The sequence below is a fragment of the Butyrivibrio sp. AE3003 genome (genome assembly GCF_000686065.1).
GTDB classification, from domain to species: domain Bacteria; phylum Bacillota; class Clostridia; order Lachnospirales; family Lachnospiraceae; genus Butyrivibrio; species Butyrivibrio hungatei_A.
In genome coordinates this window covers 1,384,118-1,845,490 of the sequence record NZ_JMLX01000001.1, presented here as the reverse complement: position 1 = coordinate 1,845,490, position 461,373 = coordinate 1,384,118, and the positions used below count along the sequence as shown (strand labels likewise).

At 40.8% G+C, this 461,373-nt stretch carries 455 protein-coding genes, 5 tRNA genes, 1 other RNA gene, 6 pseudogenes and 3 riboswitches (2 of these 470 only partly in view); of the genes and pseudogenes, 408 read left to right on the top strand and 59 right to left on the bottom strand.

Features of this window, described 5'->3' with window-relative positions; genetic code table 11:
* From rpoC to tnpA, 29 genes are all read left to right on the top strand, one after another.
* Positions 1-299: the 3' portion of a DNA-directed RNA polymerase subunit beta' gene (gene rpoC, locus CD00_RS0108965; RefSeq protein ID WP_051594286.1), read on the top strand. Its footprint begins 3,421 nt before the window's first position; 299 of the gene's 3,720 nt are visible here — the last part of the coding sequence; its start codon lies off the left edge, out of view; it ends in the stop codon at positions 297-299.
* 125 nt (positions 300-424) lie between these two features.
* A complete protein-coding gene (gene rpsL, locus CD00_RS0108960) occupies positions 425-844 on the top strand; it encodes a 30S ribosomal protein S12 (RefSeq protein WP_026515647.1) in 420 nt (139 codons plus the stop codon).
* 195 nt (positions 845-1,039) lie between these two features.
* Complete coding sequence (gene rpsG, locus CD00_RS0108955) at positions 1,040-1,510, top strand: 30S ribosomal protein S7 (RefSeq protein WP_026515646.1); 471 nt, start codon at positions 1,040-1,042, stop codon at positions 1,508-1,510.
* Positions 1,511-1,547: 37 nt separating this feature from the next.
* The gene (fusA, locus tag CD00_RS0108950; RefSeq protein ID WP_026655663.1) at positions 1,548-3,665 is read left to right on the top strand and encodes an elongation factor G; all 2,118 of its coding nucleotides are present in this window, start codon (positions 1,548-1,550) and stop codon (positions 3,663-3,665) included.
* Between the two features lie 102 nt (positions 3,666-3,767).
* Entirely contained in the window at positions 3,768-4,958 is a 1,191-nt protein-coding gene (gene tuf / locus CD00_RS0108945; RefSeq protein WP_026655662.1) for an elongation factor Tu, read from the top strand.
* A 274-nt stretch (positions 4,959-5,232) separates the two neighbouring features.
* Positions 5,233-5,772 carry an AAA family ATPase gene (locus CD00_RS0108940; protein WP_034462045.1) on the top strand — a complete coding sequence of 180 codons (540 nt, stop codon included), beginning with the start codon at positions 5,233-5,235 and terminating at the stop codon, positions 5,770-5,772.
* Positions 5,759-5,974: a hypothetical protein gene (locus CD00_RS17810; RefSeq protein WP_207640469.1), complete on the top strand. Its 216-nt coding sequence runs from the start codon at positions 5,759-5,761 to the stop codon at positions 5,972-5,974. The genes CD00_RS0108940 and CD00_RS17810 overlap by 14 nt, the downstream gene beginning before the upstream one ends.
* Positions 5,975-5,977: 3 nt before the next feature.
* Entirely contained in the window at positions 5,978-6,751 is a 774-nt protein-coding gene (locus CD00_RS19285) for a class I SAM-dependent methyltransferase (protein ID WP_051594136.1), read from the top strand.
* A gap of 272 nt (positions 6,752-7,023) precedes the next feature.
* Positions 7,024-8,025: an asparaginase gene (locus CD00_RS0108930; RefSeq protein WP_026655659.1), complete on the top strand. Its 1,002-nt coding sequence runs from the start codon at positions 7,024-7,026 to the stop codon at positions 8,023-8,025.
* A 57-nt stretch (positions 8,026-8,082) separates the two neighbouring features.
* On the top strand, positions 8,083-9,735 hold the full coding sequence (locus CD00_RS0108925; RefSeq protein WP_026655658.1) for a ribonuclease J: 1,653 nt from the start codon (positions 8,083-8,085) through the stop codon (positions 9,733-9,735).
* A gap of 275 nt (positions 9,736-10,010) precedes the next feature.
* The gene (locus CD00_RS0108920; protein WP_207640468.1) at positions 10,011-11,405 is read left to right on the top strand and encodes an MBOAT family O-acyltransferase; all 1,395 of its coding nucleotides are present in this window, start codon (positions 10,011-10,013) and stop codon (positions 11,403-11,405) included.
* 36 nt (positions 11,406-11,441) lie between these two features.
* Positions 11,442-12,455 carry a hypothetical protein gene (locus tag CD00_RS0108915; RefSeq protein ID WP_026655656.1) on the top strand — a complete coding sequence of 338 codons (1,014 nt, stop codon included), beginning with the start codon at positions 11,442-11,444 and terminating at the stop codon, positions 12,453-12,455.
* 132 nt (positions 12,456-12,587) lie between these two features.
* Positions 12,588-12,917 carry a PadR family transcriptional regulator gene (locus CD00_RS0108910; protein ID WP_026655655.1) on the top strand — a complete coding sequence of 110 codons (330 nt, stop codon included), beginning with the start codon at positions 12,588-12,590 and terminating at the stop codon, positions 12,915-12,917.
* A gap of 48 nt (positions 12,918-12,965) precedes the next feature.
* Positions 12,966-13,268, top strand: a complete 303-nt coding sequence (locus CD00_RS0108905) for a hypothetical protein (protein ID WP_026655654.1) — start codon at positions 12,966-12,968, stop codon at positions 13,266-13,268.
* 1 nt (position 13,269) lies between these two features.
* Positions 13,270-14,697, top strand: coding sequence for a permease prefix domain 1-containing protein (locus tag CD00_RS0108900; protein ID WP_026655652.1), 1,428 nt, complete (start codon positions 13,270-13,272; stop codon positions 14,695-14,697).
* 64 nt (positions 14,698-14,761) lie between these two features.
* Positions 14,762-15,034 carry a PadR family transcriptional regulator gene (locus tag CD00_RS17805; protein ID WP_051594135.1) on the top strand — a complete coding sequence of 91 codons (273 nt, stop codon included), beginning with the start codon at positions 14,762-14,764 and terminating at the stop codon, positions 15,032-15,034.
* A 61-nt stretch (positions 15,035-15,095) separates the two neighbouring features.
* Entirely contained in the window at positions 15,096-16,484 is a 1,389-nt protein-coding gene (locus CD00_RS0108890; RefSeq protein ID WP_026655651.1) for a permease prefix domain 1-containing protein, read from the top strand.
* A gap of 48 nt (positions 16,485-16,532) precedes the next feature.
* A complete protein-coding gene (locus CD00_RS0108885; RefSeq protein WP_026655646.1) occupies positions 16,533-16,862 on the top strand; it encodes a PadR family transcriptional regulator in 330 nt (109 codons plus the stop codon).
* 47 nt (positions 16,863-16,909) lie between these two features.
* Positions 16,910-17,230 (top strand): permease prefix domain 1-containing protein, encoded by a 321-nt coding sequence (locus tag CD00_RS0108880; RefSeq protein WP_026655650.1) that lies wholly within the window; start codon positions 16,910-16,912, stop codon positions 17,228-17,230.
* Positions 17,190-18,359: an FtsW/RodA/SpoVE family cell cycle protein gene (locus tag CD00_RS0108875; protein ID WP_026655649.1), complete on the top strand. Its 1,170-nt coding sequence runs from the start codon at positions 17,190-17,192 to the stop codon at positions 18,357-18,359. Before CD00_RS0108880 ends, CD00_RS0108875 begins: the two co-directional genes overlap by 41 nt.
* Positions 18,360-18,410: 51 nt before the next feature.
* Positions 18,411-19,751: a permease prefix domain 1-containing protein gene (locus CD00_RS0108870; RefSeq protein ID WP_026655647.1), complete on the top strand. Its 1,341-nt coding sequence runs from the start codon at positions 18,411-18,413 to the stop codon at positions 19,749-19,751.
* A 4-nt stretch (positions 19,752-19,755) separates the two neighbouring features.
* Positions 19,756-20,085, top strand: a complete 330-nt coding sequence (locus CD00_RS0108865) for a PadR family transcriptional regulator (protein ID WP_026655646.1) — start codon at positions 19,756-19,758, stop codon at positions 20,083-20,085.
* A gap of 47 nt (positions 20,086-20,132) precedes the next feature.
* Positions 20,133-20,654 carry a permease prefix domain 1-containing protein gene (locus CD00_RS19280; protein WP_051594134.1) on the top strand — a complete coding sequence of 174 codons (522 nt, stop codon included), beginning with the start codon at positions 20,133-20,135 and terminating at the stop codon, positions 20,652-20,654.
* Positions 20,655-21,140: 486 nt separating this feature from the next.
* Positions 21,141-21,521: an FtsW/RodA/SpoVE family cell cycle protein gene (locus CD00_RS0108845; protein WP_185750420.1), complete on the top strand. Its 381-nt coding sequence runs from the start codon at positions 21,141-21,143 to the stop codon at positions 21,519-21,521.
* A gap of 255 nt (positions 21,522-21,776) precedes the next feature.
* A complete protein-coding gene (locus CD00_RS0108840) occupies positions 21,777-23,180 on the top strand; it encodes a permease prefix domain 1-containing protein (protein WP_026655643.1) in 1,404 nt (467 codons plus the stop codon).
* A gap of 55 nt (positions 23,181-23,235) precedes the next feature.
* On the top strand, positions 23,236-23,565 hold the full coding sequence (locus CD00_RS0108835; RefSeq protein WP_026655641.1) for a PadR family transcriptional regulator: 330 nt from the start codon (positions 23,236-23,238) through the stop codon (positions 23,563-23,565).
* Between the two features lie 2 nt (positions 23,566-23,567).
* Positions 23,568-24,977: a permease prefix domain 1-containing protein gene (locus CD00_RS0108830; protein ID WP_026655640.1), complete on the top strand. Its 1,410-nt coding sequence runs from the start codon at positions 23,568-23,570 to the stop codon at positions 24,975-24,977.
* Positions 24,964-26,094: a DUF3048 domain-containing protein gene (locus CD00_RS0108825; protein WP_185750419.1), complete on the top strand. Its 1,131-nt coding sequence runs from the start codon at positions 24,964-24,966 to the stop codon at positions 26,092-26,094. The genes CD00_RS0108830 and CD00_RS0108825 overlap by 14 nt, the downstream gene beginning before the upstream one ends.
* A gap of 188 nt (positions 26,095-26,282) precedes the next feature.
* Positions 26,283-26,753: an IS200/IS605 family transposase gene (tnpA, locus tag CD00_RS0108820; protein ID WP_026655638.1), complete on the top strand. Its 471-nt coding sequence runs from the start codon at positions 26,283-26,285 to the stop codon at positions 26,751-26,753.
* A gap of 141 nt (positions 26,754-26,894) precedes the next feature.
* On the opposite strand, the gene CD00_RS0108815 is transcribed toward tnpA, so the two are convergent.
* On the bottom strand, positions 26,895-28,346 hold the full coding sequence (locus CD00_RS0108815) for an MFS transporter (protein ID WP_026655637.1): 1,452 nt from the start codon (positions 28,344-28,346) through the stop codon (positions 26,895-26,897).
* A gap of 788 nt (positions 28,347-29,134) precedes the next feature.
* Here CD00_RS0108815 and CD00_RS0108805 point away from each other — a divergent pair.
* The 8 genes from CD00_RS0108805 to CD00_RS0108770 all read left to right on the top strand — a co-directional run bounded on the left by CD00_RS0108805 (position 29,135) and on the right by CD00_RS0108770 (position 35,680).
* Positions 29,135-29,704, top strand: coding sequence for an HAD domain-containing protein (locus CD00_RS0108805; RefSeq protein ID WP_026655635.1), 570 nt, complete (start codon positions 29,135-29,137; stop codon positions 29,702-29,704).
* A gap of 819 nt (positions 29,705-30,523) precedes the next feature.
* Entirely contained in the window at positions 30,524-32,089 is a 1,566-nt protein-coding gene (locus CD00_RS0108800; RefSeq protein WP_026655634.1) for a hypothetical protein, read from the top strand.
* A complete protein-coding gene (locus tag CD00_RS0108795) occupies positions 32,076-32,768 on the top strand; it encodes a hypothetical protein (RefSeq protein ID WP_026655633.1) in 693 nt (230 codons plus the stop codon). The genes CD00_RS0108800 and CD00_RS0108795 overlap by 14 nt, the downstream gene beginning before the upstream one ends.
* A gap of 115 nt (positions 32,769-32,883) precedes the next feature.
* A complete protein-coding gene (locus CD00_RS0108790; protein WP_051199239.1) occupies positions 32,884-33,408 on the top strand; it encodes an RNA polymerase sigma factor in 525 nt (174 codons plus the stop codon).
* On the top strand, positions 33,405-33,869 hold the full coding sequence (locus tag CD00_RS0108785; RefSeq protein WP_026655631.1) for a hypothetical protein: 465 nt from the start codon (positions 33,405-33,407) through the stop codon (positions 33,867-33,869). The genes CD00_RS0108790 and CD00_RS0108785 overlap by 4 nt, the downstream gene beginning before the upstream one ends.
* Positions 33,859-34,422: a hypothetical protein gene (locus CD00_RS0108780; RefSeq protein ID WP_026655630.1), complete on the top strand. Its 564-nt coding sequence runs from the start codon at positions 33,859-33,861 to the stop codon at positions 34,420-34,422. Before CD00_RS0108785 ends, CD00_RS0108780 begins: the two co-directional genes overlap by 11 nt.
* Before the next feature lie 43 nt (positions 34,423-34,465).
* Positions 34,466-34,756, top strand: a complete 291-nt coding sequence (locus CD00_RS17790) for a LiaF transmembrane domain-containing protein (protein WP_051594133.1) — start codon at positions 34,466-34,468, stop codon at positions 34,754-34,756.
* A gap of 195 nt (positions 34,757-34,951) precedes the next feature.
* On the top strand, positions 34,952-35,680 hold the full coding sequence (locus tag CD00_RS0108770; RefSeq protein ID WP_242827242.1) for a GTP pyrophosphokinase: 729 nt from the start codon (positions 34,952-34,954) through the stop codon (positions 35,678-35,680).
* 122 nt (positions 35,681-35,802) lie between these two features.
* Here CD00_RS0108770 and CD00_RS0108765 read toward each other — a convergent pair whose 3' ends face one another.
* Complete coding sequence (locus CD00_RS0108765) at positions 35,803-36,669, bottom strand: class I SAM-dependent methyltransferase (protein WP_026655627.1); 867 nt, start codon at positions 36,667-36,669, stop codon at positions 35,803-35,805.
* A 478-nt stretch (positions 36,670-37,147) separates the two neighbouring features.
* Here CD00_RS0108765 and rpsJ point away from each other — a divergent pair, with 478 nt between their 5' ends.
* From rpsJ to CD00_RS0108605, 32 genes are all read left to right on the top strand, one after another.
* A complete protein-coding gene (rpsJ, locus tag CD00_RS0108760) occupies positions 37,148-37,459 on the top strand; it encodes a 30S ribosomal protein S10 (protein ID WP_013279995.1) in 312 nt (103 codons plus the stop codon).
* Positions 37,460-37,656: 197 nt separating this feature from the next.
* On the top strand, positions 37,657-38,340 hold the full coding sequence (gene rplC / locus CD00_RS0108755; RefSeq protein WP_026515616.1) for a 50S ribosomal protein L3: 684 nt from the start codon (positions 37,657-37,659) through the stop codon (positions 38,338-38,340).
* 26 nt (positions 38,341-38,366) lie between these two features.
* Positions 38,367-38,990, top strand: coding sequence for a 50S ribosomal protein L4 (gene rplD / locus CD00_RS0108750; protein WP_026655626.1), 624 nt, complete (start codon positions 38,367-38,369; stop codon positions 38,988-38,990).
* Positions 38,990-39,289, top strand: a complete 300-nt coding sequence (gene rplW / locus CD00_RS0108745) for a 50S ribosomal protein L23 (protein ID WP_026515614.1) — start codon at positions 38,990-38,992, stop codon at positions 39,287-39,289. Before rplD ends, rplW begins: the two co-directional genes overlap by 1 nt.
* 122 nt (positions 39,290-39,411) lie before the next feature.
* Positions 39,412-40,254 carry a 50S ribosomal protein L2 gene (gene rplB / locus CD00_RS0108740; RefSeq protein WP_026655625.1) on the top strand — a complete coding sequence of 281 codons (843 nt, stop codon included), beginning with the start codon at positions 39,412-39,414 and terminating at the stop codon, positions 40,252-40,254.
* Positions 40,255-40,265: 11 nt separating this feature from the next.
* Positions 40,266-40,556 carry a 30S ribosomal protein S19 gene (rpsS, locus tag CD00_RS0108735; protein WP_026515612.1) on the top strand — a complete coding sequence of 97 codons (291 nt, stop codon included), beginning with the start codon at positions 40,266-40,268 and terminating at the stop codon, positions 40,554-40,556.
* Positions 40,557-40,584: 28 nt separating this feature from the next.
* Positions 40,585-40,980, top strand: coding sequence for a 50S ribosomal protein L22 (gene rplV, locus CD00_RS17785; protein ID WP_420314844.1), 396 nt, complete (start codon positions 40,585-40,587; stop codon positions 40,978-40,980).
* 19 nt (positions 40,981-40,999) lie between these two features.
* On the top strand, positions 41,000-41,671 hold the full coding sequence (rpsC, locus tag CD00_RS0108725; RefSeq protein ID WP_022778093.1) for a 30S ribosomal protein S3: 672 nt from the start codon (positions 41,000-41,002) through the stop codon (positions 41,669-41,671).
* The gene (gene rplP / locus CD00_RS0108720) at positions 41,671-42,108 is read left to right on the top strand and encodes a 50S ribosomal protein L16 (RefSeq protein ID WP_026655623.1); all 438 of its coding nucleotides are present in this window, start codon (positions 41,671-41,673) and stop codon (positions 42,106-42,108) included. The genes rpsC and rplP overlap by 1 nt, the downstream gene beginning before the upstream one ends.
* Positions 42,098-42,307 carry a 50S ribosomal protein L29 gene (gene rpmC / locus CD00_RS0108715; RefSeq protein WP_026515609.1) on the top strand — a complete coding sequence of 70 codons (210 nt, stop codon included), beginning with the start codon at positions 42,098-42,100 and terminating at the stop codon, positions 42,305-42,307. The genes rplP and rpmC overlap by 11 nt, the downstream gene beginning before the upstream one ends.
* Positions 42,308-42,340: 33 nt before the next feature.
* Complete coding sequence (rpsQ, locus tag CD00_RS0108710) at positions 42,341-42,595, top strand: 30S ribosomal protein S17 (RefSeq protein ID WP_013280005.1); 255 nt, start codon at positions 42,341-42,343, stop codon at positions 42,593-42,595.
* Between the two features lie 21 nt (positions 42,596-42,616).
* Positions 42,617-42,985 carry a 50S ribosomal protein L14 gene (gene rplN / locus CD00_RS0108705; RefSeq protein WP_022764361.1) on the top strand — a complete coding sequence of 123 codons (369 nt, stop codon included), beginning with the start codon at positions 42,617-42,619 and terminating at the stop codon, positions 42,983-42,985.
* A gap of 12 nt (positions 42,986-42,997) precedes the next feature.
* A complete protein-coding gene (gene rplX / locus CD00_RS0108700) occupies positions 42,998-43,327 on the top strand; it encodes a 50S ribosomal protein L24 (protein ID WP_026655622.1) in 330 nt (109 codons plus the stop codon).
* A gap of 22 nt (positions 43,328-43,349) precedes the next feature.
* On the top strand, positions 43,350-43,889 hold the full coding sequence (rplE, locus tag CD00_RS0108695) for a 50S ribosomal protein L5 (protein ID WP_026515607.1): 540 nt from the start codon (positions 43,350-43,352) through the stop codon (positions 43,887-43,889).
* 21 nt (positions 43,890-43,910) lie between these two features.
* Entirely contained in the window at positions 43,911-44,096 is a 186-nt protein-coding gene (locus CD00_RS0108690) for a type Z 30S ribosomal protein S14 (protein ID WP_026515606.1), read from the top strand.
* A gap of 191 nt (positions 44,097-44,287) precedes the next feature.
* Entirely contained in the window at positions 44,288-44,689 is a 402-nt protein-coding gene (gene rpsH, locus CD00_RS0108685) for a 30S ribosomal protein S8 (protein ID WP_026655621.1), read from the top strand.
* 15 nt (positions 44,690-44,704) lie between these two features.
* Positions 44,705-45,244, top strand: coding sequence for a 50S ribosomal protein L6 (rplF, locus tag CD00_RS0108680; RefSeq protein WP_026655620.1), 540 nt, complete (start codon positions 44,705-44,707; stop codon positions 45,242-45,244).
* Positions 45,245-45,264: 20 nt separating this feature from the next.
* Positions 45,265-45,633 (top strand): 50S ribosomal protein L18, encoded by a 369-nt coding sequence (gene rplR, locus CD00_RS0108675; RefSeq protein ID WP_026515603.1) that lies wholly within the window; start codon positions 45,265-45,267, stop codon positions 45,631-45,633.
* A 17-nt stretch (positions 45,634-45,650) separates the two neighbouring features.
* Positions 45,651-46,160 carry a 30S ribosomal protein S5 gene (gene rpsE / locus CD00_RS0108670; RefSeq protein ID WP_026655618.1) on the top strand — a complete coding sequence of 170 codons (510 nt, stop codon included), beginning with the start codon at positions 45,651-45,653 and terminating at the stop codon, positions 46,158-46,160.
* A 27-nt stretch (positions 46,161-46,187) separates the two neighbouring features.
* Complete coding sequence (gene rpmD / locus CD00_RS0108665; RefSeq protein WP_026655617.1) at positions 46,188-46,376, top strand: 50S ribosomal protein L30; 189 nt, start codon at positions 46,188-46,190, stop codon at positions 46,374-46,376.
* 117 nt (positions 46,377-46,493) lie between these two features.
* The gene (gene rplO, locus CD00_RS0108660; RefSeq protein ID WP_026655616.1) at positions 46,494-46,934 is read left to right on the top strand and encodes a 50S ribosomal protein L15; all 441 of its coding nucleotides are present in this window, start codon (positions 46,494-46,496) and stop codon (positions 46,932-46,934) included.
* The gene (secY, locus tag CD00_RS0108655; RefSeq protein ID WP_026655615.1) at positions 46,934-48,253 is read left to right on the top strand and encodes a preprotein translocase subunit SecY; all 1,320 of its coding nucleotides are present in this window, start codon (positions 46,934-46,936) and stop codon (positions 48,251-48,253) included. The genes rplO and secY overlap by 1 nt, the downstream gene beginning before the upstream one ends.
* Before the next feature lie 88 nt (positions 48,254-48,341).
* Positions 48,342-48,986, top strand: a complete 645-nt coding sequence (locus CD00_RS0108650) for an adenylate kinase (protein ID WP_026655614.1) — start codon at positions 48,342-48,344, stop codon at positions 48,984-48,986.
* Positions 48,987-49,000: 14 nt separating this feature from the next.
* On the top strand, positions 49,001-49,753 hold the full coding sequence (map, locus tag CD00_RS0108645; protein ID WP_026655612.1) for a type I methionyl aminopeptidase: 753 nt from the start codon (positions 49,001-49,003) through the stop codon (positions 49,751-49,753).
* Between the two features lie 23 nt (positions 49,754-49,776).
* Positions 49,777-49,995 (top strand): translation initiation factor IF-1, encoded by a 219-nt coding sequence (gene infA, locus CD00_RS0108640; protein WP_013280019.1) that lies wholly within the window; start codon positions 49,777-49,779, stop codon positions 49,993-49,995.
* Between the two features lie 371 nt (positions 49,996-50,366).
* The gene (locus CD00_RS19275; RefSeq protein ID WP_185750418.1) at positions 50,367-51,146 is read left to right on the top strand and encodes a GGDEF domain-containing protein; all 780 of its coding nucleotides are present in this window, start codon (positions 50,367-50,369) and stop codon (positions 51,144-51,146) included.
* 152 nt (positions 51,147-51,298) lie between these two features.
* Complete coding sequence (gene rpmJ / locus CD00_RS0108630; RefSeq protein ID WP_013280022.1) at positions 51,299-51,412, top strand: 50S ribosomal protein L36; 114 nt, start codon at positions 51,299-51,301, stop codon at positions 51,410-51,412.
* A 137-nt stretch (positions 51,413-51,549) separates the two neighbouring features.
* Positions 51,550-51,918, top strand: coding sequence for a 30S ribosomal protein S13 (gene rpsM, locus CD00_RS0108625; protein WP_026655610.1), 369 nt, complete (start codon positions 51,550-51,552; stop codon positions 51,916-51,918).
* A gap of 83 nt (positions 51,919-52,001) precedes the next feature.
* On the top strand, positions 52,002-52,409 hold the full coding sequence (rpsK, locus tag CD00_RS0108620) for a 30S ribosomal protein S11 (RefSeq protein WP_026655609.1): 408 nt from the start codon (positions 52,002-52,004) through the stop codon (positions 52,407-52,409).
* 139 nt (positions 52,410-52,548) lie between these two features.
* Complete coding sequence (gene rpsD, locus CD00_RS0108615) at positions 52,549-53,142, top strand: 30S ribosomal protein S4 (protein WP_026655608.1); 594 nt, start codon at positions 52,549-52,551, stop codon at positions 53,140-53,142.
* 48 nt (positions 53,143-53,190) lie between these two features.
* The gene (locus CD00_RS0108610; protein WP_026655607.1) at positions 53,191-54,150 is read left to right on the top strand and encodes a DNA-directed RNA polymerase subunit alpha; all 960 of its coding nucleotides are present in this window, start codon (positions 53,191-53,193) and stop codon (positions 54,148-54,150) included.
* Between the two features lie 167 nt (positions 54,151-54,317).
* Entirely contained in the window at positions 54,318-54,854 is a 537-nt protein-coding gene (locus CD00_RS0108605; protein WP_026655605.1) for a bL17 family ribosomal protein, read from the top strand.
* Between the two features lie 110 nt (positions 54,855-54,964).
* Here CD00_RS0108605 and CD00_RS0108600 read toward each other — a convergent pair whose 3' ends face one another.
* The 3 genes from CD00_RS0108600 to CD00_RS0108590 all read right to left on the bottom strand — a co-directional run bounded on the left by CD00_RS0108600 (position 54,965) and on the right by CD00_RS0108590 (position 58,983).
* Positions 54,965-55,957: a substrate-binding domain-containing protein gene (locus CD00_RS0108600; protein WP_026655604.1), complete on the bottom strand. Its 993-nt coding sequence runs from the start codon at positions 55,955-55,957 to the stop codon at positions 54,965-54,967.
* A 16-nt stretch (positions 55,958-55,973) separates the two neighbouring features.
* The gene (locus tag CD00_RS0108595) at positions 55,974-57,962 is read right to left on the bottom strand and encodes a methyl-accepting chemotaxis protein (RefSeq protein ID WP_026655603.1); all 1,989 of its coding nucleotides are present in this window, start codon (positions 57,960-57,962) and stop codon (positions 55,974-55,976) included.
* A gap of 112 nt (positions 57,963-58,074) precedes the next feature.
* The gene (locus CD00_RS0108590; protein WP_026655602.1) at positions 58,075-58,983 is read right to left on the bottom strand and encodes a M15 family metallopeptidase; all 909 of its coding nucleotides are present in this window, start codon (positions 58,981-58,983) and stop codon (positions 58,075-58,077) included.
* 80 nt (positions 58,984-59,063) lie between these two features.
* Between CD00_RS0108590 and CD00_RS0108585 the strand changes: the two genes are divergently transcribed.
* The 6 genes from CD00_RS0108585 to rpsI all read left to right on the top strand — a co-directional run bounded on the left by CD00_RS0108585 (position 59,064) and on the right by rpsI (position 63,420).
* Complete coding sequence (locus tag CD00_RS0108585; RefSeq protein ID WP_026655601.1) at positions 59,064-59,912, top strand: energy-coupling factor transporter ATPase; 849 nt, start codon at positions 59,064-59,066, stop codon at positions 59,910-59,912.
* Between the two features lie 13 nt (positions 59,913-59,925).
* Positions 59,926-60,774: an energy-coupling factor transporter ATPase gene (locus CD00_RS0108580; protein WP_026655600.1), complete on the top strand. Its 849-nt coding sequence runs from the start codon at positions 59,926-59,928 to the stop codon at positions 60,772-60,774.
* Positions 60,775-60,794: 20 nt separating this feature from the next.
* Complete coding sequence (locus tag CD00_RS0108575) at positions 60,795-61,598, top strand: energy-coupling factor transporter transmembrane component T family protein (protein ID WP_026655598.1); 804 nt, start codon at positions 60,795-60,797, stop codon at positions 61,596-61,598.
* Positions 61,599-61,612: 14 nt separating this feature from the next.
* Positions 61,613-62,416 carry a tRNA pseudouridine(38-40) synthase TruA gene (gene truA, locus CD00_RS0108570; protein ID WP_026655597.1) on the top strand — a complete coding sequence of 268 codons (804 nt, stop codon included), beginning with the start codon at positions 61,613-61,615 and terminating at the stop codon, positions 62,414-62,416.
* Between the two features lie 155 nt (positions 62,417-62,571).
* Positions 62,572-63,000, top strand: coding sequence for a 50S ribosomal protein L13 (gene rplM, locus CD00_RS0108565; protein WP_026655596.1), 429 nt, complete (start codon positions 62,572-62,574; stop codon positions 62,998-63,000).
* Between the two features lie 21 nt (positions 63,001-63,021).
* Entirely contained in the window at positions 63,022-63,420 is a 399-nt protein-coding gene (rpsI, locus tag CD00_RS0108560; RefSeq protein WP_026655595.1) for a 30S ribosomal protein S9, read from the top strand.
* A 156-nt stretch (positions 63,421-63,576) separates the two neighbouring features.
* On the opposite strand, the gene CD00_RS0108555 is transcribed toward rpsI, so the two are convergent.
* Together CD00_RS0108555 and CD00_RS17775 are read right to left on the bottom strand one after the other, a co-directional pair.
* Positions 63,577-64,629: a tyrosine-type recombinase/integrase gene (locus CD00_RS0108555; protein ID WP_026655594.1), complete on the bottom strand. Its 1,053-nt coding sequence runs from the start codon at positions 64,627-64,629 to the stop codon at positions 63,577-63,579.
* Between the two features lie 53 nt (positions 64,630-64,682).
* Positions 64,683-65,207: a helix-turn-helix domain-containing protein gene (locus CD00_RS17775; protein WP_051594132.1), complete on the bottom strand. Its 525-nt coding sequence runs from the start codon at positions 65,205-65,207 to the stop codon at positions 64,683-64,685.
* 164 nt (positions 65,208-65,371) lie between these two features.
* Here CD00_RS17775 and CD00_RS0108545 point away from each other — a divergent pair, with 164 nt between their 5' ends.
* From CD00_RS0108545 to CD00_RS17770, 5 genes are all read left to right on the top strand, one after another.
* Entirely contained in the window at positions 65,372-65,608 is a 237-nt protein-coding gene (locus tag CD00_RS0108545; protein WP_013280038.1) for a hypothetical protein, read from the top strand.
* 129 nt (positions 65,609-65,737) lie between these two features.
* Positions 65,738-66,712: an AAA family ATPase gene (locus CD00_RS0108540; RefSeq protein WP_026655593.1), complete on the top strand. Its 975-nt coding sequence runs from the start codon at positions 65,738-65,740 to the stop codon at positions 66,710-66,712.
* 107 nt (positions 66,713-66,819) lie between these two features.
* Positions 66,820-67,053 carry a hypothetical protein gene (locus tag CD00_RS0108535; RefSeq protein ID WP_026655591.1) on the top strand — a complete coding sequence of 78 codons (234 nt, stop codon included), beginning with the start codon at positions 66,820-66,822 and terminating at the stop codon, positions 67,051-67,053.
* A 327-nt stretch (positions 67,054-67,380) separates the two neighbouring features.
* Complete coding sequence (locus CD00_RS0108530) at positions 67,381-68,340, top strand: plasmid recombination protein (RefSeq protein ID WP_242838945.1); 960 nt, start codon at positions 67,381-67,383, stop codon at positions 68,338-68,340.
* A 91-nt stretch (positions 68,341-68,431) separates the two neighbouring features.
* Positions 68,432-68,707, top strand: coding sequence for an ArsR/SmtB family transcription factor (locus CD00_RS17770; protein WP_242838944.1), 276 nt, complete (start codon positions 68,432-68,434; stop codon positions 68,705-68,707).
* Between the two features lie 27 nt (positions 68,708-68,734).
* On the opposite strand, the gene CD00_RS0108520 is transcribed toward CD00_RS17770, so the two are convergent.
* Positions 68,735-69,772: a YeiH family protein gene (locus CD00_RS0108520; RefSeq protein ID WP_026506815.1), complete on the bottom strand. Its 1,038-nt coding sequence runs from the start codon at positions 69,770-69,772 to the stop codon at positions 68,735-68,737.
* Between the two features lie 127 nt (positions 69,773-69,899).
* On the opposite strand from CD00_RS0108520, the gene CD00_RS0108515 reads away from it, so the two are divergent.
* The 5 genes and pseudogenes from CD00_RS0108515 to CD00_RS17760 all read left to right on the top strand — a co-directional run.
* Entirely contained in the window at positions 69,900-70,784 is an 885-nt protein-coding gene (locus CD00_RS0108515) for a LysR family transcriptional regulator (RefSeq protein WP_026506816.1), read from the top strand.
* Between the two features lie 65 nt (positions 70,785-70,849).
* A complete protein-coding gene (locus CD00_RS20160; RefSeq protein WP_015550812.1) occupies positions 70,850-71,017 on the top strand; it encodes a hypothetical protein in 168 nt (55 codons plus the stop codon).
* Positions 71,018-71,171: 154 nt separating this feature from the next.
* Entirely contained in the window at positions 71,172-71,843 is a 672-nt protein-coding gene (locus tag CD00_RS17765) for a helix-turn-helix domain-containing protein (protein WP_081668237.1), read from the top strand.
* 18 nt (positions 71,844-71,861) lie between these two features.
* A pseudogene (locus CD00_RS19835) lies at positions 71,862-72,080 on the top strand (TIGR04076 family protein); the annotation flags it as partial.
* Positions 72,073-72,315 (top strand): annotated as a pseudogene (locus CD00_RS17760) (TfoX/Sxy family protein); the annotation flags it as partial. The pseudogenes CD00_RS19835 and CD00_RS17760, both read left to right, overlap by 8 nt.
* Before the next feature lie 474 nt (positions 72,316-72,789).
* Here CD00_RS17760 and CD00_RS0108490 read toward each other — a convergent pair.
* Positions 72,790-73,665, bottom strand: a complete 876-nt coding sequence (locus tag CD00_RS0108490; protein ID WP_026655589.1) for a LysR family transcriptional regulator — start codon at positions 73,663-73,665, stop codon at positions 72,790-72,792.
* A 146-nt stretch (positions 73,666-73,811) separates the two neighbouring features.
* Here CD00_RS0108490 and CD00_RS0108485 point away from each other — a divergent pair, with 146 nt between their 5' ends.
* The 6 genes from CD00_RS0108485 (at position 73,812) to ltrA (ending at position 79,878) form a co-directional block, all read left to right on the top strand.
* Positions 73,812-74,036 (top strand): hypothetical protein, encoded by a 225-nt coding sequence (locus CD00_RS0108485; protein ID WP_026655588.1) that lies wholly within the window; start codon positions 73,812-73,814, stop codon positions 74,034-74,036.
* A 15-nt stretch (positions 74,037-74,051) separates the two neighbouring features.
* Positions 74,052-75,053: an alpha/beta hydrolase gene (locus CD00_RS0108480; protein WP_026655586.1), complete on the top strand. Its 1,002-nt coding sequence runs from the start codon at positions 74,052-74,054 to the stop codon at positions 75,051-75,053.
* A 12-nt stretch (positions 75,054-75,065) separates the two neighbouring features.
* Positions 75,066-75,608 carry a flavodoxin family protein gene (locus tag CD00_RS0108475; protein WP_026655585.1) on the top strand — a complete coding sequence of 181 codons (543 nt, stop codon included), beginning with the start codon at positions 75,066-75,068 and terminating at the stop codon, positions 75,606-75,608.
* A complete protein-coding gene (locus CD00_RS19270; protein ID WP_185750417.1) occupies positions 75,583-76,200 on the top strand; it encodes a cyclophilin-like fold protein in 618 nt (205 codons plus the stop codon). Before CD00_RS0108475 ends, CD00_RS19270 begins: the two co-directional genes overlap by 26 nt.
* 308 nt (positions 76,201-76,508) lie before the next feature.
* Positions 76,509-77,921: an IS1182 family transposase gene (locus CD00_RS17750; RefSeq protein WP_155833780.1), complete on the top strand. Its 1,413-nt coding sequence runs from the start codon at positions 76,509-76,511 to the stop codon at positions 77,919-77,921.
* Between the two features lie 562 nt (positions 77,922-78,483).
* Entirely contained in the window at positions 78,484-79,878 is a 1,395-nt protein-coding gene (gene ltrA, locus CD00_RS0108455) for a group II intron reverse transcriptase/maturase (RefSeq protein ID WP_026654303.1), read from the top strand.
* 247 nt (positions 79,879-80,125) lie between these two features.
* Here the strand turns inward: ltrA and CD00_RS0108450 are convergent, their stop codons facing one another.
* Entirely contained in the window at positions 80,126-81,445 is a 1,320-nt protein-coding gene (locus tag CD00_RS0108450; protein ID WP_026655584.1) for an IS4 family transposase, read from the bottom strand.
* A 289-nt stretch (positions 81,446-81,734) separates the two neighbouring features.
* On the opposite strand from CD00_RS0108450, the gene CD00_RS0108445 reads away from it, so the two are divergent.
* The 18 genes from CD00_RS0108445 to CD00_RS0108365 all read left to right on the top strand — a co-directional run bounded on the left by CD00_RS0108445 (position 81,735) and on the right by CD00_RS0108365 (position 95,365).
* Complete coding sequence (locus tag CD00_RS0108445) at positions 81,735-82,646, top strand: helix-turn-helix transcriptional regulator (protein ID WP_026655583.1); 912 nt, start codon at positions 81,735-81,737, stop codon at positions 82,644-82,646.
* Positions 82,646-83,071, top strand: coding sequence for a VOC family protein (locus tag CD00_RS0108440; RefSeq protein ID WP_330370381.1), 426 nt, complete (start codon positions 82,646-82,648; stop codon positions 83,069-83,071). The genes CD00_RS0108445 and CD00_RS0108440 overlap by 1 nt, the downstream gene beginning before the upstream one ends.
* A 4-nt stretch (positions 83,072-83,075) precedes the next feature.
* Complete coding sequence (locus CD00_RS0108435) at positions 83,076-83,711, top strand: GyrI-like domain-containing protein (protein ID WP_026655580.1); 636 nt, start codon at positions 83,076-83,078, stop codon at positions 83,709-83,711.
* 2 nt (positions 83,712-83,713) lie between these two features.
* Positions 83,714-84,466, top strand: coding sequence for a GNAT family N-acetyltransferase (locus tag CD00_RS0108430; protein ID WP_026655579.1), 753 nt, complete (start codon positions 83,714-83,716; stop codon positions 84,464-84,466).
* Positions 84,467-84,612: 146 nt separating this feature from the next.
* Positions 84,613-84,825, top strand: a complete 213-nt coding sequence (locus CD00_RS0108425; RefSeq protein WP_022761299.1) for a helix-turn-helix domain-containing protein — start codon at positions 84,613-84,615, stop codon at positions 84,823-84,825.
* Positions 84,812-85,744: a RhuM family protein gene (rhuM, locus tag CD00_RS0108420; protein WP_026655578.1), complete on the top strand. Its 933-nt coding sequence runs from the start codon at positions 84,812-84,814 to the stop codon at positions 85,742-85,744. The genes CD00_RS0108425 and rhuM overlap by 14 nt, the downstream gene beginning before the upstream one ends.
* 292 nt (positions 85,745-86,036) lie before the next feature.
* Positions 86,037-87,065, top strand: a complete 1,029-nt coding sequence (locus CD00_RS0108415; protein ID WP_026655577.1) for an NAD-dependent epimerase/dehydratase family protein — start codon at positions 86,037-86,039, stop codon at positions 87,063-87,065.
* Positions 87,066-87,244: 179 nt separating this feature from the next.
* Positions 87,245-87,871 carry a methylated-DNA--[protein]-cysteine S-methyltransferase gene (locus CD00_RS0108410; protein ID WP_026655576.1) on the top strand — a complete coding sequence of 209 codons (627 nt, stop codon included), beginning with the start codon at positions 87,245-87,247 and terminating at the stop codon, positions 87,869-87,871.
* 198 nt (positions 87,872-88,069) lie between these two features.
* On the top strand, positions 88,070-88,927 hold the full coding sequence (locus CD00_RS0108405; RefSeq protein ID WP_034462426.1) for an AAA family ATPase: 858 nt from the start codon (positions 88,070-88,072) through the stop codon (positions 88,925-88,927).
* A 129-nt stretch (positions 88,928-89,056) separates the two neighbouring features.
* A complete protein-coding gene (locus CD00_RS0108400) occupies positions 89,057-89,389 on the top strand; it encodes a PadR family transcriptional regulator (protein ID WP_026655574.1) in 333 nt (110 codons plus the stop codon).
* A gap of 57 nt (positions 89,390-89,446) precedes the next feature.
* The gene (locus tag CD00_RS0108395) at positions 89,447-90,838 is read left to right on the top strand and encodes an FtsW/RodA/SpoVE family cell cycle protein (protein WP_026655572.1); all 1,392 of its coding nucleotides are present in this window, start codon (positions 89,447-89,449) and stop codon (positions 90,836-90,838) included.
* Between the two features lie 125 nt (positions 90,839-90,963).
* Positions 90,964-91,710, top strand: a complete 747-nt coding sequence (locus tag CD00_RS17745; RefSeq protein ID WP_081811876.1) for an acyltransferase family protein — start codon at positions 90,964-90,966, stop codon at positions 91,708-91,710.
* Between the two features lie 19 nt (positions 91,711-91,729).
* The gene (locus CD00_RS19825) at positions 91,730-92,032 is read left to right on the top strand and encodes a hypothetical protein (protein ID WP_081811875.1); all 303 of its coding nucleotides are present in this window, start codon (positions 91,730-91,732) and stop codon (positions 92,030-92,032) included.
* 10 nt (positions 92,033-92,042) lie between these two features.
* Entirely contained in the window at positions 92,043-92,477 is a 435-nt protein-coding gene (locus tag CD00_RS0108385; protein ID WP_026655571.1) for a helix-turn-helix domain-containing protein, read from the top strand.
* 655 nt (positions 92,478-93,132) lie between these two features.
* Positions 93,133-93,663 (top strand): GNAT family N-acetyltransferase, encoded by a 531-nt coding sequence (locus tag CD00_RS0108380; protein WP_081811874.1) that lies wholly within the window; start codon positions 93,133-93,135, stop codon positions 93,661-93,663.
* A gap of 127 nt (positions 93,664-93,790) precedes the next feature.
* Positions 93,791-93,949, top strand: a complete 159-nt coding sequence (locus tag CD00_RS20155; RefSeq protein WP_185750416.1) for a hypothetical protein — start codon at positions 93,791-93,793, stop codon at positions 93,947-93,949.
* A gap of 337 nt (positions 93,950-94,286) precedes the next feature.
* Positions 94,287-94,625, top strand: coding sequence for a DUF3784 domain-containing protein (locus tag CD00_RS0108370; protein ID WP_242838943.1), 339 nt, complete (start codon positions 94,287-94,289; stop codon positions 94,623-94,625).
* Positions 94,626-94,774: 149 nt separating this feature from the next.
* Positions 94,775-95,365: an HD domain-containing protein gene (locus tag CD00_RS0108365; protein WP_026655568.1), complete on the top strand. Its 591-nt coding sequence runs from the start codon at positions 94,775-94,777 to the stop codon at positions 95,363-95,365.
* Between the two features lie 57 nt (positions 95,366-95,422).
* Here CD00_RS0108365 and CD00_RS0108360 read toward each other — a convergent pair whose 3' ends face one another.
* Positions 95,423-96,310 (bottom strand): LysR family transcriptional regulator, encoded by an 888-nt coding sequence (locus CD00_RS0108360; protein WP_026655566.1) that lies wholly within the window; start codon positions 96,308-96,310, stop codon positions 95,423-95,425.
* A 373-nt stretch (positions 96,311-96,683) separates the two neighbouring features.
* Between CD00_RS0108360 and CD00_RS0108355 the strand changes: the two genes are divergently transcribed.
* From CD00_RS0108355 to CD00_RS0108230, 25 genes are all read left to right on the top strand, one after another.
* Complete coding sequence (locus CD00_RS0108355) at positions 96,684-97,070, top strand: Rid family hydrolase (RefSeq protein ID WP_330365430.1); 387 nt, start codon at positions 96,684-96,686, stop codon at positions 97,068-97,070.
* Positions 97,071-97,082: 12 nt separating this feature from the next.
* Positions 97,083-97,397 carry a (2Fe-2S)-binding protein gene (locus CD00_RS0108350; protein WP_026655564.1) on the top strand — a complete coding sequence of 105 codons (315 nt, stop codon included), beginning with the start codon at positions 97,083-97,085 and terminating at the stop codon, positions 97,395-97,397.
* Between the two features lie 13 nt (positions 97,398-97,410).
* Positions 97,411-98,988: an FAD-dependent oxidoreductase gene (locus CD00_RS0108345; protein ID WP_026655563.1), complete on the top strand. Its 1,578-nt coding sequence runs from the start codon at positions 97,411-97,413 to the stop codon at positions 98,986-98,988.
* 23 nt (positions 98,989-99,011) lie between these two features.
* The gene (locus CD00_RS0108340; RefSeq protein WP_026515551.1) at positions 99,012-99,332 is read left to right on the top strand and encodes a (2Fe-2S)-binding protein; all 321 of its coding nucleotides are present in this window, start codon (positions 99,012-99,014) and stop codon (positions 99,330-99,332) included.
* Positions 99,333-99,335: 3 nt separating this feature from the next.
* Complete coding sequence (locus CD00_RS0108335) at positions 99,336-100,478, top strand: NAD(P)/FAD-dependent oxidoreductase (RefSeq protein ID WP_330365429.1); 1,143 nt, start codon at positions 99,336-99,338, stop codon at positions 100,476-100,478.
* Positions 100,479-100,501: 23 nt separating this feature from the next.
* Positions 100,502-100,879: a P-II family nitrogen regulator gene (locus CD00_RS0108330; RefSeq protein ID WP_081670574.1), complete on the top strand. Its 378-nt coding sequence runs from the start codon at positions 100,502-100,504 to the stop codon at positions 100,877-100,879.
* 19 nt (positions 100,880-100,898) lie between these two features.
* Positions 100,899-102,338 carry an APC family permease gene (locus CD00_RS17735; protein ID WP_051594130.1) on the top strand — a complete coding sequence of 480 codons (1,440 nt, stop codon included), beginning with the start codon at positions 100,899-100,901 and terminating at the stop codon, positions 102,336-102,338.
* Positions 102,335-103,477, top strand: coding sequence for a tyramine oxidase subunit B (locus CD00_RS0108320; RefSeq protein ID WP_026655562.1), 1,143 nt, complete (start codon positions 102,335-102,337; stop codon positions 103,475-103,477). The genes CD00_RS17735 and CD00_RS0108320 overlap by 4 nt, the downstream gene beginning before the upstream one ends.
* Before the next feature lie 175 nt (positions 103,478-103,652).
* On the top strand, positions 103,653-103,910 hold the full coding sequence (locus tag CD00_RS0108310; RefSeq protein WP_026655561.1) for a hypothetical protein: 258 nt from the start codon (positions 103,653-103,655) through the stop codon (positions 103,908-103,910).
* Positions 103,907-104,581, top strand: a complete 675-nt coding sequence (locus tag CD00_RS0108305; RefSeq protein ID WP_026655559.1) for a response regulator transcription factor — start codon at positions 103,907-103,909, stop codon at positions 104,579-104,581. The genes CD00_RS0108310 and CD00_RS0108305 overlap by 4 nt, the downstream gene beginning before the upstream one ends.
* A complete protein-coding gene (locus tag CD00_RS0108300; RefSeq protein ID WP_242838942.1) occupies positions 104,571-105,491 on the top strand; it encodes a sensor histidine kinase in 921 nt (306 codons plus the stop codon). The genes CD00_RS0108305 and CD00_RS0108300 overlap by 11 nt, the downstream gene beginning before the upstream one ends.
* Positions 105,492-105,788: 297 nt before the next feature.
* Complete coding sequence (locus tag CD00_RS0108295; RefSeq protein ID WP_026655557.1) at positions 105,789-106,556, top strand: ABC transporter ATP-binding protein; 768 nt, start codon at positions 105,789-105,791, stop codon at positions 106,554-106,556.
* Positions 106,549-108,630: an ABC transporter permease gene (locus tag CD00_RS0108290; protein ID WP_026655556.1), complete on the top strand. Its 2,082-nt coding sequence runs from the start codon at positions 106,549-106,551 to the stop codon at positions 108,628-108,630. Before CD00_RS0108295 ends, CD00_RS0108290 begins: the two co-directional genes overlap by 8 nt.
* Positions 108,551-109,846 carry an erythromycin esterase family protein gene (locus tag CD00_RS0108285; RefSeq protein ID WP_026655555.1) on the top strand — a complete coding sequence of 432 codons (1,296 nt, stop codon included), beginning with the start codon at positions 108,551-108,553 and terminating at the stop codon, positions 109,844-109,846. The genes CD00_RS0108290 and CD00_RS0108285 overlap by 80 nt, the downstream gene beginning before the upstream one ends.
* 327 nt (positions 109,847-110,173) lie before the next feature.
* Positions 110,174-110,989 (top strand): DUF3431 domain-containing protein, encoded by an 816-nt coding sequence (locus tag CD00_RS0108280; RefSeq protein WP_207640467.1) that lies wholly within the window; start codon positions 110,174-110,176, stop codon positions 110,987-110,989.
* A gap of 92 nt (positions 110,990-111,081) precedes the next feature.
* On the top strand, positions 111,082-112,218 hold the full coding sequence (locus tag CD00_RS0108275) for a hypothetical protein (protein ID WP_026655553.1): 1,137 nt from the start codon (positions 111,082-111,084) through the stop codon (positions 112,216-112,218).
* A gap of 194 nt (positions 112,219-112,412) precedes the next feature.
* Complete coding sequence (locus CD00_RS0108270; RefSeq protein WP_026655551.1) at positions 112,413-113,570, top strand: MFS transporter; 1,158 nt, start codon at positions 112,413-112,415, stop codon at positions 113,568-113,570.
* A gap of 75 nt (positions 113,571-113,645) precedes the next feature.
* Positions 113,646-114,767 (top strand): hypothetical protein, encoded by a 1,122-nt coding sequence (locus CD00_RS0108265; protein ID WP_026655550.1) that lies wholly within the window; start codon positions 113,646-113,648, stop codon positions 114,765-114,767.
* Between the two features lie 140 nt (positions 114,768-114,907).
* A complete protein-coding gene (locus tag CD00_RS0108260) occupies positions 114,908-115,150 on the top strand; it encodes an AbrB/MazE/SpoVT family DNA-binding domain-containing protein (RefSeq protein WP_026655549.1) in 243 nt (80 codons plus the stop codon).
* Positions 115,150-115,455, top strand: a complete 306-nt coding sequence (locus CD00_RS0108255; protein ID WP_026655548.1) for a type II toxin-antitoxin system PemK/MazF family toxin — start codon at positions 115,150-115,152, stop codon at positions 115,453-115,455. The genes CD00_RS0108260 and CD00_RS0108255 overlap by 1 nt, the downstream gene beginning before the upstream one ends.
* Positions 115,456-115,560: 105 nt before the next feature.
* Positions 115,561-116,322, top strand: a complete 762-nt coding sequence (locus CD00_RS19265) for a MerR family transcriptional regulator (RefSeq protein ID WP_026655547.1) — start codon at positions 115,561-115,563, stop codon at positions 116,320-116,322.
* 761 nt (positions 116,323-117,083) lie between these two features.
* On the top strand, positions 117,084-117,851 hold the full coding sequence (locus CD00_RS0108245) for a response regulator transcription factor (RefSeq protein WP_034462037.1): 768 nt from the start codon (positions 117,084-117,086) through the stop codon (positions 117,849-117,851).
* 35 nt (positions 117,852-117,886) lie between these two features.
* Positions 117,887-118,243, top strand: a complete 357-nt coding sequence (locus CD00_RS0108240) for a hypothetical protein (protein WP_185750415.1) — start codon at positions 117,887-117,889, stop codon at positions 118,241-118,243.
* A gap of 173 nt (positions 118,244-118,416) precedes the next feature.
* Entirely contained in the window at positions 118,417-119,619 is a 1,203-nt protein-coding gene (locus CD00_RS0108235) for a glycosyltransferase (protein ID WP_026655543.1), read from the top strand.
* A 28-nt stretch (positions 119,620-119,647) separates the two neighbouring features.
* Complete coding sequence (locus tag CD00_RS0108230) at positions 119,648-120,244, top strand: hypothetical protein (protein ID WP_026655542.1); 597 nt, start codon at positions 119,648-119,650, stop codon at positions 120,242-120,244.
* A 49-nt stretch (positions 120,245-120,293) separates the two neighbouring features.
* On the opposite strand, the gene CD00_RS0108225 is transcribed toward CD00_RS0108230, so the two are convergent.
* Positions 120,294-122,048 carry a methyl-accepting chemotaxis protein gene (locus tag CD00_RS0108225; RefSeq protein WP_026655541.1) on the bottom strand — a complete coding sequence of 585 codons (1,755 nt, stop codon included), beginning with the start codon at positions 122,046-122,048 and terminating at the stop codon, positions 120,294-120,296.
* A 292-nt stretch (positions 122,049-122,340) separates the two neighbouring features.
* On the opposite strand from CD00_RS0108225, the gene CD00_RS0108220 reads away from it, so the two are divergent.
* Positions 122,341-123,321: a helix-turn-helix domain-containing protein gene (locus CD00_RS0108220; protein WP_026655540.1), complete on the top strand. Its 981-nt coding sequence runs from the start codon at positions 122,341-122,343 to the stop codon at positions 123,319-123,321.
* Positions 123,322-123,844: 523 nt separating this feature from the next.
* The gene (locus tag CD00_RS0108215; protein ID WP_026655539.1) at positions 123,845-124,372 is read left to right on the top strand and encodes a hypothetical protein; all 528 of its coding nucleotides are present in this window, start codon (positions 123,845-123,847) and stop codon (positions 124,370-124,372) included.
* A gap of 1 nt (position 124,373) precedes the next feature.
* Here the strand turns inward: CD00_RS0108215 and coaBC are convergent, their stop codons facing one another.
* Positions 124,374-125,573, bottom strand: coding sequence for a bifunctional phosphopantothenoylcysteine decarboxylase/phosphopantothenate--cysteine ligase CoaBC (coaBC, locus tag CD00_RS0108210; RefSeq protein ID WP_026655538.1), 1,200 nt, complete (start codon positions 125,571-125,573; stop codon positions 124,374-124,376).
* A gap of 166 nt (positions 125,574-125,739) precedes the next feature.
* On the opposite strand from coaBC, the gene CD00_RS0108205 reads away from it, so the two are divergent.
* The 15 genes from CD00_RS0108205 to CD00_RS0108135 all read left to right on the top strand — a co-directional run bounded on the left by CD00_RS0108205 (position 125,740) and on the right by CD00_RS0108135 (position 143,764).
* Positions 125,740-126,282 carry a glutathione peroxidase gene (locus CD00_RS0108205; RefSeq protein ID WP_026655536.1) on the top strand — a complete coding sequence of 181 codons (543 nt, stop codon included), beginning with the start codon at positions 125,740-125,742 and terminating at the stop codon, positions 126,280-126,282.
* A 264-nt stretch (positions 126,283-126,546) separates the two neighbouring features.
* Positions 126,547-127,194 (top strand): ECF transporter S component, encoded by a 648-nt coding sequence (locus CD00_RS0108200; RefSeq protein ID WP_026655535.1) that lies wholly within the window; start codon positions 126,547-126,549, stop codon positions 127,192-127,194.
* A 16-nt stretch (positions 127,195-127,210) separates the two neighbouring features.
* Positions 127,211-127,984 (top strand): type III pantothenate kinase, encoded by a 774-nt coding sequence (locus CD00_RS0108195; RefSeq protein ID WP_026655534.1) that lies wholly within the window; start codon positions 127,211-127,213, stop codon positions 127,982-127,984.
* A gap of 114 nt (positions 127,985-128,098) precedes the next feature.
* Complete coding sequence (locus tag CD00_RS0108190) at positions 128,099-128,884, top strand: formate/nitrite transporter family protein (protein WP_026655533.1); 786 nt, start codon at positions 128,099-128,101, stop codon at positions 128,882-128,884.
* Positions 128,885-128,912: 28 nt separating this feature from the next.
* Positions 128,913-129,419: an O-acetyl-ADP-ribose deacetylase gene (locus tag CD00_RS0108185; RefSeq protein WP_026655532.1), complete on the top strand. Its 507-nt coding sequence runs from the start codon at positions 128,913-128,915 to the stop codon at positions 129,417-129,419.
* A 45-nt stretch (positions 129,420-129,464) separates the two neighbouring features.
* Complete coding sequence (locus CD00_RS0108180) at positions 129,465-131,036, top strand: GH25 family lysozyme (protein WP_081811871.1); 1,572 nt, start codon at positions 129,465-129,467, stop codon at positions 131,034-131,036.
* A 2,221-nt stretch (positions 131,037-133,257) separates the two neighbouring features.
* The gene (locus CD00_RS0108175; RefSeq protein WP_034461900.1) at positions 133,258-134,610 is read left to right on the top strand and encodes an ISL3 family transposase; all 1,353 of its coding nucleotides are present in this window, start codon (positions 133,258-133,260) and stop codon (positions 134,608-134,610) included.
* Entirely contained in the window at positions 134,607-135,872 is a 1,266-nt protein-coding gene (locus CD00_RS0108170; protein WP_026655529.1) for a radical SAM protein, read from the top strand. The genes CD00_RS0108175 and CD00_RS0108170 overlap by 4 nt, the downstream gene beginning before the upstream one ends.
* Positions 135,869-136,279, top strand: a complete 411-nt coding sequence (locus CD00_RS0108165) for a pyridoxamine 5'-phosphate oxidase family protein (protein WP_026655528.1) — start codon at positions 135,869-135,871, stop codon at positions 136,277-136,279. Before CD00_RS0108170 ends, CD00_RS0108165 begins: the two co-directional genes overlap by 4 nt.
* A 150-nt stretch (positions 136,280-136,429) precedes the next feature.
* Positions 136,430-137,140: a class I SAM-dependent methyltransferase gene (locus CD00_RS0108160; protein ID WP_026655527.1), complete on the top strand. Its 711-nt coding sequence runs from the start codon at positions 136,430-136,432 to the stop codon at positions 137,138-137,140.
* A 43-nt stretch (positions 137,141-137,183) separates the two neighbouring features.
* The gene (locus CD00_RS0108155) at positions 137,184-138,431 is read left to right on the top strand and encodes a glutamate-cysteine ligase family protein (protein WP_185750414.1); all 1,248 of its coding nucleotides are present in this window, start codon (positions 137,184-137,186) and stop codon (positions 138,429-138,431) included.
* Positions 138,432-138,437: 6 nt separating this feature from the next.
* On the top strand, positions 138,438-139,658 hold the full coding sequence (locus CD00_RS0108150) for an ATP-grasp domain-containing protein (protein ID WP_026655525.1): 1,221 nt from the start codon (positions 138,438-138,440) through the stop codon (positions 139,656-139,658).
* Positions 139,651-141,222: a hypothetical protein gene (locus CD00_RS0108145; RefSeq protein WP_026655523.1), complete on the top strand. Its 1,572-nt coding sequence runs from the start codon at positions 139,651-139,653 to the stop codon at positions 141,220-141,222. The genes CD00_RS0108150 and CD00_RS0108145 overlap by 8 nt, the downstream gene beginning before the upstream one ends.
* Before the next feature lie 135 nt (positions 141,223-141,357).
* Positions 141,358-142,584 (top strand): ATP-grasp domain-containing protein, encoded by a 1,227-nt coding sequence (locus tag CD00_RS0108140; protein WP_026655522.1) that lies wholly within the window; start codon positions 141,358-141,360, stop codon positions 142,582-142,584.
* A complete protein-coding gene (locus CD00_RS0108135; protein ID WP_026655521.1) occupies positions 142,577-143,764 on the top strand; it encodes an MFS transporter in 1,188 nt (395 codons plus the stop codon). Before CD00_RS0108140 ends, CD00_RS0108135 begins: the two co-directional genes overlap by 8 nt.
* Positions 143,765-144,137: 373 nt before the next feature.
* Here the strand turns inward: CD00_RS0108135 and nudC are convergent, their stop codons facing one another.
* On the bottom strand, positions 144,138-145,046 hold the full coding sequence (nudC, locus tag CD00_RS0108130) for an NAD(+) diphosphatase (protein WP_242838941.1): 909 nt from the start codon (positions 145,044-145,046) through the stop codon (positions 144,138-144,140).
* Between the two features lie 67 nt (positions 145,047-145,113).
* Entirely contained in the window at positions 145,114-146,007 is an 894-nt protein-coding gene (locus CD00_RS0108125) for an AraC family transcriptional regulator (protein WP_026655519.1), read from the bottom strand.
* A 171-nt stretch (positions 146,008-146,178) separates the two neighbouring features.
* Here CD00_RS0108125 and uxuA point away from each other — a divergent pair, with 171 nt between their 5' ends.
* Positions 146,179-147,255: a mannonate dehydratase gene (gene uxuA / locus CD00_RS0108120; protein ID WP_026655518.1), complete on the top strand. Its 1,077-nt coding sequence runs from the start codon at positions 146,179-146,181 to the stop codon at positions 147,253-147,255.
* Positions 147,256-147,304: 49 nt separating this feature from the next.
* Entirely contained in the window at positions 147,305-148,924 is a 1,620-nt protein-coding gene (locus tag CD00_RS0108115) for a mannitol dehydrogenase family protein (protein WP_026655517.1), read from the top strand.
* A 269-nt stretch (positions 148,925-149,193) separates the two neighbouring features.
* On the opposite strand, the gene CD00_RS0108110 is transcribed toward CD00_RS0108115, so the two are convergent.
* Complete coding sequence (locus CD00_RS0108110; RefSeq protein WP_026655516.1) at positions 149,194-150,492, bottom strand: adenylosuccinate synthase; 1,299 nt, start codon at positions 150,490-150,492, stop codon at positions 149,194-149,196.
* A gap of 271 nt (positions 150,493-150,763) precedes the next feature.
* Here CD00_RS0108110 and CD00_RS0108105 point away from each other — a divergent pair, with 271 nt between their 5' ends.
* From CD00_RS0108105 to CD00_RS0108095, 3 genes are all read left to right on the top strand, one after another.
* On the top strand, positions 150,764-152,479 hold the full coding sequence (locus CD00_RS0108105) for a methyl-accepting chemotaxis protein (RefSeq protein WP_026655514.1): 1,716 nt from the start codon (positions 150,764-150,766) through the stop codon (positions 152,477-152,479).
* 179 nt (positions 152,480-152,658) lie between these two features.
* Positions 152,659-153,573, top strand: coding sequence for an ArsR/SmtB family transcription factor (locus CD00_RS0108100; protein WP_026655513.1), 915 nt, complete (start codon positions 152,659-152,661; stop codon positions 153,571-153,573).
* A gap of 15 nt (positions 153,574-153,588) precedes the next feature.
* Positions 153,589-154,476 carry an HAD family hydrolase gene (locus CD00_RS0108095; RefSeq protein ID WP_051594129.1) on the top strand — a complete coding sequence of 296 codons (888 nt, stop codon included), beginning with the start codon at positions 153,589-153,591 and terminating at the stop codon, positions 154,474-154,476.
* A gap of 6 nt (positions 154,477-154,482) precedes the next feature.
* Here the strand turns inward: CD00_RS0108095 and CD00_RS0108090 are convergent, their stop codons facing one another.
* A complete protein-coding gene (locus CD00_RS0108090) occupies positions 154,483-155,385 on the bottom strand; it encodes a LysR family transcriptional regulator (RefSeq protein WP_026655511.1) in 903 nt (300 codons plus the stop codon).
* 156 nt (positions 155,386-155,541) lie between these two features.
* On the opposite strand from CD00_RS0108090, the gene CD00_RS17725 reads away from it, so the two are divergent.
* The 18 genes from CD00_RS17725 (at position 155,542) to gdhA (ending at position 177,501) form a co-directional block, all read left to right on the top strand.
* Positions 155,542-156,036, top strand: a complete 495-nt coding sequence (locus CD00_RS17725; RefSeq protein ID WP_051199039.1) for a hypothetical protein — start codon at positions 155,542-155,544, stop codon at positions 156,034-156,036.
* Between the two features lie 16 nt (positions 156,037-156,052).
* Complete coding sequence (locus tag CD00_RS0108080) at positions 156,053-156,658, top strand: TetR/AcrR family transcriptional regulator (RefSeq protein ID WP_026655510.1); 606 nt, start codon at positions 156,053-156,055, stop codon at positions 156,656-156,658.
* Between the two features lie 74 nt (positions 156,659-156,732).
* Positions 156,733-160,539 carry a phosphoribosylformylglycinamidine synthase gene (locus CD00_RS0108075; protein ID WP_026655509.1) on the top strand — a complete coding sequence of 1,269 codons (3,807 nt, stop codon included), beginning with the start codon at positions 156,733-156,735 and terminating at the stop codon, positions 160,537-160,539.
* 79 nt (positions 160,540-160,618) lie between these two features.
* Positions 160,619-161,839 carry a carbamoyl phosphate synthase small subunit gene (locus CD00_RS0108070; protein ID WP_026655508.1) on the top strand — a complete coding sequence of 407 codons (1,221 nt, stop codon included), beginning with the start codon at positions 160,619-160,621 and terminating at the stop codon, positions 161,837-161,839.
* Positions 161,839-165,105 carry a carbamoyl-phosphate synthase large subunit gene (carB, locus tag CD00_RS0108065; protein ID WP_026655507.1) on the top strand — a complete coding sequence of 1,089 codons (3,267 nt, stop codon included), beginning with the start codon at positions 161,839-161,841 and terminating at the stop codon, positions 165,103-165,105. Before CD00_RS0108070 ends, carB begins: the two co-directional genes overlap by 1 nt.
* A gap of 201 nt (positions 165,106-165,306) precedes the next feature.
* Positions 165,307-165,879 (top strand): DUF1961 family protein, encoded by a 573-nt coding sequence (locus CD00_RS17720; protein ID WP_051199038.1) that lies wholly within the window; start codon positions 165,307-165,309, stop codon positions 165,877-165,879.
* A gap of 48 nt (positions 165,880-165,927) precedes the next feature.
* Entirely contained in the window at positions 165,928-166,368 is a 441-nt protein-coding gene (locus CD00_RS0108055) for a type II 3-dehydroquinate dehydratase (protein ID WP_026655505.1), read from the top strand.
* Between the two features lie 158 nt (positions 166,369-166,526).
* Positions 166,527-167,147, top strand: a complete 621-nt coding sequence (locus tag CD00_RS0108050; protein ID WP_026655504.1) for a L,D-transpeptidase — start codon at positions 166,527-166,529, stop codon at positions 167,145-167,147.
* 97 nt (positions 167,148-167,244) lie between these two features.
* Complete coding sequence (locus tag CD00_RS0108045) at positions 167,245-167,709, top strand: hypothetical protein (protein WP_026655503.1); 465 nt, start codon at positions 167,245-167,247, stop codon at positions 167,707-167,709.
* A 65-nt stretch (positions 167,710-167,774) separates the two neighbouring features.
* Positions 167,775-168,332: an elongation factor P gene (gene efp, locus CD00_RS0108040; RefSeq protein WP_026655502.1), complete on the top strand. Its 558-nt coding sequence runs from the start codon at positions 167,775-167,777 to the stop codon at positions 168,330-168,332.
* Between the two features lie 130 nt (positions 168,333-168,462).
* On the top strand, positions 168,463-169,113 hold the full coding sequence (locus tag CD00_RS0108035; protein ID WP_026655501.1) for a DUF5688 family protein: 651 nt from the start codon (positions 168,463-168,465) through the stop codon (positions 169,111-169,113).
* A gap of 145 nt (positions 169,114-169,258) precedes the next feature.
* Positions 169,259-170,524, top strand: a complete 1,266-nt coding sequence (locus tag CD00_RS0108030; RefSeq protein WP_026655500.1) for an SH3 domain-containing protein — start codon at positions 169,259-169,261, stop codon at positions 170,522-170,524.
* Positions 170,525-170,635: 111 nt separating this feature from the next.
* A tRNA-Arg gene (locus CD00_RS0108025) sits at positions 170,636-170,707 on the top strand.
* A 53-nt stretch (positions 170,708-170,760) separates the two neighbouring features.
* The gene (locus tag CD00_RS0108020) at positions 170,761-172,032 is read left to right on the top strand and encodes an SH3 domain-containing protein (RefSeq protein ID WP_026655499.1); all 1,272 of its coding nucleotides are present in this window, start codon (positions 170,761-170,763) and stop codon (positions 172,030-172,032) included.
* Between the two features lie 121 nt (positions 172,033-172,153).
* Positions 172,154-173,410 (top strand): SH3 domain-containing protein, encoded by a 1,257-nt coding sequence (locus CD00_RS0108015; protein WP_207640465.1) that lies wholly within the window; start codon positions 172,154-172,156, stop codon positions 173,408-173,410.
* A 15-nt stretch (positions 173,411-173,425) separates the two neighbouring features.
* Positions 173,426-174,472 carry a Gfo/Idh/MocA family protein gene (locus CD00_RS17715; RefSeq protein ID WP_051199037.1) on the top strand — a complete coding sequence of 349 codons (1,047 nt, stop codon included), beginning with the start codon at positions 173,426-173,428 and terminating at the stop codon, positions 174,470-174,472.
* A gap of 42 nt (positions 174,473-174,514) precedes the next feature.
* The gene (locus tag CD00_RS0108005) at positions 174,515-175,909 is read left to right on the top strand and encodes a cell wall hydrolase (protein WP_026655496.1); all 1,395 of its coding nucleotides are present in this window, start codon (positions 174,515-174,517) and stop codon (positions 175,907-175,909) included.
* 257 nt (positions 175,910-176,166) lie between these two features.
* Positions 176,167-177,501, top strand: coding sequence for an NADP-specific glutamate dehydrogenase (gdhA, locus tag CD00_RS0108000; protein WP_026655495.1), 1,335 nt, complete (start codon positions 176,167-176,169; stop codon positions 177,499-177,501).
* A 225-nt stretch (positions 177,502-177,726) separates the two neighbouring features.
* On the opposite strand, the gene CD00_RS17710 is transcribed toward gdhA, so the two are convergent.
* Both CD00_RS17710 and CD00_RS17705 read right to left on the bottom strand, forming a co-directional pair.
* Positions 177,727-178,242 (bottom strand): Gx transporter family protein, encoded by a 516-nt coding sequence (locus CD00_RS17710; RefSeq protein ID WP_034462035.1) that lies wholly within the window; start codon positions 178,240-178,242, stop codon positions 177,727-177,729.
* Between the two features lie 8 nt (positions 178,243-178,250).
* A complete protein-coding gene (locus CD00_RS17705; protein ID WP_255346816.1) occupies positions 178,251-178,595 on the bottom strand; it encodes a NusG domain II-containing protein in 345 nt (114 codons plus the stop codon).
* Positions 178,596-178,903: 308 nt separating this feature from the next.
* Between CD00_RS17705 and CD00_RS0107985 the strand changes: the two genes are divergently transcribed.
* From CD00_RS0107985 to CD00_RS0107970, 4 genes are all read left to right on the top strand, one after another.
* Positions 178,904-181,375, top strand: a complete 2,472-nt coding sequence (locus tag CD00_RS0107985; protein WP_207640464.1) for a hypothetical protein — start codon at positions 178,904-178,906, stop codon at positions 181,373-181,375.
* A 115-nt stretch (positions 181,376-181,490) separates the two neighbouring features.
* Entirely contained in the window at positions 181,491-182,759 is a 1,269-nt protein-coding gene (locus CD00_RS0107980; RefSeq protein ID WP_026655493.1) for a CobW family GTP-binding protein, read from the top strand.
* 14 nt (positions 182,760-182,773) lie between these two features.
* Positions 182,774-183,715 (top strand): TIGR03943 family putative permease subunit, encoded by a 942-nt coding sequence (locus CD00_RS0107975; RefSeq protein ID WP_026655492.1) that lies wholly within the window; start codon positions 182,774-182,776, stop codon positions 183,713-183,715.
* 23 nt (positions 183,716-183,738) lie between these two features.
* Positions 183,739-184,650, top strand: a complete 912-nt coding sequence (locus tag CD00_RS0107970) for a putative ABC transporter permease (RefSeq protein ID WP_026655490.1) — start codon at positions 183,739-183,741, stop codon at positions 184,648-184,650.
* An 84-nt stretch (positions 184,651-184,734) separates the two neighbouring features.
* On the opposite strand, the gene rpsT is transcribed toward CD00_RS0107970, so the two are convergent.
* Positions 184,735-184,998: a 30S ribosomal protein S20 gene (gene rpsT, locus CD00_RS0107965; protein ID WP_026655489.1), complete on the bottom strand. Its 264-nt coding sequence runs from the start codon at positions 184,996-184,998 to the stop codon at positions 184,735-184,737.
* Positions 184,999-185,164: 166 nt separating this feature from the next.
* On the opposite strand from rpsT, the gene lepA reads away from it, so the two are divergent.
* The 27 genes from lepA (at position 185,165) to CD00_RS0107830 (ending at position 219,132) form a co-directional block, all read left to right on the top strand.
* The gene (gene lepA, locus CD00_RS0107960; RefSeq protein WP_026655488.1) at positions 185,165-186,997 is read left to right on the top strand and encodes a translation elongation factor 4; all 1,833 of its coding nucleotides are present in this window, start codon (positions 185,165-185,167) and stop codon (positions 186,995-186,997) included.
* A gap of 54 nt (positions 186,998-187,051) precedes the next feature.
* Positions 187,052-188,209: a radical SAM family heme chaperone HemW gene (hemW, locus tag CD00_RS0107955; protein WP_026655487.1), complete on the top strand. Its 1,158-nt coding sequence runs from the start codon at positions 187,052-187,054 to the stop codon at positions 188,207-188,209.
* Between the two features lie 41 nt (positions 188,210-188,250).
* On the top strand, positions 188,251-188,844 hold the full coding sequence (gene yfbR, locus CD00_RS0107950) for a 5'-deoxynucleotidase (protein WP_026655486.1): 594 nt from the start codon (positions 188,251-188,253) through the stop codon (positions 188,842-188,844).
* A gap of 92 nt (positions 188,845-188,936) precedes the next feature.
* Entirely contained in the window at positions 188,937-190,058 is a 1,122-nt protein-coding gene (locus CD00_RS0107945) for an HD-GYP domain-containing protein (RefSeq protein ID WP_026655485.1), read from the top strand.
* A gap of 79 nt (positions 190,059-190,137) precedes the next feature.
* On the top strand, positions 190,138-191,199 hold the full coding sequence (locus tag CD00_RS0107940; RefSeq protein WP_026655483.1) for a type IV pilus twitching motility protein PilT: 1,062 nt from the start codon (positions 190,138-190,140) through the stop codon (positions 191,197-191,199).
* A gap of 164 nt (positions 191,200-191,363) precedes the next feature.
* Entirely contained in the window at positions 191,364-192,932 is a 1,569-nt protein-coding gene (locus CD00_RS0107935) for a YifB family Mg chelatase-like AAA ATPase (protein ID WP_026655482.1), read from the top strand.
* Positions 192,932-194,095, top strand: coding sequence for a DNA-processing protein DprA (gene dprA / locus CD00_RS0107930; RefSeq protein ID WP_051594127.1), 1,164 nt, complete (start codon positions 192,932-192,934; stop codon positions 194,093-194,095). Before CD00_RS0107935 ends, dprA begins: the two co-directional genes overlap by 1 nt.
* A gap of 90 nt (positions 194,096-194,185) precedes the next feature.
* Complete coding sequence (locus CD00_RS0107925) at positions 194,186-196,036, top strand: EAL domain-containing protein (protein WP_026655480.1); 1,851 nt, start codon at positions 194,186-194,188, stop codon at positions 196,034-196,036.
* On the top strand, positions 196,009-196,143 hold the full coding sequence (locus CD00_RS20880; protein ID WP_255346800.1) for a hypothetical protein: 135 nt from the start codon (positions 196,009-196,011) through the stop codon (positions 196,141-196,143). Before CD00_RS0107925 ends, CD00_RS20880 begins: the two co-directional genes overlap by 28 nt.
* Positions 196,143-198,095, top strand: a complete 1,953-nt coding sequence (locus CD00_RS0107915) for an EAL domain-containing protein (protein WP_026655479.1) — start codon at positions 196,143-196,145, stop codon at positions 198,093-198,095. The genes CD00_RS20880 and CD00_RS0107915 overlap by 1 nt, the downstream gene beginning before the upstream one ends.
* 88 nt (positions 198,096-198,183) lie before the next feature.
* Positions 198,184-199,449, top strand: a complete 1,266-nt coding sequence (gene hisS / locus CD00_RS0107910; protein ID WP_026655478.1) for a histidine--tRNA ligase — start codon at positions 198,184-198,186, stop codon at positions 199,447-199,449.
* Positions 199,450-199,489: 40 nt separating this feature from the next.
* Complete coding sequence (locus CD00_RS0107905; protein ID WP_026655476.1) at positions 199,490-200,770, top strand: HlyC/CorC family transporter; 1,281 nt, start codon at positions 199,490-199,492, stop codon at positions 200,768-200,770.
* 86 nt (positions 200,771-200,856) lie between these two features.
* A complete protein-coding gene (scfA, locus tag CD00_RS17700; protein ID WP_034462031.1) occupies positions 200,857-201,003 on the top strand; it encodes a six-cysteine ranthipeptide SCIFF in 147 nt (48 codons plus the stop codon).
* 77 nt (positions 201,004-201,080) lie between these two features.
* Complete coding sequence (scfB, locus tag CD00_RS0107895; RefSeq protein WP_026655475.1) at positions 201,081-202,511, top strand: thioether cross-link-forming SCIFF peptide maturase; 1,431 nt, start codon at positions 201,081-201,083, stop codon at positions 202,509-202,511.
* A 26-nt stretch (positions 202,512-202,537) separates the two neighbouring features.
* Positions 202,538-204,829: a protein translocase subunit SecD gene (secD, locus tag CD00_RS0107890; protein WP_026655474.1), complete on the top strand. Its 2,292-nt coding sequence runs from the start codon at positions 202,538-202,540 to the stop codon at positions 204,827-204,829.
* A 159-nt stretch (positions 204,830-204,988) separates the two neighbouring features.
* Positions 204,989-206,812: a single-stranded-DNA-specific exonuclease RecJ gene (gene recJ / locus CD00_RS0107885; protein ID WP_026655473.1), complete on the top strand. Its 1,824-nt coding sequence runs from the start codon at positions 204,989-204,991 to the stop codon at positions 206,810-206,812.
* A gap of 244 nt (positions 206,813-207,056) precedes the next feature.
* Entirely contained in the window at positions 207,057-208,541 is a 1,485-nt protein-coding gene (locus CD00_RS0107880) for a UDP-N-acetylmuramoyl-L-alanyl-D-glutamate--2,6-diaminopimelate ligase (RefSeq protein ID WP_026655472.1), read from the top strand.
* A 71-nt stretch (positions 208,542-208,612) separates the two neighbouring features.
* A complete protein-coding gene (gene priA, locus CD00_RS0107875; RefSeq protein ID WP_242838938.1) occupies positions 208,613-210,871 on the top strand; it encodes a replication restart helicase PriA in 2,259 nt (752 codons plus the stop codon).
* A 640-nt stretch (positions 210,872-211,511) separates the two neighbouring features.
* Entirely contained in the window at positions 211,512-212,309 is a 798-nt protein-coding gene (locus tag CD00_RS0107870) for a hypothetical protein (protein WP_026655470.1), read from the top strand.
* Positions 212,310-212,430: 121 nt separating this feature from the next.
* Complete coding sequence (def, locus tag CD00_RS0107865) at positions 212,431-212,925, top strand: peptide deformylase (protein WP_026655468.1); 495 nt, start codon at positions 212,431-212,433, stop codon at positions 212,923-212,925.
* Between the two features lie 2 nt (positions 212,926-212,927).
* Positions 212,928-213,899 carry a methionyl-tRNA formyltransferase gene (fmt, locus tag CD00_RS0107860; protein WP_026655467.1) on the top strand — a complete coding sequence of 324 codons (972 nt, stop codon included), beginning with the start codon at positions 212,928-212,930 and terminating at the stop codon, positions 213,897-213,899.
* A gap of 130 nt (positions 213,900-214,029) precedes the next feature.
* A complete protein-coding gene (locus CD00_RS0107855; RefSeq protein WP_026655466.1) occupies positions 214,030-214,743 on the top strand; it encodes a zinc metallopeptidase in 714 nt (237 codons plus the stop codon).
* 3 nt (positions 214,744-214,746) lie between these two features.
* Positions 214,747-215,001: a TIGR04076 family protein gene (locus tag CD00_RS0107850; protein WP_026655465.1), complete on the top strand. Its 255-nt coding sequence runs from the start codon at positions 214,747-214,749 to the stop codon at positions 214,999-215,001.
* Positions 215,002-215,122: 121 nt separating this feature from the next.
* Positions 215,123-215,890, top strand: coding sequence for an EFR1 family ferrodoxin (locus tag CD00_RS0107845; protein WP_026655464.1), 768 nt, complete (start codon positions 215,123-215,125; stop codon positions 215,888-215,890).
* Positions 215,891-215,923: 33 nt separating this feature from the next.
* On the top strand, positions 215,924-216,685 hold the full coding sequence (locus tag CD00_RS0107840) for an ABC transporter ATP-binding protein (RefSeq protein WP_242827173.1): 762 nt from the start codon (positions 215,924-215,926) through the stop codon (positions 216,683-216,685).
* Positions 216,686-216,690: 5 nt separating this feature from the next.
* Positions 216,691-218,442 carry an FtsX-like permease family protein gene (locus tag CD00_RS0107835; protein ID WP_026655461.1) on the top strand — a complete coding sequence of 584 codons (1,752 nt, stop codon included), beginning with the start codon at positions 216,691-216,693 and terminating at the stop codon, positions 218,440-218,442.
* 6 nt (positions 218,443-218,448) lie between these two features.
* A complete protein-coding gene (locus CD00_RS0107830; protein WP_026655460.1) occupies positions 218,449-219,132 on the top strand; it encodes a 4'-phosphopantetheinyl transferase family protein in 684 nt (227 codons plus the stop codon).
* A gap of 39 nt (positions 219,133-219,171) precedes the next feature.
* Here CD00_RS0107830 and CD00_RS0107825 read toward each other — a convergent pair whose 3' ends face one another.
* From CD00_RS0107825 to CD00_RS0107815, 3 genes are read right to left on the bottom strand one after another with little or no spacing between them, the layout of a single operon-like run.
* Positions 219,172-220,767, bottom strand: a complete 1,596-nt coding sequence (locus tag CD00_RS0107825) for a DUF4153 domain-containing protein (RefSeq protein ID WP_026655459.1) — start codon at positions 220,765-220,767, stop codon at positions 219,172-219,174.
* Positions 220,768-220,771: 4 nt separating this feature from the next.
* Positions 220,772-220,984: a helix-turn-helix domain-containing protein gene (locus CD00_RS0107820; RefSeq protein WP_026655458.1), complete on the bottom strand. Its 213-nt coding sequence runs from the start codon at positions 220,982-220,984 to the stop codon at positions 220,772-220,774.
* Positions 220,985-221,000: 16 nt separating this feature from the next.
* Positions 221,001-221,477, bottom strand: coding sequence for a DUF2975 domain-containing protein (locus CD00_RS0107815; protein ID WP_026655457.1), 477 nt, complete (start codon positions 221,475-221,477; stop codon positions 221,001-221,003).
* Between the two features lie 226 nt (positions 221,478-221,703).
* Between CD00_RS0107815 and CD00_RS0107810 the strand changes: the two genes are divergently transcribed.
* From CD00_RS0107810 to rlmN, 5 genes and pseudogenes are all read left to right on the top strand, one after another.
* Entirely contained in the window at positions 221,704-222,486 is a 783-nt protein-coding gene (locus CD00_RS0107810; RefSeq protein ID WP_026655456.1) for a histidine phosphatase family protein, read from the top strand.
* 3 nt (positions 222,487-222,489) lie between these two features.
* Positions 222,490-223,905 carry a 16S rRNA (cytosine(967)-C(5))-methyltransferase RsmB gene (gene rsmB / locus CD00_RS0107805; protein WP_026655455.1) on the top strand — a complete coding sequence of 472 codons (1,416 nt, stop codon included), beginning with the start codon at positions 222,490-222,492 and terminating at the stop codon, positions 223,903-223,905.
* 135 nt (positions 223,906-224,040) lie between these two features.
* Positions 224,041-224,277, top strand: a pseudogene (locus CD00_RS21475) (hypothetical protein); the annotation flags it as partial.
* Between the two features lie 28 nt (positions 224,278-224,305).
* Positions 224,306-225,121: a CPBP family intramembrane glutamic endopeptidase gene (locus CD00_RS0107795; protein ID WP_026655454.1), complete on the top strand. Its 816-nt coding sequence runs from the start codon at positions 224,306-224,308 to the stop codon at positions 225,119-225,121.
* A gap of 372 nt (positions 225,122-225,493) precedes the next feature.
* Positions 225,494-226,567 carry a 23S rRNA (adenine(2503)-C(2))-methyltransferase RlmN gene (gene rlmN / locus CD00_RS0107785; protein ID WP_051594126.1) on the top strand — a complete coding sequence of 358 codons (1,074 nt, stop codon included), beginning with the start codon at positions 225,494-225,496 and terminating at the stop codon, positions 226,565-226,567.
* 47 nt (positions 226,568-226,614) lie between these two features.
* On the opposite strand, the gene CD00_RS0107780 is transcribed toward rlmN, so the two are convergent.
* Positions 226,615-227,487 (bottom strand): DUF6033 family protein, encoded by an 873-nt coding sequence (locus tag CD00_RS0107780; RefSeq protein WP_051594125.1) that lies wholly within the window; start codon positions 227,485-227,487, stop codon positions 226,615-226,617.
* Positions 227,488-227,742: 255 nt separating this feature from the next.
* Between CD00_RS0107780 and CD00_RS0107775 the strand changes: the two genes are divergently transcribed.
* From CD00_RS0107775 to CD00_RS0107745, 7 genes are all read left to right on the top strand, one after another.
* On the top strand, positions 227,743-228,084 hold the full coding sequence (locus CD00_RS0107775) for a hypothetical protein (RefSeq protein WP_026655450.1): 342 nt from the start codon (positions 227,743-227,745) through the stop codon (positions 228,082-228,084).
* Entirely contained in the window at positions 228,081-228,734 is a 654-nt protein-coding gene (locus CD00_RS0107770) for a nitroreductase family protein (RefSeq protein ID WP_026655449.1), read from the top strand. Before CD00_RS0107775 ends, CD00_RS0107770 begins: the two co-directional genes overlap by 4 nt.
* Positions 228,735-228,884: 150 nt before the next feature.
* The gene (locus tag CD00_RS0107765; protein WP_026655448.1) at positions 228,885-229,163 is read left to right on the top strand and encodes a hypothetical protein; all 279 of its coding nucleotides are present in this window, start codon (positions 228,885-228,887) and stop codon (positions 229,161-229,163) included.
* A 256-nt stretch (positions 229,164-229,419) separates the two neighbouring features.
* Positions 229,420-230,178 carry a Stp1/IreP family PP2C-type Ser/Thr phosphatase gene (locus CD00_RS0107760; protein ID WP_026655447.1) on the top strand — a complete coding sequence of 253 codons (759 nt, stop codon included), beginning with the start codon at positions 229,420-229,422 and terminating at the stop codon, positions 230,176-230,178.
* On the top strand, positions 230,171-232,204 hold the full coding sequence (pknB, locus tag CD00_RS17690; protein ID WP_051594124.1) for a Stk1 family PASTA domain-containing Ser/Thr kinase: 2,034 nt from the start codon (positions 230,171-230,173) through the stop codon (positions 232,202-232,204). The genes CD00_RS0107760 and pknB overlap by 8 nt, the downstream gene beginning before the upstream one ends.
* On the top strand, positions 232,204-233,121 hold the full coding sequence (rsgA, locus tag CD00_RS0107750; RefSeq protein WP_026655445.1) for a ribosome small subunit-dependent GTPase A: 918 nt from the start codon (positions 232,204-232,206) through the stop codon (positions 233,119-233,121). Before pknB ends, rsgA begins: the two co-directional genes overlap by 1 nt.
* Positions 233,122-233,200: 79 nt before the next feature.
* Positions 233,201-233,776, top strand: a complete 576-nt coding sequence (locus CD00_RS0107745) for a histidine phosphatase family protein (RefSeq protein WP_026655444.1) — start codon at positions 233,201-233,203, stop codon at positions 233,774-233,776.
* A 232-nt stretch (positions 233,777-234,008) separates the two neighbouring features.
* Here CD00_RS0107745 and CD00_RS0107740 read toward each other — a convergent pair whose 3' ends face one another.
* The gene (locus CD00_RS0107740) at positions 234,009-234,485 is read right to left on the bottom strand and encodes a methylglyoxal synthase (protein ID WP_026655443.1); all 477 of its coding nucleotides are present in this window, start codon (positions 234,483-234,485) and stop codon (positions 234,009-234,011) included.
* Between the two features lie 132 nt (positions 234,486-234,617).
* Between CD00_RS0107740 and CD00_RS0107735 the strand changes: the two genes are divergently transcribed.
* Both CD00_RS0107735 and CD00_RS20660 read left to right on the top strand, forming a co-directional pair.
* Entirely contained in the window at positions 234,618-235,352 is a 735-nt protein-coding gene (locus CD00_RS0107735) for a hypothetical protein (protein ID WP_026655442.1), read from the top strand.
* Positions 235,353-235,357: 5 nt separating this feature from the next.
* Positions 235,358-235,888 (top strand): hypothetical protein, encoded by a 531-nt coding sequence (locus CD00_RS20660; protein ID WP_242838937.1) that lies wholly within the window; start codon positions 235,358-235,360, stop codon positions 235,886-235,888.
* 139 nt (positions 235,889-236,027) lie between these two features.
* On the opposite strand, the gene CD00_RS20655 is transcribed toward CD00_RS20660, so the two are convergent.
* Positions 236,028-236,180, bottom strand: a complete 153-nt coding sequence (locus CD00_RS20655) for a hypothetical protein (protein WP_242838936.1) — start codon at positions 236,178-236,180, stop codon at positions 236,028-236,030.
* Between the two features lie 54 nt (positions 236,181-236,234).
* Here CD00_RS20655 and CD00_RS20650 point away from each other — a divergent pair, with 54 nt between their 5' ends.
* The 29 genes and pseudogenes from CD00_RS20650 to eno all read left to right on the top strand — a co-directional run bounded on the left by CD00_RS20650 (position 236,235) and on the right by eno (position 259,247).
* Positions 236,235-237,806 carry a hypothetical protein gene (locus CD00_RS20650; protein ID WP_242838935.1) on the top strand — a complete coding sequence of 524 codons (1,572 nt, stop codon included), beginning with the start codon at positions 236,235-236,237 and terminating at the stop codon, positions 237,804-237,806.
* A 170-nt stretch (positions 237,807-237,976) separates the two neighbouring features.
* Positions 237,977-238,933, top strand: a complete 957-nt coding sequence (locus tag CD00_RS19260; RefSeq protein WP_051594123.1) for a helix-turn-helix domain-containing protein — start codon at positions 237,977-237,979, stop codon at positions 238,931-238,933.
* A gap of 88 nt (positions 238,934-239,021) precedes the next feature.
* Positions 239,022-239,225, top strand: a complete 204-nt coding sequence (locus tag CD00_RS0107715; RefSeq protein ID WP_026655441.1) for a hypothetical protein — start codon at positions 239,022-239,024, stop codon at positions 239,223-239,225.
* 269 nt (positions 239,226-239,494) lie between these two features.
* Positions 239,495-239,647, top strand: coding sequence for a hypothetical protein (locus CD00_RS20150; RefSeq protein ID WP_155833766.1), 153 nt, complete (start codon positions 239,495-239,497; stop codon positions 239,645-239,647).
* 153 nt (positions 239,648-239,800) lie between these two features.
* A complete protein-coding gene (locus CD00_RS0107705; RefSeq protein WP_026655440.1) occupies positions 239,801-241,132 on the top strand; it encodes an ATP-binding protein in 1,332 nt (443 codons plus the stop codon).
* Between the two features lie 180 nt (positions 241,133-241,312).
* A complete protein-coding gene (locus CD00_RS0107700) occupies positions 241,313-243,553 on the top strand; it encodes an extracellular solute-binding protein (RefSeq protein ID WP_026655438.1) in 2,241 nt (746 codons plus the stop codon).
* Between the two features lie 29 nt (positions 243,554-243,582).
* Positions 243,583-244,542: a helix-turn-helix domain-containing protein gene (locus tag CD00_RS19255; RefSeq protein ID WP_051594122.1), complete on the top strand. Its 960-nt coding sequence runs from the start codon at positions 243,583-243,585 to the stop codon at positions 244,540-244,542.
* 130 nt (positions 244,543-244,672) lie between these two features.
* Positions 244,673-244,948 (top strand): MATE family efflux transporter, encoded by a 276-nt coding sequence (locus tag CD00_RS20645; RefSeq protein ID WP_242838934.1) that lies wholly within the window; start codon positions 244,673-244,675, stop codon positions 244,946-244,948.
* A gap of 37 nt (positions 244,949-244,985) precedes the next feature.
* A complete protein-coding gene (locus CD00_RS17670; RefSeq protein WP_242838933.1) occupies positions 244,986-246,056 on the top strand; it encodes an MATE family efflux transporter in 1,071 nt (356 codons plus the stop codon).
* Positions 246,057-246,083: 27 nt separating this feature from the next.
* Positions 246,084-247,010: a DUF2156 domain-containing protein gene (locus tag CD00_RS0107685; RefSeq protein WP_026655437.1), complete on the top strand. Its 927-nt coding sequence runs from the start codon at positions 246,084-246,086 to the stop codon at positions 247,008-247,010.
* Positions 247,007-247,654 carry a GNAT family N-acetyltransferase gene (locus tag CD00_RS19250; RefSeq protein ID WP_026655436.1) on the top strand — a complete coding sequence of 216 codons (648 nt, stop codon included), beginning with the start codon at positions 247,007-247,009 and terminating at the stop codon, positions 247,652-247,654. The genes CD00_RS0107685 and CD00_RS19250 overlap by 4 nt, the downstream gene beginning before the upstream one ends.
* 73 nt (positions 247,655-247,727) lie before the next feature.
* A complete protein-coding gene (locus tag CD00_RS0107675; protein WP_034462029.1) occupies positions 247,728-248,273 on the top strand; it encodes a helix-turn-helix domain-containing protein in 546 nt (181 codons plus the stop codon).
* Positions 248,274-248,277: 4 nt separating this feature from the next.
* Positions 248,278-249,093 (top strand): hypothetical protein, encoded by an 816-nt coding sequence (locus CD00_RS0107670; RefSeq protein WP_026655434.1) that lies wholly within the window; start codon positions 248,278-248,280, stop codon positions 249,091-249,093.
* A 28-nt stretch (positions 249,094-249,121) separates the two neighbouring features.
* Positions 249,122-249,474, top strand: a pseudogene (locus CD00_RS21375) (arsenate reductase family protein).
* A gap of 548 nt (positions 249,475-250,022) precedes the next feature.
* Positions 250,023-250,193, top strand: a complete 171-nt coding sequence (locus CD00_RS20395) for a hypothetical protein (protein ID WP_155841151.1) — start codon at positions 250,023-250,025, stop codon at positions 250,191-250,193.
* 176 nt (positions 250,194-250,369) lie between these two features.
* Positions 250,370-251,014 (top strand): AAA family ATPase, encoded by a 645-nt coding sequence (locus CD00_RS0107655; RefSeq protein ID WP_026655433.1) that lies wholly within the window; start codon positions 250,370-250,372, stop codon positions 251,012-251,014.
* Positions 251,015-251,557: 543 nt separating this feature from the next.
* A complete protein-coding gene (locus tag CD00_RS0107650) occupies positions 251,558-252,040 on the top strand; it encodes a GNAT family N-acetyltransferase (RefSeq protein ID WP_026655432.1) in 483 nt (160 codons plus the stop codon).
* A gap of 14 nt (positions 252,041-252,054) precedes the next feature.
* Positions 252,055-252,186, top strand: coding sequence for a hypothetical protein (locus CD00_RS20875; RefSeq protein ID WP_034462412.1), 132 nt, complete (start codon positions 252,055-252,057; stop codon positions 252,184-252,186).
* 51 nt (positions 252,187-252,237) lie between these two features.
* Positions 252,238-253,008: a class I SAM-dependent methyltransferase gene (locus CD00_RS0107640; RefSeq protein ID WP_026655430.1), complete on the top strand. Its 771-nt coding sequence runs from the start codon at positions 252,238-252,240 to the stop codon at positions 253,006-253,008.
* 74 nt (positions 253,009-253,082) lie between these two features.
* Entirely contained in the window at positions 253,083-253,268 is a 186-nt protein-coding gene (locus tag CD00_RS17650; RefSeq protein ID WP_034462027.1) for a winged helix-turn-helix transcriptional regulator, read from the top strand.
* A gap of 345 nt (positions 253,269-253,613) precedes the next feature.
* Positions 253,614-253,859: a hypothetical protein gene (locus tag CD00_RS17645; protein ID WP_185750413.1), complete on the top strand. Its 246-nt coding sequence runs from the start codon at positions 253,614-253,616 to the stop codon at positions 253,857-253,859.
* Between the two features lie 6 nt (positions 253,860-253,865).
* A complete protein-coding gene (locus CD00_RS20640; RefSeq protein ID WP_242827171.1) occupies positions 253,866-254,015 on the top strand; it encodes a hypothetical protein in 150 nt (49 codons plus the stop codon).
* The gene (locus CD00_RS20635) at positions 254,016-254,408 is read left to right on the top strand and encodes a GNAT family N-acetyltransferase (protein WP_330365434.1); all 393 of its coding nucleotides are present in this window, start codon (positions 254,016-254,018) and stop codon (positions 254,406-254,408) included. It begins immediately after the preceding gene.
* Between the two features lie 2 nt (positions 254,409-254,410).
* Entirely contained in the window at positions 254,411-254,872 is a 462-nt protein-coding gene (locus CD00_RS0107615; RefSeq protein ID WP_026655429.1) for a GNAT family N-acetyltransferase, read from the top strand.
* 128 nt (positions 254,873-255,000) lie between these two features.
* Positions 255,001-255,765 carry a class I SAM-dependent methyltransferase gene (locus CD00_RS0107610; protein WP_026655428.1) on the top strand — a complete coding sequence of 255 codons (765 nt, stop codon included), beginning with the start codon at positions 255,001-255,003 and terminating at the stop codon, positions 255,763-255,765.
* A gap of 11 nt (positions 255,766-255,776) precedes the next feature.
* Complete coding sequence (locus tag CD00_RS17635) at positions 255,777-256,067, top strand: class I SAM-dependent methyltransferase (RefSeq protein ID WP_185750412.1); 291 nt, start codon at positions 255,777-255,779, stop codon at positions 256,065-256,067.
* The gene (locus CD00_RS0107600; RefSeq protein ID WP_026655427.1) at positions 256,060-256,686 is read left to right on the top strand and encodes a GNAT family N-acetyltransferase; all 627 of its coding nucleotides are present in this window, start codon (positions 256,060-256,062) and stop codon (positions 256,684-256,686) included. The genes CD00_RS17635 and CD00_RS0107600 overlap by 8 nt, the downstream gene beginning before the upstream one ends.
* Positions 256,687-256,711: 25 nt before the next feature.
* On the top strand, positions 256,712-257,659 hold the full coding sequence (locus CD00_RS0107595; protein ID WP_026655426.1) for an L-lactate dehydrogenase: 948 nt from the start codon (positions 256,712-256,714) through the stop codon (positions 257,657-257,659).
* Positions 257,660-257,939: 280 nt separating this feature from the next.
* Positions 257,940-259,247 (top strand): phosphopyruvate hydratase, encoded by a 1,308-nt coding sequence (eno, locus tag CD00_RS0107590; RefSeq protein WP_026655425.1) that lies wholly within the window; start codon positions 257,940-257,942, stop codon positions 259,245-259,247.
* 378 nt (positions 259,248-259,625) lie between these two features.
* On the opposite strand, the gene CD00_RS0107585 is transcribed toward eno, so the two are convergent.
* Positions 259,626-260,057 (bottom strand): flavodoxin, encoded by a 432-nt coding sequence (locus CD00_RS0107585; RefSeq protein WP_026514099.1) that lies wholly within the window; start codon positions 260,055-260,057, stop codon positions 259,626-259,628.
* Positions 260,058-260,288: 231 nt separating this feature from the next.
* Here CD00_RS0107585 and CD00_RS0107580 point away from each other — a divergent pair, with 231 nt between their 5' ends.
* From CD00_RS0107580 to cbiT, 29 genes and pseudogenes are all read left to right on the top strand, one after another.
* The gene (locus tag CD00_RS0107580) at positions 260,289-260,840 is read left to right on the top strand and encodes a DUF3793 family protein (RefSeq protein ID WP_026655424.1); all 552 of its coding nucleotides are present in this window, start codon (positions 260,289-260,291) and stop codon (positions 260,838-260,840) included.
* A 169-nt stretch (positions 260,841-261,009) separates the two neighbouring features.
* A complete protein-coding gene (locus CD00_RS0107575; protein WP_026655423.1) occupies positions 261,010-262,776 on the top strand; it encodes an ABC transporter ATP-binding protein in 1,767 nt (588 codons plus the stop codon).
* The gene (locus tag CD00_RS0107570) at positions 262,773-264,527 is read left to right on the top strand and encodes an ABC transporter ATP-binding protein (RefSeq protein WP_026655422.1); all 1,755 of its coding nucleotides are present in this window, start codon (positions 262,773-262,775) and stop codon (positions 264,525-264,527) included. The genes CD00_RS0107575 and CD00_RS0107570 overlap by 4 nt, the downstream gene beginning before the upstream one ends.
* Positions 264,528-264,529: 2 nt before the next feature.
* Positions 264,530-265,147 carry a TetR/AcrR family transcriptional regulator gene (locus tag CD00_RS0107565; protein WP_026655420.1) on the top strand — a complete coding sequence of 206 codons (618 nt, stop codon included), beginning with the start codon at positions 264,530-264,532 and terminating at the stop codon, positions 265,145-265,147.
* A gap of 78 nt (positions 265,148-265,225) precedes the next feature.
* Positions 265,226-265,994: pseudogene (locus CD00_RS17630) on the top strand (ZIP family metal transporter).
* Between the two features lie 92 nt (positions 265,995-266,086).
* Positions 266,087-266,710, top strand: a complete 624-nt coding sequence (locus CD00_RS0107555; protein WP_026655419.1) for a DUF6796 family protein — start codon at positions 266,087-266,089, stop codon at positions 266,708-266,710.
* A gap of 27 nt (positions 266,711-266,737) precedes the next feature.
* Positions 266,738-266,944 (top strand): hypothetical protein, encoded by a 207-nt coding sequence (locus CD00_RS17625; protein WP_051594121.1) that lies wholly within the window; start codon positions 266,738-266,740, stop codon positions 266,942-266,944.
* A gap of 155 nt (positions 266,945-267,099) precedes the next feature.
* On the top strand, positions 267,100-267,285 hold the full coding sequence (locus tag CD00_RS0107545; protein WP_026655418.1) for an ABC transporter ATP-binding protein/permease: 186 nt from the start codon (positions 267,100-267,102) through the stop codon (positions 267,283-267,285).
* Between the two features lie 483 nt (positions 267,286-267,768).
* Positions 267,769-267,981 (top strand): FeoA family protein, encoded by a 213-nt coding sequence (locus tag CD00_RS0107540; RefSeq protein WP_026512996.1) that lies wholly within the window; start codon positions 267,769-267,771, stop codon positions 267,979-267,981.
* Positions 267,982-268,039: 58 nt separating this feature from the next.
* Positions 268,040-270,031, top strand: coding sequence for a ferrous iron transporter B (gene feoB, locus CD00_RS0107535; protein WP_026655417.1), 1,992 nt, complete (start codon positions 268,040-268,042; stop codon positions 270,029-270,031).
* 116 nt (positions 270,032-270,147) lie between these two features.
* Positions 270,148-270,381 (top strand): transcriptional repressor, encoded by a 234-nt coding sequence (locus tag CD00_RS0107530; RefSeq protein ID WP_026655416.1) that lies wholly within the window; start codon positions 270,148-270,150, stop codon positions 270,379-270,381.
* A gap of 30 nt (positions 270,382-270,411) precedes the next feature.
* Positions 270,412-271,110: an ABC transporter ATP-binding protein gene (locus tag CD00_RS0107525; RefSeq protein WP_026512999.1), complete on the top strand. Its 699-nt coding sequence runs from the start codon at positions 270,412-270,414 to the stop codon at positions 271,108-271,110.
* Between the two features lies 1 nt (position 271,111).
* Positions 271,112-273,142 (top strand): ABC transporter permease, encoded by a 2,031-nt coding sequence (locus CD00_RS17620; RefSeq protein ID WP_330370375.1) that lies wholly within the window; start codon positions 271,112-271,114, stop codon positions 273,140-273,142.
* Positions 273,069-273,434 (top strand): FtsX-like permease family protein, encoded by a 366-nt coding sequence (locus CD00_RS21160; RefSeq protein WP_442856156.1) that lies wholly within the window; start codon positions 273,069-273,071, stop codon positions 273,432-273,434. The genes CD00_RS17620 and CD00_RS21160 overlap by 74 nt, the downstream gene beginning before the upstream one ends.
* Positions 273,435-273,511: 77 nt before the next feature.
* Positions 273,512-274,132: a class I SAM-dependent methyltransferase gene (locus CD00_RS0107515; RefSeq protein WP_026655415.1), complete on the top strand. Its 621-nt coding sequence runs from the start codon at positions 273,512-273,514 to the stop codon at positions 274,130-274,132.
* Positions 274,133-274,331: 199 nt separating this feature from the next.
* On the top strand, positions 274,332-274,688 hold the full coding sequence (locus CD00_RS0107510) for a heavy-metal-associated domain-containing protein (RefSeq protein ID WP_026655413.1): 357 nt from the start codon (positions 274,332-274,334) through the stop codon (positions 274,686-274,688).
* 172 nt (positions 274,689-274,860) lie between these two features.
* Positions 274,861-275,640, top strand: a complete 780-nt coding sequence (locus CD00_RS0107505; protein ID WP_026655412.1) for an SDR family oxidoreductase — start codon at positions 274,861-274,863, stop codon at positions 275,638-275,640.
* A gap of 240 nt (positions 275,641-275,880) precedes the next feature.
* On the top strand, positions 275,881-276,402 hold the full coding sequence (locus CD00_RS0107500; RefSeq protein WP_026655411.1) for a hypothetical protein: 522 nt from the start codon (positions 275,881-275,883) through the stop codon (positions 276,400-276,402).
* 517 nt (positions 276,403-276,919) lie between these two features.
* Positions 276,920-277,059: riboswitch (cobalamin riboswitch) on the top strand.
* A gap of 782 nt (positions 277,060-277,841) precedes the next feature.
* Positions 277,842-278,981: a sirohydrochlorin cobaltochelatase gene (locus tag CD00_RS17615; RefSeq protein WP_442856191.1), complete on the top strand. Its 1,140-nt coding sequence runs from the start codon at positions 277,842-277,844 to the stop codon at positions 278,979-278,981.
* Positions 278,982-279,038: 57 nt separating this feature from the next.
* On the top strand, positions 279,039-280,514 hold the full coding sequence (locus tag CD00_RS17610; RefSeq protein ID WP_207640462.1) for an ABC transporter substrate-binding protein: 1,476 nt from the start codon (positions 279,039-279,041) through the stop codon (positions 280,512-280,514).
* 193 nt (positions 280,515-280,707) lie between these two features.
* Positions 280,708-281,343, top strand: a complete 636-nt coding sequence (locus CD00_RS0107480; RefSeq protein ID WP_026655409.1) for a precorrin-8X methylmutase — start codon at positions 280,708-280,710, stop codon at positions 281,341-281,343.
* Positions 281,344-281,464: 121 nt separating this feature from the next.
* Positions 281,465-282,646: a cobalt-precorrin-5B (C(1))-methyltransferase CbiD gene (gene cbiD, locus CD00_RS0107475; RefSeq protein WP_026655407.1), complete on the top strand. Its 1,182-nt coding sequence runs from the start codon at positions 281,465-281,467 to the stop codon at positions 282,644-282,646.
* Positions 282,646-283,413: a precorrin-4 C(11)-methyltransferase gene (cobM, locus tag CD00_RS0107470; RefSeq protein WP_026655406.1), complete on the top strand. Its 768-nt coding sequence runs from the start codon at positions 282,646-282,648 to the stop codon at positions 283,411-283,413. Before cbiD ends, cobM begins: the two co-directional genes overlap by 1 nt.
* On the top strand, positions 283,406-284,422 hold the full coding sequence (locus CD00_RS0107465) for a FecCD family ABC transporter permease (RefSeq protein WP_026655405.1): 1,017 nt from the start codon (positions 283,406-283,408) through the stop codon (positions 284,420-284,422). The genes cobM and CD00_RS0107465 overlap by 8 nt, the downstream gene beginning before the upstream one ends.
* Entirely contained in the window at positions 284,419-285,168 is a 750-nt protein-coding gene (locus tag CD00_RS17605) for an ABC transporter ATP-binding protein (protein ID WP_051594119.1), read from the top strand. The genes CD00_RS0107465 and CD00_RS17605 overlap by 4 nt, the downstream gene beginning before the upstream one ends.
* Positions 285,128-286,330: pseudogene (locus CD00_RS21370) on the top strand (cobalt-precorrin 5A hydrolase); the annotation flags it as partial. The gene CD00_RS17605 and the pseudogene CD00_RS21370, both read left to right, overlap by 41 nt.
* An 81-nt stretch (positions 286,331-286,411) precedes the next feature.
* Positions 286,412-287,191, top strand: a complete 780-nt coding sequence (gene cobJ / locus CD00_RS21365; protein WP_051594283.1) for a precorrin-3B C(17)-methyltransferase — start codon at positions 286,412-286,414, stop codon at positions 287,189-287,191.
* Positions 287,181-288,443, top strand: a complete 1,263-nt coding sequence (locus CD00_RS0107450) for a precorrin-6A/cobalt-precorrin-6A reductase (RefSeq protein WP_026655403.1) — start codon at positions 287,181-287,183, stop codon at positions 288,441-288,443. Before cobJ ends, CD00_RS0107450 begins: the two co-directional genes overlap by 11 nt.
* The gene (gene cbiT, locus CD00_RS0107445; RefSeq protein WP_185750410.1) at positions 288,400-289,425 is read left to right on the top strand and encodes a precorrin-6Y C5,15-methyltransferase (decarboxylating) subunit CbiT; all 1,026 of its coding nucleotides are present in this window, start codon (positions 288,400-288,402) and stop codon (positions 289,423-289,425) included. Before CD00_RS0107450 ends, cbiT begins: the two co-directional genes overlap by 44 nt.
* Positions 289,426-289,705: 280 nt before the next feature.
* Here cbiT and CD00_RS0107440 read toward each other — a convergent pair whose 3' ends face one another.
* Positions 289,706-290,560: an aldo/keto reductase gene (locus CD00_RS0107440; RefSeq protein WP_026655400.1), complete on the bottom strand. Its 855-nt coding sequence runs from the start codon at positions 290,558-290,560 to the stop codon at positions 289,706-289,708.
* A 339-nt stretch (positions 290,561-290,899) separates the two neighbouring features.
* Between CD00_RS0107440 and CD00_RS17600 the strand changes: the two genes are divergently transcribed.
* From CD00_RS17600 to radA, 20 genes are all read left to right on the top strand, one after another.
* The gene (locus tag CD00_RS17600) at positions 290,900-292,294 is read left to right on the top strand and encodes a cobyrinate a,c-diamide synthase (protein ID WP_051594118.1); all 1,395 of its coding nucleotides are present in this window, start codon (positions 290,900-290,902) and stop codon (positions 292,292-292,294) included.
* A gap of 66 nt (positions 292,295-292,360) precedes the next feature.
* Positions 292,361-292,558, top strand: a complete 198-nt coding sequence (locus CD00_RS0107430; protein ID WP_026655399.1) for a hypothetical protein — start codon at positions 292,361-292,363, stop codon at positions 292,556-292,558.
* Between the two features lie 204 nt (positions 292,559-292,762).
* Positions 292,763-293,092: a hypothetical protein gene (locus CD00_RS0107425; protein ID WP_026655398.1), complete on the top strand. Its 330-nt coding sequence runs from the start codon at positions 292,763-292,765 to the stop codon at positions 293,090-293,092.
* A gap of 16 nt (positions 293,093-293,108) precedes the next feature.
* Entirely contained in the window at positions 293,109-295,616 is a 2,508-nt protein-coding gene (locus CD00_RS17595; protein WP_185750409.1) for a response regulator, read from the top strand.
* Positions 295,617-295,643: 27 nt separating this feature from the next.
* Positions 295,644-296,447: a response regulator gene (locus CD00_RS0107415; RefSeq protein ID WP_026655397.1), complete on the top strand. Its 804-nt coding sequence runs from the start codon at positions 295,644-295,646 to the stop codon at positions 296,445-296,447.
* Positions 296,428-297,351 carry an orotidine-5'-phosphate decarboxylase gene (gene pyrF, locus CD00_RS0107410; RefSeq protein ID WP_026655396.1) on the top strand — a complete coding sequence of 308 codons (924 nt, stop codon included), beginning with the start codon at positions 296,428-296,430 and terminating at the stop codon, positions 297,349-297,351. Before CD00_RS0107415 ends, pyrF begins: the two co-directional genes overlap by 20 nt.
* On the top strand, positions 297,335-298,198 hold the full coding sequence (locus CD00_RS0107405) for a DMT family transporter (protein ID WP_026655394.1): 864 nt from the start codon (positions 297,335-297,337) through the stop codon (positions 298,196-298,198). The genes pyrF and CD00_RS0107405 overlap by 17 nt, the downstream gene beginning before the upstream one ends.
* Positions 298,199-298,302: 104 nt before the next feature.
* A complete protein-coding gene (gene pyrE / locus CD00_RS0107400) occupies positions 298,303-298,989 on the top strand; it encodes an orotate phosphoribosyltransferase (protein WP_026655393.1) in 687 nt (228 codons plus the stop codon).
* A 46-nt stretch (positions 298,990-299,035) separates the two neighbouring features.
* The gene (locus CD00_RS20145) at positions 299,036-299,188 is read left to right on the top strand and encodes a hypothetical protein (protein WP_026655392.1); all 153 of its coding nucleotides are present in this window, start codon (positions 299,036-299,038) and stop codon (positions 299,186-299,188) included.
* 24 nt (positions 299,189-299,212) lie between these two features.
* Entirely contained in the window at positions 299,213-299,575 is a 363-nt protein-coding gene (locus CD00_RS0107390) for a DUF6142 family protein (protein ID WP_051199124.1), read from the top strand.
* Positions 299,576-299,600: 25 nt separating this feature from the next.
* Positions 299,601-301,700, top strand: a complete 2,100-nt coding sequence (locus CD00_RS0107385) for an aminopeptidase (protein ID WP_051594116.1) — start codon at positions 299,601-299,603, stop codon at positions 301,698-301,700.
* A gap of 118 nt (positions 301,701-301,818) precedes the next feature.
* Positions 301,819-302,319 (top strand): 5-(carboxyamino)imidazole ribonucleotide mutase, encoded by a 501-nt coding sequence (gene purE / locus CD00_RS0107380; RefSeq protein ID WP_026655389.1) that lies wholly within the window; start codon positions 301,819-301,821, stop codon positions 302,317-302,319.
* A gap of 46 nt (positions 302,320-302,365) precedes the next feature.
* Positions 302,366-303,391: a phosphoribosylformylglycinamidine cyclo-ligase gene (purM, locus tag CD00_RS0107375; RefSeq protein WP_026655387.1), complete on the top strand. Its 1,026-nt coding sequence runs from the start codon at positions 302,366-302,368 to the stop codon at positions 303,389-303,391.
* The gene (purN, locus tag CD00_RS0107370; protein WP_026655386.1) at positions 303,388-304,035 is read left to right on the top strand and encodes a phosphoribosylglycinamide formyltransferase; all 648 of its coding nucleotides are present in this window, start codon (positions 303,388-303,390) and stop codon (positions 304,033-304,035) included. The genes purM and purN overlap by 4 nt, the downstream gene beginning before the upstream one ends.
* A complete protein-coding gene (gene purD, locus CD00_RS0107365) occupies positions 304,032-305,309 on the top strand; it encodes a phosphoribosylamine--glycine ligase (protein ID WP_026655385.1) in 1,278 nt (425 codons plus the stop codon). Before purN ends, purD begins: the two co-directional genes overlap by 4 nt.
* Positions 305,310-305,370: 61 nt before the next feature.
* Positions 305,371-306,945: an SH3 domain-containing protein gene (locus tag CD00_RS19245; RefSeq protein WP_026655384.1), complete on the top strand. Its 1,575-nt coding sequence runs from the start codon at positions 305,371-305,373 to the stop codon at positions 306,943-306,945.
* A 152-nt stretch (positions 306,946-307,097) separates the two neighbouring features.
* Positions 307,098-307,481: a GntR family transcriptional regulator gene (locus CD00_RS0107355; protein WP_026655383.1), complete on the top strand. Its 384-nt coding sequence runs from the start codon at positions 307,098-307,100 to the stop codon at positions 307,479-307,481.
* Positions 307,478-310,063, top strand: a complete 2,586-nt coding sequence (locus CD00_RS0107350; RefSeq protein WP_026655382.1) for an ATP-dependent Clp protease ATP-binding subunit — start codon at positions 307,478-307,480, stop codon at positions 310,061-310,063. The genes CD00_RS0107355 and CD00_RS0107350 overlap by 4 nt, the downstream gene beginning before the upstream one ends.
* An 82-nt stretch (positions 310,064-310,145) precedes the next feature.
* On the top strand, positions 310,146-310,556 hold the full coding sequence (locus tag CD00_RS0107345; RefSeq protein ID WP_026655380.1) for a hypothetical protein: 411 nt from the start codon (positions 310,146-310,148) through the stop codon (positions 310,554-310,556).
* Between the two features lie 83 nt (positions 310,557-310,639).
* Positions 310,640-312,016 (top strand): DNA repair protein RadA, encoded by a 1,377-nt coding sequence (gene radA, locus CD00_RS0107340; protein WP_026655379.1) that lies wholly within the window; start codon positions 310,640-310,642, stop codon positions 312,014-312,016.
* A 59-nt stretch (positions 312,017-312,075) separates the two neighbouring features.
* Here the strand turns inward: radA and CD00_RS0107335 are convergent, their stop codons facing one another.
* On the bottom strand, positions 312,076-313,830 hold the full coding sequence (locus CD00_RS0107335) for a hypothetical protein (RefSeq protein WP_026655378.1): 1,755 nt from the start codon (positions 313,828-313,830) through the stop codon (positions 312,076-312,078).
* A 145-nt stretch (positions 313,831-313,975) separates the two neighbouring features.
* On the opposite strand from CD00_RS0107335, the gene CD00_RS19240 reads away from it, so the two are divergent.
* The 4 genes from CD00_RS19240 to CD00_RS0107315 all read left to right on the top strand — a co-directional run bounded on the left by CD00_RS19240 (position 313,976) and on the right by CD00_RS0107315 (position 317,519).
* The gene (locus CD00_RS19240) at positions 313,976-314,887 is read left to right on the top strand and encodes a hypothetical protein (protein ID WP_026655377.1); all 912 of its coding nucleotides are present in this window, start codon (positions 313,976-313,978) and stop codon (positions 314,885-314,887) included.
* Complete coding sequence (locus CD00_RS0107325; RefSeq protein ID WP_026655376.1) at positions 314,887-315,864, top strand: transglutaminase domain-containing protein; 978 nt, start codon at positions 314,887-314,889, stop codon at positions 315,862-315,864. The genes CD00_RS19240 and CD00_RS0107325 overlap by 1 nt, the downstream gene beginning before the upstream one ends.
* An 81-nt stretch (positions 315,865-315,945) precedes the next feature.
* The gene (locus tag CD00_RS0107320) at positions 315,946-316,332 is read left to right on the top strand and encodes a hypothetical protein (RefSeq protein ID WP_026655375.1); all 387 of its coding nucleotides are present in this window, start codon (positions 315,946-315,948) and stop codon (positions 316,330-316,332) included.
* A gap of 89 nt (positions 316,333-316,421) precedes the next feature.
* Complete coding sequence (locus CD00_RS0107315) at positions 316,422-317,519, top strand: substrate-binding domain-containing protein (protein WP_026655374.1); 1,098 nt, start codon at positions 316,422-316,424, stop codon at positions 317,517-317,519.
* 12 nt (positions 317,520-317,531) lie between these two features.
* On the opposite strand, the gene CD00_RS0107310 is transcribed toward CD00_RS0107315, so the two are convergent.
* Positions 317,532-318,107 (bottom strand): phosphotransferase, encoded by a 576-nt coding sequence (locus CD00_RS0107310; RefSeq protein WP_185750408.1) that lies wholly within the window; start codon positions 318,105-318,107, stop codon positions 317,532-317,534.
* On the bottom strand, positions 318,046-318,231 hold the full coding sequence (locus CD00_RS0107305) for a hypothetical protein (protein ID WP_026655371.1): 186 nt from the start codon (positions 318,229-318,231) through the stop codon (positions 318,046-318,048). The genes CD00_RS0107310 and CD00_RS0107305 overlap by 62 nt, the downstream gene beginning before the upstream one ends.
* Before the next feature lie 156 nt (positions 318,232-318,387).
* On the opposite strand from CD00_RS0107305, the gene CD00_RS0107300 reads away from it, so the two are divergent.
* Both CD00_RS0107300 and CD00_RS0107295 read left to right on the top strand, forming a co-directional pair.
* On the top strand, positions 318,388-319,056 hold the full coding sequence (locus tag CD00_RS0107300; protein WP_026655370.1) for a hypothetical protein: 669 nt from the start codon (positions 318,388-318,390) through the stop codon (positions 319,054-319,056).
* Between the two features lie 49 nt (positions 319,057-319,105).
* Positions 319,106-319,178, top strand: a tRNA-Pro gene (locus CD00_RS0107295).
* A gap of 74 nt (positions 319,179-319,252) precedes the next feature.
* Here CD00_RS0107295 and CD00_RS0107290 read toward each other — a convergent pair.
* The 3 genes from CD00_RS0107290 to CD00_RS17580 all read right to left on the bottom strand — a co-directional run bounded on the left by CD00_RS0107290 (position 319,253) and on the right by CD00_RS17580 (position 322,736).
* Positions 319,253-320,641 (bottom strand): tyrosine-type recombinase/integrase, encoded by a 1,389-nt coding sequence (locus tag CD00_RS0107290; RefSeq protein ID WP_026655369.1) that lies wholly within the window; start codon positions 320,639-320,641, stop codon positions 319,253-319,255.
* Positions 320,642-320,773: 132 nt separating this feature from the next.
* Positions 320,774-322,156, bottom strand: coding sequence for a DNA primase family protein (locus CD00_RS0107285; protein ID WP_026655368.1), 1,383 nt, complete (start codon positions 322,154-322,156; stop codon positions 320,774-320,776).
* Entirely contained in the window at positions 322,128-322,736 is a 609-nt protein-coding gene (locus tag CD00_RS17580) for a CHC2 zinc finger domain-containing protein (RefSeq protein ID WP_051594115.1), read from the bottom strand. The genes CD00_RS0107285 and CD00_RS17580 overlap by 29 nt, the downstream gene beginning before the upstream one ends.
* Positions 322,737-323,429: 693 nt before the next feature.
* Here CD00_RS17580 and CD00_RS0107275 point away from each other — a divergent pair.
* The 11 genes from CD00_RS0107275 to CD00_RS0107225 all read left to right on the top strand — a co-directional run bounded on the left by CD00_RS0107275 (position 323,430) and on the right by CD00_RS0107225 (position 335,718).
* Positions 323,430-323,684 carry a hypothetical protein gene (locus tag CD00_RS0107275; protein ID WP_026655367.1) on the top strand — a complete coding sequence of 85 codons (255 nt, stop codon included), beginning with the start codon at positions 323,430-323,432 and terminating at the stop codon, positions 323,682-323,684.
* 154 nt (positions 323,685-323,838) lie between these two features.
* Positions 323,839-324,396 (top strand): hypothetical protein, encoded by a 558-nt coding sequence (locus CD00_RS0107270; RefSeq protein ID WP_026655365.1) that lies wholly within the window; start codon positions 323,839-323,841, stop codon positions 324,394-324,396.
* A gap of 12 nt (positions 324,397-324,408) precedes the next feature.
* Positions 324,409-324,705: a hypothetical protein gene (locus tag CD00_RS0107265; protein WP_026655364.1), complete on the top strand. Its 297-nt coding sequence runs from the start codon at positions 324,409-324,411 to the stop codon at positions 324,703-324,705.
* A gap of 61 nt (positions 324,706-324,766) precedes the next feature.
* Entirely contained in the window at positions 324,767-325,168 is a 402-nt protein-coding gene (locus CD00_RS0107260; RefSeq protein WP_026655363.1) for a hypothetical protein, read from the top strand.
* Positions 325,169-325,372: 204 nt separating this feature from the next.
* Positions 325,373-325,446: riboswitch (cyclic di-GMP riboswitch) on the top strand.
* An 81-nt stretch (positions 325,447-325,527) separates the two neighbouring features.
* Positions 325,528-326,187 carry a hypothetical protein gene (locus CD00_RS0107255; protein WP_026655362.1) on the top strand — a complete coding sequence of 220 codons (660 nt, stop codon included), beginning with the start codon at positions 325,528-325,530 and terminating at the stop codon, positions 326,185-326,187.
* A gap of 445 nt (positions 326,188-326,632) precedes the next feature.
* Positions 326,633-327,688 carry a 16S rRNA (cytosine(1402)-N(4))-methyltransferase RsmH gene (gene rsmH / locus CD00_RS0107250; RefSeq protein ID WP_026655361.1) on the top strand — a complete coding sequence of 352 codons (1,056 nt, stop codon included), beginning with the start codon at positions 326,633-326,635 and terminating at the stop codon, positions 327,686-327,688.
* Positions 327,689-327,706: 18 nt separating this feature from the next.
* The gene (surE, locus tag CD00_RS0107245; protein ID WP_026655360.1) at positions 327,707-328,441 is read left to right on the top strand and encodes a 5'/3'-nucleotidase SurE; all 735 of its coding nucleotides are present in this window, start codon (positions 327,707-327,709) and stop codon (positions 328,439-328,441) included.
* A gap of 75 nt (positions 328,442-328,516) precedes the next feature.
* Entirely contained in the window at positions 328,517-330,202 is a 1,686-nt protein-coding gene (locus tag CD00_RS17575) for a putative bifunctional diguanylate cyclase/phosphodiesterase (RefSeq protein ID WP_051594114.1), read from the top strand.
* A gap of 313 nt (positions 330,203-330,515) precedes the next feature.
* Positions 330,516-332,504 carry a M13 family metallopeptidase gene (locus CD00_RS0107235; RefSeq protein ID WP_185750407.1) on the top strand — a complete coding sequence of 663 codons (1,989 nt, stop codon included), beginning with the start codon at positions 330,516-330,518 and terminating at the stop codon, positions 332,502-332,504.
* A complete protein-coding gene (locus CD00_RS0107230) occupies positions 332,470-335,025 on the top strand; it encodes an ABC transporter permease (RefSeq protein ID WP_026655357.1) in 2,556 nt (851 codons plus the stop codon). Before CD00_RS0107235 ends, CD00_RS0107230 begins: the two co-directional genes overlap by 35 nt.
* 18 nt (positions 335,026-335,043) lie before the next feature.
* Complete coding sequence (locus CD00_RS0107225) at positions 335,044-335,718, top strand: ABC transporter ATP-binding protein (protein ID WP_026655356.1); 675 nt, start codon at positions 335,044-335,046, stop codon at positions 335,716-335,718.
* Between the two features lie 9 nt (positions 335,719-335,727).
* Here CD00_RS0107225 and CD00_RS0107220 read toward each other — a convergent pair whose 3' ends face one another.
* Positions 335,728-336,738 (bottom strand): tRNA dihydrouridine synthase, encoded by a 1,011-nt coding sequence (locus tag CD00_RS0107220; RefSeq protein WP_026655355.1) that lies wholly within the window; start codon positions 336,736-336,738, stop codon positions 335,728-335,730.
* A 92-nt stretch (positions 336,739-336,830) separates the two neighbouring features.
* Here CD00_RS0107220 and epsC point away from each other — a divergent pair, with 92 nt between their 5' ends.
* The 12 genes from epsC to CD00_RS0107160 all read left to right on the top strand — a co-directional run bounded on the left by epsC (position 336,831) and on the right by CD00_RS0107160 (position 352,760).
* Positions 336,831-337,730 (top strand): serine O-acetyltransferase EpsC, encoded by a 900-nt coding sequence (gene epsC, locus CD00_RS0107215; protein WP_051198911.1) that lies wholly within the window; start codon positions 336,831-336,833, stop codon positions 337,728-337,730.
* Positions 337,731-338,139: 409 nt separating this feature from the next.
* Positions 338,140-339,450, top strand: a complete 1,311-nt coding sequence (locus tag CD00_RS0107210) for a flagellar hook protein FlgE (protein WP_026655353.1) — start codon at positions 338,140-338,142, stop codon at positions 339,448-339,450.
* Positions 339,451-339,670: 220 nt separating this feature from the next.
* Positions 339,671-339,756: riboswitch (cyclic di-GMP riboswitch) on the top strand.
* A gap of 310 nt (positions 339,757-340,066) precedes the next feature.
* A complete protein-coding gene (locus CD00_RS17570; RefSeq protein WP_034462022.1) occupies positions 340,067-340,780 on the top strand; it encodes a hypothetical protein in 714 nt (237 codons plus the stop codon).
* 8 nt (positions 340,781-340,788) lie between these two features.
* Positions 340,789-341,400, top strand: a complete 612-nt coding sequence (gene lepB / locus CD00_RS0107200; RefSeq protein WP_051198912.1) for a signal peptidase I — start codon at positions 340,789-340,791, stop codon at positions 341,398-341,400.
* Positions 341,401-341,455: 55 nt separating this feature from the next.
* Positions 341,456-346,099: a hypothetical protein gene (locus CD00_RS0107195; protein ID WP_026655351.1), complete on the top strand. Its 4,644-nt coding sequence runs from the start codon at positions 341,456-341,458 to the stop codon at positions 346,097-346,099.
* A 132-nt stretch (positions 346,100-346,231) separates the two neighbouring features.
* Entirely contained in the window at positions 346,232-347,680 is a 1,449-nt protein-coding gene (locus tag CD00_RS0107190; RefSeq protein WP_026655350.1) for a SpaH/EbpB family LPXTG-anchored major pilin, read from the top strand.
* 168 nt (positions 347,681-347,848) lie between these two features.
* The gene (locus CD00_RS0107185; protein ID WP_026655348.1) at positions 347,849-348,700 is read left to right on the top strand and encodes a class C sortase; all 852 of its coding nucleotides are present in this window, start codon (positions 347,849-347,851) and stop codon (positions 348,698-348,700) included.
* Positions 348,701-348,723: 23 nt separating this feature from the next.
* Positions 348,724-349,815: a Cna B-type domain-containing protein gene (locus CD00_RS0107180; protein ID WP_026655347.1), complete on the top strand. Its 1,092-nt coding sequence runs from the start codon at positions 348,724-348,726 to the stop codon at positions 349,813-349,815.
* Positions 349,816-349,884: 69 nt separating this feature from the next.
* Positions 349,885-350,535, top strand: a complete 651-nt coding sequence (locus tag CD00_RS19235; protein ID WP_051198914.1) for a sortase — start codon at positions 349,885-349,887, stop codon at positions 350,533-350,535.
* A 178-nt stretch (positions 350,536-350,713) separates the two neighbouring features.
* Positions 350,714-351,496 carry an adaptor protein MecA gene (locus CD00_RS0107170; RefSeq protein ID WP_026655346.1) on the top strand — a complete coding sequence of 261 codons (783 nt, stop codon included), beginning with the start codon at positions 350,714-350,716 and terminating at the stop codon, positions 351,494-351,496.
* A 17-nt stretch (positions 351,497-351,513) separates the two neighbouring features.
* Positions 351,514-352,299 carry an arginase family protein gene (locus CD00_RS17560; RefSeq protein ID WP_185750406.1) on the top strand — a complete coding sequence of 262 codons (786 nt, stop codon included), beginning with the start codon at positions 351,514-351,516 and terminating at the stop codon, positions 352,297-352,299.
* Positions 352,300-352,442: 143 nt separating this feature from the next.
* Positions 352,443-352,760: a hypothetical protein gene (locus CD00_RS0107160; protein WP_026655344.1), complete on the top strand. Its 318-nt coding sequence runs from the start codon at positions 352,443-352,445 to the stop codon at positions 352,758-352,760.
* Positions 352,761-353,078: 318 nt separating this feature from the next.
* Here the strand turns inward: CD00_RS0107160 and CD00_RS0107155 are convergent.
* The 3 genes from CD00_RS0107155 to CD00_RS0107145 form a co-directional block, all read right to left on the bottom strand.
* Positions 353,079-353,163: transfer RNA gene (locus CD00_RS0107155), tRNA-Leu, on the bottom strand.
* A 57-nt stretch (positions 353,164-353,220) separates the two neighbouring features.
* Positions 353,221-353,303, bottom strand: a tRNA-Leu gene (locus tag CD00_RS0107150).
* 104 nt (positions 353,304-353,407) lie between these two features.
* Positions 353,408-353,743: a hypothetical protein gene (locus tag CD00_RS0107145; RefSeq protein WP_026655343.1), complete on the bottom strand. Its 336-nt coding sequence runs from the start codon at positions 353,741-353,743 to the stop codon at positions 353,408-353,410.
* Between the two features lie 104 nt (positions 353,744-353,847).
* On the opposite strand from CD00_RS0107145, the gene CD00_RS0107140 reads away from it, so the two are divergent.
* The 27 genes from CD00_RS0107140 (at position 353,848) to CD00_RS0107000 (ending at position 385,260) form a co-directional block, all read left to right on the top strand.
* Positions 353,848-355,416: a sensor histidine kinase gene (locus tag CD00_RS0107140; RefSeq protein ID WP_051594113.1), complete on the top strand. Its 1,569-nt coding sequence runs from the start codon at positions 353,848-353,850 to the stop codon at positions 355,414-355,416.
* A gap of 1 nt (position 355,417) precedes the next feature.
* Positions 355,418-356,998: a response regulator transcription factor gene (locus CD00_RS0107135; RefSeq protein WP_026655340.1), complete on the top strand. Its 1,581-nt coding sequence runs from the start codon at positions 355,418-355,420 to the stop codon at positions 356,996-356,998.
* A gap of 89 nt (positions 356,999-357,087) precedes the next feature.
* A complete protein-coding gene (locus CD00_RS0107130) occupies positions 357,088-358,779 on the top strand; it encodes an extracellular solute-binding protein (protein WP_026655339.1) in 1,692 nt (563 codons plus the stop codon).
* A 133-nt stretch (positions 358,780-358,912) separates the two neighbouring features.
* Positions 358,913-359,827, top strand: coding sequence for an ABC transporter permease (locus CD00_RS0107125; protein WP_051594282.1), 915 nt, complete (start codon positions 358,913-358,915; stop codon positions 359,825-359,827).
* A 42-nt stretch (positions 359,828-359,869) separates the two neighbouring features.
* Positions 359,870-360,742, top strand: coding sequence for a carbohydrate ABC transporter permease (locus tag CD00_RS0107120; RefSeq protein WP_051198972.1), 873 nt, complete (start codon positions 359,870-359,872; stop codon positions 360,740-360,742).
* Positions 360,743-360,952: 210 nt separating this feature from the next.
* Entirely contained in the window at positions 360,953-362,833 is a 1,881-nt protein-coding gene (locus CD00_RS0107115) for an LTA synthase family protein (protein ID WP_026655336.1), read from the top strand.
* Positions 362,830-365,148, top strand: a complete 2,319-nt coding sequence (locus CD00_RS0107110) for a glycosyltransferase family 2 protein (RefSeq protein ID WP_026655335.1) — start codon at positions 362,830-362,832, stop codon at positions 365,146-365,148. Before CD00_RS0107115 ends, CD00_RS0107110 begins: the two co-directional genes overlap by 4 nt.
* Entirely contained in the window at positions 365,141-366,166 is a 1,026-nt protein-coding gene (locus CD00_RS0107105; protein ID WP_026655333.1) for an EAL domain-containing protein, read from the top strand. Before CD00_RS0107110 ends, CD00_RS0107105 begins: the two co-directional genes overlap by 8 nt.
* A gap of 42 nt (positions 366,167-366,208) precedes the next feature.
* The gene (locus CD00_RS0107100; protein ID WP_026655332.1) at positions 366,209-368,263 is read left to right on the top strand and encodes a glycerophosphodiester phosphodiesterase family protein; all 2,055 of its coding nucleotides are present in this window, start codon (positions 366,209-366,211) and stop codon (positions 368,261-368,263) included.
* A gap of 141 nt (positions 368,264-368,404) precedes the next feature.
* Positions 368,405-368,489: transfer RNA gene (locus tag CD00_RS0107095), tRNA-Leu, on the top strand.
* Between the two features lie 252 nt (positions 368,490-368,741).
* The gene (locus tag CD00_RS0107085) at positions 368,742-368,948 is read left to right on the top strand and encodes a hypothetical protein (RefSeq protein ID WP_026655330.1); all 207 of its coding nucleotides are present in this window, start codon (positions 368,742-368,744) and stop codon (positions 368,946-368,948) included.
* Positions 368,949-369,003: 55 nt separating this feature from the next.
* A complete protein-coding gene (locus CD00_RS20140) occupies positions 369,004-369,177 on the top strand; it encodes a hypothetical protein (protein ID WP_185750405.1) in 174 nt (57 codons plus the stop codon).
* A gap of 3 nt (positions 369,178-369,180) precedes the next feature.
* On the top strand, positions 369,181-369,480 hold the full coding sequence (locus CD00_RS0107075) for a hypothetical protein (RefSeq protein ID WP_026655329.1): 300 nt from the start codon (positions 369,181-369,183) through the stop codon (positions 369,478-369,480).
* A 370-nt stretch (positions 369,481-369,850) separates the two neighbouring features.
* Positions 369,851-370,486 carry a PBECR4 domain-containing protein gene (locus CD00_RS0107070; RefSeq protein ID WP_026655328.1) on the top strand — a complete coding sequence of 212 codons (636 nt, stop codon included), beginning with the start codon at positions 369,851-369,853 and terminating at the stop codon, positions 370,484-370,486.
* A 918-nt stretch (positions 370,487-371,404) separates the two neighbouring features.
* Positions 371,405-372,202 carry a hypothetical protein gene (locus tag CD00_RS0107065; RefSeq protein WP_185750404.1) on the top strand — a complete coding sequence of 266 codons (798 nt, stop codon included), beginning with the start codon at positions 371,405-371,407 and terminating at the stop codon, positions 372,200-372,202.
* Positions 372,203-372,398: 196 nt separating this feature from the next.
* The gene (locus CD00_RS0107060; protein WP_026655325.1) at positions 372,399-373,316 is read left to right on the top strand and encodes a hypothetical protein; all 918 of its coding nucleotides are present in this window, start codon (positions 372,399-372,401) and stop codon (positions 373,314-373,316) included.
* Between the two features lie 203 nt (positions 373,317-373,519).
* The gene (locus tag CD00_RS20390; protein WP_026655324.1) at positions 373,520-373,915 is read left to right on the top strand and encodes a hypothetical protein; all 396 of its coding nucleotides are present in this window, start codon (positions 373,520-373,522) and stop codon (positions 373,913-373,915) included.
* A gap of 295 nt (positions 373,916-374,210) precedes the next feature.
* A complete protein-coding gene (locus CD00_RS0107050; RefSeq protein ID WP_026655323.1) occupies positions 374,211-375,281 on the top strand; it encodes a helix-turn-helix domain-containing protein in 1,071 nt (356 codons plus the stop codon).
* A 125-nt stretch (positions 375,282-375,406) separates the two neighbouring features.
* A complete protein-coding gene (locus CD00_RS0107045; protein ID WP_026655322.1) occupies positions 375,407-375,982 on the top strand; it encodes a hypothetical protein in 576 nt (191 codons plus the stop codon).
* Positions 375,983-376,039: 57 nt separating this feature from the next.
* Entirely contained in the window at positions 376,040-376,672 is a 633-nt protein-coding gene (locus CD00_RS19230) for a DUF6465 family protein (protein ID WP_051594112.1), read from the top strand.
* A 38-nt stretch (positions 376,673-376,710) separates the two neighbouring features.
* Positions 376,711-376,986, top strand: a complete 276-nt coding sequence (locus CD00_RS17550) for a hypothetical protein (protein ID WP_242838931.1) — start codon at positions 376,711-376,713, stop codon at positions 376,984-376,986.
* Positions 376,987-377,120: 134 nt separating this feature from the next.
* Entirely contained in the window at positions 377,121-378,128 is a 1,008-nt protein-coding gene (locus tag CD00_RS0107025) for a deoxyguanosinetriphosphate triphosphohydrolase (RefSeq protein ID WP_026655321.1), read from the top strand.
* Between the two features lie 29 nt (positions 378,129-378,157).
* A complete protein-coding gene (dnaG, locus tag CD00_RS0107020; RefSeq protein WP_026655320.1) occupies positions 378,158-379,936 on the top strand; it encodes a DNA primase in 1,779 nt (592 codons plus the stop codon).
* Positions 379,937-380,370: 434 nt separating this feature from the next.
* Entirely contained in the window at positions 380,371-381,720 is a 1,350-nt protein-coding gene (rpoD, locus tag CD00_RS0107015) for an RNA polymerase sigma factor RpoD (protein WP_081670527.1), read from the top strand.
* A 5-nt stretch (positions 381,721-381,725) separates the two neighbouring features.
* Positions 381,726-382,559 carry a class I SAM-dependent methyltransferase gene (locus tag CD00_RS0107010; RefSeq protein WP_207640461.1) on the top strand — a complete coding sequence of 278 codons (834 nt, stop codon included), beginning with the start codon at positions 381,726-381,728 and terminating at the stop codon, positions 382,557-382,559.
* A complete protein-coding gene (locus CD00_RS0107005) occupies positions 382,550-384,205 on the top strand; it encodes a nucleoside kinase (RefSeq protein ID WP_026655316.1) in 1,656 nt (551 codons plus the stop codon). Before CD00_RS0107010 ends, CD00_RS0107005 begins: the two co-directional genes overlap by 10 nt.
* A gap of 5 nt (positions 384,206-384,210) precedes the next feature.
* Positions 384,211-385,260 carry an NAD-dependent epimerase/dehydratase family protein gene (locus CD00_RS0107000; RefSeq protein ID WP_034462019.1) on the top strand — a complete coding sequence of 350 codons (1,050 nt, stop codon included), beginning with the start codon at positions 384,211-384,213 and terminating at the stop codon, positions 385,258-385,260.
* Between the two features lie 42 nt (positions 385,261-385,302).
* On the opposite strand, the gene CD00_RS0106995 is transcribed toward CD00_RS0107000, so the two are convergent.
* Complete coding sequence (locus tag CD00_RS0106995) at positions 385,303-385,887, bottom strand: S1 family peptidase (protein WP_207640460.1); 585 nt, start codon at positions 385,885-385,887, stop codon at positions 385,303-385,305.
* Positions 385,888-386,087: 200 nt separating this feature from the next.
* Between CD00_RS0106995 and CD00_RS0106990 the strand changes: the two genes are divergently transcribed.
* From CD00_RS0106990 to CD00_RS0106980, 3 genes are read left to right on the top strand one after another with little or no spacing between them, the layout of a single operon-like run.
* Positions 386,088-387,701, top strand: a complete 1,614-nt coding sequence (locus CD00_RS0106990; protein ID WP_026655313.1) for a vWA domain-containing protein — start codon at positions 386,088-386,090, stop codon at positions 387,699-387,701.
* 36 nt (positions 387,702-387,737) lie between these two features.
* Positions 387,738-388,244, top strand: coding sequence for an RNA polymerase sigma factor (locus CD00_RS0106985; RefSeq protein ID WP_330370364.1), 507 nt, complete (start codon positions 387,738-387,740; stop codon positions 388,242-388,244).
* Positions 388,237-389,181: a hypothetical protein gene (locus tag CD00_RS0106980; protein ID WP_185750403.1), complete on the top strand. Its 945-nt coding sequence runs from the start codon at positions 388,237-388,239 to the stop codon at positions 389,179-389,181. The genes CD00_RS0106985 and CD00_RS0106980 overlap by 8 nt, the downstream gene beginning before the upstream one ends.
* Positions 389,182-389,230: 49 nt before the next feature.
* Here CD00_RS0106980 and rnpB read toward each other — a convergent pair.
* An RNA gene (gene rnpB / locus CD00_RS19655) (RNase P RNA component class A) lies at positions 389,231-389,579 on the bottom strand.
* A 221-nt stretch (positions 389,580-389,800) separates the two neighbouring features.
* Here rnpB and kduI point away from each other — a divergent pair.
* The 11 genes from kduI to rlmD all read left to right on the top strand — a co-directional run bounded on the left by kduI (position 389,801) and on the right by rlmD (position 400,353).
* Positions 389,801-390,664 carry a 5-dehydro-4-deoxy-D-glucuronate isomerase gene (kduI, locus tag CD00_RS0106970; protein WP_026655309.1) on the top strand — a complete coding sequence of 288 codons (864 nt, stop codon included), beginning with the start codon at positions 389,801-389,803 and terminating at the stop codon, positions 390,662-390,664.
* A gap of 14 nt (positions 390,665-390,678) precedes the next feature.
* Positions 390,679-391,518 carry a gluconate 5-dehydrogenase gene (locus CD00_RS17545; protein ID WP_185750402.1) on the top strand — a complete coding sequence of 280 codons (840 nt, stop codon included), beginning with the start codon at positions 390,679-390,681 and terminating at the stop codon, positions 391,516-391,518.
* A gap of 50 nt (positions 391,519-391,568) precedes the next feature.
* Complete coding sequence (locus tag CD00_RS0106960) at positions 391,569-392,531, top strand: bifunctional 4-hydroxy-2-oxoglutarate aldolase/2-dehydro-3-deoxy-phosphogluconate aldolase (protein WP_026655308.1); 963 nt, start codon at positions 391,569-391,571, stop codon at positions 392,529-392,531.
* 122 nt (positions 392,532-392,653) lie between these two features.
* Positions 392,654-393,679 (top strand): sugar kinase, encoded by a 1,026-nt coding sequence (locus CD00_RS0106955; protein ID WP_026655307.1) that lies wholly within the window; start codon positions 392,654-392,656, stop codon positions 393,677-393,679.
* A gap of 118 nt (positions 393,680-393,797) precedes the next feature.
* The gene (locus CD00_RS19220; RefSeq protein WP_051594110.1) at positions 393,798-395,057 is read left to right on the top strand and encodes an HD domain-containing phosphohydrolase; all 1,260 of its coding nucleotides are present in this window, start codon (positions 393,798-393,800) and stop codon (positions 395,055-395,057) included.
* Positions 395,058-395,083: 26 nt separating this feature from the next.
* Positions 395,084-396,133, top strand: coding sequence for an acyltransferase (locus CD00_RS0106945; RefSeq protein ID WP_026655306.1), 1,050 nt, complete (start codon positions 395,084-395,086; stop codon positions 396,131-396,133).
* 115 nt (positions 396,134-396,248) lie between these two features.
* Complete coding sequence (locus CD00_RS0106940) at positions 396,249-396,584, top strand: PadR family transcriptional regulator (protein WP_026655305.1); 336 nt, start codon at positions 396,249-396,251, stop codon at positions 396,582-396,584.
* Positions 396,584-397,549, top strand: a complete 966-nt coding sequence (locus tag CD00_RS0106935; protein ID WP_026655303.1) for a permease prefix domain 1-containing protein — start codon at positions 396,584-396,586, stop codon at positions 397,547-397,549. The genes CD00_RS0106940 and CD00_RS0106935 overlap by 1 nt, the downstream gene beginning before the upstream one ends.
* Positions 397,550-397,566: 17 nt before the next feature.
* Complete coding sequence (locus tag CD00_RS0106930) at positions 397,567-398,322, top strand: DUF4097 family beta strand repeat-containing protein (protein WP_026655302.1); 756 nt, start codon at positions 397,567-397,569, stop codon at positions 398,320-398,322.
* Between the two features lie 129 nt (positions 398,323-398,451).
* Complete coding sequence (locus CD00_RS0106925) at positions 398,452-398,835, top strand: hypothetical protein (RefSeq protein ID WP_026655301.1); 384 nt, start codon at positions 398,452-398,454, stop codon at positions 398,833-398,835.
* A 216-nt stretch (positions 398,836-399,051) separates the two neighbouring features.
* Positions 399,052-400,353: a 23S rRNA (uracil(1939)-C(5))-methyltransferase RlmD gene (rlmD, locus tag CD00_RS0106920; RefSeq protein ID WP_026655300.1), complete on the top strand. Its 1,302-nt coding sequence runs from the start codon at positions 399,052-399,054 to the stop codon at positions 400,351-400,353.
* Positions 400,354-400,512: 159 nt separating this feature from the next.
* Here the strand turns inward: rlmD and CD00_RS20135 are convergent, their stop codons facing one another.
* The 4 genes from CD00_RS20135 to CD00_RS20615 form a co-directional block, all read right to left on the bottom strand.
* Positions 400,513-400,677 (bottom strand): hypothetical protein, encoded by a 165-nt coding sequence (locus CD00_RS20135; RefSeq protein WP_176756632.1) that lies wholly within the window; start codon positions 400,675-400,677, stop codon positions 400,513-400,515.
* 25 nt (positions 400,678-400,702) lie between these two features.
* The gene (locus tag CD00_RS17535; protein WP_051594271.1) at positions 400,703-401,920 is read right to left on the bottom strand and encodes an IS91 family transposase; all 1,218 of its coding nucleotides are present in this window, start codon (positions 401,918-401,920) and stop codon (positions 400,703-400,705) included.
* 602 nt (positions 401,921-402,522) lie between these two features.
* Positions 402,523-403,320, bottom strand: a complete 798-nt coding sequence (locus tag CD00_RS20620; protein ID WP_218141017.1) for an IS4 family transposase — start codon at positions 403,318-403,320, stop codon at positions 402,523-402,525.
* Between the two features lie 3 nt (positions 403,321-403,323).
* Positions 403,324-403,836 carry a hypothetical protein gene (locus CD00_RS20615; RefSeq protein ID WP_051594109.1) on the bottom strand — a complete coding sequence of 171 codons (513 nt, stop codon included), beginning with the start codon at positions 403,834-403,836 and terminating at the stop codon, positions 403,324-403,326.
* Positions 403,837-404,292: 456 nt separating this feature from the next.
* On the opposite strand from CD00_RS20615, the gene CD00_RS0106890 reads away from it, so the two are divergent.
* Positions 404,293-405,261, top strand: a complete 969-nt coding sequence (locus CD00_RS0106890) for an alpha/beta fold hydrolase (protein WP_026512991.1) — start codon at positions 404,293-404,295, stop codon at positions 405,259-405,261.
* Positions 405,262-405,889: 628 nt separating this feature from the next.
* On the opposite strand, the gene CD00_RS0106885 is transcribed toward CD00_RS0106890, so the two are convergent.
* Positions 405,890-407,059: an IS110 family transposase gene (locus CD00_RS0106885; protein ID WP_026655297.1), complete on the bottom strand. Its 1,170-nt coding sequence runs from the start codon at positions 407,057-407,059 to the stop codon at positions 405,890-405,892.
* A gap of 350 nt (positions 407,060-407,409) precedes the next feature.
* Between CD00_RS0106885 and CD00_RS17530 the strand changes: the two genes are divergently transcribed.
* Positions 407,410-408,075, top strand: a complete 666-nt coding sequence (locus CD00_RS17530; protein WP_051594108.1) for a hypothetical protein — start codon at positions 407,410-407,412, stop codon at positions 408,073-408,075.
* A 202-nt stretch (positions 408,076-408,277) separates the two neighbouring features.
* Complete coding sequence (locus CD00_RS0106875) at positions 408,278-408,544, top strand: hypothetical protein (RefSeq protein ID WP_026666542.1); 267 nt, start codon at positions 408,278-408,280, stop codon at positions 408,542-408,544.
* A gap of 144 nt (positions 408,545-408,688) precedes the next feature.
* On the opposite strand, the gene CD00_RS0106870 is transcribed toward CD00_RS0106875, so the two are convergent.
* Positions 408,689-409,021, bottom strand: a complete 333-nt coding sequence (locus CD00_RS0106870) for a helix-turn-helix domain-containing protein (protein ID WP_026655295.1) — start codon at positions 409,019-409,021, stop codon at positions 408,689-408,691.
* Positions 409,022-409,510: 489 nt separating this feature from the next.
* Between CD00_RS0106870 and CD00_RS0106865 the strand changes: the two genes are divergently transcribed.
* From CD00_RS0106865 to CD00_RS20385, 23 genes are all read left to right on the top strand, one after another.
* Complete coding sequence (locus CD00_RS0106865) at positions 409,511-409,699, top strand: holin (RefSeq protein ID WP_330365379.1); 189 nt, start codon at positions 409,511-409,513, stop codon at positions 409,697-409,699.
* A 102-nt stretch (positions 409,700-409,801) separates the two neighbouring features.
* Positions 409,802-410,803 carry an N-acetylmuramoyl-L-alanine amidase gene (locus CD00_RS17525; protein WP_242838930.1) on the top strand — a complete coding sequence of 334 codons (1,002 nt, stop codon included), beginning with the start codon at positions 409,802-409,804 and terminating at the stop codon, positions 410,801-410,803.
* A 265-nt stretch (positions 410,804-411,068) separates the two neighbouring features.
* Positions 411,069-412,391 carry an ABC transporter substrate-binding protein gene (locus CD00_RS0106855; protein ID WP_026655293.1) on the top strand — a complete coding sequence of 441 codons (1,323 nt, stop codon included), beginning with the start codon at positions 411,069-411,071 and terminating at the stop codon, positions 412,389-412,391.
* 128 nt (positions 412,392-412,519) lie between these two features.
* Entirely contained in the window at positions 412,520-413,398 is an 879-nt protein-coding gene (locus CD00_RS0106850) for a carbohydrate ABC transporter permease (protein WP_026655292.1), read from the top strand.
* Positions 413,398-414,252, top strand: a complete 855-nt coding sequence (locus CD00_RS0106845) for a carbohydrate ABC transporter permease (RefSeq protein ID WP_026655291.1) — start codon at positions 413,398-413,400, stop codon at positions 414,250-414,252. Before CD00_RS0106850 ends, CD00_RS0106845 begins: the two co-directional genes overlap by 1 nt.
* 21 nt (positions 414,253-414,273) lie before the next feature.
* Positions 414,274-415,689, top strand: coding sequence for a sucrose phosphorylase (gtfA, locus tag CD00_RS0106840; RefSeq protein WP_026655289.1), 1,416 nt, complete (start codon positions 414,274-414,276; stop codon positions 415,687-415,689).
* A gap of 34 nt (positions 415,690-415,723) precedes the next feature.
* The gene (locus CD00_RS0106835) at positions 415,724-416,704 is read left to right on the top strand and encodes a LacI family DNA-binding transcriptional regulator (protein ID WP_026655288.1); all 981 of its coding nucleotides are present in this window, start codon (positions 415,724-415,726) and stop codon (positions 416,702-416,704) included.
* Between the two features lie 240 nt (positions 416,705-416,944).
* Entirely contained in the window at positions 416,945-417,802 is an 858-nt protein-coding gene (locus CD00_RS0106830) for an ROK family protein (RefSeq protein WP_034462017.1), read from the top strand.
* A gap of 53 nt (positions 417,803-417,855) precedes the next feature.
* The gene (locus tag CD00_RS0106825; RefSeq protein WP_026655286.1) at positions 417,856-420,321 is read left to right on the top strand and encodes a beta-mannosidase; all 2,466 of its coding nucleotides are present in this window, start codon (positions 417,856-417,858) and stop codon (positions 420,319-420,321) included.
* Positions 420,322-420,377: 56 nt separating this feature from the next.
* A complete protein-coding gene (locus CD00_RS0106820) occupies positions 420,378-421,361 on the top strand; it encodes a glycosyl hydrolase (protein WP_026655285.1) in 984 nt (327 codons plus the stop codon).
* Positions 421,358-422,440 (top strand): SGNH/GDSL hydrolase family protein, encoded by a 1,083-nt coding sequence (locus CD00_RS0106815; RefSeq protein WP_026655284.1) that lies wholly within the window; start codon positions 421,358-421,360, stop codon positions 422,438-422,440. Before CD00_RS0106820 ends, CD00_RS0106815 begins: the two co-directional genes overlap by 4 nt.
* Before the next feature lie 43 nt (positions 422,441-422,483).
* Positions 422,484-424,517 (top strand): alpha-galactosidase, encoded by a 2,034-nt coding sequence (locus CD00_RS17520; RefSeq protein ID WP_242838929.1) that lies wholly within the window; start codon positions 422,484-422,486, stop codon positions 424,515-424,517.
* Complete coding sequence (locus tag CD00_RS20610) at positions 424,510-424,656, top strand: GH36 C-terminal domain-containing protein (RefSeq protein ID WP_242838928.1); 147 nt, start codon at positions 424,510-424,512, stop codon at positions 424,654-424,656. The genes CD00_RS17520 and CD00_RS20610 overlap by 8 nt, the downstream gene beginning before the upstream one ends.
* Before the next feature lie 59 nt (positions 424,657-424,715).
* Positions 424,716-425,753: a LacI family DNA-binding transcriptional regulator gene (locus CD00_RS0106805; protein ID WP_026655283.1), complete on the top strand. Its 1,038-nt coding sequence runs from the start codon at positions 424,716-424,718 to the stop codon at positions 425,751-425,753.
* On the top strand, positions 425,743-426,768 hold the full coding sequence (locus CD00_RS0106800) for a LacI family DNA-binding transcriptional regulator (protein ID WP_026655281.1): 1,026 nt from the start codon (positions 425,743-425,745) through the stop codon (positions 426,766-426,768). Before CD00_RS0106805 ends, CD00_RS0106800 begins: the two co-directional genes overlap by 11 nt.
* Before the next feature lie 278 nt (positions 426,769-427,046).
* Complete coding sequence (locus CD00_RS0106795; protein ID WP_026655280.1) at positions 427,047-428,492, top strand: ABC transporter substrate-binding protein; 1,446 nt, start codon at positions 427,047-427,049, stop codon at positions 428,490-428,492.
* A gap of 85 nt (positions 428,493-428,577) precedes the next feature.
* Positions 428,578-429,537: a carbohydrate ABC transporter permease gene (locus CD00_RS17515; protein ID WP_051594107.1), complete on the top strand. Its 960-nt coding sequence runs from the start codon at positions 428,578-428,580 to the stop codon at positions 429,535-429,537.
* 44 nt (positions 429,538-429,581) lie between these two features.
* Positions 429,582-430,418, top strand: a complete 837-nt coding sequence (locus tag CD00_RS0106785; protein WP_034462370.1) for a carbohydrate ABC transporter permease — start codon at positions 429,582-429,584, stop codon at positions 430,416-430,418.
* 6 nt (positions 430,419-430,424) lie between these two features.
* On the top strand, positions 430,425-431,591 hold the full coding sequence (locus tag CD00_RS0106780; protein ID WP_034462016.1) for an AGE family epimerase/isomerase: 1,167 nt from the start codon (positions 430,425-430,427) through the stop codon (positions 431,589-431,591).
* Positions 431,581-432,756 (top strand): glycoside hydrolase family 130 protein, encoded by a 1,176-nt coding sequence (locus tag CD00_RS0106775; RefSeq protein ID WP_026655277.1) that lies wholly within the window; start codon positions 431,581-431,583, stop codon positions 432,754-432,756. The genes CD00_RS0106780 and CD00_RS0106775 overlap by 11 nt, the downstream gene beginning before the upstream one ends.
* Before the next feature lie 9 nt (positions 432,757-432,765).
* Positions 432,766-433,707, top strand: a complete 942-nt coding sequence (locus tag CD00_RS0106770; protein WP_026655276.1) for a type I phosphomannose isomerase catalytic subunit — start codon at positions 432,766-432,768, stop codon at positions 433,705-433,707.
* Positions 433,664-434,869, top strand: coding sequence for an SGNH/GDSL hydrolase family protein (locus CD00_RS0106765; protein WP_051594106.1), 1,206 nt, complete (start codon positions 433,664-433,666; stop codon positions 434,867-434,869). Before CD00_RS0106770 ends, CD00_RS0106765 begins: the two co-directional genes overlap by 44 nt.
* A 374-nt stretch (positions 434,870-435,243) precedes the next feature.
* A complete protein-coding gene (locus tag CD00_RS20385; RefSeq protein WP_207640459.1) occupies positions 435,244-435,570 on the top strand; it encodes a hypothetical protein in 327 nt (108 codons plus the stop codon).
* A gap of 1,046 nt (positions 435,571-436,616) precedes the next feature.
* On the opposite strand, the gene CD00_RS0106750 is transcribed toward CD00_RS20385, so the two are convergent.
* From CD00_RS0106750 to CD00_RS0106730, 5 genes are read right to left on the bottom strand one after another with little or no spacing between them, the layout of a single operon-like run.
* Positions 436,617-437,285, bottom strand: coding sequence for a hypothetical protein (locus CD00_RS0106750; RefSeq protein ID WP_026655271.1), 669 nt, complete (start codon positions 437,283-437,285; stop codon positions 436,617-436,619).
* Positions 437,286-437,330: 45 nt separating this feature from the next.
* A complete protein-coding gene (locus CD00_RS0106745; protein ID WP_026655270.1) occupies positions 437,331-438,017 on the bottom strand; it encodes a hypothetical protein in 687 nt (228 codons plus the stop codon).
* Position 438,018: 1 nt separating this feature from the next.
* Positions 438,019-438,687: a hypothetical protein gene (locus tag CD00_RS0106740; RefSeq protein ID WP_026655269.1), complete on the bottom strand. Its 669-nt coding sequence runs from the start codon at positions 438,685-438,687 to the stop codon at positions 438,019-438,021.
* 16 nt (positions 438,688-438,703) lie between these two features.
* Positions 438,704-439,621, bottom strand: coding sequence for an ATP-binding cassette domain-containing protein (locus tag CD00_RS0106735; RefSeq protein WP_026655268.1), 918 nt, complete (start codon positions 439,619-439,621; stop codon positions 438,704-438,706).
* Between the two features lie 18 nt (positions 439,622-439,639).
* The gene (locus tag CD00_RS0106730) at positions 439,640-440,011 is read right to left on the bottom strand and encodes a GntR family transcriptional regulator (RefSeq protein WP_026655267.1); all 372 of its coding nucleotides are present in this window, start codon (positions 440,009-440,011) and stop codon (positions 439,640-439,642) included.
* A 213-nt stretch (positions 440,012-440,224) separates the two neighbouring features.
* On the opposite strand from CD00_RS0106730, the gene CD00_RS19215 reads away from it, so the two are divergent.
* The 4 genes from CD00_RS19215 (at position 440,225) to CD00_RS0106710 (ending at position 446,276) form a co-directional block, all read left to right on the top strand.
* Positions 440,225-441,028, top strand: a complete 804-nt coding sequence (locus CD00_RS19215; protein WP_051594105.1) for a CPBP family intramembrane glutamic endopeptidase — start codon at positions 440,225-440,227, stop codon at positions 441,026-441,028.
* A 174-nt stretch (positions 441,029-441,202) separates the two neighbouring features.
* The gene (locus CD00_RS0106720; protein WP_026655265.1) at positions 441,203-441,883 is read left to right on the top strand and encodes a DNA alkylation repair protein; all 681 of its coding nucleotides are present in this window, start codon (positions 441,203-441,205) and stop codon (positions 441,881-441,883) included.
* Positions 441,884-442,081: 198 nt separating this feature from the next.
* Positions 442,082-443,842: a nicotinamide-nucleotide amidohydrolase family protein gene (locus CD00_RS19210; RefSeq protein WP_051594104.1), complete on the top strand. Its 1,761-nt coding sequence runs from the start codon at positions 442,082-442,084 to the stop codon at positions 443,840-443,842.
* A gap of 22 nt (positions 443,843-443,864) precedes the next feature.
* A complete protein-coding gene (locus CD00_RS0106710) occupies positions 443,865-446,276 on the top strand; it encodes a glycoside hydrolase family 3 protein (protein WP_026655264.1) in 2,412 nt (803 codons plus the stop codon).
* Positions 446,277-446,359: 83 nt separating this feature from the next.
* Here CD00_RS0106710 and CD00_RS0106705 read toward each other — a convergent pair whose 3' ends face one another.
* The 6 genes from CD00_RS0106705 to CD00_RS0106680 are packed head-to-tail and all read right to left on the bottom strand — an operon-like array spanning position 446,360 to position 450,905.
* Positions 446,360-446,809, bottom strand: a complete 450-nt coding sequence (locus CD00_RS0106705; protein WP_026655263.1) for an SH3 domain-containing protein — start codon at positions 446,807-446,809, stop codon at positions 446,360-446,362.
* A 41-nt stretch (positions 446,810-446,850) separates the two neighbouring features.
* Positions 446,851-448,233, bottom strand: a complete 1,383-nt coding sequence (locus tag CD00_RS0106700) for a hypothetical protein (RefSeq protein WP_026655262.1) — start codon at positions 448,231-448,233, stop codon at positions 446,851-446,853.
* A 42-nt stretch (positions 448,234-448,275) separates the two neighbouring features.
* Positions 448,276-448,968 carry a hypothetical protein gene (locus tag CD00_RS0106695; protein ID WP_026655261.1) on the bottom strand — a complete coding sequence of 231 codons (693 nt, stop codon included), beginning with the start codon at positions 448,966-448,968 and terminating at the stop codon, positions 448,276-448,278.
* 26 nt (positions 448,969-448,994) lie between these two features.
* On the bottom strand, positions 448,995-449,528 hold the full coding sequence (locus tag CD00_RS0106690) for a hypothetical protein (RefSeq protein ID WP_026655260.1): 534 nt from the start codon (positions 449,526-449,528) through the stop codon (positions 448,995-448,997).
* A gap of 42 nt (positions 449,529-449,570) precedes the next feature.
* Complete coding sequence (locus CD00_RS0106685; RefSeq protein WP_185750401.1) at positions 449,571-450,242, bottom strand: hypothetical protein; 672 nt, start codon at positions 450,240-450,242, stop codon at positions 449,571-449,573.
* Between the two features lie 39 nt (positions 450,243-450,281).
* The gene (locus tag CD00_RS0106680) at positions 450,282-450,905 is read right to left on the bottom strand and encodes a hypothetical protein (RefSeq protein WP_026655258.1); all 624 of its coding nucleotides are present in this window, start codon (positions 450,903-450,905) and stop codon (positions 450,282-450,284) included.
* 253 nt (positions 450,906-451,158) lie between these two features.
* On the opposite strand from CD00_RS0106680, the gene CD00_RS0106675 reads away from it, so the two are divergent.
* Together CD00_RS0106675 and CD00_RS0106670 are read left to right on the top strand one after the other, a co-directional pair.
* Positions 451,159-451,446 (top strand): type II toxin-antitoxin system Phd/YefM family antitoxin, encoded by a 288-nt coding sequence (locus CD00_RS0106675; RefSeq protein ID WP_034462014.1) that lies wholly within the window; start codon positions 451,159-451,161, stop codon positions 451,444-451,446.
* On the top strand, positions 451,439-451,762 hold the full coding sequence (locus tag CD00_RS0106670) for a hypothetical protein (RefSeq protein WP_026655255.1): 324 nt from the start codon (positions 451,439-451,441) through the stop codon (positions 451,760-451,762). The genes CD00_RS0106675 and CD00_RS0106670 overlap by 8 nt, the downstream gene beginning before the upstream one ends.
* A 93-nt stretch (positions 451,763-451,855) precedes the next feature.
* Here the strand turns inward: CD00_RS0106670 and CD00_RS0106665 are convergent, their stop codons facing one another.
* Positions 451,856-452,395, bottom strand: a complete 540-nt coding sequence (locus CD00_RS0106665) for a QueT transporter family protein (RefSeq protein WP_026655254.1) — start codon at positions 452,393-452,395, stop codon at positions 451,856-451,858.
* A gap of 100 nt (positions 452,396-452,495) precedes the next feature.
* Here CD00_RS0106665 and truA (CD00_RS0106660) point away from each other — a divergent pair, with 100 nt between their 5' ends.
* The 9 genes from truA (CD00_RS0106660) to CD00_RS0106620 all read left to right on the top strand — a co-directional run bounded on the left by truA (CD00_RS0106660) (position 452,496) and on the right by CD00_RS0106620 (position 460,757).
* Positions 452,496-453,245 (top strand): tRNA pseudouridine(38-40) synthase TruA, encoded by a 750-nt coding sequence (truA, locus tag CD00_RS0106660; RefSeq protein WP_026655253.1) that lies wholly within the window; start codon positions 452,496-452,498, stop codon positions 453,243-453,245.
* Positions 453,246-453,342: 97 nt separating this feature from the next.
* A complete protein-coding gene (locus CD00_RS0106655; RefSeq protein ID WP_026655252.1) occupies positions 453,343-454,962 on the top strand; it encodes a DUF5722 domain-containing protein in 1,620 nt (539 codons plus the stop codon).
* Positions 454,963-454,997: 35 nt separating this feature from the next.
* A complete protein-coding gene (locus CD00_RS0106650; RefSeq protein ID WP_026655251.1) occupies positions 454,998-456,065 on the top strand; it encodes an ArnT family glycosyltransferase in 1,068 nt (355 codons plus the stop codon).
* Positions 456,058-456,768, top strand: coding sequence for a hypothetical protein (locus CD00_RS0106645; RefSeq protein WP_026655250.1), 711 nt, complete (start codon positions 456,058-456,060; stop codon positions 456,766-456,768). The genes CD00_RS0106650 and CD00_RS0106645 overlap by 8 nt, the downstream gene beginning before the upstream one ends.
* A gap of 352 nt (positions 456,769-457,120) precedes the next feature.
* The gene (locus CD00_RS0106640) at positions 457,121-457,834 is read left to right on the top strand and encodes a hypothetical protein (protein ID WP_185750400.1); all 714 of its coding nucleotides are present in this window, start codon (positions 457,121-457,123) and stop codon (positions 457,832-457,834) included.
* Between the two features lies 1 nt (position 457,835).
* Complete coding sequence (locus tag CD00_RS0106635; RefSeq protein WP_026655247.1) at positions 457,836-459,659, top strand: Mbeg1-like protein; 1,824 nt, start codon at positions 457,836-457,838, stop codon at positions 459,657-459,659.
* Positions 459,660-459,694: 35 nt separating this feature from the next.
* A complete protein-coding gene (locus CD00_RS0106630) occupies positions 459,695-460,114 on the top strand; it encodes a hypothetical protein (RefSeq protein WP_026655246.1) in 420 nt (139 codons plus the stop codon).
* Positions 460,111-460,392, top strand: coding sequence for a hypothetical protein (locus CD00_RS0106625; RefSeq protein WP_026655245.1), 282 nt, complete (start codon positions 460,111-460,113; stop codon positions 460,390-460,392). Before CD00_RS0106630 ends, CD00_RS0106625 begins: the two co-directional genes overlap by 4 nt.
* Before the next feature lie 11 nt (positions 460,393-460,403).
* The gene (locus tag CD00_RS0106620; protein WP_026655244.1) at positions 460,404-460,757 is read left to right on the top strand and encodes a hypothetical protein; all 354 of its coding nucleotides are present in this window, start codon (positions 460,404-460,406) and stop codon (positions 460,755-460,757) included.
* Between the two features lie 85 nt (positions 460,758-460,842).
* Here CD00_RS0106620 and CD00_RS0106615 read toward each other — a convergent pair whose 3' ends face one another.
* A protein-coding gene (locus tag CD00_RS0106615; RefSeq protein ID WP_026655243.1) for an ABC-F family ATP-binding cassette domain-containing protein crosses the window boundary here: on the bottom strand, positions 460,843-461,373 show its 3' end. The gene runs 1,431 nt beyond the window's last position; 531 of the gene's 1,962 nt are visible here — the last part of the coding sequence; its start codon lies beyond the right edge, outside the window; the stop codon is at positions 460,843-460,845.

The window sequence follows — 461,373 nt, the reverse complement described above, 5'->3', positions numbered from 1 at the left end:
CAACAAACTCATTCTTGTCAGCTGCTTCCTTCCAGGAAACAACTAAGGTTCTTACGGATGCTGCTATCAAAGGAAAGGTTGATCCACTTATCGGACTTAAAGAGAACGTTATTATCGGTAAGTTGATCCCTGCAGGTACAGGTATGAAGAGATATAGAAATACTCCTCTTAATACCGACGCAAACTTTGCAGATTCTGAGAAGCTCATTCTTAAGAAAAAGAAGAGAGATTTAGATGACGAAGTAATTGTCAATGATGATGATTTCGACGAGGAAGTTTCTGTATCCGAAGACGAATAATAAAAAAGTTGACATTATTTTGATTTATACTTATACTTTATAATTGCGTGTACTTTCAAAGGGGTGATTTTTTACCCCTTTGTTGTATGCATATATGTTTTACATCAAAACAGGAGGTGAAAGGAATGCCAACATTTAACCAGTTAGTTAGAAAGGGTCGTCAGACATCTGTTAAGAAGTCTACAGCACCTGCGTTGCAGAAGGGTTTTAACTCTCTTCATAAGAAAGCAACTGCAACAGCTTCTCCTCAGAAGCGTGGTGTTTGCACAGCAGTTAAGACAGCAACCCCTAAGAAGCCTAACTCTGCTCTGAGAAAAATCGCCAGAGTACGTCTTTCTAACGGTATCGAGGTAACAAGCTACATTCCCGGAGAAGGTCACAACCTTCAGGAGCATAGCGTAGTTCTCATCCGTGGTGGAAGAGTTAAGGATCTGCCTGGTACAAGGTATCACATCATCAGAGGTACTCTTGATACTGCAGGCGTAGCCGACAGAAAACAGGCTCGTTCTAAGTATGGCGCTAAGAGACCTAAGGCTGCCAAGTAATTTATTAATTGATCTAATTTTTTAAGTGTTGGGATTCTATTCTGTATAGATATAGTAGTAACACGCCTGTATTACGGGCAGTATTATTGTTCTAAAGTTAGAAAACCGCACGTACACTAAATTAGTGAGTACCGATGATTTATAGTAAGCAGTGAAGATATTTCTTCACTAGCGATTCTAAAGGAGGGAAGAACCGTGCCGCGTAAAGGACATATTGTAAAACGTGACGTATTAGCAGATCCTTTATACGATAACAAGGTTGTTACTAAGCTTGTTAATCAGGTAATGCTTGATGGTAAAAAGGGTGTTGCTCAGAAGATCGTATATGGTGCATTTGCACAGGTAGAAGAGAAGGGTGGAAAGCCCGCTCTTGAAATTTTCGAGGGAGCAATGAATAACATCATGCCCGCACTCGAGGTTAAGGCTAGACGTATTGGTGGTGCTACTTACCAGGTTCCTATCGAGGTTAGACCCGATAGACGTCAGGCGCTTGCACTTCGTTGGCTTGTCACATTTTCACGTGCAAGAGGCGAGAAGACTATGGTTGACAGACTCGCTTCAGAGATTATGGATGCATACAATAACACTGGTGCAGCTGTAAAGAGAAAAGAAGACATGCACAAGATGGCAGAAGCAAACAAGGCATTCTCACATTACAGATTCTAATCTGGTGAGATTTCAGATTTTTTAGGAGGAAGAACCTTTGGCTGATAGACAATACCCATTGGAGAGAACCAGGAACATCGGTATTATGGCGCATATCGACGCAGGTAAGACTACACTTACAGAGCGTATTCTTTACTATACCGGTGTAAATTATAAGATTGGTGAGACCTATGAAGGTACTGCTACCATGGACTGGATGGAACAGGAGCAGGAGAGAGGTATCACTATCACATCCGCAGCTACAACATGCCACTGGACACTTCAGGAAAACGGAAAGACTAAGCCCGGTGCTCTTGAGCATCGTATCAATATCATTGATACTCCCGGTCACGTAGACTTTACCGTTGAGGTTGAGCGTTCACTTAGAGTACTCGATGGCGCTGTAGGCGTATTCAGTGCTAAGGAAGGCGTTGAGCCTCAGTCTGAAAATGTTTGGCGTCAGGCTGATGGATTTAATGTTCCACGTATGGCATTCATCAACAAGATGGATATCATCGGAGCAGACTATTACGGAGCTGTAGAGCAGATTCGTAACAGACTTAAGAAAAATGCTATTATGATCGAAATCCCTATCGGAGCTGAGGATCAGTTCCAGGGTGTTATCGACCTTTTCGAGATGCAGGCATACATCTACAATGATGATAAGGGTGAGGATATCACAATCGGTGAGATTCCTGCAGACCTCAAGGATGATGCTGAGCTTTATCACAGCGAACTCGTTGAGAAGATCTGTGATCTTGATGAGGATCTTATGATGGAATACCTTGAGGGTAACGAGCCTTCTAAGGAAGCTCTTAAGGCTGCACTTCGTAAGGCAACTTGCGAATGTAAGGCTTTCCCTGTATGCTGCGGATCAGCACACAGAAACAGAGGTATTCAGAAACTTATTGACGCAGTTATCGAATTCATGCCTTCACCTGTTGATATCCCTGCTTGTAAGGGTACAGACATGGATGGCAATGAGATCGAGATTGAGTCAACAGACGATGGCCCGTTTGCAGCTCTTGCATTTAAGATTGTCAGCGATCCTTTCGTAGGAAAGCTTGCATTCTTCCGTGTATATCGTGGTACTGCAAACTCAGGTTCATACGTACTTAACAGCTCAAAAGATAATAAGGAACGTCTTGGACGTATTCTTCAGATGCACGCTAACAAGAGATCTGACCTTGATAAGGTATTCTCCGGTGATATCGCTGCAGCAGTTGGTCTTAAGAACACTGTAACAGGTGATACACTTTGCGATGAGAAGAATCCTGTTATCCTTGAGTCTATGGAATTCCCTGATCCCGTTATCGAGCTTGCTATCGAGCCTAAGACTAAGGCCGGCCAGCAGAAGCTTGATGAGGCTCTTCAGAAGCTTGCTGAAGAAGATCCTACATTCAGAGCTCATACAAACTCTGAGACAGGTCAGACAATTATTGCCGGAATGGGTGAGCTTCACCTTGATATCATCGTAGACAGACTTCTTCGTGAGTATAAAGTTGAGGCTAACGTTGGTGCACCTCAGGTTGCTTACAGAGAGGCTCTTACAAAGGCTGTTGATATCGAGTCTAAGTATGCTAAGCAGTCCGGTGGACGTGGTCAGTACGGACACTGTAAAGTTCGTTTCGAGCCCATGGATGCCAACGGAGATAACCTTTACCAGTTTGATAGCGAAGTTGTCGGTGGTGCTATTCCTAAGGAATTCATCCAGCCTATCAGCGAAGGTATCGAAGAGGCTATGAAGGCCGGAACACTTGGTGGATATCCTGTTGTAGGTGTACATGCTACTGTATACGACGGATCATATCACGAAGTCGATTCATCAGAAATGGCATTCCACATTGCCGGATCAATGGCGTTCAAGGATGCTATGGCTAAGGGATCACCTGTACTTCTTGAGCCTATCATGAAGGTTGAAGTTACAATGCCTGAAGAGTACATGGGAGATGTTATCGGTGACGTTAACTCTCGTCGTGGACGTGTAGAAGGAATGGATGATCTTGGCGGCGGAAAGATCGTAAGAGCTTATGTTCCTCTTGCTGAGATGTTCGGATACGCTACAGATCTTCGTTCAAGAACACAGGGTCGTGGTAACTACTCAATGTTCTTTGAAAAATATGAGCCCGTTCCGAAGAACGTTCAGGAGAAAGTTCTTTCGAATAAGGGAAAATAAATATTGATTAAACGCTAAAGTTTGGCTATAATCGATATAGTATGTGAAATTATGTATGTAAATGTTACTCTTAACATTTAACCTTAAGGAGGATATTTAGAAATGGCAAAAGCTAAATTTGACAGAAGCAAACCGCACGTTAACATTGGAACAATCGGACACGTTGACCATGGTAAGACAACACTTACAGCTGCAATCACAGCAGTACTTGCTGATAGAGGATTCAGCCCTGCAGTAGCATTCGATCAGATCGATAAGGCTCCTGAAGAGAAAGAGCGTGGAATCACAATCAACTCAGCTCATATCGAGTATGAGACAGAGAAGAGACACTATGCTCACGTTGACTGCCCTGGCCACGCTGACTATGTAAAGAACATGATCACAGGTGCAGCTCAGATGGATGGATCAATCCTTGTTGTTGCTGCTACTGACGGTGTTATGGCTCAGACAAAGGAGCACGTTCTTCTTGCTCGTCAGGTAGGTGTTCCTTACATCATCGTATTCATGAACAAGTGCGATATGGTTGATGATGAAGAGCTCCTTGACCTCGTAGAGATGGAGATCAGAGACCTTCTTACAGAGTATGAGTTCCCTGGAGATGATACACCTATCATCCGTGGATCAGCTCTTAAGGCTCTTGAGGATCCTAAGAGCGAGTGGGGCGACAAGATCATCGAGCTCATGAACACAGTTGATGAGTATATCCCTGAACCTACTCGTGAGACAGATAAGCCTTTCCTTATGCCTGTTGAGGACGTATTCACAATCACAGGACGTGGAACAGTTGCTACTGGTAGAGTAGAGAGAGGTGCTCTTAACCTCAACGACGAAATCGAAATCGTTGGTATCAAGGAAGAGACATCTAAGTCTGTTGTAACAGGTATCGAGATGTTCCGTAAGACAATGGATTACTGCGAAGCTGGTGACAACGTTGGTCTTCTTCTTCGTGGTGTTGACCGTGATGGAATCCAGAGAGGTCAGGTTATCACAAAGCCCGGCACAGTAACTTGCCACACAAAGTTCACTGCTGAGGTTTACGTTCTTACAAAGGACGAGGGTGGCCGTCATACACCTTTCTTCACAAACTACAGACCTCAGTTCTACTTCAGAACAACTGACGTTACAGGTGTCTGCAACCTTCCCGATGGTGTTGAGATGTGCATGCCTGGTGACCACGTAACAATGTCAATCGAGCTTATTCACCCTATCGCTATGGAGCAGGGTCTTAAGTTCGCTATCAGAGAAGGTGGACGTACAGTTGGATCAGGTAAGGTTGCTACAATCGTTGAGTAATCTTAACAAATCTAGATTTTATGCAGCTTCCAGAGTTTCTCTGGAAGCTGTTTTTTTGTATAGTTTTTTGATTGACTATCATGACTGGAATATGTATTATGATGGTAGAAGGAAACTTCTTGAGAAGCACACTCATAAAAATGCTTTATTTGCCTGTGAATCGGAATCCGCGATGGGAGGCGGTGAACGTGAAGATTTACCAAGAACACTTCGGTGTTCTTTTTTCGTACAATAAAAGAACGTATTTGAGCATAATTGGGGGAAGTAAATCACTATGCGCATTATTATTTGTGGACTAAATGGAGCAGGAAAAAGTACTTTGGGGAAAGCATTGGCAGGACGGCTTAATTATGAATTCAGAGATATAGAAGATTATTATTTTCCTAAGATAGATGATAAATATGAATACAGTATTCAGAGAACAGATGAAGAAGTAGCAGCTCTGTTGTTAAAGGACTTGGAAGAGAATGATGATGTTGTTCTTGCTTCAGTTCGTGGAAATTACAGTAAGCAGATAGAAAAACTATTTGATCTGGCAGTATACATAGATATACCAAAAGAAATAAGAATGGCAAGAGTAAGAAAACGTTCCAATGATAAGTTTGGAAATCGCATGCTACCTGGAGGAGATCTGTACGAGAGTGAAGAACGTTTCTTTAAAATGGTGGAGGCCAGGTCTGATGATCATGCTAAGAAATGGCTAATTGATTTATCTTGTCCTGTGATTTATATAGATGGACGTGCTGAAACGGAAAACAATGTCACAATGCTTGTTCAAAATTACTTGGGGAAGAGACTATATGTTAAGACTTGAGAAGATAAATGGTAAAAATGTTTGGGATATATTAAAACTATCTTTTAATGAAGACCAGAGAGAATTCGTCGCTTCTAATGAGGTTAGTATCATTGAGGCTTACACGACTATTACCAATAATGGTTATGCATTTCCATTTGGGATTTATGATGATGATACACTTGTGGGTTTTGAAACTACAGTGATAAAAAACAGAGGATGAATAATGAACAATGAATCATTTAATTCAAAAAGAATTGCCGAGGGGTACGCAAAAAGACCTTGGTTACATAAAGGTGTAATTGACAGGTTTAGAAAAGATTGTGATTTGCCCGAAGATTATATGTTCAGTAATGGACTTGATGTTGGCTGTGGTGCAGGGCTGTCAACTAAAGCGCTGAAGCTTATATGCAGGCATGTGACAGGTACAGATATTGCAGAATCAATGGTAGAGGTCTGCAATGAATTATATGGATCAGACGAAGCCTATAGTTTTTATACTGCCAAAGCAGAAGATACTTTGATACCTGATGAAAAGTATGAGGTGGTATCAGCAGCAGGGATGGTCAATTGGGTTGATGAAAAGAAATTTATGGAAAATCTCATCAAAGTGACCAAAGATGAGTGTTTTATTATAATTTATGATTTCTGGATTACAGATAAAATGAAGAATGTTCCCGAATATACAAGTTGGTATCAGGATGAGTATTTGAAACGATTCCCTAAGCCGCCGCGTAAAGAGAATATTTGGACGGATGCAGACTTAATAAGTGGCCTGAAAATGTATAAGCAGATCAATTATGAACTCATTCATTCTTTTAGTTTGGACGACTTTATAGACTTTATGATGATACAATCCAACGTTAATGCCAAGATTGAAAGTGGTGAGATGGCTGAATCGCAGGTTAGAAGCTGGATGAAGGATACTTTATCTCCGATTTTTAAAGATAAGGAGCAAGAACTAGTTTTCGATGGCTATACTTGGTATATAAAAAGATAATACATGAGATATGTGCGAACAGAAACTATGTAAAATCAAGGCTTTTTAAATAGATATAATTAACGTTAAGCCGTGAGGGTGGACGTACAGTTGGATCATGTAAGGTTGCTACAATCGTTGAGTAATTCTTATCGGATTGCATAAACACTGATTTTTTAAAGAGCTTGGAAAGAGCTTGCACTTTTCCAAGCTCTTTTTTATTCTTACATAGGAGGATTCCATAAGCGAATCCACAACTTTTGAAATTGAAGTAGAAATAAAAGGAAAGAACAATGAGTAAGAGAATACTTATAATCAACACAGGCGGAACATTATCTTCGGTTATGAAGAAGAACGGCCTTATACCGGGCTTGTCAATCTATGATATGCAGAAAGAGCTGAAGATGGTTTCGGGGGATACGGATATTGAGATAGAAGATTTCTGCTCTTTGGACAGTGCAAATATTTTTCCGGATGACTGGTCGGCACTTGCGCAGCGCATCAGCGAATGCAGGAATGACTATGACGGAATAGTTGTGATACATGGAACGGATACGCTTGCATATACGTCTTCGATGCTTTCTTTTATGCTGAGAAACATCGCAATTCCTGTTGTTATCACGGGATCGCAGTTATCAATAACAAATCCCGTTGCAGATGCCATGGAGAACTGCAGATGTGCGATACATATGGCAGCAAGCAATATTCCCGGAGTGTTTGTTGCGTTCAACAGAAAAGTCATGCTTGGATGCAGGGCGTCCAAAGTAAGGGCACTTAGTTTTGATGCTTTTGAGAGTATCAATTACCCCAATATTGCGACGATAAGTTCTCTCGGAATGAAGATTGATACTTCAGCCGTGCCTGAAAGGACAGGTATTTTCACTCTTTCAAACAACTACTCTGATAAAGTATGCATGGTTAAGATGTTCCCAGGCATGCATAGAAGCTTTATAGAATCAATTGCCGACCAGGGATATAAAGGGCTATATATTGAAGGTTACGGAATCGGAGGAATGCCGTTCTTAAAGCATGACTTCATAGGGACGCTTGATAAGCTCATTTCAGGCGGAATGGCGGTTGTTGTAGGTACGCAGTGCAGATATGAAGGCACCAAGATGGATGTATATGAGACGGGCAAAAGAACTCTCGCTATCGGAGCGATGGAAGCCCATGACATGACAGCAGAGGCGGCGCTTACAAAGCTCATGTGGATACTTGGAATAACAGATAATCTCTCGGAGATACGTGATTATTATTCCATAAACATGATCGGGGAAATGACTGTAAGAAAATGATAAAATGTTAATATGTGATAAAAAACATTGAGCATAACGGAAGGATTACGAGGTTAGATGGGAGACAGTATTAAGATCATTCCGCTTGGCGGATTCGACAAGATCGGTATGAATATGACTCTTATAGAGTCTTCAGACAGCATTATCGCAATTGACTGCGGGACGTCTTTTCCACCCAACAATCTGCCCGGCGTTGCGGCGATAATACCTGATATAAGCTATATTAAAGAGAATATCGATAGATTTAAGGGGATAATCCTTACACACGGGCATGAGGACCATATAGGAGCTCTTCCGTACATTTTTGACGGAATCAACGTGCCCGTTTACGGAACTCCGCTTACCATCGCGATGGTGGAAAAGAAATTTCAGGATTTCGGGATAAAAAAAATCAGGACAAAGGCAATAAAATTCGGAAGCACCATAGTTGTCGGCAATTTTAAGATTGAATTTATAAGAGGCAATCACAGCATACCCGATTCAGCCATGCTCGCGATCTATACCTCTCAGGGAATAATATTTGATACAGGCGATTTCAAATTTGACATGTCCCCTGTAATGAGCAAAACTGCAGATCTTGCGAGACTTTCCGCACTCGGAACAAAAGGCGTGCTTGCAGTTTTGTCTGACAGTACAAACGCCATGCATAGCGGTTTTTCTCGGTCGGAGAGATATGTCAACGAACAGCTCGATAGATTCATGAACATGTATCGTGAGAACAGGCTTATCATCGTGACATTTGCGACTAACATGGACAGAATCCAGCAGATAATAAAGCTTGGGCAAAAATACGGGCGAAAGATCGCACTTGAGGGCGACCTTCTTCTCGATGTCTTTTCATCGGCGCGAAAACTTGGATATATTGAAATCTCTGACGATATGCTCGTTGAAAACGATATGCTTGATGAGTATAAGGATGAGGAACTTATTTTCCTCACGACGGGTAATCACGGAGAATCTGTAAAGTGTATCGCCGAGATTGCCGCAGGAAACAATCCAGTCATCAGGATAAAGAAAAATGACGTGGTCCTGTTCAGCTCAGTCACGATTCATGGTAGTGAGCTGGAATTTAGCCAAACAATAAACAGCCTCGAGGAGCATGGGGCAAAGATAGAATTTCAGGATCTTCACGCTACGGGACACGCTTGCGCCGAAGAACTCAAGTTACTGTTTATCATGCTTCGCCCAAAGTTCGTGATCCCTGCGCACGGAGAGTACAGATACAGAAGAGAAGCAAAGAAAATTGCGACAGAAGTAGGCATTCCGGCTGAAAATGTCTTTCTCATAAAGAACGGCGATATAGTCGAACTAACGGAAAATACCTGCAGTGCTGCCGGTAAGATCACCTTAAGCGAGATACTTATTGACGGACGGGAAAAGAGCAAGATTGATAATAACGTTATTCGTGACAGAGTGCTATTATCCGAGTCGGGCGTTGTCATAATCGAGATCTGCATTGATAAGAAGACAGGACGATGCGTATCAGACTTAAATATCAGGTGCAGAGGCTTTCTTGACGAAGAGAAATTTAATGAGATCTCAGATGAGCTAAAAGACCTTTCAATGAAAGAAATATCAAGGCTTTTGGGGCAGGGGGTAAGAGATGATCGCATCAGTAAAGGCGTTACCTCGGTTGCGGAAAATTTTATTAAATTCAAGTCCGGAAAAACACCAATAGTTATTGCTTTTGTAACAAATACTGTGCTATAATTTGTGTATAAAATAGAATTTGTTACAATATATAGCTGAAAGGCAATGCTTTTATGAAGCGGTTTACGTCGGATTTTTATAGAATAACGAGTATTTCGCATCGTGAAAAGAAATTTATATATGTGACAGAATATGAAGAGGGGGGGCAGTCTATGCCTTATTTTTCGTATTCTGTCATTTTTTATTGCAATATTTAATATAAAAAGGCGGAGTTTATAATGTCCTTTTCCATAAGTACTTTTTTGTTTGTTACAATAATTTTCATATTTTTTTATTTGCTGAAAAGAGCCAGAGCATTAATTTTACTCGCTGCAAGTTTGGCGTTCATCTATCACCTTGGCATTAATTCCCTCATGTGGATTGTGTCGGTAACGGCGGTAGTTTACGGCATTGGCATTTTTGAAGACAAGCTCAAAGAAAAAAAGCACACCAAAGCGCTGAAGATAGTGACAATAGCGGGCGTTGTGCTGAGTGCAGTACTTCTTTTTACTCTAAAGAATGTAGCAAGATGGGGACAGCGTGACGACACGCTTATAAAGATCCTGATGCCGATTGGATTTTCGTACTACATATTCCAGGCAATATCCTACATCGTGGATGTGTATAAGGGAGAAGCTAAAGCGGAAAAGAACCCGATACATTTTGCGCTTTACATGTGCTATTTTCCGAAGTTTATCAGCGGACCGATTGAGAGATCCGATAACTTTTTACACCGGATAAAAGAGCTGCCTAACGTCAAAATGTTAGAGAACAAGCGCCTTTCGATTTCTTTCACGACCATCCTTTACGGATACTTCATGAAAGTGGTAGTGGCGGACAGGCTTGCTTTTTTCACAACAAGATTATTTAATGACTCGTCCAGATTTGGGGCGATGTGGCTGTTTTTTGGAATGCTCATGTATTCGATCCAGATATATTGCGACTTTGCGGGATACAGTGCGGTTGCGATAGGTGTGTCCAATCTCTTCGGAGTGGAGCTTACCGAGAACTTCCATGCACCGTACCTTTCGAAGAATATAAACGAATTCTGGAGGAGATGGCACATATCGCTTTCAAGATGGCTGCGAGACTATATCTATATACCGCTTGGAGGAAGCAGGAAGGGAAACGCGCGCAGGTTCCTTAACACAGCGATCGTATTTATCATATGTGGAATTTGGCATGGAGCAGATGCAAGTTTTCTTGCATGGGGACTGCTTCACGGCATCTATACAATGGCATTTGGAATAATTTCGGGGGTAAAGATAAAGAAGGCACAAGGAAAAGAACCGACAAAAGAGCCGGCATTTATCTCAAATATAGTCTCCGGAGTGATCACTTTTTTGCTTGTTTCTTTTGCATGGATCTTTTTCGGAGCGACAAATATGAGCAGTGCTCTCGGATATGTCGGAAGAATGCTGTCATTTACGCCGGGAGTCGACTCTTTCGCGGCACAGGCGGCCGATATAGGCGCATCGAGACGAGATATTATAATTCCAATCTACGGCTGCATAGTTCTTGCACTCGATCTTTTGATAGCAAGGAAAAACAAGAGAATCGGAAGAGCAATGGACAGCCTTCCGTGTGCACTGCGATATGTTGTTTTGTATGGAATGATCATGGCGCTTTTGCTGCTTGGGATATATGGACCGGGGTACAATGCGAGTAGCTTTATGTATGTAAGTTTTTAAAAAATGTGCGCAGAAAAAATTAGTTGGTGGGATTAGATGTTAAAGAGGTTTTATAACAATAGGTTCAGCATAATATTTGCGATCGTCACAATCCTTTCAATATGGTATTGGGATGGTGTTTTGAGTATAAAAAACGATGACGGGGTCATGCAGGCGGCGGCCCTTTATTATCAGCCGCGCAACACCGTTGATGTCGTTATGATGGGCTCAAGTCATGTACACTACGCGATAGATACGGGCAAGCTCTGGGACGACTATGGGATGGCGGCATACGATTACAGCGCTGCGGAACAGCCACTGTGGATCACATACCATTACCTTAAAGAAGTATGCAAGACGCAGAAGCCAAAGCTCGTTGTGCTCGATGTGTATTCGCCGGCACTTCAAAAAGACGATTACCAGTATAAGTGGATGCTTCCAAACGCTCTTGGAATGCGCTTTTCACTTAATAAAATGCAAATGTTAAAAGTGAGCGTTGAAAAAGAACATTTTTCCGAATACTTTCCGAGCTTTGCCGTTTACCACGGCAGACTCAACGGACTTACCAAGGACGATTTCACATATCCTATCAGGAAATTCACGTATCTTAGGAATTTCAAGGGCTTTAAGCCAATGACCAAGGTTACGCCACAGCTCAGACCGCAGATTACGCAAGAAAGCAGCGGCGGCCTGACCGAAAAGTCCGAGCTCTATCTTCGCAAGATAATCGACTATACCAAACAGAACGGCATAGAGCTGCACATGATAGTAACTCCGTACGTCATCACTGACGAGCAGGAACTTGTTTTTAACCGGTTAAAAGAAATTGCTCAGGAAAACGGAATCGGATTTACCAATGCAAACCATGACTACGACGCCATAGGCCTTGATTTTGAAAAAGACTTCATGGATGAATCACACCTTAATTACTACGGCGCCGAGAAATTTACAGAATATCTCGGAAAAGAGATTACAAGCAGATTTGATCTTCCCGACCACAGAGGCGAGAAGAGATACAAGTCATGGGATGCCAACAGCCGTGAGATAAAAAATAGCATAAACGCCGGATAAATAGGAAGTTTGTTTCAGTAAATCTGAGGCAAGCTTCTTTTTTCTTGACATATATCGGCAACCGATATAGTATGTAGATGAACGATATATATAGACTTACGATATATAGATGCACGATATAAGGAGGTCAATATGGCTGTAGATAAGTCCCTTCTGACAGGTAGTAGCACAATGTTGGTGCTAAAACTACTCTCGGAAAAAGATATGTATGGATATGAAATGATAGACACTTTAAGAAAAAAATCCCAGAACGTCTTTGAATTTAAGGCGGGCACTCTTTACCCCCTTCTCCATGGACTTGAGGAGAAAGGAATGCTCAAATCATATGAGCAGGACTACCTTGGTAAGACAAGGAAGTATTACAGCATTACCAAGGAAGGAAGGAAACTCTTAAAGAGTAAGACAGAGGAGTGGAAGGAATACTCCGGCGCAATTGTAAGCGTATTGGCTTACGGTGTTTAAGATATAGAAAAAGAGACGTACTAAGAATATTAAGGAGGAGCGAGAATCATGTCAGCATTAATTTCAATAATTGTGTTTGGCAATAGCATAGGTTTGTATCATTTGTTCTTGGTGGCTATTTTGTTGGTGTGGTTATGTGTGTTTTTCATTACGGGCGATGGTTACGATATGAGAAGCGACGTTCTTGCGAGCATTGCAGAAAACAGTAATGATAAACATGACAGAAAAGAAGAGAATATTATAGAGGATAATACAGAGAAATGCATCGACTGTAAAGATGATATTTCAGGGAAAAAACAGGAAACGGAACACGAAAGTGATAGGGAAAAGGTAGAGAAAAGAGCAGTCTGATATGGAAGAGTATATTAAGAAGTTACTTGAGCAAGTGAGGTTTCAAAAAGCTCACAAGGCAATCGGTGATGAACTTAGATCACATATTGAAGACCAGATAGAAACAAATATTTCGGAAGGAATGGACAGAGAGACAGCGGAGAAAATAGCTGTTGAAGACATGGGAGACCCGGTTGAAACGGGAATAGCGCTTGATAAAGTGCACAGACCGCAAGTTGCGTGGGGAGTCATAGTTGCAGCAATAGGTGTAGGACTTTTCGGAGCAATAATTCATTTCTTATTGGAGAAATTGCCATCGTCGTCCGACTGCGGAATTAACATAATCGGAAATATTACTTTAGATAATGCCGGTTACTACTTATACAACGTCGTATGCGGAATTGTCATAATGCTGGGGATGTATCTTATAGACTATACGATGGTTGCAAAGTATTCCAAGGTAGTAGCGGCTTTACTGTTGATTTCATACACAATAAAGAACTTTGCATTTTATAAAAGAATTGAGAATTTTGATCCGGAATATTGGAATCAGATTCCAAGTGTGTACACATCTATAGAGAGTTTCTTTAGCTGGTCGGGGCCATGTATTTTTTTACTTGTTCCGCTTTTTGCCGGAATACTCTATAAGTACAAGGGACAGAAATATAAAGGCCTGATAAAATCGCTTATCTGGATAATAGTTAGCGGCTTGGTTGCAACGGGAATAAACAATCAGGAATTTCGCGCACTTGTAATTGTGATCTGCTTACTTGTTGAGCTTACCATCGCTATAGAAAAAGAATGGATAAAAGTTCCAAAGGTACAGTCAATTACGGCGATATGGTTATTATTTACGGTGATTCCGATAGTTTTGATCAGATTCATGTATGACAACAAGATTTTAAGTTTGACTAAAATGAATTTTGTCAGATCACTCTTTGGCCCGGCTACTTCCAAAAGCAGAGCAAAAGAATTATTGAGTGGAGTAAAGACTTTTGGAAGCGGTTCTGTAAGCTATATGGGCGGAAAGATCACCGTATCGACATTAAATCTTATCAGTTCGCGGATAGGCAGTGGAAAATGCTATATGATAACCAAAGTTGCTGTAGTTTTTGGAGGAGCTTTGGCATTTGCAATTATCACAGTTGTTGCAGCTTTGATTGTTTTTGGATTTGTCAGCACAGCAAAGACAAAGAACCAGCTTGGAATGGTAATGGGAAGCGGATGCATGTTATGGCTTGCAATAAATGCAATCCTAAATATGTTTATAAGTTTTGGAATGTTGCCGGCGTATCAGTACACATCTTTTTTCCCATTCATATCAAACCATAAGGTAGTCGCATCATATGCCCTCCTTGGAATAATACTTAGCATATACAAATATAAAGATGCTTACCCGCAGCATATTGACATAACAATTCGAAGCAAAACAAAAGATCTCGAATCGTGAAATATAAGACAGAATATTTAAGGCACAATGGCAAATGGCACGATACAAGGAGGATAAAAAAATAATGGCTGAAGAAAAATCTCATTTAACTGATAACAACGAATCGTTGGTACTTAAATTACTTTCTGAAAAAGACATGTATGGATATGAGATGATAAGAACTCTAAGAAAGAGATCGGAGAACGTTTTTGAAAAGAAAGCCGGAATGCTTTATCCCCTTCTTCATGGTCTCGAAGGCGACGGGACGCTCAACTCATACGAGCAATACTGCCGCGGGAAGATGAGAAAGTATTATAGCATCGCTAAAGAGGAAAAAGGGGAAGAAGATTTAGGCTAGTGTACTGGCACGATGATAATTTGAGCAAAAATCACCGTGTCAGCACACTAAGGAGGATTGTATGGAAGAATATATCAAAATATTACTTGAGCAGGTGCGCTTTGAAAAAGCGCACAAGGCTATCGGGGATGAAATCAGGGCACATATAGAAGACCAGGCGGAAGCAAATATTTCCGAGGGAATGGATAAAGAGACAGCGGAGAAAAAAGCTGTCGAAGATATGGGGGATCCCGTTGAGACGGGAATTGCACTTGATAAGGTTCACAGACCGCAGGTTGCATGGGGAGTGATAGTTGTTGCAATTATCGTGGGTATTCTGGGAATAATAATTAAGTTCTTTTTGAGCAAAATACCATCATCATCGTATAATGTAAGGGCTCTTTACATACTGGGTAAATTTATGATAGATGTAGGTGATATTGGTTATTACATATACGACGTTGTCTGCGGTATCGCTGTAATGCTGATAATGTATCTTGTAGATTATACGACGGTTGCAAGGTATTCCAAGATAATAGCGGCTATACTACTTTTTTCTTACACGATAAATAAAAAAATAGATAGTCTGGAAGCAAGCGGTTATGTAATTCCAAACGTATTATACAGATTCGTTAGCCGCTCGGAGACACTGGTTCTACTACTCGTCCCTCTTTTTGCAGGAATAATCTACAAGTACAGGGGACAGAAATATAAGGGACTTATAAAATCACTTATCTGGATAATGACTATAGGTCTGGTTACAATAGGAGAATATCAGCAATTTCGTGCGACGGTAATTGTGATCTGCTTACTGGCGGAGCTTACTATAGCAATACATAAAGAATGGATAAAGGTTCCTAAAACAATAACCATTGTGTCTATATGGTCTTTATTTGCGATAATACCCATGTTCGTAATAAGGGTCATGTATAACATCACCTTTTCTGCCGATCCCCCAAATAAGGCAAAAGAAATTATGAGTGGTGTAAAGGCTTTTGGTAGCGGAACTGTGAGTTATGTCAGAGGAAATTTGGCCGTATCCACAAGTTCGCTTGTAAGTTCAGGAGTTTTTTCCCAGTTTACTAATCGGGAAAGCTATGAGATCACTAAGATTGCAGCAGTTCTTGGAGGTGTAGTGACAGTTGTTGTTATTGCCGTTGTAGTGGCTTTGATTGTTTTGGGATTTGTGGCAACTGCAAGGACAAAGAATCAGTTGGGAGCTGTGATGGGAAGTGGTTGCATGATGTGGCTTATTATAAATGCGATTTTTAATATAGGTGTCGGTACGGGATTATTGCCTTCGTTTTATTACACATCTTTTTTCCCGTTTATATCGGAGCACAAGGTAATCGAATCTTATGCTTTCCTTGGAATAATACTTAGCATATACAAATACAAAGATGCTTATCCGCAGCACATAGATATAAAATTTCGCAGTAAGTTAAGAAAATTTGAATCAGGAAATACATGACAGAATATTTAAGGCACAGATGGAACGATATAAGGAGGGGAAAAAGAAATGGCTGTAGATAAATCTCTTTTAACAGGTAGCAGCACTATGCTGGTTTTAAAGTTACTTTCGGAAAAAGATATGTATGGATATGAGATGATAGACACCTTGAGGAAGAAGTCGCAGAACGTCTTCGAATTCAAGGCAGGGACTCTTTATCCTCTTTTACATGGACTTGAAGAAAAAGGAATGCTCAAATCATACGAGCAGGAATACCTCGGTAAGACCAGAAAATATTACAGCATAACAAAAGAGGGACGAAAGCTCTTAAAGGCTAAGACCGATGAGTGGAACGAGTATTCGGGCGCTATCGTAAGCGTATTGGCATACGGTGTATGACAGACTAAGCAATACATTAAATAAAAATGACAGATAGGTTTTACCAAATGGAAGAGTATATTAAAAAACTGCTTGAGCAGGTGCGTTTTGAGAAAGCGCACAAGGCTATTGGGGATGAAATAAGAGCACATATAGAAAATCAGATAGAAGCGAATGTTTTAGACGGAATGGACAAAGAAACAGCAGAGAAAAGAGCCGTAGAAGACATGGGAGATCCCGTTGAAACGGGAATTGCACTTGATAAGGTTCACAGACCACAGATGGCATGGGGAGTTGTAATCGTAGCTTTTTTTTGTTGCAATCGTGGGAACATTGATTCATGTCCTTATGGCAAAAGATCCGGCTTTAGAGTATTTAAAGTATCGTAATGATATCGGTTCATTTATCATGTTTACTGTCAGTGGAATAGCTGTAATGTTGCTGCTTTACCTTTTGGATTATATAACAGTTGCAAAGTATTCTAAGGTAGTAGCAACATGTATGATAGCCTTGTATATGCTTGGAATTTTTTTGCGTGATAAAGTTTACTTCATGCAACTGGAGTGGCTTGATAAGACGGGGCATAGGACGGGATGGGAAAACGCAGACTTTCCGTTACCGATAAAAGTGCTGGATTCAATCGCATCTTTTGTGAATCCGCCTATGCTGTTACTTATTCCGCTCTATGCAGGGATAATCTATAAGTACAAAGGACAAAAGTATGATGGACTTATAAAATCAGTTCTTTGGTTAATTATTCCAAGTTATATTGTTAGTTATAGACATAACTATGTAATATGTTTGATATTTGTGCTCAGCATGCTTGTTCAGCTCACGTTTGCAATAAAAAAAGAATGGCTGAAAGTATCAAAGATACCTGTACTTATAACGTTATGGACTACCTTCTCGGTGTTTTTGGGATTTGTTGCTAAAAAAGAATATGAGCGCGCAAGCGGAACTGTTCTTAGATGGGTCGGCGAGGATGGAAATCTGTATGAACGACCAACCATTAATGCAAATATAGATATAGTCAGGGCATATATGAAGCAGGTAAAGCTGTTTGGAAATGCATTGTTAAGCAGTTTGGGAGGAAAATCATATTCGCCTGCCCAGTATAGTATTTCAGATTCCGGAACCAGTATGATCCTTACATATATTCTGACGACAGGCGGACTGATTGTTGGAATAGTGGTTATAGCTACTGTAGTCGGACTTATTGTGTATGGACTTGTTACAGTTTTAAAGACTAAGAATCAACTGGGAATGGTAATCGGAATCGGCTGTATGATGTGGCTTATTTCAAATACCGTTGTTAATATTCTTGTTGGAACAGGAATTATCGATGATCAAGGCGGAGGGGCATTTTTGCCGTTTGTTTCAAATGATAAGTTGGTTGAGTCATATGCATTACTTGGAATATTACTCAGCATTTATAAGTATAAGAATGCTTATTCACAGCATATAGATATAAATCTTCGCATTGATTTTAAGAAACTGAGATTAAAAAAACTAAAGTAGTGTGAATTATATTTTGTCACGACAGCAAGTGGTTGTACTAAGGAGGATTGTATGGAAGAATACATCAAAATATTACTTGAGCAGATCCGATTTGAGAAAGCGCATAAGGCTATCGGGGATGAAATAAGAGCACATATAGAAGATCAGGCGGAAGCAAATATTTTCGAGGGAATGGATAAAGCTACAGCGGAGAAAAAAGCTGTTGAAGATATGGGTGATCCCGTTGAGACGGGAATTGCGCTTGATAAGGTTCACAGACCGCAACTGGCGTGGGAGTTTGTTGTTGCAACTTTGGCTGTGACAGTTTTTAGCATTATACTTCATATTTTTATGACAAAACAGTTAAACTGGGGCCTGGCTTTTCAGATATCTAAGGGGCATATTGTTCAAGAGGGGACAATGTTTGTTTTCTATTCTATACTTGGAGTGGCTTTAATGTTACTCCTATATCTTATGGATTTCACAACGATTGCCAAGTATTCTAAGATTGCAGGGATTATCTTGTTAATATCTTATTTTGCTTCACTTTATTGGGTCTGGATGCCGAATCCGGATTCAGTAGATTATGAGATTGCGAGGCTTTTTAATGATTTAAATTCAAGGGTGGATTCACTTATGTTTTTGATGATCCCGATTTTTGCAGGAATACTTTATAAATATAGAGGACAGAAGTACGGCGGACTTATAAAAGCAGTAATGTGGATTTTTATATGTACTTTCCTATTATCGTTTTATGACGGAAAATATAGTTTTGAGACAATGGCAATAACAATGGTATGTATGCTAGCGCAGCTGACAATTGCAATAAAAAAAGAGTGGATAAAGGTACGTAAGGCACCTGCTATTATTTTTATATGGTCATTGCTTGTACTTCCGATTATAAGCGTTATCAAAACTTTTAGCTTATATGATTTTTGGTATGAGGAAATAACAATAAGGCCAATCATCAGATCGGCAAAGCTATTCGGAAGAGGGCAGGTATCCGGAGACAGTATTGATTGTGTTGAAGATATTAACATTTTGACATATATATCAACGACAATGGGAATAGGTATCGCAATAGCAGTTATAGCTGCTATACTTGGTCTTATTATTTACGGACTGATAGTAACAGCTAAGACTAAGAATCAATTGGGTCTTGTTATGGGGATCGGTTGCATGATGTGGCTTATAGAAAAAGTCATTTTTAATATGACATTTGGATTTGGATTATTCTTTGACTATAGTAGTGCATCCTTTCTACCGTTTATTTCAGGGGGACTACGATTTGATGGATTGTTAGCGTCATACGCCATGTTTGGAATAATATTGAGTATATATAAATATAAGAATGCATATGCAGAACACGTAGACATAAGTCTCCGCGCAAGATCCAAGGATATGGGGGTATAAAGAAATGGCAGTAGATAAATCTCTTTTAACCGGCAGCAGTACAATGCTGGTTCTAAAATTACTTTCGGAAAAAGATATGTATGGATATGAGATGATAGACACCTTGAGGAAGAAGTCGCAGAACGTCTTCGAATTCAAGGCAGGGACTCTTTATCCTCTTTTACATGGACTTGAAGAAAAAGGAATGCTCAAATCATACGAGCAGGAATACCTCGGTAAGACCAGAAAATATTACAGCATAACAAAAGAGGGACGAAAGCTCTTAAAGGCTAAGACCGATGAGTGGAACGAGTATTCGGGCGCTATCGTAAGCGTATTGGCATACGGTGTATGACAGACTAAGCAATACATTAAATAAAAATGACAGATAGGTTTTACAAAATGGAAGAGTACATTAAAAAATTACTTGAGCAGGTGCGTTTTGAAAAAGCGCATAAAGCTATCGGGGATGAAATCAGAGCACATATAGAAGACCAGGCGGAAGCAAATATTTCCGAGGGAATGGATAAAGAGACAGCTGAGAAAAGAGCTGTCGAAGATATGGGTGATCCCGTTGAGACGGGAATTGCACTTGATAAGGTTCACAGACCTCAGATGGCGTGGGGGGTAATCGTAGCAGTATTAGCTGTTGCGATTGTTGGCGCAATATTCCAGTTTCTTTTGCGGAATGATCAGGTTTTGATAAAAGATGGGCAGTATTATAACCCAGATAGAAATTATATTGTTAATAACTTTTTTTTCATATACCATTATGGGGATATGTTTGATGCTCCTTTTTTATTTTTTGGATTTTACGGTTATTGCAAAGTATTCCCGAATTATAGGGATTGTATGGGCATCAGGTTATTTGATTACATCGTTGCCGGATGCTTTATTGATCAATACAGGAGTATTGACGTTTAAGCAAACGCCATTTGGAATTGGTATTTTAAATGAGATTGCATGGAGGCTTTCTGACAAGATGCTCATATTGGTGCCTCTCTACGCCGGAATTCTTTATGAGTATAAGGAACGAAAAAAGACTTTTTCGAAGGCGCTTTTGTGGATTTTTATTCCTGTTTTTTTACATATATTTTGGAGATTACCTGATAAGGGGTGATGCTACAATAATCGCGATATGTATGCTTGCAGAGCTTACAGTTGCAATAATGAAAGGATGGATAAAGTTACAAAAGAAGGTACTGGTACACCTATATGGGGGATTTATAATAATCACATCATTGTCTTACGGACGTATGTTTAAATGCTATGGAGATAGTGTGCAAGAGGAGATATTAAAAAAAGTTGTTGATTCAATATATTTGTTTGGCTCAGGAATATATTACGGACACGATGGTTTTCAAAAACCTTCAAGTTGCTTTATAGATCGGCCATTTGGAACATATTTTTTTGACATATATTTCATCGACTTACGGAGCGTTTTGGGGAATAGTGATTATTGCCATTGTAGTTGGAATAATCGTATTGGGATTTATGAATTTATTTAAGTCAAAAAATCAGTTGGGACATGTTATGGGTATGGGGTGTATGATGTGGCTTGCAGTAAATACTATTGTTAATGTGTTCACTGCATTTGGAGTTTTTCCGGAATGGTTTTTCGTTGGTGCTTTTTTGCCGTTTGTATCAACTGATAATTCTGATTCTCTTATTTATGCATATGCGGCGCTCGGAATACTGCTCAGCATATATAAGTATAAGGATGCATATTCACAAGATGTGGAAATTGAGCGTTTTGGGATAAGAAATTTATTAAAAGATTTGAATCTGTAAAAGGATGTTTGTGGTGCTTGGCATATATAAAAACGCTTACCTACAGCGCATAGATATAAAATTTTGCAGTAAGTCAAAAAAAATCGAATCAGGAAATACAGGACAGAATATTACAGCATAACAAAAGAGGGACGAAAGCTCTTAAAGGCTAAGACCGATGAGTGGAACGAGTATTCGGGCGCTATCGTAAGTGTATTGGCATACGGTGTATGATATAAGTATTGTTGGATTTACAGGGGTACAGAGGTTGTAACAATGGAAGAATATATAAAAAAGCTATTGGAACAAGTGAGGTTCCGTGAGGCTCATCAGGGGATACACGATGAGCTTAAGGCTCACATTGAAGATCAGATAGAAGCGAATATTTCATGCGGAATGGATGAAGATACAGCGGAGAAAAGAGCTGTTGATGATATGGGAGATCCGGTTGCCACAGGTATTGAACTTGACAGGGTTCACAGACCGCAGATAGCGTGGGGCGTTATAATCGCGGCGGTGCTTGTCGGCGTTATAGGGATAATGATCCATACCTATATAGCGAAGGACAGACTAGTGATCGATTCTATAAGTGAGCCGCCTTTTTCAGCCGATGACAGATATTATATTCTTTTTACTGTTTTGGGGATTGGCGCAATGTTTTTCATGTATCTTGTGGATTACACAACTGTTGCCAAGTATTCCAAAGTGATTGCAACTGTATTGGTGGCGGGATATCTGATTGCATACTACGGAAGTTATAAGTTTTATAGATTGGTAGCGGATAAGAGTGAATTAAACGGAGAAGCGTTAAATTATGACCAACTGGAATCACTGATGGGGGTTATAAATGGTTGTGTCAGCGTTTCTTTTGCATTGATGTTTTTGCTGATTCCTCTATATGCGGGAATTCTCTACAAATACAGAGGGCAATCGTATGGGGGACTTATAAAGGCTCTTCTTTGGGTTTTTGTGCCAAGGCTCATACCGTTTGTATCAACAAGATATTATAATATGCGTGCCTTTATAGTTGTAGGCAGCATGCTTGTTCAGCTTACTTATGCAATAAAAAAAGGTTGGATAAAAGTGCGAAAGATTCCTTCAATCATATCTATATGGCTGGCTTATGTATTTTATCTGATCTACTTTATCCGGACTGAGGTTGGCGGATTCATAAGAAGTGGCAGTAATGATATAAAAACAATCATGGATTCAATGAAGATATTCGGAGAAGGGAAAATATATACTTGGGGCGGCGCAGCATCAATGCAGTCAAGGGGATGTGTAAATTCTCCTGCGGGGAGTTATGTTTTGACTTATATCTCGGCGACCTGGGGACTGGTTATAGGACTTGCGGTTGTTATGATAGTTGCAGCGCTGATTGTTTTTGGATTTGTAAGTATGGCAAAGTCAAAGAACCAGCTCGGACAGATTATGGGATGCGGTTGCATGATGTGGATCGCGGTAAATGCTATTGCCAATATCGTTGTGGGATTCGGAATTGTTCCGGAGTTTTATGCATCTTTTTTCCCATTCATATCTAATAACAATATTGTGATCTCGTATGTATTCTTGGGGATACTGATAAGCGTGTACAAATATAAGGACGCCTATCCGCAGCATGTTGATATTAAGGCTCGGAGCAATAAGGAAAAAAGATTGCAATCCTTAAAAGATAATTAGGGAAAGGTTTAGTATAGATAAGTTAGCGCCGTTGTCGCGCTTCAAGGAGGATAAAATGGCAGTAGATAAATCTCTTTTAACAGGCAGCAGTACATTGTTGGTTCTGAAGTTACTTTCGGAAAAAGACATGTATGGGTATGAAATGATCGACACATTAAGAAAGAGATCACAGAATGTCTTTGAATTTAAGGCGGGAACGCTTTATCCACTTCTTCACGGACTGGAGGAGAAAGGTGTTCTAAAGGTTTACGAGCAGGAGTATCTCGGCAAGACAAGAAAATATTACAGCATAACGAAAGAGGGCAGAAAGCTATTAAAGGAAAAGACACAGGAGTGGGAGGTTTATTCCGGCGCGATAGCAAACGTTCTGGCCTACGGGGTATGAGTATGGAAGAATATATCAAAATGTTACTGGAGCAGGTGCGTTTTGAGAAGGCGCACAAGGCTATAGGTGATGAGATCAGGGCGCATATAGAAGAGCAGATAGAAGCGAATGTTTCGGACGGAATGGACCGTGTGACCGCGGAGAAAAAAGCTGTCGAGGACATGGGGGATCCCATGGAAGTCGGAATGTCGCTTGACAGGGTTCACAGGCCGCAAATTGCATGGGGCTTGATAATCGCGGCAATGACCATTGGAGCTGTCGGAGCGATGATCAGGATGACGGTAGCATATTCTGAGTATGATGACTTCGTAATTGCTATTAATGCTTTTTTTGGTATTTCCTTGATGCTGCTTGCATTTCTTGTGGATTATACGACTATATTAAAATATTCTAAGTTGCTGGCGGCTGTATTGATAGTGGGAATGGTACTTAATCAGGCTATTTACTCACATGGACCGGAAGAAAACTTTTTCTGGCAGCCATATTCCATTACGAGGGTTGTTTTTACAACGTTGTTTGTCTTATTTATTCCTCTATATTCCGGAATAATCTATAGGTATAGAGGGCAGGCGTATAAAGGACTGGTCAAGGCGGTTCTTTGGATTGCTATTCCGTGCATGTATATGAGTTCGCGACTGGAGGGGCATGCGGCCTTGCATGTTATGATGATCGCATTAAGTTTGCTGGCTCAGCTTATAATAGCAATAAAGAAGGGCTGGTTTGAAATTCCACAAAAGAAGGTGATTGCATATTTGTGGGCTGCGTTTGCGATTTTTCCCGGAAATTTGATGATTGAACTAAGGAATTGTTTTCCCAGCAGTAAATTAATAAATGTAAGACATGTTATGGATAGACTTAAGCCGCTTGGATGCGGGGTAGTATATCTTAATCTTGGCGAAAATGTGACTATGGCCGCAAGCAGTTATTTTGGTGTAAAGACAGGAGAGCATGTCCTTCTGTATATATGTTCAGATTGGGGATGGCTTATAGGATTAACAGTTATTTTAAGCGTTGTCGGATTGATTGTTTTTGGATTTATCGCTTTATCTAAGATAAAGAATCAAGTGGGAATCGCAATGGGAAGCGGTTGTCTCATTTGGCTTACGGCAAATGCTGTTGCAAATTTACTTGTGGGATTTGGATTATTTTCTACGACATATGTAGGCGATACTTTTTTTCCTTTTATATCAGACAGCAATGTTATAGTATCGTATGTCTTCCTGGGGATAATTCTCAGTATATATAAATACAAGAATGCTTATTCACAGCATGTAGACATTAAAGCTCAATCAAGAGTGCAACTGAAACTTTTGAATTATGAGCTTGACATCAGACTACGTAAGGAGGTGAAGGAAGAAAAAAAGGCTTTAATAAAACAAAAAATGGGAGAAATTATCTATGACAAAAAGTAAAAAGATCGTTGCGCTTGCAATGTGCATGCTAATGGTACTTTCAGATGTTGCCTGTGGCAAAAAGGAAGCGGATGATTCTTCTCTTTCAATTTCTGTCGAAGATGTAGTTACCGGTGATACTGCTGCGGAAGCTTCATCGGATGGAGTGAAGAATTTCGAGATTCCGGAAGGAATGTACCTTAGCGAGATCACAGGTGAGCCGATAAGCGAAGATATTAAAGATCAGCGTCCTATCGCTGTAATGGTTGATAACGAAAAGACCGCGCTTCCGCACTTTGGAACAGCAGAAGCGGATGTTGTTTATGAAATGATGAACAGCACAAAAAATGACAGAATTACAAGGCTTATGTGCATTGTAAAAGACTGGGGCAAGATAGAACAGCTTGGCAGTATCAGAAGTACCCGTCCGACAAATATTCTTCTTGCAGCCGAGTGGGATGCGGTGCTCTGCCATGACGGAGGGCCTCCGGTTCATATCAATGCATATTTGAAGAATCCTTGGGCACAGCATTTCTCCGGAACTTTTTCCAGAGTAAAGAACGGAAAACCTAAAGAGTTTACAGAGTATGTCTGTTCGGGTGATATGGAGAGTAACTTCTCAAGTATGAAGAAGGATCCCGCATATTCAACAACTTATACCGAGTACAGAAACGAGGGAAGTCACTTCAACTTTGCTCCTTACGGCAAAGAAGTTGACCTTACAAAGGTTTATGACAAGACATATCCCGTAACGGAGATCGGACTTCCTTTCTGGCACAATACTTCTACACTTAAGTATAATGCCGAAACTAAGCAGTATGAGTATTACGAGTACGGATCACGCCATGAGGATGCAGAGGACGGAGAGCCTCTTAGCTTTAAGAATGTACTTATCCAGAAATGTGATTTCAATCAGCTTGATGAGAACGGTTATCTTATTTATAACTGCATCGATTCGGGAAAGCCGGGATGGTACATTACAAACGGCGTCGGAAAGCCGATCACTTGGGTTAAGGATGAGGCAACTCATCTGACCAGGTTCTACGACGACAAGGGTGAGGAGATTCAGATCAACACAGGTAAGACATATATCACACTTGTTCCGTCAGATACATGGGATTCAGTGACAATGAAATAATAGAGTTTTTTAATGCAGAAAGGAGCTTTCACCTTGATTTGAGGTGAGGCTCCTTATTGTGTAGCATCTTTAATAAAACCCCCTGCTATGCAGGGGGACAACAGCTGCTTCAGCTTACAGTAAAAAACCTCCCGTGCTAGAATTACTACGGTTCGCCAACCAAAGTAAAGCACAGGAGGTAGTCCAAAATGGACATGAATAGTTTATCACACACTAGATGGGAGTGTAAGTACCACATAGTATTTGCACCTAAGTTCAGGAGAAAGGTTGCGTATGGTCAGATCAAGCAGGACATTGCAAATATTCTCAGTATATTATGCAAGAGGAAAGGTGTAGAGATAATAGAGGCAGAAGTATGCCCAGATCACATACATATGCTGGTAAGGATCCCACCGAGTATGAGTGTTTCAAGTTTCGTAGGGTACTTGAAAGGAAAAAGTACGCTTATGATATTTGAGAGGCATGCAAATCTCAAGTATAAGTACGGCAATAGACATTTCTGGTGCAGAGGCTATTACGTAGATACTGTAGGTAAGAATGCAAAGAAAATCGAGGAGTACATAAAGAATCAGTTAAAAGAGGATTTAGAGTACGACCAAATGACACTAAAAGAGTATATTGACCCGTTCACGGGTGAGCCGGTAAAGCAAAACAAATAAAAATGAGCCCAGGGGGCTCTGTAGGAAAATGATGTTGCGGCTGGCGAACCATTCGGCGAGTCTTTAGACTCAGCGCCGGCAACAGGCCCTTATAGGGCCAGAACAAACCACCGGCTAAGCCGGTGGTTCTGATTTACGAGTTTAGTGAGAATCCCAACAATAGGGAACTTTTTCAAGTACAGGTCGCTTGATTAAGATCAATAGCAATACGATTGCAGCGAAAGCGGCGTTGATGCTCAATACTTGGGCAATGCTTTCGTGGGAAACCAGCAAACCGATTGCAAGTGACCCGATGGGAGTCACGGCGGCCGCAGATGAATTAAATACAGCTGATGCGCGGGCCATATACTTATGGTCAACACATTTCATGATCTGGATATGGAGAATTCCGCTGACCAGCGAAACGGCTGCCATTATGACGAAGTAGCATGCACACAGCAACGTGTATGCGAGAAATGTGTTTTCTTTTACAAATCTTCCGTAAGGAATACAGGCCATTGCGCCGGCTAACAGGGCGGTTCCAAGGACAGTGATCTTAAGGGGCGATAGTTTCTTTGACAAATTCGGCAATACCACCGCGCCCAAGATTCCGCCTATTGATGAGAATATGCCGGAGATGCTTATAAGCTCGCTGCCCATTCCGTAAATTTCGGATACTATAGGAACTTGAAGAGCGTTCAATGGAATCAGCATTCCGTTGAGCAGTATGCAGATGATGCAGAAGTTTCGTACAACCGGAGTGCTAAATACATATGAGATGCCGTCTCTGAGCATGGAGATGTAGCCGGGCTCGGAGGTAGCGTCGGTGCTATCGGCTTCATGTAGTGAGTCTTTAATTTTGCCTTCGCAAAATGAGTGTATGCTTTCAGCTTCGTTGACAATGCCGGTGCTACCGACTTCAGAAGCGGACCCTGCTGCAGTTTTGAGCATGCCAATCAGTACGGCAGCAGTTATGAATGTCGAGAGATCTGTGAACATTGCTGCTTCAACGCCGAGTTTTGCAATTATAAATCCCGCAATTCCGCTTCCTGCAAGGGTGGCAGCGTTGCTGAAAACAGAATCAAGGCCCACTCCGGCGCTTATGTCATCTCTTTTAAACACCTGCGCACTAAGGGCGCTCGTCGCAGGAAGGTAGAAAGACTCTAAGCTCGTTATTGTCAGCGCAAATACCGAAAGGAGCACAGGAGTTACCAGTTCAAGCTTAAACAGAAAGATGAAGAGTGCAATCAGAAGTGCTCTGAGAAAATGAGTTGTGATGACAACATTTTTTTTATCCATCTTCTCAACAATGGCTCCTGCAAGCGGCTGAACAACAACGTTTGGCAACATGATAAATGCAAATATTATCGCAGACCACGCTGCGCTTCCTGTAATCTGATATACGATCCACGTAAAAGCAATTGATTCTATCGAATCCCCGAACCTGTTGACCAGATTTGCGAACAGAAGCTTTCTGTATGTGCTTTCGCTTAATATGGATTTATAATTAGTGGTGTTATTGGTTTTTGCTTTGTTTTTTATTCCGGTTTTTTTGCCGGTGGTGTTATTGTATTTGGCTTTTTTTCTGATGTCGGTGGTGCTATTACTTTTCATTATTGGTTCTCCCTTGTGACGCATTGTTTTGCTGACTGTTGGCTTAATGTGTATTGAAGTAGAATTGATTGCAAGCCTTGTTCTGTTGTTTAGTTAGTTGTGCGGTTATTCAGCAAGTAGGCAACATACATGTGCCCTTATCTATAGTTTCAGTGTAAGGGAATGCGCGGGAGAGTATAATACACCGTTTGTATGTGCCGAGAAAAGAAAAGTTTCCTATTAGGAAAGTTATGGCGAGCGCTCATTATCGCGGAAATAAGCGAATATGCATATGATGCCGTAAATGGGCTAAAAGTTGAAATTGGACTGTCCACTATATGTGTAGCAGTTTGACCGGGATTTGCTGACTATATTGCTAGAAGTGGAAATATGAGCAGGCGATTTTGAAAGATTTTTGCTGACTATATCCTTGAATGTGAAAAAGTGAGCAGATGTCAGAAAGAAGAATGGACTGCTTATAACCTGGGAAAACAGTATATGAGCAGACGATATTAGACTAAAACAAGTGAAAATGATTGCAATGTGGCTTTTTTTCACTGACTATATTATAGGGCGCAGTAATCTGAGCAGATGCGAACAGGAAAAATGTACTGTTCATAATTGGAATAATACATATCTAGGCAGGTGCGAATAGGAAAAATGCCCTGCCTATAATCGAGATAAAACATATCTGAGCAGAAGTGGAACGATGAGCAAGTTCTAACATAGGTGGATCGAAGTTGATTACGATGACCCAAAAACCTGCCAAACAAATAACAGAATCACAACCCACATAACGGAGGAACATCATGCAAAACATAATATTTCTTGATATAGACGGAGTCTTGAATTCAAAGTTCTGGGATGAGGAGCATCAGCGCGAAATAAGTGACGGAAGGCTTGTAGATGCAGGCGCGGTGAGGCTCTTGGCGGAGCTTATAAAGAAGGCGGATGCAAAGCTGATCCTTCACTCAGGATGGCGTTTCTGGTTCGACGAGAATCTTAAACCACTAAGGCCTGAAGCAGAGCACTTGATCACAGTGATGGCTCAAGAGGGCATCAGGCTTGACGGCGTAACACCCGATCTTACCACCGAAGAAATAAGAAAGAGCAAGAAGTTCAGCCTTGTTAAGGCTGAAGAAATCCTCCTATGGCTGAAAGAGAACATAGCTTCCGCAAATAGTGACTTCTCATCAAATGATGAAACTTTCAAAATCGATGAAACTTCTAAAGATGCAGATTTTCCGGCAAATTGGCTTGTTCTTGATGACCTGGAACTTCATAACGGCTTGATAGCAAGGCATCAGGTAAAGCCTGATCCAAACGTTGGGCTCACACATGAAGATGTAAGAAGAGCCCTGAACATTTTAAAGCTTTAAATGCAGAATAAATCTGCCTGCATGGTCCTACAGGATAGAATCAACCACTGGGACCATGCTTTTTATAATATTTGAATCCAATAATATATATCAGCATGGTCCTACAAGATAGAATCAACCACTGGGACTATGCTTTTTATAATATTTGAATCCAATAATATATATCAGCATGGTCCTACAAGATAGAATCAACCACTGGGACCATGCTTTTTATAATATTTGAATCCAATAATATATATCAGCATGGTCCTACAAGATAGAATCAACCACTGGGACTATGCTTTTTATAATATTTGAATCCAATAATATATATCAGCATGGTCCTACAAGATAGAATCAACCACTGGGACCATGTCTTTTAAAATATTTGAATAAAATAAAACATTTCAGCATGGCCCTACAAGATAAAATATCCCTTTTGGGCCATACATCTCTGGCAACACCTCTCCATAGCTTCCCGTCCCAAATCCCCTTTCCACATAATTTCACAATTCACATATTGACAAATCCCTCTCTCCGGAGTTATTGTATTATTGTACTAAGCGACTAATACAGTAATACAGCGTGCGACATCACGCTATATGCGGCTATGCACCGGCGAGTGACATCATGTCACGTATAGCGATGCAACAACACGCAGCATACCGTTACATGCGACTACATCGCAAGCACACCACTACAATGGACTGCATCACGCTACGTGCTACTTCACCACAACGTACAACCACATAGAACAATAACCGCCCACACACCGCAGCCCATAGGTTGCGGCGGGCACATATAAGATGATGCGAATCGTCGACAGAATGGAGAGAAAAGATGAGAAAAAGAAATATTATAGGGAAAACAACAAGCATAATTCTTGCGTTTACTCTTTGCATAACATCATTTACCGGTTGCGGCAAAAAGAAGATCACGGAAGAGGATTTTGCGCAGGTAAAACAGATTGATAAGAACTGCATCTTTAAGCAGGAAGATTTTCCGGGAATCCTTGGCGAAGGAGAAAAGGTGTGTGTTCTCGGCCGAAGCGGAGGCAAGGTAGTGGCTATCTGCGAAGCGGAAATCGGAGACAGAGGGTTTAAATATCTTTCTTTTAACCCTGACGGATCTGAGGTTAATTCCTGCGATTTCGGTGGCAAAAAGGAAGATTACATAACTATTGGCACTTTTGATAATGAAGGAAATGCATATCTTGTTTATAAAGAACACAAAGGTGGGGATGATTATAGCGCGTTCCTTGAAAAAATCACTCCCACAGGTGAAATAGCTTACAAGTTCGACCTTTCCGAAGAGTTTGCGGAAGATCCGTTCTACTTTAGATGCCTTGAGTGGAGTGACAAATACGGACTTTTATGCGGAACAGAGGACGGCGTTAAGACCTATGATGAGCAGAATGGTCTGAAAGAGCTTGTTGATAAAAAAGTCATGAGTGGTATGGGTGGAATCTTAAATATGGTCGAACTTGCGGACAATAAGCTGTTTATAAATTATTATAATAAGCTTTACGCCCAGTCATTTGTGATAGTTGACGTAGACAGCAAGAAAGTGGAAAAGAAGCTTGGAGATTTCCAGGAGCACAGTTACTATAACTTTTTTGACGATGAAAACGGTAATCTGTATGCGGGTGATTCCTATGGGGTATATAAATGTGATACCGGGGCGGACAAGCTTGTAAAACTTCTTGATTACAGGGATTCATCAATCAATAGCGACGATATGATGTCACAGGAGGGTTTTGTTGCAGTAAATGAAAAAGAAATAATCGCTGATACTGTAGAAGGTGACAGTGGGGTAAACACTCTTGTGAAACTATCCAAAGTAAATCCTGAAGATGTTGCAGATAAGACCGTTATTACCTTATCCGGTATGTATGTGGATTGTGATATTGCGAGCCAGATCATGAAATTTAACAGATCAAGCGATAAGTATGCGATAAAGATATTGGATTACAGCGAGTTTTACGATGACTATAAACAATGTGAAAAGCAGTTTAATCTTGATATTACAGCAGGCAAAGCGGCCGATATCATCTGCTTTTCGGGAAGCGAAGCATCTGTCAGAAAATATGCCGATAAAGGAATACTTCTTGATTTAACTCCTGCTTTTGAAAACGGAGGCCCTTTGAGCGATATAGAAATCCTTCCGAACATAGCGGAGATGATGAAGTTCAATGGCAAGACCTATACATTTATGCCAACGTTCAAAATTAGTACATATGCAGTTAAATCCGAGTACGCGAAGGGAAAAAAATCTTTGACATACAAGGACTGCGACGAGCTGATAAATAGTAAAGGCGTGGATTATAAAACAGCGTTTGGTTCATATCAAAACAGAACATACGTCTGCTCATATTTCTGGATGCTCTACGGAGATGAGTTTTTTTGACCTCAAGAATAAAAAGTGTAATTTCAATACGCCTGAGTTTGCAGAGTTTTTGAATTTTGCCAATAAGTTTCCCGATGATGAACCGGTTGATGTTGTAATGGAGGATGAGCTTGAGGCAGAATATGCCGAAGGAAAAGGGATTTTCTACGCCACAGATTTTAGAAATATATGGGAATATGCAAAGCTCAAGCAGTATATATTCAGAGATGATGTTGAATTGGTCGGATGTCCAAATAACCTTGGTAAAAACATGGCTGCGGTAAGCACAACTACATTTGGCGTAAACAGCAAGACGGAGCATGCGGATGTTATCTACGATCTTATCAGGGAACTTATGACTTCGGATAAAGAATCAAGTGGAGGCTTCTCTACGGTAAAGCCCAAGTTTGAAGAAGAGTTACGGGAAGCTACAGGTGAGATAAGTGATAGCAACACCAATGCGCAAACGTACGATCCTTTGAGCGGCAAAGATGTAAAATTAGAACCGCTGTCAGAGGAGGATATAAAGAAGTTCTATGATTATGCTGTTTCAATAAATACAAATGTCGGATATGATATGCAGGTTTCGGATATAATTTTAGAAGAGGCTTCAGCATTCTTTAAGGGAAAGAAAACGGCGGAACAAGTCGGAGATATCATACAGAACAGAATCAGCAATTATATTGCCGAAAACAGTTGATCTGAGAACTTGATTTAGAAGTTTAAAAAAGTCTGCAAAATTTTTATATTTTTTTGCAGACTTTTTTGCATGCGTATCGTTATATTAAATGAAGAGAGAAAAACAGGAGAAAAGTTTGGGGAAGATCGATTCGAGAGAAAAGTTAATACAGCTCATGGACCGGTACAAGAATCTGGTCTTTTCGGTGTGCCTTAAGCTTACCGGTGACCACTTTACTGCGGAGGATATTACGCAGGAAACGTTTATTTCCGCATATCGGCATCTTGAGGATTTTGACGGATGCGATGAAAAAGCGTGGATATGCAGGATCGCGAGTAACAAATGCATCGACTACCTAAGAAGTAGCAAGATGCGCGAGGTGGCTTCGACCGACGATGAGCTTGAAGCTTCCATGGACGCCGGCAGGGACGGGCCGCTTGAAACGTATATAGCACGGGATGTGGAGAAAAGATTTTTTGACCGGTGCAATGAACTTGATGAGCCGTACAGATCTGCGGCAGTCGGGCATTTTATTCAAGGAAAGACTGCAAAAGAGATAAGTCTTGAGAAAGGGATACCTCTTAAGACGACACAGTCCCACATCTACAGAGCCCGCGAGATGCTAAAGAAAATAATCAGGAAGGAGGAACTGCTGACATGAGTCATGAATATCTGAGTGATGAAGAATTACAAAAGCTTATTTCCGATGTTGAGCTTAATGACATGGCTGAAGCGCCCGTGGATCTTCAGAAAAAAGTGCTTGATGAGATCAGTGCTTTAAGTAAGTCCGGCAACATCGCGAAAACCAAAAAACAAAAGATAATCGAATACAGATTATACAGCCTGAAAGTGGCTCTCGCCGTTGCTGCAGCAATAGCGGTAATGTTCATAGTTCCTTGCGTTTCTGCTGCAAATAGATATGTTCCTTTGATGGAGAAGGTTGTTTCTCGAAGAGATATATCTTTGAAAGAAGAGCTTTTTGTGAGAAAAGAAAGCAAGAACTGCGATGAGGAGTTAAACGAAAAAGGTTTTCGTGAACATCTGATACAGAAAAAAGAAAAGATAGAAAGAAAAATAAACAACATTTTTATTGGTGATATGGAGGAAGATGATGGAATATAAGAAAAGAAACGGCTTTTTTGTTTTTTGCTTTTCGTTTATACCCGGGGCGGTAGAGATGTATATGGGATTTATGAAGAACGGAGTGTCTTTACTGGCAACGTTTGTAATGGTATGTTTGGTTTCAATGTATGATTATTCATTCATTTCGGCAGTTGCATATGGATTGTTGGTAGTAATCTGGTTTTATGCTTTTTTTCATGCTTGGAACTTGTACAGATTAAACGGGGATATACTGATGAAGTTGGAAGACAAATACATTTGGACGGAATTTGGACTTCCAAAAGAATTCACGATCAAAGAAGAAAAACTTCGCAGAGCTACGGCAATAGCGCTTATATTGATAGGGGCATGTACAATATGGGACAGTTTGTTAGAACTTCTTCGGAAAATTTTCATTCGCTATTTCTCTGAGGAATTTTGGTTTAGCTTTCGAAGTGTGATGAATAGCATACCTAGATTGGCTATTGCGGTGATATTCATTTATGCGGGAATTAAACTTATCAAAGGAAAAAAGAAAGAACTTGGAATTACGTCTGATGCAGAGCAGGAATGACCTGATTTTGAAGATGGAGATTATTCTGAGTGGGAGGTAAAAGATGGAGACAGCAAGCATGCATAGAGTTGGTACTATAACTGCAGGTATTACTCTTATAGTTTTTGGAGTCGCCTTTATACTGAATGTATTTTGGAGCTTTTTTGATATAACGACGATAATAAGGCTGTGGCCTATCATACTTATAGGGGTAGGTGTTGAGATACTTGTCTCGAGCTTTGAGAAGAATAAAGTGGTTTATGACAAGGCGGCCATATTGATCATGTTTTTAATGGTAGGATTTGCAATGTTTATGGCATGTTGGGATAAATGCGTGATACGGGAGCTCATGTAAATAGCAAACTTCTTTGATTTATGAGTCTTTGCTTCATGATATAATGTGGAGCAGGGACTTTTTCTTTTTTTCTAAAAAAACCTGTAAAAACGCTTGAATACAAATAAAAAAATCAAGTACAAGATTTTGATAATTTTTATAATTCGTTCATATAACGTTTAACGGATGCTGATATACTAACAATATAAGAATTACATGAAAGTGAGTTTTTTTATGGCAGCAGAGCATTTTGACTATTCAAAGATCAGCTACAATAAAAACGATGATTGGGATGATGTAAGCTTGATAGATCTTGAGAATCTTCTTCAGATGAAAGGTCAGGTCAAGGAATTTCGAATTCTTATGATGAAGTATGACAGCGCATTATTGGAAGTTCGAACTAAACTTGATGTATTAAATAAGGAATTGGCTCTGAGGAATAACAGAAATCCGTTTGAAGCGATAAAGATGAGGATCAAGACACCTCTTAGCATATATAAGAAACTGATCAGCAAGGGCGTGGATTTTTCGATTGAAAATATTGATAAGTACATATCTGATGTTGCGGGAATACGAGTTGTGTGCTCGTTTGTGGACGATATCTATATGTTGGCGGACTGCCTTGCAAATCAGGATGACATCAGGGTGATCCAGAGAAAAGACTATATCGACAAGCCTAAGAAGAGTGGCTACCGTAGCCTGCATCTTATAATAGAAGTCCCGATCTTTCTTGTTCAGGAAAAAGAGTACATGAAAGTTGAGGTACAGTTCAGGACAATAGCCATGGATTTCTGGGCAAGCCTTGAACATAAGATGAAGTATAAAAAAGACAATATCAATCAGGAAGTTATTTCCGACGATCTTAAGTTCAGCGCAGATCTGATAAATCAGCTTGATTTAAGGATGCAACAGATTCGCCGGAAGATAGACGGCGAAGAAGAATAATTTAGTAGGAGATTTTATTTATATAGCAACCCCCGTAACGCTTGTAAAATGAGCATTTACGGGGGTTGTGGCTTTTTATATGTATTTTGCGGAAAACTTTAGCGACTCTTTGCGTAAGATTCTTAGTTTTTTGCTGTCCAACGTCCGCTTGCGCCGCAGGGAAGGACAAGTCCGTTTGACTTTACGGGAAGTCCGATCTCATTGGCTTCTATGGTACCCGGATGAATCGGATCGAGTACCGTGTGCAGCATATATGACAGCACCGCAGGCTGAAGACCTGTTGTGTATGAATTTATAAGGAAGAAAAGAGGTTTATCCGACAGAAGCTTCGATGTCAGCTCGATAAACGGAAATACCGAGTCTTCAATCTTCCATATCTCACCCTTGGGGCCTCTTCCGTAGGAAGGCGGATCCATGATTATTCCGTCGTACTTGTTTCCTCGTCTGATCTCGCGCTCGACAAATTTTACACAGTCGTCTACGAGATATCTTATAGGTGCATCTGCAAGGCCTGAAGATGCAGCATTTTCTTTTGCCCAAGCTACCATACCCTTGGCTGCGTCTACGTGTGTAACCTTAGCACCGGCCTTAGCGGCAGAAACAGTGGCTCCGCCTGTGTAGGCAAAAAGGTTTAAGACTTTGATCTCACGATTCGCTTCCTTTATTAATGAAGAGAACCAGTCCCAGTTTGCAGCCTGCTCGGGGAAAAGCCCTGTGTGCTTGAAACTGAAGGGCTTCAGATTAAAAGTAAGTTCCTTATAATTAATAGTCCATTCTTCGGGAAGATTTCTGAATTCCCATTCGCCACCGCCTTTGTTGCTGCGGTGGTAGTGGCCGTTCCATTTCTTCCAGCCGAAATGTTTTTTGTCCGTTTTCCATATTACCTGAGGGTCGGGTCTTACCAGCATGTAGTCGCCCCAGCGCTCAAGCTTTTCACCTGAAGAGGTATCAATTACCTCATAATCTTTCCATCCGTTTGCAATCCACATATTTTTTTCCTTCTGACTAAAATTTTCATTGCCTATTATAATATAAAGAAGCTTCTATATGATACAGAAATCGAGAGATAGGAAATGATGTTAAAAAACATCAAGAAAGACTGGCTAAAAACACCTATTTTTGCATAAAAGTGATTAATTTATAAAAAGTGGTTGCATATACTTTTAAAATGTTTTACAATCATAAACGCTGTGACATGATAGCTATGAAGCGTGAGGTTGCTGCTTTCATCCAGTTAAGCAGGTTTTCCGTGGAGCGAATGTCTAGAGACCACTGATGTGGTCAAACAAACTGACGACAAGTCACTGTACAGACAATTAAGTCTGCCGACTAACCCAAGGCAGAAACGACGTGTAGGGATTCTATGGCCTTAATTTGTGTTAAGTCGTAGGACACACACGGGAGAGTGTACAGTCACCGCTTGTCGTACTTGTATATAAAAGTGCGAAAAGGAGGCGACTTTTTTTTATGGCAAATCAGGTAATGAGAATTACACTTAAGGCTTATGATCACCAGCTTGTTGATGCATCAGCCAAGAAGATTATCGAGACAGTCAAGAAGAACGGATCTCAGGTAAGCGGACCGGTACCCCTTCCTACTAAGAAGGAAGTTGTTACTATCTTAAGAGCGGTTCACAAATACAAAGATTCCAGAGAACAGTTCGAGCAGAGAACACACAAGAGACTTATCGATATCATCACACCTACATCAAAGACAGTTGAGGCTCTTCAGAGACTCGAGATGCCTGCAGGTGTAAATATCAATATCAAGATGAAGTGATACAAGGTGTCATAAGACATAGAGCAATCCGTATCAATTTATCAAATATAAAACAGGTAACTATTCACACCTCTACTAGTATGATGCAAGGCGCATGATGCCGTGATAACTGGAGAATTACCAAAACGTTGCAGGTAATTAAACGACATTGCGAACGTAGTACGCATCCGCTGTAGATGTAATAAGGAGGTAGAAACATGAAGAAGGCTATTTTAGCTACTAAAGTCGGAATGACTCAGATCTTCAAAGAGGACGGATCACTTATTCCTGTAACAGTTCTTCAGGCAGGACCTTGTGTAGTAACACAGATCAAGACTGTTGAGAACGACGGATACAGTGCCGTACAGGTTGGCTTTGTTGACAAGAAGGAAAAAATCGTTAACAAGGACAAAAACGGAAACAAGACAATTATTCATCGCCATGGAGCAACAAAGGCTGAGCAGGGACATTTCAAGAAGGCAGGAGTTTCTTGCAAGAGATATGTAAGAGAATTCAAGCTTGAGAATGCTTCTGAGTATGCACTTGGTGCAGAGATCAAGGCTGACGTTTTCGCTGAAGGCGACAAGATTGACGCAACAGCTATTTCAAAGGGAAAAGGATTCCAGGGCGCTATTAAGAAGAATGGTCAGCATAGAGGACCTATGGCTCACGGTTCCAAGTTCCACCGTCATCAGGGTTCTAATGGTTCAAGTTCAGATCCCAGCCGTGTATTTAAAGGTAAGGGAATGCCCGGACACATGGGTAGTGTTAAGGTAACAGTTCAGAATCTCGAGGTTGTAAGAGTAGATGCAGACAAGAATCTTATTCTTGTAAAGGGCGCTATTCCGGGACCTAAGAAGGGACTTGTTACAATCAAGGAAACCGTTAAGGTTATCGGTTAATAGAACGCGAAAGGAGGACCAAACAGATGGCAAACGTATCTGTTTATAATATGGAAGGCAAAGAAGTTGGTAAGCTTGATTTAAGCGATGCTATCTTCGGTGTTGAAATAAACGAACATCTCGTACACATGGCAGTTCTTCAGCAGCTTGCTGACAAACGTCAGGGTACACAGAAAGCTAAGACACGTTCTGAAGTTTCAGGAGGCGGAAGAAAGCCTTGGAGACAGAAGGGAACAGGTCATGCAAGACAGGGTTCTATCAGAGCTCCTCAGTGGAAGGGCGGCGGAGTTGTATTTGCTCCCGTTCCGAGAGATTACTCTTTCAAGATGAACAAGAAAGAGAAGAGAGCTGCTCTTAAGTCTGCACTTACAGACAAGGCTCAGAGTAACAACCTCATCGTTGTTGACGAGCTCAAGTTTGATGAGATCAAGACTAAGAAGTTCGCAGAGGTTATGAACAACCTCAAGGCTACACGTAAGGCTCTTGTTGTTCTTGCAGACAATGATAAGAACGTTGTTCTTTCAGCAAGAAATCTTGCAGAAGCAAGCACAACACTTACAAACACACTTAACGTGTATGATATCGTAAACGCTAAGACACTCGTTCTTACAAAGGACGCAGTTACAAAGATAGAGGAGGTGTATTGCTAATGGCAGCATTACAGTATTATGACGTAATCCTTAAGCCTGTTCTTACAGAGAAGAGCATGGCCGGCATGGGCGAGAAAAAGTACACTTTCCTTGTTAATCCTGAAGCTAACAAGACACAGATCAAGGAAGCTGTAGAGAAAATGTTTGAAGGAGCTAAGGTTGCTAAGGTTAACACTCTTAATGCCAACGGCAGAAAGAAGAGACGTGGAATGACAATCGGTTTCACAGCTAAGACTAAGAAAGCAATCGTTCAGCTTACAGAAGACAGCAAAGATATTGAGATTTTCCAGGGACTTTGATAAGCCAAGCATTTAGCAAGGCTCACGATACCTAAGAATATACGTGCTGAATCCAATAAAAAGTCCGGGATTCAAGTGTTTTTTACACTAGTCACGTGATAAACAAAAAAGGAGAAATAATCATGGGAATTAAGAAGTACGGCCCATATACCCCATCCAGAAGAAACATGACTGGATCAGATTTCTCAGAGATCACAAAGAAGACTCCCGAGAAGTCACTCGTTGTTTCTAAGAACAGCAAGGCTGGTCGTAACAACCAGGGTAAGATCACAGTAAGACATCGCGGATGCGGCGGCAGAGTTAAGTACAGAATCGTAGACTTCAGAAGAAATAAGGACGATATGCCTGCAAAGGTTATCGGAATTGAGTATGATCCTAACAGATCAGCAAATATCGCACTTATCCAGTACGAGGATGGCACAAAGGCTTACATCCTTGCACCTAACGGATTGACAGACGGTATGACAGTTATGAACGGTGCTAACGCAGAAATCCGTGTTGGTAACTGCCTCCCTCTTTCAGCTATTCCTGTCGGTGAAAACGTACACAACATTGAGCTTTATCCCGGAAAGGGCGGCCAGATGGTTCGTTCAGCCGGAAACGCTGCACAGCTCATGGCTAAGGAAGGAAAGTATGCAACACTTCGTCTTCCTTCAGGCGAGATGAGAATGGTTCCCATTGAGTGCAGAGCTACAATCGGTGTTGTAGGAAATGGCGATCACAACCTTATTAACTATGGTAAAGCCGGAAGAATTCGTCACATGGGTATCCGCCCTACAGTTCGTGGTTCTGTTATGAACCCCAACGACCATCCTCACGGTGGTGGTGAAGGTAGAGCACCTATTGGACGTTCAGGCCCTTGCACACCTTGGGGTAAGCCTGCTCTTGGTTATAAGACACGTAAAGCTAAGAAGGCTTCTAACAAGCTGATCGTAAGAAGAAGAAACGGTAAGGCCATCAAATAAGGAGGAATAAAATGTCTAGATCACTTAAAAAGGGACCTTTTGCAGACGCAAGCCTGCTCAAGAAGATAGATGCTATGAACGCTGAGGGCCAGAAGCAGATAGTTAAAACTTGGTCACGTCGTTCTACAATTTTCCCGTCTTTTGTTGGACACACAATCGCTGTTCATGACGGAAGAAAGCATATTCCTGTATATGTTACTGAAGATATGGTTGGACACAAGCTTGGTGAGTTTGTTCCCACAAGAACATTCAGAGGACATGCTGGAAGTTCTCCCGTTGAGAGAAAGAGCAGCGTTCACTAAGAAGTGCCAATGAAAGGAGGTCAAATCCATGGAAATGGAAATCAAGCATAGATCTAAAATTAAAAGAGAAAGAAATCGTGACAATAAAGAAACAAGACCTTTTGCAAAGTTATCTTACGCAAGAATACCTGTTCAGAAGGCATGCTTTGTCATGGATGCTATCAGAGGTAAGGATGTTGAGTCAGCACTCGCAATCCTTCAGTATAATCCCAGATATGCTTCAAGCGTAATCTACAAGCTCCTTAGCAGCGCAGTAGCAAACGCTGAGAACAACAAGGGAATGAACAGAGCAAATCTTTTCGTTGCTGAATGTACTGCAAGCAATGGCCCTATCATGAAGAGAATTCAGCCTAGAGCACAGGGCAGAGCATACAGAATCAACAAGAGAATGAGTCATCTGACTGTTATTTTGGACGAGAGATAATTGAAAGGAGAAGCGAAGAATGGGACAGAAAGTTAATCCTCATGGACTCAGAGTCGGTGTTATCGCTGATTGGGATTCCAAGTGGTACGCTGAATCTGGCGATTTCGCCAATAATCTTGTAGAAGATTACAATATCAGAAAATTTCTGAAGAAGAAGTTATATGCAGCTGGTGTTTCTAAGATCGAGATCGAGAGAGCATCAGATAGAGTAAAAGTTATCGTTTACACAGCTAAGCCCGGTGTTGTTATCGGTAAGGGTGGTGCTGAGATCGAGGTAACTAAGAAGGAACTTTCAAAGCTTACAGATAAGAAGGTTCTTGTTGATATCAAAGAGATCAAGAAGCCCGATAAGGATGCACAGCTTGTTGCAGAGAACATTGCTCAGCAGCTTGAGAACCGTGTATCATTCAGAAGAGCTATGAAGTCTTGCATGAGCAGAACAATGAAGACAGATGCTCTTGGTATCAAGGCTTGCTGCTCAGGCCGTCTTGGCGGAGCAGATATCGCTCGTTCAGAGTTCTACAGCGAGGGAACTATTCCTCTTCAGACACTCAGAGCAGATATTGATTATGGATTTGCAGAAGCAGATACAACCTACGGTAAGGTTGGTGTTAAGGTATGGATCTACAAGGGTGAAGTACTTCCGACCAAAGCAGGTGAGAATTCAGATAAGGAAGGGAGCGATAAATAATGTTAATGCCGAAGAGAGTTAAGCACCGCAAGCAGTTCCGCGGTTCAATGGCTCATAAAATTACTCGTGGTACAAAGATCACTTACGGTGAATTTGGAATTGTTGCGCTTGAGCCTTGCTGGATCAATTCAAACCAGATTGAGGCAGCCCGTGTTGCTATGACACGTTTCATCAAGCGTGGTGGTCAGGTTTGGATTAAGATTTTCCCTGACAAGCCTATCACATTAAAGCCTCTCGGAACTCGTATGGGATCCGGTAAGGGTGCTGTTGATAGATGGGTAGCTGTTGTTAAGCCCGGTCGTGTAATGTTCGAAATCGGTGGAGTTGCCGAGGCCGACGCAAGAGAAGCTCTTCGTCTTGCAACACATAAGCTTCCTTGCAAGTGCAAGATCGTTTCAAAGGCTGATTTGGAAGGCGGTGTATCTAATGAAAACTAATAAGTATGTAGACGAGCTGAAAGCTAAGACTGCTGATGAACTTCAGACTGAGCTTGTATCAGCTAAAAAGGAACTTTTCAATTTAAAATTCCAGAACGCTACAAACCAGCTGGATAATACAGCAAGAATTAAAGAAGTAAGAAGAAATATTGCAAGAATCCAGACTGTAATCACACAGAATGCTAAGGCTGCTAACTAAGCCTTTTGCTTGGTTTAAAAAGGAGAAATGATCGTGGAAAGAAATTTAAGAAAAACGCGTGTTGGAAAAGTAACAAGCGATAAGATGGACAAGACCATCACAGTTTCCATTGAGGACCATGTGAAGCATCCTCTTTACAAGAAGATCGTGAAGAGAACATATAAGCTTAAGGCTCATGACGAGAATAATGAGTGCCGTATTGGTGACACAGTTAAAGTCATGGAGACAAAGCCTATCTCCAAGGATAAGAGATGGAGACTTGTATCCATTATTGAACGTGCAAAGTAATACAAAAAAAGGAGAAATATCATGATTCAGCAGGAAAGTAGACTTAGAGTCGCTGATAACACTGGTGCAAAAGAGCTTCTTACAATCCGTGTTATGGGTGGATCTACAAGAAGATATGCGAGAATCGGCGACACAATCGTTGCATCTGTAAAAGAAGCAACACCCGGTGGAGTTGTAAAGAAGGGTGATGTTGTTAAGGCTGTTGTCGTTCGTACTGTAAAAGAGACACGTCGTAAGGACGGTTCCTACATCAGATTTGATGAAAACGCTGCTGTTGTTATCAATGAAGATGGTACGCCTAAGGGAACACGTATTTTTGGACCCGTAGCCAGAGAGCTTCGTGAGAAAAAGTTCATGAAGATTCTTTCTCTTGCTCCGGAAGTATTATAAGGAGGCGCCCAGATGTCAACAAGTAAGATTAAGAAGGGCGATATGGTTAAGGTTATCGCCGGAAGAGAAATCGACAAGGAAGGAAAAGTCCTTTCTGTTGATACAAAGAACGGAAAGGTTGTTGTAGAGGGTCTCAACAAGGTAACTAAGCATGAGAAGCCTTCTGCTAAGAACCCCAATGGCGGAATTGTAGAGAGCGAAGCAGCTCTTGATATCTCCAACGTTATGTATCTTCACAAAGGAAAACCTACCAGAATCGGATTCAAGGTTGAGAAGGACGAGAATGGTAAGGTTGTAAAGAAGAACCGCATCGCAAAAAAGACCGGTGAGGTTATCGACTAATTAAGGAAGGAGGTATTTAACGTTGAGTAGATATAAGGATTTATACAAAAACGAGATCGTTGATGCTATGACAAAGAAGTTCGGTTACAAGAACGTAATGCAGGTGCCTAAGCTTGACAAGATCGTTATCAATATGGCAGTTGGTGAAGCTAAGGAAAACGCTAAGCTTCTCGAGAACGCTGCAAATGATATGGCTATTATTTCTGGTCAGAAGCCTGTTTACACAAAGGCTAAGAAGTCAATCGCTAACTTCAAATTGAGAGAGGGTATGCCTATCGGATGTAAGGTTACACTTCGTGGCGACAAGATGTACGATTTCCTTGATCGTCTTGTAAACCTCGCACTTCCTCGTGTACGTGACTTTAGAGGAATCAACCCTAACTCATTCGACGGAAGAGGAAACTATGCACTTGGTATCAAGGAGCAGCTTATCTTCCCTGAAATCGAGTATGATAAGATTGACAAGACAAGAGGTATGGATATCATTTTCACAACAACAGCTAAGACAGATGAAGAGGCTCGTGAGCTTCTCACACTGTTCAATATGCCTTTTGCAAAGTAATAATAGGAGGGAAATGCACACATGGCTAAATTATCCATGAAGTTGAAACAGCAGATGAAGCCCAAGTTCTCTACACGTGAGTACAATCGTTGTAAGATCTGTGGTCGTCCTCATGCTTATCTTAGAAAGTACGGAATCTGCAGAATTTGCTTCCGTGAGCTTGCATACAAGGGCGAAATTCCGGGAGTACGTAAAGCATCTTGGTAATTCTGTAGAATTCCCCCTTTTGGGGGATGTAATATAAGCGGTTCAGGATGGAAACCGCATATTTACAAAGTTATTATTCTTCGTATAATTAAAAAATAGAGAAACACATAAGCGCGCATTGCGGCTTCGTGTCTCTGCTCAATTCGGGGAGTAGTAAGGCGAAGCAAAAATAATTAAGGAGGCAATTTAAAATGGCAATGAACGATCCTATTGCAGATATGCTTACAAGAATTCGTAACGCAAACGCTGCAAAGCATGACACAGTTGACGTTCCTTCTTCAAAGATGAAGCTTGCAATTGCAAACATTCTTCTTGACGAAGGTTATATTAAGAAGCTTGATGTTGTTGAGGACGGAGCTTTTAAGAATCTTCACATCACTCTTAAGTATGGCGCTGATAGAAATGACAAGGTAATTACAGGTCTTAAGAGAATCTCAAAGCCCGGTCTTCGTGTATACGCAGGCAAGGACGAGCTTCCCAGAGTATTGGGCGGACTTGGTATCGCAATCATTTCAACAAACCAGGGAGTTGTAACTGACAAAAAAGCAAGAGAGCTGCAGGTTGGTGGCGAAGTTCTTGCATTCATTTGGTAAATTGGAGGTACGGGCATGTCACGAATTGGAAAAATGCCAATCGCAGTTCCTGCTGGAGTAACAGTAGAAGTTGCAGAAAATAATAAGGTGACTGTTAAGGGACCTAAGGGAACCCTTACAAGAGTTTTCCCTGCTGAGATTTCTTTCTCACAGGCAGATGGTCAGATCGAAGTTAAGAGACCTGACGATCAGAAGAAGACAAGAGCATTACACGGTCTTTCAAGAAGCCTTCTTAACAACATGGTAGTTGGTGTTACAGATGGTTTCGAGAAGAAGCTCGAGGTTAACGGTGTAGGTTACAGAGCTGCTAAGAATGGCAAGACACTCTCTCTTACACTTGGTTATTCTCACCCCGTAGAACTTGCTGATCCTGAAGGAGTAGAGACAGTAGTTGAGGGACAGATAATCACTGTTAAGGGAATCGACAAAGAGGCTGTTGGCCAGCACGCTGCAATCATCAGAGAGAAGAGAGCTCCTGAACCTTATAAGGGCAAGGGAATCAAGTATGTTGATGAAGTTATCAAGCGTAAGGTTGGTAAGACAGGTAAGAAGTAATAAGATAAGGAGAGTGCAAAATGGTTAGTAAAGAATCAAGACAGAAAATTCGTGCTAAGAAGCATATGAAGATTCGTAATCGTTTCAGCGGTACAGCTGAGAGACCACGTTTAGCAGTATTTAGAAGCAATAGTCATGTATATGCACAGGTTATTGATGATGTAGCCGGCAAGACAATTGTATCTGCTTCTACTCTTGAAAAAGACATCAAGGCAGAACTCAAGAATACAGACGATATTGAAGCTGCTACAAAAGTTGGTGATATTGTAGCAAAGAGAGCATTGGAAAAGGGCATCAAGGCTGTTGTATTTGACAGAGGTGGTTATATCTACCACGGAAAAGTTAAAGCTCTTGCTGATGCTGCCAGAGAAGCTGGCCTTGAATTCTAAGAAGGGAGAAAACACAAATGAAGCGTACAATAGTTGATGCAAGTCAGCTCGAATTGACAGATAAAGTTGTTACCATCAAGCGCGTTACTAAGGTCGTTAAGGGTGGACGTAACATGAAGTTCACAGCACTTGTAGTAGTTGGTGATAAGAACGGACACGTTGGCGTAGGTCTTGGTAAGTCTACTGAAATCCCGGATGCAATCCGTAAGGGTAAGGAAGATGCTACTAAGAACCTCATTACTGTTCCTCTTGATGAGAACAACAGTATTACACACGATTTCGTAGGTAAGTTCGGCTCTGCTGAAGTATTACTTAAGAGATCACCTGAAGGTACCGGTATCATCGCAGGAGGTCCTGCTCGTTTGGTATGTGAGTATGCAGGTATCAGAAACATCAGAACAAAGTCACTTGGTTCAAACAACAAGCAGAACGTTGTTTATGCAACAATCAGCGGTCTTGCTCAGTTGAAGACACCTGAAGAAGTTGCTGCTAAGCGCGGTAAGTCCGTTGCTGAAGTAACAGCTTAAGGTTTAGTAAATAAGGAGTATAAATCAATGGCAAACGAGAAAAAGCTTAAGATCACATTGGTTAAGTCCACTATCGGTGCTATTCCTAAGCAGGTGGCAACAGTAAAATCAATGGGATTTAAGAAACTTAACAGCTCTGTTGAACTTCCTGATAATTCCGCAACAAGAGGACAGATTCAGCAGATCAGACACCTTGTAAAGGTAGAAGAGATCTAATCTCAAAAGCAAAAGTAAATGGTATCCGGAGCTGCAGTATGTATGCGCGAGTGATAAGCAGCGATGCTTATTGCGTGTAGCGGTATAAGCTCCGGAGTTAAATAAAGGAGGATTATCATGGAATTATCAAACTTAAGACCTGCTGAAGGTTCTGTACAGAGCGATAATTTTAGAAGAGGCCGTGGTCATGCTTCAGGAAACGGCAAGACCGCAGGTAAGGGACACAAGGGTCAGAAGGCTCGTTCAGGTGCTCCCAGACTTGGCTTCGAAGGTGGACAGATGCCACTTTTCAGAAGACTTCCTAAGAGAGGCTTCAAGAATATCAATCATAAAAACATCGTAGGAATTAACGTAAGCGCTCTTGAAGTATTTGATAACGGAGCAGTTGTAGATGTTCAGGCACTCAAGGATCAGGGAATCATCAAGAAAGAGCTTGATGGTGTAAAGATTCTTGGAAACGGAGAATTTACCAAGAAGCTTACGGTTAAAGCAAATGCGTTCAGCGCAGCAGCAAAAGAGAAAATCGAGGCACTTGGTGGAACAACAGAGGTGATCTAATGTTTAAGTCCCTAATGAATGCATTAAAAGTCAAAGAAATCAGATTGAAACTTCTCTTTACTCTTGCAATGCTTGCTGTTATCAGATTTGGAACAACAATTCCGGTTCCCGGAATCGATGTCCAGCGTTTTAAGAGCTGGTTTGAAGGTTTAAAGAGCGGAAATGATGCTTTTGGCTTTGTGGATCGATTTACTGGTGGATCGTTTGAGCATGCTTCAATCCTGGCTCTCAACATCACACCTTACATCACATCTTCCATTATTGTTCAGCTTCTTACTATTGCTATTCCCAAATTTGAGGAGTGGCAGAAGGACGGAGAGGACGGAAGAAAGAAACTTACAGCAATGACAAGATACATTACTGTAGTTTTGGCACTTATCGAGTCCATTGCAATGGCTGTTAATTTCTACAAAGGCGATTCCCTTGCAGATAAATCAATCTTCTTGGCAATTCAGGTTGTAGTTGCATTTACAGCAGGTAGTGCATTCCTCATGTGGATTGGTGAACGAATCACGGAAAACGGTGTTGGGAATGGTATTTCTATAGTTCTGACGATCAACATTCTTTCAAGAATTCCGTCAGATCTTCATTCGCTTTTCGAGCGTTTTGTGAGTGGGAAGCCTATTGCAAGGGGAGTAGTATCAGCTGTAATAATTATAGCGGTTATTATTGCATTGGTAGTACTGATCGTAGTTCTTAACGGCGCAGAGCGCAGAATCCCTGTTCAGTATGCAAAGAAGATTCAGGGTAGAAGAACTTATGGTGGAAATCGTTCGGAGATTCCGCTTAAGGTCAGCACAGCGGGCGTTATGCCTATCATTTTTGCAATGTCATTGTTCCAGTTCCCCAGCGTTATAACTTATTTCACAGGTTATAAGGGACCGGGCGTTTGGGCAACGATATTGGAATATTTAAGACAGGACAATTGGTTTGATCCAAACCATTGGGAGTATTCCATTGGTCTTGTAGTATACATATTATTGCTTATCTTCTTCGCGTATTTCTATACATCAATTACCTTCAATCCTATTGAGATTGCAGATAATATGAAGAAGCAGGGCGGTTTCATACCGGGAATCAGACCCGGAAAGCCTACAAGCGATTATCTTACAAGCATTTTGAACTATATCATCTTTATCGGAGCATGCGGACTTATTCTTATTGCAATAATTCCTTACTTCTTCAGTGGTATGTTCAAGGCAAGTGTTTCATTCGGTGGTACTAGCCTTATCATCGTGGTAAGTGTTATACTTGAAACTATAAAACAGATTGAGTCACAGATGCTTGTACGTAATTACAAGGGATTTTTGGAAGACTGATTAAAAAATTAATGAAAGAGGTACAGGGACCTACTCTCGCAGTGGGCCCTGCAACCTCTTGTTTCTACTTTATGGAAGGGATTAGAGTATGAAGATTATTATGTTGGGTGCACCCGGTGCGGGAAAAGGCACACAGGCTCAGATGATCGCGGAAAAGTTCAACATTCCGCATATCTCAACAGGAGATATTTTCAGAGCCAACATCAAGAACGGAACAGAACTTGGTAAGAAAGCCAAGGAATTCATGGATAAGGGACAGCTTGTTCCCGATGAGCTTACAGTTGAGCTTCTTCTTGACAGAGTAGCAAATGATGACTGCAAGAACGGATACGTACTTGATGGTTTTCCTCGCACAATTCCCCAGGCTGATGTTCTTGATTCAGAACTTACAAAGCTTGGTGATAAGGTTGATTACGCTATCAATGTTGACGTTCCCGATGAGAATATCGTTCGCAGAATGTCAGGCAGAAGAGCTTGTCTGAAGTGTGGCGCAACCTATCATATTGAACATATTAAACCACAGAAAGACGGAATCTGTGATAAGTGCGGTAGCGAGCTTGTTCAGAGAGATGATGACAAGCCTGAGACAGTTCAGAACAGACTTAAGGTTTATCATGAGCAGACTCAGCCGCTTATTGATTACTATGAGAAAAAGAGTATTTTGAAGACTGTAGACGGAACAAAGGATATGCAGGAAGTCTTCAGTGATATTGTTAGCATATTGAATGCATAATCTGGTGTGTTAAAATGGCTATAAGTATCAAAACAGATGAAGAAATCAATCTTATGCGACAGTCAGGGCATCTATTGGCAAAGGTTCATGAAGAACTGCATGCTGCTCTCAGACCCGGTATATCAACTCTTGAGCTTGATGAGATTGGTGAGAGAACTATCCGTGCTCTGGGCGGGATTCCGAATTGCAAAGATTACGAAGGATTTCCTGCTTCTGTGTGCATTTCGGTGAACAATGAAGTAGTTCACGGAATACCTAGCAGTGAGCGAATCCTGCAGGAAGGAGACATTGTTTCTTTCGACACAGGACTCATATATAAAGGTTTTCATTCTGATGCGGCGAGAACATGGGGCGTCGGTAAGATAAGCGATGAAGCGCAGAAACTTATCGATGTCACCAGAGAAAGCTTTTTTGAAGGAATTAAGAAAGCTAAAGCGGGAAACAGACTTCACGATATTTCCGCTGCTATCGATAAATATATCAGACCACACGGTTACGGCATTGTAAGGGAACTTACAGGTCACGGGATCGGAACAAGTTTACATGAAGATCCCATGGTGCCTAACTTCAGGAAACTGACAAGAGGTGTGAAACTTCAAAAAGGTATGACCATATGCGTCGAGCCCATGATAACAATGGGAAGCCGCAAGATAGGCTGGCTTGAGGATGACTGGACTGTTGTCACACTTGACGGGTCACTTGCAGCACATTATGAGAATACAATAGCCATCACGGATGGTGAACCGGAGATATTAACTTTAATATAGTTGTAAATTAAGAGGAGATGTAGATGTCAAAGGCTGATGTAATTGAAATTGAAGGAAAGGTAATTGAGAAGCTTCCCAATACAATGTTCCAGGTTGAACTTGAAAACGGACACGTTGTGTTGGCACATATAAGCGGTAAGCTTCGCCAGAACTTTATCAGAATTTTACCCGGTGATAAGGTAACACTTGAGTTATCACCATATGATCTTACAAAAGGAAGAATTATTTGGAGAGACAAGTAATATAATAATCTAATAACGGTACGTGTGTGAGGGATTTATGATACAAAAAATTCTGGATAGGCATTTCGATAGTATTTCGTTCATACATTATAACAAGAATAAGATAGCGGAGGATAATATCCGAAACACTGCTGACACTGTGATGTTTTTATCCGGTGTTAGCGCGTTCCTGCTATTTCTTATTTTACTGTTTTCGGGAAGTTATTATTTTTGTTTTTTTTCTAATTGCAATATTGTTTGTTCTTGTTGGAATACATTTAGTACAGAAAGTTTTTCTTAGTAATATATCTGAGAGCTTCAAATTATCTAGAATGTATTCCTTCTTTTTTTATGGAGTGATGATTCTTGCTTACTCCTATGCTGATATTATTATGAACATGACATCAAGGTGTATTGTGTTCCCTTGTGCCATTATCGTGATAACTGCGGTATATATGGATACTTTTTTGGCCACTACGGTGTACAAGATCGTACTTACCATCATATATTGCATAATGGATTCTATGATCCGTCCCCATTATGGTGTAAAAAGAGATCTGTTTGTTGCGGGCGTTGCCATCATCGCGTCGCTGTTCAGCTATTTTGAGATAGTCGATCTAGCGATAAATAAAGGTGAAGACAGACGTATCCTCGAAAGAAAGAGTACTACAGATCTTCTTACGGGTATTTACAACAAGCTTTCTTTTGAAGAGAAATGTAATGAATACCTTAAGAAAAGAAAACCCGGTGCAAGATGCATTCTGTTTATCTTTGACCTTGATAATTTCAAGGAAGTAAATGATACATACGGCCATCAGACGGGTGATAACGTGCTTAAGAAGTTCTCTGAGATACTTCAGAGCTATTTCCATCCCTATGACATTATGGGAAGGATTGGCGGCGATGAATTTATGGTACTCGTGATGGGCGAGATGCCGGAAGGATTTGCGGAAAAGAGATGCAGAAGTATTCTTCACGAGTTTAAGACTGCACGTATCAATCAGGTATCAGGTCTTACATGCAGTATCGGTATTGTCAGTGACAACGACTGCGCAAGCTTCAGTGAGCTTTATAAGAAGGCGGATGAAGCTCTTTATGAGGCAAAAGAGAGCGGAAAAGCCACATTTAATCTTCATGAGGAAGAAAAAGAAAGAAATTCAAAATTGTCGTAACAATCTTATGAAAAACCCTTATGAAAAAGCTGAAAAAACTGCTTGATTATTGACTTTGGATATGTTATGATATCAAATGGTCTTTTTAGGTAGAGGGGTTATTATGCCCTTCTTTAAGCATTATCTGTTTACCATGCAGGAAAGGAGTAACAATGAAAGTAAGGTCTTCTGTTAAACCTATGTGCGAAAAGTGCAAGGTTATTAAGAGAAAGGGCGTTATCAGAGTTATCTGTGACAACCCTAAGCACAAACAGAGACAGGGATAATCCGAGCCGTTTAGGTGGATTACTTTTTGATACCAATGTGTATTGGAAAGATCGGATCATTCTTTGTCCGGTTGGGCTGTGAATCATGGCCCCAATCAAACAAGTAATATTATTTATAAGTTATGGAGGAATAAAAAATGGCTCGTATTGCAGGTGTAGATTTACCTAGAGATAAGCGAGTAGAGATCGGTTTGACATACATCTACGGAATTGGTAGAACAAGCTCAAACAAGATTCTTGAAGCAGCAAAAGTAAGTCCGGACACACGTGTTCGTGATCTTACAGACGAAGAAGTAAAGAAAATTGCCGAGATTATCGGTAACGACTACGATGTAGAAGGTGACCTCAGAAGAGAAATCGCTATGAACATCAAGAGACTCACAGAGATCGGATGTTTCAGAGGCATGCGTCATAGAAGAGGACTTCCTTGCCGTGGTCAGAGAACTAAGACAAATGCAAGAACTAGAAAAGGACCTAAGAGAACAATCGCTAACAAGAAGAAATAATTTTTCTTGATGTCTGAGCATGGCAGATCAGTGATGTAACATTATAACCAGTAATTATTAGGAAGAAAGTAGGTTAGTTTAAAATGGCAAATCAGAAATCAACTGCAGCTAAAAAGTCAGCTGCAAAGAAACGTGTCAAGAAAAACGTTGAACACGGACAGGCGCACATCCAGTCATCTTTCAATAACACTATCGTTACTTTGACAGATGCAGCAGGAAACGCTCTTAGCTGGGCAAGTGCCGGCGGTCTCGGATTTAAAGGTTCAAGGAAATCTACTCCTTATGCTGCACAGGTAGCTGCAGAGACAGCAACAAAGGCTGCACTTATTCACGGCCTTAAGACTGTTGATGTATTCGTTAAGGGACCAGGATCAGGAAGAGAAGCTGCTATCAGAGCTCTTGCTGCAAGTGGACTCACAGTTACATCTATCACAGATGTAACACCTGTACCGCACAACGGATGCAGACCTCCCAAGCGTCGTAGAGTATAATCGATTTTATATCGCGTTACTCTCATTGCAGAATACATGTGCAAATATATATGTATTTAACGCGTTGGATGAAGGTGCATGACACTGTAAACAACATCAGATAACAGAATGTTGTCTGAGTAAAAGAAAGGAGCCTAAAATGGCAGTAAACAGAGTTCCCGTATTAAAAAGATGCAGATCACTTGATCTGGATCCTACATTTCTTGGATATGACAAAAAGTCTAAGAGAACATCAGCTAACGCTGGTAAGAAAATGAGTGAGTATGGACTTCAGCTCCGCGAGAAGCAGAAGGCTAAATTCATATATGGCGTCCTTGAGAAGCCTTTTAGAAATTACTACGACAGAGCAGACAGAATGAAGGGTCAGACAGGTTCCAACCTTATGACTATTCTTGAGACAAGACTTGATAACGTTATCTTCAGAATGGGCTTTGCAAGAACAAGAAGAGAAGCTAGACAGGTTGTTCTTCACAAGTTCATCACTGTAAATGGTAAGGTAATCAACATTCCTTCATACCTCATTAAGGCCGGTGATGTCATCGAAGTTAAAGAGGCAGCTAAGAACATTCAGAGATTTAAGGATATTTCAGAAATCACTGCAAGCAGACTTGTTCCTGAGTGGCTTGACGTTAACAAGGAAGGACTTAAGGGTACAATAAAGGAACTTCCTTCAAGAGAAGTAATCGACGTTCCTGTTGATGAGATGCTTATCGTCGAGTTGTATTCTAAGTAATCTATTAAATAGAAACTTGTTAACTAGTCACATAAGGAGGGTATATCAGTGTTTGATTTTGAAAGACCAAATATTGAAGTTGCTGAAATCTCAGATGATAAGAAATATGGTAAATTCGTAGTAGAGCCTCTTGAAAGAGGTTACGGTATTACACTGGGCAATTCCCTTCGTAGGATTATGCTCTCATCATTACCTGGTGCAGCAGTAAGTCAGGTCAAGATTGAAGGCGTGCTGCATGAATTCAGTTCTATTCCCGGAGTAAAGGAAGACGTAACTGAGATCATTATGAATATCAAGAATCTTTCTATAAAGAATTCCTCTGATACTAACGAACCTAAGACAGCTTATATCGAGTTCAACGGCGAAGGAGTAGTAAGAGCATCAGATATTCAGGTGGACCAGGATATTGAGATCATGAATCCTGATCAGGTTATCGCTACACTTTCCGGAAAGGATGCTAAGCTCTACATGGAGCTCACCATCACAAAGGGAAGAGGTTATGTAAGCTCTGACAAGAATAAGACAGGCGATCTTCCAATCGGAGTTATCGCAATCGATTCTATCTACACACCTGTAGAGAGAGTAAATATAACCATCGAGAACACTCGTGTAGGTCAGGTAACTGATTTCGATAAGCTTACATTAGATGTTCACACTGATGGAACACTTGCTCCCGACGAGGCTGTAAGCCTTGCAGCAAAGGTACTCAGTGAGCATTTGAGCCTCTTCATCGACCTTTCTGAGAATGCTAAGACAGCAGAAGTTATGATCGAGAAGGAAGACGATGAGAAGGGCAAAGTTCTCGAAATGTCAATTGATGAGCTTGAACTTTCAGTTCGTTCATTCAACTGCCTTAAGAGAGCAGGCATCAATACCGTTCAGGAGCTTGCAAGCAAGACTTCTGATGATATGATGAAGGTTCGTAATCTTGGACGTAAGTCACTTGAGGAGGTCCTTGCTAAGCTTGATGAGCTTGGACTTTCACTTAAGTCAGATGGCGAACAGTAATATCACTAACTATTAATTATGAATGTCCGCGGAAGGTAAATCCGATGCGTACTGAAGCGGATTCTCATAGGATCAAAAAACTGCATTGTGAGAGTAAGACCGATGCGCATCTTATGATGTACCTACAGCGGAGGGAACTCCGCAAATGAGAAAGGATGTAAAATAACATGGCAATGTACAGAAAGCTTGGAAAAGCAACAAAGCCCAGAAGAGCACTTCTTCGTAACCAGGTAACAGCACTTCTTTACAATGGAAAGATTGTTACTACTGAGGCAAGAGCTAAGGAAATCAAGAAGATCGTAGAGCCTATGATCACTCTTGCTGCTAAGGAAAAGGACAATTTTGAGACTGTTTCCGTTGAAGTTAAGATTCCTGAGAAGGATAAGGACGGAAAGAGAGTAAAGGAAGTTGTTGACGGTAAGAAGGTTACTAAGTTCACAACTGTTACTAAGGAAATCAAGAAGGATCTTCCTACACGTATGCATGCAAGAAGACAGCTTCTTAAGACTCTTTACCCTGTAGTTGATGTTCCTCAGGAGAACAAGGGAAGAAAGAAGAACACTAAGGAAGTTGACCTTGTAGCAAAGCTTTTCGATGAGTACGGACCTAAGTACGCAGATCGTAAGGGTGGTTACACAAGAATCATCAAGATCGGTCAGAGAAAAGGCGATGCAGCTATGATGGTTGTTCTTGAGCTTGTTTAATAGCTTTTGATTATTTAAACCATAAATATAGAGGTTTCAGAGCGAATGCTCTGAAACCTCTTTTTAATGTCTTTATTTGCGATTTAAACAAATGATGTGACAATGGTCATTTATTTATACTGGTCCACATTCTGGGGCGTTATGGGAACAAATGGAACCCAAATATACTTATGGTCTGCGGATACGCCTGAAACAGAAGAAACCGAACCGTTTTTTGCAAGTGAAACAGCACTTTGTACGGCTGCAGCACCCTGTCCTGCGGTATCCTGAAGAACCGTCATATAAAGGTCTCCGCTTCTTACAGCTTCACATCCCTCGTCTGTAGCGTCGATTCCGGCTACAAGTATCTTGTGTGTATCATATCCGTTTTCTTTCATCCATTTGATAGCGCCCATTGCCATAGTGTCGTTATTGCAGATGATACAATCAAATGACTGTCCTGTCTTTTTGAATATATTGAGCTTGTCATATGTTACGTCTTCAACCCAATCACCGTTGTCGACCCATACATAGTTTACATCGACCTTATTGTCAAGGAAGAAGTATTTTACTGCATTTGTACGCTTTGGAGCAGCTGCATGCATCTTTTCACCAACCATGATGATGACATTAAGTGCAGGTGGTTTTCCGAGACCGCTCCAGATATAATCTGCTTGGAATTCTCCGGCATCCTGCTCGTATGAGCCAACATAGACATATTTGTCACTTTTGAGATAGTCAATCTCAGGCTCATTGTTGATGAATACAATTGGAAGATTGCCTGCTGCATTCTCCATCTGAAGTGTGGTGCTTGTATCACATAATCTGCATATGATGGCATCATATCCTTCAGAAGCGGCGTTTGCTATCTGTTGCATCTGTGTTTCTGTATCTTTCTGGCTGTATACGACATCAATTGTTGCGCCAAGTTCTTGGCCCTTTGCAACTATTGAATCGGCAAGTGTATTTAGGAATGAGTCATCGTCAGCGTGAAGCGTCATAAGTATTTTTATACCGTTACCGGAAACCGATCCGGAGCCTGCCTTGCCACAAGCTGTAATTGAAAGAGATAGCAGTATCACGCATAGTAGATAAGCCATTGATCTTTTAATTCGATTTTTCATAATATGTATCTCCTTATCAAATCTTGAACTTCTGAACATAGGATGTAAGCGTTTCTGAAGTATTTGCCAACTCGTGTGAGTTGTCGGCAACGTCCTGACTGTTTTTAGTAATGCTATTAGCCTGTTCAACCATCTTACGACTGGTTTCGAGGATTTCATCCGTGCTTGCAGCCTGTTCTTCGGAGATAGCAGCAACATTGCTTGCAACGTCATCAACCTTCTGCACGTCTTTGATCATGAGGTCGATAAGAGAATTTGATTTTTCAATGTTCTGATAGATCTGATCGAATGTCTGTACTGCTGTATCAATAAGATCGCTGTTGCTTTCAATATTCTTTGCACTTGTCTGAGCCTGAACGACAACGTTGTCGATGGCTTTTCTGACTTCATCGATAAGTTTTGCAATGTTATCGGCACTTGTTGCAGAGTTCTTCGCAAGTTTACCAATCTCGGTAGCAACAACGGCAAATCCCTTTCCGGAATCACCGGCGCGTGCGGCTTCAATAGAAGCATTAAGTGAAAGGAGATTGGTCTGCTCGGCAATTTCAGCGATAAGACCGACAATATTGGTGATCTCTTCGGAAGCTTTTCCTACAGCGTCAATAGAAGTAACAAGCTCGTCATTGCTGCTCTTAATGTACTGCATAGCATCGGCAAGCTGTTCCATGTTGTCGCGGCCCTTCTTACTGATCGCAACAGTTTCTTTCATGCTCTCATTAGCCTGATTTGAATTGTCTCTTGTGTCAGCAACTACCATTGCAAGAGTTGTGGCATTCTGGGCAATCTCGTTAACTGCAACAGCGAGCTGATCGACAGTTGAATTGAGGTTCTTCATAGCTTCTGACTGCGATTGAGATGCTTCGTACATGCTCTTTGATACAATATCGGAATTGTCGGACTGCTCTCTGAGTCTCTTTGACTCGGCATTGATAGCAGTGAGCATATTCCTCATGGAATGAACAAATTCATTTACTTCATCGCCCATGAGACCAATCTCATCATTACTTCTTCCGTGTTTAACGTTGATAGTGAAGTCACCGGCTGACATATCTGTAATGTTCTTGGTAATTCCGCCGAGAGGAGCAATGACTTTGGTAACCATGAGGTTGATAAGTACAACGATAACTATAATTGCAAGTATTCCTGTCACGATAAGAGTGGTAACAAGTCTTGTCACGTCCTTCATGACAATCGATTTGCTTATATATGAGATAAGAACCCAGTCGGTTCCGGCAATCTGCTTAAATGCAACTACATTGTTGGCAAGAGTAACGGTGGAGTAGTCTCTCTCGGCAATCTTGCCTGCTATTGCAGCCATAAGTCTGTCGTTGTCATTTGTGTCAAGTTTGGTTGATACACGGTTCTTGTCACGATGGGCAAGAATAGTGTTATCTGTTATATCAACAAGAAAAGAAGCAGCCTGGTCCATCTTAACCTTGGAGTTGACGATAATACTGATCTGGTCAAGTGACAGATCGGCGGCCATAATCTTAAGGTCTGAAGAGCCGTCATCGATGATACCTGATGCACTTATGACACTTGTGCCGTTTGCATCCTTATATGTATTACCATAGACCATGTTTACGCGGGTCATACCTTGTTTGAACCATTCCTGTTCTGTGACATTACCCGTTTCTTTCGTGGATTCTGATGCTTTGTAGACTTTACCGCTTTGTGATGCGATATACGGACCGTTTTTGCAATAGATATTAAAACCGTAGCAAGCGTTCATCATAGCAGATAATTGTGCATCTGTTGGCTTTGTTTTTTCGACCATTTGCTTAACGGTAGAGAAATTCTGGAGATTTTCGTCGAGCCATGCCTCAATGTTGTCTGCCTGATTGGAAATGGAAGAATTAAGTGCCGATGTTGCCATCTGTGTCATACTCTTACCTGACAGGTATCCTGAAATGAGCACCAAAATAAGAATAGTGGCAACTACAGCAGGGACCAAGAACAATAAAAGCTTGTTTTTGATCTTTGTATGTCTCTTTCCTTTTTTCATTTTAGATAAGTCTCCTTAAGATATAAAAATAGATAAGATTATAGAAGCTTAATAGTTATTGTACACTGTTTGGATTGTTTTTTATATGGAATATTATGAACAATTTCACTTTTTAGCGAATTTTCTTTTCGAAATGTTGATAGTCTTTAGATGAATTCCAGTTTCCTCCCCATGTAAAACCGTGTTCTCTAAAGAGTTTATAGGCAAGATCGTCCTTGTCGATCTTATATGGAAAAGAGGCAGACCTGTCGGCATAGTCCTTGCCGGCAGCGGGAGCTATGGTAGTTGTGCCGTTCTTGTACTTTACCTGTGGATTATATAAAGGATTTAAGTCAATCGCGAGTCCCTGAGAGTGTTTGGAGAGCTTATGGCCTTTTGCGATGGGACGATAATTGAAGCAGGATGTGTTGTTTGCTTCCATAGAAGCCTCGTCATCAGCGTTAAATTCATCGATAAGCCTGATGCTCTCAATTTGATAATCGTTCTCATACAATTCGTGGAAAATTTCCATGACATCGTCAGCAATCACCTTGTTGCAGATCATTTCACCGACCTTTTCTTCACCGTCAAAATTGACATAGCTGACAACACAATATCTGAGTTCATCAAGTGATATTTTGCAATCATGAGGATATGATACGTCTGTTATCTTTGATACAATTGAATCCGGAATTTCCTCGTAGTAGAAGCCTTCTTCGAATGTGACTCTTGTGTCATATACGTCTGAATCGTCGGGTAAGTTTGAGCTCGACATGACACTCGAATTGACCGTTTCAGTCGATGATTCTGATGCACTGATCGATGCTCCGGAGGTATTTTCGGAAGAGGCAACTGATGAGCTTTGTTCAAGATTTGAATCAAGCGCGGCCGAAGCTGTGATATTTTCCTGTGACTGTGTGGAAAGGTGGGAATTGGCGTAATCTTCGAGAGTTTCGTGACCTGCAAGATGTCTTGCGGCGAGGGCACAAAAAACGATTATTGCCAAAAGAAGAATAAGATCTTTTACATATTTACTGTTCATTTGGAAATCTCCGATGTTAATTTTATAAATCAATATTACCACATTTATGCTATAATATTTCGAATGGTAGGTAAAAAGAGATGATACGTACAGATAAACTTGTATTTGAATATATCAGAAGAGACGAAGAGGGAAATGTCGAAGGCATTACAAGGGCTGTCGATGATGTCAATATTGACGTCAGACCCGGACAGTTTATAGCGGTTCTCGGACACAACGGATCAGGCAAGTCGACACTTGCCAAACATTTCAACGCTCTTTTGTATCCGACAGAGGGCGAAGTTATCGTTGACGGGATGAACACGAGAAATGGCGAGAAACTGTGGGAAATCAGGCAGGAAGCCGGAATGATCTTTCAGAATCCCGACAATCAGATAATCGGACAGGTTGTCGAAGAGGATGTCGGATTTGGCCCTGAGAATATGGGCGTCCCCACGGAAGAAATCTGGGAGCGTGTTGATGAGAGCCTTAGAGCGGTGAATATGCTTGAATTCAGGAAATCATCACCCAATCATCTTTCGGGTGGCCAGAAACAGAGAGTTTCAATTGCCGGAGTTATCGCTATGCATCCAAAGTGCATTATTATGGACGAACCCACGGCGATGCTCGACCCAAACGGAAGAAAAGATGTCATCAGGGCAGCGAGGGCGCTTAACAGCGTTGAAGGAATAACTGTCATTCTCATAACACATTATATGGAAGAAGTTATTTACGCCGATAAGGTGTTTGTCATGGATAAAGGGCATGTTGAGATGCAGGGCACGCCTAAAGAGATTTTTTCTCAGGTTGAAAAGCTCAAAGAGCTAAGGCTCGGCGTTCCGCAGGTTACTCTTTTGGCACACGAACTTAAAAAGAGCGGTTTGCCGCTTCCTGACGGAATTCTCACAAAAGAGGAGTTTGTCGAGGAACTTAAGAAATTAAAGAGATGATACGGAGAAGGAAATGTCTATAATTCTCGACCATGTAAATTATATATATGATGAAGATACCGCGATGGCGCATGCGGCGCTGACGGACGTGAATATAAAGATTGATGCGGGCGAATTTATCGGACTTATAGGGCACACCGGGTCCGGAAAATCAACGCTGATCCAGCATATGAACGGTCTTGTTAAGCCTACGAGCGGTACGGTATATTTTGACGGAAAAGATATCAGCGATCCCGAGTTTGACAGGAAAGCACTCAGAGCAAAGGTGGGACTTGTTTTCCAGTATCCCGAGCACCAGCTTTTTGAAACGGATTGCTTTAAGGATGTTTGTTTTGGACCAAAGAACCTTGGTTTGTCTCAGAAGGAAGTGGAACTTAGAGCTTATGAGGCACTTAAACAGGTTGGCTTTGACGATGACTATTTTTACCAGTCACCGTTTGACCTTTCGGGCGGACAAAAGAGAAGAGTCGCAATAGCCGGCGTTCTTGCAATGAAGCCTGAGATCCTTATCCTTGACGAGCCTACTGCGGGACTTGATCCCAAGGGAAGAGAGGATATCCTCAATCTTGTGAAGAAGCTTCATGATGAAGTCGGCATAACTATCATACTTGTAAGTCACAGCATGGACGATGTTGCGGATTATGTGGACAGAATAATAGTTATGAATAAGGGAAGAGTAGCATTTGACGATGTTCCCAAGGAAGTTTTCAGACACAGACAGGAACTTGAGGCTATAGGTCTTGCGGCTCCGCAGGTTACGTATGTTATGCAGGAGCTTAAGACGGCCGGATTTGATGTTGACATAGATGTCACAACGCTTGACGAAGCAAAAAACGAGATATTGAGAGCTTTTTCAAAATAAAAGATATGTAAGGCAAAAAGATGCTTAGAGATATTACATTAGGACAATATTACAGAACTGAATCCATAATACACAGACTGGACCCAAGAGTTAAGATAGTCGGCACGTTTGTTTTCCTTATTGCCATTTTTATGGTAAATAACGCATTGGGATATGTTATCGCGGGACTTTTTCTTGCTATGAACATCAAGCTGTCGAATGTGCCGGTTAAATTTATCTTCAGGGGAATGAAATCTATTTTTTTCCTGCTGATGATATCGGTGCTGTTTAATTTGTTTCTGACTCCCGGAGATCCGATAATTACAATTTGGAAGATAAAGATCACGGATGAGGGCCTTAAACTTGCCGTAAAGATGGCGATAAGACTGGTGTTCCTTATTACAGGTTCATCGCTTATGACGCTTACGACAACGCCAAACAACTTGACTGACGGACTTGAGAGTTTACTTAATCCGCTTAAGCTTGTGCATGTTCCGGTGCATGAAATATCAATGATGATGTCGATCGCGCTTAGATTTATCCCTATTTTGCTCGAGGAGACCGATAAGATCATGAAGGCTCAGATGGCAAGATGCGCGGATTTTGAGACCGGCTCGATCATTAAAAGGGCAAAAAACATGGTACCGCTTTTAGTGCCGCTTTTTATATCGGCATTTAGAAGAGCTATGGATCTTGCGATGGCAATGGAAGCAAGGTGCTACCGCGGCGGCGAGGGCAGGACCAAGATGAAGCCGCTATTTTATCAGAAAAGAGACAGGATTGCATATATTGTGCTTGTTCTTTTCCTTATAATGTGTGTTGTGATTGGAAGAATGAAATTCTGAGAGATAATAAAGAAATGGCAAAAAAGCGCAGAATAATGCTGATAGTTTCATATGATGGCACGAATTACAGCGGATGGGCGCTTCAGAGTTCGACACCTAATACCGTTGAAGGCGTGCTGAACAGGGCAATTCATGGCCTGACCGGAGAGAAAGTTGCGGTAATAGGCGCAAGCAGGACGGATGCAGGCGTTCATGCCTACGGAAATGTCGCTGTTTTTGATACCTGCTCGACGATTCCGGGAGACAGATTCTCTTTTGCCCTGAATCATATACTTCCTGAGGATGTGCGAATTGTTGAGTCGATGGAAGTCTCACCGGAGTTTCATCCGCGTCATTGTGATACAGAGAAAACCTATGAATACAGGGTTTTGAACACCAAGATGCCTGTTCCCGTAAGGCGACTGTATACATATCATTTCAGCATGCCGTTGGATGCGGAAAAGATGCAGGAAGCAGCGAAGTATCTTGTGGGAGAACATGATTTTACGAGCTTTTGTAATGTTGAATCGCAGGCGGCAAGTCATGTGCGCACAATTAGGGATATCACGGTTAAAAGACACGGCGATGAAGTGATAATAAGTGTTACGGGCAACGGCTTTCTATATAATATGGTCCGCATAATCGCGGGTACGCTCATACTTGTAGGAAGAGGGAAAAAAGAGCCTTCGGAAGTTAAGAAAATGCTTGATAGCAAGGATCGCAAAGCAGCGGGTCCGACAGCACCGCCGGAGGGGTTATTCCTTATAAAATATAAGTTCACGGATGGCGTTCCGATCGTTGGAAATAGTGTTGACAATAAGACTAAATGCGATATATAATATCTTACTGTGTGACGTCATGTCCACTATTAGGTGAAAATGTCATATTGTTGTCCCGGTAAGCTTCAATATGTACATCATATATAATGTGAGAATCAGGTGAAGGGTTTTCACATAAGTAACCAATCAAGTAATTATTTACTGGAGGAAATACAATGAAAACTTATATGCCTAGTGCAACTACAGTTGAGAAGAAGTGGTATGTAGTTGATGCTACCGATATGACACTTGGACGTCTTGCTTCAAACGTAGCAAACGTACTTAGAGGTAAGAACAAGCCCATCTATACTCCTAACATTGATACAGGCGATTATGTGATCGTAATCAATGCTGAGAAGATCAAGGTTTCAGGTAAGAAGCTTGATCAGAAGATGTATTGGCATCACACAGAGTATGTTGGACACCACAAGGAGTTCTCACTCCGTCAGATGATCCAGGACAAGCCTGAAAGAGTTATCGAGCATGCCGTTAAGGGAATGCTTCCTAAGGGATCTCTTGGAAGAGAAATGTACACAAAGCTCCATGTATACGCAGGTGCAGAGCATCCACACGCAGCTCAGAAGCCTGAAGTATTAACATTTTAATCGGAGAGGAGAATAGTAAAAATGGCAAAGTCATCTAATTATTACGGAACAGGTAGAAGAAAGAAATCAATCGCTAGAGTATACCTTGTATCCGGAAATGGAAATATAACAATCAACAAGAGACCTATCGATGAGTATTTCGGACTTGAGACACTCAAGGTTATCGTTAGACAGCCCCTTGTTGCTACAGAGACAACTGAGAAGTTCGACGTTGTAGTAACAGTTAGAGGCGGCGGCACAACAGGCCAGGCCGGTGCTATCAGACACGGTATCGCAAGAGCACTTCTTCAGGCTGACTCAGATGAGTACAGACCTGTACTTAAGAAGGCCGGATACCTTACAAGAGACCCTCGTATGAAGGAAAGAAAGAAGTACGGTTTGAAGAAAGCTCGTCGTGCTCCTCAGTTCTCAAAGAGATAATCTTTCGAGATTCAAAAAGAACTTACAAACCTCAGAAACTCAGTGTTTCTGGGGTTTTTCTTTTATCTATAATTGTATTCAGTTGTGGTGAAACGCAGAAAATTTTGTACCGTAAACAGCGAGTAAACAGCAGGTAGACAGCAAAATTATCAAGTCTTAGATTTTATTTATTGCTTCTACCAGAGACTGGATATCAAGGTGTGTGTACACTTTCTCTGTCAGAGACATTGCTCCGGAGTGTCCTACGATTTTCTTGATCATTGTAGGATCCACATGAGCTTCTGCCAGCATTGATATGCAGGTGTGCCGAGTATCATGAGGATTGTGCTCCATCCCAAGGTTTTCTATTAGTGGTGTCCAGTAGCTGTCTTTATAGTTTCTGTAGGTGAATTTTTTGTTGTCATCTGTGTGAAGAAGGTATTCACAGTCAGAGGATTCATACCAGGCTTTGTAGAATGGTAGAACCTTATCTGCTATAGGAACCTTTCTGATACCATTTTCAGTCTTACTTAGTATCACATCGAAATACTGTTCTTCAAGATGAACATTTTTCTTTTCCAAATCCAGTAGTTCAGATATTCTACAGCCGTTGTAAATCAGCATCAGTACTGTCTGGTAGAACGGATCATCCTTGAGCTCCCATAGCCTGTCAATCTCAGCTTTTGAAAAGATATCTCTCTCAACCTTGTTTGGATTCTTGTCCTTATACTTGAGGATATCTACAAATTCGGAATAGTCCTTGTTACAGATATCGTTCTTAAGGGCATAATCGTAAAGCTGATTGAAAAGGACTTTGATCTTACGGAGTGTAGGATAATTCTTTCCGCAGGTATCAATGACATTCTGAAGCTCTGCCAGCCTTATATCTCTAAAAGTTTTATTGTAAAGGGTGCCACATACGTTATATGAGGCTGTATACCCATGCACATTGGATTTATAGATGGTAGGATACTTTGCTTCAGACCAGGCATTATATACGTCTGTGAATGTCATTTTGGCTGCTTTTGTATCAAATGGATTCTGATGATAATCTGATAGCATTTGTAAGCCTTCCTGCTTGGTTTCTGCATATCCTATGACATTGTACGTCTGCTTTTTTGTACCTTTTTCCGGATCAATAGTCCATCCGGTGGTTACTCTTACCATATAGGGTTTTCTGCGTTTTCCGGACATTTTCATTACACTTCCATATCCGTTTGGTAATTTCAAATAATATCGACCTCCTTTGATGCTCAGGTTATTTATGAAAAAGGGTATAACCCTTAATCACCTTTCTTATCTGGTAATGCTACATTTGCGTAGTATGCCAGCTCTGTTTCGAACCAGTGATTAAATCTATCTTCATTTGATAGGCCTTGTTCTAGGCTTTCTCGTTCATCTGCGTATCTTTCCAGAAAAAGGCAGAGATCTGCGTTATTATCTGCTATTTCATCGTTTCCCATGAATTTAAGGCTACAGCTCCACTCTTCAGTTTTTGGCGGGCGATTTACGTCTATATTGAAGTGAAGACCTGCTTTTTTATTTAATTCGTTTAGAACATAGAGGACATCTGAGAGAGTATCTAAAGTGATGTTCTTCTTCTGATATCCAATAAGTTCTGCCGGGGAGATATTAAGAATATTTGCGATCTCATTCAGTATACCTATTGAAGGTTCAATTTCGCCGCTTTCATATTTCTGTACGGTACGCATAGTTTTGCCTAGCCTGTTAGCCAGTTCAGTCTGACTGAGGTGCTGAGCTTTGCGGGCCTGCTTAATTCTATTTCCAATATCATATTCATTATTCATCGTACTGACCTCCTTGTGTGAATTGTAACATGTAGTAATACGAATTGCAAGAGCGTAATACGAATTAAGAATACATATTATATATTGACAAATGAATTATTAAGACGTATTATCAAAATACGAACTGACAATTCGTATTTTAGACGGGAGGAGGTGAAAAAAATATGGAAGACAAAAAGTTATATGTAGAACTGCCAAGATTTACCGGTAGAAATGTTCCTATAACCGAGGTCGCTGAGGCAATGCACAAAGATGCGCAGTTTGTAAGAATTGGGATCCAACAGGGAATATTCAAATTTGGATATGCCATGAAGAAAGAGAATTCGAGTGAATACAACTACTATTGTCCAGACAGAAAGGTGTGGGAAGAGATTGGATACTTTAGTCCAGAAGCAGTCTAAAATGAAAAAACTCTCTTGCTGGTAACAAGAGAGTAAATGAAAAGCCGGAGCTTTTGTAAATTCGATTAAATAAAGTATAGCAAGGGTTCCGGCCAAGTTCAACAAAAAAGTAAGATTGGAGGAATCTAAATGGAAACAAGCAAACCAGAATTAAAGCTTATCCAGATGTCAGATGTAGAAGCTGAAGAAGTTTCCTGGCTATGGTATCCGTTTATACCATATGGAAAGCTTACCATCATTCAGGGAGATCCCGGAGATGGAAAAACAACTTTTGTACTAAATGCAGCAGCGAAGTTATCAAAAGGAATTTCGTTAGATACAGGTCTGCAGAGTGAGGAACCAATAAACATCATATATCAGACAGCAGAAGACGGACTGGCTGATACGGTAAAGCCAAGACTTGAAGGTGCCGGGGCTGACTGCTCCAAAATCCATGTGATAGATGAGAGTGATAAATCGCTATCAATGGTAGATGAGAGAGTTGAACAGGCAATCATAAGGACTGGAGCAAAACTCTTGATTCTGGATCCACTACAGGCATATCTCGGAGGCGGAATGGATATGAATAGAGCTAATGAAGCAAGAGATATGACTAAGAAGCTGGGAGCTTTGGCGGAGAAGTACAAATGTGCAATCATCCTAATCGGACACATGAACAAGGCTTCCGGAAACAAGGCAGCCTATAGAGGGATGGGATCAATTGACTTCTACGCAGTAGCAAGAAGTGTCCTGCTGGTAGGAAGGATAGAAGGAGAACCGGAACTAAGGGCAATAGTCCAAATAAAGAACAACTTAGCAGCATTTGGACATTCAAAGGCCTTCAGATTATCAGAAAAGGGATTCGAGTGGATTGGAGATTATGAAATAACCGCAGACGAAGTTCTCGGAGGAATTGCACCGAAAGCGAATAAGCAGGAAAAGGCGATAGCTCTTCTGAGAGAATTGGCTGAAGACCATAATATGATCCCAAGTAACGAGGCAGTAGAACTGGCTAAAGAAGAGGATATATCAAAAAGAACTCTGGAGATAGCCAAAAATGAACTTGGGATAAAAGCCAGGAGAATCAACAATACCTGGTACTGGATATTAAAAGAAATCGAATGATAATCAAGAGCGCAACAATGTAATGTGCCTGAAGTTACACTCTTAAGATTGCAAGGTTGTAAAAAGACAAAGACACTGCATTGTTGCGGACTAGAAGAAAGGGACGAATGAAAAACGTACAGATATCACAGGAATTATTTATAAGGCTGATACGATTACTGGTCTTTGAGTTCGACGAAGATACTGATCTGATCAAAAAAGAACTTGAGGACAAGATGGAAAAATTAGCAAGGCACGAAATCTATTCAAAGTTCAAGACAGCACCCACAGAAGAGGAGAAGGAAAAAGCTCGTCAGGACTACCTCGATATGGTGGGAATGCACAGGGATTTTAGATGGTGATTTCCCTTGATGGATTGAACGGGAGCGTGACACGCTCCGGTAATAATCAGCCAAGGAATGAATGGCTTGGCAGGCGAGCGGAGCGAGCTTCCCCATAACGTGTCGTTATGGGTAACCCCCTATGGATAATGACATTACACATCATTATCCGGGGGCTCTCCGAGGGGCCTGCCGGCGGCAAAAAAATATTACGAAAGGAGTTTGTTTATGATAACAGTGACATTTCACATTTCATGTAAGAAGCATTCGCTCACTAAAACGCGAGATGTGGTTTCGGTGAGCAAACACAATCTTCGATTATTTCAAAGCGAAGAGTATAACGAAGAAATGATCGAAGTGGAAGTCGGGAGTGAAGTAAATGTTCTCGATGATGTAAAAGAGATTTATGAAAGGGAATTCTCTGAGGCACTTGCGGAATACAACAAAGGTAAAAGAAGTGACAGACAGATTCCTGACTATCTGGAGTATGTATCCGAAAGTAAAAAGAATGATGTGGCTACGGAGGTAATTCTCCAAGTAGGGGATAAGGAATTCTGGGCAGATAAGACGAGAGAGCAGTGGAATGCAATGAAGCCACTCTTGAGAGATCAGCTTGAATATGTAAAAGAGATAGTTCCGGAATTCAAAATCGCATCGGCGGTAACACACTTGGATGAGGATTCACCTCATATGCACGTAGTAGGAGTTCCGGTAGCAACAGGATACAAACGAGGACTAAGCAAACAGGTGGCAAAAACAAAAGTGTTTGATCAGGAGAGACTAGAAAAAATACAAGATCTAATGCACGATTTTGTAGAGCATCAGATGATAGACCACCCGGAGATCTTTGGAGATGAAACCTTAAAGCCAAAGGAAAAAGGAAGGAATAGCGACTTCTCAAAAGAATTCTACTTAAGGCTAAAGCAGCAAGAATATGAAAAGCTGGAAGATAAGTGCCAGGAGAAGGAGACACAGATTGAAGCTCTGGACGGAACGGCTAAAGAAATGAAGGAGGACATTGAAAGCACAGTTAACCAATATGTGGACTCAGTGGTAAATACAGAAATGAAAAAGGAATTCATGAGATACGCAACACTCGAAAATCCTAAGACCACACTGGGAAAACTAGTCTCGAAAGCCTTCAGAACATTCAAGGAATGGTGGGATAAGACCAAGAAGCCTGAGGTAGCTGAAAAGGCTAAAACAAGCATTTTGCAAAAGCTAAGAGAAAGCCAGACGATAGTTGATCAGAGGAAGGAGCAGCAAAGTCCAAATCTTAATAGGAATAATCTAAGACCTGAGAGATGAATAACTGATAGTGCAATAGGCAGGGGCGTGAAAACGCCCTTGTTTTATGCACATAATATTGAACAGGATGGGTATTGGATACGCTGGTTTTATGAATGACAACAGAGAGTGCAAAATCTCATGTCCGGTTCTTCTGGTTTCTGATCAGGAGAAATGCGGATGTAAGCTTCTTGAAAAGTTTGATATTACACAGCCGACTCTCTCTCATCACATGAAGATACTTGTGGATTCGGGCTTGGTTAAAGACAGGAAAGAAGGTAAGTGGCACTACTATTCAATAAACACGGACATCATGAAGGAATTCTTTGGTTTTATAAAAACTCTCTGTAATGAAACCACCGGCAAGTGCTGTAAGGGAGAACCGTAATGTGGAACTTTATTCAGACTCAGGTCTTTACCATATCCCCATTACATGTTGCATCACAAGGCTTACAACTGTTATTCCGCCCCAGCAACAGCCACCAAGCAGTATCGGCTTTCCACCGGATTTAATGAGCTTGACCACGTTGCTGTTCAGGCCTATAGCAGCCATGGCCATTATGATAAAGAACTTGCTAAGTTCTTTAAGAGGTTTAAAAATATCCGAAGGTACTCCCATTCCCAAGCAAAGTGTTGTGATAATTGAAGCAAGAACAAAGAACACTATGAACATCGGGAATGCTCTCCTGAAGCTAAAACCGTTGGTGGTGCTTCCATCCTTTTTTGCTTCCTTTGCTCTCAGATAAGCAAGAACCAGTGTAATCGGAATGATTGCTAATGTCCTTGTAAGCTTCACTGTAACTGCCTTGTCCAAAGTCTGACTACCCAGGTTCCACATGCTGTCCCAGGTTGATGCAGCTGCAGTGACGGAAGAAGTATCATTAACTGCAGATCCCGCAAAAATACCGAAAGCCTCTCCTGTTGTGATATCAAAACCTATAAGCTTTCCCAGCGAAGGAAAAAGAAGTGCTGCCAGCACGTTAAAGAAAAATATCACAGAAATTGCCTGTGCCACTTCATCATCATCCGCATCAATGACAGGAGCCGTAGCTGCTATTGCTGAGCCGCCGCATATTGATGAGCCAACTCCGATAAGAGTAGCTGTGTTTCCTTTGATATTCATAACCTTATGAAGAATCCATGATAGGATAAGCGATGTTGAAATCGTGCAGATAATTATAGGAAGTGACTGTTTTCCGGTCTGAAGAACGACCGAAAGATTCATACCAAATCCAAGGAGGACAACAGCCGCCTGCAGAATTATCTTTGATGTAAACTTTATTCCATCAGCCGCCTTCCCCTTGTCATTCCAGAACAGGGCTATTATCATGCCCAGAATGATTGCAATCACCGCTCCGCCAACGACAGGGAAACGCTTTCCCAGGAGCCATGAAGGAACTGCAATAGTGAAGCATACGATTATTCCCAAATAATTCTTTTTCAAAAAATCCATCTCAAGACCTCTCTCACTTTCTAATCTGTTATTTCGCAGGTCTTATTATATTCTGTCTTTTGAAAAAGATAAAATTATATATTATTATGTAACCATAAATATTTTTTATTGTTATGGAGAACTGATTATGCTGGATTTCAGAATAGATACTTTCCTCTGCGTTTGCAGACACCTCAATTTCACCAAGGCGGCTAAGGAGCTGAATATTACTCAGCCCGCTGTTTCTCAACACATACATCATCTTGAAAATGAATACGGGACAAAGCTGTTTACTCAGGATGGAAAAAAACTTTTTCTAACTGACAACGGAAAACTCCTGTATAAAAAAATGAATCAGATAAAAAATGATGATGAAAGTCTCAAAGAAATACTTTCACAGAATAACCATGGCTTAAAAGACATCTCTTTTGGTGTCACCATGACCATAGGAGAATACATAATTGCTGATCCGATCAGTGATTACATAAAAAATCACCCGGATACTAATCTTAAGATTACATTTGGCAACACATCGGAGCTTCTTAAAAAACTCTCCGAGGGGGTTATAGATTTTGCACTTGTAGAAGGATATTTTCCTGAAAATGATTATGAAACGCTGCTTTTTAGCAAAGAAGAGTTCGTTTCTGTCTGTTCGGCAAAGCACTCTTTCACTCAGAAACCGCGCGTGATAAAAGATCTCTTTCCCGAGCGAATTCTTATAAGAGAACCCGGTTCAGGAACGCGCAATATATTAGAAAGAGCTCTTGCCTTGAACAATTACTCTACAAGTGATTTTAGGAATTTTATCCAGGTGGAGAACATGCATGCCATAATAAGCCTTATTGAAAAAGACTGTGGCATCACCTTTTTATATAAAGCAGCGGTTGCATCCGGACTGCAGTCCGGATATCTGAAAACAATCCCCCTTGACGACTTTAGGGTAAAACATGATTTTACCTTCATCTGGCCAAAAGATACTGTTTTCAGTGAAGAGATCCGTGCAATATGTGAGGAAATCCTACCGATGGCATAAACATTTTAGTAAAATGAATAACGATAAGCATACCTATTCTTAAAAAAGCATTTAATGAGGAAGAGATGACCGCACTTGCATCATGGGACATATCAGATCTATGGGCGAACTGGCAGGGCGCATGTATCAATAGTGGAAGCATCTGGTTTAGGGATGTGGATACTGAAAAGAAAGAGTTTAAGATCGTTTCATTGTTTGATCTTAGAGAGGCTGGAGGAGAAATAACGGATTAATTAGAGCTGTGGGTACATTGTGAACCTTTGGTTTAAGTCCCGTGTGCTCCGCTAAGAAAGATATATCGGAAGATAATAACTTCAACTCTACTCTCCGTAGGTACCATCATTAGAAAAACTGATTTACAATCTATGCATGGAGGTGAGAACGAAAATGAACCAATATGTTACAGGTGCAGTTATTAAGGAATTGCGAGAAAAGAACAAGATGACACAGCTTCAGCTGGCAGAAAGGCTGGGAGTAACTGACAAAAGTATCTCAAAATGGGAAAACCTGAGAGGATTGCCGGATATTACTCTGCTGGAGCCTATAGCGAAGGCATTTAAGATTTCAGTTACAGAGCTGATATCGGGTAATACCATTCACAATGCGAATGTATCCGCAAATATGCTGCGGTCGAAGTTCTATGTTTGTCCAATCTGCGGTAATGTGATACACAGTATGGGGGAGGCGGCTATCCATTGTCACGGTATCCAGCTCATGCCTTTAGAGGCGGAACCAACAGATGAGCGTCACATGGTCTTTATCGAGCGTGTTGAAGATGAATATTATGTGCGTATCGATCACAGCATGACAAAGGAGCATTATATTTCGTTTGTGGCGGCGGCTTCATCCGATGATATGCAGATGGTGAAGCTCTATCCGGAAGGGAGCGCTGAAGCACGGTTTAAGATCAGGGGAGTCAGAAGGATATTCTTCTACTGCAACCGTGACGGCCTGTTTTTGATCGATCCGGTAAAGGGGATTGATGACAAGGAAAGCGGTTATGATGATTCTCAAGAGAGAAGAGAACTGGAAAAGGCTGCAGATATGCTGTTTGGATAGTGTGACGGAGGCCGGATTATGAAGAAATGGTTTGACGAAGAGTATGAATTTACCGTAGAGGTTGTGGGATTCCTTCGAGGGGATCATACTGAGCGATATTGCAGAAACGGAGAAGAAATCGACGATAAGTATACCTGCACATATGGCTGTCCTGTGAATCAAGATGGATACGGTATATGTTCTAAGACAATGATGATGCTTTATCCGTTGATGGAAGCAATACGGAGCGGCGGTGATTGGAGAATACATCATCTATTATCGTGGAAAAGTAGTCGGTGGCATTTATGATGACCGTTTTCTTGTGAAGCCTGTAAAGTCTGCTGTGAAAATGATGCCGGAAGTCGGTCTGGAACTTCCATACGAGGGAGCGAAGGAGATGCTCCTTGTCGATAATGTTGAGAACAAAGAGTTTCTTCGCAATCTGTTAGAGGCGATGTATGAAGAGCTACCTGCTCCAAAGAAAAAGAAGTGAGCTATAGTAAGGAAAATTTGAAGATAATCTTACAAAAGACAGACAAAGATTTAATGAGTAGAAAATAAAATAAGAGTATTATTTTTGATCGCAGTTATTAAAGTTGCCACCAGCAGCATACAGTAGCCCTGAGCTTTCTACCGTACGCAGCAGGTAAACAGCAACTCGTCCTAGAAATGCCACAAACACAGCACTTAAGGCAATGAAAAAGTTCTCAAAGAGATAATGCGCGTAGCAATGAGCCATGCGCTTGTAAAAAAGACATCCCAGATGAATGCTTGCATTCAGGCTGAGATGTCTTTTTTTGCAAGCATACGGCGAATGCCGCGACAACGAGGGATGCGAAGCATTCCGAGTCTGTCGGCATGGCGTATATATAGCGCGACAGCGCGACATGAGCAAGACACGAAGTGTCTGCGAATGGCATCGCGAAAGTGGACCTGGGGGACGGGGTTAGTGGACCAAAACGATGGATTATAACACTAGAACTTTCAGGTGCGATAAAAATCTTTCTGCTATAGGTGTAAATGTCTGATAGCGATTCCATGCGAAATATATTTTGTTTTCAAGCTTAGGAGACAGCGGTCTGAATACAAGGCCGTTGTCTTTTGATGTATTAATAAGATGATCATAGGTGAGAAGATACCCAAGACCTTCCATTGTGAAAATAGAACCGTTGTAGGAAAGACGAAAAGATCCTTCAAGCTGAAGTTCAGAAAATCTGCTCCCGGCCCATTTCTTTATATCCCCGTTCCAAGCCTGATTTGAGCAGAAAAGAGGTAATCCTATCAGGTCATCCAAACGAATGGATTTCTTTTTTGCCAGAGGGTCATTTTCAGGAATGATAAGTCCCCAGGTATCAGCCTGTGGAAATTCTATATATTCATACTTTCTGATGTCCGGCTGCTCAACCAGAACAACAAAATCAAGAAGTCCTTTTTCTATTTTTTCAGATAGTTGCTCTGTATCACCACTTGTGATGTGATAGTGGAGATTGGGATAGCTTTCTTTAAAGGTCTTGATTGCTCTTGCAAGGAATCTTAGCTGATAAGATTCTGCAAGTCCCAGGTAAAGATCGCCTCCGCTTATGTCATCAAGTGAAACAAATTCCTGCTCGATTTTATCAGCCATGCTCACAAGATCTTCTGCGCGGTTTCTGAGAAGAATTCCTTCTTCTGTCAGCTTTATACTGAAACTGTGCCTTGTAAATAGCTTCTTACCCAATTCTTCTTCCAATGATTTTAATTGTTTGGATAAAGTTGGCTGAGTCACATGCAGTATCTCAGCGGCTCTGCTCATGTTTTCTTCTCTTGCTACAGCTAAAAAATATCTTAAAGTCCTGATTTCCATGGTGCTTCCTTTCCTGTACTGATCATTGCTAAATGATATGCCGAAATGGAATAATATGATATTTATTATAACTATTAGCAAAAAATCTTACAAGCTCATACAATAGAATTGTAAGTGAAATAGTTACATGGAAATGAGGAATACTCATGGATAAAGAATATCTAAAGCAAAGCCTTTCAGATGCGGGATGTTGTAATGAGGCAACAGACACTATTCTGGAAAGATTTGAGTCAGGCAGTATTGATGAAATGGTAAGGCTTCTGAAAAAAGAAAGATGCCGTGCCATGGACGAGTATCACAAATGCGGAAGAAAAGTTGACTGTATGGATTTCATGCTAAGAAAAATCGAAAACGAAATGAAGCAGAGATGACGGAGGTATTAAATGATGATCAGAACAGAAGAACTTAATTTAGTAACAGAGTGGGATAAGACCTTTCCAAAGAGTGAGAAGGTAGAACACTGCAAGGTGGTATTTGCAAATCGCTATGGGATAACTCTTGCGGCAGATATGTATATACCAAAGGATATAGATGGCAAGCTTCCGGCTATTGCAGTATCAGGACCTTTCGGAGCTGTTAAGGAGCAGTGTTCAGGATTATATGCCCAGACTATGGCAGAAAGAGGATTTCTTACAATAGCCTTCGATCCCTCTTTTACAGGAGAGTCCGGCGGCAATGTAAGATATATGTCATCACCTGATATCAATACAGAGGATTTTATGGCTGCAGTTGATTTTCTTTCACTTAATGAAAAGGTAGATCCGGAAAGAATAGGAATCATAGGAATCTGCGGATGGGGCGGAATGGCTATCAATACAGCTGCTCTTGACACAAGAATCAAAGCTACAGCTGCAATGACCATGTATGACATGACAAGAGTTAATGCAAAAGGTTACTTTGATGCCGATGACAGTGAAGACAAGAGATATGAAGCGAAGAAGGCTATGTGCGCTCAGCGTCTTGAAGATTTAAAGAATGGAGAATATAAGCGTGCGGGAGGTGTTGTAGATCCTCTACCTGCAGATGCACCTTTCTTTGTAAAAGACTATTTTGATTACTACAAAACTGATCGTGGATATCATGCCCGTTCCCTTAATTCCAATGATGGATGGAATGTGATAGGCTGTGAATCCTTCGTGAATCAGCCAATCCTTAAATACAGTAATGAAATCAGAAGTGCAGTGCTTCTTGTACATGGCGGGAAGGCCCATTCATGCTACTTCAGTAAAGACGCTTATGCCGACATGATAAAGGACAGCAAATATGCTGATAATAAAGAACTGATGATCATTCCAGATGCAGTTCATACAGATTTGTATGATGGAGGAGATAAGGATTATATTCCGTTTGACAAACTTGAGAGCTTCTTTAATGAATATCTTAAATAAGGAAAGATGACAATGAGTAAGGTTTTGATAATAAAGACAAGTCTTAGAGCAAAGAGCAATTCTGATATTCTGGCAGATAAAGTATCTGATGGAGCAAAAGCTGCGGGACATGATGTGGAAGTCATCAGCCTCAAGGACAAAACAGTTGGATTCTGCAAAGGATGTCTTGCATGCCAAAAGACGCAGATGTGCGTGATAAATGATGATGCTGTAGAGATTGCGAAAAAAGTAAAGAATGCAGATACGCTTGTATTTGCGACCCCTATCTACTATTACGAGATGAGCGGACAGATGAAGACTCTCCTTGACAGACTTAATCCGCTTTATCCTTCTGACTATAGATTTCGTAATGTCTATATGCTTTCGACTGCTGCTGAAGATGAGACATTTGTTCCTGAGGAAGCTGTCAGTGGTCTGAATGGTTGGGTAGAGTGTTTTGAGAAAGCTTCATTTAAAGGTTCACTGTTCTGTGGCGGAATAAATGACATGGGTGAAGCAGAAGGCAAAGAAGAGGAAAAGCGGGAGGCTTATGAGTTTGGAAAATCTCTTTTGTAAAAATACAGGTAAAACGCTTACAGCATTATGTGTGATGACTGTAAATCTCTTTACTGGATGTGGATATAATGAGAATGCACATGTTCACTCGAAGGTTGATTTTGTTCAAGACAATTATGTAGAAACAATACAATCACAGGTTAAAGCTGATGCTAAAACGAACAGTAATACGGCAACGGAAGATCACTTAAAGGATGAGGAAGACGTAATTACTAATGATGAAAGGTCGACGGAAAACATGCTTAAGCTTTTTATAAATGATGAAGAGATACAGGTAATCTGGGAAGAAAATGAATCAGTAGAAGCTCTGAAGAATCTGGCTGAAGATAAACCTATCGTCATTGATATGTCTATGTATGGCGACTTTGAGCAGGTTGGCTCTATTGGTCAGTCTATTCCAAGGAATGATAAGCAGATGACTACAAGTGCAGGGGACATTGTTTTGTATTCAGGTAATCAGCTGGTAGTGTTTTACGGTTCAAATAGCTGGGCTTATACAAAGCTCGGGCATATTGATAATACATCTGCGGAAGAAATGAAAAAAAGGCTTGGTTCCGGGGACGTTAACGTAACAATAAGTATTACTGAATAAGCTTATGAGAAGTGAGGCGATATGATTGAAAAAATGTCACTAGCCTTATACAGTAGCCCTGAGCTTTCTACCGTACGCAGCAGATAAACAGCAACTCGTCCTAGAAATGCCACAAACACAGCACTAAGTACATTGAAAAAGTTCTCAAAGAGATGAGAATATCTGCAGTTTCAGACTGTAGACAAAGTCCACGGCATCTGCCGTGGATTTTTCTTTATAAAAGTGCCTCGAGCCCAGTATTTATCTGGGCTTGAGGTACTTTTTCTGGTATAATAGAAGTATCAAAGTTGGGGATGAGGATTGCCTTTATGATGACTTCTAATACCGAAAGAAAGCGTGAACAAATGCAGTTTGTGAGCATGGATGATCTGGTACCTCAGGATCACATGCTCAGGCTTATTGATAAAGCAATTGACTGGTCATTCATATATGACCTTGTTGAAGATAAGTATTCATCAGATATGGGCAGGCCCAGCATGGATCCTGTCACACTCATTAAAATCCCTTTCATTCAGTATCTATACGGAATTCGCAGCATGCGACAAACTATCAAGGAAATAGAAGTCAACGTTGCATACAGATGGTTCCTGGGCTTAGAGCTTAACGAGCCTGTCCCACACTTTTCAACTTTTGGAAAGAACTATACAAGACGCTTTAAGGATACAGACCTTTTTGAGCAGATATTCCAGCGCATTCTTGAAGACTGCTATCGCTTCAAGCTGGTAGACCCTACTGCTGTATTTGTAGATGCTACTCATGTAAAGGCGAGAGCAAACAACAGAAAGATGCAGCATAAACTTGCAAAGCAGGAAGCATTGTTCTACGAAGAAATGCTCAAAAAGGAAATAAACGAAGACCGAGCTGAGCATGGCAAAAAGCCACTTAAAGATAAGGATGATGATGACGATAAAGGTGCTGGTGGACATGATGATTTCAGTGATTTCACAGACGACGTTCCTAAAGATACCAAGAAAGTAAGGTGCAGCACTACCGATCCTGAAAGTGGATGGTTCAGGAAAGGTGAACATAAGAATGTATTCGCGTATGGAATTGAAACAGCCTGTGACAAGAACGGATGGATTTTAGATTTCACTGTCAACCCAGGCAATGAGCATGACAGCCGTACATTCAAAGGACTTTACGATAAGATCAGGGATATCGGCGTGGAAACAATCGTTGCAGATGCAGGATACAAAACTCCAGCTATAGCAAAACTACTCATAGATGATGGCATCAAACCTCTTCTTCCCTACAAGAGGCCAATGACGAAGAAAGGATTCTTCAGAAAATCTGAGTTTGCTTATGATGAATACAATGACTGCTATATATGTCCAAACGATCAGGTGCTGGAGTATTCGACCACAAATCGCGATGGATACAGAGAATACAAGAGTTGCGGAAAGGTCTGCGAAAACTGTCCTTACCTTGAACAATGTACACTTAGCAAGAATCATGTAAAACTGGTAACCCGTCATATCTGGGAAGATTACATGGATGAATGTGATGACATAAGATACACCGAGGGGATGAAAGATCTCTATTCTCACAGGAAGGAGACAATAGAGAGAATCTTTGGGACAGCCAAAGAGAATCATGGATTTAGATATACACAGATGTATGGAAAGGCGCGGATGGAAATGAAGGTCGCGCTTACCTTTGCGTGTATGAATCTAAAAAAGCTTGCAAGAATCAAGAATGAATGGCGGTTAGAAATGGCCTGATAAGGGCTGTTTCTGACCATTTTTATTATGAAAATCCGGCTTAGGAAGACAAAATGGCCTTGAGAGCTATGCTCTCAAGACCACTTTGTCGTGCGTCTAGCGGCGCACGTTTCTAACGGGTTAAAGTCCCGAATCCGCCCGGTAGTGGGAAGGATATAGCCGAAAGCAAGGGTGTCCGTCGCGAGGCGGAATCTAAAGGAAGCTGGATGTGGGGAACATACTAACCCACGGGCAAATCTCTGGTCTGACGAACAGAAATCTCATATGAGGTTACGCATGAGGGTAAGACTGCGACACAAGTTGAAGCCCGATAACTACACGGAATCATGTGTAATAAATGAGACAGATGGATGGAGAGGAAGAAACGTGTGGTACCTAGGGAGGTCTGCGTGAAATGCTCTGAAAGGAGTAACCACCGTACAAGGAAACGAGGCGGTGCTGAACATGCAGAAGTCAGCAGAGGTCATAGTAGGGATATGGACATGGAAACATGGACATGCTAACCGAAGGACCGAATCAGTAGGAGTCTTAAGTATGACCGAGAAAGGAGGAATGACCGTTAATGGCAGAAAACATAGATAATAATGGCTGTTCGCAAAGAGATAGTGCGGAACACAAAGGGTATGCGAAAGCGCTTAGGTCATTCAATCGGATATGGAAAGAAAGAGACAGTGCACAGCCGAAGCTCTTGGAAGCAATACTGTATAAGGATAACTTTAACAGAGCGTATAAAAGAGTTAAGGCAAACAAGGGAGCGCCAGGTATTGACGGAATGACTATCGAAGAGGCACTTCCGTACCTTAAGGAACATCAACAGGAGTTAACTGACCGCATATACCGCGGCAAGTATACCCCATCGCCTGTCAGGCGAGTTGAGATTCCAAAACCAGATGGTGGTGTGCGCAAGCTTGGCATACCCACCGTAATAGACCGAACACTCCAACAGGCAATAACCCAACAGTTAGTGCCAATCTATGAACCATTGTTCGCGGATGGAAGCTACGGCTATCGTCCAAACAGAAGCGCAAAGGATGCTATACAGAAGGTAAAGGAATACGCAGAACAAGGGTACACTTTTGCAGTAGTCTTGGACTTATCAAAGTATTTCGACACCTTGAATCATGAAATCCTCATCACTCTCCTCAGAAAGAATGTGAAGGATGAACGTGTAGTTCAACTAATAAAGCGTTATCTGAAAAGTGGGGTAATGGAAAACGGAGTGGTCATTGATACAGAGGAAGGTTCACCGCAAGGTGGAAATCTATCTCCGCTTCTTGCGAATATCTACCTCAATGAGTTTGACCAAGAGTTTCTGAAAAGGGGCGTACCTTGCATAAGATACGCAGATGACATAGTTCTTCTTGCAAGAAGCAAAAGGGCATCAGAGAGGCTATTGGAAAGCAGTACAAAATACCTCGAAGAGAAACTGAAGTTAACAGTAAACAGAGAGAAAAGCCGTACTGTAAGTGTGTTTGCAATCCGAAATTTTAAATTCCTTGGCTTTGCATTGGGAAGGAACGGAAGTGGCATTTATGTCAGAGTCCATCCAAAGTCATGGAAGAAGTTTAAGTCCAAGCTGAAAGACATATCTTCCCGTAAGTCTGTACAGTCCATCAAGCCAAGCCTAGAGAAAATCAAGGTGTATGCTAGAGGATGGCTTAACTACTATGGAATAGCCAGCATGAAGAACAACATAGATGACATTAATAAGTGGCTCTATCACAGAATACGCATGTGCATATGGAAACAGTGGAAACTTCCCAAGACAAAGAAGAGGAATCTTATTAAACTGGGGATACCCGAATACTATGCACATATCACAGCCAACAGCCGTAGAGGCTATTGGTTTGTGTCTGGTATGGGTGCGGTTAACCGTGCCTTATCAAAAGAAAGACTGATAAACAGTGGCTTTTATGATTTAGCCACAGCCTATCAGTCTGTGCACGTCAACTATTGAAAGCGCCGTATACCGAACGGTACGTACGGTGCTGTGAGAGGACGGGAGCCAATCACTCCCTCCTACTCGATTACAGTCTGAAACCCACAACCATCTGGTCAATGTCATTAAGTTAACATTGGGATAATGCTTTGGATGAGAGAAACGGGAATGAAGATGATAACCTTCATTCCCGTTTCTTCCTTTTTAGGCATAACAAACAGGCGGATCTAAAATCCACCTACTAATCATGTTTTATTTTGATTATTTATGCTACTCTATATAAGAAACTATGAAATACTTTTCCTGTCAGTATTCGTTTACGATGCCTATTAGGTCTAACTGGAATTATATTTCTAGCTATTATAGTTTCTAAATTAGGTGATGTCGTTTTTTCACGCAAGAATAGTCTGCAGACATGAGCAGCAACGGTAAAGTTCGCTTTGTATGTATATTTTCTTTGCTTTTTTTCAATGATTACGTGCGAGGTAATCATTTCCGCAAAGTTATACATTATCAGATGTGCGTATATTTCTTGCTGAATACACATCACCTTTTTTGAATGAAAATCTAGCATTCCAATAGTATATTTTAAATCTCTAAATGAAGTTTCTATCCCCCATCTGGCTGCATATAACTTTTTTAAATTTGTTGGCGTATATTCCTTAGCGTCCAAGTTAGTAATTACGGTTTCATATGTGTCTTCAGTAATCTTGAATCGTACGATTCTAAATTTAAGCTCATAAAAGGCTACTGAATCCTTTTTCCTTAGCTTTGTTGGGAGATAATCAAACGGATGTGAATGTGCAATCAATTTGTAGTGATTCTTGTCCTTCAAAAATAATTCCTTCATTTCCTTTGTTTGTTTACGCGTAAGTTTTAAATCAATATTTACATCAAATTCTTCTTCATCAGGTAGGTCTAATCCATTCTTAATTCCTCGTGTACCATCCTTAATCCTTATGAGATAATACCAACCTTTTTCTTGGATATGTGCCATACTGTGATAAGATTCGTATCCTCTATCAGCAATTACTAATGCTTTGGGAATAGGCGATCTATCTACCATCTCTTGCAATGCAGAGTGCTCATTTGCATCATGCTTTCCTTGAAGTACTACATCAGTATATAAATGATTTTCTAGATTATAGAGTGCATTTAAATGCAACAAATTGTAGGGCTTTTGTCCATTAACACTGGGATAATAAGATTTTTTATCTTCAGAATTAGTTGGAATTTGAATATCAGAACCATCAACTGCAAGAATAGTTAAATCAGAATGCGAATGATTTTGTAGTTTATTTGTAAACCCTTTAAAGATGTCTCTAAAAAATTCGGGCTTAATCTTTTGTCTTTGCTGAACAAAAGCCGAGGCAGATGGCAATGAACTGACATCATGGAAGATATCAATCATCTCATTGGTTATACTCTTGCTTTCCATCTCGATGATAGCTCTGACTATTTTTTCGAATGGAAGCTTACGATTCCTAGTGAAATCTACTTTGGAATTAACAACATAATCCAACATGTTTTGAGTAGTGGTAGTGATTTCAGATAATAAAAGCTTTTTAATGTGTTTTGGTTTCATATGTGACCTCCTTGCAATCAAGTTTTCCTTAATTACAAGGGCCGCTTTCGCTACCTTTAAAACATCAGTAGCGAAAGCGGCCACACATTTACGATAATCTGTCAATACCTTTTAAGAAAAAAAGACCCCTATGTCATTTCTGACATAGAGATCTTTTGGGCTGTCATCTTAACTTAATGACATTGACCATCTGGTTGTGGGTTTTTTATTGTCTAAAATAGTGTAGAATATAAACATGACATATAGATGACATGTTTGTGCTTGTATGATAATCATAGAAGGTGATCAAATGAAGATAGACAGACTGATCGGCATACTATCAATTCTTTTGCAAAAAGAGGTGATGACAGCTCCGGAGCTGGCTGAGCATTTCGAGGTGTCTAGAAGAACAATAAACAGAGATATTGAGACTCTTTGTCAGGCAGGAATACCAATCAAAACGACCCAGGGAGTTGGAGGCGGTATAAGCATCATGGATGGCTATAAGATGGATAGGACTCTTTTGACATCCCGTGACATGCAGATGATCCTGGCGGGACTACGAAGCCTTGATAGTGTTAGTGGAAGCGGATATTATGGGCAGCTTATGGAGAAGCTCCAGGCAGGTTCTTCGGAGTTTATCAGCGGTAGGGATTCTGTCCTTATCGACCTGTCTTCTTGGTACAAGACATCGCTGGCTCCAAAGATATCTACTATTCAGGATGCGATAGAAAACAGGCATCTTTTGACCTTCCACTATTATGCTCAGGCGGGAGAAGGAAAACGAACTATTGAGCCATATTATGTAGTGTTTAAGTGGAGCAGCTGGTATGTCTATGGATGGTGTCAAAAGCGCAAAGATTATCGTCTATTTAAATTAAACCGCATGGTTAAAGTGGTTGAAACGGATAAAGGTTTTGTCTGCAGAAACGCTCCATTACCTGATCTGTCTACAGAAAAGATATTTCCTGGTGGAATCAAGGTAAAAGCGCTGTTTTCAAAGGATGTAAAGTGGCGCCTGGTGGAGGAATTCGGACCAAACTGTTTTACGGAAACAGAGGATGGTAGACTTATGTTTACTGCGGATTACACGGACTCAGATAATTTGATCACATGGATAATGACCTTTGGAAATAAAGCAGAAGTGCTTGAGCCGGTAGAAGCCAGGAGGCAGATTTCAAAGATGGTACAGAAAATGGCGACGATTTACAAGGAGGACTAATGAAAATGAGACTTGATGGTTTTGGATTGTTTGTTGAGGATATGGGCAAAATGGTACGCTTCTACAGGGATGTGCTGGGGTTTGAAATAAAAGAGACAGAGGATACATCCAATGTGTATCTGGTGAAGGATGGGACCCTTTTTCTGTTATACGGCAGGAACGACTTTGAGAAGATGACAAGACGCAGGTATGAGTACATAAAAGGTCTCAACGGACATTTCGAAATAGCGCTTTATGTTGATACATTTAAAGATGTGGATGAAGCTTATAATAAGGCTGTACAAAACGGTGCAACATCAGTCCTTGCACCTGAACTAGAACCCTGGGGGCAGAGAACCTGTTATATAGCAGATCCTGAAGGCAACCTGATTGAGATTGGTTCATGGAATAAGCCTTACGAGTCAAAAGATATTTCGGAGGAATAAAGACATGGCATTCGATTACAAGAAGGAGTACAAAGAATTCTACATGCCTAATGATACGCCTTCCATAGTGACGGTTCCGAAGATGAACTATATTGCCGTGAGAGGTGTTGGCGATCCCAACGAAGAGGGCGGAGGGTATAAGCAGGCTATAGGTCTTTTATATGCGATCGCATTCACTATCAAGATGAGTAAAAAAAGCAGTCATCAAATCGAGGGCTATTTTGATTATGTAGTACCTCCATTAGAAGGCTTTTGGTGGCAGAACGGAGTAGAGGGAATAGATTATGCTCGTAAAACTGATTTTAACTGGATATCTGTAATACGCTTGCCGGATTTTGCGACAAAGGAAGATTTTGATTGGGCTATTGCAGAAGCTACAGTCAAGAAAAAGGAAGATTTTTCCAAGGTGGAATTCTTTTCTTACGATGAGGGACTTTGTGTCCAGTGTATGCATGTTGGTGCCTATGATAACGAGCCTGCAACAGTGGAATTGATGCATAAGTTTGCAGAAGAGCAGGGATATGTTTTAGATATCACAGAAAAAAGATTGCACCATGAGATTTACCTTAGCGATGCAAGGAAAGTGGTGCCAGAGAAGCTTAAGACGGTTATCAGACATCCTATTAGAAAGGAGAGTTGAAGATGGAGTATATAAGAGTATCCAAGGATAATCTTGAAGAAGAACACATTTGTTGTGCTATATCAAACAATAAAGATATACAGGTTTCATCCAAGAAAGCCTGGCTTGCTGACAGATTTGATGAAGGGCTTGTTTTCTTAAAGAGTGTCGAACGCGGTAAATGCTTTATTGAATATATCCCGGCAGAGTATGCGTGGAATCCGATAAATGCACCGGAATATATGTATATCGATTGTCTGTGGGTTTCAGGTTCTTTAAAGGGACATGGATATTCAAGTGATCTTCTTAATGAGTGCATAAAGGACAGTAAGAAAAAGGGGAAGAAGGGAATTTGCATATTATCTGCTGCTAAAAAAAAGCCATTCCTTTCTGATCCAAAGTTTCTAGCATTCAAAGGCTTTCAAGTTTGTGATGAAGCCGATAATGGAATCCAGCTGTGGTATCTGTCCTTTGAAAAAAGTGTTGAAACACCATGCTTCAAGGAATGTGCAAAGCATCCTCGTATCGATGAAAAAGGATACGTGCTTTATTACACGAATCAGTGCCCATTTAATGCCAAGTATGTGCCTATTTTGGAAGAGACTGCTAAGAACAATGGAATACCGTTTAGAGCGATCAGAATAGAGACCAGAGATCAGGCTCAGAATGCTCCAACACCAATTACCACATATGCACTGTTCTGTGATGGGGATTATGTAACTAATGAGCAAATGAATGATAAGAAGTTTTTAAAACTGGTCAATGCAAATCTTTGATATTATCATGACTTAGGGAGTTCAGTTTTACATGAACTTCCTTTTTATTGCATCTATATGAATTTAATGTAGTCATATAAGCACGCATTGCGATATAGAGAGTGATATGCTATTATAGACTTATCGCATTGCGTGGAGGTGCAATTATGGATATAGCAGAGAAAATTAAGCAATTAAGAGAGAGCACGGGAGAAACAAGAAAAGAGTTTTCGATTCACACTGGTATACCGGTTCGTACTTTAGAGGATTGGGAAGCAGGGCGCAGGACTCCTCCGGAGTATATTCCGAGGCTGATCGCTTATCAGCTTGAATATGAGAAAATAATGAAGGATAGAGGGGAATTTAATGGCAAAGAATGAAATTGTTTTATTTACAGACGGGAATACAGAGATAGAGGTGCAGATATGTCCTGAGCAAGAAACAGTTTGGCTAACACAGAAACAAATGGGTGAATTATTTGGTGTTAAGCAAGCCACTCTTAGTGAGCATATAAATAATATTATCGATACGGGGGAGCTGGATGAGACTTCTATCGGTTTTTCCGATAAAAGTTCCGGAGGAAGAAAACCTAAGATTTACAATCTTGATATGATACTTTCTGTTGGATATCGAGTTAATTCAAAAAGAGGTATAGCTTTCAGACGATGGGCAAGTTTGGTGCTTAAACAGTATACTTTAAATGGCTATGCAATAAATGAACGCAGGCTACAGGCACTTCAGAAAACCGTTGAAATACAAACTAAGATGATTGCAGGTACGCTTGATATTGAACAACAGGATGTGCTCAAGGCTGTAAATCTATACACGCAGGCGCTTATACTTTTGGATCAATATGATCACCAGTCTCTTGAGAAGCCTGAAGGCTCAAGTCCAATATACAGAATCACCTATAGTGATTGTAGAGAGATGGTTGATCATATGGAGGATACATTCAAATCAGATGTATTTGGTGTAGAAAAAGAGGTTGGTAAGGTTGAAGGCATTCTGGCAGCAGTCTATCAGGATGTCTTTGGAGGGGAAGTGTATCCTTCGCTCGAGGAAAAGGCGGCCAATCTTCTTTATTTCATGATAAAAGACCATCCTTTTGAGGATGGCTGTAAGAGAATCGCAGCATCATTGTTCTTGGAGTTCTTGAACAGAAACAATGCACTTTTTAGAGATGGGCAGAAGATAATAAGTGATGGCGCACTTGTAGCTATAACACTCATGATTGCTGAATCTAATCCTGATGAAAAAGATATTATGACAGCAATGGTGATGAATTTATTGAGGATATAACGGATCTGAAGAATTATAATTAAAGCTGCCACCAGCCGCATACAGTAGCCCTGAGCTGTCTACCGTACGCAGCAGGTAAACAGCAAATCTTTGATTACATTTGAACATGAATCGATATGGAATCTAAGAGATTTCTTTAGTAGGAGTATATTTGGCAGCGTATGATTCGGATTACGGATTGTATGCTGCTTTTACTATAGATATAATTACTCATAGATTTAATATTATTGTCCATATAGTTATTTGAAAAAATAGATGTAATCCACATAAAAGTGTAAAAGGAGGGCAGGAGATGAAAGCACTATTCATTGGCGGAACCGGAACAATAAGTATGGGAATAGTAAGAAGGCTTGCTGAGGATCCTCAGTGGGAACTGTATCTTCTTAACAGAGGAAATAGAATGAGTGAAGTTCCCGGGACTGTTAAACAGATAATTGCAGATATAAATGATGAAGAGGATGTGAAAAAGAAACTTGATGGAATGACATTTGACGTTGTCAGTGATTTTATTGCTTTTGATGTCAGTGCAGTTGAGCGTGATTACAGACTCTTTGAGGGGAAAACAAATCAGTATATTTTCATAAGTTCAGCCTCTGCCTATCATAAACCGGCCGCATCCTATGTGATAACAGAGGGGACAACACTTGCAAATCCTTACTGGGAATACTCAAGGAACAAGATAGCTTGTGAGGAATTTCTTTTACGTAAGTACCGTGAAAATGGATTTCCGGTAACAATAGTAAGGCCAAGTCATACCTATGACGAGAGGCATATTCCGCTGGGGGTTCATGGCAAGAAGGGCTTTTACCAGGTGATAAAGAGGATGCTGGAAGGAAAGCCCGTTATCATCCAGGGCGATGGCTCTTCCTTGTGGGCTGTAACATTTAACAGGGATTTTGCCATAGGCTTTACAGGACTTATGGGAAACAGACATGCTATTGGAGAGTCTTTTCAGATAACAGGAGATGAGATCCTTACATGGGATCAGATATATAAGACTATTGCAGATGCCCTTTCTGTAGAACTTAAAGCATACCACGTTTCATCTGAGTTTCTTGCTGATGTGGGTGAAAAATACGGCTATGACTTTAGAGGAGAACTTCTCGGAGACAAGGCAGTATCTGTGGTATTTGACAATGCCAAGCTAAAAAGGATCGTACCTCAGATGACCACTAATATTCCATTCCATAAGGGTGTCCGTATGGCCCTTGATCATGTTCTTTCGCATCCCGGAGAATATGAAGAAGACCCGGATTTTGACAAGTTCTGTGACAAGGTGATAAGTGCATTGGAAGATGCAAAGAAAAAAGTTTTAGAGTAAACGGTCTACAAGGCAGCATATAAGAGCTGTTTATCCGATTACAGATTGAACCTGTACGGTGCGAAAACAATAATCTGCACCGCACAGAACAGCTTCAATGAATTTATACGGTGCAGAAAGCAGAAAATCGCACTATCTCATCAGAATAAGCACATCAAAGTGTCAAAAAGGAGATACCTATGAAAACAAGAGAAGAAGCCCTAAACTACGGTCTGTCTTTTCCGGACACCTACAGGGAGGCGCCGTTTCGTGATACAAATTGGCAGCTTGTACGGGTAAAAAAGTCGAAGAAAGCCTTTTTGTGGACATATGAAAAGGACGGCTATATCAATTTAAATCTCAAGGTTGATCCGCAGTGGCGCGACCTTTGGCGAAAGACATATAAATCAGTACTTCCCGCATATCATCAGAACAAGGAGCATTGGAACACGATTGTTCTTGATGGCTCAATTCCAGATGATGTCATAAAGAGGATGATTGCTGAGAGCTACGATCTTGTTACGGACTCTCCGACAAAAAGAATATATGAAGCGGTAAAGAAGATTCCTAAAGGGAAAGTTGCAACATATGCAGACGTTGCGGAAATGGCCGGCGACAGGAAGATGGCAAGGGCTGTTGGTAATGCGCTTCATAAAAATCCCAATCCAAGTACGATTTCCTGTCACCGCGTTGTTAATGCCAAGGGCGAACTTGCCGGAGAATATGCATTCGGCGGAGCGTGGAAACAGGCACAGATACTGGAGAGTGAGGGAGTTGAGGTTTCCGAAGGTAAGGTGAATCTTGAAAAGTATCGGTTCAAATACTGATAGACAGCATTACCGAAATAACCGGATAAATTGATAGAAATGGGCAGGTTTCTTTTAAGATACTCTCTGGGATCAAAGATATAAATAGCATTTAGAAAACAAAACAAATAGCAGGCGTGCGGAACATATATATCCGTGCATAATATAAAGAGGCATAACAAGAATGGCACAATAAAAGAAAGGCATAACATAAACCGGATGTACATTGATTCATTTAAGTTCCCCGGAATTAACGCGGAAGAACAATTTGTAAACTACATAGAAAGAACATGCTACAGCTCTTTCTACCCATTTGGCGTGTTTGCCGAAAATATGCTGGAGTCTTTATCTTTTTCGGAAATAACGATTTTGTACGGAAACAACGGCTCCGGAAAAAGCACGGCGCTTAATCTGATGGCGGAAAAAATAGGGGCTAAGCGGGATACACTGTTTAATAAGACCAGCTTTTTTGGTGATTATCTGAAAATGTGCTCGTTTGAGATGACTCCCGGAGAAAAGCCCGAAGAGATTAGAATGATCACAAGCGATGATGTGTTTGATTTCATGCTCAATCTGCGTGCGCTTAATGAGGGCGTGGACCGCAAGAGAGAACGGGTTTTTGATGAGTGGATTGAGAATAAGAATTCCACATTCCGGATGCAATCGCTGGATGATTATGAGCAGCTCAAAAAAATAGTAGATGCCCGCTCAAAGACTCAATCGAGATATGTAAGGGAAACAATCGGTAAAAATGTCATTACACACAGCAACGGTGAAAGCGCTTTGCAATACTTTGCTGAGAAGATCAAAGACAACGGTTTGTATTTGCTGGACGAGCCTGAAAACTCACTTTCTCCTCAGAGGCAGTTTGAATTGTTGGAATTCATTCAGAACTCGGCGAGGTTTTTTGGTTGCCAGTTTATCATTGCGACTCATTCACCGTTTTTGCTTGCACTAAAGGGTGCGAGAATCTATGACCTGGATGAAAGACCTGTTGATATTAAGAAGTGGACGGAGCTCGAAGGAGTGAGGACTTATTTCGGGTTCTTTGATAAACATAGGGATGAATTCAGATAATCAGTAATTTTTTCAAAAGAAGCAATTCAATAAAAGCAAACAGATGCAGTATATTGACTTATATCGAATATCGATATAGAATATTGACTATCGATATACATTGATAATCGATATAGGAGGAATGCTGCGATGAATACTATAGATAAGACGTTATTATCCGGAAGCATGGGCACGATGTTGCTCAAATTGCTTTCGGAAAAAGACATGTACGGATATGAAATGATCGAGACACTTAGCGAGAGATCGCAAAATGTCTTTGAACTTAAGGTCGGTACGCTTTATCCTCTTTTGCATTCGCTGGAATCAAAGAAATATCTCGTGTCGTATGAGAAAGCCGGCTATGGAAAAGTAAGAAAATATTACTCCATAACAGGTGAGGGAAAAAAGTTTCTGAAAAGCAAACTTGAAGAATGGGACACGTATACTGCGGCGGTTGCAAATGTACTTGCACTATCGGTGTGATGTCGCATTGATAAAAGCAATGAGACATTGTACTTAGCTAGAGAGGAGACAGACATAATGGGAATTGAAGAGTACTTGGCTGAAATTAAGAACCAGATCCGTGATAAGACAGCAAGAGAATTTGCAAGTAATGAATTAAAGGCGCATATCGAGGATCGCGCCGAAGGTTTACAAAAGAATGGCATGGATCATGATAGTGCGGTATTGCAGGCGGTGAAAGAGATGGGCGATCCCGTGAGCGTGGGAGTTGATCTTGACCGCATACACAGACCTCGTTTGGAATGGAAGTTTTTGCTGTATGTTATTTACATAAGCATTCTCAGTGTGGGAGTGATGTATCCTATGTATTTCGCGATGAATTCAGGTAATATTACAAATGGTGACTATGTCAGACCTTTTTTATTTGGGAAAATATTTACTGTTTTATTGGGTTTGGTAGTGATGGTAATAGTTTATCGCTTGGATTATACAATTCTTGCAGGAAGAAGCTGTAAGATCGCTGCAGTGTTTTTGATATTGATGACAGTTTCCTTTTATTTTTTTGGATGGCATATTAATGGAGTTACATGGTTTCTTTGTATCCGTGGTTTGACTTTTTCATCACGGGCTTTGTTTTTAATGTATTTACCTATGTTTGCGGGAATATTGTATGACTATAGAAACAAGGGTGTCGACGCACTGTTCAAGATCTTTTTATGGATGATTGCACCTGTGGTTTCAGCAAGGATATACGGTGACATAACATTGCCTTTTGCAATATTTATGCTGTTTTCAGAGAGTATACTTTTTATGATTGCACTTAATAAGAACTGGTACAGAGTTAATAATCTAAAAGTATTGACCGGAATGGGAATTGGCTTTGCTGCGAGTTTGGCATTGTTTATTCTGCGTATTATGAATTCAAGTGATTATCAAAAGATGCGTTTAAAGATATGGCTTTTGCATTATGGACTGACTTTCGGCAGTGTTGATACAACTGACGTGGAGTATATGAATTATATTAATAGATGCCTGGATAATATTTTTCTAAGAAGCCGTTTCATAGGAAAAAGCGAAAGCGCGATTGAGGTCGCACAAAACATGTCGGAGTCATTGGCTGATTACATACTGGCTACAATAGCCGCAACATGTGGTAAATTGGCTGTTGCAGTGATAATAATCAGCTTGATCGCTCTTGCGGTTTACGTATTCAGTATTTCCATAAAGCAGAAAAACAGTCTCGGATCTATAGTTGGATGCAGTTGTGGTATTGTAATAGCAGTACAGATTGTTTCAAACATTATGATCGTATTCGGCTTTCTTCCGCTGGCGGCGACTACACTTCCATTTTTCAGTCTCGGCGTCAACGATATCATGGCCGGCTACATCCTCCTCGGCCTTGTCATGTCAATTTACAGATACCAGGACATCCGAGTGGAAAAAGAGCCCGTAACCACATTATTGGCATAATCAGAATAAAACTTCTGCAACTATCCTTAACACAAACCATCAATTTTTGACAACAAAAGTTGGTGGTTTTTCATATTTACCGGATCTAATATAATGTTAAAATATTTAGCAAAGGTGGGATAAATATGAGGAAATCATACTTGGACAACATCAGATGGGTTACAGTTGTATTGGTTGTTTTTTTTCATGTTCTCTACATGTATAACAGTGAGGGCATCCCTGGGACTCTTGGCAAGATTACGAGCCTTGAGGTGCAGTATTATGACGTGTATATGTACATCGTTTTCCCGTGGTTCATGGCAATCCTGTTCATTGTGTCAGGTATAAGCGCGAAGCTTTATCTGGATAGGCATACGGACAAAGAGTTTATTGGAAGCAGAACAACAAAGCTCCTTGTTCCATGCACGATAGGCCTTGTTGCGTTTCAGTTTATTCAAGGCTATATCAACATGTCATTCGGTGATGCGGGAAGCATGGATATTCCAGCGGTTATCAAGTACCTGATAATGCTTGCATCGGGAATCGGAGTGCTTTGGTATATTCAGGTGTTGTGGCTCTTTTCCATGGTACTTATTCTTATCAGAAAGATTGAAAAGAACCGTCTTCTGAACACAGGTAAAAAGACAAATCTTCCGGCGCTTATTCTTTTATCATTAGCCTTTTACGGAGCGGGACAGATACTGAACACACCTATTATCTGCGTTTACAGATTCGGTCTTTATTTTACAGCTTTCATTATGGGATATTTTGTTTTTTCTCATGACGAAGTGATTGATATATTAAAAAAAATGGTTTGGGCTCTTTTGCCCTGTAGCTATAGCGCTTGGTGCGGCGTTTTGTATAAAATACTTTGGCCGGAATTATGCGGATAAGCCCGTAAACAGGTCACCTTTGTTCTTGTTTTACAGCTACTTTGCATGTCTTGCCATACTTGGCGGATTTGCAAGATTTTTTGACAGCGAAACGAAGTTTACCAAATGGATGAGCACGCATAGTTTCGGTTTGTATGTTTTTCATTATCTGGGCATTTCAGCTGTAGCCCTTTTCCCGGCAAAAGCGGGGTTGATCTCGCCTTTGGCAGCATATATCCTAAGCCTTATTGCAGGTTTTGCGGGCGGATACGGATTATATGCGATTATTTCAAGGATTCCGTTCTTTAGGTGGGCGGTACTTGGAATCAGCGCTAAAAAGTAAAGGGGAGTTTATGTTTAAAGATAACCTTGTAGAACTTAGAAAACTATATAATATGTCGCAGGAAGAACTTGCGGAAAAGATTGGAGTATCAAGGCAGACGTTGTCAAAATATGAAACGGGAGAATCACTTCCCGATATTGAAAAGTGCAGTAATATCGCCAATGTTTTTTCTGTAAGTATCGACGATCTTCTTAATTATGACAAAGAAAAAACAGAGAATATGGGATTAGAAGTTCCGCCAAAGGGAAAGCATATATTTGGAATGGTGAAAGTGGGAGATAAGGGGCAGATTGTGATTCCTGCGAAAGCCAGAAAGATTTTTGACATAAATCCCGGTGACAACCTTATCGTACTCGGAAGCGAAGGCGAGGGAATAGCCATTATCAAAGAAAAAGGGCTCCTTGATCTTATTAAGAGTGCACGAAATGCTTCAGATAAGGCATAGAATAATTGTTTGTAGAAAAAACAAATAAAATAATAAATTTTTGTATAAAATACATTGCAAAATTAATCCATAGAGTGTTAATATCTTTAGCAAGATAAGTTTAGCCAAATGCAAGGCAATTTATCTATTATAATTTCAAAACATGGACGTCAAAGCAGACAAAGATTTTTTCTTTGCCTGCTTTTTTATTACTTAAATTGATTTATGGGACTGGGGCATCGAACCAATACGAGCTATATTTGATTTTGCCTGCCTCTATGCTAAGAAAGCTGGATCTAGGCAGATGTTTTTGAAGGGAAATATCTGCCTAGATAGAGGTTTTCGGTATTTGGGGCAGACAGATTTGCATTAAAATGTCTGCCTATATTTAGTAGCTTTGAGATATAGGCAGGCAAAAGATGCAGAAAATGTCTGCCCAAAATTGGAAGTGAGCCATTTTGGGCAGATTATGAAGCTGGAAACATACTGCCTAAATACGTAATAGTTGTGATAGGGGCAGATTTAAAAATCCAGATTTTATCCGGGGGGGTTCTTTTATCTATAATTGAAGAGAATAGCGGGAATATGTATACTTTAAATTATTGGTTATAGCGTAAGGCTTATATATGCAAATCGGTGTTTGAAGAATAATTTGGCTACAATAGGAGGGACATAAATGGAACAACGAATTATATTGGAAACAGACAGATTGTTTCTTAGGGAAATGAACATTGATGATTTTGATGCATTATATAAAGTCCTTGCTGATAGAGACATCATGCTGCATTATCCATATACTTTTGACGAGAAAAGAGTCAGCGATTGGATCGAAAGAAATATGAACCGATATCGTGATAACGGTTTTGGACTGTGGGCTGTATGTTTGAAAGATACCAGGGATATGATTGGTGACTGTGGATTGACACTTCAGAATATTGAAGGTGAGATGCTCCCTGAGATTGGTTATCACATTCGCGCAGATCATCAGCGTAAAGGCTATGCTAAGGAGGCAGCAGCTGCTGTACGAGACTGGGCATTTGCTAACACGGATTATCCTGCACTCTATTCATATTGCAAATATACAAATGTCGGTTCTTATAAGACTGCAGAATCTATAGGGATGCATTTCGAGAAGGAATACCCAGATCCAGAAAACAAGATTACTCATGTATCTGTAATCTTTCGTGGAGAGGCTACAGTCGTATGACTTCAGGTTTATAGAGGACTAAAGATGATAGGAGATAGTAGAGGCAACTAATGCAAAAGAATGACGACATGAAATTTAGAATTACCAAAGACGGAGATGAGCTTGATATTTTAGGAATATATTAGAAATGCTAAAGGAGTATAACCTTAGTAATCGCGAGCAATCAGAGAATGTTCCGATTGGTATTTTTTGTGAGAACGAAGCAGGCAAGAAGTTTGCCGGACTTACAGGTGAGACTTTTGAAAATTGGCTTTGCATACATTATTACGCAAAGGAATTTGTTTAAAAAATCAAAGCTGATGAGGCTTTGGGGCGATGATGAAGGATGGCTTAGAAATCTTGAGCTTTCTAGCTATAAAAGATTTAAAATGTTCAATTTTATATGCTTTTTCCTGGCATTTTCTATGACAAAAGCATATAAATATTGATGCTGGAGAGTGTTTTATATGTTGTTTGACCGTGGAGTTAATGCAAAAATACATATAAAATGCTAGGGATAGTCAGGATTTATATGCCTGGCAAATATTTAGATTCAACCAAACACATATAAAATGATTGAAAAAGTTCTTTTTATATGCTCAGGTTAAAAAAGAGAGCAACAAATCGGAATTTGTAGGGAGGATATGATGAATATTGGAGCCTATATGTGTGGAGTATTGGTTATGCCATTTGCAATAGTAGGATTGTTATTTGGAATATTCAAAGAAAAGGCAACTAAATTTGTTGCAGGATTTAATACTTTTTCGGATGAAGAACAGGCTATGTATGATAGAGCAGCTATTTCCCGTGATATAAGAAATCAATGCTTTATATGGTCAGCTTTAATGCTGGGAGGGACAGTTCTTTCATATGTTTTATCACCATATATGGCTATTCCAACTTTCATTATTTGGTGTTTTTTGTTTTTTAAAGATACCCATATAGATGCCCATAAAGCATTTGAAAAGTATTTGCTGAAATGATTAATTATAGACAATTTCCAGTTGACTGAGCTCTTTAGAGCGAGGGATGCTTCTTGAACGCTAGTTCAAGAAGATGGGCTTGTCGATAACTTCCAGTTTTGTTGCGCTGGTGAGGTAAATAGAATCCTTATTATAAATGGAGATAAATCATGGTAACGGGACAAGATACGATAATCAGTGATGCAATCGATTATGTTAAAGAGCTGTTTGCAGGAAACTCGGATGGTCATGGAGCAGATCACACGATGCGTGTATATCACAATACGCAGATGATTTTGGAAAAGTATTCCGGCGCAGATAGCTTTGTTTCTTTGCTGGCGGCATTACTACATGACGCTGATGATCATAAGCTTTTCAATACAGAACACAATTTGAATGCCAGGTCATTTATGGAACAAAAGGGCTTGACATTAGAAACGATAGAAGAGGTTTGCAGAACAATCAATTCTGTGTCTTTTAGTCACAACAGAGGAAAAAGACCTGAAACACTGGAGGGGATGATTGTTCAGGACGCCGACAGACTTGATGCTATCGGAGCTATAGGGATTGCCAGAACATTTGCCTATGGTGGGAAAGTTGGAAGACCATTGTCAGATTCCATAAAGCATTTTTACGATAAGATCCTCCTTTTAAAGGATGAATTGAATACTGATGCTGCAATTGATATGGCGCAAAAGAGACATGAATTTATGCATGGGTTTCTTGAAGAATATTATTCAGAAACCTCCCAGACTGTGTAGTATGAATCAATCTACAGATATCAGGACATCCGGGTTGAAAAAGATCCTGTGATCACATCAGTTACCTGATCTGAAGAATTTTGTGATAGCTTCCTCAAACAGCAGCGCCTCATTGCTGAGAATGTTATTCTTGTTGTGGATAATGAACAGTTTCTTGGAGAGCCAATCCTCGTCAAAAGGAATGACTTTAAGCTTGTCTGAGCGGATTTTGCGGGCAAGATACATGAGACTGATACCCACGATCTTAGAATCCTCAGCCATCTGATGGATGAGATGAACATCGGAAGTTTCAAGAATAATACTTGGTGCGTTTTTTGAACCGAGAAAAGTATAAATCTGATTGATGCTTGTAAAGGACGAAGAGTCCTTGATAACAAGCGATTCGTTTGCAATTTTTGCAAAAGGAACGGAATCATATTGCGCCAAAGGATGCGTTTTACTTACAACAAGACAAAAAGATTCCGTACACAAATGAGTATAAGAAATTTTGTGAGGGTTGAACGGGCCGGGAAGTATGGCCAGTTCAACTTCATTATTTTCAACTTTTTTAAGAGCATAGTCATCGGGATATTCTTTTATATTTATCCTTATGTTCGGAAAGTCTTTATTAAACTCTCTGAAAAAAGATGCTGATATAAGCTGCGGAACATCGTAAGAACAGTATATTGTAACAGTCTTTACGGCAGATTTTTCATGAAAAAGCCTGTTTGTTATCACATCATATTCATCTATTATATATTTAGCGTGGATTGCAAGTCGCGCAGCTTCTGCGGTCGGCAGGATCCTGTTGCTTTTATGTTTGAACAATTGCACACCCAGCTCTTTTTCAAGAGTTGAAATGGTCTTACTAAGTCCCTGTGGAGTGACAAAAAGATTGTTCGCAGCCTTGGTGATGCTGTTCTGCGAGTATACTTCCAAAAAATATTGTAACTGGCGCTGATTCATTGTATTCCCCCTGCGGTGCACTGCGTTACACAATGTACCAATACATATAATTACCGATCAAATAAAAATTAGTACAAAAAAGGCGCGCGTTCTAAAAAACGTGCGCCTTTGCAAATTTGATTTATATGATATATCAAGCGGCTCCAAAAGTCAAAATATTAACTCTACCTAAACAATTTGGTTTAACAGCTAAATCCTTTTTCTGTTTTGCAAGAGCGGATTTTAATGATATAACATACGAAAAGCAACACATACCGCAGCAAGAACAAGGGCGTTCACACAAAAAAGTGTGAGCGCCCTTTTGGTGTATAGTCCGGTTGAGATTGTTTATTACAAACTAAGAATTTACGAAAGGCAGGGCAAAAATATGAAAATGGAAAGAACAAATTACAGCTCGGGAGCTCCGCTTGAGGAAAAGGTTGGATATTCCAGAATGGTAAAAATAGGACCGTACATAAAAATCGGCGGAACCACATCTGTTCAGCCTGACGGAACCGTTTACGGCGAAGATGCTTACGAGCAGACCAAATACGTACTCGAAAAACAGATCAAACTGTTAGAGCAGGCAAATGCCTCTGCCAAAGATGTATTTTCGGTTTTCATTTATACGACGGATATATCGCAGGGGGCACGCATATGCGAAGCATATTCAGAGTTCTTCCACGATATAAAGCCGCTAAACACAATGGTTGAGATCTCAAAACTTAACAGACCTACACAGTTTGTAGAAATAGAAATTGAAGCAATGCTTTCAGAATAGGAGGAAAAGGGAATGTCTAGAATATCGGAACATCCTATTTTAGGGAAAAAAGAAAAAGGCAAAGAAGTCGAATTTACCTTTGACGGTCAGAAGATGAAAGGCTTTGAGAATGAGCCGATCGCGATAGCACTGAAGGCAAACGGAGTGATGATCCACAGGTACACAAAGAACGAACACAAACCAAGAGGTCTCTTTTGTGCAATAGGAAGATGTACCGACTGCGTAATGGTAGTGGACGGGAAGCCAAATATCAGAACCTGTGTAACACCTTTGAAAGAAGGAATGGTAGTCAACACGCAGGACGGAGTCAAAGCAGTAGGCATGTAGGAGGTAACGTTCTATGAAAAGATATGAGGTTATAATCGTCGGCGCCGGTCCGGCAGGACTTTCAGCAGCTATTGAGGCAGCCAAGAAAGGACTTAAGGTAGTCGTATTCGATGAGAATGATAAACCGGGCGGACAGCTCTTTAAGCAGATTCATAAATTTTTCGGATCAAAAGAGCATCACGCCAAGATAAGAGGATATAAGATCGGCGAAGAACTTTTGAAAGAAGCGGACGAGCTTGGCGTAGAAGTTGTTCTTAACGCAACGGTCGTTGGATTATATCCCGACAAAGAAGTAAATGTAAGGATCAATGATGAGATACATCACTTTAAGGGTGACACGGTGATAATCGCAACCGGAGCATCCGAGAACATGGTTACTTTCCCCGGATGGACATTACCCGGAGTTATCGGAGCCGGTGCGGCGCAGACAATGATGAACCTGCACGGCATACAGCCCGGAAAAAAGATCCTGATGCTTGGTTCAGGAAACGTAGGACTTGTAGTTTCTTTCCAGCTGTTACAGGCAGGATGCGAAGTGGTTGCTATTGTTGATGCAGCTCCGAGAATAGGCGGATACGGAGTTCACGCATCAAAGGTTTCAAGGACGGGAGTTCCTTTCTACCTCTCACACACAATCAAGCAGGTTCACGGAGAAGATTGTGTTACAGGCGTAACCATTACAGAGGTCGACGATCATTTTGCACCGATACCGGATACCGAGAAGTTCTTCGAAGTCGATACAGTCTGCATGGCGGTTGGCTTATCGCCCATGTCACAGCTTCTTAAGATGGCAGGTTGTGTTATGGAAGATAATCCAAAGCGCGGAGGTCAGGTGCCTATCGTTGATGAATATGGTGAGACATCCGTTTCCGGCATATTTGCGGCAGGTGACGTATCCGGAATCGAGGAAGCTTCATCGGCCATGATCGAAGGAAAAATGGCAGGTGTGTGCGTTGCTGAGTACCTCGGATATATCGATGAGGAAGAAAAAGACAGTCTCCTTAAAGTATTCGATGCGGACCTAAACAGCCTGAGACAGGGGATGTTTGCTCCAAAGAACAGAGGAAAACTCATAGAGAGCACCGAAGAAGGAATCGAGATATCCAAGAACCTTCTTAAAAAAGGATATGTAAAAGACGATGAGATCGAGAGATTCCCCGGTGTCGTTCATAAGTCGGGAGTTCATCCTGTGATCGAATGTACACAGAATATCCCATGCAACCCGTGTCAGGATGCATGCAAAAAAGGCTGTATCTCAACAGGAAAGAATATCACATACCTTCCTTTTGTTAAGGACGGAAGCAAATGTATCAACTGCGGAATGTGCGTAGCAAGCTGCTCGGGACAGGCAATATTCCTGGTAAACGAAGATTGCGGCGACGGAAGCGCAACCGTAACTCTTCCATATGAATTCTTCCCGCTTCCCGAAGTCGGAACGGTCGGATTCGGACTTTCAAGAAAAGGCGAGAAGCTCTGTGAGGCGGAAGTTGTTTCCGTAAAGAGCGTCGGAGCATTCGATCATACAAACCTTCTTACCATGAAGGTTCCGAAGGAATATGCGATGAAAGCAAGGTTTTTCAAATGTAGTTAAAGAAGTGAAAAGGAGCGATCGTTATGAATACTGTAGTTGACAGATCAATAGATATAGGTGAATTCATCGCACAGCCGGATGACGACATGCTTATCTGCAGATGTGAGGAAATTACAAAAGGTGAGATCAGAAAAGCCGTACATGACGGTATGTGGACGCTCACGGAAATAAGAAGATATTTGCGAACGGGAATGGGACTTTGCCAGGGACAGACCTGCTCCAGACTTGTAAAAGGTATTGTTGCGAGAGAACTTGGTGTATCTCCTGCAGAGCTTGAGCCTGCAACTGCAAGATCTCCGATGCGTCCTACAGAAATGAGAATATTTGGCACAGAGGAGGTATAGGCTATGGTAATGGAAAATAAAGCGGATGTAGTAATTGTCGGTGCCGGAATCATCGGTTGTGCCATTAGTTATTATCTGAGTAAACGTGGAAAAAGCGTAATTGTTCTTGAGGGGAGCGATAATATCGGTAACGGTGGCTCATCCAGAAACGGCGGTGGTGTAAGACAGTCAGGAAGAGACCCAAGGGAACTTCCGCTTGCGATGTACGGAATAAAAGAGCTGTGGCCGACACTTTCGGAAGAGCTCGGAGTTAACTGTGAATATCACAAAGAAGGAAATCTTCGTCTCGGCAAGACACCCGAGCACCTCAAAATCTTGCAGGGACTTACAGATAGAGCGGTAGCTTGCGGACTTGATGTCAGAATGATCGATTCTGATGAGGTAAAAGAGATCAATCCTTACCTTTCGGACGAAGTTATAGGAGCAAGCTGGTGTCCGACAGACGGACATGCAAACCCGATGGTCACAACACTTGCTTTTTACAAAAAGGCAAGAGAGATGGGCGTTAGATTTATCACAGGTGAAAAGGTTGAGAGACTAAGAAAAGTTAAAGGACGCCTTCGCAAAGTTTATACAAAAGAAAACGAATATGAAGGAGAGTTCGTAGTTGTAGCTGCAGGTTACGAATCAAGAGAAATTCTCGGAACGATAGGAGTTGACGTTCCGATGCACAAGGAACTGTGTGAGTGCCTTGTGACCGAGGCTGAACCTCATATGTTCAATCAGATGCTCGGTACAGCAGAGGCGGATTTCTACGGACATCAGGCAGATCACGGATCATTCGTATTTGGCGGAATGTCGGGACTTGAGCTTAACAACAAAGACTGCGGACCTGTAAATTCACCGAGTAATGCGGCGATAACGGCGCCGTGCATATGCAGAGGAATCATGAAATACTTCCCAGCACTTGAGGATGCCAAGATCGTAAGAACCTGGGCAGGATACCTTGATATCTGTCAGGACGGCGTACCGGTACTTGGATTTGTCGATGAAGTTCCGGGGCTCGTTGTAGCATGTGCCTTTTCGGGACATGGATTTGGAATAGCACCGGCTGTCGGAGAGCAGCTGGCAATGCTTATAGATGAAGGAAAGACGGCAGTGGATATATCGGGACTACGATACGGTAGATTCAAAGCCAAAATATAAGTAGTAAAAAGGAGGCACACGTTATGAAAGTTGCGATCGAAGAATTATCAAAAGTTGAGATTATCACAAAAGAAGCCAAGGTTGCAGAGCTTACAAAGAACTTCGGTAAGTTCGGTATTACCGGAATGACTATTTACGAAGCCAAAGGATGCGGTGTCCAGCTTGGAACACAGGAATATGAAGCAGAAAAAAATACAACACCTCAACTTTTGTCCAAGCAGGTTGTGATGGTTGTGCTCCCTTCAAGAGAAGTTGACGGCTTTTTGGATTTTGTGGAGAAATCACTTTACACAGGTCACATAGGTGACGGAAAGATTTTTGTTACCCCGGTCACGAATGCGGTAAGGGTAAGGACCGGTGAAGAAGGAATGGATGCACTTAAAGAGGGTGCACTCGATTGAGAAAGGAGGCTTGTTGCCTATGAATGATAAAAAGATTGGTTTGGGTAGTGTCATAGCAACGGGAGTAGGACTCGTGGTGGCATCAAGTTGTCTTTTAACCCTTGGCATTGGTGCGGGCAGCATAGGAACTCCTTTCATAATAACTATGATAATCGCGTGTTGTGTAAACATATTTACTTTGTTGTCAATTGCCGAATTAAACTCAATGATGCCCGATTTAACGGGCGGACTTGCACAGTTTTCGCTGGCATGTGTCGGACCTTTTATCACCATCATCTGTATGGTGGGCGGATATCTTCTCTGCAACTCGCTTGCGGGATCCGTTGAAGGAGCTGTTTTCGGAAATACTTTTGCGGAGATGTTCGCGGGACTGGGACTTCCGGCATGGGTGTTCTCGCTGGTGCTTATAGCTTTTTTGGCAATTACGAATTTAAACGGCGTTGATGTATTTATCAAGGTTCAGGATTTTGTGGCCTATGCACTTATCTTTTCACTGGCTGCAATGGGTGTTCTCGGAGCTCTTGGAATCGGAACAGGAGAGGTTATCGAACAGCCCGCGGCCCTTGCAACAGATTTTAAGAGTGTCACCGGATTGTGCGGACTTGCATTTTTCCTTTTTGTCGGAGGTGAATATGTAATCCCTCTTAACAAGAGTTGTAAGAATGCAAAAAGAGATATTCCACTCGGAATGGTGCTCAGTATGCTGATCATTTTGGCGATGCAGACATTTTTGACACTCGGATTTAAGAATTACACCGAATGGGAAGATATGACGGGAAGCACGACACCGCAGATGCTGTACGGAATGGCTCTTTTGGGACCGATGGGAAGATACTGGATGCTGATCATTACGCTTTTGGCAGCAGTTAGTTCCGTAAATACGATAATGGGCTCACTTGCATATATTCTTATGGGAATGTCCAAGATTGGTCTTCTTCCCGAATTTTTTCAAAAGAAAAATTCAAAGGGCGCTCCTTATGTAGGGATCCTTTTGGAGGCTGCGATATTCCTGGTACTTAATATAACCGGCCTATCATCGACCGATTCCATCTCATATATGATCTCGGTTTTGGCGGTGCTTTGGCTTATAAGCTACATTGTTTCAAATATAAACGTAATTCTTTTGAGAAAAAGACTCCCCGCGGCGCCCAGAAACTTTAAGACGCCCTGCGGATATCTCGTTCCGATCCTTGGAATTGCAGGATCTGCATATATGATCTACAACATTGACCCTTCGTGGGATGTAAAGCTCTCACTTTACAGAGTTGTGCTGATAACCATGGCGGCGCTTGCGGTTTATTCATTCACATGGGTCAGATTCAAGATAAACAGACCGCTCTTTAAGCCATATCCGGTAAAGGAAGTAATGGCGATGGAGAACGAATTGTACTTTAGATTTCATAGCCGTAAAGGACTTGATGAAATAGATAAAAAGGCAAATAGGAGGAAAGCAGTATGAGTGATACAAAATTAGATCTTTTATATTTAAGTGAGCCTGACATGATCAAGGCAGGTGTTAATGATGTGGTAAGTTGTACATCATGTATGGAGGAACTTCTGATAACTCTCGACAAAGGAGATTATCTGATGGGTGGAGAAAACGGAAACTCTCACGGAACAATGATTACTTTCCCTGACAATCCTATTTTCCCCAACATGCCAAAGAGCGGCCCCGACAGAAGATTCATGGCGATGCCGGCTTATGTAGGCGGTGAGACGGCCATGGCAGGAATGAAGTGGTATGGCTCAAACGTTGAGAACAGAGAAAAAGGACTTCCGAGGTCTATCCTTATGGTAATGCTTAATGACAAGGATACCGGCGCTCCGTTGTCTCTTATGTCTGCAAACCTTCTCTCAGCCTATCGTACATCCGGTATTCCCGGAGCAGGTGTAAAAAACCTTGCGGTCAAGGATGCCAAAGTACTTGGAATTGTAGGTCCCGGCGTTATCAACATCACGGCTATAGAGACATTCGCGGCGTTACGCCCCACACTTGATACACTCAAGATAAAAGGTAGGGGCAAAGCTTCGATTGACAGATGTATAGCTTTTGTAAAAGAACACCTGCCTCAGTTCACAACGATCAAAGTAGTGGATACTCTTGAGGAGTGCGTAAGAGATTCTGATATCCTCAGCTTTGCGACTTCAACATCAATGGGCATGGACAGAAGTCAGTATCCTTTCGTAGAAGAAGAGTGGATCAAGCCTGGTGCACTGTTCTGCGTTCCCGGTTCCTGCGACTTCTCCGATGAATATATCTGCAGCGGCAAAGCAAAACTTGTATGTGACAACATTAAGCTCTATGAAGCCTGGGCAGAGGAATATCCTTACCCGACATACAACCAAATCTATATTCCCGGTTGTCTGTGGCTTGACCTTGTTCACGACGGCAAGCTCTCCAAAGACAAGATTATAAACCTCGGAGCTATCCTTGCAGGAAAGGAAGAAGGAAGAAAATCGGACGATGAGGTTATTATCTATTCTGTAGGCGGAATGCCTGTAGAGGACGTTGCCTGGGGCAAAAAGTGCTATGAAAAGGCACTTGAACTCGGTATCGGAACAAAGCTTAACTTGTGGGAGCAGCCTTATCTTTTCTGATAATAATTGCAATAATAAATAACAAAATAATCCGGTACACGAAGAGTCATCCTATTTACAGGGATGGCTCTTTTTTCCGTAAATGTGAACTGCGCGTTTGTTGAATCGCCTGTGGCAATTAAATATAATATATGTGTTTTGAGTTTAGATTTTATATACAAAGATAAGGATAAATATGGAAAAGAATATTGATTTTACCGAAGGGAAAATAGTAGCACCCCTTTTAAAATTTGCAGGCCCCGTTCTGATGGCTCTGTTTTTGCAGGGAATCCTAGGCGCATTTGCGATCCGTGTTCCGTTCTCATTTATTATGAGTAAGATAGAGCCCGTAACTCTGTTTCGTATCGGACTCGCAACGCCTTGTTCTACGATAGTTCAGATAGTATTGTGCTTTGGATATCTAATGTTCATGAGAAGGAAAAAAGAATTATGAAAAAAGTTTTTATCGTTGAGGATGATGAGATAATAGCAAGTCAGGTGGCAAAACACCTTGAGACCTGGCAGATGAAAGCAAAGGCAGCAGAGGATTTTCAGAATATCATGGCAGAATTTGAGGAATTTAAGCCGGACATTGTGCTTATGGACTTAAAGCTTCCTGCCTACAACGGATTCTACTGGTGCGGTGAGATCAGGAAGGTTTCGCAGGTCCCTATCGTATTCGTATCATCTGCCGATGAGAATATGAACATCGTGATGGCTATGAATATGGGAGCCGACGACTTTATATCAAAGCCCTTCGATCTCCAGGTTCTTACAGCCAAGATTCAGGCAGTTCTTAGAAGGAGCTACGGAGAGAGCATTTCGGTACATGAGCTTGAGGTAAAAAATGTGCGCCTCAACCTTGATGATACTTCCGTTACAGCAGGAAATAGCAGGCTTGAGCTTACAAAGAACGAGTATCTGATCTTAAAGACACTCATGGAACAGCCGGGCAAAGTCGTATCGAGAGAGAGCATAATGGAGAGACTTTGGGGCGCGGAAGAGTTTGTTGATGACAACACTCTGACCGTCAATATCACAAGAATCCGCAAGAAGCTCGAAGCAGCGGGTGAATATGGATTCATCACAACTAAGAGAGGGCTAGGCTACATTGTTGGGGAATAACGGATTTTGGAAAAATAACCGAATATACCTTACGGCAAATGCAGTATTTATACTTATTTTCTGGGCTGTAAGTGCTCTGTATCACATTGAGAGTGAGTTTATCTTTTATGTGATATCTTTTATGCTGATAATTACGGTAATTGCCGCTTTTATAAATAATAATTCCATACATAACAGAGCTCAGATTCCGGAATATAATAATGAAAGCGAAGATGGATCAGACAAGGTTATGTGGGAGAAGCTCAGGGAAAAAGAGGATTTCTTTGCACTCTGGGCACATCAGATAAAGACTCCCATTGCGGCGCTCAAGCTCCTTTTTGAGGATGCCGATCCAAACACGTACGAATGTAAGAGCGAGCTCTTTAAAATAGAAACTTACGTGGAGATGGCGCTTAATTACCTGAGGTTCGAAGAGATGTCGGGCGACCTTCTCCTTGAGAAGTGCAGTCTTGAGCCGCTTGTAAGGCAGACCGTGAAAAAGTTTTCGACAGTCTTTATCTGTCAGCATCTTTCCGTAGAACTTGATAACCTTGACTGCGAGATACTTACTGACGATAAGTGGTTTTCTTTTGTCCTCGAGCAGGTATTGTCAAACGCACTCAAATATACCAAGGAGGGCGGCATCAAGATCTTTTCCCGTGATACGGATGAGGGAAAAGAGATTGTTGTAAGCGACAGCGGCGTTGGAATAAAGAGCGAGGACCTTCCGAGAGTGTTTGAAAAGGGCTATACAGGCTACAATGGCCGTGTGGATAAGAAGGCAAGCGGAATCGGTCTGTATCTTTGCAAAGGCGTGTGCAATAAGCTTGGGCACGGCATACGCATAGAGTCAGAGCTTGGCAAGGGAAGCGATGTCATAATCACGGTCCGCAAAGAAGCGGTAAATGCGGCAGATTCTAAGTATATTTGAAGAAACATTACATAAATGTAAGATTAGCAGCGGGAAATGTAAGCCAAAGAAAGGGTATTGCATTTCCCTTTTTGATATCATGATAAAGGTTTCAAAAGTCACAAATGCGTACATGCTTGCATGTTAAGCATTTTGAATTTTGAAACCGAACAAACATGAGGAATAAGCAATTTACGTAGTAAATTCGCGGTTTCCGAATGTTTGTAGAATTGCGGGAATGACGGTAGTCATGGAGCAATTCGTATATCATAATAAAGCAATTGGATGGGAATAAATACAACTACGGAGGATAATAAAATGGCAGTACTTGAAGTTGAGCACGTAAAAAAGATATACAAGACAAAAATGGGAATAGATTCAGTTACAGCGCTTAAGGATGTTCACTTTAGCGTAGAGAAGGGCGAGTTCGTTGCAATCATGGGCGAGTCCGGAAGCGGTAAGACAACTCTTTTGAATATCCTTGCAAGCCTTGATGTTCCTACAGCCGGCAAAGTACTGGTTAACGGCAAAGACTTCTCGGCTCTTAAAGACAACGAGAGAGCGATTATGAGAAGAAACAACCTCGGATTTATCTTCCAGGATTTCAATCTTCTTGATAATTTCACGATCGAGGACAATATAAAGCTTCCGCTTGTTCTTGCAGGCGAAGACCACAGAACAATGGACGATAAAGTTGCACCTCTTGTAAAAGAGCTTGGAATTGCGGATCTAATTCACAAATATCCTTATGAAGTTTCAGGCGGACAGAAGCAGAGAACAGCAGTTGCAAGAGCACTTATTACCAAACCTCAGATACTTCTTGCAGATGAACCCACAGGAGCGCTTGATTCAAAGGCAGCTACAAACCTGATGCACCAGCTTCGTGACATCCACAAGAGCGGACAGACAATCCTTATGGTAACTCACAGTAATGTTGCGGCAAGCTACGCGGACAGGGTTATGTTTATAAGAGACGGCGAAGTGTTCCACCAGATCTACAGAGGAAACCTCAAGAGAAGCGAAATGCTTGATAAGATTTGCGATGCAGTTACAGTGCTCATGAGAGGAGGAGAGGACAGTGAATAACAATTTGCTTTCAAAACTTGCTTTTACGGGACTTAAGAATAATAAAAAAGCTGTGCTTCCTTATATTTTGGTAAGTGCCATTACGGTTATGGTATTTCACATCTTACAGTCGCTGATCGACAGTAAGTTTCTTGTTAATAACGGAAAAACTGCTTTTTATGGAGCGGATTACATAGTTCTTTTCATGGGAATCGGAAGTATTGCGGTAGGTATATTCTCGGTAATATTTATCCTTTACGGCAATCAGTTTGTTATGAAAGGTCGCAAAAAAGAGATCGGACTTTACGGAGTACTGGGACTTAGCAAAAAGGATGTTTCTTTTGTTCTCTTTATTGAGAACCTTATCATGAGCGCATCTGCTATCGTAGGCGGAATACTCGCAGGAACTTTTCTTAATAAACTCATGGTTCTTCTGCTTTACAGGATAATCAGACAGCCGATGGTAAAGGGAATGGATTTTTCTCTCAGAGCAACGATTCTTACTGCAGTATTCTTTTCGATTATCTACGCAGTATGCTTTATCTACAATGTGCTTACGGTAAGACTGGGGAACCCTATCACAATTCTTAAAAGCGAGAATATAGGTGAGAAAGAGCCAAAGGTAAAATATCCGCTTCTTATCATCGGAGTATTGGCGATTGCGTGTGGTTATTTCCTGGCTGTTATTGCAGATAACACCATGGTGGCGTTAAACAGTCTTTTCATCGCTATCATTTTTGTGACTTTGGGAACATATGCCCTCTTTATTGCGGGAACTATCTTTGTTCTTAAAATGCTAAAAAAGAACAAGAACTATTATTACAAGACAAAGCATTTTATCAGTATTTCAAACCTGATGTTCAGAATGAAACACAACGCTGCGGGACTTGCTTCAATCTGCATTCTTTCAACGGCTGTAATATTACTCCTTGTTTGCTCTACATCACTTATGATGCTAGGCGAACAGAATATTGATTCCATGTTCCCAAAAGATGTGATGGTTCGCGGAGTTGTAAATGAAAATTGTTCTTTAAGCGATGCAGATAAAGTAGTTGATGAGCTTCTTAAAGAAAACGGTATCACTGCTCTGGACAGATCATCGATAAGCTTTTATATGGATGTTTGTGATGTAGAGGATGATGGACTTGCTGTTCATCCAAATGATTCATTTGATTTTACCAAGCTTCGCAGCATCTATATTGTTACAGCAGAGCAGTATAAACTTTATACAGGAAAGCAGGCGAGCCTTGCGCCCGGAGAGATATATCGTTACAGTTCGGCAGATGATGTCAAAGACGGCGATAAGATCAAGATATTCGGTAATGAGTACAGTGTAAAGAAGAGTATTGATGAGAGCGGTCTTGAAGAGTTTTTTGATTCATCAATGAGTCTTTTTGGCAAAGAGGTTATGGTCGTTGCGGATAACAATGAGAAAGCTGCAATGCTTGCAGTCTGTAACGCAGAAGAACTCGGTGAAGATATGTTCTACATCGGCTTCAATGTAAAAGGTGATATAAGTAATGAGCAGCTTCAGACTGTAAGAGATACACTGAGCGGAAAGCTTGGAACTGTGATGTGCAGATACAAAGAGGAAGAAAGAAGCTCTTTCTACAGCCTTTACGGCGGAACATTCTTTGTTGGAATCTTCCTTGCGGCATTGTTCCTTATCGCAACGGTAATGATCATTTTCTACAAGCAGATGTCTGAGGGCGTGGAAGATAAAAAGAGATTTGAGATCCTGTCAAATGCAGGACTTTCAGATAAAGAAGCAAGAGGAGTAATAAAGAGTCAGGTAATGCTAATGTTCTTTTTACCTGTATGCACAGCAATAATTCATATAATATTTGCAAGCAATATCTTAAGACTATTTATGGCAGCAATCCTTATAGTGGACACTTTTACATTTAATATGGCGGTTGCAATTGTCAGCCTTGTGTTCCTTGGGGTATATGCCCTTGTTTACAGAATTACTTCAAAGCAATACTACAACATAGTTTATGGGGAGAAAAAGAATAATGAAAGTATTAAAGAAAATCGCGAAAGTTTTGTTGGTAATTATAGTTACGGTGAGTGTGGCTCTGGTAATAGGGCTTAACTACAAGACAGTACTTGCAAGTCACAAGATCAAGGAAGTTGTTGATGCGGTGGTTCCCGTTGAAGGAATCGAGATTCCGGATAACGTTCAGATCGTTGGTCTTGGAGAAGCAAGTCACGGAAGCAAAGAGTTTCAGGAGTCCAAGCTTGAAATGCTTAAGATGCTTGTGGAAAAGAAAGACTATCGTGCAATCGTGGTTGAAGCGGATTTTGGTGATTGTCTTGCCGCAAATGCTTATGTTCAAGGTGGCGACGGCGATTCAAGGGAAATCGTAAACAACATGAGTTTTACAATCTATCACACCAAGGAGATGGCGGATATCCTCGATTGGATGAAGCAGTACAACGCATCGGCACCTGAGGATAAGAAACTTAGATTTTACGGCTTTGATATGCAGAATCCCGAGCAGGGCATACAATTCCTTTTGGACTACATTGCAAAGAGCACAATAACAGGCGCAGATCTTTCCGCAACAAGCAGTATTATCGATGAGAACAGGACAGAACCCTTAAGCGATGACCAGCGCAATAAGGTTAAGAGCGAAATGGCTGAACTTAAGTCGGCTATTGAAGGTGTTGCCGGAAGCGAACGCGATTTTGATACAATATGCGCTCTTAAGATTACTGACAATGTATGTACCGCAATGGACTACGGAATGCAGGATACTCAGGAAATGAACAATTTCAGAGACGCAGCAATGGCTGAGAATGTAAGCTGGATCCTTGATCTTGAAAAAGAAATCGGATCGGGCAAGATAATGCTAGCGGGACACGACGGCCATATTGCCAAAAAAGGACAGAGCGCGTTTATGAAGGTTACGATGGGAGGTGTTCTTAAGGAAAAGTACGGTGATGCTTACTACAGCCTCGGAACCGATTTCTTTAGGGGCAAATCCAATATCAGAGTCTATTTGGGAGGCCCGGGCGAATATAAGAGAAAGGACTACTTTGTGACCACAGCCGATCCCATTGCTTATCAGGCCAAGTATGTTGATGGAAAGCGATTCTTCCTTGACTTTGGATCTCTTTCACCTGAAAACAACGCTAAGCTCCATTCTATTGTGAACTCTAAAGTTTCAATGGGTTCTCTCGGAGAAGGCTTTTCAGGAATATATTATCTTATGCATTCAAGTTATCGTGTTGAGATGGCGCCTACAGATCTTTATGACGGAATGATATTCTACTATGAAGTTGGAGCGATAGATCCGCAATATTAAATTTGTTGTTTCCGAATATATCAAGGAGGAGCAATGTGCTTAACGGTGCATTGCTTCTTTTTTTATAGAGGAAATTCCTATCAAATAAGAATCGCTACGCTATGGATGCGAGCGATGCGAATGTGGGAAAGATTGTTGTAATGTTAACGAATATTGACTAAAAGTTAACTATAAATTATAATTTACAAATAATATTTCATAGTGATGAAGATATGAAATGCAAGACGTTACATGATGTATTATCGGGTTGATAAAAAGAGGGGAAATCGACCGTGCTTTAAAAGGAAGGATAGAAATATTTTGAACAGGACGGACACTTTTTTTCTTGTGCACAATTATAATACTGTGCCGGGGGAACTGATCGAATATTGCAACGATCATCTTATAATCGATTGTTCGGATGACGGAATGACACCTGATAAGCTTAAGGCTGCAGGCTACAATTTCATTCATGTTGAGAATACCGGACACAACCTTACAAGTTATTTTCATTATTTTATAGATAACTACGATAATCTTCCTGAGTTTGTGGCTCTTTTGAAGGGCAATATTATAGGAAGACATGTTTCAAAAGAGTTTTTTGACCGAGTTTACAACAACAAATGGTTTACGTATCTCTATCAGGACAAGAAAATGTGGGAGAGGTACAAAAAAGGCGGCGATGAGAATTCAATCGCTTCGCTTCTTTCGGAGGAAGGCTATATTGAGCTCGACAGCTCCTGGTACATGAATCAAAGTCATTCATACAGGTACTTCTATGACATGGACGACTTCTACAGATTTGTTTACAAGGATCCCGTTATCCCGAGATACTGTAATTTCAGTCCCGGAGGCTGCTACATAATAAACAGGGAGCAGATTCTAAAGAATTCCAAGACTTTCTACAAGAATCTGAACAACCTTATGGAGTACCGAAAAGAAGTAAACTTCCCGGCAGAAGCATACCTCGTTGAGAGACTGATGCCCTGGATATTTACATCAAGATACGAAGTAAATCCCTGGATGGAAGACGAAGAAGAATTTGCGAATATGCTTGAGAAGTGTGAAAAGAGCGTAGAGAAGCACCGCTTGTGGAATAATCTGAAACTTAAGAGATTCAGACTACTTCTTGGTGTAAAAGAGCCGGTGTTCCTTGAAGATTGAGAATAATAAAGATTTTTGGAATTCTGCCGATATATATGGAAACGGGTTACTATTTCTTTTAACACCGATCAAATATCATATGGAGGTAGGTTATGAAAGTTCAGCAGAACACGGATGTTCAGATGAGTAATGTTCAGAACCAAGATTATTTTTCAAAAAATAACGAAGAAACTCCAAAAGGAAAAAGGAAAGAAAAAGATAATACTCAGTCAATATCAGGGGCAGATCTTACAGGGGAAAGTCTTGTCGTGCAGAGAAGAAAAATAGCCAGAAAGCAGGCGCTTAAAGTTGTGGCGGATGCTTTTAAAGGCGAGCTCGGAATCGATGCACAGCTAAAAAGCATCAGAGACAAAATACACAGTTTAAAAGACGAGCTGGCCGAAGTTAAAGAAAATGCGCGAGACAGAATAAAGTCCATGATGATAGGATTTGGCGTCGATCCCGAGAGCGAAGAAGCCAAAAAGGCAATGGATATTGCGGATGAAGTCATGGCGCATCATGAAGAATATATGAAATATAAGTTTCCTCAAGTTGTTGTAGTAGAGGAAGCGGAGCAGGAACAGGAGCAGGAACAGGAACAGAGCTACGATGAAATTGTTATAAATAAAGTCGATGCAGAGGTGGTATCCGATCTGACCGAATTCCAGAAAGCAGTGGTAGATAGCCTTGAAACAGTGGTTGAAGCAATTAAGAATCTTAATGATGAAATCACACAGAATGTTCTGACTCATAAGGCTATAAAGATTAAACGCGCAGAGTCTCTCAATATGCTGAAAGCACAGAAGGAGGCCGAGAAAATTATGGATACTTCCACAAGAGAAGTAATCGAAATTCTTGCAAATGAAGCCGTAAACCACCTTGAAGAAGAAGAAAAAGAGCGCGAAGAAGAGGCAAAGAAAGCTGCGGAAGAAAAGAAAGAAGAGAAGAAGGAAGAAGCCAGAAAGCTTGAAAAAGAAGCAATGCAACAGGAGATGATCGCCAATATAAGAGAACATGCTGAATTGAGCGAGAAGACAAGCGCTGATGTGAAAAAAGCTATAGCAAGAAGAGAGCGGACGGAAGCTCTTTTGCTGGATCCCGATAATGTGTCGCAGAAGATAGTGATTCCGGATGCAACTTCACTTGAAGATGCGCAGAGTGCGGTAAATTCGGCAATTACCAATATCCTTAACAGTAACTTTCTTGTTACGGATGATATAAAGGGAAGCGCTGTTGATAACCAGGTATAAAAAGAAAAAATGAATGTTTGGATTCTCCCAAGTAAGGCAAAAAGCCTATGCTTGGGAGTTTTTTATATTATAGAAATTGCTTTCTTATAATATAAAAACGCTTCGCTAAGGAGAATAAAAGTTTTTAATATATTGGGAAAAATGTTCTTTTTATAATATGATACATATATCGAATTTAATGAGGTGGAGTTTTTATGTATTCATTATTATTGGCTGTAATTTATCTTATATTTGTAAGTCTGGGACTTCCCGATTCCCTCCTTGGTTCGGGCTGGCCGACTATGCAGGTCGCTTTTGGCGTGCCCTCATCTTATGCGGGATATGTGTCAATGTCGATTTCTTTTTTGACCATAATCTCTGCACTGTTCAGCCCCAGATTTATCAGGAAGTTTCATACAAAAAACATAGTGGTGTTCTCGATTTTTCTTTCAATCGTGGGACTCTTTGGATTTTCTTTTGCAAACTCATATGCGATATTGTTTCTGTTTGCGATACCGTACGGCCTTGGAGCCGGCGCGATCGACGCTTCAATAAACCATTATGTTGCAAATAATTACCCGTCGTCCGTGATGAATTTTTTACACTGCTTCTACGGAGTCGGAGCCGTTATAAGCCCCAACATCATGGCGCTTGCCTTGAAGCATGCAAAGTGGAATCAGGGCTACAGATGGACGGCGTATATTCAGACGGCGATAATGATCGTGGTAGTGCTGTCTTTGCCTTTGTGGGCAAAAAATGATAGCAAGACAGGCGAAGATAGTGTGCAATCAGTCGGTATCAGAAAGACAATTTTTGTTCCGGGGGTAATCCCCACGCTTATCGCATTTTATGCATACTGTTCGGGGGAGTGTACATGCTTTCTCTGGACATCAAGTTATTTTGCGGGGACAAAAGAGGGGCTTTCCGACGGAATGATCGCATCTTTCGGGTCACTGATCTTCGCAGGGCTCATGCTTGGAAGACTGATCTCAGGCTTTGTGTCTGACAGGCTGGGTGACAAGCTGCTTATCAGAGTCGGAATCGCAATAGAAATCCTGGGAATAATAATTATTATGCTCCCTGTCAGCGGATATGTTCTCGCGGCAGCAGGCTTTGTGATAATCGGAACCGGCATGGGGCCCGTCTATCCTTCGATACAGCGCATGGCTCCCGAGAAATTCGGCAAAGAATACAGCGCTGCCGTCATCGGTCTTCAGATGTCATCCGCCTACGTCGGCAGCACCTTCATGCCCACCGTTTTCGGAATCATCCAGCAGCATATCGGCATCGGGATCATGCCTTGGTATCTTTTGATCTTCGCATGCCTCAATATCGGACTTTTGGAATATTCCTACAAAGTTACGGGAAAATAATCTGTAGATTTATTACACACTTTTTTCATGCTTATTTGCTATATTTAAAGTAAATACTACTTGAGGAGCGGGCTTATGGTGAAAAAGATGAATTTTTGTGTGGTGTTAACTGTTGTTGTCTTGACTGGGTGCACTCCGATTCCAAGTGATTATCAATCGGTGTCTACTGATTCTTCTACGGCTGATGTGGTGGATTCTTCAGAGGAGGAAGCAAGCACATCGGCTACATCCGGTTCTGAAAATTCCCTTGCAATTGATGAATTTGAATATAACGGAAAAACAATTTCTGTTTTAAATGATGTGCCAAGCATATTGGAAAAGTTTGGAACACCTGATAAAAAAGAACCTTTCCAGCCGGAATATCAGTCAGGCAGATTTTCTTATTATTTTGACTCAGAGAAGATTGAATTAAATACTGTCGAAGTTGACGGCGAGGAGCTTCCTTTTTATATTCGTATCAGTGATGAAAACGTGAAATTACCTAAAGGAGTTCATATCGGATGTACGGAAGAGGAAGTAAAAGCAGCATATGGTGAACCAAGCAAGACCTATACAGAAGCTGCATATTTTATGTGCTATGAAAATGAAAAATATGAGCTTTCATTCATGATTGGCGCTGAAATGGACCCTGTCGATGAGGTAAAGAGCATTGAATTTATAAATGTTGATACCAGGTCAAAATACAATTTTGATTCCAAAAAGAGATTGAGCAGCGATGTAGATACAGTCCCTGCTTCAGGAGATTCTGCCAATGGATTGGCAGGTGAAGAGTTTTTATATAATGGAAAGGAAATATCAGTATTAGATAAACCTCATGAAAAGGTAATTCCCAATCTTGGCGCACCTTTTCGAATAGATGACCTTAGTCCGGAAGGTGTCTTTTTATATTATTTTGGTTCCGAAACAGAACATATCAGGTTAGAAACGTACACATATAACGGTGAAGAGCTTACCAAATCCCTATTTATAAATGATAAGACCATAAAAACAAATAAAGGTATTGGAGTTGGATGCACAACAGCAGATGTTTTGGCTGCTTATGGCGATCCGCTTCCACCTACCGACAAAAATGATTTTTCTATGTGCTACAAATTTGGACAATATGAGATCGCGTTCCATCGCAATTCTAAAGATGGAGATATAGTATCATTTGCTTACATCAACCTTGATACTTTTGAGAAATATCTTAATGATTGATATTTCTATAGCTTATGGAAGATTTCGTTGAATATATATGTGTTGATACCAAGTCAATGCATAGTTATTGAGAATAGATGATAATTTGATTTTTTCTGAAGATGGATATACAATGTATACACATAGAGGAGGTGTTGTTTATGCAGGCTCAAGTTAAAGCATGGGGCAACAGTCAAGGAATTAGAATATCAAAAGAGGTGCTTCAAGAAGCAGCTATTTCTGTAGATGATGTTTTGGATGTTAAGGTTTCAAATGGAATGATAATGCTTGTTAAGCCTTTTAGACATAAAACATTGGAAGAGCGTGCTGCTGAATTTGGCGGAAAACTCAATCTTGATGGAGAATTTGACTGGGGTGAACCGGTAGGAAGAGAGATTTGGTAATGAAAGAAGAACTACATCAGGGAGATATACTCAAGATTGAACGAATCAAACAACCGGTTCTTGTTGTTAGTAAGGATTTCTTTAATCAGACGCATGAGATAATTGGTTGCCCTATATATGAAAAAGGAGAAGCAGGACCTTTACACATACACATAAGTACAAACGATGTTGAAGGATATGTACAATGTGAAAAAATGGCATTGTTGGATATGGGAATTAGAGGATATTCAAAAATCGATACGATACATTATTCTGATATCATAAATATTACAGATGCTATTCAGGGAATCTTTGATTACATCTAATTCGATGAAAACATATGTCAAATATGTGCTTTTGCAAAAAAAACTTGACTGTAAACCTTCTTTACAGCTTAGAGTTATGGCATAAATTCTAAGGAGGCTGCACTGATGACAATTAAAGAAGTCGAGGAATTACTGGAGGTTCCGAGAGCTACTGTAAGATTCTATGAAAAAGAAGGACTCATAAATCCTCAGAGAGAAGGGAACAGATACAGAGATTATTCAGCAGAAGATGTTGAGCAACTTAAGAAGATAATCATATTTCGTAAGGCAGGCTTATCTGTAAGTGATATTGCAGATCTTTTTGACGGAGCAAAGCAGATTGATGCGGTTCTCGAAGAAAACCTAGAAAACCTTAATAAGCAGATGGAAGAGCTGAAAGGCTCAATAAACCTTTGCAAGAAGATAAAAGAAGATTCGCCCGAAATAGATTCTTTTAACTCAGAAGTTTACTGGAACTACATCGAGGAGGAAGAAAAGAAGGGCAATGCGTTTATCGATATCGCAATAGAACTTGCGCATGAAGAGAAGAAGATAATAGCCGAAAAACTTGGCTGGAGCCTTGACAGAGACGGTAATATATATGATCTGAAACAGTGTGTTATAGGAACTGTCTGCGCTATCGTACTGATCGGCACGGTGTTTGGCTTGTTTAGCGGAAATTGGGGCATTGGCAATTTGAAGGAAGCTGTCAGATTCATAATCGGCATGATCATATTTGAATCAGTTTTTATGATCCCGATATACTTCCTTGGGAAAAAACATCCCAAAATAGCGCGGAAAAGGAACGGATACATGCTTTTGGCAATGTGCTCTTTCGCTGTGGTGCTGGTTCTCTTTGTAGTATTTTTGAATATACTCGGGGATTGAGAGCAAGAGACCGGGGTAATTGCCTAGATAGTACGTTTCGTTATAATTGTGAACAATAAAAAGCTGGTAGCCAGGAGATAATGAGGCTAATGATGTCAGATGGGGGCAAATGAAAAAAGGTCAAATGAAAAAGTTTATACTGACCATTCTTTTTAAAATGCTTATATGAGCAGGCGATTTTTGGCATGATAGCTTCATGTATGGCACATTATTATGCAAATCATCCTTTGTAAGGTCACGCAGGCTAAATATACACCACACAGAGTTATTTTGGAGAAGTTGTACGGTGTGAAAAAAAGAATATGCACCACACAGAGTTATTTTGGATAAGCTGTACGGTATGAAAAAAGAATATGCACCGCACAGAGTTATTGTGGAGAAGCTGTACGGTGTGAAAAAAAGAATATGCACCGCACAGAGTTATTGTGGAGAAGCTGTACGGTGTGAAAAAAAGAATATGCACCGCACAGAATTATTGTGGAGAAGTTGTACGGTGTGAAAAAAAGAATATGCACCGCACAGAATTATTGTGGAGAAGCTGTACGGTGTGAAAAAAAGAATATGCACCGCACAGAATTATCGTAGATAAGTTGTACGGTACGAAAAAGAGAATGTGTACAGTACAGAATCATCGTAGAAGAACTGTATGGTGCGAAAATGAGAACTTGTACCGTATAGAATCATAGTGAAGATACTGTACGGTGCAAAGAACTTCCGCCTGCATCGGTATTGTGATAAAGTAGTGGGTAGGAGAAATGAACATGAATACAACGATTTTTTTGCTGGAAGACGATGATGCCATAGGTATGGGGCTTAAGTATTCGCTTGAGAAGGAAGGCTACGTGGTTGCGCATGCAACAACTTGCGAAGAAGCGCGAAATAACTGGAAGCCCGATGAGTATGGACTCGCCATCCTTGATATAAACCTGCCTGATGGAAACGGCTATGATATTTGCAAGATGATAAAGAAAAGCGGCGATGTTCCCGTTATTTTCCTGACTGCATCCGATGCGGAAGTAAACGTAGTCATGGGACTTGAACTTGGCGCGGACGATTATATATGTAAACCGTTCAGAGTAAACGAGCTCATGGCGAGGATCAGAGCGGTTCTTCGAAGAAGCAGTGCTGCGAATGCCAATAATCAAGGTGACAGCGGCCAAAGCGATAACGCACAAAACAGCAATCCGGCGATGGGAACAGCAACCACCATGGCCGCAATAAAACTTGCCAACATCACCATATATACAAATGAAGCAAAAGTCACAAGACTAAAAAGTGGCACCGAAACCGAAGAAACAATCGAGCTCACAGCGCTCGAATACAGACTCCTTCTTGCTTTTTGCAATAACAGAGGAATAGTTCTTTCAAGGAAAACACTTTTGGAAGATATGTGGGATGTCAGCGGCGATTTCGTGAACGACAACACACTCACGGTTTACATAAAGAGACTCCGCGACAAGATAGAAGAAGATCCGGCAAATCCGCAGATCATTAAAACTGTTCGCGGACTTGGATATATTGTGATGTAATGGACCACAAACTCCGTCCCCAAAGCGACCAAACCATGCTTAATGGACTGCACCCCCGTCCCCAAGCGACCAAAAACATGCTAAAAAACAAAGATTTCCGAAACTTAATACTTCTAGGTTTTGCAGGCACATTGATATTTTCACTATGTGCCAATAATCTGACAAATTTCATTTTTGATGATAAAATAATAGATGAAAAACTTTTTTACGATGGTTTTCCGGACGAAAATTATCCGGTAGTTGAAGTGAGTGATTTTGTGGGGTATGATAAAAATGAGTATATTTATAAACTCATTCCCAAAGAAATGATTTGCTGTCTATGCGCAAAAATCCTTATTTTATGCGAAAATGCCGAAAATGAACCCAAAAAGCGAGTATTTCATGCGATTTGAGCGTTGTAACTGAAAAAAGTAAGGAAATCAGCGATAAAGTATTTGATTTACTGGAAGAAGACGGGTATCATAATTATACATGTTAAGCTCTGATAATAGGTTTGCCGGAATCTGTTGTTTTGAGCTATCCGGTGTAAAAACATTGGATAAAAAAATTTATAAAGGAAACTGAAATGAGCAAAATCGCGATTTTTACAATGGGAACGCGTGGGGATGTACAGCTGTATATCTATTTGGCAAGGAAGCTGATAGATGAGGGAATCGATACAACTATTGGAACACATCCTTACTGGGAGGATCTTGTCGAAAAGGCAGGAGTTAACTTTGTTCCCATAGGTTCCAATATAAATATTGAGAGAGAAATGGCTGCAATAAGAGGCAACGGTACCAATCCCATGAGTGCAATGAGGGAGCAGGAATTTGTTGCTGATTTCTTCCAGAATGCAACTCATGATATTTTGAATGCTTGCAAGGGAAGAGATATGGTTATTGTAGGCCACACTATGATTGGTGCGGTAGAAGCCGAGGCTTTAGGTATTCCCACGATAAATGTAACGCTTCAGAAAGAATCAATTCCCGAGAAACTCAGACAGCAGACCGTATCAGAGAAGGTTTTGGAGAATTTTGGATCTAACAGGGCAATAAAACCCTTTAATAATCTGAGAAAAATATATGGTCTCAGACCAATTAAATCTGTAGATGAGCTCTTTTCAGACAGGCTCAATCTTATGCCGATCAGCAGGACTGTTAATGACAGAAATCCTTACTGGGAAGCCAAGAACGTTGTTACAGGTTTTTGGTATGAAGATGATGTTGATTTTGTTCCCGATGAGAAGCTTAAGAACTTTATGGAAACAGGTGATAAGCCTGTAGTCCTGTCATTTGGTTCAATGTCCTATGAGGATGATGTTGTTGCTGATAAGCTTGATAAATTCATTAAGGCATTCGAAGCAACTGATACAAAGGTGATCATTCAGGGATTCCAGAAGAGTATAGCGACCAATTACAAGCTTCCTGACAGTATTATGTCATGCGGAGATGTTCCGCATAGCTGGTTATTTAGTCGTTCAAGATATGTTATTCATCATTGCGGCTTTGGCACTTGTGCTGCTTCCATGGTTTATGGGGTTCCGTCGATACCTATTCCGTACATGGCGGAGCATGTTAAGTACGCGATCAAGTTAAACGATCTCGGAATAGCGACCAAGATGGTAAAAGTTAGCAAAGTCAGCAAGAGAGCAATAATGGATGTGCTTGACGAAATGAATTCTTCATATTATTTCAAAAAAGAAAGAGCAGAGGAGATTTCTAAGAAAGTCAGAGCCGAGAATGGCTTGGATGACGCTGTACGACGTATAAAAGATGTTTTGCACTGATGGGCCGATTTGTTTCTAGGGGGTCGGAATGAAATGTAGTAAAGTAATTTTGACATCAGTTATTTCCGCGATGCTAGTTTGTGGATGCGCGGGTAAATCCGATTCTTCGGACGACGATATGTATTCATTTGAGAATGCATTGGTAGTTGGGGAAGAGGAAACAGAAGAAACAGAGGAAGCGGAGGAAGACTCTTCAGTCAGAGTAGTTTCGCAGCGAGATCTTAACGGAACAGGTAAAGGTGGCAGCCTGTCATCGGATTACATTGTAGAAAAAGATATTCCTTCTTTGTATGCCAAAAGAAAATCCGTCTCCAAGGCCAAGAATTTTGAAGGTGATTGGCAGAGAATAGAAATTGAGAATTCCGCAGGTGATATTGAGATAAGTGATCAGACCAAAGAAGGTTTTTCATTTGAAGGATTTTTTATCTATACCGTAAATACCGGAGATTGTTCAGGTACAGCGTATTTTGTATCGGAGGATACGGCGATAGCATGTGTTGATGAGGCTTCGGAAGCATATGTGGCATTCCATAAAGTTGGCAGTTCAATGTACGTATCGCATACGGGTGAACTTCCGGATATGGGAAATGATGTTACGCCGGATGGAGAATATATAAGTAATTAAGAAAAAAGACAAGGTCCAAAAAACCTTGTCTTTTCTATAAGTCTTCTTATTATTCTTCGGAGGAAGAGAAGCGGTTAACTTCTTCCTGAAGACGTTCAGATACTTCTCTGTTACTCTCGGAATCATCGTGAATCGTAGTGATGGAAGCAAGGATTCCGGTAGTGCTTTCTGTTGCATCTGAAACTCCGGTTGTACAGTCGCTGATAACGTGTGAGATGTTGTCAATCTGTTCTGCCATTTCACCGATTGTGTTGTTGAGGACAACAGTGTTTTCGTTTACTGACTTAAGTACCTGGTTGATATCCTCAGCGTCCTGATAGTACTGCTGTGCAACATCTTCAAATTCATCGTAGTCCGCAAGTACCGATTCGCTTACATATGTGAGCATCTCGTTTGAATCTTTTGCAAGTGATTCAACTGCGGAAATAACCTGATTACTGATTTCCTGAATGGAGTTTGCGGTATCTTTACTGTGCTCGGCAAGTTGTCTGATCTCATCTGCAACAACCGCAAATCCTTTTCCTGCATCGCCTGCTCTTGCAGCTTCTATGGATGCGTTGAGAGCAAGGAGATTGGTCTGCGAAGCGATGGAGAGGATATCTTCTGTAAGAGTCTGGATTTGTGCAACGTTCTTACTGTCTTCGATAGAGCTTTCAAGCCCGTCTTTTATGGAAGAAACCATCTCGTTTGTGGAGTTTCTCTTCTTTTCGGTGTTTTCGCGGATGACTGTTGCATGATCTTTGATATCCGATACGCGCTGGTTACCGGCTGCAACCTGATCGGAAACCTGTCCGACAGCGGTATTTACATCTTTTGCTCCGTTATTAAGAGAAATAAGCGTATTGTTTGCGGTCTCCATACTTGCCGTAAGTTCTTCCATAACTGCGGATACATTGCTGACATCTTCTTTGGAAGTGTTTACCAGACCGACGGTATTTTCAACAGATGAATAAATATGTCCCGACTCGGATTTTATCTTTACGATAATATCCTGAAGGGTCGTAAGGAAATTGTTTATTCCTGAAACAAGTACTCCGACTTCGTCTGTTGAGCTATTTTTGATACGACGTGAAAGATTTGCATTTCCTGCATTCATAGCGGAAAGTATTTCGTCAAGTTCTATTGAAGCTGCACGCAAAGGAGAAATTGTCTTGTTTACTACATAAACTCCGATCACAGCTACAATTGTGGAAAGGATGGAACCTATTATAATAGATTTGTGAACGCTTTTCTCAGCCGCCTTTAAGGTTGCGGTGTTTTTATCTACGAGAGCCTGAAGCTGTTCTTTCATAAGAGTGACATTGTCCTCGTATGTAAGTATTGCTTCGTGGCAGTTTGCAAAATAAAGGTCATAGGATTCTGAGAATTTTTTTGCATAGAACATTGTTTCCATTTCTTTATATGTGGAAAGGAAAAGATTTCCTGCTGAATTCATTGTTTCGTATTCTGCAGAAAAATCCGGATCGTTTACTTTTTGAACCTGAACACCCAGATCGTCGAGGGCAGCTTGCAATGCTTCCTGCTCGGGTTTGCCGGGATCCACCATTGATGCGACACCGTCATCTGTATCCAAGGCGCCTGTCGGAGCCATTGCCTGGACAAGAAAGAATCTTTTTACCAGGTTCTGCAGATTGGTATTGGCGTCTCCAAAGTCTCTTTCGATGGACAGATATGTGCCTGACATGGTGTTTGCCGCATTGACGGCGTCCTGGAAACTTATTGCAATAAGAACTACGCCTATTACCATAACTAAGGCTAAAAGGAAGAAACAAGAAAGAATTTTGGTTCTGAGACTTTTCATCATATGGTGCCTCCTTAAAGGGGGATGAGATTTTATGTTGTTATAATTTCACATTATCATCGTTTTTTTATGATATCAATAGATGTAAAAGTAATTTTTGTTTTTTTTATTGTTTTATTATTTATACAGATTTGGTACAGATTCCGGAAAAGAGAAAGATGCCCCTACACCACTATTTGCGCTATATGCAACTGTCGGTTGACAAATTTCAAAGTAGACTTTATAGATTGCAACCGTGGTTTTTTGTAATCTTTACCCATAACAAGTAACCGAAAAAAATTTGGAGGAAAAGAAAATGATTTTAGCGGATAAGATTATCAATGAAAGAAAAAAACTTGGATTATCTCAGGAAGAACTTGCAGATAAACTTGAAGTATCAAGACAGGCTGTTTCAAAATGGGAAAGTGCACAGTCGACACCCGATCTTAACAGAATACTTATGATGTCCAAGATTTTTGGCGTCAGCACGGATTACTTATTAAAAGATGAGATTGAGCAGGCAGGCGACGGCGAACTTACGGAATATGAGGGAGATTACAGCCCCAAAAAGCTTGTGACAATGGAAACCGCAACATCATATATAGATGCGGTGGAAAGAACCAATCCGTTCATAGCGCTTGGCGTATCTCTTTGTATAGCATCTCCTGCGGTAATGATGGCACTTTCAACTCTCAGTCAGTATGGAAAGTGTTCCGATAATATCGCAAGTGTCGGCGGAATAGTGATTCTTTTGTTCATGGTAGCGGCAGGTGTATTTATATTTATTACAACAGACAAAGACCTTAAGCCTTTTGAGTATATTGAAAAAGAGGAGATTGACACTGCTTACGGCGTAGACGGCATGCTTAGGGAAAAGAAATCCCGCCTTGAAAAGAGAAAGAGCAGCTTTATCGCAGTTGGTGTTATTATGTGCATCCTTAGTTGTGTGCCGCTTCTTGCAACAAGTATGATGAATTCCGGCGGAGAGCTTACAAGTCTTATGGTAGGCGTGCTTCTTATCATGGTATCTGTCGGTGTAAATATGATAATCCGGGGAAATGCGGTTGTTGATGCATGCAATAAGGTGCTTCAGGAAGAGGACTATACTCCGAGCGGAAAAAGACTTAATAAGATTACAGGTAAGGTTGCATCAATATACTGGCCTATAATCGTAGCTGTATTCCTTGGAGTAAGCTTTTTGACCGATAAGTGGGAAACAACATGGATCATCTGGCCTGTTGCAGCCGTACTCTTTGGAGCTATCGCAGGGATCATCAAGGCTGTGCGTGATAAGTAAAAGGGGGAAGTACTGCCGTATCCTGTGTGTGCAAGAGGGCATATTGGTTATTTTTTAGTGGGTTCGTATTTTGATATTCATGGCATAAAAAAGCAGAACTGTTTGTTCCTCGCTCCAAACTCGCCCATAAATGGGCTCAGACAGGTGGAGCGAAAGCGGAACAAGCAGTTCTACTTTTTTATACTCATGAATATGGCAAAATACTCAAAGACTAAAAAATAACCAATATGCCCTCCTTGCACGCACAGGATACGGCAGTACTTCTTCTGAGTGCAATAATGGGTAGTTGCTTTTCTTATATAGAAAAAAGCTTTGCTATGGATATGAATAAAAATACGAAAAGTAGCGGAATGTTGTAAGAATTGCTTTTCTGAGGGAAATAGGTATGGTAGCATATTAATATAGCGTAGAAGAATTATCGGAAATACAAAAAATAATTCGGAATGGCCGGCGGTAAGATAGGTCATGGAGTTATCGAATGGGCTTTCGTATAACAACTTAAACTTACATGAGGAGGATTCGTATGAGAGTATGTAACAGATGTGGAGCGATGGTTGAAGATGGGATTGCTATATGTCCGAGTTGTCAGACGCCGCTTACGGGGAATGAGCAGGTGGTTTCGCAGCCGATGATGGAGAATGGTGCTTATCAGAATGTTCAGACAGAGCCAAGACTTGGAACTAAGTGGGCAGATTTCCTTGGATATTTTGCGTTGTGGCTTGGAGGACTTGCCAATGTTGTTTCAGGACTTGGCTGTTTTGCGCTGACCGGAGTGTCTTCTACATATATGGTGCTTGCGATTCTCTTCTTAATAACAGGCGCCATCGACTTTATTGCAGCAATCAAGATTATTAAGAGAAAAAGAGATGCAAGAAAGTTTGTGCTTATCGCATATTCACTGGTTGTGGTGGTTAATCTGATTGCTATCGCGTTTGCGCTTTCATCGAATGGTAAAATTACAACTATGGTTGCAAGTACGGTTGTCGGTGTGATCATGATCTTTGTAAATAATATCTATTTCAAGAACAGAGAAAATATATTTGTAAATTAAATCATGATCGCATTTTTAAAAGTTCCGATAAAAGAACATTTGCTGCGTCTGTTTTGCTCATGATTCCGAGTTCTTTTTCATCGGACGATGTTATAAGAGTAAGTACGTTTGTATCTACTTCAAAGCCTGCGCCTTCGACTTTTAAGTTGTTGGCGCAGATCATATCAAGGTTCTTTTTTTCAAGTTTTTTTCTTGAGTTTTCAAGAAGGTCTTTTGTCTCCATTGAAAAGCCGCATAATATCTGGCCTTTCTTTTTGTTTTTTCCAAGATACGCAAGTATATCGTTGGTGGGCTTAAGCGGAATCGCAAAGTCGCCTTTTTGAGCACCCTTTTTTATTTTGTCATCTACGTAGTTGGCGGGAGTGTAGTCAGCAACTGCAGCGGCTTTGATGATGATATCCTGATCGTTTGCTCTTTGTGTAACGGCTTCATACATGTCTTTTGCGGAAGTGATGCTCACGAAATTAAGGTGAGAAGGCACTTCCAGATTGGTCTTTCCCGATACGAGAGTTACATTTGCACCTCTGCGTGCGGCAGCGGTAGCAATGGCGTAGCCCATCTTGCCGGAAGAGTGATTGGTGATATAGCGGACGGGATCGAGTGCTTCTCTTGTGGGACCTGCTGTAACAAGGAGGTTTATGCCTTCCATGTCTTTGGGACAGGCTATTTCATATATTATCTCATCAAGGATCTTTGCAGGTTCTTCCATGCGGCCTTTTCCGACAGTACCGCAGGCAAGGAAACCTTCGCCCGGAGTTACTATAATATAGCCGTAGCTTTTAAGAGTTTCTATATTCTTTTGTGTTATGGGATTTTCGAACATCTTGGTGTTCATGGCAGGAGCGATGATCTTCTTACAGGTGCATGCAAGAGCTGTTGTTGTCAGCATGTCATCTGCGATTCCGTTTGCAAGCTTTGCGATGCAATTGGCAGTTGCGGGAGCAATTACAAGTACGTCTGCTTTGTCCGCAAGTGCGATGTGCTCAACTTCCATAGGATGATTTCTTTCAAAAGTGCCCGTGATGCACCTTGTATGAGTAAGTGCTTCGAATGTAAGCGGAGTTATAAACTCTGTCGCATTCTCTGTCATGATAACATCTACATTTGCATGTGTTTTTATGAGCTTTGAAGCAAGATCTGCTGATTTATATGCGGCAATTCCGCCCGTAACACCCAGAACTACATTTTTTCCCTTTAACATCGTTTCTCCAATCACAATATCAGTAAATTCGCTTTGAGTATACCGCGATTTTGTGAGGAATGTAAAGTATGGAAAAAAGTTGTTGACATTTTAGATTGCATACAATATAATTTTATTAAATCAAAACAAAAAACCATTAACATTGTTTCAAAACGGAGGTAATATCATGGGATTTTATGATTATTCGGTAACCGATGCTCAGGGCAATGAAGTTAAGCTTGATGCATATAAAGGAAAAGTTGTTCTTGTTGTTAATACCGCTACAGGATGTGGATTCACACCTCATTACAAGGATATTGAGGCTATGTATGAGAAGTTTCACGATAACGGATTTGAGGTTCTCGATATTCCTTGCAACCAGTTTGCGGGACAGACACCCGGAACCGATGAGGAAATCCATGAATTCTGCCAGCTTCACTACAATACAAAGTTCCCTCAGATGAAAAAATCTGATGTAAACGGCGAAAACCAGCTTGAACTCTACAAGTTCCTGAAGGAGCAGAAAGGCTTTGAAGGATTCGGTAAGGGCGCAGCTGCACTGGCTATGAATGTAATGCTTAAGAAAATTGATAAGGATTACAAGAATAACCCTGATATAAAGTGGAATTTCACTAAGTTTGTCATTGATAGAGACGGCAATGTCGTTGCCCGCTTTGAGCCTACACAGAAGATGGAAGATGTAGCGGCTTATGTAGAGAAGCTCATCTGAAGCGACTAATGTAAAGAAAAGTATATAATATAAAAGAAACAAAACAGCTTATAAGAAGCTTTTACAGGCTTTTTATAATATATTATCTCATTACAATCTCATAAAAAATCTCATCGGATTACATATCTCCCGTCCGATGAGATTTTTTGTATTAAAATTCGGTACATTTTTTTCTGCTTGCAAAAAAACTTTTCTGTGATATATTTATGGTGCGCGGTATTTAGTAGGAACTGAAACTGCAGCATTATTTAAGGAGAATTAAAAATGGATAGTACATCATCACTTAGCCGCAAGACTGAGGAGTTAGGCGGACTGAGCAAAAAGACGCAGTACATGGTAGAGACTGCACTTCTTGTTGCCGTTACCATCATCATGGGTAACACTTTTTTAGGCACAATTCCCACACCTTTATTGAAAGTTTCAATCGTAACCGTTCCGGTTGCACTTGCATCTATGCTGATTGGACCTGTTGCAGGCATTATCTGTGGTCTTGCATTTGGTATCAACAGTTTTATCGGTGCGCTCAACGGATCAAGCGGACTTCTTTCAACACTCTTTAACATCAATCCTTTCGGAGTGTTTGTGACAGCGGTTGTTGCAAGATTTCTTGATGCAGCGGTTACATCATTTGTTTATAATCTTATACACAAGGGCAAGCTCAAGACAGCTTCCTACTATATAACAGGCGCCCTTATGCCTCTTCTTAATACGGCATTCTTCATGGGCTCACTTTGCCTGTTCTTCTTTAATACTGAATTTGTACAGGGACTTGCAGCCAATTACAATGCTACAACACCTATGGCATTCGTTATCGGAATGGTAGGCGTTCAGGCAGCAATTGAGGCTGTTGTCGGATGCGTTTTGGGAGGCACTCTTGCAATGGTACTTTCCAAGGCACTTCACAGGGGTTAATTAAAAGGCGATTTTCATGAGCGGAGTTTTGGCTGTAGATATCGGTAACTCAAATATTGTCATAGGTTTTTTTGACGGATCTGAATATAGAGAACTTGGAAGACTTAAGTCTGACAGGGATTTTTCTGAAGATGAGATTGCGGAAGGATTTGCAGACCTGATAAGTAAGGCAGGATTAAAAGACAGATCATTTGACGGCTCAGTTTTATCAAGCGTTGTCACTGAGATGACGGATAAGGCAGCAGGGGCACTGAAGAAGATAACAGGTAAAGATGCAATGATTCCAAACACCACAATGAACACAGGAATAGACGTATCAAGATATGACACTTCCTGCTTGGGATTTGATCGGGTTGCAGATCTTGCGGCTGCAGTTTCAGAGTATGGATGCCCTGTAATGGTATGTGATCTGGGAACATGTACGACAGTAACGGTTGCTGATGAGAAAGCAAGACTCGTAGGGGGGATGATATGTCCCGGAGTTCAGTTGTCGCTTGATGCAGAGGCACAGAGAACTTCGAAACTCCCACAACTTACTGCACGTAAGACAGATAAGCTTCTTGGAACGGATACCGAATCGAATATGATATCGGGAGCCGTGGCAGGAACAGGAATAATGCTCACGGGGCTGATAAAAAAAGTCATTAAGGAGCAAGGTTTTGATGACTTAAAGGTTGTCATAACAGGGGGATGGTCAGAAGCTGTAGCAGAGTGGATGGACGCGGAAGTTATAAGAGATCCGGATCTACTGATGCGCGGGCTTTTGACGGTATATAATAGGAACAGATAATTAAGAAGCCGTACCTTGAAAAAAACAGGGTGCGGCTTCTTTTCAATATGGCAAAAGAGGTCTATAATCAGATAGTCGAATTATGAAGAAAAGTTTTTTTGGAGGAAAATTATAATGAAATCACCTGCAGAGATAGCAGCAAAGTATGAAGTAGTCGGAAAGGGAAAGACAGAAGGAAAATTTTTGCAAACTTTTATGCTTGCCATTCTTGCGGGCTCTTTTATAGCACTCGGCGGTCTCGGAAGTCAGATTGCATCAAGCTGCGCAGCAGATCCGTCAAGCGCAAGGGTTATCAGCTCTGTTGTATTCCCAATCGGTCTTTTTATGGTGCTTGTTGGAGGAGCTGAACTTTTTACAGGAAACTGTCTTATTACAATCCCTGTTTTATCTAAGAAAGCTACAGCTAAAGGAATGATCAGAAACTGGATAATCGTATATATCGGAAATATGGTCGGAGGTTTTTTGATCGCGGCACTTGCTGCATTTAGCCATATATATTCATTTAATGACGGCAATCTTGCAACTCAGGTGGTAAAAACAGCTGTCACAAAATCAACCATTTCATTTGGGGATGCTTTTTTACGCGGAATCCTTTGCAACGTTCTTGTATGCATGGCTGTTTGGTGCTCTTTTGCAGCAGATGAGCTTGCCGGCAAGGTGTTTGCGCTCTGGCTTCCCGTTATGCTCTTTATTATTTGCGGATTTGAGCACTGCGTTGCCAATATGTACTTTATTCCCGCAGGATTTCTTGCATCATACGTTCATGGTATTCCTGCAGACGGACTGTCTGTTTTGGGATTTTTTGTCACCAACCTTATACCTGTAACGCTCGGAAATATCGTAGGCGGAGGTATCTGCGTAGGTGCGGCTTACCATTTGATCTATCTTAAGAAGGATTGACCTTTTGTTTCACTGAGGGACATTGAAAATGAAAAATATTGAATTTTACGTTGGAGATATCACAAAACTTAAAGTTGATGCCATTGTAAATGCCGCCAATTCAAGCCTTCTTGGTGGCGGTGGAGTAGACGGTGCGATTCACAGAGCGGCAGGCCCCGGGCTTCTTAACGAGTGCAGAGGGCTTAACGGATGCAGAACTGGCGAAGCGAAGATTACGAAGGGATACAATCTTCCCGCCAAATATGTTATTCACACGGTCGGACCGATTTATTCAGGCACAGAGAGCGACGAGACTGACCTGTATAATTGCTACTATAATTCGCTTTCGCTGGCAAAAGAAAATGATGTTCACAGCATCGCTTTTCCCGGAATCTCTACGGGAGTTTACGGTTATCCCAAAGAAGCTGCCGCAAAAACGGCGCTTAATGCGATAACGACATGGCTTTCGGAAAATCCGGAGTATGATTTGAAGATAACGATAGTAAACTTCTCGGAACACGACTATGAAGTTTATCAATCGGTAATCGGTAACTGATGTAACTTTTTATTCTAACATCACGCTGAAAGTATAGGAGCATATATGAAGAATAGTTTTGAAAGTGCAGGGGGCAGAAAAAATCGCAGGGGAAAAGGTCTTAGAAAAGAGGATCTTATAAAGATCTATATCGCGGGCGGAGCGATTCTTTTACTTATTGTAGGTATTTTACTTGGCTCTTTGTTGTCTAAGGGTTCAAAGGATGAAGAGGAAGAACTTGATATAGCAGAGGTCGAGGAATCAGTTCCCGAAGAGGAGGTTGCTGTTGAGGCTACTACGGAAGCTTCTGAAGAGGAAGAAGCAGCAACAGAAGCATCTTCGGAAGAACCGGCTGCAACGGATCCTCAGACTACGGCACCAAAGGAGACGGGAGCAAATGTCAATATCAAAGAGCTTGTGAGTGCAAGCAGTGTCGGTGAGAATTCCAAGGTGACTTACGGAATAGACGTATCAAAGTTCCAGGGAACTATCGACTGGGCCAAGGTTGCGGGAACAGGAATTGATTTTGCCATGGTAAGAGTCGGTTACAGAGATTCTGCATCGGGGGAGATCAAGCCGGATACCAACGCAAAGTTCAACATGCAGGAAGCTGAGAAAAACGGTATTAAGGTCGGAGCATACTTTTTTTCCACAGCTGTAACCAAGGACGAAGCGATAGAAGAAGCTAACTGGGTAAAAGATTATATCGCAAAATATTCGATCACATATCCCGTAGGATATAACTGCGAGGGCTTTGAAAAAGAGACGAGCAGACAGTTTAATCTTACCAAGGACGATAGAAGTAATATTGCGATCGCATTCCTTGAGCAGATACACAAGTCAGGATATACGCCTATTTTCTACGCATCAAAGGGAGAACTTGCCGAGGATGCGAAGTGGAATACATCACAGATTGAGAAGTCTTATAAGATCTGGATGGCATGGTACAACCAGGATACTTCAAATATTGCAAAGGGACCTGCTTACGGCGGTCAGTGCGCAATGTGGCAGTATACCAATCAGGGTGACGTTGACGGAATCAGCAAGAAGGTTGACGTAGACGTAGCATATTTTGGATATGACGGAACTGAGACCGCAAAAGATACTTCTGAGAGAGAAGTTGCTTCTGCCGATGTTGAAGCACTTATGAAGTTTGATCCTGTGGATGAAACAGTCACAGCTAAGAGCGTGACGAATTTAAGAGATAAGCCGAGCCAGGGAGCAGACAGTAATGTTGTTGAGACGCTTCAGAACGGCCAGACAGCGCAGCGCACGGGAGTAAGTTCGAGCGGCTGGTCAAGGGTTACTTATAACGGCAGGAATCTTTACGCGGTATCAAGCTTTTTGACGACCGACTTAAGTGCACCAAAGCAGCAGTCGGCAACTCAGCCTGCAGAAGATAACTCGGGACTTAAGACTAAGTTTGCTTCCTGCAATGAGACGGTAACAGCCAAAGAAGAGGCTAACCTCAGAACGAAGCCCAGTGTTACCGATCCCGATGCAACTGTTGCAGCAACGCTCAAAGCAGGTGAGAACGCTACCCGAACAGGTATCAATAATGATGTCGGCTGGTCAAGGGTTGAGTATAACGGACAGACACTTTACTGCGTAAGCAGCTTGCTTAAAGTGGTGGAATAAAATAGAAAAGGCTGTAGCACAAGTTAGTGTTATAGCCTTTTTCACGCCCTATCTCAAAGTCATCCGTTTGGAGGTTGTTGTTTTTCACCGTGAGACAATAAGGCGGTTTTTCTTGTTGCCACGTATGTTGATATTCAAGGCATAAAAAGACTTAAGCTTTCATTCTTCGCTCCAAAACTCGCCTCATAAATGGGCTCAAACAGTTGGAGCGAGAACAGAATGAAAACTTAAGTCTTTTTATTGCTCTTGAATATGGCAACATACTTAAATACTGCGAAAAACCGCCTTATTGCCTTACGGTGAAATATCTACATTTCTAAATGGATGGCTTTGGAGCTGTGTACAAAAATTGCACAGCTCCTTCTTTAAATACCTTCATCATTTTATTGGTAAGGCTGTATTCAAGCGGCTGGAGTTCAATCTCTTCGAGGGACAGCCAGCTTGCGAATTTTAGTTCGTTGTTGTTAAGAATAACAGGATTGACATACCAAGAGAAAGTTGATTAATCATGTTTCATATATATTTAAGATTTAGATCTCACGGAGGTAGTACTTTAAAATTTTAGATTGGAAGTACTACGGTGGCGCATTATTGAAAATACAAAATTAATATAACTAATCTATTATTACTTTTCACTAATCCCGTTTTATAGCCGATTTTTGGCAGTTTGATTCTTAGGGAGACACTTATGAACAATTTAAGCGCACTGAGCTGTACGAACATCATGTGTGTAATTTAATCCAACACCTATCCTCCTTTAAAAAATATATAGTTTTATTAAGCTTTCTAAAGTTGACCATAGTAATGGATTAGATTGTAGGCGGATTATTTGATGCTTGCTTTTTAATTTATGTACAAACAATTATGAGAATGCAGTAGAAACAACGATGTCTAGTTAGTGGCAGAGATTTTTGATATATGTGAAATTATGGCAGATATAATATTATGCGTTTAATGTTATAACCAAGTCAACTAAGGCACTACTCTGGAGACGTGGGTGTTAGAGTAGTGAAATAGTGAACTATCAGTCTTTTGGGATGTATGAGTTGTAATAATGTTTCGATAATAAAAAGCAAGAATGAAAAAAAAAAAAACACACACAACAAATAGAACGGTAGTTTACTAAGAAGATGTTGTATTATCATATTTTACATATGATAATCGTAGTTGTTCTAAATAATTCTTTTTGCTTTCCACATCTTCATGGGAAGACATAATAGAGTTATGGATTTCTATATTCATAACGGGTGCGACAGCGAGACGGTGTGGTTATAGCAATCAAGTATAATTCAGCAATATGAACTGAGCATATTCTTGATAAGTCAAGTAGCATTGCTTAATCATTTCACTTTTTCAAAGCATGATTGATATTATAGCATATCTTAATAATATGCTAGGAGATAGTAGAGTAGGTAGCAGTAAAAAGGCATAAGTATCTATCTACATAATAATAATTGTTATATGGATAGATTGGTCGTTATCTGTAAGCAGTTTATTTGTTATAAATATACGCTTCTACAGAAAGAAAACAAGTATGACTAATACTGGTTAGGATGTCTATGATAATAGTGGCATCTTTGTATCTAGATGTTTGAGAGATATACATGTTATGAATAAATTGAGGCTTTTGCAGATATAGATCCAAAGTTTCTAAAGTGATAGTCATCTAATAGAAATAGATTGCTATAAATTTGATAAGGAGGTGTATATGATATGGAGTATAGGATGGAAGGAGAGATGATTTCGAGAAGGTAGGGATTTGTTTATTGGCTAGAAAGTGATAGCTATAGAGATGTATTAATATAAGACTGTGAGAATACACGGGACTATCTTAGTTATATTCGTGTTTTCTATGTTCTATTCGCTAAGCGAGATGGTATAGAGAGATTAAACATTGGTGAGATGATAATCAAGAATTTATAGAGTAGCAAGTAATCTAAATTAGTTATAGTTAGTTACGAATCCTTGTTATGCATGATTGAGATTATTATAGCCAAAGCCGCAGATCCAACTATTCATGGGAGAGGCAGTATATCTTATATAAGAATATAATACATAATTATCTAGGAGGAAAAATAATATGAAAAGTTATGAGGCTTCTGGCATGATGGTGGGTACTATGCCAGTCCTCTGATGTATATTTGCAATTGAAAAACCATCTGTGTTTCTGTAATGTATTAGCGTCCAAACTATACTACAGAGATACCAGAGGTACCCACAGATGGTTTCTGCTAATACATTATGTAAAAAATTGCTCAATGTCAATCATGCTATCGTAGAAGATGCAAACTTCTATCTTGATCGGGATGGTGTTACCCACCTCAGAATCCATGCGCGGACGGATAAATGGCATCAGGATGATTGTCCGTTCTGCCACAGACGCTGTCCTCGTTACGACCAGAGGATAGATCAGCCGCGCACTTGGAGAAGCCTTGACTTTGGTGCAACACTCGTAGAGGTTGAGGGGTGGACACATCGTATAGAGTGTCCTGAGCATGGTGTTGTAACAGCCTATGTTCCTTGGGCATATCCAGGAAGCGGATTCACCCGGGACTTTGATCTGACAGTCGGATGGCTTGCAGTTTATCTTCCTCGCAGTGTTGTATCAGAGTATATGCGCATCGACTGGGAAACAGTTGGGCGTTGTGTAAACAGAACTCTGAATGACATTGAACCTGAGCGCTCCAGAAGACTTGATAACCTTATAAACATTGGCATTGATGAGACCAGCTATAAGAAAGGTCACAAGTACATTACGGTTATCGTTAACCACGATACAAATACCGTTGTTTGGGCAGCACAGGGGCATGGTAAAGGTGTGCTGACGAAGTTCTACAAACAGCTTACTCCAGAACAGCTTTCATCCATCAAGGTTGTTACCGGAGATGGAGCAAAGTGGATCACGGAATGCGTTAACGAGTTCACTCCGGATTGTGAGCGCTGTGTTGACCCCTTCCACGTCGTACAATGGGCTATGGAAGCTCTTGACGAGGTTCGCCGTGAAGTATGGCGTGAAGCCTACGCTGAGTTCACACGCTTATCCAAAGAACATCCTCGTAAGAAAGGACGCCCCAAGGCAGATGATCCGGAAGCCGCTATATTGAATGCAGCCAAGGCTAAAGCAGATGAAATCAAAAACTCAGCTTATGCACTCGGCAAGGCTCCCGAAAATCTGACAGAGAACCAACAGAACCGGGTTACCATGATTGCTGAGAATAACAGTCGTCTGTATCGAGCTTACCGAATGAAGGAAACGCTCCGTCTCATCTTAAAAATCAAAGATACTGACGAAGCAGAAGCCGCTCTTAATCGGTGGCTCTGGTGGGCAAGTCACAGTAGGATTGATGCTTTCAAGGAGCTATACCTCAAGATCAAACGTCACAGGGATCACATACTCAATGCAATACGGCTGGGTATGAGCAATGCACGAATTGAGGCTACTAATAACAAAATCAAACTGATCGTCCGCAAGGCATATGGTTTTCGCAATATCCAAAACATGCTCGATATGGTCTACTTAGTATGCTCGGATTTGAGGATTCCACTTCCTAACAGAAAACCTCGAGGCGCATGATCAGCATAAATGCTGGGGATGATGGCATTTTTCACCCACCATTACCCCTGAAGAGCCAAAGTTATTCGATATATATACATATTCCTTTTTGCATTCAACGTTGCCCATACTGTTACTTTACTGCAAAGTATAGTAGAGATGAGGTTCAGAATCTTAGCCTTATCAGTAAATATGCTGATGCTGTAGCATTAGATATATGTAATACAGAGTTTCCGCAAGGGAAAATTAAAAATCTTGTATTTGGAGGCGGAACACCATCTTTGTTAGATGAAGAATCGATTGAAAAAATACTATGTGCAATTAAGGAGAAGATTGGAGAAGATAGGTTTAGCGAAATAGATTCTATGAGTTATGAAGCTTTTCCAGATAAAGATGCTGCAGAGAAGATACGTCTATTTAGAGCTAAGGGATTTAATAGGGTTAGTTTTGGAATTCAATCATTTATTGATGATGAGCTGAAAATACTTGGAAGAAGATACAATTCTGAAGATATTAGTAAGGTGTTGGATGAATGTAAGAGGCTGAAATATGATATAGTGAACTATGATTTATTGGTTGGATTTCCAGGACAGGATAGAGATTCTATTCTATATAATGTAAGGAATGCATTAAAATACAAACCTGAGCATATTACTTTGAATCTATATTATAAGAATTATCCTGGAGGAGATAAGTATGTTAGTGCATGTTGTGATGCAGGACGACCTATATTATCTGATAGTGAATGTACTAGGGCGTATATTGATGCATGTAATCTATTAAAACAGTATGGCTATTTACGCCTAGATAATACATTATTTACATTACCTGATAAAGTTTTTGAGTATGAAAGGGATTTTATAAGTGAGTCAGAAGAGTTATTGGCATTTGGACCAGGATCATCAGGAATATGGAATAATAGTATTAGATATACTCCTCCTTACATTAAGGAGTATATTGAAAATCCACATCATAGAACAAAGGATATAACGCTTGATAGTAATGCTTTCCAAGTAATCTGGGGGAATCTTAATGCATATGGATATGTTATGAATAAAACTGTTGTAGATCTTTTTGGATTAAATATTACTGAGATTGAAAAGAAAAATGATGCAGTTAAAATTTTGATTAAGAGTCTAGTAGATGAGGATATGTTAGATTATCGTGTCGATGATTTTTATCAGATAAGAGAAGATAAATTTGAAGAAGCTATTGTCATAATGAGAAATGTTCGTGATAGTAGATTTGGCTATAATTTGGATACGGCAGGAGAAGAAAGATGAACTATAGTGAGATTAAAGAAATTATTTCAAAGGTGAGTATTGGTTATCTTGCAACATATGACTTAGATAGAGAAACACCAAGAGTGCGTGCAGTAGATGCAGGAACTATATATGGAGATTGTATATATGTATCAACATTTCACACTTCTAATAAGGTGAGGGAATTAGATAGATGCAATAGTGTTGAGATATTCTATAGTGATGAGAAATGTCAAATCAGAGTGGCGGGTGAAGCGGAGAAGATAGATGATTTATCGATTAGAGAGAGATTTCTTGAAGATAATTCAGTAATGAAGAATATGTTTAGTAGTGCGGATAATGATATATATATATTATATAAGGTTACGCCCAGACAAGTTCGCTATATGCCAGAGATAGGCGATGAATATGAAGAAATTGTTATTTGATTGATAAATATATGATTATAGATATATTACTATAAGATTTATATGATATACCCTGAGTGGATTATATGACACCCAGGGTATATTTAAAGGGGGCTATTGAACATTTAGTAGAAATATTATTGAAAATTATAGTGTGGAAGGTGATATAAGATGCATAATGCAGAAAGTACTAGTAGTAGATTGTTTAGGCATATGTATGATTTTTTGCATGAAGAAAGAAAATCATTAGACTTACTGGGAAGAATTTTAGAACCGCATCCAGGGTTGAAAACGTTAGATATAGCAACAGGCTATGGCAACCAGATACCAGAGTTGCTTAATAAGGGATATAGTGTAACTGCCATTGACTCTTCGAAGGAAGCAATATCGTATATTGAAAAAAAGTACCCACAGGTGACAACATTATGCGGTGACATATATAAGGCAAGGATAGATGAAAAATATGACTTAATTCATATTGGAGACAACTTTATATCAATGTGCGTAGGATTATGTAATTTGGAGTATCTATTTAGACGTTGCAGAGATTGCCTGAAACTCAATGGAAAGATCCTGTTGAATTACACTCCTTATATTGAAGATAGAGTATTGAGATATAAGAACAAAGTTCTTATAGAAACTTTCGATATAGATGGGGAAGAAGTATCAATGTACGGAAGTTTCAGAACTAATCCATTTGAGAGAACTGCAAAGTATAAATATTATTTTCAGAGTGGTAACGATGTTATAACTCAGAAGTATCTAAGTGTATATATGTATTGCAGAGAGGAGATTGAAGCTATTCTAGGGCGTGTAGGATTAAGAATTATTGATGTGCATGGAGACGAGGAATATTATTATGAGCTTACATCAGAGATGTGACGTCAGTATTGATCAATATATTCAGAAACGATATTTGGAGATAATGGACGCAGTATCAGATGATATAGATGAGTATAATAGAACGTATGGTCTAGAGGCAGAATATCTATTAGTGGATGATAGGTTGGATTTAGCTGAAGAGACTATACGTGATAGGATTGTAGAGAAGACAGATTTTTTGAAGAAAGAGTTAGGCTGTAGTCAAGTTGAGATTAATACAAGTCCGGTTAGGATAGTTGATGGATATGAGGATATGATGAAGGAGTATTCTGGAAAGGAGTACGATTTAAAAAGAGTAGCAGAAGAGGAAAAACATCATATTGTAAGGTTAGGTATGTACCCAGGTAAAGTCGATAGTATAAAGATAACCAGCAACAAGCATAGATATATAGATAGACTAAATATTATAGAAAGAATACGACCAAAGTATGTAGATATTAGGATAAATGGAAAAGATTATATACATATGCAGAATTATATTGCAGGAGCTCAAGCACTGCATATCAATATACATGTTTCGAAGGGGGAAGCAGTATATAGATTGAATAGAGCGTATGAATTATCTGGATATATAATGGCTTTGGTTGCGGCAAGCCCGTTTTTGGATGGTTGTGATAGTATCTATGATGACATTAGACAGGTGCTTTGGAATAACGGATATGAGGATAGGAAACTTGATGAGTATATAATTAGAGACAATAGGACAACTATACCGGCTACATACTATGTAGATATAGAAGATTATATTAGGAAAGTATCTGAGCAGATACAGTTGGATGACAATTATGATACTGTATTATATTCCTGTCAGAAGATGAATTGGCGAATTTGTAGACTGAAGGTTATTGATTTCGAGTCTGCGCCCAAAATAATATTGGAACTGAGATATCTTCCAATTCAGTTGACGTTAGAGCGTGATGTTTTGTGTTCGCTTTTTATAATTGGATGTATTTTCTACAACGAGGATAAATGTCAAGATTTATTGCCGATTAGTCTTGTTAGTGAAAATATGCGTCGTGCGTGTCATTTTAGTATGGATGAAAAGATGTATTTCTATAATGGGCGAGATATAGTAGAAAAACCAGTTAAAGAGATATTGGAGATATTGTTACATAGATCATTATGCTATTGGAATAAAATAAATATAGAAATTGCAGAGAGGGTAGATGAGAAAATTAGTGAGTATATAGAGAGAGGGAATGTTGCTCAGGAAATTAGAAAGGTAAGGTATCAGGAGCATTATAACGATGAGAACTGGATTGAAGCTATTATACGGAAAGGGATTGTGTAATACGATATGAAGACAAAGAGAGAGATAATACTCATTGAACCCATTTTTTTTGGGAGTAATTATATCAGAGCGGCTGAAGATATGGGGTTTGATATATATATTATTGCAAGGAAGACAAAAGCACATTTTGTCAATGCTAGGAATCATAGCATGATTCTAGTTAATGAGCTTGAATTTGAAGAAGTACTTGAAGCAATAGAACGCAATGTAAAGAACCTGCAAGAGTTGATTATTGTACAAGGTAATGATTATTGTGGGGGTATCGTATCACAATTACAGAAATATTTTCATATACGCCATATGAGTGAAGAAGATGTTAAAGCTGCACACAATAAAGTTGATATGAGAAGGAAGATAAGCCTTATTAATGATATCCTTAATCCCAAATTTGTTTATGTGGATAAGAATTTTAATATGTGGGATAAGGTTGCATTTCCTTGCGTAATTAAGCCTATTGATATGACATGTAGTATGTTTGTTAAGTGTGTTTACAATAGTTGTGAAGCTGCTGAACATTTAGAAGAGTTACGAAAGATTAACGACAATTATGGATATATGATAGATTCAGGCTGTTTAGTGGAAGAATATATTGCATATGATGAATATAGTTATGATGGAATTATTTATGATGACGAGATAAAGTTTTCTAGCGTTGTAAAGAAGATAAAGGGTAGAGAACCATATTTCGTTGAGATGGGACATACAACATACAATGGACTTAGCTTACCACAATTGGATTATATAGAAGAATGTCTGTCTGAGTTTGTATTAGAAAGTGGAATGGTTAATACACCGTTTCATGTAGAGTTTAGATATGATGGGAATGCAGATATAAAGATTATGGAGTATGCTTCTCGCTTTCCAGGAGGATGTATAACGGAGCTTTATGATAGAGCATATGGATTTGATATTTTTAAATCATATCTATCATTATTGATAGGAGAGAAGGTTATTTTTCCAAAGATTAAACATAGAGACTGTTGTATTAAGCATTTTGATTTTTCGCCTGGGAAAATTGTGAGAATAGATGGAATTGAGACTGCTAGTAAGTTGCCCGGAGTAGTTCGAATAGATATGGATATTTCTGCAGGAGATGTTATATCAGAAATGAAAGAGAATACAGATCGCTATGGATATTTTGTTATATGTATGGATGATGGCGAGAAGATACATGATGTTATAGAGGGTATATATTCATCTATATGTGTGGAGGTTGAGAATGAGTAGAAGAGTTTTATTAATAAATCCGCCGCTTTGGTATTATCAATCATTACCAACGGATATAATATATGCAGTTGAGCTTCTTGAGCGAGCAAGCATATCAGTTGACGTAGATGATATGAATATGCGCTCGTTGTGTAGTATATTAGATGTTGATGTAGATACTTTCGACGAAGATAAGTTTTATAATTATAGTTATTTGATTGATAGGTACAAGTACTTTAATGATAAATTTACTAGTATATCTAATGAAAGTTATAAGCTTAGTATCAATTCATTTGAAACAAAACTGAGTGTTGAAAGAATGGATGATATAGAACAGATGATTGATGATATAGATAATCCATATACGCTATTCATGGATAGAGAAACATGGGATGACAAGAATGGTTATAGAATGATCGCAATAGCATTATTCCATCCGGATCAAATTGTGCCAACTTTCATGATAGCTAAGCATCTTAGAGAAAATGGATATATGGGGCACGTTCATATTTTTGGAATGAATGAGGATCAGATAAGTACTTCTATGCTTTTTGAAAATTCAGGAGGTTGCGAGTCAGGATTAAGGAAGTATTTTGATAGTGTAGGAATGACATCAATCGAAAAATACATTGAAGAGATTTACATTAGAATAGAGGAAGGAAGAGATATACCATTTTATATTGATGATAGTGTTCCGTTTATTTCAAAGAAGAAATTTGAATATATTATAGATTTACATAGAGATTGTTATCCACAGTATAGTTTTTATCCTGGAAAGATAATTAATATCTTATACAGTAGGGGATGCTATTGGTCTAGATGTGCATTTTGTTCGATTAGCAAGCATTGTGAATATGAGATGGAACGGCTGAATATATTAGAGGATTTGTTCAGAAAGAATAGTGATTTTAGTGATACTGTTTTTAGATTTAGAGATTGTTGTTTGTCGCCAGAAAGCATAAAAGCGATTATAGAGATTATTAGAACGAATGGCTTCAATATAAGATGGTGTTGTAGGGCGAGATTTGATACTGCATTCAATGAGGAATTAATTGATGGCATGGCTACTAGTGGCTGTATTATGATTTCGTTAGGAGTTGAGACAACAATTGATAGATTAAATGGGTTGATGAGAAAAGGAGTAAATTATAAGAATATAAAGAAATATGTACAACTATTTAGCGATAGAGGGATTGCTGTAAAATTAACGGCTATGTCAAATCTTCCAACTGAAACTGTTCAAGAAGCTTATGATAATTTATCAAATTTTCATGAGCTTGAAGAGTATATTACAGATATAAAGATTAATTCATTTAGGCTATTTAAAGATACTCATATAGCATCTAAACCAGAGTGTTATGGACTTAGAATATGTAATAATTTCGTCGATTATAGGATATATGTTCCATACACACAGGTAGATGATAGGGGAGTACAGCAGGCTTATGATGTCGCTTGTGTATATGATAATGATTCATCTTTTGATAATCTTAGTGGGTTTATTTCAGAAGAACATATGCTGCTATATATTTGTAGATATGGTATTGATGAATTTAGGACGATAATAGGACGTAGAAAGGGATGATATGCTGTAATTAGTGTACGTATAACATGTCCATTACAATGTTAAGTATATGGTAAAGAAAAGTAGTATTGATATTCAAATGTGCAACTTATATAGAATGTGATAGACAATTAATGATGCGAGGGATTTAGACACATGACAAAGTATGTAATTTTATGTGATCATGAGAATTATAACTATGCTATTGAGAATAGGATACCTGTTAGTAAGTATTACAAAATTCTTATAACAGAGAATAGCTTATTACAAGATAGATGTAAAGATATATATAATGAAATATATTACTTTGATAAGCTATGCTGCAAAGAAGGGTATGAATACATTGATGAGATTTTTAAGAATATATCAAGAGATTCAACTATTGGTGGAATATTTGCACTTTCAGAGAGATTGGTTGAGAAAGCGTCTGAATTAAGAGAAGTATATAATGTACCATATGGTATTAGAGGAGAAGCAGGACATATATTCAGGGATAAAGTTGCTATGAAAGATTGGCTGAAGAATAATTCAAATGTAAAGCTTCCTAGATATTCAGTGGTAAGTAGTTTTGATGATATAAGGGAGTTTTTGAGTGGTTGTGATAGCAGATGTGTTCTTAAACCTGTTGATTCAATGGGATCTGATGGAGTAGTATTTGTTGATACGGCAAATTGCAAGGATTATGAGCACTATATCGAAAGAGATAGCAGGAGATACGAGATAGAACAATTTATTGATGGACCAATGTATCATGTAGATTCAATAGTGTATAATGGCACTGTGAAAATGTTTTCTGTTGGCGAATATGCGCACAGTACTACTGAATGTACTGATTTAAAGCCACTTATGGGATTTATACATTCAGAATTAGATAGGGATGTTCTAAGAAAGATAGCTGATACAAATAATGAGGTAATAGCTGCTATGCCTATTAAAGAAGGCATAACACATATGGAAGTTATATATAATAAGAATGATAATAATGTCTATTTTATTGAAATTGCTGCTAGAGTTATTGGGTGTGGAGTTGATTTCGCTATAGCAAATTCTTGTCAGAAAATGTTCATAGAAGAAGCGGTTGCAGCTACTTTTGGTATTGAACCAGATAATATAGAGGAGACACATAGAAAACCAATTGGCTATGCAATTTTTTATAAGAAAAGCGGAAAGATTGTTGACATAAGCAAAGAAGAAGAGTTAAGGAAAATTCCAGAGGTAAGAGATGTCTATATATTAAATAAGATAGGAGATGACATTAGAGCACGACATACTTCTGGAGATGCGATTGCCTTGATAACATGGGAGGCGGAAGTTGATGATAATAACCTATTAGCTACAGTTGGCGAACGTGTACAGGCGGAATGGAGATTAGAAGTTGAATAAGAATATGAGAATAAAATTGTTATATTTGATAAAATTTTTGGGGACTTTCTATGTATATAATCCTATACTTTCTTACTATCTAAAAGAGAACCTTACTCTTAGTTATGGACAGATTTCGAGTCTTATGGGAATATTCTATCTTACCATGTTGATTGTTGATATTCCGTCAGGAATAATTGCAGACAAGAGTGGGAAGAAGAGGGCTTTGGTATTGGGATATTTGTTATGCAGTCCTTCTATGTTATTGCTTTACATTGCGAAAGATTATTATACATGTCTTATTGCATATATGGTACTAGCATGTGGGATAACAACAATATGTAATTCGGATATAGCACTTCTTTATGAAGTTACGACACAGCCAGGATGTGCTAATGAAGATGCTTCAAAGAATCGAGGACGATATCTTACAGCGACATTAATAGCTGGGGTATTATCATCACTTGGTTGCTCTCTCTTTGTTAGGAACAACTATCGGAGTGCCTTTCTTATGAATATGATTATTTTTATGATATGTGCAATCTTAACGCTATTAGTTCCTTCATCAACAAACTATCTACGTAAAGATAGATGTAAACATAGAAATATAGCGATGGATGATGTGCTATCCGATGCCAGAAGACGAGATGTTATACTTCTCGGGATATATTATGCGGTCTATAATGCTGCATATCAAGGTATATACTCAAATATACAGATATTTTTTTCGGGGGTTGGAATTTCATCTGTTTATAGTGGATATATATATATTGCGCTTTCACTATTACCGATAATATCGATAAAACTGTTGCATGGTAGGTTGAATAGGGTTACAGGATTTATATCTAATATATTATTTGTTGTTATATTATTTCTATTGATGGTACTACATAATATGATGCTTATATTATTGCTTATGTTTGTTTGGAGATTTATGTACGGCTTTTTTGCACCCAATACGTCATCGATTGTTGATAATAGAATTGGTGATTCAGAGTATAGGTCTACTATTTTAGCAGCTATCAACGTTATAGAGAGTTTGTTGACTTTTATAATACTGTGGGTAGAAGGGTATATAGCCGATAGATTTGGCGGGCGTTATATGCTAGCTGTGAGTTTTATAATAGTTATGTTACTGACAATAATGCTTCCTATGAATGGTAAGAATGATATATATTTAGGAACACAGTTGGATGATTAGCATATGCGTTGTAAACGCTATTATAAAAGTTGACCAGGTAAACTTTTTCATTGACGTTTACATATTATTATGCGAGATTTTGGATTATGCTTTGTATTATTGATCTCTTATGAAGCTTACCTTAGATTTACGTGGTGATGCAACCGGAGTGGGATGCGCCTCTCTGCTTTAAAGGTCAGTTAGGAAGGAAAATGGATAATAAAACTTCAAGGGGCTGCCAAAGTTTATTAGGTGCAAGTGCTAAATATATACTGGAATTTTATAACTTGCTTTTTAGCTTATAAGTATCAAGAATATATGATAGAAGTTCGCATTCAAACTTTTTTATGAAGATAGTGAACAGGATTAATAATTTAATTATTGAAAGTATTGATTATTCATAAGACTTTTTAAAAAACTTCATCATCTCATTTGTAAGGCTGTACTCAAGTGGTTGGAGTTCAATCTCTTCGGGGGACAGCCAGCTTGCGAATTTTAGTTCGTTGTTGTCCATGGTGATCTCGCGGCTTCCGGTTACTTCGCAGAAGAAACCTACGAGGATGTCGCTTGCGATGCCCCATGGCTGCGACTTGTAGTAGCGGATGTTGGTTACATGGATGCCGGCTTCTTCCATGACTTCACGGCTTACGGTCTCTTCAAGAGTTTCGCCGATTTCGGTGAAGCCCGCCACGAGAGCGTTGTGGCCGTAGCCTACTCTGTATCTGGTAACAAGGAGTTTATTGGCTTCCTTGTCGATTACTCCGATTATCACAGCGGGATTAATTCTCGGATATATTATATTTCCGCACTTTGGGCAGATCATGGCGCGCTCTTTTTTAGAGTGTTCGTTTTCTGCACCGCACTTACCGCAGAATCTTGTGACCATGTACCATTCGGCAAGTTGATATGCCGTGAATGCAGCGTACACGTATGTTTGCGGATAGTAGTAGGCACTTCTGAACTTTCTGAAATCATGGAACATGTAGGAATCCGAATCTTGTGCGGATACATCCAAAAAGTCCATATTTTCGGAATCTGTGATCATCAAAAAGAAATCTTCATCATCTATACTGAAAAGATAAGTGAGTTTTTCTTTTGCAATATCTTTTGCATCCTTAAATCTGGGAAAAGAAATCTCTTGAGTGCTGTCGTCAAGGCGTCCCAGGAGCTTTTTTTCTTTTGTAAAAAATAATATTATTGAGTTTTCGTCCGCTGTCTTTGTCGGATCGTAATGATTGTTAAGATGTGCCGGTGAAATATCCTGAATCATAGTCTGTCCTTGTATCTTGGATTGTTTATCCATAAATAATGTATCAAAGGAAGCACTGATTGAATCAGCACTTCCTTATTTTTTCATATATTGTGCCACATTACGGAATGAGGTTGTGCGAGTATAGGCTCTGGTACTCCTTCGGCGACATACCGTACTCTTTTTTAAACGCCTTAAAGAAACTTGAGTAGTCCCTAAAGCCGAATTTCTCGTAAGTTCCCGTAATGCTTGCTCCGCCTGTTATAGCATTTCGGCATTCATCGAGACGTTTTTTTATAATATACTGATGGAGCGAGACACCGAGCGTATCTTTGAACAGATGGGCAACGTAGTATTTGCTTATAAAGAATTTGCCCGCAATATCGTCAAGTGTGAGCGATTCCTCAATATTTCCCTCGATGTATGAAATGATATTCTGGAAAAGAGTGAGCTCATCGCTTGAGTTTTTCATATTCTCTTCATCGTAAACAATCCTGTTGATGGTGAGAATGAGGTCGCACAGGCACAGGTGTATAAAGGCCGAGCTTCCGTATCTTTCGCTCGATACTTCTTCAAGAAGACGAAGGAATTTCGACTCGATCATGTGGAACTGGGCGGGAGTCATGTGATATATGTACTTGTGGAACGCTTCCGCCTTCTGTATCAGATACATATAGTCCACGGATTCCTGCATGAGCCTGTTACAGCAACTTTTGCTTATCCAGAAAAGAAAACGTCTGTAGTTTGCCTCGGGATTGTTCATCAGCGCGTGATGCATTATTCCCGGAGGAACGAGCATGAGGTCGCCGGGAGACATCTTGTATCTTGATGCAACTCCTTCCGCATTGAATATTTCCATGGTGACATCACCCTCGATGAAAAGGTAACATTCGTAGTAGTCGTGGGCGTGCGGCTTCAAGGTTGTAAAGTTCTTGTCGGAGTAGTAGTAGACCTCGAAATCCGAAGATACCATGTATTGTCTTGTGTTAAATGATGATCGTAATTTATTTTTCATAAATACATAATAACTACCTGTGGCAATTTTTGCAAGGTGTGAAACAAAATATTCAATTCTATTTTTTTGCTTAAAAAGTTATTGTATATGTATACGGATATTAACGTTCGAAAACTGTTTTTTTAACAAAGTAGGAAATGATTTATTAGACGAAGGGAGTATTTAGTATCAATGGAAATGACACTTCGCTGGTATGGCAGCAAATATGACACTGTTAAGTTATGGCAGATCAGACAGGTTCCCGGTGTAAAGGGAGTTATCACAACTCTTTACAACAAGCAGGCAGGCGAGCTTTGGGAGCAGGACGAGATCAAGGCTCTGAAGAACGAAGTTGCAGCTGAGAATATGCACATCGCAGGAATTGAGTCTGTCAACGTTTCAGATGCCATCAAGGCAGCTACACCGGACAGAGATAAGCATATAGATAATTACATCAAGACTCTTGAGAATCTTGGTAAGGAAGATATCCACATGGTTTGCTACAACTTCATGCCCGTTTTTGACTGGACAAGAAGTGAGCTTGCAAGAAAGAGACCCGATGGATCAACAGTTCTTGCATATACACAGGAAGCAATCGATGCGATCGATCCCGAGAAGATGTTTGAGACACTTTCAGGTGACACAAACGGATCTGTTATGCCCGGTTGGGAGCCTGAGCGTATGGAGCATGTTAAGGAGCTCTTCGAACTCTACAAGGGAATCGATGAAGAGAAACTTTTCGAGAACATCGTTTACTTCTTAAAGGCAATCATGCCCGTATGTAACAAGTATGACATTAAGATGGCTATCCATCCCGACGATCCTGCATGGTCTGTATTCGGACTTCCCAGAATCATCAACAACGAGAAGAACATCCTTAAGCTTATGAAGGCTGTAGATGATGTACACAACGGTGTTACATTCTGCTCAGGTTCATACGGAACAAGCCTTGAAAATGACCTTCCTCACATGATCAGAGCACTTGAGGGAAGAATTCACTTTGCACACGTTCGTAACCTTAAGTTCATTTCTCCTACAAACTTCGAGGAGTCAGCACACCTTTCATCTGACGGAACATTCGATATGTATGAGATAGTTAAGGCTCTTTACGAGACAGGATTTGACGGACCTATCCGTCCCGACCACGGAAGAATGATCTGGGGTGAAGTTGCAATGCCCGGTTACGGTCTCTATGACAGAGCACTCGGAGCAACATACATTAACGGTCTCTGGGAGGCTATTGAGAAGTCACACCAGCGTGGAATTTGAACATAAGCTTTTATATATGGGATAAAAGATAAAGCGGAAAGGGTTAACAATGAAATTAAATGCTAATAGCGTAGCAACAGACAGCACTTGGAAAGAGAAAGGATATTATATCCCTACTTTTAACCAGGAAGATATGATAAAGAAGACAGTTGAGGCACCTGAGTGGGTACACTTCGGAGCAGGTAACATCTTCAGAGCTTTTCAGGCTAATCTCGCTCAGAGAATGCTTGATGGCGGCTTGAACGACAAGGGACTTACAGTAGTAGAGGGATTTGATTATGAGATCATCGAGAAGATGTACAGACCTCATGACAATCTTTCACTTCTTGTTACACTTAAGGCAGACGGTTCTGTTGAGAAGTCAGTTATTGCCAGCATCGCTGAGTCATGCATCCTTGATTCAAACGATGATAAGGAATTCAACAGATTAAAAGAGATCTTCAGATGCGATTCTCTTCAGCTTGCTACTTTCACAATCACAGAGAAGGGATATTCACTTGTAAATCCCGCAGGCGAGCTTCTTGCTGCTGTTAAGGACGATTTCGTAAACGGACCTTCAAAGCCTCAGAGCTATATCGGTAAGGTTGCAGCTCTTCTTTATGAGAGATTCCTTGCAGGAGAGAAGAAGATTGCTATGGTGAGCACAGATAACTGCTCACACAACGGAGATAAGCTTTTTGATGCTGTTCATGCGTTCGCAAAAGAGTGGACTGCAAACGGCAAGGCAGAGGCAGGATTCGTTGCTTACATCGAGGATGACAGCAAGGTTAGCTTCCCTTGGTCAATGATCGATAAGATTACACCCAGACCTGATGATTCAGTTAATGAGATTCTTAAGAACGACGGTGTAGAAGAGCTTGAGCCTGTAGTTACTTCTAAGAAGACTTGGGTTGCTCCTTTCGTAAACGCTGAGGAGAGCGAATACCTCGTAATCGAGGACAAGTTCCCTAACGGAAGACCTGCACTTGAGAAAGTTGGTGTTATCTTCACAGAGAAGGAGACAGTTGATAAGGTTGAGCGCATGAAGGTTTGCACATGCCTTAATCCTCTTCACACAGCACTTGCTGTATACGGATGCCTCCTTGGATATGACAAGATTTCAGAAGAGATGAAGGATGAGGAGCTTGTAAAGCTCGTTAAGACTATCGGATATGTAGAGGGACTTCCCGTTGTTACAGATCCCGGAGTTATCAAGCCTCAGGAATTCATCGATACAGTAGTAAATGTAAGAATACCTAACAAGTTTATGCCTGATACACCTCAGAGAATTGCAACAGATACATCACAGAAGCTTGCAATCAGATTTGGTGAGACAATTAAGGCTTACATGGCTTCAGATAAGCTCAATGTAGCTGATCTTAAGTGCATTCCTCTTGTACATGCAGGATGGCTTCGTTACCTCATGGGTGTTGACGATAACGGCAACAGCTTTGAGCCCAGCCCCGATCCGCTTCTTGAGAAGGCACAGTCTTATGTAAAAGACATCGAGCTTGGCGGAAACTATGACAAAGAGACACTTAAGAGCAAGGTTCTTCCTCTTCTTAAGGATGCTACAATCTTTGGAACTGATCTTGAAGCTGCAGGCCTTTCAGATATCATTATCGGATATTTTGAGGAACTTATCGCAGGCACAGGTGCTGTAAGAGAAACTCTTAAAAAGCACGTTTAATAACGCAGTTTATTCCTGCAAAAAGTCACATGAACGTTCTGCTGCGTTCATGTGGCAGGATTCCGCAGGTTAAATAAACATAAAATTTTAATTGTATCCCCCACTAAAAAGAAGCCATCGCTTAACCGCGGTGGCTTCGCTTTTTGCATTAAACTGATATATGCTGCGCAGGGACATCCAATCCCCGGCCAATATGATTTTGATGGAATGTGGCAAAAAAACTGCAGCCCCTACCACTTGTTTGGGTGTGGAAGGGGCTGCAGATGATATTAGTTGTTCTTAAGAGCGCTTTTTCTGTAGATGATATCTGTTCTTGCGGGACCGTTACTTACCATTGTGATGGGATAACCGATCTGTTCTTCGATAAACTCGATGTATTTTCTGCAGTTCTCAGGGAGATCTTCGTAGTTCTTGATTCCTCTGATTTCGCATTTCCAACCGGGAAGAGTCTTGTATACGGGTTTAGCCTTGTCAAGAAGGTGAGTAACAGGGAACTCTGTTGTTACTTCTCCGTCAATGTCATAACCTACGCATACAGGAATCTCATCGAGGTAGCCGAGTACGTCAAGTACAGTGAAAGCTACATCTGTTGTTCCCTGAAGTCTGCAACCGTACTTACTTGCAACGCAGTCATACCAGCCTACACGTCTTGGACGTCCTGTTGTTGCGCCATATTCGCCGCCGTCACCGCCGCGATTTCTGAGTTCGTCTGCTTCGTCGCCAAAGAGCTCAGATACGAATGCACCTGCTCCTACAGCTGAAGAATAAGCCTTGGAAACAGTTACGATCTCTTTTATCTCATAAGGAGGAATACCTGCTCCGATAGCACCGTAAGCTGCGAGAGGAGAAGATGATGTAACCATGGGGTAGATTCCGTGATCGGGATCTTTCATGGTTCCGAGTTGTCCCTCTAAGAGGATTGTCTTTCCTTCCTTGATTGCTTTATCGAGGTAGAGAGATACGTTTCCAATGTAAGGCTTAACCTGTTCTCTCCATTCAACTATCTGCTTGAAGAGTGCGTCCTTGTCGATAGGCTCTGCATGATAGAGATTAACAAGGATAACGTCTTTGATCTGGGCGATTCTGTCGATCTTTTCCTTGATAACATCGTCATCCTGGAAGAATTCGTTGATCTGCCAGCCGATCTTTGAGTATTTATCTGAATAAAAAGGTGCGATTCCTGACTTTGTTGAACCAAATGACTTTCCTGCAAGTCTTGCTTCTTCAAGGGAATCAAACTGAACATGGTAAGGCATCATAACCTGTACTCTGTCTGAAATCATGATCTGAGGAGCGGGAACGCCCTTTGATGTGATCTCGTTAAGCTCGTTCATGAACTTTGTAATATCAAAAGCAACACCGTTTCCGATGATGTTCATTATATTCTGATGGAAAACGCCTGAAGGCATTGTGTGAAGTGCGAACTTACCATAATCGTTAACTATGGTGTGTCCTGCGTTGGCACCTCCCTGAAAGCGGATTACAACGTCGGCTTTGTCTGCAAGAGTGTCTGTGATCTTGCCCTTTCCTTCGTCGCCCCAGTTAGCGCCTACGACTGCTTTTACCATTTATTGTTCCTCCTTAATAGAAAACATGATTAAAATCGTACATTAGTATAATAACGGAAAAAGAAATATAAGTAAAATCAATATTTTTTATGAATGATATAAGTATTGCTTATTTTTCGAAATTTTATATAAAATTATACAGTTTATTGACGCATTTTCGTCAAAAAAGCGCTACAATTATACATATAATCTGTAAGTGGCTGTACATTAGATTAATTCGTGCGTGAAAGAGTCACAGAAGCCCTTTATTCAATAGTATCAGGAGGTCAGTATGGCAAAAGCGATCGACGATAAGAAGAAGTTTGGTAACGAGACATTTAAAAATCTTTCTGTAGCGGACAAGCTCAAAAAAGTTTTTTATAGACTTCAGAACAATCTGGTTCTGGTTTTTATTGTGGTTCTATTGATAGATGGTTTTTCAATATTCAATCTGCACAGTATATATAACGTTTTCTATGAACAGAATACGCAGCAGGGTGAGATACGTATAACAATCCAGGCTCTTGCAAAGTATTATCTCTGGGCGCTTAATGCCGAGGATGACGCCGACCGCGATGAACAGATGAAAGGAGCTTCCGAAAAGATCCAGGAATTGAATGACGGACTCGGAACGCTGAGTAAAGTTTATAAAGACGATCTTACTACGGTCTATTCGCATATCGCTGATATAGACAACTACGGGCAGACTCTTAACGGCATGTTTTCATCGGGCGCATCGCACACTGAATTGTATGAATACTATGTTGCTAATGTAAATGAAGCTATCAAGATAGTTGTAAAAGATTTTAAAGAAATTGGAATATCTGCCAAGGAGCAGGCTCAGAAGGCATATAACGGAGCACTTACGATAGTTATCATACTTACGGTTCTTTCAATGGCTATCGTTATATATGCAATTCTTTATTCAAATAAGGCGAAAGCCGCACTTGCAAGTAATATCCTTGATCCTATAAAGGCTCTTTCAGAAGCTGCCGATGATATGGCTAAAGGTAAGATTGACATCAAGGTTCCTTCCGATTCAAAAGATGAGCTCGGAAAGCTTGCTGATGATATAACATATTCGACCGATGTTATCGCTGATATTGTAAAAGATATAAGTGATACTCTCAATCGCATGTCTACCGGAGATTTCTCCTGCGGTTCAAGAAATGAGAAGCTCTATATAGGTGATTATGTTCAGATAAAAGAGGCTTTTAGAAATATTTCAAGTAACTTAAGTCATACACTTCTTGAAGTAAGAAACTCATCTACGCTTGTTTCGGACGGCGCTCTTAATATGTCACAAGGGGCAACGGACCTTGCGGAAGGATCTACGGATCAGGCGGCTGCAGTTGAGGAACTTACGGCATCTGTAAACTCCGTTACAGATCAGACAAGACAGCTTGCGGAAGTTGCACAGAGAAGCCACGGCATGGCGGGAGATGTTAAGGACAAGGCGGAAGTCAGTGCCAGAAAGATGCATCTTGTTACCGACGCCATGACAAGGATTACGGAAGCATCTGCAGAGATTGAGCAGGTTACGAATACAATTGAAGAGATTGCAAGCCAGACATCGCTCCTTGCCCTCAATGCTTCGATAGAGGCTGCAAGAGCAGGTGAAACAGGAAAAGGATTTGCGGTTGTTGCCGATCAGATAGGAAAGCTTGCAGATCAGTCAAGTGAAGCTGCAAAGAATACGCATCAGCTCATTGCAGATACAATGGAAGAAATCAAGAACGGAAATGCGGTTGTTGCCGAGACAACGGATGCGCTTGATGCCATGCAACACAGCGTAGAAGAAATCACAGATATGATCAAAAATACCGGAAACCTTGCTCAGGCACAGGCTCAGAGCATGGAAGAGATCGATAAGGGAATTGAGATGATCTCGGGAGTAGTTCAGAAGAACTCCGAGACAGCCGAGCAGTCAAGCGAAGTATCCAAGGAACTTTCGATACAGTCAGAGAGTCTCAACGACCTCATCGGAAAATTTACAATAAGTGGTTAATTGCATATCCTAAATGTATTTTGGGGTAGTTACAGAAAGTCCTTTGCGTAGACAGGGTCTGCGTGGGGGACTTTTTCCATTGTCTGTTTGCTTTTACAAAAGCTCTACTTTATAATGTTCGTATTGCAGACATATTCAATATATCTTATTAAAAGTATATAACTGAAAGGTATATAACTATGATTCATATACAGTCATTGGACGAAGGACTTGCGCTTTTTAAGGCGCTTGGATCGGACATAAGAGTTGAGATTGTGAAGATCCTTGTTTCTGAGGGAAGTTCAAATATGAATGATCTCGCGACGCGCCTCAAGATTACAAACGGTGCGCTTACAAGCCATATCAAGAAGCTTGAAGAGTGCGGTATTGTTCAGGTTACTTCGGAAACAACGGGGCATGGCAACCAGAAAATATGCTCAGTTCAGCCTGACAATATCCTTATTGATATAAGGTCACCTAAAAAGAATGAGGCTATTTATGAGACTGACATAAAGGTTGGACATTTTTCGGACTGCCATATAGAGCCGACATGCGGACTTGCTTCTTCGGAGAAGGTTATAGGAGAAGTCGACGATCCAAGATACTTTGCGCATGGCGAGAGATTCGATGCCGACATTCTCTGGTTTACAAGAGGCTATGTCGAATATGACATTCCCAATTTTGTGCCGTTTAATCAGAAGATAGATGAGCTTAGTATTGCGGCAGAGATGTGCTCAGAGGCGCCCGGATATAATAATAATTACCCTTCCGACATATACTTTTATCTGAATGGCACATTGCTCGGAACATGGACTTCTCCGGGGGATTTCGGCGATGTGAAAGGTCTTTTTACACCGGATTGGTGGTTTCCGCTTTGGAATCAGTATGGACTGTTAAAAATGCTTGTAATAAACCACGAGGGCGTTTTTATAGACGGACAGAAGCTCTCTGATGTCACAGTCGACAAACTCAAGCTGACTCATAAGACGCCGCTTAAACTAAGACTCGAAGTTCCCGAGAACGCAGAACACGTCGGGGGTCTTACGATATTCGGCAAGGGCTTTGGAAATTACAACCGCGATATAAATGTCAAAATGAAGTACAGTAATATATAGAAGGATGGTTTTAAAATGACGGATAATAACAAGACACCTATGGCAAAAAGAGTGATCGCGATAATCGGAATAATCGCTCTTTTATCAACTTACGTGATTCTCTTTGTGATGGCGATAATAGGCACGCCGTTTGATTACTTTATGGGCGCTGTTGTGGCTACGGTAGCTATCCCAATTTTTACATGGATCTGCATCTGGGCTTTCAGCAGTATAACCGGAAGACATACGATCGCATCGCTTGATCCTCTGACTTCAAATAAGCAACACGATTTAAGAGGAAACGTTGTGCCTGAGGGCAAGATCGATACGGTTGTTTTCGATATCGGAAATGTGCTCACAGACTTTGTTTATATGGATTTTATTGAGAAAAAAGTTTCCGATAAAGAGCTTGCAAAAAGAATCGCAGACGTTTCTGTTCACAGCAAAGAGTGGACGGAATATGACCGCGGCGTTCTTTCTACGGAAGAGATAATTGACGGATTTAAGAAAAACGATCCCGAGATTGCGGATGTGATAGAGAAGACCTTCGAGGACCTTACCGATATAGTTACCAAGAGGGATAATGCGATTCCTTGGATAAAGGCTCTTCAGGCAGCAGGATATAAGGTATTGTATCTTTCAAACTTTTCATGGCAGGTTCTTGAAGCTTGTCCCGATGCAATGGCATTTATCGATGAGACTGACGGCGGAATCTTAAGCTACAGAGATAAGGTCGTAAAACCCGATCATGCTATATATAACCTGCTTGCTGAGCGTTACAACCTTGTTCCGGAAAAGACCGTGTTCATCGATGATACCAAGGTAAATATCGATGCGGCAAAAGAACTTGGCTGGAACGGAATCGTGTACAAGGACTATACGAGCACCAAAAAAGAACTTGAAGCACTCGGAGTTATATATTAAGGAAGTTTATTTTTCTTTTGAAATATCTTCTTTTATAAGTTCATATAATTTACTTGCGGCAATTGAGAGAGGTCTCGTGTCATCGGTGATGACGCAGATCTCTCTTTTTGGAATGATCTTATTAAAGCGAAGTTCAAAGAGAACACCGCTTTCCAGATATTCTTCCGCAAAACTCTTTACGACACAGCCTACGCCTAAGTTTCTGAGCGCGAACTGAACGATCATATCGCTTGTTGCAAGCTCAAATTCGGGGCGTATATCGGCTCCGTTCTCTGCAAGGAAAGAACTGATATAGTTCTTTGTACTTGTTTTGCCCTCAAGCATTATGAGAGGAACTTTCTCAAGATCTGAGAAATCAAGCATCTTATTTTTATATTGAATGAATTTTCTGCCTGCTACGAATATGTCTTCGACCTCTGCAACAGGGAGAGATGAAATGTCTTCTTTCATTATAAAAGGAGTCGAGACCACACCGAAATCGATCTTGTCATCCGAAAGATAATCAAGAGTCTCTGGAGTCGGGCCGTTTGTGACCGTAACCTTTATGTTTGGATATTGTTCGTGGAATTTCTCAAGATAAGGGAGCAAAAAGAATCTAAGCGTCATGTCGCTTGCGCCGATCCTGACTTCGCCGGCGTCAAGATGAAGGAGCTGTTTAAGGCGCTGTTCTCCGAGCTCTATCTGTTCATAGCCTCTTTCTATGTATCTGTAGAGAAGGCTTCCTTCCGTTGTGAGATGTACGCCCTTGGCGGTCCTTCGGAAAAGAGTACATCCAAGCGCCTTTTCCAGCTGGTGGATTGACTGGCTCACGGCAGGCTGTGAGATGGACAATTCCTTGGATGCGAGAGTTATACTTGAGAGCTTTCCTACATAATAAAATACTTTGTAATATTCAAGGTTGTTGGTCATGTTTTGCTCCTTTTTTCTTTTTTTATTCTAGCAAAAATTAGTTGATATTACCAAACGACCTTGTTATAATGTTTCAAGAACTCTGACTGGGAGTTTTTTTTGAATGCAAAAAATCGGGTGGCATGTGGCTGAAAGCCAGAACAGGAGCGAGTTTTCATGAATTTAGAAAATGACAACAATGTCAATGAAGGCAGTGTCGAAGATGTCGTTGAAAGATATCGTCCTGAGCTCAAGAAATTGACTCCATATTTGAAATGGCTTAGGAGTAACGCAAGCGTTGATGTAGCGCAGGCATATTCCAACAGCGAGCTTAAGTCTATGTCTTTTCCGATATACGACTCCAATCTGTTGGCTTTTGTAAAGGCAGCACAGAGTACAAATCTGCTCGACCGCAATTATGTCTATGTTTACAGCAGAAATCGTCTTCGTAACTACAAGGATGAACTTCTTTTTATAGAAAAAGCCGGAATTACCGAAATGGATGAGCTTTCCGGAATTTTATCCAAGTATATACTTTCCGGTATGACCAAGGGTACCGTATGGGCCGAGGGTGTTAATAACGGAGTTTTATACAGCGTAGTTAATAAGATGAATGAGCTTGTAGAGTTCTGGGGACAGGGCGAAGGTACATCAAATAGTTTTAGACTGTAAGTAAGGATAGCGAAGAATGGGAGAAAAGTCCGAGATCAAGAAAAAGTACATTCTTGATAAAGCAAGAACAGTTTTTGCTGATAAAGGTTTTAAGAATGTAACAATGAAAGATATAGTTGATGCCTGCGAGATAAGTCGTGGGGGTCTTTATCTCTATTTCTCAAGTACGGATGAATTATTCCTTTCGGTTCTTTCTTCAGAGACCGATGAGGATGATGAAGAGACCATTACTGCCGCTCTTACAGGAACTGCAACTGCCGGTGATATGTTGGCTCTTTTTTTGAAGGAACAGAAGAAAGAAATTCTCAGAAAGAAGAACAATCTTACTGTCGCAACATATGAATATTTTTCCGTTAATAAAGTATCGCCAAAAGATAATCCTTTGAAAGACCAGTTTGATACTGCTGTCAGGATTATTGAGAGATTAATTGAAAACGGCATCGAGAGCGGTGAGTTTTATTGTGAGAACCCTTTGGGGTGTGCTCGCAATCTTATGTACGTTGTGGAAGGACTCAAGATTACTTCCAAGACTGTCGGCATTTCAGAAGAAGCCATTGACAAAGAACTAATGTATGTTTTAGAGGGATTAGTGCCCGAAGAATTAAATATTAATGATGATTAATAGAGAGTGCTTTTTTTAAGGCACTCTATTATTATGAGTTAGCTATAAATTTTTATGATAAACAAGGAGATATTATGAGCACTGTAAAACGAATCTATGTTGAAAAAAAAGCACCTTACGCAGGCAAGGCTAAGGAGCTTAAGGCTGAGATCAAGGGCTACCTTGGAATAAAGAGTGTTGAGGATGTAAGAATCTTCATCAGATACGATGTTGAAAATGTTTCTGATGAAGTGTTCGAGAAAGCCTGCACAACAGTATTTTCTGAGCCTCCTGTAGACATTCTTTACAGAGAAGAGATCGAAGTTCCGGCTAATGCCAAAACATTCAGCATAGAAGCACTTCCCGGTCAGTTCGATCAGAGAGCTGATTCAGCTGAACAGTGCGTTCGCTTTATAAAGGGAGACGAGGAGCCTGTCATCAAGACAGCAGTTACATACATGCTTATCGGTAACGTCTCCGACGAAGAAGTTAAAAAGATCTGCGATTACACAATGAACCCTGTAGATTCAAGAATCGCAGCTGACAAGAAGCCTGAGACACTCGTTTCTGTATTCGACGAACCTGAAGATGTAAAAATCTTTGACGGATTCAAGGATATGGATGAGGCTGAGCTTAAGAAGCTCTACGAGTCACTCGGACTTGCAATGACATTCAACGATTTCAAGTGGATCCAGACATATTTCCATGATGATGAGAACCGCGATCCTTCAATGACTGAGATCAGAGTTCTTGATACATACTGGTCAGACCACTGCCGTCACACAACTTTCGGAACAGAGCTCACAGATATAGAATTCGAAGACGGCTTCTACAAAGAGCCTATTGTTAATGCATATAACGAGTACCTTTCAGCAAGAGAGGACCTCTATAAGACAGAAGAGAAGAAAAAAGAGAAGTTCATTTCCCTTATGGATATCGCACTTATGGGAATGAAGAAGCTCAAGAAGGACGGAAAGCTCACAGACATGGAAGAGTCTGAAGAGAACAATGCCTGCACAGTTGTTGTACCTATCGACGTAGATTACGGCGAGGGAACAAAGAGAGAGAACTGGCTTGTGTTCTTCAAGAATGAGACACACAACCATCCTACTGAGATCGAGCCTTTCGGTGGCGCTGCAACATGTCTTGGCGGTGCTATCAGAGATCCGCTTTCAGGAAGAGGATATGTATATCAGGCAATGCGCGTAACAGGTGCTGCAGATCCTACAGTTCCCGTTGCTGAGACAATGAAGGGCAAGCTTTCACAGAAGAAGCTCGTTCGCGGTGCTGCATCAGGTTATTCTTCATACGGTAACCAGATCGGACTTGCAACAGGATATGTAAAAGAAGTTTACCATCCCGGCTACGTTGCAAAGCGTATGGAGATCGGTGCTGTTATGGGTGCTGCTCCTCAGGAACATGTGATCAGAGAGTCTGCAGATCCCGGAGATATCATTATTCTCCTTGGCGGACGTACAGGTAGAGACGGCTGCGGCGGAGCTACAGGTTCTTCCAAGGCTCATGACTCAAAGTCACTTACAAGTTGCGGAGCAGAAGTTCAGAAGGGTAATGCACCTACAGAGAGAAAACTCCAGAGACTTTTCAGAAGACCTGAAGTAAGTGAACTTATCAAGAAATGTAACGACTTTGGTGCCGGCGGTGTATCCGTAGCAATCGGTGAGCTTGCACCCGGTCTTGATATCAACCTTGATCTTGTACCCAAGAAGTATGCAGGTCTTGACGGAACAGAGCTTGCTATTTCTGAGTCACAGGAGAGAATGGCAGTTGTTGTTGCTCCTGCCGATGCAGAGAAGTTCCTTGGCTATGCGGCAGAGGAGAACCTTGAGGCGGTTAAGGTTGCCGTTGTAACAGAAGATCCCAGACTTGTGCTCAACTGGAGAGGCAAGAAGATCGTTAACTTAAAGAGAGCATTCCTTGATACAAACGGAGCACATCAGGAGACAAAGGTTAAAGTTGACCTTCCTAAGGAAAATGATAACTACTTCAATAAAGTAGCATCAGATAAAGTTAAGTCTGCACTTTCAGGTAATGACGCTAAGGCTGCATGGATAGCACAGCTTCAGGACCTCAACGTATGCTCACAGAAAGGTCTTGTAGAAATGTTCGATTCATCAATCGGCGCAGGATCGGTTCTTATGCCTTACGGTGGAAAGTACCAGCTTACAGAGACACAGACAATGATCGCAAAGCTTCCTGTTCTTTCAGGAAAGACTGACACGGTAACAATGATGAGCTACGGCTTCGATCCTTATCTTTCAAGTTGGAGCCCTTATCATGGAGCTGCTTATGCAGTAACAGAGTCTGTATCAAGAATAGTTGCATCAGGTGGTGATTATAAGAAGCTCCACTTCACATTCCAGGAATACTTCAAGAGAATGACCGAAGATGCGCAGCGTTGGAGCGAGCCTTTCACAGCACTCCTCGGAGCTTTTGAAGCACAGCTTCGTTTCGGAATCGCTTCAATAGGTGGTAAGGATTCAATGTCAGGATCCTTTAATGAGATCAACGTTCCGCCTACACTCGTATCTTTTGCGGTAGATGTTGCAAAGCTTTCGGATGTTATCACACCTGAGCTTAAAAAGGCAGGAAACAAGCTTGTACAGTTCAAGCTTCCCAGAGATTCATATGACCTTCCCGATTACGATAAGGTCATGGAGATATATAGTGCAATTACAGAGCTTATGAGAAACGGAAGTATCGTTTCAGCATATGCTGAGGACAGCTACGGAATCGCCGCTGCAGTAAGTAAGATGGCATTCGGTAACGGCCTCGGAGTAAAGATTGATGCCGGTATCAAGGCAGAAGAGCTCTTTACAAACGATATGGCTGACATCGTTGCGGAAGTCAGTGCAGATAAGCTTGAGGATGCACTCAAGGTAGCAGGCGCACGCCTTGTCGGTGAAGTTACTGACAATGCTGCATTCGAGGTTCAGGGAGCGGTTATCACAATGGATGAAGCTCTTGCAGCATGGAAAGGAAGCCTCGAAAAGGTATTCCCTTCAACCGTAAATGAGGAAAAGACAGCTGTAGAAAGCCCTCTGTTTAAGGCTGACAGCGTATATGTATGCAAGAATAAGGTTGCAAAGCCTACAGTATTCATCCCTGTCTTCCCCGGAAGTAACTGTGAGTACGACAGTGCCCAGGCATTCGAGAGAGCAGGCGCAAATACAAACATCAAGATATTCAAGAACAGAAATGCAGAGGATATCGTGGAGTCTGTAGCAGAGTTTAAGAAAGCTATAAAGGATGCACAGATCATCATGTTCCCCGGTGGATTTTCAGCCGGTGACGAACCTGACGGAAGTGCTAAGTTCTTTGCGACAGCGTTCCAGAATCAGGAGATAAAAGAGGCGGTTGAAGACCTCTTACAGAATAGAGATGGCCTTGCGCTTGGTATCTGTAACGGTTTCCAGGCTATGATAAAGCTCGGACTTGTTCCTAACGGAAAGATTACAGGCCAGACTCAGGATTCACCTACACTTACATTCAATACCATCGGAAGACACATTTCCAAGATGGCATATATCAAGGTGGTTTCAAACAATTCACCTTGGCTCCGGGAAGCAAAGCTCGGCGGAGTATATACAAACCCTGCTTCTCACGGAGAGGGAAGATTTGTTGCTCCCGATGCGGTTCTTGATGAACTTTTCAAGAACGGCCAGATTGCAACACAGTACTGCGACCTTGAAGGCAATGTAACAATGGATGATGAGTGGAATATCAACGGATCTTACAGAGCAGTTGAAGGTATTCTTTCACCTGATGGAAGATGCCTTGGTAAGATGGCTCACTCAGAGAGAAGAGGCGACGGCGTAGCCGTAAACATCTTCGGAGATCAGGATATTAAGATATTTGAGTCAGGTGTTAAGTACTTCAAGTAATTGAAAAAAGGTCTTGGTCATAGTAAGACCGGGGGGCTTTAACAAGACAGAACTTTAGCATAGAAAATCGGAGGTAGTAATGGAAGCTTTTTTGATATTAGAAGACGGAACAGTCTTTGAAGGCAAGCACATAGGTGCAGATAAAGATGTGATAAGCGAGATTGTTTTTAACACATCTATGGCAGGATATACAGAGGTATTCACAGATCCTTCCTACGCAGGACAGGCGGTATGTATGACTTATCCGCTTATCGGAAACTACGGAGTTTGTCTCGATGATATGGAATCAGAGAGACCCTGGGTTGATGCGATCATCGTAAGAGAGCTTTCTCATATACCTTCAAACTTCCGCTGCGACATGTCCATTCAGGACTTTATGGATAAATACGAGATTCCCGGAATCGAAGGAATCGATACAAGAAAACTTGTAAGAATCCTCAGAGAAAAGGGAACAATGAACGGTATCATCACAACAAACAAGAACTTAAAGTACGATGATATCAAGGAAAAACTTCACGCTTATACAACAGGCGATGTTGTAAGCAAGGTTTCCTGCAAAGAAAAGAAGTTCTTAAAGGGTGTTTCAAGCCTTGAAGAGAACGGACCTCTTTCAGGAAGTGCGGTATTTAATGCAGAGAACTACAAGGCCGATCTTGCAGGAGATCATTCAAAAAGAGAAAAGAGACCTGCAATTGTTAAAGAGCTTAACGGAAAAGGCCTCAAGGTAGCACTTCTCGACGTAGGCGCCAAGAAGAATATTGCAGATTCACTTGCAGCAAGAGGATGTGATGTTACAATCTATCCTTCAAATACAACGGCTGAGGAGATCCTCGAGGATGCTCCCGACGGTATCATGCTTTCAAACGGCCCCGGAGACCCGAAGGAGTGTGTGGATGTTATTAAAGAGGTGAAGAAACTCTACGATTCAGAGACACCTATTTTTGCAATCTGCCTTGGACATCAGCTCATGGCGCTTGCAACAGGTGCGGATACATTCAAGATGAAGTATGGTCACAGAGGTGGTAACCACCCGGTAAAAGACCTTTCAAACGGCAGAGTTTACATCTCATCACAGAACCACGGCTATGTAGTAGACATGGACAAACTTGATAAGAACGTGGCTGAGCCTGCTTTCATAAACGTTAACGACGGAACAAACGAAGGACTTGCTTATGTTGGTAAGAACATCTTTACAGTGCAGTTCCATCCCGAAGCATGCCCCGGACCACAGGATTCAAGCTATTTGTTTGACAGATTTATAGATATGATGAAAAAAGGAAAAGTAGGAGGTAAGAACTGATGCCAAAGAATAAGGATGTAAAAAAGGTACTGGTAATCGGTTCAGGACCTATCGTAATCGGACAGGCTGCTGAGTTTGACTATGCAGGAACTCAGGCATGTCGTTCGCTTAAAGAGGAAGGAGTAGAGGTTATCCTCGTAAACTCCAACCCCGCTACAATCATGACAGATAAGGACATTGCCGATGAGGTTTATATCGAGCCTCTTACAGTCAAGGTCCTTGAGCAGATCATTGAAAAAGAAAAGCCCGACTCAATCCTTCCCACACTTGGAGGACAGGCAGGACTTAACCTTGGTATGGAACTTGATGAGTCAGGATTCCTTAAGTCACATGGCGTAAAGCTTCTCGGAACAACAGCCGAGACAATCAGAAAGGCCGAGGACAGACAGGAATTCAAGGACACCATGGAGAGAATCGGTGAGCCTTGTGCAGCTTCACTTGTTGTTCACAATGTACAGGATGGTGTTGAGTTTGCAAACAAGATCGGATATCCCGTAGTTCTTCGCCCTGCGTTCACACTTGGTGGATCGGGCGGCGGTATCGCTCACAATCAGCTTGAGTGCGAGGAAATACTTGAGAACGGACTCAGACTTTCACGTGCAAACGAAGTTCTTGTAGAGAGATGTATTGCAGGATGGAAAGAGATTGAGTACGAGGTAATGCGTGACTCAGCTGGAAACTGCATCACGGTATGTAACATGGAGAATATCGATCCCGTCGGCGTACATACAGGTGACTCCATAGTTGTTGCTCCTTCTCAGACACTTTCCGATAAGGAATATCAGATGCTCAGAAGCGCAGCTCTCAATATTATTGATGAGCTCCGGATCACAGGTGGATGTAACGTTCAGTTCGCGCTTCACCCCACAAGCTTCGAGTACTGCGTAATTGAGGTTAACCCTCGAGTAAGCCGTTCATCAGCACTTGCTTCAAAGGCAACAGGTTATCCGATTGCTAAGGTTGCGGCTAAGATCGCGCTCGGCTATACACTTGATGAGATCAAGAATGCAATTACAGGTAAAACATATGCAAGTTTCGAGCCTACACTTGACTACTGCGTAGTTAAGTTCCCGAGACTTCCTTTCGATAAATTCATCACTGCAAAGAGAACTCTTACAACGCAGATGAAAGCTACAGGTGAGGTAATGAGTATCTGCACCAACTTTGAAGGTGCCATGATGAAAGCTATCCGCTCACTTGAGCAGCATGTTGACTGCCTTACAAGCTATGATTTCTCAGAGCTTGATGATGAAGAACTCAGAGAGCGTCTTAAAGTTGTAGACGACCAGAGAATCTGGGTTATCGCAGAGGCACTCAGAAGAGGAATCTCACACGAAGAGATCCATGACATCACACTCATCGACATCTGGTTCATTGATAAGCTTCATTCACTTGTTAAGATGGAACTTAAGCTTCTTAGAATCGGTGAGAAGAATACAATGGGTAAGGATGCAGACCTTGCGGAAGCAAAGAAGATCATCAGCTTTGAGACACTTCTTGAGGCTAAGCGTCTTGAGTATCCCGATGCTGTTATCAGCAGATTTACACGCTTCTCTGAGGATGTGTTAAAAGAGCTCAGATATGACTACAACATCAAGGCTACATTTAAGATCGTTGATACCTGCGCGGCTGAGTTTGCGGCTGAGACACCTTACTACTACTCAGTTTACAACGGACCCGATTCAGAGGATGAGGCAGCACTTAAGAGTAGCACTGACAAGAAAAAGATCCTTGTACTCGGTTCAGGCCCAATCAGAATCGGACAGGGTATCGAGTTCGACTATTGCTCTGTTCACGCAACATGGGCATTTAAGAAAGCCGGATTTGAGACAATCATTATAAATAACAACCCGGAGACTGTAAGTACAGACTTTGATATTGCCGATAAGCTTTATTTCGAGCCTCTTACACCCGAGGATGTTGAGAATATCGTAAGACTTGAGAAGCCCGACGGAGCGGTTGTTCAGTTCGGCGGACAGACAGCTATCAAGCTCACTCAGGATCTCATGAAGATGGGCGTAAAGATCTACGGAACAGATGCTAAGGACGTAGATGCGGCAGAAGACAGAGAGATCTTCGATCAGATTCTTGAAGAGACTCAGATCAAGCGCGCACAGGGTGCTACTGTTTATACTGCAGAGGAAGCAAAAGAAGTTGCCAACCGCCTCGGATATCCCGTACTCGTAAGACCTTCTTACGTACTTGGCGGACAGGGCATGCAGATTGCTCTTTGCGATGAAGAGATAGAAGAGTTCATGAACATCATCAACAGATATGCGCAGGATCATCCTATCCTTGTAGATAAGTACCTTCAGGGTGTTGAGACTGAAGTTGATGCGGTTTGCGACGGAGAAGATATCGTTATCCCCGGTATCATGGAACATATCGAGAGATCGGGTATCCACTCAGGAGATTCAATCTCTGTATATCCCGCACAGTCTCTTTCCGATAAGGTTAAGCAGACAATTGCTGAATATACAAGAAGACTTGCAAAGGCTCTTCATGTAATAGGACTTATAAATGTACAGTTCATCGCTGTAGGAGATGATGTTTATATCATCGAGGCTAATCCAAGATCATCACGTACAGTTCCTTATATCAGTAAGGTAACAGGTATTCCGATTGTTGACCTCGCTGCAGAAGTAATGCTCGGAAAGAAGCTCAAAGACCTCGGATATACACCCGGACTTCAGCCTGAAGCGGGTTACGTGGCTATCAAGATGCCCGTATTCTCATTTGAGAAGATCAGAGGCGCTGAGATCAGTCTTGGACCTGAGATGAAGTCTACAGGTGAGTGTCTCGGCATCAGTAAGAACTTTAACGAAGCTCTTTATAAGGCATTCCTTGGTGCGGGAGTCAACCTTCCTAAATATAAGCAGATGATCATCACTGTTAAGGATTCCGATAAGGGCGAGATCATCGATATTGCAAGACGTTATGAGAAGCTTGGCTATATCATTTACGCTACAAGATCAACGGCTGATACGCTCACAGAGAACGGCGTAAAGGCAAGAAAAATCAATCGTATCAACCAGGAATCACCTACGGTCATCGACCTTATACTCGGACACAAGATCGATCTTGTTATCGATACACCTACACAGGGAAGAGATAAGAGCCGTGACGGATTCCTTATCAGAAGAACCGCTATCGAGACAGGCGTAAATGTTATTACAGCCCTTGATACCGCAAAAGCCCTTGTTACAAGTCTTGAGAACGAGAGCACGGAAGAAGGACTTGAGCTTGTTGATATCGCAAAGATTTAAGCGGTGCTAAAGTATATAAAATATTAAGTATAACTGGTTAAAATCAGTATATTTCTAAGTAGTTTAATTCCCGGTCTTATTTGGTTAAGGCCGGGAATTCTTTATTCTGAAAATGTGATGATATAAATTTCTTTTTAACATTTATTCCCCGAGAAGCGCCAAGATATGCTATAATTATGCAATGAGCTATGGGGAAAAAATATGTCTAAATTAATCTACGAAAATCCGCTTGGAATACAAGAAAATATTAAAGATTTTGTGTGTGAGCACATCGCCGAGATATCTTTTGAGAACAATGCCATGAGGCTTTCGGGCAAAAGAGCAAATGATATGCCGGTAGTTTTGTGGTGTCCTGTTTCTTTTCCTGCAGATATCAAGGTTGAATGGGAGTTCAGACCGCTTAAGGAGCCCGGAGAAGCTACGTTTATTTTTGCGATTAAGGATGATAATGCTTTTTATGTCTCATATTTCAGAAGAAAAAACGATAAAGACAGGGCTTTTCATATGTGTAAACTCATAAAGGACAAAGGGGAGTTTATCGTGGCGGAAGGGCCGGATCCTATTCCCGATGCGTCGGAAGATCTTCCATGGTACAGAATGTGCGTTATTAAGCAGGGAAACAGGGTGACTTTTTCAGAAAATGAGACAGTTATTCTTGATTTCAGGGATGACGGTATTACCAGCGGAGATATACTTACGGGCGGAAGCATCGGATTTAAGCAAAGCAGCGAGCTTACAGCCGAGTATAGGAATCTCAGGGTTACTTGGATATAATATTAAGCGAAATATTTTGTATATCTTAATGATAGGGAGATGTGAACGATGAAAATACTTGTAATAAACGGGCCTAATCTGAATTTTCTTGGGATCAGGGAGAAAGCAATCTACGGAAATCAGGATTATGACTATCTTTGCAATATGATCAAAGAGAAAGCGAATGCTGAAAAAGATGAAGTAATTCTTTTCCAGTCCAATCATGAAGGTGCGATAATAGACAGGCTCCAGGAAGCGTATTTTGACGGAACCGACGGAATAGTAATAAATCCGGGCGCATATACACATTACAGCTATGCCATTCACGATGCTCTAAAGAGTCTTGAGAATATCACAAAAGTGGAAGTGCACATTTCGGATATCAGTTCCAGAGAAGAGTTTAGAAAAGTGTCCGTGACAGCACCTGCCTGCGATAAGCAGATATATGGACACGGTCTTGACGGTTATCTTGAAGCGATTGATTATATTAAAGAGATCAAGCTTAAATAAATATATTATATAAGGCTAAACGAACGCTTTAGATGATGATTTCTAAAAAAATAATTTATAAAATATAACCACGAATGATTGACTTATGCTTATAATGTGTTAAATTGTTAAGGAGATATTACGTATGTGAATAAATATTTCTTTAAAGGAGTTATAGTATGAAAACTATTATAAGAATGAGTGCACTTGTTTTCGCGGTATTATTTTTGAACATAATATGTACAGTGCCTTCACACGCGAGTGATACAGATGATTTTGATGCAGAATATTATGCCAATGCATATCCCGATGTTCGTGCGGTTATTGGAAGCAAACCGATAGATCTTTACTGTCATTACCTCAATTTTGGAATGAATGAGGGAAGATTTAAGAATGCTGCAGAAGAGGCAACAGGCGTGGCTTCTTGTTCAATCGATACATATGTTGATGTTGATATCGCAAACCAGACGATGACCTATTACAAAGACGGAGAGGTCGTTTTATCATCATCTTGTGTTACAGGTAATCCAAACACGGGTAATTCAACTCCGAAGGGCAGTTTTGTTTTAAGAACCAAGATTCCGGGAAAATATCTTGTAGGACCCACATGGAACGTATGGGTAGACAGATGGATGAGATTTACAGGAAATGTCGGACTTCATGATGCAAATTGGAGAAGCAAGTTTGGCGGAAATATCTATAAATCCGACGGATCTCACGGATGTGTAAATCTTCCTACCGAGACGGCTTACGAATTGTATGATATGATAGACGTAGGTACGGCGGTTATCGTTCACTAAAATATTTTGAGGGGAAATGAGATGGAATTTGATCTGTCTGCAATTACAGGATCGGTAAATAAGTATTTAAACTCTATATCCGATACCAATAAGCTTCTTGCGCAGAAAAAAAAGCGAGACGGCTTTTGATCCCAATCTGAGCGGCCTTTTTGAAAAGTATCTTAATAAGGCTATGCTTGATGAAACGCAGAAGAAAACCGAGGGCATTTCAGGTGAAGGCGCATTTAAGTCGTTGCTTGGTAGCATGGATCCCCCGGCAGCTTATCCATATAATTATGATAAGGCAGATATTTCGCCTGCGAAAAATACAGCAACTACAGCTGAATCGGATAGTGCAAGGCGTATAGATACAACCGTTCCGTTTCCCAAGTTTGATATAGGCAGCATGATCGCTGACAATATCGCTTCACACAGTAGATTTAATACTGATGTAATTAAAGTATCGGAGCATCAGACACAGAGAGAAATTGCTGCAAACAGCATGAATCCGTTCTATACAAATATGATACGCAGCTCAATATTTGATATAGATAATAACGGAGAAGATGAAAAAAATAGTTGAAAAATCAAATCCTATAGTTTAATATAAACTAGTTGTTTGATGTAAAGTTTTAGGAGGATTATTATATGATTTCTGCAAGTGATTTCAGAAATGGTATGACCATCGAAATCGATGGCAATGTATGTCAGATTATTGAATTCCAGCACGTTAAGCCCGGTAAAGGCGCTGCTTTCGTAAGAACTAAGCTCAAGGATATCATCAACGGTGGTGTTAAAGAGACAACTTTCCGCCCCACTGAGAAGTTCCCTGCAGCTCGTATCGACAAGAAGGATATGCAGTATCTTTATCAGGATGGAGATATTTACAACTTTATGGATTCCGAGACTTATGAGCAGATCGGACTTACAGCAGATCAGATCGGAGATTCTCTCAAGTTCGTTAAAGAGAACGAGATCTGCAAGGTTAACTCTTATAACGGAAACGTATTCGCAGTTGAGCCTCCTATGTTCGTAGAGCTTACTATTTCAGAGACTGAGCCCGGATTCAAGGGTGATACAGCAACAGGTGCTACAAAGCCTGCAACAGTTGAGACCGGTGCTACAGTAGCAGTTCCTCTCTTCGTTAACGAAGGAGACGTAATTAAGATTGATACAAGAACCGGCGAGTATCTTTCAAGAGTATAATCTGGACACAATACCTAACTGACACGTAAAACGGTCATATTAAATTTATAAAGAAACAAATGTAAGACAATAGATTTCGCATTTATATATGCGCAAGCTATTGTCTTTTATTTTTTTAGGAGAGATATTAATGAGAAATATTATAGTAAATAATGGAAATATTGATTTAAGTTTCTTTGGAAGCTTTGATGGCGTTGAGGATAAATTGTCATTTAAATTAATTGGTATTAAAGATAATTTGGAGTATCTTGAAGATATTCCCTACCGTAAATTTGAAGATCTTGCAATGGTGCCTATATGTATGGTAAGAAACGCTGAAATAGGAGAAGGACATATTACCATAAAGAATTCGCATCTGGATCTTTGGGGAATAACCTATGACAGATTATGGGAAAACCTTATAGAGAATGCTGCAAAAATATCCCGGATAAAGTTGGTAAGTATGTCTGATTTTCTTGGTGAAGAATATATTAACAATTCTGGGTTTTTACAAAATATCATCATAGTTTCTAACAAAGAACAGAATTATGGAGCAGGTGCCATATTATATCCGGGAGTACTTGAGAAAATATCCGATAAATACGGGAAAAACCTGTATGTTCTTCCTGCATCGGTGCATGAAGTCTTGGTTTTGCCGGAACGAGGCGATGAAAATGAAGCAGAAATGCTTGAATCAATAGTGCGCCAAGTCAACGCAGGAGTGCTTACAAGAGAAGAATTTTTGAGCGATAAGATTTATTACTATGAAAAAAGTGTAGGAAATCTCGCCGTTTGTGAATAAGTGTGCGCTGAAACGTGCATAAATACTGAATATATATTATACTTTATTTTATCTTCATTAAATGTTAAAATATATATTGTAATTAGATTAATTGTTTTGCAACAAAATATTATGCACAACAACGCATAGAGGGTAGGGGTAGATCATGAAACGAAAAAGAAGAAATCAAGTAACAGGATGGAGAAACGACAGACAGGGGGTATTGGCAGTGTTTGCCGATAACAAGAAGTTTCTTATGCCTGGAATCTTTTTGGTAGCAGTTCTTATAACTGTAGCTGTAGCACATAAGGCAAATACTATGGCATCTGAGTCGGCACTGAAAGTAAACAAGGCTTCCATGGAAGATGTAAAAGAAGTTGAAGAGATCAAGATGGAAGAGTGTAAGGATCAGAAAATAATCGATCTTGTTAATTCATATTATCAGGCACAGGCTGAAGGAAATAAGGATGTAGTAAACAGTATTTACAAGGGACTTGATGATACACAGGGACTTAAGGCAGAGGCAATATCACAGTTTATTGAGAAGTATGAATCTATTACTGTATATACTAAGCCCGGTCCGGTTCCCAACAGTTACATTGCATATGTGTACAATATGGTTAAACTGGTAAATTATGATAAAGCTCTGCCCGGTCTTGAAACGTTGTACATCTGTACAGATGAAAACGGGGATTTATATTTTGATGCTTATTCTGAAGATCAGATGATCATTGATTATATTAAATCTCTTAGCGTACAGACTGATGTTATCGATCTCAATAATAAGGTTGCGTCTGAGTACAATGAACTTATAAATTCGGATGAGAATCTTGCAGCACAGCTTACAGCTATGAGGAATGATCTTAAGTCAGCTATGGGAGAAGCCATGGTTAATCAGGCAAATGCCGATGCATCTACAGATGAGGCGGGTGATGCTGCTTCTGAAGAGGCATCACAGGAACCGGAGGCGCCTACTACTCATACTATTAAAGCAAGAGAAGTTGTTAAGATCAGAAAAGGAGACAGCACAGATGCCGAAGAACTTGGTAAGACTGAAGCCGGCCAGGAACTTGTAGAGATCGAAGCTCAGCCTAACGGATGGAGTAAGATCGAATACAATGGCGGAGAAGCTTTCGTAAAGACAGAGTTCTTTGATCGTGTTGATGAGCAGGCGGGTGATGGACAGAATGATTCATCCGATACAACGGAAGCTAATAATAATGCAGATAGTGCAAATGGAAAATTAGGAAACAAGAAGATCAAAAATGATGCAGTAAATCTTCGTAAAGGACAGGGAACGGATTCTGCTGTACTTGCTTGCCTTGACAAGGGAGTAACCGTAAGTGTTATCGAAAATTGCGATAACGGTTGGTCAAAGGTTGAGTATCAGGGACAGACAGGTTACGTAAAGACAGAATTTATTGAGCAGTGATACGGAGGTAATTAAAGATTTAAAAAATATACACATCGGCTGGAATCATTAAACCTGTAAGTTCGCTCCGGTTGGACATTGCAATGCCCATATGGTATTATTGTTGGGTATGCACCCGTAGTCTAATGGATAGAACGGAGGCCTCCGACGCCTTTAATGCAGGTTCGATTCCTGTCGGGTGTATTTGCTTTGAGAGTGTAATGCATTCTCTATTAAGAAACGATCAGGGGTAGAGCATGAAACAAAGAAAGCGTAGTCAAGTTACAGGCTGGAGAAATGATAGAACCGGTATTTTGGCGATATTTGCCGATAATAAGAAGTTTCTCATGCCGGTTATTTTTTTTATTGCGGTCCTTATAACTGTAGTAATTGTATTTAAGGCAAACCGCACGGCTTCTGAAGATGCATTGGCGGGTGATAATTCTTCGGTTGGAGAAGTGAATGAGATTCAGGAAATCACAATGGAAGAATGCCAAGATCAGAACATAGTAGATCTCGTTAACAGATATTATCAGGCTATGGCTGACGGAAATAAGGAAGAAGTCAATAATATCTACAGAGGACTTGATAATACGCAGGGACTTAAGGCAGAGGCTATATCCAGATTTATCGAAAAATATGATTCAATCAAGGTATATACAAAGCCGGGGCCGATTCAGAACAGTTATATAGCATATGTTTATAATATGGTTAAGCTGTATGATTATGACAAGGCTCTTCCGGGACTTGAAACACTTTATGTATGTACAGATGAGAACGGAGAAGTGTATATTAATGGTGATTCAGAGGATGAGACCATCATTAATTATATTAAGTCTCTTAGTGTTCAGGCTGATGTAATCGATCTTAACAATAAGGTTGCGTCTGAATATAACGAGATGATTAATGACGATGAAAATCTTGCGGCACAGCTTACAAACATGAGAAAAGATATTCAGGCTAAGGTGGCTGAAGCAATGGTTGATCAGTCATCAGGAGATGCATCTGCGGACAACTCGGGAGAGGCTGCTTCAGACGGAGCTTCTATGGACGCTGAGGTGCCGACTACTCACACTATCAAAGCTAAGGATAATGTAAAAGTCAGAAAAGGCGACAGTACGGACGCCGAGGAAATCGGTAAGGTTGAAGCCGGTGATGAACTTACAGAGATTGAAGCACAGCCAAATGGTTGGAGTAAGATCGAATATAACGGCGGCGAAGCTTTTGTAAAGACAGAATTCTTTGAAAGAATCGATAACGGAACCGAAGTTGGTGAGGGACAGGCAGATACATCATCAGATGCTGCATCGAATTCAGCAGACGGTAATGCGACAGCCAAAAATGAAAGCAAGAAGATAAAAGGTGACTCTGTCAGACTGCGTAAGGGACAGGGAACCGATTCAGCTATCCTGGCTACTATGGATAAGGGCTCAACTGTTAAGGTAATCGAGGGATATTCTAACGGATGGTCAAAAGTTGAATATGATGGAAAGACAGGATATATTAAGAGCGAGTTTATCGACGGCTGATAAGTAAGTCGTCGTCGGGCAGGGGTAGATCATGAAACGAAAAAAGAAAAATCAATCTGCAGAAGTGAGAAATGTAAGGCATAGAGAAGGGTCGTTTTTTTCCGACAATAAAAACATTTTTATGCCTATAATATTTTTTGCCGCTGCATTTGTAACTGTAGCAGTTTCATATAAGGCAAATCTTATGGTGTCCAATTCTGCACTTAAGGCCGGTAAAGCCTCCATGGGCGGATCAAATCAGATTGAGGAGAGCGCTCTTGAAGAGTGTACTGATCCCGATATAATTAATCTTATCAGCAGGTACTATACTGCTATCATTGAAGGCAATGCGGATGAAGTAAACAGTATCTACAAAGGATTTGATAATTCGCAGGGAATAAAGGCTGAGGCTTTAAGCGAAATCATCGAGAGATATGATTCAATCAGGGTATATACTAAGCCCGGTCCCGTTCCCAACAGTTATATTGCATTTATATATCAGCTGGTAAAGCTTGCTGATTACGACGAAGCATTACCCGGTTTGGAAACGCTGTATATTTGTACCAACACGGAAAACGGAGAGTTATACATATGCGGTGATACGGATGATCAGACGGTCATTGAGTATGTTAAAGCACTGAATGCCCAGGCAGATGTGATCGATCTTAACAATAAGGTTTCATCTGAATATAATGAGATACTAAATTCTGATGAATCTCTTTCATCGTTTCTTGCGGCAAAGAGCACTGCAATCAAGAAGAAAGTGGAAGATGGATTGGAAGATAAGGCAAAGGCCAATGCTGCAATTGCTGATGAGAAAAAGAAAGAAGAGTGGCAAAATATTGATGCGCACCAGGTGCGTATTATCAGAGCTACCGATATTGTAAATATCAGAGCGAGTGACAGTACAGAGGCAGAAGTTATTGAGAAGACTGAGATAGGTAAGGAATATCAGGAAATCGAGAAACTTCCCAACGGATGGAGCAAGATCTCTTATGAGAGAAATGGAGAGACCATTGAAGCATATGTAAAGTCGGAGTATTTTGAGCTTATCGATGACGGATCCGGTGCAGATGATGAGCAATCCGAAGAAGCTGCAAATGATGCTTCTTCAGAATCTACAGATAACAGTGCAGAAGATAGTTCGTCAGATAAAAAAGACACTGATGATAAAAACACTGATACTAAAGATAACAAATCAGATGGAAAAGGCGAGACAAAGACTGTAAATGGAGATTCAGTCAGACTCCGTAGCGGACAGGGAACAGATTCCGCTATTCTGACCAGCATGGATAAGGGAGCAACTGTTAAAGTGCTTGAGAATCTTCCATCCGGATGGTCAAAAGTTGAATATGAGGGACAGACAGGATATATTAAGAGTGAATTTATCGACCAGTAATACGGAGGTTGTTGAATGTTTGGACGATTTAAGGTGGGAATCATGGGCACCGGCAGGATGGCTGAGCTCATGGCAATGACACTCAAATCAATGAGAAATGTGTCATGTTATGCTATTGGTTCCAGGACAAAAGAAAGTGCCGACAGCTTTGCGAAGAAGTTAGGCATAAAAAAAGCATACGGTTCATATCAGGAATTGGTAAAAGATCCCAAGATAGACCTTATCTATATTGCGACACCTCATTCTGAGCATTTTAAGAACGTAAAACTGGCTCTTTTAGCCGGAAAAAATGTATTATGTGAAAAAGCATTTATGCTTAATGAGAAACAGGCGGATTTGGTATTTAATTACGCCGAGGAGAACGGGATTTTTCTTTCTGAGGCTATGTGGACAAGATTTCATCCTATGCGTAAGAAGCTTCAGGAAATACTTGAGAGCGGCGTTATCGGTGAGCCCAATATGCTTACTGCGAGCCTTGGATATAACGTTGCCGATAAAGACAGGATAACAAAACCGGAGCTTGGAGGCGGTGCTCTCCTTGATCTTGGTGTATATACGCTTAATTTTGCTTCTATGGTGTTTGGCAATGATGTTGATGATATTATTTCCGTTTGCACCTATAACGATGAAGGAATGGACATGAATGACAGCATCACCATAAAATATAAGGATGGTAGGATGGCTGTGCTCAATGCTTCTGCGCTTTCTATGAGCGACAGAAGTGGTGTCATTTATGGAAGCAAAGGCTATATTATCGTAGATAACATCAATAATATCGAAGGAATTTCGGTATATGATGAGAATCACAATGAGGTTGCTTATCATAAGCGTCACAGGCAGAAGACCGGATACGAATATGAGATTGATGCTTGTGTGAAGGCTATACAGCAGAAATTGACGGAATGTTCCGAAATGCCTCATTCTGAGTCTCTCATGATGCTCAAATTTATGGATTTTATTAGGAAAAGAAATGATATAACATTCCCCGGGGAGTGGAAAGGAATTGATGAAATAGATGAAGATGAGTTTTATGAAGAAGCCGAAGAGGACGATTTTGAATAAGCTATAATTAAACGGTAAAAAAGTCAGTTGAGCGGAAGAAATATGAAAAAAGAGTTTTTTTTGGGGACACTTGTATTTATATTCTTGTGGGTTAGTTTTCCTGTGTCCGGTCATGCCGATGAATATGATGATAAGATCGCAGAGTCAGTGAGAGAGATCTCCGATCTGCAGAGGCAGACTGATGAAGCCAGAAAAGCTATAGAAAATCTTCAGGGTGAAAAAGAGAAGACAAAGTCGAATGTAGAAAATCTTAAGAATCAAAAACAAGGTTTTCAGAATCAGATCAATGATTATTCCAACAAATTAAATGTTATAAGTAAGGAAATATCGAACAACGAAGCTGAGATGGATGCGGTTTCGGAAAATATAATCAGGTTGTCAAATGAGCTTTCCGAAGCAAAAGCGCAGGAAGAAGAGCGCTATAAGAATCTTAAGCTTCGTATAAAGGCAACTTATGAAAAAGGCGGAGATAAGGGTGTATTGCAGACTCTCTTGGGTTCCGGCTCTTTTCGTGATTTTTTGACAAGGTTTGAATACTTAAATGCGGTAGTTGCCTATGATAATAAGAAAATCAGCGAATACAAGGCTTTACAGAGAGAGATAGAAGCGAAGACCGATGAAGTTAAGCATGAAGAAGAAAGACTTCAGTCCATACAGAATGAGCTTGATAATAAGCAGGATACATTGGAATCTTTGACAGCAACTGTCAACGGACAGTTACGGTCGACAAACAAAACGCTTAGTGACGAAAACGGAAAGCTTGCGGACTATGATAAAGAGCTTGCAAGACTTGACCAGCTTCAGAAGGAACTGGCTGCTAAAGTTGCTTCCGCACAGGCTGAGTATGCAAAAAGACTTACCAACAGACCTAAAGAGAATACAGGTGGTGCTTATGCCGCTTCGGATTCCGAACTTTTGTGGCTGGCGGCTACAATACAGGCGGAAGCTGACGGAGAGTCCTATGAAGGAAAGCTTGGTGTCGGTTCTGTTATAATGAACAGGGTAAAGAGTTCGGCTTTTCCTAATGATGTTGTCGGTGTTATTACTCAGAATATGCAGTTTGCATCATATCGCTCGGGTAAAGTTGAACTTATTATGGGTAGAGGTCCCAATACTATGTGCTTAAAAGCAGCACAGGCAGTTTTGGGTGGCGCCCGTACAGGTGATTATCTTTTCTTTATGACAAGGTACTGGGCCGATCATTATGGAATAGCTGAGTATACCATGGTAGGTAATCATGCATTCTTTTACAAGTGGGTTGTGAAGGAGAAACCTCCGGAAGAACCACAGCCAGAGGAGCAGCAATCGCAGCCACAGCCTGAACAGAATCAGGAAGCTCCTGCGGAAGAGAACAATGAAGAAGAAAACCATGACGAGGATTCGGGCGATGATTCAGATGATGATTCGAACGATGAGGATGACAGCGATGACGAGTAAATATCTTCACTTGAAAAAAGCGGAAAGATTTTTTTGATTTAATGTAATAAAGACTATTGCACTTTAAAAGTCTAAAGCGTATAATACCATTCAGACAATGATGTTTGCGCAATGGGGCGTGGAGACCACTGGTTTCCTACGCCCTTTTTCTATTAAGGAAAGACGGTGTGCAGATACATTATGAATTGTGTTAATATGAGTTTTTACTCAGTAATTAAATGTTTTATGTGCTTTTGCACAGGAAGGAGAACCAAAAAATGTCATATGTAGATGAGATTTACGACTATGTCGTAGCAAAGAATCCTGCTCAGCCTGAGTTCCATCAGGCAGTAAAAGAAGTGCTTGAGTCACTTCGTGTTGTTATTGAAGCTAACGAGGACGAGTATCGTAAGGATGCTCTTCTTGAGAGACTTGTAACTCCCGAGAGACAGATCCTCTTCAGAGTACCTTGGGTAGATGATAAGGGACAGGTTCAGGTTAACAACGGTTTCCGTGTACAGTTTAACTCAGCTATCGGACCTTACAAGGGAGGACTTCGTTTCCATCCTTCAGTAAACCTTGGTATCATCAAGTTCCTTGGTTTCGAGCAGATCTTCAAGAACTCTCTTACAAGCCTTCCTATCGGCGGTGGTAAGGGTGGTTCTGACTTTGATCCTAAGGGTAAGTCAGACAGAGAAGTTATGGCATTCTGCCAGAGCTTCATGACAGAGCTTTACAGACACATCGGTGCTGATACAGACGTTCCTGCCGGAGATATCGGTGTTGGCGGACGTGAGATCGGATATATGTACGGTCAGTACAAGAGAATCAGAGACGTATACGAAGGCGTACTTACAGGTAAGGGCCTTACATATGGCGGATCTCTTGCTCGTACACAGGCTACAGGATATGGACTTCTTTACCTTACAGAGGAGCTTCTTAAGTGCAACGGCTCTGATATCAAGGGTAAGACGGTTGCAGTTTCAGGTGCAGGTAATGTTGCTATCTACGCTATCGAGAAGGCACAGCAGCTTGGTGCTAAGCCTGTAACATGTTCAGATTCAACAGGTTGGATTTATGATCCCGAAGGAATCGATGTTGAGCTTCTTAAGGAAGTTAAGGAAGTTAAGAGAGCACGTCTTACAGAGTATGCTGCAGCAAGAAAGTCTGCTGAGTATCACGAAGGTAAGGGTGTATGGTCAGTTAAGTGTGATGTAGCTCTTCCTTGCGCTACACAGAACGAGCTTCTTCTTGAGGATGCTAAGCAGCTTGTAGCTAACGGTGTTCAGGCTGTATGTGAGGGTGCTAACATGCCTACATCTATCGAGGCTACTGAGTATCTTCAGGCTAACAAGGTTCTCTTTGTTTGTGGTAAGGCTTCAAATGCAGGTGGTGTTGCTACATCAGCTCTTGAGATGTCACAGAACAGCGAGAGACTTTCATGGACATTCGAAGAGGTTGATTCTAAGCTTAAGCAGATCATGGTTAACATCTTCCACAGCATTGATGATGCAGCTAAGAAGTATGGCATGGAAGGCAACTATGTTGCAGGTGCTAACATCGCAGGCTTCCTTAAGGTTGCAGAGGCTATGAAGGCTCAGGGTATTGTTTAATAAGTATTCTTCATAAAATATTAAATCATATAAAGACTGTCACACCAATTTGGTGCGGCAGCCTTTACTTACTCGATCCCTGTCCCAAGCTATCCGTTTAGAAACGTAGATATTTCACCATAAGGCAACAAGAAAATCCGCCTTATTGCCTTATGGTGAAAAACAACCGCCTTCAAACGGATAGCTTGGGAAAGGGCTGTCAACGAAATCAGGATTATGCAAAAATCAGTTTTTACATATCTTACTAATATCGAGGTGGTTGCAGATTAGCCCACCAATGAGTCCGACGATGATTCCGCTTACGGTGCCGGTAATCCACAGGACAACCAAGTACCAGAGGACGTTGGTGGTGCCGGTTACGAACATAGCTACGATGATCTGACCGATGTTGTGGGTTACACCGCCTACGGCACTTACACCGATGGGACTGAATTTGCCGGTCTTTTTAAAAAGAATCATGATTATGGTGCTGAGTAGACCGCCTACCAGTGAGAACATGAAAGCCATTAGGGTTCCGAAGAGCATGGATACTATGGCAATTCTGACGAAGTTGATAAAGAGTGAGCTCTTTTCACCCATAGAATATAGGGCGACTACTACTACGATGTTTGTAAAACCGGGTTTGATGCCCGGAACGGCAAAGAAGGCCGGAAGCTGCATTTCTACATAGCCTAGGATTATTGCGAGTGCGGTAAGTACGCCGTAGATTGCTGTTTTACTTGTTTTGGTCTTTATATTCATAAATTCTTTTACTCCGATATGGTGTCAAAGTTATTGTTATCTTTGGTATTTCCCTTTATTTCGATTACTACTTTGTTGGGAAGGCATATGATAGACTGGCCGCTTTTGTTGATATAGCCCATGCTGACACAAAGCTTGTCGGGACATGATGCATCTGTAAGATGAGCTTTTCCGTCTTTTACCTCAAGAATATTCTCGCCTCCGTGATATCCGCCGATGTTGTAAACGGTATCTTCGTCAAGGGGAAAAGATGCGACTTCCTTTCCGTCGACACTGACGACTACTGTTGCACCTTTTTTGGAAAAAAGAGAGATGCCGATCAGCATGACGACTGAAGTAAGTGTTAAAAAGATTATGAGAATAAGATCATTTTTTTTTGAATAGTTTTTTATCCACTAAAAGCCTCTCATATAAATAATTTCACACTAAAGTATATCAGAAAACATTGCAAAAATAGCATTTCAATTATGAATGTGGTAATTGTTTTCGTCTTTGAAAAAACGGGTTGCATTTTTGTTTTTTATATGTATAATAAATTTCTGTCAGTTTTCTGCTGACGAAATCTTGGATATTCATCCGGGATAATTCCACATTTTTTAATCAATATTATTTATTACTGTTTGGCGCGGTAAAAGTCTGCTTTTTTCCGTGCTTGATGAGTATGGAAAGGAACGAAATGAATTTAAGAGAACGTTGGGAAAAGCAGAATAATTCAGTCAAACTGCTTATGAAGAAACTTAGAAGACACGACACTTTTGTTGTAACTGTGGCGGTTGTTATTGCACTTGTCTTGTGCGGAGGACTTATCTATATGAGTACTCCCGTTGTTGCGGCGAGCGCAAGGGATCAGGTTGTGCAGAAGGAAAACAAGAATAACGAAAAGACTACTGAGAAGCTTGATGAACTTCATAATTACCTGACGGATATTGATAAGATGATCGTTAAGAATCAGAAGGGAATCGATTCTTATTATGAAAAGACCAGGAATGATCGCCTTGAGGGTGATAAAAATACAGATGCGGTCAGTGAGAAGGTTACCGGACTTGGTACGAATCTAAAAGATATTCATACTTCGGTAAACAGCACAGAGACCAGAATTGAGAGCCTTAAAGAGCTTATCGAAAACGGGAACGGCGAGACAAGAGAAAAGGCAGCCAAGGAATTTGATGAGATTGGAAGAGAGCTTGAGAATATAAAAAATGAATATGAAAATGTAAAGAAGCAGAATAAAGAGCTGATGGAAGACCTCGATAATGAGATCAGAACCGAGGTGAAGAATGGCGATGACAAGATATCAACGGATTCACTTACAAGATATGAGGAGCTCCTAAAGAAGCTTACAGAGTTAGATAAGGAACTTGAAAAAAGAAATATGGATTCTGTTTCGGATTTAAAGAGTGAATTTCAAACTTTGAGTGAAAACCTCGGAAAAGAGATAAATGAAAAGATTGATGATTATAATTCTGAGAATAAAGCGATGGGCGAAGCGCTTGACCAAAAGATAGAGAATTATAATTCAAATAACAAGGCAATGGGAGATGCACTCGGTCAAAAGATAGAGAATTACAATTCGGACAATAAGGCTATAGGCGAATCCCTTGGACAAAGAATTGAGAATTATAATTCAGATAACAAGGCAATGGGAGATGCACTCGGTCAAAAGATAGAGAATTACAATTCGGACAATAAGGCTATAGGCGAATCCCTTGGACAAAGAATTGAGAATTATAATTCGGATAATAAGGCGATGGGAGATGCTCTCGGACAGAAGATTGAAAAATATAATTCGGAAAGCAAAGCACGCGGAGATGCGCTTGGCCAAAAGATAGAAAACTACAATTCTGAAAGTAAGGCAAGAGGTGATAAGATTGACCAAAGAATTACCAATATCAATGCCGACATAAACAAAAATATAAGCACAAATATGGATGGTATTAAGGGCTATATCGATGCGAAATCCGCAGGAATAAACAACAAGCTCGACCAGGTTTTTCAGCGTGTGAGTAATGGCAAAAAGCTTTTGGCATCCGCATTACTCACTAAGGGTGTAAAGATAAAAGAGGATGCCACATTTATGGAATTTGTAAGAGCCATAGAGAACATACCTGCACAGGTTGTTATCGATTCCGGTGATACCGCGGCAAGTATCGAGTATGATTATCACTATCATAAAGACGGAAGAGGGCAGACCTGCGGCGATAATTATGTATCAACGGACAGATATGGCGGATGTTACACGACACCTGTATATCACAAACATACCGATGCGTGCTATAGTACAAGTAACGTGTATGTCATCAGTACAAATAAAGATACAAGGCGACGCGGTCATGTAAAAGATTATTCGGACGGAACACCGGTTTTTTCGTATGAGTGTAAGCACTGTGGAATAAGGTTTAACAATACCAACGGCTGGCATGAAGAAACTGTTTATTCACTTGATGAAGCTAAGGATAGGGATGGCGTTGTAGTAAGAGTTAATTCACAGACAATAATGGTATGTAATAAAAATGAGAGCTACGTTGAAGGGTATTCTCCTTCCTGCGGTTTTGCTCATGGACAGGTGGTTTCGGCTCACATTAAGTTCAATGGCAGGTATTCGGGATATAATTCGACAGTGCCTGCAATAAATGCATCGAGGTCACTTAGGACAAGTAACATAGCTACAAGAGCCGTGACAGCGCCCTTTGGGGATTTCAGGCTTAGTAATTCTGAGATGCAATCACGTATTGATGCATTAAAAGACTATGAGGAGTCTTCAGATAACGATGGTAGCGACAGTGAATATTCAGATTCTCCGGAAATTTCCGCACCTGAGAGTATAAAAGAAGATGTACATAGCGAAGATGAGAAAGTTACTCAGAACGCAGGAACTGCCGAAAATGTCTGCGAAAAGCCGGATGATAAAACATGTAACAAAGAAGGAACGGCTGAATCAAATATGGAAACAGGCGTGGCGAGCGAGTTGATAAAAAATCTGAATAATGGTAATGATGTACCGGAAAAGGAAGATGCATCGGCGGATAGTAGCGAAGAAACTGCAGATTATAGTGGAAATGCTGAACAGAGTAGTGGTATCGAAGAAAAAGAGGATTGTGAGACTACGTTACCGGAACGGGGCGCGGGTGAGTAAATAGGAATCAAAGTCAGTGATATAGCGTTTCCTTGACATTTTGATATTGTGTTAATAGAATATACTTTGTTGTAGTAGATGTAGCACAGACTAACATGTGCGGAATGGAGTACAAATGACAAAGATTGATATTATATCAGGATTTTTGGGTGCCGGAAAAACCACCCTTATAAAGAAACTTCTTAAGGAAGCGCTTAACGGAACCAAGGTTGTTCTTATTGAAAATGAGTTTGGTGAGATTGGTATCGACGGCGGCTTTTTGAAGGAGTCCGGAATAGAGATCACAGAGATGAATTCAGGTTGTATCTGTTGCTCGCTTGTAGGAGATTTTGAGACATCTCTTAAGGAAGTTATGACAACATATGCTCCTGAGAGAATTCTCATTGAGCCTTCGGGAGTTGGTAAACTTTCAGATGTAATGAGAGCAATTCAGAATATTGCCGATGCAGATGACAATATGGAACTTAACAGCGCGGTTACTGTTGTTGACGTATCTAAGGCTAAGGTTTATATCAAGAACTTCGGTGAGTTCTTTATTAATCAGATTGAGAATGCCGGAACCATTATTCTTTCAAGAACAGATAAGGCAGATCAGAAGAAGATCGAGGAGGCGGTTAAGCTTATCCGCAGCCACAATGAGAAGGCTACCATTATAACAACTCCTCTTGATGAGATAACAGGAAAAGAGATCCTTGATACATTCGAAGGAAACAGCAATCTTGAGGCAGAGCTCCTTAAGCTTGTAATGGAAGAGGCTGAGGAACATCACCATCACCATCATCATCACGGAAGCCACAAAGAGGTTAACGAAGATGGTTCTGTAGTATACAGAGCACATCATCACGACGATGAAGATGAAGAAGAGCATGGACATTGCTGCCACCATCATCACGACGATGAGGATGAAGAGGAGCATGGACATTGCTGCCACCATCATCACGACGATGAGGATGAAGAGGAGCACGGACATTGCTGCCACCATCATCACGATGAAGATGAAGAAGAACATGGACATTGTTGCCATCATCATCATGACGATGAGGACGAAGAAGAGCACGATCATTGCTGCTGTCATGGTCACGGGCATGATCACGATCATGCGGCTCATGAGGTGTTTACAAGCTGGGGAATGGAAACTCCCGTTAAGTATACGGCTGACGAGATCAAGGATATGCTTGAGAAGCTTGATGAAGACTCTGATTACGGAATTGTTCTTCGTTCTAAGGGCGTTGTTCCCGCAACAGACGGCACATGGATTGAATTTGACTATGTTCCCGGCGAAGCTGATGTAAGAAGCGGCGCTGCCGATGTTACAGGAAAGATCTGCGTAATCGGTTCAGGTCTTAACGAAGATAAACTTGAACAGCTTTTCCGCAAACTTTGATAAGGAGAAAGAAATTGAAACCGGTATATATTATCAATGGATTCCTTGACAGCGGAAAGACTGATTTTTTCCGTTATACAATAGCTCAGCCTTATTTCAGGACCAGAGGTAAGACTCTTCTTTTGGTGTGTGAAGAGGGTGAGAATGATTATGAAGAGAAACTTCTTAAGTCTACAAATACTATTCTTGAGAAGATAGAAGATGAAGAGGAGCTTAATCCCGATAATCTGGTAAAACTTGACGCCAAGTACAATCCGGAACGTATTCTTATCGAGTACAACGGAATGTGGAACTATAAGAATCTGAAGCTTCCCGTTATGTGGAATCTGGAACAGCAGATCACTGTTATAGATGCTTCCAATTTTGAGTTGTATTTCAATAACATGAAGTCTCTTTTGGCAGAACAGCTTCGTGGTTCTGACCTCATTTTGTTCAACAGATGTGACGGAATAAGAGATCTTGCTTCGTTTAAGAGAAATGTAAAAGCAATCAACCGGAAGGCTGATATCATATTTGAAGATATGAACGGCGAGGTTGATGTTACACTTGATGAGGATCTTCCTTTTGACCTTAACGCAGATCCCATAGAGCTCAATAATTTCGGATACGGAATGTTCTATCTGGATGCTCTTGAGCATGTTGAAAGATATGAAGGAAAGAACGTTAAGTTCAAGGCGATGGTACTTATACCGCCTGAGTTCCCTAAGAACAGATTTGTTCCGGGAAGAATGGCTATGACTTGTTGTGCGGAGGATATGCAGTTCCTTGGATTTGCCTGTGAGTATGACAAAGTAGATACTCTTACAGAAAAAGAATGGATTCTTGTGACTGCCAAAGTTACAAAGAAATTTGTTCCCGAGTACAACGGGGAAGGACCGGTTCTTGAGGCGCTTTCCATAGAGAAGACGGATGCTCCCGAGTATCCTGTAATTGATTTCTCTAATCCTCAGCAATAATATATGTAAAAACAGGAGCTTATATGTTTGAATATCTTCCAATACAGTGGTTATTTCTGTTTTATTTCTACAGCTTTTTTGGTTGGTGTTTCGAATCTGCATATGTTTCAATTTTAGAGAAAAAGTTGGTAAACAGGGGCTTTATGAGAGGCCCCTTTTTGCCGTTATACGGATGTGGCGGAGTAATGATGCTTGTTGTATCAAAGCCTTTCTACAACAATATACTTATGGTATATATTGCCGGCTGCATTGGAGCAACTCTGCTTGAATATATCACCGGAGTTACCATGGAGGCGTTGTTTAAGGTAAGATACTGGGATTATTCTCATAAGCCTTTTAATTTCAAGGGGCATATCTGTCTTGAATCAACACTCTTTTGGGGAGTTCTGACGGTAGTGTTTTCGCACTTTTTCCAGATTCCCATAGAGCATCTGGTACGTGCGATTCCTTATCACGTGCTCTCTATAGTTACTCTTATTGTTACTTTCCTTCTTGGCGGAGATTTCATGATAGCATTTAAGACTGCTCTCGATCTTAGAGATGTTCTTATCTATATGGAGAAAGCCAAGGATGAGATGAGAAAGATGCAGAAGAGGCTTGATGCACTTATTACATCCAAGAGTGAGAATGTGAGAGGCGGAATCGAAACGAGAGTTGATGCGCTTAGTGCAACGCTCGACAGCTCTTTTAAGAAGATAAGGGAAAAGATAAACGTGAATCCTTCAGGCTATGTGAATGATGTTAAGGATGAGATATCCGAGCTTTATGCAAAGTACAGAATCCTTATGTCCAAGCTTACTCCCGAGCCTATAAAGGGATTCTTTGAATGGTACAGGGAAAAGACTATTCAGGGAAATCCGGGTATGGTATCAGAGAAGTTTAAGCTTAGCTTGGAAGAAATAAAAGAAAAGGTTTCAAACATTCGTAAGAAATAAAAACAGAACAAAAATCAAAGAAATAAAAAACCTCATGTCGGTGAGAAGACATGAGGTTTTGTTATATACACATTTTTAAAATAATTAAGCCATTTTGTTTACAGCCTGAGCAAGACGAGAAACTTTTCTTGAAGCTGTGTTCTTCTTGAAAACACCCTTTGACTCAGCCTTGTCGATTGCAGATGTAGCAGCGAGAAGAGCCTTAGCAGCCTCATCCTTGTTACCTGCATCGATAGCAGTTCTAACTTTCTTGATCTCAGTCTTAACTGCTGACTTGATCATCTGATTTCTTTCTGCTTTTTTCTTATTAACTAAAACTCTTTTCTTGGCGGATTTAATATTTGCCATAGTTACCTCCGAAAAATAATATGATTATTATTTGTAAGTTCGTGTGCGCATTAAGCCGGACACGGACAGTTAATGCTACATACGGTAAATATATTAGATGAATTTCAAGAAACTGTCAATAGATTTTTGCCTTTTGTCATGGTATCATATGATGATGTAATGAAAGATGAATAGGAATAGAGGTAGCTTTGTGGATCAGAGTAAAATTAGAAATTTTTGTATAGTTGCACATATCGATCACGGTAAATCGACTCTTGCAGACAGAATGATCGAGAAGACGGGTGTTCTTACCAGCAGAGAGATGCAGAACCAGGTCCTCGACAATATGGATATTGAGAGGGAGAGAGGAATTACCATCAAGTCTCAGGCCGTAAGAATGATATATAAGGCCAAGGACGGAGAAGAATATACATTTAATATGATAGATACTCCCGGACACGTAGATTTTGGATATGAGGTTTCACGAAGTCTTGCGGCATGTGACGGAGCAATTCTTGTTGTCGATGCTACGCAGGGTGTAGAGGCTCAGACACTTGCAAATGTGTATATGGCGCTCGACCATGATCTGGATGTTTTTCCTGTTATCAATAAAATAGACCTTCCCAGTGCACAGCCACAGGAAGTTAAGGATGAGATAGAAGATGTTATAGGCATTGAGGCTCAGGACGCTCCGCTTATTTCGGCAAAAAACGGAATAGGAATCGAGGAAGTTCTTGAGGCGGTCGTACAGAAAATCCCCGCTCCTAACGGAGATGCAGGAAAGCCGCTTACAGCGCTTATTTTTGACAGCATATATGACTCATACAGAGGAGTTATCGTATTTGTAAGAGTAAGAGACGGTGTTCTTAAGAAGGGCATGAAGGTACGTTTCATGGCTACCGGCGCAGAATCCGAAGTAGTTGAAGTTGGATATTTCGGACCCGGAAGATTTATTCCGAACGATGAGCTCACAGCCGGAGATGTCGGATACTTCACGGCTTCTATCAAGAATATTCAGGATACCAGAGTCGGTGATACGGTAACTGATTCTGCAAGCCCTTGCGCAGAGGCGCTTCCCGGATATAAGAAAGTTATGCCGATGGTTTACTGCGGACTTTACCCTGCAGATTCGGCGCATTATTCAGATCTTAGAGATGCACTTGAAAAGCTTCAGCTTAATGATGCTTCTTTATTCTATGAACCGGAGACTTCACAGGCTCTCGGATTTGGATTCAGAGCGGGATTCTTGGGACTCCTCCATCTTGAAGTTATTCAGGAGAGACTTGAGAGAGAGTATGACCTTAACCTCGTTACTACAGCGCCCGGCGTTGTGTATAAGGTGCATAAGAATGACGGAACAGTATTTGATCTTACCAATCCTTCCAATTTGCCCGATCCTACAGAGATAGAGTACATGGAAGAACCTATGGTAAACGGCGAGATCATGGTAACTACCGATTATGTCGGAGCTATAATGCAGCTTTGTCAGGAGAGACGAGGCAAATATATAAGTACGGATTACATTGAGCAGACAAGAGCGATTCTTAAGTACGAACTTCCGCTCAATGAGATTATTTACGATTTCTTTGATGCGCTTAAGTCAAGATCAAGGGGCTATGCTTCATTTGATTATGAGCTCAAGGGCTATGAGAGATCGGATCTTGTTAAGCTTGATATTCTCATCAACAGAGAAGAAGTCGATGCGCTTTCATTTATCGTTCATAAGGACGGTGCGTATGAGCGTGGACGCAAGATGTGTGAGAAGCTCAAGGAAGAGATACCGAGGCACCTTTTCGAAGTGCCTATCCAGGCTGCTGTTGGCGGCAAGATAATAGCAAGAGAGACAGTAAAGGCTTATAGAAAAGATGTCCTTGCCAAGTGCTACGGTGGTGATATTACCCGTAAGAAGAAGCTTCTTGAGAAACAGAAAGAGGGTAAAAAGAAGATGCGCCAGATCGGTAACGTAGAAGTTCCGCAGGCAGCATTCTTAAGCGTTCTTAAGCTTGACAGTACAGACTGATGTGATGCAAAAAATCAGGTTTTATTGTTTGAAAGTTTTATGAGGCATTACTAAATGAATAACGAACTATCTTTATACGTGCACATACCTTTTTGCGTCAGGAAGTGTCTTTACTGCGACTTCTTGTCGTTTGGTGATAAAGAAAGCCTTATGGATGAGTACTTTAAGGCACTTTCAAAAGAACTTAAGGAAAGTGCGGGCGATTATAGAGACAGAGAGGTAAAAACGGTGTTCTTCGGAGGAGGAACACCTTCTTTGCCTAATGCGGTTTATATTTGTAATATTTTAGCCGATATAAAAGAGAATTATATTTTATCCAAAGATGCGGAAATAAGTCTTGAACTTAATCCCGGAACAGCTTCTTTTGACAAGATGAGAAGCTACAGGGATGCGGGATTTAACAGATTAAGTATAGGCATACAGTCTTTTAACGATGAAGAACTTAAAAGACTCGGAAGAATACATGATTCAAAGACTGCGGTTAGAACCTACGAAGATGCGGTGAGAGCGGGCTTTGACAACATAAATATCGACATAATGAGTGCGCTTCCGGGGCAGAGCGTGGAATCTTACATTGATACTCTTAATAAAGCGGTAAAGTTGGGCCCTGAGCATATTTCGGCGTACAGCCTTATTATTGAGGAGGGAACACCGTTTTTTGACATGGACCTTGACCTTCCGGGAGAAGATGCAGACAGGGATATGTATCACAAGACCGCCAAAATCCTTAATGAGTACGGATATCACAGATACGAAATATCAAATTATGCCAAAGACGGATTTGATTGCAGGCATAATAAGGTTTATTGGAAAAGGGGAAACTACCTTGGATTGGGACTTGGTGCTGCCTCTCTTGTAGACAATGTGCGTTTTAGTAACACCCGTGACATGGCAGAGTACATAAGCTTATCTAAAGACGGGATAAAAAGAGAAAGAGAAGAACTTTCCGTAAGGGCACAGACGGAAGAGTTTATGTTCCTTGGGCTTCGGCTTACGGAAGGCATAAGAACGGATGATTTTAATAGAGAATTCGGAAAGACAGTATTTGATGTCTATGACGAAGTTATCGATAAATATCTTATGATGTCGCTTCTTGAGCTTCGTGATAAGGATATGAATATCACCTGTGATAAAAAGAAGGCGGCATATCTTAGATTGTCCGAGCGGGGATTTGACGTTTGCAATACGGTAATGGCGGACTTTTTACTTTGATGATATATTTATTCTGAATGTATAACTTGGGAGAATAAAAAATGAATTACAATTTCTTTGCACTTATTTCAAGAATGAAATATATAGACAGATGGGCACTTATGAGAAATACAAGGCAGGAAAATCTTTGTGAGCATTCAATGGAGGTTGCAATGATAGCTCATGCTCTCTGTGTTATAGGAAATACAAGGTACGGAAGGCATCTCGATGCCAATAAGGCGGCTCTTGTCGGACTTTATCACGACGCTTCCGAGATCATTACAGGAGATCTGCCGACTCCCGTAAAATATTACAATAAGGAATTAAAAACAGCATATAAGCAGGTTGAGGCGATTGCAGATGATAAGCTGCTTGAAAAGCTTCCCGACGATCTTAAGCCTTCTTTTGAACAGGTGTTTAAGGCGGATGACAGCGAAGATGAGCGCTATATGAGACGTCTTGTAAAAGCTGCAGACAAATTATCCGCACTTATCAAGTGTATGGCAGAAACAAGTGCCGGCAACAATGAGTTCAGAACCGCGAAGGAGAGCACTGAAAAATCCGTGAGAAGCCTGTATATGGAGCTTCCCGAGGTTCTTGATTTTGTAAATGAGTTCCTTTCATCTTACGGAAATACTTTGGATGAGTTAACTTAAGACTTTATTTATTGATTTTTCCGCATGATAGCGCGATAATTAGTGTATAAATTGGGGTGTTATGCTTTGTATATAGGGAGGAAATATTTACCATGCTTTTTATTAAGTGTGATGAACTGAGACCGGGGATGAGACTAGCAAGACCGATATACAGTAGGAAAGGCGCACTTTTATATGACAGGGCCCATGTCCTTAAGGATGAGCAAAGTATTGATAATATCAGGAACTTTGGGCTTATTGGCGTATTTATTCTTGAACCCGCAGAGCCTGTTCCGCCTATGACTCAGGACGATATTGAGTTTGAGCGTTTTCAGACCGTTATGTATCACGATATCATGGAGGAACTTGCTCATATTGTTAAGGTGCACAAACAGGAGAAGTTTCCTAATATTTGTGCCCAGATTATAAAGAATTACGGTAATCTAAAAAAGAAGATTACTTTCCAGCAGGGACTTAGGAGTACCGAGGATTATATATACAAACACAGCCTGAATGTGGGAATCATTTCGGCGATGATCGCACATTCGTTAAATGCTTCGCTTTCCGATCAGAACGAAGCGGTAATGGCCGGTGTTATACATGATATCGGAAAACTTACTCTTTCTGCGGAACTTCAGTCCAAACTTAAGTGTACACCTGAAGAGATAAATACGATAGATGCCCATGAGATGGCGGGCTATCCTATCATTGACGATGCATTTTCTTCTTTGCCGAATGTAAAGAGAGCATGTAATCAGGCAAGAAAAGTACTTCTTGACTACAGAAAAGGAAATGATGTGGACATTTCCAAGACTCTTTTATCTGCAAGGATTCTTATAGTTGCGGGAATATTTGATAAGGAAACGGCTGCGAGAGTAGATGATGCGCCTATTTCCGAAGTTCTTGTTATCAGAAGGATGATGCAGAGAAGTGATGTTTTTGACCCGAGAGTGGTTCAGGCACTTGTTGATTCCATAAACATTCTTGTTCCGGGAGTCAGCGTTGAGCTTAACACCGGTGAAAAAGCTCTGGTTATCAAGACTAACGATCTTGATTTCCTGCGTCCGACTGTTTTGAGTTTTAAGGATAACAGCATTATCGACCTTTCGAATAGAAGGGCATACGGTGATATTGAGATTATAGATATTATGAAGACTATGGATAACAGATATATGATGGATCTGTCCAAAGTCAAAGGCCTAGGTATTGTCGTGGAAGAGCCTGAGTATGTGTGAAAGTGCGGATTATGCTGTGGTGTATAGCTGTACTTGCGACACATACAAATAGAATTTATCAGAACAGGGATGGAAGTATATGTCTAAAATTGAAGAAATCCTGAAGGAAGCAAAGTTAAAAGGCGCTTCGGACGTTCATATTACTGTCGGTGTGCCGCCTAAGATGAGACTTAACGGCAAACTTATAGCCATGGAAAGCTATGGCAAGATGATGCCGAGCGACACTCAGGAAATCGCACATGAAGTTACAAATGATAAACAGAAGCAGATGCTCGAGGAGAACGGTCAACACGACTTGTCCTTCGCTATCATGGGAGTTGGCAGATTCAGACTTAATATCTTTAAGCAAAGAGGCTCCATAGCGATGGCTTTCAGAGTTGTTGCAACAGAGATTCCCACAGCGGAGAGCCTTGGCATACCTGAGACCGTTATTGATCTTTATAAGAAAAAAAGAGGTCTTGTGCTTGTTACGGGACCTACGGGAAGCGGTAAGTCTACAACACTTGCTTCCATTATCGACATGATAAATAACAACAGGGAAGCGCATGTAATTACACTTGAGGATCCCATAGAGTTTACTTATCAGCACAGATTATCGATAGTCAATCAGAGAGAAATAGGAACCGATTCGAATTCATATGCCAATGCTTTGAGAGCGGCACTTCGAGAAGATCCCGATGTTATCCTTGTCGGAGAGATGAGAGATCTTGAGACCATAAGTACAGCTATTACGGCAGCGGAGACGGGACATCTCGTTCTTTCTACCGTTCATACGATCGGATCGTCTAATACGGTGGACAGACTAATAGATGTATTTCCTTCTCATCAGCAGCAACAGGTGAGAATACAGCTTGCGAGCGTGCTTGAAGCAGTTATTTCACAGCAGCTTCTTCCTGCGGCTGACGGATCATCAAGACTTGCGGCATTTGAAGTTCTTCATGTAAACAGCGCTGTGAGAAACCTTATTCGTGAGGGCAAGAATCATCAGCTCATTACATACATGCAGACATACAGGAAACAGGGAATGATAACCATGGATGAGGCTATCATTGAGCTGTACAGGCAGCAGAAGATCACAAGAGAAGCTGCCCTTCAGTTTGCTCAGGATCCTGAGACAATGCAGAACAAAATGCTCAGATAATAATTGTCGGGGCAAAAAGTTAAGATAAAATCAACTACATAAAATCTTAAGGAAATACTAAGAAAACCTTAAAGACTTTATAGAACGGCCTGCTGTATAATCAGCAGGTCGTTGTGCGTATAATTTCCTATTTTTGTTTATGCTCATATCGGAAAAGAGGAAAAATGTACAGTTCTATTACATCCGGTGGCGTCAGAGGAATTATTTCTTATCTGATGCAGATCGAAGTGGATGTATCTTCCGGGCTTCCCGGATTCAACATGGTGGGATTCATGAGCGGCGATGTCAGAGAGGCAGGTGACAGAGTAAAAGTTGCCTTAAGGAACGCCGGTATAAAGATTCCCGCATCAAAGATAACCGTCAATCTGTCCCCTGCAGATATCAAGAAAGAAGGCGTTGTGGTAGATCTTCCGCTTGCCGTCGGAATATTGGAGGCAATAGGAGAGGTCAGCCCGGGATGTGCTGATGATACGGTCGTGCTCGGCGAAGTCGGACTTGACGGAGATATTAAAGAAGTAAAAGGGGTTCTCCCCATAGTTACAAAGGCAAAAGAAGCAGGATACAAGACAGTTATCCTTCCTATCAAAAATGCCAGAGAAGGTGCTGTGGTAAGCGGGATGAAGATTGTCGGAGTATCATCGCTTCAAGAAGTAATCATGTATCTTTCGACGCCCGAAAGAGAAAGGGATGGGCTTATAGAGCCAACAAGGGTTAACCTTGATAAGATTTTTTCCGAAGATGAAGAAAGTAGTGAAGGCATGGATTTTGCAGATATCAACGGGCAATCAGCCGTTAAGAGAGCGGCGATGGTAGCGGCGGCTGGCTTTCATCATATTTTGATCGTAGGACCTCCGGGTTCGGGAAAGAGTATGGTTGCAAAGCGCATTCCTACGATACTTCCGCGTCTTTCTCTTGAAGAAAGTATTGAAGTTTCAACAATCTATTCGGTTGCCGGAATGATGGGCGAGAACAAGGCACTTATAACAAAGAGGCCGTTTGTTAGTCCGCATCACCTTATAACCGAAGCATCGCTTGTCGGAGGCGGTACGATTCCAAGACCCGGTGCTATTTCTTTGGCACACAGAGGCATTCTCTTTCTGGATGAAATGCCTGAATTCCCCAGAACAAAACTTGATATGCTAAGGCAACCGATTGAGGACAGAAAGGTTCATATCGTGCGAAACAGAGGAACTTTCATGTACCCTGCGGACTTTCAACTTATAGGGGCGCTTAATCCTTGTCCGTGCGGGTATTATCCCGACAGGAATAAATGCAAGTGCACATCAAATGAGATTCGAAGGTACCTTGGCAGAATATCGGGGCCGATATTGGACAGGATCGATATCTGCATAGAAGCACCCAAAGTCGATATTAGGGAGCTTTCGGGGAAGAGCGATACCTGTAATGAATCAAGTAAGACCATGAGAGAAAGAGTTCTTTTGGCAAGGAAGAAACAGGAAGAGAGGTTTAGGGGAACGAGCCTCAAGTTCAATTCCGAGATGACGCCTGCGGATATAAGAAAATATTGCAAGCTTGGTATGAGGGAGAGAGCTTTTTTGGAAAAGACTTTTTGTTCCATGGATCTGAGCGCCAGAGCCTATCATAAGGTTCTCAGGCTTGCGCGGACAATAGCCGATCTGGAAGGCGAGGAGATGATAAAAGAGATACATCTGATGGAGGCTGTCAGCTACAGGATGACAGACGGAAAATATTGGAGACAGGAGGAAGGCTGATGCAGACAGCAAAAGCACAAGTATCAGAAAATAAATCAGAGAATATAACGGAAAATGACTATGCTCACTGGCTTTTTTCAACTCCGGGCATAGGAAATGTCTCTGCTGACAGACTCTTATGCGGAGGACGGACATGCAGGGAAATATATGAGATGGGAGAGGCGGAGCTTAAGAAACTTTTAAGACCGAAGCAGGTTTCGGCGGTCTTGGATACAAGATACACTTGGGATTTTACTAAGGAGAAAAAGAAACTTGCAGAGAGTGACATAAAGTTTATATCAAGGATAGATCCGCGGTTTCCCGAGAAGCTAAAGAATATCCCGAATCCCCCTTTTGCTATCTATGTAAAAGGGGAACTTCCGGGAGACGACAGTCCGTCGGTTGCAATAATAGGAGCGAGGCTTTGCTCAGAGTACGGCAGGTACATGGCAAGGCAGCTCGGTAGAGGATTGGCGCTTGCGGGAGTTAAGGTTATAAGCGGAATGGCAAAGGGCGTTGACGGCGTAAGTCAGAAAGCGGCATTGTGCGCCGGAGGAAAATCCTATGCTGTTGTAGGGTGCGGCGCGGATATATGCTATCCCGATGAAAACATGGAAATTTACGAGGAACTTTCACTAAACGGAGGAATTATTTCGGAGTATGCGCCGGGAACTATGCCCAAAGCATCTTTTTTCCCTATGAGGAATAGGATAATAAGCGCATTGTCCGACATTGTTGTGGTTGTGGAAGCAAGACTTCATTCGGGAACGCAGATAACTGTAGATACTGCGCTTGAGCAGGGAAGAGAGGTTCTTGCGGTACCGGGAAGAGTCACGGACAGGCTAAGTGACGGATGTAACCGCCTTATATGTCAGGGGGCGGGAGTTGTGCTTGATGTTGATGACGTGATAGAAAGACTTGCGTCATGGAATTACAGAAAAGATTCTTTGGCGGATCCGCACAGCTTTGATGAAGACCGGAGCGGAGCCTGTGCATCGCATATAGAAAAAGCGATTCTTGATCTGCTTGACGCTGTGCCTGTTTCTTTTTCCTACATAGCTGACAAGCTTAGCATGGTTGGCATAGATATCGCGGTTCCGGACCTTCTTAAGGAGTTGTTTGATATGTGCGGAAAGGGGCTTATCACTCAGACGGGTTCATATTACATGAAGAAATTTGGCTAATTATTGTATATCGTATGAAAATATTACGATTTGACGTATAATAATATTATCTGTTGTGTTTATTTAAAAATAGAAGCTACGGAGTTTTCCATGCAATACAATTTTTACTTTGACACATGTGCGTTATGTATATTGGCAACGATTGGAATAATCTCTCTGTCCAGAAAAAGAGTTCCGTCATCGAGAGAGAAAGTTTATTCGCTGCTTCTTTTTGCTGTATTTATGTCAACTCTTTTTGAGAGAATAGAGACTTTCCTGCAGATGAATCCGTATGAGGGAGCATGGTATCACTATGCGGAGATGGTCTGCGGAAGTTTTTATTTTCTTGCGCATCTGGGATCGGGACTTTGCTATCTGTTGTACATAATGGCTGTTCTTGATATTTTTTATGACACGAAATCCGTTAAGGGCTTCTTTGTTGTGTATCTCGGCTATGTCATGGGAATCATAACGGTCATAATGAACTGGTTCAGCCCGCTTTTGTTTGGATATGACGAAAAGGGAATATATTTTAGAGGCAGTCTCATAGTCGGATTTTATCTGATCGCTTTTTATTACATTGTGTATGGAGTTACTTTGACGCTGAAATACAGCAATCTTATGAGATTAAAGACCAAGGTGATCATTCTTACTCATGTTGGTTTTGTTGCTTTGGGAATCTATCTGCAGTACCGCTATCCGCAGCTTCTTATAGAAAATTTCCTCAGCACGATCAGTATAACCCTGGTATTTATAACTCTTCAGAATCCGGGTGAAATGGTGGACGGAAGGATAAATGTCCTTAACAGAAGAGCCTTTTTCGAGTCACTTGGTCTTAAGATAAAAAAGAAAACTCCGCATTATATAGTTTTTGTGACAATAGACAATGTAAGAGCCCTTAGCTCCGAGATCGGTAATAATCAGGCTGACGGCGTTATCAAGACAATTGCCGGTTATCTTAAAAAAGTGGGAAGCAGAGAGCTGAATATTGTCACATATGTTTACAGATACAGTGATAATATCTTTGCGATATCGGTAAATACAAATGATAAAAAAAGAGCCGAGTCTCTTATGTATAAGATTGCGACCAGAATCCGTGAACCCTGGAATTATATGGATATGACCATAAAGGCCGAGTGCCATTGCTTTATGATGAGCTATCCCGACAGGTATGGCAATCTTGCGGAGCTTATGTCGAAAGTTGAGCTTATAAGCGATGATGTGGCACAGTGGTCAGATGCCGTGATCGATATTGATAAGATAGATTTCAAGAAAAAGCTTGGCGCGTATGACTATGAAGTACTTGCAAAGAAAAATATTGCCGAGAAAAAGGCAATCGTTAAATTCAGACCTATTCTTTCCAAAATTTACAGGATCGATTACACGGCCGAAGCGGTCTGCTATATATATGACGATAACGAGAGAGAAGTTGAGGTAAGAAAGTATATAGAAGATACCGGATCTACTCAGACTATTATCGACATCGATGAGTATGTTTTAAAAAATACTCTGAGAGTGTTGTCTTTTTGGAATGCCGGAGATAAGAACGGTAAGTACAGAGCTATTATCCCGATGTCACAGGCGGGAATATCAAGAACAGATTTTTTAAGGCGGTTTAAGGCACTTCTCAAAGAAGAAAAAGTTGAAGGATCTTGGATCAGCTTAAAGCTCACAGAGACAGCGATAACAACAATGAATAATGTGGCTGAAAGAAATCTTAAGATGCTCGGTGATATCAATGTCAATATTATAGTTGACGAATACGGAAACGGATACGGAAATATCGAGAGAATAATCTCGCTTCCGGTGGTTCAGATAAATTTTGCAAAGAGCCTGATCAAAATGGCGGGGAAATCAAAGCGGATGATGAACGTTATAAGCGGGCTGGTCAATATGTTCCACGATATCAGTCTGTTTGTGTGTGTGCTTCAGGAGTGGATACAGCTGAGGACAAGGATATAGCGGAAGAAATCGGGTGCGATTATCTTATAGGTAACTACATGGGAAAACCGGTAAATGACAGTTCATACGTGAACAGGATTGATGAGTATTTTGAAAAGGGGTATTGATGGGATTTTTAACCAATCCGAACAGCTATGATGCTTGCTTATCGATATCGGCACTTGTGCTGATGGCAGTTATCATAATCATATATTCTTCGGAAGAGTTCTCTTACGGAAAGCAGAGTCGTATCTTTGGCGTATTGATCATAGTCGGAACGATTCTTAATGTGATGGGATTAATTCATATTCTGTGGGTGAACAACAGGTGGATGAAAGATTGCCTGACTTACGAAATGAATTGCCTTGTGGTCATGGTGGAAAAAGTGATGTCGTATCTTGTTGCATTCTTTTCCATCCTGTATCTGATGGCTATTTTTGGTATGCAATTAAACAAGTTGTGGAAAAAGCTTGTCATAATATTGCCGACGGTGTTTACAATCCTTATTTTGATGTTGGGATATTTTACCGACTTTTTCTATTACTTCGATCATAACGGTGAGATTATCTATTTTTTCCCAAATGAGATTCTTGTAAGTATCGGAATAGTTCTGTATCTTATCTTTGCGTCATATCTGATGATCAAATACGGAAGAGTTCTGGCGAGCGAAAAAACTATGGCTATCTATACGTACTACATTCTGATGCTCCTTGGAGTTCCCATGAGGATCATATTCAGGACGGGGACTGTGTTCGAGTTCAGCGTTGCGATTTCTCTTTTGCTGTGCGTCTTTACTTTCCAGAATCCGAGTGAATTTGTGGACAGGATGTCCGGAGTCGGTACAAAAAATGCCCTGAATTTCGCAGTATATACAAAACTTTTACAAAAGAAGACGTTCACACTCATGGAAATAAGAGTGGATAAACTTCCCATAACAATCGGAAGTGAGTCGGTGGAAGCGGCTTCCGATCTTTTGAGGCAGATGACCGAGTTTTTGAAAAAGTCCTGTTTCGGAGCGGAAGTATTTTTTCCAAGAGACGGCTTTTTTGCCCTGCTCATCCCTGATGTAAAATCAAATTCGGAGGATATCGACAAGCTTTCGGATGCCATAAAGGCGAGGTTTAAAGAGCCTTTTAAATTAAGAGATTTGGAAGTTGGCTTTGATGTAAGTACAAGCGCGATAGGATTTCCGGATGATTTCAAAACGATAGAGCGGTTTGATGAGATAAGCAATATGATGTACAAGGCACTTTCGAGGGACAGTAAATATGTGCTCAGGGTGTCGGACCTTAATCTTAAGCATATCGAATATGATAAAAAGATCGGAAATCTTGTGCGCCATGCTCTTGATAACGGTTTGCTTGAAGTTTATTATCAGCCTATCTATTCGCCTGTTACCGGAAAGTTTTCTTCATGTGAGGCACTTATAAGGCTCAAGGACCCGAGGACGGGCTATATTTCTCCTGCCGTATTTATGCCGATAGCTGAGAAGAACGGAACGGTTCTTGGAATTGACAGATTTGTACTTTCATCTGTATGTGAGATGCTGGCAACTACGAAGGCGGTAAGTTACGGCCTCGAATATGTCGAAGTCAATCTTTCCGTTGTCGATTGCATTCAGACCAATCTTGCCGAGAGTATTCTTAAAATTCTGAAAGCGTATAATATAGGACCTTCGAGGATAAATCTTGAGATAACGGAGACTTGGGATAAAGATGTTACATCCGTGATCGATCAGAATATCAGCAAACTTATGAGTTCGGGAATCACTTTTTCCATGGATGATTTCGGAACGGGATATTCGAATTTTTCAAGACTTGCCGATATGCCGGTCAAGATCTTTAAACTTGATAAGAGTACCGTTCAGGCGGCCTTTGAATCAGAGAATTCATACATGATCATGTATAATATGATAAAGATAATTAAGAGCCTCGGAAAAGAAATAGTGGCTGAGGGAGTTGAGACCGGAGAGCAGGCAAAGCAGATAATCAGGCTTGGATGCGACCATATTCAGGGCTTTTTCTATGCAAGACCTATGCCAAGGGACCAGTTCATTGAGTTCCTGCAGAATAATAATTGAGGGGAACTTACTTGATCAGTATTTCCTTGCAATGGGGGCTTAGTGAGTGTAAAATTTATGCTTGATTATAATTTAAGGATGGTAAAGTATGGCACTGATAAAGAAACCGGTTACCGGAATGAAGGACATTCTTCCTTCCGAGATGCAACTTAGAGACTATTGTATAGGTATTATTAAGAAGACATATGCTGAATTTGGCTTCACATCTATAGAGACACCTTGTGTTGAGTCACTTGCAAACCTCAACAGTAAGCAGGGCGGAGAGAACGAGAAGCTTATATTCAAGGTAATGAAGAGAGGAGAAAAGCTTAACCTGGCTACGGCGAAGGAAGAGAACGACCTTACGGATTCAGGACTTCGCTATGACCTTACGGTTCCTCTTGTTCGTTTTTATGCAAATCATGCAAATGAGCTTCCGGCTCCTTTTAAGGCACTTCAGATGGGAAATGTATGGAGAGCCGACAGACCTCAGAAGGGAAGATACCGTCAGTTCATGCAGTGCGATATTGATATATTGGGAGAGCCTTCAAATCTTGCTGAGATAGAGCTTATTCTTGCGACAACCACAACGCTCGGAAATCTCGGATTCAAGGATTTCAAGATTCGTATCAATGACAGAAGGATTCTCAAGGCAATGGCTGCATACAGCGGATTCCCTGAGGAGAAGTACGATGACGTATTCATCACACTTGATAAGATGGATAAGATCGGACTTGACGGAGTAAAGGAAGAGCTTATTAAGGACGGTTATGATGCCGATTCTGTAAATAAGTATATCGAGCTTTTTGAACTTATAAGCGGAAAGAGCGGAATTGATGCTCTTAAGGCCGTTGCAGACAAGATCAGTGATAATCTTGACGCTGAGGTCAGTGAAGGCCTTACCGAGATCATCGACAGTGTTGAGAAGACAAAGTCGGCACAGTTTGAGATGGTATTCGATCCCACGCTTGTAAGAGGAATGTCGTATTATACGGGAACAATCTTCGAAGTATCCATGCCTCAGTACGGCGGAAGCTGCGGTGGTGGCGGAAGATACGACAAGATGGTAGGAAAGTTCCTTGGACAGGATACACCTGCTTGCGGCTTCTCAATCGGATTTGAGAGAATCATCATGATAATGATGGACGAAGGATTCAAGATTCCCGGCGCGAGCACAAAAGTTGCTTTCCTTATCGAAAAGGGTATAAAGGGCGACAGACTTGCGGAGATCATATCCGAAGCGCAGAAGGAGAGAGCGGAAGGAAAGCAGGTTCTTGTTGTACGTATGAATAAGAACAAGAAGTTCCAGAAGCAGAGCCTTACAGAGCAGGGATATGAGGAGTTCAGGGACTTTTATGACAAGCCGCTTGAATAAGACAGGCAGAGCGGCCCGGGTTCTTAGAGGAGGAATGTGATTGGACACCCACTTAGTCAGAATAATCACCTTGGTATTATTGGTTCTGTTGTCTGCATTTTTTTCATCCGCGGAGACAGCTTACATGACGATCAACAGAGTCAGGATCAAGGCTCTTGCAGATGATGGGAATAAAAAGGCGGGACGGATCCTTGCTATATATGACGACCCGCAGAAGATGCTTTCTGCGATCCTTATCGGAAACAATATTGTAAACTTGAGTGCTTCTGCGCTTATGACAGTGTTTGTCACGGATATGTGGGGTAATCTTTACATAGGACTCGGAACCGGAGCGCTTACTTTGGTAGTTCTAATATTTGGTGAGATTATTCCGAAAACAATAGCCAAGGCATATGCGGAGAACATGGCTCTTTTGTATGAACCGCTCATAGAGACCGTTATGATCCTTATGGTTCCGTTCAGCTTTGTTATCAATGGGATAGCGACTGCATTACTTAAGATCTTCAGGATCGATACCAACAAGCAACAGAAGGTGACCGAAAATGAGCTTAAGACGTATGTTGATGTAAGCCATGAGGACGGCGTTATCGAAAGTGATGAGAAGAAGATTATCTTTAACCTTTTTGATTTCAGCGATGCGCTTGCAAAAGACATAATGATTCCCAGGATTGATATGAGCTGTGTGAGTTCGGATGCCGATTATACAGAGGTGATGCGCGTATTCAAAGAGGATATGTACACAAGAATTCCTGTGTATGACGGAAACGATCAGGATAATATCATTGGTCTTATAAATGTAAAAGATCTCATTCTTATCAAGGATAAAGAGAATTTCAAGGTAAAAGACCACATCAGAAAGGCCTATTACACATATGAATACAAGAAGACATCGGACCTTCTTGTGGAAATGAGAGAAAAGACACGAAGCGTAGCCTTTGTCCTTTCGGAATATGGATCTACTGTGGGAATGATAACGCTTGAAGATCTTCTTGAGGAGATAGTCGGCGAGATCAGAGATGAGTATGATTCGGATGAAGCCGAGCTAATAAAGAATGTAGGCGGTATGAAATACCTTGTGGAAGGAAATATGAAGCTCGCAGATATCAATGATGCTCTCGGAACCGATCTTTCATCAGAAGATTACGATTCTATCGGCGGTCTGATGATAGAGAATCTTGACAGGCTTCCGAGCTACGGGGAGACGGTCACTCTTGACAGCGGAATAACGCTTACAGCGCGCGGTATCAAGAGAAACAGGATCACGAAAGTGCTTATGACAGTCAACTGCGAACTATCGAAGGAACAAAAAGAAACACTTTAATATTTCAGAAATATATGATATACTGAGTCGATGTATAAGGCTCAGAAACTATAAGTATTTTGAGGCAATCAGTAGGAGGAAAATCGATGAAGCACGTTAAGTCTTTGATTACAAGAAATCTTAAAGAATCAATGAAGAAGGGCGGATGCGGTGAGTGCCAGACATCATGCCAGTCAGCATGCAAGACATCATGCACAGTTGGAAATCAGAGCTGTGAGCAGCTTAGCAAATAATATTGTTTAATTAAAGTAAAATTAGGCGGGCAGCGGCCATGGTCGCTGCCCGCCGTATGTAGGTTACAGGAGATATTATGATTCACGCATATAAGAACAATGGGTATAATATTGTTCTGGATGTTAATAGCGGATCGGTACATGTTGTTGACGATGTAGTTTTTGACCTTGTCAAGATCATTGAGGATAAGCTTAAGAGAACATACGGTACCGCAGCGGCACCCGAAGGTCAGACTACGGTTATTACGGGCGAACTTGACAGGTTGTATAAAGGTGTCCTGGCAAAAACAGATCTGGCATCTAAATATTCAACCGAGGATATAAAAGAGGGAATCGAAGAGATTCTTGAACTGAGAGCGGCACAGGTTCTTTTTACGGATGATGTGTATGAAGGATATGTGGATGATTTTCAGAACAGAGAAACCGTTGTTAAGGCACTTTGCCTGAATGTGGCTCACGACTGCAATTTGAGATGTAAATACTGCTTTGCGGATGAAGGTGAGTATCACGGTAGAAGAGCGCTTATGAGCGAAGAGGTCGGAAAGGCTGCGCTTGATTTCCTTGTAAAGAATTCAGGCGGAAGAAAGAACCTCGAGGTCGATTTCTTTGGCGGCGAACCCCTTATGAACTGGGAAGTTGTCAAGAAGCTCGTTGAGTACGGACGCTCAATTGAAAAAGAATATGACAAGAATTTCCGTTTCACTATCACAACAAACGGAACTCTTTTAAATGATGAGATACTTAAGTTTGTTAATAAGGAGATGGGTAATATAGTCCTTTCCATCGACGGACGAAAGGAAGTCAATGACTCCATGCGTCCCAGAGCAGGCGGACAGGGTTGCTATGATGACATTGTTCCCAAGTATCAGAAGGTTGCGGAGAGCCGTCACCAGCTCAGATACTTCGTTCGAGGAACATTTACTCATGCCAATCTTGATTTCTCGGAAGATGTTAAGCATCTTGCAGAGCTTGGATTTAAGCAGATATCCGTAGAGCCTGTAGTTGCTTCGCCTGAAGATTGGTACGCATTTAAGGATGAGGATATTCCGATCATCTGTGAAGAGTACGACAAACTTGCAAAGTATTATATTGAGAAACACAAGGAAGGAAAAGGATTTAATTTCTTCCACTTTAACATAGATCTTGAGGGCGGCCCTTGTGTTGCCAAGAGATTGTCAGGTTGCGGATCGGGATGTGAGTACCTTGGTGTAACACCTTGGGGAGACCTTTACCCCTGCCACCAGTTCGTTGGTAACGAAGACTTTATCATGGGTAACGTTTTCGATGGAATAACCAGACCCGACATAAGGGACATGTTCAAGAAGAGCAATGTTTATTCAAGACCCGAATGTCAGAAATGCTTTGCAAGATATTATTGCAGCGGTGGTTGTGCTGCTAACGCATACAATTTCAACGGAGATATCAATGCAACTTACAAGCATGGTTGTGAGCTTCAGAGAAAACGTATAGAGTGTGCGATTATGATTAAAGCGGCGTTGGCCGAATAAGAAAAATTCATGGGAGGAACTGTATAATGAAAAAGTTAAAGTGGATTCCTGCTTTGATCCTTATGCTTGCTCTTTTGGTTGGAATTGGTTACTCAGCAGCATACGGATTGGGTGCAGACAAATCCGGATCATTGTCAAGTATTGACCTTGGACTTGACCTTGCAGGTGGTGTCAGCATCACTTACGAAGTTGTTGGTGATGAGAATCCCAGCAAGGAAGATATGAGCGATACAATCTTCAAGCTTCAGCAGCGTGTCGATCAGTATAGCACAGAGGCACAGGTTTATCAGGAGGGTAGCAACAGAATCAACATCGAGATTCCCGGAGCTTCCGATGCAAACAAGATTCTTTCGGAACTTGGTCAGCCCGGTAATCTTTACTTCATCAGCCATCTTGATAAGGACGGCAATGAGAATTACACATATCACAGTGGTTTTACTACCGATGAAAACGGTAATATGAAACTTGAAGAAGGTGTTACGCCCGGATATCAGCTCAATAAGTCAATAGATGAGCTTCTTGCGGACGGATCGATTGTTCTTTCGGGTGATCAGGTTGCATCTTCTCAGGTAGTCGGACAGAATGATGAGTATGGTAAGCAGGAGCCTGTAGTATCGCTTGAGTTTACTAAAGAGGGCGGAGAAGCTTTCGCAGAAGCAACCAAAAAAGCATTTAACAACAATCAGGATACTATTGCAATCTACTATGACGGAAGATTCATAAGCGTTCCTTCTGTTAAGGCTGAAATCCTTGACGGAAAGAGTGTTATCAGCGGTGGATTTACATTTGAAGAGGCTGATAGGGTTGCAACAAATATCAGAGTCGGATCGCTTAAGCTTCAGCTTCAGGAACTTCGTTCAAATGTTGTCGGAGCACAGCTTGGTTCAAATGCTATCAGAACAAGTTTGATCGCAGCAGCTGTCGGATTCGCACTTATTGCGGTATTTATGATCGTATTCTTCAGAATACTCGGTCTTTCAGCTACACTTGCTCTCGGATTCTACTGCGGACTTATCGTATTCCTGCTTTCAGCATTCGAGATGACGCTTACACTTCCCGGAATTGCAGGTATCATTCTTTCAATCGGTATGGCGGTTGACGCAAACGTTCTTGTATTTGCGAGAATAAGAGAAGAGATTGCAGTCGGAAAAGCTGTTGATGATGCGAGAAAGAACGGTTATAACAAAGCTCTTTCATCAATCCTCGACGGAAATATTACAACACTTATTATTGCCATAGTTCTTAGAGTCGGAGGAACAGGATCAATTAAGGGATTTGCAGAGACACTTATCCTTGGTATCATCCTTTCAATGTTCACGGCACTTGTTGTTACAAGAGCGATTACTTCAATCTTCTTCGGACTTGGTATTCAGAATCCTGTATTCTACGGCAAGGCTAAAACAGTTTCAACAAAGCCTTTCGTACAGAAGAGAAAGATATTCTATGCTATTTCATGCGCTGTTGTTGCAGTCGGAGTAGTATTTATGATAGTTAATGCTTCACAGGGAAAGGGAGCATTCAATTACAGCCTTGACTTTGTAGGTGGTACATCTACAACCGTTACATTTGATAAGGCATATGATTTTGCTACAGTAGAGTCTGACATAGTTCCTCAGATCAAAGAAGTTACAGGTGCTAAGGAAGTCCTTCCTCAGGCTGTAGAAGGAACAAATCAGATTGTATTTAAGACAGGTACACTTACTGTAGATCAGAGAGAAGCATTTGATAAGATGATGGAAGAGAAGTATGGCGTAAGCAATGACAACATTGCTGCCGAGACGATCAGCTCAACCATCAGTGGTGAGATGAGAGTAGATGCGGTTAAGTCACTTGTTATTGCTCTTATACTTATGCTTATCTACATCTGGATCAGATTTAAGGATATTAAATTTGGTGCGGCTGCTATAATCGCACTCGCACATGATGCACTTGTCGTTGTTGTTGCCTATGCAATTTCAAGATATGCTGTAGGAACAACATTCATTGCTGTAGTTCTTACCATTATCGGTTATTCAATTAACGATACGATTGTTACATTTGACCGTATCCGTGAGAACCAGCACAATGCAACCAATAAGAAAGAGCTTGGCGAACTTGTTAATAAGAGTGTGTCTCAGACAATCACACGAAGCTTGTTTACATCTTTGACAACATTCTTCACAGTACTTGCTCTTTATATCTTTGGTGTGGCCGATATTAAGGCATTTGCACTTCCTCTTATGGTTGGTGTGATCTGCGGTACATATTCTTCAATCTGCATCGCATCACCTGTATGGTATGATCTTAAGACAAAGGTCAAAAAGGCAGCTAAAAAGTAATTGCTGATGTATAATAAATAAGGGCGCCGTCTTTGGTGTAGTTTTACACCCAAGACGGCGTTTTTAAGTTCACCGGGCTTAGGGGGTAGTATTACCTTTTTTCACAGCATTTATTACCAACTCATAAGCCTTTTTTAATATATATATACGGAGTTTGATATGGCAAAATGGATGATAGCAAATAAGAAGGCGGATTTTGACGGGCTGGCCCGCGAATTCTCCATAAAAAACATAACTGCGAGACTGATAGCCAACAGGCTTATCACAGACAGGACAAAAGAAAATATTCAGTGTAACGAGGAAGCGGTTAAGACCTATATAAACGGGGATATCTCTTTTCTCCACGATCCTTTTTTGATGAAGGACATGGAGCAGGGTGCAAGGATTATCCTCGATAAGATACGCGATAATAAGAGCATAAGAGTTATCGGCGACTACGATGTTGACGGAATATGCTCTTCATACATACTGGTATCCGGCTTAAAGCTTTTTGGAGCTGATGTTGATTGTGTTCTTCCGGACAGGATAAAAGATGGCTACGGTCTGAGCGTCAAACTTGTTGATGAGGCTTATGAAGCGGGAATTGATACCATAATTACCTGTGACAACGGAATCGCCGCAGCGGAGCAGATTGAGCACGCAAAGGAAAAGGGAATGACTGTTGTTGTTACCGATCATCACGAAGTTCCTTTTGAGATGGACGATGATGAAAACAAAACGGAGATACTTCCTCCGGCTGATGCCGTGATTGATCCCAAGAGATCTGAAGGAGAATATCCGTTTAAAGAAATCTGTGGAGCTGTTGTTGCGTATAAGTTCCTTGAAGCAATGTCTGAGCTTAGCAAAGAAGAAGGACCTTCAGAGGAGGAAAGAGAGGAATTCTTTTTCCAGAAGCTTATCTTTGCCGGTATAGCCACTGTGTGCGACGTAATGGAGCTTAAGGACGAAAACAGAGTAATAGTTAGGGAATCACTTAAACGCATTCCAAAAACGGATAATAAGGGCTTAAAAGCTCTTATAGACGTAAACGGTCTTGATGCATATCATATGACCGGATATAATTACGGATTCGTTATAGGACCGTGCCTTAACGCAACGGGAAGACTTGATCTTGCAACAAGGGCGCTTTCTCTTTTCCTTGAGGATGATGCCGCTGAGGCAGCCAAGATTGCAGGGGATTTGAAGAGCCTTAACGACAGCAGAAAGGATATGACCAAAAACGGAGTTGATGAGGCGGTTACGTTTGTTGAGCAGGAAATCGAAAAGGGCGGAATGCCCAAGGTAATCGTTCTGTACCTTCCTGAAGTTCATGAGTCGATTGCGGGAATTATTGCAGGTAAGATAAAGGAAAAGTATTACAGACCCACAATAGTCCTCACAAAGGCGGCAGATGGCGGTGCGAAGGGATCCGGACGTTCTATCGAAAGCTACGATATGTACGAGGAATTATCCCGCTGTAAGGAGCTTTTTACCAAGTTTGGAGGCCATAAGATGGCGGCCGGGCTTTCTCTTCCAGAAGAGAATATAGAGCTCCTCAGAACGAAGCTCAATGAGAATTGCAATCTTACCGAGGAGGACTTTGTTCCCGTATTGCATCTTGATATGGTCATGCCGCTTAAATACATCGATATGGATCTTGTAAAAGAGTTTTCTATATTGGAGCCGTTCGGAACCGGCAATTCAAAGCCTTTATTTGCACAAAGAGACGTATCTCTTTTATCGGGACGTATTATGGGCAAGAATAAAAATTGCGGTAAATACAGAGTCACCGATGAAGGCGGTAAGTTATATGACATGTTGTTCTTTGGTGATATGGAAAGATGGCATAATTTCCTCAAGGATAAATATGGTGAGAGTAATGTGGAAAATCTGTACAGCGGATCAACTGACGGAACGATGAAAGTCAGTATCGCGTATCAGCCTGATATAAATACGTATCAGGGAAGAGAAAGTATTCAGATAATTATGAATGACTTCACATAATTTATTAAAAAGTTCCGCATAAACCACAAAAACACACGCGAAGCGTGTGTTTGCGGTTTCTTATGAGGGGGAGATAGCGAGTTGAATTAACAACTCACTTCTATGTTATTAATCATATACTAAAATTATGAATAAATTGTGTCGAAAATATAAAAAATTAGAATTAATCTTTTTAAGCTAAATTCGATAATTAAACTTTCTTATTTTAGAGATAATTTTAACAAAAGTAAACGGAGGATTGAATATGCTTTTAAGTGAATTATTAGATGGACTTACATTTACTGTAACTGCCGGAAACACAGATAAGACCGTTGATCCCGCGTCTGTAGAGATTAAAGATGTGGTAAATGACAACAGAAAGATTGCGGAAGGTTCTTTATTCTTATGTATTCAGGGCGCAAATTTTGACGGACATTCCTGTGCGGCAGAGGCTTTCGAGAAAAAGGCCGGAGCTATCGTTGTCTGCCATGATGTAGAACTTCCCGAAGGATGTGAAATGCCTGTTGTTCATGTGGAAGATACAAGATATGCGATGGCATTTATTTCTGCGGCTTACTTCGGACATCCCGCAAAGAAGCTTAAGACAATAGGAATAACAGGAACGAAGGGAAAGACAACAACTACATATCTTATAAGAGATATGCTTCAGAACGCAGGCCACAAGGTAGGTCTTATCGGAACAATCGAAGTTATCATCGGTGATGAGCATATACATGCCGAGAATACTACACCTGAGTCATATATGCTTCAGTATTATATGTCAAAAATGGTAGAAGCAGGCTGCGACAGTGTTGTTATGGAAGTTTCATCTCAGGGACTTATGCTTCACAGAAGTCAGGGCTTTGTTTTTGATATGGGTATCTTTACAAATATTGAACCGGATCATATCGGACCAAACGAGCACAAGGATTTTGAAGACTATATGCATTGCAAAGGTCTTTTGTTCAAACAGTGTAAAGTAGGTATCTGCAATGCCGATGATGTGCATACAGATGATATTCTTGAAGGTCATACCTGCGAAGTTGAGACATACGGATTCTCTGAGGGTGCGGATATAAGAGCAATAAATCTTGCATATATCCATAAGCCGGGTCAGCTTGGCGTCTTCTTTGACACAGACGGACTTATAAACATGCACGCTGAGATAAGAACTCCCGGTAAGTTCAGCGTTTATAACGCGCTTTGCGCTATCGCTGTTGCGAGACATTTTGATTGCACACCTGAGGAAATCGCACCTGCTCTCAAAGAGGCCAAGGTAAAAGGAAGAATTGAGATGGTAAAGGTTTCCGATGACTTTACTCTTATGATAGATTACGCGCACAATGCAATGGCGCTCAAGAGTCTTTTGACAACGCTCAAGGATTATCATCCTAACAGACTTATCTGTCTCTTTGGATGCGGCGGAAACAGAAGCAGATACAGACGCTTTGAGATGGGTGAAGTAAGCGGAAAGTATGCAGACTTTACAGTTATTACATCTGATAACCCGAGATTTGAAGAGCCTGAAGCCATCATCGATGACATCGAGACAGGTATGAAGAAGACTGATGGCAAATATATCAAGATAACCGACAGAAAAGAAGCAATCCGCTACGTTATCGAGAACGGCGAGAAGGGAGATATCATTGTTCTTGCCGGAAAAGGACATGAGGATTATCAGGAAATAAAAGGTGTAAAATATCACATGGATGAAAGAGAATTAATTCAGGAGATATTGGATGAGAAATAAAATTAGTTTAATTCATTAAACTAATTTATTTGATAGTACCTATCAAATAAATTGCGCATGAAGGAGGGGCTGTGGCCGAGTTTATATACGCTAATGTAATAGTAGACATATCGCATGAGAAGGTTGACAGACCCTTTCAGTACCGTATTCCGGACAGGCTTATCGGCAAGGTGGATGTAGGAAGTCCGGTGAACATTCCTTTTGGGCGAGGCAACAATGTCAGGAAAGGCTATGTTGTCGAACTTACCGACGAGCCTCAGTGGGAAGTTGACAGGATAAAAGAAATCATTGATATAGCCGGAGATACCGTTTCGGCTGAAGACCTTTCAATGAAGCTCGCGGCCTGGATGAAAAGACATTACGGTTCAACCATGAATGCGGCTCTCCGTACGGTTATTCCTTCGGGAAAAAAGCAGAACAGGCAGGTTCACAAATATGTTTCGCTCAGAATATCCCAGCGTGATGCGACCGAGTATTACTACGAATGTGTGAGAAAGAAGCAGACGGCAAGGGAGAGAATCATCAGGGAACTTCTCGATAATCCCGAAGACAGGATCCCTTATGAACTTGTGACAAGTAAGCTGAATGTCACTTCTGCAACATTAAAGAGCCTTTCGGATAAAGGAATCATCAGGATAGACAGTGAAGAATACTATAGAAATCCTGTTGCCGCAGATACCACAAGGTATGGGAAAAAGACTCTAAGCGACGAACAGCAGAACATTGTTGACAGTGTTATAAGAGATTACGATGAGGGTAAACGAAAGACTTACCTGATTCACGGCATAACCGGAAGCGGAAAGACTGAAGTTTATATAGCACTTATAGATGAGATTGTAAAAAAGGGAAAACAGGCGATAGTCCTTATTCCTGAGATAGCACTTACATATCAGACACTTATGCGCTTTTACAGGCATTTTGGAGACAGGGTATCTGTGGTAAATTCCTCTATGTCTCCGGGCGAAAAGTTTGATCAGATGGAGAGAGCAAGAACAGGGGATATAGATATAATAATAGGTCCCAGATCGGCTCTTTTTACCCCGTTCCCCAATACGGGAATCATCATAATCGATGAGGAGCATGAGACTACCTATAAGAGTGAGACGATGCCCAAATATCATGCAAGAGAGACCGCGATAGAGCTTGCAAGGCTCGTTCCGGACGGCGCCTGTGTGGTGCTCGGAAGTGCAACACCTTCTCTTGAAGCATATTACAAAGCAAAAAGCGGAGAGTACGAGCTTTTTGAACTAACTAAGAGACTAACGGGAGGAACGCTTCCTACCGTTGAGATAGCGGATCTTAGAGAAGAACTCAGAAAAGGTAACAGATCTATTTTTTCCCTGAGATTGCAGGAACTTCTGGATGACAGAATAAAAAAAGGCGAGCAGGCGATGCTCTTTATCAACAGGCGAGGGCTTGCGGGATTTGTTTCCTGCAGGTCTTGTGGTCATGTGTTTAAATGCCCTCACTGCGATGTGTCTTTGTCGGAGCACAGGGGCGGCAGGCTTGTCTGCCACTACTGCGGATATGAGGAGCCTGTAAAGAAGATATGTCCCAAGTGCGGATCCAAGTTCGTGTCTTCGTTTAGGGCAGGAACACAGCAGATTGAGGATGAGGTCAAAAAGTTCTGGCCTGATGCGAGAGTCCTTCGAATGGACGCTGATACAACGAGGACAAAAGGAAGTTATGAGAAGATTTTGTCCGCATTTGCAAATAAGGAAGCGGATGTCCTCGTGGGAACGCAGATGATAGTCAAAGGACACGATTTTCCCAATGTTACGCTTGTAGGCGTGCTAGCCGCGGATATGTCGCTCTATGCTTCGGATTACAGAGCAAGTGAGAGGACTTTCCAGCTTCTTACGCAGGCCGCAGGAAGAGCAGGAAGAGGAGACAGGGCAGGAAACGTAGTTATTCAGAGCTATCAGCCCGACCACTACAGCATTCAGACGGCGGCAAAGCAGGATTACGATGCCTTCTATGCCGAAGAAATCGCATATAGGGACATTTTGAGATATCCTCCGATCTCTCATATGATGTCGGTTCAGATCCAGAGTAGGGATGAAGAAGAGGGAATGGCATTTTCAAATAGGCTACGAGCTCTTATGGAGCAACAGCATATTCAAAATGCTGTATTTATCGGGCCGGCGCTTGCCACAATCGGCAGGATCAACGATGTGTACAGGATCGCTGTGTACGTTAAGCTCGATGACTATGACGGCCTGATCCTTCTGAAAGATGTACTTGAGAAATACATAAAAGATCTGCAGGATTCCGGCAGACTTAAGACTATATCGGTTCAGTTTGATTTTGACCCGGTAAATGGGTTCTGATACTATATATAAAATTATATATAAAATAGTGTTGCTGTCACCAAATAAGTCGACTTTATTACTTGGCTGAAGTGTTTTCTGCATTGTTGTCGGCAATTGCCGTATCGCTCGGTACAGCTCATTCCTCTGCTTTGCAGAATGACAATTTACTCTTCTTAAAAGGGCGAGATATTGGGGGACAGCAGTACTATTACTCAATCGCGGCGGTTGGTTCCGTCGCATCGATTATACTCTATGGCGCTGCTTGCAGTGCTTGCGGAGTGTTCTGCAAGATGCTACGAACGCGCTCTATAGCGCAGTCTTCGTGAAAAATCCATTTTTTGACTAATGCGTAAAAAATATATCGATTTAGTCACGTTTTTTCTTGAATATATAAGGGTGTAGTGACTAATATGTTTCATAACATTTGATATAGTCAAAATTCTCTCACCTTTTCCGGTATTGAAGGTTCCAAAAGCGCAGATTTTAGCGGAAAATGTGACTAAGGAACATGAAAACGATCGAATTAGTCACTTTTTGTATTTTTTACAATGTTCGGAAAGTCTTCCATGGAAGCAGGCAGTACAAAAACAGAAGTAAAAAGTGCAAAACCAAAAGTAGACTCAATAAGCAAATAATAAAGGAGATTATCAAAAGAAAAATGAATACCATTATTGAAAGTGTAAACAATCGTATCGCGTTTCTGAAGCGTGTAATAAGACGCGCAGAGAAGGAGAAAGGCTCTTTTCCGAAAGGGAGATTACGAACCAGTAGGAGTAACGGGAGAATACGGTATTATAAAGTAAGTAAAGAACGGGATACAAGCGGAGAGTATCTGCCCAAGAACGAGCAAATGTGCATGATAAGGCTTTTGGCACAAAAAGACTACAATAAGCATTTTCTTAAATCTGCTGCGGACGAATTGAAAATGCTTGAGAAAATGCTTGCAAGCTATCAAAAAAAACAATCTGAAACCGCATATGAAGACCTATCTGAAGAAAGACAAAATCTTGTTACATCATATATCCCGTCGGATGATCAAATTGCTGAAGAATGGCAGTCTAAGACATTTAAGACAAATCCATATAAAATTGAAAATAAAATATATGACACGAGAAGAGGAGAAAAAGTCAGGTCTAAATCTGAAGCTATAATCGCAGATATGCTTTTTGAAATGGGGATTCCGTATCATTACGAGTGTCCGGTTAGGCTAAGAGATGGAAAGATAAAGTATCCGGATTTTACTTTGCTTAAAAAGAGAACGGGAGAAGTTGTATATCTTGAACACTTTGGCTTTATGGATGACGAGAGCTATAGAAAAGATACTTTATGTAAGATGGATATTTACAGGGATAACGGAATATATCCCGGGAAGAATCTGCTGTTTACATATGAAACAACAGGAAATCCTCTTGATATTAAAGGAATAAGACGGATGTTGAAAGAAACTATGTTATAATGGCCGATATTAAAATGATTTGATAATAGTGTGGGTGCGTTTTATAATAACATGATGAAACTAAAATATTAGACAATCGTCTATAGTTGTTTTTCTAATAAACGTGTAAGAGGAGACCGAAATGGCACTTAGAACTATAAGAGAATACGGCGACAATGTACTTGAGAGCCGTTGTAAAGAAGTAAAAGAGATCACGCCCAGGATAAAAGAGCTTGTGCAGGACATGATCGACACCATGTATGATGCAAACGGTGTAGGACTTGCCGCTCCGCAGGTTGGAATACTTAAAAGAGTATTTGTTATAGATGTATCTCCTGAGGGTGATTCACCGATAGTATTTATCAATCCCGAGATACTTGAGACAAGCGGAGAGCAGACGGGATATGAGGGATGCCTTTCACTTCCCGGAAAATCAGGAATCGTAACAAGACCTAATTATGTAAAGGCTAAGGCAATCAATCTTGAAGGTGAAGAGTTTATTATAGAAGGCGAAGAGCTCATGGCCAGAGCGATTCTTCACGAAAACGATCACCTTGACGGACATATGTATGTTGAAAAAGTTGAGGGCGAGCTTGTAGATAACGAAGATCTCATGGCTGAAAATGAGGATGCGTAAATATGAAAATAATTTTTATGGGTACGCCTGATTTTGCGGCGAGCGCTTTGGAAAAAATAGTTGAAGCGGGGCATGAGATAACTCTGGTGGTTACACAGCCCGATAAGCCAAAGGGCAGAAGCGGCGAACTTCAGGTTTCGGATGTTAAGGCATGTGCTCTGAAACATGGTTTCCCTGTGTTTCAGCCTGAAAGAATAAAGCTTCCCGAAAATGTTGCTTATTTAAAAAAATATGAGGCGGATATATACGTTGTTGCAGCTTTTGGACAGATTCTTTCTCAGGAAATTCTTGATATTCCAAAGTTTGGATGCGTCAATATTCATGCATCGCTCCTTCCCAAGTACAGAGGAGCTGCGCCTATCCAGCAGGCAATTATTGACGGCGAGAAAACAACGGGCGTCACGATTATGCAGATGGCAGCAGGCATGGACACAGGCGATATTCTCCTTCAGAGGGAAATACCTATTGGCGACAATGAGACGGGCGGCGGTCTGTTTGATAAGTTGTCGGAACTTGGAGCGGAGCTTATCGTAGAGGCACTTCCCAAGATAGAGCGAGGCGAGCTTACACCTGTTCCGCAGGATGAAGAGCTTGCTACGAAGTGTGGGAAACTCTCCAAGAACATGGGAAAAATAGATTTTAATAAGAGCGCTGTGGATATAAGGAATCTTGTAAGAGGGCTTAATCCTTGGCCAAGTGCTTATACCCGTCTTGAAGGCAAGATGCTCAAGATTTGGACCGCTGACGCTATTGATGATAAGAATGTAAAAGAAATTGCGGGAAATGCCGAAGTTATGAAGAATGCTGAGCCCGGAACAGTTTCTTTTGTCACAAAAGAAGTTATCGGCGTTGCAACGGGAAAGGGAACTTTGGTTTTAAAGGAAGTTCAGCTTGAAGGTAAAAAGAGGATGCTTGTGAAAGATTTTTTGCTTGGAAATAAAGTAGAGATCGGGACAAGTTTCCAGATGCGTTGATAATATGATTTAATAAGAATTAGTCTATATGATCTGAGCAAAGCATTTATGGTAGACGGCAGATTTTTACTGTAGTAGATGCAATGCATAGTGATAGGATGATGGTATACCGGAATCGGAGGTGAGTTAAATGGGTTACGGTTATGGAAGAATGATGTACGGATATGGATTTGATCCAATGTATTTTCTTGTGATAATAATGGGTATTTTGTGCCTTATCGCAAGTCACAGGGTTTCATCCGTTTATAAAAAATATGAGAGAATTCGCAGTATGTGTAACATGACAGGAGCACAGGTTGCTGCTGAGATACTTAGAAGAAACGGGATCACAGATGTTATGATCCAGCACGTCAGTGGTAATCTTACAGATCATTACGATCCGAAGGCGAAAGTTATCCGTCTTTCGGATGCGACATACAATTCTCCGAGTGTTGCGGCAATAGGAGTTGCTGCGCATGAGTGCGGCCACGTTTGCCAGCATTATTACGGCTACGTACCTCTTAAGATAAGGACAGCTATAGTTCCTGCTGCCAATATCGGCTCAAAGGCAGGAATCCCACTTATTTTCCTTGGTATGTTGGTAAGCTTTTCTCCGCTTATCACAATAGGAATATGGGTATTTTCATTAGCTGTTTTGTTCCAGCTTGTGACACTTCCCGTAGAGTTTGACGCTTCTCACAGAGCACTTGTAATGCTTGAAGAGTACGGGATTCTCGGCTACGAGGAAGTTAAGGATTCAAGAAAAGTTCTTTCAGCTGCTGCAATGACATATGTTGCTAGTGCAGCGGCAGCAGTAGTACAGCTTCTTAGACTTATTCTCTTGAACGGCAGAAGGAGAGACTGATAAATGAATTTTACGGATAATAAAGTGAAAGTTACAGTGATCGAGAGCCATTGCCCCAAGTATAAAGAGGGTGATGTGATCTGCTTCGAAGGAAGTCTGCTTGATAAAGAGAAGAGCGACAATGTGTGCATGGTTGCGATGAATGCAATTTATCCCTTTGTCTATGCTTTCAGAAGAGGCGGAAATCTCAGACCGGGTCCTTACCAGTGCACAGACTGCGGTGAGACGGTCAAATTTATGATAGAGAGTGTTGAGTAAAGTATACGAGGAGTGTTATCTTAGTGCGAGATAGCACTCTTTTTGAATGGAAAGAGTTGCAATTCACTACGTTACCCTGCTAAAATATATTTTATGTTGTTTTAACAGGGAGGTAGGGGGAATGATTGGCTTATATCTAAGCGGAACAGGCAATTCTAAGCACTGTGTGGAAAAGTTTGTGCAGTTACTTGATGAAAACGGCAGGACTTTTCCAATTGAAAATCCACAAGTTATTGAAAAAATTAAAAATGAGACGGATATTGTTGTGGGCTATCCTACGCAATTTTCCAATGCACCGCTTATGGTGAGAGATTTTATCAGGAATAACAGCACCATTTGGGAAGGTAAAAGAATCTTTTGCATAAATACCATGGGTGCTTTTAGCGGCGACGGTACAGGTTGCACCGCAAGATTGTTTAAGATTTACGGAGCTACGGTGACAGGCGGATTGCAGATCAAGATGCCTGATTCTGTTTGTGACAGCAAGCTCTTGAAAAAGACAGAAGAGGCAAATAAGAAGATAGTTAAACAGGCTGATGAAAAGATTGAAGCATGGGTAGCGAAGATCAAGAGCGGAAAGTACCCGAAAGAGGGACTTGGATTTTGCGATCGTATTGCAGGTTTGTTCGGCCAGCGCTTGTGGTTTTACGGAAAGACTTTAAAGTATTCGGATAAATTAAAAATAAGTGATGCATGCGTGGGATGTGGACTTTGCGTCAATGAATGTCCAATGGACAATCTTGTGCGGCAATCGGACGGTAAACCAAAACCGCAGGAAAAGTGCACCATGTGCTACAGATGTATCAGTCATTGCCCTGCGCAGGCAATCACACTTCTTGGAAAAGAGGTTGTTGAGCAGACTACATTTGAGAAGTTCAACGTCGGCTAAAAGTAGAAACATGTTATTGAGACAGCAACACTAATGAAACAAAAGACAGCAGTAGGAAAAGAGGAGACAGTCATGGGAAGCGTAATTCTTGAAGCAAAATCAGTAACAAAGAAATTTGACGAACGAAATGTACTTAACGAAGTCAGTCTTTCTGTTGAAAAAGGCCATTTTATCGCGGTTTTGGGGCATAGCGGCTCCGGAAAGTCGACACTTTTAAATGTTCTTTCAACGATTCTTACGCCTTCAAGCGGAGAAGTTTTTTATAACGGAAAAAATATTACCCGATTTTCAAAGGGAGAGATAGCAAACTTAAGAAGAGACAAGATAGGCTTTGTTTTCCAGCACTATATGCTTCTTCCGAATCTCACTGTCAGAGAGAATATTTTCCTTGGAGCGGAGAAAAGAGATGTTTATGAACATGATAAAACTGATATGAGTGAAATTGAGAAACTAAGCGCACTTCTTGGAATAGATAAGTATCTTGACGAGTACCCGTATAAGCTTTCGGGAGGCGAACAACAGAGAGTCTGCATTGCAAGAGCTGTTGCAAAAAATCCTGAGATCTTGTTCTGCGATGAAGCAACGGGAGCGCTTGATAAGGATAACAGCATCAATATCGTTAAGCTCCTTCATGAGATAAAAAAGAAATTCGGAACCACGATCTTTTTTACCACACATAACAGAGAAATAGCAAAGACAGCTGACAGGGTGCTGGTGCTCGAAGACGGAAATATCATAAACGATTACATGAACGATGAGATCATTGAGCCTGACGCAATGGCATGGGGGATTTGAGCACAATGAAATTATTATATAAGCATATTAAAAAAGATTTTTTGGCCAAAAAAACAATGATGGCGATTTTGTCGTTGTTTTTGATCGGTACATCCTTTCTACATTACTTTGTTCACTTTTCTGTTGATAAAAACTTAAAGATATACAGAAAACTTGATCAATCGGCTCTTGCCGAGAACGAGCTCAAGTTTATTAACGCGCTTGAAATCAATAAAGTTCTGATTCGAAATATGTCATCTGCGATGATCGCTGTATTTCTTTTGATACTATTTCTTTTTTTGACAAATACCATAAAGAAGAATCAGGCAAAGATGGGACTTTTGCAGTCGCTTGGATTTACAACCTGGGATATAGCAATACAGACTTTCAATTTATTGACCGTAGTGTCTTGGATCACTGCTATGATAGGAGCTTTTGTCGGCTTTTTCGGCTCAAGCATACTTATTTCTGCATATAAGAAGACCTACATGGTTGAATCGCTTTCAAAGGGTATAAGCTTTTCGGCTTTCATTTATCCATTTGCATGGGCGTCGTTTATAGATATCGTGACCCTTATTGCATATGCATTATCCGCTAACAAGGAAGCCGCACTCCTTATGAAAAAAGCTGACAGCTCAGCGGGTAAACCCGGATTTGTCGAGAAATTCATCGGCTTTTTCAAGATGAAAGGAGGATATAAGTACAAGCTTACTTTGAAGAATATAAGTGAGTTATTGATTCTTGTCACTGCGATTGTTACGTTTGGAATCATGTTTGTTCTTAGCGTATCACTTCTTCTAAGTAGCAGAGAGATTATGGGATCGCAGCGCGAAGGAAGAGAATACAGCTATGTGACTGAGTATGATGAGGTAAGAAATGTCGAGGCAAGTACAGTAGAGGAAGGAAATACAGATACAGTACCACCTGACAGCGCCGGTGATATTTCGTATTATCTCAGATATAATGCAGAAATCGATCATAACGGCGAAAAGATATCCTACAACATCATAGGCACCGACAGCAATAATGAGCTCTTTTCCCTATATGATAAAAAGCACAATAAAATCGACCTTTCAAACGAACCGGGCGTTGTTCTTAATCCTGAACTTGCCGAGAACTATGGCATTAAAGTCGGAGACAAATTAAGTATCGAGGTTAATGGAAGAGCAGTTGAAATCGAAGCGACGAATCTCGCAAGAAATGCCGGCATAAAGAGCATGTACATTTCAAAAGAAAAACTTGCCGCGTTAATGGATGTTGATAATGCAGCATACAACGGTGTTTGGTCAAATGCTTCATTGGATGAGAGCGCAAGCACTCTCTATGAAGATAAGATGGAGGCGCTTTCAAGAGATCAGACTTCCAACAAAGCGAGCGCGATAATAAACCAGAGCATCGGCGTTGCAACAGGGTGCCTGCTTATCTTCCTTGCGATATTTATAGGACTGTCCGGAAACACGGAGAGCATCCTGATTTTTGACCTGCTTGGATATGACAATAAGAAGATAAACAGTATACTTCTTGATCCGTACCTGATCGTATCGAATATAATCTTTTTCCTATCGATTCCGATTTGCATATATGCGGCGAGAAAAATACAGATAAATACGTCATTTGCAACAGGCGATTACATGCCGTTTCAGGTTTCAGGTTTTACGATTGTCTATATGTTTGTTATATTAAACTTGATCTGTTTCCTTGTAAGAGCAGTCTTTACAAGAAAGATCAAAAAGATAATCGAGGGAGAAAAGCAAGCGGAGTACTTGTCTGAATGGTGATCGCATATGCAGGTATATGTTATAAATGCGCTAAATGAATTAAGTGATGCTGAATTTGAATGCGCTTTGTCCAAGATAGATCCTGAGCAGAAAGACAGGATAATGAGATTTCATTTCATTGAGGATAAAAAAAGAGCTCTCGCAGGAATTCTTTTATCCAAATATGCGATAGCTAAGGCGTTTGGAATTTCTTCAGATGAGATAAGAGTGGAAAAGAATAAGTACGGAAAGCCTCATGTAGTCGGAAAAAGAGGTGTTCATTTCAATATCTCACATTCGGGAGACTATGTGGTATGCGCGGTCGCCGGTAGTCCTGTCGGAATCGATGTGCAGGAGCATAAGAGCGGAAGTCTTGATATAGCCGACAGATTCTTTTCACAGGAAGAAAAAGATGCGCTTAAAAAAGCTCCGGATTCAGATATTGCAAAGAGAAAGCTCTTTTATGACATGTGGAGTCTTAAAGAGGCGTACATAAAATGTATCGGGATGGGATTGTCCAAGCCGCTTGATAAGTTTGGAATCGTAAAAATAGACGGAGAGTATAAGCTTTGCGAAAATGGCGAAGAATCCGGTGAATATCATTTTATGAGATATGAATTTGAAGGAAATTACAGTCTCTGTGTTTGTTCGAAGGAGGCTGGGATTCCGGAAATGTATACGGAAGTATCGTATAAAGAAATTTCTTTGTAAAAATTCAGGCGGGCACGTAAAGGTGTCCGCCTGAAAAGTTTATTTCAGATACTTCTGCGCAATATGATACGAAAAATTGAATCTTCTAAGTCCCGTATATTTTTTCTCATCATCAAATTTGTAATCTTTGCGGCCGTCCTTGTAGTCATATATTAAGACTTCATTTCCTTCAAGCGCCGGAACCGCATCGTAAGAAAGAAACCACTTTATATATGAGGCGTCGGGAGACTGCACGTTTATTGACGGGCCTGTCGCTTCAATGTCGTATTTGGCAATCCTGTATTCCGGATTACTGTAGATAAATATCAAAAACGCAATTGTTATCGTCACCATTCCGGCTCTGAATACAGGGAAGTTTTTGATGTACATGCTTGCAATAAGAAAGGCGAGCCAGAAGCACAGTACGGCAAGGAACCAGAGCACGAAAAGTCTAAGGAATGTCAGGTGATAAACGCCGATGTAGAGTATCATTCTCATTGCTGAAGATGCGATCATTATATATGTGCATCCGGCTATGGCTGTAAGCAGGGCTGTAAGTACCTTTGATTCTTTGAAAAAGGTCTGGCAGACAGATACCATAACGATGTTAATGATACAAACGGTCAAAAGCTGGTAGAAACCTTCGTGCGCATATTCTGCATAAGTATATCCTTCGGGAAGAGCGACGCTTCCGCTAAAAAGATAAAGAAGCTGAATAATACAGAACAGAACATAAACAGCGCCGATGATGCCTGTGAATGTAATGGCAATTACAGGATTCTTTGTGCCGAGGTCATTGATCTTTATCTTCAGTTCTTTTGCAATCATCGAAGTGATGATGGTATACGAACTCCAGAAGACAAAAACTGCAGTAAAGACCATCATTATCGTATGATAGATTTCTTCAGTGATGCTGAAATCGATATTTATGGTTGTCAGTACATCTTTAAAAACCATATCCGCAGAGCAAAGGAGAGGAACAATCACAAGAAGCATAGGCACTGCGATGGCAATTCCGATGAGTACCGCACGGATAGTTTTCTTTTTCTCACTTGTGTCAACATCGTTGTTCTTGAGCTTGACATGTGCAACAAAGTCTGAGAACGGGCGTGAAAAGTGCTCAAAAGGTTTTATGACGGTTGAAAAAAGACCTATGAGCCACTCGCCGATACTGAATCCTGTCGTGTCTACATAAAGATAGATTATGTAGCTGAAGAACAGCATGAAGATAGCGGTTCTTTCCCAAAAAGCCAATGTGAAACTGGTCGTAAGGCATCTGTGTACGGAAAGAAGCATCAGAGAAACTACGTAAAAGATTCCGAGTCCTTTTTTCCCGTTACAGTCGGCTATCAGTGAGAGGCCGTCTTTTCCCCTTACAAGTTTGAGTATTATCAGAGCGCAGAGCATAAATACGGGGTATGTTATGCTTGAGTGGTTATTATACAGACAGATGCTGTATATTAAGCCGAATATAGCGGATAATATTCCGTATTTTTTAAAATGTTCAGCGCTTTCTTTTTGAACGGCAGCAGCTTGAATCGCAAAATGATTTACGGGCTGTTGCATGGCTCCGACAGGGGTGTAATTGCCTGTTTGTCCATTATATTCATATCCGTTATTGTTATTCTGCGGCATCTGATTATTTTGTGTTTCCATACTTTTATTCCTCCTGAGAGTCAACGTATTCAAGGATATCTCCCGGTTGACAATCCAAAGCTTTACAAATTGCATCAAGGGTCTCGAGCCTGACGGCCTTCGCCTTATTGTTTTTTAGGATAGAAAGATTAGCCAGGGTGATACCGACTTTGCCGGCGAGCTCGGTCAGTCCCATTTTTCTCTTTGCCATCATTACATCTAAGTTAATTACAATCATATTCTCACCTGCCCCGTTAAATGGTTAAATCGTTTTCCTGCTTGTATCTCACGGCCCTGTCAAAGACCCTTGCCAAGACTTTACTGAACAGTCCGGCGAAAAGAAATACACCTGCGATAACCACTGCTGCCGGGGTGAAGTATACGAAACATCTAAGAAGCTTGATCCCTGTTATGATAAAAGCGTAAGTTCCCATGCGGTACAGGCTTTTTACATTCGCATCAACAAAACAGTTGTCATCGGTTACTGTTTTCATCATCTTTCGAAGTTCGTACAAAATGAGAAGAGCAGCAATGCCCGCAATCATGATAGAAACCAGCGCGTATCCGAAGTGATCGTTGATCGCACTGTATTCTGTGCTTTCACCTAAAGTGTAGACTGCCAGCTTAACTGCATGCTTTAGGAAAAAAGGAACTGTGACAATGACCACAAGCCCGAAATAAAAGCAAAGATCCAAGATGGCTTTAACGAAATTATTTAATCTGCTATCCATGTTATCCTCCAATTGTTTCACCAAGTACTTGTATAATTTTTTTATAACACGTTCTTTTTTGATTTGCAATATTTTTTTATTGAGAAACAATAAAAGTTTTTTGAAAGTCGAGAAAAATGAGACGGGATTTGTAAAGCGGGATTCTTAATAAGAGCCCACCGTGAGCCGTTTTGGATATATAATAATTACATGGCGAAAGCTAATTTTTTTGATGAAGGAAAGAGAAATGAAACTGATATTTATTAGGCACGGTGATCCGGACTATGAGATTGACGGGCTCACCGAGAAGGGGCAGAGAGAGGCGCAGTTCCTTGCCGGGTACATAAAGAATTACAACATCGATGAGATCTACATGTCGCCTCTTGGTAGGGCACAGCAAACTGCGGAGTATTCGCTTAAGGCACTCGGAAAAGAAGCGGTCACTTATGACTGGTTAAAAGAGTTTCCGGCTCAGTTTGATCCTAATCTTTCGGAGAGCGCAAGACAGGCTTATAAGACTGAGCTTAAGACAGATCCTAAGACCGGAAGGTACGAGACGAGAATAGTGTGGGATATGCTTCCGTCGTACTATGGCAGGCATCCTGAGCTTTTTGACAAAAATGCATGGAGAAATGCCGAACCTGTTATATACAGCGACATGTGTAAGGTGTATGATTATGTGGTTTCGTCTTTTGATGATTTTTTGCGTAAGCAGGGTTATGAGAAAGACGGGCTGATATTTAAGGTAAATAAGAGTAATGACAAAGTTATAGCTTTTTTCTGCCATTATGGCATTACGTCTGTTCTTCTGTCATATCTATGGAATGTCTCACCTTTTGTTCTGTTTCAGTTCATTGCACTTGCGCCGACTTCGGTTACGATCGTAGCTTCCGAAGAGCGTGAGAAGGGGATAGGAACGTTCAGAACAATAGGAATGGGAGACATTACTCATCTTAATATCGCGGGGGAAGAACCTTCTTTTTCTGCAAGGTTCTGCGAAAGATACGAAAATAAAAATGAGAGGCACTGATCTATGGTGAATATTAGGGAGATAGTACTTAACATCCTGATGGAGTACGACAAGGATGGCGGCAGGAAAACTACGCTTTTAAAGGATGCACTTGAAAAATACGATTATCTTGAAACAAGAGACAAAGCGTTTATCAAAAGAGTGGTTGAGGGCTGCCTTGAGAGAAATATACAGATAGACTACGTTATAGATTCTTTTTCCAAGACAGAGGTAAAAAAGATGCAGCCTCTGATAAGAAGTCTGATAAGAATGGGAACGTACCAGATAATGTTCATGGATAACATTCCCGACAGCGCTGCTTGCAACGAGGCGGTAAAACTTGCGCAAAAGCATAAGTTCGCGGGGCTGAAAGGGTTTGTAAACGGCGTTCTTAGGAACATTTCAAGGAATAAAGAAAATATTTCATATCCGGACAAAAATGAGAACGGGGGAGTTGATTATCTGTCCGTAGTTTATTCGCAGCCTTCATGGTTGTGCAAGATGTGGCTTACGGAGTACGGCTTTGAGAGGACGGAAGGAATGCTTAAGTTTTTCCTCGAGCCGCGCCCGACGGTTATCAGATGTACAGCGGGCAAAGCTGACACGGATAACGGCTTATCGGATACGGAAGCTGCGAAAGCTGCTGCGCTCAAGCTGAAAAAAGAACTCGAAGAAGCGGGAGTTGTTGTAAAAGAAAATCCGATCCTGCCATATGCACTTGAACTTGAAAAGACCGACAATATCAGATATCTTCCGGGATATGCGGAAGGAAAATTTGCGGTTCAGGACGTAAGTTCCATGCTCCTTACAGAAATCGCGAATCCTTTGAAAGGACACACGGTTATTGATGTTTGTGCCGCTCCCGGTGGAAAGAGCATGCATGCGGCGCAGAAAGTCGGCGCAGACGGAAAAGTTTTTTCACGAGACGTTTCTACGGCAAAAAAGGAGCTTATTGCTGAGAATGCTGCAAGACTTGGGCTTGATAATATCACAATAGAGGTTGTCGATGCCAAGATCCATGATGACAATATGAAGAGAAATGCCGATTACCTCTATCTCGACGTTCCGTGCTCAGGACTTGGAATCATAGGTAGAAAGAGCGATATCAAGCATAATATCAAAAAAGAAAAACTGACCGAACTTACCAAACTTCAGTGGGACATCGTAAAGTCTTGCTGGGACTATGTTAAGGTCGGCGGAACGCTAATGTATTCTACATGTACGGTGAACAAGGCCGAGAATGAGCAGATGGTAAAAAGAATCTGCACCGAGCTTCCGTTTGAACCAGTGGATATCATAGATGTACTTCCTAAGTACATCATTGAAAATGATAAATATAACATAAAAGATACCGCAAAGAAGGGCTACATACAGCTCCTTCCCGGAGAATTCGGAACAGACGGGTTCTTTATTGCAAAACTTAAGAGAGTGGTGAAATAAAAAAGATAATTAAAGTGTCGGTTTACAGGATCAGTCCTGGCCGGCTTCATTTGCCGCAACTCCATATAGAAGCCGAAAAAGGAAAATGCATCTCATAAGGAAGAAAGTGCAAGCAATGACCTTAAGTACGAGACGCTTTTAAAAATCTATTTTGGCGGCGGGGAAGATAAGGCTGTAACAATACGCAATATTGAAGTTTTTGAGAATCAGGTAAAAGATGAATTGCAGATTCTTAGGATATATAAGGAGAATCTTGAAAAAGTAATAGATGAAAAAGATCATATAAATTTCTATCTCACGGTTACTTTCGGGATAGATACATGCGAGACGTATCTCAAGTGGTGTACCAAGGCAAAGAAGTTACTGAAATGACATAATAAGGCGGAAGGCGGATTGAATAATGAAGAAAAGAGATAAGCTTGTAATTGTTGTTTTTTCTGTTTTTACTTTGGCAGCAGGTTTTATAGGAAGAGCTGTAGATATGGTACTGACAGAGCAGCCTGAAGGGCAGTCTTTGGGAATGCTGATATGGTTAATACTTCCGCTTCTTATATCTGTGATCATCAGATTGACCAATAAGGGGTACTTCGAGCCTGTTGGGTTCAAAATGAACTTTGGCCGGAATGCAAAAATCTATGCTATTTCACTTCTTATTTTTCCGTTGATTTCAATTGTATGTACAAGAACAGCATATCAGTTTAATCAGACTATAGTTGGTGGATTTAACAGATCGCTTGTAGGTGTTGTTGTGGCCGGGGCTGTTCTCAAGAACCTTGTAGAAGAAATAACCTGGCGCGGCAATATGGTTCCTTTTTTTGAAAAAACAGAGTGGAACGATTATTTGATATATCTTTCAACAGGACTTATCTGGGGATGTTGGCATATCCCGTATTATCTTTACTTTGTCGGACTGGATGGCGATATGAAATTAAAAACAATACTTTCGGGAATCGTGATTATGCTTATGTGGGCACCGCTGTTTGTTGAAGTAAGAAGAGCTACTAGATCATTTATTCCTGCGTATTTATTGCATATGACCGAGGAACTTTCATATTCGCTTATCTTTGTGCCTGCAGGGAAATTTAAATTAAATAAGACTTATGATATATTTATGAATCCTGTAAGCGGTATTATTCCTTTGGCGTTTATACTGGTGCTGGGATTGATACTCAGAAACCGCAGAGTTTGCAGAGGTGAGGTGTTATGCCAGGAGTAGAGAAGAATTGTTTGACGATGCTATAAGTTGATGGTAGTATAATAAAAGAAAAGGTGCTACCGGTAGACGGTTAGTCCCAAGATGAATAAACGTTGTGATAACCGCTTAGTTTCTCAGGCCAGGCGGTTATTTTTGTGTCTTGGAATCATGCTTTCCATGCATATAACCAAGACTATAAAAAGTCGCACACAGCGCAAGCACTGCGATAAGGTCAGTGATGGTGAGCATAAGCAAGTTCCTCCAACAAAGATTTCTCATGAGAGATTTCTATGATTAACGGAGGTCACAGTCCTCCGATTGAAGGACTAACCGCCTACCGTAATTACTGGTAGCACCAAAATAAGATTATATAGAACGAATGTTTGATAGTCAATGGAAAGAATTATGAACGATTACATTTTAGGAAAAGAAAACAAAATAGACATAAAATCCCTTAACTTCGATGAGCTTACAACATTCATCAAGGAAATCGGAGAGCCTGCATTCAGGGCAAAGCAGCTCTATGACTGGATGCATGTAAAGAGAGCAAGAAACTATGATGAGATGAAGAATATTCCGAAGTCTCTTAAAGAGAAGCTCGAGCAGAAGTGCAGTTATACATGCCTTGAGGTTGTGCAGGTGCAGGAATCGCAGATTGACGGCACCAAGAAGTTTCTCTTTGGACTTTACGACGGCAACGTTATCGAAAGTGTTTTCATGAAATACAAATTCGGCAACAGCGTCTGCGTATCATCTCAGGTTGGATGCAGGATGGGATGCAGGTTCTGCGCGTCTACAATTGACGGCGTGGTGCGAAATCTTTTGCCCTCGGAGATCCTTGATCAGATATACGCGATAGCATGTTATACAGGGGAAAAGATATCCAGAGTCGTTGTCATGGGTAGCGGAGAGCCGCTTGATAACTATGATAATCTGCTTAAGTTCATTGAGCTTCTTTCCGATGAGCACGGAATGAACCTCGGACAGCGCAATCTGACTGTATCAACGTGCGGAATCGTGCCGAAGATACTCGAACTAGCAGAAAAGAAATTGTCTATAAATCTGGCTCTTTCTCTTCACGCATCCAATAATGACAAGCGAAAAGAGCTTATGCCAATCGCAAATAAGTATGAGATACATGAAGTACTTGACGCGTGCAAGACCTATTTTGACAAGACCGGAAGACAGCTTACTTTTGAGTACTCGCTTGTTGCGGGAGTTAACGATTCGGATGAGGATGCGGCTGAACTATCTACGCTCTTGTCGGGGCTTAACTGTGTTGTAAACCTTATTCCCGTGAATCCGATAAAAGAAAGAGATTTCAAACCTACAGACCGTTCTCATGCGGTTAAGTTTAAGGAAAAGCTTGAAAAGAGCAGGATAAATGCGACAATTCGAAGAGAGATGGGCAGGGACATAGACGGAGCCTGTGGCCAGCTCAGAAGAAGATATGTCGGTGAAAAATAGAAAAATGCCTGAGCATTGTTAAGCGACAGCGCTCAGGCATTTGCTTTTTATCCCTTGAAATCAATTGTGGTGCCGATGGTGCGCTCGGAAGCGGCCATGATCTTGTTTGATGAGCTGTTGTAAGAGTAGGTCTGTACTTTGGAAAGAAGCTCTTCCATTGAATCAGCTTCAAACATAACATATTTCTCGTCATTGACTTCATCAATATCATTATCCGATTCACTCTTATCAGGTTCAGCTTTTTCGGCTTTTTTGTCTTTTGCTTTCTGAATGCGATCTTCGCGGGCTTCTTTTTCGGCTTCTTTCTTTTCCTTTGCTTTCTCAGCTTTCTTTTCTGCGGCCTTCTTCTCGATACGCTTCTTCTGCAGATCCAGAGAGTCACCAACTGTAGCAAAGAAATTCTCTTTTCCGTTTGAATCGACGGACATTCCGAAATTCTTTATATTTGCGCCGCTGCTTGTAAGGCCCATCTTTGCCTGTAACATTTTTGCCTGAGATGAAGCGATGATGCCTTCATATTTCTTGCGGAAATTCTCGTCTGTAGCCATTCGCTCGAGTTTTTCTTCATCTATAAGAACCACCATTTTGTTGGCATTGCCGTACGCAGCAGCATTCTGCTGAACCTGCGCTTTCATATCCTTACTGACGGTAATGAATTCCATGTTGTGATATTTGGCTTTGAGTTTATCAAGGTAATCTTTAGCCTTGTCCGAAAGTTCAACGTTGCCGATAGTCATGCCGTAATCGGTCATAGATGGAACAAGTGAACTCTTTGTATCTATCGGGCTCCATGACTTGGTTTCAACTTTAGACGACTGAGTATTTTTCGCTGAGCTTGCCTGATTGCTTTTATTTGTATAAGAAGTTTTATTGATTTCTGAGTTTCCTCCGGATGAGGAAATACTGTTAATTCCTGACATATTCTTTTTACCTCCTTGTAAAAAACGCTCCGGTAAATTGTCATAAAACATAGAGCGTATCAGTGCTGACATCCGTTTCAAATACAATGAGCGAATACTTACCCATTTCTTATTTTTATTATCGACGGAAGCGTTTTGTATATGAAGAGAAAAAGTATAAAATAAATATAAAAATTACCTTGTTCATAAAATATCTGAATGTTATATTCAAGAATAAATAGAGATAAGAAAAATACACAATGGGAGTGTTTATCAATGGTCGGAAACTACAAAGTAGTCACATTATGCGGCAGCACACGTTTTAAGAACGAGTTTATGGAAGCTCAGAAGAAACTGACATTGGATGGAAAAATCGTTATCAGCGTAGGGCTTTTTGGTCATTCAGGTGATAAAGAAGTCTGGGAGAGCATGGACGAGGGAACGCTTACAAAGACAAAAGAAATGCTTGATGATATGCATAAGAGAAAGATAGATATGGCTGATGAGATTTTTGTGATAAATGTCGGAGGTTATATCGGAGACAGCACAAGATCAGAGATTGAATATGCAAAAGAACATGGGAAGACCATTTCATATCTGGAAGGAGAAAAAATATGACAGAAATCGAAGCAATCAAGGCCAGACATTCGGTTAGAAGTTATAAGCCGCAGATGATCGAGCCGGAGAAAATCATACAGCTAAGAGCCAAAGTGAGTGAGCTCAATGCTGAGAGCGGACTTCATTTGCAGTTTATTGAAGATGCGGGAAGAATATATAATAATCTGATAAACAGAGCAAGGGGACTTGGTTCGGCACCGAGCGTTATCGCATGTGTCGGCAGAGCTTCGGATGACCTGGAACAAAAGATTGGTTACTATGGCGAGAAACTGGTCCTTTTTGCACAGAGTTTAGGACTTAACACATGCTGGACAGGGGGCTTTAATCATAAGACCATATCCGCCGAAGTTGCTCCCGATGAAAAACTTGTAATAGCTATCGCAATAGGCTATGGCAAGGATCAGGGCAAAGCACGCAAGTCTAAGACTGCGGAGCAGATTGTTGAGGCAGCAGGTGAGCGTCCGGATTGGTTTAATCAAGGCGTTGAGATGGCTCTTTTGGCTCCCACTGCAATAAATCAGCAGAAGTTCGTGATAAAACTTGCAGATGGTGAAAAAGTTGAATTTATTGACAAGGGCGGCCCTTTCAGCAAGGTGGATATCGGTATCGTAAAGTGCCACTTTGAGATCGGTTCGGGGAAAAAGATCTGATACTGTTGCTTGGAAACGCTTGAAAACACTGGGAAACGAAATATCGAAACTTAAAAAAAATTCCGATTATGAGTTAGAATAGAATTCAAGTGATTGGAAAGAAAAGGAAAGGAGTAATGGTCATTTTCGGATGACCATGATAACAGGGGAATGGACAAGAAAAAGATAGCAACAATAGTGGAGATAGTACCGATAGTATCGGCAGTTTTGAATTTTATCTTTTTATATGCTTTTGAGGACTCAAACTTTATAAGAGCAATCAATTCAATTACAATGTTTTTTGCATTTTTTGGCTTTGTGTTCTTTTTTGTGGGACGTTCATTGGGAAAAGGCGACAAGACTGTAAAGATCTTAGGTATATTTGATATATTTGCGACGGTATCGGTTATAGCGATATATATTTTGGCATTTCTTGCGATGGCAATGTAAAAGTGATCGCGGTCGATACATAAAAATGGGGATATAAAGGCATTTGATGACTAAAATATGAAAAGATTGCAAATACAATATCAAACACTTATAATTGCTAAAGACTATAAAGTTGGTTATAATTAGGAGTGAAATGAGCAGGGATGTTTATAGCGCCTGTAAACTACTTTGCAGGAAGCTTTTGGAGGAGAAAGTGTAGTACCTGCTTATTTTGTGTGTGTATGATGAAAAAGGGTTTGTGGAGGATGTTGGTTTGTTGAAGACTTTTTCCGTGACGGATATTGGAAAGAAGCGAAAGCTTAATCAGGATTATATCTTTTCCTCAGACAGAAAAATCGGTAATCTTTCCAATGTGTTTATTGTTGCGGACGGCATGGGAGGTCACAATGCAGGTGACTATGCGTCCAGGTATACGGTTGACACAATGGTAGAAGAGATAGAGAAGTCTTTTGAACAGAGTCCTGTTAAAATTCTGGAGAACGCGATTAAGATAGCGAATCGCAACCTTAGAGAAAAAGCGGCAGAAAACCCGTCGCTCTTTGGTATGGGAACAACGGTTGTCGCATGTACGGTTATCGGCAGGTATTTGCAAGTAGCGAATGTCGGTGACAGCAGGCTCTACGTCATCAATGATAAAATCACCCAGATAACAAGAGACCATTCCCTTGTGGAAGAGATGGTCAGAATGGGCGGAATTGATAGAGAAACTGCTCGGACACATCTTGATAAAAATATTATCACGAGGGCAATCGGTGCCACGGAAACTGTAGACATCGATTTTTTTACAGTGGAACTTAATCGAGGGGATATCGTCCTTATGTGTTCGGACGGTCTCACGAATATGCTTGAAGATGAAGAAATCCGCATGATTGTCAGCGGTCAGCGAGACATTATTGAGAAGGCCCAGAAGCTGGTTGTCGCGGCAAATAATAACGGAGGCAAGGATAATATAGCAGTTATCCTGATAGAACCCTTTGCCGATGAACCCACTCGCGATGGAGGACTGAATGATTAAAATAGGTATGGTGATCGGAGATCGCTACGAGGTGCTTGAAAAGATCGGCACCGGCGGAATGTCCGATGTTTATAAAGCAAAAGATCATAAACTTAATCGTCTTGTTGCGGTAAAAATACTGAAACAGGAATTTTCCGAGAACGAGAATTTTGTAGCAAAGTTTCGTGTTGAGGCGCAGTCAACAGCGGGGCTTATGCATCCTAACATTGTAAACGTATATGATGTTGGTGACGAGGACGGTATCAACTATATCGTCATGGAACTTGTAGACGGAATCACTCTCAAAAAATATATTGAGAAAAAGGTCAGACTCTCTGTAAAAGAGGCTGTCAGCATTGCCATACAGGTTGCCATGGGTCTTGAGGCTGCACATAATAACAATATTATTCACAGAGATATCAAGCCTCAGAACATTATGATCTCCAAAGACGGTAAGGTTAAGGTTACCGACTTTGGTATTGCAAAAGCAGCTACAAGTAACACCATCACCTCCAATGTTATGGGATCGGTGCATTATACTTCTCCCGAGCAGGCAAGAGGCGGATACAGCGATGCCAAGAGTGATATTTACTCACTTGGTATCACGCTTTTTGAGATGCTTACCGGAAGAGTTCCTTTTAACGGGGACACTACCGTTGCAATAGCTATTAAGCATATTCAGGAGGAACTTCCCACACCGACGGACTTTAATGAAGAAATTCCTATCAGTGTGGAAAAGATTGTTCTTAAATGTTGTCAAAAGAGTCCTGACAGAAGATATCAGAATGCAGCTGAGCTTATTCAGGATCTTAAGAAGTCACTTATTACACCCGACAAGGATTTTGTATCCATGGTAGATCCCGATGAGGACGGCGTAACCAGAGTTGCGTCCGATGAGGAGGTGAGGCATGTGAAGAATAGAGATCCACGTATGCCTGAACCTGAGCAGATGAGGCTCAAACGCGATGTAGTCAGAGAATATGAACAGGATGACTATGACGATTATGATAGAGAAATAAGAAAATACGGCAGAGATTATGAAGACGACGATGCCGATGAAGAAGAGGAAGATTATTATTACCGCGAAGAGCATGACAGAAGACGCAGAGGAACAATGCAGGAAGATGGTAAGATTGAGAGAATCACATCTTCAATAGCCATTGTGATGGCGGTAATAGTTGCTCTTGTTGTTGTCTTGCTTGTTGCCAGAGGAATCGGACTTTTCGGAACGATTGATTCTAACGAAGGCTCCTCAGGTGCAAGTGATGCTAAGGTTACAGCTGAGGACAGCGACAAGGGAAAAGTTCCCGATGTAGTTGGAAAGACATATGCAGAGGCAAAGTCATTGCTTGAAGATGACAGAGGCTATAAGGTAAAAAAAGAAGCCGATAAAGATAACACACAGCCCAACAATACCGTTGTATCAACATCACCTGCGGCCGGTGAGAAGCTTGATAAAGGCTCTACGATCACTGTGTATGTAAGTAACGGTTCAAAATATAAGGGAAAAGCAGATGCATCATCTGATGCTTCTTCAATGGAAGGTGAGATAGAAGTTCCGGATCTTGTCGGACTTGAGACAGATGAAGCTATGGCTGTGTTGGTAGAAGCAGGACTTGAACTTGGAACAGCCAAGGATGTGAAGAATTCCGATCCTAAACTTATGGATAAGGTTTGCAGACAGATTCCCGAAGCCGGAAAGAAGGTCAAGGAAGGAACTGTTGTGCACATAGAGGTATCTACAGGCCCCGGAGAAGTTTCATATTCATTTAAGGAGAGCTTACCTTTACCTGAAGGTGGAAAATATCCTTATAATCCCGGAGATAAAGTACATATATCCATTACTTCTTCTGATGGTGCGGTACTTCGCGAGTTTGATACAACTTCATTCCCGTATCCTGTTGAGATTACCGGAATTAAAACACCTACGGGCGTTGTAAGTTATACATATTACGTATCAGTACCTGCACAAGAACCCGATGCAGGCTATGTTCCGGAGCGGGTTGATGTTCAAATGCGAGCTCAGTTTACACAGGAGACCCATTAATGCAGGGAAAGATAATTAAAGGAATTGCCGGCTTTTACTACATAGAAACTCATGATGCGAGAATCTATGAATGTAAAGCAAAGGGCATCTTTAGAAAAGATAATGTAAAACCGCTGGTTGGAGATAATGTCATGATAGACATTATCGACGAAGAGAATAAAAAGGGGAATATCACAGAGATACTTCCCCGTAAGAACCGGCTTTTAAGACCGCCTGTTGCCAATGTGGATCAGGCGGTTATTTTGTTTGCCATAGTTAAGCCCGATCCCAATTACAATTTGCTCGATCGCTTTCTTATCATGATGAGGCAGCAGAATCTTCCGGTTATAATATGCTTCAACAAGCAGGACATTGCGACGCAGGAAGAGCAGCAGGAACTTTATAACGCCTACGAGAAGTGTGGATATAAAGTCCTTTTCATAAGTGTCAAAGAGGACAAGGGACTTGATGAGTTAAAAGAGCTCCTTCGCGGCAAGACTACAACTCTCGCGGGACCGAGCGGAGTCGGTAAGTCATCTCTTTTAAACAAACTTGTACCTGATGCGCTTATGCAGACAGGTGAGCTAAGCCGTAAGATAGACAGGGGAAAAAATACGACGAGACATTCGGAGCTCTTTTTCGTAAGTGAGCTTTCAGAGGGCGAAGATGAGACATATCTTTTTGATACTCCCGGATTTACGTCGCTTAACTTAAATGACGTCACGACAGACAATCTTATGCAGTACTATCCTGAATTCGAGGAGTTTGAGCCTGAGTGCAGATTCGGTGGCTGCTCGCATATCGCAGAACCTGACTGTGGTGTAAAGAATGCGCTTAGCGAAGGCAAGATTTCTGCAGTTCGCTACGAGAATTATAAGATAATATACGAAGATCTTAAAAATGCCAGACCCGATTACAGCAAGAAGGCAAGGCGATGACTTGAATAAATGCAATATGATATGCGTTTTTCCATTAGAGAGGAAAACGTGCAAGATAAGCTTTAGATGAGGAATACAGATGAAGATATACGTTACAAGACACGGACAGACTGACTATAACAAAAAAGAACTGATGCAGGGAAGAATTGATATTCCTCTCAATGAGACCGGAATGGAGCAGGCACGCGCAACCAAGGCCAAAGTCGGTGATGTTAAGTTTGACGCAGTATACGCAAGCCCACTTATAAGAGCGGTGCAGACGGCATCAATTATCGGTGACATAGATCCTTCAAATATAATAACCGATGAGCGCATAATTGAGGCGGACTTTGGAAAATATGACGGAGTAAATTACTACAAAGTAGCACTTCCCATGACAGCGTATTGGACGCTCCCTGAAATTTTTCCGGCTCCGTCAGGAGTGGAGACTATAAAAGAAATGGTCGATCGCACCAAATCTTTCCTCACAGAACTTGAGCAAAAAGACTACGAAAACGTACTCGTTGTCTGCCACGGCGGAATTATTCGCCCCATTCGCGGCTACTTCGAAAACGCCAAGCGCGGCTACATCTGGCGCCCACGCCCCAAGAACTGCGAAATTTTCGTCTACGAATCAAATAACGGCAAACATAGCTTAGTGCAGGATATTCTTTAAGAGATTTAAGTAAATGCTGAGAAATACTGAAATGAATGAAATTAAGACGGAGTAATTTATTCTGTTTTTCAATCCATTGTTTGAGCCCATTTATGGGCGAGTTTGGATTGAAAGAATAAATTACTCCGTCTTTATATGCCTTGAATATCAACGAACAAAACTTAATGCGAAAATGCACCTTATATGCCGGTACCTTGACCTTCTTGAATAACCTATCGGTTAAAGAATGATTTTACTCGTTGGGCAGTGTTTCGGCACGTTGCGCAATATTCTGCTTGAAATTTATAACATCATGGTCGTATTCCTCATCCATGAAACTTGAGTGAAGGAGGAAGTCTGCGGTTGCCTTGTTGTTTGCAAAAGGAATGTCGTAAACCTGTGCGATTCGCATGAGCGCTTTGACGTCAGGATCGTGAGGTGCTGCTGTGAGCGGATCTGAGAAGAATACTACGAAATTGATCTTTCCTTCTACGATCTTGGCACCGATCTGCTGATCGCCGCCAAGAGGGCCTGAATTATATCCGCGTACAGGAAGATTTGTGGCATCTGTGATCATTCTTGCCGTTGTACCTGTGCCGCAGAGAAAATGCTTTTTTAATGTCTCGGCATTATCTTTGCACCATTTGATAAGCTCAGGCTTTTTGCCGTCATGAGCGATAAGTGCAATTGATTTCTGCTTTGGAATTGTAAGTGTAATTGTATCTGACATGAAAACTCCTCCTTAATTTGAGCGTTATTTCTTTATCTCTTTTTTCCAAAATACACCATAAACATAATAGTGTCAAAGATGTAGTTTGTTAACTTTTTTGACCTTTTTGACCTGAACCCTTATAATTACGGTATGGGTAGAAAAAATTATAATTACAAAATAATAATCCTGGCACTTGTGCTTGTTATGGTGATGTGCTTTGTAGGATGCGGAGATTTTCTTTCGCAGTTTGAGGAGACGGAAGATATCTCTTCGGGACTAGCAACCGTTTCTGACGTTATGACCGGATTTGTTTCCGATGCAAGCTCTTATCTTGAGTCTGAATTTGGTATCGGAATAGAGATAGAAGGCTTTAACGATGCTGACTCTGAGGCAAAAAAGAAGATTAAAAAAGGCGTAGAGAAGGCTAAGGAAGTAAAAGAAAATCTGGAAGAAGACGGAATCTTAAGCGACCCTTCCGATATCGAGCTTCACGATGTTGACGGAAAAGGCAAAAATTACGCTTTTACCTATGGAAATGAGGAATTTTCCGCGGTATATACCAAGGACAACTGGAAGATAATTGACTCCTACAAGATTTCTAATAATGAGGATATGAAGATCATCTGCTCGGCTCTGATAGAAGAGCATCAGGTGCACGGAAGAGACATGGAGTCATACAGAACTCCCGATGACATGGCTTACGAGTGGGAACAGCATAATATTGCTTATGCATTTCTTCCTGATGACAACAGATGGAAAGCCAAAACCAAAGACGTTGACCTTAACCCTGCGGACCAGGGACTTTCTTTCACCGAAATCTATGAGCAGCAGACGGGAAAAGAGCTTACGATTGATGAGCTTATGAAGCACATGAAGGAAGGATAACGTTTATGACTTATTTTACATGTTTTTTTCTTGATGATGAAAAAGATATTATAGTAAGTCTTTACAAAGACCTTGATAGGATGTGGTATGTGCTTTCAACGCCAAACCATCACACCGGAAACCTTATAAGGAACCTCGCCGCAATATGCAAACTGACTCTTTCTGAGGATGAGAATGGGATGCTTGTTGCAAAGGGCGAGGTTCCCTGTTTTATTGACGGAAACAATGAAGAAAGCTATATATTCAGCTTGCGTGATGTAGAGATAGCCAAGATCTTTCCGGATAAAAGAGTTGAAGTCATGGCTTCGGTTCCGGCGATCGCCAAGACACTGATGAGCCAGACCAAGAACTATCAGCTTGACCTTAACAAGACTGTTTTCAAGACTTATATAAACAAGAATCTTAAGTTCAGGACCGATCTTCATACGCATATGAACGGCAACCTTCCTGCGGATATTCTTATCGCGCTCGGAATCTATCATCAGATTAGATACCCTTTGTATTATGTAAAAAAAACTGAATCTCGAGCTCACTGAGAAGCAGTGGATCAAGGTTCTCAAGAACAGGGAGAAAGTCGCAAGACAGTTCTCTTCATCAGAACTTCAGGGTAAATATCTTGACAGAAAAATAGATGACAACACCTTTATCAATTTTGCGGATCTTATCCTTAATAACTTAAATGACGCGGAGCTGAACATTGTTAAGATCAGAGGCTCTCTTGCCGTTATCAAGGACGGACAGGCCGTTTTTACCAATCTTGAGAAGGTTTACATTTACAGATATATCTTTACCAAGGGAAAAGAATGTGATGAAAAGATAGATATTCACAGCGTTTCCCAGATTCCCGACGAAGATGTGAAAAGAGCTTTGGAAAAGATGTTGATGGACAAAGAAACGGAAGAATACTGTCACAATACTCTTTTTCAGGATAAGCTCCTGTGGATTGCAAGAAACTACAAAAGGCAGGGCATCTACTACGCAGAAATAAGCGACACGACTCTTGTAAAAAAATATGAGTCGATCGATATGCTAAGGCAGGTGCACGAGGTTATGCCGAGCATACACAGAGAGACGGGAGTCATGATCAGATTTCTTGCCGCTATGAGAAGGATACCGCTTACGATCATTAAAGATGCGGTAACTCCGGCAAATTATCTTGAGCAGAATCTCGAAGTTCTGAAAGCAACGGCACTTGATCCGTATGTGGCGGGATGCGACTTTGTTGGAGAAGAGATAAATGACATTATAACTTTGAAGCCCGCTTTTAAAGAGATAGTGAAGATCGCGGCCAAAGATCCTTCGTTTGTTATAAGAGTTCATGCGGGAGAGAACGACAGCCAGAAAGATAACATCTCGCACAGCATACAGTGTGTAAGAGAATCACTTGCTCCCGGACAGCAGATGCCGCGTATGAGACTTGGACACGGTCTATATACCTACAGCCCGAGGTCTCAGAAGGGAAAAGAAGTCCTTAAACAGCTTAAGGAAAACGGCGTGGTTCTTGAGTTCCAGCTTACGAGTAACGTACGACTTAATAACCTTAATTCACTTGATAAGCACCCTTTGAAGCAATATCTGAAACAGGGGCTTAAGTGTGTTCAGGGAACCGACGGAGCGGCTCTTTACGGAACAAATTCGGTGGACGAGCAGCTTTCACTTGTTAAGATGCTGGGACTTTCTGATAACGACATTAGCCTAATGAAACAGGCGGAGACAGAGATAATAGAGATAAGCAGAGCATCTTACGCGGCCAAGAAAGAAGCGTTCAATGCTCTTATAAAAGACAGGGATATGGAAGAAGTGCTTCTTGAGAAGATGAAAGCCGTTAAGATATCGAAAAAGAGACCTTCTTCAAAAGATCTTTTACTCGATGCCAATAAAGAACTCAAGGATCGCATAAGAGAAATTTCCTGGTCACATTTCCCGGTCGTGCTTCTTGGAGGCAGCTTTAATACAGAGAACAGAGCTACAAGAGTTACCAAGGAAGGTGCTGCGCAGCTTGATGCCCTTATGGATAAGCTTAGTCCTGAGGAAGTCTGCTTTGTCATAGGACATAAGCTGTCCGGATATGAAAAGTACCTTCTTGATAACAACAAGAAGAATTTTATTGTATATGCGGTTGTTCCCGCCATGATCACCGAGAAGGAAAAAGATATGCTTCTTTCTTATAATGTCAGGATTCGGGTTTCTACGGAGACTCAGGGAATGGGCATTTACAAGAGCTTTAACTATGAGATATTTGAGAGAAGACCATCGATGGTCGTTGCCTTTGACGGAAACAGCGCCGCAGCCAATCTCATTCAGGAAGCCAAGAACGGAAAAGGAAAATCCCACATCTTGGTGTGGGGACATTCCAAGACACTTCGGCAAAAAGCACTTTCGCTGAAAGGTTATGTAGATATTTTTGATGAAGAAATGACCCTGGGGGACGGGGTTATTGGACCAAGAATTTGATAGTGAACTAAACTTATGAATGTGCTGCAAATGCAGTATTTATCCGGATGCACCATATAGGTGCATCCTTTTTTCAGGTGGTGCTTGTATAATATAATGGGAAAAGAGATACTGATTTCAACATCTTGCGCAGATGAGAATATAGATTTTTTGGAAGGAATTTTTTATATATGGTAGAATTTGGCGAGCAACTAAGAATAGCGAGAGAAAAGAAAGGGATGACGCAGCAATCTCTTGCGGATCAATTGTTTGTGAGTAGGCAATCAGTTTCACGTTGGGAACGCGGAGAGCGTTATCCCGATCTTGTTACAACAAAAAATCTATCTCGGATTCTGGATGTGAGCCTTGATACTCTACTGTCCGGAAAGGAGATGGTTAAAGTGGCGGAAAGAAATCCGGTAGTTGAAAATAAAGCGGTAAATAATATGGTAATTGCACTATATGCCGTTGTAGTTATATCTTTTTTTATAAAAATAGCTGAGAGGGCAATGATATTTTTTATTCAGTCATTTAAATCTTTGTCTGAATCGAGGCCGATGAACTATATGCAGGGTTCCGTTGATGAGAGAATTGTTATTCTGAGATATATAGTTTATGTCATTGTTTTTTCATTTGCTTTATATCACGCAATAAAAGATACGTTAACACCTAAAAAAATAGGTGTGATGATGATGAGCTATTTCATTACATTGTTTTTGCTTGATGGGATTATAGTAATCGATTATTTTGGATCGTTTTATGCTTCTATGATTGACGGAGCCCCGGATAGTATGCGGTGGCTTAGGAAAGTAGTGGTTGAACTTATGCGGGCTACTGTTCCGGGCGGAATTGGAGCGCTTGCATCATATTTCTTTTTTATACGCGAAAATAATCGTAAAGTATGGGTAAATATGTTCACAGTAATCTCAATTGTCGGTATAATCGGCAATATGTTGAATACGTACCATGACATAAGCAAAGCGAGAATGTTTTTCCCGGCAGCGTCAATGGTCACAACAACTGCCAGAGAGACAGCAGCAGATTTTGTGCTTGGAATTGCGGTATTTGTTTTGATTGTCTATCAGTCGAATGTTTTATATAGGAAGAGACTAACAGCTATGAAATTGCAAGAAAAAGACAAAAATTGAGATGTTTCATAACAGAAAATAAGAAGCATTCAAAAAAAATTCGGGCATATAACTTGATACTGTTATCACATTTTTCAAAAGATTTAAGATGGAAAAGTTTTATACAGCGAATTACTCAACGGCTACCCTTGGAGAGGCTGTTGGGAATGTAAATGAAATAATAGCCGGCTTTATGCTTGGTATAGCATTTTCGGCTCTGGTCATATATCAGACATACACTTTGTACAGAAAGCGCAGAATGGCTATGGATCTAAGCAGCGAAGAGCAGCTTGTGGAAGCCACGGTGCAATGAGAAAACGCCACAGAATTTCCTAAGAGGATTTTCTGTGGCGTTTTCTTTTTAAAAAAGCAGGTGCCATTCCTTTTTTGAAAAAGCAACATAAAATGTGACGCTGAAACCTTGATTTTACCGCATGTCACCATATTGGAGCGCCCATTTTCCGATGCGTTGCTTGTAATATTCCCGGCTGAAAAAGATACTGAAGATAACTTCTTTGAAAGCTAAAAAGCAGAATTTATGTTGAATATATTTTTTTGAAGAATCATGGGAGGAATATAGGTATGTCAGCATTGATTTTATTGTTTGGAAATATTATAGGTGTTTATCATTTGTTCTTGGGAGTATTTTTGTTTGTCTGGTTATTTGTGTTTTTCGTAATTGGGGATAGTTACGATATGAGCGATGATGTTCTTGCGAGTATAAAAGAAAAATAGACATCCCGATTTTATGTATTTTTCAAGAAAAAAGCATCCCGATTTTATGCAATTTTCTATAAAATAGCACCCCGATTTTATGCATTGATATTGACGAAGACTAGGAAAATGCTGTAATATCAAGGTGTAAAAATCGAAGGAGAAATGGTGCTTATGTTAAAAAGAAAAGCATATGCGGAACTATTGAATTGGAAAAGACAAAGGCGTGAAGAACAATTAAAAAAATGCCTTTTAATAAAAGGCGCCAGACAGGTTGGAAAATCTTTTATTGTAAGAGAGTTTGGAGAAAAAGAATATGAGTCTTTTATCAGCATAGATTTTTTTAAACAAAAGCAGTTAAAGCAGATATTTGATGGTGAGTTATCATCTGAAGAGATATTTAAAAGAATGACTGCGAATATTCCGGGAATAAAGCTTATACCCGGAAATACGCTCGTTTTTTTGGATGAAATTCAGTGCTGTGGTAATGCGCGCACTGCTCTGAAATTTTTGGCAGAAGAGATGCGCTATGATGTTATTGCATCCGGATCATTATTGGGACTTTCTTATGGGCAGGATGATGACGATGAAGTTGAGGAACCTGCTTCTCTTCCTGTTGGATATGAAACACAACTTGTAATGTATTCTCTGGATTTTGAAGAGTTTTTGTGGGCTTATGGATATGATTCGGATGTGATCAATGAGCTTAAGGAATATATGGAATCTGACGTGCAGATTCCTGAAAGTATCCATAATAAATTTGAAGAGCTTTTTAGGGAATTTATTGTTGTGGGCGGAATGCCGGAAGTGGTCATGGATTTCGCTATAAACAAAGATTTTAACAGAGTTATGGACATTCAGAATAATATCATCGCGCTATATCAGGATGATATTACTAAACATGCAAAGGGAAAAGAAAAGCAGTTGGTTAGAATGTGCTATGACGCGATTCCGAGACAATTGGCTAAAGAATTAAAAAAATTTCAGTATTCAACGGTTGAAAAAGGACAGACCAGTCGAAAATTCGGAGGCAGCGTAAAGTGGCTTAAAGATTCATGCTTGGTAAATGCTTGCTACAATATTTCTGAACCGTATATTCCGCTTATGGCAAACGAGAAGCCTGAACAGTTCAAACTGTATATAAATGACACAGGGCTCTTGACTTGTATGTACGGATTTGAAACCAAGCGGGCAATACTTAACAATACAATTAAGGGAAATGCTAAAGGTGGCATTTATGAAAATATAATATCTGAATGTCTTATCAAACGCGGCTATAATCTCCATTATTATAAACCTGATGATGAGCATGAATTGGAGTTTCTTATTGAAAAAGATGGAGAGGTAGTACCGATAGAGGTGAAGGCTGGAAATAAGGCATCGGTTTCACTTAATAATTATATAAAAGAGTATTCGCCCGATAAGGCATACAAATTAATAGCCAATAGGAATGGGGTGTCAGGTGCGAAAATAATACTGCCACATTACTATGTGTTATTTATTTAGATGAATTTTTTGTTTTATCAAGTATATATAACTGAAACGCAGATATTTACTGGGGTGCACCATATTGGTGCACCTTATTTTTATGCGAATTCTTGTAATGTTTTTGGTGTTAAGAGATACTTAAGAAACATCGTACGCGTAATCAGATGGTACAAAAAGAGATTATTAAGGGGAAAGTAGATGAGGAAAACAGAAATATTGAAAAGAGTACTAAGCGGTATGCTGGCGTTTACATTTTGTATAACAACGTCAGGCTGCGGCCAAAAAGACGATATGGTTAAGGCCGGAGGAAAAGAGGCTTTGGCTCAAGCAGAAAAGATTGATAAGGAGCATATTTTTAAACAGGAAGATATAAAAGGTATCCTTGAAGATGGCGAAGAAGTCGCTGTTATCGATAGGAAAGATGATAGAATACAGGTTATTGCTCAGACAGATAATGGAAAGTGTAGATTCGTTTCATTTAATCCGGATGGATCGGATGCCAAGTCTTTTGACATTAAATCAGAGAATAAATGCTTTACATCTTCAGCTGCGTTTGATAATGACGGAAACGTTTATATAAGGTGCTTGGAAAGGATAGAATCTGAAGACTCAGAGGAAGATACAGATTATCTTATCAAGTATGATGCATCAGGAAAAGAACTGTATAGGTTGGACCTTACCAAAGAAGCTACGAAAGATTCTTCCGAAGAAGGTTCCGATGTTATGGCGATTACATGGCATGAAAAATATGGTCTTATCTGTCATACGACAAAGGGGATTTATACCTATGATGAGAAAAACGGTTTCGAAAAGCTTGTAGAATTAAAAGCAAGTGGAACCATCTCCGATCTTATTAAGGTGTCAGATAATCAATTGCTGATATATTACATAAATGAATCTGAAGCGGATATGGTTAATCTTGATACAAAGGAAGTCGTGAAAAATCCTGAAGGTTTAGGAAGCGAATCACAATATACTTTCTTTACAGATGGTGGAAGTAATCTATATGTTTCACCACTTGATGGTAGCGGAGTATATAAATATGACATGAAGACATCTAAACTGGATAAGCTGCTTAACTATAGCGATTCCAATGTTGGATTGGGTGGGCAGACGGATATTAGGGCTACAGCATTAAGCGATAATGAGTTTATTGCCGGTTTGTGTTCAGATTCAGGATACTATGATGAGCTTGTGAGACTTACCAAAGTGGATCCAAAAGATGTAGTGGATAAGACAATCATTACTTTGGGAACGGTTTGGGGGATTGATTCCAACTCTAATGGTCAGATTGTGCAATTCAACAGATCAAGCGATAAGTATATGATAAAAATAGTCGACTATTGCGAATTATATCCTGAGGATCCGCAAAAGCAGTTTGAGCTTGATATATTATCAGGAAAAGCTCCTGATATTTTCAGCGTTTCGGAAGATATGCTTAAGAACTATGCCGATAAGGGAATACTGATGGATCTGACGCCTGCTTTTGAAAAAGACGGAGCATTGGGGGATGTAGAGATCCTTCCCAATATAGCTGAGATGGTGAAGATTGACGGCAATACTTATTCATTTATGCCCTCGTTCTATTTTGAAACGAGTATAGTAAGGGCTAAGTTTGCAGGTGGAAAAAAATCTCTTACATATCAGGACTGTGACAATCTTATAAAAAGTATGGGCACTGATTACAGTATTGCTTTCGGAGAATTAAAAAAATCATCTTTTGAATATATTTGGCCATTTTATGGAGATAAGTTTATTGATCGGAAAAACAAAAAGTGCAATTTTAAAGGACCTGAATTTATCGATCTTTTGAATTTTATGAATAAGTTTCCGGATGAACTAAAAGGATCCGATGCAGATTATCTGTTTATTGACGATAAGTATATGGCGGATGAAGCGTTATTTGATATTCATACATTTTATGGAATTGATGATTATGTAAGGCTTAAGCAGATGGTATTTCATGATGATATTGAGTTTGTCGGTTTGCCAAATAACAGCGGCGATAATATAGCGGTGATACGTGGGGATGCTTTTGCTGTAAACAGCAGTACGAGCCACCGGGATGAGATATATGATTTAATTAGAAATATGCTTCTTTCGCAGCGCGGAGATTTTGATAAATTTTCTACTGTAAAACCTATATTTGAAGAGCAATTACAGGAAGCTTTAAAGGAAAGAAGTGATGATGACAGAATGGCTTATGCTTATGACCAATCCAAACAGGATCTCATAAAAATGAAGCCACTTACTCAGGATGAGATAAAGAAGTTTTATGATTATGTTCTTTCTATCAAGACGCAAGGATGTAATGACAGCAGTATCTGTGATATTGTAAGTGAAGAGACTTCAGCATTTTTTGGCGGACAAAAGACAGCAGAGGAAGTTGCAGACTTTATTCAGAACAGGGTCACAACATATCTTAATGAAAACAGTTGATTAAAAGATGAGGAATAAAAAAGTTTAAAATGGTTGAGTTTGGGGAACAACTGAAAAAAGCCAGAGAGGAAAAGGGGCTGTCACAACAGGCTCTTGCAGAACAATTATATGTAACGAGACAGTCAATCTCGCGTTGGGAGCGTGGCGACCGTTATCCGGATCTTGTGACGACAAAGAGAATAGCCCGGATACTGGGGCTTAGTATCGATAGTTTGTTATCCGACGAGGATATGCCGGAAGTTGTGGAAAAGAGTCCCGTTATTGAAAGTAAGGTAGCTAACAACGTTACGATTGCTCTATATATGAGTATAGTTTTGCTACGGTTTATAGAGCATATGCAGTATCTAATGGAATGGTATGGAATACAGGGACCTAAAAGGTTTGATTATGGAACTTTCGATTTTGGAAGTATTTTTGGTTATATGATAGAGGCGTTATATATAGCAATTTTTTCTTATGGCTTATATTGTGCGATAAAAGATATTCAGACTCCAAAGAGAATCGGGATTGTTTTGATTTCGTACTTTTTAGCTTTTTTGATCGATGGCTTCTTTTGGTTTTGCTACAACTTTAGGAATCAGCTTGAGGTTTTTAACAGATCATTTAGAAATCGTATATGGGAATATATTTCGATATGTCTTGAAGGTGATATACCCTTATATTGTCCTGCAATAATGCTGTTAATTGCTGTGTATTTCTTTTTTATACGAGGCTCAAAACGTAAATTATGGGTAAATATCATTATGGTTGCTTCGATATGGGAAATAATAAATGCTGTGAATATTGATATTGACTGGATGCTTAATGAAAGGCGTGGCGTGATGGAAAATTATAAATATACGATTGATGATGTCATAATGTGTTCAATTTATATAGTAAGAGATTTTTTTACAAGGATATCACTGTATTGTCTGATTATTTGCCAGACGCTTACATTGCACAGAAAGCGCAAAACAGCGTCCGACTTGCAAGAAAAAGACAAAAATTGAGATGTTTCATAACAGAAAATAAGAAGCATTGAAAAAAATACGGGCATATAATTTCTATTTGGTTATGTAGGATAAGGCGCGCAAAGAGTTGTATGGCAACTCTTTATTCTGATTACAAGGAAGTTTTGAAATGAAAGCACAAAGATCATCAGTAATTAATATGACCGAAGGAAGCCCCGTTTCTTTGATCATCCGATTTTCGATACCGATGCTTATAGGAAATCTTTTCCAGCAGCTGTACAATCTGGTGGATTCGGTTATCGTGGGACAATTTGTCGGCGCTGATGCACTTGCTGCGATCGGAGCAACCGGCTCTGTAACATTCCTGTTTTTTGCCATGTGCAACGGAATCGGAAGTGGCGGAGGAATAATAACATCCCAGTTTTTTTGGAAAAGGCGATACTGATGAGATAAAAAGCTGCATTGTCAACACAGGTTATATTATGCTGGTATTTCCGATTATCGTCGGTATAGTTGCATTTCTTTTATCTGAACCGATTTTAAAGATGCTTGCTACACCTGATGAGATAATGTCAGATGCTGTTGCATATCTTAGGATCATGTGCCTGGGGCTTGTTTTTGTGTCTCTTTATAACTATGCATCTTCGATGCTCAGGGCACTCGGCGATTCAAAGACACCGCTTTATTTCCTTATCTTTTCATGCCTTCTTAATACCGCGCTTGATGTGCTGTTCGTGTGCGGGCTTCATATGAGCGTGGTCGGCGCGGGAGTTGCTACGGTAATTGCGCAACTTGTCTCAGGAATCAGTTGTCTTATCTATGCCATGAAATTTAATGAGTATTTCAAAATCAGGCGTGATGAACTTAAGGTTGATATGAATATTTCTATGAAAGTGTTGAAGCTGGGAATTCCGTTGTCACTGCAGTTTTCGCTTATTGCAATCTCATGCATGGCACTTCAGCGAGTAGTTAATTCATTTGGAAAAGTAGCTGTTGCCGCATTTACCGCAACCAGTAGGATTGAACAGCTGATTCATCAGCCGTATCAGACACTCGGCGCCGCACTTTCAACATTTACGGGACAGAATTATGGCGCAAGTAAGAATGACCGCATTACTGCAGGTTATAAAAAGAGCATGATGCTGATGGCAATTTTTTCAGCGGCTATGCTTCCGATAATGCAGTTTTTTGGCGAGGCTATCATAAGAATCTTTGTTGAAGATGAAGCCGTTATCGCAATGGGAGCGATGGCGCTTAGAATAACAAGCTATTTTTATGTTATGCTTGGAATGATATATGTTGTAAGAGGTGTACTCAACGGATTCGGAGATTCGTTTTTTGCCCTGCTCAACGGAATTGTCGAGGTTATCGGCAGATTTATAGTTCCGGTTCTTCTGACACAGATTTCGTTTATCGGACTCTGGGGAATCTGGTGGTCTGTCGGAATCGTCTGGTCAATGAGTGGATTTACCGCATGGCTTAGATATGTGTGGTACAAAAAGAACCGAATCAAGGAAAGCAATATCGGAGAGGAGCTTGCGGCACATTTATAATACGCATGCGTGGAACGGAAAGGTCATATGGAAAAAAATCTTGATTTTCATAAACCGACATTTGAAGAAGCGGCAAAACTTTCGGAGGTATACGCGTTAAGAGACAACAAGACCTGCGACAGTACGGTTCTTGATACGTATCTCTGGAAAGACTTGTATAATACCCAAATATATCTTGAGGATGAGGCTGCGATCATATTGATGCAGGATGACAAGGGATATTTCGCGGCAATGCCCTATTGCAGGGAAGAGGATATTCACAAGTATTTTGAGCTTCTAAGGGAGTATTTTAATGAGGAACTTAAGCGTCCGCTAAGGATCGATCTTGCTGATGAAGATGCGATGCGGGCTTTGGGACTTCTTTGCAATCCCGACTTCACGATAGAAGAGGAGAGTGATCTTAAGGATTATCTGTATGACGCCGATGAGCTCAGAAATCTAGCGGGAAAAAAGTTCCAAAAGAAGAGAAATCTGATAAATAAATTTATGAAGGAATATGAAGGCAGATGGGAATACAGGACCATGTGCTGTGTTGATGAATATTTCCTTGAAGAATTTATGAAAGAATGGGTTGATACAAGGCTTTCCGAGGGCGCGGAGAGTAGAGAAACCCTTATTTCAGAAAAAGACGGACTTATAGATATACTCAGAAACTGTGATAAAGTTACTTTCAGGATTGGTGGTATTTTTATCGATGAAGTTCTTGAGGCGTTTTCCATCGGTTCATATAACAGTCGGGAAAAGATGGCGGTTATCAGTGTAGAAAAAGGAAATCCTGAAATCCCCGGAATATATCAGATGATCAATCAGCAATTTCTTTTAAACGCTTTCGAAGATGCGGAACTTGTAAACAGAGAAGACGACATGGGACTCGAAGGATTGCGGCAGGCCAAGGAGAGTTACAATCCTGTAGGCTTTGCCAGAAAATACAGAGTTTGCGAGAATAACATATGATAATTGAGTATGCGGAAAAAGAAAACACGAGAAAGTTGTACGAAGAGGCGTTTGACGATCCGAAAGAATTTGTCGATTATTATTATTCTGACAAGTGCCTCGATAACAGGATGATAGTGAGCTTTGAGGGTGGGGAAGTCGTATCGATGCTTCACCTGAATCCTTTTTCTGTAAATCTGTGCGGAACGGTCGTTTCAAGTTATTACGTCGTTGCGGTTGCAACAAAGAAGAGCATGCGACATAGAGGGCAGATGACCCGCGTGTTTGAAAAGACATTTGAACTTCTTAAGGGAGAGAAAATCCCTTTTATATTTCTTTTACCTGTCGATGAGTCCATATATTCTTGGATGGGCTTTGAAAAGATATGCGATTTTTCTAAAGACAGGATTCCAAGTTATTATGAAATTCAGAAAAAATATGATATCTACTGTGTCAGAGACGATGACTACGTCAGAAGAATGAACAAGGAAGACGAACTTCGAAAACTCGATATGGGAGAAGTGCTTCCCGACAATCCCGTGATAATGGCAAAGATCACTAACCTTGAGGCGTTCAACTCTGCGACCGGAAAAGAATTTGCCAATGAAAAAGAAGCCCTTGATTGGACGAAAAAGAAACGGATATATATTTGCGAAGAAGTGTAAGCCATCAAAATGATGGTAAAAGTGTCTTGAAAAACCATCAAAATGATGGTTTAATATAATCAGAGGTGATTATATGGTAAAAGAATATATAACTCCCAAATACACAGATTCTGCTGAGGTAAAGAATATCCGCAGTATTCTAAAGCTTACGCAGAAACAATTTGCGGATTTTGTTGGTGTTTCCAAACCTACTGTAGAGAGATGGGAATCGGCTAATGAACCGATAAGAGGCCCGATAGTCCTGATTATCGAGATATTAAGGCGTATGCCTCAAATTGAACAGGAATATACTTTGCCGGAGAGAAAAACACCGATTAGACTAAAGTATTATTATCGCGATATGCTTTGCACAGTTATCGATGTTAATGAGATTGAACAACGTGTATATATCAGGAATTATACAGATAATTTACTGTATCGGGCTTTTGGAAAAAATGAGCATCCTTCTTTTTCTGATTATGAAGAATTCTTGGAATCCAGATGTTTTCCTAAATCACGAGATAAAATGAAACTTGTGCTTAAAGAGTATGACATTCCTTTTTACGATCCGTTTTTGATAGTTGAGAAGACGGGAGGTCGCATGGAAGAGGATGAGTTTCATATTGTAATTGAAAGGTAATTCAATGGTTGAATTATTTGAAAAAGAAATAATTGAAACAGATAATAAATCTTCAAAAGGCAATCAGTTGAAATGGAGAAATGGTGATGAATGGTATAAGGCTGATTACACCGGGTATGAAGGATTAGCGGAGTATGTTATATCCCATCTGATCATGAAATCGTCATTAAGTGAGGAGGAGTTTTTGCTGTATGATCTTGAAAACATAAAATATAAGAGCAATGTTTTTCACGGTGTCAAAAGCAAAAACTTCCTTAAGGACAGATGGCAACTTATTACATTAGAGCGACTTTTCAAAAATGTCTATGGCAGAAGTTTGAACTCGATGATATATACCATAAGCGATAAGGAAAAAAGACTAAAAGCTTTGGTAGAAGAAACAGAGAGAGTAACAGGATTAAAGAAATTTGGCGCTTACATGTCAAAAATGATAACTATAGATTCTCTTTTCCTGAATGAGGATAGGCATACGCATAATATAGCAGTACTGGTAAACGACAGAGGTGAATACAGATTATGCCCGATATTTGATCAAGGCGCAGGGCTCCTTTCCGACACTACGTTGGATTATCCGATTGGCGGAGATATATATGAGATGATAAATTCTGTTAGGCCAAAAACTTTTTGCGATGATTTTTTTGAACAACTTGAAATTGCTGAAAAATTATATGGTCAAAACATTGAATTTAATTTTATAAAGCGAGATGTTGATGAGGTTCTTGATAATGTGCCGAGTGATAGCTATAGCAACGAAATAATTGATAGAGTCAGAATTATTTGCTATGAAAGAATGCGTCAGATGAATTATTTATTTGTATAGTCTGCTATGAATTTACGGAGGAAGAGTCATGATAAAAGTGTATTGCTATTCAAGATGTTCAACATGTAAGAAGGCTTTAAAGTGGTTGGATGATAATGGAATTAAGTATGAGAGCCTTGATATAAAAGAACAGCATCCTGATAAAATACGCTAAAAGAGCTTAACGAAAAGAGTGGTCTTCCGCTCAAGAAGTTCTTTAATACAAGCGGAATTCTGTATAGGGAGATGGAATTATCAAAAAAGATTCCGAATATGAGTGATGATGAGATGCTGGATATTTTGTCATCTGACGGAATGCTGGTAAAGAGACCGCTTCTTGTTACAGATACTGAAGTGATTCCGGGATTTAAAGAGGAAACATGGAAAGCAGCATGTTTGTGATCAGCATAATACTTTTACGTATCAGCGAGCAAAGAGTTGCAAAGCAGCTCTTTGTTTTTTCGAGAAATGTTAGCAATGGCTAACAAAAGTGATATCATGAAATCTATAGATGATATTTTGTATGGAGCTGGAATAATACCGGGTGGTTTGCAGGTGACGAAATTATTAGACAAATCGCGGGTTTACTATAGCGTTAGTGTAAATCCGGAGTATCAGTAAAATTATCTTATTTAGTATTATTCTTCGATGCCCCCATTCGCGGGGCATCGAAAACTTTCTTTTTTCAAATACCGATGTTTTTTGAAGGAGTTGAAACTTCCAGACATCGAAAATCCCATTTTAAATAATCACGCTGTTGAAAAAGAAGTATGAGGCTGTCTTGTGGCATCGGAAACCTAAAATATAAATATTCCGCTGCAATAAATGAGCCATGAGGGGGGTTCTAAGCAGCGGAAAAGTAACTATTAACAGTATCGCTGTCTAGACGGTGGCAATAGAAAGAATACAAGCGGCGAAAATGATAATATACAGCAATTCGCTGTCTTAATATGTTTATAAGAATTGTTTTGCTGATAAACAGTATTGAATATAAAGAGGCATTGAATGAGGCATTTGATTGTACAAAAGCAGCTCAATACTCAGCTGTAATCAGTGCTAATCATGCAAAGGATTATGCCAAATATATGGTGAATCAGATTGCAAGCTTAAGAGAAATGTGATATCTATATTTAGATAGTGATTATCTACAATAGACATATTATTTAATGATAATGAAGGGAGAATACTACTATGGTGGCATTTTTGAGATTAAGAAATATCTGATAGCATGAGACTTTATTATTAGTTTCATGCTTATAAAGTACATAAAAAGCATACTAATAAATAAAGGAGCATTATGATATTTCAAGATAATGTAATTAAAGAGTATTTAAAAAACGTATATTTTATCACCGGAACACCATGCGGAGGAAAAACTACCGTATCAAGAGCATTAGGAAAAAAATATGGTATTCAAGTTTATGACATTGATGAGATGTTCCCAAGTCATCAGTTGCTGTCAAATGCTGAGCATCAGCCTGCTATGAATATGACTTTTACAGATGCTGACGAATTCTTTGGAAGGTCTGTTGAAGAGTATCGGAATTGGCTGATCGCTAATACTCGCGAACAACTTGATTTTGTGGTGTTGGATTTGATCAGGCTTTCTAAAAATGCAAAGGTCATTTGTGATTGCCATTTGACAGTAGAACAGGCTGATTTATTGTCAGATCCATCGAGAGTAGTTTTTATGATCAAAGAACCGACCGATTTGGTTGACGATTATTGCAATAGACCGGATCATCAGGGGTTCAGTGACTTTATACACAGTGCGACTGATTTTGAAAGTGCGAAAAGAACTTGTAATGAAACTCTATATTCGCTTAATGCAGAAAAATATGCGCAAATAAAGTCAGGAAACTATTTCTGGATTGAGCGAGACACCAAAAGAAGCGTAGAAGAAACAGTTTCTTTGGTTGAGAAGCATCTAGGATTAGTTTAGATTGGTGTTGATAACACTCCCGTGATAACATTAGCTGATACAGTCCACGTGATATGGACAGCTGAAACCAAATGAAGTCAAATCGCAACAGAGAACCCTAACAAAAATGTTTAAGGTACAGGTTAAGTTAGGGAGCTGGAATAATACCAGCGTTTCTGCAAAGCCAGTATTTACAAGGTTTTGAGAGGTGTATGGAAGTGTAGTGACAATAAAATGACAATACACTTTGAAAATATGGTGTTATTTTAGAGTAAATAGCAAACTATAAATCAGTTCATAAAATGAGCCGTAGTGAATGTATTCAATACATTTGCTACGGCTTTTTTGTATGGTTATTGTAACGGGAGCGTGTCACGCTTCCGTTATTTTATATCAGAGGAAAAAGATGGGTTTAGCTCCTGCTTTATATGCGACAGTATTACAGTTTTTGTTGTTTAGGTATGTGCTATTTGTTAGAATGTTTTTCAGGTGCTTTGCATTTCATAACGTGTTCATAATTTAGCTGGAAACGAAGAATAATTAGGGAAATATTGGGAGCAAGAAATGTTAAGGCTAGAAAAAATAAATGGTAAAAATGTATGGAACATTTTAAAACTATCTGTCAATAATTCACAAAGGGAGTTTGTAGCTAGTAACGAGATAAGTATCATTGAAGCATACACAGCTATTACAGCCAGTGGTTATGCTTATCCCTTTGGAATCTATGATGGTGATATTCCGGTAGGATTTTTGATGATTGGATTTGATAAGGATGATTATTGGGAAGATGCACCAGATGTTGCTACAGGTAATTATAACTTGTGGCGATTGATGATAGATAAGAATTATCAGCACAAAGGATATGGTAGGCAAGCAGTAAAACTAGCGTTGGATTTTATTAAGACCTATCCATGTGGACCGGCTGAATATTGCTGGCTATCTTATGAACCGGAGAATCAAATTGCGAAGGAGTTATATGCATCGTTTGGATTTATTGAAACTGGTGATATGGATGGAGAAGAGATTATAGCAGTTTTGAAATTATAAAAGGGGATAATACAATGTCAGATTTTGGGATTAACGAAATGCTTGAAATGCAGAAAGCGCTTCAAGAGAAGTACAAAGATAAATGGGAGCATATTTCTCCAGAAGTTGGTAAAAACAAGCTACTTTGGATGATTGGAGAAGTGTGAGAAGAACATGAACCGCTGGTAGATGGAATAAACCGCAGGAGGAAGGTCGTTTTGAACGAATATAGTCTACAACATAAAAAGGCGTGGGAGTTTGATGCATATGATTTTTGGGTAAGAACCGCTGGGACTCCGGAGAAAAGAGCATCAAAGGATAAAGAAAACCCCAGGAAGATGCTAAAGCAGTATGCGAACTACTTTGATTCTTTTGAAGGCGTCAAGGTAGCTAATATCTGCGGATCCTGCGGCAAGAAAGCAATTCCGCTGGCTCTTTTGGGAGCAGAGGTTACAGTATTTGATATATCCGAAGCCAATAAGAAATATGCCATGGAAACAGCTGAGGCTGCAGGCGTAAACATTGGCTATGAAGTTTGTGATATCATGGAAATCGATATGGACAAGTATGCCGGCTTTTTTGATGTTGTCATTATGGAGGGTGGAATCCTTCATTATTTCCACGATATAGATGTTTTTATGAATGTTATGAACGGATTGCTTAAACCCGGTGGAAAGATGATCTGCAGTGACTTCCATCCATTTACTAAGATTTCCGATATACTTGGGCTGCAGCAGCCAACCATGAGTTATTTCTCAACAGATATCTTTGAAGGTGAGATGGCGCACGCAAGATTTTACGATGAGGAGATCCGTAAGCAGATCCCTAAATGCCATTACAGGAAGTACACAATCAGCGAGATCATCAATTCTATCATCGGGAGCGGATTTACTTTGGAGCGTTTTGATGAGCATCCTTCATGGGAGAACGAGAAACTTCCGGGAGAGTTTACTGCAATTGCAAAAAAAAGATATGAAAGGCGCAGATAAATTAACTAGAGTTTTTCTGCGCTTTCCTTACGTTGTGGAATCTCAACTACGCTTTTGATAAAGCGCAGAAAAGCATGATCTCGGATAGAGAACATCTATTGCTGCTTCTTAAAGAAAATCCTTCATTGACGCAAGCAGAACTGTCAGAGATGATGAACAAATCTAGAAGAGCGGTGCAAATGTTAATGAAGGAATTGCTGGACGAGGGCGTGATTGAAAGAATCGGATCTAAGAAGACAGGCTCATGGCTTGTGAAATAGTGGGGGATTTTGATATTTGAAAGTAATTATAATACGACATGGACCAGTTGCTTATGACTGGGAAAGAACGTATAGTTCCTGTGAGTTTGATAAGGCTTGTACTCAGTATGACAAGGCACCAATTATGCGGATGTCTTATGATATTCCTGTTTTTAATCTAAAACGAGTATACGTTAGTACCTTGCCTAGAAGTCGGGACACTGCAATAGAAATATTTGGGAATAAGGATTTTATATGCATACCTTGGTTAAAGAGATGCAAAAGGCGGGATTTAGAATCAGTAAATCGATGAGAAATTATAAAAATGGTGACTATGTAGTTGCTGAAAAATAGAGGTGGCTTAGATTGGATTTTACAATAAACGAGATGCAGGACATGCAACTTACGGAAATCGGTCGAGTTCTGCATTATGGTCATAAGACATATTATGTAGATTATTTATGCAATACGGACGTCGATAAAGATAGCATTATCCTTCAAGAGGGCGAGACATCTGCTTACAAATGGGTTACTTGCGATGAGTTGCGTAAATTGTCACGGGATGAAATTGCGACTCAGAGAATACAGAATTTTATAGAGGAGCTTAGATAAAGAATTATGAATGAACTCATACTTGTTGAACCAAGTCTGGAATATGCCGAGGATCTATGGGCGTTCAGACAGGAAATAATAGATAAAGATGCTGATAATGAAGATCAATTTGCTGGATGCATGTCATTGGATTCAAGTAGTTCTGCTGACGAATGAATCCGAATATGTTTTCTTAGAAAAGACGAAAAAACATGTGAAGAAGTAGGAACGACAGTTCCTTCACATACTTATCTGGCAATAAGGAAGAAGGATAACAGAATTGTTGGTGTAATAGATCTTCGTCATCATATTGATCATCCCATCCTTGGTACTTGGGGTGGACATTGCGGATATTCGGTTCGTCCTTCCGAGCGTAGAAAAGGCTATGCCAAGGAAATGTTACGCCTGGACAAGTTAAAGGCAAAAGAACTCGGGATCAATAAGATGCTTGTGACCTGCGACGAGGGAAATGATGCCAGCGAGAAAACGATTCTTGCTAATGGCGGGGTATACGAGAAGACCATCGATGTTGATGGCGATAAAATAAAAAGGTTTTGGATAAGCATATGAGCGTGGAAATATCAGTTATGACATATGGTCATCCGCTTTGGGACAAAACAATTTCCTTCGCGGAAAACTGTTCATGGAAGGCCGGACCGTATCTTGCCAAGATGATGCGTAACAAAGAGTTCTCGGAAACAGAGCGCGTGTTCGTTGCTAGTGAGGGCGAAGAAATCATCGGATATTGTACTTTTGCTAAGAAAGATGAATTGCCGGATGATGCCCCATATACACCATTTATTGGATTTGTTTTTGTTGATGAAAAAAGCAGAGGAAAGAGAGTTTCTGAACGAATGATTAATGTCGCTTCGGACTATGCCAGATCCATTGGTTATGAGAGGATTTATATTATGAGCGGTGAACAGGGATTGTATGAGAAATACGGGTTTGAAAAAATCGGTGATTTCAAAACCGTATATGGAACTGAAGACCAGTTGTTTCAAAAAAAACCTAGCGTGATAACACCACCATGATAACAATTTGATAACATTAGCTGATACAGTCCATGTAATATGGACAGCTGAAACCAAATGGAATCAAATCGTAACAGATAGCCCTAACAAAAATGTTTAAGATACAGGTTTAGTTAGGGAGGAAGAGTATGAAAGCAAATTATAAAAACTGGATGCCGAAGGGAATGATAAAAGGGGCGCTTATATCAACAGTAGTGTTATGTGCGTTAACTTGCTTAGTGGGAATCGGAACAATAATCGGAAAGATTTTGTTGGTTCTTACGGTGCTGAGTGCATTTATGACTATATGGATGTTTCTTATGTACAGAGCTTTTTCTTACAATGGAACAAGGCAGATGTCAAAGCAGATAATTGAAGGAGTGTCTTCATATGTGGTTATTCCTGACGGTGGTGTTGGCCTTGATGTCGGATGCGGAAGCGCGGCGCTTACCATTGCATGTGCCAGGAAAAATCCGGGTGCAAAAATGATTGGAATAGACAGATGGGGCAAAGAGTATGCTTCTTTTAGCAAAAATCTATGCGAAAGCAATGCTGTCGCAGAAGGTGTTTTAAATACAACCTTTCAGCAGGGTGATGCTGTGAAGCTTGATTTTGGCGATGAGACTTTTGATGCGGTGACAAGCAATTACGTATATCATAATATTCCAAGTAAGGACAGACAGGCAATCTTGCTTGAGACACTAAGGACTCTTAAGAAAGGCGGAACTTTCGCAATCCATGACATTATGTCTAAAAGCAAATACGGAGATATGGAGAGCTTTGCAAAGAAACTCAAAGATATGGGCTATGAGCAGGTAAGACTTGTTGATACGACAAACGGAATGTTCATGAGCAAGTGGGAAGCTTCATGGATGGGACTTTCCGGTTCTACTCTTTTAATAGGCAAAAAGTGAGGTGACGAAAAATGAGAACAGACAGAGAATACAAAGATCTTACAGTAAAAGAGTTTACCCAGGCGGCTGAAATATATGAATCAGATAAAGCGGGAATATATGAAATGTGTAAGGAGGATTATCCATATATTGCATCTGAGCTTGATAAAGAGGAGTATCATGATCTTCTTGATTGCGGATGTGGAACAGGACCGATGATTTCATTACTCTATGAAAAGAATCCGAATAAGCATTACACGGGGCTTGAAGCTGCGCCCAAGTTTAGGCTGCACCTTGTTGCAAGAAAGGGAAAAAATGATTAAGCTTGCAGGATTGTCTGATTCGGAAGTTGAGGCTATCTCAAGGCAGATAGCTGACGCATTTTACGATTATGAATATAACAAAGAAGACCAAGGACTTATAAAGTTCATTCCAAATAGAGAAAGTATGTATACATACATTGGCGGAATTATCAGAGCTGCCTACAGAAGTGGTATCTTGTACACGACTTCTGAGAAAAGAGAAGGCTTTTTGGTGCTTTCGGGAGAGGGAGTAGGAACTGTCGGCTTTGTAGACGGAATGAAGATGATATCTGCAGAGAAAAGAGCTCTCGGCGGATTCAAGAAGATGAAAGAGTTCATTTCAGCATGCTTTTCTAATGGTCATTCCATCGAAACAAGAATGAAAAAAGCCAAAAAGAAATTCATTAAGATCGAAGTTTTGGTAGTCAGAAAAGAGTTCCAGAAGCAGGGCTTTATGAAGAAAATGCTCCGGTATGTATATGATATGGCGGATAAAAAAGGCATTTCTGTAATTCTTGACACCGATGATAAGGATAAGAGTGAAAGGTACAGATATCTTGGAATGGAGCTTGACCGAGTAAGAAATTGCGGAGAGAACTTCCATATGTATGACCTTATCAGAAAATCTGAGATTGCTTAGTATATCAGTAAAAAGGAGGTGCGTCATGGCAACATTAAATGAAAGAAAAGTAGCGGTAGTAGGTTGTGGATTTGTCGGATCGGCATCAGCATTTGCACTTATGGAAAGCGGCTTGTTTTCTGAGATGGTGCTGATAGATGTTAACAAAGAAAAGGCAGAAGGCGAAGCACTTGATATAAGTCATGGACTTCCTTTTGCCAAGCCCGTGCAGATATATGCAGGTGATTATAGGGATGCAGGTGATGCGGCAGTAGTTGTTGTAACTGCGGGAGCGGGGCAGAAGCCGGGCGAAACAAGACTTGATCTGGTAAAAAAGAATGTCGGAATCTTTAAATCCATCATTCCCGAGATTGCAAAATATAACACGGAAGGAATCCTTCTTATTGTTGCTAATCCTGTAGACATACTTACATATGCGGCGGCAAAACTCAGTGGATTTCCTGAGAACAGAGTATTCGGTTCAGGTACCGTGCTTGATACCGCAAGGCTTAAATATCTTCTCGGAGAACATCTTAAGATTGACAGCAGATCTGTTCATGCCTGCATTATAGGCGAACACGGAGACTGCGAGATCGCGGCTTGGAGCAGTGCGAACGTATCGGGAATTCCGCTCAATGATTTCTGTGAGATGAGAGGTCATTTCGAACATGAGAAATCAATGAAAGAGATTGCTGAGAATGTAAAGAACAGTGCATATAAGATCATCGAGAAAAAGGGCGCAACATACTACGGAATTGCAATGAGTGTAAGACGTATATGTGAGGCCATTGTAAGAGATGAAAAGTCAATCCTTCCCGTATCAAGTATTCAACACGGCGAGTTCGGAATAGACGATGTTGCACTCAGTATGCCGGCAATTGTTGGAAAAAGCGGAGTTGAGGGTGCAGTCCCCATCAGACTCAGCGATGAGGAAAAGAAAGCGCTAAAGGCATCGGCGGATACACTTAAGGAAGTTTTGAGTGGAGTACTATGACTCTCTAAAATGATACTATTTCTCATTAACCCCTAAAACACTTCTGATTCGTTGACATGTAAAATGTGCTATAATAAAATATGCAGTGTTAGCATCTGCTAACACTTGAGTAAATCATGTGAATTCCTCTTTTGATTAGCCGGACCTATGAATCGGCTACTAGCGTACTGGCAAGATGACAATTAGATAAATTACTTGCGAAATAATTGATCAAAAGTCAACGTGCCAGTACGCTGAAGGGGAATTCTGTGTTTAAAATCTGAAAGGAGTAAGCAAAACAATGGGAAAGCTTGCAATTGAAAAAGTAATCGGAAGAGAAATTTTGGATTCAAGAGGAAATCCTACAGTAGAGGCAGAGGTTACTCTTGCAGACGGAACAGTGGCAACCGGAACTGCTCCGAGTGGTGCATCAACAGGTGAATTTGAGGCACTTGAACTCAGAGACGGAGATAAGTCACGTTATCTCGGAAAAGGAGTTACAAAGGCTGTAGATAATATAAATAATGTGATCAACGATGCGGTTAAAGGTATCGATGCTTCTGATACATATGCTGTAGATGCGGCAATGATCAAGGCAGACGGAACAAAGGATAAGTCTAAGCTCGGCGCAAATGCAATCCTTGCGGTATCAATCGCAACTGCAAGAGCAGCAGCTAAGTCACTTGATATTCCACTTTACAGATTCCTTGGCGGTGTTTCAGGAAACAGACTTCCTGTACCTATGATGAACATCCTTAACGGCGGAGCTCACGCTGACAGTGCCGTTGATACACAGGAATTCATGATCATGCCTGTAGGAGCACCTTCATTTAAAGAAGCACTTCGCTGGTGTGCAGAAGTATTCCATAGCCTTAAGAAGCTCATCAAGGATATGGGCGATGTAACAGCAGTAGGTGATGAGGGTGGTTTTGCTCCCAATCAGCTTAAGAGCGACGAGGATGCTATCGAGAAGATTCTTGAGGCTATCAAGGCAGCAGGCTTTGAGCCCGGAAAAGATTTCATGATTGCTATGGACGCCGCTTCATCAGAGTGGAAGAGTGAAAAAGGAAAAGGGTTCTACAAGCAGCCCAAGTCAGGTAAAGAGTTCACATCGGATGAGCTTATCGCTCACTGGGAGAGCCTCGTAGATAAGTATCCTATCATTTCAATCGAAGACGGACTTGATGAAGAAGACTGGGAAGGCTGGCAGAAGATGACAGCTAAGATCGGTAACAAGGTTCAGCTTGTAGGTGACGATCTCTTTGTTACAAACACAGAGCGACTTTCAAAGGGTATATCTCTCGGAGCAGGTAACTCAATCCTTATCAAGCTCAATCAGATTGGTTCCGTATCTGAGACACTTGAAGCAATCAAGATGGCTCACAACGCAGGCTACACTGCAATTTCATCACACCGTTCAGGTGAGACTGCAGATACAACAATCGCAGATCTTGCTGTAGCGCTCAACACATGTCAGATCAAGACAGGTGCACCCAGCCGTTCAGAGCGTGTTGCCAAGTACAACCAGCTCCTTCGTATCGAAGAGCAGCTCGGTGAAAGCGCCGTATATCCTCAGATGGATGCTTTCCACGTTCGCAACAGGCTTTGATCCAATCGCATTTTCTGTCTGCATTGTAAGCGCACTGATAGCTGAGATATGCATGGCTCTCGGAAAGTACAAGTCAAAGAAGTATAATTATTTTTTTCAGCAAAAACGGGGCTTTTCGAAGCTTAGTTTTTGTGTTTGCCGCCCTTTTCATAGACAGCCCGGCCACAAGGTAACTGTTTGGAAATATGCTGCTTTCTGACGAGCAAGATGAATTTCAAATTTAATAAAAAACGGAGATGCCGACTTCTCTGAGCAACGTCGAAAGGAGGCATCTCCGGTTTTTATTAAATTATGAAATTCACTGCGCAGACGTACGCAGCATATTTCCAAACAGTTACCTTGTGGCCGGGTGTAAGGAAAGGCAGCTACACAAATTGCTTATGCCTGCGCAAGCTGTCTTCCGAGATCTTCAAGGGCTGAAATGGCATCTGCATCGGGTGCTCCGTTAGCCATCACACCTTCGCCGCCAACGATTGTAGCGCCTGCAGATGTAAGTCTGTCCTGCCAGTCACGCATCCACTGGCCGTCTCCCCAGCCGTATGAACCAAAGAGCGCAATCTTCTTGCCGCTTGCAAAACCTTCATAATCAGCCATGAAAGGCTCAACTGTTGTCTCTTCGAGAACTTCTGCTCCCATAGCGGGGCAACCGAATGCGATAACAGTATCTTTTGCTGCATCAGCTGCGCTGATAGCGTCAAATGTTGTTACCTCAGCTTCGCCGCCTGCACTTGTGATTCCGTTTGCCACTGCATCGGCCATTGCCTGAGTATTTCCTGTTCCACTCCAAAAAACTACTTTAACTTTACTCATAAAAATGATCATCCTTTCTGAGCAATTTCGCGAGTCATGCTCTTGAAAAATACGTTAGCAAATGCTAACATAAATATCAATAAAAAAACATGATAATATTTTTCAATATTTTACTGATTGGGAAAGTGCCATAAACATGCAGGAAAAGAGAGTATTCTGCATATGTGTTAGGCGCAGCTAACGTGACGCATAATGCCAATTATCAAATTATAAAAACGATTTGGAGGAGTAATGGGAGATCAATTACTTATAAGCCTTTGTTCACCGACTTTGGCGGGGCTTAAAACAGGAAATCTTTTTACTGTCGATATCGATGACAGGGAGAGTTTTAACAAAGAAGTGAGAGACTTTAATTACAGGTTTGCGAAGAAAGGACTGCGAATGATACCCGTAAAGTATTATGAAAAGCGAGTCCTTATCTATGTTTACAGACCTGATTTTTTAAAAAGAGATTTTGCGAATAAAGAAGTATGCAAAGTCCTCAAAGAAAAGGGCTACTCATACACTAACGCAGATCTGTGCGTTGCGGAACTTGCGAAGCATTTGAGACAGGATGCAAAGTTTCCGCATGAGATAGGTCTTTTTCTCGGATATCCCGTAAAAGACGTTCTTGGATTCATGAATAGTCCCGAAGAAGGTGTGAAATACACAGGCTTCTGGAAAGTTTACGGCGACACCAAGTCAGCGCTTGAGACATTCGATAAATACAAGAAGGTTACAGAAATCTACAGCACAGCGCACAGAAACGGAGTACCTTTGGAGCAACTTACTGTTGTCTGCTGAGAAAACTTATCAATACCAAAGTCTGAACTGTATTGACTTTACAGTTATATGAGGTAGTATTAAAAATCGTAGAGGGTGATAAAAGGATTATCAATAATTTAATTATCATCCTCTGCGATTTTTTTATTATTCCGTTAGCGATACCTAACGACAAAGACAGGAGGAAGCAATGTTAAAAAAGGTTTTGGAGTATACGGGGAAGTATAAGAAATATACTTTTCTGGCAATGTTCTTGCTGGTTGTAGGACTGGCATTTAATGTTTTTCAGTTTGTGGCTATCTATAAAATGATAGATGGCGCGATCGGAGGAGAGACGAGTATTTCGTTTTATGTAAAATGGTCGGCTATCATGTTGATCTGTGGTTTTATATATGTTGCTCTGTATATTTACGGATTGGACAGATCTCATTTCAGTGCTTATCAGACACTTAAGAATTTGCGAATCTCTCTCCAGAAGAAGATGGAGAATCTTCCCCTCGGTGTTATCCAGGAACTTGGCGTGGGATCACTTAAAAAGGTATTCATTGATGATATCGATAACATGGAAATTTTGATAGCACATGCGCTTCCGGAAGGTTTTTCAAATCTTACCGTACCGCTGCTTGTAATTATCGTTATGTTTTTTGTTGATTGGAAACTTGCACTTCTTTCGCTTGCATCCCTTCCAATCGGAGTTGTAGCAATGTTTGCCATGTATGGTGCGGGAACAAGCAAGATGGGAGATTATTATGCATCAGCGCAGAAAATGAATGATACCATCGTTGAGTATGTAAACGGTATGGAAGTTGTAAAGATTTTTGGTCGCGACGGTGACAGCTACAAGAGATTTTCAGGTGATGTCATGAGTTACAGAGATTTTACGCTTGCATGGTACAAGATTTGTTGGCCATGGATGGCTTTGTACGGAAGTTTTCTTCCTTGTGTGGCTCTTTTGACGCTTCCGGTCGGAGGATATTTTGTATATACGGGAAGTTCAACGCTTTCCAATTTCCTTCTTGTCATGTGCATGTCTTTCTCAACAGGTCCCGAAATTTTAAGAGCGCTTACATTTATAAGCGTACTTCCTCAGCTTAATTATAAGATCACAGCTTTGGAAAATATCCTTTCGGCAGCACCTCTTAAGCAGGGAACAAAGTCTTTTGAGGGAAAAGATCATTCGATTGAATTTAAGAATGTAAACTTCTCCTACGACGGAAAGGTGGATGTAATAGAAGATGTAAGTCTCACGATTCCCGAGAACACGGTAACGGCACTTGTAGGTGAGTCGGGAAGCGGAAAGTCAACTTTGGCAAAGATTCTGGTGCATTTCTATGATGTTACGGGAGGCAGTGTAAAGATTGGCGGACAGGATATCACAGGTATGACGTTGGAAGCTCTGAACCGCGAGATATCTTTTGTCTCACAGGAACAGTTCCTTTTCAACATGAGTATTCTTGAAAATATCAGACTTGGAAAGCCCGGAGCTACCGATGTGGAAGTAATAGAAGCTGCCAATAAAGCGCAGTGTACCGAGTTCCTTAAGAAGCTTGATAACGGAATATATTCTATGGCAGGTGCCGCAGGAAAGATGCTGTCGGGCGGAGAGAGGCAGAGAATCGCACTTGCGAGAGCTATCTTAAAGAATGCTCCAATTATTGTTCTTGATGAAGCTACTGCATTTATGGATCCGGAAAATGAGGAAAAGATGAACAATGCGATAGCAGAGCTTATTTCTGACAAAACAGTAATTGTAATTGCTCACAGATTATATTCAATCAAGAATTCTGACAAGATTGTAGTTATGAAAAACGGAAAGATTCAGGCAGAAGGAACTCATGATGAACTTCTTAAGAACTCGGAGATGTATGCTAATCTTTGGGAATTGTCTGAAGGCGCAAAGGAATGGTCTGCTGCAGATAAAGGTAGCAAGGTAACAATGAAGGAGGCATTTGCATGATCGGGGCAATAAAAAGAATTATAGATTGTTCGGGAAAGTATAAGGGAAGGATACAGATTGCTTTTATTTTTTCTTTTTTGAAATCAGTTCTTCAGAACGCAGTAATTATATTGACGGTTCTTATGGTTGACGAGTTCTTTAAGGGAACGCTTGTAGCGGGAAGCTTTGTAAAATATGGTTTTATGTTGCTTGGATGTGTTATTGCGCAGGCAATTTTCATCCATGCTTCAGACAGACTTCAGTCAGCTGCGGGATTTATGCTTATGGCTGATATGAGAATAAAGCTTGGTGAGCATTTGAGAAAGCTTCCGATGGGATATTTTACAGCGGGAAATATCGGTAAGATCAGCTCGGTTCTTTCAACAGACATGGTATTTATTGAGGAAAACTCAATGATGACACTTGCAGATACTATGAGCTATCTTTTCGCGGCTGCAATCTTTACGGTATTCATGCTTATTTTTAATCCGGCGCTCGGCGCAGTTGCATTTATAGGATCATTGGTTTTGGTTCTTGTCGGAGAAGTAAAATACAACAAAGGAATAGCACTTTCAGGTGCAAGACAGGAACAGAGCGAAAGACTTACAAAAGCAGTTCTTGATTACATCGAAGGAATCGGAATCACCAAGACTTACAATCTTCTCGGAGATAAGTCAAAAGAAATGAGTGACAATTTCGAGAAGTCTTGTAAGGAGAGTTTAAGATTTGAAGGCAAGATGATTCCTTTTGGAGTTGTTATAAATATTATTTATGAAATATGTTCTATTGCGCTTGGGTTTGTGGCTTCAATCTTGTTTTTAAACGGAACAATAGATATAACAGCATTTCTTGGAGTAACTCTTTTCATGCTTAATGTATTTATTCCCTTGAGAGTTGCGTATATGGAGTCTGAGAAGCTTACGATCATGGATAAGTGCCTTGACAGGATTGAAGAAGTTATGAATGAGCAGGAACTCTCTGATTCGGGAAATAAGAAGATAACAACTGCAAAAGAAGGCGTGCCTGCAGTTGAGTTTAAGAATGTAAGATTCTCATATGATGCAAAAGAGACGATCAGTAATGTTTCATTCAAAGTTAAAGAGGGTGAGACAATTGCGCTTGTAGGACCTTCGGGAAGCGGAAAGAGTACACTTGCAAACCTGATGGCAAGATTCTGGGATATAGATGAAGGCGATATCCTGATCAACGGAACAAGCATAAAAGAAGTACCGCTTAAGAACCTTCTTGAACAGATCAGTATGGTGTTTCAGAATGTATATCTTTTCAAAGATACCATTTATAACAATATCATCATGGGAAGACCTGATGCGACAAGAGAAGAGGTTGTTGAGGCAGCCAAGAAGGCAAGATGTTATGACTTTATCATGAGCCTCCCCGATGGATTTGAAACTATGGTTGGTGAAGGTGGAGCATCGCTTTCGGGAGGTGAGAAGCAGAGGATATCAATTGCAAGATGTATCCTTAAGGATTCTCCTATCGTTATCCTTGATGAAGCAACAGCCAGCATAGATGCGGATAATGAGGCTGCTATCCAGCAGGCAATCTCAGAGCTTTGCAAAGGAAAGACGCTTATCATAATCGCACACAGACTTAAGACCATTAAAGACTCTGATTGCATCCTTGTTGTCAACAATGGTAAAATTGTTGAAAAAGGAAAACACGATGCGCTTATGGAAAAAGACGGAATTTATAAGACCTTTGTACAGATTAAGAATTCCGATTCCGGATGGTGTAAAAGAAAGATTGGCTGATTATGGCAGTTAGAGATACCAGCATAGATCCGAGATTATTGGAAAGTGCAAGGAAACATTTTAGGGAAAAAGGGTTTCTCGGTGCACAGCTTTCCGATATATGTAAGGATGCAGGAGTTACCACAGGAGCAATTTACAATAGATATAAAGGAAAAGAAGGCCTGTTTGAAGCAGTTGTAAAAGACACGGTCGACAGTATGAACAGCATCTTGGAGGAAGCAAAGACTGTTGATCCAAATAAGCTTTCAGATAAGGAACTTATAGGAGTTTGGAATAATACCGAGGAGAACACAAGACTTTGGAATAAGCGGCTCATGGATATGAAAGACGGACTGGAACTGGTTCTTAAGTGTTCAGAGGGGACTAAGTACAGTCATTTTCACGAACAGTGGCTTGAGAAAATGTCTGATATAGACTATGACTACTTAAAAGCATTGCAGGACAGGGAACTTGCAGATAAGAAAATTTCTCGCAAGGAGCTTCACGTGCTTGTCTCGGCATTGTGGAAGTTGTACACGGAACCGATTGTTCATGGTATGTCTGATAAAGAGATTGAACATCACTGCAAAGTGGTCGGAGATCTGTTCAACTGGTCCAAGGCGGTTGGAATCAAAAAATAATGTGATAAAATGAGGGAGAAAGCGTTTGCTTTCTTCCTCATTTATTGAGCAGAACACTTAACTTAACGAGGTATTTTTATGTTTCAGATTATTTTGATTCCTTTTTTGGGAACTGCGCTCGGAGCTGCGACAGTATTCTTTTTTTAAAAAAGCAATAGGAGAAAAGATGCAGCGTGCTCTTACCGGATTTGCATCAGGTGTGATGGTTGCAGCTTCTTTTTTTAGTTTGTTATTGCCGGCACTTGATCAGACGGCAGATATGGGAAAAATGGGATTTGTTCCCGTATCTATAGGTTTTGGCATAGGAATGTTGTTCCTTCTTGTACTTGATGTTGTAACACCACATATGCATCTTGATAAACTTGAGGAAGGCCCGAGAAGCGGACTTAAGAGAACTACAAAGCTTGTTCTTGCCGTAACTCTGCACAATATTCCCGAAGGAATGGCGGTTGGAATAGTTTGTGCGGGATGGATGTATGGAAACAGTGCCATTACTTATGCGGGAGCACTTGCTTTGGCACTGGGTATTGCAATACAGAACTTTCCTGAGGGAGCGATAGTTTCAATGCCGCTTCTTGGTGAGGGAGTGCCGAAAGGGAAAACTTTCCTGTATGGCGTACTGTCGGGAATAGTTGAGCCGATCGGAGCTGTTCTTGTATTGGTGGCTTCGGGAGTATTGATTCCATTGATGCCGTATCTTCTCAGTTTTGCGGCAGGAGCGATGATCTACGTTGTAGTGGAAGAACTTATTCCCGAGATGTCGGAAGGCGAACACTCCAATATAGGAACACTCTGTTTTGCGGCAGGGTTCATTCTTATGATGGCACTTGATGTAGGGTTAGGGTGATCGTTATTAAGAAGAAATTGCATTTATGCCCGTGTTGTTGGACGAATAGTTTATAACACGGGACTTTTGTAGAATATTAAAAAGGAGCAGGTATGACAACAGTAATAGCAGTAGGCCTTATAGGAGCGCTTCTTATGTTCTGCGGAGACATGACCTTATACTTTGATAAGGATGATTATGTGCAAGACGGAACAATAAATCCTATTATTGATATTATGAAAAAGCTTCCTCCAAAGCGTGTTATGCTTGGCGGCTTGATAGGGCCTGTAGCGGCGTTTCTTTATTGTATAGGCTTTTATCACATTGTACTGATTACGGATGAGGCATTTCATAATGCTGCGTTTGCGGCATTTTTGCTAAGTTGTTTCGGTATTATTGCAGGAGGTGCATATCACAGTCACTGTGCTTATCTTGGACTTCTTGGAGCAGATGAGCATCGAGACGGTTTAGATATAGCCATGAAGTATTTTCAGAAGCTTGCACTTATATTGTATGCAGGTGAAGGCTTGGGACTTCTGATTTTGATAGTTCTGATAGCTTTAGGAAAGACAGTGTTCCCGCAGTGGATGGCACTGATATCTCCCGGAGTTCTTTTTCTTTTAAAGCCATTATCAAGGAAACTCCCCAAGGGACTTCATATGGTCATATGCGGAGGGTATACTAATTTCATTTTTATTGTGTATTACGCTGTGGCTATCATGCAGACTTTGTTATAATCAAAGAGGAAAGGCGATGGTACAGTAATGAACAATAACGAGGAATTTGCAGAAGAAATACTTGAAGAATCAATAAATGAAGGGTATTCGGGAAAGGATCTCTTAAAAGAATTTAAGTCAAGACAATCGAAAGTCAGACCTGCCATAAAGGAAATGCTAAATGAAGCTCATAAGATGGCTAAAGGTGAAATGGAATCGATGTCATATGATGATGTATTTGGTGAGGAGGAGTGAGTAATTGGCAAATATTATTATTTCTCCTGCTACCGGCAAGTATATTTTGAGATTTTGGAGCAACATCTAATTAAGTGTTGCTCCAAAAATTTTTGTTCAAAAGTTAGCAAAAACTAACAAATGGTGATATTATATATCAGAATGCCCTCGATGAGATGTCTGCCGAGGCGGTTGAATATGTAAGAGGTATTCCTGTTGTAAAGACTTTCGGTCAGTCTGTATTTTCTTTTAAAAGATTCAAAGATGCGATTGATAAATATGAAAAGTGGACTATTACCTATACTGTCGGTTGCATTATCGGCTACTTCTGTGGTGCTGCTACCGGTATCGGAAGCGGATGAATCCACGTCGTCTTTTCCGCATCCTGTAAGAGATAATACAAGAATAGCAGAGAAGATGACTGACAAAACTTTGATTTTCATATTTATAGCTCCTCTCTTAAGTAGAAAAATAATATGTTAGCGAGTGCTAACCAGTCACCAGTGAAGTCTATCATAGATTTCGCGGCTTTGATATGAGCAAAATAGACAAAAAATTGTAAATGGTTACCAGAAACTAACGGAAAAGTGTTGACAAAGAAGTTAGCAAGTGCTAACATGAACGCAGTTAGGTAAATCTAACGTGTGACATACGTATGTTTACAGAAATCTCCTACACAAAATGCCGCATCTTGCCAATGCGGCATTTTTTCTGCGGTTTGGTGGATAGAAATGTTTTTGCGATTATGCTATTGACAAACATTCTTAATAAGAATATTCTATGTTTGAGGTTAGCATAAGCTAATAATGATTGTATGATGCTAACTCGAGTTACAGGAGGGTAATATGACACTTAATGATGCGGAACTTGGTAAGGAATACATAATTGATGCTATAGACACAGGTGGAGATGAGGAGATGGAGAGCTTCCTTTTTTCACTGGGATGTTATAGCGGAGAGAAGATTACTGTTGTTGATAAGAAACGTAATCTTGTGGTCGCTATTAAGGATGCAAGATATAATATCGATCCTGAGTTAGCGGGAGCTATCAATATCTGAGGATGTGCAGAAATCTGCTTTCCATAAATTTTTTTAAACGATTTTAGGAGGAATTGTAATGAGAATCGCAATGGCAGGTAATCCCAACAGTGGAAAAACGACCATGTACAACGCTCTGACGGGAAGGAGCGAGAAGATTGGTAACTGGGCAGGAGTTACTGTTGACAAGAAAGAGCATGCTATTAAAAAGAGTTATTATGATGGAGACAAAGAGCTGATCGCTGTCGATCTGCCCGGTGCATATTCGATGTCACCGTTTACTTCAGAGGAGAGCATCACAAGTGCTTATGTAAAGAATGAGCATCCTGACGCGATAATAAATATCGTTGATGCAACTAACTTAAGCAGAAGCCTTTTCTTTACAACGCAGCTCCTTGAACTTGGGATTCCTGTTGTTGTTGCACTCAATAAGAATGATGCCAATGACAAAAAAGGCAATTCAATTGACGAGAAGGCATTGGCAGAAAAGCTCGGATGCCCTGTGATCAAGACTGTTGCAACATCTGAGAACGGTCTTAAAGATGTGGTTAAGGTTGCGGCATCACTTGAAGGAAAAGGACAGAAAGAGCCTTACAGACAGGGAGATGTTGACGTTCATGATAAAGCGGCGGTTGAAGCGGCTGACAGAAAGCGCTTTGAATTCGTAAACAAGATCGTAAGTGAAGTTGAGAACCGTAAGGTACTTACAAAAGATAAGAACTTTGGTGATACGATCGATAATGTGATAACACATCCTGTTATCGGAATTGTTGTTTTTGCTGCTATTATGTGGCTTGTGTTCTATATTTCACAGACAACGGTCGGAACATGGCTTGCGGATATTCTTGCGGGATGGATTGAGAGCTTCCAGGGAATGGTCGGAGATGCAATGGCAGATGCTAATCCGCTTCTCTATGCACTTCTTGTAGATGGTATCATCGGCGGTGTAGGAGCGGTTGTAGGATTTCTCCCTCTTGTTATGGTAATGTATTTCCTTATCGCGCTTCTTGAAGATTGCGGATATATGTCAAGAGCAACAGTAGTTCTTGATCCTATCTTTAAGAGAGTAGGCCTTTCGGGAAAGTCGGTTATTCCTATGATCATAGGAACAGGTTGCGGTATTCCTGCGATCATGGCTTGCCGTACTATCAGAAATGAGAGAGAAAGACGTGCAACAGCTATGCTTGCAACATTTATGCCTTGCGGAGCCAAGCTTCCCGTTATCGCACTTTTTGCAGGTGCATTTTTCCCTGAATCAAGATGGGTAAGTTTCATCTGCTATATGGGAGGTATCTTGCTTATCCTTCTCGGAGCGCTTCTTATCAAGGCTATCACAGGTATGAAGTACAGAAAGAGCTTCTTTATCATTGAGCTTCCCGAGTACAAGGTTCCGAGCCTTATGTTTGCGATTAAGTCAATGCTTGAGAGAGGTAAGTCATACATTGTTAAAGCAGGAACCGTTATCCTTGTTTGCAATACTGTAGTTCAGATCATGCAGACATTTGATTTCAGCTTCCAGCCTGTAGAAGAGGGAATGGAAGGAACATCGATCCTTGCAGGTGTTGCAGGACCTTTTGCTTATCTTCTTATTCCTGTTGTAGGTGTCATGAGCTGGCAGCTTGCGGCAGCAGCTATCACAGGATTTATTGCGAAGGAAAATGTAGTAGGAACAATCGCTACCGTATATGCAATCTCAAATCTTATCGATACGGAAGAACTTGAGCTTATCGGAGAAGGTAACGCTGTTGCGGCAGTAATGGGAATCACTAAGGTTGCAGCTCTTGCATATCTTATGTTTAACCTTTACACACCTCCTTGCTTTGCTGCTCTTGGTGCTATGAATTCTGAGATGAAGTCTGCCAAGTGGCTCTGGGGAGCAATCGGACTTCAGCTTGCATCCGGATTTACTGTTGGTTTCCTTGTATATCAGATTGGAACACTTATTACAACAGGAACTGTAGGCGCAGGATTTGCGGCAGGACTTGTTGCAATCGCAGTATTTGCAGGTGTTATTGTATATCTCATAAAGAGAACTCAGAGAGAAATGGTACTTGAATATAAACTTGACTAATAATTTGTAAGCCCGTTTAATGCGGGCTTACTTAATAACAAAGGGTTAGCTTAAGCTAACATACGATATATAACAGACGGAACAGTATGATGGCTTTTTGAATTGGAGACGAGATTATGAATGATGAACAGATAATCATGATGCTACGAAACAACGGAATGCGAATAACTAAACAGAGAAAAATTGTGGCTAAGGTTATTGCTGAGAATGATGGTGTTTCATGCAAGACAATATGCTGTATTGTCAAGAATAGAGACGAATCAATAGGGACAGCAACTGTTTATCGTATGATAAAAGAATTGGAGGACATTGGGGCTGTTGAGAGAATAGACATGATCAAACATAATTGACGGCACCATTCCATAGAACAAGGAATTATTATGCAATTAGAATTACAGAATATCAAAAAATCGTATGGCGAGGGTGGAAGCCGTATTGAAGTACTTAAGGATATTAGTCTTGGCATTGAAAAAGGGGAGTTTGTGGTACTTCTTGGCCCGTCAGGTTCCGGAAAGTCCACTCTTCTTAATATAATCGGAGGGATTGATACCGCCGATTCAGGCAAGATAATAATCAGGGAAAAGAGTATGGCGGATATGGACGAGAAGGCGCTTACTTCATACAGAAGAGAGCACCTTGGGTATATTTTTCAGATGTACAATCTTATTCCCAATCTTACCGTCAGAGAAAACATTGAGGTTGGGGCATATCTTTCCAAGAAACCGCTTGATATTGACGAAATCATAGAGGTACTTGGTCTAAAGGAACATCAGAACAAAATACCGAGTCAGTTGTCGGGAGGGCAGCAGCAAAGATGCTCGATAGGAAGAGCAATCGTAAAGAATCCGGATATTCTTTTGTGCGACGAACCCACAGGAGCCCTCGATTACAATACTTCCAAGGAGATTCTTGCACTTATTGAAAGAGTTAACAAGGAATATGGAAATACGGTCATCATGGTCACTCACAATGATGCCATAAAAAATATGGCAGATTTTGTAGTGAAATTAAGAGATGGCGTTATAAGAAAGAGTTACAGAAATGAAACGAAACAAACAGCGGAAGAACTTGACTGGTAAGATGAAGAAACCGCTTAACAAAAGACTTATCAGAGAACTTACAGGCGATATTGGAAAATACATTGTTATTTTCATTCTGCTAGTTTTTTCAATAGGTTTTGTTTCGGGTTTTCTTGTTGCCGGTGAGAGCATGATCAAAGCTTATAATGAGAGCTTTGAAAAATATAACATAGAAGATGGGAACTTCAGAACAGAAGAGAAAATAACCGCGACGCAAAAAGAGCGGATTGAGAAAAAAGGAGTTTCCATATTTGAAAACTTCTATATAGAAAAAGAATTTGATAACAACACAAAACTTAGAATATTTTCAAACAGGGAACAGATAGATAAGGTATGCGTGATGGAAGGAAGGCTTCCGGATGACCTTTATGAGATTGCGATAGACAGAATGTATGCAGATAATAACAGGCTGAGTGTCGGAGACAAACTGGTTTCGGAAAGCGAGAGCTATGAGATTGTAGGTCTCGTGGCATTGTCTGACTACAGCGCACTTTTTTACAGCAATAACGACATGATGTTTGATGCATCTGCGTTTGGAGTTTCGGTCGTATCGGCAAAACAGTTTGCGAAATATGATGAAGCCAAGATCCGGTATAACTATGGCTGGTTGTATGATGATAAACCTCAGACTGACGTGGAAGAGAAAAAAGCTTCTGACGATCTGATGGATGTTCTGGCTAATATTGTTTCGCTTGAAAATTTTGTTCCGGGATATCTTAATCAGTCAATTACGTTCACGGGAGAAGATATCGTCGGCGACAAGGCAATGATGGAAGTTCTTTTGTACATAATAATCATCATTGTTGCTTTTGTATTCGGAGTTACGATCAATAACACTATACATAAAGAAGCTACTGTAATAGGTACGCTCAGGGCGTCAGGATATACGATAAATGAGCTTATAAGACATTATATGTCAATGCCGCTTATTGTAACCGTTATCGCGGCGGTCATCGGAAATATTCTGGGATATACATGTTTTAAGAACGTATGCGTTGCTATGTATTACGGAAGCTATTCGCTTCCTACATATGTGACAATCTGGAGTGCGGAGGCTTTTTGGAAGACCACGGCAATTCCTATAGTGATAATGATCTTTATTACTTACTTTATCCTTAGGAAAAAACTGAGCTTAAGTCCTTTAAAGCTTATCAAGCGCGACCTTAGCGGGAAGAAGCCGCGTGCTGCGATTGCCTTAAACAAAAAGATAAGGTTTTTTGACCGTTTCCGTATAAGAATTCTTATTCAGAATAAGAGCAGTTACATAATTCTTTTTATGGGGCTTTTGTTTGCCAATCTGCTTCTCTTTTTCGGAATGATGCTTCCGCCGCTTCTTGTGCATTTTCAGGGGATTGTGACAGAGAATATGCTTGCAAAGCACACATATATGCTTCAGATTCCGGCAGGGGCGATAGATGACGAAGATGAATTGTCGGCGGCTTTTTCATATGTCTTTTTACTGAACAAGATAAGTACAAATAATCCGACGGCGGAGAAATTCTCTGCTTACGGGCTTAAGACAACGGGCGAAGGCGGAAGCAGGGTTGAAGATGTAAGCCTATATGGGATAAAAGAGAACAGCAAGTATATTCACGCTGACTTTGATGATAAGACAGTGCTTGTTTCTTCGGCGTATGCAGATAAGTACGGGCTTAAAGAAGGCGATGTGATAACGCTTAAAGAGCCTTACGAAGATAAGTATTACGGCTTTAATGTAACGGGAATATATGACTACGACGGCGGAATTGCTGTCTTTATGAGCAAAAAACATCTAAATGACATAATGGGACTTTCGGAAGATATGTTCTCGGGATATTTCTCCGATACGGAGATTACTGATATTGAAGAGAAGTATATCGGCACGACAGTAGATGAGGAGTCGCTTACGAGAGTGTCGAGGCAGCTTATGATATCAATGGGAAAACTGATGTACATGGTAGACGGTTTTTTCGGTAGTTATGTTTATTGTACTGATATATCTTTTGTCCAAACTTATCATCGAAAGGAATGTGCAGTCGATATCTATGGCTAAGATTCTGGGTTACACGGGAAAAGAGGTTGCGGCGTTGTATATAGTCCCCACAGCACTTGTGGTTGTGGCTTCGCTCCTTATTTCGTACCCGATATTGTCTTATGTCATGGTCGGAATATTCAGAGTTATGTTAAAGCAGATGATGAGCGGCTGGATGGTTATCTGGCTTGATCCGTCGGTTTATGTAAAGATGTTCCTCATGGGAATAATTACTTATGCGATTGTTGCCGTTATTGAGTACAGGAAGATAGGTAAGATTCCGATGAGTGAAGCACTTAAGAATGTTGAGTGATGGATTTTGGGTAAATTATTCGATGTGAACTATGCAAGTTTGAGCTTGCCGAATAAAAAAGATGAGGATGAAAAAATATGGGATTATTTAAAAAGTATGTAAATCAGGTGAGTAAACCGGAAGGTTTTCTGGGAAAGATGATGATTGATACTATGAACGGCGGACATGCGAAGATGGCTGACTGGGGAATGTCGCACCTTCAGACAATTGCGCCGGATGAAATTTTGGAAGTTGGATGCGGGGGCGGAAGAAACGCATCTGCGCTTATGAAGAAGTATCCGTCTTCTAAGCTTACTGCAATTGATTATTCGGAGTTATCTGTTGAGAAGGCCAAGTCATTTAATACGGATATGATATCGAGTGGACGTTGCAAGGTGCAGCAGGGAAATGTTGCCGAGCTTAATATGAATGAGCAGTTTGATCTTGCTACGGCTTTTGAGACCATTTATTTCTGGCCGGGACTTGAGAGATGTTTTGGTGAAGTGAATAAGGCGCTTAAGCCCGGTGGAACATTCATGATCGTAAATGAATCTGACGGAATGGACAAGGCAAGTCTTGGATTTGAGAAGATTGTTGAAGGCATGAAATGTCATACGATCGATGATATCAAGAGTGCGCTTAAAGGAGCCGGATTTAAGAATGTTGTTGCGGATCATCATGGAAACAAGCCGTGGATAACGGTTATCGCGAAGAAGTGATAAAGGAAAATGATTTAAATGAGGTTATAGTAAAGAAGTGATGAAGGCTTGGATAACGGTTACTTCCAAAAAAAGAATCGGGAATAAGGTCTGAAGTAATGGGGGGGAGAAATAAGGTCTAAATGAATAAATGTAGTGGGGGCATGTTTGGGGATAAGCGGTTACGAATATAGAATGTCATATATGTGAGGTGCCGATTATGTCAAATATTATAATAGCAGCGATTTTGGCAATAATTTTGTTCGTGGCTTTTAGCGGAGCGATTAAACACTTTAAGGGTGAAGGAGGTTGCTGCGGAGGTGGCGGCTCGACAGTGAAAGAACCTGACAAAGAGCTAGCCGGTCCTGTTATAAAGACTAAAGTGTTTGAAATAGAAGGAATGCACTGTGAAAACTGTGTAAACCGAGTTAAGCGCGCAATAAACAGAATTGACGGCGTTTCAGCCAAAGTCAATTTAAGAAAAAAAGAGGCGGTTGTCAGCTACGACAGGGAGGTTGATGACAGTTCTTTTACCAAAGATATAGAAGCTCTGGGATATACAATCACAGAGAAATAAGGAATAAATGGTTATGTTTTTGATATTACGGTAGCTTACATAAGCCCTTAATATAACATAATATTAGTGCTACTGTCACCAAAAAAGTCGAGTTATTTGATGACAGCAGCACTAGGAAAGGGAAAGTATGTCCGACATTATTTCATTAATTATCGGATAATACAGAAAAAACATGGAAAAAAATTATTTTGATTTATCAGAGAGAGTTGCGATTATAACAGGCTGTTCTTCGGGACTCGGAGTACAGATGGCGAAAGCGCTTGCATCACAGGGGTGCAATATTGTAGCTGTTGCTCGTCGCAAGAATCTTATTGATGAAGTTGCAAAAGAAATCAGTGAGAAATATAAGGTTAAGGCAATCGGCGTTGTATGTGATATTACAAGCACAGAAAATGTAAATGATGCAGTTGATACTGTAATGAAGGAATTCGGAAGAATCGATATTCTTATAAACAATGCCGGTACTGGATCGGGAGCTACAGCTGCCGAGGATGTTGAAGACTCTCAATTTGAAGGTGAAGTGGCTATAGATCTTACAGGAAGCTTTAAGATGGCAAGAGCGGTTGCAAAGAAAGCAATGATTCCTGCTGCATATGGCAGAATTATCAATATTGCTTCCATGTATGGACTCGTTGGAAACAATATTGCTCCTGCGGTAGCATATCATGCTGCAAAAGGCGGTGTAGTCAATCTTACAAGAGCACTTGCTTCCGAGTGGGGAAATAAGGGCATTACGGTAAATGCAATCTGTCCGGGATATTTTGAAACACCGCTTACAAAGGAAACTTTGGACAGTGAGTTCTTCCAGCAGTATGCGCGAACAATGATTCCCATGCAGCGCTATGGAAAAGAAGGAGAGCTTGATAGTGCTGCAATCTTCCTTTCTTCTCCTGCAAGTACATATGTAAATGGAGTTATCCTTCCGGTTGATGGTGGATATACAGCTATGTGAAAAGTGTTTCAATTTTGGGTAGTATTTGAGATTGAGTTTTTTGGTTGTACTGGGGAACCTGAAATGCTTAAAAAATTGATATTCATCCAAAATAGTAAGATGTATAATTATATGCATAGAAGTTTTGTGCTTCTATGCATATTTTTAGTAAGAGTTATTTTGAGAAATAATATGCTATGTGATTCAATAAAAACATATGCAGATTCAGCGCATAAATAATAAGATTGGAAGAGGATTTCTATGAGAAGATTGCCTTTGATGCTTTTATTGACAACATTTGCATTGTCAGCAGTAAGTTGCGGACAAAAAAACAAAGATGTTTTTGAAGAACTTGAGGAAGTAATTGGCGATGATGGCCCGGCATCTGACTATATTTCTTCGGATGCAGATGATAATTCGGCGGACTTGGTATCAGCTTTACATGATTCTAAATCAAAATTGGAGGGAAGATGGCAGACGGCTTCTATGTCATACGAAGACGATGGAAGTATGCAACCCGAGTACTATGTGGAATTTACGGATTCAGAGATAAAATACGGGCATCTTAAAGATGAAGAGTTTGTTGTAGATCATGTCGATAAGATAGAGGCGCTGTTACTGGGTTCAAAGTGCAAAATACAAGCGACATCATCAACAGGAGTTAAGTATACTTATCAGACTTCCGAAAGCGATGAGAATGTACTTGAATACTATGAGACCTGGAATGAAGAAGAATTCCCCGACACATATAGCGGTGGTGCTTCGCTTAGCAGATGTGAGTAAGTGATGAGCTACAGAGAAATGTACGTTGAGTTTGTGCGGTAGAGAAGGTGCACCGTACAGAGAGACTGAGGAGATTGTGTGCGGTGCGGGAGTGAAGGAGTGCACCGTACAGAGAGGTCGCGTAGAATGTGTGCGGTGCGAAAAAAGTAAAAAGTACCGTACGGATGGCATGCTTATGATATGTACGGTGCGAAATGCGAAAAAGTTACCGTACGGATGGCATGTTTATGATATGTACGGTACGAAATGCGAAAAGTTACCGTACGGAAGGCAAGTTTATGAATTGTACGGTACAAAAAGTGAAAAAGTCACCGTACAGGCGGTATGTTTATGATACGTACGGTGTGAAAAGCGAAAGAGACACCGTACGAGCGGCAAGTTTATAAGCTGTACGGTGTACTTTATATCTTGCAAGGTTTTGATTATTCTTAAAGATGTGCTATTATATGTGATGAAAATTTCATAAAAAGCGGAAGGTGTCCGCAGTTCCTTTATGTATGGGGTGAGAAGATTTACTGTCATTATTTCATATTTAGGAAGAAGACTGTGGGTGAAAAGGGAAGCAGGTGTAAGTCCTGCACGAACTCGTCACCGTGATTCGAGATTTTTTTACAAGTTTCGATCAGCCGGGAGACCTGCCTGTCGCTGTACATGGGATACCCAAGCCACGAGGAACTGGTTGTACGAAGATGTGGTTTGCTGTAGAACGCAGCAAATTGGATTCTTTTGCGCATTTTTACATCGTATGAACTATCAGCTCGTGCTTCGGCACGGGCTTTTTTCTTGGGAGAATTAGTGTGGAAGTTTCACATAAAAGATTAGGATGTAAAAAGATTGTACAGTAGTTGCAAAGGCAAGGATGTAAAAGCTTGTACATCTTGCCGTGATAACTACTACATGGCGCTTTTTCAACTTTCTTCACAGGCTTTCGTAATCATATATTTTCACGGAGGACTATTATGAAAAAGAAAACACTTGCATTATTACTTGCAACAGCATTGTGTGTATCAATGTTTGCAGGATGCGGCAAGGCACAGACTGAGGCACCTGCTGACGGAGCGTCTGCAGAAGTGTCATCTGAAGAGGCAAATGCGGCATCTTCAGAAGCTTCAGATGCAGAAGCGGCAAACGGAGAGCTTGCAGACGGAGTCTACACAGCTTCTTTTAACACAGACAGCTCAATGTTCCATGTAAATGAAGCAAATGACGGAAAAGGAACACTTACCGTTAAAGACGGTAAGATGACAATCCACGTATCACTTGCATCAAAGGGTATTTTAAATCTGTTCTGCGGAAGTGCAGAGGATGCGCAGAAGGAGGGAGCAGAGCTCCTTCAGCCAACAAATGATACAGTAACTTATGAAGATGGAACAACAGAAGAAGTTAATGGCTTCGATATTCCTGTTCCTGCAATCGATGAGGAGTTTGATGTGGCACTTATTGGAAAAAAGGAAAAATGGTACGACCATAAGGTTTCTGTTTCTGATGTTAAGCCCGAAGCTTCGGATGAAGATCAGGCAGCAGCAGACAACGTTGCAAAGCTGATCGATGCTATCTATGTTCAGGAGCGTACGGATAAGACTGATGAACAGTGCGCCGAAGCAAAGAAAGCATGGGATGCGCTTACAGACAGTCAGAAGGAGCTTGTTGAAGGTGAAGAAGCAGATCCTGATTACTTTGGAAGAGATACAGGCGATGCATCCAAGGATGATGCCCTCAATGCCGATAAGATTGGGGATAAAGAGATTCTTGTAGTAAGTTTTGGAACTTCTTTTAACGAAAGCAGGGTTGAGGATATAAGTGGAGTAGAGAAGGCTCTTGCAGCAGCTTATCCTGATTATGCGGTAAGAAGAGCTTTCACAGCACAGATTATTATCAACCACGTTCTTGCAAGAGACAATGAAGCTATCGACAACGTGGATCAGGCGCTTGAGAGAGCGGTAAATAACGGCGTAAAAGAGCTTATCGTTCAGCCTACACACCTTATGCACGGTGCGGAGTATGACGAACTTATGGATGCGCTTAAGAAATATGAGAGTAAATTTACTAAGGTGGCGGTAGCAGAGCCTCTTCTTGGCGAAGTTGGGAAAGATGCTTCGGTTATCAATAAGGATAAAGAAACTGTAGCAAAGGCAGTTGTTGCAGAAGCGGTTAAGACAGCAAAGTTTGACAGCATCGAAGCTGCTGATAAGGACGGCACAGCATTTGTTCTTATGGGACATGGGACATCACACACAGCAAATGTAACTTACAGCCAGATGCAGACACAGATGGATAAGCTTGGATACAAGAATGTATTCATCGGAACGGTAGAAGGCGAGCCTGAAGAGACTGAGCTTAGCAAGGTTATTGAGAAGGTTAAGGCAGCTGGATATAAGAAAGTAGTTCTTCGTCCCCTTATGGTTGTTGCAGGAGATCACGCAAACAACGATATGGCCGGAGATGATGCCGATTCCTGGAAGAGCGGATTTAAGGCAACGGGTGCATTTGACAGTGTTGAGTGCCAGATAAGCGGTCTCGGAAGAATCGCAGATGTTCAGAAACTCTATGTTGAGCACACAGGTGCTGTTATCAAATAAATGAAAACCACAATGAACAGACAGAAAAATATACTGAATAATTATATAAAAGGTATTATGTTTCTTCTGTTTTTCACCATAAGTGTAATCGGATGCGGCAATATTTCAGATGGGGAATATGCCGCATCTGTTACTCTTACGGGAGGAAGCGGAAAAGCAACTATAGAAAGTCCTTGCACTGTAACTGCAAAAAAAGGCAAACTTACGGCAAGGATTGTTTGGAGTAGCTCAAATTACGACTACATGATCGTAGACGGGCAAAGATATGATAAAGTAAATACAGATGGGAATTCTGAATTTGAGATTCCGATAGTCCTTGATAAAAAGATGGATGTTCAGGCTGATACGACAGCCATGAGTAAGCCACATCTTATTGATTACACACTTATTTTTTCTGTTTCCGATTCCAAAGATGATGCAAAGATCGAAGATGAATCTGCAAAAGAAACGAAAGTAAAGCTTAAAACAGAAATTGAACTTGAAAAACCACCTGTGATAGCAGGTCTTACATATGAATCAACCGATGATAACAACTTCGCAAAGTGCTACAGGATACACAGATATTCAGGCGGCTACGCGGTTATAAGTATAGATGACGGAAGAAATTATCTTATAGTACCTGACGGAAAAGAAATCCCAAAAGTAGAAGAAAAAGATATGAAAATCTTACAGCAGCCGCTTGATAAGATTTATCTTGCCGCATCGGGAGCAATGTGTCAGTTTGATACGATAGGAGCTACAGAGAATATCGCCCTTTCAGGTATTGAGCGTGACGACTGGTACATAGATTCTGCCGTAAAGATGATGGATGAAGGAACACTTAAATACGGCGGAAAGTACAGTGCGCCTAACTATGAAATGATGGTGTCTGATGATATCGATCTTGCGATCGAGTCGACGATGATCCTTCATTCTCCAAAGGTTATTGAGAAGCTCGAACAGCTTGAAATCCCTGTTTTTATCGACAGATCGAGTTATGAACAGGATCCTGTAGGCAGATGCGAGTGGATAAAGATTTACGGACTTTTGACGGGAAAAGAAAAAGAGGCGGAGCAGGCTTTTGCAGAGCAGATTGTAAAAGTTACATCGCTTGATGATATTGATTTTTCGGGCAAAACAGTATCTTTTTTCTCCGTGAATTCTGAACATCTGATATTTACGAGAGGGAAAGACGACTATTTTGCAAAGATGGTTGAAAAGGCAGGTGGCGTCTATGTTGCTCCGCCACAAACCGGCAAAGAAGGTAATTCGTCATATCTTAGCGTAAGTACTGAGGCATATTATGACTATGCAAGAGATGTTGATATTCTCATATATAACGCTGCCATTGAGGATGCGCCCGCAGATCTTGCCGAACTTAAGCAAACCGATGTGATCTTTAATGATATGAAAGCAGTAAAGAACGGCGATGTCTGGTATACAGACAAATCACTGTATCAGTTTGCAAATAAAACCGGTGATATAATAAGTGACCTCGGAGGGGTGCTCTCAGGTAAAAGCGATGATACGGGATTTTTTCATAAGCTTAAATAGTCATGACATCTTAAATGAAATTACAGAAATCCGCACCAGCTGCGGATTTCGTGAGAACATGAATCAGGAGTCAGCCAAGCCCTATCGACGAAGTCGATTCAAATTGGCTTGGTTGATGCATTCTTGAACTTCATGTTCAAGAATGTATGACATCTTAAATGAAATTACAGCAGTATTAAAATGAGGAAAACAGATGGAAATTAAGCACATTCTTCCTTCCGATATAGAAAAAACAAGTCTTGGCATAATAAAACAAGAACTCACACAAATGGGAAAGACGCTTCCGGATGATACAGAAGCTACCGTGATAAGGGTGATTCATACCACGGCAGATTTTGAGTATGCGGATACCATGATGTTCTCGGAAGGCGCGGTGGAAAAGGGCCTTGAAGCCATTAAGAATGGCGCACATATTGTGACCGATACGAATATGGCACTTTCGGGAATCAGCAAAAAAACTCTCGCAAGATTCGGCGGAGAAGTTCATTGCTTCATGGCAGATGAAGAAGTTGCCAAGGAAGCCAAAGAGCGAAATGTTACAAGAGCATATGTCAGCATGGAAAAGGCGGCAAAGCTCGGCGTTCCGATAATTTACGCTATAGGAAATGCTCCGACGGCACTTATCAAGCTAAAAGAACTCATGGATGAGGGCTACAGGCCGGAACTTATAATAGGCGTTCCGGTCGGTTTTGTAAACGTTGTTGAGGCAAAAGAACTTATAATAAATAATGACAAAGACGTTCCTTATATAGTTAACAGAGGACGTAAGGGCGGAAGCGGTGTTGCGGCGGCGATATGCAATTCGCTTTTGTATAAATTGTATCGTTGACGCTGTTTTTGTCATATGGACGAGTGTGTTGTTTTGATCATCTATAATCAGATTGTGCAGTATACGGGGGTAAATTCTGTTTATTTACAACTGTGACAGAGCATCGGAGGAAAATGGGCATATGGAACTAAGGAGCGGCTTTACGACGGGGAGCTGTGCGGCGGCAGCGGCAAAGGCTGCGCTTATGATGTTGCTGGACTCGGTTGAGGTTTCGAAGGCGGAAGTAGAGCTTGATTCAGATCACGGACCTGTCGCAGATAACAGAGTTAAGGATATTGAGTATGTGAATATAATGACTCCCAAGGGAATACCGTACTATGCGGAGATAGTCAATGTCGTGCGTGATGAGAGCGGGAAAAAAGTGACCTGTTCTGTCATTAAGGACGGTGGAGACGATCCCGATGTTACTACCGGAGCTTATATTGAAGTCAGCGTGAGAATCAAAGACACTCCCGGAATAGTTATAGACGGCGGCAAAGGCGTGGGGCGTGTGACAAAGCCCGGCCTTGATCAGTCAATAGGAGAAGCTGCGATAAATTCTGTTCCGAGAAAAATGATAGAAGAGAATCTAAACGAAGTTCTTAAGGACAGAAATGCAGAGAACACGGGGCTTGAAGTTATAGTGAGCGTTCCGGGCGGAGAGAAGATCGCAGAGAAGACTTTTAATCCTAAGCTTGGAATAGTCGGCGGCATATCAATTCTTGGAACGACGGGCATAGTTGAGCCCATGAGCGAGAAGGCGATAGTTGATACGATAAGAACCGAGGTTAAAGTAAGAAAGGCCGAAGGACGACAAGTTCTTTTGGCTGCGCCCGGTAATTACGGAATAACCTTCCTTAGTAAGAAGTGCGGGATAGATAAGGATATCGCCGTTATGACTTCGAACTTTGTTTACGACTCTGTTATGATAGCGAAGGAAGAGGGCTTTTCCGAGATGGTCTTTGCGGGGCACATCGGAAAGCTTGTTAAGGTAGCAGGCGGGATTAAGAACACCCACTCAAGATACGGCGACCACAGAATGGAGATACTGACTGATATCACAGGGATGTTCTCTGAAGGAAAAGAATTTGATGAGTTAAAAGAAAAGCTCTCCGAGTGTGTTATGACGGATGAAGCCGTCAGAATAATCACGGAAGCGGGGGTGTCTTGCAAGGTTTTTCCTAAGATGGCGAGCCTTATAAAAGAAAATATGGAAAAATGGGCAGAGGGAACGCTTAAAGTTGAGGTGATAGTTTTTTCCAACGAATATACGGAACTTGTATGTACTCAGAAAGCCCATGAATATCTGGAAAGGACGATTTAATGGTACATTTTGTAGGCGCCGGTCCCGGAGCGGTGGATCTTATAACGGTCAGGGGAAAAGAACTTTTGGAAAAAGCGGACGTCATAATATATGCGGGATCACTTGTAAATCCTGAGCTTCTTAAGTATGCAAAAGACGGCTGTGAGATACATGACAGCGCAAAGCTTGATCTTGAACAGGTCATAGAAATAGTAAAGAAAGCTGAAGAAGAGGGAAAGATGACGGTGAGACTTCATACGGGGGATCCCAGCATCTATGGCGCTATCAGAGAACAGATGGATGAGCTTGATAAGCTTGGTTTTGAGTATGATGTGACGCCGGGGGTCAGCTCTTTTTGCGGGGCTGCGGCAGCTCTTAATATGGAGTACACTTTGCCCGGCGTAACGCAGAGTGTCATCATCACCAGGATGGAAAAGAGAACTCCCGTGCCGGAGAGAGAGTCCGTAGAGGAACTTTCAAAACACGGGGCAACGATGGTTTTCTTTTTATCAGCGGGAGATACCGAGGCTCTGAGCAGGAGACTTACGGAGGCGGGAGTGGCAAAAGATACTCCTGCGGCGATTGTATATAAGGCAACCTGGGATGATGAGAAGAAGTTCATTACGGATGTTGAGAATCTTCCGAAGGTTGCGGCGGAAAACGGTATAAATAAAACGGCGCTTATCATAGTCGGAAACAGCGTTAAACAGGCGGATTATGAGAAATCAAAGCTGTATTCGCCTGATTTTACTACGGGCTTTAGAAAAGGCAGAAATATAAATGACTAAGAACGGAAATAAAAGAGTGGCAGTGGTTTTTGCGCTGCTGATTGTTCTTTTGGTCTCAGCTTTTTTTGCAAATATTATTATCGGAAATGTCAGGATAAGTCTTGATGAAGTGATGAGGATATTGTTTGCGGGCGGAGGAGGCATTAAGAACAGGAATATAATAGCAAGTATCAGGCTTCCCAGGACTGTAATGACGCTTGTTCTTGGAGGTGCTCTTGCGGTATCCGGATTTCTTTTGCAGACATATTTCGCCAACCCGATCGCAGGCCCGTACATTCTGGGGATTTCGTCGGGAGCAAAGATGGCGGTTGCGATGAGCCTGATATTCATAACATCGGGAACGGGTTATACATCGAATCTGATGCTTGTGATGACTGCTTTTATCGGAGCGATGGCGGCTACGGGATTTATCATTCTTATTTCCAAGAGAGTACGGAACATGGCGGCGCTTCTTGCGGCTGGAATAATGATAGGCTACATATGCAGCGCTGTGACGGATTTTCTTGTCACTTTTGCGGAAGATTCGGATATTGTCAATCTTCACAGCTGGTCGCAGGGAAGCTTTTCAGGAGCATCGATGAGTGCGGCTTGGTTTTCTGCGGTGATTGTGGCAATTGTTCTTGTGGCGGTCATGCTTATGAGCAAAGTGCTTGATGCGTTCAGACTTGGAGAAGTTTACGCTGCGAGCGTTGGAATAAATGTGAAGCTGTGCAGAGTGCTCCTTATCGTGCTTTCAAGTGTTCTGTCGGCGTGTGTTACGGCATTTGTGGGGCCTGTTTCGTTTATCGGAATTGCTGTGCCTTTCCTTATGAGAGAGGTTCTGAAGTCGTCGAAGCCGATAATTCTGATTCCGGCGTCTTTCCTGTCGGGAGCGGTTTTTTGCATGATAAGCGACCTTCTTGCAAGGATGCTTTTTGCTCCTACTGAGATCAATATTTCTGCGGTGACTTCACTTTTTGGGGCGCCGATAGTTATTTTCATGATAATAAAAAGAGGTAAGACAAGGTGAAAATAGAGGATTTATCTGCGGGATATCGCGGAAAGGCGGTTGTTCCGGGAGTTAATCTTGAAATAAAAAAAGGAGAGATAATCTCCTTCATAGGACCGAACGGTGCGGGGAAGTCCACTCTTTTAAAGACTCTTTACAGGGAACTTACGCCTGTTGCGGGAGCGGTATTTATTGGCGGCGCAGATGTGTCCAAGATGACGCTTAAAGAGCTTGCAAAGAAACTGTCCATAGTTACGACGGACAGGATAAAGCCCGAGCATATGACTTGCAGAGAGGTTGTGATGGCGGGGCGCCTTCCTTATACGGACGGATTTGGAGTTCTTGGAAAAGAGGACAGGCAGGCTGCGGAAGATGCGATAGCTCTTATGAAAATCGAGGGCTTTGCGGACAAGCAGTTTAATAACTTAAGCGACGGGCAGAAGCAGCGGACGCTTATTGCAAGGGCAATAGCGCAGTCTCCCGAGTATCTTGTAATGGATGAACCCACATCCTATCTGGACATCAGGTACAGGATGGAACTAATGGAAGTTCTGGAAGGTCTTGCGAAAAAAGGTGTGACGATAGTTATGTCGATTCACGAGCTTGAGCTTGCTGTTTCTGTTTCTGACAGGCTTCTTCTTGTATATGATGATGGAAAGACGCTGTGCAAGACACCTTTAGAAGTCATGGAAGACGGGCTTATCAAGGATTTGTTTTCACTTACGGATGAAATGTATGAAAAGATTTATGGAAAAGGCAGAATATAAGAATTATAAGATCATAAGTTTCACTTCAAGGGGAAAAGAGCTTGCGGAAAGAGTGCTTTTCCTTGTTTCGGGTGGAGAGTTTGAACGAGGCTGTGATGACAGTGGACTTGGCAAAGGAGAACGATATAAGAAAAGTTTTGGCAGAGAAAATGCTGTCGTGAAAGGCATAGATGAGGGCTTTACATTAGATGGCTTTGTTAAAGAAAACTTTCATCAGGGAAATGTTCTCATATTCATAGGTGCTGCCGGAATCGCGGTAAGGGCGATAGCGTCTTATATTGAAGATAAAACGAAGGATCCTGCGGTCATTGTTATAGATGAAGCGGGAAAGAATGTGATACCTCTTTTGTCCGGACATATCGGAGGCGGTGTGAGAGATGCAAAGCGGATTGCGGAGCTTCTTGGTGCGAATCTGGTTGTTACTACGGCGTCTGACGTTTCCGGAGAATTTGCGGTTGATGTTTTTGCTTCCGAGAACGGATTTGTGATTTCCGATATGAAGAAGGCGAAGGAGTTTACGGCAAGGCTTCTTGAGGAGAAAGAGGCTGTGTATGAGGTGGATAAAGAGCTTGCGGGGATGCCTTCTTATGATGTTGATGCGGGATATGCGAATGTAGTCAGGCGATTGGCAGCTGGAGAGAGTTGTGGCAGTGAGGTTAAATGCACTGATATCAAAGTAGATGCAGATTGTAAATGCGCTGAAAATATAGCGGGTAAGAATGCTGTTAAAGAGAGCAATATTGAAAGAGACAAAGCATGTTTTACAATTTCTTTTCGCAAGGATAAGTCTGAGAGCGGAGTGCTAAACCTGATTCCTAGGTGTATTGTAATCGGCGTCGGCTGCAAGAAGGGGACGCCTTATGAGAAGCTGCTGGCTTTTGTTGAGGATAAGCTTTCGGAGCACAACATAGATAAGAGGGCGGTAAGTGTGCTTGCTTCCGCGGATATTAAGAAAGAGGAAGAAGGTCTTATAGGTCTGTCAAAAGAACTTGGAGCAGAGTTTAAGTTTTTTTCTTCGGATGTCCTGATGGCGCAGGAAGGGGAGTTTACGGCTTCTGAGTTTGTAAAGAGTATAACGGGGACGGATAATGTCTGCGAGAGAGCGGTCGTTGCCTGTGGTTGCAAGAAGATTCTTGTTAAGAAAGAACGCTTTGACGGGATGACTTTTGCGGCAGGTGTGATGGGAAATGGCAATGTAACGTCTCAGGGCACGGAGTGTGACGGAAGTGCAGAGAGTGTTGATATGGATTTTGCATGCGTTGGCGGAGAGACTGTAAGTGATAGAAGTTGTGGAAAAGTCTCGGTTGTCGGAATAGGACCCGGAAATTATGAGAATATGACGGTTAAGGCGGCAGAGACGCTTAAGGCGTGCGATGTAATCGCAGGATATACTGTGTACTGCGATCTTGTCAGACCTTTTTTTCCTGATAAAGAATATATCTCAACGCCAATGATGGGTGAGGAAAAGAGAGTCAGACTTGCTTACGAGAAGGCGGCGGAAGGATTTAAGGTAGCGCTTGTATGTAGCGGAGATGCAGGAGTTTACGGAATGGCCGGGCTTTGCTATGAAGAGGCGGTTAATTTCGATAACGTTGATACGGAAGTTGTTCCGGGCGTTACGGCGGCAATCAGCGGAGCGGCACTTCTTGGGGCCCCGCTTATACATGATTTTTGCCTGATAAGTATGAGCGACAGGCTTACGCCGATGGAACTGATCGAGAAGAGGCTTCGTGCTGCGGCTTTGGCGGATATGGTGATTGTGATCTACAATCCTCAGAGTAAGGGTAGGAAAGGGTATCTTGCCCATGCCTGCGAGATTCTGATGGAGAACCTGCCACCCGAGCGGGTTTGCGGAATTGCAGGAAACATCGGAAGAGACGGCGAATATTGTAAGGTTATGACTTTGGGTGAATTAAAAGGTGCTGAGGTGGATATGTTCTCGACGATTTTTATCGGGAATTCTTCAACAAGGGATATTGCCGAGCACATGGTTACTTTAAGAGGATACAGAAGTGAGAGATGAGGTTCTTATTTTCGGAGGAACAACTGAAGGAAGAGAGCTTGCGGCTGCGCTTTCTGCGGCGGGCGTACAGCACTTGGTGAGTGTTGCGACTGATTATGGCAAGGAAATTGAGGATTCTTTTGGAGAGAAAAATGTCATTGTCGGAAGAAAGAACGCGGATGAAATGGCGGAACTTATGGCTACCGAGGGCTTTACGGTGTGCGTTGATGCTACGCATCCTTTTGCTACGCTTGTTTCGGCTGAGATTAAGAAGGCATGTGAAAAGACCGGAGTCGAGTATTTGAGGCTCCTTAGAGATACAGGTGCGAAGATTGAGCTTATGACTGTTTCCAACGAATGTGGTTTTGATAAAGAAATTGAGAGTAATTGTCGAAAGCGCATGATGTTATGGAATGCGGATGTGGTTAATGAAAGTATTCAGATTGTAATTTGTGATTCGGCCATGAGCGCGGCAAAGGAACTTGAAAAGATAAGCGGCAACATGCTTCTTTTGACGGGAAGCAAAGATCTTAAGACAATTATGGCCGAGATTTCCGATAAGACAAGAGTGTACGCAAGAGTTCTTCCGAATATCGAGAGTATCACAAAGTGCGAAGAAGCGGGGCTTCGCGGAAAGCAGATTATTGCTATGCAGGGGCCTTTTTCCAAAGATATGAATGTTGCACTTATAAATGAGATTGGCGCTTCTGTGATTCTTACGAAGGAGAGCGGCGCTACGGGCGGGCTTGATGAGAAGCTTCTTGCGGCGAGTGAGTGCGGGATTAAGGTTGTTATGATAGAGAGCCCCGAGAGCAGACTTGAAGGCTCAGGAAGCAATGCCGGTGAATATGCTAAAGGGTACAGTCTGCCGGAAGTGTTGGAAAAACTTGGAGTTGACAAGAAGCGTGTTAAATCCGGCGAAATCGTCAAAGAGAGTAACAGCTTAAACGAAGTTAAGGATAATATAGGAAAGAGCATCATACTTGCGGGAATCGGCCCGGGTGATGCGAGATATTACACGAGAGAGCTTGAAACTGCACTTGAGAACGCGGATGTGATTTTTGGAGCGAAGAGCATCCTTGAAAGAGTTGATAAGAACAGGATTAAAGCTGAATTTGTTCCTCTTTATATGGGAAAAGATATTCTTGAGTTTTTGAATGAATATCCTAACTACAAGAAGCCGCTGGCTCTTTTCTCGGGAGATATATGCCTTTGCAGCGGAGCCAAGAATGCGGCGAAGGTTTTTGAAAAACGCAGGATATGGAGTTCATAAGATATCAGGGATTTCTTCGGTGGCTCTTTTTGCAAACAGATTGGGACTTGGGCTGGAAGACTGCAGTATAGTGAGCGCTCATGGAAGAGAGTGCAATGTTGCGGGATATATTGCGGAGGCTAAGAGACTTATCATTCTTCCTTCAAGCTGTGCGCATGCGGGCGATATTGCGAGAACTGCGTTTGCGGTAGCGAAAATAAATGATTATGGCAGGAACGATAGCGTAAAAGCTGAAGATTTCGGCGGATGCGGAGATCTTAGAATTGTGATCGGATATGAACTCGGAACAGCTTTGGAGCGGATTTTTGAAGTGTCGGAAGGTGAGCTTGGAGATAAATTTTTTTCACCTGATGAAAAGGGGAAGTGTTTAATGTATGTTGAGAATAAACGTGCGGGCGAAATGCCGGTAATAAGAGGAATATCTGACGATGAGTTTGTCAGAGGCAAGACTCCGATGACCAAAGAGGAGATAAGGGCGATATCTATCAGAAAGCTGGGACTTTCTGCGGATTCCGTGCTCTATGATATCGGCGCGGGGACAGGTTCCGTATCTGTTGAAGCAGCTCTTTTGCACCCTGATATCAAAGTCTGTGCGATAGAGCGAAACGACGAGGCGGTTGAACTTATCAAGAAGAACAAAGAGAAGTTCTGTGCGGATAATATTACTGTGATAAAGGGCGAAGCTTCAGAGGTGCTGACTTCCGGATTGCCGGGGGGCGTTTGTGTCCCTACACATGCGTTCATTGGCGGAAGCGGCGGAAATATGCGGGTTATCATTGAGATTCTGAAGAAGATGAATAAGAATATTCGAATTGTGATAAACTGTGTCACACTCGAGACACTTACGGAAGTTCTTACCGTTATTAAAGAGGGAGAATTTGCAGAGCCTGACATTGTTCAAGTCAGCGCAAGCAGATATAGGAAAGTTGGCGAATATCACATGGCCGATGCAATCAACCCGGTGTATATAGTGACAATATAATCAAGATAATGTGTTATAAGAGATAAAGAAAAATATATATTTGCAAATGGCTCGATAGAGATGACGATGGCAATGAGCCTGAGGTATAAGCCGCCTTGCACGAAATGGCATAGAAAAAGCTAGGAGTTGCAGCTCCTAGCTTTTTTGTGTTAGCTTGTTAAGATAAATTATCTCGTTTCTTTGCCTAAGTTCTATTATAACAAAGAATTCTTAATAGTCAAATCATAGGATGGTTAAGAAGTAGGATAGTTGCGGCATCTTGCACTGGATTCCGCGTTAATCACGCCTGATCCGGTGAGTGGCCGGAATTGCCGTAAGGCTCGATCTCGTCGATCATCTCCATGTCGTCTTCTGAAAGTTCGAAGTCAAACAGCTCAGAGTTGGAGCGGATTCTTTCGGGATTGACGGACTTGGGGAGAGGAACAACGTCGTGCTGCATTTCCCAGCGAAGGATGATCTGAGCAACGGTGCGGTCATATTTTTCCGCAAGGTCCTTAAGAAGCGGATGCTCAAGGGATTTACCTCTTCCGAGCGGGCTCCAGGCCTCTACGAGGATGCCGTGTTCCTGACAGAAATCTACTGTATCTTTCTGGAGGAAACCGGGATTTATCTCAATCTGGTCGACTGCGGGGATGATGTCAAATTCCATGAGCGCCTTGAGGTGATGAGTAAGGAAGTTTGAAACGCCGATTGCTTTTACTCTTCCTGACTTGTATATCTCTATCATCGCCTTCCATGTCTCACGGTTTGTGTTTTCCCAGTCATCGTCAAATGCATATGATGCGGGCCAGTGAATGAGATAGAGGTCAAGATAATCAAGACCGATCTCGCTCATAGTCTTTTCAAAAGCAGCAAGAGTCTTTTTGTAGCCAAGTTCTGACTTCCAGACTTTGCTGGTAACAAAGATGTCTTCTCTTTTTGCGGCACCTGTTGCGATAAAGTCGTTTATTGCCTGTCCGACCTGCTTTTCATTCTCGTAAAAAGCGGCTGTATCGATGTGACGGTAGCCGATCTCAAGTGCGGATTTTACAGAGTTATAAGCTTCTGCGGGATCTTTTATCTTGTATGTGCCAAAGGCAAGACAAGGTATAGATGTTCCGTTATTTAGCTTGATTCTGTCAGTGAGTGTATTCATTGAACGTACCTCTCTTTTTTATGCCGATATCATCGGTATTGTCGTAAGATTCATACTCACACCATAGTAACATATAATTTGAATCAGGTATGTAGTTTCGGATAAAAAGTATTTCTGAATTATATATCATAGAACTCATGCTTTTTATATCATGATCGCAAATTAGTGATAATTAACAAATATCTGATTTATTGACCGTTTTGTTGTGTATTAATGAACAGAGTTAAAAAATAATTTAAAAAACGCTTCCAAAAGTACGGATATGTTGTATCATAGAGTTAGCAACATTCTTGTATATAAAAATCTAAGTATATAACAAAATTACAACAAGGGGTTTCTATGACAAACAATTTTCCAAGAGTGATGATTTCAGGAACGGGAAGCGGCAGTGGTAAGACAATCGTAACATGTGCGCTTCTCAGAATTCTCAAAAGAAGAGGATATAATCCCGCTGTATTTAAGTGCGGTCCCGATTATATAGATCCGATTTTTCACAAGACGGTTCTAGATGTTCCGTCTCGAAATCTCGATATATTTATGGCCGGAAAAGATGGTATCAGACGTACACTTGACAGAGGAAGTGAAGGAAGAGATTTTGGCGTTATTGAAGGAGTTATGGGCTTTTATGACGGCATAAGTACGTCCGGAACAGACGGCTCAAGTTATGATATCAGTAAGGAAACAGAGACACCCGTTATACTTGTTGTAAATGCAAAAGGCATGAGTATGTCCATAATTCCCGTGGTACAGGGATTCTTTGATTATGTCGGAAGAATTAACAATCCAATTAAGGGAATTATACTTAATAATATATCTCCGATGGTTGCAAAAGACATATCGCTTCTCATTGAAGAGGAGGTTCATATTCCGGTTGTCGGATATATTCCTCACATCGAGGATGCCGATATAGACAGCAGGCATCTGGGGCTTGTTCTTCCAAATGAGATTCCCGATATTTTGGAAAAAATAGATGCAGTTGCCGATAAGCTTGAAGAGACACTTGATTTTGAAAAGCTTGTGGATATCGCAAACAAGGCTGAAAGCTTCAGAACTCTTCAAACAAGTTTTGCACTTCCGCTCTGCGCAGAGCCTACAGAGGGCGGCCCTCTTAAAGTTGCCGTTGCAAAGGACGAGGCATTTTGTTTTTATTATGAAGATAACTTCGATCTTATGAGAGATATGGGATTGGAGCTGGAGTTCTTTTCCCCACTTCATGATAAGAGACTTCCAAAAGCAGACGGATATATTTTCGGAGGCGGTTATCCTGAACTTCATGCGGCGCAGCTCTCGGAAAACACTTCGATGCTTGAAGATATAAAGAAAGCTGCAGACAATAATGTGCCGATCATTGCAGAGTGTGGCGGATTTATGTATCTTCAGGAGGAACTTGAGGATAAGGACGGAAATATTTATAAAATGGTCGGGGCAATTCCCGGAAGAGCGTTTATGACAGGGAAACTCGTCAGATTTGGATATGTCACCATAGCTGCCGCAAAAGAGAATACATACCTCAAACCGTTTGAATGTATAAACGGTCACGAGTTCCACTACTATGACACGACAGATAACGGAGATACCTGTATAATAACCAAGGGCACGCGCAACCGCTCATGGGAAGGCATACAGATAAAAGGAAATCTTTTTGCCGGCTTTCCGCATCTGTATTATCCCTCATGCAATGCATTTATTGAGAGATTTGCGGCAAGTATGCTGGTTGGACGCTCAAAGATCTGAGAAAATGCAGATTTGATAAATGGCACAAAAACCTACAATACATATTGAGAGGAAAAGTGTGACGAAATGAATATACATCTTTGCAAAAATGACGAAACCTTGGAGCAGGCGCTTGATTACATAAATGAGCACGATTCTGAGGGTAGAAAGTATACATTCGATAAAGAGAAAGACAGGTGCTATGTCGGCGACGAAGCCTTTGTATCCGCACCAGTCCTCATAAATCATAAAAACAATTATTGGGCACTGCACATTGTGGAGTGATTTCAGAGTCAATTTAGGAAGAGAGTTGTAAGATAAGCAACTCTTTTTTGATGGAATTATCTATTTTAGTATGTCTTTCGAATATAAGTATATGATAAAATATATACGTATTAACGCATGTGAATCATACATGAATGACCTTTGGGCACTTCAATAATGTATATGCTTTGTACTTGCATGTAACAGCTGTTTACAGGTGATCTTATGAGAAGAAGTAAGTATTTTGTTTTTTCCACCAAAAGAAACCGGGTAGATCTGACGCTTGTACTTGTAGCATCTGTCCTCACTCTGATCTTCGCTGATTTATTGAGACGCGTAGAGCCGGATTCTGTATTGAGGACTGTTAAGTATATTCCGATAATGATTGTTACGGCGTTTTGTGGCATCATTCCCGGGATGCTGAGTCTGGTTCTTATTTTTTTCTTTGGTTCTTTTTTGCAAGGATCAATCATGTATCATGCTTTTGCATATCTGCTGATCGCTTGTGCCGTTAATGTTCTTACAAGAATCGGTTTTTTTCAAAAATTTTTTTAAAGTAATACTTTCTTCTATGATCTTACAGTTTATCCTGGGTGACCTGTGGGGCTTTTGTAAGCTCGTGCTTAATGGTGCCGGTTTGGCAGGTTTTGATCCGGGCAGGCTTATTCCACTGTTCTTAAGAGAAGCACCGGGATGTCTGTTTACATGTTTTTTCATATATTTTGTTTTTAAAAAATTGCCGGATGATATCAAATTGATGTTTGGAAGCGGAATGTACTATGTGGACACCACAAGACTTGATGAAGATGACAGATACATGGTCGAAGGCAAGTCCAGGATTGGAAATGTCGTAATGAGGGTAATTGTCTTTGAGGCAATTTTACTTGGGATTATAGCGGAGATCGCGTCGAGAGAGTTGTACGCAGATATGACGTTTCGGGGCGGAATTGAGATGGCGATGCTTATATCGATCATAATTACGCCGATGGCTATTTTTGTCAACAACTATGCACAGTATAGGATTGCCGAGCCCATAAGGATTTTGTCGAATGCCGTGACCGATATTTACAATTCGCAGGAAACGGACATAAATGCCAGTGTGGAGGAGGTTCACAGACTTAGGATAGATACCAACGATGAGATAGAAGACCTGTATCATGCTATAGATCTTACTTTTTACAGATTTATGGAATACATTGAACTTGTAAAGAGCAGGCAGCTTATAGAAGACCAGCTCAGGGTGGAAAAGAGCTCGAACGAAGCCAAGTCGAGATTTCTTTCCAATATGTCACATGAGATCAGAACGCCTATAAATGCTGTTCTTGGCTTTGATGAAATGATACTCAGAGAATGTAAGGATGAGGATATCTTAAGCTATGCGATGGATATTCAGAGCTCGGGAAAAACTCTTTTGGCTCTTATCAATGATATTCTTGATTTCTCCAAGATAGAAGCGGGAAAGATGGAGATTATCCCCGGTGAGTATGAGCTTGGATCGATGATAAACGACCTCATAAATATGATAGATGCTAAGATCTATGAAAAAGGACTTGAGTTTATCACGAACATTTCCGATGATATACCGCATGTTCTGTACGGCGACGAGACAAGGATAAAGCAGTGTATCATGAATCTGCTTACGAATGCGGTGAAATACACGGATGTCGGTTCCGTTGCCATGGAGATCTATAAGAAAGATTATGATTCTCTGGCTTACGAGGATATGTTTGATGAAAAGATTATCCTGGGAGTCCGCATAACCGATACCGGAATCGGAATAAAGGATGAGGACATCGATAAGCTCACACTTGCTTTTGAGAGAGTGGATGAAAAGAGAAACAAAACCATTGAGGGAACGGGGCTTGGAATCAGCATTGTTACAAATCTTTTGGGACTCATGGGTTCAAAGCTTAACGTAAAGAGTGAATACGGAAAGGGCTCCGAGTTTTCTTTTGAAATAGTACAGACTGTTGTGGACAGGGAGCCGCTTGGCGAATTTGCCAAGGATTACAGGCAGAGCAAAGTAAACAAGAAAGAGTACAAGGAAAGCTTTCATGCGCCCAAGGCAAAGATTCTTGTTGTTGATGATATAAGCACAAATCTTGCGGTGATACAAGGTCTTTTGAAAAAGACGCTTATTACTGTGGATACGGCGCTTAGTGGAAGGAAAGCTCTTGAGCTTGTGACTGAAAATAACTACGATATCATTTTCCTCGATCACAGGATGCCTGAGCTGGACGGCATCCAGACGCTTCATATGATGAAGGGAATGGCAAATAATCTAAATAAGAAGACGCCTGTTGTGGCGCTTACGGCAAATGCGGTTTCGGGATCCAGAGAGATGTACTTTAGGGAAGGCTTTACCAATTACCTCTCAAAGCCTGTTTCGCCGCCAAAACTTGAAGAGATGATACTTAGTTATCTTCCTTCGTATAAAGTTTCCATACCGGGAGACGATGATTTTGTTGAGGCAGAAAAAGGAGATGCGAAAAAAGAAGACGAGACAGCGCTTAAACTTATGAAGGTACAGGGTATTGATGTTAAGAGTGCCATAGAGCGTTGCGGATCTTCAAAAGTTGTGGTTGATGTCATGCAGGACTTCTGGCTTTCCATCAAGGAGAGAGCAGATCTTATAGAAAAGTATGCAAAAGATGATATTAAGAATTATATGATCTATGTGCATGGGCTTAAGAGCTCCGCAAAGGCAATAGGCGCATTGGAACTTTCAGAAATGGCGGGGCATCTTGAAAAGTGTGCGGAAGAGAAGAATAAGTCGGAAATTGAGGAGAAGACACCGGAACTTCTTGAGCTTTACAGAAGTTATATCAACAAATTGTCTGTTGTTGTGGGCGAAGAAAATGAAGGAGATTCGGATAAGCCTGTAATACCTGAATCGGAGCTTACAGATGCTTTTTCGGCGATAAAAGAATTTGTATCGGGATCGTATTTTGACAGCGCGGATGACATTATGAACATGCTTGGTGAATATAAGATTCCCGATGAATATGTTGAAAAATATGAAAAGGTAAAAAGACTTATGGCAGCAGTTGACAGAGACGGACTGTTGAATATATTGTAGTAATAGCGCAAAGCGGAAGGACAGGATATGGAAAAACGTGTACTCTTAATTGGCCACGAGAAAAGCTTTATGGTTAACGCTATAGAAAAGGGGCTCGAGAAAGAAGGATACGGAGTTTTAATGATGGAACCCGACAAAGAGCAGATCGAGGTTATGGAAGACAGGCCTATGATCTACCTTCTGTATATGGGGGATTTGTCAAAATCCGACTATGAGTTGTTTGAGTATTTGAATGATGCGATAGACAGCGAGCGATTTTTGCTCTATATCATAGGAAACAAAGAGGAACTTGATCTGGCGCTTGAGTATATTGCAAAAGAGAAAGTTCAGGAGACGTATCTTAGACCTCTTGATGTCAAGCACCTTACGGAACAGCTTAATTCTGTAGTTGAATACAGTGAGCTTGACGATGAGCTTAAAAAGAAGATCCTCATAATTGACGATGACGGAACTATGCTCAGAATGATGAGAACCTGGCTGTCGGTAAAGTATCACGTGTACATGGCAAGCTCGGGTAAGATCGCGTTATCTTTTTTGGCAAAAAATCCTATCGATCTGGTACTGCTTGATTACGAAATGCCCGGAATGGACGGTGCGGCCGTACTCAAGGAGATGAGAAGTACTCCTGCGTATAAAGATATTCCGGTTATCTTCCTTACCGCTAAGGATGACAAGGAGAGCGTTATGAAAGTAGTAGGGTTAAAGCCCGAGAAGTACCTCCTTAAATCCATGCCGAAAGAAAAACTTACCAATGCCATTGATGAGTTTTTTTATCATAAGATCAAGAAAAAAGTGAGGAAGGAACAGTTATATGATTTCAAAACTTATTGACAAGATTGTAAACACAGGTGCGCCTATTGTTGTGGGACTCGATCCCAAGCTTGATTTTGTACCCGAAGCAATAAAGAAAAGATGCTTTGAGGAAAAGGGTGAGAACCTTGAGGGAGTTGCGGAGGCGTTCTGGCAGTTCAACAAAGAAATCATTGATAACGTATATGATGTTGTTCCTGCTGTAAAGCCACAGATAGCAATGTACGAGGAGATTGGAATTCCCGGTCTTATCGCATTTAAGAAAACTGTAGATTATTGTAAAGAAAAGGGCCTTATCGTTATCGGCGATATAAAGAGAGGCGATATAGGTTCAACAGCCCAGTCTTATGCAGTTGGTCACCTTGGCGGCGTTAAGGTTGGCGATAAAGTATTTAAGGGCTTTGACGAAGACTTCGTAACAGTAAATCCTTATCTTGGATCTGACGGAGTTAAGCCTTTCATAGATATTTGTAATAAGGAAGACAAGGGAATCTTCGTTCTTGCAAAGACATCAAATCCTTCAAGCGGAGAGTTCCAGGACAGACTTATCGACGGAAAGCCTCTCTATGAGATAGTAGGCGCTAAGATAAGAGAGTGGGGCGAAGAGTCGACAGACGGTTCATACAGCAATGTGGGTGCCGTAGTCGGAGCAACATATCCCGAGATGGGAAAGGTGCTCAGAGAGATCATGCCTCACAATTACATCCTTGTTCCCGGATACGGAGCACAGGGCGGTAAGGGAAAAGACCTTGTTAACTTCTTTAATAAAGACGGACTCGGAGCAATCGTAAATTCTTCGAGAGGAATCATAGCAGCATGGAAGAGCGACAATTACAAGCAGTTTGGTGACGGAAAGGTCGGAGAAGCTGCAAGGGCGGCAGTCCTTGATATGAAGGCGGACATCGCAGGTGCGCTCGCTCAGTAACAGAACAAAAGGAATAATTTGCATATTGGCAGCGGCTTTCGGCTTCGCACTTATGACGGCGTTTGTACGTGCAGCCGGAGACGTGCCCGTAATGCAAAAGAGTTTTTTCAGAAATTTGGTGGCAATGTTCATCGCGTCTATCGCTCTGGTAAGATCGGGCATTGGCTTTAAAATTGAGAAAAGCTACAGACTTGATATTTTCTTTAGGTGCCTATTTGGCACGTCAGGTGTTATCGCAAATTTTTATGCAATAGGAAAACTTGGGATAGCGGACGCAAACATGCTAAACAAGCTAGCGCCGTTTTTTGCCATAGTGCTCTCAATACCGCTGTTAAAAGAAGTTCCGTCAAAGGTGGATGCCATATCAACTTTGATCGCATTTATCGGAGCTCTTTTTATCATAAGACCGACAGGTGTCGTCGCTGAGACAATCCCTGCCATTATTGCGGTGTACGGAGGCTTCGGAGCCGGAACCGCTTACGTGTTTGTCAGAAGGGCGAGCAAAAAAGGTGCAAATACGCCGACAATTGTATTCGCGTTTTCGGCGTTTTCGTGTCTCGTAAGTTTGCCGTTTCTGATATTTGATTATTCGCCAATGAGCATGAGGCAGTTTCTGAGCCTTATCATGGCTGGAGTATCCGCATCTCTCGGACAGTTTGCAATTACTTCGGCATATCGCTACGCACCTGCAAAAGAGTTATCTGTTTTTGACTACACTCAGGTTATATTCGCAGCACTCATCGGAATCGTGGCATTCTCTGAAACACCGGTGCTTCTCAGTATCATCGGATATGCCATAATAATAGGTGTTTCGGTTGTCAGGTGGATGAAGAGAAATGAGCAATAATATATTAATTGTGAATATGCATTTATGATGATATAATACTTTGTCAGAGGATTGGGCTTGGATTTTTTCTGAGTAAATACGAAATAAAAAGGAGTTTATGAGTTATGGAAAGATATAAGGAAGAGTTTATTGAATTTATGGTAGACAGCAATGTCCTTAAGTTTGGAGAGTTTACTCTTAAGAGTGGTCGTAAATCTCCTTTTTTTATGAATGCGGGAGCATATGTAACAGGTTCACAGCTTAAGAAGCTCGGTAACTACTATGCAAGAGCAATTCACGATACATTCGGACTTGAATTTGACGTTCTCTTCGGACCTGCATATAAGGGAATTCCGCTTACTGTTGCAACATGTATGGCGATCAGTGAGCTCTACGGAAGAGAAATAAGATATTGTTCAAACAGAAAAGAAGTCAAGGATCACGGAGATAAGGGAATCCTTCTTGGAACAAAGCTTCGTGACGGAGACAGAGTCCTTATAATTGAAGATGTTACAACATCGGGAAAGTCAATCGAAGAGACTGTTCCTATCATCCAGGCACAGGCTGATTGTGATATCGTAGGCCTTATGGTATCTTTGAACAGACAGGAAAAGGGCTTGGAGAGCGAGATGAGCGCTCTTGACGAAATCAAGGAAAGATATGGCTTTAGTGCGCACGCGATCGTTACAATGGAAGACGTTGTAAGCTATCTTTATAACAGACAGATTGACGGAGAGGTAATCCTTACAAAGGATATCAAGAAGGCAATCGATGAGTATTACGCTGAGTACGGCGCTAAGGAAACGCTTTAATCAGCGTTTCCATAAATAACTCTGATATTCTAAGGAGGTATTTGGTATGGAAGAACATACATACAAGGTTCTTGGTGGCACAGGAGCCATGAATATAGCATTGGGAGTGGTTTCACTTGTAGTCGGAATAACTGCCGGAATCTTGCTCATTATATGTGGAGCGAAGCTTCTGGGCAGTCGCAAAAATGTGATCATTTAAAGACATAACAAACAACCGGTAGATATGAAGAAACTCAATTTAAAAAAGATTAAAATTCTTAATAAGCTTAGCCATTTCAGGGAAAAATACGTTTTCACCGATAACAGGCATCCGGAAAAAGGAATAATGTCTACCATACTCGGGCTCCTGTCAGATGTATCACTGGTGGCAGTGGTACTCTTTTCATACAGGAACGGAGGGCAGGCTTTTATGCGATACGCCGCAGCGGCATTTGTTGCGGCGATATTTTCATGTTTGGGACTCGCTCTCGGAATCATGTCCCGAATGGAAAAAGATATATTTAAATTGTTCCCTAATCTTGGGATTATTCTTAACCTGATCGCGGTTCTCTTTATCATTTTTATTCTGGTATTGGGATTTATGTGATTCGAGGAATGAAAGGAATAGGACAATGACTGAAAACGAAGCAGTATTTGAATTTAGCGTCGGAAATGATGTCACCGATGAGAGATATGCCCTTGCAATGGAGAGGGTATCGGGCATTTCCGATGAGCATTTGGAGAATAAAGAATTTGATGATTATTTTCATGCGGTAAAAGACTTTATTCTCATGATAGACGAGACCTATAAATGGTCTGAAAACGGCGGAAAAGACAATGATTCTCTGGAAGAGCTTAAGGCAAGAAACAAAAAGCTCTACAGCGACATTCTTCCCGAAAACTATGATAAGAGCTACGGTAATCCGGTATATGCATGTAACAGACTCGGAGAAACATTCGGAAAGATCTTGTCATCTCTTTATTTTGAGCTCAGATCCATGATTGCTAATGCTTTTGAACTTCAGAAGTATGAGATTGTGATCAGAACGGAGCTCTTTCTTGAAGTATACGGAGCATTTGTGCAGGCTTCCGCTTATGGCAAACTTCCTGAGTATGAGGACGTCAGACAGATAATGTACTGGTTCTACAGTGATTATGCCGAGGAAGAGAGAATGGTCAGATTCGCTCAGATAGTTAACCCCGAAAAAGACTATTTCAGGGATATCATAATGAACAGCGACTTGACTGATATAAGATACCTCTATAAATTCGGAGAGTATATTTCAGACAACGAGATAAAGACCGCACAGCATCTTATCGAGATGTCCGAGGAAGAGATCGATAAGATAGCAACCACTTTTACGGAAGGATATCGCATTGGCTTTGCCGCAACAGGCAAGGATATCAGCATTAAAAGCACCGCTTCTGTAATTTATATTTTGGGATTTGAGAGAATTATCAAAAAAGCTGTTTTGAATTTTGAGAAGATCGGTCTTAAATCCGGAATCTATCGTTTTATTCCAAGTAATTTCTATATGGGCGGAAGTGCCAGAAGAAATGCTTGTCACGGCGCAATTCCAAACAAGCAGTTTGATTATGACCACAAGGATGATGACGGATTGTTCCTTGATGCGGCTCTTGTAAACAGACGACTTGAGGCTGTAAGGGCAGCAGGTGAAAAGTACAAGAAGGAAGCAAAACTCTACGGAGGTCCCGCTGTACTTGAAGGATTCGGCGAAGTACCTTTTTCACCCGAACAGAAGAAGGAAGCAATTCATCTTAGCGACGAGCAGAGTAAGCTCCTTAGCGGTTATAAGATTCAGGCGTCACTTATCCAGAATGAATATATTATAGGAAAAGAGAGAAGCTTTACGATCATTTCTTTCCCTGTTCCCGATATAGGAGAGCAGTACGAGGCCATCTTTGACGAGACGGTCAAGATAAACACGCTTGATTACAATCTTTATCAGAATATTCAGAAGAAGATCATAGATGCTCTTGATGAAGCGAAGTACGTGACAGTCAAGGGAATGGGCGATAATCGCACAGATATCAAGGTTATGCTTCATGAGATAAAAGACAAAGAGAAGGAAACAAATTTTGAGAACTGTGTTGCCGATGTAAATATTCCTGTCGGAGAAGTGTTTACATCCCCCGTACTTGCCGGAACATCAGGAATACTGCACGTTTCGGGCGTTTATCTCATGGGACTTTACTTTAAAGACCTCGAGATTAAATTTAAGGACGGATGCATCGAAGATTACAATTGTGCAAATTTTATAACTGAGGAAGACAACAAAAACTATATAAAGCAAAATATCCTGTATAATCACGATACTCTGCCGATCGGAGAGTTTGCCATCGGAACAAATACGACGGCATACACGTTTGCAAGGAAATTTAATATTGCGGACAAACTCGATATATTGATTGCAGAGAAGACGGGACCGCATTTTGCGGTAGGTGATACGTGTTATTCCTATGAAGAGGACAATGACACATTTAACTTTGACGGAAAGAGGCATATAGCCAAGGAAAATGAGATTTCCTCAAAGAGAAAAACAGATCCTGATAAGGCATATTTCAGCTGCCATACAGATATAACGATTCCGTACGATGAACTCGGTGAGATCAGAGCTGTAAGAGAGGACGGAACCGGCATAACTATCATAGAAAACGGCAGATTCGTGCTTCCCGGCACGGAGGAATTAAATAAGCCTTTGGATGAATAAAATAAACCATTGGATGTAAGAAAAAAAAACCATTGGTTGAATAAAAAAGTGGCACAATATATTGTGTTGTGCTATGATACAAGTGGCTAAATGTTGAAGCAGAAAAATGGAGGAAAACATGGCAAAAGTTGGAATAGTAATGGGTAGTGATTCAGATATGCCCGTTATGGCAAAAGCTGCAGATATTCTGGAGGAGCTCGGAATCGAATACGATATGAGGATAATATCCGCTCATAGAGAACCGGATGAATTTTTTGAATATGCGAAGACTGCAGAGGAAAAGGGATTTAAAGTAATTATCGCCGGAGCAGGAATGGCAGCACATCTTCCCGGAATGTGCGCTGCAATCTTTCCCATGCCCGTAATAGGAATCCCTATGCACACAACTTCTTTGGGAGGCCGTGATTCATTATACAGTATAGTTCAGATGCCTACAGGTATTCCTGTTGCTACAGTAGCTATCAACGGTGGAGCAAATGCAGGTATTCTTGCTGCAAAGATTCTGGCAACGGGAGATGCGGAGCTTCTTGAAAAACTTAAGAAGTACACTGCATCACTTAAGGACGGAGTTGTTGCCAAGGACGCAAGACTTCAGGAAGTCGGATACAAGAACTATTGATTGGAATATAAACAGGCAAAAATGCGAGGAGTTAAATATTATGGCATTGGATTACAAAAAGGCAGGCGTTGACATTGAAGCAGGCTATAAGTCTGTTGAACTTATAAAAGGTTATGTAAAAGATACATTCAGACCTGAAGTACTTGGGGGTCTCGGTGGTTTTTCGGGAGCTTTTTCACTTAGCAAGATAAAGGATATGGAAGATCCGGTTCTTTTGTCCGGAACAGACGGAGTCGGAACAAAGATAAAGCTTGCGTTTCTTCTTGACAAGCATGATACGATCGGTATCGATGCGGTTGCAATGTGTGTAAACGACGTTGCATGTGCAGGCGGAGAGCCTTTATTCTTCCTTGATTACATCGCATGCGGAAAGAATATTCCCGAGAAGATCGCAGCAATAGTTAAGGGCGTTGCTGAAGGCTGTAAGCAGTCTGATGCCGCACTTATCGGTGGTGAGACGGCAGAACATCCCGGACTTATGCCTGAGGATGAGTATGACGTTGCAGGATTTGCGGTTGGCGTTGTTGACAGAAAAGATATGATCGACGGAAGCGCAATAAAGGACGGAGACGTTCTTATCGGTGTTGCTTCAAGCGGCGTTCACAGTAACGGTTTTTCACTTGTAAGAAAAGTATTTGATATGACAAAAGAGAGTCTTGAGACATATTATGATGAGCTCGGTGCTACTCTCGGTGAGACACTTCTTACACCTACAAGAATCTATGTAAAGATGATGAAGGCAATCAAGAATGCCGGTGTTAAGGTTAAGGGATGCAGCCATATCACAGGTGGCGGATTCTATGAGAATGTGCCCAGAATGCTTCCTGACGGAATCAAGGCTGTAATTGAGAAGAACAGCTATGATATTCCTCCTATCTTCAAGCTTATGCAGGAAAAGGGCGGAATTGAAGAGCAGATGATGTACAACACATATAATATGGGACTTGGAATGGTTCTTGCCGTTGATCCAAGTGATGTAGATGCTGCAATGAATGCTATTGCTTCAGCCGGAGACAAGGCTTGGGTAGTAGGTAAGGCAGTTGCAGGTGAGAAGGGTGTAGAACTCGTATGAAGATAGCGGTTATGGTTTCCGGTGGCGGAACAAATCTTCAGGCAATAATCGACGGAATAGCTGACGGCTCTATAACAAATACAGAGATCTCGCTTGTATACAGCAACAATCCAAATGCTTATGCAATCGAGAGAGCCAAGAAAGCGGGTATTCCCTATGCGGTTAAGAGCCCAAAGGAATTTGACAGCAGAGATGAGTTTAATAAAGCCCTGCTTAAGATCTTACAGGATGCGAATCCGGATCTTATTGTTTTGGCAGGATGTCTTGTTGTTATTCCGGAGTGCGTTGTTAAGGCATTCCCCAACAAGATAATAAATATTCATCCTTCGCTTATACCGGCATTTTGCGGTACCGGGTTTTATGGACTTAAGGTACATGAGCAGGTGCTTAAGAGAGGCGTAAGAGTATCCGGTGCAACGGTTCATTTTGTTGACGAGGGAACGGATACCGGCCCGATAATATTGCAGAAGCCTGTTATGATCAGGCAGGATGATACTCCGGAAGTGCTTCAGAAGCGTATTATGGAGCAGGCGGAGTGGAAAATTATGCCTATGGCGATAGACCTTATAGCCAATGGCAAAGTCAGAGTAGAAGATCACAAAGTTATTGTTGAAGGATACGAAGAGGAGAAGATTTTTTCATGAAGGTTTTAATAGTTGGCGGAGGCGGAAGAGAACATGCCATTGCTGAGGCTGTTTCCAGAAGCCCTCAGGTATCAAAAATATATTGTGCTCCGGGAAACGGCGGAATTGCCGAACTTGCTGAGTGTGTTCCGATTACACCTATGGAATTTGATAAGCTTGTTTCTTTTGCAAAAGAGAAAGAGATAGATCTTACGGTTATCGGAATGGACGATCCGCTTGTTGGCGGAATCGTAGATGCATTCGAAGCAGAGGGACTCAGAGTTTTCGGCCCCAGAAAGAATGCGGCAATACTTGAAGGAAGTAAGGCTTTTTCAAAAGACCTTATGAAGAAATACAATATTCCCACAGCTGCTTATGAGACATTTGATAATGCCGCAGATGCTCTTAAGTATCTCGAAACAGCTAAATTCCCCATCGTTCTTAAGGCTGACGGACTTGCGCTCGGCAAGGGCGTTCTTATCTGCAACAGTCTTGACGAAGCTAAGGATGGCGTAAAAGAGATCATGGAGGATAAGAAATTCGGAGATGCCGGAAATCACATGGTTATCGAAGAATTTATGACAGGTAGAGAAGTATCCGTATTGTCTTTTGTAGACGGAAAGACAATAAAGCTCATGTCTTCAGCTCAGGATCATAAGAGAGCGGGAGACGGAGACACCGGACTCAATACGGGAGGAATGGGCAATTTCTCACCCAGTCCTTTCTACACGGAAGAAGTAGATAAATTCTGCCGTGAAAATATATACAGCAGAACTGTGGAGGCTATGGCAAGTGAGGGAAGAGAGTTCAAGGGAGTAATATTCTTCGGACTCATGCTCACACAGGATGGTCCTAAAGTTCTTGAGTACAATGCGAGATTTGGAGATCCCGAGGCGCAGGTTGTTCTCCCCAGACTTAAGACAGATATCATAGACGTATTTAATGCATGTATCGATGGTAAGCTTGATCAGATCGATCTTGAATTTGAGGATAAAGCAGCTGTATGCGTTGTTCTTGCAAGTGAAGGATATCCGGTAAGCTATGAAAAGGGCAAACTTATTACAGGACTTGAGAACTTCAAGGGCAAAGACGGATATTATTGTTTCCATGCGGGAACAAAAGAAACTCCGGAGGGCATAGTTACCAACGGAGGAAGAGTTCTTGGTATCACTGCAAAGGGAGATACCTTGGAAGAAGCTCGCGCGAAGGCTTACGAAGCAACAGAGTGGGTAAGCTTTGATAACAAGTATATGCGCCACGATATAGGTAAAGCGATAGATGAAGCAAAGAAGTAATACGATCTGCAAAAGTGCCTGCAGTATAATGGCACAAATCCTAAGTTGAAAAGGAGGCTGTATGAAGAATACGATGGAAAAGATAATAAGAAACACTATACTTTCTCTAGCATTGTCATTAGCAGTTTTTATCGGCTTCGGGATTGGTGCGCATGCATTTACGACGACAACCGGAACTGTAACATCTGATAATGTAAAGGTGAGGAAGTCGGCAAGCACATCGTCAGATCAGGTATCAAGTGTAAAAAAAGGTGCTACGGTCGACATTCTCGGTGAGGAGACAGATGAATCCGGAACAATATGGTACAAGATCAAAGTTAAAGGCGATGAAACCGGATATATAAGAAACGATCTTGTCAGCAAATCAGGCGGATCTGAATCATCAGGGAATTCCACAGGCGGTTCAGGCACAACGGCTGTTGATCAGAAATCTGTAGAAGTTTTGGCTGAAAACGGAACTGTCAGACAGGGCGCGGGCACTGATAAAGATGCCGTAGGAAAAGTAAAAAAAGGTGATATAGTAACAATTACCGGTGAGACAAAAGGAGCTGACGGAAAGAAATGGTATGAAATATCTTTCGGAGAAAACGGCTCCAAAGGATTTGTAAGAAGCGATCTTGTTTCTGAGACTCCGGTTGTAGCATCAAAATCTGTTAAATCAGAGCAGACGGATGCTCCGTCAGATGAAGGAAGCCCGGATGTAATAGCGGATCTTGCCGCTGTGGATGATGTTATGGGTATTGAAGACGCCGGAGATGAAACAGGCGATGATTCGTCAGAAGATTCTGATATGCAGAGTGGTTCAGAGCCTACTGCTCCCACAGAGGCCGGAGACGGACAGTATACTATTTCATATGAAGATGATACATGGTATCTTACTGATTTCTCAGATGCAGAGAAGCCTCAGAAGATGCAGATTCCTCAGATTGTTAAACTTGCAAAACAGGCTAAGGAATTCCATGATAAACTGGCAGTATTTAAAAAGGTTATAATTGCAGTCGGCTCACTTGCCGTTGTATTGCTCGTTTTAGCTATTATTCTCGGAATCAGACTCAGAGACGCAGCTTATTATGATGAAGAAGAGGACGAAGAAGACGAAGATGTAGACGAGGAGGAAGACGAATATGATCGTTATTCGGCTCCTTCCAAGAAACGTTCTCGCGGGGCTGCAAGAGAGAAGATGAGAGATGACTCTGAAGAGGATGTAAGACCTAAGAGAAGACGTTCAAGAGAAGATGATGAGGATGAACCTCGTGAAAGCAGAAGAGTATCTCCCAGAAGAGCGGCAGCCGAAGAGACACAAGAGAGACCTTCAAGAAGAACAGTAACTCCTGATGACGATGAAAGAGTTGCGAGACCTTCAAGAGGTGAGAGACCTATGAGAAGAAGAGCTGACGATCAGGTTGAAGAGCGTCCTTCAAGAAGTGTTGAAGAAAGAACAGTAAGACCTTCAAGAAGAGATGACGATTCGATGTACGGAGATTCAAGATACGAAGAGAGACAGCCTTCAGAAAGACGTATGAGATCTGAGGAAGTTGAAAAGGAAGAGCCTTCATCAAGAAGAGCAAAGAATTTCCTTGGAGATGACGATGACTTCGAGTTCGAATTCCTTGACCTTGATGATGATGACAGATAATAGGTATTAAAAGAATAAGATTATATAAGACGCAGACCTGCGGTTTTTCCGAAGGAATGCGTCTTTTTTTCGGCTTTTTTCATTCAATAATTTGACGAATCTGTATCACGTGTTATACTAAATGTATCACAAGTATGCAATAGGAGGCGGAGATGATCATAGAAATTGATTTTAACAGTGATGAAGCTATTTATATTCAGCTTTGTAATCAGATCATTTTGGGCATAGCTACGTCTCAATTTCGTGAGGGAGAACAGCTTCCAAGTGTGAGGCAGCTTGCGGAAACTATTGGTATCAATATGCATACCGTCAACAAAGCATATTCAATCTTGCAGAGAGAAGGCTTTGTGAAGATAGACAGAAGACGCGGTGCGATAATTGCCATTGATATCAACAGGCTTCAGGCGCTTCAGGAGGCTCAGTCAGAGCTGGCGGTTGTTCTTGCAAGAGCAATTTGTAAGGGAATAGATCGAGACGAAATACATGAACTTGTAGATAAGCTTTATGATAATTACGAAAGGATAGATGGGATATGAATGATCAGTTCACTGTCATGGCCGAGGATGCACTCAGACTCGCCAAGAAAACAGCAAGAAATCTTAAACTTAACTATGTTGGAACCGAGCACATTCTTATGGGACTTATCCTTGAGGACGGAAGCGTTGCTTCCAGAATCCTTATCGATAACGGCATAGATGAAGCCAGAATGATGGACATGATAAAGGATCTTATTGTTCCCGGAAGCAGCGTAAGGACTCTTGACAGAGACGGTTTTTCTCCTAGAGCCGAGAAGGTTCTTGAGGATTCACATATCATGTCAGAGCGCTTTAAGGCAGATAAGACCGGAACAGAGCATATTCTTTTGGCCCTGATCAAAGAGGGAGAAAATGTTGCTGTAAGACTTATCAGCACACTTAATGTGCCTGTGCAGAAGATATATGCAGAAACTTTGGCTGCAATGGGAGAGGATCCAAATCTTGTAAAAGAAGACCTTGGAAGAAAGGTTAATCCCAGAGGGGGAAGAAGGGGATCTATCCTTGCTCAGTACAGCAGGGATATGACTGCGCTGGCACGCGAGAAAAAACTTGATCCCGTAATCGGAAGAGAAAGGGAAATACAAAGAGTTATTCAGATATTAAGCCGTAGGACCAAGAATAACCCCTGCCTCATAGGTGAACCCGGTGTCGGCAAGACGGCTGTAGTTGAAGCTCTTGCACAGCGAATAGTTTCCGGAAATGTGCCTTTTACAGTGCAGGATAAGAGATTGGTGACTCTGGATCTGTCCGGTATGATCGCAGGATCTAAGTACAGAGGTGAATTTGAGGAAAGAATTAAGAAGGTCATCAAAGAAGTCATTGATGACGGAAACATAATTCTTTTTGTTGATGAGATGCATACACTTATCGGAGCCGGCGGAGCAGAGGGGGCTATAGACGCGTCCAATATTCTTAAGCCGTCTCTTGCAAGAGGTGAGATTCAGATGATAGGCGCAACAACTATCACTGAGTATCGCAAATATGTTGAGAAGGATGCAGCACTTGAGAGGCGCTTCCAGCCCGTCAATGTAGAAGAACCTACCAAGGAAGAGACGGAAGAAATCTTGAAAGGTGTAGTAAGCAAGTATGAGGAGCATCACAGGGTAACCATTACTCCCGAAGCGCTTAAGGCTGCCGTTGAATTGTCTGAGAGATATATAAATGACAGAAATCTTCCCGATAAGGCTATCGATCTTATCGATGAGGCTGCTTCTGCGGTAAGACTTCATACAGTTGGAATATCGCCTAAGATCAAAGAGATTGAGAATGGTATTGCGGAATACGATCTTAAGATTGAGGAAGCACTTAAAAAGGATGATTTCGATCTTGCCGGACAGCTTAACAATGAGCAGAAGAAGCTTATTGCCAAGTATAACAGGGCTAAGAATGCAGATAAGAAAAAAGAGCTTTCTACGGGCCTTGTTGTAAATGAGAATGATATTGCGGAAGTTGTTGCCCAGTGGACAAGAATTCCGGTTAAAAAGATAGCCGAGAAGGAATCGGAGAAGCTTCTTAAGCTTGAATCTGTTCTTCATAAGAGAGTTATAGGCCAGGAAGAAGCCGTTAAGGCTATTTCAAAGGCAATCAGAAGAGGAAGAGTAGGACTTCAGGATCCCAACAGACCGATTGGTTCATTCTTGTTCCTTGGACCTACAGGTGTAGGTAAGACTGAGCTTTCGAAAGCTCTTGCGGAAGCTATGTTTGGCGATGAAAATGCGCTTATCAGAGTTGATATGTCCGAGTATATGGAAGGTCATTCAGTATCAAAGATGATCGGATCACCTCCGGGATATGTAGGATATGATGAGGGTGGACAGCTCAGTGAGAAAGTAAGAAGACATCCGTATTCTGTAATCTTATTTGATGAGATTGAAAAGGCACATCCCGATATTTTCAATGTACTTTTACAGGTACTTGATGATGGTCATATCACTGATTCAAAGGGACGCAAGGTAAGCTTTAAGAATACCATCCTTATTATGACATCCAATGTGGGAGCCCAGAAGATCGTGGATCCCAAGAAGCTTGGATTTGGTGCGGGAGATGATGCCAAGAAGGACTATGAAGATATGAAGTCCGGAGTTATGGAGGAAGTAAAGAGACTCTTTAAGCCGGAGTTTATCAACCGTATTGATGAAATACAGGTATTCCATACCCTTACGGAAAAAGAGATGATGGATATTGTTTCGCTTCTTTCACGCAATCTCAGCAAGAGATGTAAGGAGCAGTTGAATATCAATCTCACTATTTCACCTGCGGTAAAGAAATTCCTTATTGAGAAGCATTCTGACGCCAAAATGGGTGCAAGACCTCTTAAGAGGGCTATTCAGTCAGCTATTGAGGATGCGATGGCAGAAGAGCTTCTAAAGGGCAATATCAAGGCCGGAAGCGATGTTACGGTATCTTTAAAAGACAAGAAAATCGTATTTGTTTCCGCAGATGGTAAGAAAACTTCAGTAAAGAAGGTCGCTGTAAAGACAACCAAGCCCGGAAAGGCGCTTAAAACAAAGACTTCTGTGACTACAAAGAAGCCTGCTTCCAAGAAAAGTATAAAAAGTGCCAAAAAGACGTCAAAAAAATAAGTGAATTTTAAGTTTATAATTAGATGGATATGAATTATAATAATTATAACTATTATTAGCACCAAATCTCAGGAGGGTTATTATGGCTGTCGTAGAGCAGTTGATACGTGCCGAGAGTGATGGAAGCATCAGCTTCGGTAACTATGAGCTTAATGAAAAGAAAAAACTAGAAAACTTTGAACACAACGGAGATGTATTTAAAGTAAAGACCTTTAAGGACATTACAAAGCTTGAGTGTAACGATAATTTCGTATATGAATCCGTTCCGGGCACTGCAGTTTTAGGCTTTAAAGAGACAGAAGGAGGAGTTGAGTTTAGTGTGGAAGGCGAAAACGACGCACAGATCACACTCGGACTTCTTGAAAATACAGAGTACAGTGTTTGTGTAAACGGTAACAGCATCGGCAAGATGAGCACTAACCTCGGAGGTAAACTTAATCTGAGTGTTGAGTTATCGGGAAATGGCGCTATAAGCGTAAAAGTTGAGAAGTAAAAAAGTATAAGAAGGGCTTTTCGATGATATTCGAAGAGCCCTTTTTGAGTAGAGTTTGTTTGAGGAGAAAGGTGCGAAAGAATATGGCAACAAAGATAAAGACTGTTTTTTACTGCCAGAACTGCGGCTATGAATCGTCCAAATGGATGGGACAGTGTCCCGGATGTAAAGAATGGAATACCTTTGTGGAAGAGACTGTGAAGCCGGCGTCCAAAAAGCAGGGAATCACATCGGCAGTGCAGATAAGAGGAGAATACAGCAGTCCAAAATCTCTTTCTGAGATAGAAATGAAAGATGAGGAGAGGGCTGATACGCATATAAACGAACTTAACAGAGTGCTTGGAGGCGGCCTTGTAAGGGGCTCACTTATTCTTGTGGGCGGAGATCCGGGAATAGGCAAGTCAACACTTCTTCTTCAGGTTGCGGGCAATCTTTCGGGAGATAAGAAGGACGTTCTTTATATTTCAGGCGAGGAATCGCTTAGGCAGATAAAGCTTCGCGCCAACAGAATAGGAGATTTTTCCGAAACGTTGAAGTTTATGTGCGAGACCAATCTTGAGAATATTGAAGAAACAATAAACAGGGCAAAGCCTGAAGTTGTGATAATCGATTCGATACAGACGATGTTCAGCGATTCCGTGACATCGGCACCCGGAAGTGTTTCACAGGTAAGAGAATCTACAGCCGTGCTTCTAAGGATTGCCAAGAGTCTTAATATTACCGTATTTATAGTCGGACATGTGACCAAGGAAGGACAGGTTGCGGGACCGAGAGTACTTGAGCATATGGTTGATACCGTTCTTTATTTTGAGGGTGACAGGCATGCATCATACAGGATCCTTCGTGCAGTCAAAAACCGTTTCGGTTCAACAAATGAGATAGGCGTTTTTGAGATGCAGGAGAAAGGCCTTGCTGAAGTTACCAATCCTTCTGAGTTTATGCTTGAGGGAAAGCCCGAAAATGCCAGTGGTTCTATCGTTACATGTTCTGTAGAAGGAACGAGACCTATACTTATTGAGATTCAGGCGCTCGTATGCAGGAGCAATTTTGGATTTCCGAGGCGTCAGGCTAACGGAACGGATTATAACAGGGTTAATCTTCTCATGGCTGTTTTGGAGAAGAGAGTTGGGCTTCAGATGGGAGAATGTGATGCCTATGTAAATCTTGCGGGCGGAATGAAGCTTGCGGAGCCTTCACTTGACCTTGGAATCTGTATGGCGATTATCTCAAGTTTTAAGAACAAGCCTATAGGTGACGATGTCATTGCTTTTGGAGAGGTTGGACTTTCGGGTGAAGTAAGATCGGTAAATATGGCTGATTCAAGAGTTCAGGAAGCGGAGAAACTTGGATTTAAGACATGCATAGTTCCAAAGGCTCTTGAAAGTAAGCTTAAAAAGAGTGCAAAGAGTATAAATATTGTGGGCGTTTCATCCGTTGCAGATGCGATGAACTATATTTAAAACCAAAGAAAAGGCTTAGCCGTGGTATTTGCTGCCACTACTAAGCCTTGTTTTTTCTCTTATTCTTTTACCTTTATTTGTGACAGGTAGATTGCTGTTCCTGTCGCTAACAAGATGATCAATAATCTTAGATTTATGTTTGATTCATCAAATGTTTTTGACATTCTTGCAATTCTGCTGACTCCGAGAATCTTATTGTTTTCGGAGCTTGTCTTTTCCATTGCTTTTCCGCCTATTATAACCGCTTTTTTAGGAAGAACCTTTTCTTTTATACCTGTTGTGACAGGAGCATTGTCATCGCCTGAATTGCCACTTTTTTTGCTGTTATGACCATCGACAAGGACTAGCCGACCGTTTACACATTCTACGTTGTAGTATTTGGTCACATCATTGCCGTATTCGTCGACAATCCTGTAGCTTGTGATCTCGTTTACAGATGAGCCTATGCCGCTCTGACTTCCGTTGATGACAACATCTACGAGACTGTGGCCTTTAAGAAGTGAACCTGATGTGATCTCAACATTTTTGTTTGTTATAGTCTGTCCTGAATAGTTCTGCACGGTTGTTCCCGCTTCGATGGTGATCTTTCTGGATGTGACTTTTAACTGATCTGATGAAGGAGCTTTTTTTGTAATCCGGGATGATGGAATGGATGATATCACATTTCCTGCGTCATCAACAACTTTTACAACAATATCTTCAGGTGCGATTTCCTTATTGTCAAATATAAAAGGAATCTTATAAGTCGCGATCTGCTTGGCAACTACATAAGCGGCATCAATATTTACCCAATAACGGATGCCGTTGTGTTCGAAATAAGTACCTGAACCGTTTTCTCCTGCATGGACTTCTTGTTTTAATAAATTACCGAGTGCATCGAAAAAAGATGTTACATAATTTGTGGCTGAATTGTTGTCTTTTACCGTTATGTTGAAACCGCCGATGTAGTGGTCTTTGCCGTCATATTCAAATGCCGGGGTGTTACATGCGGTCTCGATATTGATGGTAACATCCGGAACGGGACCGTTTGGAATTATCTCAGGATCTGCTTTTACAGGCTGATCTTTTTCTATTGGAATGCTTCGTTTCCTTATTACGCCGTCTACATAGATGTCATTGGAGTAGGTTGCGTCAATGACATACCAGGCAATATACTGCGTGGCGGGATCAAAAGCAAAGCCTTTGCCGAATTCTTCTGCAGTAGGATAGCGGAGCAGTGAAGAGGCTATACTATTTTGCAGGGTTATACCATTTATTTTGTTGCCGCTATCTGAAATGGAAGAGGTAAATTGGGTGTTTGTGCCCTCTTCGATGGCATCGTCCAATTGTATCTCAGCTATATAGCTGTTGCCTATAGTAGAATATGCGGTTGAACTGTCAATTTCGCCTTCTGAACTATCGAGAATACGGAAGGTTACCCTGCATTTCGGCGGTTCTTTAGTAGCTTCTTCAACTTCTTTATATTCTTCGACCGGAAATGGATCCACTTCAACTAAATCTATTTGATTGGATTCTTTAATCGGCTGGTCTGCCGGTTTATTATATGGTTCTTTTTGGGGATTTATTGATGAATTATCAATGGATGTCTCAGCAACGTAGGTCGGTTCATCATTATTTTTGTCATCCTGTTCAAGTATTACTTCTTTTTTCTGTGTATTGTCTAAAGAAGTACTTCCGGTGCTTGCAATGTTGCTCTGAAGGTCGTTATTGTCTTCTTTTGCGTGCGTCGGAACAGAGGAACAGAAACATTCCGCAATAGTCATAACTGCGATCAACACAGCGGGAACTACCGCAGAGATACCTCTCTTGCGCATATATGATTACTCCTGTATTTCAAATATAAATATTCCAAATTTTAATATTACGAATTATAATAACATAATCCTAAACTTTTTGTAAAATAAGTCGATAAAATTTATATACTGAATACATATACTATCCGGAGGATGATGATAGATTATGAAAAACTTAGGAATAAAGGCTGTTTCAGCGCTTCTTTCGGCGGCTGTTTTTATGGGAGTTTCTTTTTCGGGAGTGGCAACTGTAGAGACTTTCGCCGTTGATGATCCGTATACGGCATTTTCAAAGGCAACTACCGTATATAACGGAGTTGATTATAAGGCGGAATATAATCCGTTGTATTATTATCTGAACTATGCGGATCTGAGAAATGCTTTTGGCGCAAATCCGGATAAACTTGTTGAGCACTGGGTTATCTTTGGTAAAAAAGAGGGCAGGGTTGCCAACAAACTTATAGGAGACAGCACGGAGTTTGTTGTTCCCACGGGAGAAAAGGATGTTATCGTCATTCCAAAGACAAAGCATGATAACGGAGGAATGACATACGATCAGGAAATACAGGCCAGAAATATTGCAAAGCAGATCGCCGAAGCTATTGAAAATGCCGCAGATGCAGGAAATACATCGTCATCATCCGGTTCTTCGGGATCGTCAAAGTCTAAGTCATCCAAGAAAAAGGCTATTAAAGACGTTGAGAAGGTTGCATATGCTGCAGGAATAGTCAAAGCATACTGCGACCTTGGTACATATACCACAAAGGGTAAGATGTACCGCACGGCATACGGAGTCTTTATCGGAGGCGAGTATTCATGCGCGGGAGCGACAAGAGCGCTTGGACTTATCCTTGATTATCTTGGAATATCATGGGTTCATAAGAATATAAATTCATGGGAAGATCAGTGGTGCCAGGTTATTGTCGACGGTAAAGAGGGTTACGGAGACGGAATTGCAGCAACAGCAGGTTACGGGAAGCATCCCAATGAGGGCGGCGATGAAAAAGATGTTGTTTCGTATTCTAAGATAAGATATAAATTTGAAGTGGCAACAGAGAAGCCAAAGAAGGAAAAGTAATGAATGAGAACACGATGCGGAGAGCTAAGAGAGTCGCGGCATTTATAGTTTCTTTTGCGGTAGCGGTCGCAGCGACAATTAATTCGGGAGCTTCGGGAACTACTGAGATTAATGCGCTTACTTTTAGCAAGAATCCGGAAATTACAACGGTTCATATAGGAAGTGATGTACAGTCCATTACATCGGACGCGTTTAAGGGGCTTTTTAAACTAAAATCAGTTACTGTCAGCGAGAAGAACCCTTATTATTCGTCATTTAGTGACTGTCTTTACAATAAGAATAAAACGGTTCTGTTGTGCTTTCCGCCGGCGCTTACAAGTGCAAGGATTCCGGCAAGCGTTACTTCGATAGGCGAAAATGCGCTTCTTGGAGTGGGGACGGAGCTGAAGAATCAGATAATAGATGCTGTTAACGGACAGGAAGGCGAGAACCTTACTGAGGACAAGGTGCCGGGAGAACATTTTGTTCATACGCAGTACGGTATCAGGTGGAAGGATAAAAAAGGAAATCTGACCGAGCCCAAAAGTGAGATAATGAGACTTACGGCTTCTGTTGTCGAAGCGTGTACAGATGGCACGATGACGCAGAGCAGGCAGCTTGAAAGATGTTTTAATTACTTCATAAACGAGGTTTCCTATGAAAGGGAAATGAAAGTTCCGGTAGGAGATTGGACGAGTGATTACGCGTGCCGGATTCTTTTTACCGGAAAGGGAAACTGCTATAAATATGCGGCGGCGTTTGCTTATATAGCCAGGGGGCTGGGGTATGAGGCAAAGGTGTGCAGCGGAACGGTAGCGGCTGCAAGTGGAGGAAGAACGCCACATGCATGGACGGAAGTAAAAATCGGCGACAACTGGTATATTTTTGACACAGAGATGCAGGATGCAAAGGGAAGCGGATATTACAAGCAGACTTATGACAAATATCCTGCGGGGCCTATTGAGAAATCATCGTCCTGGACTGTATTTTATCAGTAAAAAAAGGCTAAGTGCTTTTTTATACCGCGCGGGCGCGGGTTAGCCCGTAAATTATTATTTTTTTGAGGGGATTTTTAAGTAATGAAAAAAGTAGCAGCAACAACATTGGTATTTATGGGATTGATGGCTTGCGTCATTGTATTCAACATCATTTTGTGTGTGGCAGTACCGGAATACAAAGACTTTTTGACGACGGCTGTCGCGGAAGAAACGACGCCTCCTGTTGTAAAGGCATCAACCGTAAGTGTTACCAAAAAGAACGAAAAACCGACGGAAAAGAAGTTGACACTTGAGGAACTTAAGGAGAAATATGATATTTCCGCTTTGGCATGCAGTTCATCATGCGATGAAGAGTGTGGTGGCGGTGCGGAGCTTACAATTGTAGATAAGGCTTACCATGAAGATTGCGGAACCGGAAAGGGTTACTGGGTTATTACCTATTCTGACGGAAGTACTGCGGTTGAATGATCATAATTCATAATTTAGTTTTTTGATAGGTGCTGACATGATCTTGAATTAAGTCAGCACCTTTATATTTATGGAGAGGAATAAAAGAAATGAGAAGGAAATTGTTTGAAGTATTGACAGTTTCTGTTTTGATTACTGCGTTGCTTGCAGGATGTTCTGAAAAAAATATCGAAGAGACGGAAGCTGATGCGGCTGCGAGCGTGGCGTCTTCAGCAGAAGAAAAGGAGATGACTCCCGCCGATATGAGGGTTGGAGTATTTATTTACAAGTTATCCGACACATATATGTCTTTATTTAAGGATGAGCTTATAAAAGACCTTGTGAAAGCGGGCTTTAAGGAAGAAAACATCACTGTAGTCAATTCTGCGGTGAGCCAGGGATATCAGATGTTGCAGCTTAGAAAGCTTATTGCTTCGGGTGTTGATATTCTTGTCGTCAATCCGGTTAATACATCTAAGACGGCTGAAGTTACGGATCTTGCGATGGAAGCCGGAGTTCCGCTTGTATATGTTAATCGTGAGCCCGATGCAGCCGAAGAGATAAGGTGGGAAAGTGAAAGTCTGCCCGTTACTTATATTGGTTGTGATGCAAGACAGGCAGGAACTTTTCAGGGAAAAATCATAATGGATCTCGGCTTTGAAAATATTGATAAGAATGGAGACGGTGTTCTGCAATATATCATGGTCAAAGGAGAAAAAAATAACGCGGATACCTATTTTAGGACAAGATATTCAATAGACGCACTAAAAAAAGCGGGATGGAATGTTGAAAAGCTTGCTGAAGGCAACGGCAACTGGGATAAGAACGTTTCGGAATATGTTGTTACTGAGGCGCTTAAGGAAAATCCTTCGCCCGAGGTGATTATCTGTAATAACGACATGATGGCTATCGGTGCTCTTGAAGCTGTAAGCAAATCCGGCCTTGTAGCGGGGGATGATGTTTACATTATCGGTGCAGATGCTTTTGAAGTCGCACTCGAGAAAATCCTTGAAGGAAAAATTGTCGGAACCGTATTCAACAACTATGTCGAGCAGGCCCGCCTTACGACAGGAACGATACTTTCATACATGAAGAAGCAGAACGTAGCTCATTTTTACGGCAGTGATTATGTTAAAGTCACGAAAGAGAACGCTGAGACTATACTTGGGATAATCAGAGAGGGTGATGAGACGGAGGAAGAGTATTAAGGGTGCTGAAGTTTATTTTTCAGCAGCTCTAAGTATTTTGCTTGCTTTAACAGCGTCAGAAAAATCTTGTTCTGATACGCCGGATTCCAACATCGTTGGAAGAATTGTTGCTTTAAATGCCTCCAAGGCTTCTTTTGAGAATTCGTCAAAGATTATATATGTTCTGGCATAATCAAACACAGCAGGAGCGATTCTTGAGTTAATCCAGTCAATGATTGTAAAACTGTTGCCGGCATCAGAGGTCATTATGTTCAAAAAATGCATATCTAAATGACAGACACAGGATTTATGTTTTGCTGAAAGCCTTTCAATAATTGGCAAAACAATTTCTTTATCGTGATCTGGAATGCTCATTCCTGCAGTATCTGATAAACGAGGCATATTTATTCCGGAAATATCTTTGCTGTGTACAAAACTAAAGGCATCGGAAAGGATTTCCATACAGGTAATATCTCCTTTTCTTGCCCTGGTTTCTAATGTTTCTCCTTCAACAAAATCCATTTTTACAATGTGATCATCTTCTGTATCATAGTATCTTACCGGGCTTAGGCCGGATATGTTTACTTCTTTTTGCTGTTTTTTTTTCAAAATCAATCCATTCAGTCGGATAAGATTTATCATAGATTTTATATGCATATCCGTGGTAGAGAACCACTTTTGCCTGTGCACCTTTGCCTATTTCTTTCTGTGTTCCGTCAAATATTGTATTCATGTTTTTTCCCCTTGACTCCCCAATTCAGTTTTATATTTCAATTGTATCAAACTAATCTTTATAAGCAAAAGGTTTAATAGTTTTTTTTAGCTTTGTTTTTGTCTGAGTATAGTATTATATTAATACCCTTTTTCGTAAGATGTGAATGGAGGTATTATGCACGAAACAACTCAAATATCGTATGAGTTGGGCACGGTGAATATTATCCTTAATTCTGAAAGTAGGATCGGTCAGGATGCTCCAAACTTTCGCTTTACAGACTACGACCAAGTACTGTACTCCTGCTTTACGCCAAAAGAATTAGAGCAGATAGCAGAAGGTGGCAGTGCCGAACTCATTTTTAATCTGATAATGAAAGATCCGCTAAGCAGCAATCTTACCGACAGCCCGTTATCTGACTTTGCAGAACTTCCCGGAAAAATCTTTGAAGGACTTACCGAAGGTGTATACATGAATCTTGATGTATACAAAACATTTGGGAATATGGAGCAGTCAGAACTTGAGATGTTCTACGAAAATATAGATTTTCAACTCGACATTCCTTTATCTCTCATAAAAGAAAATCGTGAATACTTTATATACTCGGATTTCATGGGAAGTACCGAATTATTCGAAGATATAGATAAAGAAATTGAAACAATATCCATAAACACAAACGCAATAGGTACGAGTTTGCTCCTTTACAGAGAGATGCCGATTATAGCAAATGCAAAAGTAAATTATGACAATAGTTATGTGCAACAACCCCAGTATTTATGCGTGATTGGCATAATTGCACTCATCCTTTTGTGGAAGAGAATTGATTTTTTACATAAAAAAGAATAAAAAACCTATTGCTTTTCTCAAAACAGCGTTATATAATGGAGAACGTCGTCGGGGTGTGGCTCAGTTGGTAGAGCACTATCTTAGGGAGGTAGGGGCCGCGTGTTCGAATCACGTCACTCCGACTAATAAAAACCGCTCAGTTGAGCGGTTTTTTGTTGCTCATTTTTAAAATTTGTTTGACCAAATGTTTGACCTACTAGCCGAGAAGCGCCTCAAGGCTTGATTTTGACAATGTTCTGTTATTTTGCTTGTTATAATACCTTGTCATTGTGCTATCGGCATGTCCTGCGGTTACTCTGATCTGGTCTTCAACCATTTGCATAGAATAGGCTTCCTGAATTGCCCCGCGTCTTTGCGCATGAGTTGACATGGGCTCTATCCCAATATCTTCACAATATGCCTTTATATGGCCATTAACGCGGTTTGTACTTATCGGAAGTTTTCCTTTACTGTTAAAAACGTACTTCTTTTGACCATTGATGAGATAAAGCTCTTTCAATATGCTTAATGCCTTATCTGTCAGTGGGATTTCTCTAGCCACTTCATCAGCCTTCAAATGCTCATCATCAACGACTACGAGTTTTCCATCAACTTCTCTCTTTGATAATGAGTGCTTTATTGTAAGTGTCTCTTTTTCAAAATCGACATCGTCCCAAGTAATTGCAAGCCATTCACCGACTCTCTGCATCGATGTGAGCCAGAATCTGATTGCAAGCGAATATACAGTTTGCTCAGGAAGAGCTTTTAGGTGTTTTTCAAGTTTTAAACGCCAATCTTTTGAAGTTGCTTTCTTTTTGCTTATGTTTCTTGCTTTCTTCGGACACATGTTGTTTGGAAGAGAAATAACAGGATTGACGGTTATTATCTTTTGCCATATAGCATAGTCAAAAGTTTGCTTAAGCACGCTTTTTGCTTGGTCGATCTGCCTTGCATTGTATTTTCTGCTTGCGGTAAGCCTTTTAAAGGCATCAATTATATCGCCGGAAATTACAGTTTGTATTGGGAGTGTTGTTAAAATGTCATTTGCCCAATATTTATTCCAATATTGATCCTTGCGCTTTGCTGTGCTTGTAGGGTAAGTAACAGAACCATCATTATCTACTATTGGTGTATGGTTGTGCTCTGAAAAGAGATTAAACACATCCTGTACAGATACAGTTGCATTATATGAATTAGATGCAGGAAGCATTCTCCCGATTACTTTTTGATATAACGCTTCAACAGAAGTAGCAGATATCTGTTTTCTCTTACCATCCGTAGTTATAGACACTACATATAAAGTTTTATTAGGCTTTTTTACAGTGGTTATCTTTTTTCCAAGTTCTTTTTCGATAGCTTGAATTTTGAGTTGTAAAATTTGTTTTTCCAAGTCTTTGATAACAGCACCGACTGAGTTTATAGTAGCATAGTCAGAATCTGTTTCCAATCGGAGCTTCTTGGAATTGAGAATGCTTATTTGTTCAAAGATAGTTTGCTGTGAATCATTGGTGTTTTCTGATGTGAGCGCCGGTATACTGATGGAGGTACCAGCAAAATCATATTTAGTTTTCATATGAGCTTGTCCCTCCTTCATTATTTTTGGCATTTATAAGACAGGTAAAAAATGTGTAAACCCTCATTGTATCTGCTGGTAGGCACATAGGCACGATTTTTGAAATCAATGAAGATTTTATATGGGTAAAAAGAAATTGATTAAAAACGGATGCCTTTCTGCCTTTTAGCTTTTGAAGGGAATACCTTTTAACGTGTGGATAGCGCATATTCCCTTATATCCACGGGCTGTTTTATTATCAACAGACGCATTTTTTAAATATTTGAGCCCAAGTTTATCTGCACGTTGTCGTAGTTCTTTCGAAAAAGAGCTTTCGGAACGAATCTTGATAAGATTGTCATTGCCCCATAGGCAATATGCTTCATATAGCTCTTTGGTAGTCGCAATGGCATTTTTATCAAATGTGATATATCCTTCAGATTCAAAGAAATCAAGAATGCTGTCTTCCTCTCTGCGCAACTCGGCTTGGTTTTGTAAAGTTCGTTCGCTTATAGTGAAGTGAAATTCATTTTTGATAAGTCTTTTCAAGCCTTCAAGGCACCATAGAGCTATTCCTTCAGTTTCTTCGGATAATTTTGCAGAAAGATTTCTGTCATCAACTCTGTTTTGCGATTTTTCTTTTACCCTGATGGTTATTTGTCTGCGATAGAACCCGTCGGATTTATCATACAGAGAACTGAGCGAACCATTTCCGAAAGCCATAATTCTAACATTTAGATAACCTTGATAACTTTGCTTTCCTTTGCGCTCAAGATTCATTTTATCTTCCATGGTTACTACAGCTTTTATAACTCCGGTGTCAGTAAGAGCTTCCATTTTCATATCATCATCAATCATAAGGAGCATCCCTTCCTGATCTGCCAAACTGAATCTGTTATTTGCCAGAGTGCTAATGCTGCATATAGTCATGTTGTTTCCGAGAAGGTTTCTGCATACGAATCCGACTCTTGATTTGCCTTCTCCACCGTTTCCGATTAAGAGCAACATGGCTTGGGCTTTTGTCGTTGGTATAAGGATATATCCCATAAATTCTTGTAGAGTATATATGTCTTCAGGATAGAGTAGTTCGTCAAGAAAACGTAACCATCTGGTTGGAGGGACAGCGTCTGAATTATAATTAACCGGTAATCTGTTAGAGCAGAATTCTTTTTCGGGAACAAAACCACCGTCAATAAAATATGTTCCATTTTTAAAATGAATCCTGTCTGTATGTTTAGGAATAATCTCACACATGGATTCATATCTCAGCGCATCTAATATTTGTTTGGCTCTTTTGACAATATTTGTTTTTACATATGGCTTAAGGGCATCAACGATTTCTTTTTTGAGTTTTTCCTCGCTGATAATTCCGTCAATGTCATAAAAGATTCCTCCGACATATTTAAGAGGATGTTTGCTGATGAACCAAGTACAAAATTCTACTTCATCAATCTTATTATTTTTGTTGTCATACCAGCTTGGAGTTTCATTTGTAAATTCAAATTGTTTGGCAACATCAAGCAGAGCTCTCTTTGTATTTTCATCTAAGTTGTTCCATTCGTTTTTCAATAGTAATAACCTTCCTTCCATAATTTGTAATAAAAAAAGCCCTGTCAGAAATATTTCCGTAAAGTAGTGTGTCTAACAAATACTCAACGTGATCTATTTCTTCCAGAGCTTCGCAAAAGTAAGGATGCCATTCGTCGTTTTCATCCTTTGGTGCATATTCAGTTTTCCATTTTTTTAACAGCTGTAGATAATCTGTCAAAACAAGAAAAATATGTTTTTCTGTTTCGTACAAAATCTGTTCGTCTGATTTTGATCGAGATTTGATTTTGGGAGGAGCATGATAATTTGTATCAAACGATAATCCAAAATCTTCACAGATCTTAATTGCAGAATTTTTTGCATTAAGATGAAAATAGTCGGAGACAAAATCTATCGCATCTCCTTTTTTACCACATCCAAAACAATAGAAGCGTTTATCAATTTTCATGCTTGGATGTTTGTCATTATGGAAAGGACACAGACACATTCCGTTGTGATTAATTGTAATTCCATAACGATTGGCAACCTGACGGGCTGAGATATTTGATTTTACAATGTCAAAAACAGACTCTTTTTTAATGTTAGATGATTTAATGCTCATTTCTATTCAATCTCCTTCAAATACTGGAGTGGCGCCGCTTCTCAAGAATCCCTACGAGGGCTATAAAAGAAGTGGCAAGCAGTGCATTTGGGTGACAAATGCATTTTTTTGCTTGTTGGGGGAACTTCCCCAAACCCCTCACAACGGAAAAATCCGTGACGGCGCATTCGCTTAGGCTTGCATTTTTTTCTGAATGCGTTTTTCTTAATTGCAACAAAAAAAGCAATCAAGAAAATTTCCTGATTGCTCTGTTTATGAAACTTATTTGATACTCTTACAAGTATTATTTTACCACCCCTAAAAATAACATCAACGGACAATAGCGGGACAAAACCGGGACAATTTAGGGACAAAACCGGACAAAATAGGGACAGCTATATTTTATGAATTTATGTATCAGCGATAGATTTATAAGTTATTGTTTTGCTCATTATAAGAATATCATTTTGGTTTGTGATTGGAAATTGCCATTTGGGTGCCATATGGTTGCCATTTGGGTTACTTTTGGGGACATTTGGGGACGTTTTTGTTAACAATCAGAATGACAAAAAGACATTTAATCAAAGTTTAATAATATTTGGAACGGGAATAATAACGTTATTTGATAAAATATAATTGTGCTATCGGCCGCGGACATGAATTAGCTATCTGAATAACTTGTTGATGTAGATTTCATTAAAAAGAGGTGAGTATATGGATTATCTTTTATTTCTGGTAGTTTTGTTAGTTTCTTGGGTGATCGGAGTTGTTGGTTGGGCACAAATAATTGGTAGTATACAAAACATTCGTGTAAGACCCAACTTGATTATTGCAATAATCATTTGGGGAATAATTATTGCTGGTTCATTTTTTATAGTTAAATCATTTTTTTCATCGAAAATGTTAGCTTGGGCAATTGCTATGGTGCTTTCTTTTATTCAAGTTTTTAAGCAAGGGAAAATAGAGTAATGTTTCAAGAATGTGACTCACAAAAAGTATAGTCGTAGAGGAATTATATTTGAATAGCAGTTTGGATTACTATGAATACTATTATAGTTCTTGTATCAATGATACTATGTATTTCTTTGATTAATGTTATAATAAAGCCATAGAAGGGAGCTTTATGTCAGAAGAAATACTCAATGATTACCTGGATGAGAATCAAAAGATAACGGATGAAGTTATACTTGGATTAAAGCCATTAGCATTTTATACCATTTCAAATATCGATATTATCGATTTTATACATTCACAATGTCAGAAAGTTTTAGAAATAGCACAACAGAAAAATGATTCTAAAGAAGTAGCCAGAGCAGTAAACTTAGATACATTTGAAGTATTACTACCGGTATTTGGCGAAGCACATAGAGTCGATATTGATTATCTTGTTGATCAGATGAAAGGTACAGATTATGCATTTCTTGTAATGCATAATCACCCGAGTAATTCTCATTTTTCTGAGAAAGATATAAAAACATTTGTTGATGCAGTAAATATGTCAATACTTATTGTTCTGGGAAATAATGGAGCGATATACATATTAGAGAAGACGAGAGATCTTTTGCCAAATGAAATTATATCAGCAAGAAAAACATTACTAGATTGGAAAAAAGATTTTATTAGTTATGACACTGTGATTGAGCAGATTAAAGCTTTTGGAATCGTACACAGTGAGATATAAAGGAGGTTCGTTATGGTTAATATAGTTGATAAGCCAAAACCTACAAGTTCATATAAGTCTCCTCTAAGAATCCCAGATGAACTTAAACAGTTCACAGAACGCAGAGAACAACGTGCAAAAGAACTTGGAATAGCATTATATGTTTTGGGGACAGATACTCGAAGTGATGATGAATTTCAGAAATTAGAAGATTATATAATGGAGAATTTTATTGATTTAGATCTAGATGTTCCGGAAGATATTAAAAAGAAATATTTGGAAATGAAGAAGAATAGAGAAAATTCTCATAATAATTTATCGGAAGGTTAAATGAATAGGAATATCTGAAGTTGCGATAAAACGTTGTGTTTGTTTTTGGAGGGGGGCGAAGATGAATATCAATAGCAAGAAAAAGATTCGGATAATAATAGCTGTTTTAATAACTTTTGGAACTATTTTGACAGCAATCATTAGTAGCGCTTATTTGAGAGCAAAAGCAAATTATGAACAACAGATGCAAGATTCCGACATGATAAGATATAGTCAAGAGTTGGCAATCAAAGAAATGATTGATGATTATACAGATGAATATGTAGAACATACTTGGGTATTTGCGCACCAAGAAGATAACAGCGAGCAGTTAAGCGATATAGCTGCATTTATTGTATATAATACTGAAGTTCCTGAGGATATAAAAACTTCTTTGATTGAGGCTATATCTGATGAATTTTCTATAGATAAAAGTAGTATTACGCTGGAATATATGGATTATGAGGAGCTCAAGAAAGATTGAGAAAAAAGGATAAAGAAGTGTTTGACCTAATGTTTGACCTAAGGTCAAGTCGGTGCTGTCAAACCTCCTTTCCATGCGGAGTTCAGCGATTTGCCATTCGTGTTCGAATCACGTCACTCCGATTGAATAATAAGGCTACAAACATAGTATTATCTAAGTTTGTAGTCTTTTTTTCTGGGTAAAGTATCATCCCGTTTATTCTTGAATAATTAAGGGCAAAATTAGAGAAATCTAATGACGCAAAGCTATAGGGTCCGAAAGGATAGCCAGTTACAGTTTTATTGCGATGCGTAGGTATCGCTTTTTTTTGCGCTTTTTATATTAAAACAAAGGCTAACGAAGAGGAGACTGATTGAGGTATGAAAAAAGGCAATGAAATGAACAAAGAAGAATTACGAGATGCATTGAAAAAAGCTTATGACAAGCTGAATGAGAACGAATTTAGCGATCTTGATGATCAGGAAGAATTTTTATTAAGTGATTACGACTATAAAAATACAAAACTCCAAATTAGAGCTCATGGAGGCGTTGGTGCAGCAATTAAATGGTTTTTGATCGGATACTTTGGTTATGAATTAATTTATTGCGGAATCATGGAATTAGTATTTTACGCGAGCCCGGAGTTTCTTGCTAAACTGAATTCGGATCAAAATTTGGCAAAGTTTTTCGTAGGGTTGTTATTTGCCGGAGTTGGAGTCGGTATACTTTTGGCGATCATAGTAAAGAGAAAAGCCATTAATAAAATTGTGAAGATTACTGAAGAAATAAAAATGAATATTTCTGAGCTTGATAAAATGCGCAAAGAACGCATAGATAAATATCCTGGAATATTTGGCTTTATTCCCGAAAAATATAACGATAAAACTGTCATAGCAAAGATATTGGAATATCTAGACAATATGCGTGCTGACAATCTTAAAGAAGCAATCAATCTTCTTGAACAGGAAATAGCTACGGAACAATATAAGAATGAGATAAGACAAGAAATCGACGATTTGTATATTGATTCTGTTTACTGATATTGTAGTGTGATTTTGTAAGAAATGTGACTAATTCGAGCGTTACGGAGCTCCTTAGTCACATTTTTTCTTGAAAATAGGGAGTTTTGGAGTTCTAGAGGAGGAAATGAAGGGGAGATTTTGACTATAACAAATGTTATCAAATGTATTAGTCACTGTGGCCTTGGAAATCCGGGGAAAAGTGTGACTAATTCGATATGTTTTTTGCTCTATTAGTCAAAAAAAGGATTTTGCGACCGGATCGGGCTAAAAATCCTGCAAAAATATGATACACTACACTTTAGTACATTGTTTTTTTGACCTGCCGGAGCCGGCCAAAAGAAGATGTAGCAAAATCACAGTGTATGCGCCGAAATAAAAGCGGATTTATCGAAAGTTAAGAAGATATACCTAAATAAAAGCGGATGCACCAAAAAACAAAGCAAATACACCAAAATCACAGCGAATGGAGAAGAGTGTGGAAGAAAAGCTGCATAAGAGAAGAGTTCGTTATTCGGGAAAATATCCCAAGAAGTTTGAAGAGAAGTACAAGGAGCACAATCCGGAGAAGTACAAGGATGTGGTGGAGCATGTAATATCCAAGGGTTCGACGCCTGCGGGGATGCATATTTCCATTATGGTAAAAGAAATCTTGGATTTCTTGCAGATAGAGCCGGGACAGCAGGGGCTTGATTGTACGCTTGGGTACGGCGGACATACTTCAAAGATGCTTGAAAAACTGCAGGGGAAAGGCTGTATCTACGGACTTGATATCGATCCGATAGAATCGAAGAAGACTGTAGAGAGGCTCAGAAACGCAGGATATGGAGAGGATGTATTCAAGTTCAGGCAGATGAACTTTGAGAATATAGATAAAGTGTGTGATGAAGCCGGAAAGTTTGATTTTGTTCTGGCAGATCTTGGAGTGTCTTCCATGCAGATAGATAACCCTGAAAGGGGCTTTTCTTACAAGATTGACGGGCCTCTTGATCTTAGGCTCAATCCGGACAGCGGAGAATCGGCAGCTGAGCGCCTTCACAACATAACCAAAGAAGAGTTTGTGGGTATGCTTGTAGAGAACTCAGATGAACCTTATGCGGAAGAGATTGCGGAAAAAGTTTTTTCGCTAATGAAAAAAGGCAATCCCATGGATACGACAACCGCGCTTCGTGAGGCGATAGAAGCGGCGCTTTGGAAGGTTCCTAAAGAGGAAAAAGCGGTAACGATAAAAAAGAGTTGCGCCAGAGTTTTTCAGGCGCTCAGAATAGATGTAAACAGCGAATTTGAAGTGCTGTATGCTTTTCTGGATAAGCTCCCTTCAATACTGAAAGAGGGCGGAAGAGTGGCGATACTTACGTTTCATTCGGGAGAAGACAGGCTTGTTAAGAAGTCTTTTAAAGAGCATAAAAAAGCCGGCATATACAGCGAGATATCAGAAGATGTGATAAGACCATCTGCGGAGGAGTGCAGGTTAAATCCCAGAAGCAAATCCACCAAGATGAGATGGGCTGTAAAGAACTGATAGTGGAGAAAGGACAGAATGACTAGAAGGATTCTCATAACCAATGATGACGGAATAAAGTCCGAGGGACTTTTAAGACTTGTAAAAGAGGCGGTAAAATTCGGGGAAGTATGGATCGTGGCTCCTGAAAGCGAGAGGAGTGCGGCATCTCACAGTATAACCCTTAGGCATGCGATAGATATATTCCCTGTGGAATATCCTGTTGATGGCGAACATGAAGTTCATGCATACTCATGTAGCGGAACTCCGGGGGATTGCGTAAGACTCGGTTGCACAACTATAGTTCCCGGCGGGCCTACGGTGGTACTTTGCGGAATAAACTTTGGGTACAATGTTGCCTCGGATATTCAGTATTCGGCTACATGCGGATCGGCTTTTGAGGCTGAGTTTCAGGGTGTTTCCGCAATCGCTTTTTCCGAAGGCGCAGGCGAATGTCACGAAGTATCCGACAAATATCTCTACGAGATCTTAGAAAAACTCATAGATACAGAATTTGTTCCCGGAAAGATTTATAACGTTAACTTCCCGTTCTGTCCACTATCAGAGTGTAAAGGCATTCTCTATGACCGCGAAGTGTCGCGTGGAATGGTTTATAAGGACGGGTACAAAGAAGTTGAGAAGCTTGAGAACGGCGGAGCAAGATACATGGTAGACGGAGTGTTTACGCCTGAAGCGGAAGACGGCACGGACTACAGAGCGGTTCTTGACAATTATGTGTCTGTCGGAACAGTTATGAACGTTGGAAATATATAATCTTTATCAGAATTAATTATCGGTGTTTCTGTTTTTTGCTGGAATAAATTATCAGAATATTATAAAATTTAAAATATGAATACTGAAAAAATCTTTGGTAAAAATGCATATTTTTATAATAAAGAATCAGATCCTGAAGAACTTCTTAAACTTATTTCTTATGGTGTTCAGCAAGATGATAACGGGTATATATTCCTCGATAACAACGGAAAATGCGTCTATGCAAACAGAAAAGCCTATAGCATGTTTTATGTCATGGAAGATCTGGATCTTTTGTATGAGGCATTTGAAGCGTGGAAAAGGTCTCTTGGTATAGAGGCGGATGCTACGACCTGGTGCAGGATCTATAATTCTACGGGAAAAGAGCGCCTTTATCGCGTAAGATTTAGAAGGGTTCACGATGAGAGCGGCAAGATCATAGGAAATGTCTACTCTATTCAGAATATTTCCGATTCGCTTGAGGGCGAGTACGGTGAGCAGTACAGGCTTACGCATGACGATCTTACACAGCTTTATAACAAAGAGGGATTTATCGGGGCTGTAAGAAATCTTTTTCAGAATTCTCCCGAAGACAGGCAGTTTGTACTTGTTTATTCCAATATCAGAGACTTTAAGCTTATAAATCAGCTCTTTGGAATAGACAAAGGAAATGATATCCTTGTAAACATCGCGGATGCCATATCGCAGAGAGTCAGAGAAGAAGATGTTTACGGAAGAATAAACGGTGATCAGTTTGCTCTTTGCCTGCCGAAGGAGAGATTTGATGAGGCAAGCTTTAAGAGTGCTGTAAAAGAAGTCACCAACCGCCTTACGAGCACGTCTTATTCCGTGCATATCCAGCTTGGAGTGTATGAGATAAGAGACAAGGATATGGATGTTTCGCTCATGTGCGACAGGGCATACATGGCGTGCAAATCGATCACCAAGGACGGAGTATGCGAGATAGCGTGGTACAGCGATGATATGCTTATCAACGCTCTTTTGGAAAAAGAAATCCTTTCAAGCTTTGATTTTGCCATTATCAACAGGCAGTTCGGAATATACCTTCAGCCACAGGTTTACGCCGACGGAAAACTGTTTGGCGCTGAGGCGCTTGCAAGATGGATACATCCGGAGAATGGTATCATCCAGCCGGGAGTTTTTATAACTGTTCTTGAAAAGGCTGATCTTATATACAAGCTTGACAGATATATATGGGAACTAGCGGCTAAACAGCTCGATTACTGGAAAGGGACCGAGATGGAAGGTGTATCCATATCGGTGAACGTTTCGCCAAAGGACCTTTACTACATCGATATAAGGGAAGAATTCAATAATCTTGTAAAAGAATATGACATCAATCCCCGCCATTTCAATATAGAGATTACGGAGACTGCTGTGACCACAGATGTTTCCAAGTGTGCCGATCTTATCCTGGGACTTCAGAAAGATGGCTTTGTGGTCGAGATTGACGATTTTGGAAGCGGATATTCATCTCTTAATATGTTAAAAGACATAAATGCCAATATCCTCAAGATCGATATGGGATTTTTGAGAAAAACCGAGAATCAGAACAGGGCAAAGGTGATCCTTAACTACACGATCGACATGGCTCACGAGCTGGGAATGGGTGTTATTACGGAAGGTGTCGAAACAAAGGAACAGCTAGAGTTTCTCAAAGAGCTCGGATGCGAAATGTTCCAGGGATACTACTTCGATATGCCAATGCCGGTCGATGAATTTGAAAAGAAATTTGAAGAGAAATACAAGCGTATGAAGTGAGTCTTTGCAATTAAATATTAAAAAATGTCTGTTTTCCAATTGTTTTTGGGAAGGCAGACATTTTTTGTGTTATAGGAAAGCGTTCTTGTTTAAGGATCTTTTAAGAACTGTATCGATAATATATCACTATAGACTTCGGTACTGTCGGTGAAAAATATTTTTAATCTTAATGCATATAATTCTTGACATATTACGACGGGCGTAGTATTAATACTATGACAGTCGTACTACTTCTAGCATAGTACGATAGATAAAGTACTATCAATTAAAGATTTATCCGGATAACAAATTATTTTCAGGAAGGGAAATGAATATGAAGAAAGGAATACGAAGTCTTACAGTTGGAGTGACCATTGCATCGGCTCTGGCTTTTTCGATATTCGGAGCGGATGTTCAGGCCAAAGAAGTTGGCAATGAAGCCAACAACAGTACACAAAGTAAAGCAGCAACGAAAATTCGGCCTCAGGATGACTTTTTTGGCTATGTAAATGCAGAAGTTCTTAGGGAGGCAGATATCGATCCCAAATACGGATTTGGAGCGTTTGATGATTGCAACAAGATTGTTGATCAGAGGTTATTTGAAATCATAGATGAGATAAAAAGTGAAGAGGTTCATACTTCACCGGATGCAGATTTGATTGCAGATTATTACGATCAGATTGTATCTTATGATGCATCTGTAAGTGATGCCGATAAGGATTTTGAAAATGTAAGAAAAGAGATTGAAGGAATAAGCAACAAACAGGAATATATGGAAGTACTCGGCAAGTATAAAAGGTTATATGGAATAAGTCCTGTTCTTAATTTTGGAATAGATGGAGGCTTGATAAGGGCTGATGAATATGCTTTTTGCTTTAGTGATATTAAATCAATCTTTGAAAAAACGAATAAAGATATCGCGGAGTCTTTGGAAGGAAGATCGTACATAAGAGATCATGTAAAAGAAGTTTTGGTGAATATTGGATCCGAAAAGAAGGAAGCAGAAAAAGCAGCGGACAGATTTGCAGCATTAGCGGTGGATATAGCATATAAAAGTAAAGATATTAAAATGACATTCGACTGGTCTACCATGACAACGATAAATGCTAAGGATATGGATGAGCTTAAGTTTGATATAAAGAGTTTTGAAAAAGGCATGCAGTTGGAAAATCCATACGGTTATTGGGTTATTTCTAATAAAGAGCAGTTTGAGTATATATCAGAAAAGCTTGATGACGAGAACAATCTTGAGGTATTTAAGACATGGGCGCTTATCGAATATATAGATAAATATAACAAATTCCTGTCTGATAAATACAAGAATCTGAAAGCTGTCTACGGAGAAGAAACACAAACACCTGATATGCAGGCGAAAGAAACGATAATAAGAGATCTTCCGGATAATCTCGGAAGAATATATTCAGAAAAGTTTTATCCTGTATCAAAGGATGAAAAGGTAAAAGAAATGTGTGAGAACATAAAGGACTCATACAGAGAATTGATAGGTAATGCGGATTGGATTACGGAAGATGGAAGAACCAAGCTCCTTAATAAGCTTGAAGCCATTGAATTCACAACAGGAGGTAATTACAGCGAAACACTTATCGGGACTGAGAATCTGATCGGAAAAGATTTTTATGATACATACAAGAATATAAAAAAATATGAAGTTGAGAATACAAAAGAGTTGATAAAGCGTCCGCGTCCAAAACAGGGAGATACTATGCAGCCTCAGACAGTAAATGCGTGCTTCTGGACGGATAATGTGGTGGTTATGACTGCCGGAATTACCGAAGGAGCATTCTTTAACGAGAATAACAGTGAGTTCAGCAATCTCGGAAGACTCGGAATGGTTATTGCTCATGAAGTTGGTCATGCATTTGATTCAAATCTTATGAATTGGGATGATAAGGGAAATTACAATCCGCAGTGGCTTAATGAAACTGACAGGAAGGCGTTAAAGGAAAGAGCCGATATGTGCATTGATTATTACAACGGCTATACGATCATGGATGTATATCACGTGGACGGAGTTCAGACGCTTGGCGAAAATTATGCGGATCTTGGTGCTTTAGAATGTATTTCCAATATCGCAGAAGAAAAGGAAGACTATATTGAAATGTATGAAGGATTTGCGGAGATCTGGAGAGGAATCAAAAGTGATACAGATGCTATTGCAAGCCTTCATACAGATGAACACAGTCCGCGCACTGTAAGGGTTAATGCCCCGCTGAGCTCTTGCGAGAAGTTCTATGAAGCTTATGATGTAAAAGAAGGAGACGGCATGTATGTCGCTCCTGAGAAGAGAGTCGAAAGGTGGTAACATGGGAGTTATTTTAAAACATACATTCAGAAATATATTTGCGAAGCCACTTATGACACTGGTTCTTGTGGTCAGTATTACAATATGCGCATTTGCGGGTATGATGGCTTTTGACATGAGCAATAGCCTGGAAAACATTTTTATAGGGATTTACGGTACGACGACGGGAACATCAAATGTGTTGGTTTTTGCACCTGAAAATATAGAGGAAAGCTATTTTGAAGGCCTTCCGGATTTTGAAGCAACATATGTTTCACCAAAGGATTCAAAAGTTACGGTTCGCAACAATCAGATGTATGCATATTACAATCAGAAAAATCTCAAATTATATGGTGTCAATATTGAGGATGCTTCAAAGATGAGACTTATCCCGAAGGATGTTACGCTTGGTGCGGATGATATTATCGTCAGTGAAGTTATGGCTAAAGAACTTGGCCTTAATGAGGGAGATAAGTTTAAAGTTTACGGTGATAATTATGTCGATGCAGAGTTTAATGTCAAGAAGATAGCAAAGCCAAGCGGATTACTTAATGCGGAATATGCAGCGGTTGTCACGGATGAAGGAATGGCGAGACTGTGCCATGACGGAATACCAAAACATCAATTTGTATATATTAAGGTTTTGGATAAGTCCAAGGTTAGTGAATTTTGTAATGCGATGGAAGAGAGGTTCCCCAATTATGATGTGGATGATCTTATAGGAGGAAAGTCAACTCAGGATCAGATAAAAACAATCAGTAATGTATTTAAAGTCCTTTTTCTCATAACTCTTATGCTTGTTATTGTCGTAACGGTTACGCTTTCGGAAAGAATAATGCGTGACAGAATGTCGACGATTGGAACTTTAAGAAGCCTTGGAGTGTCTCCGAATCTTACGGCCAGAATTATTCTTATCGAGAACATGTTTTACGGGGTGTTCGGTGGATTGATCGGAACAGGATTATATGCGGCTTCGAGAGATAGCATATTTAACGCCGTATTTACGGTAGACGGTCCGGGTATGGAAACTGTCATGGATCTTGGAAATGTATCTGTTCCCATTATGATCGCAGTAATTATCGGCGCCGCCATAGTGGAAATGCTCTGTCCGCTCAGGGAACTTCTTAAATCTACCGGTATGGCTATAAGAGATATAATTTTTGACAATAAGGATACGGAATACAAATACAAAAAGAAAACTAAGATCATATCGATCATATGCGCTGCATTAGCTTTTACAATGATAGTTCCGGCGCTTACTGTATTTAAAGACAATGCATTACTCGGCATTTTTGGGTTCGTATTTTTGGTGCTTTCTCTTTTGGGCGGATATCCGTTCATACTCAGAATGGTGTCAAAGATTATAGAAAAGATCAGTCAAAAGAGTGGCAATCCGGTACTCGGACTTGCTGCAACGAATCTTAGAACCAATAAGACTTCGATTGGAAGCTCTAAACTTGCATTTGTTGCAACAAGTTTATGTCTGGTACTGTTTATACTTATCACTTCACAAAAAAACATGGCTGAATTGCCTCCGGCTGATGCCGATGTTATCCTCAGAGGTCTTTCGGAAAGCGTTGATTCATATGATTATATTGAAGAGCTTGATGGAGTAAGCAAAGTTGAATTTGATTATTCCAGAAGTGACAAAATACTTGTCGGAAATGAGAAGATAGAAGACTATCTTGAGAATAAATACAATAGGAAATTCGACGGTGAATTTGAAAAAGTAAGTATATTGGGAGCTGAAGGAGCCCCTGAGCTTAATCAAGGATATAGCGGCCTTCCGGATGTGATAAATAGCGATGAAATATATGTAGCCAAGAAAATTGCAAAAGATCTGAAGCTTAAAGTCGGAGACAGCGCGGATATATTGCTGGATGCGGAGGGGATTATTCCGTACAGAGGAACTTTCAAAGTTGCGGGAATTATTGATTCTGCAAGGGCGGACGGTTCCAATAAAACAATAGTGCTGCCTTTGGATTTATATAAAAAGATCTACTTTAACAGGCCGGCAAGTGCTTATGTAAAGACGGAAAATCCGGAAAAAACGGCTGAATTTATAAAAAGCTATTCATCCAGCACAATAGAAAAAGTTAATACTATGGATGAATATATAGAAGAGATTAAGGATCTGTCTGCCGGTGAGCTGGCACTTCTCTACATGATAATACTTATCGGAGTTTCTTTGTCACTTATTGGAATATATTGTAATCAGATCGTGGGATTTGAGAGCAGAAAGAGAGAAAGTGCTGTTCTTGTTTCAACCTCTATGAGCAAAGGGACATTGGTTAGGCTTTTCTTTGAAGAGACGATGTTATCGGGACTTATTGCAGTTGCTCTCGGAGTAAGTATAGGTCTTGTGGAAACAGTGATCATTTTTAATGCTATGAAGGCAATAACGGAGATGAAGCTTTTTATTAATGCAGGACAGACCGCAATTTTCATAGTAGGTATATTTATCACATTCAGCATCACGATATTAAAGACGATGAAAGATATAAAGAAAATGAAGATAGCGGAACAGTTAAAGTACGAATAGACAAGGAGACATGAAGAAATGAAGAATATAATCGAAGTAAAAAACGTAAAAAAGGAGTTTGGATCAGCGAAGACCGTTAGTACCAAGGTGCTTGACGGAGTTAATATGGAAGTAAAAGAAGGGGAATTTGTATCACTTATGGGTGCTTCGGGAAGCGGTAAATCAACTCTTCTTTATCTGATCGGCGGCTTGGACAGAGAGTTTGCCGGAGATATATCCGTGTGCGGAAAGAGCATATCGAATATCAATGAGAAAGAGCTTTCCGAGATAAGACTTAATGATATCGGATTTATATTCCAGTTCTATAACCTTGTGCAGAATCTCAATGTTGAAGATAATATAATGCTTCCGCAGCTTGTAGCAGGAAAGAGCCGTGCAAGTCTTAAGAGGAAGCTTGATGATATCCTGAATATAGTAGGCCTTACGGAAAAGAGAAAACAATATCCTTCAAAGCTCTCCGGTGGCCAGCAGCAGAGGGTTGCGATAGCAAGAGCTGTTATGGGCGACCCCAAGCTTATTCTTGCAGACGAGGCTACCGGAAATCTTGATAAGAAGTCCGGAGCCGAGGTCATGGAGCTGTTTAGAAGGATAAATAAAGAGAAAGGGATCAGCATTCTTCAAGTCACACACTCGGAGAAGTGTGCGGAATACGGAGACAGAATAGTCTGGCTTGATTCCGGAAAGACTGTATAAAGGTTCTTATTATATAAAATTGCAGCTTGCAAAGATATTGCGGACCGCAGCGAGGTATTCGCCCTTGCTGCGGGCTTTTCTTATTGCTTTTAAATACTTGTCGCAGTTTTCAAAGTGGGTATGAATAAATGCCCAGTGCTCAAGGAGTTTAAAGATAACGTTCCTGTCTTCTGGGATGTATTCCTCATATCCTGCGTAGAGGCTTGTCAGATAGTCTTTCAGTTCTGTGGCTGAAAGTGTTTCTCCGCCTGTCAGTTCTCTTGCAAGCGCCGGATTTTCCAAAATTCCTCTTCCAAGCATCATTGAGCTTACTTCATCTGCGACACCTTCTTTTTCCATAAAAGATAAAGTGTTTTCATAGTCTTTTTTGGAAAAGATGTTTCCGTTGTAGCATATGGGAGCCTTACCACCGCATTCTCTGTATCTTTTTATGCTGTTGCAGAATGCATCGAGACGGGGAGCGTTCTTATAAAAGTCGTCTTTTACCCTTGCGTGGACAGTCAATTCGGTTATTGGGTATTTGGCGTATATTTCCATTAGCCTTGCGGACTCGCTTTCGTCGGTTATTCCAAGTCTTGTCTTTAAGGAGATATCAATATCTTTTAATTCAGGTGTATTTTCTTTTGCCTCAAATATATCTGACAACATTGAATCAAGATAGTCGGGATCAGCCAAAAGGCCTGCGCCCTTGTGCCTGTTTACAACGGTTGAAGCGGGACATCCGAGGTTGAGGTTGAGCTCTTTGTACCCGAGCTGAGCTATCTCTTTTGCTGCCCAGAGGAAAGTTTCCGAATTGCCCGACATTATCTGAACAACCAAGGAAGAATCCTGTTCTTCGAAGAAAGGCTTGTTATGTACGGGGAGGAGGTCATTTTTTTCCCTGTTCTTAAAATGTTTACTCTTTACTGCTGTGACAAAAGGGGAGTAGTACTTGGAAACAGAGCCCGAGAACATGTCTTTATGGATGTTTCTCAGAGGGTACATTGTTATGCTTTCCATTGGTGCAAAATAAAAATTCATTGATATTCTCCTAAAAAATTCCTAATTTCTCGATTATTATGGTATTATATGGTTTGAGCGTCAAGCGAATAATATCATTTCGGAGAATTGCTATGGATTACAATTATAAGTATGACAAAGAAAACATGAAAAGCGGAATCGGTGATATTGTTAATCTGATTCTCGAGGATTATAAAAACGGCAGAGACATTGACAATATGGATATCTACAATCAGCCGGACAGAGATGCTGTAAAAGATATCGTCATAAAGCTCATAAGGATCATTTATCCGGGATACTACAGGGATAAGGTGTATAAGAGCTACAGCGACGCTAACAGAATCTCGATTGTCATCGAGGATGTCATCTATAATATGAACAAGCAGATAGCTATTGCATTCAGACATAGCGACAGCTACAGGGATGCCAGTGATGAGACGCTTGAGTGTGGAGCCAGGAAGATCACGCATGAATTTTTTGAAAAGATTCCCAAGATAAGAGAGTACCTTGATACCGATGTTCAGGCTTGCTATTCGGGAGATCCTGCGGCATACAGTAAAGAAGAAATAATTCTTTCGTATCCGGGGCTTTTTGCAACGTCTATAAACAGGATCGCGCATGAGCTTTATCTTCTTAAGGTGCCGCTTATTCCCAGAATGATGACGGAGTATGCACATTCGAAGACGGGAATAGACATTCATCCGGGCGCGACTATCGGCAAGTATTTCATGATCGATCACGGCACGGGCATCGTTATAGGAGAAACTTCTATAATAGGTGAACATGTTAAGATGTATCAGGGTGTTACCATAGGCGGACTTTCAACACGTGGCGGACAGGCACTTAAGGGAGTTAAAAGGCATCCCACCATTGAGGATGATGTTACGATTTACGCCGGAGCTTCAATACTCGGAGGCGATACGATAATCGGAGAGGGAAGTGTTATCGGTGCCAATGCGTTTATTACGGCTTCTGTTCCGGCTAACAGCAGGATTAGTATGAAAAATGGCTGATGTTTCGTGCAGTTGTTACAGAATATGACTATATATTAAATAAGACTTTTGCTCAGTGATCTACATACCTTGAAAGGGTGAAAAATGTAGATGCCATCGGGGCGGAGGTCTTATTTTTTTATAAAAAACTATTGAATTGTTACAGTATGAGTGATAATATTTTAATATATGTTAATAAAGTATTTCGAATGGGTATGCAGTACTATGCCAATGAGGAATGTTTATCATGTTCGAAAGGGGTGATCAATGGAAAAGAAAGTAATTTGATTTTATGAGCACAAGAACACAGTCATTGTTGAAAAAATTCTTTTACTTTTTTTTATTTTGCTCTAAAGGAAATAAAAAAAGCATCCGATAAAGGAAATAGCAGGTAGTGGATAATGCAACGTGACTTGGAGGTATGTGTTCTATGATGAGATCACTTTGGTCAGGTGTTTCCGGACTAACAACCCATCAATTGGAAATGGATGTTATTGGCAATAATATTGCCAATGTCAATACAACAGCATATAAATCACAGGCAACGGGTTTTTCTGACGTTCTTTATCAGACTGTAAAGAACGGAACCGGAGCGGGAGATAACGTTGCGACTACAAATGCTGCTCAGATAGGACTTGGATCGAAGGTTTCCTCAATTTATACAAACATCTCGAAGTCGGGCTCGACGCAGACTACGGGAAATGCCTTCGATATGATGATCACAGGAGATGCATTCTTTGTGATAAGTCCTGACAACCAGACCAGGAATTTTAGCAGGGACGGTGCGTTTACGATCGATGCGCAGGGAAGTCTCGTAACCCAGAATAACGGATATTATGTTATGGGTGTAATGGGTGAAGACGGAATCAGACCGGGAGCAAATGTGACGAGACTTGATCTTATTACTGATGCAACTAAGACGATAGGCGGAACTGCAACATCCGCATCATATTTCAGAGGGAATATTGATAGTCTTGACGGCACTTTCGATGAGGCAGACGGCAAGAACGTCAGACTTGAAGTATTCGGCAATGACGGAAGAACTTATACTCTTAAGTTTAAGCTGACAAACGGAGGAGACGACGCAGACAATACTTATTCGCTTTCTCTTGCGTCAGTACAGGACGATGAGGGTAATATTCTTCAAAACACTACAGATACCAATATCAATCTTGTTTACAGCAAGGGTTCGGGAGAGCTTATAAGTGCAGGGGGCAACGAAAACGGAATCGTGACCATGTCATTCGGAGGCGGAGCTTCGATGATTGGACCTCTCAATATAGACTTTTCAAATACGACAAACTATGCAGGCACAACTGCATCTCACAACTCTACAATTTATGCGTATAAGGGAGATGTGAGAGGGTTAAATGTCGGATATGCAAACGGAAGTATGACCGGAATGTCCATTACGGACAACGGATCGGTGTTTGCAAAGTATTCCAACGGACAGACTGTAAAGATCGCACAGATAGCTGTTGCGGAATTCAACAATGCCATGGGACTTGAGAAGGTTGGCGACAATCTTTATGCGGAATCCCTTAATTCGGGACAGGCGCAGATTGTGGATGTTACTGCCGACGGAGGGTATATGACATCCGGAGTGCTCGAATCCAGTAACGTAGATTTATCGAAAGAGTTTACTGATATGATTACGACACAGAGAGGTTTCCAGGCTAACAGCCGTGTGATCACAACATCTGATGAGATGCTTCAGATCCTCAGAGGTCTGAAACGGTAAATTGGAAACTAAGAACTTTTTTTGCGAAAGTGAAATTTTGTAACACAGGGCTGAGCGTGGGTTCAGCCCTCTTTTTATGGAAACTGTGTTTTTTTTTGTGAAAAAGTGGTTGCGTTTTAATATCCGATGGGGTATATTCATCTTACGAGATGACGAAATATAGTTTTTTTTGAAAAAATTTTTTTGTGTTAGCGCTTTCGTTATAACGTGTTTAACTTAGCAAAATAAAGGGCAAAGCCGCCGGAAGGCGGTGACGCAAAACTAGAGGGTCTCAATCACGTATGTGACAGACAGCCAGTTGCTGGCGCTGGGTTAACTGCGCCAAGATGAAGACCGAGCTGCACTTTTACAGACGGTCTAATTTTATGCAAGTTACGGTACGGATTTTGTTCAAGGATGAACCATCGTAGTATTTTTGCGATGCGTACTATGGAAACGTAATTTCATCGACACTGGCCTCTAGAACTTTGCGGTTGCCTGATAATTATTAAATTATTTAAGGTATCATGCGAAGACCTCAGGGTTGGATGCACGATATCTTAATTTATTATATTTACGTTGCAACCGATAACTTGTATGAGATTCCTCAACAATAGCAAGAGTATAGGGACAGAGAATGGCAGAGGTCAATTTAAAAAAACTAAGCAGAGCGGAACTTTTGGAGATGATGATCAACTTCTCGGAAGAGGCCGACGAAGCTAAGAGGCGTGAACAAGAAATTAAAGAAGAAGTCGAGAAAGAGAAGCAACAACTTCTTAAGGAACTTGCGGAAGAAAGAAGTAACCTGTTAAAGAGTTTCGACGAAGAAAAGGCACAGATGAGAGCCAAGTTCAATGAACAAAAGAATCAGATGCAGGAGAAGTTCGACAAGGACATAACCGGTCTGAAAGCAAGGCTCGCCAGAGAAAAAGCGGAGTTACAACAACAGGTTGACGATGCACTTGAGAAGATTGAAAACTCGCAGTCACTCGCCGAAGCGTCCATTCAGTTGGGCGGCATTATGGAAGCAGCTCAGAGAGCAGCCAACATCTATGTTGATAATGTTAAAAAGAATGCGGAAGCTGAGTACAAAGAGCTTATGAAGGGCATTAAAGAAAGCAAGCTCAGAATGGCAATGTACGAGAAGACGCAGATGGAAAACATAGATGCAAAGGTCAATCAAGCTGTGGAAAAGGCAGTTGCACAAAGATTGTCTCGTACAGGTTCCATTGAAAGAGCCCGGACACATGAAGAAGCTTACACCGGAACATTGGGCAGACCGATGACACGTGGTGAAGCATACTCAGGCGCAATAGAAAAGCCTAGGATATATAAAAGAGAAAAAGACTGAGAGCACAGATGGGTAAACAAAAGAAAGAACAGGCAAATCCTTTGCAGGAGCAGCAGGAGCAGGTTAAGCCTTCTCTGGATCAGTTAAAAAGCGAACTGAAAAGGGAAAACAGCAAAAAGGAATACAAGAAAGTGCTGAGAAATACGTTGATAGTAGTCGTTGTAGTCGCGGCACTTGCGGTACTTGTTTCCAGCTTTTTCATAGCAGTATTAAAAGTAACAGGAGATAGTATGACGCCGACACTGGAAACCGGAGATCTGGTGGTAGCTTATACTAGAACATCATTCGAACCCGGAGAGCTGATAGCTTTTTACTACAACAACAAAGTTCTGGTAAAAAGAGTCGTGGGTTCACCCGGAGATTGGATCAATCTCGACGCAGACGGCAATGTATCTGTAAATGGGGAATTACTTGATGAGCCGTATGTAGAAAAGAGTTTTGAACCGACTGACCTGACATTTCCATATCAGGTTCCGGAAAACAGGTATTTTGTACTTGGAGATCACAGAAGTGCTTCGATTGATTCACGAAGTAGCGTGGTCGGATGTGTAACCAAGGAACAACTTATCGGGAAAGTTGTGTTTAGAGTTTATCCGTTCAGCAAATTCGGAGGACTGTAAGCAAAAAATGTAACTAGCAGACAATAATGGGTAAAAGGGTAAGAGGATAAGAGATATGCGCAAAGATTATGAACACCGCGCAGAAAACTACATCAAAAAGCATCAGAATTACAAGAAATGGCTTGCTTTTGTTTTATGCGTTGCAATCATTACAGGTTCTATCACATTGTATGTGCTTAACAAACCTGCTGCTGCGATGACTGAAGAGGGAGCACAGTCAGTTGGTCTTGTAATGGAAACGGCTGATGACGATTTTGAGAGCGGTTTGATCGAAGAGATGAATCAGGAGGGCGATGACAGCGGGGACGACGCCGATGCCGGTGATGAATCTGGCGACGGTGATGGCAACAGTAACGCTGAAGAAGTTACTGTTGAGGAAAACGCTACTCCCGAGGATGAGAATAACTCTGATGATTCCATTGTGGAGAATAAGGACGACAGTGAAGAGAAGAAAGCTGAAGAGGAAAAGATCGATGAAGCTGACAAAGAAAACACTGTTGAGTCTGCTGCTTCTAATGGAACAACCGTTAAAGAAGAGGAAGAATCTGATTTAGCTTCTACTGCATCAACAGAAGCATCGGACGCTGCAAGTACGGCATCATCTGAGATGTCTACCGAAGCATCAACAGAAGCATCTTCAATTGAATCCCTGGAAGATTACAAAGATGTGATCGTAACAGTAAAATATGTGGATTCACATGATAAAGAGATTGCGGAATCAAAAGAACTTTCTATCACAGACTCCTTTGATATCAAGAAGGATGCTAAGAATTTTGAGGGCTATTTCTTTAACAAAGCGGTTATCGGTGATGACGAGATCGTGAAAGTTGAGAAAGAGACCAAAGAGTTTGCTGCATCTGCTAACAGCGAAGAGAATAAGGACAGCGCTTCACTTCTTACCGATGTAAAAGACGGAACAGTTGAACATTATATATATAAAGTAACAACTGCTGACGGCGAAGTAAGAGAGCTTGAAGAAGATACAGAGCTTGATCTTGTATACTATCCTGCAAATACAAAGACAGAGTTTGTATACTCGGATGGTGATGCAAAGGTTAAGGTTGTACTTACTAAGCCTGATGTATTCCCTGAGGGAATTGAGCTTACAGTTACAGAAGTTGAACGCAATACAAAGGGATATAATTACGATGCTTATCTTGCCGCACTTAACAGCAAGGCAGGTGAGATTGCCGGTGATGGCGGAGAAGAAGACGCAGCGGCTGTAGAATTTGATGAGAAGAATACTGTACTTCTGGATATTGCATTCCTGCTTGACAATGTAGAGTACGATCTTACAGATGGAACAGCTTCTGTTTCGATTGAGTATACAAACAACAAGATCTCAGCAGATCTTGATACAGACAATTCAGAGGAAGTTACTATAGTACACCTTCCTCTTACAGATGAAGTAAAAGAGAAATTTGATTCAACAAGTGAAGCTACAAGTATTTCAGCCAATGATATTCAAGTAGAAGTTTTTGATGACGGAAAAGTCGATCTTGGCGATTCAAGTGATAACGTTTCATTCCAGACTGATTCATTCTGTGTTTTCGGTGTTATAAAGAGTGCAAACGGACGTTCCTGGGTGGGAACAAAAGACTATTCCTCAAATGAGATCATAGATATGCTCGGTGATTCTACATACTTCGGTGTCGTTGCGAACGACTACGACGGATGTAATAACCACAGTGAAGCAAACATAGCCGTTAAGAATATTAAAAATGTTCAAGACTATACAATTGGTAACTCGACACAGACATATCAGAAAATTGGCGATTATAAGATTACGGTTAATAAAGTTGTAAATGGTGCAAAGAAGACAGGAAAGTTCTTCTTCGCGGTATATCAGGATGCTGAAGGAACCAGAAAGATTCAGGGAAGCGACTTTAGTATTACAACAGGTGCTGACGGAAAGGGATCTTATACTTTAGATTACAAGCACCTTGGACAGAATTCTCCGAGATTGTATGTCTTTGAGCTTGATAAAGAAGGCGGAAAACCGGTAAAGAACAATGAAAAGTATGGATCCTATACTGTTACTTACGGCGCTAACGGATTTGATGGCTTAAATGACAGTATGGCATTATATACCGACAACTTTGTCGAGAATATCGGTGGCAGAACAAGAGAACAGATTGGAAGACTTATCCAGCATATTGACGGAGCAACAATTTATTATAAGAAGTCCGGCGGAGCATATGGATGCATTACTTACGATCATGGCGCAAGAAGCGGAAGTCAGTATTTGGAATATACCTTTAACGGAGAGTTTCCGGTTAATATTGACAACTTACTTTCAAAGGCAGCAAATGCTGCAGGTGAAATTGCACTTGCAAAGTCGAACGGAAGCGTAGAGGTTGCAAATGTCGTAGCGACGGATGGCGGAAACCTTTGTTCGGATCTTACAAGATATTACTTTAATAAGAATGAAGATAACTATGCTGTAAACAACGGATTTAGTGTTGGAGGCAAGCTCCTTGTTATTAACGTAGATCTTACAAATGTTCGTTCTTATACATTTAACAAGATCAAGGTTAATGGCTTGGGTACAGGTGACTGGAGTGAAGTAGCCAACCAGATAGTTCTTAACCCTGTAGTTGAGAAGTGTTCACGTTATGTTCCTTATGAAGGAAAGCTTAATGTAGATATTTCATCCGGAGCTCTTGTAGCACCAAAATGTACTGTTGAATGTACAGGATCATACAGTGGAACAATCATTGCAAGCAGTGTTATCAAAAGATGTGAGATTCACAAGATGGTTGTAAGAAAGCATCTTAGCATGATGGCTTCAACAACAGTTACAAACACAGATTCCACACGTGTTCCTGTTGAACTCAAAGTTGGAAAACTTGTTGACGGCAAGACTCCTGAAGCAGAAGATGTATTCTCATTCACATTAAAGAAATATAATGAGCAGAATAAGGGATGGGAGACAATTTCAAACGATCTGCACAACGATTTTGATAAGATCAGCTACACAATAGAAGATCCTCAGTCGCTTGGTATGGAGTATGGCAAGGGTAATGTATATTACTTCATGTTCACTGAGAATGATACAACAGGTACTTATATTAAAGATACTTCAGCACTCCTTGCAAAGGTTGAGTATGAAGAAGGCCAGGGTGATGCAGCTATTAAGGGTATCTCATACTACAAGATAAGTGCAGATGATTTGGCTAAGCTTAATGCTAAGTTTGATAAGAAGTATTTCAAGAACGAGATAAAAGATAATATTTGCTTCAACAATAAGAAGATACAGAACTTTGATCTTGGGCTTACCAAGTTCCTTAACGGAAGTCCTCTTCAGGATAACAACCTTAAGTTTAACTTCTGGGTAAGACTTGTTAAGACTGACAATAACGGATCAAGAACAGTAGAAGGCGGAGACAGAAGAAAGTATCCTGCAGCTATGAGCAGTATTACCAACAACGGAAGCAAGATTGAGTATCCTGTTGATGCTGTAGCTTGGGGACTTGAGCATGGAAATACCTACTACTTTGTATTTGGCGAAGGCTCAGCAGATGCTTCAAATACTACGCAGACTGTTCTCGATAAATCAGTTGTTGTAGCAAAGGTTGACTACTACGTTGACGGTGAGAACCTTAACAAGACATATTACAGGATTACAGATAAGGCAACAGCGGAAGCAATTCTTGCAAGTCCCGACAGTTGTGCAGGTATTGTGGATCAGTGCAATGATTCGACTGCAGTACCTGAAGATAAGGCAGGTTTCTATAACAAGTCTTCTGTAAAGCTTGTACTTGTTAAGAACTGGAAGCAGAATTCAACAAACGGTATCTTCGATGTAACCGTAAAGATCAAGAGACGTGTTGAAGGCGGCGAACTTGAAGATTACAAGGATGTTGTTATCAGCGCATCCGATTGCAGCGAGCATGGCGGAAAGATCAGCTCGACTGAGTATGTAATTGATGAACTTGAGACATGTGATGCAAACGGAAATAAATATGAGTACGTTGCAGAAGAGTATTACAACAACGGCTCAGAACTTGTAAGACTTAATCCTATTAAGAGTGTAACTACAGATGCTACCGGAAATGTTATTTCACAGTCTTCCGAAGCAGATGAAGCAGTAGCATCAGTAAACGGATACAAGCTTACAGATGTAACAGTAACATATGACGAAAGCGGAAATGTAAGGGTAGAGCTTACAAACGATCCTTACATCAAGATCAAGAAGAGTTGGACACTTAACGGTGTAGATGTTCCTTACAACGGAACAAAGGATTTTGGAACCGTATTCGTTAACCTTTATCAGTCAAATGGTGATGGATCACCGGAGTTCGTAAGAGGACCTATAGCTCTTAGCTATGGTAGCGAGTGGACAGCTGAAGTACCTGTACCGGGGCTTGGAAGGTACTACATTGTAGAGTGCGATTCTACAGGTGCAGTTGAATACCGTCAGGCTCCTAAGATTACATACTATGCATATAACAAAGATGCACAGACCATGACCTCAACAGAGTGGACACAAGTTTACGGTGAGGGTGGAAACATTACACTCGTTGTTGCTAACGAGAGAAGTGGTAATGTACTTCCTAACTCCGGTGGAATCGGTGAGTTCCCTATTCTTGCAATAGGTCTTGGAACAGCTTTGACAGCAGTTCTTGGTGGAAGTGCATACAACATACGTAAGAAGAAAGATGAATCTGAAGAAAAAGATGAATCCGAAGAACTTTGAATAGACTAGATTTTCAGCAATATGGATTTAGAGCAGAAATGCTTTAAAACAGATGCTCATTTGCATCGGATATATTATTGAACGACATTATAAAAAAATAAACTGACACAAGATTCAAAGAAGGAGAAGAAGATGAATAGAATCAAGAAACTGATAGTAGGATTCCTTGTATCCGCGATGGTACTTGGAATGGCAATCACAGCCTATGCGGCTGCCGGAACAATTACAATTACTAATGCAATAGCAGGACAGACATATGACGCTTACCGCGTATTTGACTTTGTACCTGCTGATGAAGCAAATGCCGATGCAGGTGGTATTTACAAGCTTGCAGCTAAGTTTTCAGGTCTTCCTTCATACACATACAGTGATGATGGAAACAGTGTAGCAATGAGTTCATTCTTCACGGTTGGTGATAATGATATCCTTGATACATCAGGACTTACTTCAGCAGAACAGGCTAAGGTTTTTGGTAAGGCTGTACTTGCTTACGCAAAGGCTAACGGAATCTCAAATGACGGTTCAACAATAGCTTCAGAAGATGGCGTAGCTACAATTCAAGTTAGTGAATATGGTTACTATGTAGTAGATTCATCACTTGGTAGTGCCGTAGCAGTTGATACAACAACTCCTAACGCAGGTATTCAGGAGAAGAACAGCGTTCCTGAAATCAGAAAGCATGTTAATACTGCTACAAATGAGTCAACAGTTTACGGTGATAAGACAGGAAATGATGCACAGATCGGTGATACAGTAGAGTTCACTGTTGAAGCAGATCTTAAGATTGGCGGTGAGAACTATGCCATCGTTGATACATTGACACCCGGACTTACACTTGTAGATGTACAGGACAGCAATGTTTCTTTCTCAGACAGTTCTCTTGGTTTCAGCATCGACAATGCTTATGTTGACGAGAACGGAAATAAGGGATTCAAGATTACATTTGAGGGTGAACCTAAGTCTGATACAACTGCAACTGTTACATATCAGGCAGTAGTTAACAAGGATGCGGTTATCGCATCTGAGGAAAACATCAACGAAGCTTTCCTCATCTATGGTAACGGAACAGAGACAACTCATGTTACAACAAAGACAATGACATATCCTCTTCAGATCAAGAAGATCGCTAGAGGTGATGCGTCAGGAAAGGTTCTTCCCGGAGCAGAATTTAAGGTATACAGAGAGAGCGGTGATACACAGCTTAAGTTCACAAAGGTTTCAGATACTGAGTACAAGGTAGATCCCGATGGATCGGTTGATGCAATCGTAACTGTTGCTGAAGCGCCTCTTACAATCTTAGGTCTTAATGCAGAGAATTATATTCTTGAAGAGACACAGGCTCCTCAGGGTTACAATCTTCTTGAGAGCACTGTAGGTAATCATAAGCATGCACAGCAGGTAACAGTAGCAACTTCTTCCAATACAGGAGCAGTTCAGACTGCAACGGTTGAGGACGGAACAGGTATTACACTCCCTCACACAGGTGGTATCGGTACAACAATCTTCTACATCATCGGTGGAATTCTTGTTGTAGCAGGTATTGCATACTTCATCGTTCGCAGAAAAGCTGACGCTGAATAATATAATATACAAGGGATGAAAAAGTTTAATTGTTTTGAATCTTGTTGAATTAGTTGGATAACAGTATTCTTCGGGGGAAGATTACTTCCCCTGAAGAATATATATATTCATAATCCTAAAGATTCTTTGAAAATAAACCGATATGGTGAAAAGATAAGAATTGCTTAGATGAAGAAGAACCTAAAGAAAAAAATACCCAACATAATATTTGGATTGATATTTATCGCCGGACTGTGTATATTTTTATATCCTTCAGTAAGTAATTATATCAATTCGCGAAATCAGAGCAGAGCAATTTCTAACTACGAGGAAATGGTTAATAACATTTCCGAAGAAGATTATTCAAAGATGTGGAGCGAAGCAAAGGCGTATAATGAAGAACTTGCTAAAAAAGCTCTAAATTTCGATCTTTCTGATGAAGAAAGGGAAGAGTACAATAAAATTCTTAATGTATCCGGAACAGGAATAATCGGATATATTGAAATTGAGAATATAGGGGTCAACCTTCCAATTTATCATGGGACCGACGAATCGGTTTTACAGGTTGGTATAGGACATTTGGAGGGAACATCGTTTCCCACCGGAACTAAAAGTACACACGCAGTCCTTTCGGGACACCGAGGACTTCCGTCCTCTAAGCTTTTTTCTGACCTCGATCAAATGATTGTCGGGGATACGTTTTTACTTCATATTTTAGACCAGACTTTTGCGTATCAGATTGATAAGATAAACATTGTTCTTCCGGAGGAGACCAATGATCTTGCAATAGTCGATAATGAAGAATTCGTCACGCTTGTTACTTGTACTCCTTACGGAGTTAATACTCACAGGATGCTTGTAAGAGGTAAGCGTGTTGATTATAGCGAGGAATCAAAACTTATAGTACCGGCAGATGCCTTAAGGTACAACACCATGGTAGTGGCACCGTTCATCGGGGCACCGATTCTTTTAATAGCTTTTATAGTATATCTTATTAGGACGTCAAAGCCTAAAAGGGTAAAGGGAGCAAAGCAAGGGTAATTGCTCTACGAGGTATTTGTTTTATGATTAAGGTAAGAAAAGTAATTAGCCGAACAGTAGTTACACTTATGGCTGCTTTGATGGTTTTTGGGCAATCAGCTGTGGCGGTAAATGCCAGAGGAACCATTGATACATCAAAGAAAGGTTCGCTTAGTGTGACATATAATTTTGGCGCAGACAAGATGTTTGACGGTGTTAATTCACGCATCTACAAGATCGCAAGTGCTACCGAGGGAGGTTCATTTGAGCTTGATGCGGGATATATCGACAGATCCTCAATAAAGGATTTGAGCGGTATTACAGATGAAGCCAAAGCACAGCAGGAGTGGAAACAGATCTTAGATGATGTTTTACAGTATGCTGTAAGCGAGCATCAGCCGGATCAGACAGCTGTTTCAGCAAATGGTCAGGTTAAGTTCAGCGGTCTTGAGCTTGGTATTTATCTTGTAAGTGCCGATAACTATCAGGAAACTGAAAATACATATGTTTTCGCACCGTTCCTGGTATCGGTACCACAGCTTGACGACAATGACAACTGGGTATATGATGCACAGGCGGGCACAAAGTGCGAGAAGTTCGACAGAATGGTTGATCTTGAGCTTCATAAGAGATGGAATGATGAAGGATATACAGATAAGCGTCCTTCTTCCATTGATGTGAAGGTTATTAAGAACAACGAACTTTATCAGACAGTTAATTTGAATGATTCAAATAATTGGACATATTCTTGGAAAGAGAAGCCCGGTAATACATGGACTTTTGAAGAAGTATTACCTTCAGATTCGGGATATTCGGCTTCAATTTCCGAGTCAAAGACATATGACGAAAATACAGCATCAGAGATCTATACGATTACAAATACGTATACTCCTCCAGCAGGTCCTCCTCCGGGTGGTAATGAACACCATGAAGAGGATAACGGCGGCCACGGAGACGGCGGTGCTACAGAGTTCCCTGATGTTCTCGGTGCAGTAAGAAAGCTCAGCGAGCTTCCTGCAGTATTGGGTGCAAGAAGACTTCCACAGACAGGTCAGTTGTGGTGGCCTCTTCCCATACTTATTATTGTAGGTGTTGCACTTATAGTAAAGGGAATCAGAAGGAACAGAAATATTTAATACACGTATATACCCCATGGGATAAAACTCATGGGGTAATACTATATAAAAAATGTGAGGGGCAATAAATTGAAAAAGATTCCAGGTTATCTCTATATGTTTTTTGGTGCAGTGCTTATTTTTATCGCTGCACTGATAGTTAAGAACAATTTTGATGAAAACGCAGAAGCCGGAGCAGCATCTGATAGCCTTCTGACCGGTGTTATCGAACAGATGCCGGGAAGGGTTATTGAACCTGAGTTATCCGGAGACATGCCGATTGTAGATGTTGACGGAAGAAGTTTTATAGGAACGGTAGAAATACCATGTAAGGGACTTTTGCTTCCGATTCAGAATGAGTGGAGCAATGACAATGCAAAGGTTTCTGTATGTAGATACATGGGATCTGTATATGAGAACAATCTTATTGTCGCAGGACACAATTATATTGAGCATTTCGGCAAACTTAAAGAACTGAAAACAGGTGACAAAGTTATTGTTACCGATATGAATGGCAGAAGCTTTTATTTCCAGGTTTCTAATATGGAAACTTTGGGAGCGTATGATACTGAAAAGATGGAGTCGGGAGACTGGGATCTTACTCTTTTCACATGTACCATCGGTGGAGCAAACAGAGTGACTATCCGCTGCGAGTCTACAGGAGAAGCATCGCAGGTCGGAGAAGTTCCCGATGTCATAAAGGCTGCTGAAGAAAGTAAACATATTAGGAAACGTAAATAAAACAAATATAAAGCATCTACATTTATATACGCATCAATCCGATATAGAAGATATATCACAATAAAGAAACTTATATTTTATAGAGTTAATAAAGTTTTTAGCACTCTATTGTGGACAGTGCTAATGTTACATTATATAATGACAGTACAAAGAATCCATGGAGAGGAGTTGATGCGTGATGATCATAGTAAAAATGAATGATACAACTGTAGAATGTAGCATTGCCGCATCAGAGCTTCATGAAATCGGACTTACTCCCGAAGCAGTTATTAACGGTGCGGAAAATACATCATCTTTTTTTGCTAAGCTTAATAAAGAAGTGGGACAGCAGCTTGGATACGATCCAGAGACTGAGGTCATGATGATGAGCAAAAACATGATGATGGATGGCAGTATCAGAATTTTTGCGGTTAAGATGAGCAACGAAGATATACAGACAGCATCTGATCGTATTAAAGGAGCAGCAGAGACGGTTCTCAGAATTCTTACTCAGGAAAAGGTTGATGAGATCAAGTCAAAGAATGGCAGAGATAAAGGTATTGCATTAAACGAAGTTATAACAAACGTCAGCGAGGCGATAAACAGGATTTACGGCAGAGATAAGTTCTATACTCTTCCGGAGGAAACAACAAAAACTCCTGAGGCCAGCTATCAGCCACTTTCAGAATATGCGGAGTACATGGTTGAATTTGATACTTTTGATGAGGCTAAACGTTTTTCAAAAGTGGTTCAGAAACTTCCTATAGTAGATTCTTCTTTATATAAACTTGAAGAGGGCTACTACATGATATTGGGACTATTGTCATCGGACGAGAGTGTTATATACGATCTCAGAAGAGCAGGAGTCGAGTATTCAAATATGCTCGTGGTTAACGCGACGGAAGCGATGTATGTCAGAGAGCATGGAGATCGCTTGGTAGGAAGCGATGCGATAATACATTTAACAGATCTTTCCAGATGAGGATGAATATTTACAGTATGAATGATTACATTACACTATTTGATTTTTCTGGAATATATAATGAAGAGAGCTTTTATCAAAACGATAAAAGCTCTCCTTTTTGTATTATAAATTGCAGAGATATTCCGGGAACGAATTGCATGTGCGATGATGAGGCAATTGCACAGATAAAAAAGAGAATAAGCGAAAAAGCTTTTGAAATGACGAAAGATGCGGATGAAAACAAAAGACTTGCTGCTTTTGCCAAAGGAATCCACTTTATTGATTCGGGAAATTACCACTATATGTCCGCGATAATCACGGAAATGATAAAAGAGCCTTTTTCTCTTGTGGTTCTCGATCACCATCCCGATATGCAGCCGCCTATGTTTGGCGACATATTGTCATGCGGCGGATGGGTTATGAAGGTAATTGAGAATAACCCTTATGTCAGAGATGTTCATGTGATAGGTGCTGACAGAGAACTCATAGATAAGCTTGATAAAGATGATGCAAAACGCGTTAAATTCTATGATGTTTCGGATGTGAGAGATAAACTTCCCGAAACTCAATGCCCTGTATTCTTATCTGTTGATAAAGACGTTGTCAGAAGAGAAGAGCTTGTGACAAACTGGGATCAGGGCGAGATGACTAAGGAGGAACTCATCACGTTCATAAAAGACCTATTTAATAGTAGAGAAGTCATTGGAGTCGATATCTGTGGCGAATGTGCGCCTGACCAAGAGGGGATCGATGTAGGAAAAGAAGCGCAGATAAATGATGAATTCAATATTGAGATAATAAAGGGTATTGTAGATTTATGAAGTGGTAATCAGATTGACTTATATTTTTTAGACTATACAAGTATAAAAATATAAGTCAAAAAAACTTGTAATTAATTTTTACAAAGTAGTATTATTTACGTAGAGGGACTTATTACTCATATGAATGAAAAGGAGGAGCTGAGATGGTTATTGGATTCGTTATCTGGAGCATTGTAGCACTAGCTTTTGTTGTGATTGCCATTTCTACTTATAGAGCTGAAGAAGCAGTAGGATTTTTTACTTTTGTAAAGCCACCGGTGGTTAAAGATATAAAAAAATATAATAAGGCAGTTTCTGTCCTATGGCTTGTTTTTGCAATAGCACTTGAAGTTATAGGCATACCATTCTTGTTTTTAAAACAAAATTCTCCACTTTTCTTTGTAATGATTATTGGAGTTGTAGCTCTTGTTATAGGGCTTATGATTGCATATGTGAGACTTGAAGCTAAAGAAAAGATTTGAGAAATGTGAATTATAAATCATTTTGATTTGTTGTATTTCAAGATGTACCCTCTTGAAGCAGCTGACATTAAAGAAACAATTATTTACATTACCGGGGAGCCAATGGGACTTTGAGCAGAGCACTTGGCGGCTGTGACTACTTAACGAGGTTTTACCGAGTTTAGTAGTCGCGTGTTCTGGCGAGCAAAGCGAGAGCAGAACTTCCTTAAGCTAGCTTAGTGAGAATCCCAGAACCCATGCAGCGAAGCTGCTGGGTGAGAGTCCTCTTCCGTACAAACAAAAAAAGAACCGGTTCAATGAACCGATTCTTTTTGTTCGTGCGGAAGATGGGACTTGAACCCACACGACATAAACAGTCACAAGATCCTTAGTCTTGCTCGTCTGCCAATTCCGACACTTCCGCATATATGTGCCCTAGAAGGGCTATCAACTTACTCACATTGCATTGGATGAAATCCAATGCAGGAGAAGGGACTTGAACCCTCATGTTGTTGCCAACACATGGACCTGAACCATGCGCGTCTGCCATTCCGCCACTCCTGCAAACAACGTAGTTAATAATACCCACTTTTCGATGCTCTGTCAAGAGATAAATTATCAGATGATCGCAGCTCGACACAACAAAGGCGCAAAGAAAGATTTTTTTTTTAGAAAAGTTGTGCGATTTTGTCGGCGAATGAATAAAGCCGATTCATAGTATCGCGGTTTTTGAAATACTCTTTTCCAAAAAGAGCGGCGACAACGCCAAAAGCTACTGCAAATAAAAAGCAAAGCTGAGATTTACTGATGAAGCAAGCACTGAGAAGTATGCTGGAACATATCAGCAGTGCAGAAAAAATTACAACGCATTTAAGCATTTCCTGATTCATTACATTTATATAAAGCTCAATTCCTTCGCGCTCATCTCTGAGCTCTTCATCTGAGAGTACGTCCCAGTCGAGTTTGTCTAAATGTCTTAAAAAATCCCTAAATCTCTTTTCCATAATTCTGCTCCTCAATTCAATAGTTAACCCAAATTTCATAGTACATTATAGCAAAAAACATTTAATATACAATAATAATCCCGGGTTATGATAAAATAACAATTATGAAGAAGAAACTGATAATCTTGTATCTGGTTTTTACAATAATTCCACTTGCAATCTTGGATGCCGTCGTTATAGGGGGAATTCTGCGTGCTGAGCAGACCAAACGCTATCACGAGATGGAGAATGTGGCGAGCGCCGTAAAATACGCTTGTGCTGCGGAATTTGAAAATGCCGTGAAGGTTGCGAACAGTATATATACAAGTAAGTATATTTATGACTTCATGAAAACAGAATTTGATTCACCGCTTGATTACTACATGCGGTACAGAGATTTCTTTAATGATACTCTTATTGATGTCGTGGCTTCACAGAATGATGTGTCATACAAGCTGTTCATTGACAATAAATCTGTTGTGAACGGATCTCAGTTCCAGAGGATTGAATGTGCATATGATGAGCCATGGTATAAATTTATGAAGGAGAAAGGGCTTAAGTCCGGACTCTTTTTTGACTATAATACCAAACAGGTAGGTTTGGACTCGAATACGAGAAAAATTTTCTATTTCAAGGTGCTGGATTTCTACGATTACGGCTCCGAAAATGTTCTTCTTATTGATATCGATTACGGCAAATTCAGTCGGGCTCTCGTTAATATGAATTATGATCTTGATGCGTATCTGTGCGACAACGAAAAGATCCTTTTGACAAACGGTAAAGACATGAGTGTGGCAAAGCCCTACAGCTATGTGTCACAGCTTGAAAGTATAGGATACACCATGGATATGCAGATTTATAACCAGCTCCTTAAGATCCATGTTGTTGACAATAATTCGGAAATCAATAACTGGTGGGAAAGCTGGGGAATCTACCTGCTTCTCCTTGCCGCGCTTAATATTCTTTTCCCTGTTCTTCTGCTTATCCGCATAAACAGGATTGCTTACGGTTACACGCTGAGAGAGCAGACGATGATAATGACGAGGCAGCATGCGGAATTACTTGCGCTTCACAGTCAGATCAATCCGCACTTTCTTTTCAATGCGCTTGAGAGCATAAGGATGCACTGCATTATAAAAAAAGAATCGGAAACCGCCTACATGGTTGAGAGACTCGCAAAGCTCCAGAGGCAGTATACAGAGTGGGAAGAGGACAACACCACGATTGAGAATGAGGCGGATTTTGTTAATAACTATCTGGAACTTCAAAAGTACAGATTCGGCGACAGACTTTCGTATTCGATCGATATAGAACCATCCTGTAAAAAGAATCTTGTACCGAAGCTTACTCTCGTTACTTTTGTAGAAAATGCTTGTATTCACGGAATTGAGAGCAAGGCTTCGAACGGCTGGATATTCATAAGAGTTCATGAAAAAGATAATGATATGGTCATTGAAATAGAAGATACCGGAAACGGAATGAGCGCAGAAGCGGTGGAGAAGCTCCTTACGTCCATGCGGGAAGCGGATATTTCAATGCTTGAGAAAAAAGGCCGTGTCGGCGTAATAAATGCGTGCATCCGGCTGAAAATGGTCACTGATGATAAAGTTCTTTTTGGTATTGATTCGGAAGAAGGAATCGGAACTATAGTAACGATAGTTATTCCTGAGGAATGTTTGAAGAAGGGAGTTTAAGGTGTTCAAGGTACTACTTGTTGATGATGAGCCGTTTATTTTGCAGGGACTGAAAGTCCTTATTGATTGGGAAGACTACGGCTTTGAAGTTTATACCGCGCAGGATGGAAAGACTGCCTATGAAATGATCGAAGAGCAGGGATTTGACCTTGTTATCGCAGATATCAAGATGCCTGTTATGGACGGAATCGAGCTTTTGAAAAAAATAAGAGAAGCCGGCAATGACGTGTCTTTTGTGATACTTAGCGGATTTGCCGAGTTTTCTTATGCTCAGGAAGCTTTAAAGCATAAGTGTTCGGCATATATCTTAAAACCTGTTGAGAAGGAAAGCCTGATCTCCGTGGTTGAGAAAGTGATCGCAAGCAAGGAAGATAAGGAGATAGAGACAAATCGAAATAAAAGATTTGAAAAAGCCTATTTTGAACAGAGCCTTAAGAGAGTGCTTCGCGGAAAGCACAGCGACGAGGATATTGATTATCTGAGCACTAAGATAAGTGCCTCTGACGATATGTGTTATGTCGGTATCGAGCTTGCACCGGAGCTTGATGAGCTTGAAGTTATGGATGATGAGAAGAACAATCGCCTCGATAAGCTCTATGACATAGCGGCTGAATATCTTGGAAATGACAACTATCTTCTTATGAGATACGGTTTTGGCGATGAGAATATCTATGATATCGGCTTTTTGTATACGAGCAGTATCGGAAAAGAAGTGGATCAGAGCGACGAGGTCTTTTTAAAAGAAATGATAAAGTACCTTAAGAGAGTAAGCGGACTTACGATAGTTATGCTTGTCGGAAGAGAAGTTTCGGGCATTGAATCAATTTCCACTTCATATACGAGTGTGAACATCCTCCATTCGCTTCAGGGATTTAGGGAGAAAAAAGACATTTACTTCTATGAAGAAGAGTATCAGATAAAAGACAAGGGAATCCAACTCTGTAAGAACAAGCTTGATGAGCTGATCTCCGCTATAGAACTTAATGAGAGAGTTAAGATAAAGCAGAAGGTTGACGAGTTCCATGAGGAGATGAAAAAATCCGGAATCACCGGGAAGGCATATAACCTCAATATCAATTATCTCTTTTTCCAGCTTATTCATATTACGGGTGAGCAGGACAGTGAGGTCGATCAGGAAGAAATTCTTAGAAATATTTCGGAGAATGTTTATGAGCAGGGAATTCGCAGGGGCTCCAAGGCACATCTGTACAGAATGGCCTGTGAGTACGGTGATTACCTTGGCCAGCTGCGCAAAAATGTCTCGACGGGTGTTCTTGCCAAGGTTGAGGAAGAGGTAAAAAACAATTACTCAAGCAATCTTACTTTGAAGGGGCTTAGCGAAAAGTATTATGTAAACAGCGCGTATCTTGGACAGCTTTTCAGAAAAAAGTACGGATGCTCTTTTAAAGATTATCTCAATAGACACAGGCTTGATGAAGCAGCTCTTTTGCTTAAAAAAACTGACGATAAGATTTATCTTGTCGCAGAAAAAGTGGGATATAAGGACGTTGACTACTTTGTAAACAAGTTCATTGAGGCCAAGGGATGTACCCCGGCAAAGTATAGAAAACAAGAACAATAATTTGTCCTACTTTTATATATATTTCCTCCCATGTTTTGATTATAAATTTTTTATAAACTATTTATATAAAAATAAGGAGGATATCTTTTATGAAGAAGAAAGTTGTTAGCATGCTCATGGCAGCTTGCATGATTCTCGCAACACTGTCAGGGTGTGGATCGGGTGGAAGCTCATCAGATGGAAAATCTGCTGATAATTCCGGCTCAAAAGATGGAGTAAAGGAATTCACAGCATTTTTCTCCGTTCCTCATGCTGAAATCAATGAAGATAATGAGATTCAGCAGATCATTGCCGAGAAAACAGGCGTAAAAGTAAAAGAAACTTGGCTTACTGGTCAGACAGCAGAAGAGGCGGTTGGTACTCTTATCGCGGGTGGTGAATACCCTGACTTCGTAGATGCAGGTGACGGATCCGTACAGATGTATGAGGCAGGCGCACTTGTTGCACTTGATGATTATATCGACAAATATCCTAACATCAAAGAATTCTTCACAGATCAGGAGTGGGATTCACTTCGTCAGAGTGATGGACACATCTATTGGATCCCTCAGTTCTCTAATATCTATGGTGAAGAGAGAGTCTGCGCACACAATGACGAGGCTTTCTGGATCCAGACAAGAGTTCTTGAGTGGGCAGGTTATCCTCAGATTCATACAATGGATCAGTATTTTGATCTTATCGAAAAATATTACGCAGAAAATCCTACAATGGATGACGGAACAGCAAACATTCCTTACACAATTCTTTGTGAGGACTGGAGATACTTCTGTCTTGAGAATGCACCTCAGTTCCTTGACGGATATCCGAACGACGGTTCAGTTATCGTTGACGTAGATAACAAGAAGATTGTTGACTACAACACAACAGATACAGCTGTTAAGTACTTCAAGAAGCTCAATGAAGAGTACAAGAAGGGTATCGTTGATCCTGAGTCATTCACACAGACATATGATGAGTATATCGCAAAGCTTTCAACAGGTCGTGTACTTGGTATGATTGACCAGTGGTGGGATTTCGCATACACAGCAGGTGATGCTCTTAAGGCAGCAGGCCTTGATGCTAAGGGCTGCCAGTATGTTCCCCTTCCGATTACAATCGAAGAAGGTATGAAGAACCAGTGGCACAACTCAGGCGGAATTGTACACACAAGTTCAGGACTTGCCGTTACAACAAGCTGTAAGGATGTTGAAGGTGCACTTCAGTTTGTAAACGACCTTCTTAGTCAGGAAATCATGGATCTCAGATTCTGGGGTGTTAAGGACGTTGACTATCAGGTTGGCGACGACGGAATGTATTCAAAGACTCAGGAAATGAGAGACAACGATGCTGATACAGGATATAAGGCTTCTCACAAATGTGAGTATTCATATTTCCCTCAGTGGGAAGGAACAAGCAGAGATGGCAAAAATGCTATGAAGCCTGAGCAGCAGGAGACAGAGTTCTATGACGGACTTTCTGATAACCTCAAGAACTGCTTCAAGGCATACGGTGTTAAGACATACGTTGAGATGCTTGGAACAACACCTCCTCCCGGACCTTGGTATCCTATGTACACATTCTCACAGACTATGACTACAGCAACACCCGGCGGTACAGCAAGCAATCTTATGGATGAGTGCAAGCACGAGTACCTTCCTAAGGTAGTTATGGCAGATAACTTCGACTCCGCATGGGCTGAGTACATGGAAGCTTACAAGAAGTGCAAACCTGAAGACTTCCTTTCAGAGATGCAGACTGAGTTGGAGCGCAGAATTGCAGAGGCAGCTAAGTATACTAACTAAGTAAAACTAAGATTATAGCGGGCTTTCTTGGTATTCACAAAAGAATGCCCGCTATATTTATCTAATTTGGGGAAATTGAAGAAAACGAGGAGTGGTTATATGGCTCAGCAGAATAAAAAAAACTCTTTTGGGCATGCCGAAAGATGAATTTATCAAACAAGTTAAAAGACAGTGGGTTCTTATCGTATGGTCATTATTCTTTTTTGCATACGGTATCCTTTTCTGTTATGCGCCTTTAATAGGCTGGCTTATGGGCTTCCAGCAGTATAAGCCAAAGGATGGAATTTTACATTCAAAATGGATCGGACTTGCCAAATTTCAGGCTCTTTTTTCCGATGCAACATATATCAGAGTAATCAGAAACACTCTTGCAATGGGTGTTATCAATCTTGTAGCTACAACTATAATGGCAATTTTATTTGCTATTTTATTAAATGAGATTAAGGGAATGCGCAAGAAAAAGGTTGTTCAGACAATCTCTTATCTGCCTCACTTCCTTTCATGGATCATTGTTACAGGTATTCTTCACGATGCTCTTTCGGGAGCAGGTATTGTTAATGAGCTTCTTACCAAATTCCATTTGGTTTCACAGCCCATTAACTTCTTTGCACATGAAAAGTATTTCTGGCCTATCGTAGCCTTCGCAAATGTTTGGAAGGAAACAGGTTGGAATGCAATTATATATTTGGCTGCGATAACGGCTATCGATCCTGCTTTGTATGAAGCAGCAGCTATCGACGGCGCGGGAAGATGGGACAAAATCAGATATGTTACAATTCCCGGAATCAAGTCAACAATCATCATTCTTCTTATCATGAATGTCGGTAATGTCCTCAACGCAGGATTTGAGATTCAGTATCTGCTTGGTAACGGACTTGTACAGAAGGTATCCCAGACAATCGATATCTATGTTCTTAAATGGGGTATCAGCCAGATGGATTACTCACTTGGAACGGCTGCGGGTATATTTAAGAGTGCAGTCAGTATCGTTCTGATCTTGATATGTAATGAAGTCGCCAAGCGACACGGCGAAGAAAGACTGTTCTAAGGGGGAAGCGCGATGAGTAATACAGTAAACAAGAAAAGAAAGATGTCAAAAGCTGACATTGCTTTCTATACATTTAACTCAATATTCATGACAGTGTTTGTAATAGTTACACTTTACCCTGTTTTGAATACACTTGCTATTTCGTTTAACGATGGTCTTGACGCACTTAGAGGAGGTATTTACCTTCTTCCAAGAAAATTTAGTGTCAAGAACTACATCACAGTATTTAAGAAGGATGATCTTCTTGTAGGTGCATATATTTCGGTTGCAAGAACTGTTGTGGGAACAGCCCTTTCGCTTATTGCCTGCGCTATACTTGCATTTATCGTAAGCCGCAAGAATTTCCTTTTTGCAAAACACCTTTCATTGTTCTGGGTAGTAACAATGTATGTAAATGGTGGTATGATCCCTGTTTTTCTTTTGTACAAGGGACTTCACCTTACAAATTCATTCTGGGTATATGTAATTCCCGGAATGGTATCCGCATTCAATATGCTCGTCATAAGAACATATATGAACGGTATACCTAACAGTTTCGAGGAATCGGCACAGCTGGACGGTGCGGGATATACGACTATATTCCTTAATATTATTTCACCGCTCTGTAAGCCTGTTTATGCTACTGTAGCTCTTTTTGTTGCTGTATATCAGTGGAACTCATGGTTTGACGTTATGCTTTACAACAGAATGAGTGATAAGCTTACAACTCTTCAGTACGAGCTTATGAAACTCCTTGCTTCTGTAACAAGCCAGAGTACATCGGCTCAGTCGATGAAGAACTCGACAAGCTCCATTACACCTACATCAATACGTGCAGCTGCATCTATAGTTACGATGCTTCCTATCATCTGTATCTATCCTTTCTTGCAGCAGTACTTTGTAAGCGGACTTACACTTGGTGGTGTAAAAGAATAATAAAAATAATGATATTTTTTTTATAGTTGCCCTAGGGAAATATTATCCCTGGGGCATTATTTTTTTATCGTTTTTTCATCGCAAAACAAGCCCGGTCTGTAATATAATATTGATACAAAAAATAATCTAATGTTATTGAAATGAATGACCGATAAGAAGTAATAAGTAATAAATGAAAGCCGTTAAAGTTTATATCAGGAGGATTGCCTATTGACATCTAGAGATATAAGCCTTATTGCAAAGAGAGGGGTGCGGAATGCATCTTTCGATATCAGACGACTTTTGAAAATGAGCTGGAGATACATACTTCGTTTGCTGATCTCCGTGCTTGTTGTTTACATGTGCTTTTTGATAGTAGAAACAGGAAGCGTAACTTCATTTAGAGGTGCGATTCCGGTTTCGTTTTTTAGTGGTGTTTTATTTCTTAATTTTTCTATTTTTGCATTTTTATTGTCTATATTGTATCTGTTTGTCGGAAATGACGTCATATGTAGTGTTGTTTCCGTTACAATTTCCTCTATCATTGCGATTATAAATCATTATGTTATCTTGCTGCACGGAATGCCTCTTACATTCCAGGAGATTCAGAACTTTGGAACTGCACTCAATGTTATAAGAGGAGCTACGCTTGCACCTGATGAGACTTTCTTTAAGATAATAGGATTATTCTTTTTTGGAGTATTTTTTGCACTTGCTTTGTATCTTATTGATGGGAAAAAGAAAGAGGTCTGGGGCGACGGGCTGTGGAAGAGACTTATCTATTCAATAGTCACTTTTGCGATATTTGATATGGTTGTTCTTTCTCCTGTTTCCAAAAAGCCTGAGAGTATTCTGGCATGGTCGTGGAGGGAAGTTTATCCCACATACGGATATGCACTTTGCAGCCTTGAGTCATTCCAAAACTTAAGAAACGTTGTAAGCAGGCCTGATAACTATGATGTGGCTGATATTCCCACATTTAATGTCTCAACATGGTATTCGCAGGAGCGGCCTGATATTATCCTTATACTTAATGAGACATTTTATGATTTCGGTGTTGTGACCGATCTTGAGACCGATACGGAGTACATGCCCTATATTTCAGGTATGGATGATGTGAAAAAAGGCTATGTAGTTGTTCCGAACTACGGAGGCGGCACAAATGCCACTGAATATGAGCTTCTTACAGGAAATTCGAATAAGCTTATAAATAACATGGCCCCGTTTAACGTACTTGATATGAATAACAGCCTCAGCGTTGTATCAATCCTGAACGAGCTTGAATATGAGACAACGGCAATGCATTCGGAATCGGGTTCCAATTATTCGAGATACAGAGGCTATGAGGAGCTTGGTTTTGACAATGTATATTTTGGGGAAGATTTTCATGACCTTGAATATTATGCAAACAGAGCTTATGCAACGGATAAATCATTGTATGACAATATGATAAAAAAATATGAATCCAACGTTGCAAAACAGGCAGGCGGCGAGAATGTTCCGCAGTTCATGTATCTTTTGACCATCCAGAATCACGGTGGCTGGGATCAGAATCCCGAAAGCGAGGACGTGATTCATTCACTTAAGGACTATGGAGCATCGACGGATACATTAAATGAATTTTTATCCTGTATTCAGGCTTCGGACAAGGCTTTTTACGATCTTATAAATTATTACAAAAAAGTGGACAGACCGGTGGTTGTCTGCATGCTTGGCGATCATTGCCCGTCATTTGCATATGATGTGATGGACAAAGAGATGTCACCGGATATAAAGGAATATAACTTAAGACGCACACCTTTTCTTATGTGGTCTAACGTAGAGATGCAGAAATCATGGACGGACAGCATAGGAACAGTAAGCACAAATTATGTTATTCCGATGCTGTTAAAAGAACTTGATATGCCAAGGCCTGCTTATTATCAGTATATGACTCAGATAGCAGATAAGTACCCAGTGCTCGGATCGGGCATGAGGTATATGGATGATAAGGAAACCGCACACTTGTATGATGAAGCGCCGATTGATGTTAATGGATATTTCTTTATGGAATATAACAATATCGGCGACAGACAGGGAAATATCCCGGATCTGTTTAGGGTACAGCGATGATTAGAAAAATGACGATTGATGAATATAATAATGTTTCCAAAGTGAATGTTTCTGAAGAAGAGAAGGTTATTCACAAGGGAGAAATGCGCTTTTTTAAGACTGTAGGCATTTGCTTGTATACTCTTTCATTTATTCTGAACATATGGCTGCATGTTATCGTGCTTAAATACGCGCTTGTAAGAGTAGAAGCAATGAGCAGCGTTCTTTTCTGGCTGTTTTATATATGGTCATTTATTGCATTTACTCATGCGACGGTATTTGCCGTAGATTTTATCTTTTCCGTTCTTCCGCCGGTTGTTTCGATACTTAACGGAAAGAAAAAGATAAATAACGATGCTTACATGAATACTCTGTGGCTTGATTACGATAAGGACAGTCTTCCCGATGTAACGATTTCAATTCCAGTATACATGGAGGAGAACGGCGTTATATTCGAGACTGTATACAGAAGTAAACTTGCTGCGGAAGATTATAAAAAGCAGACAGGAAAAGAGTGTAACGTAATAGTTTCCGATGACGGAATAGGAGTGCTGCTTAAAAATGTAGGTACGATCGAATCTTTGGAGGATAAGATCGAAGAATACTCCAAGTTTGGAACTGTTGCGGGAGTGGAAGTTGGCTCCGACGCATACAGAGTTATAGAAAGAGTATATTACTACAGAAAGGTCAACGTAAGCTTTGTTGTAAGACCTCCTTACAACAGACCGGGAATATTCAAGAAGTCTTCAAACCTTAATTACACTCTTAGAATAGGACGCAGGGTTGATGAAGGTAATGAGATCAAAGATCTTGTTTGTGAGGGAGCAGAGTTTGAAGGTGGACATGCAGAGGGCAATATCCATACAAACTCCATAATACTTCTCATAGATAAGGACTCCGGTCTTCATCCTGAAATAATAAGTGCGATAGTACCTGAATTTACAAGAGATGATAAGCTTGCATATATTCAGTGCGCTACAAAGGCGTCAAACATGGAGGAAAACTTCTTTGCAAGACTTTCCGGAAGACAGGTTAACAACAATAATCAGAATGTCTTCCCGTGCATGGCTCTTAAGGGAATATTTGTCCCGCTTGTAGGACATAACGTATTTATAAGAAGAGAAGCGATTGCCAAGCTTGGATACTGGCATGAGCACAGGGTTTCCGAAGATTTCGATCTGGCAATAAGACTTTATGCAAGAGGATGGCACGGCAAATACTCACAGGTTCAAGGTCTTGAATTTACCGAGTATGCTTCAAGAACATATTCAGAAGATGCCATGAAGGAATACAGATATACATACGGACTGATCGAGATGTTTCTGAGCGGTACGATGGAGTGGGGCAAGACTAGATGGTATGATGCTTTTTACATGATCATCTACTTCATTGCAAGAATAAACAATGCATTGCTCTTACCTTACATAGTTATCATAACGCTTACGGGAATGCTTGACCTGATGTTCCTCGGATACGCTCTTTGCTGCATAGTATTTATCATACTTCCGTCGCTAAGAACAATATTACTTTCAAGAAAAATAAAGAAAGAGTACCTCTTTAGGATTTCCGAGAGCTTTCTGATGTTTTTCACTTTCTCCGGATGTACATTTCCTGCAGGAGCAGGTGCGGTAAAGTATTTCCTTAACGTAATAACCAAGAAGGAACACGCTTTTCCCGCTACTTCAGTAAGTACGCTGGTATATTCGTTTAAAGAAGGACTGAGATTCATTTACAAGTATTTCCTGAAAAACAAAGGCGTCCTTGTTGTATTTGTTTTCTGCGTTGAAAGAATACATCATATACTTTTGTATTCTTCACGGGTTGGAGCTGCAGAGGCAGCCTGCATATCAGAGCTGTTTTTGATAGCATTTGCTCCGTTTTTCATGACACCGCAGTTGTTCCAGCGAAAGAAAGGTGGAATTTTGGTTCGAAGGGAGTCTGATAATATGCTTAAATGTTACCACGCTTCTGTTTTCTTCAAAGAAGCAAGAAATTTTATTGATGAGAATACCGATAAGCATCTTTTCCTGTACGCGGTTGAGATTGACAACTTCCATGTCCTGAATCTTTGGTACGGACATGACGTCGGAGAAGAATACGCTGACAGGATTGGAGATAAGCTTGCTTATATAATTGACAAATTCGGTGGAGTTCCGGGATATATCTCCGGAGGAAACTTTATCTGTATCGTGCCGAATGGAGATGCTCTTTTGAACCAGATTCAGGGCGAATTGTCGGATTATGTAAAGACTGATCCGAAGTTCATGGGATTTTTCCCGCTTATCAGCGTGTATGAGATACGTGATACCACTCTTGCCGTAGAAAAAAATGTATGACAGAGCGCTTCTTGCACTTGACGGACTCAGAGGAAACTTAAAAGAGCGTTCTGTTCACTACAACTCGGAAATGGACAAGAAGCTTGATGCGGAAGTAAAGCTGCTTAGGGATGTCCGCAGAGGTATTGACAGCGACGAGTTTACATTCTTTATACAGCCAAGATGTGACATAAATACAGGAAAGATCATAAGCGGTGAGGCACTTGTTCGTTGGAATCACAGAGAACGCGGATTTGTAAGCCCGGGCGAGTTCATTCCCGTACTTGAGAAATCAGGACTTACGCTTATCGTCGACCAACTTATCTGGGAGAAGGTTATAGCATGGCAGGGCAAAAGAATTAAAGACGGAGATGAGTGTATTCCTGTATCGATTAATTTAACCCGTGCGGATCTTTTTTCCATAGATGTAAAAAAGACGCTTAAAGATCTGTGCGAAAAATACAAAGTTCCGCGCAGGCTCATTATGATCGAGATCTCGGATAAGACGTATAATGATGTTGATAAAGAAATCCTTGCTATGATAAAGGAGATTTCAGATGCAGGATTCCCGCTTATTATTGACGGTTTCGGAAGCGGATATTCATCTATGATAATGCTTCAGGCTGTGCAGCCCGAAGTGATCACATTCAACATGAAGGTTCTTAATGATGAGGAAGGTCATATAACCAAGGCAGCAGTTATACTTCATACCGTTGCAAACTGCGTACAGGTTATGGACATTCCGCTTATTGTAAAGATGGTCGAGACAGATGAGCATGAGCAATATCTAAAGAAATTCGGATGCCGCTATGCACAGGGATACCATTACTATAAGCCTATGGATGTAAGTTCACTTGAAAAGATCATTAAGGTAAGAGAGAACGTGGATTACAGTGGAATAAAAGGCTGGTTGGAAGAGGCAAACGAGGAACCGGAAGAACCCGAAACTTCAGTAATTGAGAACTCAAAAGGTAAAAACTTTTTTCGTGAGATAGTCGATATCAGAAGACAGGTTAGAAGAAAAGTGGGGGCTGAGTGAAGGAGAAACTGAAAAAAAACGCCTGTTGCGATCATATTTGTAATGGCTGCCAGCTTATTGCTGGCAGTCCTTTGCATAGCTTATTCTGTTTATTACCAGTATTCTGTCAAGTTGTCAGAGAAGTACGGAAATGAAAAAGAACTCGCTGTTTCTGCGATAAGGTCCGCACTTCGTGATATGTCAAAAGAATCCGGTGAAGAGAATGGGCGTTTTTTGCTTGCTTCTTATGACACGGATAAGGAGAATCAAAAAGATATAGCTTATTCATACGACAATGCGCTGTGTGCGCTTGCGTTTATGGCGGATGGAGATAAAGAGTCTGCATCTGCTATTCTTGATGCCTTCATATATGCTGCGGTCAATGACAGGGGAGATGTGCAGAGAGTAAGAAATGCTTATTCTGCGGGAAACATTGTCGGAGATGTCTGCGGAAGTGTAAGACTTCCCGGATATTATGACAATGAGAGGAATATGTGGGTCGAAGATCCTTCGCTTGTCGGCAGCAGTAGCGGCAATCTGGCGTGGGTGTCCCTTGCACTTCTTTGGTATGACAAATTGTACGGAGAAGAAGAGGATACATATCTTTATACCAAAACCGCGGTTTCCCTTATGGACTGGGTTCTTGAGAATTGCGCGGACGAAAATCCCGGATTTATTGCGGGTATAAACGGATGGCCTGAAAATGACATGTCACAGGCGCAGGTGCTTAGTTATAAATCTCTTGAGCACAACGTTGACTGTCTGGTTGCTTTTGATGCACTCTATAAGCTTACGGGCGATGAGAAATATAATGAGGCTGCGCAGAATTCAAAGAAATTCATAGACAGTATGTATGATGCAAAAAAAGGATATTACTATATCGGAACAGCTTCTGACGGTATAACTCCGAACACGGGGCAGGTCGTTCTTGATGCGCAGGTGTGGACGGCGCTTGCGGTTGACGGTGTTATCAAGGACAGACGTGTTCGAAAAAATATTGGCAAGATGAAAACGCCCGACAACGGATATGCTTTTTGTCTTGACGAGGCAGCAGGAGGATTCTGGACAGAAGGAACGGCGTTTACGGCTCTTTATTATCAGGAGTGTGGAAAAAGAAGAGCTGTTTACGGAGCGATTGATTCAATTTGCAGAATTTTAAAGGTTGACGGTCGTATTCCCGCTTGCTCGGGAGAACGCATAAACACGGGAATGGATCTTTTTGACGGTACTCCCTGGATATATGACAGCAGTCCTCATATAGCCCCCGGAGCGTGGTTTGTATTGGCAATCGACGGATTCAATCCGTTTGATATTGAGATTTCGCCCGAGTCAAAAGAAAGATATGAAAAAGGAAAGCCTGTATACGAGGCGTTTGACGTTCCCGGTATGAGAGAACAGCTTAGGGAAGAGCAGTTTGTCATTCATGCTGCGGGAAGCTATTCTGAAGACGGCGGAGAGGAGCTCTTTTACACAAACAGTCTGGAAGCACTTCAGAATGCATATGATGCGGGCAAAAGAATGATAGAGATGGATTTCATGTTCACAAGTGACGGATATCCTGTCTGTGCGCACAATGCAGATGGTGCGTGGGCACTGGGATTTTCTTTTGACAAGGCACCGAAACATAATGAGTTCATGAATTCAAAAGTTTATGACAGACTTACATCGCTTGATATCTATACGCTTGCGGATTTTATGCGAGAGCATAATGATATGTATGTGGTTACCGATATCAAGGAGGCTTCCGGTACCGGAATCAAGGGAGTGTACGGGACTTTCTCAAAATGTATTCCGGATCTTATGAACCGCTTTTTGATTCAGATTTATCATGACGAAGAGTATGAAGTCGTGCAGGATGCGGGATTTTCGTATGTTATTTACACGCTTTACGCTGCGGATGAAGATGAGCGTGAGAGCGAAGCGATAATACAGAGCTGCAAAAATATGGAGCTTGTCGCACTTACAATGCCGGATGTCTGGGTCGACGACGCGGGATTTGTGTCTGAGATCAACGAAACAGGAGTGCCGCTTTTTGTCCATACCATCAATGATAAGAAGGACATGGATAGGTACAAAGCGCTTGGAGTTGCGGGTTTTTACACGGATCAGGTTGATTGAGCGGATGGGTAGTGAGCTTCCGGTAAATGACATTTTGGAATAACAGAAAAAAATTTTGAAAAAAATAAAAAATGGGTGTTGACGAAAGCCGCATACTTTGCTATTATAAACAAGTCGTCGCGAGAGAAACGGCGACGGAATGCGGAAGTGTCGGAATTGGCAGACGAGCAAGACTAAGGATCTTGTGACTGTTTATGTCGTGTGGGTTCAAGTCCCATCTTCCGCACTAGAGAATTTTTGTTAAAGAGCTTTGAAATTAGCGGTTTCAAGGCTCTTTTCTTTTTCGAATTTAACGATTTTGAGGTGAGACCTTGGTGAGACCTCGCCATTTTCGTTAAACATATCAACCAAATCATCCATATCATCTTTAGTTGCATAGGTGTAGTACATCATATTAGTTTCTACACTGTGACCTAACAACTGTGCTCTTTTAGCAACAGGAAGGTTGAGCTTATATTATTTAAACGAGGATTACACAATGGAAAATGATAAAAAGATAGAAGAACTCTTCATATTGGCGGTTGCCGAAGTGGATAATAACAAAGATTTTATTATAAGTGCCCTTACTCTGATGAAAACCGATGAACAAAGGAAAAAGGTTCTTGATTATCTATTAAAGAATAAAATAGCGACCAAGAACGATTTAAAAGAAAAGATGGCTTATATCAGCGTAGGGTTGGCATGAGGTATTATTACAGTAGGGCTTCGCAAGATCATTATTAAAAGAATGAAGAGGGAAAATGAACAACAAAGAAAAAAATCAAAGGATTATAAAAAGATTTTTGGAACAAAGCGCCGTTGGTTTTGACAATTCTATTGAGCCCGTTAGCGACAAGAAATATAAAATCGTAGATGTTGACAGCATGGATGAATTTTTAAAGCTCATTGGAAAGAAGCGCAAAGACGAGGACTAAGCCATGTCAAGCATAGAGATTAACGACCACTCAGACGAATTTATGAAGTATTTTGATGATGGATGCGAGAAAAAATTAGAAGCGATAGGCATACATTTAGAGAACAAGACTAAAGAAGTACAAACAGTTGAACAATTAGACCCAATCATGCTTGAATATCCTTTTATATACAAAGGAATGACAATAGACGCATATCATGAGGAAAAGAAATATTACGGCGAACATTGGAGCGAAGTTCACGCTGGCACATATAAACCTTTATGGAAACAGCGCGGGGAAGAACATGAAAGGTTTGGATTATGAGGCTTTGTGATACTTGGGACAATAATTGAGATATATACTGCTTTGAATTGTATTGAGAGAAAATATCCGAAGAGAACAGAAGTTTGAAATATGAACAGTCTTTTAATATATTATAAAAACTATAGGAAATACGTTGCAATCTAAATGGTGATATTCTATTATTAGATTAAGAAAAGTATTGATTTAAAACATATGTTGTTGTATTATGATAGTCTAGTTGTTGTCGGAACAGAGACTTTAAACCTGTTCGAGAAGTCGGGCTAGAGACTATAAACCTATCCGAGAGGTCGGGGCGGCGACCATAATCCGCTCCATTGAATAATACAGAGGCGAGTAGTGTATATTCGCCTCTTTTTTTGAGGGCAAAAGGTTGGAAAACATAGTCTCGTTTAAAGAACGCGTGAAAAACTGTGCTATTGAAAATGCAAAGATATTCAATGATAATTTTGTGAATTTTGAATATTGTATCATATCGCGTGCGTTTAATGATGGTGGATATTATATAACAAAGGCGTTTGATGGTAATTATTTGCATCTAGTTGGTGTAAACACTTCGATGCCAGCAGATTCATTTTTCAAGAAATGCTTAGATGGAACACTGACAGAAAGTGATTTTGATTTTGTGAAACGCGGGGTAGGAAAGAACGCTTTAAAAGGTGCTGTTCGTGAAAAAATTCATGTTCTGCCTAATATGGTTACCATTTTTGAAGGAAAGCCAATAAATGTGCAGTGTTCTTTTAAGAAGAATCAAGTTATATGCGCGTTTGCTTCTACAGATAATAAATGCACGCTTGGTTTTTCGAACTCTGGGCATCCAAAATCGTTACTTAAAGGAGATTATTTAGACGATAACAAAAAATTTCCAGTGGAAGCTATTTTGCGAAAAACACATGAATCAGAGATTTTTGATGAATTAGTATACAATAGTGGGCAGAATTGCTCGTATATAGATAAAGATTTAAAAAACAAGATAACGATTGAGATTTGGGATAAGATTTGCAAATAAAATAATAAGAGTTCATGCAAAATGTTTGGCGTACATTCTAATAATTCTAAAATGAACTTTTTTAATGTGTCCATGATATAGAGTTGCAGAATGAAACTTTGTGATACATTATGTGATACTTTGGGCAAGAATTGAGGTATATACTGCTTTGATGGTAACAGTCCCATCTTCCGCACGATATTTTATCAAGGTTTATCACTTTTTGTGATAGACCTTTTTTTTGCCTAACCCACATAACACGGGCTTTTATTAAACCCACACTCTTTTTATTTTCTTCTATCATTTTTTACATTTTCCATTTAAAGATATGAGTTTGTGATACTGGATGTGAAATAAAATTATCTTTATTTCATTTCAAAAGTAGTCTGTTTAGTAGTTGGAAAAGAAGGCCAAACAGCTCAAGAACTATCTTGCATGCTTATAGATATAAGCTTGTGGTAAGAAATGTGGGTGAATAAATACCGGTGCATGTAATATTTGTTTTTTATTGATAATTGTGCTAAATTTTTGTGGTGATAAATATGCTCTATATGTTTACAATTGGTATGCATTTATTTTGATATGCAGTATGTGCGTTGATGTGTTATACAAAGAGGAGCTTTTGCGACTTTTTGTTCTTGTTTTTTTCATTTGGCATTCGCCAAAATGATTCAATGATTTTTAGGGATTTATTTTTGATTGAATAGGGCCGGTCGTGGTGATGTTTTGTTAGGGGCACCGTACAGAAAAGCTGTGGAAGATGTGTGCGGTGCGAAAACGGGAAGAGGCACCGCACGGAAAAGCCGTGGAGGATGTGTACGGTGCGAAAACGGGAAGAGGCACCGCACAGAAAATTTGTGGAGGATGTGTACGGTGCCTAAAGCCAAAAAAGACAAATAATAAGCTTTACACAGAGATTTGAAAGGAACAAATGTAGCAATGATAGATTACAGAAATGAGTTAATTGGACAATTCAATGAAATTCGAGGGATGATCAACACTCTTGAGAAAAGAAAAACAAGATATAAAGGATTAGATGACGGCAAAATTCTAGTTACATCATGCCGCGGCGTCCCACAATACTATTTTCGCAAGAACGGTGACAAGAAAAGAGAATACATCAAATCTGCGAGGAGGGATATGATACGCCTCCTGATTCAGAGAGATTATGACGAGAAACTTTTGCGTGAATTAAAACCGCTGATGAAGAGGATGGAGGCTTTTATAAAAGGATATGACATTGGAATGATTGACAGAGTTTATAGTGGTCTGTGTCGCGGAAGGAAAGAGATGATAAGTCCTATACGGTCTACGGAAGAAATGAGAATAGAAGAATGGTACAACAGTTTTAATGGTGGAAAGAACTCTGTGGAAGTGGCTGTTGCTCATAAGACAATTAAAGGGGAAACGGTCAGATCCAAATCGGAGAAGATTATTGCGGATTATTTATATAGTATGAAGATACCGTATGTATATGAACCGGAATTTTTGTTGAAAGATAGAAGACATATCTTTCCGGACTTTGCAATATATAGCGTAAGGAAAGATAAAACAATTTACTGGGAACATTTAGGGCTTGTTAATGATCCCGAATATGCGGTCAAGAATCTAAAAAAGCTGATATCATACGAGAAAAGCGGACTTGTACTTGGTGATACATTGCTTATATCTTTAGAAAGCGCAGAAAGTCCACTTGATTTTGAAGCCGTAAAAAAGAAACTTGAATCAGCATTATGAATGAGAATAATAGCATCTAGAAAGTATGGAGAGTATCGGGGGGCAGGAAAAGTAATTAGGGATTTGTCTTGCTTATTTTTGAATGTGAATATTTGGCGAACTTTACAATCGGATTGGTTAAAAAATGTTAAGAACATGTTATACTTCTTTGTGGGGTATTAGTGCCCTTGGATTTTTTTGACATAAGGAGAATTACATGAAGAAACTAAGATTTTTACCCAAGATGTTGATTTTTGCTCTTGTTTTGGCTTCGGCTGCGCCTCTTGAGGTTCACGCAGATTCAAATGCCGACAATAAAGCGGCACTTGCAAAAAGAAGTGACCTTGATGAGACAGGGAAAATGCTTAAGACAAGCAAGACCATTGATGGCATAAAGTATTCGCTTACGATTGACCTTACTAAGTGGGACGGATACACAAATGTTGAGCAGTTTGACCATATTGAGAATCTTTTTTACGAGGTATATCCTCAGATGTACAAGAGATTTGGTGATTATAAAAAAGCTACAACAGATGTTACGATAGCGATTGAAAATGAAGGTTATGAGATTGCTTCGGCCAATTCGAAGAAGAACAGGATTCATCTTCATGATAAGTATTTAGATAAGCACTACGATCATTTCGATGTTCTGACTCATGAGCTTGCACATATTGTACATGGAGGTTTTGTGAGAGATAATCTTGAGTTCCCTAAATATTCCGAAGTATTTGCAGATTATTGCAGATATATCTATGCTTACAAAGACGGAAGATACAATGACAAAAACTGGGTGCTTCCCGATGCGAACACTCAGAAAACCCGCGAAACTTCAGTGAGATTTTTGGTGTGGCTCGATAAGGAAACATCTTCATCCAGCCGTGATATTATCCGCGACTTCTTTGAGGTTTGCTGCATGTCTGACTTCAAGAAAGAAAAGTGGGGAGAGATGTGGAAGAGTCTTTTCAAGGGTACAAAGTTTGAAGGCAAGACGATAGATGAAGTTTGGGAAATATACAAGAAGTCAGATTTTGCTTATCTTTCAGCCAAAGCGCCGGATAAGGATACAAAATCCGATCTTCTTAAGAAAACTGATGTGAGAAACTTTATCAGAAAGAACAGCTATTCATTTAAATAAAAAGAGTATTCCAAGTTACTACCTGAGTTTTCAGGTAGTAATTTTTTGATTAGAAAATTCCTCGTATTCAACAAGATGCTCTGCAGGGATGCACGGCTCGCGGAAGGCTTTTTTATTGAAAAGAAATGCTCTGCTATGGATGCGGCCTATGTGCATAATAAATTGAATTTATTAATGGGGTGAATTGGAGCAGGTATGCTATTGTGAGAGGCTTTGACGCAGAGGCACCGCACAGAAAAGTTGTGGAAGATGTATGCGGTGCGAAAGCGGGAACAGGCACCGCACAGAAAGGTTGTAGAGGAAGTGTGCGGTGCGAAAATGCGGCCAGGCACCGCACAGAGAGGCTGTGGAGGAAGTGTACGGTGCGAAAAAGCGAACAGGCACCGCACAGAAAGGTTGTAGAGGAAGTGTGCGGTGCGAAAATGCGGCTAGGCACCGCACAGAGAGGCTGTGGAGGAAGTGTACGGTGCGAAAATGCGATCAAGCACCGCACAGAAAGGCTGTGGAAGATGCGTGCGGTGCGAAAATGCGATCAGGTACCGCACAGAAAAGCTGTGGAAGATACATGCGGTGCAAAAGTGCGTAAAAGTACCGTATAAGAAAAGACATGAAAGAAATAAATTATTGCAATGATGGATTACAGTAGGAGATGATAAGCATATATCTCAAATAATTCTTGATGGTTAATAAAAATTCCTATAACTTAATATGTATTCAATAGAAAAACTCTGTGGAATTCGTTATCATAGCATTAGAACGGCGCCGGTAATAAAGCATGCATTCTTAGTTTTAATATCCGTGAATGCACAACAAGACATCACACTTTTTCCGAAAGATTTAAGTGTAAACCTTTTGGAAAATACGGATTTAGAGAGTATAGAGGAGACTGAGCTAATGACTATAGGAAAAGTGATACGAAAATACCGCAAAGAATTGGGATTTACACAGGAAGAAATGGCTAAAAGTCTTGGAGTGACTGCGCCGGCTGTCAATAAGTGGGAGAATGAGAATACGCTTCCCGATATCAGCTTGCTTGCACCGATTGCAAGACTTCTTGGAATATCGATGGATGAGCTGTTGTCGTTTAAAGAAAATCTGACTGATGAAGAGGTTGACGTTTATATAAAATCTCTATGTCAGAAGCTGGAAAAAGGACTCTATGAGGAAGTGTTTGAATCTGCAAGAAAGAAGATAGAAGAATATCCAAACTGCGAAAAACTAAAACTTAACAGTGCGCTGATTTTTGAGGGTGCCCGATACGCGGCTTTACATAAAAAGGAGTGCAAAATTCTGAAAAAATATGATGAGCATATCGCTGCATGGCTTCAGGATTTGATGGAATCGGGGGATTCGAGAATAAGAACGTCGGCCGCCAAAATGTTGTTTTTTATGCACTACAGAAAAGAAGACTACATAAAGGCGGAGGAGCTTTTAAGTTATTTTGATGAGAGAGGGTATGAGCGCAGGTTTTTCCAAGCTGAGATTCATGAAAAGAATGGAAAGACAGAAGAAGCATTCAAGGAACTTGAGGACCTTATGCTTGAAGAGGTTAATCAGATAAAATGCGTATTGAATTTGTTACAGAGGCTCTATAAGGATGCAGGAAACCTCAGAATGGCATATAAAATGGCGGATGTTAGCGGTGAGGTTTCAAGATGCTTTGAACTTGGCATTTACCAGGAAGTTATGCAGAAACTTGAACTTGCGGAATATGAAAAAGATGTTGAGAAGACAGCTTCTATTATGAAACAGCTTGTAGACAATGTTGATACAATGTTGGATATCAATAATTCTGAGCTGTATGCTCATCTTAGGGTGGAGAAAAAAGAGCGTTCGGATAAGTCGGAGTTTATAAAGAAATTTCAATCGCAGTTGATCGGGGAATTTTGCAATGAGGAAATGTTTGCCTATATGCGCGGCAATGAATATTGGGAATCATTACGAAATATACCTGATGTAAAATAACTCAATAAATGTGGTATCATAATATAAAACGATTTCAATTTTGTATTTTGTGTATGAATGGTTACTGATCTAAATCTAGAAATGTGCGTTTCGTAAGAACATGATATGAAAGGGGGATCTATTATATGGAACCGCATGATGTTGGGGGCAAACTGTCAGATAACGCAATTGAAAACAATGCAGGAAATTCAAATTTGACAGGTGCAAATGTACCTGAAATGGCAGGAAGTGAGAAAGATTTGGTGTTAGAAGCTGCTTTGAACAAGGAAAGAATTCAAGCTGCAACGCCTGGTGATGCCGGAATTTCAAACAATCTCACAGAGGCATTACTCACCGAGATGCGAGACCTTTCGAAGAAACGGCTTTTTTTCCAGAAGATTGCAACGGGATGTATGGCAGGACTGCTACTGGTGGTGTTTCTGACATGTATCATCGTTGTACCGAAGGCGATGACAACGCTTTCGCATATCAACAATGTTTCTGTTAAGGCAGAGAACTCACTTGATGAGATCGATGTCATGACAAAGGGCATAACGAGTGCGACTGATAGCCTTAACGAACTGGTTGCGGGCAATTCAGCATCACTCACTGAGGCGGTCACATCTCTATCTAGGATAGATTTTGACGGACTTAACAAGGCAATCACCGATCTTCAGGATGCGGCGGGGCCTATGGCAGCTCTTATGAAAAGGTTTAGATAAACTATCCCCGGTGCTTTGGGTGCTGAGGACGATTCTTTATTCCGGGAGGGAAAAATAATGGGCATGAATTCTACAGAAGATAAGATAAAAGAGATAGCAAGAGAATTTTCAAAGGCTACTGAGCCTGTTATAAAAGAAGCTAAGAAGGCTGCAGAGCCTTTTTTGAGAGATGTTAAAGAAGCTACCAAGCCATATACCAGTAAAGCTGAACCATATATCAAAAAGGCGGAGCCATACTTTAAGGATATTAAAGAGAAGACCGAGCCTTATTTAAAAGACATTAAAGACAAGGCAGAGCCTGTTTATGCGGAAGTTAAGACAAAGGCAGAGCCTTATATAAAAGATATCAAGGAAAAAGCGGAGCCTTATATCACTAAGGCAAAAGAGAAGACGGCGCCCGCTGCAAAGACTGTAAAGGAAACATCGCAGAAAGCAGCCAAGGTTGCTAAAGAGGCGAGTCAGGACATTTCCGCAAAGGCTGCAAAGCGCGCGTGCAAAGAAGAAGTTTTCGTGCAGTACAATCATCATGAGATAAAGACTTCCGATATAATCGAGAGGGCAAAAAAGGATTACATAAGCAAAGGAAATAAGGTTACAAGTATCAAGGAAATCCAGGTTTACATCAAGCCTTCGGACAATGCCGCATATTACGTGGTAAATCATACTGATACCGGAAAAGTCGAGTTTTAACAGATATGGCAATAGAGAAAAAAGATTTTTTTAATTTAATGCACTACGAATATGGCGAGGCGTATTTTGGAAGCTACAAGGGAATGAGGTACAGACTTGCGCGTGAACCGCTTGAAAATGTAAAGTTCGTTCCGGTGGATCAGAGAGGCCCCGCGACACTTATGGCAACGGTGTGGCCTGAACCCTACTCATATGCTAAGACTGATAAGAAGCTTATGTTGAGTGAGAATTTTGAAGTGAGCGAAGAAGGCTTTACCAAGGCTGTTGAGTGGATAAACGAGCAGTATGAGGCACGTTTTGCGCTGTATAAATAAAAAAGCAAAAAAATTTAAAATAAAAAAAGGAATTGTGAAACTCACGTCGAATAATAAAGATGTGGGTTTCATTTTTGTAGTTTCCCATAAAAATATTTGCTACTCAAAAAATTCTAATAGAAAGAAGACGAAAATTGAAAATTCGTGAAAAACTAGAAGAAAGAGAAACACAGATCTTAAGCAAATATGCTACACTCAGCATGAATTCCAAAGGTAGAGAAAAAGCTGAAAAACCGTGTGATATAAGGCCCTGTTTCCAAAGAGACAGGGATAGGATTCTTTATTCCAAATCGTTCAGAAGGCTTAAAGATAAGACGCAGGTTTTTCTGGCACCTGACGGAGATCATTACAGAACCCGTATGACGCATACTCTTGAAGTATCGCAGAATGCGAGAACTATTTCTAAAGCTCTTATGCTTAATGAGGATCTCACTGAAGCCATAGCACTTGGGCACGATCTTGGACATACGCCGTTTGGGCATGCCGGAGAGAGGGCGCTTGATGCCGTTGTTCCGGGAGGTTTCAGGCACAATGAACAGAGTCTTAGAATCGTGGAGAAGCTTGAAAACTACGGACAGGGACTTAACCTCACGAGAGAAGTTAAGGACGGAATCCTTAATCACGAGCTTAATCTTACGCCGTCGACTCTTGAGGGCAAGGTTGTAAGGCTTTCGGATAAGATAGCGTACATGCATCATGATATGGACGATGCGATCCGCGGCGGAATCATGAAAGAGAGTGATGTTCCAAAGGAACTTGCAAAGGTGATCGGCTATACGAACGGAGAGTGGCTTGATACCTTTATACACGATATAATCGCGACAAGCATGGACAAGGACGACATTATGATGTCGGAGGAAGTATATGATGCTTTCCTGAAACTCAGGAAGTTTATGTTTGAAAGAGTATATACCAATCCCGAAGCCAAAGGGCAGGAGGGCAAGGTAGAAGTCATGATAAAGATTCTTTATCATCATTACCTCGACCACGAGGAGAAACTTCCGGACTATCTGAAAGCCATGATGGCAGCAGGAGAATCCAAAGAGAGAATTGTATGCGATTATGTTAGTTCCATGACTGACAGATATGCTGTTTCTGTTTTCGAAGAAGTATATGTCCCCCGTTCATGGACGGTACTATAAAATAAACCAATATATTCAGGAGACCCAAATTGCGCTACTCAGATGAAATAATAGAAGAGGTGCGCTCCCGCAGTGACATTGTGGACGTGATAGGACAGTATGTCCATTTGCAAAAGAAAGGCGCCAACTATTTCGGACTTTGCCCGTTCCACAACGAGAAATCAGGCTCGTTCTCCGTGTCGCCGAATAAACAGATGTATTACTGCTTTGGATGCGGAGCAGGCGGGAATGTCATCACTTTTTTGATGAAATATGACAATTTAACTTTCCAGGAAGCGATAAAACAGCTTGCCGAGAGAGCCGGTGTGAAACTTCCTGATGAAGACGATTCACCAAGGGCAAAGGCTATGCGCGACAAGCGGCAGATTCTTCTTGATATCAACAAGGAAGCTGCCAAGTACTATTATTATCAGCTTCGGGGAAAGAGCGGCCAAAAGGGCATGGAGTACTTTAAAAACAGGCAGCTTACGGATGAGACCATGCAGCACTTTGGACTTGGCTATGCCAATATCTCAAGCAACGACCTTGTGAAACACTTAAAGAGTCTTGGGTATAACGACAGCCAGATAATTGATGCAGGACTTGCTTCCCATGATGAAAGAATGGGAACTCATGATAAGTTCTGGAACAGAGTAATGTTCCCGATTCAGGACGCATCGCAGAAGGTTATAGGATTCGGCGGGCGTGTTATGGGCGATGGAAAGCCCAAATATCTAAATTCCCCTGAAACACTTATATTTGATAAGAGCAGAAATCTGTTCGGGCTTAACTATGCCAAGAACGCCAGGGCAGGCTACATGATAATCTGCGAGGGTTACATGGATGTCATAGCTATGCACCAGGCGGGATTTAATATGGCCGTAGCTTCGCTCGGAACTGCTTTTACGACGGGACAGGCAATGATACTTAAGCGCTACACCGATGAAGTCATTTTGTCTTATGACAGTGACGAAGCAGGAACCAAAGCTGCGCTTCGCGGAATAGGGATTCTGAGAGAAGCGGGGCTTAAGGGTAAAGTGCTTGACCTTCGGCCACACAAAGATCCCGATGAATTTATTAAGAATGAGGGAAAAGAAGCTTTTGAAGAGCGAATACGAAACGCGGAAAACACATTCTTTTTCGAAGTAAGAGTAATGCAGTCGAGATACGATATGTCAGACCCTGAATCAAAGACTGAGTTCCACAGAGCTCTTGCCAAGAAATTGTGTGAGTTTGAAGAAGCTCTCGAAAGAGAGAATTATATAGAGGCGGTTGCGGCTAAGTACAATATAGCCGTTGACGACTTAAGAAGACTTGTTGCTCATTACGCTTCACAGGGCGGACTCGTAAGACCTGCCGAGAAGCCAAAGAGTGGTATACAGAAAAAGAACCTTCCCGAGGATGGAGCCCGGAAGAACCAAAGACTTCTTCTTACATGGCTTACGGATGAGCCGGCTATTTTCCCCAAGGTAAAGAAGTGGATAGTTCCCGCTGACTTTACCGATGAGCTTTACAGAAATGTTGCTAATGAGCTCTTTGAGGGAATGGAGCACGGTAATTTTTCGCCGGCAGCCATTTTGGATAGATTTACGGATGAGGAGCAACACAGCAAAGTTGCTGAGATGTTCAATACAAATCTGGTTGAGATTGAAACAAAGGATCAAAGGAAAAAAGCGTTTAGAGATATCATCTACGGAGTTAAATCCGCAGGATACGAACGACAGAAGAGAGAACTTAAGCCTGACGATCCCGAGTTTTTGACCAAGACCATACAGGGCAAAAAGAATCTTGAGAAGCTGGCACATGCCGATATCTCGCCCGACGATTAACTACAGGTAATATGCACTGATTCGGAAATACTATAAAACAGAAAAGGAAGAATCATATGGCAAAAAAAGTTACTGGTACTACGGAAAAAGAGACAAAGAAGACACTTGTAAAGAAAGTTGCCGAGAAACTTTCCGGTAAGAAAGAGGCAGATAAGAAGGAAACGGCAAAAAAGGGAACAGCTAAAAAAGAAACACCCAAAAAGGAAACATCCAAAAAAGAAGCAACAAAGAAAGAAACAACTAAAAAAGAGACAGCTAAGAAAGAAACAACTAAAAAAGAGACAGCTAAGAAAGAAACGGCTAAAAAAGTAACATCAAAAAAAGAAACAGAAAAGAAGGAAGAGAAGAAAGTGACAAAGACAACAACCAAGAAGCTCTCAGCAAAGGCAACCGTAAAGAAGGAGGATACCTCTGCTAAGAAGGCAGCAGAAACTATGGAAGAAGAGAAGGAAGCGCCAAAGAAGGCAACAAAGAAGACTCCCAAGAAAGAATCTGCTGATGCAACAAAAGAAACAAAGAAGAAGGCCGGAAAGAAGGCTGAAGAAGAAAAGGGCGGAAAGTCGGAAGTTCTCGACGATGCTACAAGAGAGCTCTTTACACAGAAGATAAAAGAAATCCTCGCTCTTGCAAAGAAGAAGAAAAATGTTCTTGAGTATAATGAGATCAACGACTTTTTTGCTGAGCTCAGTTTAAATGAGGAACAGATGGACAATGTCCTTGAAGTTCTTGAAAACTCGGGCATAGATGTCCTTAGAGTATCTGAAAGCGACGATGATGATATTCCCGACGATGATGATATGATGCTCTCCGAAGAGGACGAGGTTGATATGGAAAATATCGATCTTTCTGTTCCCGACGGAATCAGTATTGAAGATCCTGTAAGAATGTACCTTAAGGAAATCGGTAAGGTTCCGCTTCTTACGGCAGATCAGGAGATCAATCTTGCAAAAGAGATGGAAGCAGGACTTGAAGCTGAGAAGGAACTTGCAGAGAGCAAGGAGAGCGGAACAAAGCTTTCGAAGGCCAAACTTGATGAGATCGAGATGGCTATCTACAAGGGAAATGAGGCTAAGAAGCGCCTTGCTGAAGCAAACCTTCGTCTTGTTGTAAGTATCGCGAAGAGATATGTCGGAAGAGGAATGCTTTTCCTTGACCTTATTCAGGAGGGTAACCTCGGACTTATCAAAGCGGTAGAGAAGTTTGATTTCCGTAAGGGATTCAAGTTTTCAACATATGCTACATGGTGGATCAGACAGGCTATCACAAGAGCTATCGCCGATCAGGCAAGAACTATCCGTATCCCTGTACACATGGTTGAGACTATCAACAAGCTCATCCGCGTAAGCCGTCAGCTCCTTCAGGAACTCGGACGTGAGCCTATTCCTGAGGAAGTGGCAAAAGAGATGAACATGCCTGTTGAGAGAGTCAGAGAAATCCTTAAGATCTCACAGGAGCCTGTATCACTCGAGACACCTATCGGTGAAGAGGAAGACAGCCATCTTGGTGATTTCATTCAGGACGACAACGTTCCCGTACCTGCGGATGCAGCTGCATTCACACTTTTGAAGGAACAGCTTGTTGAAGTTCTCGGAACTCTTACAGAGCGTGAGCAGAAGGTTCTTAGACTCCGTTTCGGTCTTGATGACGGAAGAGCGAGAACTCTTGAAGAAGTAGGAAAAGAATTTAACGTAACCCGTGAGCGTATCAGACAGATTGAGGCAAAGGCACTCAGAAAGCTTCGCCATCCGAGCCGCAGCCGCAAGCTCAAGGATTACCTTGATTAATGAATATGACTAAAACTATAAATGACACAAATAATGACGTGGCGCTCAAGATGTCTGTCCGCTTGAAGGAGATAGCGGAGCTTCTTCGCTGCTCCGAAAAGCTCAAAGTGGCAGATGTCGGATGCGATCACGGATATGTATCTATATACCTTGTTACACATGGCATTGCAAAAGAGTGCATTGCCATGGATGTAAGAAGCGGCCCGCTTTCCGGTGCTAAGGATAATATCGATGAATACGGACTTTCAGACAGCATAAGGACGCGTCTTTCCGACGGGGTAAAAGAGCTTAAGCAGGGAGAAGCGGATGCTCTTGTAATTGCCGGCATGGGCGGAAATCTCATGCGAAAGATCCTCGAAGAGGGGAAGCCTGCAGAGCTTGGGATAAAGACGGCTGTTTTGCAGCCTCAGTCCGATATAGCAGATTTTAGGCAGTTCCTTAGGGATAGTGGATTTGTTATAACGGATGAGAAAGTTATCGAAGAGGAGGGGAAGTTTTATTTTCCTATGAAGGTTTCGCTTGTTATTACAGAAACTTCAGCCTCACACGATAATCCGGGCGGCAGTTTTGAAAGTGCTATCTCGCTTATTAAAAAAGTGGCCGAAAATGCAGATAATGAGCAGCTTCTTAGGATATGCAACAGATACGGAGAGTGCAACATTCTTAACAGGGATAAAACATTGGAGAAATATCTTTTACACGGCAAAAAAGTGTGTGAATCCATATTGAAGAACCTCGATGAGAAGGAGCACTCCGGCAGGATACAGGAGATAACTACCGAACTTTCCGATATAGATACCGCTTTGAAGGTTATGCAGGAGGAACGCGTATGCCTATAATAACTATCAACAATGTTGCTAAAGAGTACAAAAAAGGCACGAAGTTTGAAGATATAGCTAAAGAGTATCAGTCTGAGTGCAAGTACAGGATCGCGGCAGTTCTTTTTAACGGTAAGATAAGAGAACTGATGAAGGAAGTAAAAAAGGACGGAGAGGTTTCTTTCCTTACTTACGGAGATAATATAGGTCACAAGACCATGAGAAGAACCGCAGTTATGATGTTTGTGAAGGCGATAAGGGACGTTGCGGGCAAGGATGAGGCTTCTGCCGCAAAGATTGAATTCCTTATTTCTAACAGCTATTACTGCACACTTCATGGTAAGACCGAAGTTACAGATGAGCTTGTAAAAAAGATATCCGACAGATTTCAGGAGCTCATCGATCAGAAGATTCCGATAACAAAGAGCGTTTATCCGATTGACGATGCCATCGAACTTTTTAAGAAGATGGGCATGGCGGATAAGGTTGCTTTACTTAAATACAGAAGAAGTTCAGAGATCAATATATATAAGCTTGAGGATTTCTATGACTATTTTTATGGTTATATGCTCCCCAACACTTCATATATTGAGAATTATAAGATATCAAGGCGCGATGACGGCATTATGCTGACACTTCCTTCACGGATGTGTCCGGATAAGCTTATCATGTCGGAGCCCAGAGAGAAGCTTTTTAATACCATGAAGCTTGCAAGCGACTGGGGAAGAATGATGGGAATCGACAATGTCGGTGACCTTAATAACCGTGTTTGCGAGGGCAGGATCAACGAGATGATACTTATTCAGGAATCTCTTCAGGAGAGAAGAATAGGTGAGATTGCGCAGCGAATCCAGGAGCGCAAGGATGTAAAGTTTGTTATGATCGCAGGCCCGAGTTCATCCGGAAAGACGAGTTTTGCAAACAGACTCTCAATCCAGCTTAGAACTTACGGACTTAATCCGCATCCCATAAGCCTTGACGATTATTTCGTAAACAGAGAATTTACGCCGCTTAACGAGGACGGAAGCTACAACTTTGAGTGTCTGGGAGCCATGGATATAGAGAAGTTTAATGCGGATATGTCAGCTCTTTTGCGCGGAGAAGAAATAGAACTTCCCGAGTTTAATTTCATTACGGGTAAAAGAGAAATGAACGGCAATTTCCTTAAACTTGGAGAGAACGACATTCTTGTTATCGAGGGTATTCACGGCCTTAACGAGAAGATGTCTTATGCACTTCCCGCAGAGTCCAAGTTTAAGATTTATATCAGTGCGCTCACAACACTCAGCATCGATTCACACAACAGAATTCCCACAACGGACGGAAGGCTGCTCAGACGAATTGTCAGAGATGCAAGGACAAGGGGGGCTTCGGCAAAGAAGACTATCAGCATGTGGGCGTCTGTTCGTGCAGGTGAAGAGGAGAATATTTTCCCGTTCCAGGAGGAAGCGGACGAAATGTTTAACTCGGCGCAGATATATGAACTTGCGGTAATCAAGCCTTACGCAGAGCCGCTTCTTTTCTCCATAGAAAAGGGAGAGCCTGAGTACTATGAGGCAAAGAGACTTCTTAAGTTCCTTGATTATTTTGTAAGTGTAGACAGCTCAATGCTTCCGAGAAACTCAATATGCAGAGAGTTTGTCGGCGGAAGCTGCTTTAAGGTTTGACGATAATGAAATATTGTAAGGAATATTGGGATGATGTGAGGCTTGTAGCCGGCAGCATTCCCGAAATAGACAAACTGTATAACAAGAAAATACTTATCACGGGCGCAACAGGGATGCTCTGTTCACCCGTGGTTGATATTATTTCTCTTTTGAACAGGGAAAAGAATGCGGGCATAGAGCTTACGATTGCAGGAAGAAGTGAGCAAAGATGCAGCGACAGATTTAAAGGCGCGCTTGATGCAGGCGATTATAAGTTTGTGAAGTATGATGCAAACAGCGCAGCTAAGCTTGATGTTAAGGCGGACTACATTATTCACGGTGCAAGTAACGCTGACAACAGAAGGTTTTTGAAAGAGCCTGTGGAGACTCTTTTGTCCAATATCATAGGACTTAAGGCACTTCTTGATCTTGCGGCCGATAATAAGGGTAGCAGGCTTTTATTTGTTTCTTCCAGTGAAGTTTACGGAAACAGAGAGCGCTTTTCTTATGCGGCGGATGGCGAGATCGCTGAGGATGAGTACGGATATGTTGATATCTTAAGTTCCAGATCGTGTTATCCATCGGGGAAGAGGGCAGCTGAGAGTCTGTGTGCAAGCTACATAGACGAGTATGATGTCGATGCCGTTATAGTAAGACCCGGGTACATTTACGGGCCTACGATCTCTAAGACCGACAGCAGGGCGTCTGCGGCATTTACGCTTGATGCGGCTTCGGGAAGAAATATTGTTATGAAGAGCAAGGGCGAGCAGCTAAGATCGTACTGCTACATGCTTGACTGTGCCTCGGCTCTTTTAAGTGTCTTGGTAAAAGGAGAATGCGGCGAAGCATACAACATCTCAAACAAAGACTCGATTGTCTCCATAAAAGACGTGGCCGAGTGCCTTGCTGAGAAAAGCGGCGTTAAGGTAGTGTTTGAGATACCTTCGGAAGAGGAGAAAAAGAGCTTTAATCCGATGAAAAATTCGGTTCTTGATGCAACAAAGCTTGAGAGTCTTGGGTGGAAAGCTTATTTCGGACTTGAAGAGGGAATAGAGAGAACACTGAAGTTCTTGTGATGACTATATAAAGAAGCTCCGCGAAGATGCGGAGCTTTAATTTTATGGAATATCAATATCGCTGACAGGAAGGCATATGCACGAACCGTCGGATTTCTGTAGGAGAATTCCGTGGTAGTGTCCGGTGGCGTCGAATAATCCGCTTCCGGACATTCCTTCCTCAACTTCGCACATGCAGTAAATGACATCGTGACCGATCAACGGATTAAATACCGAGGGAGTGTCGACGATTCCCTGTGATGCCGAATTTGTAAGCGTATCTATTATGAATATTTTTTCTTCACAATCGGGAAGATTCTTGGAAGGACGCACGCTTTGATAAGAAGGTGAGTCTTTTTTCTTTGCTTTTTTAACAAGTGAGTTATCAACTTCGATGAGAGCGATGTCTTTTACATCATCTCTGAAAGTTACCGTGCCTTCGCATGTTACGCCGTCGAAGAAAGTGAGGTTGCAGTTTTCTATGTCGGCAACGTGTGATGCGGTCAGTATCTTTATCTTTTTACCCGTGATCTCCCAGATGTTACCGCTTCCCATGTAGTCGCCCGATTCAATGCGGACCGACGAGGGGAGAACAGTGTCGTATGCGGCATTTATGTCTGCGTTTTTTACCGGGATCTCTTTTGTCATATAACGCTTTATCGGCTTGTTATCATCGTGAAAAATCCGGATGAGAAGCGGGATTGCAACGATAATTACAAGAACCGCGATCGGTATAAAAAAATTTTTTTTATTTTTTAATTTTTCTTGCAACATTTTCCGTTCCTTCGTTGTGTATAAAGTAAAGCAGCCAAATTATTATAACAAAAAAGCTGCACGGAGGGAAAATTATGAAAAAGACATTTAAAAGAGGTATTAATGGAATTGTGAGCATGGCGCTTGCAACAAGCTTACTTGTAGGATGCGGCGGAGCAAACAGTGCACCTGCGGCAGATGCGGAGAACCCGTCGTATTCCGATAAGTCAAGCGGATACGATCTTAATTCGGCGGAGCCCGTCGAGGGAATGTGCGAAACTTGTGATGACACGGGATTTGTGGAGTATCCGATCGAGAATAATGAGACATACGAAAAGCCCGATGAGAACGGCGCAACGCTGGTTAGTACCAATCCGCTCTCGACATTTGCGATGGACGTTGACACGGCATCTTATGCAAATGTAAGAAGAATGATCGAAGACGGATACGGAAAAGGCAACATTCCGGCGGATGCGGTAAGACCCGAGGAGTTTTTGAATTATTTTTCATATGACCTTAATGCACCGAAGAACGGCGATGCATTCGGCATAACAACAGAGATCTCGGATTGCCCTTGGAACAAAGACCACAAGATGATGTTCGTGGGGTTAAAAACGGGAGATATAAATACAGAAAAGCTTCCCAAGAGTAATCTTGTTTTCCTGATCGATGTATCGGGTTCTATGCGCTCTGATGACAAGCTTCCGCTTCTTAAAAAGAGCATGAATGAGTTTGTCGACAACTACACGGGCGAGGGCACGGTATCTGTCGTTACATATTCGGGTGAAGAAAAAGTAGTCCTTGAGGGTGAGGAGCTTAAGAACAAGGATAAGATAAAGAGAGCCATTAACAGTCTCAGCGCAAACGGATGCACCAACGGACAGAGCGGAATGGAGAGGGCTTACCGGATTGCGGCCGATAACTTCGTTGAAGGCGGCGTAAACAGAGTTATTATGGCAACTGACGGTGATCTCAACGTTGGAATATCGGATCCGGATGAACTTGAGAATTTTATAAAAGAGAAAAAAGATACAGGTGTATTTTTGTCGGTACTTGGCTTTGGTACAGGCAACTTTAAGGATGCGAGTATGCAGAGACTAGCTGATTGCGGAAACGGAAACTATTCATATATCGATTCATTGATGGAAGCAAAGAAGGTTCTTGTTGAAGAGATGAGCTCAACTATGGTTACCGTTGCAAAAGATGCAAAGATTCAGGTTGAGTTTAATCCCACAAAGGTAAACAGCTACAGACTTATAGGTTATGAAAACAGACAGCTTGATGCAGCTGATTTTAACGACGATAAGAAAGACGGCGGAGAAGTAGGAGCTGGTCACAGTGTTATCGCGCTTTATGAGATCACTACGGCAGACAGTGATAAAGCGGTTAACTTAAAGTACCGAGAAGACGATAAGAAGGACTACGGCAATGAGTATGCTACCGTAAACGTAAGATACAAAGAGCCCGAAGGTTCTGAGTCAAAGCTTTCAAGCTACGCCGTATCAGATGCGGATGTTAAGGCTGCAACCGATAACATGAAGTTTGCGCAGATCGTTGCGGAGTTTTCACTTATTCTTTCTGACAGCGATTATAAGGGCGATGCAAGCTATGATCACGTTATCGATACTTATGCAGAGATAAATAACAAAGATGAGTACAAGGATGAGTTCATTCAGCTTGTAAGGATGGTGGCTAAGAGAGCGCTGTAAATGATATAATTATCATGTTACCGCTAATTCTTTTACTTGGTTTCGATATCGGGTGATAGCATGGGAAAAAGCAGGGATAGAGCGGCAACTCTTTTGGAAAAATACGGCAATGCCATACTTCGAACGGCGTATTCGTACCTCCATAATATGGAGGATGCTGAAGATATCTTGCAGGATACGCTTATACAGTATCTGAAATCCGACTCCGAATATAATGATGAGGAGCATGAGAAGGCATGGCTGCTGCGGGTTGCCATTAATCTTAGCAAGAACAAGGTGAAATACAATAAAGTCCGGGAGACCGATGAGCTAATGGACGAACTGGTTTCCGAGGAAAAAGAGGAATTGTCTTTTGTCTGGGAAGCTGTAAAAAACCTTCCTGAGAAGTACGCTGAAGTTATTCATCTGTACTATCAGGAGGGGTATCAAACCGCTGATATTGCGGGAATATTGAATAAAAAAGAATCTACCGTCAGGTCGGATCTGAAGCGGGCGAGAGAGAAGTTAAAAGAAATTTTGAAGGAGGGATATGACTTTGAGTAAATACAATGAGTTAATGCAGAATATAGTCGTTACTGAAGATATGAAAAGCCGAATCCTTCGAAATATCGAGCTCGAGCTTGACGGAACGGATGTATTTGGCGGAGAAAAAAGAGACCGCAGTAGCGAAAACGGAATTGGAAGTAACGGCTGCGGTAGCAACGATATCGAAAAGGTAATTTCCATAGATGAGGCAGGTAACGAGAAGAAAATCCGTAACTTTGGAGATTCACTGCGCGGAAGATGGGCGACTTATGTGGCCGCTGCGCTTGTTTTTATCCTAAGTGGAATTGTTGTAAAAAGCATTATCGGCGATCCCAGCCACAGCAGCAGTACCGCCGTAATGAGTGAAGACAGCTATAAACCTAAGCCCGCACCCACGGTAACGGAAGAAGCAGCTGCAAGCGAGGAGCCTGTTGATGTGGCAGAAGCGATTGAGGGTGATGCAAGCTCTGACAGTGCGGTTAAGGCAGCGGGAGAAGCGCAAGTCAAAGATGATGCTGCTATTCAGAGTGGTGCGAGATTTGAGTACGAGGAGAAAGTGACTCTTGTTAAAGAATATTCGGCTGATAAAAAGCTTTCTGTGTTCCATATTGCGCAGGTAAAGAATGCATCGGAAAAAGATGCCGAACTGTCATGTTATACCGAGTGCTATCAGGGAAATGAGAAGTTGCAACAGATTTATTCCGGCGAGAATATGACGGGAAAAACAATGGGAATAAATGAGACTTATGGCATAATCATTGGATATTCTTTGAAAAATGATACGGATGATGTAAGTTTTGTTGTGATTGATAGGAACAGTCCCGATAAGAAAGTGCTTTTTGAAAAGACATATACAATGGATGAACTTAAGGGGAATTCCTCGGTTCTGCCTTCGGATTACATCGAGGAAGAGCAGCTTGGTGGGTTGTTTGATGAAGGTGTGAAAACCAAATAGTTTTAAATAAAAATAGCAATCTTCCAAGAAGATTGCTATTTCTTTTCTCTTTAAGAGTAGGACTGTAAGCCGGGTTATGTCGTGGATGATCATCTATCTAGGACTGTCGTCGCCGACAGCCTCAAGCGACCCACCTGAAAGCGAACCGGGCCGGCTCATGGCTTTCTTTTCGGTCTTGCTTCGGATGAGGTTTACATGGCTACCGGTGTTACCACCGGCACGGTAGTCTCTTACACTGCCTTTCCACCCTTACCAAGCAGAGCTTGGCGGTTTCTTTCTGTTGCACTGTCTCGGGAGTTGCCTCCGCCAGACGTTATCTGGCATCCTGCCCTGTGAAGCCCGGACTTTCCTCTCCCATGCCCTTTCGTTTGCATGGCAGCGATCATCTATCCTACTCAGTCCTATATAATACCATAAAATCAATTTTTTACAACAACTTTTGCAATACCAAACTTAAAGCCATATGATAAAATTAGTTAAGCATGAAAGTGCTTACATCAGGTCAAGATTTGCAAGTTTTTTATATAAAAACGAGCAGACACGGAAAATATTTTCAAGTATCATAGCTATAACCAGAAAATTATTTTGATACTGCAATCGGCAGTGGAATGGAGATGCTATGGAACTTAGAACTGCATGTTCTCCCAGAGATGAGAAGAACTACGATACTTCAAGGCTTAGGGAAGAATTCCTTATTGATGACCTTTTTAAGCCGGATGAGATCAAACTTGTATATAGTCAGATTGATAGGATTATTACCGGATCGGCTGTTCCTGTTAAGGAGGAATTACATCTTACGGCAGGAGATGAGCTGAGAGCTGAATATTTTTTGCAGCGAAGGGAAATGGGCGTTATCAATATTGGCGGAGCCGGTATGATCGTCATTGACGGCAAGAAGTATGATGTTGATTACAAACAGGGCATGTATATCGGAATGGGAGCAAAAGAGATTTCTTTTGCAAGCAAGGAGGCTTCAAAGCCTGCCAAATTCTATATAAACAGCGCACCTGCACACAAGACTTATCCTACAGTCCTCATAAAAAGAGAGGGCACACCTTCGGATGATGTTGTCATTATTAAAGATGAGAACAAGAAGGAACTGGGAAGCCTTGAACAGTCTAATCACAGAGTTATCAACAAATACATTCTCCCCGGTCAGGTTGAGTCATGTCAGCTTGAGATGGGTATGACGGAGCTCAAGCCCGGCAGTGTTTGGAACACGATGCCGTGCCACACTCACGATAGGAGAATGGAAGTTTATCTTTACTTTGACATCCCCGAGGATGCGCTCATTATGCACTTTATGGGAGAGCCTAGGGAGACGAGGCACATTGTAATGAGAAACGAGCAGGCAGTAATAAGTCCCAGTTGGTCTATTCATTCGGGATGCGGAACACAGGCGTACACATTCATTTGGGGTATGGTCGGAGAAAATCAGGATTTCGACGATATGGATGATTGTGATATGGCAGAGCTTAGATAATCGGAGGTATAGATATGCAGGAATTTTTGAAGAATTTTTCACTTGAAGGCAAGGTGGCATGGGTCACAGGCGCTTCATACGGACTTGGCCTTGCTTATGCCGTAGCTTTTGCACAGAGCGGAGCTAAGGTAGTATTTAATGATATAAACCGTGAACTTGTTGACAAGGGATTGGAAGAATATAGAAAACTCGGCATCGATGCATTCGGTGCGGTTTGTGATGTTACGAAGGAAGATCAGGTAAAGGATTTCGTTGCACAGGTTGAAAAAAATGTCGGAACAATCGACATTCTTGTAAATAACGCCGGCATCATCAAGAGAATCCCCATGATCGATATGACCGTTGAACAGTGGAATCAGGTTATAGATGTTGACCTTACAGGTCCTTTTATCTGTTCCAAGGCAGTGCTTCCTGCTATGATTAAAAAGGGAAGCGGAAAGATTATAAATGCCTGTTCAATGATGTCTGAATTCGGACGTGAGACAGTATCTGCTTATGCGGCAGCAAAGGGCGGACTTAAGATGCTCACCAGAAATATCTGTTCCGAATACGGTCAGTACAATATCCAGTGTAATGCCATAGGCCCCGGATATATTGCAACTCCTCAGACAGCTCCGCTCAGAGAGAAACAGCCTGACGGATCGATGCATCCTTTCGACAGATTCATTCGTTCCAAGACACCGGCTCAGAGATGGGGCAAGACAGAAGATCTTATGGGACTTGCAGTGTTCCTCGCTTCGCCTGCATCTGATTTCATTAATGGCCAGGTAATCTATATCGACGGAGGAATTACGGCTTATATCGGACAGGATCCCGGCAATCTGGATCCGAGTAAGATGCAAGATGTGGATTGATAACATCTTTTGTTTAGATCCATTAGTTTATAAAGAGAAAGGCGAAAGAAATGGATAAGATTTGTGAAGAACTTTACAAAATTGGTATTGTGCCAGTAATTGCGATCGATGACGCAAAAGACGCGGCTCCTCTTGCGGAGGCACTTATAAAAGGTGGACTTCCCGCAGCAGAAGTTACATTCCGTACAGCTGCAGCTGAGGATGCGATCAAGATTATTTCTGAAAAATACCCTGAGATGATCGTTGGTGCAGGAACTGTTCTCAATGCAGAGCAGGCTGACCGCGCAAAAGCAGCAGGAGCTAAGTTTATCGTAAGCCCCGGATTTAACAGATCAAATGTTGAGTATATTCAGAGCATCGGTGTACCGGTAGTTCCCGGAACAGCAACACCCGGTGAGGTAGAGCAGGCTATAGAGCTTGGTCTTGATTGCGTAAAATTCTTCCCTGCCGAGCAGAATGGCGGTATAGCCAAGATTAAGGCTATGGCAGCTCCTTATACAAAGATGCACTTCATGCCCACAGGTGGTGTAAACAAGAACAACCTCAATGATTACCTTGGATTCAATAAGGTATTCTGCTGTGGCGGAAGCTGGATGGTTAAGAAGGATCTTATCTCAGCAGGTAAGTTCGATGAGATAGAAGCTATGACAAGAGATGCTGTTAATGCAATGCTCGGATTCACTATGAAGCATATCGGAATCAATGAGTCAGATGCAGCTGCAGCTGAGTCAGTAGCAGATAAGTTTGATTCACTCTTTGGATTCACTAAGAAGGTTGGCAATTCTTCAGTATTTGCCGGTAGCGTGATTGAGGTTATGAAGGCTAAGGGACGCGGAGCAAACGGACACATTGCGATTGGAACAAACAATGTGGACAGAGCTGTTTACCACCTTGGCAAGCAGGGCGTTAAGTTCGATGAGTCATCATTTAGCTATGATGCTGACAACCATCTTAAGGTTGCATATCTTGCTGATGAGTTCGGCGGATTTGCTGTACATCTTGTAAAAAACTGATCACTTAACGAGGTTTTTTCGAGTTTAGTGCGAAGTTTTGTTCCGGCGAGGCATTTATTGCCGAGAGCGGAACTTCCTGATGAAAATAAATAATTTTAGTTAGATAGAGAGAGGAATAAACTATGTCAAAGAAAGTTGTTACATTTGGTGAGATCATGCTGCGTCTGCAGCCCGATAATTATTTAAGATTTGTTCAGGTTGATCACCTTGAAGCTACATTTGGTGGCGGAGAAGCTAACGTATCTGTTTCTCTTGCAAACTACGGACTTGATTCTGTATATGTTACAAAGCTTCCTAAGCACGAGATCGGTCAGGCTGCCGTTAATTCACTCAGAAAGTACGGTGTTGACACAACAAAGATCGCCAGAGGCGGCGACAGAGTAGGTATCTACTACAACGAGAAAGGTGCTTCACAGAGAGGTTCAAAGTGCATTTATGACCGTGCACATTCTGCAATCGCTGAGGCAGTTCCCGCTGACTTCAACTGGGATGAGATCTTCGAGGGTGCTGAGTGGTTCCACTTCACAGGAATTACTCCCGCTGTAAGTGATTCTCTTGCAGAGATCACACTTGAGGCTGCTAAGAAGGCTAAGGAGCATGGACTTACAGTTTCTTGCGACCTTAACTACAGAGGAAAGCTCTGGAGCAAGGAAAAGGCAGGCAAGGTTATGGCTGAGCTTTGCCAGTATGTTGATGTATGTATCGCTAACGAAGAAGATGCCGATGATGTATTCGGAATCAAGGCTTCTTCAACAGACGTTACTACAGGTAAGCTTAACAGAGAGGGCTACATCGAGGTTGCTCAGAAGCTTACAGAGAGATTTGGATTTAAGAAAGTTGCCATCACACTTCGTGAGTCAATTTCTGCAAATGATAACAACTGGAGCGCAATGCTTTACACAGACGGTCAGGCTTACTTCTCAAAGAAGTATGCACTTCGTATCGTTGATCGTGTAGGTGGCGGAGATTCATTCGGCGGCGGACTTATTTACAGCTGCGTAAACGGATTCGATCCTCAGGCTACAATCGAGTTCGCAGTTGCTGCATCTGCTCTTAAGCACTCAATCGAAGGCGACTTCAACCTTGTTACAGTTGATGAAGTTAATAAGCTTGCTGGCGGAGATGGATCGGGACGTATCCAGAGATAATTTATTTTTTATAAAATTTTTTTAATAACATTAGCACCGTGCATTGTTAAATGTACGGTGTTTTTTGTATAATATATTTGCGAAAGTTTGAAACAAAGTAGATGTGAGGAATCAAATAATGAAATTTGATAAGACGGTCAATACATTCTTGACTCTATTATCAGTATTAATGATATTGATAACAGCTTTTTATGTAGAAAGACTTATTACACATAATAACGTTTCATCTGTGTATACGAGTAAACTTAGTCTTACCGGTGCAAAGCTTTCTGATGATCTTTATGCCAAGGTTTCCAAGACATTGGTTCAGAAAACTGAAAACGGTTCATTAACCCAATATGAGATTGAGATTGTTAATTCGGGAGATACTGATATAACAAACTGGAATCTCAAGATGGCATATTTTCCGACTGTAAAAGTTATAGATGTACATAATGTTGAAGGTGCACCTGAGGGCGATAGCTATATTTTTTCACCTCTTTATAACAATATGACTATTAAAGCAGGTGAGAGCTGTGAGTTTGGAATGTCTATAGATGCGTCTGTGGATTATGCACCTACAAGTATGGTTATCACAGGATTTAAACTTGATCCTACAGGAAGTACATTAGGTAGTAAGCTCATTTCCGCACTATTTGTTTTGTGGATAGTTTTCTGCGCAAGTTACATGGTTGTAAAGTACAATTCAATCAGCTTCTTGAAGAAACAGAAGAATGATATCAGGATTATTCTTCAGTCTATGAATACATTCATTAGCTTTATCGATGCCAAGGATCCGTATACAAGGGGCCATTCCAGAAGAGTGGCGATGTATGCTGCCGAGATTTCAAAGAGAATGCACCTTACGGAATCTGAGATACAGAATGTCTATTATGCAGGTCTTTTGCACGACGCAGGTAAGATAAGCGTTCCGGATGCAATTCTCAACAAGCCCGGTAAACTTACAAATGAGGAAAGACAGCTTGTCCAGAATCATACGGTTGCCGGCGGTAACATGCTTAAGCAGCTTTCGTCACTTAAGGGTGTCAGAGAGACAGCTCTTTATCACCATGAGAGATTTGACGGAAAGGGATATCCTGAGGGGCTTAAGGGAAGTGAGATTCCTCTTTATGCCAGAATAGTAGGAGTTGCGGATTCTTACGATGCCATGTCAAGTAACCGTGTGTACAGAAGACATCTTAGTAAGGATGAAATCATAGAAGAGATGCAGAAGGGATCCGGAAGTCAGTTCGATCCCGAGATCGTTCCGTACATGGTTGATATGATCAACGACGGCTATGTTAACGTTGTTAAGATGGAGACTGCCGAGGACGAAGGCGGCGACGACAAACTCCATATCAGTGAAGAGGATATTCCCGGACTTTACATGGGATTATAATATGAAAATCGAAGGGGGAACTGTGCTTGCTTCATAAGGAGAAGGCATTGGGGAGCGGCAGATTCGCACATCTGGATCTGCTTAGACTGATTGCATGTTTTTTGGTTGTTTTTAATCACACGCAAGGGTGTATAAAGTTATATGAATATGATACGGGTGCATTGACGGTTCTTTTGTTTGTGCGCCTGTTTATTGCGATGACGGTAAAGATAAATGTTCCTGTCTTTTACATGATAACGGGAAGCCTGCTTCTTAGCAGAGACAGGGATTACAAAGATATATTTGGCAGGATTTTTAAGATGTTTGCGATACTGTTGGGATTTAGTATCGTTTCGCATTTTTGTTATAAAGGAGAATTCTACATTCCCGGATTTATCAGGAATTTTGCGTCGGCGACGGTTGACGGTGCAGGGCCTTATTGGTATCTGTACGCATATCTGGGGATTCTTTTGATTCTTCCCTTTCTTAGATCCATAGCAGTAAGAATGAACACGAGAGATGTTTTTTATCTGATAGGCGTCAGATTTATTATCGGCGCTGTTATTCCTATGCTGTTTTTGATCGCGAACAGTATAACGGGCAGTAATATTCATATTGCACATGAATTTCAGCCTGCGATTATCATAGTGGATTGCGTTTTTTATCCGCTTATTGGTTATGGACTCGACAGATGTTTTGATGAAAAAGAAACATTTTATTCAAACAGGATACTTCTTACAGCTTTGTTTGTGGCAGCGGGTATTCTCGGGGCCGTTGCGTTTCTTATATCAGGGGGAGGAGAGTCGTTTGACGGATTTGTTTTCATCATGGTAATATCGGTGTTTGTGTTTGTAAAAAAATCGGTTTTAAAAAGCGGGCACCGTGCAGATGGTGTTATTTCAGCGCTTGGTGCTCTGACGTTTGGAATATATCTTTTGGATCCGGTTATCGGCCCGTTTTTTAAGAAGTTTTTTGATTTTAAAGGTGATTACAAGATGTTCTGGTCTTCGATTGTTTATTGCTTTTTTTCAATGACTCTTGGAGGACTCTTGACGTTTCTCTTTAAAGCTTTTAAGAAAAAAATCTTTCATAAATAAATACTAAGATAAAAAAACGGACAGAGTGGTTCGTTTCTTATTGACATACTGCGGCAGCCGTAGTATATTTACTACGACAGGCATAGTATGGATAAATATCTCAAGGAGGTTGTAAATGATAGAGATTAGTAGTGATGTCATTAGAGGATACAATGACACGATGATCTTGTTTATATTGATGGAAGAACCATCCTATGGCTATGAAATATCTAAGAAGATAAGAGCGTTGTCTGAAGAAAAGTATATAATCAAGGAAACTACGCTGTATTCTGCATTTACCAGAATGGAGAAAAACGGATATGTAGAGTCCTACAGTCAGAATGCAGATAATGGTAAGAAGAGAACATATTACAAGATAACTGAGAGTGGAAAGAATTATTACCGAGAAAAGTGTCTTGAATGGGCACTTACCAAAGAAGTAGTGGAGAACTTTATTAGAGGAGACAAGTAATGGAAACGATAAGAAATTATTTGGAATCTATGTTTGCAAATTTGCCTAACACTCCTGAAGTTATGCGCGCGAAGAATGAGCTTTTGAGCATGATGGAGGACAAGTTTACCGAACTTATTTCTGAAGGAAAGCCACAGAATGAAGCTGTTGGAATTGTAATCTCAGAATTTGGAAATCTCGAGGAACTTGCCGAATCTCTTGGAATCGAGAGTGTTGTCGGAGGTACGGATATCTCTGAGAGACGTCTTTTGACCAATGAAGAAGCAAGAAATTATATTTATGATGCGGCGCAGAGCAGAATGCTCATCGGCCTTGGGGTTATGCTTATTATTTTTTCTCCCATATTCCCTATTATTCTGAATGATATCGGAGCTGCATTCCTTTTCATCGATGTGAGCATCGGAGTGGGCCTTATCGTGTGGGCTAATATTCGTATGTCGCAGTGGAAGTTTCTTGATAACACGCTTTGTTGTATTGATTATTCTACGGCCGAGTATGTATATGCAGCCAAAAAGAACAATATGACGAGCAGAGCCATTATGCTTACAGTTGGAATCATGTTCTGTATTGTAAGCGTGATTCCCGTTATAATTTTCGAAGGATTGTTTTCTGCAAAGGATTATTATTACGTTATTGTAGGTCCTGCGATGCTGTTTGTTATTGTCGGAATCGGAGTGCTTCTTATTATCGCATCCGGGGCCAAAGACAGCGCATATGCAAAGCTTCTTTCTCTTAACGGAACGGGAACGGTTGCCGGCAATTACGAAGCTGTTCGCGCTACAAAGGAGCCTTATACAGACAAGAAGAAAGCGGCTGAAGTGATGTCTGTTTATTGGAGAACGGTCACATGCATATATATAATCTGGAGTTTCATTTCTTTTGACTGGCATATTACATGGATCATATGGCCACTTGCGGCAGTTTTTAACGGTATTATGAAGTCTCTTTTTAATACCAAGTGGTGATGGAGCGGGAGAAATATATGAAAAAGATATATTTGATGATATTGGGAACTATCACATTTTTTGCGGTGATCTTTGGCTGTGCCTATCATATGTATGGACTTTTTGGAAACAAGAATACAACCGGTGAAATTGTAAATGTCAGTTATGACTATGATATTATCGAAAACATTGATGTAGATGCGGGACTTATCGATATGAATATTGTTTCTGGAGATAAGTTTTCAGCAAGTTTTTCCGGGTTAAAAGAGCTTTTGCCTGAGATCAAAGAAGATAACAAGACTCTTGTTGTAAATCAGAATTCATCAGATGATGTCGGCATTAATCTTTTTAAACCGCATAAAAGAAATCTTCATGGCGTTGACAATGTGCTTACAATAACGGTTCCTGCCGACGCAGGGGTTGATAAGATTGAGTTTTCGTGCGCTCTTGGAAATGCCAATATTACAGGTGTTTCGGCAAAAGAGATGAATATCGAGTGTGCGCTTGGAGACATTGACATTGAGGATTTGACAGTAGACCAAATCGACATGGAAGCCGATATGGGCGATGTGTCCGTAAAGAACGTTGATGTGAGAGAAATCGATGCCGAGCTTGCTATGGGTAATTTTGAGGCGAACCTTGTAAGAGATATTTCGGAATATAGCCTGGAGCTTGAAGTTTCATTGGGAAGATGTAAGGTTGACGGGAATACTGTTTCGAATAAATACAATAAATCCGGAAGCGGCGGATTAGTCAGTGTCACATGTGATATGGGCGATGTGAATATCAAATAATCGATAATTGAGTTGTTTTTGGTTAAAAGAATAATTGAAAGAATGAAACCTCTAAGGTATAATCAATATCGTAGGAATGCTGGGAGGTTAGGCGTTTCCTATAAATTGTATTTTTTTTGTGAGGTTTTTATGTCATCTATTATCCAGACAAATCAGGTTTTTAACAATGAGATACCTTTTTGCAGGGTATACAGCATTGATTCCAAGAAAATGCTTGAGGAGCGCTTTCTTGCGCATAGAATATCATATTTCATAGAATGGCAGGACAAGTCTTTTTTGCAGAGATTGTTCGACAGAAAAGGAAACAAGATTGTTTGTACATTCAAGATAAATAAAAATGAGCTTGCTAGAGCGAAAGAGATTTCCGAAGGAATTGATGGAATCAAGTATAAGGACTACGGCGATTTTGATGCTGAGGATCGAATTCGCAGAAGAAGCGAAGCTGTTAAGTCACAGCCCGATCCTATGATATTACCTGCTTTAAAGATTGAAGAAATTTCTGACGACGAATGATAAGTTGAGCATGCAGAATAGGGGAGACATTGTTTCCTCTATTTTTTTGTTGAATAGGAAATTTCTCTGAAATTCCCTATTCAACAAAAAAGCTCCGCAGGGATGCGCAGCTCGCGGTAAGGAATATATTGCTTACGCAATCCGCTCGCGCGCTAGCATTTCGCGAGCGAAATGCTTTTTTATTGGATTAGGAAATAAATTTTTTTGGAGATTCTTATGGCTGAGAAAAAGAATGTTTATAAAAAGAATACTGAAAAGGCAAAGACGGCACGTAAACCTTTTAAGGGTGAGGCTTCGAGAAAAAGTGTGCCCGGAAATCCTCAGAAGAGAACGGGAGTTAAAGAAAACGGTAATGACAAGAGTGCTGCCGTAAAAAAGAGCAGATGCCCGTATTTCAAGAAGTGCGGTGCATGCCAGATGATAGATACACCATATAAGAAACAGCTTAACTTAAAGCACGCACGTCTTGCAGAACTTCTTGAACCCTATACGAAAGTAGAGTCGTTTATCGGAATGGAGGAGCCTGAACACTACAGATGCAAGGTTCATGCAGTCTTTTCACATGACAGAAAAGGAAATCCCATTTCCGGAATATACAAAGAGGGAAGTCACGAAGTGGTACCGGTTGAAAAATGTCTTCTTGAAGATGAGAAGGCGGATGCGATCATTGCTTCAATCAGAGGAATGCTCCGATCGTTTAAGATCAAGACCTATGATGAAGACAACGGTTTTGGGCTTCTTCGTCATGTTCTTATCAGAATAGGCAGATACAGCGGGGAGATAATGGTTGTGCTTGTTACGGTATCGCCTATTTTCCCATCCAAGAATAACTTTGTTAAGGCGCTCAGAAAAGAGCATCCCGAGATCACAACTATCGTCCTTAATGTAAATGACAAGCAGACAAGCATGATACTGGGCGATAAAGAGAAGCCTCTTTACGGCCCCGGATTTATCTATGATACATGCTGCGGAATGAAATTTAAGATAAGTCCCAAGTCTTTCTATCAGGTGAATCCTGTGCAGACAGAGCTTTTGTACAAGACCGCGATTGATATGGCTGAGCTTACGGGAGATGAGATCGCGCTTGACTGCTACAGCGGTGTTGGCACGATCGGAATTATCGCAAGTCCCCATGTAAAGGAAGTCATAAGCGTTGAGCTCAACGGCGATGCGGTAAAAGATGCCATATTAAATGCCAAGATAAATGAAGTAAAGAATATTACTTTCTACAAAAATGATGCCACTAAATTCATGCAACAGATGGCTGACTCCGGAGATAAAGCGGATGTTGTATTTATGGATCCGCCGCGCTCAGGTTCAACGGTTGAATTCATCAATTCAATGATCAATCTTTCGCCCAAGAAGGTTGTTTATATTTCTTGCAGCCCGGATTCTCTTGCACGAGACTTAGAACTTATCACAAAGGGTGGCTACAAAGTAAAGAAGGCAATTCCGGTAGATATGTTCCCGTTTACAAGGAGCATAGAAACAGTCTGTCTGTTAACGAAATCAAGCTGAAGGCGCAGATTGAGTTTACAGAAGACTGTTGTTCTGGCTCGCGCTTAGCGCGAGAGCAGAACTTCCTTGATTAATAGGAAATTTCGCCTTGACGGCGAAATCTTGAATTAAAAGGCCCGGCAAGACCGGGCCACGCAAAGTAGAGGTAAGTTGGTATAATTACCAATCTACCTCATCAAAAAATTCATCATCTTCATGCATAAAGTAATCCATGTCGAGAAGGTCTTCATCATCCATCTCGCGGATTTCGTTCGCCGACATGCCTTCCGGCGGATTTTGGATGTATTTCTCTCTAAGCTTTGCAATTAGTTCTTTATCGACCATAACTGTTCCTCCTTGCATGATTTTATCATGTGCAGAAACATGGGGAAACACTGTTTGGTTTTGAAGATGGAGCTCTGCTTTTGGGACGGCATTTTCCCTTTGCCTCTTTGTATAAGTCTTCAAGAGAAATATGTTTATGATTAAAGTACAAATCAAGGAATTTCATGGTACTACTGCACTTTGAACATTTGATTGGATCATAGCCAAATGCTGAAAGAATACTTGAGCGCCATTGTAAGAAAGATTTGAAGAATGGCTGTTTGGTGGGGGGAATAAGACGGTAGAGCTTTTTATCTGATTCTCGATGTCGACCATACACGCCGTAGTAGCGTATCATCTTAAAGTCTTTTTCAGGTATGTGCTGGATAAGGCGTTTGATGAAGTCTATTGCAGGAAGTGTTTCGGTGACAAGGACTTCGTCCTCATGCCTGTTGTAGTGGAAAGTAATAGTATCATGCGCTTTATCATAGGAATCAATTCTTGATAGGCCGATTGCAGGGCGCCCAAGGTATCGACCTATATATTTAGCCACTTTGTTCTTGTCAGCGAGAGTGGGTTTTGCATATATATAGAATCCATCTTTTTGATTTTTGTATGAGAGAGCTTTTTCTTTTTTGAACAATGCTTTTTTCGCGGAGTCAGTAATAAGAGCTTCCATAAGATTAAGAAGAGCGGTTTGAAAAGCATGGCGCATGTATTGAAAACTGAAGTAATTGACTTTACGCCAAAATCCGGTGTCACCTACACCACCTTCAGATATAAGGCAGTGGATATGAGGATTCCATTCCAATGGACGTCCAAATGTGTGAAGAACCAGAATGTAACCGGGAGTGAAGTTCTGACTTTTGTTGGTTTTGTAGAACATCCGACGAATAACGCTGCTGGCGGCGTCAAAAAGACAGTTGAGAAGATTACGGTCTTCGAGAAAGTAATGGCGTAATTCTTTTGATATAGTAAAAACGCAGTGTCGGTGCTGGCAGTTTATGAGTTTGAAAGACATGGCCAGAGCACGTTTTTGCGAATACATGGAACCACAGGTAGGACAGAATCTTGAATGACAACGAAAGGGAATGAACTTGAGATTACCACAATCGTGGCAGCCATACATGGCGCCACCATAGGCAGGATCGCCACAATTGAGCATCTTATCGATGTTTTCCATTTCCGTTTTGCGGGGATGGAGAGTATATTGAATTTCTTCATAATGATCTCGGAACAGATCTTGCAGTATGTTTCGTTTCATAAAAATCATTATGAATGAATTGAGGCAAAAAACAACCCCAACCCCTCATGAGTGAGGGGCAGGGGAGTTGAAGTGCCATAGGCACTTTTTTATGAAAAAGTGGTGAGAAGATTACAAAGGTCCCTGCGATAGATGTCCACGAAGCCAAGTCGTGGCTAAGTAATGAGTGTATTTTTTATGAAAAGTGATCACTAAAAAATAGTGGTCACTTTTTTGGATTAGGTATATAATGTTCGAAGCGGTTTTTAGTCTGAAAAACTGCTATAAATTCTATTTTCACAATATAGTCAGTGACGTTTAGAGTCTTTTCACTGCTTATATTCCCAACTATTTTGAAATAGGCATTTGCTTTTTGAGGATGATTACTGCTCATATTTACAATGCTTTCATTATGAGCAGAGGTATTTTGCTGTTATCTATAGAAAAAAGTGGTAGAGGCACTGCTCAATGTCATTAAGTTAACATTGACCAATTAAGGGATTAACCAAAGAATCAACAAGAGCGATTGAGGTATTTATATCTTCAATCGTTCTTTTTTTATTTCTGAGCATCACAACAAGACAGACGAAAGTCTGCCGCAAAAAGTATTCAATTAAGTATAATTATGCTACTCTATACAAGAAACCATGAAAAATCTTTGTAGTCAGATTTCGAGTGCGATGTCGTTCTGGCCGTATCGGTATAAGATTTCTTGCAATTATGGTTTCCAGATTGGGTGGTGATGCTCTTTCATAGAAGAAGAGTCTGCACATATGGACGGCAACTGAGAAGTTTGCTTTATATGTATGCTTTCTTTGTTTTTTAGCAATGACTACATGCGAGGTAATCATTTCAGAAAAGTTATACATAATCAGATGTGCATAGATTTCTTGATGGATGCACATCACCTTTTTTGAATGAAAATCAAGCATCCCTAATGTATACTTTAAATCTCGGAAAGATGTTTCAATTCCCCAACGGGCAGCGTATAGTCGCTTTAACTCTGTCGCTGGATACGCGTCTTTGTCAAGGTTCGTGAGTACTGTTTCGTAACTCTCAGTTCCTATTTCAAAACGGACCACCCTGAACTTTAATTCATAAAATATAACAGGATCTGCTTTTCTTGTTTTCTCCGGTAAATAATCGAAACTTGCGTTATGGGGGATAAATCGATATTTATTTTTATCTTTCATAAGTTCCTTTATTTCATTGGTTTGTTTTCGTACAAGCTTCAAGCAAATATCAACATCAAATTCATTCTCTTCAGGGAGTAGCAATCCGTCCTTTATGCCAGCTTTTCCATCTTTTACACGTATCAAAAAGAACCATCCTTTTTCCTGTATATGAGCCATGTTGTTATAAGATTCATATCCCCTGTCTGCGATGACTAAGGCCTTCTGTATGTCTGATTTATCAACCATTTCTTACAATGCCATATGTTCATTCCCACTCATACGCCCTTGTATTCTTGAATCAACATAAATATGTTGTTCAAGATCATAAAGGGCGTTTAAATGAATTAGGTTGTAAGGCTTCTGACCATTTGCCCCTGGAAAATAGGTATCTTCATCATCTGGATTAGTTGCGATTTGAATATCAGAACCATCTACTGCCAATAATCTTAATTGGCAAGATTGCTCGGTTATCTTTTCTGTGAACCCTGCCAATATATCCCTGAAGGCTTCAGGCTTGATTTTGCTCCGTTGTTGGACAAAAGCAGAGGCGGAGGGCATTTCAGGGTCATTATTAAAGATGTCAATCAACTCATTTGTAAGTCCCTTGCTACCCATTCCGATAATACTTTCCACGACTTTTTTTAAAGAGAGTTTTCGTTCTCGTGAAAAATCACGCCCTGGATTTGAACAATACTTATCAGAAGCATTTGCAACAGTTTCAATTTCCGACATTAATAGCTTTTTAATGTGTTTTGGTTTCATATAAGCACCTCCTTGCAATTAACTCTTGCTAATTACAAGGGCCGCTTTCGCTACCTCTCTATTCGATCAGTAGCGAAAGCGGCCGCACATTTTGTCGCTCGTGTCAAGTGTTAAAAAAAAGACCCCTATACCATTTCTGATATAGGAATCTATGTTTGTTATTTTAACTTAATGACATTGAGCCGTGGCTAGCCTTTTTTATGTAATAGGAAATTCCTCTGGAATCTCCTATTACATAAAAAACAAGCTGCGCTTGTAAGATGTGTCTCGCCTGCATATGTACTTAATTGTTTTCAGCAATTGCAGGCTCGCACTGCGGGAGTTTCGCATAGCGAAACTCTATCTTGTTGAATCCTTGACAGGGAAGAAATCCTATGATATAACATACTACGTCAGACATACTATGGCAGTCGAGTATAGAAATCGGAATATGTTTTATTAATAGGGGAGAGAAAGATGAAGAAGATAATAGGCCGTGTCACAGGTGTTATTTTGGCAGGGATTGTCCTGTTTATTACTATATTTGCTGTTTATCAGCATTTGAATATGCATGGAGCTCTTAAGCAGCTTAGAACAGAAGGCTATGAAAATCGAGTTTCAGTGGGTGATTATTCGCTTAATGTGTATCAGTGTGGAAAAGAAAATGGTAATCATAGAATAGTTTGCTTATCGGGATTTATTGATGGTGAAGCTGTCATAGCCTGGCGAGAAATGACAAAAGAAATTGAAAAGAATAATGAATTGTATTTCATCGACAGGGCTGGATATGGCTTGAGTGACGACACTAAAAACGATATGACAGTTGAATATGTTGTTGAGGACTATCGCAAGGCTCTTAAAAATGCCGGCGTGAAGCCTCCATATGTTCTTATAGGCCATTCCTTAGGCGGTATATATTCTACTTATTGGGAAAGCAAATATCCTGATGAAATAGAAGGTGTCGCAATTTTTGATGGCGTACCAGTTTATCCGATTGAAGAGGACCAGTACAGTGCTTGGGACTTCTTCCCTGGTTGGATGCATACAGCTGGTAAATTTGGTCTAATCAACGCTCTGATTAAGCCTATCTGTAATGAGGATGATGACGACAGTACTTTTGCTATCTTGGATGAAAAGCATAGAGATATAGCCTGGAGAGTATTATCTAAGACTATGGGTTCAAATGCCTGTAACTCAGAAGAAAAGCTATTTGGAGACAACATTAGAAAGACTTGGGACACCTTAAAAACGAATGAAATACCTAAAGTATATGTTGCGGCCACAACATATGGAGTAGAAAGTGAAAATCCTGATATAAAAGCAACATATATGGAAAAGCTAGGAAATTGTCAGATGGTAGAGTGCCCTGGATGGCATGAAATATATCTGGATAAACCTGAGAAATGCTCAGATATCCTGGTTAATTTTATTAAGGAAATTAATTGATATAATCACCCTATATAATGATGTGAGTGTCAAAAGTGAATTTTGCTTAGCACAAGCTAAAGCCTGTGTACATACTAAAAACTTCTTTTTAGTCGGTTTTTAGTATGATTTTTTATATCAGTTGAGTGGAAACAAGAATGAAAAAGGCTAGCCGATAGAAAATCAATGTCATTAAGTTAAGATGACAGCCCAAAAGATCTCTATGTCAGAAATGACATAGGGGTCTTTTTTTCTTAAAAGGTATTGACAGATTATCGTAAATGTGTGGCCGCTTTCGCTACTGATGTTTTAAAGGTAGCGAAAGCGGCCCTTGTAATTAAGGAAAACTTGATTGCAAGGAGGTCACATATGAAACCAAAACACATTAAAAAGCTTTTATTATCTGAAATCACTACCACTAAGCAAAGATAAAAGAAGGAGAAGTAAATGTACGGATTAAAAGAGCTACTAAATAAAGAGACTAACTATTAAAAGTCAACAAGAAAATGAAGATTTTTGAATAAAACATCGTTAAGTGTTTTAGATAGCCTGGAGGCAGGATTAAGCCTCAATCAGTACCTTGAAAACTGCATGACAAACAGAGCATCTGAACAGGTGCTCTAAGAAAAGGATGTAAGTTAAAGACTCTTTATTTTCGGTAGGCTTCGCCTGTAAGTTCCATCCGATAGATGGTGCGTATCAGCTTTTTCGCCGCATGACCGATAGCAACATTGTAGTGCTTGCCTTCACTTATCTTTTTAGAGAGGTAAGCGCCGAAACTCTCATCCCAGTGGCAGACATATTTTGTGGCATTGAACAAAGCATACCGTAGGTAACGAGAGCCCCGTTTTTCCATGTGGGAAAAGCAAGAATCAAGTTGTCCTGATTGGTATGTAGATGGCGATAACCCTGCAAATGCAAGTATCTGATCGGCATTGCTGAAGCGGTTGAAATCGCCAATCTCTGCAAGAATCATGGCTCCCATACGGTAGCTAATACCAGGGATTGTCATAATCGGAGAGTCGCAAGTATCCATAATGGATTTGATTGAAGCTTCGATTTCATCAATCTCATCCGTCATCACCTCGATCAGATGGATGGTGTGCTTCAACTCCATTGATTTTGCCGGCATAACAGAACCGATTGAATCCTTTGCAGCATCTCTTATGGTGACAGCCATATTTCGTCCGTAGCGTCCCTTAGAAGCTGTTTCAAGGACATTTCTTAGATGTGTAAGGTGACTTTCAGCAATGTAAGAAGCACCGGGAAACTCAGAAAGTAAGGCGTACACAGAAGCCATATGAAGATTAGGAACGAGCTTTTCCAGTTCCGGAAACAGGATATTAATAAGCCGAGCCACAGACGATTTAAGCTTGGCTCGCTCTTGAACCTTGTCAAAACGGTAGCGGGTTAATGACTTGAGTTCTTCGCTGTGATATGATGTGTCTGAGTAGGGCTTGAGAGTCTTATCAGTCATTAACATCATAGCAATCGAACCGGCATCGACTTTATCCGTTTTCGTCTTTCTAAGGCTTAAACCTTTTCTGTAAAGATTTGTGTGTAGCGGGTTGATAACACAGGTGGGTAGACCTTTATCAATGAGCGATCCGAGAAGATTGAGTGAGTAGTGACCGGTAGCTTCAAGACCTACTTTTATTTCGGTCCTATCATCAGTCACTGAGAAAATCTTTTCATACAACTCATCAAAGCCTGTCTTGTTATTCGGGATAGTAAACACCGGATAGAGATTATCGGCTTCTGATCCCAGGATGCAGCAATCATGCTTATCCTTTGCAACATCGATACCAACGTAGATCATACATGTGATCCTCCTTAAAAGTATTTGACGCTGTATTGGATCCACAGGGCTCTCTGCCGATGTAACCTCGTTCTACATAAACCGTCATGCGGTATCTAACTGATTAACATTGTGACAAAGAGGCTGTGGTTGGAGCCTTTTTGAAACCGTCTATGCGGTAGGAGGAACGAACCAATCCACAGCATCTTCAACAGCATATCCTATACCTATAGAGAAGGTAAAGAATGGATATGACTATATAATACGAGGAGGAACGGCTTCTGAGAATAAAGGCTGTAGTTGATAAGCAGCTGGATGAGGCACCAGAGGGGCGACTTAGGATTTCATCGTCGGGGAAGCTTGTTCAATACATGCATTGTACTGATGAAAACAAGAAATCAATATATCAGGGAAACTATATAAAAAAGGAAAATACCGAATTTATCAAAGCTCTTGCGCAGAAAGGATATGACAAAAAGGTAAAAAGACTTGTTGATCTGAGACTTAAGCAGATACAAAAAATAAATGCGGATTATGATGATCATGAAATTGAAAAAATATATGCATGCATGAATCCTACGAGAAAGAAATTAGTCAGAGCGTATGAGATTCCGTTTGAACAGAGGATATCTGAGTGGAAAGAAATAGAATATAACGGGAAAAGTTTTTCTGAGGATTCACCGGAGATATGTACAAGGAAAGGCGAGAGAGTCAGGTCGAAGAGTGAAAAAATAATAGCGGATACATTCTTTGAACGCGGGATAGAATATAAGTATGAGTGTCCGCTTGAGCTAAAAGGATATGGAATCATATTTCCTGACTTTACAATTATTAGTAGGAGAACCGGAAAAGAAGTGTATTGGGAACATGATGGACGAATGGACGATCCTCAATACGCGGAAACAGCGGTCAGGAAGATAGATACATATATAAGAAATGGAATAGTGCCGGGAGATAGGCTGATTGTTACATTTGAAACCGTAAACTATGTATTAAGCGACAATACGATAGATGCGATGATAAAAAAATATTTGTGATACCTAATGAGAACATAAACGCTTCAGGAGGAATGAAACAATACTGAGTAAAAAATGACTATTGCTGTTATCCTGAGGGGATTGGACAAGATTGCAGATAAGGACAATTAATAAATTGACATGTGAACACGTGTTCGATATAATAATCATAGATTCGCTACCATACATCAATCTATGCAACATTGGCTTTGACTTTGGAGGTATGAAAACAGTGGAAATTGAGGAATGTATCAAGGATGCGTTTGAAGACTCTATGCAGTTATTTGTTCAGACAGAAGAATACAAGAAGGAACGTGATGAGATAAATGATTTGATCATAACATTTCGAGCAATGCTGGATGTGAACCGGCAACTGCAGTTTAATGAAATAGTAGATGCCATAACCGTTGCAGACGGTAAGCTTGCATCGGAAGCATATCTGCACGGAGTTGTAGAGGGGATAGCGCTTCGTGAGAAAATAATCGGATAGATGGTAAAAAAGTGCAAAGACATATTTTAATATGTGGTAAGTACCTTATCTACCAAGTAGAATGGCGGAAAGGAAGATACATATCACATGTGGGTATGTCTGAACACTATTTTCTATCAAAATGGAATATATAATCGAATGCCTTTATTCATCTTCAGACTCAAGCAGGGCGTTAATGAGCTCGCGCCTTTGCTTGGATGTCATCTTGGAGGCATTTTTTGCAATAAGTCTATGAATCATATAATATTCAGATTCGAAATCTCCGCTTTCTGAGGAGTTCCCGTTTAACAGATAGTCGGTAGTAGTGTGAAGGGCAGTGGCGATATTGGCTATAACGGGCCCTTTCGGAACACGGTCGCCCTTTATATATCGAGACATTGAGACTTCGGTGACGTCGACTTTTTCAGCGAGTTCACGCTGAGTCATATTAAGCTGAGAAAGTAATTCAGCTATTCTTCCTCCTAATGTGTTGTTCATAGGATATCCTCATTTCTAATTTGATATATTATCTTGGATAAATGAAAGTGTAATGCCGCTTTTTTAAGATAAAACATCTTAACCGGCTAATATACATTCTCTTTATTCATATATGGAATAATTTCAGAAACTTACCAAAAGTATAATTCAATTCATCCAAAACGTCAAATTAAAATAATTTTCGGTAAGTATAAAATCCGTAAAACGCAGTAAAATAGCAGTGTTTGATTATTTTATCAGAATCACGGCATAAACAAACGGTAAATTAATGTGTTGACAACTTTCCAAACGTGATATATGATTAGATCAAGCTAAAACGAACGGAGGTGAGATGAAAATGTCAGAACACGCAAATATGCTGTTATTAGGACTGGCACGTGCACCATGTGCGTAAATTTTTTTATCCATTGACTTACCAAATGTATAAGCAAGGATAAAACAAATTAACTTTTGTTCTATAAAATCTACGCACAGGAAAGGAGAATGCTTATGAAGAACTGGCTTGAAGCAGCAGGAATAAGAGCTGTGAAGACGGTGGCACAGACAGCCATTGCCACGATAGGAACTTCGGAGTTTCTGGGAGACGTTAATTGGGTGATGGTTGCAAGTGCGGCATCATTGGCAGGAATACTTTCCCTGCTGATGAGTATTTCCGGGATTCCGGAACTGAAGAAATAAGGAAGGCGCCGGCTCGGCGCTTCCTTCAACAATGAAAACAGAACACAAAAAACAAAACACAGAAACCAAAAAACAAAGTACAAAAAGAAAAGGAGAAAAATTATGAATTTTGTAGAAAGTATAATGACTCAGAACCCCTGCTACACAGAGGGAAGAAAAATAACCGTGAAAGGCCTTATGCTCCATTCTGTCGGATGCGCACAGCCCCGAGCAATGGCATTTATCAATAGCTGGAACACACCTTCACATGACAGCTCATGCGTTCATGGCTTCATAGACGGAAACGACGGAACAGTGTATCAGACGCTTCCTTGGAACCACAGAGGATGGCACGCAGGCGGAGCGGCAAACAATACACATATCGGAGTTGAGATGTGTGAGCCTGCAAGCCTTAATTATACAAGCGGAGCGACCTTTACCTGCTCAAACATACCTGAGGCACGCAAATCGGTAAAAAGAACATATGAAGCGGCAGTCAAACTGTTCGCGATGCTCTGCAAATTATTTAACCTTGATCCTCTTGGAGACGGAGTGATTGTTTCTCACAATGAGGGACATATCAGAGGAATAGCTTCCAACCACAGTGACCCCGAGCACTTATGGAATCAGCTTGAAACCGGCTATACGATGGACGGATTCAGAAAAGCGGTAAAAGAACTTTTGGACAAAGGTGTTGCGGACTTTCCAAAGGGAAGCACAGAAGAGGCATATCCTTATGCCGGACCGGCGGGCACTTATCCGCCCGTACCTTTTTCTGTAAAAGTTCTTATAGATAATCTGAACATCCGTGCAAATCCGAATTTTGGAGGTGCGATCAAAGGACAGACAGGCAGAGGTGTATTTACGGTTGTTGAAGTACAGAACGGATGGGGAAAGCTTAGAAACGGAACAGGTTGGATCTATCTTGAAGAGAAGGCATATTGCACAGTCCTTGACCGTTTGATCTCGGAAAGCTATGAAAGGAAATCCATTGATGAGATCGCAAGAGAAGTAGTGAATGGAAAATGGGGCAACGGCGAAGAAAGGAAGATGCGTCTTACCGAAGCGGGATATGATTACAATGCTGTACAGCAGAGAGTAAATGAGATTATCTGGAATCCTTGAAGAAAAGAGCTTTTGGCTTGGTTAACCTAAGGCAAAAGCTCTTTATTGCCGCAATTATATGTCAAACGTATAACATAGCCGGTCTTGTGTAAAAGACAATTACTTGTGCAAGATATACAAAAACCATATTGATATATCGTAATTAATTCACGAAATGGATAATTTTTTGATAAAAACGTATGTCAACCGATTGACATAAATAAACGTCACGTGGTAATATCTGTTTACAATAAACAAAGACCTTTAAAAGGAGGGGTTATTTAAGATGAGAAGGAAAATAGTTTCATTAGTAGTTGGTGCAGCATTGGCATTATCAATGGTTGCATGCAGTACACAGAATCCGGAAGAGCCTGTTGCTCAGACTGCCGGAGAGCAGGTTGCAGATAGCAGCAATGGAGGGGGATCGGCTATCTCAATTTTAAATTCTAAAACAGAGATTCAGACACAGTTCGAGGATATGGCAAAAGAGTATGAAGAGAAGACAGGTGTGCATGTTGAAGTATACAATGCCGATACGGATACAACAGTTGCTTCACAGATTGCAACAAAGTATGCATCACACGATCCTTATACACTTTCAATGGTGGATCCGAAAGATATATATGCAGTAGCAAATGAGTATGCTTACGATCTTTCAAATGAGGACTGGGCAAAGAAAACAAAGCTTGGAATCACGGTTAACGGAAAAGTTGTAGGATTTCCTTTCTGTGTAGAGGCAAGAGGTATTCTTTATAACGCAGATGCGATTGAAAAGATCACGGGAGAAACGTTCGATCCTACATCGGTTGCTAAGCTTGAAGATTTCCAGAAGTTACTTGATAAGCTTGTACAGGGCGGAATGGAGAAGCCTGTAGGAATTCTTTCAGAGTATTGGTCACTCGGTGCACACTGGTTCCCTATGGTATATGAAGAGCAGCAGGATCCGGATGCATTTGTAAAGAGCCTTCTTGATGGATCGGGTAAGCTTTCGGATAATGAGAAATTCAATTCCTTAATGGATTCATTTGATACGCTTATTAAATATAACTATGCAAAAGGTTCTGCTTCTAACGCAGATCGTGAAGAGACATCAATGATGCTTGCAGAAGGACAGATCGCTTTCATGTTCGGAGGAAACTGGGATTGGTCAGTTATCAACCAGTATGATTACACAGAGCACCTCGGAATGATGCCTGTTCCGCAGAATACTACAGATACAAGCAACTTTAAGATTGTCGGCGGTGCAACCAAGTATTTCTTTGTTGACAGTTCATCAGATACTTCAGATGAGCAGAGACAGGCTGCGCTTGACTTCCTTAACTGGCTTGTAAACGATGCTGACGGAAATGCTTTCCTTACAGAAAAGTGTGCGCTTGTTCCTGCTTTTGAAAATATCAAAGCCGATAAGCTCGATCCATTTTCTCTTTCTGTAAAGACATATGCAGATGCAGGAAATATGATTCCTACATACAATTACCTTCCCGACGATCATATGACGGTAGTAGGACAGGAGATCATGCAGAAATACCTTGATGAGTCAATGGACAGAGCAGCACTTGCTGATGCGGTAACTGAGTATTTCAAGTCTGCAACACCTATTGAGCACTGATAATTTACTCAATAATCAATCTGATTGTAAAAAGACATTATATCAGGGCTTCGATCATCAAGAAGCCCTGATAAAAAAGAAAAGAGATTTAAGTGTTTAGTGCACGGGTATTTTGAAAGGTGAGGCATATGAAAACTAATACACTGGGCTATAAATTAAAACAGTATTTGATCTTTGCTGGATTAACAACGGTAATATTTTGCAGTGTTGTGATAATACCTTTTATTTATGGACTGTATCTTACATTTACGAGCTGGAACGGGGTATCCAGAAATAAGCCTTTTGTAGGCATGGAAAATTATCTTAATGCATTTTCGGATGGGGGATATTGGACATCTCTCGGACGTACGTTTATCTATTCGGCAATAGCTGTTGTACTTGTAAATGCTGTTGCATTTATCATTGCATATATGGTTACGAGCGGAATCAAAGGCCAGAATTTTTTCAGAGCCGGATTCTTTGTACCGAATCTTATCGGTGGTATCGTACTTGGTTATGTTTGGAAATTTGTATTTAATAAAGCGCTGGTAGAGCTTATGGGCTATATATCAGACGGAAGAGCTAAGTCACTCCTTGCTACGGAGAGCGGAGCAATCGCAGCACTTATTATTGTTTCGGTATGGCAGTATGCCGGCTACATGATGCTTATTTATGTCGCAGGTTTTATGAGCGTATCGGAAGATGTTATTGAAGCGGCTAAAATTGATGGCTGTACAGGCAGACAGTCTATCATTCATATATCAATTCCACTTATGACGGCATCATTTGTACAGTGTCTTTTCCTTACAATCACAAGATGTTTCATGGTATATGACGTCAACCTTTCGTTGACTAACGGTGATCCTTATGGAAGTTCAGCGCTTGCAGCAATGCACGTTTACAATCAGGCTTTCGTAAACAAGAACTATGGAACCGGCCAGGCAGAGGCACTTATCTTGTTTGTGATCTGCGCGGTGATCGGTGGAATTCAAGTATACGTAGGTAAGAAAGGGGAGGTACAGGCATAATGGAAAATGAAAAAGCAAGACGCAATAAAATAATAAAGCATGCCATTATGATCGCTATCCTTGCGGTTATGTTTGTAGTATTTATTTTCCCTTTCATAATGGTAATAATAAATGTTTTTAAGGTAAAATCAGATATTACGGGCAATCCGCTTGCATTGGTAGGAAAGCACGGATTTACGATTGAGAACTTCCCCAAAGCGATTGAAAAAATGAAATTCTTTAATTCATTCGCTAACTCCTTTATAGTGACAGTGTGCTCAACTGTAGGAACAATCGCGCTTTCATCCATGACCGCTTACCTTATAGTAAGAAATAACTGGAAAGCAAATAAGATATTGTTCGTTCTTATGATCGCATCAATGGTAATTCCTTTTCAGGTACTCATGATCCCGCTTGTTTCACTTTACGGCGGAATACTCGGCATTCTGAATCACAGGATCACATTGATATTCATGCACATCGGATTCTCGCTTTCAATGGCTACATTCATGTTCCATGGAAGTATTAATACAAATGTTCCGTGTTCGCTTGAAGAGGCGGCTACAATAGACGGATGTAATAAATGGCAGATCTTTTCAAGAATCGTATTTCCTATACTTAAGCCAACTATAGCAACGGTGGCTATTATTGATGCAATGGCATTTTGGAATGATTATCTTTTGCCCAGTCTTGTACTTGGAAGAAAAGAGCTGTATACGATCCCTATCGCGACAAAAGTTTTCTACGGCACATATTCGACAGACACGGGTCTGATCATGGCTGCACTTTTGCTTGCGATGCTTCCGATATTGTTGTTATATCTTTTCCTTCAAAGATACATTGTTGAGGGAATCACAGCAGGAGCTGTTAAATAATTATATGAAAGGTTTTATGTTATGAAAAAGCTAGAAAACAAATGTATGTTGATCACATACGCAGACAGCATGGGGAATAATCTCAAAGATCTAGCGTTTGTAATGGACAAGTACTTTAAGGATGCAGTAGGCGGTATACATATACTTCCTTTTTTCCCATCTTCGGGAGACAGAGGATTTGCTCCTATGGATTACCACGTTGTAGACAAGACGTTTGGAGACTGGGACGATATAGAAAAGTTGTCGGAACAGTATTATCTCATGGCCGATTACATGATCAATCACATTTCGGCGCAGAGTGAGTATTACAAAGATTTTCTTCAGAAAAAAGATGATTCGAAATACAGAGATCTTTTCATTCGCTATAAGGATTTTTGGGAGAACGGAGAGCCTACACAGGAAGAAGTGGATGTTATCTACAAGAGAAAGCCCAGAGCTCCCTATGTGGATGCGGTGTTCGCTGACGGAAGCACTGAGAAAGTATGGTGCACCTTTGATGAGCAGCAGATCGATATCAACTGCAAATCGGATACGGCAAAAGAGTTTATCAAGGATAATCTTGTAAATCTCTGTAAGCACGGACTCTCGATCATTCGACTTGATGCGTTTGCTTATGCGACAAAAAAAGCAGGAAGTTCATGCTTTTTCATAGAGCCGGAAGTTTGGGAACTTATGGACGGATGCCAGAAAATAGTAGAGCCGTACGGTGTTAAGCTCCTTCCTGAGATACACGAGCACTACACGATGCAGCAGAAAATTGAAAGCCATGACTACTATGTTTATGATTTTGCGCTTCCAATGCTACTAATAAATGCGTTATACTATGGACAGTCTACGTATTTGAAGAATTGGCTTAACATTTGTCCGAGGAAGCAGTTCACAACGCTTGATACTCACGACGGAATCGGTGTTGTCGATGTAAAAGACCTCCTTCCCGATGATGAGATTGAGAGGACAAAAGAGGACATCTTTAAATACGGAGCCAATGTAAAGAAGATTTACAATACGGCTGCATATAACAATCTTGATATTTATCAGGTCAACTGCAGCTATTACTCGGCACTTGGCGATGACGACGATGCTTACCTTCTGGCAAGAGCGGTTCAGTTTTTTGCTCCCGGAATTCCGCAGGTATATTATGTGGGACTCCTTGCGGGAAAGAACGACCTTAAACTTCTTGAAGAGACCAAAGTCGGAAGAAATATAAATCGTCATTATTACAAGCTTGACGAGATAGAAAAAGAAGTCGAAAGACCTGTCGTAAAAGAGCTTCTTAAGCTTATGAAGTTCAGAAATGAGCATCCTGCATTTGACGGAGAGTTTATTCTTGAAGATTGCGGCGATGAGGAACTTGTTATTCTTAGGAAAAACGGCGACGATTTTGCACGGCTTAAAGCAAATTTAAAGACTAAGAAGTTTACTATCGAGCATTCGTAAGAAGTGCGTGGTAGGAAGAGGCATCGGAGGGAATATGGCTACATTAAAGGATGTCGCAGCCAGATGTGGGCTGACGGTTACAACTGTATCAAGGGTTCTGAACAACAGAGGGTATATCTCGGACAAAACAAGGTCCAAGGTATATGCTGCAATGGAAGAACTCAATTATCAGCCCAACGAAGTAGCCAGATCCCTGTCCAAGAAATCGACGAATACGATCGGCGTTATTATGCCGCACATAAGGCATCCTTATTTTTCCGAGATGATAAGTAACATTGAGAATGCGGCAAGCAAGAAAGGGTATAAGATCTTGCTCGCCAATTCCAAGGGCGCAGATCACAAGGAAAAAGAGTACCTTGATATGTGCACAAGTAATCGTGTTGCCGGTGTTATAGTTTTTTCCTCCACTGTAAAGGGGCTCGAATTTGCAAATAGTAATATCCCGCTTATCACCGTTGAGCGTTTTGTTGAGAACGGAACGGCAGCAGTTGAGTGCGATAATGAGCAGGGAGGAATGCTCGCAGCCGAGGCGCTTATCAAAAGCGGTTGCAAGCACCTGCTTATCATAAGCGGTGTTTCGAAAAGCGTCATGCCTGCAGATGATCGTTTGAAAGGCTTTGCCAAAGTCTGCGAAGAGCGCGGTGTTGTCTATAAGGCGGTTTCAACCAGCATGAATCAGTATAACAACCTTGAGTATCACGCTCTTTTGACGGGAGAACTTAAACTCGACAATGAGATAGACGGAATTTTTGCAAGCTCCGATCTTATCGCGGCGCAGGTTCTTCAGGTTTGCAGGAAAATGGGCAAAAGAGTACCTGAAGATATAAAACTTATAGGCTTTGATGATGTTCTGCTTTCGAGGCTTACGACTCCGCCAATCTCGACAATACACCAGCCCATTAAAGAAATGGCGGAAATGGCAGTGGATCTAGTCATTTCATCTTCTGAGGGCAAGGTTGTACCAAAACGCACGATACTTCCTGTTTCTTACATAGAAAGGGAGAGTACCAAGTAACTGATTTGAAAAATAGAATATTTAAAAGATACCGTTCTGACAGGCCTTTAACAGCTTGTTAGAGCGGTTTTTTTAAAGATAAAGAAAAAGATGGAAATACTATTGAAAAATAGATTGATATGTGCAATATTTAAGTAAAATACAAATACATTGCGATTGAGTTAAGTTAATTTAATTAAATTCCGGATTGGAGTTTTTGGTAGCATATTTACTTTTTAGTGATAACGGAGGGGAATACAGATGTATGGCGCGATAGAAGCAGGTGGGACAAAGATGGTATTGGCTGTTGGGGACGACAAGTCAAATATAGTAGAGACCACAGAGATAAAAACGAGAAGTCCGAGGGAAACAATCCCTGAGATTATGGATTTTTTTGGAAAGTATGACATTGAAGGCATGGGAATAGGCGCGTTCGGCCCTGTGTGCCTTGATAGGAACTCGGAAAGTTACGGAAAGATAGGAAAAAGCCCGAAGCTGGAATGGGTGGGCTTTTCCTGGATGGAAGCTTTTGGCAAGGCAGATTTCCCTGTGACAATAGATACCGATGTCAACGCGGCATGTTTGGGAGAAGTCAAATATGGGAATGGAAAAGGGCTGAATAACGTAATCTACATAACAATAGGCACCGGGATCGGAGTTGGAGTTTATGCTGAAGGCAATCTCCTCCATGGAGCGCTTCATCCTGAGGCGGGACATATTCTTTTGCCTGTGAGCGGCAGAGACGGTTTTGAAGGAATCTGTCCGTATCATAAGAACTGTTTTGAAGGACTGGCATCGGGACCTGCAATAGAGGCTCACTATGGCAAGAAGCCGCAGCTTTTGCTCGATGATATGAGCGTTTGGGAGCAGGAAGCAGACTACATCGGAAAGGCATTGATGCAATATATCTGTTGCTACTGTCCCGAGAGGATCATTCTCGGCGGCGGTGTTATGCATATAGAAAAGCTCTTTCCCATGATCCGCGAGAAAACCCTTTCCTATATGAACGGATATGTTGATACAAAAGAGATGCAGGATATTGAAAGTTATATAACACCTGCGGGACTTATGGGGCAGCAGGGAATAAAAGGCGCATTGTTCTTGGCATCACTTAAGTAAGACAAGGGATGCTGTAACGGCGCTGTACTAGGCATTAAATATGGAGACAATAGATGGAAAGATTTGCAATAAATAACTGGATATTGAAAAGAGTATCCGATGGCAGCAGCTACAGGACTGAGGTTCAGGGGAGCGTTCTCTATACATTGCAGGATAACGGAGTAATCCCGGATCCGTTTGTGGCAGACAATGAGAAATTTGCTCTGAAAATGATGGAAGAGGATTTTGAATACGAAGCTAAGTTCGATGCCGGTCATGCACTGATGACATCTTTGAAAAAAGAGCTTGTATTCGAAGGAATCGATACCGTTGGGGAGGTGTATCTAAACGGAAGCAAAATCCTATGTGCCTGCAACGTGCACAGGACTTACAGGATTGATATAACAGATTTTTTAAAGGAAAAAGATAATGAATTAAAGGTCTGCATCAGGTCACCGCTTAAATATATAAAGGATGCATACGAAAAAAGTGAGTGCGACGGAACAGAAGATGCCATGGAAGGCTTTGTTCACATAAGAAAGGCCCACTACATGTTTGGCTGGGACTGGGGCCCGAGAATCCCTGATGCGGGACTTTTCAGACCTGTATATATTCTTGGAATAAATACTGCACGTATCGAGAATGTCAGGATTCATCAAGAGCACAACGACGGTAAAGTCGGGCTGCGTATTTTTATAGACAAGGCAGTTTCCGGTGATGATACAGGTCTTTCCTGTGATGTAAGTCTTACAGATCCACATGGAAAAGAGCATACGTATGAAGATTACAGATCAGGCGATGAAATCGTGGTCGAAGATCCGTTGCTCTGGTGGCCGTCCGGATTCGGAGAACAAAATCTTTATAACCTGGATATAAAATTAAAACTTGGAAATACGGAGCTTGATTCTCTGACAAAAAGAATCGGCCTGAGAACCCTTACCATAACCAAAAAGAAAGATGAGTGGGGAGAGAGTTTCTCGCATTGCATAAACGGTTTTGATGTATTTGCTTTTGGCGCAGACTATATACCGGAAGATAACTATCTGACAAGAATGACGCCCGAAAGAACAAGGAAACTTCTTGAAGATTGTAAATTGGCCAACTTCAATTCCATCAGGGTATGGGGCGGAGGCTTTTTCCCGGATGATGCTTTCTATGATATCTGCGATGAGCTTGGGATCATGGTATGGCAGGATATGATGTTTGCCTGCGGTGTCTATGACCTTACCGAGGAATTTGAAGAAAATATCAGACTTGAGATTAAAGATAATTTAAAAAGGATTGCGGATCATGCGTGCCTTGCTCTTATTTGCGGCAATAATGAGATGGAGATGTTCGTAAAAAGCGGAGTGTGGGTTAAGACTCATAAGCAAAAGGCTGATTATATTAAGATGTATGAATATCTTTTTCCTAAGTGGGTAAAAGAATATGCACCTGATGCGGTATACTGGCCATCCAGTCCGTCATCGGGAGGATCTTTTGACAATCCCAACGACTTTGACCGCGGAGATGTTCACTTCTGGCAGGTATGGCATGACGGAAAACCTTTTACCGAGTACAGAAAGTACTTCTTCAGATATCTGTCGGAGTTTGGTTTCCAGGCTCTTCCGTCAAAGAAGACCTTGGAAACGGTAATGACAAGCGAAGAAGACTACAATCTTTTTTCCTATAACATGGAAAAGCACCAGAGGAACAAATCTGCCAATTCCAAGATAATGCAGTACATGCAGGCAACTTTCAAGTATCCTACGGATTTTGATATTTTAATATATGCTTCTCAGCTTCTGTCGGGAGAAGCGATAAGATACGGTGTTGAGCACTTTAGGAGAAACAGGGGGAGGTGCATGGGAACTCTGTATTGGCAGCTAAATGACTGCTGGCCTGTTATAAGCTGGGCTTCTGTTGACTATTACGGAAGATGGAAGGCGTTGCACTATTATGCCAAAAGATTTTTTGCGCCCGTGCTTATTAGCTGTGAGGAGACGAGTACTGTATCCGAAGGCATTGAGATAAATTCCGAAAATAGCAGCTTCATACCTGCGATAAAGCTTAATATCTCCAATGAGACCATGACGGAGCGAAAGCTTACGGCAGAGTGGAAACTTAGAGACGCTTTCGGAAAAGAGATTGATGGAAAAGGACTTGAAATCGAAACTTCGGGTACCGCAGATGTAACTGTTTCTCCGCTTTCTTCAAAGTGGGTGACTGAGCAAAGCTTCCCCGAAATCGACATATATTCCTGTTACGTGTCCTTTAAGGCCATAGAAGAGGGCGAGGTGGTATCGGAAGGAACGGCTCTTTTTGTGCCGGCGAAATATTTCCGCTTTGAAGATCCGGGGCTCGCAGTAAGAATGCTCTCGGAAAATGAGATAGAAATAAGCGCAAAGGCTTTTGCCAAAAATATAGAAATTAGAAATGAGAATGACGATCTGGTACTCTCAGACAACTTTTTTGACATGAATCCCGGAGTAAAGGTTGTCAGGATCATAAGGGGAGATGCCAATAATCTTACGGTCAGAAGTGTTGCTGATATTCACTGAGTGAAAAAAGACTTACCACGAAATGACCTTAAATGAATTTTTACCGGAGGAATTGTATGAGTGACAAGATTTATGAACCGAGTAACGCGAATATGCAGCAGGGAGCAAGAAATGTGCTTAAATATCTGGCCGAGATCACATATGAAAAGATGATCACAGGACAGCATACGCAGACGATGGAGCAGGAAGAGCTTAAGCTGATAGAGGAAAAGACGGGAAAGAGGCCGGCGCTTTTGGGCTTTGAACTTTTGTCTTATTCACCGAATATAAACTATCTCGACACAGATGATGAATGTATGGATGAGATCGTTCATAACAACGGAACGCTTAAAAAAGCCTGGGAATGGGCTGAGGAACAAGGGCTTATCACATTCACATGGCACTGGTTCTCACCTCTTTACGGCAGGTCTAAGGCTTTTTATACAGAGAATACTTCTTTTGACCCTGAAAAAGCTGCAACCGAGGGCACTGCTGAATATAATGCGATGATCTCGGATCTTGACGTAATGGCCGGGATACTGAGGCCTTTTTGTGAAAAAGAGATCCCTATTTTGTGGAGACCGTTTCATGAGAGCGACGGAACATGGTTCTGGTGGGGAGCAAAAGGAGCCGAGCCTGTCAAAAAGTTGTACAGAATAATGTATGAGCGCTTTGTGGGCGTGCATCATCTTAACAATCTTATCTGGGTGTGGAATTCGCATATTAAGGAGTTCTATCCGGGAGACGACGTTGTAGATGTGATATCGGTCGACCTTTATACCGATAAACATGTTCATACGGCATATTCCGAGCAGTATAATGCGCTTAAAGAAATAACCGAGATGAAAAAGCCTATGATTCTGGCGGAAGTCGGTGTGCTTCCGGATCCCGAGGCTGTCCACGGTGAGCATATAGGATGGGCGAGCTTTATGACATGGTCTCTGGATTTTTGCAGAACAGAAGAATATAACACATTTGAATTTTTGAAAGATGTATATAACAGCCCGAATGTTGTAACAAAAGATAATCTTCCCAAACTATATGAGGTTAAAAAGATATGAATGAAGTAGAAGGAATAAAGCGGATAAAAAAACTGATTGATAAGGCCAAAGCGGGTGAAGAACTTGTACTTGGCTTCTTTGGAGGCTCGATAACTCAAGGATCTTTGTCTTCTGAGCCTAAGCTGTGCTATGCACATAGAGTTTTTGATTGGTTTGAAAAAGAGTTTCCGAATGCAAAGTTTCATTATGTGAATGCCGGAATAGGCGGAACATCCTCATATTATGGAGTGTCCAGAGTCTATAAGGATCTGCTTATGTATAGGCCGGATTTTGTGATTGTAGATTTTTCCGTGAACGATGAAGAGTCAGAGCTTTTCAAAGAGACATACGAGGGACTGATCAGGCGGATATGGTACTCGGATACAGAGCCTGCAATGCTGCTTCTTAACAATGTGTACTATGACAATGGCAGAACAGCAGAAGATATACATTTAGAGATTGGAAGACACTACGGAATTCCCAACGTGAGCATCAAAGATACGATATATAAGAGGATGCTTGAAGGAAGATATAATAGAAATGATATTACACCTGACGGATTGCATCCAAATGATCTCGGACACGCACTTCTGGCAAAAGAGATAACGGATAGGATCAATGAAATATGCGGTATGGACGTATCTGATTACGAAGAAGAGCAGGAAAAAGAACCTGTTACAGCAAATCGCTTTGAAGCTTCTTTAAGATATACCATTGAAAACAGCAGTCCGGTATTATCGGGCTTTAGAGCCGATGCGAGAGAAAAAGAAGGACATCTTGACTTCTTTAAAAATGGCTGGATAGCTACCAAGGCAGGTGATTCAATTCACTTTGAGCTTAGCGGCGTAAGGACGATTGCCATACAGTACAGAAAGACAATAAACAGACCTGCTCCCGTTGCGCTGGCTGTTTTGGACGGATGCAGGGAAAAAGCTGTTGTTCTTGATTCAAATTTTGATGAAGACTGGGGCGATTGCCTTTATTTGCAACCTGTGCTGAGCGAAAACGAAAGAAAAGATCACATATTGGATATAGAAATAGTAAGTGCCTCGGAAGCAGATAAAAACAGCTTTTATCTGTTATCATTAATAGTATCTTAAAGCAAAGCGTGAGCAACAGCAGGTTAAGGAGATTGGAGGAAAGATGGCGATAGTATATAACGACAGAGAGCAAACATGGAAACTTGATACGGAAAATACATCATATGTTCTTGGAGTAGTGGATGGGAAGTATCTTTCACATATCTATTACGGCAAAAAGATAAGAAGCAACGAGCTTTCGTATCTGCTAAGACCTGATGAGATTGTTCCTCCGTCAATCAGGCCTGCGGAGCAGCTTGGCTTCATGGATGCAATACAGCTTGAGTATCCTTGCGGCGGGATCGGTGATTTCAGGGAGTGCTGCATTTCTGTAAAGAGCGATGCGGGACAGATAGGATGTGACCTGTCATACAAGGGGTATGAGATTGTAAAAGGGAAAGCAAAGGTTGCGGGACTTCCTACATGCTTTGGAGACAATGCAGATACGCTTGTGATAAGGCTTGAGGATGAGATTTACGGTCTGGTTGTATCTTTGTCTTTTACCATATTTGATGATTGTGATGCAGTAATACGTTCTGCGCTTATCGAGAACAGAGGCTCGAAAATATTATGTATAGAAAGAGCCTTGTCTTCATGCCTTGACTTTGAGATGAGAGACTGCGAAGTTATAACGCAGTGCGGTGCGTGGGCGAGAGAGCATATAATTGAAAGGACGGCTCTTAATCATGCGGCTGTAATAGCGGAGTCGACAAGAGGCGAAGAAGGTCATGATTCCATGCCTTTTATGGCTGTCGTTTCCAAAAATACCGACCGGAAAAGCGGAGAAGTCTACGCTTCTCAGCTCATTTACTCCGGCAATTTTATGGCAAAGGTAAAGAAAAATGCTCACGACCAGATAAGGATGGTCATTGGAATAAATCCAGAGACATTCTCATGGAAGCTTGAACCGGGAGACTCTTTTCAAACGCCTGAGGCGGCTCTCGTTTATTCATCCTGCGGTCTTGGAGAGATGACAAGAGATTATCATAAGCTTTTTAGAAAACATCTGATAAGACAAGACTGGGTGAGCAAGGAAAGACCTATACTTATCAATAACTGGGAAGCAACATATTTTGATTTTGATAAGGACAAGCTTCTTGATATTGCAAAGACGGCAAGGCAGTGCGGAATAGAACTTCAGGTTCTTGACGACGGCTGGTTTGGATATAACAGAAATCAGCCAAGTGGAGGGCTCGGAGACTGGTATGTCAATGAAGATAAGCTGGAAGGCGGCCTAAAGGGGCTGACCGATGAGCTAAAAAAGATAGATATGAAGTTCGGACTTTGGTTCGAGCCTGAAATGGTCTGTGAAGATACGGACCTTTATAAAAAACATCCGGGCTGGATATTACATCAAGTGGGAAGAATACCTGCGCGAGCGCGTGATCAGTGGGTTTTGGATTATTCCAATCCTGAAGTGAGAAACTATATCTATGAAAGTATGGCCAAAATACTGCGTGAAGTTCCTGTTGTATATATTAAGTGGGATATGAACAGGTCTCTTTCCGATGTCGGTTCTGAGTATCTTCCTTCAGACAGGCAGGGGGAGATTTGGCACAGACACGTCCTTGGCGTATATGAGATTCAGGAAAAGATAACCAAGGAATTTCCATATGTTCTGATCGAGAACTGTTCTTCGGGTGGAGCCAGGTTTGATGCGGGAATGCTGTATTACAGTCCTCAGATATGGTGCTCGGATGATATGGATCCTGTTGAGCGTCTTTCGATTCAGGAAGGTACTGCAATGCTTTATCCGATATCAGCGATAGGATCTCATGTTGCCAAAAGCCCCAATGATATTTCGGGAAGAGAAGTTTCTTTTGAGTCGAGAGCTGTGGCGGCTATGTTTGGAACTTTCGGATACGAGCTTGATGTAACCAAACTTTCAGAAGATGAACTAAAGCAGATCCCAAAGCAGATTGCCGGATACAAAAGCATAAGAAGACTGATCCTTGACGGAGAGTATTACAGATTGGCGTCATACAGGGAAAATAAAGAATATGATGCATATATGATAGTTTCCGAAGATAAAAAAAGAAGCTTTTATGATATATATGCAGGTATTGTCAAAGGCTTTTTCAAGAAGCAGATTGCTTAGACTTGAAGGACTTGACTCTGATATGAAATATGATGTAAACGGAAAAGTTTATGACGGAGATGTGCTGATGAATGCTGGACTTTTGATTCCCGGAAGCAAGGACTTTGAAGCACAGTTCATTAAAATTACAGCAGTATAAACTGTTATGGATTGATTATTAAGTTAATTTAATTCATAATAAGAGCCGGAGGATAACAGATGAGACCAAAACAGAAGGTAAAACTAAAAGATATTGCTGACAGCCTGGGAGTATCTGTTGTTACAGTATCTAATTCACTGGCGGGCAGACCCGGAGTGAGCGCCGAAATGCGCACGAAGATAAAAGAATGTGCGGCAAAGATGGGGCTTGATTACAGTAAATACGGGAAGACTACGCCTAAAAAGGTTGAAAATCCGGAACTTATCGGAAAGACCATCAGCGTCATTGTTTCAGACAGATATATTTATATAGGCGCTTCTTTTTATTGGGAGATGTATCAGAAGGTCGCTTATGCGGTTTCGGAAAATGAATGCTTTACGTCGCTGAGTATGGTCAAGGATTACGACGATGACGAAATACTTCCACCCGTAACGGATGCCGACGGAGTGATAATAATAGGACCTATAAAAGAAAAGTTTCTTAACAGGCTGCTGGCGGCAGTTAAAGTGCCGGTAGTTTTCATGGATCAGCAGATTGAGACAGGTAATTACACTTCCGTCTTGTCGGGAAATTATTACGGAATGTACAGAGCAACCAAGGAGCTGGTTAAAGCAGGCCATAAAGAGATAGGATTTGTCGGAGCACTTGATTATTCCAGAAATATAATCGACAGATACTATGGATATAAAAAGTGCATGCGTGAGAACGGCCTTAAGGTGAATCGCGAGTGGCTTTTGCCGGACAGGAGCGGAAATGACGAAACTCCTATGATAGAGCTACCCAAGAAACTGCCCACAGCATTTGCGTGCAGCAGTGATTTTTCTGCCGGATTGTTATATGAGGCGCTTAAAAAGCAGGGAAAACGTGTTCCGGAAGATATATCGATTGTCGGTTATGACAATTACCTGCTTAACAGCGATCTTGAAGGAAAGCTTACAACTTACAACGTTGATCTTGTGAAAATGGCCAGACTCACAGTGGAGCAGGTCATTAACGAGATAGAGGATCCGTCACTTGCAGGAACGATATTTGAGGTGGATTCCAACGTTGTGAAAAGAACATCGATAAAAGAGTTGAGGGATAATAATGCAGAGTGATGTTACATTGTCTGATATTGCAGAAAAGCTTGGCGTAAGCAGTGTTACCGTGTCGAAGGCTCTTGCGGGGAAAAAGGGCGTCAGTGATGAACTGCGTGAGGAGATACTAAGTCTTGCCGACAAAATGGGATATGTGCGAAAAGAAAAGAACCATCATCCCAAAAAAAATACCGTAATTGGAGTGATAGTTGCGGAAAGATATCTGAATCACAGTAGGTCATTCTACTGGCACATTTATAAAGAATTATCGGTGCAGTCAAATGATAAAAGAATTCTTACTCTTTTGGAGGTTATAAACAGAGAGGCGGAAGAGTCCGAAAGTGTTCCCAATCTCATTGCACAGGAGAGTGTGGATGGACTGATAATTCTTGGAGCTTTCAATGTCGGATATCTTCGTATGCTTAGAAACAAAGCCAAGATACCGATGCTTTCGCTGGATTCTTTATATGAGGAGATAGAAGGTGATGCGGTGATAACCGATAATATCCTCGGAGGGTATGAGATTACCAGATATCTGTTTGATAAAGGACACAGGAAGATCGGATTTGTCGGTACTTTGAAGGTGACACCGAGTATTGACGAGCGGTATATAGGAATGTGTAAGTTCCTGTCATCGGCAGGTCTGGATGTTGAGTTTAGGGATAATCCATTGGTGATCAATGACAGGGATAAATATGGTAATCTTGACGCAGAGGGGACATTTGCGCTTCCTTCGGCAAAAGAGATGCCGACAGCATTTTTCTGCAATTGTGATGTATCTGCGCTTTTGCTTATCGAGCATTTGAAAGAAAAAGGATACAAAGTTCCCAAGGATATTTCAGTCATCGGATTTGATAATTATGTTCCCGATATGAACAAGAGCATTGAACTTTCAAGTTATGAAATAGATCTTAGTGTAATGATAAGTAAGGCAATGGAGCTGCTGACGCAGAGACTTCGTAATCCCGATATGCCTTTCAGCTCCGCGATGATACGCGGAAAGCTGATCGTCGGAGACTCTGTGAGAGCTGTCTGAAAGCATAAAAACTAATTACAGAAACTCCGTGTACTCAAAAGGGTGCGCGGAGTCTTTTTTTGTTAATTAATTTAAGTTAATTTAAGAAGGTTTGTCTATAAATAATTAACAATATTTAAGGAGTCGTTTTGTTGAGGATTAACGAAACGGCTCTTTTTTACTGAATTTTGTAAAAGTGCTATTGAAAAATGGTGATGAACAAATATAATATTAATTAACTTAAGAACAATGTATTGGAACCATGGTTTTACTTAAATTAATTAAAAGGGGTGAATGAAATGAATTTAAAAAGGACTATTGCTCTATTGGCTGCTGCAGCTGTGGCTGCATCTCTCGTCGCATGTGGCTCTTCACCGAGTGCAGGTACGGAACCGGGAACGGCAGGTTCCGAGGCTTCCGGAAATTCCGGTAATGCCGGTAACGGTGGCACTGCAGATACTGCGGATAACAACTATACATCTGTTGTTCTGGGTGAGACGGGGAAGGATATCAAGACTACGATCAAGATTCTGACACATAGAACGGACATGGTTGGTGATGATTATTCGGGAAAAAGTTGGAAAGACTATGTTGCGGAATTTAATAAGATTTATCCCGAAATTACAGTAGAATTTGAAGCTATTACAGATTATGCGGAAGATTCGCTTCTTCGTCTTCAGGGTGGTGACTGGGGCGATATTATGATGATCCCGGCGATCGATGCATCTGAGCTCTCGAATTATTTCATGCCGTATGGAACAGTAGATCAGATGAAAGGTGCTATCCGTTTTGCTACGGACAAGCAGTATAACGGAATATGTTACGGGGTTCCGTCTACGGGAAATGCTCAGGGTGTTCTTTATAACAAGGCAGTATTTGAGAAGGCAGGAATCACAACTTTACCCAAGACACCGGAGGAATTTATAAATGACTTAACTCTGATAAAAGAAAAGACGGATGCGATCCCTCTTTATACAAACTATGCCGCAGGCTGGACAATGGGAGCATGGGATGCATATATTGCGGGAACTGCTACAGGTGATGCAACATACATGAATCAGAAGCTTGCTCATACGGCAAATCCTTTCGCCGATCCGGGTGACGGATCACATGCATACAATGTGTATAAAGTCCTTTATGATGCAGTTGCAAAAGGCCTTATTGAGGATGACTATTCAACTACAGACTGGGAAGGCTGCAAAGGCATGCTTAACAGAGGCGAGATCGGAACTATGGTACTTGGCTCATGGGCATATTCTCAGATGCAGGCAGCAGGAGATAAGCCTGAGGACATCGGATATATGAGCTTCCCTATCACGGTTAACGGCAAGCAGTATGCTACAGCAGGTCCTGATTACGCATTCGGAATCAATAAGGATGCAAGCGATGAAAATCGTATGGCGTCACTTCTTTTTGTAAAGTGGATGACAAATGAGTCGGGATACTCATACAACGAAGGCGGTATTCCTATCAATGCCGAAGATGACAAATATCCCGATCTTTATGCGGCATTTGACGGAGTTGAATATGTTTCAGATGAACCGGCACTTGCGGGAGAAGAAGATCTTAAAGATACACTCAATTCCGATTCGGAACTTAGCATTAACAGCGGTGGTGACAAGAAAGTTCAGGCGATCATAGAGCATGCATCCAACGGGGATATGACTTTTGATCAGATCATGGACAGCTGGAATAAAGCGTGGACAGAAGCACAGGAACTTAACGGAGTTGATACAGACAACTGATTTATAAATTTTTTTATGAGCTGCGGGGGAGGGGCGGAATTGTATGATTCCGCCTCAACTTATAGAAAGAAAGTGAGATAACCCTATGAACAAAAGAAAGTGGAAACAGGCGCAGGTAATATTAACATTTCTCATTATTCCGGTAGGATTACTGATTTTGTTCACATATTATCCTTTTGGCAAAATGGTCCAGTTCAGCTTTTATAACATGAAATACATTGGACCAAGGAAATTCGTGGGATTCAAAAACTATATACAGATTTTTAAACGTGAAGATATTCTGAGAACGCTGTTACTGTCTCTGTATTACATGGTCGGAGCGGTAATTCAGGTATTTCTTGCATTATATCTTGCTACAATATTCTGCTTTAAGGTAAAAGCTGAAAACTTCTGGAAGGGATTTATTTTCTTCCCTTATCTGATAAACGGTATAGCTATCGGATTCATTTTTAAGTTTTTTTACACAAGAGGATTTGTTCTGGACACGGTTCTCCAAGCGATAGGCTTCAATCCGGACAGTCTTCCGTATTGGTTAAAAGACCAAACGATAAACAACTGGTCGCTCGTATACTCGTCGGTGTGGAGATACCTGGGCTCGACAATGGTTCTTTTCCTTGGGGCAATGATGTCGGTGGACAGTACGCTTTATGAAGCAGCGTCGATAGATGGCGCAAATAAGTGGCAGACATTCTGGCACATCATTTTACCGAGCATAAAGACAATAGTAACACTGAATGTAATTTTGGCAATTACAGGATCTCTTTCGGCATTTGAGCCGCCTTTTGTTATAACAAGCGGTGCAAACGGCACGGGAACATTCTTTGTAGTAATGAATGATATTGCTCATACAAGTCAGAAGGTCGGACTTGCCAGTGCGATGGCGGTATTCCTTCTTGTGATCATTTTCATTGCCAAATTTATTCAGGACGCAATATTTAGGTTCCTGTTTAGAAATGCGGGAACAGATATGGATGAAAGAGCGTTCAAGAAACAGCGTAAAAGGGAAGCAAAGGCAAGAATGCAGATGCAAAGAGGAGGTAAATAATGTCATCAAATACAGTAATTGCAAGTGTTGTTCCGAAGAAAAAGATGCGTATTGGTGATATTGTTTGGGGAATCATAAAGTATGCTTCTGTTGCACTTTGTGCTTTTTTGGCAGTACTGCCTATAGTATCCTGTGTCATAACTTCGCTGAAAACAGAGGTTGAGTATCAGAGCACCAATGTTATGACACTTCCGGAAAACTTTTTTAATTTTAACAATTATGTTCAGGCTTTTGCTCAGGCAAATATGGGACTGGCATTTATTAACTCGGGAATAATTCTTTTATTTGTACTTGCGGGATCGACCATGATAGGCTCTCAGCTTGCATATGTTCTAAATCGCTTTAGCTTTCCCGGCAATGCGCTTATCAGGAATCTGTTTACTTTTGCGGCACTTCTTCCGGGTATTGCCATGCAGGTTTCGGTATATGAAATAATGGTCAACCTCGGACTTGTAAATACTTTGTACGGATACATCATCATGATGATGGGAACGGATGTAATGTCAATTTACATCTACATTCAGTTTTTTGAAAATCTTCCTGTGTCACTTGATGAAAGCGCATTTTTGGACGGTGCGAATTACTTCCAGATTTATGCAAAGATATTGCTTCCGCTCTTAAAACCTGCGATTGTTACGAATCTGATTCTTAAGGGCGTTGGTGTTTACAACGAGTATTATTGCGCGAACCTGTATCTTCAGGATAAAAGAAAACTCTGTACGGTAGCCACATCATTGTACACATTCACGGGCCCCATGGGTAATCAGTATCATCTTATCTGTGCCGGCGTGATCATGTCACTTCTTCCTGCTCTGATAATATTCTTGCTTTGTCAGAAACAGATTTATAACGGCGTTGCAGCCGGTGCGGTAAAGGGGTGATAAGTAATGATCAGTGAAATAAAGGAGCATCTTCTGAATGGGATCATACCTTTTTGGAAAGGTTTAAGAGACGATGAATACGGCGGATATTACGGCTACATGGGCTATGATCTTGCCGTTGATAAAAAATATGAAAAGGGCTGCATACTAAACAGCAGGATATTATGGTTTTTTTCAAGCGCATACAAAGTTCTCGTAGATAAAACGCTTTTAAGCGAGGCTACGCATGCGTATGAGTTTTTAAAAAAATATTGCATTGATGATGAATATGGCGGGGTATTCTGGTCGGTATCTTATGACGGAAAGCCTCTTGATACTACAAAACATACATATAATCAGGCTTTTACCATCTACGGACTGTCTGCTTATTTTGATGCATCGGGAGATTGGGAAGCACTGAAGATGGCTATTTCTCTCTACGAACTTATAGAAAAGAAAATGCGTGATGAGCGTGGATATCTTGAAGCGTTCGACAGAGAGTTCAAGCCTGTATCAAATGAAAAGCTGTCGGAAAACGGTACCGACGCGGTAAGGAGCATGAATACTCTTTTGCATGTTATGGAGGGATATACGGAGCTTTACAGGGTATCGGGTGATGGCAGAGTCAGAAAATCTTTATATGAGATTCTGAAAATAGTAAGTACCAAGATATATAATCCAAAGCTTCGCAGACAGGAAGTCTTTTTTGACAAAGATTATAACAGCCTGGTCGATCTTTATTCCTACGGACATGACATAGAAGCGGCATGGCTGATAAATAGGACAACCGATATTCTTGGCGACGGTGACCTTTCGGCAAAGATTGGCAGAATGACGGAGGAGATGGCGAGTGAAGTATATAAAGTTGCTTTTGACGGAAAATCAATTCCCGTCGAGGGACAGAATTCAGTTGTAAAAGAGGACAGAGTCTGGTGGGTGCAGGCTGAAGGAATCAATGGATTTCTTGATGCATACGAAAGACATCCCGAGAAAAAAGAATATCTTGAGGCGGCACGGGCTCTTTGGGATTACATAAAAGAATTTGTCATCGATAAGAGATCCGGATCTGAGTGGTTCTGGTATGTCGATAAAAACGGCGTACCCGCGAAGGACGAGCCTATAGTTGAACCGTGGAAGTGTCCGTATCATAACGGAAGAATGTGTTTGGAGGTAATAACAAGAAATGTTACATGAGAGATATTACATTGAAAAGGACAGACAGGAAAAGCTCATGTCGCGGAAGAATGAACCTGCGGATTTTTATAACGGAGTATATACAAGATATAAATATCCGGTTCTTACAAGACAGCATATTCCGCTTACGTGGAGATACGATCTTGATATAAACAGTAATCCGAATTTTCAGGAGAGGCTTGGGATAAATGCAGTTCTTAATTCAGGAGCCATTAAGCTTAATGGGAAGTATTATCTTGTTGCCAGAATAGAAGGCAATGACAGAAAGTCTTTTTTCGGAGTTGCTGAAAGTGATAACGGCATAGACAATTTCAGATTTTGGGATTATCCGATATTGCTTGATGACACTTGTGAGGAAGAGACAAATGTCTATGACATGAGGCTTACGCAGCATGAGGATGGCTGGATATACGGAGTGTTCTGTTCCGAGAGCCACGATGATTCCACAAACGATCTCTCGGCGGCAGTTGCGGCAGCAGGAATTGTAAGGACAAAAGATCTTAAAAAGTGGGAGCGACTTCCTAATCTTGTTACAAAACGCTCGCCTCAGCAGAGAAATGTTGTTCTTCATCCTGAGTTTGTTGACGGAAAATATGCTTTTTACACCCGTCCAATGGACAGCTTTATCGATACCGGAAGCGGCGATGGTATAGGCTTTGGGCTGTGTGATGATATTGAACATGCAGTGATAGATGAGGAAAAGATTCTTAGCAGAAGAAGATATCATCAGATTACGGAAGCCAAGAACGGTGAATGCGTTGTGCCTATAAAGACAGACAAGGGATGGCTTCACATCGCGCACGGCGTAAGAAATACGGCAGCAGGACTAAGATATGTCCTTTATGCCTATGCAACAGATCTATATGATCCCGGAAAAGTTATAGCGGAGCCCGGAGGACTTCTTCTTGGACCGCTTGGATGGGAGAGAGTAGGAGACGTTTCAAACGTTGTATTCTCAAACGGCGCGATTGTAGAAGAAAACGGCGATATTCTTCTTTATTATGCAGGCAGCGATACAAGGGTATATGTTGCAAAAACAAGTATTGAACTTCTTGGTGATTATATCTTCGGAACTCCCGAAGATCCCGGCAGAAGCGTGCTTTGCGTGCAGCAAAGATGCGAGCTTATAAAGAAAAATCTTGAAGTATTAAAAAATGAGATTTAAGGAGCAAATATGGCAGTATTGAAACTACAGGCTCCCACCAAAGATTATCTGTGGGGAGGAAACCGCCTTGTCGACGAATTCGGTAAAAGACCGGCAGGCGATGTGACCGCGGAAAGCTGGGAGCTGTCATGTTATCCCGGTTGCGAGTCTGTGATTGAAAACGGTGAGTTTGCGGGAAAGACGCTCACTGATTATATAAATGAAAAAGGTAAGAATGTCCTTGGAAAAAACTGCGAGAAATTCAGGGAATTTCCAATACTTATCAAGCTTATTGATGCAAGAAAAGATCTGTCATTGCAGGTTCATCCGTCAGATGATTACGCTCTGAAAAAAGAAGGGCAGTACGGAAAGACGGAGATGTGGTATATAATTGATGCCAAAGATAATGCTTTTTTGTATTATGGCTTTAAACGCGAGATTTCCAAAGAAGAGTTTCGAAAGCGCATAGAGAATCAGACTCTTACAGAAGTTCTTAATGCATATCCCGTAAGCAAAGGGGATGTTGTTTTCATTGAGGCGGATACTCTGCATGCAATCGGTGAGGGGATTCTTCTTGCAGAAATTCAGGAAAATTCAGATATCACTTACAGGGTGTATGATTACGGAAGACGCGATAAGAACGGAAATCTGCGTAAACTTCATATAGAAAAAGCACTTGAAGTGACCGATCTTTTTCCAGCAAAAAAGGTTTCGAGACCTGAACCGCATATCGGAAACTGCAAATATTTTACGGTTGATAAAGTCAATCTAAGCGGTAAGATCATGAATAAGCTTAGCGGTACGGTTGACGAGAACTCGTTTTTACATATTCTGTTCCTTTCGGGAGAAGGGGAAATAAAGAATGACAACGAGGATGTGAGATTTAAAAAGGGCGACAGCTTCTTTCTCCCCGCCGGTGATGGAAATTATGAGATTTGCGGAGAGTGTGAGGCACTTTTCACGTATATTTAAGGATGAGAATATGCTTAGAGAGTATAAAATTTCAGAAATAGAAAAATTGAAGATTCATGGCAGGAGAACTGCATGTCTTGATCCTTTAACGCTGTTCTGGAATGGTTCGGGAATAGAAATGAATGTACGTGCCACTGTGGTGAAACTTCGCTGTTACGCAGACTATTCAGTCTTTGAGCCGTGGATTGATGTTCTTGTTGAAGGCGTAAGATATCAGAAGAGACCGCTTGAAAAGGGAATAAATGAGATCACAATCTGGCAAGGAAATGCGGGATCTGGCGAAAGTGATATTCCGCTCAGAAATATCAAGATTATGCGAGATACACCCGCTATGGCGGCGGATGGTGATACCCTGATACGGATTGAAGCTGTTTTTACCGATGGTACATTTGAAAATGTGGATGAACCGGGGCATAGGATTGAGTTCATAGGAGACAGTATAACATCAGGCGAAGGCTGCATGGGGCCTGTCTGTGAACAGGACTGGAATAGCGCATGTTTTGATGCTTTCGATAATTATACATATATCACAGCTCAAAAACTGGGGGCTGACTATGAGGTTTTCAGCCAGAGCGGTTATGGCTTTGTGTGGTCCTGGAATGGCAATCCGAAAGAAAATATGCCGTTATTCTATGATGAGGTGTGCGGGCTTGTTCCGGACGGAAAAGCTTGTGAGCTTGGGACTTATGAGAAATATGATTTCTCTCTTTTTGAACCTGATATCGTCATTATTAATTTGGGTACGAATGATGCGGGTGCGTATTCCGTAAGTAGCCATGAAGCTGCAAGGAGCATGGGAAGTGATAATATTCACTATCTGAATGAAAAAGGTGAGATCCCGTCGGAGGATGTGGCAGTGCTTAAGAACGGCGCAAAAGCTTTTTTGAAAAAGGTCAGAGAGAAGCGCCCGGGTGCCATAATAATATGGGCTTACGGAATGCTGCTTCAGGATTCTGATATAATTAACACTCAGATGACAAACCTGCTGTCAGCGGCAGTTGCTGAGTATTCCAAGCAGGAAAACGACAGCAAGGTATATTATCATCAGCTTCCGCCGACACTTGCCGGAGAGTTTGGCTCGAGATCGCATCCCGGCCATGCGGCTCACAAAAAGGCAGCAGAATCATTGGTGAAGAAGATAGAGGCGGTGTTGGGAGTGTGATAGAAAGACTTGCATTTGTGGGATGTTTTGAATCATAGATTCAAGGCGCTCGCAAACAGGCCATTTGAGTCGGTTTCGCCGAAGGAATTGCTTGTTTACTGTATCAAGCTCTCACGAAATCTGCAGCCGATGCATATTGGATATTTCGGATGTTTATGCTTGTTAGTTGAATTACAGTCAGCTTACCCTGTCCATTTTGCAGTAAATGCAAGTATGGACAGGGCTTTTTTGTAGCATTTTCCTGTCCATTATGCGGAAAATGGAAAAATAGACAGGGTTTTTGCAGCCATTTTCCTGTCCATTATGCAGTAAATGGAAAAATAGACAGGGCTATTTGCTGTCTTTTCCCTGTCCATTTTGCAGTAAATGCAAGTATGGACAGGGCTATTTGCTGCCTTTACCCTGTCCATTATGCGGTAAATGGAAAAATAGACAGGGCTATTTGCTGTCTTTTTCCTGTCCATTATGCGGGAAATGTAAAAATGGACAGGGGTTTTTGCTGTCTTTTACCTGCCCATTATGCGGAAAATGTAAAAATGGACAGGGGTTTTTGCAGCCATTTTCCTGTCCATTATGCGGTAAATGCAAGTGTGGACAGGGATTTATTGCTTTATATTAAAGTGCACTGCCTATATTGGAAAACGATGAAAAGTGGCAGGACGATTATGCAAGAATTTACTGCCTATATCGGGGAGCGATGAAAAGTGGCAGGACGATTATGCAAGAATTTACTGCCTATTTAGGATAAGCGATGAAAAGTGGCAGGACGATTATGCAAGAATTTACTGCCTATATCGGGGAGCGATGAAAAGTGGCAGGACGATTATGCAAGAATTTACTGCCTATATAGGATAAGCGATGAAAAGTGGCAGAAAGATAATGCAAAAAAGCACTGCCTATATAGGGGCATTGATAAATAGTGGCAGAATAACAATGCAAAAAAGAACTGCCTATATAGGACAGATGATGAATGGTAGCAGAATAGCACGGGAAAAGAGTTGCTGCCTATGCTTTGTTGTTTTCCGTCATTACATGATATGATACCGGGTATTTATAGAGCAGGTTTGCAACGAGAATCGAGAGTAGTGAGCCTGCTATCATTATCAGAAAGCCGATGGCTATTGAGCTTTTCATGTTGATCTTAAAAAATTCATCCAGCATGGATGTGAGTATGATTGTTGGAAGAAATATGATTACCATGAATATAATACTCAATAGTGTGCGTTTGCTAAATAAAATTTCATACAACATACAATTGATGCAAAGTACACTGAAAACCAAAATGAGCGTTCCGTGTTTTGCATAGCTTTCTTGTAAAGAAAGATTCGGTAACGGTTTACTTACAATATATAACCTGTGTATTGATATTAATAGAAAAGTGATTATATACAGGGGGATTTGTATATAAAAGGGGTATACGGTCTGGAGTTTTTTTGCTGACGGTGATGACTGCGCAAGTCCTGATCCGCTTGTGTTCACAATGCTCATAAAAAAGAAAATTGCGGAATTAGTAAAGAATATCATATTTGATAAATTACTATGTGATAAGAGCTCGCCGATCATTCCTAGTAAAAACACGACTACTGATAATATAAGCTGAGATTTTAAGTGCGGATCAGTTTTGATTATTGTTATTATTTTTTGGATTTCTTTTTTCATGTGGCTCCTTAATGACAAGCTGAGATTGGGTTTTCTTGTACATAAATTATTTCACTTCATAATTGATCAAAAGCCGGCGAGGTATTTGCTAAGCTTTGTTGTTTGCTTTCATAACATGTGCGGATATTGGGTATTTATAGAGCAGGTTTGCTACGAGGATCGAGAGTAGTGATCCTGTTATTACTATTGCGAATCCTGCGGCGATAGAAGCTGTTAGGGTAAGCTTGTATAGTAATGACGGCACGCGTATACCAATAAAACAGATTGATAAAATTATTGGTGCATAAGTAATACAAATGCAAATTACTCCGAAAACAAAGAATTTTCGGGTGATAATCTCAGAAATAGAAATGATAAATATCGCAATGCTATACAAGATAATCAATCCGCATTGTATAGCATAGATGCGATCTGCTGACATATCGGGTATTGGCTTACTTGAAAGATAAACTCTGTGCCAGGAGAGTAGCGCAAATATAATAATGTGAAATGGCATTTGCAGAATGAATGGATATAGGGTCTGGAGTTTTTTTGCAGATGCCGAGGATTGAACTATGCTACTTCCGCTTGATATCATGATTGATTGATATATCAGGCATACACAAGTTGACAATCCAATTATACCTGTATTTCCTAAATCTGAAGAAAACTCACAAAATACTCCTCCGACAAATAGAAATATTCCGATGAAAATCTGGGATTTTAATTGTGGAGCCGCTTTTATAATAGTCATTATTTTCGTTATTTCTTTTTTCATGTCTGATCTCCTTGATGATAGAAGGCAATTTTTTTGGTCTTTTCCTTAAGCTTTATTATTGACCCTCATTACATGTGCGGATATAGGGTATTTATATAGCAGGTTTGCAAAAAGAGTTGAGAGCAGTGAACCTGCTATTAGAATAAGAAAGCCTAAAGTAATAGTGATTGGAAATGTGAGATTAGTAATATTGTAAAAAGATTGAGGATGTATTATTGAATAAGAAATCATAGTTATAAAAATAAATGTAAATAATATCATACAAACAAGAGAAAGGCCAAAGAATTTATGACTTAAAATTTCATATATGGATGAAAAGAAGCATATTGCGCTAAACATTAGAATATAAAAGCATTGTAAGCTGATGTTTTCTTTTATAGACATATCAAGCGCTGGTTTACTTGCAATATAAACGCTGTTAAAGGAAACAATAAAAAAGAGGATACTGTTCACAAGTAATTTTATATAAAAGGGAAAATTAATTTGGAGTTTTTTTGCTGATGAGGATGTTTGGCCAAGTCCGGTGCAACTAACCGACATTATGGTCTGGTATATTTGTCCGGTAACGTTGGAAAGATAAACTAAGCCCAGAATGTTATATGTACTTGATGTCTTTGCAGTTATCTCGAAACATATTCCTGCAATCAAGAACAATAATGCACTGATTATTCGTGTTTTTAATTGTGGAGCGGCTTTTATAATAGTTATTATTTTCTTTATTTCTTTTTTCATGTCAATACTCCTTGATGTTAGAAAAGCAACGATCTGTTGTGTAATTAAAAACCAAAATACTGATTATTACAGATAAAATAAAACTTATCGGAAGCCATATAATAAACGGTATATGAATGGAATCATAAATAAACAGGAACAGCATGCATGCGTTAAGCGCACCAATTATTGCGGTTAGCGGTAGTGATATATATGCGTGTACATTATTTGACAGAATATTTCTCGTAAATGTAATGATGCCTGTCGTAGTGCTGTAGTCAAGAAAGATTATGGTTGAGACAAACACCGGCAAACGCATATCTATACTATTGGCTGATATTATTGTGGCTATGATCAGGCTTAGTGTAGGAGGGATGGTCAGCTGCACAAACCTTCTTATCTGGTCTGCAATTATTGCGTCCTTTATAAAGCTGTCAACGTGAGTTGATGTTTTTATTATTCCAAGGAAAAATCCTTTTGCGGTAATTCCGTTAAAAGGCATATAGTCAGCTAATAAGGTAAAAAATGAAAGAAGCGTCATCATGATTGCTATACCCATATAGTTGTCAAATGACATAATTACCAATGCAAAAGGAACAAGAAAAGCAGGCATAACAACAAGCATTGCAATGTTATATAAAAAACTGCAAAAGCAATTATGCGCAGTTATCATTCTTGATAGATGTTTCATTTATATACTCCTCCGATCAGCTATGTGACTTAAGCTTTGTGTATGCACGCATAATGCCGACGGCAAGCTGTGAAAGAGTGGGGATAGAGGTTTCTACATCCATTCCTGCAAGCTTATCAATGTTTTCGCTGAGGCAAAGACCCTCATAACCGTAGGTATTCGAAGTTATGTCATAAAGGATATGCTTTGCGGCTTTTTCGTCTTTCTTTTCACCGCGTACAAAAACATATTTCTCTTTTAGATCTTCTACAAAGCCCTGTTCGACAACGGTTCCGTTTTCAATTATGATCGCATAATCTGTCACGTTCTCCATGTCAGAGATGTTGTGAGTGGAGAAGATAACCGATTTGTCGTTATCCTCTGAAGAAGCGAGGTATTCACGGAGCATTGAACACAGTCTTTCTCTCATAAGCGGATCAAGCGGAGAAGCGGGCTCATCCATGAGAAGGAGCTTGGTATCTCTTGCAAGAACACCTGCAAGCATGAGTTTTATGCGGTTTCCATCTGAGAGACTACTTACTTTTTTGTCTTTACCCGAACGTGAGCTGCTTGTTACCGCAAGATCTTCTAAGATCTGATCGTATTTTTCTCCGTCGAAATTATCGAACAATACAGACTGAATCTCTTTTGTCTGCTTGAGTGTCCAGTGGGGGAGGAAGTAGTGCTTGTCGGTACCGGTATAGCCGATGTGTTCTTTAACGTAAGGATCGTTTTCCCTGTCTTTTTCCGTGTAATTACCAAAGTAAGTGATTTCGCCTTTATGAACCTGCTTTATACCTGCGATCATTTCGAGCAAAGTAGTTTTACCTGCGCCGTTTTCGCCGATAAGTGCCGTTGCGAATCCTTTGGGAAAATTGATACTGTCAATATTAAGCTCGAAATGACGGTATTTTTTACTGATGTTTTTACATGAGATGACTGCTTCTGCTTTCATAGCTTAATGCCTCCGTTATTAATTATCCAATTTCTGCAATGTCTTTAGTGTGCTGATAAGCTCGCTGTCTGACATCTTCGCGATCTTTGCAAATTTGATCGCATCAAGAAGTGCGTCTTCAACCTTGCGAATATGCTGCTCTTTGAGCATTTCAGTGTCCTGGGCGTTTACGTAATAACCTTTTCCTTGGACGGCTGTTACAAGCCCTTCGCTTTCAAGCTGTTCATATGCCTTTATGGTTGTGATGACGCTGATCTTAAGTTCCTTGGCAAGTCCCCGTATCGATGGCAGGTATTCACCCTGACCGATTCGCCCTTCAAGTACCTCACCGCGGAAATAGTCAGCAATCTGCTGGTAGATTGGCACACCTGAATTCTGTGAGATTTTCATATGATTCCTCATTAAAAATACAGTTAGTGTTATTGATTCAGATGAAACTGTTTATGTGTTATATATACACTAATAACACATAGAAGTCAAATTCAAAATTTCCGAAAACATATTGACATATTACGACTGACGTAGTATTAATACTATTACAGACGTACTACGACAAACATAGTATAGCAACAAATTAAATGACATGAAGGGATCTATCTGAGAATGAAGACAAAAAAATTTATCTACGGAATACTTTTAACGTTTTTATTATTCTTTTTATTTGTGGCGTCGGAAATATTGGCAAGTATTTTTGTTCGTGATGAAACATTAAAAGATACTTTGCAAGCGGCTTCGCGCTATCTGATTGCTATATTGGGACTATTTTTGGCAAACAGGTTATACGGAACTGACTTTAGATTCAGAAGTAAAGGATTTGCAAAAGGAGTTTTTTGTACGGGAATAACACTTATGGCATTGGTTGTTCTTAATCTTTATGATGACTTTTCGCAGCCTGAAATTTCTTTTGTTAAGGCTCTTCCAAGACTTATATTCGCATTTGTTTGCAATATGGGAACCGGAATGTTTGAAGAATCAATGCTTAGAGGTACACTTTTTAACTCCTTCAGATATCGTTTTGGTGAAAGCAGAAAAGGTATAGTAAAAGCAATACTTATCTCATCGATTGTATTTGGGCTTTTGCACTTTTCGAATCTTATATCTTCACCTACAAGGGTTATCGCGACTGTTTCACAGGTTATCTATGCAATTGCAATCGGATGCTGTCTGGCTTGCGTGTACTACATTACGGATAGCATATGGGTTGTTTCTGTTTTGCACGGACTTATTGACTTTACATCCGAGTTTTGGGACTGTTTCATTAACTCGGATACCGGACTTGCGGTACAAAAAGCGACAGAGGATATAACACTTTCCGAAGGAATATATGCTGTTTCTGTAACGGTTGTTTGTGCCGTAATTGCTTTTATACAGCTCCGCAGAGAGTTTGGCAAAAGAAAGATGAAATAATCGATAGCTATTGAAAGGAGGTGGTATAAAAACATAATAATCTGATCACACTCTAATAAATGTAAATACCCCAAGGAAAAGCGAGGACATATAGAATGGATAGCCTGTCACTATATGATCCTCGCTTTACTGTTTGCATGTGTATCGGATATAATCTGATATGTGGAGGGAAATATGACAACAGACGAGATAAGAGCAAGGCTCTTTGAACTAAAAGACGATAAGTACGCAGCATTTAACAGAAAGCTAATTCCTACAGTCAATCCCGATAAGGTGCTCGGCGTGAGAACTCCTGCGCTTAAGAAGTTTGCAAAAGAGGTTGCAAAAGATGAGGAAGGGTGCACGGCTTTTTTACAGGAGCTTCCGCACAGATATTACGACGAGAATCAGCTCCATGCCTTCATAATATCCGGGATAAAAGAATATGAAAGCTGCGTTTTTGAAGTTGAAAAATTCCTTCCGTACGTTGATAACTGGGCAACCTGCGATCAGATGTTGCCGGCGGCATTTAAGAAAAACAAAGATGAACTTGTAAAGAAGATATACGAATGGCTCGATTCGGATAAGACATATACAGTGCGATTCGGCATAGGTATGCTTATGAAGCATTATCTTGAGGAGGATTTTAAACCGGAATATCTTGAGAGAGTATCGTTGATCAGGTCTGATGAATATTACATTCAGATGATGATAGCGTGGTATTTTGCAACTGCGCTCAGCTTTCGCTATGACGACGCGCTTCCGTACATAAGAGACAATAAACTTGATCCCGATGTTAAGAAAAAGACTGTCAGAAAGGCGATTGAAAGCTATCGGATATCCAAAGAACAGAAAGATTATCTCAGAAATTGTTGATTAAGCGTAAATTAAAAAAAAATTTACAACACGTAATAATTTGAAGATGCCGATGGATAGGGGGTTCCCGCGAACGGAAACGGTAAAATTTTGTGGAAAATCGTACACATTTATGGTGCAGAAGTATAAAATATGTGCGGAATGAAGCAATAAATCAATCTTTATGATACAATAATATGCAGTTAAGGAGAAATGTGTATGCGTATTATTAATATTATAGAAAACACTGCAGGTAAAAATGACTGCATACCGGAGCATGGATTGTGCTTCTACGTAGAGACCAAGAAACATAAGATTCTCGTAGATACCGGAGCATCTGGACTTCTTGTAGAGAATGCAGATCAGCTTGGAATAGATTTAGCGGATGTGGACACTGTTGTTATCACACACGGTCATTACGACCATGGCGGCGGTATCCTTTCATTTGTAGATCTGAATGATACTGCGATGATTTATATAAGTGAACATGCTTTTCAGAAGTTCTACTCGACGTCGCGCGGAAGAAGACCCAGATATATTGGTCTTAGCAGAAAGGTAAAAGACCTTCCTCAATTGGAAATCTTAGAGGATGGCGTAACAAAAATTGACGATGAGCTTACTATCTTTTCCGATATAGGGGACAGATATGAGAACCCCCAGACGAACAGCACTCTTTTTATAAAAGATGGCGGAGAGCTTGTAGAGGATGATTTTGCTCATGAGCAGTGCCTTGTTGTTTCAACCGAAGGTAAAAAAATATTATTTTCGGGCTGTGCACATCACGGTATTCAGAATATAATGGATAAGTATGTGTCGATATTTAAGAGCGATCCCGACGCGGTAATAAGTGGTTTTCACACTGCAAGGGACAGAGGATACTCCAAAGAAGATATCAAGGAGATCCGTAATATCGCAAAAGATCTCACAGAGTACGAATCGGTATTCTATACAGGTCACTGCACGGGCGTTGAGCCGTTTGAAGAGATGCAGAAGATTCTGAAGGACAAGATAAAGTACGTTCACTGCGGCGATGAGATCAAATTCTCTGATTCGAGAAAGAGCAATGATTCGAGAAAGAGCAAGAGCAGAAGCAGAGACAGAGACTTTGATATGGACATGGATATGGATGTTGATAATGACATCGATAATGATATCGATAATGATATCGATGACGATGAAGAGGATACAAGAACATCCGGCTCAAGAAGTTCCAGAGCTTCAAGACGTAAAGAAGAACCTGAATCAAGTCCGAGAGAGAGAAGATCGTCAAGGGCAAAAGAGTCGGTTGAATCAAGACCCAGGGAAAAAGCGTCTTCGAGAGCAAAAGAAGCCGTGGTTTCAAAGCCTAAAGAGGCTTCGAATTCAAGAGTTAAACAGGCCGTAGTTTCAAAGCCTAAAGAGACAGCAGCTGCTAAGAAAAAAGAAGCAGAACATGTAAAATCAAAGGATACAGCACCTGAGAAGAAAGAAGAAACAGTGGTTGTAAGAGCTGAAGATACCGTAAGGGCAAAATACAGAAGGATAACAGAGACTCTTATCAAAAGAGGATTATCTTTTACATCAATGGAAAGTTGTACGTCGGGGCTTATCGCTTCGCTTATAACAGATACAGAGGGCTCATCGGCCGTAATGAAGGGCGCTTATATTACTTACAGTAATGAAGCCAAGGTTCTCCACGGAGTTCCTAAGGAAACCATCGATAAGTACGGAGTATATTCCTATGAGACTGCCGAAGATATGGCATTCTCCGCAGGCGCAATCTATGAAGCGGATGTTGCTATCGGAGTAACCGGAACGATGGGAAATTCCGATCCTTCAAATGATGACAGCGTTCCGGGAGAGGTTTATTTTGCGATTGCTTCCAAATTTGGAAACAGAAGCTATCATGCGAATATACCCCCGAAACACTCAAGATATGAGTATAAGCTTGCCGTCGCTGAACTTGTGGCGGATAAATTAATAGAGATTATAGGCAAATAATTCACGGAGGGATTCATAAAAAATGCAGAAATGGGCAAGACTTTTATATCAGCCGGCGCTACCTTTAAACGGGAAGGTGCCTGTTACGGGAAGCGAGGAACATATCAGTATTTCCAAAAAAGCTGCGGATGAAAGTGTTGTTCTCTTAAAGAACAATGGGCTTTTGCCTCTCAAAAACGTTGAGAAGGTGGCTCTGCTTGGTAAAGCGTCATATGAGTACGTAAAAGGCGGCGGAGGTTCCGGAGACGTTTACTGCGAATATACAAGATCGTTGTACGACGGACTTAAGATGCGCGGTGTCAAGGTGTACGAGCCTATTATTGAATACTACAAGGAAGAACTTGATAAGCAGTACAAGAAGGGCTGTGTTCCGGGAATGACCAAGGAACCGACTATCCCTTCGGTTATTCTTAAGAATGCTACGAGATTTTCCGAGACAGCTATCGTTGTTATCAACAGATTCTCAGGCGAAGGTTGGGATCGAAGCGATATAGACGGAGACATCGAAACGTTTAATCCATGGCCTGCCGGAGTTAAGATGACAACTTTATCGAAAGTCATCTTCCCTGATGGAGATTTTTATCTTTCATTTGAGGAAAAAGAGCTTGTCCAAAATGCATGTGATATCTTTGAAAATGTAGTTGTTGTTCTCAACATTGGCGGTGTTATGGACTGCAGATGGATAGAGGGCAATGACAGGATTGATGCGGCTGTTTATATGGGACAGGGCGGAATGGAAGGCGGTCTTGCGGCAGCAGACGTTATTCTTGGAAACATTTGTCCTTCGGGAAGACTTGCCGATACATTTGCGGGAACTCTTGATGATTATCCGTCAACAAAGGGATATCACGATTCTTTTGATTACGTGGATTACACGGAAGATATCTATGTTGGTTACAGATTTTTTGAAACCTTCGAGGGAGCTTCCGACAGAGTTATCTATCCTTTCGGATATGGATTGTCATATACAACTTTTGATATAGAAGTTTTGGGTGCCGTCAAAAAAGAGGACACCATCATTTTCAATGTAAAAGTTACAAATACAGGAAGAATGGCAGGAAAAGAAGTTGTGCAGCTCTATGTTTCGGCGCCTGCCGGCAAACTTCTTAAACCTAAAAAGAGCCTTGTTGATTTTGAGAAGACAAAAGAGCTTCAGCCCGGCGAGGCACAGCTTATGACACTTAAGATCACCGAATACGGCCTTTCATCTTATGATGATCTCGGAAAGTTCAGTGATGCATCTTATGTTCTTGAAAAGGGAAAATATGAATTCTACCTTGGAAGCAATGTAAGAGATGCGGCAAAGATATCTTTCTTCTGGGAGAACTTTGTTGATAAAGTTGTATGCACATTAAGCCACAAGGCTGTTCCCGCAGCGCTTAAAAAGAGACTTTTGGGCGACGGAACATATGAAGAACTTCCTGTTTTTGAGAAACCTGACAAGAATGAAAGTGTAATAGAGAAGATGGAGCCCGGTACGGAGGAAGCGCTTGCTCCCACTGAAAAAGGGCTTAAGAGACATTATTACACAATGCCTTTGATAGAGGGTGCAAAGCAGCTTTCGGAAGTTGCGGAAGGCAAGATAAGTCTTGATGAATTTATGGAACAGCTTTCTGTCAATGATATGATAGAGCTTCTGGGAGGCCAGCCCAACACAGGTGTTGCCAATGTATTCGGTTTTGGTAATATGGACGAATACGGCATTCCAAATGCAATGACAGCTGACGGACCTGCAGGTGTTCGTATCATGCCTGAGACCGGAATCAGGACTACGGCATTCCCATGTGCTACTTCAATTGCATGTACATGGAACAAAGAAATCGCTGAAGAAGTGGGAAGAGCAGGCGGAGAAGAGCTTAAAGAGAATAACCTCTGCGTATGGCTTACACCTGCGATCAATATACACAGAAATCCCATGTGCGGAAGAAATTTCGAATATTATTCGGAAGATCCTTACCTTACAGGTAAGATGGCAGCAGCCATGGTGCGCGGAATTCAGAAGAATCATGTCGGTGCTTGTGTTAAGCACTTTGCTTGCAATAACAAGGAGATCAACAGAAAGCACTGCGATTCAAGAGTATCTGAAAGAGCGCTAAGAGAAATCTATTTAAAGCCTTTTGAGATGATCGTAAAAGAAGAGCAGCCTTACACCATAATGTCATCTTACAATGTGGTTAACGGCGAAAGAGCTTCTGAGTGCAGAGACCTTATAACAGGTATCCTTCGCGAGGAGTGGGGATATACAGGACTTGTTATGTCCGACTGGTGGACAAGAGGAGAGCACTATAAAGAGATCAATGCAGGTAACGACCTTAAGATGGCGACAGGATTCCCTGAGAGAGTTAAGGAAGCCCTTGAGCTTGGCGCCGTAAGCGAAGAGAACATTCGTATAAGTGCCAAGAGAGTGCTGAAAACACTGCTTAAATTTGATTGATATTTAATAGAACAATATGAAAAGGACTAAAGAGATATGACTCTTTAGTCCTTTTTTCTTAGTGGGGTTTTAACATGCAGTTTTTATTTTGTTTCGCCTGAACTTGTCCATATATTGGCATATGCTGAATCAATGTAACCTTCGCTGCCTTCATCATATTCAATTTTTAGCCAGCCTTCAGTTTCATCAAGAACTTTTACTTCTTCGCATGGAGCAAGGTATCCGATATTTTCAGAATCATAATTTGGTTCTTTGCGTACTCTTAGGACTCCGTCATCTGTTTTGATTGTAGCCATCTTGACTCCGTTTGGATCAGAAACTGCAACTATATCAGAAGATAATAGTGCAGAGGCGGAACTTTCGGGAGCTTCTGTTGGAGCGGCATCGTCGGACGCCTCGTTCGTAGATGAAACGCTTGCAGAATTATCAGCGGATGGGTCAACATATGAATTCTCGGCGCTGTTGCCGCATCCTATAAGTGTAAATACAATAGCAGAAGTAAATAAAAAAGCTTTTATTTTATCCCTTTTCATCTTTTCTCTCTTTTCTCTATTATGTTTTTATTTAGAACTGTTTAGCTCCACTGGAACTTTTTGTAATTTACATTATTCTGATACTCGATAGAAGCAACCTTTCCGTTTTCGACGGAAAAACTGATCCTGACATCACCAAGCTCATAGACGAATGATTCACCGAAATAGGCAATATATTCTTCTTCTGTCAATTCTCTTCCTGTAGGACCGTCAAATACCTGGTTGTGTTTGCCGTTAGGAGTTCCGTAAGCGGCGATAAGTTCTTCCTTGGAGCTTCCAACCTTGATATTACGTGCGGTTGTCATTCCTGCTACACGTGTGGATATTGTAATAGGAGTTTCTGTTCCGAAATCACTTCTACATATCATACCGACTGCCTGATTTTTGCCATATGCATAATAGGATTGCAGGCTCTGTATATTTGAATCTGCAGGAACATATCCGCCCATTGCTTTATTCACCGCATCAAAGCTATCCATTATGGATACAACGTTTCCGTTATAAGTAAACTGATAATCCTTGACGTCGCCCTTATTAGCTGTGTTAGAAGATGCGGTAGCCTTGTTTTCTTCAGGGGCAGCAGGTGTAGTAGAAGTGTTTGCCGCTGTGGTATTGGCTTTTTCGTTAGCCAAAGCCTCTTTATTGGACTTATCTACGTTGGCATTGTGATCAAATGCAAACCATGCTACCTTATCGGTTTTTTCGCTAAAGCAGAAGTATAAGCTGAATTTATCGAACTTATATTTATAACTGTATTCTGTGCCGGTACCGCCTTCAAAATATCCCTTCTCAACAGGCTTTCCATATAAAGATGTTATTTGATCAACTGTGTCTCCGACACCTGCATTGCGGGATGTCTTTATATCTTTCCTGTTATATACGGAAAGGCTGAGCGGAAGTTCCTTGCCCTCACTTAGATAGGTAGAGTAGTGGATGTTTCCTGAATCATAAGAATAGTTATATTCGTTGAGGGAATAGGTCTTTTTGTCTTCGTAAGTTCCGAGATCGGCAAGTGTTTTTGTTGAATCGTCCAATACTGAAAGAACCTTACCGTTATAAATGATCTCGTTCTCGGCAAGTTTTGTCTGGGTTTGCTGTGAGGTTGCAGTAGCTGCGGTATCTGTTTTGGTCTCGGACTTATCGGCCGATGAAGCAGTAGTAGCTGCGTCTGATACCTCAGAAGATGCAGCGGTTGCTGCAGATGTATCTGCTGAAGCTGCAGTTGCTGCTTCTGCAGAAGATGCGTTGGAAGAAGCGTCTTCGCCGGCAACCATCTCAGCTTTTGCGATTTCTCTCTTTGCTTCCTCAGTCATTTCCATTTCACTGCTTCCTTCAGTAGCGCTCATTGATGTTCCGTCGCAGCCTACAAGCGCTAACATCATTGTAGATGCCAAAAGGGCTGCTGCTGTTGTGTGTCTCTTCATGGTATTTCTCCGTTTCATTTTGGTAATAATTTATGAGTAACCTTATGTGCCTGACATTACTTGTGCATCAACCAGGTTATTGAAGGTTTCATTATTTGCTTTATCAGTAAAATAGTAATAACCTACCTTGCCGTTCTCGATGCCGAAGGCTACAGAATATGAATCAAATTCATACCAATTTATTTTGCCTTTGTTTCCGTCGCGCTCATATTCTTCTTTATCTTCAAAAGGTTCGCCGTAAGCAGCGATCATTTCTTCTTTTGTACTTCCAACGCCTATGTTACGGGCTGTATTTATGCCTTCTTTCCTTATGTCCATGCAGTATGCATATTCTTTTCCGTCTTTAACATAAGTGGATAGACTAACGCCGGAGTCAAATTTGTATACAGGCATTGTCTCTCCCCAAAACTCGATGTCTTTATCTGAAGGGGTGCCAAGGTCTGCCAATGTCTTTTCTGCGTTGTTAAGAACTGAAACAGCTTTGCCGTTCACGGTGACTGTTGTTTCAGTGATGGCGTCTCCGCTTTCCGATGCGCTTGAATCTGTGGTTTCTTCACTTTCAGCTGAAGTAGTTTCTTCTGTTTCGCCGGCTTCTCCGGTCTCTTCGGGAGCTACTTCGGAAAGCTGCAACTCGCCTTCTGCTTCGGAAGCATCAGATGATGGAGCACTACATCCCATAAGCGAAAGAATAATAGATGCCGCCAAAAGGATAGGTAATGTCGAACTTTTTTTCATGTTGTTTTCCTCCGTTTTTCATGGTTTTATTTGGTGTCATTTATTACATATTCAATCTTGTAAACCTTATCATCATCATCAAAATAGAAGATGATGTAGTAATCTTCAAAATCACAAAGAATCCAGTTCCCGATTCGCTCACCGGCATTGTCGTAGGCGGCGATGACTTCGTCCTGGGTGCTTCCTATACTTATGCCGTTTGAAGTACGCACGCTTTCGTCGGATATGGTGTACATAAATGTCGCATCGTTTGACATAGTATAATCAATGGTAGGAGAGTGATAACCATCGAAGTATTCTTTGTTGAAGTGGAGGTAGGTAGAGACCTCTCCGGTATCACATGTACTTAATATATCAATGACTGTATTCGGATCGTCGAAAAGAGAAAGCATATTTCCCTTATATTCAAAAGCTGCATCGGCTAAGTTCTTTTCTTTGGTCTGTGGTTGAGACGAAAGTGTGGCAGCGCTTGAAGCGGTGTCTGAAATGTTGCCGCAGCCCATAAGTGTTAGGACTATTGCAGATATTGAAATGATTGATGTTACGATTCGTTTACTCATGATAGGGTCTCCTCATTGCATTAACTAAGATAATACTGCTTTTTAATTGAGCGCACAGCTGTACTTATTGCCGTTATCGTTGTTTAAGTATGAGAAGGATGTAAGTTTTTTGTCGTTATCCAGGCTGAAAGTTATTGAAAAACTTCCCATATCATAATCAAGATCGTATATATTTACCTCGGGAAAATCAGCAATCTCACTTGGCTTTCCGTAGGCTGATATTATTTCTTTTTCGGTGTTCCCGAGGCCTATTCCCTTAGATGTTTTTATGTTTTTGTCATGGACAAGAATATAGTCAGGGGCTTCGGTGCCGTTGCTTAGTTTAAAGGCAGAGTACTCAATGATGTCGGGATCTGTTCCGAAGAGGTAGGTCTCAGAATTATTGTATGCTGAAGGTTCGCTGCTTGTGGGCGTACCAAGAGCTGCAAGGACTGTTTGGGTATCATCGAGAATAGAGACTGTATTTCCGTTATATTCAAAAACTGCATCTTCTGAATTGGTGATCTTTTCAGGCTCAACGGGTATTTCGTCCGAACTTTTTTCATTAACTGTAGTTGCTTTAGTGGCATTCATAGTTTCGGCTTTGTCAGCGATAACTTCGATGGCAGATGCTTCTTCGGCAGCAGAAACGCTGTCGGGTGAAGTTACGCCACATCCTACGAGTGCAAGTGCTATAACAGATATCAATAAAAAACTTGTTCTTCTCTTCATCATTTTTCCTCTGGTTTAAACTTATCTTTATGAAACTGGTTATTAGTTTTCGTTAATGAATCCGATTGCATCAACTTTACTGTTTTTATCTAAAAAGAATGTAAGTGTGTAACCGTCGAAGTTATACTCGATATCATTTATGCCGTCAAGCTTGGTCGCCTCAGCTTCACCATAAGCGGCAATAACATCTTTATCGGTGCTTCCTATTGATATTCCTCTTGATGTCTTAATAGCGGAATCATAGATTATTATTGCGTCTGTCTTTCCGGCGATTACTGTAAGGTCGATAGTATCGGGATCGGTACCGTATGTATACATCCTGTCTGCAGGATCGTCGCTGTTTGGAGCTTCCTCTTCATTACTTGGTTTGCCGAGAGCAGACTTGATTTTATCAGGGGCGTCGGTAATAGATATTGTGGTTCCGTTATATTCAAAAGATAAATCTGCAGCATCGGGATTACTAGGCTTATTGGCAATGGCTCCGTCAGTGTAGTCGCCTTCGTCTTCAGTTGCTTCGGGAGCATCTGCTTTAGCTTCGGCTGAAACTTCTGCTTCAGATCCTTTTGAAACTCCCGCATCCGATTCTGCTGTAACACCGCATCCTGCAAGTGTAAGCATCATAACTGATGATGCAATGATAATTGCTGATAAATTTCTTTTTTTCATAATAGACATTCTCCTCAATTCCTGTTAAAATAAATACACGTGTTACGTGTATTAGTGATACTAGTACACTTATAGCACAATACTTTTTGGATGTCAATAGCCTGATAGTATTATGCGGATGAAATTATAGAAATTGGAGGGATAGCAGAATGAAAGCAGAATTAGTGAGAAAAGTATTATCTTATGTGGTTACGCAGACATTATTGATGAGATATACATATTATGATACAATTTGTCTACGGAGGCGATAATTATGATATTTCGAGAAGATATTAGACCATCTGCTGATCTGCGAAATCATTATAACGAGATTTCAAGACAATGTCGAGAAAATGGAGAGGCGGTTATTATTACTGTAAATGGTAAAGGTGATACCGTGTCTTTAAGCTATGAAGATTATAAGCGGTTGAAGAATGAATTGAGATTGTATGAACTGCTGGCTCAGTCAGAAAATGACCTCAGAAATGATAGAGTTGCTCCTATCGAGGGAATGTTTGACAGAATAAGAGACAAGGTAAAAGGTATGAATCTCAATGAGTGATTTTGTTATTGAGAAGACAGATACATTCGAAGAATCGCTTTTAGAAATTGCAATTATGATTGCAAAAAAATTTGATTATGAGGTAATGGACGAAAGTTTAAAAATGATTGAGGAGCATATTTCTCAATTATCAAATCCGGAAATAGGCAGTGACAAATTTCCGGCACTTTCCAGAAAAGGATACAAAGTATTGGTGATTCCTCATAATTATGTTATATATACAGTTGATTATTTACGAAAGAGAGTCACATTACATCTTATCATTGATGATCGCCAAGAATTATATGGAGTTATCAGCAGATATTCATTATTATGATTATATAAAAAATCCCTATACTGAATGGTATCGGGATTTTTTATTCTATATAGTAAGTGCAGCCCGCCCCTTTTACTATGAGGGGAGTTTGGATCAGTTGGTTTTGAAGATGGCGCTTTTTCTTTTGTTGAGGGCAAAGAGTAAGATCATGCCAAGGATGAAGCATGAGATGACTTCGCCGATGCATACTGTGAGCATGAAGTATGGAAGAGTTCCTTCGAGCTGGTACACGTGAATGAGTACGAAAGGAACGATGAGTGTGTTTGCTATGATGGGAGGAAGTGGGGTGAGCCATGTCCTGAGTTTGCTTGTGCTATAGAAGTCGGGGGCTGATGTCTTTTTTAACCCGTGTGCAATGAAGTAAGTTCCGAGTGCACCGAGAAGCGTTGCAATTGAGCCGAAGATGATGTCGAGCAGCATGCAGCCTGTTGTTATGTTTGCGATTATACATCCGATGAAAAGGCCCGGAATTGCGGCGGGTGTGAAGAAAGGCAGAATTGTAAGTGCCTCCGAAAAACGTACCTGGATCGCGTAATTTGCAAGACCAAGCATGTTTGCAAAGTGCGTAAGCACAACGTAAAGAGCTGCGATTGCGGCAGCATGAGTGATAAATAGAGTCTTTTTGTTATTCAATTGAATTCTCCTTTAGTTTTGTTTATTGTCAGGAAGGTCTCGAACTGACATAATAATACTATCATCTTTTGGAAAAAATGACAGGGGGATTGCGGAATATATGAGCAGAAACTACAAGTTCTTGATTAGTTATGACGGTACCAGATTTCACGGATGGGAGAGGCAGCCCGGTAAGGATATGACTATACAGGGCAAGCTTGAGAGTGTTCTTAATAAGATGGTAAATCTCCCTGAGGGAACGATCAATCTAATTGGTGCGGGCAGGACGGACGCCGGCGTGCATGCCAGGGCAATGACTGCAAATACCGCTCTTGATACCAATATGACGGAAGATGAGATACGTGAGTATATGAATAAGTATCTCCCTGAGGATATAAGCATAAATGACGTTAAGATCTGTTCGGACAGATTTCACTCAAGATATAACGCACTTGGAAAGACATATCGTTATACCTGTTGGTATGGCCCTTCCAAGCCTGTTTTTGACAGAAAATACGTGACCGTATTGGAGAAAAAGCCTGATGCGGATAAGATGAGAAAGGCTGCTGCAATCCTTGAGGGAACGCATGACTTTAAGAGTTTTTGCGGAAACAACCGCATGAAGAAGTCCACGGTCAGATGTGTCGATTCCATAAAGATAGAAGAGAGCGGAAGCTACATAAGGTTTTATTTTCACGGAAACGGCTTTTTGCAGAACATGGTCCGCATACTTACGGGAACTTTGCTTGAAGTCGGATACGGCAATATAGCGCCTTCCGAGGTAAAAGAGATTTTGGAGTCATGCGACAGGCAGAAGGCGGGACCGACGGCGCCTCCGCTCGGATTATGTCTTATGAAAGTAGACTATTAAAAATAACTAAATTTAGTAAAAATACGTTGATAAGTGCATAGGTTTTAGCATAATATAGTATTATTGTTTATCAAAATTTTAATATGAGGGGACACTAATGACAAACAAAATCTATTCTGCACTAACACGTACTGCGCTTTCTGCGTTAGCGGCACTAAGCGTCTTTTCTTTTGCTACGCTCTACGCTAAGGCGGAGGGAAACGGATCTGTAGCGATCACATCGGCAAGTATCAACAATGACGGCGAAAAAGTAACGGTTACCGCTTCTGTTCAGGCGATGCCTCAGAGCGATAACGGTATGTTATATCTTTTCGCAGAGAAAGTTTATCAGAACGAACCTGCGGGAGCACCTGTGGCGTCAGTTCCGATGAATTCGGCGGTTACTTTTTCTTTTCCGCTTGATTATAAAACTACTCAGTGTAAGTTATATGACAAGTTTCAGGTTGCAGTGCTTTCGGGAGGCGTGTTCGTTCCTGTTTCGGGAACCCGCTATATAACCAATCCCGAGGTGCTTGCCAAATCATCTCCCAAGAGAAAAAACAACGGTAAAAAAGGTCTTATCCTTGACGGAGCAAAGATCGGTAACGGAAATACAGAGGCTACCCAGCTCGGAGTTCAGCAGGCTGCGTACAATATTAATCTTGAAGATATCATAGGCGGCAACGGAGGCGTTGTTTTTGAGTATAACGGAAAGACTTACAACTATGATTCATCATATTTAAGTCAGTACGACCATGCTGTAAGAACATGTACACAGCAGGGAATGGGCGTTACGATAGTTCTTTTGAATCCTTATGTTCCGGGTGAAGAGTTCATGATCTCTCCTTATTCAAGGGGTGCGCATTCACGTTATTACATGATGAACACATCGGATGATGTGGGACTTGAGAACCTCGAAGCCGTAGTTACATATCTTGCATACAGATATAACGGACAGAACGGATTTGGACAGGTAGATAACTGGGTGATCGGAAATGAAGTAAATGCCAAGAATGAGTGGAATATTGCGAATGTTTCCGATGAGATGTTGTATGCACAGCTCTATGCCGATGAGCTAAGAGTGTGCTACAATGCTATAAAAAGTAAAAATGCAAATGCACATGTTTGTGCAAGCTTTGATCATAACTGGACTTATAAGAACACACCTTCATATTTCTCGGCAAGAAGCCTTATAGAGGCGATGAACGCGTGCATTGTTGCACAGGGTAATTTCGACTGGGCGCTTGCAGAGCACCCTTACAATTATCCCATGGTATGGACAGCGTTCTGGTCACCTAAGAACGAGGCTGCAGCGGCAATGGTAAGACATGATATCGACACACCTTATATGTCTATGCAGAATATAGAGCAGCTTACGGATTATATGTGCCAGCCTGCGATGCGTAACACTAAGGGTGCGGTAAGACCTATACTTCTTACGGAAGTTGGATATACATCCACTCAGGGACAGGAAGAACAGGCATCGGCTATTGTTTATGCATATCAGAGAGCTATGACAAACCGATATATCAATATGATCGTCTTTAACAGACAGACGGATTATCCTGTTGAGGTTGCCGACGGACTTTCTGTCGGACTTACAGGCCAGGACGGATCAAGAAAACTTGCTTTTGAGTTCTATCAGCAAATGAGCAGTCCCAACGCCGGAGCTTATATTCAAAGAGCTGCCGCAAATGCCGGAATCGCTGACTGGAATGCTGCTATGTTTGCAAGATAATCATAAAATGAAATGATCGGTATGGGAAATCGAATATGAGAATAATTGATTACTACAATTATATAGCTACGGCTGCCTGCGCTTTTATAGGCGCAGCAGCCGTTCTTATTTACAAGAAGGGCAAGAATACAGATTTAGATACTGATAAAAAAACAGCGGATATTATTTTTATTGGGATAATTCTTTTTGCGGCAGCATTGCGGCTTATAGGGCTTGGAAGCGTACCTGCCGGACTTCAGCAGGATGAGGCTTCTCTTGGCTATGATGCCTTCGCGATCGCAAAATACGGCGTTGACAGAAATGGGTTCGCATACCCGATATATCCGATAACATGGGGGTGCGGTGGCGGAAGCCCTCTTATGATCTATATAAACGTTCTTACGATCAAATTGTTTGGAACAGGTGTCGTGAAGCTCAGACTCCTTCCCGCAATTCTCGGAATCGCCACGGTTTATATTTTCTATCTGATATTAAAAGAAATCACTTTATCTTATAAAAAATCTCTCTTTGGAGCTGCGTTTCTTGCGCTGTGTCCCTGGCACATCATACTTTCAAGGTGGAGTCTGGACAGCAACATAATGCCATTTACACTTGGGCTTTCCGTATATCTTTTTATACTCGGGATAAAGACCAGAAAGACCTATATTTACTGCCTTAGCGCCGCATCATACGCGGTATGTATGTACAGCTACGGCTCTGCGACGATAGTGGTTCCCGTTCATTTGCTTCTTATCAGCATTTATTGCCTGAGGAAAAAAGTTATCAGTGTAAAGCAGCTTATTTTGGCTGTGCTCACATTTGTTATTGTATTTTCGCCGCTCCTTGTTTTCTATGCGGTGAATTACCTCGGACTTCCCGAGATAGTGACGGACAGCTTTTCGTTTAATAAGTTCACGGCGTCGAGGTCGGGGGAGGTATTTCTCAGATTTGATTCAACTCTTCCCTCCGCGCTTTATGAAAATATCAGACAGCTCCTTATTACGCTTACAATAGGCGACAACGATGAAATGCTGTGCCATTTTATTCCGGGATATGCGACGTTGTTTGAATTTACGTTTCCTATAACTTTTCTTGGGATTTTTCTCGGAGTTTTTTTTGGGTAAAAAAGATATTGTAAATAAAACTTCTGAAAATATAGCTTCTGCAAATAAAGAAAGTGCGGAAGATACAAGTAAGATTGAAAGCGTGACTGATGAAGATAAGAGACTTGCTATGGATGCGGTGTTTGTGACGCTTTTGATCTCATGTGTGCTGCTGGCAATCGGAATCAGATCGGATGTAAGCAGGATGGTAATGATATTTCTTCCGCTCATATATTTTCTTGTAAAGGGAGTTTCCTTTATATGGGACAGACGTGCAGTTGGTGCATATGCTGTGATGACGGTTATTGTTCTTGCTGCGGGACTGTTTATAAAAGATTATTTTGGCGGATTTAATGATAGGACTTCGGATCTTTTCATGCCGGGATATGGCGAAGCGGCTAAGAGAGCTTACGAGATAGCAGGGGATGATACAGAGATTTATTCAACTTATGAGAATTTGTCAGCTCCGTTTGTTATTGCTCTTTATTATACGGACTACAATCCGGTAAAGTTTGCAGATACCGTAGTATACAAAGATGAAACGGATGAATTCAGAGTTGCCGAAAGTTTCGGGAATTTCAGATTCGGACTTCCCGAAGATTATGCAGATTATGTCGGTAAAGATGCTGTACTTATACTTAGCGGTTCAGAGCTTGAGGCTATTGGCGGAGCTCCGGATTGTACGGTAGAAAATTTCGGAAAGTACGCTGTGGTATACAGATAGAAGCTTCTACACACGTAGAAGCTTCAGACTGTAGACAAAGTGGTCTTGAGAGCTACGCTCTCAGGACCACTTTGTCTACAGTCTGGCATTCTTGAACTTCATGTTCAAGAATGTATGCTTCTGAAATTATGAATAACGGAGGCAAAATCACAAACTATTCGATTGGTAAAACTAATTAAGTGGCAGAATAAAGAATGAAATTAGTCGATTTAAGTTAATTATTGATTAAAAAATGCGGGTAAAAGATATCGAAAAAATAAGCCTTTACAATCGGGAAAATGTCTGTGATAATGATTTGTGAACAAAATGTAAAGCAAGTTTTGGGACATCAGTTTTGTTGGAGAAATAATACATGAAGACTAAATTCAAAATGATAATATCTATGGCTTTAATTATTACGATTTTAGGAGGTTGTAGCACATTTATGCCAAAAGAAAAAGTCGAATTAAATCAAAGACAGATAGCAATTCTTGAAAAAGAAGGAAAGCCTACAGAATGGGGCAAATTAATGAGCTATGAAAAGCAATCGATTCAGACAATAGAAGAGATGCTTGTATATCTTGAAAATAAGTACAATAAGGAATTTTGCTATGGATATTTTAAAATGGCAGACTTCGTAACAGGAGAATCGGATTCACTTCTTGCATATGCAAAAGGAGATAATCCTGAAACAGATTTATTTGAGGTACATGAGGAAGAAGGGAAGTTTGTTGATGACTATGGACTAGTTTTAGCTGAACCTATATTTCATGCTGAGGTAGAAAATGTTGTTTCGAATCTATTAAGTGGCTTCAACCATGAAGTATATACATATGTTGGGACAGTGGATGAAAACAATAGTGTGATTGCGTCAACAGTTGTTTTGATAATAGAAAAAAATGAGAAAGATGATGATCTTGATAAAGCACTCGCAGACAAGGTTTTTAGTCTGAATGGACCTACTGAGTTAGATGTATATTATGTTACCTCTGCTTTTCTTGAGGGGGTTACCAAGAAAAATTGGGAACACAGGGGAAATGAAATTATAGAAAGTTATTTTATTAGTAGAAAAGAATGGGAGAAATAGTATGACTGACGAGGAATTAGCGCTATTAGAGCAGATAACTTACATAGATAAAAATGTATATGAAGCTGCCGGATTAGATTATAAAGAAAATAATATTATAACAAATAAAACGGTGGGGAAATTATTAGATGATTTCGACGATGCCGCACTTGAGCGTCTTCGCAATAATCCCAACGACAACATCGACGGTGCATGGACAGGCGCAAGTGAATGGGCTGATATTATTGAAGCAATGCAGAAAAATCCCAATATTAAGGATCTGACTGTAAGTGATTCATATAAAACTCCGGACGGCAAGACTACGCTTGGCATATGCTTCAAAGACCCGAATGAAAAAGGAAAAGGTTATGTAGCTTTTAAGGGAACAAGCGGATATGACGAGTGGAACGATAACGTACATGGAATTGTGCAGTCGGATACCAAATGCCAGAAGGATGCGGCAGATTTCATTGAAAGTATAGACAAATCAATTGAAGATATTACGGTTGTAGGACATTCAAAGGGCGCAAATAAAGCCATGTATGTAACTGTCACTGATGAATCCGGAAGAATAAAACATTGTGTCGCAATGGATGGGCAGGGCTTTTCGAATCATTTCATGAGAGAGTATGCCTCGAAGATTAAAAAGAATGGAGACAAAATTACAAATTATTCGATTTCAACTGATTTTGTGCATGTTCTTATGAAGCAGTTACCGAACAGTAAACAGATTTATTGTGAGGGCTATGGAATGAAAAATGCCGGACAGTATCACAGTCCGGCGTCCTTCTTTGTTCAGGACAAAAATGGAAAAATACTTTTTGATAATAACGGTTCAGGAAAATTTACGGCAGGAGTACCGGAAGATGAGAATGTAAAGATAATTCACAGGTTTGTGGAATATGTAATGGACACGAGCGCGGATTATGAATTACAGATGATTGCTGATTATTTAGGGGATATAACCGGAAGTGCACTTGGAAGTCACAATTTTGAAAAGAAGCAGCTTTTAGAAGATCCTATAGCACTTGTACTAATAGTCGGAAAGTTGCGTGCTTTCAGCATAAAGAATGCTTGCAATATATATGATTTGACAAATACGATTCTTACATTTGTCCTTCCTGAAGAGGAACAAAGAGAATCTGCAATGTGGATACTTACATTGGTGGTATTAATTTCAAATCCCAAGTTGCTGATTGTATCTACCGGGCGGAACATTTTGCAGGACTTATTAGATGTTTTTAAACAGGCAAGACTGATGTTATCAATTGAGATGATTTCAATCCTTCCTTCTATTTTAGAAGCAATTCGTAAATGTGCGCAGGACTTATTGGTGGCAATGTACTATGTCAGTAAATTTTTATCTGAGTCTAATATACAAGTTGATACAAGTTTTCTTTATAAAAATGGAACGATGATTTTGGATAAAAAAGTTCTTGCCGAGTTAATGGGAAGTGATGCGCAGACAGGTGAAGGGACTCCAGCGGCAATTTCAACAGCGCAAGCGCCTTCTGTAATGCACGATTATACAGAAGGATTTATGAGATGTGTTTTTGATGCCTTTAATAAGATTCATGCACAGGAATTTTATTCATATTCTAGGATGCTCGCACCGCTTTTTGATGCAGATGTCAGGTTAAATATTGATATAGATAATGAAATAAATGAAATTTATTCTGTTTATAACGCAACAGAAGCCGAAGATAATACCATGCTTGAGATTTTACGGGAAATGTTCATGACTGCGAATGATGAAGACGGTGAATATTCAAATCTTGTCAGCGCAGATACAAGTGATATTGAAGAAGTAATAAGTAATTTCAATACTACTTTTGCAACATGTTGAAGTTGTTAATGGTATTGATTAAATAGGGGATATTTATGAGTAGTATAGGGAGTTTAGAGAGACGGATAGCCAAACTTGAGGAAGAAATAGCCAAACTTGAGAGAGAAAGAGATTTATGCGAACAGTTCATCGATATAGTTCGTAGAGGCATAGAACATAATCGTTATGAGTTTGAAAGAAGAAGGGGTGTTATCCGCACTGTAGATGGTATGCAGGACAGAGCATCTTTTGCCCATAAACTTGAAACAAGGCTTTTTAAAAATTATAACAACATAACTGAAGGAAAAATTAATAGTGCCGAAAACACCATGCTGAATAAGGCATATGCCAGAATTGCGGCAATTAACGAAAGCATCAGTGAAAAACGTGATGAAATTTCAAGCCTTGAAGATGAAATAGAAAGAATCAAGGAGGCGGAGAGAGAAAGGGAAAGAGAACGGGAGAGAGCAATATGAATCTAAATTTGGTTGAAGGTGAATTTGCAAAACAGGTAGAGAATGTTGCTGCCGTAAACTCAATGGTAAATCGTGCGGCAAGTGATACTAAAGCTGTCCTTACTGATATTATGTGCGATTCTATTGTTGATGAATTAATTGATAATGCAATAGAAGCCAAGATGAAAATGGTTTGCGGCTATGCGTCAAAATTAACAGGGCTTTTGGCTGATGATAGCAACAAACTGGAACATTTCATGAATAATATCAGGGAACTCGATAACAGGCTGGATAATTAACGGAGGATGTTATGGCAGAGCGTGAAATAAAAGTGACCTTTTCTAATTTAAGCAATAATATAGCAAAGCTTAAAAATATATCAGAATATTTGGTTGGTGTTAATAATTATAATGACAGTTTTTCTGAATCAAGCGGATTATCAAAAGATGCGCTGTCAGAGAAATTAAAAACAACCATAGCAGCCGGAAATGCGCTTAAAAAGGCTGTTGACGAACTTATTGCCGATCTTGAATATGCTTTTTCAACATTTAAAGACTCTGATGAATCTATGGCAAGAGCATACAGAGAAGCAAGTGCTGAGGCAGCAAAAGCAAGTAAAGTGGAACATCGTCATAGTAATAAAATTTATGAAAAAAAGATGTAATAATTATAGGAAGCCATTTTGGTGCAGGCAGAGATGCATGTACCAAAATGGCTTTCTGTTTGTTGTGGATGCAATCCATGTTTCTTTAGATTTCCTCAGATGAAAGTTCTTCCCACTCATCATAGAGCGCGGAGAGCTTTTCTTGTATCTCGGTCTGCTCGTCTGTGAGCTTTCTGAGCTTTGCAAGATCTGATCCGACAGCGGGATCGGAGATGAGCTCTGTGATCTCACCGTCTCTTGCTTCGAGCTTTGCGATGTCTTCCTCGCATTTTTTGAGCGCTGCTTCGATCTTTTTTCTTCTTGCCTTGGCTTCTTTTTGAGCTTTATAATCGTTACTTCCGGATGACTGCGCCGTAGCTGCTGAAGGAGCGGAAGATGAGGCTGTGGGAGCACCGATTGAGCTTGTGCCTGTATCGGATGTTCCGAAAGTGTTCTGCATCTTTTCCTCGACATGCTCTATGTAGTAGTCGTAGTTTCCGATGTAATTGACCATGCTCTTACGTGTGAGGTCAAGGATTCTGGTCGCTGTCTTATTTATGAAATATCTGTCGTGGCTAACATAGAGAACAGTTCCCTCATAGCCTGAAATAGCAGATTCAAGGATTTCCTTACTTGT

Coding starts and splice junctions, on each gene's coding strand:
- rpsL (WP_026515647.1), top strand. CDS start 425: ATGCCAACATTTAACCAGTTAGTTAGAAAGGGTCGTCAGACATCTGTT.
- tuf (WP_026655662.1), top strand. CDS start 3,768: ATGGCAAAAGCTAAATTTGACAGAAGCAAACCGCACGTTAACATTGGA.
- CD00_RS0108940 (WP_034462045.1), top strand. CDS start 5,233: ATGCGCATTATTATTTGTGGACTAAATGGAGCAGGAAAAAGTACTTTG.
- CD00_RS17810 (WP_207640469.1), top strand. CDS start 5,759: ATGTTAAGACTTGAGAAGATAAATGGTAAAAATGTTTGGGATATATTA.
- CD00_RS19285 (WP_051594136.1), top strand. CDS start 5,978: ATGAACAATGAATCATTTAATTCAAAAAGAATTGCCGAGGGGTACGCA.
- CD00_RS0108930 (WP_026655659.1), top strand. CDS start 7,024: ATGAGTAAGAGAATACTTATAATCAACACAGGCGGAACATTATCTTCG.
- CD00_RS0108925 (WP_026655658.1), top strand. CDS start 8,083: ATGGGAGACAGTATTAAGATCATTCCGCTTGGCGGATTCGACAAGATC.
- CD00_RS0108915 (WP_026655656.1), top strand. CDS start 11,442: ATGTTAAAGAGGTTTTATAACAATAGGTTCAGCATAATATTTGCGATC.
- CD00_RS0108910 (WP_026655655.1), top strand. CDS start 12,588: ATGGCTGTAGATAAGTCCCTTCTGACAGGTAGTAGCACAATGTTGGTG.
- CD00_RS0108905 (WP_026655654.1), top strand. CDS start 12,966: ATGTCAGCATTAATTTCAATAATTGTGTTTGGCAATAGCATAGGTTTG.
- CD00_RS0108900 (WP_026655652.1), top strand. CDS start 13,270: ATGGAAGAGTATATTAAGAAGTTACTTGAGCAAGTGAGGTTTCAAAAA.
- CD00_RS17805 (WP_051594135.1), top strand. CDS start 14,762: ATGGCTGAAGAAAAATCTCATTTAACTGATAACAACGAATCGTTGGTA.
- CD00_RS0108890 (WP_026655651.1), top strand. CDS start 15,096: ATGGAAGAATATATCAAAATATTACTTGAGCAGGTGCGCTTTGAAAAA.
- CD00_RS0108885 (WP_026655646.1), top strand. CDS start 16,533: ATGGCTGTAGATAAATCTCTTTTAACAGGTAGCAGCACTATGCTGGTT.
- CD00_RS0108880 (WP_026655650.1), top strand. CDS start 16,910: ATGGAAGAGTATATTAAAAAACTGCTTGAGCAGGTGCGTTTTGAGAAA.
- CD00_RS0108875 (WP_026655649.1), top strand. CDS start 17,190: ATGGCAAAAGATCCGGCTTTAGAGTATTTAAAGTATCGTAATGATATC.
- CD00_RS0108870 (WP_026655647.1), top strand. CDS start 18,411: ATGGAAGAATACATCAAAATATTACTTGAGCAGATCCGATTTGAGAAA.
- CD00_RS0108865 (WP_026655646.1), top strand. CDS start 19,756: ATGGCAGTAGATAAATCTCTTTTAACCGGCAGCAGTACAATGCTGGTT.
- CD00_RS19280 (WP_051594134.1), top strand. CDS start 20,133: ATGGAAGAGTACATTAAAAAATTACTTGAGCAGGTGCGTTTTGAAAAA.
- CD00_RS0108840 (WP_026655643.1), top strand. CDS start 21,777: ATGGAAGAATATATAAAAAAGCTATTGGAACAAGTGAGGTTCCGTGAG.
- CD00_RS0108835 (WP_026655641.1), top strand. CDS start 23,236: ATGGCAGTAGATAAATCTCTTTTAACAGGCAGCAGTACATTGTTGGTT.
- CD00_RS0108830 (WP_026655640.1), top strand. CDS start 23,568: ATGGAAGAATATATCAAAATGTTACTGGAGCAGGTGCGTTTTGAGAAG.
- CD00_RS0108825 (WP_185750419.1), top strand. CDS start 24,964: ATGACAAAAAGTAAAAAGATCGTTGCGCTTGCAATGTGCATGCTAATG.
- tnpA (WP_026655638.1), top strand. CDS start 26,283: ATGGACATGAATAGTTTATCACACACTAGATGGGAGTGTAAGTACCAC.
- CD00_RS0108815 (WP_026655637.1), bottom strand. CDS start 28,346: ATGAAAAGTAATAGCACCACCGACATCAGAAAAAAAGCCAAATACAAT.
- CD00_RS0108805 (WP_026655635.1), top strand. CDS start 29,135: ATGCAAAACATAATATTTCTTGATATAGACGGAGTCTTGAATTCAAAG.
- CD00_RS0108800 (WP_026655634.1), top strand. CDS start 30,524: ATGAGAAAAAGAAATATTATAGGGAAAACAACAAGCATAATTCTTGCG.
- CD00_RS0108795 (WP_026655633.1), top strand. CDS start 32,076: ATGAGTTTTTTTGACCTCAAGAATAAAAAGTGTAATTTCAATACGCCT.
- CD00_RS0108785 (WP_026655631.1), top strand. CDS start 33,405: ATGAGTCATGAATATCTGAGTGATGAAGAATTACAAAAGCTTATTTCC.
- CD00_RS0108780 (WP_026655630.1), top strand. CDS start 33,859: ATGGAATATAAGAAAAGAAACGGCTTTTTTGTTTTTTGCTTTTCGTTT.
- CD00_RS17790 (WP_051594133.1), top strand. CDS start 34,466: ATGGAGACAGCAAGCATGCATAGAGTTGGTACTATAACTGCAGGTATT.
- CD00_RS0108770 (WP_242827242.1), top strand. CDS start 34,952: ATGAAAGTGAGTTTTTTTATGGCAGCAGAGCATTTTGACTATTCAAAG.
- CD00_RS0108765 (WP_026655627.1), bottom strand. CDS start 36,669: ATGTGGATTGCAAACGGATGGAAAGATTATGAGGTAATTGATACCTCT.
- rpsJ (WP_013279995.1), top strand. CDS start 37,148: ATGGCAAATCAGGTAATGAGAATTACACTTAAGGCTTATGATCACCAG.
- rplC (WP_026515616.1), top strand. CDS start 37,657: ATGAAGAAGGCTATTTTAGCTACTAAAGTCGGAATGACTCAGATCTTC.
- rplD (WP_026655626.1), top strand. CDS start 38,367: ATGGCAAACGTATCTGTTTATAATATGGAAGGCAAAGAAGTTGGTAAG.
- rplW (WP_026515614.1), top strand. CDS start 38,990: ATGGCAGCATTACAGTATTATGACGTAATCCTTAAGCCTGTTCTTACA.
- rplB (WP_026655625.1), top strand. CDS start 39,412: ATGGGAATTAAGAAGTACGGCCCATATACCCCATCCAGAAGAAACATG.
- rpsS (WP_026515612.1), top strand. CDS start 40,266: ATGTCTAGATCACTTAAAAAGGGACCTTTTGCAGACGCAAGCCTGCTC.
- rplV (WP_420314844.1), top strand. CDS start 40,585: ATGGAAATGGAAATCAAGCATAGATCTAAAATTAAAAGAGAAAGAAAT.
- rpsC (WP_022778093.1), top strand. CDS start 41,000: ATGGGACAGAAAGTTAATCCTCATGGACTCAGAGTCGGTGTTATCGCT.
- rplP (WP_026655623.1), top strand. CDS start 41,671: ATGTTAATGCCGAAGAGAGTTAAGCACCGCAAGCAGTTCCGCGGTTCA.
- rpmC (WP_026515609.1), top strand. CDS start 42,098: ATGAAAACTAATAAGTATGTAGACGAGCTGAAAGCTAAGACTGCTGAT.
- rplN (WP_022764361.1), top strand. CDS start 42,617: ATGATTCAGCAGGAAAGTAGACTTAGAGTCGCTGATAACACTGGTGCA.
- rplX (WP_026655622.1), top strand. CDS start 42,998: ATGTCAACAAGTAAGATTAAGAAGGGCGATATGGTTAAGGTTATCGCC.
- CD00_RS0108690 (WP_026515606.1), top strand. CDS start 43,911: ATGGCTAAATTATCCATGAAGTTGAAACAGCAGATGAAGCCCAAGTTC.
- rpsH (WP_026655621.1), top strand. CDS start 44,288: ATGGCAATGAACGATCCTATTGCAGATATGCTTACAAGAATTCGTAAC.
- rplF (WP_026655620.1), top strand. CDS start 44,705: ATGTCACGAATTGGAAAAATGCCAATCGCAGTTCCTGCTGGAGTAACA.
- rplR (WP_026515603.1), top strand. CDS start 45,265: ATGGTTAGTAAAGAATCAAGACAGAAAATTCGTGCTAAGAAGCATATG.
- rpsE (WP_026655618.1), top strand. CDS start 45,651: ATGAAGCGTACAATAGTTGATGCAAGTCAGCTCGAATTGACAGATAAA.
- rpmD (WP_026655617.1), top strand. CDS start 46,188: ATGGCAAACGAGAAAAAGCTTAAGATCACATTGGTTAAGTCCACTATC.
- rplO (WP_026655616.1), top strand. CDS start 46,494: ATGGAATTATCAAACTTAAGACCTGCTGAAGGTTCTGTACAGAGCGAT.
- secY (WP_026655615.1), top strand. CDS start 46,934: ATGTTTAAGTCCCTAATGAATGCATTAAAAGTCAAAGAAATCAGATTG.
- CD00_RS0108650 (WP_026655614.1), top strand. CDS start 48,342: ATGAAGATTATTATGTTGGGTGCACCCGGTGCGGGAAAAGGCACACAG.
- map (WP_026655612.1), top strand. CDS start 49,001: ATGGCTATAAGTATCAAAACAGATGAAGAAATCAATCTTATGCGACAG.
- infA (WP_013280019.1), top strand. CDS start 49,777: ATGTCAAAGGCTGATGTAATTGAAATTGAAGGAAAGGTAATTGAGAAG.
- CD00_RS19275 (WP_185750418.1), top strand. CDS start 50,367: ATGAACATGACATCAAGGTGTATTGTGTTCCCTTGTGCCATTATCGTG.
- rpmJ (WP_013280022.1), top strand. CDS start 51,299: ATGAAAGTAAGGTCTTCTGTTAAACCTATGTGCGAAAAGTGCAAGGTT.
- rpsM (WP_026655610.1), top strand. CDS start 51,550: ATGGCTCGTATTGCAGGTGTAGATTTACCTAGAGATAAGCGAGTAGAG.
- rpsK (WP_026655609.1), top strand. CDS start 52,002: ATGGCAAATCAGAAATCAACTGCAGCTAAAAAGTCAGCTGCAAAGAAA.
- rpsD (WP_026655608.1), top strand. CDS start 52,549: ATGGCAGTAAACAGAGTTCCCGTATTAAAAAGATGCAGATCACTTGAT.
- CD00_RS0108605 (WP_026655605.1), top strand. CDS start 54,318: ATGGCAATGTACAGAAAGCTTGGAAAAGCAACAAAGCCCAGAAGAGCA.
- CD00_RS0108600 (WP_026655604.1), bottom strand. CDS start 55,957: ATGAAAAATCGAATTAAAAGATCAATGGCTTATCTACTATGCGTGATA.
- CD00_RS0108595 (WP_026655603.1), bottom strand. CDS start 57,962: ATGAAAAAAGGAAAGAGACATACAAAGATCAAAAACAAGCTTTTATTG.
- CD00_RS0108590 (WP_026655602.1), bottom strand. CDS start 58,983: ATGAACAGTAAATATGTAAAAGATCTTATTCTTCTTTTGGCAATAATC.
- CD00_RS0108585 (WP_026655601.1), top strand. CDS start 59,064: ATGATACGTACAGATAAACTTGTATTTGAATATATCAGAAGAGACGAA.
- CD00_RS0108580 (WP_026655600.1), top strand. CDS start 59,926: ATGTCTATAATTCTCGACCATGTAAATTATATATATGATGAAGATACC.
- CD00_RS0108575 (WP_026655598.1), top strand. CDS start 60,795: ATGCTTAGAGATATTACATTAGGACAATATTACAGAACTGAATCCATA.
- truA (WP_026655597.1), top strand. CDS start 61,613: ATGGCAAAAAAGCGCAGAATAATGCTGATAGTTTCATATGATGGCACG.
- rplM (WP_026655596.1), top strand. CDS start 62,572: ATGAAAACTTATATGCCTAGTGCAACTACAGTTGAGAAGAAGTGGTAT.
- rpsI (WP_026655595.1), top strand. CDS start 63,022: ATGGCAAAGTCATCTAATTATTACGGAACAGGTAGAAGAAAGAAATCA.
- CD00_RS17775 (WP_051594132.1), bottom strand. CDS start 65,207: ATGAATAATGAATATGATATTGGAAATAGAATTAAGCAGGCCCGCAAA.
- CD00_RS0108545 (WP_013280038.1), top strand. CDS start 65,372: ATGGAAGACAAAAAGTTATATGTAGAACTGCCAAGATTTACCGGTAGA.
- CD00_RS0108540 (WP_026655593.1), top strand. CDS start 65,738: ATGGAAACAAGCAAACCAGAATTAAAGCTTATCCAGATGTCAGATGTA.
- CD00_RS0108535 (WP_026655591.1), top strand. CDS start 66,820: ATGAAAAACGTACAGATATCACAGGAATTATTTATAAGGCTGATACGA.
- CD00_RS0108530 (WP_242838945.1), top strand. CDS start 67,381: ATGATCGAAGTGGAAGTCGGGAGTGAAGTAAATGTTCTCGATGATGTA.
- CD00_RS17770 (WP_242838944.1), top strand. CDS start 68,432: ATGAATGACAACAGAGAGTGCAAAATCTCATGTCCGGTTCTTCTGGTT.
- CD00_RS0108520 (WP_026506815.1), bottom strand. CDS start 69,772: ATGGATTTTTTGAAAAAGAATTATTTGGGAATAATCGTATGCTTCACT.
- CD00_RS0108515 (WP_026506816.1), top strand. CDS start 69,900: ATGCTGGATTTCAGAATAGATACTTTCCTCTGCGTTTGCAGACACCTC.
- CD00_RS20160 (WP_015550812.1), top strand. CDS start 70,850: ATGACCGCACTTGCATCATGGGACATATCAGATCTATGGGCGAACTGG.
- CD00_RS17765 (WP_081668237.1), top strand. CDS start 71,172: ATGAACCAATATGTTACAGGTGCAGTTATTAAGGAATTGCGAGAAAAG.
- CD00_RS0108490 (WP_026655589.1), bottom strand. CDS start 73,665: ATGGAAATCAGGACTTTAAGATATTTTTTAGCTGTAGCAAGAGAAGAA.
- CD00_RS0108485 (WP_026655588.1), top strand. CDS start 73,812: ATGGATAAAGAATATCTAAAGCAAAGCCTTTCAGATGCGGGATGTTGT.
- CD00_RS0108480 (WP_026655586.1), top strand. CDS start 74,052: ATGATCAGAACAGAAGAACTTAATTTAGTAACAGAGTGGGATAAGACC.
- CD00_RS0108475 (WP_026655585.1), top strand. CDS start 75,066: ATGAGTAAGGTTTTGATAATAAAGACAAGTCTTAGAGCAAAGAGCAAT.
- CD00_RS19270 (WP_185750417.1), top strand. CDS start 75,583: ATGAGTTTGGAAAATCTCTTTTGTAAAAATACAGGTAAAACGCTTACA.
- CD00_RS17750 (WP_155833780.1), top strand. CDS start 76,509: ATGATGACTTCTAATACCGAAAGAAAGCGTGAACAAATGCAGTTTGTG.
- ltrA (WP_026654303.1), top strand. CDS start 78,484: ATGGCAGAAAACATAGATAATAATGGCTGTTCGCAAAGAGATAGTGCG.
- CD00_RS0108450 (WP_026655584.1), bottom strand. CDS start 81,445: ATGAAACCAAAACACATTAAAAAGCTTTTATTATCTGAAATCACTACC.
- CD00_RS0108445 (WP_026655583.1), top strand. CDS start 81,735: ATGAAGATAGACAGACTGATCGGCATACTATCAATTCTTTTGCAAAAA.
- CD00_RS0108440 (WP_330370381.1), top strand. CDS start 82,646: ATGAAAATGAGACTTGATGGTTTTGGATTGTTTGTTGAGGATATGGGC.
- CD00_RS0108435 (WP_026655580.1), top strand. CDS start 83,076: ATGGCATTCGATTACAAGAAGGAGTACAAAGAATTCTACATGCCTAAT.
- CD00_RS0108430 (WP_026655579.1), top strand. CDS start 83,714: ATGGAGTATATAAGAGTATCCAAGGATAATCTTGAAGAAGAACACATT.
- CD00_RS0108425 (WP_022761299.1), top strand. CDS start 84,613: ATGGATATAGCAGAGAAAATTAAGCAATTAAGAGAGAGCACGGGAGAA.
- rhuM (WP_026655578.1), top strand. CDS start 84,812: ATGGCAAAGAATGAAATTGTTTTATTTACAGACGGGAATACAGAGATA.
- CD00_RS0108415 (WP_026655577.1), top strand. CDS start 86,037: ATGAAAGCACTATTCATTGGCGGAACCGGAACAATAAGTATGGGAATA.
- CD00_RS0108410 (WP_026655576.1), top strand. CDS start 87,245: ATGAAAACAAGAGAAGAAGCCCTAAACTACGGTCTGTCTTTTCCGGAC.
- CD00_RS0108405 (WP_034462426.1), top strand. CDS start 88,070: ATGTACATTGATTCATTTAAGTTCCCCGGAATTAACGCGGAAGAACAA.
- CD00_RS0108400 (WP_026655574.1), top strand. CDS start 89,057: ATGAATACTATAGATAAGACGTTATTATCCGGAAGCATGGGCACGATG.
- CD00_RS0108395 (WP_026655572.1), top strand. CDS start 89,447: ATGGGAATTGAAGAGTACTTGGCTGAAATTAAGAACCAGATCCGTGAT.
- CD00_RS17745 (WP_081811876.1), top strand. CDS start 90,964: ATGAGGAAATCATACTTGGACAACATCAGATGGGTTACAGTTGTATTG.
- CD00_RS0108385 (WP_026655571.1), top strand. CDS start 92,043: ATGTTTAAAGATAACCTTGTAGAACTTAGAAAACTATATAATATGTCG.
- CD00_RS0108380 (WP_081811874.1), top strand. CDS start 93,133: ATGGAACAACGAATTATATTGGAAACAGACAGATTGTTTCTTAGGGAA.
- CD00_RS20155 (WP_185750416.1), top strand. CDS start 93,791: ATGCTAAAGGAGTATAACCTTAGTAATCGCGAGCAATCAGAGAATGTT.
- CD00_RS0108370 (WP_242838943.1), top strand. CDS start 94,287: ATGATGAATATTGGAGCCTATATGTGTGGAGTATTGGTTATGCCATTT.
- CD00_RS0108365 (WP_026655568.1), top strand. CDS start 94,775: ATGGTAACGGGACAAGATACGATAATCAGTGATGCAATCGATTATGTT.
- CD00_RS0108360 (WP_026655566.1), bottom strand. CDS start 96,310: ATGAATCAGCGCCAGTTACAATATTTTTTGGAAGTATACTCGCAGAAC.
- CD00_RS0108355 (WP_330365430.1), top strand. CDS start 96,684: ATGGAAAGAACAAATTACAGCTCGGGAGCTCCGCTTGAGGAAAAGGTT.
- CD00_RS0108350 (WP_026655564.1), top strand. CDS start 97,083: ATGTCTAGAATATCGGAACATCCTATTTTAGGGAAAAAAGAAAAAGGC.
- CD00_RS0108345 (WP_026655563.1), top strand. CDS start 97,411: ATGAAAAGATATGAGGTTATAATCGTCGGCGCCGGTCCGGCAGGACTT.
- CD00_RS0108340 (WP_026515551.1), top strand. CDS start 99,012: ATGAATACTGTAGTTGACAGATCAATAGATATAGGTGAATTCATCGCA.
- CD00_RS0108335 (WP_330365429.1), top strand. CDS start 99,336: ATGGTAATGGAAAATAAAGCGGATGTAGTAATTGTCGGTGCCGGAATC.
- CD00_RS0108330 (WP_081670574.1), top strand. CDS start 100,502: ATGAAAGTTGCGATCGAAGAATTATCAAAAGTTGAGATTATCACAAAA.
- CD00_RS17735 (WP_051594130.1), top strand. CDS start 100,899: ATGAATGATAAAAAGATTGGTTTGGGTAGTGTCATAGCAACGGGAGTA.
- CD00_RS0108320 (WP_026655562.1), top strand. CDS start 102,335: ATGAGTGATACAAAATTAGATCTTTTATATTTAAGTGAGCCTGACATG.
- CD00_RS0108310 (WP_026655561.1), top strand. CDS start 103,653: ATGGAAAAGAATATTGATTTTACCGAAGGGAAAATAGTAGCACCCCTT.
- CD00_RS0108305 (WP_026655559.1), top strand. CDS start 103,907: ATGAAAAAAGTTTTTATCGTTGAGGATGATGAGATAATAGCAAGTCAG.
- CD00_RS0108295 (WP_026655557.1), top strand. CDS start 105,789: ATGGCAGTACTTGAAGTTGAGCACGTAAAAAAGATATACAAGACAAAA.
- CD00_RS0108285 (WP_026655555.1), top strand. CDS start 108,551: ATGAAAGTATTAAAGAAAATCGCGAAAGTTTTGTTGGTAATTATAGTT.
- CD00_RS0108275 (WP_026655553.1), top strand. CDS start 111,082: ATGAAAGTTCAGCAGAACACGGATGTTCAGATGAGTAATGTTCAGAAC.
- CD00_RS0108270 (WP_026655551.1), top strand. CDS start 112,413: ATGTATTCATTATTATTGGCTGTAATTTATCTTATATTTGTAAGTCTG.
- CD00_RS0108265 (WP_026655550.1), top strand. CDS start 113,646: ATGGTGAAAAAGATGAATTTTTGTGTGGTGTTAACTGTTGTTGTCTTG.
- CD00_RS0108260 (WP_026655549.1), top strand. CDS start 114,908: ATGCAGGCTCAAGTTAAAGCATGGGGCAACAGTCAAGGAATTAGAATA.
- CD00_RS0108255 (WP_026655548.1), top strand. CDS start 115,150: ATGAAAGAAGAACTACATCAGGGAGATATACTCAAGATTGAACGAATC.
- CD00_RS19265 (WP_026655547.1), top strand. CDS start 115,561: ATGACAATTAAAGAAGTCGAGGAATTACTGGAGGTTCCGAGAGCTACT.
- CD00_RS0108245 (WP_034462037.1), top strand. CDS start 117,084: ATGAATACAACGATTTTTTTGCTGGAAGACGATGATGCCATAGGTATG.
- CD00_RS0108240 (WP_185750415.1), top strand. CDS start 117,887: ATGCTTAATGGACTGCACCCCCGTCCCCAAGCGACCAAAAACATGCTA.
- CD00_RS0108235 (WP_026655543.1), top strand. CDS start 118,417: ATGAGCAAAATCGCGATTTTTACAATGGGAACGCGTGGGGATGTACAG.
- CD00_RS0108230 (WP_026655542.1), top strand. CDS start 119,648: ATGAAATGTAGTAAAGTAATTTTGACATCAGTTATTTCCGCGATGCTA.
- CD00_RS0108225 (WP_026655541.1), bottom strand. CDS start 122,048: ATGATGAAAAGTCTCAGAACCAAAATTCTTTCTTGTTTCTTCCTTTTA.
- CD00_RS0108220 (WP_026655540.1), top strand. CDS start 122,341: ATGATTTTAGCGGATAAGATTATCAATGAAAGAAAAAAACTTGGATTA.
- CD00_RS0108215 (WP_026655539.1), top strand. CDS start 123,845: ATGAGAGTATGTAACAGATGTGGAGCGATGGTTGAAGATGGGATTGCT.
- coaBC (WP_026655538.1), bottom strand. CDS start 125,573: ATGTTAAAGGGAAAAAATGTAGTTCTGGGTGTTACGGGCGGAATTGCC.
- CD00_RS0108205 (WP_026655536.1), top strand. CDS start 125,740: ATGGGATTTTATGATTATTCGGTAACCGATGCTCAGGGCAATGAAGTT.
- CD00_RS0108200 (WP_026655535.1), top strand. CDS start 126,547: ATGGATAGTACATCATCACTTAGCCGCAAGACTGAGGAGTTAGGCGGA.
- CD00_RS0108195 (WP_026655534.1), top strand. CDS start 127,211: ATGAGCGGAGTTTTGGCTGTAGATATCGGTAACTCAAATATTGTCATA.
- CD00_RS0108190 (WP_026655533.1), top strand. CDS start 128,099: ATGAAATCACCTGCAGAGATAGCAGCAAAGTATGAAGTAGTCGGAAAG.
- CD00_RS0108185 (WP_026655532.1), top strand. CDS start 128,913: ATGAAAAATATTGAATTTTACGTTGGAGATATCACAAAACTTAAAGTT.
- CD00_RS0108180 (WP_081811871.1), top strand. CDS start 129,465: ATGAAGAATAGTTTTGAAAGTGCAGGGGGCAGAAAAAATCGCAGGGGA.
- CD00_RS0108175 (WP_034461900.1), top strand. CDS start 133,258: ATGGTTTCTGCTAATACATTATGTAAAAAATTGCTCAATGTCAATCAT.
- CD00_RS0108170 (WP_026655529.1), top strand. CDS start 134,607: ATGATCAGCATAAATGCTGGGGATGATGGCATTTTTCACCCACCATTA.
- CD00_RS0108165 (WP_026655528.1), top strand. CDS start 135,869: ATGAACTATAGTGAGATTAAAGAAATTATTTCAAAGGTGAGTATTGGT.
- CD00_RS0108160 (WP_026655527.1), top strand. CDS start 136,430: ATGCATAATGCAGAAAGTACTAGTAGTAGATTGTTTAGGCATATGTAT.
- CD00_RS0108155 (WP_185750414.1), top strand. CDS start 137,184: ATGGACGCAGTATCAGATGATATAGATGAGTATAATAGAACGTATGGT.
- CD00_RS0108150 (WP_026655525.1), top strand. CDS start 138,438: ATGAAGACAAAGAGAGAGATAATACTCATTGAACCCATTTTTTTTGGG.
- CD00_RS0108145 (WP_026655523.1), top strand. CDS start 139,651: ATGAGTAGAAGAGTTTTATTAATAAATCCGCCGCTTTGGTATTATCAA.
- CD00_RS0108140 (WP_026655522.1), top strand. CDS start 141,358: ATGACAAAGTATGTAATTTTATGTGATCATGAGAATTATAACTATGCT.
- nudC (WP_242838941.1), bottom strand. CDS start 145,046: ATGGATAAACAATCCAAGATACAAGGACAGACTATGATTCAGGATATT.
- CD00_RS0108125 (WP_026655519.1), bottom strand. CDS start 146,007: ATGAAAAATAAATTACGATCATCATTTAACACAAGACAATACATGGTA.
- uxuA (WP_026655518.1), top strand. CDS start 146,179: ATGGAAATGACACTTCGCTGGTATGGCAGCAAATATGACACTGTTAAG.
- CD00_RS0108115 (WP_026655517.1), top strand. CDS start 147,305: ATGAAATTAAATGCTAATAGCGTAGCAACAGACAGCACTTGGAAAGAG.
- CD00_RS0108110 (WP_026655516.1), bottom strand. CDS start 150,492: ATGGTAAAAGCAGTCGTAGGCGCTAACTGGGGCGACGAAGGAAAGGGC.
- CD00_RS0108105 (WP_026655514.1), top strand. CDS start 150,764: ATGGCAAAAGCGATCGACGATAAGAAGAAGTTTGGTAACGAGACATTT.
- CD00_RS0108100 (WP_026655513.1), top strand. CDS start 152,659: ATGATTCATATACAGTCATTGGACGAAGGACTTGCGCTTTTTAAGGCG.
- CD00_RS0108095 (WP_051594129.1), top strand. CDS start 153,589: ATGACGGATAATAACAAGACACCTATGGCAAAAAGAGTGATCGCGATA.
- CD00_RS0108090 (WP_026655511.1), bottom strand. CDS start 155,385: ATGACCAACAACCTTGAATATTACAAAGTATTTTATTATGTAGGAAAG.
- CD00_RS17725 (WP_051199039.1), top strand. CDS start 155,542: ATGAATTTAGAAAATGACAACAATGTCAATGAAGGCAGTGTCGAAGAT.
- CD00_RS0108080 (WP_026655510.1), top strand. CDS start 156,053: ATGGGAGAAAAGTCCGAGATCAAGAAAAAGTACATTCTTGATAAAGCA.
- CD00_RS0108075 (WP_026655509.1), top strand. CDS start 156,733: ATGAGCACTGTAAAACGAATCTATGTTGAAAAAAAAGCACCTTACGCA.
- CD00_RS0108070 (WP_026655508.1), top strand. CDS start 160,619: ATGGAAGCTTTTTTGATATTAGAAGACGGAACAGTCTTTGAAGGCAAG.
- carB (WP_026655507.1), top strand. CDS start 161,839: ATGCCAAAGAATAAGGATGTAAAAAAGGTACTGGTAATCGGTTCAGGA.
- CD00_RS17720 (WP_051199038.1), top strand. CDS start 165,307: ATGTCTAAATTAATCTACGAAAATCCGCTTGGAATACAAGAAAATATT.
- CD00_RS0108055 (WP_026655505.1), top strand. CDS start 165,928: ATGAAAATACTTGTAATAAACGGGCCTAATCTGAATTTTCTTGGGATC.
- CD00_RS0108050 (WP_026655504.1), top strand. CDS start 166,527: ATGAAAACTATTATAAGAATGAGTGCACTTGTTTTCGCGGTATTATTT.
- efp (WP_026655502.1), top strand. CDS start 167,775: ATGATTTCTGCAAGTGATTTCAGAAATGGTATGACCATCGAAATCGAT.
- CD00_RS0108035 (WP_026655501.1), top strand. CDS start 168,463: ATGAGAAATATTATAGTAAATAATGGAAATATTGATTTAAGTTTCTTT.
- CD00_RS0108030 (WP_026655500.1), top strand. CDS start 169,259: ATGAAACGAAAAAGAAGAAATCAAGTAACAGGATGGAGAAACGACAGA.
- CD00_RS0108020 (WP_026655499.1), top strand. CDS start 170,761: ATGAAACAAAGAAAGCGTAGTCAAGTTACAGGCTGGAGAAATGATAGA.
- CD00_RS0108015 (WP_207640465.1), top strand. CDS start 172,154: ATGCCTATAATATTTTTTGCCGCTGCATTTGTAACTGTAGCAGTTTCA.
- CD00_RS17715 (WP_051199037.1), top strand. CDS start 173,426: ATGTTTGGACGATTTAAGGTGGGAATCATGGGCACCGGCAGGATGGCT.
- CD00_RS0108005 (WP_026655496.1), top strand. CDS start 174,515: ATGAAAAAAGAGTTTTTTTTGGGGACACTTGTATTTATATTCTTGTGG.
- gdhA (WP_026655495.1), top strand. CDS start 176,167: ATGTCATATGTAGATGAGATTTACGACTATGTCGTAGCAAAGAATCCT.
- CD00_RS17710 (WP_034462035.1), bottom strand. CDS start 178,242: ATGAATATAAAGACCAAAACAAGTAAAACAGCAATCTACGGCGTACTT.
- CD00_RS0107985 (WP_207640464.1), top strand. CDS start 178,904: ATGGAAAGGAACGAAATGAATTTAAGAGAACGTTGGGAAAAGCAGAAT.
- CD00_RS0107980 (WP_026655493.1), top strand. CDS start 181,491: ATGACAAAGATTGATATTATATCAGGATTTTTGGGTGCCGGAAAAACC.
- CD00_RS0107970 (WP_026655490.1), top strand. CDS start 183,739: ATGTTTGAATATCTTCCAATACAGTGGTTATTTCTGTTTTATTTCTAC.
- rpsT (WP_026655489.1), bottom strand. CDS start 184,998: ATGGCAAATATTAAATCCGCCAAGAAAAGAGTTTTAGTTAATAAGAAA.
- lepA (WP_026655488.1), top strand. CDS start 185,165: ATGAATAGGAATAGAGGTAGCTTTGTGGATCAGAGTAAAATTAGAAAT.
- hemW (WP_026655487.1), top strand. CDS start 187,052: ATGAATAACGAACTATCTTTATACGTGCACATACCTTTTTGCGTCAGG.
- yfbR (WP_026655486.1), top strand. CDS start 188,251: ATGAATTACAATTTCTTTGCACTTATTTCAAGAATGAAATATATAGAC.
- CD00_RS0107945 (WP_026655485.1), top strand. CDS start 188,937: ATGCTTTTTATTAAGTGTGATGAACTGAGACCGGGGATGAGACTAGCA.
- CD00_RS0107940 (WP_026655483.1), top strand. CDS start 190,138: ATGTCTAAAATTGAAGAAATCCTGAAGGAAGCAAAGTTAAAAGGCGCT.
- CD00_RS0107935 (WP_026655482.1), top strand. CDS start 191,364: ATGTACAGTTCTATTACATCCGGTGGCGTCAGAGGAATTATTTCTTAT.
- dprA (WP_051594127.1), top strand. CDS start 192,932: ATGCAGACAGCAAAAGCACAAGTATCAGAAAATAAATCAGAGAATATA.
- CD00_RS0107925 (WP_026655480.1), top strand. CDS start 194,186: ATGCAATACAATTTTTACTTTGACACATGTGCGTTATGTATATTGGCA.
- CD00_RS0107915 (WP_026655479.1), top strand. CDS start 196,143: ATGGGATTTTTAACCAATCCGAACAGCTATGATGCTTGCTTATCGATA.
- hisS (WP_026655478.1), top strand. CDS start 198,184: ATGGCACTGATAAAGAAACCGGTTACCGGAATGAAGGACATTCTTCCT.
- scfA (WP_034462031.1), top strand. CDS start 200,857: ATGAAGCACGTTAAGTCTTTGATTACAAGAAATCTTAAAGAATCAATG.
- scfB (WP_026655475.1), top strand. CDS start 201,081: ATGATTCACGCATATAAGAACAATGGGTATAATATTGTTCTGGATGTT.
- secD (WP_026655474.1), top strand. CDS start 202,538: ATGAAAAAGTTAAAGTGGATTCCTGCTTTGATCCTTATGCTTGCTCTT.
- recJ (WP_026655473.1), top strand. CDS start 204,989: ATGGCAAAATGGATGATAGCAAATAAGAAGGCGGATTTTGACGGGCTG.
- CD00_RS0107880 (WP_026655472.1), top strand. CDS start 207,057: ATGCTTTTAAGTGAATTATTAGATGGACTTACATTTACTGTAACTGCC.
- CD00_RS0107870 (WP_026655470.1), top strand. CDS start 211,512: ATGAATACCATTATTGAAAGTGTAAACAATCGTATCGCGTTTCTGAAG.
- def (WP_026655468.1), top strand. CDS start 212,431: ATGGCACTTAGAACTATAAGAGAATACGGCGACAATGTACTTGAGAGC.
- fmt (WP_026655467.1), top strand. CDS start 212,928: ATGAAAATAATTTTTATGGGTACGCCTGATTTTGCGGCGAGCGCTTTG.
- CD00_RS0107855 (WP_026655466.1), top strand. CDS start 214,030: ATGGGTTACGGTTATGGAAGAATGATGTACGGATATGGATTTGATCCA.
- CD00_RS0107850 (WP_026655465.1), top strand. CDS start 214,747: ATGAATTTTACGGATAATAAAGTGAAAGTTACAGTGATCGAGAGCCAT.
- CD00_RS0107845 (WP_026655464.1), top strand. CDS start 215,123: ATGATTGGCTTATATCTAAGCGGAACAGGCAATTCTAAGCACTGTGTG.
- CD00_RS0107840 (WP_242827173.1), top strand. CDS start 215,924: ATGAAACAAAAGACAGCAGTAGGAAAAGAGGAGACAGTCATGGGAAGC.
- CD00_RS0107835 (WP_026655461.1), top strand. CDS start 216,691: ATGAAATTATTATATAAGCATATTAAAAAAGATTTTTTGGCCAAAAAA.
- CD00_RS0107830 (WP_026655460.1), top strand. CDS start 218,449: ATGCAGGTATATGTTATAAATGCGCTAAATGAATTAAGTGATGCTGAA.
- CD00_RS0107825 (WP_026655459.1), bottom strand. CDS start 220,767: ATGGAAACACAAAATAATCAGATGCCGCAGAATAACAATAACGGATAT.
- CD00_RS0107820 (WP_026655458.1), bottom strand. CDS start 220,984: ATGATTGTAATTAACTTAGATGTAATGATGGCAAAGAGAAAAATGGGA.
- CD00_RS0107815 (WP_026655457.1), bottom strand. CDS start 221,477: ATGGATAGCAGATTAAATAATTTCGTTAAAGCCATCTTGGATCTTTGC.
- CD00_RS0107810 (WP_026655456.1), top strand. CDS start 221,704: ATGAAACTGATATTTATTAGGCACGGTGATCCGGACTATGAGATTGAC.
- rsmB (WP_026655455.1), top strand. CDS start 222,490: ATGGTGAATATTAGGGAGATAGTACTTAACATCCTGATGGAGTACGAC.
- CD00_RS0107795 (WP_026655454.1), top strand. CDS start 224,306: ATGAAGAAAAGAGATAAGCTTGTAATTGTTGTTTTTTCTGTTTTTACT.
- rlmN (WP_051594126.1), top strand. CDS start 225,494: ATGGAAAGAATTATGAACGATTACATTTTAGGAAAAGAAAACAAAATA.
- CD00_RS0107780 (WP_051594125.1), bottom strand. CDS start 227,487: ATGTCAGGAATTAACAGTATTTCCTCATCCGGAGGAAACTCAGAAATC.
- CD00_RS0107775 (WP_026655450.1), top strand. CDS start 227,743: ATGGTCGGAAACTACAAAGTAGTCACATTATGCGGCAGCACACGTTTT.
- CD00_RS0107770 (WP_026655449.1), top strand. CDS start 228,081: ATGACAGAAATCGAAGCAATCAAGGCCAGACATTCGGTTAGAAGTTAT.
- CD00_RS0107765 (WP_026655448.1), top strand. CDS start 228,885: ATGGACAAGAAAAAGATAGCAACAATAGTGGAGATAGTACCGATAGTA.
- pknB (WP_051594124.1), top strand. CDS start 230,171: ATGATTAAAATAGGTATGGTGATCGGAGATCGCTACGAGGTGCTTGAA.
- rsgA (WP_026655445.1), top strand. CDS start 232,204: ATGCAGGGAAAGATAATTAAAGGAATTGCCGGCTTTTACTACATAGAA.
- CD00_RS0107745 (WP_026655444.1), top strand. CDS start 233,201: ATGAAGATATACGTTACAAGACACGGACAGACTGACTATAACAAAAAA.
- CD00_RS0107740 (WP_026655443.1), bottom strand. CDS start 234,485: ATGTCAGATACAATTACACTTACAATTCCAAAGCAGAAATCAATTGCA.
- CD00_RS0107735 (WP_026655442.1), top strand. CDS start 234,618: ATGGGTAGAAAAAATTATAATTACAAAATAATAATCCTGGCACTTGTG.
- CD00_RS20660 (WP_242838937.1), top strand. CDS start 235,358: ATGACTTATTTTACATGTTTTTTTCTTGATGATGAAAAAGATATTATA.
- CD00_RS20650 (WP_242838935.1), top strand. CDS start 236,235: ATGGACAAAGAAACGGAAGAATACTGTCACAATACTCTTTTTCAGGAT.
- CD00_RS19260 (WP_051594123.1), top strand. CDS start 237,977: ATGGTAGAATTTGGCGAGCAACTAAGAATAGCGAGAGAAAAGAAAGGG.
- CD00_RS0107715 (WP_026655441.1), top strand. CDS start 239,022: ATGGAAAAGTTTTATACAGCGAATTACTCAACGGCTACCCTTGGAGAG.
- CD00_RS20150 (WP_155833766.1), top strand. CDS start 239,495: ATGTCAGCATTGATTTTATTGTTTGGAAATATTATAGGTGTTTATCAT.
- CD00_RS0107705 (WP_026655440.1), top strand. CDS start 239,801: ATGTTAAAAAGAAAAGCATATGCGGAACTATTGAATTGGAAAAGACAA.
- CD00_RS0107700 (WP_026655438.1), top strand. CDS start 241,313: ATGAGGAAAACAGAAATATTGAAAAGAGTACTAAGCGGTATGCTGGCG.
- CD00_RS19255 (WP_051594122.1), top strand. CDS start 243,583: ATGGTTGAGTTTGGGGAACAACTGAAAAAAGCCAGAGAGGAAAAGGGG.
- CD00_RS20645 (WP_242838934.1), top strand. CDS start 244,673: ATGAAAGCACAAAGATCATCAGTAATTAATATGACCGAAGGAAGCCCC.
- CD00_RS17670 (WP_242838933.1), top strand. CDS start 244,986: ATGCTGGTATTTCCGATTATCGTCGGTATAGTTGCATTTCTTTTATCT.
- CD00_RS0107685 (WP_026655437.1), top strand. CDS start 246,084: ATGGAAAAAAATCTTGATTTTCATAAACCGACATTTGAAGAAGCGGCA.
- CD00_RS19250 (WP_026655436.1), top strand. CDS start 247,007: ATGATAATTGAGTATGCGGAAAAAGAAAACACGAGAAAGTTGTACGAA.
- CD00_RS0107675 (WP_034462029.1), top strand. CDS start 247,728: ATGGTAAAAGAATATATAACTCCCAAATACACAGATTCTGCTGAGGTA.
- CD00_RS0107670 (WP_026655434.1), top strand. CDS start 248,278: ATGGTTGAATTATTTGAAAAAGAAATAATTGAAACAGATAATAAATCT.
- CD00_RS20395 (WP_155841151.1), top strand. CDS start 250,023: ATGTTTATAAGAATTGTTTTGCTGATAAACAGTATTGAATATAAAGAG.
- CD00_RS0107655 (WP_026655433.1), top strand. CDS start 250,370: ATGATATTTCAAGATAATGTAATTAAAGAGTATTTAAAAAACGTATAT.
- CD00_RS0107650 (WP_026655432.1), top strand. CDS start 251,558: ATGTTAAGGCTAGAAAAAATAAATGGTAAAAATGTATGGAACATTTTA.
- CD00_RS20875 (WP_034462412.1), top strand. CDS start 252,055: ATGTCAGATTTTGGGATTAACGAAATGCTTGAAATGCAGAAAGCGCTT.
- CD00_RS17650 (WP_034462027.1), top strand. CDS start 253,083: ATGATCTCGGATAGAGAACATCTATTGCTGCTTCTTAAAGAAAATCCT.
- CD00_RS20640 (WP_242827171.1), top strand. CDS start 253,866: ATGAATGAACTCATACTTGTTGAACCAAGTCTGGAATATGCCGAGGAT.
- CD00_RS0107610 (WP_026655428.1), top strand. CDS start 255,001: ATGAAAGCAAATTATAAAAACTGGATGCCGAAGGGAATGATAAAAGGG.
- CD00_RS17635 (WP_185750412.1), top strand. CDS start 255,777: ATGAGAACAGACAGAGAATACAAAGATCTTACAGTAAAAGAGTTTACC.
- CD00_RS0107600 (WP_026655427.1), top strand. CDS start 256,060: ATGATTAAGCTTGCAGGATTGTCTGATTCGGAAGTTGAGGCTATCTCA.
- CD00_RS0107595 (WP_026655426.1), top strand. CDS start 256,712: ATGGCAACATTAAATGAAAGAAAAGTAGCGGTAGTAGGTTGTGGATTT.
- eno (WP_026655425.1), top strand. CDS start 257,940: ATGGGAAAGCTTGCAATTGAAAAAGTAATCGGAAGAGAAATTTTGGAT.
- CD00_RS0107585 (WP_026514099.1), bottom strand. CDS start 260,057: ATGAGTAAAGTTAAAGTAGTTTTTTGGAGTGGAACAGGAAATACTCAG.
- CD00_RS0107580 (WP_026655424.1), top strand. CDS start 260,289: ATGGGAGATCAATTACTTATAAGCCTTTGTTCACCGACTTTGGCGGGG.
- CD00_RS0107575 (WP_026655423.1), top strand. CDS start 261,010: ATGTTAAAAAAGGTTTTGGAGTATACGGGGAAGTATAAGAAATATACT.
- CD00_RS0107570 (WP_026655422.1), top strand. CDS start 262,773: ATGATCGGGGCAATAAAAAGAATTATAGATTGTTCGGGAAAGTATAAG.
- CD00_RS0107565 (WP_026655420.1), top strand. CDS start 264,530: ATGGCAGTTAGAGATACCAGCATAGATCCGAGATTATTGGAAAGTGCA.
- CD00_RS0107555 (WP_026655419.1), top strand. CDS start 266,087: ATGACAACAGTAATAGCAGTAGGCCTTATAGGAGCGCTTCTTATGTTC.
- CD00_RS17625 (WP_051594121.1), top strand. CDS start 266,738: ATGAACAATAACGAGGAATTTGCAGAAGAAATACTTGAAGAATCAATA.
- CD00_RS0107545 (WP_026655418.1), top strand. CDS start 267,100: ATGTCTGCCGAGGCGGTTGAATATGTAAGAGGTATTCCTGTTGTAAAG.
- CD00_RS0107540 (WP_026512996.1), top strand. CDS start 267,769: ATGACACTTAATGATGCGGAACTTGGTAAGGAATACATAATTGATGCT.
- feoB (WP_026655417.1), top strand. CDS start 268,040: ATGAGAATCGCAATGGCAGGTAATCCCAACAGTGGAAAAACGACCATG.
- CD00_RS0107530 (WP_026655416.1), top strand. CDS start 270,148: ATGAATGATGAACAGATAATCATGATGCTACGAAACAACGGAATGCGA.
- CD00_RS0107525 (WP_026512999.1), top strand. CDS start 270,412: ATGCAATTAGAATTACAGAATATCAAAAAATCGTATGGCGAGGGTGGA.
- CD00_RS17620 (WP_330370375.1), top strand. CDS start 271,112: ATGAAGAAACCGCTTAACAAAAGACTTATCAGAGAACTTACAGGCGAT.
- CD00_RS21160 (WP_442856156.1), top strand. CDS start 273,069: ATGTTTATTGTACTGATATATCTTTTGTCCAAACTTATCATCGAAAGG.
- CD00_RS0107515 (WP_026655415.1), top strand. CDS start 273,512: ATGGGATTATTTAAAAAGTATGTAAATCAGGTGAGTAAACCGGAAGGT.
- CD00_RS0107510 (WP_026655413.1), top strand. CDS start 274,332: ATGTCAAATATTATAATAGCAGCGATTTTGGCAATAATTTTGTTCGTG.
- CD00_RS0107505 (WP_026655412.1), top strand. CDS start 274,861: ATGGAAAAAAATTATTTTGATTTATCAGAGAGAGTTGCGATTATAACA.
- CD00_RS0107500 (WP_026655411.1), top strand. CDS start 275,881: ATGAGAAGATTGCCTTTGATGCTTTTATTGACAACATTTGCATTGTCA.
- CD00_RS17610 (WP_207640462.1), top strand. CDS start 279,039: ATGTTTCTTCTGTTTTTCACCATAAGTGTAATCGGATGCGGCAATATT.
- CD00_RS0107480 (WP_026655409.1), top strand. CDS start 280,708: ATGGAAATTAAGCACATTCTTCCTTCCGATATAGAAAAAACAAGTCTT.
- cbiD (WP_026655407.1), top strand. CDS start 281,465: ATGGAACTAAGGAGCGGCTTTACGACGGGGAGCTGTGCGGCGGCAGCG.
- cobM (WP_026655406.1), top strand. CDS start 282,646: ATGGTACATTTTGTAGGCGCCGGTCCCGGAGCGGTGGATCTTATAACG.
- CD00_RS0107465 (WP_026655405.1), top strand. CDS start 283,406: ATGACTAAGAACGGAAATAAAAGAGTGGCAGTGGTTTTTGCGCTGCTG.
- cobJ (WP_051594283.1), top strand. CDS start 286,412: ATGGATTTTGCATGCGTTGGCGGAGAGACTGTAAGTGATAGAAGTTGT.
- cbiT (WP_185750410.1), top strand. CDS start 288,400: ATGCGGCGAAGGTTTTTGAAAAACGCAGGATATGGAGTTCATAAGATA.
- CD00_RS0107440 (WP_026655400.1), bottom strand. CDS start 290,560: ATGAATACACTCACTGACAGAATCAAGCTAAATAACGGAACATCTATA.
- CD00_RS17600 (WP_051594118.1), top strand. CDS start 290,900: ATGACAAACAATTTTCCAAGAGTGATGATTTCAGGAACGGGAAGCGGC.
- CD00_RS0107430 (WP_026655399.1), top strand. CDS start 292,361: ATGAATATACATCTTTGCAAAAATGACGAAACCTTGGAGCAGGCGCTT.
- CD00_RS0107425 (WP_026655398.1), top strand. CDS start 292,763: ATGAGAAGAAGTAAGTATTTTGTTTTTTCCACCAAAAGAAACCGGGTA.
- CD00_RS17595 (WP_185750409.1), top strand. CDS start 293,109: ATGATCTTACAGTTTATCCTGGGTGACCTGTGGGGCTTTTGTAAGCTC.
- CD00_RS0107415 (WP_026655397.1), top strand. CDS start 295,644: ATGGAAAAACGTGTACTCTTAATTGGCCACGAGAAAAGCTTTATGGTT.
- pyrF (WP_026655396.1), top strand. CDS start 296,428: ATGATTTCAAAACTTATTGACAAGATTGTAAACACAGGTGCGCCTATT.
- pyrE (WP_026655393.1), top strand. CDS start 298,303: ATGGAAAGATATAAGGAAGAGTTTATTGAATTTATGGTAGACAGCAAT.
- CD00_RS20145 (WP_026655392.1), top strand. CDS start 299,036: ATGGAAGAACATACATACAAGGTTCTTGGTGGCACAGGAGCCATGAAT.
- CD00_RS0107390 (WP_051199124.1), top strand. CDS start 299,213: ATGAAGAAACTCAATTTAAAAAAGATTAAAATTCTTAATAAGCTTAGC.
- CD00_RS0107385 (WP_051594116.1), top strand. CDS start 299,601: ATGACTGAAAACGAAGCAGTATTTGAATTTAGCGTCGGAAATGATGTC.
- purE (WP_026655389.1), top strand. CDS start 301,819: ATGGCAAAAGTTGGAATAGTAATGGGTAGTGATTCAGATATGCCCGTT.
- purN (WP_026655386.1), top strand. CDS start 303,388: ATGAAGATAGCGGTTATGGTTTCCGGTGGCGGAACAAATCTTCAGGCA.
- purD (WP_026655385.1), top strand. CDS start 304,032: ATGAAGGTTTTAATAGTTGGCGGAGGCGGAAGAGAACATGCCATTGCT.
- CD00_RS19245 (WP_026655384.1), top strand. CDS start 305,371: ATGAAGAATACGATGGAAAAGATAATAAGAAACACTATACTTTCTCTA.
- CD00_RS0107355 (WP_026655383.1), top strand. CDS start 307,098: ATGATCATAGAAATTGATTTTAACAGTGATGAAGCTATTTATATTCAG.
- CD00_RS0107350 (WP_026655382.1), top strand. CDS start 307,478: ATGAATGATCAGTTCACTGTCATGGCCGAGGATGCACTCAGACTCGCC.
- CD00_RS0107345 (WP_026655380.1), top strand. CDS start 310,146: ATGGCTGTCGTAGAGCAGTTGATACGTGCCGAGAGTGATGGAAGCATC.
- radA (WP_026655379.1), top strand. CDS start 310,640: ATGGCAACAAAGATAAAGACTGTTTTTTACTGCCAGAACTGCGGCTAT.
- CD00_RS0107335 (WP_026655378.1), bottom strand. CDS start 313,830: ATGCGCAAGAGAGGTATCTCTGCGGTAGTTCCCGCTGTGTTGATCGCA.
- CD00_RS19240 (WP_026655377.1), top strand. CDS start 313,976: ATGAAAAACTTAGGAATAAAGGCTGTTTCAGCGCTTCTTTCGGCGGCT.
- CD00_RS0107325 (WP_026655376.1), top strand. CDS start 314,887: ATGAATGAGAACACGATGCGGAGAGCTAAGAGAGTCGCGGCATTTATA.
- CD00_RS0107320 (WP_026655375.1), top strand. CDS start 315,946: ATGAAAAAAGTAGCAGCAACAACATTGGTATTTATGGGATTGATGGCT.
- CD00_RS0107315 (WP_026655374.1), top strand. CDS start 316,422: ATGAGAAGGAAATTGTTTGAAGTATTGACAGTTTCTGTTTTGATTACT.
- CD00_RS0107305 (WP_026655371.1), bottom strand. CDS start 318,231: ATGAATACAATATTTGACGGAACACAGAAAGAAATAGGCAAAGGTGCA.
- CD00_RS0107300 (WP_026655370.1), top strand. CDS start 318,388: ATGCACGAAACAACTCAAATATCGTATGAGTTGGGCACGGTGAATATT.
- CD00_RS0107290 (WP_026655369.1), bottom strand. CDS start 320,641: ATGCCAAAAATAATGAAGGAGGGACAAGCTCATATGAAAACTAAATAT.
- CD00_RS17580 (WP_051594115.1), bottom strand. CDS start 322,736: ATGAGCATTAAATCATCTAACATTAAAAAAGAGTCTGTTTTTGACATT.
- CD00_RS0107275 (WP_026655367.1), top strand. CDS start 323,430: ATGGATTATCTTTTATTTCTGGTAGTTTTGTTAGTTTCTTGGGTGATC.
- CD00_RS0107270 (WP_026655365.1), top strand. CDS start 323,839: ATGTCAGAAGAAATACTCAATGATTACCTGGATGAGAATCAAAAGATA.
- CD00_RS0107265 (WP_026655364.1), top strand. CDS start 324,409: ATGGTTAATATAGTTGATAAGCCAAAACCTACAAGTTCATATAAGTCT.
- CD00_RS0107260 (WP_026655363.1), top strand. CDS start 324,767: ATGAATATCAATAGCAAGAAAAAGATTCGGATAATAATAGCTGTTTTA.
- CD00_RS0107255 (WP_026655362.1), top strand. CDS start 325,528: ATGAAAAAAGGCAATGAAATGAACAAAGAAGAATTACGAGATGCATTG.
- rsmH (WP_026655361.1), top strand. CDS start 326,633: ATGGAGAAGAGTGTGGAAGAAAAGCTGCATAAGAGAAGAGTTCGTTAT.
- surE (WP_026655360.1), top strand. CDS start 327,707: ATGACTAGAAGGATTCTCATAACCAATGATGACGGAATAAAGTCCGAG.
- CD00_RS17575 (WP_051594114.1), top strand. CDS start 328,517: ATGAATACTGAAAAAATCTTTGGTAAAAATGCATATTTTTATAATAAA.
- CD00_RS0107235 (WP_185750407.1), top strand. CDS start 330,516: ATGAAGAAAGGAATACGAAGTCTTACAGTTGGAGTGACCATTGCATCG.
- CD00_RS0107230 (WP_026655357.1), top strand. CDS start 332,470: ATGTCGCTCCTGAGAAGAGAGTCGAAAGGTGGTAACATGGGAGTTATT.
- CD00_RS0107225 (WP_026655356.1), top strand. CDS start 335,044: ATGAAGAATATAATCGAAGTAAAAAACGTAAAAAAGGAGTTTGGATCA.
- CD00_RS0107220 (WP_026655355.1), bottom strand. CDS start 336,738: ATGAATTTTTATTTTGCACCAATGGAAAGCATAACAATGTACCCTCTG.
- epsC (WP_051198911.1), top strand. CDS start 336,831: ATGGATTACAATTATAAGTATGACAAAGAAAACATGAAAAGCGGAATC.
- CD00_RS0107210 (WP_026655353.1), top strand. CDS start 338,140: ATGATGAGATCACTTTGGTCAGGTGTTTCCGGACTAACAACCCATCAA.
- CD00_RS17570 (WP_034462022.1), top strand. CDS start 340,067: ATGGCAGAGGTCAATTTAAAAAAACTAAGCAGAGCGGAACTTTTGGAG.
- lepB (WP_051198912.1), top strand. CDS start 340,789: ATGGGTAAACAAAAGAAAGAACAGGCAAATCCTTTGCAGGAGCAGCAG.
- CD00_RS0107195 (WP_026655351.1), top strand. CDS start 341,456: ATGCGCAAAGATTATGAACACCGCGCAGAAAACTACATCAAAAAGCAT.
- CD00_RS0107190 (WP_026655350.1), top strand. CDS start 346,232: ATGAATAGAATCAAGAAACTGATAGTAGGATTCCTTGTATCCGCGATG.
- CD00_RS0107185 (WP_026655348.1), top strand. CDS start 347,849: ATGAAGAAGAACCTAAAGAAAAAAATACCCAACATAATATTTGGATTG.
- CD00_RS0107180 (WP_026655347.1), top strand. CDS start 348,724: ATGATTAAGGTAAGAAAAGTAATTAGCCGAACAGTAGTTACACTTATG.
- CD00_RS0107170 (WP_026655346.1), top strand. CDS start 350,714: ATGATCATAGTAAAAATGAATGATACAACTGTAGAATGTAGCATTGCC.
- CD00_RS17560 (WP_185750406.1), top strand. CDS start 351,514: ATGAATGATTACATTACACTATTTGATTTTTCTGGAATATATAATGAA.
- CD00_RS0107160 (WP_026655344.1), top strand. CDS start 352,443: ATGGTTATTGGATTCGTTATCTGGAGCATTGTAGCACTAGCTTTTGTT.
- CD00_RS0107145 (WP_026655343.1), bottom strand. CDS start 353,743: ATGGAAAAGAGATTTAGGGATTTTTTAAGACATTTAGACAAACTCGAC.
- CD00_RS0107140 (WP_051594113.1), top strand. CDS start 353,848: ATGAAGAAGAAACTGATAATCTTGTATCTGGTTTTTACAATAATTCCA.
- CD00_RS0107130 (WP_026655339.1), top strand. CDS start 357,088: ATGAAGAAGAAAGTTGTTAGCATGCTCATGGCAGCTTGCATGATTCTC.
- CD00_RS0107125 (WP_051594282.1), top strand. CDS start 358,913: ATGCCGAAAGATGAATTTATCAAACAAGTTAAAAGACAGTGGGTTCTT.
- CD00_RS0107120 (WP_051198972.1), top strand. CDS start 359,870: ATGTCAAAAGCTGACATTGCTTTCTATACATTTAACTCAATATTCATG.
- CD00_RS0107110 (WP_026655335.1), top strand. CDS start 362,830: ATGATTAGAAAAATGACGATTGATGAATATAATAATGTTTCCAAAGTG.
- CD00_RS0107105 (WP_026655333.1), top strand. CDS start 365,141: ATGTATGACAGAGCGCTTCTTGCACTTGACGGACTCAGAGGAAACTTA.
- CD00_RS0107100 (WP_026655332.1), top strand. CDS start 366,209: ATGGCTGCCAGCTTATTGCTGGCAGTCCTTTGCATAGCTTATTCTGTT.
- CD00_RS0107085 (WP_026655330.1), top strand. CDS start 368,742: ATGGAAAATGATAAAAAGATAGAAGAACTCTTCATATTGGCGGTTGCC.
- CD00_RS20140 (WP_185750405.1), top strand. CDS start 369,004: ATGAACAACAAAGAAAAAAATCAAAGGATTATAAAAAGATTTTTGGAA.
- CD00_RS0107075 (WP_026655329.1), top strand. CDS start 369,181: ATGTCAAGCATAGAGATTAACGACCACTCAGACGAATTTATGAAGTAT.
- CD00_RS0107065 (WP_185750404.1), top strand. CDS start 371,405: ATGATAGATTACAGAAATGAGTTAATTGGACAATTCAATGAAATTCGA.
- CD00_RS0107060 (WP_026655325.1), top strand. CDS start 372,399: ATGAAGAAACTAAGATTTTTACCCAAGATGTTGATTTTTGCTCTTGTT.
- CD00_RS0107050 (WP_026655323.1), top strand. CDS start 374,211: ATGACTATAGGAAAAGTGATACGAAAATACCGCAAAGAATTGGGATTT.
- CD00_RS0107045 (WP_026655322.1), top strand. CDS start 375,407: ATGGAACCGCATGATGTTGGGGGCAAACTGTCAGATAACGCAATTGAA.
- CD00_RS19230 (WP_051594112.1), top strand. CDS start 376,040: ATGGGCATGAATTCTACAGAAGATAAGATAAAAGAGATAGCAAGAGAA.
- CD00_RS17550 (WP_242838931.1), top strand. CDS start 376,711: ATGCACTACGAATATGGCGAGGCGTATTTTGGAAGCTACAAGGGAATG.
- rpoD (WP_081670527.1), top strand. CDS start 380,371: ATGGAAGAAGAGAAGGAAGCGCCAAAGAAGGCAACAAAGAAGACTCCC.
- CD00_RS0107010 (WP_207640461.1), top strand. CDS start 381,726: ATGACTAAAACTATAAATGACACAAATAATGACGTGGCGCTCAAGATG.
- CD00_RS0107005 (WP_026655316.1), top strand. CDS start 382,550: ATGCCTATAATAACTATCAACAATGTTGCTAAAGAGTACAAAAAAGGC.
- CD00_RS0107000 (WP_034462019.1), top strand. CDS start 384,211: ATGAAATATTGTAAGGAATATTGGGATGATGTGAGGCTTGTAGCCGGC.
- CD00_RS0106995 (WP_207640460.1), bottom strand. CDS start 385,887: ATGACAAAAGAGATCCCGGTAAAAAACGCAGACATAAATGCCGCATAC.
- CD00_RS0106990 (WP_026655313.1), top strand. CDS start 386,088: ATGAAAAAGACATTTAAAAGAGGTATTAATGGAATTGTGAGCATGGCG.
- kduI (WP_026655309.1), top strand. CDS start 389,801: ATGGAACTTAGAACTGCATGTTCTCCCAGAGATGAGAAGAACTACGAT.
- CD00_RS17545 (WP_185750402.1), top strand. CDS start 390,679: ATGCAGGAATTTTTGAAGAATTTTTCACTTGAAGGCAAGGTGGCATGG.
- CD00_RS0106960 (WP_026655308.1), top strand. CDS start 391,569: ATGGATAAGATTTGTGAAGAACTTTACAAAATTGGTATTGTGCCAGTA.
- CD00_RS0106955 (WP_026655307.1), top strand. CDS start 392,654: ATGTCAAAGAAAGTTGTTACATTTGGTGAGATCATGCTGCGTCTGCAG.
- CD00_RS19220 (WP_051594110.1), top strand. CDS start 393,798: ATGAAATTTGATAAGACGGTCAATACATTCTTGACTCTATTATCAGTA.
- CD00_RS0106940 (WP_026655305.1), top strand. CDS start 396,249: ATGATAGAGATTAGTAGTGATGTCATTAGAGGATACAATGACACGATG.
- CD00_RS0106935 (WP_026655303.1), top strand. CDS start 396,584: ATGGAAACGATAAGAAATTATTTGGAATCTATGTTTGCAAATTTGCCT.
- CD00_RS0106930 (WP_026655302.1), top strand. CDS start 397,567: ATGAAAAAGATATATTTGATGATATTGGGAACTATCACATTTTTTGCG.
- CD00_RS0106925 (WP_026655301.1), top strand. CDS start 398,452: ATGTCATCTATTATCCAGACAAATCAGGTTTTTAACAATGAGATACCT.
- rlmD (WP_026655300.1), top strand. CDS start 399,052: ATGGCTGAGAAAAAGAATGTTTATAAAAAGAATACTGAAAAGGCAAAG.
- CD00_RS20135 (WP_176756632.1), bottom strand. CDS start 400,677: ATGGTCGATAAAGAACTAATTGCAAAGCTTAGAGAGAAATACATCCAA.
- CD00_RS17535 (WP_051594271.1), bottom strand. CDS start 401,920: ATGAAACGAAACATACTGCAAGATCTGTTCCGAGATCATTATGAAGAA.
- CD00_RS20620 (WP_218141017.1), bottom strand. CDS start 403,320: ATGGTTGATAAATCAGACATACAGAAGGCCTTAGTCATCGCAGACAGG.
- CD00_RS20615 (WP_051594109.1), bottom strand. CDS start 403,836: ATGAAACCAAAACACATTAAAAAGCTATTAATGTCGGAAATTGAAACT.
- CD00_RS0106890 (WP_026512991.1), top strand. CDS start 404,293: ATGAAGAAGATAATAGGCCGTGTCACAGGTGTTATTTTGGCAGGGATT.
- CD00_RS0106885 (WP_026655297.1), bottom strand. CDS start 407,059: ATGATCTACGTTGGTATCGATGTTGCAAAGGATAAGCATGATTGCTGC.
- CD00_RS17530 (WP_051594108.1), top strand. CDS start 407,410: ATGCATTGTACTGATGAAAACAAGAAATCAATATATCAGGGAAACTAT.
- CD00_RS0106875 (WP_026666542.1), top strand. CDS start 408,278: ATGAAAACAGTGGAAATTGAGGAATGTATCAAGGATGCGTTTGAAGAC.
- CD00_RS0106870 (WP_026655295.1), bottom strand. CDS start 409,021: ATGAACAACACATTAGGAGGAAGAATAGCTGAATTACTTTCTCAGCTT.
- CD00_RS0106865 (WP_330365379.1), top strand. CDS start 409,511: ATGAAGAACTGGCTTGAAGCAGCAGGAATAAGAGCTGTGAAGACGGTG.
- CD00_RS17525 (WP_242838930.1), top strand. CDS start 409,802: ATGAATTTTGTAGAAAGTATAATGACTCAGAACCCCTGCTACACAGAG.
- CD00_RS0106855 (WP_026655293.1), top strand. CDS start 411,069: ATGAGAAGGAAAATAGTTTCATTAGTAGTTGGTGCAGCATTGGCATTA.
- CD00_RS0106850 (WP_026655292.1), top strand. CDS start 412,520: ATGAAAACTAATACACTGGGCTATAAATTAAAACAGTATTTGATCTTT.
- CD00_RS0106845 (WP_026655291.1), top strand. CDS start 413,398: ATGGAAAATGAAAAAGCAAGACGCAATAAAATAATAAAGCATGCCATT.
- gtfA (WP_026655289.1), top strand. CDS start 414,274: ATGAAAAAGCTAGAAAACAAATGTATGTTGATCACATACGCAGACAGC.
- CD00_RS0106835 (WP_026655288.1), top strand. CDS start 415,724: ATGGCTACATTAAAGGATGTCGCAGCCAGATGTGGGCTGACGGTTACA.
- CD00_RS0106830 (WP_034462017.1), top strand. CDS start 416,945: ATGTATGGCGCGATAGAAGCAGGTGGGACAAAGATGGTATTGGCTGTT.
- CD00_RS0106825 (WP_026655286.1), top strand. CDS start 417,856: ATGGAAAGATTTGCAATAAATAACTGGATATTGAAAAGAGTATCCGAT.
- CD00_RS0106820 (WP_026655285.1), top strand. CDS start 420,378: ATGAGTGACAAGATTTATGAACCGAGTAACGCGAATATGCAGCAGGGA.
- CD00_RS0106815 (WP_026655284.1), top strand. CDS start 421,358: ATGAATGAAGTAGAAGGAATAAAGCGGATAAAAAAACTGATTGATAAG.
- CD00_RS17520 (WP_242838929.1), top strand. CDS start 422,484: ATGGCGATAGTATATAACGACAGAGAGCAAACATGGAAACTTGATACG.
- CD00_RS0106805 (WP_026655283.1), top strand. CDS start 424,716: ATGAGACCAAAACAGAAGGTAAAACTAAAAGATATTGCTGACAGCCTG.
- CD00_RS0106800 (WP_026655281.1), top strand. CDS start 425,743: ATGCAGAGTGATGTTACATTGTCTGATATTGCAGAAAAGCTTGGCGTA.
- CD00_RS0106795 (WP_026655280.1), top strand. CDS start 427,047: ATGAATTTAAAAAGGACTATTGCTCTATTGGCTGCTGCAGCTGTGGCT.
- CD00_RS17515 (WP_051594107.1), top strand. CDS start 428,578: ATGAACAAAAGAAAGTGGAAACAGGCGCAGGTAATATTAACATTTCTC.
- CD00_RS0106785 (WP_034462370.1), top strand. CDS start 429,582: ATGCGTATTGGTGATATTGTTTGGGGAATCATAAAGTATGCTTCTGTT.
- CD00_RS0106780 (WP_034462016.1), top strand. CDS start 430,425: ATGATCAGTGAAATAAAGGAGCATCTTCTGAATGGGATCATACCTTTT.
- CD00_RS0106775 (WP_026655277.1), top strand. CDS start 431,581: ATGTTACATGAGAGATATTACATTGAAAAGGACAGACAGGAAAAGCTC.
- CD00_RS0106770 (WP_026655276.1), top strand. CDS start 432,766: ATGGCAGTATTGAAACTACAGGCTCCCACCAAAGATTATCTGTGGGGA.
- CD00_RS0106765 (WP_051594106.1), top strand. CDS start 433,664: ATGAGATTTGCGGAGAGTGTGAGGCACTTTTCACGTATATTTAAGGAT.
- CD00_RS20385 (WP_207640459.1), top strand. CDS start 435,244: ATGGACAGGGCTATTTGCTGCCTTTACCCTGTCCATTATGCGGTAAAT.
- CD00_RS0106750 (WP_026655271.1), bottom strand. CDS start 437,285: ATGAAAAAAGAAATAACGAAAATAATGACTATTATAAAAGCGGCTCCA.
- CD00_RS0106745 (WP_026655270.1), bottom strand. CDS start 438,017: ATGAAAAAAGAAATAAAGAAAATAATAACTATTATAAAAGCCGCTCCA.
- CD00_RS0106740 (WP_026655269.1), bottom strand. CDS start 438,687: ATGAAACATCTATCAAGAATGATAACTGCGCATAATTGCTTTTGCAGT.
- CD00_RS0106735 (WP_026655268.1), bottom strand. CDS start 439,621: ATGAAAGCAGAAGCAGTCATCTCATGTAAAAACATCAGTAAAAAATAC.
- CD00_RS0106730 (WP_026655267.1), bottom strand. CDS start 440,011: ATGAAAATCTCACAGAATTCAGGTGTGCCAATCTACCAGCAGATTGCT.
- CD00_RS19215 (WP_051594105.1), top strand. CDS start 440,225: ATGAAGACAAAAAAATTTATCTACGGAATACTTTTAACGTTTTTATTA.
- CD00_RS0106720 (WP_026655265.1), top strand. CDS start 441,203: ATGACAACAGACGAGATAAGAGCAAGGCTCTTTGAACTAAAAGACGAT.
- CD00_RS19210 (WP_051594104.1), top strand. CDS start 442,082: ATGCGTATTATTAATATTATAGAAAACACTGCAGGTAAAAATGACTGC.
- CD00_RS0106710 (WP_026655264.1), top strand. CDS start 443,865: ATGCAGAAATGGGCAAGACTTTTATATCAGCCGGCGCTACCTTTAAAC.
- CD00_RS0106705 (WP_026655263.1), bottom strand. CDS start 446,809: ATGAAAAGGGATAAAATAAAAGCTTTTTTATTTACTTCTGCTATTGTA.
- CD00_RS0106700 (WP_026655262.1), bottom strand. CDS start 448,233: ATGAAGAGACACACAACAGCAGCAGCCCTTTTGGCATCTACAATGATG.
- CD00_RS0106695 (WP_026655261.1), bottom strand. CDS start 448,968: ATGAAAAAAAGTTCGACATTACCTATCCTTTTGGCGGCATCTATTATT.
- CD00_RS0106690 (WP_026655260.1), bottom strand. CDS start 449,528: ATGAGTAAACGAATCGTAACATCAATCATTTCAATATCTGCAATAGTC.
- CD00_RS0106685 (WP_185750401.1), bottom strand. CDS start 450,242: ATGATGAAGAGAAGAACAAGTTTTTTATTGATATCTGTTATAGCACTT.
- CD00_RS0106680 (WP_026655258.1), bottom strand. CDS start 450,905: ATGAAAAAAAGAAATTTATCAGCAATTATCATTGCATCATCAGTTATG.
- CD00_RS0106675 (WP_034462014.1), top strand. CDS start 451,159: ATGATATTTCGAGAAGATATTAGACCATCTGCTGATCTGCGAAATCAT.
- CD00_RS0106670 (WP_026655255.1), top strand. CDS start 451,439: ATGAGTGATTTTGTTATTGAGAAGACAGATACATTCGAAGAATCGCTT.
- truA (WP_026655253.1), top strand. CDS start 452,496: ATGAGCAGAAACTACAAGTTCTTGATTAGTTATGACGGTACCAGATTT.
- CD00_RS0106655 (WP_026655252.1), top strand. CDS start 453,343: ATGACAAACAAAATCTATTCTGCACTAACACGTACTGCGCTTTCTGCG.
- CD00_RS0106650 (WP_026655251.1), top strand. CDS start 454,998: ATGAGAATAATTGATTACTACAATTATATAGCTACGGCTGCCTGCGCT.
- CD00_RS0106640 (WP_185750400.1), top strand. CDS start 457,121: ATGAAGACTAAATTCAAAATGATAATATCTATGGCTTTAATTATTACG.
- CD00_RS0106635 (WP_026655247.1), top strand. CDS start 457,836: ATGACTGACGAGGAATTAGCGCTATTAGAGCAGATAACTTACATAGAT.
- CD00_RS0106630 (WP_026655246.1), top strand. CDS start 459,695: ATGAGTAGTATAGGGAGTTTAGAGAGACGGATAGCCAAACTTGAGGAA.
- CD00_RS0106625 (WP_026655245.1), top strand. CDS start 460,111: ATGAATCTAAATTTGGTTGAAGGTGAATTTGCAAAACAGGTAGAGAAT.
- CD00_RS0106620 (WP_026655244.1), top strand. CDS start 460,404: ATGGCAGAGCGTGAAATAAAAGTGACCTTTTCTAATTTAAGCAATAAT.